Annotated in this window: 385 protein-coding genes, 9 tRNA genes, 3 rRNA genes, 1 other RNA gene, 6 pseudogenes and 1 riboswitch (2 of these 405 only partly in view); of the genes and pseudogenes, 186 read left to right on the top strand and 218 right to left on the bottom strand. The window is 69.7% G+C overall.

All coding sequences use genetic code 11. The features are described from left to right. Both BDK92_RS17530 and BDK92_RS17535 read right to left on the bottom strand, forming a co-directional pair. Positions 1–1650, bottom strand: partial view of a heterodisulfide reductase-related iron-sulfur binding cluster gene (locus BDK92_RS17530; protein ID WP_121157680.1) — the 5' portion only. It extends 543 nt beyond the left edge of the window; the window shows 1650 of its 2193 coding nt (coding positions 1–1650); the start codon lies at positions 1648–1650; its stop codon lies beyond the left edge, outside the window. A gap of 297 nt (positions 1651–1947) precedes the next feature. Continuing rightward, entirely contained in the window at positions 1948–2211 is a 264-nt protein-coding gene (locus tag BDK92_RS17535; RefSeq protein ID WP_121157681.1) for a cell division protein CrgA, read from the bottom strand. Positions 2212–2431: 220 nt separating this feature from the next. Between BDK92_RS17535 and BDK92_RS17540 the strand changes: the two genes are divergently transcribed. From BDK92_RS17540 to BDK92_RS17555, 4 genes are all read left to right on the top strand, one after another. Further along, a complete protein-coding gene (locus BDK92_RS17540; protein WP_121162329.1) occupies positions 2432–3241 on the top strand; it encodes a DUF881 domain-containing protein in 810 nt (269 codons plus the stop codon). A 71-nt stretch (positions 3242–3312) separates the two neighbouring features. Then, positions 3313–5289, top strand: coding sequence for a class E sortase (locus BDK92_RS41185; RefSeq protein ID WP_425462309.1), 1977 nt, complete (start codon positions 3313–3315; stop codon positions 5287–5289). Between the two features lie 3 nt (positions 5290–5292). Beyond that, positions 5293–5595, top strand: a complete 303-nt coding sequence (locus BDK92_RS17550) for a hypothetical protein (protein WP_121157682.1) — start codon at positions 5293–5295, stop codon at positions 5593–5595. Between the two features lie 4 nt (positions 5596–5599). Continuing rightward, positions 5600–6250: an aminodeoxychorismate/anthranilate synthase component II gene (locus tag BDK92_RS17555; RefSeq protein WP_121157683.1), complete on the top strand. Its 651-nt coding sequence runs from the start codon at positions 5600–5602 to the stop codon at positions 6248–6250. A gap of 77 nt (positions 6251–6327) precedes the next feature. On the opposite strand, the gene pknB is transcribed toward BDK92_RS17555, so the two are convergent. From pknB to BDK92_RS17590, 7 genes are all read right to left on the bottom strand, one after another. Next, positions 6328–8157, bottom strand: a complete 1830-nt coding sequence (pknB, locus tag BDK92_RS17560; RefSeq protein WP_121157684.1) for a Stk1 family PASTA domain-containing Ser/Thr kinase — start codon at positions 8155–8157, stop codon at positions 6328–6330. Then, complete coding sequence (locus BDK92_RS17565; protein WP_121157685.1) at positions 8154–9614, bottom strand: serine/threonine-protein kinase; 1461 nt, start codon at positions 9612–9614, stop codon at positions 8154–8156. Before BDK92_RS17565 ends, pknB begins: the two co-directional genes overlap by 4 nt. Before the next feature lies 1 nt (position 9615). Then, positions 9616–11118 (bottom strand): peptidoglycan D,D-transpeptidase FtsI family protein, encoded by a 1503-nt coding sequence (locus tag BDK92_RS17570; RefSeq protein WP_121157686.1) that lies wholly within the window; start codon positions 11116–11118, stop codon positions 9616–9618. After that, positions 11115–12560 carry an FtsW/RodA/SpoVE family cell cycle protein gene (locus BDK92_RS17575; protein ID WP_121157687.1) on the bottom strand — a complete coding sequence of 482 codons (1446 nt, stop codon included), beginning with the start codon at positions 12558–12560 and terminating at the stop codon, positions 11115–11117. The genes BDK92_RS17570 and BDK92_RS17575 overlap by 4 nt, the downstream gene beginning before the upstream one ends. A gap of 79 nt (positions 12561–12639) precedes the next feature. Further along, positions 12640–14118 carry a PP2C family protein-serine/threonine phosphatase gene (locus BDK92_RS17580; protein ID WP_121157688.1) on the bottom strand — a complete coding sequence of 493 codons (1479 nt, stop codon included), beginning with the start codon at positions 14116–14118 and terminating at the stop codon, positions 12640–12642. Then, entirely contained in the window at positions 14115–14597 is a 483-nt protein-coding gene (locus tag BDK92_RS17585) for an FHA domain-containing protein FhaB/FipA (protein ID WP_121157689.1), read from the bottom strand. Before BDK92_RS17585 ends, BDK92_RS17580 begins: the two co-directional genes overlap by 4 nt. Positions 14598–14601: 4 nt before the next feature. Continuing rightward, positions 14602–15399 carry an FHA domain-containing protein gene (locus BDK92_RS17590; RefSeq protein ID WP_121162331.1) on the bottom strand — a complete coding sequence of 266 codons (798 nt, stop codon included), beginning with the start codon at positions 15397–15399 and terminating at the stop codon, positions 14602–14604. A 244-nt stretch (positions 15400–15643) separates the two neighbouring features. Here BDK92_RS17590 and BDK92_RS17595 point away from each other — a divergent pair. The 6 genes from BDK92_RS17595 (at position 15644) to BDK92_RS17620 (ending at position 20884) form a co-directional block, all read left to right on the top strand. After that, positions 15644–15729 (top strand) — tRNA-Leu (locus BDK92_RS17595). 122 nt (positions 15730–15851) lie between these two features. After that, positions 15852–16925, top strand: a complete 1074-nt coding sequence (locus BDK92_RS17600) for an NAD-dependent epimerase/dehydratase family protein (RefSeq protein ID WP_121157690.1) — start codon at positions 15852–15854, stop codon at positions 16923–16925. 99 nt (positions 16926–17024) lie between these two features. Further along, positions 17025–17831, top strand: coding sequence for a WecB/TagA/CpsF family glycosyltransferase (locus BDK92_RS17605; RefSeq protein ID WP_121157691.1), 807 nt, complete (start codon positions 17025–17027; stop codon positions 17829–17831). Between the two features lie 139 nt (positions 17832–17970). Next, positions 17971–19404 (top strand): glycosyl hydrolase, encoded by a 1434-nt coding sequence (locus BDK92_RS17610; RefSeq protein WP_121157692.1) that lies wholly within the window; start codon positions 17971–17973, stop codon positions 19402–19404. Next, a complete protein-coding gene (locus tag BDK92_RS17615; RefSeq protein WP_121157693.1) occupies positions 19401–20180 on the top strand; it encodes a 3-ketoacyl-ACP reductase in 780 nt (259 codons plus the stop codon). The genes BDK92_RS17610 and BDK92_RS17615 overlap by 4 nt, the downstream gene beginning before the upstream one ends. Before the next feature lie 98 nt (positions 20181–20278). Further along, positions 20279–20884, top strand: coding sequence for a hypothetical protein (locus BDK92_RS17620; protein ID WP_121157694.1), 606 nt, complete (start codon positions 20279–20281; stop codon positions 20882–20884). On the opposite strand, the gene BDK92_RS17625 is transcribed toward BDK92_RS17620, so the two are convergent. The 3 genes from BDK92_RS17625 to BDK92_RS17635 form a co-directional block, all read right to left on the bottom strand. Further along, on the bottom strand, positions 20852–21265 hold the full coding sequence (locus tag BDK92_RS17625; RefSeq protein ID WP_121157695.1) for a hypothetical protein: 414 nt from the start codon (positions 21263–21265) through the stop codon (positions 20852–20854). The genes BDK92_RS17620 and BDK92_RS17625 overlap by 33 nt on opposite strands. A gap of 268 nt (positions 21266–21533) precedes the next feature. Next, positions 21534–21755, bottom strand: a complete 222-nt coding sequence (locus BDK92_RS17630) for a DUF397 domain-containing protein (RefSeq protein WP_121157696.1) — start codon at positions 21753–21755, stop codon at positions 21534–21536. Continuing rightward, positions 21731–22606: a helix-turn-helix domain-containing protein gene (locus tag BDK92_RS17635; protein WP_121157697.1), complete on the bottom strand. Its 876-nt coding sequence runs from the start codon at positions 22604–22606 to the stop codon at positions 21731–21733. Before BDK92_RS17635 ends, BDK92_RS17630 begins: the two co-directional genes overlap by 25 nt. A gap of 578 nt (positions 22607–23184) precedes the next feature. On the opposite strand from BDK92_RS17635, the gene BDK92_RS17640 reads away from it, so the two are divergent. Both BDK92_RS17640 and BDK92_RS17645 read left to right on the top strand, forming a co-directional pair. Beyond that, a complete protein-coding gene (locus BDK92_RS17640) occupies positions 23185–23490 on the top strand; it encodes a hypothetical protein (RefSeq protein WP_246017100.1) in 306 nt (101 codons plus the stop codon). A 325-nt stretch (positions 23491–23815) separates the two neighbouring features. Next, the gene (locus BDK92_RS17645) at positions 23816–24145 is read left to right on the top strand and encodes a hypothetical protein (protein ID WP_121157698.1); all 330 of its coding nucleotides are present in this window, start codon (positions 23816–23818) and stop codon (positions 24143–24145) included. A gap of 105 nt (positions 24146–24250) precedes the next feature. On the opposite strand, the gene BDK92_RS39055 is transcribed toward BDK92_RS17645, so the two are convergent. Continuing rightward, the gene (locus BDK92_RS39055; RefSeq protein ID WP_170208608.1) at positions 24251–25549 is read right to left on the bottom strand and encodes a PASTA domain-containing protein; all 1299 of its coding nucleotides are present in this window, start codon (positions 25547–25549) and stop codon (positions 24251–24253) included. Positions 25550–25715: 166 nt separating this feature from the next. Then, on the bottom strand, positions 25716–26414 hold the full coding sequence (locus tag BDK92_RS17660; protein WP_147457037.1) for a PASTA domain-containing protein: 699 nt from the start codon (positions 26412–26414) through the stop codon (positions 25716–25718). Positions 26415–26600: 186 nt separating this feature from the next. Between BDK92_RS17660 and BDK92_RS17665 the strand changes: the two genes are divergently transcribed. Then, positions 26601–27839 carry a hypothetical protein gene (locus tag BDK92_RS17665; protein WP_121157701.1) on the top strand — a complete coding sequence of 413 codons (1239 nt, stop codon included), beginning with the start codon at positions 26601–26603 and terminating at the stop codon, positions 27837–27839. A gap of 52 nt (positions 27840–27891) precedes the next feature. Here BDK92_RS17665 and BDK92_RS17670 read toward each other — a convergent pair whose 3' ends face one another. Both BDK92_RS17670 and BDK92_RS17675 read right to left on the bottom strand, forming a co-directional pair. Next, complete coding sequence (locus tag BDK92_RS17670) at positions 27892–29370, bottom strand: glutamate-cysteine ligase family protein (protein WP_121157702.1); 1479 nt, start codon at positions 29368–29370, stop codon at positions 27892–27894. Positions 29371–29657: 287 nt separating this feature from the next. Further along, positions 29658–30236 carry a YceI family protein gene (locus BDK92_RS17675; protein ID WP_425462241.1) on the bottom strand — a complete coding sequence of 193 codons (579 nt, stop codon included), beginning with the start codon at positions 30234–30236 and terminating at the stop codon, positions 29658–29660. A gap of 160 nt (positions 30237–30396) precedes the next feature. Here BDK92_RS17675 and BDK92_RS17680 point away from each other — a divergent pair, with 160 nt between their 5' ends. Next, positions 30397–30843: a MarR family winged helix-turn-helix transcriptional regulator gene (locus tag BDK92_RS17680; RefSeq protein ID WP_121162335.1), complete on the top strand. Its 447-nt coding sequence runs from the start codon at positions 30397–30399 to the stop codon at positions 30841–30843. A 156-nt stretch (positions 30844–30999) separates the two neighbouring features. On the opposite strand, the gene BDK92_RS17685 is transcribed toward BDK92_RS17680, so the two are convergent. The 9 genes from BDK92_RS17685 to BDK92_RS17725 form a co-directional block, all read right to left on the bottom strand. Beyond that, on the bottom strand, positions 31000–33729 hold the full coding sequence (locus tag BDK92_RS17685) for an ATP-binding protein (protein ID WP_121157703.1): 2730 nt from the start codon (positions 33727–33729) through the stop codon (positions 31000–31002). A gap of 109 nt (positions 33730–33838) precedes the next feature. After that, complete coding sequence (locus tag BDK92_RS17690) at positions 33839–36106, bottom strand: MMPL family transporter (protein ID WP_246017102.1); 2268 nt, start codon at positions 36104–36106, stop codon at positions 33839–33841. Between the two features lie 181 nt (positions 36107–36287). Further along, positions 36288–37436, bottom strand: coding sequence for an acyl-CoA dehydrogenase family protein (locus BDK92_RS17695; RefSeq protein ID WP_121157705.1), 1149 nt, complete (start codon positions 37434–37436; stop codon positions 36288–36290). Positions 37437–37565: 129 nt separating this feature from the next. Continuing rightward, on the bottom strand, positions 37566–39098 hold the full coding sequence (locus BDK92_RS17700; RefSeq protein ID WP_121157706.1) for an acyl-CoA carboxylase subunit beta: 1533 nt from the start codon (positions 39096–39098) through the stop codon (positions 37566–37568). Between the two features lie 186 nt (positions 39099–39284). Next, entirely contained in the window at positions 39285–40193 is a 909-nt protein-coding gene (locus tag BDK92_RS17705; RefSeq protein WP_121157707.1) for a hydroxymethylglutaryl-CoA lyase, read from the bottom strand. 169 nt (positions 40194–40362) lie between these two features. Continuing rightward, positions 40363–41700, bottom strand: a complete 1338-nt coding sequence (locus BDK92_RS17710) for an acetyl-CoA carboxylase biotin carboxylase subunit (RefSeq protein ID WP_121157708.1) — start codon at positions 41698–41700, stop codon at positions 40363–40365. A 152-nt stretch (positions 41701–41852) separates the two neighbouring features. Beyond that, positions 41853–42476 carry a TetR/AcrR family transcriptional regulator gene (locus BDK92_RS17715; protein WP_211349261.1) on the bottom strand — a complete coding sequence of 208 codons (624 nt, stop codon included), beginning with the start codon at positions 42474–42476 and terminating at the stop codon, positions 41853–41855. 109 nt (positions 42477–42585) lie between these two features. Next, positions 42586–45543, bottom strand: coding sequence for a hypothetical protein (locus tag BDK92_RS17720; RefSeq protein ID WP_121157709.1), 2958 nt, complete (start codon positions 45541–45543; stop codon positions 42586–42588). Between the two features lie 6 nt (positions 45544–45549). Then, positions 45550–47343 (bottom strand): HSP90 family protein, encoded by a 1794-nt coding sequence (locus BDK92_RS17725; RefSeq protein WP_121157710.1) that lies wholly within the window; start codon positions 47341–47343, stop codon positions 45550–45552. A gap of 151 nt (positions 47344–47494) precedes the next feature. Between BDK92_RS17725 and BDK92_RS17730 the strand changes: the two genes are divergently transcribed. After that, positions 47495–48862, top strand: coding sequence for an MFS transporter (locus BDK92_RS17730; RefSeq protein WP_121157711.1), 1368 nt, complete (start codon positions 47495–47497; stop codon positions 48860–48862). On the opposite strand, the gene BDK92_RS17735 is transcribed toward BDK92_RS17730, so the two are convergent. Next, on the bottom strand, positions 48752–49747 hold the full coding sequence (locus BDK92_RS17735) for a phosphotransferase family protein (RefSeq protein ID WP_121157712.1): 996 nt from the start codon (positions 49745–49747) through the stop codon (positions 48752–48754). The genes BDK92_RS17730 and BDK92_RS17735 overlap by 111 nt on opposite strands. A 129-nt stretch (positions 49748–49876) precedes the next feature. On the opposite strand from BDK92_RS17735, the gene BDK92_RS17740 reads away from it, so the two are divergent. After that, positions 49877–50383, top strand: a complete 507-nt coding sequence (locus tag BDK92_RS17740; protein WP_211349263.1) for a hypothetical protein — start codon at positions 49877–49879, stop codon at positions 50381–50383. 91 nt (positions 50384–50474) lie between these two features. Further along, the gene (locus BDK92_RS17745; RefSeq protein ID WP_147457038.1) at positions 50475–51776 is read left to right on the top strand and encodes a hypothetical protein; all 1302 of its coding nucleotides are present in this window, start codon (positions 50475–50477) and stop codon (positions 51774–51776) included. A gap of 33 nt (positions 51777–51809) precedes the next feature. Here BDK92_RS17745 and BDK92_RS17750 read toward each other — a convergent pair whose 3' ends face one another. Continuing rightward, a complete protein-coding gene (locus BDK92_RS17750) occupies positions 51810–52712 on the bottom strand; it encodes a sulfurtransferase (protein ID WP_121157715.1) in 903 nt (300 codons plus the stop codon). A gap of 336 nt (positions 52713–53048) precedes the next feature. Here BDK92_RS17750 and BDK92_RS17755 point away from each other — a divergent pair, with 336 nt between their 5' ends. Next, entirely contained in the window at positions 53049–54257 is a 1209-nt protein-coding gene (locus tag BDK92_RS17755; RefSeq protein WP_121157716.1) for an MFS transporter, read from the top strand. Between the two features lie 75 nt (positions 54258–54332). Here BDK92_RS17755 and BDK92_RS17760 read toward each other — a convergent pair whose 3' ends face one another. After that, positions 54333–56756, bottom strand: a complete 2424-nt coding sequence (locus tag BDK92_RS17760) for an RHS repeat domain-containing protein (RefSeq protein ID WP_121157717.1) — start codon at positions 56754–56756, stop codon at positions 54333–54335. 130 nt (positions 56757–56886) lie between these two features. Beyond that, positions 56887–57654, bottom strand: coding sequence for an SGNH/GDSL hydrolase family protein (locus tag BDK92_RS17765; protein WP_121157718.1), 768 nt, complete (start codon positions 57652–57654; stop codon positions 56887–56889). Positions 57655–57857: 203 nt separating this feature from the next. On the opposite strand from BDK92_RS17765, the gene BDK92_RS17770 reads away from it, so the two are divergent. Together BDK92_RS17770 and BDK92_RS17775 are read left to right on the top strand one after the other, a co-directional pair. After that, on the top strand, positions 57858–59606 hold the full coding sequence (locus BDK92_RS17770; RefSeq protein ID WP_121162339.1) for a proline--tRNA ligase: 1749 nt from the start codon (positions 57858–57860) through the stop codon (positions 59604–59606). Between the two features lie 148 nt (positions 59607–59754). Further along, positions 59755–60219 carry a hypothetical protein gene (locus BDK92_RS17775; protein WP_147457039.1) on the top strand — a complete coding sequence of 155 codons (465 nt, stop codon included), beginning with the start codon at positions 59755–59757 and terminating at the stop codon, positions 60217–60219. A gap of 40 nt (positions 60220–60259) precedes the next feature. On the opposite strand, the gene BDK92_RS17780 is transcribed toward BDK92_RS17775, so the two are convergent. Next, positions 60260–60871, bottom strand: a complete 612-nt coding sequence (locus BDK92_RS17780) for a dTDP-4-dehydrorhamnose 3,5-epimerase family protein (protein WP_121162342.1) — start codon at positions 60869–60871, stop codon at positions 60260–60262. A 146-nt stretch (positions 60872–61017) separates the two neighbouring features. On the opposite strand from BDK92_RS17780, the gene BDK92_RS17785 reads away from it, so the two are divergent. From BDK92_RS17785 to BDK92_RS17795, 3 genes are read left to right on the top strand one after another with little or no spacing between them, the layout of a single operon-like run. Continuing rightward, a complete protein-coding gene (locus BDK92_RS17785; RefSeq protein ID WP_121157720.1) occupies positions 61018–61425 on the top strand; it encodes a CBS domain-containing protein in 408 nt (135 codons plus the stop codon). A gap of 60 nt (positions 61426–61485) precedes the next feature. Continuing rightward, complete coding sequence (locus tag BDK92_RS17790; RefSeq protein ID WP_246017536.1) at positions 61486–61917, top strand: SufE family protein; 432 nt, start codon at positions 61486–61488, stop codon at positions 61915–61917. Positions 61918–61938: 21 nt separating this feature from the next. Beyond that, positions 61939–62571: a DsbA family oxidoreductase gene (locus tag BDK92_RS17795; protein ID WP_121157722.1), complete on the top strand. Its 633-nt coding sequence runs from the start codon at positions 61939–61941 to the stop codon at positions 62569–62571. A gap of 137 nt (positions 62572–62708) precedes the next feature. Here BDK92_RS17795 and BDK92_RS17800 read toward each other — a convergent pair whose 3' ends face one another. The 3 genes from BDK92_RS17800 to BDK92_RS17810 form a co-directional block, all read right to left on the bottom strand. After that, on the bottom strand, positions 62709–63260 hold the full coding sequence (locus BDK92_RS17800; RefSeq protein WP_121157723.1) for a YbaK/EbsC family protein: 552 nt from the start codon (positions 63258–63260) through the stop codon (positions 62709–62711). 80 nt (positions 63261–63340) lie between these two features. Next, entirely contained in the window at positions 63341–63550 is a 210-nt protein-coding gene (locus tag BDK92_RS17805; RefSeq protein ID WP_121157724.1) for a hypothetical protein, read from the bottom strand. A gap of 37 nt (positions 63551–63587) precedes the next feature. Further along, complete coding sequence (locus BDK92_RS17810) at positions 63588–64370, bottom strand: SDR family oxidoreductase (RefSeq protein WP_121157725.1); 783 nt, start codon at positions 64368–64370, stop codon at positions 63588–63590. 208 nt (positions 64371–64578) lie between these two features. On the opposite strand from BDK92_RS17810, the gene BDK92_RS17815 reads away from it, so the two are divergent. Both BDK92_RS17815 and BDK92_RS17820 read left to right on the top strand, forming a co-directional pair. Then, on the top strand, positions 64579–65385 hold the full coding sequence (locus BDK92_RS17815; protein WP_121157726.1) for an alpha/beta fold hydrolase: 807 nt from the start codon (positions 64579–64581) through the stop codon (positions 65383–65385). Then, positions 65378–65947 carry a TetR/AcrR family transcriptional regulator gene (locus tag BDK92_RS17820; protein ID WP_121157727.1) on the top strand — a complete coding sequence of 190 codons (570 nt, stop codon included), beginning with the start codon at positions 65378–65380 and terminating at the stop codon, positions 65945–65947. The genes BDK92_RS17815 and BDK92_RS17820 overlap by 8 nt, the downstream gene beginning before the upstream one ends. A gap of 15 nt (positions 65948–65962) precedes the next feature. On the opposite strand, the gene BDK92_RS17825 is transcribed toward BDK92_RS17820, so the two are convergent. Then, complete coding sequence (locus BDK92_RS17825) at positions 65963–67456, bottom strand: MFS transporter (RefSeq protein ID WP_121157728.1); 1494 nt, start codon at positions 67454–67456, stop codon at positions 65963–65965. A gap of 63 nt (positions 67457–67519) precedes the next feature. Next, positions 67520–67774 carry a hypothetical protein gene (locus tag BDK92_RS17830; protein ID WP_246017103.1) on the bottom strand — a complete coding sequence of 85 codons (255 nt, stop codon included), beginning with the start codon at positions 67772–67774 and terminating at the stop codon, positions 67520–67522. A 264-nt stretch (positions 67775–68038) separates the two neighbouring features. Here BDK92_RS17830 and BDK92_RS17835 point away from each other — a divergent pair, with 264 nt between their 5' ends. Continuing rightward, positions 68039–72523, top strand: coding sequence for a cation-translocating P-type ATPase (locus tag BDK92_RS17835; RefSeq protein WP_121157729.1), 4485 nt, complete (start codon positions 68039–68041; stop codon positions 72521–72523). Between the two features lie 27 nt (positions 72524–72550). On the opposite strand, the gene BDK92_RS17840 is transcribed toward BDK92_RS17835, so the two are convergent. The 6 genes from BDK92_RS17840 to BDK92_RS17865 all read right to left on the bottom strand — a co-directional run bounded on the left by BDK92_RS17840 (position 72551) and on the right by BDK92_RS17865 (position 78023). Then, positions 72551–73180, bottom strand: a complete 630-nt coding sequence (locus BDK92_RS17840; RefSeq protein ID WP_121157730.1) for an MBL fold metallo-hydrolase — start codon at positions 73178–73180, stop codon at positions 72551–72553. Beyond that, positions 73180–74268, bottom strand: a complete 1089-nt coding sequence (locus BDK92_RS17845; RefSeq protein ID WP_121157731.1) for an S-(hydroxymethyl)mycothiol dehydrogenase — start codon at positions 74266–74268, stop codon at positions 73180–73182. Before BDK92_RS17845 ends, BDK92_RS17840 begins: the two co-directional genes overlap by 1 nt. A gap of 86 nt (positions 74269–74354) precedes the next feature. Beyond that, positions 74355–74978, bottom strand: coding sequence for a response regulator transcription factor (locus tag BDK92_RS17850; protein WP_121157732.1), 624 nt, complete (start codon positions 74976–74978; stop codon positions 74355–74357). After that, the gene (locus BDK92_RS39695; RefSeq protein WP_211349265.1) at positions 74975–76171 is read right to left on the bottom strand and encodes a sensor histidine kinase; all 1197 of its coding nucleotides are present in this window, start codon (positions 76169–76171) and stop codon (positions 74975–74977) included. The genes BDK92_RS17850 and BDK92_RS39695 overlap by 4 nt, the downstream gene beginning before the upstream one ends. A gap of 77 nt (positions 76172–76248) precedes the next feature. Continuing rightward, complete coding sequence (locus tag BDK92_RS17860) at positions 76249–77040, bottom strand: ABC transporter permease (RefSeq protein ID WP_121157733.1); 792 nt, start codon at positions 77038–77040, stop codon at positions 76249–76251. Next, a complete protein-coding gene (locus BDK92_RS17865) occupies positions 77037–78023 on the bottom strand; it encodes an ABC transporter ATP-binding protein (RefSeq protein WP_121157734.1) in 987 nt (328 codons plus the stop codon). Before BDK92_RS17865 ends, BDK92_RS17860 begins: the two co-directional genes overlap by 4 nt. A gap of 231 nt (positions 78024–78254) precedes the next feature. Here BDK92_RS17865 and BDK92_RS17870 point away from each other — a divergent pair, with 231 nt between their 5' ends. Beyond that, positions 78255–79682, top strand: a complete 1428-nt coding sequence (locus BDK92_RS17870) for an MFS transporter (protein WP_121157735.1) — start codon at positions 78255–78257, stop codon at positions 79680–79682. Positions 79683–79753: 71 nt separating this feature from the next. Here the strand turns inward: BDK92_RS17870 and BDK92_RS17875 are convergent, their stop codons facing one another. The 4 genes from BDK92_RS17875 to BDK92_RS17890 form a co-directional block, all read right to left on the bottom strand. Further along, a complete protein-coding gene (locus tag BDK92_RS17875; protein ID WP_121157736.1) occupies positions 79754–81016 on the bottom strand; it encodes a DUF1501 domain-containing protein in 1263 nt (420 codons plus the stop codon). A 1-nt stretch (position 81017) separates the two neighbouring features. After that, positions 81018–82283, bottom strand: coding sequence for a DUF1800 domain-containing protein (locus tag BDK92_RS17880; protein WP_121157737.1), 1266 nt, complete (start codon positions 82281–82283; stop codon positions 81018–81020). Between the two features lie 726 nt (positions 82284–83009). Next, on the bottom strand, positions 83010–84578 hold the full coding sequence (locus tag BDK92_RS17885; protein ID WP_121157738.1) for an ISL3 family transposase: 1569 nt from the start codon (positions 84576–84578) through the stop codon (positions 83010–83012). Positions 84579–84640: 62 nt separating this feature from the next. Next, positions 84641–84988 (bottom strand): NUDIX domain-containing protein, encoded by a 348-nt coding sequence (locus BDK92_RS17890; RefSeq protein WP_211349267.1) that lies wholly within the window; start codon positions 84986–84988, stop codon positions 84641–84643. 36 nt (positions 84989–85024) lie between these two features. On the opposite strand from BDK92_RS17890, the pseudogene BDK92_RS41010 reads away from it, so the two are divergent. The 3 genes and pseudogenes from BDK92_RS41010 to BDK92_RS40370 form a co-directional block, all read left to right on the top strand. After that, positions 85025–85180 (top strand): annotated as a pseudogene (locus BDK92_RS41010) (replication initiator); the annotation flags it as partial. A gap of 11 nt (positions 85181–85191) precedes the next feature. Further along, complete coding sequence (locus tag BDK92_RS40365) at positions 85192–85440, top strand: hypothetical protein (protein ID WP_246017104.1); 249 nt, start codon at positions 85192–85194, stop codon at positions 85438–85440. Beyond that, complete coding sequence (locus BDK92_RS40370) at positions 85437–85589, top strand: hypothetical protein (protein ID WP_246017105.1); 153 nt, start codon at positions 85437–85439, stop codon at positions 85587–85589. Before BDK92_RS40365 ends, BDK92_RS40370 begins: the two co-directional genes overlap by 4 nt. A 138-nt stretch (positions 85590–85727) precedes the next feature. Here the strand turns inward: BDK92_RS40370 and BDK92_RS17905 are convergent. The 6 genes from BDK92_RS17905 to gyrB form a co-directional block, all read right to left on the bottom strand. Then, positions 85728–85803: transfer RNA gene (locus tag BDK92_RS17905), tRNA-Ala, on the bottom strand. 42 nt (positions 85804–85845) lie between these two features. Continuing rightward, positions 85846–85974, bottom strand: coding sequence for a DLW-39 family protein (locus tag BDK92_RS39700; RefSeq protein ID WP_211349269.1), 129 nt, complete (start codon positions 85972–85974; stop codon positions 85846–85848). A gap of 41 nt (positions 85975–86015) precedes the next feature. Then, positions 86016–86089 (bottom strand) — tRNA-Ile (locus tag BDK92_RS17910). Positions 86090–86264: 175 nt separating this feature from the next. Next, complete coding sequence (locus tag BDK92_RS17915) at positions 86265–87257, bottom strand: DUF3566 domain-containing protein (RefSeq protein ID WP_121157739.1); 993 nt, start codon at positions 87255–87257, stop codon at positions 86265–86267. Between the two features lie 3 nt (positions 87258–87260). Next, positions 87261–89780 carry a DNA gyrase subunit A gene (gene gyrA, locus BDK92_RS17920; protein ID WP_121157740.1) on the bottom strand — a complete coding sequence of 840 codons (2520 nt, stop codon included), beginning with the start codon at positions 89778–89780 and terminating at the stop codon, positions 87261–87263. Positions 89781–89959: 179 nt separating this feature from the next. Continuing rightward, complete coding sequence (gyrB, locus tag BDK92_RS17925; RefSeq protein ID WP_121162350.1) at positions 89960–91903, bottom strand: DNA topoisomerase (ATP-hydrolyzing) subunit B; 1944 nt, start codon at positions 91901–91903, stop codon at positions 89960–89962. A gap of 497 nt (positions 91904–92400) precedes the next feature. Here gyrB and BDK92_RS17930 point away from each other — a divergent pair, with 497 nt between their 5' ends. Then, positions 92401–92955, top strand: coding sequence for a hypothetical protein (locus BDK92_RS17930; protein WP_121157741.1), 555 nt, complete (start codon positions 92401–92403; stop codon positions 92953–92955). A gap of 193 nt (positions 92956–93148) precedes the next feature. Further along, positions 93149–94375: pseudogene (locus BDK92_RS17935) on the top strand (MFS transporter); the annotation flags it as partial. An 88-nt stretch (positions 94376–94463) separates the two neighbouring features. On the opposite strand, the gene BDK92_RS40375 reads toward BDK92_RS17935, so the two are convergent. The 5 genes from BDK92_RS40375 to dnaA all read right to left on the bottom strand — a co-directional run bounded on the left by BDK92_RS40375 (position 94464) and on the right by dnaA (position 101068). Next, positions 94464–95129: a DciA family protein gene (locus BDK92_RS40375; RefSeq protein WP_121162351.1), complete on the bottom strand. Its 666-nt coding sequence runs from the start codon at positions 95127–95129 to the stop codon at positions 94464–94466. Beyond that, a complete protein-coding gene (recF, locus tag BDK92_RS17945) occupies positions 95122–96255 on the bottom strand; it encodes a DNA replication/repair protein RecF (RefSeq protein WP_121157742.1) in 1134 nt (377 codons plus the stop codon). The genes BDK92_RS40375 and recF overlap by 8 nt, the downstream gene beginning before the upstream one ends. A 6-nt stretch (positions 96256–96261) precedes the next feature. Continuing rightward, positions 96262–97134 (bottom strand): phosphogluconate dehydrogenase (NAD(+)-dependent, decarboxylating), encoded by an 873-nt coding sequence (gene gnd / locus BDK92_RS17950; protein WP_121157743.1) that lies wholly within the window; start codon positions 97132–97134, stop codon positions 96262–96264. A 37-nt stretch (positions 97135–97171) separates the two neighbouring features. After that, positions 97172–98305: a DNA polymerase III subunit beta gene (dnaN, locus tag BDK92_RS17955; RefSeq protein ID WP_121157744.1), complete on the bottom strand. Its 1134-nt coding sequence runs from the start codon at positions 98303–98305 to the stop codon at positions 97172–97174. A gap of 852 nt (positions 98306–99157) precedes the next feature. Then, positions 99158–101068: a chromosomal replication initiator protein DnaA gene (gene dnaA, locus BDK92_RS17960; protein WP_121157745.1), complete on the bottom strand. Its 1911-nt coding sequence runs from the start codon at positions 101066–101068 to the stop codon at positions 99158–99160. A gap of 657 nt (positions 101069–101725) precedes the next feature. Between dnaA and rpmH the strand changes: the two genes are divergently transcribed. From rpmH to BDK92_RS40380, 9 genes are all read left to right on the top strand, one after another. Continuing rightward, on the top strand, positions 101726–101863 hold the full coding sequence (gene rpmH, locus BDK92_RS17965; protein WP_091249168.1) for a 50S ribosomal protein L34: 138 nt from the start codon (positions 101726–101728) through the stop codon (positions 101861–101863). Between the two features lie 33 nt (positions 101864–101896). Then, positions 101897–102304: a ribonuclease P protein component gene (rnpA, locus tag BDK92_RS17970; protein ID WP_121157746.1), complete on the top strand. Its 408-nt coding sequence runs from the start codon at positions 101897–101899 to the stop codon at positions 102302–102304. Next, complete coding sequence (gene yidD / locus BDK92_RS17975) at positions 102301–102594, top strand: membrane protein insertion efficiency factor YidD (protein WP_121157747.1); 294 nt, start codon at positions 102301–102303, stop codon at positions 102592–102594. Before rnpA ends, yidD begins: the two co-directional genes overlap by 4 nt. Then, complete coding sequence (gene yidC / locus BDK92_RS17980; RefSeq protein ID WP_121157748.1) at positions 102591–103622, top strand: membrane protein insertase YidC; 1032 nt, start codon at positions 102591–102593, stop codon at positions 103620–103622. The genes yidD and yidC overlap by 4 nt, the downstream gene beginning before the upstream one ends. A 223-nt stretch (positions 103623–103845) precedes the next feature. Next, positions 103846–104466: a Jag family protein gene (locus BDK92_RS17985; RefSeq protein WP_121157749.1), complete on the top strand. Its 621-nt coding sequence runs from the start codon at positions 103846–103848 to the stop codon at positions 104464–104466. A gap of 7 nt (positions 104467–104473) precedes the next feature. Continuing rightward, positions 104474–105346: a 16S rRNA (guanine(527)-N(7))-methyltransferase RsmG gene (gene rsmG, locus BDK92_RS17990; protein ID WP_121157750.1), complete on the top strand. Its 873-nt coding sequence runs from the start codon at positions 104474–104476 to the stop codon at positions 105344–105346. A 262-nt stretch (positions 105347–105608) separates the two neighbouring features. Further along, the gene (locus tag BDK92_RS38445; protein ID WP_121157751.1) at positions 105609–107000 is read left to right on the top strand and encodes a ParA family protein; all 1392 of its coding nucleotides are present in this window, start codon (positions 105609–105611) and stop codon (positions 106998–107000) included. A gap of 27 nt (positions 107001–107027) precedes the next feature. Beyond that, positions 107028–108071 (top strand): ParB/RepB/Spo0J family partition protein, encoded by a 1044-nt coding sequence (locus BDK92_RS18000; RefSeq protein ID WP_121157752.1) that lies wholly within the window; start codon positions 107028–107030, stop codon positions 108069–108071. A gap of 1221 nt (positions 108072–109292) precedes the next feature. Beyond that, positions 109293–110228, top strand: coding sequence for a hypothetical protein (locus tag BDK92_RS40380; protein WP_425462242.1), 936 nt, complete (start codon positions 109293–109295; stop codon positions 110226–110228). Between the two features lie 177 nt (positions 110229–110405). Here BDK92_RS40380 and BDK92_RS18010 read toward each other — a convergent pair whose 3' ends face one another. Beyond that, positions 110406–111422: a D-alanine--D-alanine ligase family protein gene (locus BDK92_RS18010; RefSeq protein ID WP_121157753.1), complete on the bottom strand. Its 1017-nt coding sequence runs from the start codon at positions 111420–111422 to the stop codon at positions 110406–110408. Positions 111423–111430: 8 nt separating this feature from the next. Continuing rightward, complete coding sequence (locus BDK92_RS18015; RefSeq protein WP_121157754.1) at positions 111431–112747, bottom strand: aminotransferase-like domain-containing protein; 1317 nt, start codon at positions 112745–112747, stop codon at positions 111431–111433. 273 nt (positions 112748–113020) lie between these two features. Here BDK92_RS18015 and BDK92_RS18020 point away from each other — a divergent pair, with 273 nt between their 5' ends. Next, the gene (locus BDK92_RS18020; RefSeq protein WP_121157755.1) at positions 113021–113680 is read left to right on the top strand and encodes a GNAT family N-acetyltransferase; all 660 of its coding nucleotides are present in this window, start codon (positions 113021–113023) and stop codon (positions 113678–113680) included. Positions 113681–113689: 9 nt separating this feature from the next. On the opposite strand, the gene BDK92_RS18025 is transcribed toward BDK92_RS18020, so the two are convergent. From BDK92_RS18025 to murJ, 7 genes are all read right to left on the bottom strand, one after another. Further along, a complete protein-coding gene (locus BDK92_RS18025) occupies positions 113690–114847 on the bottom strand; it encodes an N-acetylmuramoyl-L-alanine amidase (protein WP_121157756.1) in 1158 nt (385 codons plus the stop codon). A gap of 314 nt (positions 114848–115161) precedes the next feature. After that, on the bottom strand, positions 115162–115485 hold the full coding sequence (trxA, locus tag BDK92_RS18030) for a thioredoxin (RefSeq protein WP_121157757.1): 324 nt from the start codon (positions 115483–115485) through the stop codon (positions 115162–115164). Positions 115486–115521: 36 nt separating this feature from the next. Then, a complete protein-coding gene (trxB, locus tag BDK92_RS18035; protein WP_121157758.1) occupies positions 115522–116475 on the bottom strand; it encodes a thioredoxin-disulfide reductase in 954 nt (317 codons plus the stop codon). Positions 116476–116656: 181 nt separating this feature from the next. Then, positions 116657–117628, bottom strand: coding sequence for an anti-sigma factor (locus BDK92_RS18040; RefSeq protein ID WP_121157759.1), 972 nt, complete (start codon positions 117626–117628; stop codon positions 116657–116659). After that, complete coding sequence (sigM, locus tag BDK92_RS18045) at positions 117625–118383, bottom strand: RNA polymerase sigma factor SigM (protein WP_121157760.1); 759 nt, start codon at positions 118381–118383, stop codon at positions 117625–117627. Before sigM ends, BDK92_RS18040 begins: the two co-directional genes overlap by 4 nt. Before the next feature lie 49 nt (positions 118384–118432). Continuing rightward, positions 118433–120025: a protein kinase family protein gene (locus tag BDK92_RS18050; protein ID WP_121157761.1), complete on the bottom strand. Its 1593-nt coding sequence runs from the start codon at positions 120023–120025 to the stop codon at positions 118433–118435. A 371-nt stretch (positions 120026–120396) separates the two neighbouring features. Then, positions 120397–122142: a murein biosynthesis integral membrane protein MurJ gene (gene murJ, locus BDK92_RS18055; RefSeq protein WP_121157762.1), complete on the bottom strand. Its 1746-nt coding sequence runs from the start codon at positions 122140–122142 to the stop codon at positions 120397–120399. Positions 122143–122295: 153 nt separating this feature from the next. On the opposite strand from murJ, the gene BDK92_RS18060 reads away from it, so the two are divergent. After that, a complete protein-coding gene (locus BDK92_RS18060; RefSeq protein ID WP_121157763.1) occupies positions 122296–123798 on the top strand; it encodes a CCA tRNA nucleotidyltransferase in 1503 nt (500 codons plus the stop codon). 81 nt (positions 123799–123879) lie between these two features. Here the strand turns inward: BDK92_RS18060 and BDK92_RS18065 are convergent, their stop codons facing one another. Further along, entirely contained in the window at positions 123880–124437 is a 558-nt protein-coding gene (locus BDK92_RS18065) for an NADPH-dependent FMN reductase (protein WP_121157764.1), read from the bottom strand. A gap of 337 nt (positions 124438–124774) precedes the next feature. On the opposite strand from BDK92_RS18065, the gene BDK92_RS18070 reads away from it, so the two are divergent. Further along, positions 124775–125287 carry a methylated-DNA--[protein]-cysteine S-methyltransferase gene (locus tag BDK92_RS18070; protein WP_121157765.1) on the top strand — a complete coding sequence of 171 codons (513 nt, stop codon included), beginning with the start codon at positions 124775–124777 and terminating at the stop codon, positions 125285–125287. Between the two features lie 94 nt (positions 125288–125381). Here BDK92_RS18070 and BDK92_RS18075 read toward each other — a convergent pair whose 3' ends face one another. Together BDK92_RS18075 and BDK92_RS18080 are read right to left on the bottom strand one after the other, a co-directional pair. Further along, on the bottom strand, positions 125382–126461 hold the full coding sequence (locus BDK92_RS18075) for an inositol-3-phosphate synthase (RefSeq protein WP_121157766.1): 1080 nt from the start codon (positions 126459–126461) through the stop codon (positions 125382–125384). Positions 126462–126481: 20 nt separating this feature from the next. Continuing rightward, complete coding sequence (locus BDK92_RS18080) at positions 126482–127129, bottom strand: PadR family transcriptional regulator (RefSeq protein ID WP_121162352.1); 648 nt, start codon at positions 127127–127129, stop codon at positions 126482–126484. Between the two features lie 176 nt (positions 127130–127305). On the opposite strand from BDK92_RS18080, the gene BDK92_RS18085 reads away from it, so the two are divergent. The 3 genes from BDK92_RS18085 to BDK92_RS18095 all read left to right on the top strand — a co-directional run bounded on the left by BDK92_RS18085 (position 127306) and on the right by BDK92_RS18095 (position 132585). After that, entirely contained in the window at positions 127306–127767 is a 462-nt protein-coding gene (locus tag BDK92_RS18085) for a DUF5318 domain-containing protein (protein ID WP_121157767.1), read from the top strand. Positions 127768–127964: 197 nt separating this feature from the next. Next, positions 127965–130934, top strand: a complete 2970-nt coding sequence (locus tag BDK92_RS18090) for a transglycosylase domain-containing protein (RefSeq protein WP_121157768.1) — start codon at positions 127965–127967, stop codon at positions 130932–130934. A 112-nt stretch (positions 130935–131046) separates the two neighbouring features. Next, positions 131047–132585 carry a glycosyltransferase family 87 protein gene (locus tag BDK92_RS18095; protein WP_121157769.1) on the top strand — a complete coding sequence of 513 codons (1539 nt, stop codon included), beginning with the start codon at positions 131047–131049 and terminating at the stop codon, positions 132583–132585. A 94-nt stretch (positions 132586–132679) separates the two neighbouring features. Here the strand turns inward: BDK92_RS18095 and BDK92_RS18100 are convergent, their stop codons facing one another. Further along, positions 132680–134989 carry a hypothetical protein gene (locus BDK92_RS18100; RefSeq protein ID WP_246017107.1) on the bottom strand — a complete coding sequence of 770 codons (2310 nt, stop codon included), beginning with the start codon at positions 134987–134989 and terminating at the stop codon, positions 132680–132682. Beyond that, complete coding sequence (locus BDK92_RS18105) at positions 134989–135792, bottom strand: deoxyribonuclease IV (RefSeq protein WP_121162353.1); 804 nt, start codon at positions 135790–135792, stop codon at positions 134989–134991. The genes BDK92_RS18100 and BDK92_RS18105 overlap by 1 nt, the downstream gene beginning before the upstream one ends. A 1023-nt stretch (positions 135793–136815) precedes the next feature. Between BDK92_RS18105 and rpsF the strand changes: the two genes are divergently transcribed. The 4 genes from rpsF to rplI all read left to right on the top strand — a co-directional run bounded on the left by rpsF (position 136816) and on the right by rplI (position 138485). Next, a complete protein-coding gene (gene rpsF, locus BDK92_RS18110) occupies positions 136816–137106 on the top strand; it encodes a 30S ribosomal protein S6 (RefSeq protein WP_121157770.1) in 291 nt (96 codons plus the stop codon). An 82-nt stretch (positions 137107–137188) separates the two neighbouring features. After that, the gene (locus tag BDK92_RS18115; RefSeq protein WP_211349271.1) at positions 137189–137737 is read left to right on the top strand and encodes a single-stranded DNA-binding protein; all 549 of its coding nucleotides are present in this window, start codon (positions 137189–137191) and stop codon (positions 137735–137737) included. A 44-nt stretch (positions 137738–137781) separates the two neighbouring features. Next, positions 137782–138021 (top strand): 30S ribosomal protein S18, encoded by a 240-nt coding sequence (gene rpsR / locus BDK92_RS18120; RefSeq protein ID WP_007073789.1) that lies wholly within the window; start codon positions 137782–137784, stop codon positions 138019–138021. A gap of 14 nt (positions 138022–138035) precedes the next feature. Then, a complete protein-coding gene (rplI, locus tag BDK92_RS18125; protein WP_121157771.1) occupies positions 138036–138485 on the top strand; it encodes a 50S ribosomal protein L9 in 450 nt (149 codons plus the stop codon). A gap of 95 nt (positions 138486–138580) precedes the next feature. Here the strand turns inward: rplI and BDK92_RS18130 are convergent, their stop codons facing one another. Further along, positions 138581–140728, bottom strand: a complete 2148-nt coding sequence (locus BDK92_RS18130) for a hypothetical protein (RefSeq protein ID WP_121157772.1) — start codon at positions 140726–140728, stop codon at positions 138581–138583. 412 nt (positions 140729–141140) lie between these two features. Between BDK92_RS18130 and dnaB the strand changes: the two genes are divergently transcribed. Then, positions 141141–143573, top strand: coding sequence for a replicative DNA helicase (gene dnaB / locus BDK92_RS18135; protein ID WP_121157773.1), 2433 nt, complete (start codon positions 141141–141143; stop codon positions 143571–143573). Positions 143574–143639: 66 nt separating this feature from the next. On the opposite strand, the gene BDK92_RS18140 is transcribed toward dnaB, so the two are convergent. From BDK92_RS18140 to BDK92_RS18165, 6 genes are all read right to left on the bottom strand, one after another. Further along, positions 143640–144059: a TFIIB-type zinc ribbon-containing protein gene (locus BDK92_RS18140; RefSeq protein ID WP_121162355.1), complete on the bottom strand. Its 420-nt coding sequence runs from the start codon at positions 144057–144059 to the stop codon at positions 143640–143642. A gap of 25 nt (positions 144060–144084) precedes the next feature. After that, positions 144085–144714 (bottom strand): phosphoribosyltransferase, encoded by a 630-nt coding sequence (locus tag BDK92_RS18145; protein ID WP_121157774.1) that lies wholly within the window; start codon positions 144712–144714, stop codon positions 144085–144087. Between the two features lie 135 nt (positions 144715–144849). Further along, the gene (locus BDK92_RS18150; protein WP_121157775.1) at positions 144850–145218 is read right to left on the bottom strand and encodes a fluoride efflux transporter FluC; all 369 of its coding nucleotides are present in this window, start codon (positions 145216–145218) and stop codon (positions 144850–144852) included. After that, positions 145215–145664, bottom strand: a complete 450-nt coding sequence (gene crcB, locus BDK92_RS18155; protein ID WP_121157776.1) for a fluoride efflux transporter CrcB — start codon at positions 145662–145664, stop codon at positions 145215–145217. The genes BDK92_RS18150 and crcB overlap by 4 nt, the downstream gene beginning before the upstream one ends. Then, entirely contained in the window at positions 145661–147031 is a 1371-nt protein-coding gene (locus tag BDK92_RS18160; RefSeq protein ID WP_246017108.1) for a glycosyltransferase 87 family protein, read from the bottom strand. Before BDK92_RS18160 ends, crcB begins: the two co-directional genes overlap by 4 nt. Then, positions 147028–149553, bottom strand: a complete 2526-nt coding sequence (locus tag BDK92_RS18165) for a putative bifunctional diguanylate cyclase/phosphodiesterase (RefSeq protein ID WP_121157777.1) — start codon at positions 149551–149553, stop codon at positions 147028–147030. Before BDK92_RS18165 ends, BDK92_RS18160 begins: the two co-directional genes overlap by 4 nt. A gap of 647 nt (positions 149554–150200) precedes the next feature. Between BDK92_RS18165 and moaC the strand changes: the two genes are divergently transcribed. The 4 genes from moaC (at position 150201) to BDK92_RS18185 (ending at position 153018) form a co-directional block, all read left to right on the top strand. Beyond that, complete coding sequence (gene moaC, locus BDK92_RS18170) at positions 150201–150692, top strand: cyclic pyranopterin monophosphate synthase MoaC (protein WP_121157778.1); 492 nt, start codon at positions 150201–150203, stop codon at positions 150690–150692. After that, the gene (locus tag BDK92_RS18175; RefSeq protein ID WP_121157779.1) at positions 150689–151171 is read left to right on the top strand and encodes a MogA/MoaB family molybdenum cofactor biosynthesis protein; all 483 of its coding nucleotides are present in this window, start codon (positions 150689–150691) and stop codon (positions 151169–151171) included. Before moaC ends, BDK92_RS18175 begins: the two co-directional genes overlap by 4 nt. 115 nt (positions 151172–151286) lie before the next feature. Then, positions 151287–152543, top strand: a complete 1257-nt coding sequence (locus BDK92_RS18180) for a molybdopterin molybdotransferase MoeA (protein ID WP_121157780.1) — start codon at positions 151287–151289, stop codon at positions 152541–152543. Between the two features lie 37 nt (positions 152544–152580). Continuing rightward, a complete protein-coding gene (locus BDK92_RS18185; RefSeq protein WP_281278625.1) occupies positions 152581–153018 on the top strand; it encodes a molybdenum cofactor biosynthesis protein MoaE in 438 nt (145 codons plus the stop codon). A 16-nt stretch (positions 153019–153034) separates the two neighbouring features. Here BDK92_RS18185 and BDK92_RS18190 read toward each other — a convergent pair whose 3' ends face one another. Both BDK92_RS18190 and BDK92_RS18195 read right to left on the bottom strand, forming a co-directional pair. Continuing rightward, complete coding sequence (locus BDK92_RS18190) at positions 153035–154483, bottom strand: glycosyltransferase 87 family protein (protein WP_121157782.1); 1449 nt, start codon at positions 154481–154483, stop codon at positions 153035–153037. A 241-nt stretch (positions 154484–154724) separates the two neighbouring features. After that, positions 154725–155270, bottom strand: coding sequence for a DoxX family protein (locus BDK92_RS18195; protein ID WP_121157783.1), 546 nt, complete (start codon positions 155268–155270; stop codon positions 154725–154727). A gap of 161 nt (positions 155271–155431) precedes the next feature. Here BDK92_RS18195 and BDK92_RS18200 point away from each other — a divergent pair, with 161 nt between their 5' ends. Continuing rightward, positions 155432–155971 carry a GNAT family N-acetyltransferase gene (locus BDK92_RS18200; protein ID WP_121157784.1) on the top strand — a complete coding sequence of 180 codons (540 nt, stop codon included), beginning with the start codon at positions 155432–155434 and terminating at the stop codon, positions 155969–155971. 31 nt (positions 155972–156002) lie between these two features. Here BDK92_RS18200 and BDK92_RS18205 read toward each other — a convergent pair whose 3' ends face one another. Beyond that, positions 156003–157253 (bottom strand): ATP-binding protein, encoded by a 1251-nt coding sequence (locus BDK92_RS18205; RefSeq protein ID WP_121157785.1) that lies wholly within the window; start codon positions 157251–157253, stop codon positions 156003–156005. Positions 157254–157378: 125 nt separating this feature from the next. Beyond that, positions 157379–157852, bottom strand: coding sequence for an LppU/SCO3897 family protein (locus BDK92_RS41190; protein WP_121162357.1), 474 nt, complete (start codon positions 157850–157852; stop codon positions 157379–157381). Between the two features lie 827 nt (positions 157853–158679). Between BDK92_RS41190 and BDK92_RS18215 the strand changes: the two genes are divergently transcribed. Beyond that, a complete protein-coding gene (locus tag BDK92_RS18215) occupies positions 158680–159426 on the top strand; it encodes a prepilin peptidase (RefSeq protein ID WP_211349273.1) in 747 nt (248 codons plus the stop codon). Between the two features lie 32 nt (positions 159427–159458). On the opposite strand, the gene BDK92_RS18220 is transcribed toward BDK92_RS18215, so the two are convergent. Next, entirely contained in the window at positions 159459–162677 is a 3219-nt protein-coding gene (locus tag BDK92_RS18220; RefSeq protein ID WP_121157786.1) for a UvrD-helicase domain-containing protein, read from the bottom strand. A 96-nt stretch (positions 162678–162773) separates the two neighbouring features. On the opposite strand from BDK92_RS18220, the gene BDK92_RS18225 reads away from it, so the two are divergent. Continuing rightward, positions 162774–163046: a hypothetical protein gene (locus BDK92_RS18225; RefSeq protein ID WP_147457040.1), complete on the top strand. Its 273-nt coding sequence runs from the start codon at positions 162774–162776 to the stop codon at positions 163044–163046. Positions 163047–163145: 99 nt separating this feature from the next. Here BDK92_RS18225 and BDK92_RS18230 read toward each other — a convergent pair whose 3' ends face one another. The 5 genes from BDK92_RS18230 to BDK92_RS18245 all read right to left on the bottom strand — a co-directional run bounded on the left by BDK92_RS18230 (position 163146) and on the right by BDK92_RS18245 (position 165195). Then, positions 163146–163526 (bottom strand): hypothetical protein, encoded by a 381-nt coding sequence (locus BDK92_RS18230; protein ID WP_211349274.1) that lies wholly within the window; start codon positions 163524–163526, stop codon positions 163146–163148. Between the two features lie 58 nt (positions 163527–163584). Beyond that, positions 163585–164238, bottom strand: a complete 654-nt coding sequence (locus BDK92_RS38450; RefSeq protein WP_147457041.1) for a hypothetical protein — start codon at positions 164236–164238, stop codon at positions 163585–163587. Then, positions 164235–164495 carry a hypothetical protein gene (locus tag BDK92_RS18235; RefSeq protein WP_121157789.1) on the bottom strand — a complete coding sequence of 87 codons (261 nt, stop codon included), beginning with the start codon at positions 164493–164495 and terminating at the stop codon, positions 164235–164237. Before BDK92_RS18235 ends, BDK92_RS38450 begins: the two co-directional genes overlap by 4 nt. Positions 164496–164508: 13 nt before the next feature. Continuing rightward, positions 164509–164772, bottom strand: a complete 264-nt coding sequence (locus tag BDK92_RS18240) for a hypothetical protein (protein WP_121157790.1) — start codon at positions 164770–164772, stop codon at positions 164509–164511. Between the two features lie 195 nt (positions 164773–164967). Further along, positions 164968–165195 (bottom strand): winged helix-turn-helix domain-containing protein, encoded by a 228-nt coding sequence (locus BDK92_RS18245; RefSeq protein ID WP_211349276.1) that lies wholly within the window; start codon positions 165193–165195, stop codon positions 164968–164970. Positions 165196–165611: 416 nt separating this feature from the next. Between BDK92_RS18245 and BDK92_RS40390 the strand changes: the two genes are divergently transcribed. The 3 genes from BDK92_RS40390 to BDK92_RS18260 are packed head-to-tail and all read left to right on the top strand — an operon-like array spanning position 165612 to position 168246. Next, positions 165612–165905 (top strand): DivIVA domain-containing protein, encoded by a 294-nt coding sequence (locus BDK92_RS40390; protein WP_246017539.1) that lies wholly within the window; start codon positions 165612–165614, stop codon positions 165903–165905. Further along, positions 165902–166162: a hypothetical protein gene (locus BDK92_RS18255; protein WP_121157793.1), complete on the top strand. Its 261-nt coding sequence runs from the start codon at positions 165902–165904 to the stop codon at positions 166160–166162. Before BDK92_RS40390 ends, BDK92_RS18255 begins: the two co-directional genes overlap by 4 nt. Continuing rightward, on the top strand, positions 166159–168246 hold the full coding sequence (locus BDK92_RS18260; RefSeq protein ID WP_121157794.1) for a hypothetical protein: 2088 nt from the start codon (positions 166159–166161) through the stop codon (positions 168244–168246). The genes BDK92_RS18255 and BDK92_RS18260 overlap by 4 nt, the downstream gene beginning before the upstream one ends. Positions 168247–168272: 26 nt before the next feature. On the opposite strand, the gene BDK92_RS18265 is transcribed toward BDK92_RS18260, so the two are convergent. From BDK92_RS18265 to BDK92_RS18275, 3 genes are read right to left on the bottom strand one after another with little or no spacing between them, the layout of a single operon-like run. Then, entirely contained in the window at positions 168273–168524 is a 252-nt protein-coding gene (locus BDK92_RS18265; protein WP_121157795.1) for a MoaD/ThiS family protein, read from the bottom strand. A 2-nt stretch (positions 168525–168526) separates the two neighbouring features. Next, the gene (moaA, locus tag BDK92_RS18270; protein WP_121157796.1) at positions 168527–169654 is read right to left on the bottom strand and encodes a GTP 3',8-cyclase MoaA; all 1128 of its coding nucleotides are present in this window, start codon (positions 169652–169654) and stop codon (positions 168527–168529) included. Positions 169655–169671: 17 nt separating this feature from the next. Further along, the gene (locus BDK92_RS18275) at positions 169672–170562 is read right to left on the bottom strand and encodes a fructosamine kinase family protein (protein ID WP_121157797.1); all 891 of its coding nucleotides are present in this window, start codon (positions 170560–170562) and stop codon (positions 169672–169674) included. Between the two features lie 135 nt (positions 170563–170697). Between BDK92_RS18275 and BDK92_RS18280 the strand changes: the two genes are divergently transcribed. From BDK92_RS18280 to BDK92_RS18295, 4 genes are all read left to right on the top strand, one after another. Then, the gene (locus tag BDK92_RS18280) at positions 170698–171843 is read left to right on the top strand and encodes a DUF4192 domain-containing protein (RefSeq protein WP_121157798.1); all 1146 of its coding nucleotides are present in this window, start codon (positions 170698–170700) and stop codon (positions 171841–171843) included. 69 nt (positions 171844–171912) lie between these two features. After that, the gene (gene mobA, locus BDK92_RS18285) at positions 171913–172575 is read left to right on the top strand and encodes a molybdenum cofactor guanylyltransferase (protein ID WP_281278626.1); all 663 of its coding nucleotides are present in this window, start codon (positions 171913–171915) and stop codon (positions 172573–172575) included. Positions 172576–172624: 49 nt separating this feature from the next. After that, positions 172625–172888 carry a DUF6457 domain-containing protein gene (locus tag BDK92_RS18290; protein WP_121157799.1) on the top strand — a complete coding sequence of 88 codons (264 nt, stop codon included), beginning with the start codon at positions 172625–172627 and terminating at the stop codon, positions 172886–172888. Between the two features lie 106 nt (positions 172889–172994). Beyond that, positions 172995–174161 carry a YbjN domain-containing protein gene (locus BDK92_RS18295; RefSeq protein ID WP_246017111.1) on the top strand — a complete coding sequence of 389 codons (1167 nt, stop codon included), beginning with the start codon at positions 172995–172997 and terminating at the stop codon, positions 174159–174161. Positions 174162–174192: 31 nt separating this feature from the next. Here BDK92_RS18295 and BDK92_RS18300 read toward each other — a convergent pair whose 3' ends face one another. Further along, positions 174193–176205 carry a beta-propeller domain-containing protein gene (locus BDK92_RS18300; protein WP_121157800.1) on the bottom strand — a complete coding sequence of 671 codons (2013 nt, stop codon included), beginning with the start codon at positions 176203–176205 and terminating at the stop codon, positions 174193–174195. Between the two features lie 227 nt (positions 176206–176432). Between BDK92_RS18300 and BDK92_RS18305 the strand changes: the two genes are divergently transcribed. Then, the gene (locus BDK92_RS18305) at positions 176433–176915 is read left to right on the top strand and encodes a hypothetical protein (protein ID WP_147457042.1); all 483 of its coding nucleotides are present in this window, start codon (positions 176433–176435) and stop codon (positions 176913–176915) included. A gap of 41 nt (positions 176916–176956) precedes the next feature. Here the strand turns inward: BDK92_RS18305 and BDK92_RS18310 are convergent, their stop codons facing one another. Beyond that, positions 176957–177421, bottom strand: coding sequence for an Lrp/AsnC family transcriptional regulator (locus tag BDK92_RS18310; protein WP_121157802.1), 465 nt, complete (start codon positions 177419–177421; stop codon positions 176957–176959). A gap of 59 nt (positions 177422–177480) precedes the next feature. Here BDK92_RS18310 and ddaH point away from each other — a divergent pair, with 59 nt between their 5' ends. Then, on the top strand, positions 177481–178314 hold the full coding sequence (gene ddaH, locus BDK92_RS18315) for a dimethylargininase (RefSeq protein WP_211349278.1): 834 nt from the start codon (positions 177481–177483) through the stop codon (positions 178312–178314). Between the two features lie 54 nt (positions 178315–178368). Here the strand turns inward: ddaH and BDK92_RS18320 are convergent, their stop codons facing one another. Both BDK92_RS18320 and BDK92_RS18325 read right to left on the bottom strand, forming a co-directional pair. Then, positions 178369–179574, bottom strand: a complete 1206-nt coding sequence (locus BDK92_RS18320; RefSeq protein WP_121157804.1) for an ABC transporter substrate-binding protein — start codon at positions 179572–179574, stop codon at positions 178369–178371. Positions 179575–179683: 109 nt separating this feature from the next. Then, positions 179684–180541, bottom strand: a complete 858-nt coding sequence (locus BDK92_RS18325) for an alpha/beta hydrolase family protein (RefSeq protein WP_121157805.1) — start codon at positions 180539–180541, stop codon at positions 179684–179686. Positions 180542–180602: 61 nt separating this feature from the next. Here BDK92_RS18325 and BDK92_RS18330 point away from each other — a divergent pair, with 61 nt between their 5' ends. Continuing rightward, on the top strand, positions 180603–181199 hold the full coding sequence (locus BDK92_RS18330; RefSeq protein ID WP_121157806.1) for a bacterial proteasome activator family protein: 597 nt from the start codon (positions 180603–180605) through the stop codon (positions 181197–181199). A 155-nt stretch (positions 181200–181354) separates the two neighbouring features. On the opposite strand, the gene BDK92_RS18335 is transcribed toward BDK92_RS18330, so the two are convergent. The 4 genes from BDK92_RS18335 to BDK92_RS18350 all read right to left on the bottom strand — a co-directional run bounded on the left by BDK92_RS18335 (position 181355) and on the right by BDK92_RS18350 (position 185368). Continuing rightward, the gene (locus BDK92_RS18335; RefSeq protein ID WP_121157807.1) at positions 181355–182179 is read right to left on the bottom strand and encodes an HAD family hydrolase; all 825 of its coding nucleotides are present in this window, start codon (positions 182177–182179) and stop codon (positions 181355–181357) included. Beyond that, positions 182179–183000 (bottom strand): HAD family hydrolase, encoded by an 822-nt coding sequence (locus BDK92_RS18340; RefSeq protein ID WP_121157808.1) that lies wholly within the window; start codon positions 182998–183000, stop codon positions 182179–182181. The genes BDK92_RS18335 and BDK92_RS18340 overlap by 1 nt, the downstream gene beginning before the upstream one ends. Before the next feature lie 251 nt (positions 183001–183251). After that, the gene (serS, locus tag BDK92_RS18345) at positions 183252–184511 is read right to left on the bottom strand and encodes a serine--tRNA ligase (protein ID WP_121157809.1); all 1260 of its coding nucleotides are present in this window, start codon (positions 184509–184511) and stop codon (positions 183252–183254) included. An 80-nt stretch (positions 184512–184591) separates the two neighbouring features. Next, on the bottom strand, positions 184592–185368 hold the full coding sequence (locus tag BDK92_RS18350) for a hypothetical protein (protein ID WP_121157810.1): 777 nt from the start codon (positions 185366–185368) through the stop codon (positions 184592–184594). Between the two features lie 146 nt (positions 185369–185514). Between BDK92_RS18350 and BDK92_RS18355 the strand changes: the two genes are divergently transcribed. The 3 genes from BDK92_RS18355 to BDK92_RS18365 all read left to right on the top strand — a co-directional run bounded on the left by BDK92_RS18355 (position 185515) and on the right by BDK92_RS18365 (position 187264). Further along, positions 185515–185946 carry an OsmC family protein gene (locus BDK92_RS18355; RefSeq protein WP_121157811.1) on the top strand — a complete coding sequence of 144 codons (432 nt, stop codon included), beginning with the start codon at positions 185515–185517 and terminating at the stop codon, positions 185944–185946. Positions 185947–186071: 125 nt separating this feature from the next. Continuing rightward, positions 186072–186434, top strand: a complete 363-nt coding sequence (locus tag BDK92_RS18360; protein WP_211349279.1) for a metallopeptidase family protein — start codon at positions 186072–186074, stop codon at positions 186432–186434. A gap of 107 nt (positions 186435–186541) precedes the next feature. Then, the gene (locus BDK92_RS18365; RefSeq protein WP_121157812.1) at positions 186542–187264 is read left to right on the top strand and encodes an AIM24 family protein; all 723 of its coding nucleotides are present in this window, start codon (positions 186542–186544) and stop codon (positions 187262–187264) included. Positions 187265–187343: 79 nt separating this feature from the next. Here the strand turns inward: BDK92_RS18365 and pheA are convergent, their stop codons facing one another. The 5 genes from pheA to BDK92_RS18390 form a co-directional block, all read right to left on the bottom strand. Further along, the gene (pheA, locus tag BDK92_RS18370) at positions 187344–188300 is read right to left on the bottom strand and encodes a prephenate dehydratase (protein WP_121157813.1); all 957 of its coding nucleotides are present in this window, start codon (positions 188298–188300) and stop codon (positions 187344–187346) included. A gap of 10 nt (positions 188301–188310) precedes the next feature. Then, positions 188311–188889, bottom strand: coding sequence for a hypothetical protein (locus BDK92_RS18375; protein ID WP_246017112.1), 579 nt, complete (start codon positions 188887–188889; stop codon positions 188311–188313). Positions 188890–188973: 84 nt separating this feature from the next. Next, entirely contained in the window at positions 188974–189363 is a 390-nt protein-coding gene (locus tag BDK92_RS18380) for an ACT domain-containing protein (protein ID WP_121157815.1), read from the bottom strand. Positions 189364–189440: 77 nt separating this feature from the next. Further along, a complete protein-coding gene (locus BDK92_RS18385; protein ID WP_121157816.1) occupies positions 189441–189902 on the bottom strand; it encodes a hypothetical protein in 462 nt (153 codons plus the stop codon). Between the two features lie 186 nt (positions 189903–190088). Next, positions 190089–190829, bottom strand: coding sequence for a hypothetical protein (locus tag BDK92_RS18390; protein ID WP_121162362.1), 741 nt, complete (start codon positions 190827–190829; stop codon positions 190089–190091). 159 nt (positions 190830–190988) lie between these two features. Between BDK92_RS18390 and BDK92_RS18395 the strand changes: the two genes are divergently transcribed. Next, positions 190989–192275 (top strand): arginine deiminase, encoded by a 1287-nt coding sequence (locus BDK92_RS18395; protein ID WP_121157817.1) that lies wholly within the window; start codon positions 190989–190991, stop codon positions 192273–192275. Here BDK92_RS18395 and BDK92_RS18400 read toward each other — a convergent pair. The 29 genes from BDK92_RS18400 to BDK92_RS18535 all read right to left on the bottom strand — a co-directional run bounded on the left by BDK92_RS18400 (position 192262) and on the right by BDK92_RS18535 (position 222645). Beyond that, positions 192262–193158, bottom strand: coding sequence for a DUF5926 family protein (locus BDK92_RS18400; protein ID WP_121162363.1), 897 nt, complete (start codon positions 193156–193158; stop codon positions 192262–192264). The genes BDK92_RS18395 and BDK92_RS18400 overlap by 14 nt on opposite strands. Positions 193159–193243: 85 nt before the next feature. Beyond that, on the bottom strand, positions 193244–193720 hold the full coding sequence (locus BDK92_RS18405; RefSeq protein ID WP_121157818.1) for an ATP-binding protein: 477 nt from the start codon (positions 193718–193720) through the stop codon (positions 193244–193246). A 9-nt stretch (positions 193721–193729) separates the two neighbouring features. Beyond that, positions 193730–195190 (bottom strand): ATP-binding protein, encoded by a 1461-nt coding sequence (locus BDK92_RS18410; protein WP_121157819.1) that lies wholly within the window; start codon positions 195188–195190, stop codon positions 193730–193732. Positions 195191–195289: 99 nt separating this feature from the next. Beyond that, positions 195290–196087: a glycerophosphodiester phosphodiesterase gene (locus BDK92_RS18415; RefSeq protein ID WP_121157820.1), complete on the bottom strand. Its 798-nt coding sequence runs from the start codon at positions 196085–196087 to the stop codon at positions 195290–195292. A 2-nt stretch (positions 196088–196089) separates the two neighbouring features. Then, positions 196090–196425 carry a rhodanese-like domain-containing protein gene (locus BDK92_RS18420; RefSeq protein WP_121157821.1) on the bottom strand — a complete coding sequence of 112 codons (336 nt, stop codon included), beginning with the start codon at positions 196423–196425 and terminating at the stop codon, positions 196090–196092. Positions 196426–196479: 54 nt separating this feature from the next. Next, positions 196480–197424: an LCP family protein gene (locus BDK92_RS18425; protein ID WP_121157822.1), complete on the bottom strand. Its 945-nt coding sequence runs from the start codon at positions 197422–197424 to the stop codon at positions 196480–196482. Between the two features lie 265 nt (positions 197425–197689). Further along, the gene (locus BDK92_RS18430; protein WP_121157823.1) at positions 197690–198910 is read right to left on the bottom strand and encodes an LCP family protein; all 1221 of its coding nucleotides are present in this window, start codon (positions 198908–198910) and stop codon (positions 197690–197692) included. Between the two features lie 238 nt (positions 198911–199148). Further along, positions 199149–199526: a hypothetical protein gene (locus BDK92_RS18435; RefSeq protein WP_147457043.1), complete on the bottom strand. Its 378-nt coding sequence runs from the start codon at positions 199524–199526 to the stop codon at positions 199149–199151. 187 nt (positions 199527–199713) lie between these two features. Beyond that, positions 199714–200961 carry an LCP family protein gene (locus BDK92_RS18440; protein ID WP_121157825.1) on the bottom strand — a complete coding sequence of 416 codons (1248 nt, stop codon included), beginning with the start codon at positions 200959–200961 and terminating at the stop codon, positions 199714–199716. 80 nt (positions 200962–201041) lie between these two features. Continuing rightward, positions 201042–202019, bottom strand: a complete 978-nt coding sequence (locus BDK92_RS18445; RefSeq protein WP_121157826.1) for a UDP-glucuronic acid decarboxylase family protein — start codon at positions 202017–202019, stop codon at positions 201042–201044. A gap of 199 nt (positions 202020–202218) precedes the next feature. Then, positions 202219–203895: a solute symporter family protein gene (locus BDK92_RS18450; protein ID WP_121157827.1), complete on the bottom strand. Its 1677-nt coding sequence runs from the start codon at positions 203893–203895 to the stop codon at positions 202219–202221. Further along, positions 203895–204254: a DUF485 domain-containing protein gene (locus BDK92_RS18455; protein WP_121157828.1), complete on the bottom strand. Its 360-nt coding sequence runs from the start codon at positions 204252–204254 to the stop codon at positions 203895–203897. Before BDK92_RS18455 ends, BDK92_RS18450 begins: the two co-directional genes overlap by 1 nt. Positions 204255–204447: 193 nt before the next feature. Further along, positions 204448–205101 (bottom strand): flavin reductase family protein, encoded by a 654-nt coding sequence (locus BDK92_RS18460; RefSeq protein ID WP_425462243.1) that lies wholly within the window; start codon positions 205099–205101, stop codon positions 204448–204450. Further along, positions 205098–206777: an ABC transporter permease gene (locus BDK92_RS18465; RefSeq protein WP_121157829.1), complete on the bottom strand. Its 1680-nt coding sequence runs from the start codon at positions 206775–206777 to the stop codon at positions 205098–205100. The genes BDK92_RS18460 and BDK92_RS18465 overlap by 4 nt, the downstream gene beginning before the upstream one ends. After that, positions 206768–207526, bottom strand: coding sequence for an ABC transporter ATP-binding protein (locus BDK92_RS18470; RefSeq protein WP_121162365.1), 759 nt, complete (start codon positions 207524–207526; stop codon positions 206768–206770). The genes BDK92_RS18465 and BDK92_RS18470 overlap by 10 nt, the downstream gene beginning before the upstream one ends. Before the next feature lie 378 nt (positions 207527–207904). Further along, positions 207905–208159 carry a hypothetical protein gene (locus BDK92_RS18475; RefSeq protein WP_147457020.1) on the bottom strand — a complete coding sequence of 85 codons (255 nt, stop codon included), beginning with the start codon at positions 208157–208159 and terminating at the stop codon, positions 207905–207907. Beyond that, positions 208156–208299: a hypothetical protein gene (locus BDK92_RS39060; RefSeq protein WP_170208609.1), complete on the bottom strand. Its 144-nt coding sequence runs from the start codon at positions 208297–208299 to the stop codon at positions 208156–208158. The genes BDK92_RS18475 and BDK92_RS39060 overlap by 4 nt, the downstream gene beginning before the upstream one ends. Continuing rightward, a complete protein-coding gene (locus tag BDK92_RS18480; protein ID WP_121157830.1) occupies positions 208296–208508 on the bottom strand; it encodes a hypothetical protein in 213 nt (70 codons plus the stop codon). Before BDK92_RS18480 ends, BDK92_RS39060 begins: the two co-directional genes overlap by 4 nt. Positions 208509–208820: 312 nt before the next feature. Continuing rightward, positions 208821–210032, bottom strand: coding sequence for a helix-turn-helix transcriptional regulator (locus tag BDK92_RS18485; protein WP_121157831.1), 1212 nt, complete (start codon positions 210030–210032; stop codon positions 208821–208823). A 314-nt stretch (positions 210033–210346) separates the two neighbouring features. Then, positions 210347–211357 (bottom strand): hypothetical protein, encoded by a 1011-nt coding sequence (locus tag BDK92_RS18490; RefSeq protein WP_121157832.1) that lies wholly within the window; start codon positions 211355–211357, stop codon positions 210347–210349. Between the two features lie 120 nt (positions 211358–211477). Then, a complete protein-coding gene (locus BDK92_RS18495) occupies positions 211478–213118 on the bottom strand; it encodes a sodium/solute symporter (protein ID WP_121157833.1) in 1641 nt (546 codons plus the stop codon). 1 nt (position 213119) lies between these two features. Further along, positions 213120–213533, bottom strand: a complete 414-nt coding sequence (locus BDK92_RS18500) for a DUF485 domain-containing protein (protein ID WP_121157834.1) — start codon at positions 213531–213533, stop codon at positions 213120–213122. Between the two features lie 98 nt (positions 213534–213631). Next, positions 213632–215449, bottom strand: coding sequence for a DUF4153 domain-containing protein (locus BDK92_RS18505; RefSeq protein ID WP_121157835.1), 1818 nt, complete (start codon positions 215447–215449; stop codon positions 213632–213634). A 390-nt stretch (positions 215450–215839) separates the two neighbouring features. After that, a complete protein-coding gene (locus tag BDK92_RS18510) occupies positions 215840–216931 on the bottom strand; it encodes a HAMP domain-containing sensor histidine kinase (protein ID WP_121157836.1) in 1092 nt (363 codons plus the stop codon). Further along, positions 216928–217605 carry a response regulator transcription factor gene (locus BDK92_RS18515; RefSeq protein ID WP_121157837.1) on the bottom strand — a complete coding sequence of 226 codons (678 nt, stop codon included), beginning with the start codon at positions 217603–217605 and terminating at the stop codon, positions 216928–216930. Before BDK92_RS18515 ends, BDK92_RS18510 begins: the two co-directional genes overlap by 4 nt. A gap of 93 nt (positions 217606–217698) precedes the next feature. Further along, a complete protein-coding gene (locus BDK92_RS18520; protein WP_121162366.1) occupies positions 217699–218454 on the bottom strand; it encodes a LytR/AlgR family response regulator transcription factor in 756 nt (251 codons plus the stop codon). Between the two features lie 38 nt (positions 218455–218492). After that, a complete protein-coding gene (locus BDK92_RS18525; protein WP_121157838.1) occupies positions 218493–219710 on the bottom strand; it encodes a sensor histidine kinase in 1218 nt (405 codons plus the stop codon). A 252-nt stretch (positions 219711–219962) separates the two neighbouring features. Beyond that, positions 219963–221513, bottom strand: coding sequence for a sugar transferase (locus tag BDK92_RS18530; RefSeq protein ID WP_246017113.1), 1551 nt, complete (start codon positions 221511–221513; stop codon positions 219963–219965). A gap of 271 nt (positions 221514–221784) precedes the next feature. Beyond that, a complete protein-coding gene (locus tag BDK92_RS18535; RefSeq protein WP_121157840.1) occupies positions 221785–222645 on the bottom strand; it encodes an Fpg/Nei family DNA glycosylase in 861 nt (286 codons plus the stop codon). A gap of 25 nt (positions 222646–222670) precedes the next feature. On the opposite strand from BDK92_RS18535, the gene BDK92_RS18540 reads away from it, so the two are divergent. Next, entirely contained in the window at positions 222671–223843 is a 1173-nt protein-coding gene (locus BDK92_RS18540; protein ID WP_121157841.1) for a glycosyltransferase family 4 protein, read from the top strand. Positions 223844–223974: 131 nt separating this feature from the next. Here the strand turns inward: BDK92_RS18540 and BDK92_RS18545 are convergent, their stop codons facing one another. The 4 genes from BDK92_RS18545 to BDK92_RS18560 all read right to left on the bottom strand — a co-directional run bounded on the left by BDK92_RS18545 (position 223975) and on the right by BDK92_RS18560 (position 227100). Further along, on the bottom strand, positions 223975–224700 hold the full coding sequence (locus tag BDK92_RS18545; protein ID WP_121157842.1) for a CDP-alcohol phosphatidyltransferase family protein: 726 nt from the start codon (positions 224698–224700) through the stop codon (positions 223975–223977). After that, positions 224675–225742: an iron-containing alcohol dehydrogenase family protein gene (locus BDK92_RS18550; protein ID WP_121157843.1), complete on the bottom strand. Its 1068-nt coding sequence runs from the start codon at positions 225740–225742 to the stop codon at positions 224675–224677. Before BDK92_RS18550 ends, BDK92_RS18545 begins: the two co-directional genes overlap by 26 nt. 9 nt (positions 225743–225751) lie before the next feature. Next, on the bottom strand, positions 225752–226525 hold the full coding sequence (locus BDK92_RS18555) for a phosphocholine cytidylyltransferase family protein (RefSeq protein ID WP_121157844.1): 774 nt from the start codon (positions 226523–226525) through the stop codon (positions 225752–225754). 125 nt (positions 226526–226650) lie between these two features. Next, positions 226651–227100 (bottom strand): NUDIX hydrolase, encoded by a 450-nt coding sequence (locus BDK92_RS18560; RefSeq protein ID WP_121157845.1) that lies wholly within the window; start codon positions 227098–227100, stop codon positions 226651–226653. A gap of 151 nt (positions 227101–227251) precedes the next feature. Here BDK92_RS18560 and BDK92_RS18565 point away from each other — a divergent pair, with 151 nt between their 5' ends. Continuing rightward, positions 227252–228352: an aminotransferase-like domain-containing protein gene (locus tag BDK92_RS18565; RefSeq protein WP_121157846.1), complete on the top strand. Its 1101-nt coding sequence runs from the start codon at positions 227252–227254 to the stop codon at positions 228350–228352. Between the two features lie 374 nt (positions 228353–228726). After that, positions 228727–229884 carry a magnesium/cobalt transporter CorA gene (gene corA, locus BDK92_RS18570; protein WP_121157847.1) on the top strand — a complete coding sequence of 386 codons (1158 nt, stop codon included), beginning with the start codon at positions 228727–228729 and terminating at the stop codon, positions 229882–229884. A gap of 12 nt (positions 229885–229896) precedes the next feature. Here the strand turns inward: corA and BDK92_RS18575 are convergent, their stop codons facing one another. Then, the gene (locus tag BDK92_RS18575; protein WP_121157848.1) at positions 229897–230652 is read right to left on the bottom strand and encodes a hypothetical protein; all 756 of its coding nucleotides are present in this window, start codon (positions 230650–230652) and stop codon (positions 229897–229899) included. 159 nt (positions 230653–230811) lie between these two features. Here BDK92_RS18575 and BDK92_RS18580 point away from each other — a divergent pair, with 159 nt between their 5' ends. Together BDK92_RS18580 and BDK92_RS18585 are read left to right on the top strand one after the other, a co-directional pair. Next, on the top strand, positions 230812–231342 hold the full coding sequence (locus tag BDK92_RS18580; protein ID WP_121162367.1) for a peptidylprolyl isomerase: 531 nt from the start codon (positions 230812–230814) through the stop codon (positions 231340–231342). A 92-nt stretch (positions 231343–231434) separates the two neighbouring features. After that, positions 231435–232349 (top strand): rhomboid family intramembrane serine protease, encoded by a 915-nt coding sequence (locus tag BDK92_RS18585; protein WP_121157849.1) that lies wholly within the window; start codon positions 231435–231437, stop codon positions 232347–232349. A 10-nt stretch (positions 232350–232359) separates the two neighbouring features. Here BDK92_RS18585 and BDK92_RS18590 read toward each other — a convergent pair whose 3' ends face one another. Further along, positions 232360–232845 carry a PH domain-containing protein gene (locus BDK92_RS18590; protein WP_121157850.1) on the bottom strand — a complete coding sequence of 162 codons (486 nt, stop codon included), beginning with the start codon at positions 232843–232845 and terminating at the stop codon, positions 232360–232362. An 84-nt stretch (positions 232846–232929) separates the two neighbouring features. Here BDK92_RS18590 and BDK92_RS18595 point away from each other — a divergent pair, with 84 nt between their 5' ends. The 4 genes from BDK92_RS18595 to BDK92_RS18610 all read left to right on the top strand — a co-directional run bounded on the left by BDK92_RS18595 (position 232930) and on the right by BDK92_RS18610 (position 236952). Next, on the top strand, positions 232930–234126 hold the full coding sequence (locus BDK92_RS18595) for a thiolase family protein (protein WP_121157851.1): 1197 nt from the start codon (positions 232930–232932) through the stop codon (positions 234124–234126). Between the two features lie 119 nt (positions 234127–234245). Further along, positions 234246–234743 (top strand): hypothetical protein, encoded by a 498-nt coding sequence (locus BDK92_RS18600; RefSeq protein ID WP_121157852.1) that lies wholly within the window; start codon positions 234246–234248, stop codon positions 234741–234743. Between the two features lie 120 nt (positions 234744–234863). Beyond that, a complete protein-coding gene (locus BDK92_RS18605) occupies positions 234864–235559 on the top strand; it encodes a response regulator transcription factor (protein ID WP_121157853.1) in 696 nt (231 codons plus the stop codon). Continuing rightward, entirely contained in the window at positions 235549–236952 is a 1404-nt protein-coding gene (locus tag BDK92_RS18610; RefSeq protein WP_121157854.1) for a sensor histidine kinase, read from the top strand. The genes BDK92_RS18605 and BDK92_RS18610 overlap by 11 nt, the downstream gene beginning before the upstream one ends. Here BDK92_RS18610 and BDK92_RS18615 read toward each other — a convergent pair. Then, complete coding sequence (locus BDK92_RS18615; RefSeq protein ID WP_246017114.1) at positions 236919–239018, bottom strand: hypothetical protein; 2100 nt, start codon at positions 239016–239018, stop codon at positions 236919–236921. The genes BDK92_RS18610 and BDK92_RS18615 overlap by 34 nt on opposite strands. Positions 239019–239139: 121 nt before the next feature. Between BDK92_RS18615 and BDK92_RS18620 the strand changes: the two genes are divergently transcribed. Together BDK92_RS18620 and soxR are read left to right on the top strand one after the other, a co-directional pair. Continuing rightward, complete coding sequence (locus tag BDK92_RS18620) at positions 239140–239847, top strand: glycosyltransferase family 2 protein (RefSeq protein ID WP_121157855.1); 708 nt, start codon at positions 239140–239142, stop codon at positions 239845–239847. A 120-nt stretch (positions 239848–239967) separates the two neighbouring features. After that, positions 239968–240435 (top strand): redox-sensitive transcriptional activator SoxR, encoded by a 468-nt coding sequence (gene soxR, locus BDK92_RS18625; RefSeq protein ID WP_121157856.1) that lies wholly within the window; start codon positions 239968–239970, stop codon positions 240433–240435. Between the two features lie 6 nt (positions 240436–240441). Here soxR and BDK92_RS18630 read toward each other — a convergent pair whose 3' ends face one another. Further along, a complete protein-coding gene (locus BDK92_RS18630; RefSeq protein WP_121157857.1) occupies positions 240442–241419 on the bottom strand; it encodes an NAD(P)H-quinone oxidoreductase in 978 nt (325 codons plus the stop codon). 160 nt (positions 241420–241579) lie between these two features. On the opposite strand from BDK92_RS18630, the gene BDK92_RS18635 reads away from it, so the two are divergent. Beyond that, positions 241580–241670 (top strand) — tRNA-Ser (locus BDK92_RS18635). 100 nt (positions 241671–241770) lie between these two features. On the opposite strand, the gene BDK92_RS18640 is transcribed toward BDK92_RS18635, so the two are convergent. Beyond that, positions 241771–242514 carry a hypothetical protein gene (locus BDK92_RS18640; protein WP_121157858.1) on the bottom strand — a complete coding sequence of 248 codons (744 nt, stop codon included), beginning with the start codon at positions 242512–242514 and terminating at the stop codon, positions 241771–241773. A gap of 190 nt (positions 242515–242704) precedes the next feature. On the opposite strand from BDK92_RS18640, the gene BDK92_RS18645 reads away from it, so the two are divergent. From BDK92_RS18645 to BDK92_RS18665, 5 genes are all read left to right on the top strand, one after another. Beyond that, positions 242705–243220, top strand: a complete 516-nt coding sequence (locus BDK92_RS18645) for a WXG100 family type VII secretion target (RefSeq protein WP_170208610.1) — start codon at positions 242705–242707, stop codon at positions 243218–243220. Continuing rightward, entirely contained in the window at positions 243217–243696 is a 480-nt protein-coding gene (locus BDK92_RS18650) for a WXG100 family type VII secretion target (protein WP_121157860.1), read from the top strand. The genes BDK92_RS18645 and BDK92_RS18650 overlap by 4 nt, the downstream gene beginning before the upstream one ends. Positions 243697–243746: 50 nt before the next feature. Beyond that, on the top strand, positions 243747–247775 hold the full coding sequence (gene eccCa, locus BDK92_RS18655) for a type VII secretion protein EccCa (protein WP_121157861.1): 4029 nt from the start codon (positions 243747–243749) through the stop codon (positions 247773–247775). A 72-nt stretch (positions 247776–247847) separates the two neighbouring features. Continuing rightward, positions 247848–264545, top strand: a complete 16698-nt coding sequence (locus BDK92_RS18660) for a hypothetical protein (RefSeq protein ID WP_147457044.1) — start codon at positions 247848–247850, stop codon at positions 264543–264545. 72 nt (positions 264546–264617) lie between these two features. Beyond that, the gene (locus BDK92_RS18665; RefSeq protein WP_121157863.1) at positions 264618–264860 is read left to right on the top strand and encodes a glutaredoxin family protein; all 243 of its coding nucleotides are present in this window, start codon (positions 264618–264620) and stop codon (positions 264858–264860) included. Between the two features lie 42 nt (positions 264861–264902). Here BDK92_RS18665 and BDK92_RS18670 read toward each other — a convergent pair whose 3' ends face one another. From BDK92_RS18670 to BDK92_RS18690, 5 genes are all read right to left on the bottom strand, one after another. Next, complete coding sequence (locus BDK92_RS18670; RefSeq protein ID WP_121157864.1) at positions 264903–276737, bottom strand: hypothetical protein; 11835 nt, start codon at positions 276735–276737, stop codon at positions 264903–264905. 88 nt (positions 276738–276825) lie between these two features. Further along, complete coding sequence (locus BDK92_RS18675; RefSeq protein WP_121157865.1) at positions 276826–278196, bottom strand: EsaB/YukD family protein; 1371 nt, start codon at positions 278194–278196, stop codon at positions 276826–276828. Further along, positions 278196–278516, bottom strand: coding sequence for a WXG100 family type VII secretion target (locus tag BDK92_RS18680; RefSeq protein ID WP_121157866.1), 321 nt, complete (start codon positions 278514–278516; stop codon positions 278196–278198). Before BDK92_RS18680 ends, BDK92_RS18675 begins: the two co-directional genes overlap by 1 nt. A gap of 46 nt (positions 278517–278562) precedes the next feature. Next, positions 278563–278916, bottom strand: coding sequence for a WXG100 family type VII secretion target (locus BDK92_RS18685; protein WP_121157867.1), 354 nt, complete (start codon positions 278914–278916; stop codon positions 278563–278565). A 186-nt stretch (positions 278917–279102) separates the two neighbouring features. Then, entirely contained in the window at positions 279103–279780 is a 678-nt protein-coding gene (locus tag BDK92_RS18690) for a response regulator transcription factor (protein WP_121157868.1), read from the bottom strand. A gap of 432 nt (positions 279781–280212) precedes the next feature. Here BDK92_RS18690 and BDK92_RS18695 point away from each other — a divergent pair, with 432 nt between their 5' ends. Continuing rightward, positions 280213–280485, top strand: a complete 273-nt coding sequence (locus tag BDK92_RS18695; RefSeq protein WP_147457045.1) for a YbaB/EbfC family nucleoid-associated protein — start codon at positions 280213–280215, stop codon at positions 280483–280485. On the opposite strand, the gene BDK92_RS18700 is transcribed toward BDK92_RS18695, so the two are convergent. The 3 genes from BDK92_RS18700 to BDK92_RS39705 form a co-directional block, all read right to left on the bottom strand. Then, positions 280412–281905, bottom strand: coding sequence for a helix-turn-helix domain-containing protein (locus BDK92_RS18700; RefSeq protein WP_170208611.1), 1494 nt, complete (start codon positions 281903–281905; stop codon positions 280412–280414). The two genes, BDK92_RS18695 and BDK92_RS18700, sit on opposite strands and share 74 nt — an antisense overlap. A 145-nt stretch (positions 281906–282050) precedes the next feature. Continuing rightward, the gene (locus BDK92_RS18705) at positions 282051–284732 is read right to left on the bottom strand and encodes a right-handed parallel beta-helix repeat-containing protein (RefSeq protein ID WP_121157871.1); all 2682 of its coding nucleotides are present in this window, start codon (positions 284730–284732) and stop codon (positions 282051–282053) included. Position 284733: 1 nt separating this feature from the next. Beyond that, positions 284734–285837, bottom strand: a complete 1104-nt coding sequence (locus tag BDK92_RS39705) for a hypothetical protein (RefSeq protein WP_211349281.1) — start codon at positions 285835–285837, stop codon at positions 284734–284736. Between the two features lie 294 nt (positions 285838–286131). Between BDK92_RS39705 and BDK92_RS18715 the strand changes: the two genes are divergently transcribed. Further along, on the top strand, positions 286132–287322 hold the full coding sequence (locus BDK92_RS18715) for a serine hydrolase domain-containing protein (RefSeq protein WP_121157872.1): 1191 nt from the start codon (positions 286132–286134) through the stop codon (positions 287320–287322). 17 nt (positions 287323–287339) lie between these two features. Here the strand turns inward: BDK92_RS18715 and BDK92_RS18720 are convergent, their stop codons facing one another. Continuing rightward, complete coding sequence (locus tag BDK92_RS18720; RefSeq protein WP_121157873.1) at positions 287340–287567, bottom strand: hypothetical protein; 228 nt, start codon at positions 287565–287567, stop codon at positions 287340–287342. A gap of 274 nt (positions 287568–287841) precedes the next feature. Beyond that, positions 287842–288666 carry a C39 family peptidase gene (locus tag BDK92_RS18725; protein WP_121157874.1) on the bottom strand — a complete coding sequence of 275 codons (825 nt, stop codon included), beginning with the start codon at positions 288664–288666 and terminating at the stop codon, positions 287842–287844. Between the two features lie 412 nt (positions 288667–289078). Then, positions 289079–289222: riboswitch (cyclic di-AMP (ydaO/yuaA leader) on the bottom strand. Positions 289223–290030: 808 nt separating this feature from the next. Between BDK92_RS18725 and BDK92_RS18730 the strand changes: the two genes are divergently transcribed. After that, complete coding sequence (locus BDK92_RS18730; RefSeq protein ID WP_121157875.1) at positions 290031–290570, top strand: YbhB/YbcL family Raf kinase inhibitor-like protein; 540 nt, start codon at positions 290031–290033, stop codon at positions 290568–290570. Positions 290571–290645: 75 nt separating this feature from the next. Here BDK92_RS18730 and BDK92_RS18735 read toward each other — a convergent pair whose 3' ends face one another. Beyond that, on the bottom strand, positions 290646–291374 hold the full coding sequence (locus tag BDK92_RS18735; RefSeq protein WP_121157876.1) for a class I SAM-dependent methyltransferase: 729 nt from the start codon (positions 291372–291374) through the stop codon (positions 290646–290648). Between the two features lie 216 nt (positions 291375–291590). On the opposite strand from BDK92_RS18735, the gene BDK92_RS18740 reads away from it, so the two are divergent. Further along, positions 291591–293423 carry a DUF6311 domain-containing protein gene (locus BDK92_RS18740; protein ID WP_246017115.1) on the top strand — a complete coding sequence of 611 codons (1833 nt, stop codon included), beginning with the start codon at positions 291591–291593 and terminating at the stop codon, positions 293421–293423. A 12-nt stretch (positions 293424–293435) separates the two neighbouring features. Here the strand turns inward: BDK92_RS18740 and BDK92_RS18745 are convergent, their stop codons facing one another. Beyond that, positions 293436–294218: a hypothetical protein gene (locus BDK92_RS18745; RefSeq protein WP_121162370.1), complete on the bottom strand. Its 783-nt coding sequence runs from the start codon at positions 294216–294218 to the stop codon at positions 293436–293438. A 460-nt stretch (positions 294219–294678) separates the two neighbouring features. Here BDK92_RS18745 and BDK92_RS18750 point away from each other — a divergent pair, with 460 nt between their 5' ends. Beyond that, the gene (locus BDK92_RS18750; protein ID WP_121157877.1) at positions 294679–296196 is read left to right on the top strand and encodes a peptide deformylase; all 1518 of its coding nucleotides are present in this window, start codon (positions 294679–294681) and stop codon (positions 296194–296196) included. Positions 296197–296305: 109 nt separating this feature from the next. Here the strand turns inward: BDK92_RS18750 and BDK92_RS18755 are convergent, their stop codons facing one another. After that, the gene (locus tag BDK92_RS18755; protein ID WP_121162371.1) at positions 296306–297421 is read right to left on the bottom strand and encodes a globin domain-containing protein; all 1116 of its coding nucleotides are present in this window, start codon (positions 297419–297421) and stop codon (positions 296306–296308) included. A gap of 220 nt (positions 297422–297641) precedes the next feature. Between BDK92_RS18755 and BDK92_RS18760 the strand changes: the two genes are divergently transcribed. After that, positions 297642–298412: a CPBP family intramembrane glutamic endopeptidase gene (locus tag BDK92_RS18760; RefSeq protein WP_121157878.1), complete on the top strand. Its 771-nt coding sequence runs from the start codon at positions 297642–297644 to the stop codon at positions 298410–298412. On the opposite strand, the gene BDK92_RS18765 is transcribed toward BDK92_RS18760, so the two are convergent. After that, positions 298373–299050, bottom strand: a complete 678-nt coding sequence (locus tag BDK92_RS18765) for a hypothetical protein (protein WP_211349282.1) — start codon at positions 299048–299050, stop codon at positions 298373–298375. The genes BDK92_RS18760 and BDK92_RS18765 overlap by 40 nt on opposite strands. Here BDK92_RS18765 and BDK92_RS39710 point away from each other — a divergent pair. From BDK92_RS39710 to BDK92_RS18775, 3 genes are all read left to right on the top strand, one after another. After that, a complete protein-coding gene (locus BDK92_RS39710; protein WP_211349283.1) occupies positions 299049–299498 on the top strand; it encodes a hypothetical protein in 450 nt (149 codons plus the stop codon). The genes BDK92_RS18765 and BDK92_RS39710 overlap by 2 nt on opposite strands. Positions 299499–299834: 336 nt before the next feature. Further along, positions 299835–299925, top strand: a tRNA-Ser gene (locus tag BDK92_RS18770). 35 nt (positions 299926–299960) lie between these two features. Continuing rightward, positions 299961–300033 (top strand) — tRNA-Arg (locus tag BDK92_RS18775). A 448-nt stretch (positions 300034–300481) separates the two neighbouring features. Here the strand turns inward: BDK92_RS18775 and BDK92_RS18780 are convergent. Then, positions 300482–301729 carry an acyltransferase family protein gene (locus BDK92_RS18780; protein WP_121157879.1) on the bottom strand — a complete coding sequence of 416 codons (1248 nt, stop codon included), beginning with the start codon at positions 301727–301729 and terminating at the stop codon, positions 300482–300484. An 887-nt stretch (positions 301730–302616) separates the two neighbouring features. Next, complete coding sequence (locus BDK92_RS18785) at positions 302617–303057, bottom strand: carboxypeptidase-like regulatory domain-containing protein (protein ID WP_170208614.1); 441 nt, start codon at positions 303055–303057, stop codon at positions 302617–302619. Positions 303058–303394: 337 nt separating this feature from the next. On the opposite strand from BDK92_RS18785, the gene BDK92_RS18790 reads away from it, so the two are divergent. Both BDK92_RS18790 and BDK92_RS18795 read left to right on the top strand, forming a co-directional pair. Next, positions 303395–304657: an MFS transporter gene (locus BDK92_RS18790; RefSeq protein WP_246017116.1), complete on the top strand. Its 1263-nt coding sequence runs from the start codon at positions 303395–303397 to the stop codon at positions 304655–304657. Positions 304658–304745: 88 nt separating this feature from the next. Beyond that, entirely contained in the window at positions 304746–305693 is a 948-nt protein-coding gene (locus BDK92_RS18795) for a hypothetical protein (protein WP_121157882.1), read from the top strand. Here the strand turns inward: BDK92_RS18795 and BDK92_RS18800 are convergent. The 3 genes from BDK92_RS18800 to BDK92_RS18810 form a co-directional block, all read right to left on the bottom strand. Next, complete coding sequence (locus BDK92_RS18800) at positions 305690–306466, bottom strand: DUF4184 family protein (RefSeq protein WP_170208615.1); 777 nt, start codon at positions 306464–306466, stop codon at positions 305690–305692. The two genes, BDK92_RS18795 and BDK92_RS18800, sit on opposite strands and share 4 nt — an antisense overlap. Positions 306467–306718: 252 nt before the next feature. After that, complete coding sequence (locus tag BDK92_RS18805) at positions 306719–307714, bottom strand: glycoside hydrolase family 11 protein (RefSeq protein WP_121162372.1); 996 nt, start codon at positions 307712–307714, stop codon at positions 306719–306721. 457 nt (positions 307715–308171) lie between these two features. Then, entirely contained in the window at positions 308172–308843 is a 672-nt protein-coding gene (locus tag BDK92_RS18810) for a type 1 periplasmic-binding domain-containing protein (RefSeq protein ID WP_211349284.1), read from the bottom strand. A gap of 185 nt (positions 308844–309028) precedes the next feature. Here BDK92_RS18810 and BDK92_RS18815 point away from each other — a divergent pair, with 185 nt between their 5' ends. The 3 genes from BDK92_RS18815 (at position 309029) to BDK92_RS18825 (ending at position 313490) form a co-directional block, all read left to right on the top strand. Beyond that, positions 309029–310243 (top strand): HupE/UreJ family protein, encoded by a 1215-nt coding sequence (locus BDK92_RS18815; protein ID WP_246017118.1) that lies wholly within the window; start codon positions 309029–309031, stop codon positions 310241–310243. Between the two features lie 196 nt (positions 310244–310439). Continuing rightward, positions 310440–312317: a purple acid phosphatase family protein gene (locus BDK92_RS18820; RefSeq protein ID WP_246017119.1), complete on the top strand. Its 1878-nt coding sequence runs from the start codon at positions 310440–310442 to the stop codon at positions 312315–312317. 93 nt (positions 312318–312410) lie between these two features. After that, entirely contained in the window at positions 312411–313490 is a 1080-nt protein-coding gene (locus tag BDK92_RS18825; protein ID WP_121157886.1) for a COG1470 family protein, read from the top strand. A gap of 47 nt (positions 313491–313537) precedes the next feature. Here BDK92_RS18825 and BDK92_RS18830 read toward each other — a convergent pair whose 3' ends face one another. Further along, positions 313538–314431 (bottom strand): helix-turn-helix domain-containing protein, encoded by an 894-nt coding sequence (locus BDK92_RS18830; protein ID WP_121157887.1) that lies wholly within the window; start codon positions 314429–314431, stop codon positions 313538–313540. A 188-nt stretch (positions 314432–314619) separates the two neighbouring features. Between BDK92_RS18830 and BDK92_RS18835 the strand changes: the two genes are divergently transcribed. Beyond that, positions 314620–315321 carry an SDR family NAD(P)-dependent oxidoreductase gene (locus BDK92_RS18835; RefSeq protein ID WP_121157888.1) on the top strand — a complete coding sequence of 234 codons (702 nt, stop codon included), beginning with the start codon at positions 314620–314622 and terminating at the stop codon, positions 315319–315321. A 130-nt stretch (positions 315322–315451) separates the two neighbouring features. Then, positions 315452–316465 (top strand): pyridoxal-phosphate dependent enzyme, encoded by a 1014-nt coding sequence (locus BDK92_RS18840; RefSeq protein ID WP_121157889.1) that lies wholly within the window; start codon positions 315452–315454, stop codon positions 316463–316465. Positions 316466–316467: 2 nt separating this feature from the next. Here BDK92_RS18840 and rho read toward each other — a convergent pair whose 3' ends face one another. The 3 genes from rho to BDK92_RS18855 form a co-directional block, all read right to left on the bottom strand. Beyond that, complete coding sequence (gene rho / locus BDK92_RS18845; protein ID WP_121157890.1) at positions 316468–317841, bottom strand: transcription termination factor Rho; 1374 nt, start codon at positions 317839–317841, stop codon at positions 316468–316470. A gap of 361 nt (positions 317842–318202) precedes the next feature. After that, on the bottom strand, positions 318203–318991 hold the full coding sequence (locus tag BDK92_RS18850) for an ABC transporter permease (protein ID WP_121157891.1): 789 nt from the start codon (positions 318989–318991) through the stop codon (positions 318203–318205). 35 nt (positions 318992–319026) lie between these two features. Continuing rightward, entirely contained in the window at positions 319027–320115 is a 1089-nt protein-coding gene (locus BDK92_RS18855) for an ABC transporter substrate-binding protein (RefSeq protein ID WP_246017122.1), read from the bottom strand. A gap of 152 nt (positions 320116–320267) precedes the next feature. Between BDK92_RS18855 and BDK92_RS18860 the strand changes: the two genes are divergently transcribed. Then, complete coding sequence (locus BDK92_RS18860) at positions 320268–321191, top strand: DUF6282 family protein (RefSeq protein ID WP_121157892.1); 924 nt, start codon at positions 320268–320270, stop codon at positions 321189–321191. Here BDK92_RS18860 and BDK92_RS18865 read toward each other — a convergent pair. Beyond that, positions 321154–322119: a LysR family transcriptional regulator gene (locus BDK92_RS18865; protein ID WP_121157893.1), complete on the bottom strand. Its 966-nt coding sequence runs from the start codon at positions 322117–322119 to the stop codon at positions 321154–321156. The genes BDK92_RS18860 and BDK92_RS18865 overlap by 38 nt on opposite strands. 77 nt (positions 322120–322196) lie before the next feature. Between BDK92_RS18865 and BDK92_RS18870 the strand changes: the two genes are divergently transcribed. The 3 genes from BDK92_RS18870 to BDK92_RS18880 all read left to right on the top strand — a co-directional run bounded on the left by BDK92_RS18870 (position 322197) and on the right by BDK92_RS18880 (position 324974). Continuing rightward, the gene (locus tag BDK92_RS18870; protein ID WP_246017541.1) at positions 322197–323114 is read left to right on the top strand and encodes an EamA family transporter; all 918 of its coding nucleotides are present in this window, start codon (positions 322197–322199) and stop codon (positions 323112–323114) included. Between the two features lie 109 nt (positions 323115–323223). Then, positions 323224–324363: an LLM class flavin-dependent oxidoreductase gene (locus BDK92_RS18875; protein ID WP_121157895.1), complete on the top strand. Its 1140-nt coding sequence runs from the start codon at positions 323224–323226 to the stop codon at positions 324361–324363. Further along, entirely contained in the window at positions 324360–324974 is a 615-nt protein-coding gene (locus BDK92_RS18880) for an FMN reductase (protein ID WP_121157896.1), read from the top strand. Before BDK92_RS18875 ends, BDK92_RS18880 begins: the two co-directional genes overlap by 4 nt. Positions 324975–325040: 66 nt before the next feature. On the opposite strand, the gene BDK92_RS18885 is transcribed toward BDK92_RS18880, so the two are convergent. Then, on the bottom strand, positions 325041–326348 hold the full coding sequence (locus BDK92_RS18885) for a multidrug effflux MFS transporter (protein WP_121157897.1): 1308 nt from the start codon (positions 326346–326348) through the stop codon (positions 325041–325043). A 332-nt stretch (positions 326349–326680) separates the two neighbouring features. Between BDK92_RS18885 and BDK92_RS18890 the strand changes: the two genes are divergently transcribed. Next, positions 326681–327049, top strand: a complete 369-nt coding sequence (locus tag BDK92_RS18890; RefSeq protein WP_121157898.1) for a TcmI family type II polyketide cyclase — start codon at positions 326681–326683, stop codon at positions 327047–327049. A gap of 7 nt (positions 327050–327056) precedes the next feature. Next, positions 327057–328412, top strand: a complete 1356-nt coding sequence (locus tag BDK92_RS18895; RefSeq protein WP_121162375.1) for an FAD-dependent oxidoreductase — start codon at positions 327057–327059, stop codon at positions 328410–328412. 38 nt (positions 328413–328450) lie between these two features. On the opposite strand, the gene BDK92_RS18900 is transcribed toward BDK92_RS18895, so the two are convergent. The 4 genes from BDK92_RS18900 to rfbB all read right to left on the bottom strand — a co-directional run bounded on the left by BDK92_RS18900 (position 328451) and on the right by rfbB (position 333092). Next, entirely contained in the window at positions 328451–330715 is a 2265-nt protein-coding gene (locus tag BDK92_RS18900) for a heavy metal translocating P-type ATPase (protein WP_121157899.1), read from the bottom strand. Between the two features lie 11 nt (positions 330716–330726). Beyond that, a complete protein-coding gene (locus tag BDK92_RS18905) occupies positions 330727–331698 on the bottom strand; it encodes a hypothetical protein (RefSeq protein WP_121157900.1) in 972 nt (323 codons plus the stop codon). A 6-nt stretch (positions 331699–331704) separates the two neighbouring features. Further along, positions 331705–331908, bottom strand: coding sequence for a heavy-metal-associated domain-containing protein (locus BDK92_RS18910; RefSeq protein WP_281278627.1), 204 nt, complete (start codon positions 331906–331908; stop codon positions 331705–331707). A gap of 191 nt (positions 331909–332099) precedes the next feature. Further along, positions 332100–333092: a dTDP-glucose 4,6-dehydratase gene (gene rfbB, locus BDK92_RS18915; RefSeq protein ID WP_121157902.1), complete on the bottom strand. Its 993-nt coding sequence runs from the start codon at positions 333090–333092 to the stop codon at positions 332100–332102. A 377-nt stretch (positions 333093–333469) separates the two neighbouring features. Here rfbB and BDK92_RS38455 point away from each other — a divergent pair, with 377 nt between their 5' ends. The 6 genes from BDK92_RS38455 (at position 333470) to BDK92_RS18940 (ending at position 342275) form a co-directional block, all read left to right on the top strand. Beyond that, entirely contained in the window at positions 333470–333847 is a 378-nt protein-coding gene (locus BDK92_RS38455) for a hypothetical protein (RefSeq protein WP_147457046.1), read from the top strand. A 115-nt stretch (positions 333848–333962) separates the two neighbouring features. Then, the gene (locus tag BDK92_RS18920) at positions 333963–334220 is read left to right on the top strand and encodes an SCO4848 family membrane protein (protein ID WP_121162376.1); all 258 of its coding nucleotides are present in this window, start codon (positions 333963–333965) and stop codon (positions 334218–334220) included. 521 nt (positions 334221–334741) lie between these two features. After that, positions 334742–336257: ribosomal RNA gene (locus BDK92_RS18925) — 16S ribosomal RNA — on the top strand. 372 nt (positions 336258–336629) lie between these two features. Further along, positions 336630–339739: ribosomal RNA gene (locus BDK92_RS18930) — 23S ribosomal RNA — on the top strand. 78 nt (positions 339740–339817) lie between these two features. Beyond that, positions 339818–339934 (top strand): 5S ribosomal RNA (gene rrf / locus BDK92_RS18935). The 16S, 23S and 5S rRNA genes sit together here, the layout of an rRNA operon. 253 nt (positions 339935–340187) lie before the next feature. Next, a complete protein-coding gene (locus tag BDK92_RS18940; RefSeq protein WP_121157903.1) occupies positions 340188–342275 on the top strand; it encodes an amylo-alpha-1,6-glucosidase in 2088 nt (695 codons plus the stop codon). An 87-nt stretch (positions 342276–342362) separates the two neighbouring features. Here BDK92_RS18940 and BDK92_RS18945 read toward each other — a convergent pair whose 3' ends face one another. Then, positions 342363–343157, bottom strand: coding sequence for a S1 family peptidase (locus BDK92_RS18945; RefSeq protein WP_121157904.1), 795 nt, complete (start codon positions 343155–343157; stop codon positions 342363–342365). A 169-nt stretch (positions 343158–343326) separates the two neighbouring features. After that, a complete protein-coding gene (locus BDK92_RS18950; RefSeq protein WP_246017123.1) occupies positions 343327–345258 on the bottom strand; it encodes a VanW family protein in 1932 nt (643 codons plus the stop codon). A gap of 288 nt (positions 345259–345546) precedes the next feature. Here BDK92_RS18950 and BDK92_RS18955 point away from each other — a divergent pair, with 288 nt between their 5' ends. Beyond that, positions 345547–346440, top strand: coding sequence for a hypothetical protein (locus tag BDK92_RS18955; RefSeq protein WP_246017124.1), 894 nt, complete (start codon positions 345547–345549; stop codon positions 346438–346440). Positions 346441–346488: 48 nt separating this feature from the next. On the opposite strand, the gene murD is transcribed toward BDK92_RS18955, so the two are convergent. Both murD and BDK92_RS18965 read right to left on the bottom strand, forming a co-directional pair. Continuing rightward, on the bottom strand, positions 346489–347850 hold the full coding sequence (gene murD, locus BDK92_RS18960; protein ID WP_121157907.1) for a UDP-N-acetylmuramoyl-L-alanine--D-glutamate ligase: 1362 nt from the start codon (positions 347848–347850) through the stop codon (positions 346489–346491). A gap of 142 nt (positions 347851–347992) precedes the next feature. Continuing rightward, a complete protein-coding gene (locus BDK92_RS18965; RefSeq protein WP_121157908.1) occupies positions 347993–349663 on the bottom strand; it encodes a DUF885 domain-containing protein in 1671 nt (556 codons plus the stop codon). A gap of 163 nt (positions 349664–349826) precedes the next feature. On the opposite strand from BDK92_RS18965, the gene BDK92_RS18970 reads away from it, so the two are divergent. Then, positions 349827–350819 (top strand): DMT family transporter, encoded by a 993-nt coding sequence (locus tag BDK92_RS18970; RefSeq protein WP_121157909.1) that lies wholly within the window; start codon positions 349827–349829, stop codon positions 350817–350819. Positions 350820–350851: 32 nt separating this feature from the next. Here BDK92_RS18970 and BDK92_RS18975 read toward each other — a convergent pair whose 3' ends face one another. The 4 genes and pseudogenes from BDK92_RS18975 to BDK92_RS18985 form a co-directional block, all read right to left on the bottom strand. Next, entirely contained in the window at positions 350852–351925 is a 1074-nt protein-coding gene (locus BDK92_RS18975) for a PHP domain-containing protein (protein WP_121157910.1), read from the bottom strand. Positions 351926–351980: 55 nt separating this feature from the next. Next, the gene (locus tag BDK92_RS41195) at positions 351981–352460 is read right to left on the bottom strand and encodes a prephenate dehydrogenase dimerization domain-containing protein (protein ID WP_425462310.1); all 480 of its coding nucleotides are present in this window, start codon (positions 352458–352460) and stop codon (positions 351981–351983) included. 6 nt (positions 352461–352466) lie between these two features. Beyond that, positions 352467–352991 (bottom strand): annotated as a pseudogene (locus tag BDK92_RS41200) (prephenate dehydrogenase/arogenate dehydrogenase family protein); the annotation flags it as partial. A 106-nt stretch (positions 352992–353097) separates the two neighbouring features. Further along, positions 353098–353859: a M23 family metallopeptidase gene (locus BDK92_RS18985; RefSeq protein WP_121162377.1), complete on the bottom strand. Its 762-nt coding sequence runs from the start codon at positions 353857–353859 to the stop codon at positions 353098–353100. A 144-nt stretch (positions 353860–354003) separates the two neighbouring features. On the opposite strand from BDK92_RS18985, the gene BDK92_RS18990 reads away from it, so the two are divergent. The 4 genes from BDK92_RS18990 to BDK92_RS19000 all read left to right on the top strand — a co-directional run bounded on the left by BDK92_RS18990 (position 354004) and on the right by BDK92_RS19000 (position 355863). Then, on the top strand, positions 354004–354396 hold the full coding sequence (locus BDK92_RS18990; protein ID WP_121162378.1) for a hypothetical protein: 393 nt from the start codon (positions 354004–354006) through the stop codon (positions 354394–354396). 115 nt (positions 354397–354511) lie between these two features. Further along, a complete protein-coding gene (locus tag BDK92_RS39075) occupies positions 354512–354679 on the top strand; it encodes a hypothetical protein (protein WP_170208616.1) in 168 nt (55 codons plus the stop codon). A 141-nt stretch (positions 354680–354820) separates the two neighbouring features. After that, the gene (locus BDK92_RS18995) at positions 354821–355357 is read left to right on the top strand and encodes a tRNA adenosine deaminase-associated protein (RefSeq protein WP_121162379.1); all 537 of its coding nucleotides are present in this window, start codon (positions 354821–354823) and stop codon (positions 355355–355357) included. A gap of 47 nt (positions 355358–355404) precedes the next feature. Beyond that, entirely contained in the window at positions 355405–355863 is a 459-nt protein-coding gene (locus BDK92_RS19000; protein ID WP_211349631.1) for a nucleoside deaminase, read from the top strand. A gap of 39 nt (positions 355864–355902) precedes the next feature. Here the strand turns inward: BDK92_RS19000 and BDK92_RS19005 are convergent, their stop codons facing one another. Then, the gene (locus BDK92_RS19005; protein WP_211349286.1) at positions 355903–356802 is read right to left on the bottom strand and encodes a LysR family transcriptional regulator; all 900 of its coding nucleotides are present in this window, start codon (positions 356800–356802) and stop codon (positions 355903–355905) included. A gap of 224 nt (positions 356803–357026) precedes the next feature. On the opposite strand from BDK92_RS19005, the gene BDK92_RS19010 reads away from it, so the two are divergent. Beyond that, complete coding sequence (locus BDK92_RS19010; protein WP_170208617.1) at positions 357027–358400, top strand: amidohydrolase family protein; 1374 nt, start codon at positions 357027–357029, stop codon at positions 358398–358400. Positions 358401–358457: 57 nt separating this feature from the next. Here BDK92_RS19010 and BDK92_RS19015 read toward each other — a convergent pair whose 3' ends face one another. Genes BDK92_RS19015 through BDK92_RS19035 form a run of 5 tightly spaced genes read right to left on the bottom strand, consistent with a single transcriptional unit; the run spans position 358458 to position 362216 of the window. After that, complete coding sequence (locus BDK92_RS19015; RefSeq protein WP_121157914.1) at positions 358458–359159, bottom strand: NUDIX hydrolase; 702 nt, start codon at positions 359157–359159, stop codon at positions 358458–358460. A 54-nt stretch (positions 359160–359213) separates the two neighbouring features. Further along, a complete protein-coding gene (locus tag BDK92_RS19020) occupies positions 359214–359687 on the bottom strand; it encodes an acyl-CoA thioesterase (protein ID WP_121157915.1) in 474 nt (157 codons plus the stop codon). Between the two features lies 1 nt (position 359688). Then, positions 359689–360318 (bottom strand): TetR/AcrR family transcriptional regulator, encoded by a 630-nt coding sequence (locus BDK92_RS19025; protein ID WP_121162381.1) that lies wholly within the window; start codon positions 360316–360318, stop codon positions 359689–359691. 42 nt (positions 360319–360360) lie between these two features. Further along, positions 360361–361548: a sensor histidine kinase gene (locus BDK92_RS19030; protein WP_121157916.1), complete on the bottom strand. Its 1188-nt coding sequence runs from the start codon at positions 361546–361548 to the stop codon at positions 360361–360363. 11 nt (positions 361549–361559) lie between these two features. Continuing rightward, positions 361560–362216: a response regulator transcription factor gene (locus tag BDK92_RS19035; RefSeq protein WP_211349288.1), complete on the bottom strand. Its 657-nt coding sequence runs from the start codon at positions 362214–362216 to the stop codon at positions 361560–361562. Between the two features lie 132 nt (positions 362217–362348). Here BDK92_RS19035 and BDK92_RS19040 point away from each other — a divergent pair, with 132 nt between their 5' ends. The 4 genes from BDK92_RS19040 to BDK92_RS19055 all read left to right on the top strand — a co-directional run bounded on the left by BDK92_RS19040 (position 362349) and on the right by BDK92_RS19055 (position 365993). Further along, entirely contained in the window at positions 362349–362900 is a 552-nt protein-coding gene (locus BDK92_RS19040) for a hypothetical protein (RefSeq protein ID WP_121157917.1), read from the top strand. Beyond that, positions 362897–364051, top strand: a complete 1155-nt coding sequence (locus BDK92_RS19045; RefSeq protein ID WP_246017125.1) for a peptidoglycan-binding protein — start codon at positions 362897–362899, stop codon at positions 364049–364051. The genes BDK92_RS19040 and BDK92_RS19045 overlap by 4 nt, the downstream gene beginning before the upstream one ends. Before the next feature lie 62 nt (positions 364052–364113). Then, complete coding sequence (locus BDK92_RS19050; protein ID WP_211349632.1) at positions 364114–364791, top strand: ABC transporter ATP-binding protein; 678 nt, start codon at positions 364114–364116, stop codon at positions 364789–364791. After that, positions 364788–365993: an ABC transporter permease gene (locus tag BDK92_RS19055; RefSeq protein WP_121157920.1), complete on the top strand. Its 1206-nt coding sequence runs from the start codon at positions 364788–364790 to the stop codon at positions 365991–365993. Before BDK92_RS19050 ends, BDK92_RS19055 begins: the two co-directional genes overlap by 4 nt. Before the next feature lie 92 nt (positions 365994–366085). Here the strand turns inward: BDK92_RS19055 and BDK92_RS19060 are convergent, their stop codons facing one another. After that, positions 366086–367024: a hypothetical protein gene (locus BDK92_RS19060; protein ID WP_246017126.1), complete on the bottom strand. Its 939-nt coding sequence runs from the start codon at positions 367022–367024 to the stop codon at positions 366086–366088. A gap of 231 nt (positions 367025–367255) precedes the next feature. Beyond that, positions 367256–367963 (bottom strand): purine-nucleoside phosphorylase, encoded by a 708-nt coding sequence (deoD, locus tag BDK92_RS19065; RefSeq protein WP_121157921.1) that lies wholly within the window; start codon positions 367961–367963, stop codon positions 367256–367258. Between the two features lie 76 nt (positions 367964–368039). Between deoD and BDK92_RS19070 the strand changes: the two genes are divergently transcribed. The 6 genes from BDK92_RS19070 to BDK92_RS19095 all read left to right on the top strand — a co-directional run bounded on the left by BDK92_RS19070 (position 368040) and on the right by BDK92_RS19095 (position 375166). Beyond that, a tRNA-Ser gene (locus BDK92_RS19070) sits at positions 368040–368129 on the top strand. A 90-nt stretch (positions 368130–368219) separates the two neighbouring features. Continuing rightward, positions 368220–368723, top strand: coding sequence for a hypothetical protein (locus tag BDK92_RS19075; RefSeq protein ID WP_121157922.1), 504 nt, complete (start codon positions 368220–368222; stop codon positions 368721–368723). A gap of 67 nt (positions 368724–368790) precedes the next feature. Further along, a complete protein-coding gene (locus BDK92_RS19080) occupies positions 368791–369201 on the top strand; it encodes a VOC family protein (RefSeq protein WP_121162384.1) in 411 nt (136 codons plus the stop codon). Positions 369202–369342: 141 nt separating this feature from the next. Continuing rightward, entirely contained in the window at positions 369343–370800 is a 1458-nt protein-coding gene (locus BDK92_RS19085) for a M1 family metallopeptidase (RefSeq protein WP_121157923.1), read from the top strand. Positions 370801–370945: 145 nt separating this feature from the next. After that, positions 370946–374338, top strand: coding sequence for an NACHT domain-containing protein (locus tag BDK92_RS19090; RefSeq protein ID WP_121157924.1), 3393 nt, complete (start codon positions 370946–370948; stop codon positions 374336–374338). A gap of 66 nt (positions 374339–374404) precedes the next feature. Then, positions 374405–375166 (top strand): class I SAM-dependent methyltransferase, encoded by a 762-nt coding sequence (locus tag BDK92_RS19095; RefSeq protein WP_121157925.1) that lies wholly within the window; start codon positions 374405–374407, stop codon positions 375164–375166. Between the two features lie 3 nt (positions 375167–375169). Here the strand turns inward: BDK92_RS19095 and BDK92_RS19100 are convergent, their stop codons facing one another. Beyond that, entirely contained in the window at positions 375170–375664 is a 495-nt protein-coding gene (locus BDK92_RS19100; RefSeq protein ID WP_425462311.1) for a hypothetical protein, read from the bottom strand. A gap of 192 nt (positions 375665–375856) precedes the next feature. Between BDK92_RS19100 and BDK92_RS19105 the strand changes: the two genes are divergently transcribed. The 4 genes from BDK92_RS19105 (at position 375857) to BDK92_RS19120 (ending at position 379086) form a co-directional block, all read left to right on the top strand. Further along, a complete protein-coding gene (locus tag BDK92_RS19105; RefSeq protein WP_121157927.1) occupies positions 375857–376375 on the top strand; it encodes a type II toxin-antitoxin system HicB family antitoxin in 519 nt (172 codons plus the stop codon). Between the two features lie 92 nt (positions 376376–376467). Next, positions 376468–377316, top strand: a complete 849-nt coding sequence (locus tag BDK92_RS19110; protein WP_121157928.1) for a DUF4097 family beta strand repeat-containing protein — start codon at positions 376468–376470, stop codon at positions 377314–377316. A 25-nt stretch (positions 377317–377341) separates the two neighbouring features. Beyond that, a complete protein-coding gene (locus BDK92_RS19115) occupies positions 377342–378298 on the top strand; it encodes an ATP-binding cassette domain-containing protein (protein WP_121157929.1) in 957 nt (318 codons plus the stop codon). Further along, a complete protein-coding gene (locus BDK92_RS19120) occupies positions 378295–379086 on the top strand; it encodes an ABC transporter permease (protein ID WP_121157930.1) in 792 nt (263 codons plus the stop codon). Before BDK92_RS19115 ends, BDK92_RS19120 begins: the two co-directional genes overlap by 4 nt. Before the next feature lie 109 nt (positions 379087–379195). Here BDK92_RS19120 and BDK92_RS19125 read toward each other — a convergent pair whose 3' ends face one another. Both BDK92_RS19125 and BDK92_RS19130 read right to left on the bottom strand, forming a co-directional pair. After that, positions 379196–379615, bottom strand: a complete 420-nt coding sequence (locus BDK92_RS19125) for a hypothetical protein (RefSeq protein WP_121157931.1) — start codon at positions 379613–379615, stop codon at positions 379196–379198. Positions 379616–379621: 6 nt separating this feature from the next. Further along, the gene (locus BDK92_RS19130; RefSeq protein WP_147457047.1) at positions 379622–380395 is read right to left on the bottom strand and encodes a hypothetical protein; all 774 of its coding nucleotides are present in this window, start codon (positions 380393–380395) and stop codon (positions 379622–379624) included. Between the two features lie 318 nt (positions 380396–380713). On the opposite strand from BDK92_RS19130, the gene BDK92_RS19135 reads away from it, so the two are divergent. Together BDK92_RS19135 and BDK92_RS19140 are read left to right on the top strand one after the other, a co-directional pair. After that, positions 380714–381232, top strand: coding sequence for a SigE family RNA polymerase sigma factor (locus BDK92_RS19135; protein ID WP_121157933.1), 519 nt, complete (start codon positions 380714–380716; stop codon positions 381230–381232). Positions 381233–381234: 2 nt separating this feature from the next. Continuing rightward, positions 381235–382227, top strand: a complete 993-nt coding sequence (locus BDK92_RS19140; protein WP_121157934.1) for a hypothetical protein — start codon at positions 381235–381237, stop codon at positions 382225–382227. 280 nt (positions 382228–382507) lie between these two features. Here BDK92_RS19140 and BDK92_RS19145 read toward each other — a convergent pair. After that, positions 382508–382592 (bottom strand) — tRNA-Ser (locus BDK92_RS19145). 84 nt (positions 382593–382676) lie between these two features. Between BDK92_RS19145 and ffs the strand changes: the two genes are divergently transcribed. From ffs to BDK92_RS19200, 11 genes are all read left to right on the top strand, one after another. Continuing rightward, an RNA gene (ffs, locus tag BDK92_RS19150) (signal recognition particle sRNA small type) lies at positions 382677–382766 on the top strand. Positions 382767–383000: 234 nt separating this feature from the next. Then, positions 383001–385505 (top strand): DNA polymerase III subunit gamma and tau, encoded by a 2505-nt coding sequence (locus BDK92_RS19155; RefSeq protein ID WP_121157935.1) that lies wholly within the window; start codon positions 383001–383003, stop codon positions 385503–385505. Positions 385506–385667: 162 nt separating this feature from the next. Beyond that, the gene (locus BDK92_RS19160) at positions 385668–386051 is read left to right on the top strand and encodes a DUF2752 domain-containing protein (protein ID WP_246017127.1); all 384 of its coding nucleotides are present in this window, start codon (positions 385668–385670) and stop codon (positions 386049–386051) included. A gap of 27 nt (positions 386052–386078) precedes the next feature. Next, complete coding sequence (locus tag BDK92_RS19165; protein WP_121157937.1) at positions 386079–386498, top strand: RDD family protein; 420 nt, start codon at positions 386079–386081, stop codon at positions 386496–386498. Positions 386499–386653: 155 nt separating this feature from the next. Further along, on the top strand, positions 386654–386962 hold the full coding sequence (locus BDK92_RS19170) for a YbaB/EbfC family nucleoid-associated protein (protein ID WP_246017543.1): 309 nt from the start codon (positions 386654–386656) through the stop codon (positions 386960–386962). 10 nt (positions 386963–386972) lie between these two features. Further along, positions 386973–387566: a recombination mediator RecR gene (gene recR / locus BDK92_RS19175; RefSeq protein ID WP_121157939.1), complete on the top strand. Its 594-nt coding sequence runs from the start codon at positions 386973–386975 to the stop codon at positions 387564–387566. A 331-nt stretch (positions 387567–387897) separates the two neighbouring features. Beyond that, on the top strand, positions 387898–389577 hold the full coding sequence (locus tag BDK92_RS19180) for an ABC transporter substrate-binding protein (protein WP_121157940.1): 1680 nt from the start codon (positions 387898–387900) through the stop codon (positions 389575–389577). A gap of 96 nt (positions 389578–389673) precedes the next feature. Then, positions 389674–390681, top strand: a complete 1008-nt coding sequence (locus BDK92_RS19185; RefSeq protein ID WP_121157941.1) for an ABC transporter permease — start codon at positions 389674–389676, stop codon at positions 390679–390681. A gap of 52 nt (positions 390682–390733) precedes the next feature. Continuing rightward, positions 390734–391690 carry an ABC transporter permease gene (locus BDK92_RS19190; protein WP_211349289.1) on the top strand — a complete coding sequence of 319 codons (957 nt, stop codon included), beginning with the start codon at positions 390734–390736 and terminating at the stop codon, positions 391688–391690. 88 nt (positions 391691–391778) lie between these two features. Next, the gene (locus tag BDK92_RS19195; protein WP_121157942.1) at positions 391779–392762 is read left to right on the top strand and encodes an ABC transporter ATP-binding protein; all 984 of its coding nucleotides are present in this window, start codon (positions 391779–391781) and stop codon (positions 392760–392762) included. Positions 392763–392845: 83 nt separating this feature from the next. Continuing rightward, positions 392846–393922 (top strand): ABC transporter ATP-binding protein, encoded by a 1077-nt coding sequence (locus BDK92_RS19200; protein ID WP_121162386.1) that lies wholly within the window; start codon positions 392846–392848, stop codon positions 393920–393922. A gap of 87 nt (positions 393923–394009) precedes the next feature. Here BDK92_RS19200 and BDK92_RS19205 read toward each other — a convergent pair whose 3' ends face one another. Next, on the bottom strand, positions 394010–394663 hold the full coding sequence (locus tag BDK92_RS19205; RefSeq protein WP_246017128.1) for an HNH endonuclease family protein: 654 nt from the start codon (positions 394661–394663) through the stop codon (positions 394010–394012). Positions 394664–394751: 88 nt separating this feature from the next. Between BDK92_RS19205 and BDK92_RS19210 the strand changes: the two genes are divergently transcribed. Beyond that, positions 394752–396266 carry an MFS transporter gene (locus BDK92_RS19210; protein WP_121157944.1) on the top strand — a complete coding sequence of 505 codons (1515 nt, stop codon included), beginning with the start codon at positions 394752–394754 and terminating at the stop codon, positions 396264–396266. 93 nt (positions 396267–396359) lie between these two features. Here the strand turns inward: BDK92_RS19210 and leuA are convergent, their stop codons facing one another. The 3 genes from leuA to BDK92_RS19225 all read right to left on the bottom strand — a co-directional run bounded on the left by leuA (position 396360) and on the right by BDK92_RS19225 (position 399955). Next, positions 396360–398108 carry a 2-isopropylmalate synthase gene (gene leuA, locus BDK92_RS19215; RefSeq protein WP_121157945.1) on the bottom strand — a complete coding sequence of 583 codons (1749 nt, stop codon included), beginning with the start codon at positions 398106–398108 and terminating at the stop codon, positions 396360–396362. A gap of 313 nt (positions 398109–398421) precedes the next feature. Beyond that, on the bottom strand, positions 398422–398967 hold the full coding sequence (locus tag BDK92_RS19220; RefSeq protein WP_121162387.1) for a nitroreductase family protein: 546 nt from the start codon (positions 398965–398967) through the stop codon (positions 398422–398424). 85 nt (positions 398968–399052) lie between these two features. Further along, positions 399053–399955, bottom strand: coding sequence for a hypothetical protein (locus BDK92_RS19225; protein ID WP_121157946.1), 903 nt, complete (start codon positions 399953–399955; stop codon positions 399053–399055). Positions 399956–400269: 314 nt separating this feature from the next. Here BDK92_RS19225 and BDK92_RS19230 point away from each other — a divergent pair, with 314 nt between their 5' ends. Beyond that, complete coding sequence (locus BDK92_RS19230; RefSeq protein ID WP_121157947.1) at positions 400270–401535, top strand: aspartate kinase; 1266 nt, start codon at positions 400270–400272, stop codon at positions 401533–401535. A 6-nt stretch (positions 401536–401541) separates the two neighbouring features. Then, entirely contained in the window at positions 401542–402612 is a 1071-nt protein-coding gene (locus tag BDK92_RS19235; RefSeq protein WP_121157948.1) for an aspartate-semialdehyde dehydrogenase, read from the top strand. A 45-nt stretch (positions 402613–402657) separates the two neighbouring features. Here BDK92_RS19235 and BDK92_RS19240 read toward each other — a convergent pair whose 3' ends face one another. Beyond that, entirely contained in the window at positions 402658–404088 is a 1431-nt protein-coding gene (locus BDK92_RS19240; RefSeq protein ID WP_121157949.1) for a sensor domain-containing diguanylate cyclase, read from the bottom strand. Positions 404089–404844: 756 nt separating this feature from the next. On the opposite strand from BDK92_RS19240, the gene BDK92_RS19245 reads away from it, so the two are divergent. The 7 genes from BDK92_RS19245 (at position 404845) to BDK92_RS38475 (ending at position 413354) form a co-directional block, all read left to right on the top strand. Next, positions 404845–406257: a pentapeptide repeat-containing protein gene (locus BDK92_RS19245; RefSeq protein ID WP_170208618.1), complete on the top strand. Its 1413-nt coding sequence runs from the start codon at positions 404845–404847 to the stop codon at positions 406255–406257. Between the two features lie 1140 nt (positions 406258–407397). Beyond that, a complete protein-coding gene (locus tag BDK92_RS38460; protein WP_147457049.1) occupies positions 407398–408075 on the top strand; it encodes a hypothetical protein in 678 nt (225 codons plus the stop codon). Then, positions 408072–408623, top strand: coding sequence for a hypothetical protein (locus BDK92_RS38465; protein ID WP_147457050.1), 552 nt, complete (start codon positions 408072–408074; stop codon positions 408621–408623). The genes BDK92_RS38460 and BDK92_RS38465 overlap by 4 nt, the downstream gene beginning before the upstream one ends. A gap of 497 nt (positions 408624–409120) precedes the next feature. After that, complete coding sequence (locus tag BDK92_RS38470) at positions 409121–410701, top strand: hypothetical protein (protein ID WP_147457051.1); 1581 nt, start codon at positions 409121–409123, stop codon at positions 410699–410701. A gap of 445 nt (positions 410702–411146) precedes the next feature. Next, complete coding sequence (locus BDK92_RS19265) at positions 411147–411665, top strand: DUF6879 family protein (RefSeq protein ID WP_342775829.1); 519 nt, start codon at positions 411147–411149, stop codon at positions 411663–411665. Between the two features lie 27 nt (positions 411666–411692). Beyond that, positions 411693–412544 carry a helix-turn-helix domain-containing protein gene (locus tag BDK92_RS19270; RefSeq protein WP_121157954.1) on the top strand — a complete coding sequence of 284 codons (852 nt, stop codon included), beginning with the start codon at positions 411693–411695 and terminating at the stop codon, positions 412542–412544. Between the two features lie 579 nt (positions 412545–413123). Then, positions 413124–413354 carry a hypothetical protein gene (locus tag BDK92_RS38475; protein ID WP_147457052.1) on the top strand — a complete coding sequence of 77 codons (231 nt, stop codon included), beginning with the start codon at positions 413124–413126 and terminating at the stop codon, positions 413352–413354. Positions 413355–413382: 28 nt separating this feature from the next. On the opposite strand, the gene BDK92_RS19275 is transcribed toward BDK92_RS38475, so the two are convergent. After that, positions 413383–413979 (bottom strand): GNAT family N-acetyltransferase, encoded by a 597-nt coding sequence (locus tag BDK92_RS19275; RefSeq protein WP_121157955.1) that lies wholly within the window; start codon positions 413977–413979, stop codon positions 413383–413385. Positions 413980–413990: 11 nt separating this feature from the next. Further along, positions 413991–414779 (bottom strand): GntR family transcriptional regulator, encoded by a 789-nt coding sequence (locus BDK92_RS19280; RefSeq protein WP_121157956.1) that lies wholly within the window; start codon positions 414777–414779, stop codon positions 413991–413993. A 161-nt stretch (positions 414780–414940) separates the two neighbouring features. On the opposite strand from BDK92_RS19280, the gene BDK92_RS19285 reads away from it, so the two are divergent. From BDK92_RS19285 to BDK92_RS19320, 8 genes are all read left to right on the top strand, one after another. Then, positions 414941–415195 (top strand): DUF6284 family protein, encoded by a 255-nt coding sequence (locus BDK92_RS19285; RefSeq protein ID WP_121162389.1) that lies wholly within the window; start codon positions 414941–414943, stop codon positions 415193–415195. Then, entirely contained in the window at positions 415195–416004 is an 810-nt protein-coding gene (locus tag BDK92_RS19290) for an ABC transporter permease (protein ID WP_121157957.1), read from the top strand. The genes BDK92_RS19285 and BDK92_RS19290 overlap by 1 nt, the downstream gene beginning before the upstream one ends. 188 nt (positions 416005–416192) lie before the next feature. After that, the gene (locus BDK92_RS19295) at positions 416193–418394 is read left to right on the top strand and encodes an FtsK/SpoIIIE domain-containing protein (protein WP_121157958.1); all 2202 of its coding nucleotides are present in this window, start codon (positions 416193–416195) and stop codon (positions 418392–418394) included. A 102-nt stretch (positions 418395–418496) separates the two neighbouring features. After that, a complete protein-coding gene (locus BDK92_RS19300; RefSeq protein WP_342775830.1) occupies positions 418497–418772 on the top strand; it encodes a hypothetical protein in 276 nt (91 codons plus the stop codon). After that, a complete protein-coding gene (locus BDK92_RS19305; RefSeq protein WP_121157959.1) occupies positions 418769–419059 on the top strand; it encodes a hypothetical protein in 291 nt (96 codons plus the stop codon). The genes BDK92_RS19300 and BDK92_RS19305 overlap by 4 nt, the downstream gene beginning before the upstream one ends. Before the next feature lie 34 nt (positions 419060–419093). Beyond that, entirely contained in the window at positions 419094–421052 is a 1959-nt protein-coding gene (locus tag BDK92_RS19310) for a DUF3987 domain-containing protein (RefSeq protein WP_121157960.1), read from the top strand. 188 nt (positions 421053–421240) lie between these two features. Continuing rightward, on the top strand, positions 421241–421558 hold the full coding sequence (locus BDK92_RS19315) for a helix-turn-helix domain-containing protein (RefSeq protein ID WP_121157961.1): 318 nt from the start codon (positions 421241–421243) through the stop codon (positions 421556–421558). Positions 421559–421631: 73 nt separating this feature from the next. After that, entirely contained in the window at positions 421632–423146 is a 1515-nt protein-coding gene (locus tag BDK92_RS19320; RefSeq protein WP_121157962.1) for a LacI family DNA-binding transcriptional regulator, read from the top strand. Between the two features lie 265 nt (positions 423147–423411). On the opposite strand, the gene BDK92_RS19325 is transcribed toward BDK92_RS19320, so the two are convergent. The 3 genes from BDK92_RS19325 to BDK92_RS19340 form a co-directional block, all read right to left on the bottom strand. Continuing rightward, positions 423412–424671 carry a pentapeptide repeat-containing protein gene (locus tag BDK92_RS19325; protein ID WP_121157963.1) on the bottom strand — a complete coding sequence of 420 codons (1260 nt, stop codon included), beginning with the start codon at positions 424669–424671 and terminating at the stop codon, positions 423412–423414. 766 nt (positions 424672–425437) lie between these two features. Beyond that, positions 425438–425511: transfer RNA gene (locus BDK92_RS19335), tRNA-Pro, on the bottom strand. Positions 425512–425619: 108 nt separating this feature from the next. Beyond that, positions 425620–426513: a metallophosphoesterase gene (locus BDK92_RS19340; protein WP_121157965.1), complete on the bottom strand. Its 894-nt coding sequence runs from the start codon at positions 426511–426513 to the stop codon at positions 425620–425622. Between the two features lie 25 nt (positions 426514–426538). On the opposite strand from BDK92_RS19340, the gene BDK92_RS19345 reads away from it, so the two are divergent. Then, positions 426539–426994, top strand: a complete 456-nt coding sequence (locus BDK92_RS19345; RefSeq protein ID WP_121157966.1) for a GatB/YqeY domain-containing protein — start codon at positions 426539–426541, stop codon at positions 426992–426994. Between the two features lie 135 nt (positions 426995–427129). Here BDK92_RS19345 and BDK92_RS19350 read toward each other — a convergent pair whose 3' ends face one another. Continuing rightward, a complete protein-coding gene (locus BDK92_RS19350; RefSeq protein WP_121162391.1) occupies positions 427130–429565 on the bottom strand; it encodes a penicillin-binding protein in 2436 nt (811 codons plus the stop codon). A 409-nt stretch (positions 429566–429974) separates the two neighbouring features. On the opposite strand from BDK92_RS19350, the gene BDK92_RS19355 reads away from it, so the two are divergent. Continuing rightward, positions 429975–430271: a WhiB family transcriptional regulator gene (locus BDK92_RS19355; protein WP_121157967.1), complete on the top strand. Its 297-nt coding sequence runs from the start codon at positions 429975–429977 to the stop codon at positions 430269–430271. Here the strand turns inward: BDK92_RS19355 and bagB are convergent. Genes bagB through BDK92_RS19370 form a run of 3 tightly spaced genes read right to left on the bottom strand, consistent with a single transcriptional unit; the run spans position 430258 to position 433584 of the window. Beyond that, positions 430258–431409 (bottom strand): ArsA family ATPase, encoded by a 1152-nt coding sequence (gene bagB / locus BDK92_RS19360; protein ID WP_121157968.1) that lies wholly within the window; start codon positions 431407–431409, stop codon positions 430258–430260. The two genes, BDK92_RS19355 and bagB, sit on opposite strands and share 14 nt — an antisense overlap. A 54-nt stretch (positions 431410–431463) precedes the next feature. Beyond that, positions 431464–432441, bottom strand: a complete 978-nt coding sequence (gene bagA, locus BDK92_RS19365) for an ATPase BagA (protein ID WP_121157969.1) — start codon at positions 432439–432441, stop codon at positions 431464–431466. Between the two features lie 27 nt (positions 432442–432468). Beyond that, a complete protein-coding gene (locus BDK92_RS19370; protein ID WP_147457053.1) occupies positions 432469–433584 on the bottom strand; it encodes an Rv0361 family membrane protein in 1116 nt (371 codons plus the stop codon). Between the two features lie 326 nt (positions 433585–433910). Between BDK92_RS19370 and sp36 the strand changes: the two genes are divergently transcribed. The 6 genes and pseudogenes from sp36 (at position 433911) to BDK92_RS19405 (ending at position 441716) form a co-directional block, all read left to right on the top strand. After that, positions 433911–434066, top strand: coding sequence for a Sp36 family protein (gene sp36, locus BDK92_RS19380; protein ID WP_121157972.1), 156 nt, complete (start codon positions 433911–433913; stop codon positions 434064–434066). After that, positions 434063–434524, top strand: coding sequence for a RidA family protein (locus BDK92_RS19385; protein WP_121157973.1), 462 nt, complete (start codon positions 434063–434065; stop codon positions 434522–434524). Before sp36 ends, BDK92_RS19385 begins: the two co-directional genes overlap by 4 nt. A 176-nt stretch (positions 434525–434700) precedes the next feature. Beyond that, a complete protein-coding gene (locus BDK92_RS19390) occupies positions 434701–435627 on the top strand; it encodes an MBL fold metallo-hydrolase (protein WP_121157974.1) in 927 nt (308 codons plus the stop codon). Continuing rightward, positions 435624–439277 (top strand): annotated as a pseudogene (locus BDK92_RS19395) (adenylate/guanylate cyclase domain-containing protein); the annotation flags it as partial. The gene BDK92_RS19390 and the pseudogene BDK92_RS19395, both read left to right, overlap by 4 nt. A 215-nt stretch (positions 439278–439492) precedes the next feature. Beyond that, entirely contained in the window at positions 439493–439960 is a 468-nt protein-coding gene (locus BDK92_RS19400) for a hypothetical protein (RefSeq protein WP_121157976.1), read from the top strand. Positions 439961–439991: 31 nt separating this feature from the next. Next, positions 439992–441716, top strand: a complete 1725-nt coding sequence (locus BDK92_RS19405) for a serine/threonine-protein kinase (RefSeq protein WP_121162392.1) — start codon at positions 439992–439994, stop codon at positions 441714–441716. Between the two features lie 16 nt (positions 441717–441732). Here BDK92_RS19405 and BDK92_RS19410 read toward each other — a convergent pair whose 3' ends face one another. The 3 genes from BDK92_RS19410 to BDK92_RS19420 form a co-directional block, all read right to left on the bottom strand. After that, entirely contained in the window at positions 441733–442677 is a 945-nt protein-coding gene (locus BDK92_RS19410; RefSeq protein ID WP_246017132.1) for a LysR family transcriptional regulator, read from the bottom strand. 73 nt (positions 442678–442750) lie between these two features. Further along, positions 442751–443284, bottom strand: coding sequence for a cysteine dioxygenase family protein (locus tag BDK92_RS19415; protein WP_121157978.1), 534 nt, complete (start codon positions 443282–443284; stop codon positions 442751–442753). 112 nt (positions 443285–443396) lie between these two features. Beyond that, positions 443397–444332: a LysR substrate-binding domain-containing protein gene (locus BDK92_RS19420; RefSeq protein WP_121157979.1), complete on the bottom strand. Its 936-nt coding sequence runs from the start codon at positions 444330–444332 to the stop codon at positions 443397–443399. A gap of 76 nt (positions 444333–444408) precedes the next feature. Here BDK92_RS19420 and BDK92_RS19425 point away from each other — a divergent pair, with 76 nt between their 5' ends. From BDK92_RS19425 to BDK92_RS19435, 3 genes are all read left to right on the top strand, one after another. Continuing rightward, positions 444409–445479, top strand: a complete 1071-nt coding sequence (locus BDK92_RS19425) for a YeiH family protein (RefSeq protein ID WP_121157980.1) — start codon at positions 444409–444411, stop codon at positions 445477–445479. Positions 445480–445652: 173 nt separating this feature from the next. Continuing rightward, positions 445653–446486 (top strand): GNAT family N-acetyltransferase, encoded by an 834-nt coding sequence (locus BDK92_RS19430; RefSeq protein WP_121157981.1) that lies wholly within the window; start codon positions 445653–445655, stop codon positions 446484–446486. A 45-nt stretch (positions 446487–446531) separates the two neighbouring features. Beyond that, complete coding sequence (locus BDK92_RS19435; RefSeq protein ID WP_121157982.1) at positions 446532–447338, top strand: GNAT family N-acetyltransferase; 807 nt, start codon at positions 446532–446534, stop codon at positions 447336–447338. Between the two features lie 36 nt (positions 447339–447374). Here BDK92_RS19435 and BDK92_RS19440 read toward each other — a convergent pair whose 3' ends face one another. Next, complete coding sequence (locus BDK92_RS19440) at positions 447375–448733, bottom strand: hypothetical protein (protein ID WP_147457054.1); 1359 nt, start codon at positions 448731–448733, stop codon at positions 447375–447377. 1 nt (position 448734) lies between these two features. On the opposite strand from BDK92_RS19440, the gene BDK92_RS19445 reads away from it, so the two are divergent. Beyond that, positions 448735–449214, top strand: coding sequence for a hypothetical protein (locus BDK92_RS19445; RefSeq protein WP_147457055.1), 480 nt, complete (start codon positions 448735–448737; stop codon positions 449212–449214). 11 nt (positions 449215–449225) lie between these two features. Here BDK92_RS19445 and BDK92_RS19450 read toward each other — a convergent pair whose 3' ends face one another. Continuing rightward, the gene (locus BDK92_RS19450; RefSeq protein WP_121157985.1) at positions 449226–449489 is read right to left on the bottom strand and encodes a hypothetical protein; all 264 of its coding nucleotides are present in this window, start codon (positions 449487–449489) and stop codon (positions 449226–449228) included. Continuing rightward, a pseudogene (locus BDK92_RS19455) lies at positions 449486–449749 on the bottom strand (DivIVA domain-containing protein); the annotation flags it as partial. The pseudogene BDK92_RS19455 and the gene BDK92_RS19450, both read right to left, overlap by 4 nt. Before the next feature lie 446 nt (positions 449750–450195). Here BDK92_RS19455 and BDK92_RS19460 point away from each other — a divergent pair. Both BDK92_RS19460 and BDK92_RS19465 read left to right on the top strand, forming a co-directional pair. Beyond that, positions 450196–450441, top strand: a complete 246-nt coding sequence (locus tag BDK92_RS19460) for a winged helix-turn-helix domain-containing protein (RefSeq protein WP_121157986.1) — start codon at positions 450196–450198, stop codon at positions 450439–450441. A gap of 95 nt (positions 450442–450536) precedes the next feature. Further along, positions 450537–450755 (top strand): winged helix-turn-helix domain-containing protein, encoded by a 219-nt coding sequence (locus BDK92_RS19465; RefSeq protein WP_121157987.1) that lies wholly within the window; start codon positions 450537–450539, stop codon positions 450753–450755. 313 nt (positions 450756–451068) lie between these two features. On the opposite strand, the gene BDK92_RS40395 is transcribed toward BDK92_RS19465, so the two are convergent. From BDK92_RS40395 to BDK92_RS19490, 5 genes and pseudogenes are all read right to left on the bottom strand, one after another. Then, positions 451069–451461, bottom strand: a complete 393-nt coding sequence (locus BDK92_RS40395) for a hypothetical protein (RefSeq protein ID WP_246017133.1) — start codon at positions 451459–451461, stop codon at positions 451069–451071. A 72-nt stretch (positions 451462–451533) separates the two neighbouring features. Further along, a pseudogene (locus BDK92_RS41205) lies at positions 451534–452115 on the bottom strand (Eco29kI family restriction endonuclease); the annotation flags it as partial. A gap of 143 nt (positions 452116–452258) precedes the next feature. Next, on the bottom strand, positions 452259–452879 hold the full coding sequence (locus BDK92_RS41015) for a very short patch repair endonuclease (protein ID WP_342775831.1): 621 nt from the start codon (positions 452877–452879) through the stop codon (positions 452259–452261). A gap of 124 nt (positions 452880–453003) precedes the next feature. Next, the gene (locus BDK92_RS19485; RefSeq protein WP_121157990.1) at positions 453004–454335 is read right to left on the bottom strand and encodes a DNA cytosine methyltransferase; all 1332 of its coding nucleotides are present in this window, start codon (positions 454333–454335) and stop codon (positions 453004–453006) included. A gap of 150 nt (positions 454336–454485) precedes the next feature. Beyond that, complete coding sequence (locus BDK92_RS19490) at positions 454486–455295, bottom strand: alpha/beta hydrolase (RefSeq protein ID WP_121157991.1); 810 nt, start codon at positions 455293–455295, stop codon at positions 454486–454488. 315 nt (positions 455296–455610) lie between these two features. On the opposite strand from BDK92_RS19490, the gene BDK92_RS19495 reads away from it, so the two are divergent. Next, entirely contained in the window at positions 455611–456309 is a 699-nt protein-coding gene (locus tag BDK92_RS19495) for an Eco29kI family restriction endonuclease (RefSeq protein ID WP_170208621.1), read from the top strand. 71 nt (positions 456310–456380) lie between these two features. On the opposite strand, the gene BDK92_RS19500 is transcribed toward BDK92_RS19495, so the two are convergent. Continuing rightward, the gene (locus tag BDK92_RS19500) at positions 456381–456866 is read right to left on the bottom strand and encodes an NUDIX domain-containing protein (protein ID WP_342775832.1); all 486 of its coding nucleotides are present in this window, start codon (positions 456864–456866) and stop codon (positions 456381–456383) included. 234 nt (positions 456867–457100) lie between these two features. Between BDK92_RS19500 and BDK92_RS19505 the strand changes: the two genes are divergently transcribed. Then, positions 457101–459557 carry an alkaline phosphatase D family protein gene (locus BDK92_RS19505; protein ID WP_121157994.1) on the top strand — a complete coding sequence of 819 codons (2457 nt, stop codon included), beginning with the start codon at positions 457101–457103 and terminating at the stop codon, positions 459555–459557. Positions 459558–459624: 67 nt separating this feature from the next. Here BDK92_RS19505 and BDK92_RS19510 read toward each other — a convergent pair whose 3' ends face one another. Together BDK92_RS19510 and BDK92_RS19515 are read right to left on the bottom strand one after the other, a co-directional pair. Continuing rightward, entirely contained in the window at positions 459625–460311 is a 687-nt protein-coding gene (locus tag BDK92_RS19510) for an SDR family NAD(P)-dependent oxidoreductase (RefSeq protein ID WP_121157995.1), read from the bottom strand. Positions 460312–460462: 151 nt separating this feature from the next. After that, positions 460463–461373, bottom strand: partial view of an acyl-CoA dehydrogenase family protein gene (locus BDK92_RS19515; RefSeq protein WP_121157996.1) — the 3' portion only. 253 nt of this gene lie beyond the right edge of the window; only the last 911 of its 1164 coding nucleotides appear in the window; its start codon lies beyond the right edge, outside the window; its stop codon occupies positions 460463–460465.

Consider the following 461373-nt stretch of genomic DNA (forward strand, 5'->3'; position numbering starts at 1 on the left):
GCGTTTGGCCGGTTCGCGGTCGCCGAACGCCTCGTTCAACGTTTCGACGTTCTGCTGGGCCAGCGTCTGGAAGACGAACTCGTTGCCGATCCGTCGGGCCGGGTCGCCGGTGCAGGTCTCGCCCTCACCCAGGATGGCGAAGTTGACCCCGGCCTCGTGCAGCAGTGTGGCGACCGCGCGGGTGGTCTTCTTGGCCCGGTCCTCGAACGCCCCGGCGCAGCCGACCCAGAACAGGTACTCGAAGTCCTCGGTCTCGCCGACCCGGGGCACCTCGAAGTCGAGCCCCTTGGTCCAGTCCTCCCGGGTGTTCGGCGGGGCACCCCACGGGTTGCCCTTGTTCTCCAGGTTGCGCAGCATCACGCCCGCCTCGGACGGGAAGCTCGACTCGATCAGCACCTGGTACCGGCGCATGTCGACGATGTGGTCCACGTGCTCGATGTCGACCGGGCACTGCTCGACGCAGGCGCCGCAGGTGGTGCAGGACCAGAGCACGTCCGGGTCGATCACCCCACCCTCCTCGGCGCCGCCGATCAGCGGGCGGTTCCCCTCGGCGAGCGAGAGCACGTCCAGGTGGGCGAGCTGCGCCTGGGTCGCCTTCTCCTCACCCGTCAGGTCCTTGCCCCCGCCGGCCAGCAGGTACGGCGCCTTCGCGTACGCGTGGTCGCGCAGGCTGAGGATGAGCAGCTTCGGCGAGAGCGGCTTGCCGGTGTTCCAGGCCGGGCACTGCGACTGGCACCGTCCGCACTCGGTGCAGGTGCTGAAGTCCAGCAGTCCCTTCCAGGTGAACTGCTCGACCTGAGCGACCCCGAACTGGTCGGACTCAGGATCCGCCTCCTCGAAGTCGAGGGGCTTGCCGGCGCTCATCATGGGCCGGAGCGCACCGAGCCCGGAACCGGTCCGGCCGGGGTCACGCTTGAAGTAGATGTTGAAGAACGCCGCGAACCGGTGCCAGGCCACGCCCATGGTCACGTTCAGCGCGATGACGATCACCCAGGTCATCGAGATGGCGATCTTCACCAGGGCGGTGACGCTGGTGCCGGCGGACCAGTCCGGTAGGACCGCGCCGACGGCGTGGCTGACCGGGGTCGCCCAGGCCGGGAACTCGAAGTGGTCGGTGGCGACCTTGAAGCCGCGGATGAGGAACCCGCAGATCAGGACCGCCAGCACCACGGCCTCGACGAAGTAGCCCTGCCACATGGTGGAGCCGGTGAAGCGCGAGCGGCGGTTCGGGTTGCCGGGACGGTTCGCCAACCGGATCCCGATCAGCACCAGGATGCCGGCCGTACCGAGCACCCCGATGATCTCGGTGGCCAGGCCGTACACCAGCCAGGACCCGATCACCGGCAGGCCGCCGGTCGGGCTCACCACCTCGAAGTACGCCTCCAGCACGAGCAGCGAGAGGACGATGAAGGCGATCATCACGAACCAGTGCGCGGCGCCGACCACGCTCCAGCGCAGCATCCGGGTGTGCCCGAGGGTCTCGGTCAACATCGTCCGGGTACGCAGGGCCGGGTTACCGGTACGGGTCGGATCGGGTTGCCCCGCCCGGATCACCGACACCATCCGCAGCACCGCGCGCACCGCGAGCACCACCGCGACGGCGGTGACGGCGGCGGCGACAGCCGTGGTGACGATCTGGACGCTGCCCATGCCCTGGCCTCCCGGTCTGCGACGTGTCAGGCGACTGGTCGACCGCGGGGGTGCGATCGCGCCTGCAGCCTACGCGCTATGTTACCCACTAGTAACGTCGGAATCTCCGTCGCCGGCTGCGCCGCGTACGGACACCCTAGGCCGCGCCGCTCGACGCGCCTTCCGCCGGTCAGACCCGGATACGCCAAAGCCGGCGCCCGCAGGACGGAGCCGGCGCCGGCAGACAGCGCTGGTCGACCCGAACGGGTCGACCAGCGCTGGACGACGTACGAGATCAGTGGCGGATCAGGCGGGTGATCAACGCCAACGGGAGAGCAGGGCCAACGAACCCACCATGCCTCCGAAGCCGATCGCGAGGTTCCAGTAACCCCAGGTGGCGACCGGGTACTCGGTCTCGGAAAGGTAGTAGACCACCAGCCACGCGATACCGAAGACGATCAGGCTGACCGCGGTGATCGGCAACCAGATCGGGCTAGGCTTGCGCGTCGCCGCCGTGCCCGAGGGGCGGACGTCGGTCGGTGGGGTGTACACCTTCTTCTTACGGACCTGCGACTTCGGCACGGCGCTCCTCCTGAGGGGGTGGCGATCCTCGTCCGGCCTGACAACCGGACGCAGGGGCGACGGTCCATGGCCAATAATGTTCGACAGCTAGCGTAGTCGCGATGACCCGATCAGGCCACGAACGGGGCCAACCGGTTGCACCCGGTGAGCGGATCCGGCTACCGAGTGGGACGCGAGGCCCACAGTGCGAGAGACCGACATGATCGGGAGGGCGGACTCGGTGGAGTACACAACGGGTGGAACCTCCTGGGGCAAGGTGCTCCGCCGGGCGGTTGTGGGCCTGCTGCCCCGCCGCTCCGGCCAGCGACGGCCGGGCTGGTCAGCCGCTGTGCCGTTGATCGCACTCGCCGCCGGTCTGCTCTTCACCACCTCGGCGACCACCGCGGCGGGCACCTCGCTGCGGGAGGACCGCCGCCCCGAGCTCACCCAGCTGATGAAGGACCGCCGCGACCAGGTTGTCGCCAGCGAGAAGCAGGCCGCCACCCTCCGGGCCCAGGTGGAGAAGCAGACCGAATCACTCGCCAGCTCCGACGCGCCGGTCGCCGCCCAACGCGACCGGGCCGCCGGCAACCGTCAGGCCGCCGGATTCACCGCGCTCGGCGGGCCGGGTCTCGTGGTCGAACTCAACGACGCTCCCCGACTCGGCGACGGCGGACGACCCGCCAACGCCAGCAACGACGATCTCGTGGTCCACCAGGGCGACGTGCAGGCGGTTGTCAACGCGCTCTGGGCCGGCGGCGCCGAGGCCATGTCCATCATGAATGTCCGCGTGCTCGCCACCAGCGCGGTACGCTGCGTAGGAAACACCCTGTTACTGCACGGGCGGGTATATTCCCCGCCTTTCAAGATCACCGCAATCGGTGACCCCGCCGCCTTGCAGCGGGCCCTCGCCGCCTCCGAGGGCGTCCAGTTGTTCAGGGACGCCGTGGACCACTTCCAACTCGGATACCAGGAGACAGTGGAGTCGAGCGTGACCGTGCCGGCCTTCGAGGGGTCAACCGGGCTACGTAGCGCCCAGGTGCCGGGGTGAGTTCCGTGAGTGGCGACCGGCACGATGATCGGAACGGACGACACCGCGCCCCGGACGCCAACGACCAGACCATGGTGATTCCACGAGTCACCGGGCCTGGGGCCGTCCCGTCGGCACCGGCGGCCCCGCCGACCGCCGCCCCGCCGACCACGCCCCGGGTCACACCCACCGCCGCGGCTCCCGCACCTCTGGCACCCTCCGCGTTCCCCGCACCCGCCACTGGGCCGACGCCCGCCGCGACCGCGCGACCCAGCGTCGAGTTCCTGATCAGTCCACCCAGCAGAAGCGGTCAGGCCACTCCCGGGTCAGCGCAGGCCAGTCCACCCAGCAACGGTCAGGCCACCCCCGGGTCAGCGCAGGCCAGTCCACCGACCAACGGTCGTGCCACCGCCGGGCCGGCTCAGCCCGACGCTGGGCCGGCGGCACGCCCCGGCGGCACGCGAGCCACCACGCCCTCGGCGCCAGCCTCCCCGAGCCCGTGGGCACCGCCCCGCCCTCCGACGCCCACCGTCGACCCCACGGCAGCGGCCCGGGCACGGGGACCGTGGCCCGGCACGGTCGCGCCGACCGGTTTCCCGCTGAACGGGCCGCCCCGGTCCGCGAAACCGACGGCCGACGTACCCGGCTTTCCGACCGCTGCGTCGGCGCCCGAACAGACGCAGTCCATCCCCACCGCCGCGGCGTCGCCGGAGCGGACCCAGCCCATCCCCGGTACGCCCGCGAACACCCCGGAACGGACCCAGCCCGGAGCTGGTACGACCGCAGGGGCCTCGGAACGTACCCAGCCCATCCCGGGCAGCGCCCCGGAGCCGACCGGGCCACGTCCATCCGTTCCCGGATACACCATGCAGGCGTCGGAACGTACCCAGCTCATCCCGAAGCTGACCAGCGCGCCCCCGGTGGCGACCGGGCCGACTGCGACGGGTTCGTCACCGGCGACGCCCAGCACACCGGATGGCACGGGCACCGCCACCACCGGAACTCAGACGAACGGAGCGGTACGCCCCCCGGCGGTCACGGCCCAGCCGGGGCAGCCGACGCACGCCGAGAACTCCACCATGCTCATCCCGGCGGTGCCGGTACACGATCCGTCGTCCACCGCACTGCTCCCGACCATGACGCCGAGGAAGACCCAGCCCTTCCAGCACGCCACGGCGATGCTGCCGACCGTACCCGGCGGAAGCCGGCCCGACCAGAGCCCGGCAGCGGGCGACGATCCGGCCGGCGGCGACCAGGCCGAGCCCGACGGTGAGGCTCGGCCACGTCGGGGCGAGCGGGTCGTCAAACTCCGTCCGGAACGCACCGGAGAGGGCTACAAGAGCGTCTACTCGGAGCTGACCCGGCCCACCATCGGATCGCGCATCCGCACCGGCCTCCGGTTCAGCGGCGAATTGATGATCACGTTTGGTTTGATCATCCTGCTCTTCGCCGGGTACGAAATCTGGGGCAAGTCGGTCATCGTCAACGCCCACCAGAGCACCCTGAGTCAGGAGCTCGAACGGGCCTGGGAGGACGAACCCGGCCCCGATCCGACCGTCGCCCCGACCGGCGGACCGAGCGCGCCACCCGGAGTCGCTCCACCGAAGGCACCGGCCGGCGGCAAGCCGATGGCATCGCTCTACATCCCCAAGCTCGACAAGAGCTGGGTGGTGGTGGAGGGCGTCACCCAGAAGGACATCCGGTACGCCCCCGGGCACTACCCGAAGACCGCCCTGCCCGGCCAGGTCGGGAACTTCTCGGTCGCCGGCCACCGCAACAAGGCCACCTTCTGGAGCCTGGACGAACTGCACGACGGTGACGTGATCGTGGTCGAGTCAAAGACCGACTGGTACGTCTACAAGGTGACCGACAACCTGATCGTCAAGCCCAGCCAGGTCGAGGTCGTCGCGGCGGTACCCGGCAAGCCCAAGGCCAAGCCGACCAAGGCGATGCTCACCCTGACCACGTGCAACCCGAAGTTCGACAACTACGAGCGGCTGATCATCCACGCCGAGCTGGCCCGTAAACAACCGAAGTCGGCCGGGCAGCCGGACGAACTGAAGGGCTGAGCCGTGTACGCGTGGATCTGGCGGCGGCTACCATTTGGCCTGGTCGGCAAGCTGATCGGCTCCGTCCTGCTCGTCTCGGCATCGGTGGCCCTGCTCTGGTACCTGGTCTTCCCCTGGGCCGAGCCACTGCTGCCCTTCGATGACGTGCAGGTCACCCAGGAAGACGGCGGTGGCGACCCGAGCGGCGTCGACTCCGGCGAGTCGGGTGACGACTCCAGCGTCGGCGGCGACCCGGCGACGGACGACCACTCGGTGCCGTACGACACCGAAGAGAACAACACCCCTCCTCCTAGCCCCGACAGGTAACCCGATGCGCGTCCTCGTGATCGACAACTACGACTCCTTCGTCTTCAACCTGGTCCAGTACCTGGGCCAGCTCGGCGTCGACTGCGAGGTACGCCGGAACGACGAGATCGAGTTGGCCGAGATCGGCCGGTTGGGCGTCGCCGGGGTGCTGCTCTCCCCGGGCCCGGGCGCACCGGAGCGAGCCGGCATCTGCCTCGACGTGATCCGTGAGTACGCCGGCCAGCTACCGATCTTCGGGGTCTGCCTGGGCCACCAGGCCATCGGTGTCGCCTTCGGGGCGACCGTCACCCGGGCACCGGAACTGCTGCACGGCAAGACGTCGCAGGTGCAGCACAAGTCGGTGGGGGTGCTCGCCGGCCTGCCCGACCCGTTCACCGCGACCCGCTACCACTCGCTGGCCGTACTGGCGGAGACGCTGCCCGACGAGATCGAGGTGACCGGCTGGACCGAATCCGGCGTGGTGATGGCGATGCGCCACCGCACCCTGCCGATCGAGGGCGTCCAGTTCCACCCCGAGTCGGTGCTGACCGAGGGCGGTCACCTGATGCTCGCCAACTGGCTCGCCTCCTGCGGTCACCCGGAGGCGTTGGAGCTGGCACCGGCGCTCGCCGCCGAGGTTGACGTACGCCGCCGCTCCGCCTTCGTCACCGTCTAGGTCCCGGTCGGCGCGCGACTCCCGCCAGCTGGCACCCGGCCCGCCGAGTGTGGGCGGGGCCGGGTTGCCGGTACGTCCTAGCGGATGCCGGTTTTGGTCGGCCGGGTGCTCGGGGTGGGGTTGCCGGGAGTGATCGGTTCGCCTCCGCCGCCGCCGGCTCCCGCCCCACCACTCGGTGTGGGGGTGCCGGTCGGGTTCGTCGGGTTCGTGCTTGGTTGTTCCTGACGGGCAACGGTGACGGTGAGAACGATCTGGGTGCCGGGCTTGCGCTTCTGGCCTTCGGCGATGCTCTGCCTCTCCACCCGGCCGGCATCCTGGGGCGCCACCTTCGAACCATTCACGACCTGCACGTTGAAGCCGAGGTTGTCGAGCGTGTCCGTGGCATCCTCCACGGAGTCGCCGACAACGTCCGGCACCTCCTTCAGGTTGCCGGTGGCGACCTTCACCTCGACCTCGGAGCCCTTCGGCACCTTGGCACCGGAGTTCGGGGTGACCTCGAGCACGGTGCCGGCAGCCTTGTCGCTCTCCACGTCCTTGCGCTTGGGGACCAGACCCGCTGCCGTGAGCTGATCCTTCACGTTGTCGTACGGGCTGTTGACCAGCGCGGGCGGCACGGTCACCGACTCGCGTCCACCGCAGAGCTGGAGGGTGACCAGGGTGTTCGGCGCCACCGGGGCGTCGGCCGCCGGCTGCTGGCTGGTGACCGTGTCCTTCTCGCAGGTGTCGTTGAAGACCGGCTCAGCAGTGACGGTCCGCAGCCCTTGCTGGCGGAGCGCGGCGGAGGCCGCCGCCTCCGACTGCCCGACCACGCCCTGCACCTTGACCGTCGTCGTCCCGGGGTCGTCCTGCTGGTTCAACAGCAGGCCGGCGACGAGTGCGATCACCGCGAGGACACCGAGCCCGCTGAGGGTGGCGAGCACCCAGGCGGAGGCGCGGCGCCGGCCGGGGTCGCCGACCCGTGCCGGTGCCGGACGCGAGCCACCCGCACCCGGGCGTACGACCCCGGCCGGCGGCAGGGCGGTGGTCTCGTCGTCGCGCATCACCGGGGTGGCCATCACCGGTCGGCCCGCCGCGGCCCGAAGCAGGTCGGCCCGCATCTCACCGGCGCTCTGGTAACGGTTGAGCGGGTTCTTGGAGAGCGCCTTGAGAATGATCGCGTCGATCGGGGGCGTGACCTCCCGATTGATGTCGCTCGGGGTCGGCGGATCCTCCCGGACGTGCTGGTACGCCACACTGACCGGGCTGTCACCCACGAACGGGGGGTGTCCGCAGAGCAGTTCGAAGATCACGCAGCCAGCCGCGTAGACGTCCGAGCGGGCGTCCACCGGCTCGCCCCGGGCCTGCTCCGGGGAGAGGTACTGGGCGGTGCCGATGACCGCACTGGTCTGGGTCATCGTGGTGGCGCCGCTGGCCAGGGCCCGGGCGATACCGAAGTCCATGACCTTGACCTGACCATTCAAGGTCAACATCACGTTGCCGGGCTTGATGTCCCGGTGAATGATCCCGTGCCGGTGGCTGAATTCCAGCGCGGCGCAGATGTCGGCGGAGATCTCCAGGGCGCGGCGGGGCATCAGCCGGCCCTCGGCCGCGAGCACCTCTTTGAGGGTGCGCCCGTTGACGAACTCCATGACGATGAACGGCAGTGTCTCGCCGGTTGGCGCGATCTCCTCGCCGGTGTCGTAGACGGCGACGATGGCCGGGTGGTTCAGGGATGCGGCGTTCTGCGCCTCGCGGCGGAACCGCATCTGGAAGGTCGCATCCCGGGCCAGGTCGGTACGAAGCATCTTGATCGCGACGTCCCGGCCGAGCCGGAGGTCGCGCCCTCGGTGCACCTCGGCCATGCCGCCGTAGCCGAGCAGCTCGCCGACCTGATACCTGCCACCCAGCAGGCGGGCCTGCGCAGTCATCGCGTCTGTCGTCCTTCGCTCATCTGGGTCATCCGGGCGCCATACACGTCCCGCTCTATCCGACGGTACGGCGCGTATTGCGAATCGTCGCGTTCGTTGACTCTCTGCAAGCTAGACGTCACTGTCCGCAGGCTGTTGTTGCTGGCGGAACCGTTCTTCGTCACCCAATAGGAAATCACGCCGGAACAGATCAGCACCACGAGCCCCAACACCACCGCCAAGGCCACCATCAACGACCGGTTGGCCGGCGACTGCTGGGGTCGAGCGACCGAGGCCGGCGCCATCGGCTGACCGTAACCGGTCGTCTGCGGCGGCCGGGGAGCCGGAACGGCGGCGGCGCCCCGGTGGTAACTCCCGGTTTGCGGCGGTGTGGCCGACGCGGCGACCGGTCGTGGCGGCACCGAGGCGGCCCCAGCGGGCGGATAGGGGGCGCCCACCCGGGTGCCCCCCGGGGTCGACAGGGGCGCACCGGGTGCACCCGAAATGGGCCCGCCAGCCGGCGAGGCCGGCTGGATCGAGGGCGGCACCGAACCGGGGTGGCCCGCCGGCCGACCCGGTTGCACGGGATTGGGGGGCATGGGATGCCCAGCGGCCCGGTTCGGCTGGGCGGGTGCCGGATGAGCCGGGGGGCGCATCGGTTGCGCCGGAGTGGCCGCCTGCCGCGCCACCGCCGCCAGGGTCGCGGCCGTCGGCCACCTGGCCGCCGGGTCCTTCGCCATCGACCGTTCGACAATCGCCCGTACGGCCGGCGGAATGTCCGCGGGCAGCGGTCGGGGCGCGTCCCGCACGTGCTGCATCGCGATGTCGAGCGGGTTCTCCCCCTCGAACGGGCGCCGTCCGGAAAGGCACTGGTAGGCCACCACACCGAGGGCGTAGACGTCCGAGGCGGGTGAGGCGGTTCCCCCGGTGGCCTGCTCGGGTGAAATGTACGAGGCGGTGCCGAGCACCGAGCCCGCTGCGGTGAGCTGTCCGACCATCGCCGACCGGGCGATACCGAAATCGGTGAGTACCAACGTGCCGTTCGGTCGGACCAGCAGGTTTCCCGGCTTGACGTCGCGGTGCACGATGCCCTTCTCGTGGGCCGCGTGCAGGGCGTCGGCGGCCTGCGCCATCAGTGCCATGGTCCGAGCCGGGGTGAGCCGGCCGACCCGCCCCAGGGTGGTCGAAAGCGCGTCGCCCTCGACGTACTCCATCACCAGGAAGGCGATCTGCTGGTCGCTGCCGTAGTCGTAGACGTCCACCACGCCGGGGTGGTTGATCGTCGCCATGGTCCGGGCCTCGCCCCGGAACCGTTCGGCGAATCCCGGCTCGTCGAGGAGCGCTGGCAGCAGGATCTTCACCGCGACGGTACGTCCGAGCACCTCGTCGGTGCCACGCCAGACGTCACCCATGCCGCCGCCGGCGATCCGCTCGTCGAGGCGGTAACGGTTACCCAGCAGGACCCCGGGGCTCAGCATGTTACTTGCCACCCCCGTCCTGGATGACCGCCTGCATGATCTGACCGGCGATCCGGGTGGCCTCCGCGCTGCCGCCACTGCCGGCGGCCTCCAGGAACACCGCCACCGCCGAGATCGGCTTGCCGTCCTTCATCACGAACCCGATGAACCAGCCGTGGTCCTGGGTGTTCGAGTCGACCTGGGCGGTGCCGGTCTTGCCGCCGACCTGGTAGCCCTTGATCTTGGCCGCCGTACCGGTGCCGTTCTGGACCACGTTGATCATCATGTCGCGCAGGGTGGCGGCCACCGGCTCGCTCACCGGCTGGCGCAGCTCACGCGGGTCGGCGGTGTAGTAGTCGGTGGTCCGGTCCGGCCCCAGCAACTGCTGCACCAGGTACGGCCGCATCTGGCTGCCGTTGTTCGCCACCGCAGCGGCGATCATGGCCCCTTCCAGCGGTGTCATCCGTACGTTGTTCTGCCCGATCGCCGACTGGGCCAGCGCCGCCGGGTCGTCCCCACCGTCGGGGTTCTTGATGTCGCCGGTCTCGCTGGTCGCCGTGGCGAGGCCGTTCTCGTCGAGCCGACCGACGGTGAGGTCCGCGTCCCCGAAACCGAACGCCCGCGCCTTCGCCTTGATCGTCTCGGCGCCGAGCTTGCCCGCGAGCTGCGCGAAGCCGGTGTTGCAGGACTCGGTGAGCGCGTCCTCGAGCGTCACCTCCGCCTCCGGGCAGATGCTCGCGGCGGCGTTGCGGATCGGAGTGCCCGAGGTCGGCGCGGTGTAGCTCGCCCCGGCCGGGATCTTGGTGTCCTTGGTGTAGCCGTTCTCCAACGCGGCGGCGGCGTCGATCACCTTGAAGGTCGAGCCCGGCGGGTAGGTCTCGGTGAGCGCACGGTTCAGCAGCGGCTCGTTCGGATCCTGAACGAGCTTGTCGTACGCCGCGGTCGCCGCATCGGTGTCGTGCGTGGTCAAGGTGTTGGGGTCGAAGCTGGGCATGGAGACCAGCGCCTGCACCGCCCCGGTGGTCGGGTTCAGCGCGATGGCCGCACCCCGGACCGCGCCGACCCTGTTCTTGGTCATCTCGTCGAAGGCGGTCTGCTGGGCCCGACGGGAGAGGGTCAGCAGCACGTTTCCGCCGGCGGTCTGGTCACCGGTGAAGAGGTCCCGGACCCGGTCCCCGAAGAGCTGGTCGCTGGTGCCGGCGAGGAAGTCGTTCTCGCTCCGCTCGATACCGGTCGGCCCGATGTTGACCGGCTGGTAGCCGAGCACGTGCGCGTACATCGGCCCGTCGACGTACGAGCGCAGGAACTTCAACCGGCCCGAGGTCTCCTTGCTGCTGGCCAGGGCCGTACCGCCGGCCTCGATGTTGCCCCGCTTGCGGTCGTACTGGGCGACCTGGACCCGACCGTTGTAGTCGCTGGTGCGGTATTCGTCGGCCTTGTAGCCCTGGACCCAGTTGAGATTCACGAAGAGCAGGCCGAACAGGACCATGACGACCACGCCGACCTTGCGCAGGGGTGCGTTCACGGGCGAATCACCTCCGTCTGCGCGCCGTGCAACTGGGCCGGGGGCGTCCCGGAGCCGCCCGCAGCGCGGGCGGGTGAGGAGCCGTCCACCGGCCGTCGGGCCGCGTCGGAGATCCGTAGCAGCATCGCCACCAGCAGCCAGTTCGCCATCAGTGACGAACCACCGGCGGAGAGGAACGGCGTCGTCTGTCCGGTCAGCGGAATGAGCTTGCTGATGCCGCCGACGATCACGAAGACCTGCAGTCCGAGGGTGAACGCGAGGCCACCGGCGAGCAGCTTGCCGAACGAGTCGCGTACGGCCAGCGCGGCGCGTAGCCCCCGCTCGACGATCAGCAGGTAGATGACGAGCAGCGCGGAGAGCCCGAAGAGGCCGATCTCCTCACCCATGCCGGCGAAGATGAAGTCGTTGTGCACCTCGGGCACCAGGGTCGGCTGGCCGGCGCCCGGCCCGGCGCCGAAGAGACCTCCGGTGCCGAGTCCGAGTAGCCCCTGGACGAGTTGATAGCCGTCATTGAGCGGGTCGTCGAACGGGTGCAACCAGATCTCGGCCCGCAGGTAGAAGTTGGCGAACGGGCCGCCGACCGTGCTGCCCAGGAAGTACGCCAGGAAGGCACCGCCAAAGAAGAGCAGCAGACCGATGATCAACCAGCTGACCCGTTCGGTGGCGATATAGAGCGTCACCACGAACATGCCGAAGTAGAGCAGCGAGGTGCCGAGGTCCTTCTCGAAGACGAGGACCATGAGGCTGACCAGCCAGACCCCGATCACCGGCCCGAGGTCCCGGCCGCGTGGGAAGTCGACGCCGAGGAAGCGGCGGCTCGCCAGCGACAGCACCTCCCGCTTCCGAACCAGGTAGTAGGCGAAGAAGACCAGCAGGGCCAACTTGGCGAACTCACCCGGCTGGATCGAGAACCCGCCAATCATGATCCAGAGCTTGGCGCCGTTGATCTCCGACATGCTGCGCGGCAGGACCGCTGGAATCATCACCAGCACGATTCCGGCGAGGCCGAGCGTGTACGCGTACCGCGAGATGGCTCGGTGGTCCCGGAGCAGGACCAGCAGTCCGGCGGCGAGAATCACCGCGGCCAGGGTCCAGGCCAACTGGCGGCCACCGGTGCCCGCGAAGATCGGGAAGTCGGCCCGTTCCTCCGGTTTGGCGTCGCCGAGGTCGAGCCGGCGGAGGAAGCCCACACCCAGCCCGTTGATCAGTGCCACCGCCGGCACCAGCACCGGGTCCGCGTACGGCGCCAGGTAACGGATCACCAGGTGCAGGCCGAGGAAGACCACGGTGAGGGCCGCGGTCGGCACCCAGAAGTCCAACGTCACCGTGTCGAGCAGGTTCGCCTCGACGGTGGCCGCGTAGCCCAATACCAGTGCCATCGCCAACAGCAGCAGCGACAGTTCGGCGTTGCGCCGGGACGTGGCGTCCCGGACACGCGGCATCTCACCCGTGACTGCGGGCGCTGGTGGCGGTCCGACTGGGGCAGTCACGATGAGTCCCTCGGATCGTTGGATCTCACGGTCACTCGGGCGACCGGCATCCCGCCGGGTCGGGGGTGGCCGGCGGAAGGGTGTCGGACGGCAGCACGTCGGGGCTGCCGCTGTCGGCCGTCGCGGTCGCCGTCACCTCGGGTTGCCCCGAACTCACCGTGACCCCGGTCGCCGACGGGGTCGGCGATCCGGAGAGCTGGGGAGTCGGGGAGCCGGATGGCGACGGCGGGGTGCTCGGGCTCGGCGAGCCCTCGGTCGACGGTGTCGGGCTCGGCGGGCAGGTCGGCTTGAGGTTCGGGTTGCCCGGCTCGTCGACGGTCAACTCGGAGAGCAGACGCTCGGCGTCCGGCTCGTTCTTCGCCACTATCCCCTGCTTGACCTGCTCCTGCGCCGCGTTGGTCAGGTCGTTGAGTTCGGCCCGACTGGTCGAGTGCACGCTGGAAAGGTTGAGTCCGGCAATCTGGCCGGGCACGCCCCGGAACACGGCCAACTGGCCGGTCTCGGTGGCACCCACGTAGAACTGCCGCTGGCTGTAGGTCCAACCGCCCCAGAGGCCGGCACCGAGGATGGCGGCGAGAGCGATCAACTGCACCGCCGTACGCACCGGCCGACGGCGGGGCCGTTCCTGGTCGTCGTCGGCGTCCGCAGAGGATCCGGCCGGTTCCGGGCTGGCCGGACGCGGCGGCGTCAGCGCGGAGGCCCGCGCGGCCGGGGTGGAGTCGTCCGCCGAGGTGGCCATGCCACGGTCCCGGGCGGCGGCGCCACCGACGATCGGTGCGGCCTCGAGAATGTCCTGGTCGGTCGCGTCGGCGATGACCACCGTGATGTTGTCCGGTCCACCGCCGCGGAGCGCGAGCTGAACCAGCCGCTCGACACACTGCTGCGGGTCGGTGTACTCACGCAGGGTCTGGCCGATGGTCTCGGCACTCACCACGCCGGAGAGACCGTCACTGCAGATCAGGTAGCGGTCACCGGGGAGCACCTGCCGGACGGAGTACTCCGGATCGATGTCGCGTCCGTCGAGCGCCCGGGTGAGCAGCGACCGTTGAGGGTGGCTGCTCGCCTCCTCCAGCGTGATCCGACCCTCGTCGACGAGCATCTGGACGTACGTGTCGTCCTTGGTGATCTGGGCGAACTCCCCCTCGCGCAGCAGGTACGCGCGCGAGTCACCGATGTGCACCATGCCGATCTTGCTGCCGGAGAAAAGCGTGGCAGTCAGGGTGGTGCCCATACCCTCCAGGTGTGGGTTGGCGTCCACCGTGTCGCGCAGTTGTTGGTTGGCGGTGTCGACGGCAGAACGCAACGCGTCGACCAGGGCGTCCCCAGGGACATCCTCGTCGAGCGGCGCCATCGCACCGATGACAATGTTGCTGGCGACGTCACCGGCGGCCATGCCGCCCATGCCGTCCGCCACGGCGAGTAGCCGCGGACCGGCGTAGACGGAATCCTGGTTTCCGTCTCGGATCAGACCGCGGTCGCTGTGGGCCGCATAGCGCAGGGTCAGAGTCATGGCCGTAACTCGAGAGAAGTGCGGCCGATCCGGATCGGCACGCCGAGGGGGACGGGGGTTGGTCCGGTGACCTTAGCGCGATCGAGGTATGTGCCGTTAGTCGAGCCGAGATCCTCGACGAACCACTGACCGGAACGGGGCACCAGCCGGGCGTGTCGGGCCGAGGCATAGTCGTCGGTAATCACCAGGGTGGAGTCCTCCGCACGACCAATGGTGATCTGTCCTTCACCGAGAGTGATTCGAGTGCCGGCAAGTTGGCCGGCGGTGACCACGAGCTGATGTGCCGCCCGGCCGCGCTTCACCTTCGCCGGCTTGCCCTGGGAGGTCACCGCGCCGACCCCGCGCGGGGCGGCGACCAGACGACTGGACCGGGCGCCCGCGAAGAGATCCCGACGGATGACCCCCACCACGGTGAAGACGAAGATCCAGAGCAGGACGATGAACCCGAACCGGGCGACGGTGATGACGAAGGGCGCCAAGTTTTTAGCCGTCCACTCGGAACGTCAGGGTGGTCGTCCCGAGCTGCACCATGTCACCAGGGTTGAGTGCCACCGCCGAAACGCGCTGGCCGTTGACCATCGTCCCGTTCGTCGACCCCAGGTCGGTGAGAACAACCTGAGCGCCGTCGAAGTCGAGCCGGGCGTGTCGCCGGGAGATTCCGACATCGGGCAGCCGCAGGTTCGCCTGGTCGCCGCGACCGATCACGGTCGAACCCATCTGCAACGGGTAGCTGCGGCCATCGCCGGAGACGAGCCGCACGTTACGGCCGCCACCGCCGTGTCCGGGCGGCGGGCCGTAGCCACCGCCCTGCTGGTCGTACGGCGAGTAGCCACCAGGGGCAGGCTGGTCGTAGCCCTGCTGCTGGACCGGGGCGACGTCGCCCCCGGTGTAGACCTCGGCGGTGACCCGGAACATGCCCGTGTCCAGGCCGTCGCCGCGCTCGATCTCGACGATGACGTCGCCGTAGACCGTCCACGCCTGCTCACCGATGAACTCGGCCTGCGACTGCGCCAGCTCCTGGGCCAGGGCAGCGGCGTACGGCGCGAGCCGACTGTGGTCGTAAGGCGAGAGATCGATCACGTAGCGGTTAGGCACAAGAGTGCGCCCACCAGCCAGGATCGCCTTGTGCGCCTCTGCCTCCCGCTGCATCGCGTTGAGGATCTCCACAGGGTGGACGACCCCCTTGAACACCTTTGCGAAGGCCCCTTCTACCAGGCCTTCCAGACGCTTCTCGAAGCGTTGCAGCACGCTCACCGGCTCCTCCTCGGGTCCCGAGGACATGATGGTATCCGGCCGCCGCACGCGCAGCTCGCACGCCGCTCGGCCGTCCGCTGCCGACCCATACCTGAGGGCCGGAGTCCTCGTGCTAGTGTTCCATGCGCCGCAAGCGGTAACGCCAACGGTCGCAGTACGAACAGCGTAATATGTCCCGGCGTCGGTCGAAGACCTGGCTGGGATAACCTGAAGTTGGTAGGGCCCACGCACGACGGTGGGGGCAGTGCTAATCTGCCTCGGCGTCGCGTAAGGGGAAGTGGCGGAATGGCAGACGCGCACGGTTCAGGTCCGTGTGCCCGAAAGGGCGTGGGGGTTCAACTCCCCCCTTCCCCACCAACACGAAGGGCCCCGCGTTCACGCGGGGCCCTTCGTCCGTCTCTGGGCGCGAATGCCCGAACCTTGCGGGCACCGCGTTATGCTCCGATGGTTTCCGGCTGCCGAAGATTCTGGAGTGTCGTGTGAGTGTCGCGCTGGTGACCGGATCAGGCGGTCTGATCGGCTCCGAGGCGGTCCGGCACTTCGCCGGTCTCGGCCTCGACGTGGTGGGCATCGACAACGACATGCGTCGTCAGTTCTTCGGTGCCGAGGCCTCCACCGCATGGAATGTGCTCCGCCTCACCAGCGAGCTCGGCGGGTCGTACACGCACAAGGACGCGGACATCCGCGACCGGGACGCGCTGGCGGAGATCTTCCGGCGCTACGGCCGCGAGATCTCGGTGGTGATCCACACCGCCGCACAGCCGTCGCACGACTGGGCGGTGCGGGACCCGTTCACGGACTTCGACGTGAACGCCGGCGGCACGTTGAACGTGTTGCAGAACGTCCGCGAGCACTGCCCCGAGGCGGCCTTCATCCACTGCTCGACCAACAAGGTCTACGGCGACCGGCCGAACAGCCTGCCGTTGATCGAGCAGGAGACCCGCTGGGAGATCGACCCGGGGCATCCGTACGCGAACGGCATCAAGGAGGACATGTCGATCGACGCCACCCTGCACTCCGTCTTCGGCGCCTCCAAGGTCGCCGCAGACGTGATGGTGCAGGAGTACGGCCGCTACTTCGACATGCGTACCGCCTGCTTCCGTGGAGGCACGCTGACCGGCCCGGCCCACTCGGCGACCGAGCTGCACGGCTTCCTGGCGTACGTGATGCGCTGCAACATGGAGCGCCGGACGTACAAGATCTTCGGCTACAAGGGCAAGATGGTGCGTGACGCGATCCACAGTCACGACGTGGTCAACGCGTTCGAGGCGTTCTACCGCAACCCGCGCTCGGCCGCGGTCTACAACCTCGGTGGCGGGCGGCACTCGAACTGCTCGCACCTGGAGGCGTTCGCGGTCGCCGAGCAGATCTCCGGGCAGGAGATGATTACCGAATACCGCGAGGCGAACCGGATCGGTGACCACCAGTGGTGGATCGGTTCCAACGCGTCATTCCAGGCCGACTACCCGGACTGGAAGCAGATCTACGACGTGCCGATGATCCTGCGCGAGATCTACGAGGCCAACGTGGACAAGTGGATACCGCAGTCATGAGCGCACCGGATCAGGCCGCACCATGAAGCCGCAAACCGCGCTGACCAGTCAGTTCAATCACGGGGATCACGGCGCCGCCAGGCGCAGCGAGGAACCGCGATGATCTCCGAGGGTAAGCGCAATGTGCTGGGCGTTCTGGTGAACGTCGTCGACTACGACGCCGCCGCCGCGGAGGTGATCTCCGCCGCCCGGGAACGTCGGCCGTTCGCGCTCACCGCGCTGGCCGTACACGGTGTGATGACCGGCGTACTGGATCCGCCGCACAACGCCCGGCTCAACTCGTTCGACCTGGTCACCCCGGACGGTCAGCCGGTGCGCTGGGCGCTCAACCTGCTGCACGGGGCCAACCTGACCGACCGGGTCTACGGCCCGACGCTCACGCTGCGCGTGCTGGCCCGCGCCGCGGACGAGGGTCTGCCGGTCTACCTGTACGGCTCGACCGAGGAGACCCTGGCCCGCCTGGTGCCGGCCCTGGAGCGGCGCTTCCCAGCGCTGAAGTTCGCCGGGGTGGAGGCATCCAAGTTCCGCCCGGTGCAGCCGGGTGAGGAGAACGAGATCGCCGACCGGATCCGCAGTTCCGGGGCCCGGCTGGTGCTGGTCGGGCTCGGCTGCCCCCGGCAGGAGGTCTTCGCGTACGCGATGCGCCCGCTGCTGGACATGCCGCTGCTGGCCGTCGGCGCCGCCTTCGACTACCACGCCGGCCTGCTACGCAAACCGCCGGCGTGGATGCAGCGGGCCGGGTTGGAGTGGCTCTGGCGGCTCGGCCTGGAGCCGAGACGCCTCTGGCAGCGCTACCTGGTGCTGAACCCGGCGTACGCGACCCGGGTGGCGGCGCAGTGGACGAAGCTCTGGAAGGCGACGCCACCGCCGCCGGCGGTCGACCCGCCGTCGAGCTTCTCGGTCTGACCGCGAGCCGCTCCGATCTGAACGCCCCCGAGTTCCTGGACCGCCCCGCCCGTACCCCGGGCCGGGGCGGTCTGCCGTTGCGGGGACCCGGACCGGTCGGGGCCTATCCGATGGGCAAGCGCTTTCCTATGCTGATCTGATGATGAGGAGCGACGACGAGCTGACCCCGGCCCGGCTGATCCCGAAGATCGACCGGCTCTGGGCGCTATCCGCCGAGAAGATCGATTCGATCGAACAGACCTCTCCACCGGGCTCGCCCTCGCCGGTGTTCACCGTCGACGGCCGGTACACCGCCCGGGGATGGACCGAATGGACCCAGGGCTTCCAGTACGGCTCCGCGCTGCTCCAGTACGACGCCACCGGCGAACACCGGTTCCTCGACGTCGGCCGGGACCAGACCGTGTCCGTGATGGCCAGCCACGTCAGCCACATCGGTGTGCACGACCACGGCTTCAACAACGTCAGCACGTACGGCAACCTGTGGCGGCTGATGAACGAGGGGCGCATCCCCGAGGACCGGGGCGAGCGGCACTTCTACGAACTCGCCCTGAAGCTCACCGGCGCGGTCCAGGCGGCCCGGTGGCGGGAGACCGCCGACGGCACCGGCTACATCTACTCCTTCAACGGGCCGCAGTCGCTCTTCGTCGACACCATCCGCTCCTGCCGGGCACTCAGCCTGTCGCACCTGCTCGGACACGTGCTGATGGGCGAGCGGGACGAACGGATCTCGCTACTCGGACGGGTGGTCGAACACGCGACCAACACCGCCAGGTGGAACGTCTTCTACGGGGAAGGCCGGGACGGCTACGACATCCCCGGCCGCACCGCGCATGAGTCGATCTTCAACGTGAACGACGGCAGCTACCGGTGCCCGAGCACCCAGCAGGGCTACTCCCCCTTCAGCACCTGGACCCGGGGGCTGGCCTGGGCCATGCTCGGCTTCCCGGAGCAGTTGGAGTTCCTCGCCACCCTGCCGGACGAGGCGTTCGAACCGTACGGCGGCCGGGTCGGAGTCGAGGCGCCGCTGCTCCGCGCCGCCATCGCCACCTGCGACTTCTACCTAACCCACACACCGGTCGACGGGGTGCCGTACTGGGACACCGGCGCCCCCGGGCTGAGTCGGCTCGGCGACTACCTGGAACACCCGGCCGACCCGTACAACGCGCACGAGCCGGTGGACTCGTCGGCGGCGGCGATCGGGGCGCAGGGTCTGCTCCGACTCGGCCGCTACCTCACCTCGATCGACCGGACCGCGGAGGGACGGCGCTACTGGCAGGCCGGACTGACCGTCTGTGACACCCTCTTCGACGAGCCCTACCTGAGCACCGACAGCCGGCACCAGGGCCTGATCCTGCACTCGGTCTACCACCGGCCGAACGGCTGGGACCACGTGCCCGCCGGGCAGCGGGTGCCGAACGGCGAGTCCAGCATGTGGGGCGACTACCACGCCCGGGAACTCGCCCTCTACGTCCAGCGTGTGGCCCGCGACGAGCCCTACTACACCTTCTTCGGGCCGAACGCGGTCGCCGTACCGACGATCTCCACGCCGGCCGCCGCGATGGTGGCCCGGTGAACGGCCGGCCGGTCGCGGTCGTCACCGGCGGATCCCGGGGCATCGGGCGCGGCATCGTGCTCTCGCTCGCCGGCGCCGGGTACGACGTGGTCGTCAACTACGCCAGCAACGCGGACGCCGCCCGGGAGGTCGGCAAGGAGGTCGAGGCGCGGGGCGGACGGGCCCACCTGGTCCGGGCCGACGTCTCGCAGCGCACCGACCGGCGGGAGCTGATCGACCAGACGGTCGCGACTTTCGGCCGGCTCGACCTGCTGGTCAGCAACGCCGGGGTCGCCCCGACCGTGCGGGCCGACCTGCTGGAGGCCGAGGAGGAGTCCTTCGACCGGTTGATCGAGATCAACCTCAAGGGGCCGTACTTCCTGGTCCAGCTCGCCGCCCGGACGATGATCGAACAACAGGCGGCCGGGATCGTCAGCAACCCGAAGATCGTGATCGTGTCGTCGATCAGCGCGTACACGGCCAGCGTGAACCGGGGCGACTACTGCGTCAGCAAGGCGGGGCTGGCGATGACCGCACAGCTCTACGCGACCCGGCTGGCCGAGCACGGGATCAACGTGTACGAGATCCGGCCCGGAATCATCGAGACCGACATGACCGGCGGGGTGAAGGACCGGTACGACGACCTCATCTTCAACCAGGGGCTGACCCCGATCCGCCGCTGGGGACAGCCGGAGGACGTCGGTCGTGCGGTGGTCGCGGTCGCCACCGACCTGCTGCCGTTCAGCACCGGGCAGATCATCGACGTCGACGGAGGCTTCCACCTGCGCACGCTCTGACCGGGGCCGGCCCGGGTCACCCCTACTGGACGAACTTCGGGGGCGACCCGGGGCGCGGCCCTGATTCCCCCGGCGCCGGGTCGGGCAATGCTGGATTCATGGATATCGACCTGGCTGTCCTGGTCGCGGTGGCTGTCGTCTGGCTGGCCGCCGGACTTGTCGCGGACGGACTGCCGCAACTGGACAGTCCCCGGGCGCTGCGCAGACGTACCACCTGGTTGCTGGCCCTGACCGGAACCGGCCTCGGGACGCTGGCCGCCCTCGGCCTGACCGCGCTGGTCGCGGCGGACCCGACCGTGGCCGACCGGGCACCGCTCGCCCTGCTCCTGCCCGCGGTCCCGGCCACCGCGGTGGCGCTGCTGACCGTACGCCGGCTCCGACGCCTACGGGCCGGTGCGGGCGCGTTCGCCGCCGCGCCGGACGCCCCGCTCCCACCCGCGCTCCGAGCCGGCGCGGCGCACCCGATGATCGCGCTGCCGCTCCAGGTCGCCGGTCTGGTGACCCTGCCGGCGCTGGTCGCCGCCACCTCGCTCGTCCCGGTGGCCGCGTTGACCGGGTTCGCGCTCACCGTGGGCCTCGCCGCGGTGAGCATCATCGGCGTACGACACGCCCTGCGTCACAATCGGCTGTCCGAGAGTTCGATAACGGTACGGCCGAGCGCGCGGGGAACCTCAGCGCGGGCGGCCAGCGTCCTGCACGTATAGCAGCTCGAGAATCGCACGTGCGGCTTCGAACCACCGGTCCAGCCATTCCTGCCGAGGCATCGAACCCTTCGACGGCAATTCGAGCAGCAGCCCCCGCAACAATGGGTGATCGACCAATGACTCGGCCGGCGGTTCGGCCCAGTCGGGCGGCGGGTACACCGGCTCGCTGAGCCCGCCCAGGTCGAGCGACGGCAGTTTCGGCGGGCGCTCCGACTGACTGGCCGGACCGAGGTCGGGCACCCCGCTGTCATGGGAGCCGAGGTCCTGCCCGGGGGGCCCGTCGTCGGCCAGCACACCGTCCCTGCGGGCGCCACGGTACTTCGTGCCGAGCCGCTCCGGCTTGGCCGTGCCATTGCCCAGGTTCTCCGAACCGATCGTCATCCGTCTCGCCTGCCTCGCTCCGTCGCGAACCCGCGCGTCGGGTTGGCCCAGCCGGTGCCGTGCCGCCTGGTACAACGACGCGGGCCTGCCCTGGCGACGGCGCGCATCCGATCAGTAGTCCGGCACACCCCCGTTGACCTGCGACGGAACGCGAAACCGGCGCGACCGGGGGTCGGGCCGGCCGGTACGGACGCCATGCCCCGGACATGGTGAGCGCGGGCACCCATCGGGTGTCCGCGCTCAGAAATGGCCCGCGTCGTGCGCTCAACTAGTCCAGGTCGAACTCGCCGTCCTTGGCGCCGCCGACGAAGGCGTCCCACTCGTCCGGCGTGAAGATCAAGGCTGGCCCGGCCGTGTTCTTCGAGTCACGAACAGCGATCGCGCCACTCACGAAGGCCACCTCGACGCAGTTGTCACAGTTGGGCCCGCTGCGCGAGCTCTTGTACCAGGCTGCGTCGGTGAGGTCTACGCGAAACCCCTTTGTCTCCACTTCCACAATGGCTCCTCTGCCAATCTTGCAATCAGAGCTACCGAATCCTCCGGGCGAATCGCCGCAGCTCGAATGTGGTCGAAAATAAAGGCGTACTTCTGTAGCTCCTCGACCTTTTCCAGGAAGAGCCCACCCGTGGCGTTTTCGGCGTACACCACCGGCGGATCACCCGGTTCCGGAAAGTCGAGAATCGTGAAGGTGCCGTCCATGCCGGCATGCGCACCGACGTCGAACGGCAAGATCTGGATCGTTACATTCGGCTGATCGGCCGCTTCCACCAGCCGCTTCAGTTGGTCGCGCATGACCTCGTCGCCGCCGACCGGCCGACTTACCACCGTCTCATCGAGCACCACCCACACGTCGATCGGATCGTCTTGGCTCAGTAACGACTGACGACCCAACCGGACACGGACACGCTGCTCGACTTCGTCCGTGGTGATGTCCGGCCGCGCCGACCGGATCATCGCCTTGGCGTACTCCTCGGTCTGGAGCAGACCCGGCACGACCTGCTGCTCGTACGCCCGAATCGAACCGGCGGCCGCCTCGAAACCGACGTATGCGCTGGTCAGCACGGTGCTGTACGAGGCCCACCAGCCCTTCTGCCGCGCCTCTCGGGCGATCTGCAGCAGGTCTTCGCTCTCCGCGCCGACGATGCCGTAGATGCTGATCATGTCGCGTACGTCACGAACCGTGGCGGTGGTATGACCTGTCTCAATACGTGAGATCTTGGACTGCGAGCATTCCAGCCGCTCGGCGACCACCTCGATGGTCACCCCGGCCGCGTCCCGGAGCCGACGCAACTCGGCTCCCAGACGACGGCGACGGATGGTCGGGCTCCGGCGCTCAGACACCGGGTCACCTCCGGTCGATCGCGCAAAAATTCGGCCCACCGCGGTGCGCGACCATCGGGCGGTGGGCGATCGAGTTCGCGGCAAGATTTACCCACGTGTCAGCCGGCCGCGGCGGCGGAGACCGCCCCAGTCTGCCGCGTCCACACGCGACACTTCAAGCTTCCGCGGCACCCAACGCGCAAGAGCCATGCTGCAACTTGCATTGATCACGCTCTTCGTGCACTCTGTGCGTATGGCTCGGGTTACTCAGCGTTTCGATCTAGTAGCACTGCGGACCGCCTGTCGCTCCGCAGTGGACCGGAGCGGCCTCCTCGCCGAAACCCCGACCGGACACGACCCGGGGTAATTGCCCCGCCGCTGTACGCCGTACGGCTACGGCGGCTGGCGCGGTCCCGGAGTCGACGGGCGTTGGTCGGGGCCGGCGTGAACGCGCCGAAAGGCCCCTACCACCGGCCCCGGCCAGCGCCCCCGACCTGCCGCTACGGGCGGCCGGATCCCGCGTACGTCCACCCACGGACCACGTGGTCAAGCCCACCAGCTCAACAGTCCAACCATGGTCAGCTCGGACAGGAGTCGATGTGCTTCCTCCCCGCTCAGGTGACGTCCTCCAAGTGACCCGCGCGGCGAGCGTGCAGTTCGCCCAGCCGATCCTCTTCCGGGTGATCCGGGCGCATGACTGGCCCACCTACGACGGCTGGATCTGGCTCGACGGATACGAGCTCAACGCCGCCATGGACGCGGTCGCCCGACGATCGATCTTCGTACAACTCGACGGGCTGCGGGCGGTCCGGCTGACAGCGCCAGCGCAGCGACACCTCAACGCGGGCCCTCGGACGATGACCGGCGGACGCAACTCGTCGCCCGTCCGGGTGCGGGTCGGCTGACGACGGGACATCCCGCCGTTCCGGCGCCGGCACCAGGTCAACCACCATAAACTCGGGGCTGACGGCAGGCTCCGGGAAGCGATGGGCGTACCAGCGACCCACTCGTCACGAGCCCTGAACCGCAGGGGTGGCCATGGCCACGAGGTCCCGCGCTCGACACCACCTGACGATACGGTTCACGCGCGTCGTCACCGTCTCGGCCTTACTCGTCGGCGGGGCGGCAGGATGCGCAACCGAACCCCACCGGTCCGTTGACCCGGCCGCCGCGCTGAGCACACCGCCCGGGCACACTCCCGGTCCTGGGGACGCGTGGCCCTCGTACCCGGTGCCGGGCCAACTCCCGACGCCGTCGGCCGACGGCTGGTCCCTGCCGGCGCCGCCCACGGTCGGACCCACCACCCGATCGCACCCGTCCCAGATTGCGACAGCGCCGTGGTCGGCCCGGCCCACCGCCGAGGCGACCACGCCCTTGGGCGGTGCGGGCGGAGCTGGTGGTCTGGTCGTCGGCCCTCGACCGGACGCCACCACCACCGGTCGGGCGGAAAACCAGCTACCGGCGGGCTACCAACGATCACTGGTCTATTCAGGGCTGTTCGGACTGGTCATCGCGATGGTCGGAATCACCATGATCGGGCGGCGTCGGCGGCTCTGGTGAGCCCTGATCCGCGCCCGCCGGGCGCGTGCCCGGCGACCGGGTCGGCGACAGCGGAACGCCGAAGCGTCGGCTGGCCACCGACCGGAGGGCTCGACGGCCCGGAACTCAGCCGGTCGGTGTCGGATCAGGTGTCGCCGGTGCACCGGCGGTAGCCGTGGGCGTCGGTGGCGCACCGGGCGTCGGGGTTGGTTCGGCGACCGTCAACGTGACCTGCGATCCGACCGCGATCGGCGTACTCGGGCGCGGATCGGAAGCGATCACCGTACCGGGCACCCGGGTCGACGCACGGAACTCGACCCGGGACGTCAGCCCCGCCTGATCGAGTAGCTCCTGGGCCGCTTCCTGGCTCAGCCCGATCACCGGCGGCACCTCGACGACACTGGCGGAGGTCGCGGAAGGGGTGGGCGCGGACGTGGTCGGCGCGGCCGAGGTCGGCGCAACGGTAGCGCTCCGGCTGGGCGACGGCGATGGCGACGGCGACGGGCTGACCGGAGCGGGTCCCGTGCCACCAGGATTGGCCTGCGCGATCAGCCAGATGCCGAATGCCAACACCCCCAGCAGAACCAGCCCGATCAGTCCGATCAGGATCGGCATCCACCAGCGTCGGTTGGGCCCCCCGTCATCGCCGGCCCACTCCGTCGACGGAGGTCCCCCAGCACCGGGCCGCACCGGCGGTGGCACCCCCGCCCGCCCCGACCACGGCGCACCACCCGACGAGGGGCCGCCAGCGTCCCGAGCTGCGGGGAGTGCCGCCGTCTGATCCAACCGACCGGCCGGGGACCGGGGCAGCTTCGCGGTCGCGTCCGGCCCCTCGTGGGGCTGCGGCAACTTCGCGGTCACGTCGGGCCCGGACGGCGGCAGTGCCATGGTCTGGTCACTCGCGGAGCCGGACAGGTTGCCCGGCAGGGCCATCGTGGCATCAGGCGACGAACCAGCCGTACGATCCGGCAACGGCATCGTCTCGTCAGAAGACGAACCAGCCGCACGATCCGGCAACGCGATCGTCTCGTCAGAAGACGAACCAGCCGCACGATCCGGCAACGCGATCGTCTCGTCAGCCCCGTGACGATCCGGCAGCGCGATGGTCTCGTCGCCCGACCCGCGTCCCGGCAGCGCCACTGTGTCGTCACCGGCGGAGACCGCTGGAGTCGCGGGCGGCAGGACCATGGTCTCGTCGATTGCTTCCGGCTTCTCGGCGGCGGTATCGGCCGCGGTGCCGGGGTCGGGCGCCGCTTGCGGCTCTGCACGCGGTTCAGACTCATCGGCCTGCTCGCGCTCGGTGCCGGTCGAAGGTTGCTCGACCGGGCTGGCACCGGACGGAGCCTCTACCGGCTCCGCCGACTTCTCGTCGGGCGCCGAAGGCTCGCCCTCTGCCCCGCCCAGGTCCTCAACCGGCTCCTCCACCTGACCGTCCGGAGACGGAGACGGCTTGGCCGGGGTCGGCTCAGGAACATCCCGTGGCTGATCACGGTCGTCCGCCATGGTGAGTCCTCTCCCCGACATCTGCGCCGGTCCAATTTATCTGGCCTGTTGGTCAGGGGCGGCCACGCCACGGAAAGCGGGCGGCGGGCTACGCGGCGGGCGTGGGTTGATTGGGCACGTTGCCGCAGTAGATCACGACCTTCTCGTTCCATCGGAGCTGTGCGCCAGGTCGTGGTTCCTGCCGTACCACCAAGCCGCTCTTCCCGCTGGGGTAAACCGGCTCGAATCCCGCGTCAACCAGCCGCGCCTTCGCCTCGTTGCAGCTCAACGCGGTCACCTCGGGTACGTCGGTGAGTGGGGCGGCGCCGGCCACGAACACCTTGACCGTGGTTCCCTTGCGTACGTTCGCGCCCGCTGGCGGGTCGGTACGCAGGACTGCCGGGTTTTCACCGTCCTTACCGAAGATCAGCTGCCACCCGAGTTCCCGGTCACGCAGGTCCTGCCGCACCCGCTCGAAGCCCTGCCCGGTGAGGTCCGGCAGCTCGAACTGGCCGGCCGGTACGGACGCCGTGGTCTTGCCGGCGGACGGGGTCGACGTGCTGGGCCGGGGTTTCGACGTCTTCGATGGCGACGGCTCGGCGGTGACGGCGGTGGCGGTGGCGGAAGGGCCGCCGGCCTGGTTCAGCGGCTCGGCACTGTCGTTCTTCGCGAGCGCCCATCCGCCGATCGCGCCGATGGTGGCGAGCACGACGGTCGCCACCGCCGCACCGGCGACCACCGCACCGCGGTTGGGTCGGTCCGACTGCTCGACCGACGATGGCTGCCAGCTCGCATTCCCGTCCGACATGTCGACCACTGCCTCACCATCCGGGCACCGAACTGCCCGCCGACAATCAACACCTGACCGATCGAGTGTGCTGGCTGGTGACAACCACGGTCCAATCGGGCGTCGCAGCACACCCTCGGTAGGGGTGCCAGCACACCTGACCGCCGTGACTCGCCCTGCCGGCGGGTGAACGCTACGCTGCCCCGCATGGCCGTACGAGGCTGGGGAGGATCGGTCGCCATCGCGATCGGCGTAGCTGCCGGCGCTGGTGCCGCGCAACTTGGGCTCGGTTACGGGCTCGGCATTATCGCCTGGCTGCCGTCGGCCAGCGGGACGAGTGAGGCTTCCTGGGTCGCGAGCCTCGCGTGGGCCGCCTGGATCGCCGCCACCTCGACCGTTGCCGGTGCCATCGCCGCCCAGCGGATCGGTGCTCCCGAATCCGTGGGGCCGACCGGTCGGGGCGCGGCGACGTCGTCCAGTCAGGCGCTCACCGGTGGACTCTGGCGGGTGGCACTGGCACTGGCCAGCGCGGTCGGCGGCTTGGTGACGGTCGCGCTGGTCGCCGTACCGGCGCGGGCCGCGACCCGGGCCGACAGCGTCTCGCCGCAGAGCATTGCCGCCGGGTACGCGGTCATCGGGGTGATGCTCGGCCTGGTGGTGGCGATTTGGTCGCTCTCGTCACCGGCCGTCGCCAGCAACGTCATCACCACCTCCGGTTGGTTGTGGTTGCTCGCGATCATCGCGGTCGTCGACGGGGTCCTCTCCGGACGAGGGCTGGCCAGTGCGCAGCTCGGCGTCTGGCAGATCACCTCGGACAGCGAGCGGTTCTGGTTCCGCGACTACTTCTACTGGCCCGGGGCGGCCCTCTCGCTCGGTTCGGCCCTGGTGATCGGGGCGCTTGCCGCCCGTTCGACCGCACGGCTGCCCGAGCGCCGGGTCGGCGCGGTGGTGTCCGGCGTCGCGGGACCGTTGCTGGTCGCGGCGGCCTATTTCCTGGCCGCGCCCCGGCTGGTCGGGATCCGCGCCGAGCAGGTCTCGGCGCACCTGGCCGCGCCGTACGCGGTGATCGCCGGTCTCGCCGGTTCGGCCCTGGTCGCCGCGCTGGCGCAGCGCGGGTCGTTGCGCCGGGCGGAACGGGCGGATCCGACTGCGGCCGTCAAGGCGGAGCAGGAGGAATCTGGCCGGGTGCCGCAACAGCGGACGGCTGCTCCGGACGACCGGGCCAGCGAACCGGACGTGAGCGCGACCCGGTCGTACGACAGCGAGCCGACCTCGCCGACCGATGCCCTCGGGGCACCGGCGTGGGACAAGCCGTCGGCGCCGGCCGCGCACCAGCCGGATGGCGCAGACCAGCCGGACCCGGAGCAGCTCAGCGACCCGGACCAGTCCGACGGTCCGGCAGCACCGGCGAAGACCCGGCCGACCCGCTCACGCCGCGCCCGCTGACCGCACCAGTCACCAGTCATCAGTCACCAGCCATCAGTCACCAGTCGAACGCTTACTCGATCGGCCAGGTGTGCACGGGCTCGTTGGTCCGTTGCAGTTCCCCGTACCGCTGCAACATCCGGTGCAACGCGGCTGGCCGTGCCAGGCCGAGATTGTGCTCGGCGGCCCGTACCGTCCGCGCCTGCCAGACCGCGCCGTTGCGGCGGAGCCGACAGCGCTGCTCGATGACGCCGAGTAGCCGGTCGCGTTCCGACGGCGCGACCCCGAACCGGTCCAGTCCGACCGCCGCCTTGGGCAGCAGCACGTCCAGCACAAGGTCGGTCACCCGGACCTCGCCGAGTCGGGGCCAGTAGACGGTGGCGTCGATTCCTCGTCGGGCGGCAGAGTGGAAGTTCTCCTCCGCCGCGCTGAAGGTGAGCTGGCTCCAGATCGGCCAGTCGGCCTCGGCCAGTTCGCGGGCCAGACCGAAGTAGAAGGCGGCGTTGGCCAACATGTCGACCACGGTCGGCCCGGCCGGGAGCACCCTGTTCTCCACCCGCAGGTGCGGACGGCCGTTCATGATGTCGTACACCGGCCGGTTCCAGCGGTAGACGGTGCCGTTGTGCAACCGCAGCTCACTGAGGCGTGGCACCCCGCCCCGGTGCAGCACCTCGGCCGGGTCCTCGTCCTCGCAGATCGGGAGCAGCGGGGGAAAGTACCGGACGTTCTCCTCGAAGAGGTCGAAGATCGAGGTGATCCACCGTTCGCCGAACCAGACCCGTGGTCGTACGCCCTGGGCTTTGAGTTCGTCCGGCCGGGTGTCGGTCGCCTGCTCGAAGACGGCAACCCTGGTCTCCGCCCAGAGGTGCCGTTCGTAGAGGTACGGCGAGTTGGCGCCGATGGCGACCTGGATGCCGGCGATGGCCTGGGATGCGTTCCAGTAACTGGCGAAATTGTCCGGGGCGACCTGCAGGTGGAGCTGGATGCTGGTGCAGGCGGCTTCGGGCGCGATCGAATCGGTCTGCGTGTGCAGGCGTTCGACGCCCCGGATGTCCATCTCGATGTCCTCGCCCCGGGCGGCGACGATCTGGTCGTTCAGCACCCGGTACCGCTCGTTCAACGAGATGTTGTCCACGACCAGGTGCCGTGCGGTGAGGGTGGGCAGGATGCCGATCAGGATCACCGAGGCGTCGGCCTTGACCGCGCGGTCCTCGACCCGACCCAGGCTGGCACCGAGGTCCCGTTCGTAGTCGGCGAAACCGGTCCCCTCGATCAGGCGGGGGCGGGCGTTGAGTTCGAGGTTGAACTGTCCCAGTTCGGTCTGGAACATCGGGTCACCGAGGTTCGCCAGGATCTCCTCGTTGCGCATGGCCGGCTCGGCCTCGGCGTCGACCAGGTTCAGCTCGATCTCCAGGCCGGTCATCGGCCGTTCGGCGTCGAAGCCGAAGTCGTCCAGCATCAGCGCGAAGACGTCGAGGCAGCGACGTACCTTCTGGCGGTAGCGGATGCGGTCCGCCCTGGTGAATGCGATCTGTCCGACCTCAGTGCCCATGTGCCCTCCCCGGCGAAAAGCGCTGTCGGCGCAGCCCGGAGGAGTCGAAGCCCGGATTCTTACCGCGACCGAACTATTACCGTACGAGTAAGGACCGTATCGGGCCAGGACGGCAGCAGGGCCAGCCGGGAGTGGGCGGCCAGAGACGCTGCGTCAACCATTGCACAGAGTTCGCGTACCGCCGGCAGCCGCCGACAAAGGCTCCGCCCCGGGACCGGGGGGCGGTCGCCGGGGCGGAGGTACGGTTCGGCACGTGCGCCGCGGCGCCGTCCGTTGTGGAGCGTGGATCAGGCCTCGCGGACGGCCTCGCCCTCGATCTCGATCTTGACCTTCTTGCCGACCAGGACGCCACCGGCCTCCAGGCCCACGTTCCAGGTCAGGCCCCAGTCCTCGCGGTCGATCTCGGTGGTGGCGGTGAAACCGAAGATCTCCTGGCCGTACGGGCTGGTGCCGACACCGTGGAACTCGACGTGCAGGTCGACCGGGTTGGTGACCCCGCGGATGGTCAGGTCACCGGCGAGTACGAACTCGTCGCCGCTGTGCGACTTCACCCCGGTGCTGCGGAACTCCAGGGTCGGGTGCTTCTCCACCTCGAAGAAGTCACCGCTGTTCAGGTGGGCGTCACGGTCGGCCTGGCCGGTGGTGATGCTGGCGGCCTGGATGGTGGCGGTCACCGACGACTGCAGCGGGTCCTCCGCGACGGTGATGGTGGCGGTCGCCTCGGTGAACTCACCGCGCACCTTGCTCACCATCATGTGCCGGGCCACGAACCCGACCCGCTTGTGCGCCTGGTCGAGCTGGTAGGTGCCGGCGGCCGGGATGGTGAGGCCGCCCCACGCGCGGGTGGCCGAGTTCGTGCTGGTCATGATCGTGACCCTTTCAGCGGGGATGATTGAGTACGTCAACGACTGACTGAGCAACTATAGACTGAGCAATATTCCCGCTGTCAAGCATTGCTAGGATGTAACGGTGACAGCGACCGACGAGCTAGCCGACGACCCCAGGATCACGGCGCTGGGGCTGCTCATGGAGGTGCATGCCGGGCTCAGTGCCCGGTTCGCCGCCCAGTTCGACGAGCACGGGTTGTCGACGGTCGAGTTCGAGGTGTTGATGCGCCTGACCCGTTCTCCGGAGCAGCGGCTGCGGATGAGCGATCTCGCCGCCCAGACGTCACTTTCCACGAGCGGGGTGACCCGCGTGGTCGACCGGATGGAGCGAGGTGGGCTGCTCCGCCGTCACTCCTGTCCCTCCGACCGGCGCAGCCTGTACGCGGTGGTGACCGAGGCGGGCGTGACCCGACTCGACGAGACCCTGCCGGGGCACCTTGAGCTGATCGAGCGGTGGTTCACCTCGCGACTCGAACCGGAAGCGCTGCGGATCCTGCTCAGCTCGCTACGGATCGTCAGGGACGCGGTCAACCCGGACGCCACCGCCGGAGGCAGCGGCGTGGGTGACGCCTCCGTCAGCCCCTGATCCCGCCCCCTTGGGCGCCCTGCCCCGCACCACTGGCGATGGTCAGGTCGAGTGTCCGTTCGCCGGATCGCGCGACCGGCAGAAAAACCGGCAGAAGTCATTCGCGTACTGAGGTGTTTACCCCCTATTTCTGGACAAACACCTCAGCCAGTCGTACTAGTGTCCATCGAACGGGGGCTCCGGGGGGAGTGGCGCGAGCGGGAGTACGTGAGGGGCTGTCGGGGGGCAGTCCCGCTCGCGCCACACCGGAGCCTCCTCCACCGAGGCGAGCGTCACCCGCTCCCGGGGCAACAGCGTGACCGCCCCCTCCCGGCAGACCCGGTCCACCCGGGCCAGCGACATCTTCCGCAGGACCGGGTCGTCGGTGGTGGCGATCAACCCCACCAGCGCCTCCGCCGCACCACGCAGGTCACGGCCCCCGGCGTACGCACTCGCCGCCGCCGCGTACCACTCGACCGCCCACTCCCGGTCGGACCGCTGCACCGCCAGGATCGCCTCGATCAGCGCACAGGTCCCGTCGTCACTGCCGCCGCCACGTCCACCGGCCAGGGGCCGCCCCAGGTCCAGCAGGTCGCCATCCGGTCGGGCTTCCGGCGGAGCGGCCACCGCGACCGCCGCGACCGCGCTGGCCCGCAACTCCGCCAGCACCGCCGCCGCCTCGACCAGCCTGCCCTCCTGTGCCAGAGCCAGTCCGACCGTACCGAGCACCTGCCGGCGGTGCGCGGGATCGCCGAACTCGGTCAACGCGGCGAGCACCCGCCGTCCCTGGTTCACCGCGTCGGCGTACCGGCCGTCGAGCCGGGCCACCTCGGCGAGGTTCGCCCGCGCCAACGCCCGCAACCGATCGTCCCCACACTCCGCACCGAGCAGATCCATCGCGGCCAGCCGTCGACGGGCGGCCGGCAGGTTCGCCCCCCGGATCTCGTGCCAGGTCAGGTAGTGCTGGGCCACCGCCATGTCCCGCGCCCGTCGGTGACGACCGGCCAGGATCAGCATCATCTCGCCCAGCCGCCGCGCCTCGCCGTACCCGCCGGCCGCCGTCCACAACCCACAGAGCACTCCGAGCGCGGCTAGTTCACCACCGACGTCGCGGTTGTCCTGGAACCAGTCCAGCGCCGCCCGCGCGGCAGCGAGTTCCTGCGGGCCGGCACCGTGCGCGGCGGCGAGCTGTGCCACTCCGACCCGAGCCCAGGCCCGCACCGCCGGGTCGGCCTGCAGGGTACGAGGATCGTCCAGCAGCCGGCGCAGCCACTGCCGCCCGGCGACGTCCCGTCCGCGAAACCGCCACCAGCGGGCCAGACTCGCGGCCAGACGCAATGCGGTGTGCGGATCGTCGGTGGCCGCATGGGCCAGTGCCGCCCAGAGGTCACTGGAGATCTCGTCCAGGCGCCGTACCGCCACCGCGAGGTTCGGCCCGCTCAGCTCGGGCACGGCACGGGCGGCCAGGCCGGCGAAGACCTGGGCGTGCCGCCGCCGGATCCCCGTCTGCTCGCCCTCGGCCGCTGCCGCCTCGGCGGCGAAGTCACGCACCACGTCCACCAGGCGGAACCGGAACGGGCCGCGCCCACGGGAGCTGAGCAGGCCGAGCGCGAGCAGCCGGTCGAGCAACGGCACCGGGTCGCCGGGCAACTGCCGCCCGGACCTGTCGCACTCGCCGGTCAGCATCGCCTCGGCCAGCTCGACCGACCAACGGTTCCGAAAGGCGGAGAGCCGGCGCAGGGCGGCCCGGTCGTCCGGGTCGAGCAACCGGTACGAGGCCGCCACCGCGTCCCGCAGCGTCACCGCGACCGCCTCGTGCACCGCAGCCGGTCGGGCGAGGTCGAGCACCCGGTCCCCGTACCGCTCCAGGATCCCGTTCAGGTCCAGGATGCCGCCGCGCGCCGCCGCGAGTTCGAGCGCGAGCGGCAGGCCGCCGAGGCGGCGGACCAGGGTCAACAGCGCCCCCGTCTCCTCCGGCTGCGGCGGCTCACGGCGGACCTGGCGCAGCCGGGCCAGGAACAGCTCCACAGCCGGGTAGTGCTCGATCTCGGCCAGTTCGGCCGGAGCGTCCGGAGGTGGCACCTCCAGGGGCGCGACCGGCCAGACCCGTTCGTCGGAGAGCCCCACCGGGTGACGACCGGTGGCCAGCACCCGCAACGTCGGTGACCCGGCGGTCAGCCGGTGCAGTGCCTCAGCGACCGCGCTCGGCGCCCGCTCCACCGCGTCGACCAGTAACAGCGACGGCGCACCGGCCAGCCGGGCGGTGAGATCCTGGGCCCGTCCCACCCCGAACACGGTGGCCACCGCCGAGAGCACGTCGCCCTCGGTGGAGAGGTCGGTGACCACGATGCCGGCCACCCCGCCCGGATGTTCCTCGGTGACCCGGTCGGCGACAGCGAGAGCCAGCGCCGTCTTGCCCACCCCGGCGAGTCCCACCAGGCTCACCACCGCCGGCGCCGCCCCGGTGCCGCCGGTGAGAAGTGCGGCCAGTTCCGGCACCTCGACGTCCCGGCCGACCAGTGCCCCCGGCGCCGGCAGGCCGAGTCCGGTCGCTGCCCGGCCGTTCGAGGATCCCGGTGGCATACCGGAGACCACCGCCCGTGGCCCCGCCGCCGGTACGACAGCCGTACCCGGCCCGGACTCCGGAGCAGCCGCTCCCTGGCCCCGGGCCGAGGCGATGAACTCGGCGCGCTCGGCGCCGACCAGTCCCAGCGCGGTGGCGAGCAGCTCGACGGTCGTCCTTTGTGGACGCTGTGCGTGGCCGCGCTCCAGGTCCCGGACCGTACGCACCCCGACGCACGCGCGCACGGCAAGGTCGGCCTGGGTCAAACCGACCGCCCGGCGCCGGGCGCGCAGCAGGTCGGGGAACGGGGCCGAGCCCCGCTCAGACCCATGATCCGGAGCCATGGGCTGGAAGAGTACGCACAGCACCGGTCGGTGGGCAGCCATCCGTCAGGGTGCCGACGGGGAATGCACCGGATACCCGACAGTTACCGCCACAGATGTCGTGACACTGTCAGTTTCGAGTCAGGAACAGGTCAGCCTCGGCCGGCGCCACCTCGGCCGGCCGCACCGACCACCGCTCGTGCAGCCGGCGCAGCGGTCCCGGCGCCCACCAGTTCCACTCGCCGAGCAGGCTCATCATCGCCGGCAGCAGCAGTCCGCGTACCAGGGTCACGTCCAGGATCACCGCGACCGCGAGCCCGAACCCGATCTCCTTGACCGCCGTCAGGTCGCCGAGCAGGAACCCGAGGAAGACGATCACGATGCAGACCGCGGCGGCGGTCACCACCGGCCCGGTACGGCTGATCCCCGTCAGCACCGCGCGCCGACCGGCACTCGCCCGACCCGCCGCCGTCCGCTGTGCCGGGAACCGCCCCCACTCCTCCCGGATCCGGGCGAGCAGGAAGACCTCGTAGTCCATCGAGAGCCCGTACACGAAGACAAAGAGCAGGATCGGGGTGGTCAGGTCGATCGCACCCCACGATTCCACCCCGAGCAGGGTGGCGCCCCACCCCCACTGGAAGACCACCACCAGGACGCCGAGCGTGGCGAGCAGGGTCAACGCGTTCATCAGCAGCGCCTTGACCGGGATGACCACCGACCCGGTGAGCCCGAACAACAGCACCATCGTGACCAGCAGCAGCACCAGTACCGCCAGCGGCAACCGCCGCGCCACCGACTCCTGGTAGTCGACCAGTTCGGCGGCGGCGCCACCGACCAGCAGCGGAATCGTCGAGTCGAGATCGCGTACCGCCCGGACCAGTTCGCGTGACTCGGGCCCGCCGGTCACCCCCTCCGGCGTCACGTCGATCACCAGCGCGTTGCCCGGCACGTCCGGGCGCGGCTGCATCTGGATCACGTTCGGCAGCCGGTTCAGTTCGTTCATCAGGTCACGTACCTCGGCCGTGGCCGGGTCGGCGCTGGCCACCACAACCACCGGTTGCGCCCGCCCCGCCTCGAAATCACGCAACAGCACGTCGTGCACCTGCCGTGCCTCCATGCCGGCCGGCAACGACCGCGCGTCGGAGTTGGCCAGGTTGGCATCGAGCAGAAACGGGAGAGCGAGCAGGAGCAGCGCGGCGGAGACGGTCGCCGCCACCGGTCCGGGCCGGGACTGGGCGTACGCGGCCAGTCGGGCGAGCAGCCCACCGGCGACCGGCTCCGCAGGCGTACGGCCGGCGCTCGGCGTACCCGGATGCGACGTGGAACGACCACGGCGGACCAGACCGCCGACGGCGCCCACCACGCGGGTGATCCGGTTCCGCTCGCCGAGGGTCGGAATCCGCCGATGGGCCACCGCGATCAGCGCCGGTACGGCCGTGAGCCCGGCCAGCGTGGCGACCACCACGACCAACGCCCCGCCCAGCGCCATCGACGCGAGCAGCGGCTCCGCGAAGACATACAGTCCGGTCATCGCCGACGCCACCGCCAGCCCCGAGATCAGCACCGCGCGACCGGCGGTGGCCAGGGTACGGGCGAGCAGGTCCGCCGGCTCGGCGGACGGGTCGACGGCCCGCTCCTCCCGGAACCGGAACAGCAGCAGCAGCGCGTAGTCCACGGTCAGACCGATGCCGAGCAGGGTGACCACGTTGACGGTGAACTCGCCGACCTCGGTCACCGAGGCGAGTCCGAGCAGCCCGAGCAGGGTCACCGCCACTGCCGCGAGCGCCGCCAGCAGCGGGATCGCACCGGCCAGCACGCCACCGACGATCACCACCAGCGCGGCCAGGAGTACGACCAGCGCGATCGACTCACCCACCGCCGCGTCCCGGATCGCCTGTTCGGCGAAGGCGCGCTCGGCCAGCTGCTCGCCACCGACCAGCACCTGCGGCGCGTCGATCCGGTGCAGAAGCTCGGCCACCCGGTCCTCGACCCGCTCCCGCTCGGCGTCCGGCTGCCCGTCGACCAACTCCACCCGGACCATCGTGCTGCGGTTGTCCGCGCCGATCCGGCCCCCCGGCGTGTTGTAGAGATCTTCGACGTCGGCGACCCCGGGCAGGGCACGGAGCTCCGCGGAGATCTTCGTGACGCTCTCCACCAGCGGCGGGTCGTACGGGTCCCGGTCCCGGACCACCGCCACCACCAGCGGCCCCTCGGGCAGCAACTGGTCGATCCGGGCCTGGGCGCGCTGCGACTCGACCTCGGGTCGCAGGTTGTCGGTACTGGACAGCCGGTCGAAGACCGATCCGCCGAGGGTGGCGCCGGCGATCACGAGGATGAGCCACGCGCCCAGCACGGGCCAGCGCCCGCGCCACATCGAGCGCCCGAGTGCAGCGAGCATGACCGAGACCTCCCAGGCGGCGGCCGTACAGCCGCTTTGCGCATGTGTCCCGTCGATGCAAGCACCCGCCGGATCACCGCGCCAGCCCGCAACCGGTCAGTCCGAACGTCCGATTCGCGCATCCTGCCCGGTCACCCGGTCGGGATGCGCGAATCGGAGCGCTGTCAGCGGCAGGGCGGAATCACAGGCCGAGGTCGCGGGCAATGATCATGCGCTGCACCTCGGAGGTCCCCTCACCGATCTCCAGGATCTTCGAGTCACGCCAGAACCGGGCCACCGGGAACTCGTTCATGAAGCCGTAGCCGCCGTGGATCTGGGTCGCCTCGCGAGCGTTGTCCACCGCGCTCTCGCTGGCGTACAGCTTGGCGATCGCGGCCTGGCGCTTGAAGTCCTCGCCGGCCAGCATCCGCGCGGCGGCGTCGTAGTACGCCAGTCGGGCCATGTGCGCGCGCAGCTCCATGTCGGCGATCTTGAACTGGATCGCCTGGTTCTTCGCGATCGGCTGGCCGAACGCGTGCCGCTCCTTGGCGTACCGGATGGACTCGTCGACACAGCCCTGGGCCAGCCCCACCGCCAGCGCGGCGATCGCGATCCGACCCTCGTCGAGGATCTGGAGGAACTGGGCGAAGCCGCGACCACGCGCACCGAGCAGGTTCGCCGCCGGCACCCGGCAGTCGTCGAAGGTCAGCTCATGGGTGTCCGAGGCGCACCAGCCCACCTTGGAGTAACCGGGGGCCACCGTGAAACCGGGCGTCCCGGACGGGACGATGATGGTGGAGAGCTCCTTCGAACCGTCCTCCTTCGTCCCCGTCACCGCGGTCACCGTCACCAGCGCGGTGATGTCGGTCCCCGAGTTCGTGATGAACGCCTTCGACCCGTTGATCACCCACTCGTCGCCGTCCAGTACCGCTCGGGTCTGGGTGCCGCCAGCGTCCGATCCGGTGCCCGGCTCGGTCAGACCGAACCCGGCCAGCGCCTCACCGGTGAGCAGCTTCGGCAGCCACTCCGCCTTCTGCGCCTCGGTACCGAACCGGAAGATCGGCATCGCGCCGAGCGAGATCGCCGCCTCCAGGGTGATCGCCACACTGGAGTCGACCCGGGCCAACTCCTCCAGGGTGAGGCAGAGCGCGAAGTAGTCGCCACCCATGCCGCCCCGCTCCTCCGGGAAGGGGAGCCCGAACAGCCCCATCTTGCCCATCTCCCGGATCACCTCGTACGGGAAGGTGTGCCGTTCGTAGTGCTCGCCAATGACCGGCGCGATCACCTCCCGGGCGAACTCCCGGACGGTCTGGCGGAGCGCCTCCTGCTCCTCGGTGAGCCGGAAGTCCATCGGTTCCTCCTCGTAGGCGGTACTGCGTGGATGACGGATGCCGTCGGCTTTGCTTATGGCTGCCGACCGGCGCGACTGTGCCGTTCGACCGGGCTGAGTGGTATGGATCAGACCGGGCTGAGCGGTGGTTCAGACCGGGGTGACGCCGTGCCTGCGTCGGGAGAAGTGCCGTTCCTTGCCCTTCGCCGCCGCGTACCGACGGACCAGTTCGGTCCGTAGCTCATGCGGCTCAACGATCGCGTCGATGACCAGTTCGCTGGCGAGCCGGACAATGTCGATGTCGCGCTCGTACTCGGCCCGTTTCGCGGCGACGAAGGCGGCCCGCTCGTCGGCGTCGACGATCGCGGCGATCTTGTTCGCGTAGACCGCGTTCACCGCCGCCTCGGCGCCCATCACCGCGATCTTCGCGGTGGGCAGCGCGATCGTCGCGTCCGGCTCGAAGCCGGGGCCGGCCATCGCGTAGAGGCCGGCGCCGTACGCCTTGCGCACCACCACACAGATCTTGGGTACGGTCGCCTCGGAGATCGCCGTGATCATCTTCGCGCCGTGCCGGATGATGCCCTGCTTCTCGACCGCGGTGCCGACCATGAAACCGGGGACGTCGGACAGGAAGAGCAGCGGCACGTTGAACGCGTCGCAGAGCTGGACGAACCGGGTCGCCTTGTCCGCCGAGTCGACGAAGAGCACCCCGCCCTTGAACATCGAGTTGTTCGCGACGACGCCGACCACCTCGCCGTTCAGCCGACCGAAGCCGATGGTCAGCTCCTTGGCCCAGAGCGCCTGGATCTCCAGGAACGAGTCGGCGTCGAGCAGCCCCTTGACGTACCGCCGCATGTCGAACGCCTGCCGCTCGCTCGCCGGCACCAGCGCGGCCAGGTCCACCGTGGCCGGTGCGTCCACCGCCGCTACGGCCGGCGGCGCCTGCGTCCAGTTCGCCGGCAGGTAGGACAGGTAGTCGCGCACCACCTTGAGCGCGTCCGCCTCCGTCTTGCAGAGGAAGTGCCCCACGCCGGACTCGGCGCAGTGCACCCGGGCCCCGCCCATCTCCTCCAGTGTGGTCTTCTCGCCGGTCACCATCTCAACCATGCGGTCCGAGCCGAGGTACATGCTGGCGTTGCCCTCGACCATCGCGACCACATCACAGAAGGCCGGGATGTACGCCCCGCCGGCCGCACTCGGCCCGAAGAGCGCGCAGACCTGCGGGATCGAACCGGAGGCGCGCACCTGATTCCAGAAGATCTTGCCGGCACCGCGCCGCCCGGGGAAGAGGTCCACCTGGTCGGTGATCCTGGCCCCGGCCGAGTCGACCAGGTAGACCATCGGCATTCCGGCCGCGTACGCCCGCTCGATGATCCGAATGATCTTCTCGACCGTACGCGCACCCCAACTGCCGGCCTTGACCGTCGAGTCGTTCGCCATCAGGCAGACCGGCCGACCGTCGATGGTCGCCTGACCGGTGACCACCCCGTCGGCGGGCAACCCGTCGGCGAGCGCGTTCGCGTACGTCCCGTCCTCTACGAAGGAGCCCTCGTCGACCAGGAGCGCGACCCGTTCCCGGGCGAAGAGCTTGCCCTTGGCCGCGTTGGCGGCGTGGTACTTCTCCGCACCGCCGGCCCGGACCCGCTTGCGTAGCTGCTCCAGTGCCTCACTGTCGAGCGTCACGCCGACTCCTCACCGCGCCAACCGGCCATGCGGTCCGAGGCCCGGCCTCTCGACCGGTACCCGAATCCGCTGAACGATCGTTAGGCTAGCGCATCGAGTCGGGCCGCCGCGACCACGAACACCTGATCAACCCGCCCATCCGCCAGCGGCGTCGGGCCAGGGCACCGGCACCGGCACCGGCACCGGTCAGGCCAACCGGGTACGCGGACCCGCGCGCAACACCCCCGACGGCAACTGCCGCCCGACCAGCTTCTCGGCCAACTCCGCCACCTCGACCAACGCGTCCAGGTCGATCCCGGTGTCGATGCCCATGTCGTGCAGCATGTGCACCACCTCCTCGGTGGCCACGTTCCCGCTCGCCCCCGGCGCGTACGGGCAGCCGCCGAGACCACCGATGCTCGCGTCGAACTCGGTGATCCCCAGCTCCAACGCCGTCAACAGGTTCGCCAACGCGGTGCCGCGCGTGTTGTGGAAATGCAGTAACACCGGAATCTCCGGCTGGCGGGTCCGGACCGCTGTTACGAGCTCACGGACGCGGCGGGGCGTACCCATTCCAGTGGTGTCACCGAACGCTACTCGATCTGCACCGTCAGCGACGACCCGGTTCACGATCCCGGCCACGCGTACCGGGTCGACGTCCCCCTCGTACGGGCAACCGAAGCTGGTCGCCACGATCACCTCGGCCGTCGCACCGGCCCCGTGCAGTAGCTCGATCAGCTCCGCGATGTCGTCCAACGACTCGTCCGTGGACCGGTTCACGTTGCGCCGGTTGTGCGTGTCGCTGGCCGAGACCACCACCTCGATCTCGGTGAACCCGGCGGCGAGCGCCCGCTGCGCCCCGCGCGAGTTCGGCACCAGCGCCGAGTAACGCACCCCCGGTGCCCGGGTCGCCGCCGACCAGACCTGGTCCGCGTCGGCCATCTGCGGAATGGCCCTCGGGTGGACGAACGACACCGCCTCGATCCGCCGTACGCCGGTCGCGGAAAGCGCGTCGAGCAGCCGCACCTTCGCCTCGGTCGGGATCGGGTCCTCGTTCTGCAACCCGTCGCGCGGTCCGACCTCGCGGATCGACACGGCACCTGGCAGTTGACTCATCGGCCACCTCACTGTGACGTCACTAATCCGCCCCCATTCTCCCCCGCCCCCGCCCCGCCCCCCAGGCGCGATCTAGGGCGAATCCGCGTACATGGAGATCAACGCGTGACCATATGACCTAGATCGCGGCGGAGGGCGGGGGCGGGGAGGGCGGGCGGGGAGGGAGGGGTTAGCGCATGCGGGAGACGATTCCTGTGTCGTAGTCGCCGGAGATGAACTCGGCGTTCTCCAGCAACTCGGCGAAGAACGGCAGGTTGCACTTCGGCCCCACGATCTCGAAGCCCGCCACCGCCGAACGCGCCCGCGAGATGGCCTCGGCCCGGTCCGCGCCGTACACCACCAGCTTCGCCATCAGCGAGTCGTAGAAAGGCGTGACCGTCGTACCGGCGGCGTAACCCGAGTCGACCCGGACCCCCTCACCGCTCGGCTCCACCCAGGTCTTGACCGCACCCGGCCCCGGCAGGAACCGCTTCGGGTCCTCCGCGTTGATCCGCAGCTCGATCGCGTGCCCGCGCGGGGCGAGCGCGTCCGGGTCGAAGTTCGGCGCCAGCCCGGACGCCACCCGCAACTGCTCCTCGACCAGATCCACCCCGTAGACCAGCTCGGTCACCGGGTGCTCCACCTGGAGCCGGGTGTTCATCTCCAGGAAGAAGAACTCTCCGGTGGTCGGATCCAGCAGGCACTCGACCGTGCCCGCGTTGCGGTAACCGACCGCCTCGCCGGCCCGTACCGCCGCCGCCAGGAAGCGCTCGCGCAGCTCGGCCGAGACCGCCGGGGACGGCGACTCCTCGACCAGCTTCTGGTTGCGCCGCTGAACCGAACACTCCCGCTCACCCAGGGCCACCACCCGGCCGTCGGCCAGGCCGAGGATCTGCACCTCGACGTGGCGTACCCGGGGGAAGTAACGCTCGATCAGCACCGAGCCGTCGCCGAACATCCGCTCGGCGAACGCGCGCACCTTGTCGTACTCGGCGCGGAGCGAGTCGGTGTCGGTGGCGACCGCCATGCCCATACCGCCACCACCGGCGGCGGCCTTGACCATCACCGGGAAGCCGATCGACTCCGCCGCGGCCAGCGCCGCGTCGACGTCGGCGGCCGGGTCGGTGGTACCGGGCGCCACCGGAACCCCGGCGGCGGCCATCAGGTTCCGCGCGTTGATCTTGTCGCCCATCGCGGTGATCGCGTCCGGGCCAGGTCCGACCCAGATCAGGCCGTTGGCCTCGACCGTACGGGCGAAGTCGGCGTTCTCCGACAGGAAGCCGTACCCGGGGTGGATCGCCACCGCTCCGGTCGACTTCGCCGCGGCGAGGATCGCCTCGGCGTTGCGGTAGCTCTGCGCCGGGTTCGCCGGGCCGACGCAGACCGCCTCGTCGGCTTCCTTGACGAACGGCAGGTCGGCGTCCGCCTCGGAGTAGACCGCCACCGTCCGTACGCCGAGCCGTCGAGCGGTGCGGATGATCCGGCGGGCGATCTCACCACGGTTCGCGACCAGCAGCGACTCGATCATGTCCTTCTCCTCGGGGTCCTGACGTGCCAGGGCGCGTCTCGTGGATCGAGACACGCCTTAGGACACCACGACCACCGTCAGATCACGAATCCGGGTCGCCTCGCCAGACCCGGCGCCGCTGCCCGGCGGACCCGCCTCGACCGGCTCCGATGCTACGAAACCGGCCCGAGCAGCGCGGCGAGCGTCGCCGCCCGCAGCAGCGCGGCCCGGCGTCGCCGCTCGACCTCGCCGCCGAGGAACGGGGTGGAGTTCATCAGGCCGAAGGCGGCGTGTGCCAGCACCCGTGCCTCACCCGCGGCGAGGCGGGGGTGCAGCACGGTGAGTACGGCGACCCACTCCTCGACGTAGAGCCGCTGCAACCGGCGGATCTGCCGGCGCGGCTCGTCCGGCAACCGGTCCAACTCGTGCAGGTGGAGCGCGATCACGGCCGGATTGGCCAGGGCGAAGTCGACGTGGAAGTCGATCAGCGACTCCAGGATCGCCTGCGGTTGCCCGGTGTGCTCGGCCACCCGTTGCCGGCCCCCGTCGAGCAGACCCTGGCTGACCGGAATCAGGGCGGCGGCGAGCATCGCCTCCTTGCCCGCGAAGTGGTGGTAGAGAGCAGGCCCGGTGACGCCGGCGGCTGCCCCGATGTCATCCATGGACACGCCGTGATAGCCACGGGCCGCAAATAGCCCGACCGCGATCTCCAAGATTTCGTCACGGCGCGACCGGCGCCGCGGACTCGCCGGGGTAGCACCCGACGTCGCCCCTGTCACCTGCTGTTCCAGCGTCACCTCGCCAGCCTAGTCAGTTGTCAAACGGCCGCTCGTCGCCAGATTCGTGGGGCGGATTCCGTCCCACGTGGTGGGCAACTCGTCTCACGCTCGGTAGCGGCGTACTGGCTCACCCTTCGGTTTCCAGGTCGTGCTCGCGGCGCAACTCCTCCGCCTCCCCGGTCCGCCCCAGCCGGCCGAGCGCCTCGGCGAGCAGCCAGGCCGCCCGGCGTACGACACCGGAACCGGTGGGCAGCCCGGCGAGCGTCGTACGCAGCATCCGCTCCGCCTCGACCAGCCGGTCCAACCGCAGCAGCACCTCCCCGGCCAGGAGTTCGACCTGCAACGCCTCACCGAACGCCTCGATCGACCGCAACCGACGCGGCACGTCCTCGATCCGGCGCAGCGCCTCCTCCGGCCGCTCGCTGGCGACCAGGGCACGGGCGGCGCAGTCGGCGACCATCGACGACTCCCAGATCGTCGCCGGCTCCTCAACCGCCTCCGCCGGCAGCGTGGCCAGCGCCGCCTCGGCCCGGTCGACTGCCGCCAGTGCCGCTTCCGGCTCGCCCGCCCAGTGCCGGGCGTCCGCCTCCCGCCGACGGGCCCGCGACTCGTCGAGGGCAAGGCCGATGAGCCCGTACGCGACCGCCGCCGAACCGAACCGCTGCGCCGCCAGGCCGTCCCGGTCCTGGGCGTACAGCAGCTCTCCCGCCTCCTCCAGTACCTGCGCCCGAGAAGCGAGGTTGTCCGGTCCGTCCAGGTTCTCGGCGAGCTGGTCCAGCAGGCTCAGCGCGAGCTGCCCTTCGCCCAGTTCGCGGTAGACGTCGGCGAGCAGGTGTCGGCAGCGGTCCGCGTCGCCCTGGTGTCCGAGCCGGTCCAGTTCGAGGACCGCCTCCTCGGCGACCTCCGCCGCGTCGAGCATCCGCCCGGCCAGCCGGTACGCGTTCGCCAGCTCGAACCGGAGGAACGCGGAGCCCTCGACGACGCCCTGCTCGGCGCAGAGCGCGACCGCCTCGACGAAGTCCTCGACCGCGTCGTCCGGTCGCCGCAACGCCACCGACGCCCGGGCGCGCCCGATCCGGGCGTGCAGGGCCCCTTCTCCGGTCGCGACCGTCAACGCCTCGTCCAGCGCGTCACGTACCTCGGCCGGGTCGTCCAGGGTCTGGGCGTGGCAGATGCAGGCGGCGGCGAGTCGTTCGGCCATGCCGAGCGCCCGGTAGTCCTCCCGCGCCCGGTTCGCCGCTTCCCGCGCCTCCGGGTACCGCTCCAGCGCCTGGAGACAGATCGCCCGACGCAGGACGATCCGGGCGGAGAGGTACGGGTCGTCGGCCTCCGCCGCCGCCTCGGCGGCCCGGTCGACCGCGTCGAGCGCCTCGGCCCAGCGTTGCAGCCCGGCGAGCGCCATCGCGGACCGGTCGTGCATCGCCGCCGCCTCGGCACGGCTGCCCTGCTCGGCCAGGTACGCCACCGCCGCCTCGACCAGCGGCAGGCCCTCGGCCTCCTGGTCGGTCTGACAGAGCAGCACCCCGAGCCGTCCGGTGACCACCCACTCCCGGCCCGGATCGGGGGCGTCCCGGTAGAGCTGGACAGCGCGCCGTACGAGCGCGATCGCCGCGGTCCGGTCCTGCGCCAGCACCTGCCGCACGGCCTGGAACTCGACCCAGCGCGCCTCGTCCCGCACAGCCAGGTCGGTGGCACCGAAACGCTGTTCGAACACGGCCAGCACCACCTGCAGGTGTTCGTACCGTTCGGTGTTCCAGTGCTGGTCGGCGAGGTCGAGCAGCTCGGCTACGGTCGCCGTGGCGGGAATGTCGTCCGGGATCGGCACCGGCGGCGCGGCCGGGGCGACCACCGGCGAGGACGTACCGGATCGGGCCCCGCCCTCCGGTCCGACCGCTGCCGGTCCGACCGCTGCCGGTCCGACCGCTGCCGGGTCCGTGGTGGACCGCGCCGGCTCGCTGCGGCGGCGGGCGGTGGCCGACAACGGCAGATGCTCCCCAATCGGCTCGGCCACCAGCCGCGCCGCGATCCAGGTCGACTGGGAGGCGGTGCCGTTGCGCTCGTCGAACCGGTCCGCGATCCCGGTGGCGAGCCGCGCCAGTTCGTCGGCGAGCACACCGACCGGCAGGTCGGCCGCCTCCCGGTCGCCGTGTCCCCGCCGGTGCACGGTCAGCCGGCCGTGCCCGCCCCGGTCCAGCCGGCGCAGCACCAGCGCCGCCGCGGCGGCGAACGACATCGCGGCGGCCGGGGACGGGGCCCGGTCCAACCAGTCCAGGTGCCGCTCGACGATCTCCAGGCCCCGGGAGTCGTTCCCGGTCAACGCGCAGAACTCGACGTGCTCGCCGATGCTGCCGAGATCTGCCAGGTTGCCCCGCAGCCGCCGGTACGCCTGCCGGTGCGCGTCCCGCGCCTGCTCCCGCCGGCCGGCGCGCAGGTACGGGACGAGCAGGCTGGTCAGGATCCCCTGCGGCTGCTCGTTACAGGTCAACTGCCCGGCGAGTACGGGTTCGGCGAGCACCACCGCAGCCTCGACCTGCCCGGTCGCGACCAGGTGCCGGACCCGGCCGGACGGGTCACAACCGGCACAGTCGGAGAGTTCGTCGCGCGGGGCGGTGGTCCATTTCCGGTACCACTCCTCGCTCTCCTCCTCGATGCCCCGGTGCCGGGCGACCAGGTGCCGGTACTTGTAGACCGCCTGGAGACTGTGCCCGCCCTCGCGGTAGCGGCGCTCCATGTCGTCGAGCACCGCGTACGTCCGCTCCAACGGCACCTCGGGAAAGTCGAGCAGCGCGTTGACCATGTGCTTGAAGTGCCAGAGCAGGGTGTGGACAAACTGCTGGTGGTACGGCTGCGGGTTGCGGTCGTAGTCCGCCAGGCACCAGGAGAAGGTGACGAAGGACTTCGCCGGCTCGCCGCCGTAGGTGTAGGCGTTGGTGCCGAGCATCCGTACCGCGAACGCCAACTCCTGGTCGCCGCCGGCGTCGACCTGCCGGACGAGCTGTTCGACGGCGGCGATCTGTCCGGCGCCGAACGGCATCTGGGCCACCCGCTGGTACGCCGCCCTCAGTTCATCGTTTCCGCTGGTCATGGCGGGTCACTCCGGTCCGGGTACAGCTCGGCCGAGCAGGCCGAGGAACGAGTTGTTGAGCAGAGCGGCGTCGGCCGGGCGGATCGGGTGGTACCCGAGCAGCAACGCCTGCCCGTACAGCGCCTCGACGGCGAGCCCGACCAGCTCCGGGTCACCGAGGGTGGTGATCCGACGGACCAGTGGATTGCGGTGGTTGAGCACCAACTGCGGACGCTCGGGTGGGCCGGACGACGCGATCGCGTCCAGCACCCCCGCCCACAGGTCGTCCGCCCGCTGCCGGGTCGACTCCAGCTCGTCGTGCCACGCGGCGGTCCGGCTGACCAGATAGAGCGCGGGCAACGACACCGGGTCGTACGCGCGCAGCGCCACCTCGCAACCGAGCCGGTCCAGGGCCCGCTGGGCGGCGAGCAGGAACGGACGCAACGCCAACTCCACACCCGGGTCGAGGGTGTCGAACCGGGTGGTCAGGTCGGTCGGCTCCAGCCGTTCGATCAGCGCCGTCCGGTCCAGCCCCGGCAACCGCTCGATGATTTCGGTGTCGTACGTGTAGCCGCCGTTCACCACAGCCAGGTCCTGTGCCGCAGCCACCGCCGCGAGCTGCCGGAACTCGTCCGTGGTGGCCGCGTACCGGATGACGCCGTGCCGCTGGCGGAACTCGGCCAGCGTCATCCTGCCGGCGTTCGTCTCCATCGGCCACCACTGCTCGACCAACCGGAGCATCTCGTCGTCGTGCAGGGCGAGCGCCTTCACCCCGAGGTGGTGGATCTGGAGGAACTCCCCGAGCCGGTGCGGGTCGGCGTCGGCGAGCTGGACCAGCCAGCCGCGCAGTTGGTCGCCGAGGGCTTCCCTGGTGCTCTCCAGCAGGCTGTCCTCGTACAGCGCCTCCCGGCTCGCGGTGGGACGCAGCTCACCGGCGTCGACCACGCAGCGGGCGAAGAACGCCCACTCCGGCAGCAGCCCCTCCGCGCCCTCGGTGAGCAGCATCCGCTTCAGGTAGACCCGGTGCCCGACCCGGGCAGCCGGGTTCGCCGGGTTCGGCAACACGAAGGCGGCACCGGTCAGGCCCGCCTCCGGCACCGACAGCGGGATCACGTCGAACGGGGTGAAGCCGAGGGTCTCCCGGGCGTACCGGATCAGGCCCTCGCGGCGGGCGGCCGGTGAGGTGCCAGCGGCGGCCGACCACGGCGGCGGTCCGCCGGTGGTCTCCACCTCGCCGACCCGCACGGTGATCGGCAGCAGCGAGCCGAAGTGCCGGGCGAGCTCGGTCACCGTCGGCACGGTGAACCACTGCTCCGCGCCGGGGCGCGGGACCAGGGTGACCGTGGTGCCCGGCTCGTCCCGCCCGGCGTCCGGTCCGGCCAGTTCGACCCGGTAGCGACCGTCGGTGTGCCCGGTCCAGAGCACCGTCGGCTGGTCGGCGTGCCGGGTGACGACCCGGATCTCGTCAGCGACCAGAAAGCAGGAGAGCAGGCCGATGCCGAACTGTCCGAGGAACTCGTGCCGGGCGAAGCCCAACTCGTCCCTTTTGGAGCTGCGGCCGATGGTGGCGAGCAACTCGTGCACCTGGGCCTCGGTGAGGCCGATCCCGGTGTCATGGATCCGCAGGGTGCCGTCGCTGGTCAGTGCCGGTGGCTCGATCCAGGTCACCGCCGGGGCGGTCGGTTCCGCCACCCGGCGGGCCGTGATCGCGTCCGCCGCATTCTGCAACAGTTCCCGCAGATAGACCCGAGGGCTGGCGTACAGGTGATGGCTGAGCAGGTCGACGATGCCGCGAAGGTCTACCTGGAAGGTGCGGTCCACGCTCTGTTACTCCCCAGTCCGGTGCAGGCGACCCACCGTACCGGTGATCACCGACACTCCGCCGCCCTGATCAGGCCGGAATTGACCCTCGACCTGGTCGAGCCCACAGGGTCTCACCAGCGGTCGACACCCGGCCAGCGGAGGGAGCGCCATGACCGGACCCGAGACCATCACGACGGACGGTGTCCGCGACGATCCGGGCGTACGGCAACCGTTCGGCGCCGCGTACCGGCGGCTCTGGTCGGCGGCGGTGACCTCACGGTTCGGCGACGCCGTCCGTACCCCGGCGCTGGCGCTGCTCGCCGCGTCGCTCACCCGCGATCCGCGCCTGGTCGCGGGCGTGGTCGTCGCCGGGCAACTGCCACCGCTGCTGCTCGGGCTGCTCGCCGGGGTCTACGCCGACCGCTGGGACCGGCGCCGGACCATGGCCACGGTGGACGGGGCGCGGTGCGCGGTGGTCGCCGTGCTGGCGCTCCTGGTGCTGACCGGGCACGTCGGCATCGGCGCGCTCGCCGCCGCCGCGTTCCTGCTGGCCGCCCTCGGCGCCCTCTTCGACGCCGCCGCGTTCGCCGTCCTACCGGCGGTGGTGCCCGCCGGACTGCTACCGGCGGCGAACGGCCGACTCGCCGCCGGTACGGCGGTGGCCGGCGGGTTCGTCGGCGCCCCGGTCGCGGGCCTGCTCTTCGCGACGAGCGCCGCGTTGCCGTTCGCGGTCGACGCCGCCACGTTCGCGGTCGCCGCCCTGCTCGCCCTGACCCTGCCGTCGGCCCGCCCGGCCAGACACGTGACCCCCGTGACCGTCCACCATCGACCGTCGGTCTGGCAGGCGGCCGGCGACGGGCTGCGCTGGATCCGGCGGGACCGGGTCCTGCTCCGGATCACCCTGCTCACCGCCGCCAGCAACCTCGCGATCAGCGGGCTGATCGCGGTCCTGGTGCTCTACGCGCTGGAGGTGCTCGGGGTCACCGAGGCCGGCTACGGCGCCCTCATGGCATCGGCGATGCTCGGCGGACTGGCCGGCGGGCTCGGCGCGGGCCGGCTCGCGACCCGGCTCGGCACCCGTACCGGGTTGCGCTGGGTGCTGGTCGCACAGACCCTGGCGCTGGTGACGCTCGCGGTGTCCCGGCACCCGGTGCCGGGCGGGATCGCCCTCGCCGTCTTCTCCGCCGGTTCGACGACCTGGAACGCGCTCTGGTCCGCGTACGGGCAGCGGAACGTACCGGCCGAACTGCTCGGCCGGGTCGGCAGCGCCCAGCGGGTCGTGGGCCTGGTCGCCGCCCCCGTCGGCGCCGCACTCGCCGGCCTCACCGCGAACATGTACGGGCTGCCGCCGGTCGGGTACGCGGCCGCAGTCGTCTTCGCCGTCGTCACCAGCGCCGCCTGGCGGGTGCTCGGCGGCAACGCCCGGTCAACCCAGCAGCCTGAGGATCCTGCCGGTGTTGTGCTCCGCGATGCCCGCCATCAGTTCCCGGTCGGGAAAGTCGCCGTCGAGCAGGCGCAGCGGCCCGGCGACGAGTGAGAGGTGCATCGCCAGCCGGTAGAACCGCAACCGATCTTCGTCCAGATCGGACCCGCGCAGCCAGTGGTAGTGCTCACCGAAGCGCAGTTCGAGGAAGGCGTGCTCCCACTCCTGGTCGAAGTACATGAGCCCTTCGATGTCGATCAGCACCGGACGTCCCCGGTCGTCGAGGAGCACGTGGTCCGGGCCGAGCTCGCCGTGGATCAGCCCGTACCCGGTTCGGGGCGGCACGACGGCGGACCACCCGCGCAGCGTGTCGGCCAGCCGCTCGCGTACGTTCGCCAACCGCTGGACCCGCGTCGCGGCCGATTCGAGGTCGCGCAACGCCCGTTCCAGCACGATCTGCTCGCTCGTCGGGTCGCCCTGCCGGGCCCGGTCGACCAGCGTGAGCTTGCCGAGGCGGGCACTGTGCCGCCCACCCATCGCGGTCAGCGCGGCGGCGAGTTCGGTCAGCGCCGGTCGCGCCGCCTCCGGGTCACGCCGAAGCAGCGCCTCCAGCGTTCCGCCGTGTACCTCCTCGACCAGGGCGAGATCCGCCGGGTGGTGGCGCCTGCTCCGGTCGGTCAGATAGACCCGGGGCGTACGGACCCCGATCGCGCCGAGATGTTCGCTGGCGGCCTCGAAGAGCCCCAGGTCGGAGGCGTCGGCGAATGGATCCACCGCACCCGTGCCGAGGTCGGCTGCCACCTCTGGCCAGTAGTTCTCGGCCTCGTTCCAGACATAGAGGATCGCGGTCGAGTCGTCGTCGAACAGGAGGCGGTAAACGCCCTTCTTGGAACCGCCCCGCAGCCGTACCACCTGGTCTAGACGGCGTACGGTGCCGAACGCCTCGCGTACCAGTCCGGTCAGATCGGCTGCCTCGACGAACCTGCGTGTCACGCCCATCCGGTCATGGTCCGGGGGAAACGCGACGGAGAGGAACGAGTGACCGGATCGCGTCTCCCCGACCGGTCGGGGGAGGCGGGGTTTGTTGCTGCCCCCACAGCACGATCATTGGCATGCAGAATGCGGAGCGTGCAAACAACTTCTCGTTCCGCAGCCGCCGCGAGCAGGCCGGTCCGACGGCGGCTTCGGTCGCTCGCCACCGGCGAGTTGGCCAACATCCCACTGCACCCGCTCATCTGGATCGGCGTGATCGGTGTACCAGTCACGCTCGGCAACGTGGCGGGTTACCTACTCTTCGCGCTGCTGCTGCTCGAGGGTGCCGGCTACTGGCTGGCGAAACTCCGCCAGGTCGACACCCGGGGGCGCGAACTTCCCGGCGCCCGGATCTTCCGGCTGCTCCGGATCGTGAACCTCCCGCTGCTCGCAGTCGGTGTGGCGATCGCAGCGTACGGCGTCGTCGACGACCCGGCGCTCGCCTCCTGGCTCGGCCTGGGATACGCGCTCTTCGCGGTGCTGGAACACGTCAACTACTTCCACCTCCAACTCAGCTACGACCGCCGGGCTGACCTGCGGCGACTACGCGCCTTCGGACTCCGCCGGTCCCACCTCTCGCGCGACCTGGCGCAGCATCCCTGAGGACCCTTTGCGCGCCGCGAGGAACTGAGTCGGCCCTCAAAGACCCCCCTGCCGATGGGAACCCGACCGGGCCGTCACGCCTCTACCGGGCATGACGACAAGGCGTACGGTGCTGCGGCTGGCCGGCGGAATCGCGGCCGGTGCGGCGGGCGGTGCAATGGTCGCGACCAGCGGCGGGTGCCGGGGGAACCCGGCCCAACAGCCGGCACGGGGTGGGCCGGCTCCGGGGGAAGCCCTGGTCGTGGAGATGGCGGCGGGCGCACTGGCGGTGGTCGACGCGACCACCGGGCAGACTGTGGTCAACCCGTCGGCGGCGGTGCTCAGCGGCGACGGCACCCGACTCGTCCGCACCGAGGGCGAGGGCACCGGCACCCGGGTCACCAACCACCGGCTCGCCGACGGCACCTCCGTCAGCGGCGGTCTGCTCGCCGACCGGCTCGCCGCACGCGCCACCAGCCCGGACGGTTCGCTGGTGGCGCTCGCCACCCCCGGCGAGCCCGGGGCGAACCCGTACCGGCCGGGTGGACGGGAGCGGACCACGATCGTGGTCGCCGGAAGCTCCGGTCAGCGCAACCGGGTGGAGCTGCCCGGCAACCTGGAGCCGGAGGCGTTCGACGCCACCGGTCAGGCGCTCTTCGTCCTCGACTACCTGCCCCCGAAGGCCCCGGACCGCTACCGGGTACGGGTCGTGGACCTCGCCACCGGTGAGATGCAACCGCTGGTCACCCGACTGAAGTCGGCGCTGCCACCGGGGGCCGAGGAGGAGATGCGGGGCGAGGGCCGGCAGGCGGTGTACGACAGCCTCACCCGGCAACTGTTCACCCTCTACACCCACCAACCGGAACATGTTCACACCCGGGACCTGATCGCCGGGGCCCGGCCGGACGCCCCACACGTGCACGCGTTCGTCCACACCCTGAACCTGACCGACCGGTGGGCGTTCTGCGTCGACCTGCCGTCGCCGTTCGGTGAGGGGCCGGCCGCCGCCCACGCGATCGCGGTCGACCCCAGCGGGGCCCAGGTCTACGTGGTCGACGCGACCAGCGGCACGGTCGCGGTCATCGGCTCGAACGAGCTGACCGTGGGGCGGACCGTCCGGTTCACCCCGCCGAGCGGACCGGTCGGCTCCGCCGCCGCCAGCATCGGTACGGACGGAGGGCTGCTGATCGGCGCCGGACGCGAGCTGATCAGCGTGCCGTTGACCGGTGCCGAACCGGTACGCCGGACCATGCCGACCGCCGTACGCGGCATCGCCACCAGCGCCGACCGGAAACGTTGCTTCATCGGCCAGGAGAACGCGCTGGTCTGCCTCGACCTGAGCACCGGCACCCTGGGCTGGCGGATCGGCGTACCCGGGTTGGAGACGTTGCGGCAGGTCGCCGCGCGGGCCTGAGCGCCGCGCGACGACCTGCCGGTGGTCGATGGGTCAGCCGGCCAGGCCGCCGGGCTGGTCCCCCTGCACGACAGGAGCCCGGACCAGGTTGCCCCATTCGGTCCACGAGCCGTCATAGTTGCGCACCTGCGGGTAGCCGAGCAGGTGGTGCAGAACGAACCAGGTGTGGCTGGAGCGCTCGCCGATCCGGCAGTAGGCGATGATGTCGTCCGCGGTGGAGAGCCCCAGCCCGTCGGCGTAGATCGCCCGGAGCTCGTCGGGACGCTTGAAGGTGCCGTCCTCGTTCGCGGCCGACTTCCACGGCTTGTTCAGCGCACCGGGGATGTGCCCGCCGCGCATCGCCCCCTCCTGCGGGTAGTCGGGCATGTGCAGCAGCGCCCCGCTGTACTCGCCCGGCGAGCGGACGTCGACCAACGGCCGGCCGCTCGCGATGTGCGCCGCAACCTGGTCCCGGTATGCGCGGATCTGGCTGTCGTCGCGCTGAGGCACCGGGTACGTGGCACGGGGACGCTCGACCTTGTCCCGGGTGAGCTCCCGCCCCTCCTCGACCCACTTCTGCCGGCCACCGTTGAGCAGCCGGACGTCGTTGTGGCCGAAGAGCGAGAAGACCCAGAGGGCGTACGCCGCCCACCAGTTGAAGTTGTCGCCGTAGAAGACGATCGTGTCGTCCCGGCCGATGCCCTTGGCCGCACAGAGCTCGGCGAATGCCGTGGCGTCGAGGTAGTCCCGGGTGACCTGGTCGTTCAGCTCCAGGTGCCAGTCGACTTTGATCGCACCGGGGATGTGACCGGTCTCGTAGAGCAGCACATCCTCGTCGGATTCGATCACCACGAGGCCGTCGGTGCCCAGGTTCTCGGCCAGCCACTCGGTGGTGACCAGGCGCTGCGGGTCGGCGTACGCCTGCAGGGCAGGCGTGGGATCACTTGGTACGGACATGAGGCCCAACGTACGCCAGCGTGGCGGTGATCAGGTGAAGAACCGATGGGTGCTGGATCACTCCTCGCAGGCGATGTGACAGCCAGGAGTCATGGCGTACCAGCCGGCGACAAAAATGGCCCGGCATCCGACGACGTCCTTCGCTACCCTGCGGTCGGCATTCATCAACCGGGAGGGATAGGCATGCGCCTCGACAAGGTCACGGTCACCGCTTCGCCGCGAGAGCACACCGCGCGTTAGTCGGTCCGCCGTCGGGTTCCCGCCCACGGTGCGGTGCTCCTCGCCGCGAAGCGGTCGCTCACGCGACGACCGTCTTCCCTTCTTCGAGGAGCCATTTTGCGTGCCCTTGTCTCCGCGCGTCTCGGCGCGGACTTCACCAAACTCTGGACCGCCTCGGCGGTCTCCAACATCGGTGACGGAGTCACCATGGCGGCCGGCCCACTGCTGGTCGCCTCCATCACCGCTGACCCCGCTCTCGTTGCCGGCGCAGTCTTCGTACAGCAACTGCCCTGGCTGATCTTCGCCTTGATCAGCGGCGCGTACGTCGACCGGCTCGACCGACGTCGTCTGGTCGTTCTCGTCAACGCGCTGCGGGCGGTGGCACTCACCCCGCTTACCCTGGCCGTCGCCACCGACACGGTCACGGTGGCGTTGATCTACACCGTGTTCTTCCTGCTCGGCACCGGCGAGACGCTGGCCGACACCGCGTCGGGGGCGTTCCTGCCCGCCATCGTGGCACCGGAGCGGCTGGCCACCGCCAACGCCCGGTTGATGGCCACCTTCACCGTCGCCAACCAGTTCGTGGCCAAGCCACTGGGGGCGTGGCTGTTCGTGATCGCCGCCGCCGCGCCATTCGGTGTCAACGCGCTCACCTTCGCGGTGGCGGCGGCCCTGGTGGCAACCATCCGGCCGGTCCCGGCGCCTCCGTCGGCACCGCGTACCAGCCTGGGTGCGGAGATCGGCGAGGGTCTCCGTTGGCTCTGGCGGCACCGGCTGCTGCGTACCCTCGCGGTCAGCATGGGGCTGGGCAACGTGGCGTTCTGCGCCGCGTTCGCGGTCTTCGTCCTCTACGCCCGGCAGCGGCTGGGCCTGTCGGACATCGGCTACGGCTTCCTGCTGACCACCTTCGCCGTGGGCGGGCTGCTCGGCACGCTGCTCGCTCCCCGCCTACAGGCGACCTTCGGCGCCAGCGCCCTGCTCCGTACCGGGCTGATCGTCGAGGTCGTCACCCACGCGACCCTGGCGATCACCAGGACGCCGCTGGTCGCCGCCGGCATCCTGATCGTCTTCGGGATCCACACCATGGTCTGGGGCGTCATCGTGGTGACCCTGCGACAACGGGTCGTGCCCCGGCACCTGCTGGGCCGGGTCGGCAGCGTGTACGCGCTGCTCGACCTGGGTGGAGCCGCCCTCGGCTCGCTACTTGGCGGCGTGCTCGCCAGGACCTGGGGCCTCACCACGCCGTTCTGGCTCGCCGCCACCGCGATGGCCATGATCACCGTTGCCGCCTGGCGCCCGCTGCGGGAGTCGTCGGCGAACAACTGATCTGCCCGAAAGACAGTTGTGGCCCGCCACCGAGGAAGGTGGCGGGCCACAACCCGGAGGTCGTACATCGTGCGCTCAGTCCACGGGATCGGGATTCAGTTCGCGTACGCCGAAGGAGTAACTCCTGGTGTCGGACCTGGTCCCATCGGCGGTCACGCCGTACACCTCGAAGTAGAACCAGCCGGAGTGCGGCGGAGTCCAAACGATCGACGCGTTGCCGTCCGTCGCCGCGACGGTCTGCTCTTCGCCGAAGAAGTCATATCGGTATCGGTATTCCACCGTGCCAGGCAGTTGCCCGGTCAGGGTGAAGGTCCCAGGCACGCCCGGCAGGCCGCCGTACGCGTTCTCCGGATAATCAGCAGAGTTGACCAGCGGGGCGCTGTAGACCTGGAACGGAAAACTGACGACCGCTGACTCGACACCGCTGGTGGTGCGGCTGCCAACCTCCAGCACCTGCCTACCGCCGAAGGTCGGGGTGAAGAGGATCCGGGCGGTGCCGAACTCTGCGGGGATGGTCTGCTGTGGTCCGTCGTTGAACTGGTAGACGAACTCGGTCACATCCGCCACGGCGCTGCTCACATAGAACCAACCGGTCACACCGGGCCCACCATAAGGGTCGACGTAGGTGTCGTCGTACAGGCCGCCAACGACCTCGGGCAGGTGGTTGATGACGGTGAACAAGTAGTCGTACACCGGGGACTGGGTGCCGTCCGCGCTTACGCTCCGCACCCGCAAGTGGTGGAGGCCCGCCACGGTCGGCGTCCACGAGAGCACGGCCGTGCCGGTGGCGTCCGCTGCCACGGACTGCTCAGGGCCGCCGGGCGCGAACGAGTAGAGGTAGGACACCACGCCCGGCAGCCCGGGAGTGAAGGTGAACCGACCTGGCACCCCGGTCCCACCGCTGCTCTCGTACCGGGGGTATTCGACCGAGGTGACAGACGGCTCGGTACGAAGATAGAAAGTTCTGGTCGTGGTCGCTTCGAGTCCGGCTGCGGTGCGACTGGTCACGGTGAGCTCACGGAACCCGCCGGCCAGCAGGGTGACGCTGACCTCGGCGCTGCCGTCGGCCCTGGCGGCGATGATCTGCTCCGGCTCCCCGTTGAACTGGTAGCGGTACTGCACGACCCCCTCGAGCCGAGGCCGGAACGTCAGCGTGCCGGATACGCCGACGGCGGTTATCTCGCCCTCCACGATTGGCCCGTTGTCGCGCACCAGGTACCTGTAGGCGGTTGCGCTGGACCGGTTACCGGCTCTGTCCACACTGGTCACGTAGAGCGAGGCCCCGCCGCTCTCCTGCGGCGTGATGGTCACCGTGGCGGTGCCGCCGGGGCCAGCGGCGACCCAGTCCCCAAGCGCGCCTCCGACGGTGCTGTAGTAATAACCTTCGATGTCGGTGACGCCGTTCGGGCCGAAGCTGAACTCACCGGGGATGCCGGTGCCGCTGTGGAAGTTGCCGTCGTCGGGGTAGTCGGTCGACGACACCGTCGGCGGCTGGTCCGGTCCGGTCATGTCCATGTTGAAGTAACAGGTGGCGCTCCAGGCGCTGGCGTCCTGAGGGTCGGAGGTGCGGACCGCCCAGGCGTAGCTCCCACCGTGCTCGAGGTACTCGAGCGGAATCCCGACCCCGACCCGGCCGACGCCGGTGAGGCCGGTCGTTCTCTCGACCCGCGCCGCCGGGTTGTCGACCGGCCACACCGCGAAAAGCGCGGTCAGGTTGTCGGCGGACCCGCCGGAGACGTTGTCCGGATCGGATATCGTCGCGGCGAGACCCACGTTCCCTCGACCGAGCAGGGGGCCCGGTGCCGTGGTCGCACAGGGCTTGTCCGAGCCCGTGGTCAGGTCGGTGGGCACGGACGGCGGATGGTTGTAGCCGACCGACAGGCCGAGGCTGCTGGTGAAGCGGCGCCCCTGCGCGGGGTCGGTTTCCAGGCCGGCGGGGAGTCGGAGCGCGAGGGTCAGGGTCGAGGCGCCCTCGGCGAGCGCCTGGCGCACCCCCTCGGCCGCGTTCCATTCGACCCGTGGCCGGGGGCAGCCACCCTCGGTCTGGACACTCGTGTAGAGCTTCGCCAACTCAGCCGGGGGGCTCTTCCAGTTCGACTTGTCGGCCACCACCGGTGCCGTACGCCAGAGTTCGACCGGCGGACGCTGGGTGCAGTCGGTGACCGATGTTTCCCGCGCGGAGACGATCGCGGAGTTGATCACCGCGCCCCGGTAGCGGGTGATGTCGAAGGTGTAATAGGCCCGAGCGGTGTGCACGCGGTCCCGGTCGTCGACCCAGGATCCGACCGGCAGATCACCCTCACCATCGATGTAGATCTTCGTGGGCCGGTGCGCGTCGGTGTACGCCCACGAGGAGTTCTCCTCGAAGTGGTACCCGATCGCGTACGCCGGCTGTGCGACGACCGCCACCAAACCGGCGGCCATCGAGACGGTGACGGTGGCGGCCCGTCCTCGACCGGCCAGCCGTTTCCATCGTGGAGTGCGAATTTCGTGCAGCATCAATCAACCTCCCCGTAGTAACCCCACACCAGTCGTGGAGGGAGGGTGATCGTAATCGCTGGATGCGACAGCCTTGAATGAATTTCGGATCGCCGGGGTCTACTGTGGATGACCTTGGAGCTGCGCCGATTCAGTCGCTGAACGGGCTCAGCACGGGCCGCTTGGCGGTGACCGTGTCACCGGAGGAGCGGCCGGTGAGGCGACGCTTGATCCAGGGGGCCAGGTGCTGCCCGGCCCACCGCAGATCCGCGCCGCGCGCGGCGAGCCACGGCGTCGGCGCCGGCTCCGGCGGTACGACCAGCCACTGCTCGTCCGGGGCGAGCCCGAGCGCGGCCAGTACGTGCCCGGCCACCCGTCGGTGACCGGCGGCGGAGAGGTGCAACCGGTCCTCGCTCCAGAGCTCGGGGTGCAGGAACACGTCGTCGGCGAAGAGGTCGACCAGCTTCGCGCCGTACCGCTGCGCGGTCTCCCCGACGGCCTGGTTGAGCATCGCCACCCGGGGCGCCATCATCCGCTGACCCGGCAGCCGGGACATCACGTCGGCGAACCGGAACACCAGCACATCCGCCCCGGCCTCACGGAAGTCCCGGATCACCTGGTCGAAGCGGCGGGTCAGCCCCTGCGCGTCGAAGTTGCGGCGCAGTACGTCGTTGCCGCCGGCCGCGAAGCTGACCAGATCGGGGCGCATGGCAAGAGCGGCGGGCACCTGCTCGTCCACCACGCTGGCAAAGAGGCGGCCCCGGATCGCCAGGTTCGCGTACCCGAAGTCCGGGCCGGCCTCGACCGCCAACCGCGCCGCGACCAGGTCGGCCCACCCCCGGTACGTCCCGTCCGGATAAGCGTCGTCCATGCCCTCGGTGAAGCTGTCCCCCACCGCCACGAAGCTGCGCCAGCGCATCCGCGCCCTCCTGAATCCGTGGCCCGCCAACAGGTCCCGCCGGAGTCTTACACCTCGGCGAGCCAGGTTACCGCCGGGTACGCCGAAAGTGGCGACCCTGACATTCGCTGCCGATACCGTCACTTTTCCGCTGGCACGGGTTGTCGGTCGCGCCCCGCCCGAAATGCTTGGACGCCGGCTCGGTGGCGTGCCAGGCTGCCTGGATGCTGCTTCGGATGTCCACGCTGTTCCTTCGTACGCTGCGTGAGGACCCGGCGGACGCGGAGGTGCCGAGCCACCGGCTACTGGTCCGCGCCGGCTATATCCGCCGGGCGGCACCGGGCGGCTACACCTGGCTGCCGCTGGGCAAGCTGGTGCTCGACCGGGTGGCGCAGGTGGTCCGGGACGAAATGGCCGCGATCGGTGGCCAGGAGGTGCACTTCCCCGCCCTGCTGCCCCGGGAACCGTACGAGTCGAGCGGCCGATGGACCGAGTACGGCGACGACATCTTCACCCTCGCCGACCGGCGCGGCGCCGAACACCTGCTCGCGCCGACCCACGAGGAGATGGCCGCGCTGCTGGTGAAGGACCTGTTCAGCTCGTACCGGGACTTCCCGGTGATCCTCTACCAGGTGCAGACGAAGTTCCGCGACGAGGCACGGCCCCGGGCCGGGTTGCTTCGTGGGCGGGAGTTCCTGATGAAGGACGCCTACTCGTTCGACCTGGACCAGGCCGGACTCCAGGCGGCGTACGACCAGCACCGGATGGCGTACCAGCGGATATTCGACCGGCTCGGACTGGACTACACGATCGTCGCCGCCTCCTCGGGGGCGATGGGCGGGTCGGCGTCGGAGGAGTTCCTGGCCGCGACCCCGGTCGGTGAGGACACCTTCGTCGGCTGCACCGCCTGCCACTACGCGGCCAACACCGAGGCGGTGACCACACCGGCGCCGCCCGCCGGTGACCCGGACGCACACCCCGCCGCGGCGGCGTACGACACCCCGGACACGCCGACCATCGAGGCGCTGGTGGAGGTCGCGAACGCCCGCCGGTTGGGGGGCCGGGACGACTGGACCGCCGCCGACACGTTGAAGAACGTGGTGCTGTCAGTACGCCGGGTCGGGGTGACCGAGCCGGAGTTGCTGGTCATCGGCGTACCGGGCGACCGGGAGGTGGACCTGAAGCGGGTCGAGGTGGCGCTCTACCCGAACACCGTCGCGCTCTTCGACGGCTTCGCCGACCGGCCTGACCTGGTCCGTGGATACATCGGGCCGCAGGTGCTGGCGAAGCTCGGCATCCGATACCTGGTCGACCCCCGGGTGGTCACCGGCACCGCCTGGCTGACCGGCGCGAACGAGCCGGGCCGGCACGCGGTCAACGTGGTCAGCGGCCGGGACTTCACGCCTGACGGCACGATCGAGGCGGCGGAGGTCCGGGCCGGTGACCCCTGTCCGGCCTGCCGTTCGGGCAGGCTGACCATCCGTCGGGGCATCGAGATCGGGCACATCTTCCAACTCGGGCGGCGGTTCACCGACGCGTTCGCGGTGGACGTACTCGGCCCGGCCGGCAAGCCGGTACGGCCGATCATGGGCTGTTACGGCATCGGGGTGTCCCGCGCGGTCGCGGCGATCGCCGAGCAGCACCACGACGAACGGGGGCTAGCCTGGCCGGCGTCGATCGCACCAGCCGACGTACACCTGGTCGCGGCCGGCAAGGGCGCCCCGGTGGAGGCGGCGCTCGCCCTCGGCGAGGAGCTGGCCCGCGCGGGCCTGCGGGTGCTGGTCGACGACCGGTCGCAGGTCTCGGCCGGGGTGAAGTTCGCCGACGCGGACCTGATCGGCATCCCGCGCAGTGTGGTGCTCGGGCGCCGGCTGGTCGACGGGTACGTCGAACTGCGCGACCGGGCCAGCGACGTACGGGTCGAGCTGCCGCTGGCCGAGATCGTCGCCCGCCTGACCGGACAACCCGCCTGATCCCGGACCGTCCCGCCCCGAACCAGTCGCTTTGACCCTCGACCTGGTCGAGGGCCGATGATCCGCCCGGATGACAGCTGATCCGCCCGGATGCTCCGCACCAAAGCCGCCGGGCGGATCAGTTCGGAACGAGAGGCGGGACGCGACGATGGATCTCAGCAATCCGGTGCTCAGGTTGTGCCAGGACGGCATGCGGGCCGAGGCCGAGGGGCGCGGGGCGGACGCCCGTGCCCTGTACGAGCGGGCCTGGGAGTCCAGCGGCGACGACTATGAGGCGTGCGTCGCGGCGCACTACCTGGCCCGGCAGCAGGAGGAGGCCGATGAGGTCCTCCGGTGGAACCGGGAGGCGTTGACGCGGGCCGACCGGGTCGGGGACGAGCGGGTCGCCGCCCTCTACCCGTCGCTGCACGTGGGTGTGGGTCTGGCGTGTGAGCGGCTCGGCGACCTGCCCCGGGCCCGCCGCGCGTTCGAGCAGGCCCAAGGGCACGTCGTCGCCCTGCCGGAGGACGGGTACGGCGACCTGCTGCGGACCGCCATCGCCGACGGCCTCCGCCGGTTGACGGGGCCGCCGGACGCTGACGAGACGAATCAGGATGACGCGGATCGGGGGTGACCCGGATCCCGATGGCGGGAGCCGGGGTGGGTGAGGTCTCCTAACCCCGGTTGCCGGCGCGGAGCGACTCGTAGTGGCGCAGGCACTCGTCGTACGACGGGAGCAGGCCCTCGGCACGCAGTTCGGCCAGGGTGGGGCCGTTCGCGTCGCGCTCGGAGAGGATCGGGTCGATGTCGGCCGGGATCGGCAGCCCCAGCTCCTTGTCCCGTACGTTCGCGATCCGCTCACGGCCGGGCGCGTACCCGGCGGAGCAGACGTAACTCAGCACCGTGTTCTCCTCCAGGGCGACAAAACCGTGCCCCAGCCCCTCGGAGAGGTAGAGGGCCCGGTAGTCCACCGTGTCCAGGCGAACGACCTCGTGCTGGCCGAATGTCGGCGAACCGACCCGCAGATCGACCACAATGTCCAGCAGGGCGCCCTGTGGGCAGTAGACGTACTTGCCCTGACCGGGCGGTACGTCGGCCCAGTGGATGCCCCGGACCACACCCCGCCGGGAGACGCTGTGGTTGGTCTGGGCGACGGACAACTCGAAACCCAGCGCCTCGGTGAACGCGGCCGCGTCGTACCAGACGAGGAAGTTGCCACGGTCGTCGGGGAATTGTTGGGGGACGAACTCCCACGCGCCGGAGATCGACAACTCGGTGGCTTTCACCTGTTCACCTTTCACGCGATCAGCAACAGCACACGATACCGACCAGCCTCGGACAACCTGGTGAGGTGGGCATCTCAACCGGGTGTGACCATCCGGGTACGGGGTACCGCACCGATATAGACGAACACGATTCACGGAGGGCTCTCATGACCAACTACCGGATCGCCGACCTGATGACCCGACAGGTCGTCTACCTCTCGGCACAGACCACCCTCGACGAGGCGGCACGCGCGATGGCCGACGCCGACATCGGCGACATCGTGGTGACCGACGGGCAGAGCCTGTTCGGCATGGTGACCGACCGGGACATCGTGGTCCGGGCGGTGGCCGAGCACAAGGATCCGGCGAAGACGACGCTCGGCGAGATCGCGACCCGGGAGATCGTGATGATCGAGCAGAGTTCGACCGGTGCCGAGGCGGCCCGGCTGATGCGGGACCGGGCCGTACGCCGGATGCTGGTCTGTGACGTCGATCGCCAACTGGTCGGCATCATCTCCCTCGGCGACCTGGCCCAACAACTCCACCCCACCGAAGCCACCACCCCCACCGCGTGAAGGAAGGGCCCCCTGTTATCGCTTTCGGTAGTACAAGGGCCCCCTCCTAACGTGAGTAGCCTGGAGCGCATGCCACCGAAGAAGCTCGACGAGATCATCGAGGAGTTCGCCTCCGCGCCACGTGATCTCGTGCTGGAGATGCTGCTCGAATACTCCGACGCGGTCCCGCCGCTCCCTGCCGAGTTGGTCGGGCACGCTGGCATGGAACAGGTGCCGGAGTGCCAGACCTCGTTCTTCCTCCGGGCCGAGGTCACCCCGGAGCGCACGGTGCAGACCTGGTTCGACTGCCCACCGGAGGCGCCGACCACCCGCGCGTTCGCCGGCATCCTCGCCGAAGGGCTGGCCGGGGCGAGCCCCGAGGAAGTGCTCGACGTACCGGATGACCTCTACCAGCGGATGGGCCTGGCGCAGGCGATCAGTCCGCTGCGCGTACGCGGTGGCACCGCGATCCTGGCCCGGCTCAAGCGGCAGGTGCGGGAACAGATCGGCTGACCCCGGGCGTTGCACCGAAACGTGGAAATCGATCTCTACGCGGACGTCGTCTGCCCCTGGTGCTACATCGGTAAGCGCCGGCTCGAACAGGCGTTGCAGTCCTACGACGGCGAGGTGACGGTCCGGCTGCGGCCGTTCCAGCTCGACCCGTCACCGGTGCCCGAACCGGTGCCGATGATGGAGGCCCTGGGCGCGAAGTTCGGCGGTCCGCAGCGGGCGCGACAGATGGTCGACCATGTCACCGGGATCGTCGCCGCCACCGGTCTGGACTACCAGTACGACCGGGCGGTCGCGGCGAACACCTTCGAGGCGCACCGGCTGGTCTGGTTCGCCGAGCAGCGCGGGCTGGGGAGCCGGATGATGGACGCCCTCCAGCGGGCCCACTTCGTCAACGGCGTCGACATCGGGTCGCGGTCCGCGCTCGCCGGGCTCGCCGCCGGGGTCGGCCTGGACGAGACCGAGGTACGGGAGTGGCTCGACTCGGACGCCGGCACCTCGGAGGTCCGGGCGGAGCTGGCCGAGGCCCACGCGTTGGGTGTCACCAGCGTGCCGACCTACGTGCTCGCCGGCAAGTACGCGGTTGTCGGCGCCCAGGAGACCGAGACCCTGCTCCAGGCGCTGGCCGAGGTGACCCGCCTCGAAGCCTCGGCCTGACCTCGAAGCCCGGCCTGACCAGGGCGTTCGAATGTTTCACGTGCAACAGTATTGATCTACTTCGAATCGCTCGGCACGGCTGCCACGCCCCGCGCAGGCCGGGCGGCCAGCCGTGGCGACGGTTCACCATCGGTGACTCAGCTCGCCGCCCGGGCCAGGTCGGTGACCATCCGCGCGTTCGGCAGGCTGGCCAGGGCGCGCCCCGGCACCGCGATCTTGCTGTGTCGTACGCCGGAGCCGACGATCACGTACTTGGTGTCGACCACCCGCTCGTCCACCAGGATCGGCCACTCGGCCGGCAGGCCGATCGGGGTGATCCCGCCGTACTCCATGCCGGTCAACTCGACCGCCTCGTCCATCGGGGCAAACCTCGCCTTGCGTACGTCGAGCTGACGGCGCACCACACCGTTGACGTCCGCCCTGGTGGTGGCGAGGATGACGCAGGCCGCGTACCGGGTCACGCCCTCCCGCTTGCCGGCCACCACCACGCAGTTGGCCGAGATGTCGAGCCCGACCTCGTACGCGGCACAGAAGGCGGCGGTGTCGGCGAGTGTGGCGTCGATCGGCGCCACCAGGATGTCGTCCACCGGCACCGGGGCGTCGGCCGGCCAGTCCCGTACGGCCGCCTGCACCGGAGCCGCGAGCAGGTCAAGGCGGGTACGGGCCGGTTCCGTGCGCAAGGTCCCCATCACGGGTCGATCCTCGCACCACCGGTCGGGCGGCACCGTCCCCGCCCACCGACGCCGGTCGACCGGGCCGTGGGTGCCGATCAGCTCCCGGTGAGGAAGGCGTTCTCCCGGGCGAAGGTGCGCTCCGCCAGGCGGGCCTGTTCCAGAGCCTCTTGTCGGGCCTGCTCGGCGTTCTCCTGGCGAGCCTGGGCGACGTCCTGCAACCCGTGCCGTACGGCGAGACGCATCACGCCGTAGAGGCAGGGGAATCCACAGACGTAGAGCAGGACTGCGGCAGCGATCTGAAGCATGCCCTCACGGTAGGACGACAGGTTCTGCGAAAAGCATTCATTTCCGGGCGGATCCCCCGTACGTGTCAGCGAGGTAGTCGGCCCAGGTCCGGCTCCCCGTGGGTGTGGCCGTGGTGGTGAGCCCACCGGCACGCACCGCCCGGCCGAACCGGCCCGGAACCCGGATCGAGAGCAGTGAACGACGCCGGCCCCGGGCGACCGACCAGGCGGCGACCGCCTCGTCGTACCGGAGCACCTGCGGTCCGCCGTACTCCTCGATGGTCCGACCCGGTCCGGCGACCAGCCGGTCCGCGATCCGGCCGGCGACGTCACCGGGGTCGACCGGCTGCACCAGCATCGCCCGGTCACCGAAGACCGGCCCGAGCCGCCCGGCGACCCGCAGCATCCCGTCGAGCAGCTGGGGAAACTGGGTGGCGCGCAGTACGCTCCACGGCACCTCTCCGGTCGTCACGATCCGCTCGGCGGCGAGTTTGAGCCGGTAGTACCGCAGGGGCACCTCGTCGATGCCGACGATTGAGACGTAGAGCAGGTGACGAACGCCGGCCTCGGCGGAGTCGGTGACCAGCCGACGGGTCCCGGCCACATCCACCCGTGCGTCGAACGACCGGGTGGCGGAGGCCAGGTGGACCACCGCGTCAACGCCGGTGACCGCGAGATCCACACCGGTGCCGGCGCCGAGGTCGGCCACCACCCACTCGACCCCGTCACCGCCCGGCCGTGGCCGGCGACTCATCGCGCGCACCTCGTGCCCCGCCGCCACCAGGTGCGGCACAACCTTCCGGCCAAGCGTTCCGCTGGCACCGGTGACCAGGACTCTCATCGTGTGCTCTCTTTCGGGGTCGAAGGACGGGGACCGGGTCGGCGGACACCGCGGGCCGCGGGACAGGTCTGGTCGTGGGACAGGTCTGGTCGTGGGACAGGTCTGGTCGTGGGACAGGTCTGGTCGTGGGACGAGGGGAAGTGGGCAGACGTGATGGTGACGGAGGTCACATTTACTCATCTAGGTTAATGGGGTTAACTTACTGGCTATGAGCATTAACTACCTGGATCGGGGCGAGGCCCGTCTCGCCTACACCGTGCGGGGCGAAGGCCCTCTGGTCATCTGCCTACCCGGTATGGGTGAGCTCCGCTCGTCATACCGCTTCACCGAGCCGGCCCTGGTCGAGGCCGGCTACCGGGTCGCCGTGCTGGACCTGCGAGGGCACGGCGACAGCGACGACGGTTTCCACCGGTACGACGACGACGCCCTGGCCGGCGACGCCCTCGCCCTCGTCGACCAACTCGGCGGACCGGCCCTCCTGGTCGGCAACTCGATGGGCACCAGCGCCGCGGTCCTCGCCGCCGCCGCCGAACCGGGCAAGGTCAGCGGCATCGCGCTGATCGCCCCGTTCGTCCGCGACCCGAAGATCAACCCGCTGATGCGGCTGATCCTCCGGCTCCTGCTGGTCAAGCCCTGGGGACCGGCCGCCTGGTTGGCCTACCACCGCACGCTCTTTCCCGGACGCCCCCCAACCGACCTGGCCGAACACCGGAACCGGTTGAGGGAGAGCCTGCGCCGGGGCGACCACTGGCGCTCGTTCGTCCGGACCACCCGCACCAGTCACGAACCGGTACAGCGGCGACTGGACCAGGTACGGGCCAGCACCCTCGTGGTGATGGGCGAGAAGGACCCGGACTACCCCGACCCGGCGGCCGAGGCCCGGTACGTCGCCGAACGGCTGCGCGGCGAACTGCTCCTGGTGCCGGGCTCCGGGCACTACCCGATGGCCGAATACCCGGAACAGGTCAACCCGGCCCTGATCAGCTTCGCCAACCGGGTGACCGCTGGTGCCTAGAGCCGGACTCACTCCCGCGATCGTGGTCGCCGAGGCGGGCCGGATCGCCGACGAGGTCGGGCTGGACCGGCTCACCCTCGCCGCCGTCGCCCAACGGCTCGGTGTCACCCTGCCCAGCCTCTACAAACACGTACGCGGGCTCGACGGACTCGCACAACAACTCGCCATCCAGGCCCTGGACGAATTCACCGCACGAGGCACCGACGCCACGCTCGGGCTCGCCGGGCAGGCGGCGATGCGGGCACTGGCCGGGGCGTACCGGGACTACGCACAGAGCCACCCGGGCACCTACGCCGCCACCTTGCGCGCCCCGGACCCGACCGACCCCGCGCACGTCGCCGCCGCCGAGCGGGCGGTACGCGTGATCTACGCGGTACTCGCCGGGTACGGGCTCAGCGGCGACCGGGCGATCGACGCGGCCCGGGCACTGCGCAGCGCGCTGCACGGGTTCGTCACCCTGGAGGCAGCCCACGGCTTCGGGTTGCCCCGTGACCTCGACCGCTCGTACGAGTTGCTGGTCGACGCACTCGACCGGGCATTCCGTACCTGGCCAGAGGGGTGACACGTGCCGCCGGCTTCAGGCCCGGGCGTTCACCCGACCGGAAATCAGACCACCGGCCAACGCCAGGGCGGTGGCGACCGCGAACCCGGCCAGGTAGGTCCCCGGCCCGGGTTGCCCAGCCGCCGCGAACAGCGCACCGGTGAACGCCAGGACGGTCGCACCGGAGAGCGAATCGCTCAGTTGCAGGGCGGAACTGTTCCGTCCCTGCTCCTGCGGCGCGGAAAGCTCCAGGGTCAGCACCGAGATCGACGGATAGGCCAGCCCGATCCCCAACCCGGCCACCGCCCAGGCGACGATCCCCACCACCACCGGCACCGCCTGGGCCAGCATCAACGGCCCGGCGGCGGCAATCCCGGCGGCCATCAGCAGCAAACCCACCCGGGGGAGGGTGGCGCGCGACGCCGGTGGCCGGATCCGCCCCTGCACCCACGACCCGAACGACCACGAGATCGCCCCAGCCGCCAACGCCGCCCCGGCCAGTGCCGGTGCGAGTTGCCGCTCCCGGGCGAGCAGCAACGGGATGAACACCTCGGCGCCGACGAAGGCCGCCGCCGCCAGGCCGCGCAACGCGATCACCGTCGGCAGACCACGGGCGGCGCGGAGCACCCCGGCCGGCAACAACCGGGGTACGCAGAGAGCCAGGCCGGCGAGGGCCACCACCACCAGTCCGACCGCGAGCAGACCGGTGCGCTGCCCACCGAGATGCAGCAGTGCGGCGCTCACTGCCGCCCCGGACGCCCAGCCCACCCGGCGCAGTGAACCGGGTGCGATCCGGTTCGGGGCCGCAGCCCCCACCCCGGTCGAATCGGCCTGCTCCGGACCGGCCGCCGCCGACGCCGCCGGACGACTGATGCCGCGCAGGCCGGGGCGGATCAGCAGCGCGGCCGGCAACGCCAACAGTGGTACGGCGAGGAACACCCAACGCCAACCGACGTACTGCACGATCAGTCCGGCGATCGCCGGTCCGACGAGTGAAGGCACCACCCAGGCCCCGGCGAACGCGGCGAAGACCCTCGGGTGCAGCCGCTCCGGATACACCCGGCCGACCACCACGTAGAGCGCGACGATGAGCAGCCCGGAGCCGAGCCCCTGCACCACCCGCCCGATCACGAGCTGCATCATGCTCTGTGCGCTGCCGGCGATGACGAGGCCGACGACGAACCAGGCGACACCGTGCCGTACCGGGGCGGCGGGGCCCCGGGCGTCGCTCCACATGCCGGCGACGACCATGGTCACCACGCTGATGGCGGCCGGTCCGCCGAAGGCGAGCGCGTACAGCGACAGCCCGTCCAGCGCCTGCGCGACGGTTGGCATGGCGGTGGCGACCGCGAGCGCCTCGAACGCCAGCAGCGAGATCAGCGACACCATGCCCACGGTCAGCGCCCGGAACGGGCGGGCGAACAGCCCGCCCACGAGCGGCGGCGGGGCCAGGAGTTCGGCGGTCACCGGGAGAACCCGTTCATCTGTGTGCGCCCCCTCCGGTCCGACCGTCGCCTCGACCGGTCTCATGCCTCCAGCATCGGACATGAACCGGAGTTGAGGTCAAGGCGCGGTACGCGGAGCGCCGCTCGACTACACCTGTTGCAACGCCTCGCCTAGTCCTTTGGCCAACCCGGAGAAGTGCTGGTCGGCGATGAGGTGTCCGGCGGTGATGACCAGTGCCAGCGGCCACTCGATCACCTGTAGGACAGCGAGCAGGCCGAGACCGGCGTAGTAGGCGATCTTGTCGGTCGGCGGCACGGCGATATCACCGAGACCGGGGATCCGGACCCGACCAGCGTACGACTCGACCACCTTGCGCGGGTCGTGCAGGACACCGACGTTCATCTTCGCCTCCCGGGTCTGAGGTTCCCGCCGGCCGGCGGGAACTCCGTTGTCCGGGTGGCATTCCACCGTCGGCGAGGTCCATGCCCCGCCCCACAAACCCGGTGCCGGTTGCGCGGAACGGGAAACTTCGCCTGGTGGGTGTGCATAACGTACCGGTGGTGGGGAAGGCAGGGCCGACCGTCATCCGGGGGGCGATATGGCGTACGCAAGTAACGGGAATCGTCAGCAGGCACAGCGGCGCGCTGCCACCATCCGCACGGCTCGATGACGCCCTTCGGGCTGAATATCACTGGAGCCCTGCCGGCGCCCACCCTCTCGAACCTGCTGGGTGGCGTCTCGCGAGGTGCACAGGAGCTCGCCAACCGGGCCGGGACGCTGGCCGGGCAGGGCGCACGCGCCGCCGGGCTGACCCAGCGCGGCGTACGGTCCCGGCCGGGTCGGCACCACATCGAGGTACGAGGCGTGGCGCTGCCGGGCAGCGAGCGGCTGGCGCACCGGGTGGAGGAGGCTCTCGAACGCTTGCCGGGCGTGCTCTGGGCCCGGGTCAACGCGCCGACCAGCCGGGTGGTGGTGGCCGTCGACGACTCCGCGCCCCGGCTGCGGGACCTGATCGCGACGATCGTCGCGGTGGAGCGTACCGACGACTGTGAGCACCACCCCGACGATCCGCAACCGCACCCACCCGAGGAGGGGCCCCGGACGCGGCGGGCGGTCTCGACGCTGGCCGCGGACGCGTTCGGTCTGGGGCTCACCGTGGCCACCCGGATCCTGCCCTTCGCCCCGCTTCCGGGCGAGGTCGCCGGCCTGCTCAAGGCGATCGACATGCAGCCGAAGCTGCACGCCCTGGTCGGTCAGGGCCTGCGTGGCGACCACCGGGCCGATTCCCTGCTGCCACTGGCCGAGGCGCTGGCGCTCGGTCTGACCGGTGGTTGGGCGGGCATCCTGCTCGACGGCGCCCAACGGGTGCTCCAGTGGCAGGAGGCCCGCGCACAGTTGACCGCCTGGCAGGACGCCGAGCCACGCCTCGCCGGCACGCCCGAACTGGCCGCGGCGCAACCGCTGCTGGACGGGCGCCCACGACGGAAACCCGACGGCCCGCTGGAGCGGTACACCGCCCGTACGCTCACCGCCGGGGCCCTGGCCGGGGCGGTGGCGCTGCCGTTCGCCGGCCCGAAACGGGCCGCCGCGCTCGCCATGTCCAGCCTCTCCAAGGCACCCTTCGACGGCCGGGAGGGGTTCGCCGCGCAGTTCGGCCGGACACTCGCCGCCCGTGGCGTGATCGCCATGGACCGTTCGGTCCTGCGGGACCTGGACCGGATCGACACCCTGGTGCTGGACGAGGCCGTACTGCACTCGAACCGGGGCACGCTGACCGACCTGGTGCCGCTCTCCGGTGACGCCGAGGAGGTCGCCGGGCAGGCGTTCGCCCTGTTCCACCCGGCCACCCCGGACGAGCCGCACGAGGCGGACGGTTGGCGGCTCGCCCCGTTCCCGGCGCTGGGCGTCACGGCGCCGAGGGACCACCCGGAGGCGGGCCGGCTGTTCGGTTCCGGTGGCAGCGTGCTCGGCCTGACCCACGACGGGGAACTGGCGGCGGTGGTCAAGTACGAGCCGGAGCCGGCGCCGGGCGTCGACGCCCTGCCCTCGGCGACCAAACGGGCCGGCGTCCGCCTGGTCGTGGCGAGCGCCGACAACGACCGGTACGGCTTCGCCGACGCCCTGATGCCCGGCGCGGACGAACTCACCGCGTCGATCCGGTCGTTGCAGGCCGAGGGGGCGATGGTCATGCTCGTCTCCGGCGACCGGCGCGCGCTCGGTGCCTCCGACTGCGGACTGGGCGTCTGGTTTGCCGCCGAGGCCCCACCGTGGGGGGCACACCTGTTGATCGGCGCCGACCTGGAGGTGCCGGCGCTGATCGTCGAAGCGGTCGGCGTGGCCCGGAAGCTGACCCGGCAGAACGTCGCCCTGGCCGCCGCCGGCACCAGCATCGGCGCGCTCACCGCGTTCACCGCGCCGGTCACCCAGTTGCCACGCCGGACGATGACCGGCGTGAACGTGGCCGGTGCGATGGCGCTGGCGAACGGCGTATGGCGGGCGAAGCAGCTTCCCTCGCACGCCGAGGTCCGGCCGGCCGGTGCGGCCACGCCCTGGCACCTGATGCCGGTGGCGACCGTGCTCGACCGGTTGGGCACCCGCCCGGCGGGCCTGAGTACGACCGAGGTCCAGCGGCGTGGCAAGGACAGCGGACCGGACGACCATGCGGGTACGAACCTGGGTCGGGCCTTCGTCGACGAACTCGCCAACCCGTTGACCCCCGTCCTGGCCGCCGGGGCCAGCCTCTCCGCGGCCGTCGGTTCGGTGGTGGACGCGGCACTGGTCGGTGGGGTGGTGGGGCTCTCGGCGCTGATCGGCGCCGTCCACCAGGTCAACACCGAGCGGTCGCTGGCCGAGTTGCTCTCCCGCTCGGCGGTGACCGCCCGGGTACGCCGCGACGGCGAGGAGCGGGTGGTGGCCGCCGGCGACCTGGTTCCCGGGGACATCGTGCTGGTCGGGCCGGGCGACGCGATTCCGGCCGACTGCCGGGTGCTGGAGGCGAACGGGCTGGAGGCGGACGAGTCGTCGCTGACCGGTGAGTCGTTGCCGGTCGCGAAGGACAGCCCGTCGGTGGTGGCCGCGGCGGTCGCGGACCGCCGGTCGATGCTCTACGAGGGAACCACGGTCGCCGCCGGTCGCGGTGTCGCCGTCGTTGTCGCCACCGGTTCCGACACCGAGGTCGGTCGGGGCATGGCGCTGGCCCGTCAGGCACCTCCGAGCAGCGGTGTGGAGGCCCGGCTGACCAAGATCACAAAGGCCACCATCCCGGTCGCCACCGGCGCGGCGATGGCGGTGGCCGGGGCGGGACTCTTCCGGGGCGTACCGCTGGCCGAGACGGCCGCGACCGCCGCGAACCTGGCCGTCGCGTCGGTGCCGGAAGGGCTGCCGTTCCTGGTCAGCGCCGCCCAGCTGGCCGCCGCGCGGCGATTGGCCGAACACGGCGCGCTGGTCCGCAACCCGCGCACCATCGAGGCGCTCGGCCGGGTCGACGTGCTCTGCTTCGACAAGACCGGCACCCTGACCGAGGGACACCTGCGGCTCGCCGGGGTCGGGGACAGCGAACAGTACGCCGAGATCGACGCGCTCGACCGTACGCTGCGCCGGGTCCTCGCCGCGGCCCTGCGCGCCACACCGGAGGTCGAGCAGCCGGACCAGATCAGCGGGCAGACCGACCGGGCGGTGGTGGTCGGCGCCCGGGACGCCGAGGTCGAGCCGACCACCGGCTGTCGGAGCTGGCACTATACGAGCGCGTTGCCGTTCGAGCCGTCCCGTGGCTACCACGCCACCGTCGGCCGACGGCACGAGACGCACCTGCTCAGTGTCAAGGGTGCGCCGGAGACGATCCTGCCGCGGTGCACCCGGCGACGGACCCGGGACGGCGAGGTAACGCTCGACGACGCTGGCCGGGAGTCGTTGCAGCGGATGATGGGCGACCACGCGGGGGCCGGGCAGCGGGTGCTGGCGGTCGCCGAACGGGTGGTCGACAGGGACACGATCACCGACGCCGACGTCACCGACCTGACCTTCGTCGGCTGTCTGACCCTGGCCGACGGGGTACGGGCGAGCGCCGCCCCGGCGGTTGCCCGGATCCGCCAGGCCGGGGTACACACCATCATGATCACCGGCGACCATCCGGGCACCGCCGCCGCGATCGCCTCGATCATCAGTACCGACGACGCCGAACAGCGGGTCGCCACCGGCACCGAACTCGACCAGCTCGACGACGAGGCGCTCGCCGAGCGACTGGGCCGCACCGACGTGGTCGCCCGCTGCACCCCGGCGCACAAGGTACGGATCATCCAGGCGCTCCAGCAGGCCGGTCGGGTGGTCGCGATGACCGGTGACGGGGCCAACGACGCCCCGGCGATCCGGCTCGCCGACGTCGGCATCGCGCTCGGTCAGCGTGGTACGCCCGCCGCTCGGGCCGCCGCCGATCTGGTGGTCACCGACGACCGACTCGAAACGATCATCGCCACCCTGGTCGAGGGCCGGGCCATGTGGTCCTCGGTACGGCACGCGCTGAGCATCCTGGTCGGCGGCAACCTCGGCGAGATCGCGTTCAGCGTGCTCACCGCGGCCGCCACCGGCCGGTCCGCGCTCAACGGCCGCCAGCTGCTGCTGGTGAACCTCCTCACCGACCTGGCCCCGGCGATGGCGATCGCGGTCCGGGCACCGAAACCGGACGCCACCGACGGCCTGTTGCTGGAAGGACCGGACAACTCGCTCGGCGGCACCCTGAACCGGGAGATCGCGCTCCGGGCCGGAACCACCACGCTCGGCGCCACCGCCGGCTGGACCCTGGCCCGGCTCACCGGCCGGCAGCGCCGCGCCGGCACCATCGCGCTCGCCTCGCTGGTCGGCACCCAGCTCGGCCAGACCGTGGTCGACGGCGGCGCCACCCCGGCCGTACTCGCCTCGACCGCGGCGTCGATGGCGGTCCTGGCCAGCGTGATCCAGACCCCCGGGGTGAGCCAGTTCTTCGGTTGCACCCCGCTCGGCCCGGTCGGTTGGGGCATCGCCGCCGGCAGTGCGCTCGGCGCCACCTTCGCCAGCACCACCCTGGGACGGCTCCTCACCCACTCGGAAGAGCACGGGCCGGTGGACGCCAACCCGCCGCCGACCGGTACGGAATCAGACGACCCGTCACAGGCGTGATCTCCGGCCCGGTCGACGGCGCGTACGTCAGTGCCCCCGGGCCAGCCACTCGTCGAGGTGCGGCGCCTCGGCCCCGATGGTCGTACCGTCTCCGTGGCCGGTGTGGACGGTGGTGGCCGGGGGAAGGGTCAGCAGCCGCTCCCGGATCGAACCGACGATGGTGCCGAAGTCGCTGTACGAGCGTCCGGTCGCACCCGGCCCACCGGCAAAAAGCGTGTCACCGGTGAAGACCGCTCCGAGGCGGGGTACGTGAAAGCAGCACGCGCCCGGGCTGTGGCCCGGTGTGTGCAGGACGGTCAGCACGATCCCGCCGATCTCGATCGTCTGCCCGTCGGTCAGTTCACCGTCGGGTATCACGTCGGGATGGACCTGGTCCCAGAGCACCCGGTCGTCCGGGTGCAGCAGCACCGGCGCGCCGGTCGCCTCGCCGAGGGCCGGCGCCACCCGTACGTGGTCGTCGTGCGCGTGGCTGGCGAGGATCGCCCGCACCCGCCGGCCACCGACCGTACGCAGAATCGTCTCCACGTCGTGCGGCGCGTCGATGACCACACACTCGTCGTCGTCGCCGACGACCCAGACGTTGTTCTCCACGTCGAAGGTCTGGCCGTCGAGAGAGAAGGTCCCCTTGGTCACCGCGTGGTCGATCCGGGCGGTCATCAGAAGACCACCACCGACCGGAGTACGTCGCCCCGGTGCATCCGGGCGAACGCCTCCTCCACCTGGTCCAGGGCGATCTCCTCGGTGACGAAGCTGTCCAGGTCCAGCCGCCCCTGCAGGTAGAGCTCGGTCAGCAAAGGGAAGTCCCGGCTGGGCAGGCAGTCGCCGTACCAGCTCGACTTGAGGGCGCCGCCGCGTCCGAAGACGTCCAGCAGCGGCAGCTCGGGGACCTTCATCTCCGGGGTGGGGACCCCGACCAGGACCACCGTGCCGGCCAGGTCCCGGGCGTAGAACGCCTGCTGCCAGGTCTCCGGTCGGCCGACCGCGTCGACCACCACGTCGGCACCGAACCCGCCGGTCAGTGCCCGGATCGCCTCGACCGGGTCGGTCTCCCGGGCGTTCACGGTGTGGGTGGCGCCGAAGCCCTTCGCCCACTCCAGTTTCCGGGGGTCGGTGTCCACCGCGATGATCGTGGTCGCGCCGGCCAGGACGGCACCGGCGACCGCACCGTCACCCACCCCGCCGCAGCCGATCACCGCGACCGAGTCGCCCCGGGTCACCTGTCCGGTGTTCATCGCCGCGCCGAGCCCGGCCATCACTCCGCAGCCGAGCAGGCCGACCGCGGCCGGTCGGGCCGCCGGGTCGACCTTGGTGCACTGTCCGGCGTGAACCAGGGTCTTCTCCACGAACGCGCCGATGCCCAGGGCCGGTGCGAGTTCGGTGCCGTCGGTGAGGGTCATCTTCTGGGTGGCGTTGTGCGTGTTGAAGCAGTACCACGGCTTGCCCCGGTTGCAGGCCCGGCAGTCACCACACACGGCCCGCCAGTTCAGTACGACGAAGTCGCCCGGTGCCACGCCGGTGACGCCCTCGCCGACCTGCTCCACGATCCCGGCCGCCTCGTGTCCCAGCAGGAACGGGTAGTCGTCGTTGATACCGCCTTCGCGGTAGTGCAGATCGGTGTGGCACACCCCGCAGCTCTGCACCCGCACCACTGCCTCGCCCGGCCCGGGGTCCGGTACGACGATCGTGGCGACCTCGACCGGTGCACCCCTGGCCCTCGAGATGACACCGCGTACTTCCTGACCCACTGATCCGCCCTCGCCTTCGCCGTGATCGATTCCTCGGTCTTGATCTCGGAGGTATCACATCATGCGCATGAATCGAGGACCAGCCGTCAATCGCCGAGCAGCCAGCCATTCTGCTCGGCGATCCGGACCGCTTCCGTCCGGTTGTGTGCGCCGGTCTTGCCGATCGCGGCGGAGAGGTGGTTGCGTACGGTCCCCTCGGAGAGGTGCAGCATCCGGGCGAGCGCGGCGACCGTGCCCCCGCTCCGGGCCACCCGCAACACCTCGGTCTCCCGCGCGGTAAGCGGGCTGAATCCGCTGGCGAGGGTCTCCGCGGCGAGGGTCGGGTCGACCACCCGGAGTCCGGCGTGGACCCGGCGGACCGCGTCGGCGAGTTGCCGGGCCGGGGTGTCCTTGACGACGAAACCATCCGCGCCGGCCTCCATCGCCCGTCGCAGATAGCCGGGGCGTCCGAAGGTGGTGACCACCAGCACCCGGCATTCCGGCCGGGCCGCCCGCAGCGCGGCGGTGGCCCCGATCCCGTCCAGGCCGGGCATCTCCACGTCCAGCAGCGCGATGTCGGGCCGGGTACGGCGCGCCGCGTCCACCACCTCGTCGCCGCGCCCGACCTCGGCGACCACGGTCAGGTCCGGTTCGAGGGAGAGGAGCGCCGCCAGGGCGCCCCGGACCAGTGCCTGATCGTCGGCGAGCAGCAGCCGGATGGGTTCGGTCATCCGGCTCGCCGGTCCAGTTCGACCCGGAGCCGGAAGCCCCTGCCGCCGGGTCCGCGCCCCACGGTGACCCGCCCGCCAGCCTGTTCGGCCCGTTCCCGGAGCCCGAGCAGGCCGTGCCCGCCAACCGGCCGGTCCGATCCGTCGACCGGTACGCGGTCGGGCTGACCTTCCTCCGGCCCCCGGCCGTCGTCGAGTACCTCGACCATGTCGTGACCGACCCGGACGGTGCAGCGCCGGGCACCGCTGTGCCGTACCACGTTCGTGACCCCTTCCCGTACCGCCCAGCCGAAGAGTTCGGACCGGGCTTCCGGCAGGCCAACGGCGGCGGCGGGCAGGTCGGCCTCGATGCCCGCCGCGTCCAGCGCCGTGCGGGCGCCGGCCAACTCGGTCGCGAGGGTGACCTCACGGTACGCCCCGACGGTGCTGCGTACGTCGGCCAGCGCCTCGCGGGCCAGCCGTTCCACGTCGGCGACCTCCACCGCCGCTCGGCCCGGGTCCACCTCGAGCAACCGGCCGGCGAGTTCGGCCTTGACCGCCACCACGGTCAGCGAATGGCCGAGGATGTCGTGCAGGTCGCGGGCGGTCCGGGACCGTTCCCCGGCGACCGCCAACCGGTGGATCTCCCGCTGTGCGGCGAGCAGGTCGGCGTTCCGTTCGGCCAGCCGGGTCACGCCGAAGGTGGCAAAGGCGGCGAGCAGTACGGCGAAGACCAGGTCGGACTGGCCGCGCCAGCCGGGTACGGCGAACGGCGTGACCGCCGCGACCAGGGCCATCACGCCGACGAAGACCAGGGCGGCGCGCAGTGGCAGCAACATCACCGCGGCGGTGCTGAGGTAGACCAGGGTGACCAGCCAGTCCGCGCCCACCCCGGGGATGGCCAACAGGCTGAGCCCGAACAGCAGGCCGAGCAGTGCCCAACTGAGCCGGTCGCCGAGATGACCCCAGGTGGGTACGGCACCGAGCGCCCGACGGCGGTGTCGGGCCCGGACCATCAACGCGAAGATCAGCACGTAGCAGAGGCCGAACCCGAGCAGGGCCCCGACCGCCAGGTCCCGCGCGAAGCCGGGCGGGTGCTGCCAGGCCGTGCTGATCGGGTGGCTGAGGTAGACCAGCCAGATGCCGCCGACCGCCCAGCCGAAATCCCGCCGGCTGCGGCGTCCGGGCCACCAGGCCGAGTGGTCCGGGGAGGTCACTCGGCCACCATAACCACGCTGGTCGCCGCCGACCGCCGCGTACCGGCTGGTCGGGGCTGGCGACCCGGACGAGCGGGTCACACCCGTTGGGTGTCGCGGCGGAACAGCCGGGCGGCGCCGAAACTGAAGACGACGGTCCAGGCCAGTACGTTCGCCACCGACGCCAGGGTGAACCCCGATCCGGTCAGCGGGCTGCGGGCGATCTCGCCGAGGCCGTACACCGGGGTGAACTTGGCGATCTCCTGCATGGCGTGCGGCAGCACCTCCAGTGGCACGAAGAGACCGCCGAACATCGCCAGGATGGCGAGGATCGGGCCGAGGAACTGCATCACGTTCTCGGCCGGGGCGAGGTAGCCGACGAAGAGCCCGAAGGCGGCGAAGACGAGCGAGCCGATCCAGGCGGCCAGCCCGGCGAGCAGCCAGACGTGTGCCGGCAGGCGGACTCCGGACACCGCGCCGACCGCGAACTCCACCACCACCGCGATCAGGCCGAGAACCATCGCGGTCAGCACCTTCGTGGTCACGTACGCGGCCGGGCGCAGTGGGGTGAGGCGAAGCTGACGACTCCAGCCGAGGGCTCGTTCGACGGCGACCATTCCGCCGCCGCTGGTGGTGGCGACCATCGCGCCGTACACCGCCAGGCTGATCATGATGTAGCCGGTGACCGGGGAGCCGTTGTCGAGCGTCTGCCCGCGCTGCGGCAGGCCGAAGAGGAGGAAGAAGACCGCCGGCATCACCAGGATGAAGATCATCGTGCGCCGGTTGCGGAGCACCCGGCGGATCTCCAGCAGCAGGAAGGTCGGCGTGAACCCGCCCATGGCGGGACGCTGCCGGGGCGTCGTGGGCAGGGTCTGGGCGCTGCTGGTCATCGGGTCCTCCGGTCGGTGCCGCGGGTGGAGGCGTCGCCGCCGGCGGGCGCCCCGGTGGTGGTGAGCGCGAGGAAGGCTTCCTCTAGGTTGCGCGAGGTGATCTCCAGGTCGCGTGCGGAGGTGGCGGTGAGCAGGTGCCGGGCCACCGCGTCGGAGTCGCTGGCGTGCAGCAGTACGGTGTCGCCGCGTACCTCGACCGAGTCCACGCCGGGCAGTGCGGCCAGCCGTACCTGGTCGGCGCCGGGCAGCGTGGCCCGGACCACCCGACCCGCGGCCAGGTTCTTGATCTCGGCACTGGTGCCGTCGGCGACGATCCGTCCCTGCCGCACCAGCACGATCCGGTCGGCGTACGCGTCCGCCTCCTCCAGGTAGTGGGTGGCGAACAGGATCGTCCGCCCGGATCGGGCGTCCTCCCGGATCGCGGTCCAGAAGTCCCGGCGTCCCTCGACGTCCATCCCGGTCGTCGGTTCGTCCAGCACCATCAGGTCCGGGTCGGAGAGGAGTGCGAGGGCGAACCGCAGCCGTTGCTGCTGGCCACCCGAGCACTTGCCGACCCGACGGTCACCGATGGCGGTGATGCCGGCCCGGTCGAGCACCTCGGCCACGGGTCGGCTGTGGCTGAAAAAGGTGGCGGTCATCCGTACCGTCTCGGCCACGGTCAGGTCCTTGAGCAACCCGCCGGTCTGCATCACGGCGGCGATCCGGCCCTGCCCGATGGCTTCCTCGGGAGACTGCCCGTAGACCCGGACGCTGCCCGACGTCGGCCTGGCCAGGCCGAGCAGCATGTCGATCGTGGTCGTCTTGCCGGCGCCGTTCGGTCCGAGGAACGCCACCACCTCGCCGGGTTCGACACGCAGGCTGAGCCCGTCGACGGCGGTCACCGGGCCGTAGGTTTTGGTGAGTCCGGTCAGTTCGACGGCGGGGGTCCCGGTACCGGTGCCGGCCGTCCGGGCCACCGGCGTCGTGGTCGTCGATCTTGTCATGGTGCAAGGTTGCGCCGACCCGGGACGGGAGCGGTCTGCCGCACGTCACCACCTGGCCGTGACATTTGTCAGGGGTACGGATCGATCCCGCCGGCCGCACTGTTCGTGTCCTTGCTCATAGTCGAAGCCGCAACGTTGTGTACGCCGTAGACCGTGCATATACGTTGTATGTGTACGCCGTAGACCTGCGGCGGACGTCCGCCGGCATCGGCTTCCTCGACGGGATACGCAATGCGACGCAGCCCCTGGGCCACCCTCGCGGTACTGGCACTCGCCCAGTTCATCGTGGTACTCGACGTGACGATCGTGAACGTCGCACTACCCGACATACAGTCCGACCTGAAGTTCACCACCGACAACCTACAGTGGGTGATCAGCGCCTACACCCTTCTCTTCGGCGGCTTCCTGCTCCTCGGCGGACGCGCTGCGGACCTGCTCGGCCCCCGCCGGGTCTTCGTCGCCGGACTCGCGATCTTCGGCGCCACCTCACTACTCGCCGGACTCGCCACCTCCCCGGGCCTGCTGATCGGTGCCCGGGCCGTCCAGGGACTCGGCGGCGCCCTGCTCTCCCCGGCCGCGCTGGCGATCCTCACCGTCACCTTCGCCCACGGACGGGCCCGCAACATCGCCATGGGCGTATGGGGCGGTTTGGCCGGGCTCGGCGGCACCCTCGGCGTGGTCGCCGGTGGCCTGCTCGTCGACTCGCTGGACTGGCGCTGGGTCTTCTTCGTCAACGTACCGATCGTGATCGCGCTCATCGCACTCATCCCGACGTTCGTCCAGGACACCCGCCACCACGAACACGGCACCCGCACCTTCGACGTCGCCGGCGCTGTCCTGAGCACCGCCGGTCTGCTCGCCGTCGTCTTCGGCGTCGTACGGGCAGAGGCGAGCGGCTGGGGCTCGCTCGAAGTGGTCGGTTTCCTCGTCGGCGGACTCGTGCTGCTGACCGTGTTTGTCGCCGTCGAGGCCCGCTCGGTGGCACCGCTGGTACCGCTGCGACTGTTCCGTTCCCGCGCCCTGAGCGTCTCCAGCGCCGCCCTGGCGCTCAACGGCGCCGCGTTCCTGGCCATGTTCTTCCTGACCGCGATCTACCTCCAGCAGGTACGCGGCGACTCGCCCCTGGCCGCTGGCATGCACTTCCTACCGATGGGTGCCGCCGCGATCACCGGCGCCGTCCTCGCCACCCAACTCGTGCCCAAGATCGGCACCCGTACGCTCCAGATCGCCGGCACGGTGCTCAGCGTCGCCGGTCTCCTGCTGCTCTCCCGCGCCGGTGCGACCGGCAGTTACGCCACTGAGCTGCTGCCCGGCCTGCTCCTGTTCGGACTCGGCATCATCGGCGTCGGTGTACCGGCCCAGATCACGGCGGTGTCCGACGTCGCACACCACGAGGCAGGCGCCGCATCCGGTGTGGTGACCGCCGTCTACCAGGTCGGTGGTGCGCTGGGGTTGGCCATCGTCACGACGCTCTCCATCACCCGCACCGCGGACGCGATGGCGCACGGCCTCGGTCAGCAGCAGGCCCTGGTCGAGGGCTTCCACCGCGGGTTGATGGTCGCCACCGCGTTCGCGATCCTCAACCTCGTGGTCACGCTCGCCACCCCGCAACTGCGCCCCGACGCCGAGCAGGTCGCCGAAGCAGCCGCAGCAGCGTGACCCACCCCGCCGCTGCGGCGATCACCGCGACCGCCGCAGCGGCGCAAATCCCCTTCCGCAGGCCGTTCTGGTTACTTGGGCGCACCGAACAGCGGCAGAAGCTTGAACTGGTGGTTGCTGATGTACTGAGCCGGATCGGCATGCAGAACCGAGCCGAGAAGGGTGCCGAAGACGTCGCGGAAGTCGGTCGTCGCCTTCAGGTCGCCGTCGTCCAGATCGGTCAGGCTCGGTTGCTCACCGTAGAGTCCGCCAGCCACCCCGGAGCCCAGCACGAACACCGGCCCGGCGGTGCCATGATCCGTGCCGTCGGAAGCGTTGGCCCGGACCCGGCGACCGAACTCGCTGTAGACGACGACGGTCACGCGTCGCCCGGCCTCCGTCTTCGCCAACCGGTCCATGAATCCGGACAAGCCATCGTCGAGCTGCTTGAGTAGCCGCTCCTGTGCCGGTCGCTCATCCGCGTGCGTGTCGAATCCGCCCAGACTCACTGAGTAGACCCTGGTCGGCACGCCCGCCTCGATGCATCTGCTAACCAACGCGAGCTGGGTGGCGAGCAGGCTGTCGCCGCCGGTGCCGGTCCCCGGCACGTACGTGAGCTCGCTGGCCTCCGTGGAGGGCTCCGCCTTCTCGGCCTCACGTACGAGCTGATCGACCCAGAGGAAATCGTGGAACGCCTTCGCGGCCCGTGCCTGGAGTTCCGGCTCGTCCTGCTGTGTCTTCCCGAGGGCCGAGATCATCTCTTTCTTGATACCGGAGGGGAGCTGAAGGGCATTGATCGTGACACACGCTCCTGCTCGGGTCGAACCCGCGAGCAGTGGCGGGAGCACCGGCTCGAAACTGACGGCGGCCTCCGGCGAGGCGTTGGTCCCGTCCAGCCATCGGCCGACCCAGCCGGTCGCGACCGGCGCGGCCGGCGCCGCCGTCTGCCAGATGTCCATCGAGCGGAAATGGCTCCGGTCAGGTTTCGGGTATCCGACGCCGAGGACAACCGCCAGCCGCTCTTCGTTCCACAACCGTTTCAACCCGCTCAGACCCGGGCTGAGGCCAAGCGATTCGTTGAGGTGCAGCACATCCTCCGGCGCATACGCCAGTTCAGGCCGGGCGGCGTGGTACGCAGGATCCGCGTATGGGATGACCGTGTTGAGGCCGTCGTTGCCGCCGTACAGGGTGACGATGACTAATTTGTCTTCATCCCTTGCAACAACGTCAGGCCCCTTCTCCGCAGTCGCGAGAAGTTCGGCCAGTCCGAATCCACCGCCCGCACCCACCACGAGCGCAGCGCCCGCAGCGACGCCGGATCGGCGCAGGAACCTACGCCGGGTCAACGCATCCATGTCAGCTCACCAGGTATTCCGGGCTCACCAGACCAAGCGCCAGGAGATGTTGAGGGGCGCTCGCCTGCTTCAGGGCTGAATATGTGCGGTCGGTCCAGGTTTCGACGGCGAGCAGGTTTGCCAACTCCTCCACCGTCATCCGATGCGGCTGTGCGGCTTCGGCGATCACCTGCGCCATGGTCAGTCGAACCTGGGCGGCCGATGAGGTCAGCCACGCCACGCCACTCGGCCAGCCGCCCACGCTGGGCGGAGAGAACAGCACCTGCCCAAGGCTCTCCAACCCACCCAAGAGCCGCTGGGTGGAAGCTTCAGGAAGACGCGTGGGGCGCATCCGGAGCTGTCTCATCGCGCCGACCAGCCACTCGACCGGCTGTTTCACCAGCTGATACCGGCCCGACCGAAACTCGGCGTCCAGAAAGAGCGTCCGCAGCATGGACGTCGTCGACGGGTAGGCGGATGCCATTTTATCCAAAGTAGACCGAGGAATGGGCTCAGTAGAGGACGCGTATCGGAACCACAGTCGGCTCGCAATGAAGCGAGCACACTGGGGCCGTTTCGCGAGAAAATCGACCAGCCCCAGAGCGTCGAAATTCGCAGTGGTCCCGAGAATGGTCTTCTTCCCGGTGTCGTGGTACTGCGGCAGGAAGACGCCAGCGTCCGGGTACCGGGTCTCCAGCTTCCAGCCGGTCAGCGCCCGACCCGCCTCTTTCACGTCCTGCTCGGTATAGTGCCCGATGCCGAGCATGAAGAGTTCCATCAGCTCACGGGCAAGATTTTCGTTGGGCGCCTTTTTGGTGTTGGTCTGGCCGTCGAGCCACCAGATCAAGGCTGGATTCGTAACTAGCGACCGCGCCATCACTCGGAAATCCGGCGAGTCGCGAAACTTCATGTGCTGGGCCATCATCTGCTGCGGGCTGCTGACCTTTTCAATCGAGGTGGCCCAGTGCCCGTGCCAGAAAAAGACCAACTTCTCGGTCGCCTGATGGTCCGCGACAGTCATGCGATCGAGCCACCACCGAACGATCTGGCTGGTTTGCTGTCGCCGTTTCGCAACTGCGGCGGCCCGCTGCTGACCCATCGGGCTCCCGATGAACGGATCCGGCCCGAGGTTCGGGATCGGTGCCAGGGAGGCTGCGACGTCCGGCCCACGTGGCGAGATCAACTTCGCGACCGTCGCGGCGTAGCCAGCCTTTTTCGCAGCGTCCAGTTCGGAGGCTGTCGGGCCGAATCCCGCACGTCGCAACAGCATCGCCACGCTATCGCTCATGTTCGCCAATCTACCCGGCCGATCCACACCGCGAAACCTGAGCGCTGCCCGTCACGGCCACCGTCGCCTGGGCACCGCTGGCTACCCAGACGCTTCCCACTGATGGGTGGAGACAACCCCCCACCCCTGCTTTCACAACATCAAAATCAGGGTCGGCGAACGCCGATCACTGTCGCTGGTCCCGCTGGGCGCTCCCCTGGGCGTTCTGTGGTCGGCGATCGCCGCCACTGCCTCGACCTAGGTGTTCTGTCCGCTCCGATGCCTGCACGACCTGCGGCACACCTTCAGTTTGGAAGAGCCTGCTCAACTGGTCGTGATGCCCGAAACGCCTGCACCCAACGGCCTACCCGTTTGCCTCCCGCGCCCACGCGTGCCCAAGGGTGCCATGGCTACTGGCTCACCGATGGCCCGTGAGTCCAGGCATCACCTGGCTTGAAACCGGCCAGTCAGGCGATACCCGGCGTGCATTTCCAGGACAACTCGGGTCTGCGCTTGCAGCGGGCCGGGTGGCGTTGCGGGATCAGCGAACGCCACTTCGAGCACCTCCGTGCCCTCCGGCTCGATCACTCCTGACCATCGTCGCGCCTCGAAGCACATGGCGAAGCAGTGCATCCGGTCCCCGTTGGGATAGGTGATGACGTGCGCATCCGGCTCAGAGAGGCAGCCTGTCAACGCCGGCTGAAGTCTGGCTCTGGCACACATTCTGTGATTGATCTTGGTGGCGGCTCATGGTGTGGCGAGGACGCGTTTGCGGAGGAGGTCGAGGTTCGCGCGGCCGTACATCTGTCTCTTGATCGTTTTGATGCGGTTCACGTGGCCTTCGACGGGGCCTGAGCTCCAGCGTTGGGTGAGGCCGGCGACGACAGCGTCGCGGTCGCTGATCAAGCCAGCGGCGAAGCCGCGGACTTCGGGGTATCCAGCGTTGCGGGCACGCTCGATCCAGGCGTCGAGGTGTTGTCCGGTGCCTTGATGGCGAACCAGGGCGGCGAACCCGCGGGCGAGGTCGGCGACGGCGTCGAGGTCGAGGCAGCGGCTGCGGGCGTCGGCGAGGTTAATGCGGTCGTCGTCGGCGAGTTTGTGGCCGGGTCGCATGATCCAGGCGGTGATCCGCCGGGCCGACGGCACTCGAACGGTCACGGGGGTGGGCCGGGTGCGGTTGGTGGTGAGCCAGTCTTTCAGTACGCGCAGGCTGCCCTGGTAGCCGCGGGCCAGGATCTCGGCATGCAGGTCGGCGGTGTGGTGGACGCCGTCGGTGAGGCGTTGCCGCAGGTAGGAATGGAACGGTGCGAGGACGCTGGGTCGGCTGCTGGCGTTCGGGCCGATTAACGCCTCGGCGGTGACGGCGTGGGCGTATTTACGGGCGGTTCTGACGTTCATGTCGAGTCGGCGGGCGGTCGCGCTGATCGAGAGTCCTTCGGCTCGCAGGGCGTGCACGGCCGCGTGGCGTTGGCGGGTGTTCGCCGCCCGTCGTCCGGTGGTACCTGGCTCGGTCGTGACCGGCGCGGACAGCGCGGACATCGGGTCGGTGTGCTCGCGTAGGCATCGGCGGTGCCCACGGACGACCTTCTCGATGGTGTCGCTGAGGTTCTTCAGCAGGTGCCACCGGTCAGCGACCTGGACCGCGTCAGGTGCGCCTTTGCGGGCGCCGTCGGCGTAGCTGCCGCCGCGATCCCGGCAAATGATCTGAACGCCGGGGTGTTCGCGCAGCCAGGCGGCGAGGGTGTCGGCGGTGCGGTCGGGTAGAACGTCGATCGGCCTGCGGGTATGCATGTCGATCAGCACCGTGGCGTATCGGTGCCCACGGCGGCGGGCGAAGTCGTCCACGCCCAGCACTGTCGGCGTCACCGGCGGCGGGTCGGGCATCCGCCGGATCATCCGGATCAACGTCATCCGGGACACCGACACTGCCACCCGATGCGCCAACCGGGTGCCCGGTCGACCGCCCAACGCCACGGCGACCGCCTGCAGGTCACCCGCTGCCAGGACCGTGTGACGGGCATACCGGCGGGTCAGCCCGGGCACCTGCTCGACGAACGTCCGCCGCCGGCACCCGACGTTGACGCAGGTGAACCGGCGGACCGTCAACGCGACCAGCACCTCATGGCCGCCCAGCCTGACGTCGGCCAACCGGCGCACATAGGAACCATGCAGGGTGGTCGACCATGTGCCGCAGGCTCCGCACGCGGCCCGCACCGTCTTCGTCGCCGCGTCGATCCTGACCCCGACGCCGCGGACCACCACCGCTTCCAGCCGCAGGCCAACCAGATGCGGAAGCAACGCCAAGATGATCTCCACCCTGGCACCCAACCCGAACCCTCAGCGAGCACGACTCACAAAATGTGTGCCAGAGCCAGTTTTCACGCGGCGCCGACACAGCCGAAGGCAGCGAGATCGGAGCTGTCGATCATAAGTCCGGTCTCCTCTCGCACCTCATCGATCGCGGTGCCGACGAAGCTTCCTCCTGGCTCGGCGGCCCCTGCCGGTATCTCCCACAAACCAGAATCACGACGTCGCTGGAACAAGACGTGGTCAGCCGAGTCGAGGAGAACGACCTGTGCCCCGGGCATGAGCAGCAGTCGAGACCCGACCAACTGTCGAAGTTGCCAGGTGTAGGAACCGACATAACCCATCCGGTGATCAAACCAGAAGCGTGGCGATGCCGCGCTAACCACGGAGCGCCGGATCTCCGTCTTCCCGTGCGCCACACCGACACGGTGACCGGAGTGACCGAGGTGGTGAAGGTGCCGTGTGGGGCGACCCTCGCGGTGAAGTACAAGCCGTGCGCGGAGCGGAACCGCAGGTTGCGGATCCAGCAGATCCGGGAGGGCTGGCACCTCGCCGACGAACCCGCCATCGACCCGAACGCCCCAGCAAAGACGTCCTCGCCCTGGGTCCGGTCCGGGAGCACATGGAGTTCGAACGCGAAGCACTCCAGTACGAACCCGTGCACCCCGACCAACGAGCCACCCAACTCACCGACCTCGACGCCGGGATCGCCGAACTGGACGAAGCCCTCGGCGAGACGAACCTGCGCGGGTACCTGACCGCGCCGCCTCGGACTCTCGAAGCCGGAACGGCTCGCGGCGGCGAGGCGTGGGCGGATCTGGATCTCGTCTTCGCCAGCACCATCGGCCCGGGATGGAGCCGCGAGACGTGAACCGGCGCTTCGAGCAGTTGCGCCAGGCGGCCGGGTTGGAGTGGCTGCACCTGCACGATCTGCGGCACGCGTTCGCGACCTTCCTCCTCGACCAGGGGAGGAGCTGCGGACCGTCATGGAACTGCTGGGCCACTCCACGATCCGGATGACGGCGGACACCTACGGGCATGTCCTGCCGGCTCGGGCCCGCAACGCCGCCTCGGCGATTGACCGGGCGTTGGGCGGGGAGGAGTCGGCGTGAGAATCCCTTGGCTGTACTCGTACCCAAGGTCAACGCGTGAAAGTGCTGGTGGAGCCAAGGGGACTCGAACCCCTAACCCCTGCCTTGCAAAGGCAGTGCTCTGCCAGTTGAGCTATGGCCCCGGGCGGCGTCGGCCGCCGGGTCGGGCAATCCGGGTCGCGGGATTACCGAAGGTCGGGCGCGGTGGTGGCCTCGTGCCACAGCGCGCGCTCGTCGTTGGATTCCTTGACCTTTTTGGCGATCAGGGCCGCCACGCCGACAACGCTGGCGAGGATCAGAAGCTTCTTGAACATGACAGTCCCTCACGCTCGACTGCTGTCGGACGGTCTAAAAGTGGGGCTAGCTGGAATCGAACCAGCGACCTCAGAGTTATCAGCTCTGCGCTCTAACCGACTGAGCTATAGCCCCGTGCGACGAGCAAGGTTACCGTACCTTCGGGCGATCTCCCAACTCGGGGGCTGACCCCCGCGCCGAGCTGCGGCGATGCCTCGCGCGCGGACCGCCACGGTGGTCCTGGAAGACGCTACCGAATACAAAACGCCGGGGCCACCGCATTCGCGGGACCCCGGCGTTCCGCACGTTGTCAGTCGCGCTCGGCGAGGGTCAACTCGATCCCACCGACCAGGTCGGCACAGACGTTGTAGACAAACGCGCCGAGCGTGGCCAGCGCGGTGAAGAGCACCACGTTCACCAGCCCGATCAGTGCCGAGCTGAGGATCACGCCCTTGGCAGTGATGGTGAAGGCGTTGTCACTCTGACCGCCGCCAGCGTTGATCAGGTCGGCCAGGCTGCTGTTCACGCTCTCGAACACGCCCATGGCGTCGAGGGCGAGGTAGAGCACCGAGGTCGCCACGATCACGACGACAAAGAGCACCAGAGACACCGCGAACGAGAACTTCATGACGGACCAGGGGTCGATCCGCTTGAGGTTCAGCCGGGCCCGACGCGGCCCGCGCGAGGCCGCAGAGCCGACCGAATTGCGGGCCGACCGCACCGCCTCGCTGACCCGCGCGGCACCGACCGCGGCCGCGGCACCGAAGGTACGTCCCGCTCCGCCGCCGGGGTTCGGTCGAGCCGTTCCGGTGGCGGGCCCCTCGTCCTTGCCACCCGGCCCCGCGACGGGTGTTCCCGACGCCGCCTGACCCAGCCCGGACATGCCCGGCAGGGCCTGCCCGGGGGTGGTCTGCCCGGGGGTGGCCTGTCCCGGAGTCGGCGCACCCGGGGGCTGCGGGCGGCCGGGCGTGGTCGGCCGGTTCTGCGCACCCGGTCCCGCCGACCCGCTGGGCGACGTGGCGGCCGACGACGCGGCGGCGGCCGATGCCGTGCCGGACGACGACGCGGCGCTCCCGTCGGCTCCGGGGGCTTCCGCCGGACGGCTCGCCTCACCGCTGGGCTGGTCCGGCGGCGGCGGCATGCCGGGTGCCCGGGTGAACTTCGGCGACGGCGCGTCGGCGGGGACAACCGCCCGGCCGACGGCCGCGCGGCCGGTCGCTGGTGCGCCGCCGGCGGCGGCCTCCTCATCGACCGGGTTGGCCGAGGTCCCCGCGCTCCCCGACTTCGCCTGTGTCTCCGTCATCAACTAGTCCTGTTCGTCAGGCTCGTCGGCATTGCGAGCAATGGCCACGATCGTCACACCATCCGGGAGGTCCATCAGCTTGACCCCCATTGTGTTCCGATCGCGTGTACGGCGTACAGGCTTCACCGGAGTCCGGATCACGCCGCCGTTACTGGTGATCGCGAACAGCTCGTCGTCCGGGCTGATCACAGCTGCGCCGACCAGTCCACCACGACGTTCGGTGATCTTTGCGGTCAGCACACCCTTTCCTCCCCGGCCCTGGACCGGATATTCCTCGATCGGCGTACGTTTTGCGTACCCGCCGTTCGTCGCCACCAGGACGTCCATCCCTTCGCGGACCACCTCCATGGCCAGCAGGACGTCGTCGTCGGTGAAGCGCATCCCGATCACGCCGGTGGTGGCCCGGCCCATCGGACGGAGCGCCTCGTCGGTGGCGTTGAACCGGATCGCTTGCGCCTTTTTGGACACCAGCAGGAGATCATCCTCTGGTCCGGCAAGTGCCGCTCCGACCAACTCGTCCTCGTCCCGAAGGTTGATCGCGATGATGCCGCCGGAACGGTTGGAGTCGAACTCCTCCAGCTTGGTCTTCTTGACCAGGCCCTTCTGGGTCGCCAACACCAGATACGGCGCGACCTGGTAGTCCGGGATCTGGATGACCTGGGCGATCTGCTCGTCCGGCTGGAAGGCGAGCAGGTTCGCGACGTGCTGCCCCTTCGCCGTCCGGCTCGCCTCGGGCAGCTCGTACGCCTTCGCCCGGTACACCCGGCCCTTGTTGGTGAAGAAGAGCATCCAGTTGTGCGTGGAGCAGACGAAGAAGTGGCTGACGATGTCGTCCTGGCGCAGCGTGGCGCCGCTGACACCCTTGCCACCCCGGCGCTGCGACCGGTAGAGGTCGACCTTGGTCCGCTTGGCGTACCCGGTCCGGGTGATGGTGACGACCACGTCCTCGCGGGCGATCAGGTCCTCCATCGAGACCTCGCCGTCGAACGGCAGGACCTTGGTACGCCGCTCGTCACCCCACTTGGCCACGATCTCGCCGAGCTCCTCGGAAATGATCTTCCGCTGACGCTCCGGCTTGGCCAGGATGTCCTTCAGGTCGGCAATCTCGATCTCGATCTTCGCCAACTCGTCGATGATCTTCTGGCGCTCCAGCGCGGCGAGCCGCCGCAGCTGCATGTCGAGGATCGCGGTCGCCTGGATCTCGTCGATCTCCAACAGCTGGATCAGGCCCTGCCGTGCCTCTTCCACCGTCGGTGAGCGCCGGATCAGGGCGATCACGTCGTCGAGCGCGTCCAGCGCCCGAACCAGACCGCGCAGGATGTGCGCCCGCTCCTCGGCCTTACGCAGCCGGTACGCGGTCCGCCTGCGGATCACGTCGATCTGGTGCTCGACGTAGTAGCGGATGAACTGGGCGAGGTTGAGCGTGCGCGGCACCCCGTCGACCAGGGCCAGCATGTTGGCGCCGAAGGTCTCCTGGAGCTGGGTGTGCTTGTAGAGGTTGTTCAGCACGACCTTGGCGACCGCGTCGCGCTTGAGTACCAGCACGATCCGCATACCGGTACGCCCGGAGGACTCGTCGCGGATGTCGGCGATGCCGGCGAGCTTGCCCTCCTTGATCAGCTCAGCGATCCGCTCGGCCAGGTTGTCCGGGTTGACCTGGTACGGCAACTCGCTGACGACGAGCGAGGTACGCCCCCGCTTGTCCTCCTCCACCTCGACCACGGCCCGCATCCGGATCGAACCGCGGCCGGTCCGGTACGCGTCCTGGATCGGTTGGTGGCCGACGATCAGGCCGTAGGTCGGGAAGTCCGGCCCCTTGACGATCTCGATCAGGGCGTCGAGGGTGGTCGCCTCGTCGGCTTCCGGGTTCTCCAGGCACCACTGCACCGCCGCGCCGATCTCGCGCAGGTTGTGCGGCGGGATCTTGGTGGCCATGCCGACCGCGATGCCCTCGGAGCCGTTGAGCAGCAGGTTGGGAATCCGCGACGGCAGGATCGTCGGTTCCTTGGCCCGGCCGTCGTAGTTGTCCTGGAGGTCGACGGTGTCCTCGTCGATGTCCCGGAGCATCTCCATCGCCAGCGGGTCGAGCTTGCACTCGGTGTACCGCATGGCGGCGGCAGGGTCGTTACCCGGCGAACCGAAGTTGCCGTTGCCGTCGACCAGCGGGTAGCGCAGCGACCAGGGCTGGGCCATCCGGACGAGCGCGTCGTAGATGGAGGAGTCGCCGTGCGGGTGGAACTGACCCATCACGTCGCCGACCACCCGGGAGCACTTCACGTACCCCCGGTCGGGCCGGTATCCGGAGTCGAACATGGCGTAGAGGATCTTGCGGTGTACGGGCTTGAGGCCGTCCCGTACGTCCGGCAGGGCGCGACCGACGATCACGCTCATCGCGTAGTCGAGGTAGGACCGCTGCATCTCCACCTCGAGCCCCACCGGCTCGATGCGGTCGTGCTGGACCACCGCCCCGCCGGCGGCAGCCGCTTCCGGCTCGCTATCGAAGGACTCGGGAGTATCCGTCACTGTCAACCCTTATCAGACTAATTAGCCGCTTTCCCTGTGGATAACGGCTGTGGAAACCGTCGAAGCTGTGGATAACCATGTGGATTTCACCTGCCCGTACCCACCGGTCACCCTCATGTCCACCCTCGGTCATCCGGAAACCCGCGTCGCCGGTGAGACCTTGGTGTCCAGGATTAGCCTTAAATATCCAGGAACCGGACATCCTTCGCGTTCCGCTGGATGAACGACCGGCGCGCTTCCACGTCCTCACCCATGAGAACGCTGAAGAGCTCGTCGGCGGTTGCCGCGTCGTCGAGCGTGACCTGACGCAGCGTACGCGTTGCCGGGTTCATGGTGGTCTCCCAGAGTTCCGGGTAGTTCATCTCGCCCAGACCCTTGAACCGCTGGATGTCGTCCGGCTTGGCGTTGGCCTTCTTCTGCTGCCGCAACGCGATCAGTCCGTCCCGCTCCCGGTCGGAGTAGGCGTACTGGGCGTCGTCGCCCTTCTTGTTCCACTTGATCTTGTACAGCGGCGGGGCGGCCAGATAAACGTGACCCAGCTCGACCAGCGGCCGCATGAAGCGGAACAGCAGGGTCAGCAGCAGCGTCTGGATGTGCTGTCCGTCGACGTCGGCGTCGGCCATCAGCACCACCTTGTGGTACCGCAGCTTCTCCATGTCGAAGTCGTCGTGGATGCCGGTGCCCAGCGCCGTGATCAACGCCTGGACCTCGTTGTTCTTCAGCACCCGGTCGATCCGGGCCTTCTCCACGTTGAGGATCTTGCCGCGGATCGGCAGGATCGCCTGGGTACGCGGATCACGCCCCTGCTTGGCCGAGCCACCGGCGGAGTCACCCTCGACGATGAACACCTCGGACTCGCGCGGGTCGGTCGACTGGCAGTCGGCCAGCTTGCCCGGCATCGAGCCGGACTCAAGCAGCGACTTGCGCCGGGCCAGCTTGCGCGCCTGGGCGGCGGCGATCCGGGCCCGAGCGGCCTGCGATGCCTTGGTAATGATCATCTTGGCTTCGGCCGGATTCCGGTCGAACCAGTCCACCAGCCACTCGTTGCAGACCCGCAGCACGAAGCTCTTCACCGGGGTGTTGCCGAGCTTGGTCTTGGTCTGGCCCTCGAACTGAGGGTTGGCCAACTTGACCGAGATGATCGCGGCAAGCCCCTCCCGGATGTCCTCGCCGGAGAGCTTCTCGTCGCCCTTGAGGAGCTTCTTCTCCGCGCCGTACTTGTTGACCACACCGGTCAACGCGGCCCGGAAGCCCTCCTCGTGGGTACCACCCTCATGGGTGTTGATCGTGTTGGCGAAGGTGTAGACCGACTCACCGTAGGACTCGTTCCACTGCATGGCAATCTCGACCGACATGCCCTCCTCCTCGGCCCCGAACTCGACCACGGTCTTGTGGATCGGGCTCTTCGAGGCGTTCAGGTGGCGGACGAAGTCGGCGATACCGCCCTTGTAGCAGAAGGTCACCTCGCGCGGCTTGCCGTCCTCCTCCTGGACCCGCTCGTCGCGCAGCTGGATGGTGAGCCCCCGGTTGAGGAAGGCCATCTCCTGGAGCCGGCGGTAGATCGTCTCGAAGGTGAACTCGACCGTCTCAAAGATCGTCGGGTCCGGCCAGAACGACACCGAGGAGCCGCTCAGGTTGGTGGTCTCGCCCTTCTCCAGCGGCGTCGGCTTGGAGTTGTGGTACTGCTGCCGCCAGACGTTGCCGTCCTTGTGGATCTCCAGAGCCATCCGTACGGAGAGGGCGTTCACCACCGAGACGCCGACACCGTGCAGGCCGCCGGAGACCGCGTACGCCTTGCCGTCGAACTTGCCGCCGGCGTGCAGCACGGTCAGCGCCACCTCGACGCCGGGCTTCTTCAGCTTGGGGTGGATGTCGACCGGGAACCCACGGCCGTTGTCGACCACGCGTACGCCGCCGTCGGCGAGGATCGTCACCAGGATGGTGTCGCAGTATCCGGCGAGCGCCTCGTCGACCGCGTTGTCGACAACCTCCCAGACCAAGTGGTGCAGACCGCGCTCGCCGGTCGATCCGATGTACATACCGGGCCGCTTGCGGACCGCCTCCAGGCCCTCGAGCACCTGGATCGACTCGGCACCGTATTCCTGCTTGTCCTGCGCTGCCACCTTGGCCACTTTCTCGCACCATCCGGGCACCAGGGCGCGGCGGCGCGGGTTCGGCGGGCACAGCGACCTCGGCGCACGGACCGGCACCACGATTAAACTGCGGATACGGTCGAAAGCGCCGGTCGCCGCGGATGCCCGCGGATCGCGATCGGCTCAGACCCGGTGCGGACTGGTGGCACGGGCCGGCCGGCCCGCGTCGTCGCTCCACACCCTGTCCTCGTCTCTGCGTCAATCCTACTGTGCCGAGACGACAGAACCAGTACGCGGCACCCCAGCGGGCCGCCTCAGACCTCCGTAGCGGGCCGCACCCCGCCTCCCACGACTCCCCCCACACGCCAACAGTCGGATCATCGCCGCTCTCCGGCGCGACGCTCGATCCGAGAACGGATCTTGTCGGCTGGGGGGTCGCGCGAACCGCTCGCCGTGCCGTAACTTTGCGTCGCTGTCGCCGTGCCTCGGACGGCCGGTTCTGCTTGCGCTCAGGAAGGTGACGACCGATGGGGCTGGACAACGTCGCGGTGCATTGGCCGCGGACCGGCCGCTTCTACGACCCGGTGGCCCCGGCCGACTTCGTCGACTTCGGCGATCTCGCTGACGCTCCCGAGGTCGCCGCGCCGACCGCCGCGCTGGCCGGTCACATCGCCAAGACCGGAACGGTCCGCGCGACCGCCTACACCGAACTGGTCGACCTCCTGCTGGGCCTGGACGGTGTGCTCTACGCCACAGAGGCGGCCGCCGAAGACGAGGACCCGGTGATCGACCCCGACGGCTGCGCCTGGATCGCCGGCGGCCTGGAGCGCTTCGTCGACGGCCACCGCCAACACGGCGATCTGGTGACCTTCGACACGGTCGGCGCCGTACTCCGTTCGGCGCTCGCCGACGGCCGCCTCGCCGAGCAGCAGTTGCGCTGGCTGGAAAGCCGACTCGACGCGCTCCGGGACGAGTCGGGCGAGGCACCGCAGTGGAGCTTCGTACGCTCCGAACTGAGCGTGCTGGCCGGCTTCTACCGGCGCTGTGCCGACCGCGGGTTCGCCGTCTACGCCGACTCCTGATCCGGCCCCGCTCAGCCCGCGTCAGCGTCCGCCCAGTTCAGTGCGGGTACGCACCGGGTGAGGTCGATCACGAGAAGTAAACGTTTCACTACAACTCAGGCCAGTATTGCGGGTCGTCACCGAGGGTCGGTGACGAGTCGGGATCTGGTGGGTGCGTACCGCGGCCGCCTTCCAAGGGGGTCGGCACGCGACCATGCGCGCCACATTCGCTGCACTGCGCCATCGCAACTACCGGATCTGGGCCGGCGCCGGCTTCGTATCGATCATCGGCACGTGGATGCAGGTGCTCGGGGTCAACTGGTACGTGCTCCAGGCGACCGGCTCGGTCACCTCGATGGGCTGGACGATCCTGCTCCAGGCACTGCCCAGTCTGTTGCTGAGCACCTGGGGCGGTGCACTCGCCGACCGGTTACGGGCCCGCCCCCTGCTGATCGGCACCCAGGTGATGCACACCGCGCTCGCCCTCGGCCTGGCGGCCGTCGCCTGGTCACACACCGGGGGACTTCCGGTGATCTACGCGATCTCGCTGATCAGCGGCGCGGTCTCCGCCATCGAAGGCCCGGTGATGGGCCGCTGGGGTTCCACCCTGGTGGACCGGGCCACCCTCGGCAACGCGCTCGCGCTCGGCTCGCTCACCAACTCCGCCGGCCGGATCCTCGGCATGAGCGTCGGTGCCGTACTGGTCGCCGCCGCCGGTCCCGCCCCACTCTTCGTCATCAACGCGGTCAGTTTCGCCGCGGTGGTACTGGCCCTGTTCTCGATCCGGCAACGGGACCTGCACACCCCAGATGCTGCGGAGCCGGCCGACAGCAAGTCGACGGCGGCCGTGGAACCCTCCGCCGACTCGGGTGGCGTCCGGGCCGGGTTCGCGTACCTGAGAGGGCAGCGGCTGGTACTCACCATGCTCGCGCTCGCCTTCGTCCTGGGCAGCCTCGGCCGTAACTACCAGGTGACCATGGCAGCGATGAGCGACGGTCCGCTCGGCGCCGGAGCCTCGGGGTACGGCATGCTCTCCACCGTCTTCGCGATCGGTACGGTCGTCGGCGCGCTGGTGGCCGCCCAGCGTCGGGAACTCGGCTACGGCATCCTGGTCGGCGCCGGAATCCTCGCCAGTCTGCTCCAGGTCCTGGCCGGTCTGGCCCCTGGCACCTGGACCTTCGCCGCGTTCATCCTGCCGATCGCGGCGACCGCGGTCATCATCGACACCACCGTCGGCACCCGGGCCCAGTTGGACACCGCCGGGGCCATGCGCGGCCGGGTACTCGCCGCCGTCGGGGTGACCGGCTCGATCGCCGCGGCGGTTGGTGCGCCGTTGCTCGGCTGGCTCTCCGAGCACGTCGGTCCCCGACAGACGTTGGTGCTCGCCGGCGGGCTCGCGGCGGTCGCCTCGGTCACCGCCGGGGTGGCTCTCGCCCGGCAGAAACGGCAGGCGGTGGCGGTGGTGCCGGCAACCCTCGGAGCGGTCACCGTCGGACGGGCGGCGGCCCGGCTACGCGGCGCCGCCACGGTCAGCCGTATGTGTCCCGAGGGCCACGCCCCCGTACCCGTCGCGGCCCGCGTGACCACGACGGTGCGGTCGGCCCATGGATATTCAGCTTCCGAACCACGTTATGGCCGACCTCGCCGGCGATCCGTTGCAGGAGCGAACCGGCCAGCAGTCGGAGCTGGGTCGCCCACGCAGTCGACTCCGCCTCTACCGTGAGCTCGCCGTCCTCCAACTTGACCGGGCGGCTGTGCTTGGCGACGTCCGGACCGACCACCCGTTCCCAGGCACCGAAGACAGTCGCCTCCGCCGTCGGTTGCTGCCAGCCCCGGGCCTTGACCAGACGGGCCAGCACGGTGCCGAGCAGTTGCGGGTCGCGGGGGTCAGGTCCCGGACCGGAGTAGCCACGTAGTCGCCGCCGGGGTTGCCCGTCGGCGCCCTCGCCACCCGCTCCGTCCGCACCGGACCGGGTCCGCCGCTGCGGGCGGTTCGTCTCCCGGCGGGCCCGCGCCGCGTCGAGTACGGCCCGCGCCAGCTCCGGACCGCTCGGCTCCGCCGCTGGCGGCGATGCCGACTCAGCCGCCTTCGGCCTCGACTCCGGGGCCGGACCCGCGCTCTTCGGCTCTGGCTTCGGACCCTTCGCCGACTTCGGCTTCGGCCCGGCGGCCGACCTCGGTTTCGGCTCATCCACCACGGTGCACCGTCCCCTCGGAGACGGCGTACCGGGCGCCACGCAGCAGCCGTGGCACGTCGTCGTCGACTGCGCAGGTAACCAGCAGTTGGCTCGCCCCGCCGACCAGTTCCGCCAGGCGTTCCCGTCGGCCGGCGTCCAGCTCGGCGAAGACGTCGTCGAGCGCGAGCACCGGCTCGATGCCGTCGGCCCGCAACAGGTCGTACGCGGCCAGCCGCAGGGCGAGCGCGTACGACCAGGATTCACCGTGGCTGGCGTACCCCTTGGCGGGCATCGCACCGAGGGTGAGGCTCAACTCGTCCCGGTGCGGCCCGACCAGCGTGACGCCGCGCTCCACCTCGCTCGGCCGGGAGTCGGCCAACGCGGCGGCGAGCGCCGTTTCCAGCGCGGGCCGGTCCGGCAGCTCACCGGTGAGTTCGATCGACGGCCGGTACGTGATGCCGGCCGCCCCACGTCCCGCCGCCACCGCGTCGTACGCCTTGGTGACGTGCGGCGCCAGGGTGGCGACGAGTTCGAGGCGCCCGGCGAGCAGTTCCGCCCCGTGTCGGGCGAGCTGTGCGTCCCAGACGTCGAGGGTGGAGAGGTCCCCGCCCCGCGACCCACCGGTCTTGCGAGCCAGGTACGACGTACGCAGCAGGGCGTTGCGCTGTTTGACCACCCGCTCGTAGTCGGCCCGTACCCCGGCGAAGCGAGGCTGCCGGGTGACCATCAGGTCGTCCAGGTAGCGCCGCCGCTCCGCCGGATCACCCCGAATCAGTTCCAGGTCCTCGGGGGCGAAAAGCACCAACCGCAGCGCGCCGAGCACGTCGCGGGCCCGGCGCGCGGGAGATCGTCCGAGCCGGGCCCGGTTGGCCTTGCCCGGCACGATCTCCAGCTCGACCAGGAGCTCCCGGCCGTCGTGCACGATCGCGCAGCGAAGCACGGCCGAGCCGGCTCCGAACCGGACCAGTGGCGCGTCCGTGGCGACCCGGTGACTGCCCAGGGTCGCCACGTAGCCCAGCGCCTCGATCAGGTTGGTCTTGCCGACCCCGTTGGCGCCGACGAAGACGTTTCCGCCCGGCTCGAGATCCAGCTCGACCCGCTCGTACGAGCGGAAGTTGACCAGCTCGAGCCGGCGGACGTACACCGGTTGCTAGTTCTTGTGGATGGCGTGGCCGCCGAACTGGTTGCGCAGCGCGGCCACCGCCTTGATCGCCGGTGAGTCGTCCTGACGGGACACGAAACGGGCGAAGAGCGAGGCGGCGATGACGTTCATCGGCACCGCGAGCCGGATCCCCTCCTCGACCGTCCAGCGTCCCTCGCCGGTGTCGTCGGCGTAGCCGCGCAGGCTGGACAGCTCCGGGTCCTCGTCGAGCGCGCGGTCGAGCAGGTCGAGCAGCCACGAGCGGACCACGGTCCCCTCCCGCCACGACTTGATCACGCCGGGTACGTTCGTCACCAGCTCGGAGGCGGCCATCAGTTCGTAGCCCTCGGCGTACGCGTGCATCAGGCCGTACTCGATGCCGTTGTGGACCATCTTCGAGTAGTGACCGGCACCGACGGGGCCGGCGTGCACGAACCCGAACTCGCCGGCCGGCTTGAGCGCCTCGAAGATCGGCATGAGCCGTTCGACGTGCTCGTTCGAGCCGCCGACCATCAGGGCGTAGCCGTTCTGCCGGCCCCACACCCCGCCCGAGACGCCGACGTCGACGTAGCCGATGCCGAACCGGTCCAGCTTCTCCGCGCGCGGTGCGTCGTCGCTGAACCGCGAGTTGCCACCGTCGATCACAATGTCGCCGGCGGCGAGCACACCCGAGAGCTCGTCGATGGTGGCTTCGGTGACCGCAGCCGGCACCATCACCCAGACGACCCGAGGTGCGGCCAACTTCTCGGCCAGCTCGGTAAGGCTGGACACATCGGTGACCCCGGGGTCACGGTCGAAACCGACCACCTCGTGTCCGGCGGCGCGCAGGCGTTCGCGCATGTTGCCGCCCATCCGGCCGAGTCCAACTAGGCCGATTTGCATTTCCGTTTCCCCTTTTGTTACGGCTTGCCGGTTTGGGTCATCGTGTAACCCGGATCGGCATGATCAGATAGCGGTAGCCGGGGATGATCTCCCCGTCCTCCCCGCAAGGGGAGATCACCGCGGGCTTGAAGGCGTCGACGAAGGAGAAGAGCGCCGTCGCGGCGCCCAGATTCTGCAACCCGTCGATCAGGTATCCGGGGTTGAACCCGATGGTCAGCGCCTCCCCGGTGAAGGTCGCCTCCATCGCCTCACTCGCCCGCGCGTCCTCGGTGCCACCGGCCTCGACCACCAGGCCGTCGGAGCTGAAGCTCAACAGCACCGGAGTGGTCCGCTCGGCGACCAGCGACACCCGCTTGACGACCTCGATCAGCGTGCTGACCGCCACCCGGGCCTCGGCGTTGTGGCTGCTCGGGAAGAGCGAGCGGACCGGCGGGTAGTTGGCGCCGTCGAGCAGACGGCTGGTGGTACGCCGGGTGCCGCCGGCAAAACCGATCATGCCTTCGCCGGCAGCGCCCTGGGCCAGGGCCATGGTCACGTGGCCACCGATCGGGCCGAGCGTCTTGGCGGTGTCGTGCAGGGTCTTCGCCGGTACCAGGGCGTTCAGGCTGATCTCCGGATCGTCCGGCTGCCACTGCATCTCGCGCAGCGCCAGACGGTACCGGTCGGTCGCCAGCATCGCGAGGGTGCTGCCGTTCAGCTCGATCCGTACGCCGGTCATCATCGGCAGGGTCTCGTCCCGCCCGGCCGCGATCGCGACCTGGCCGACCGCGGCCGCGAACGCGGCAGCATCGATCGTGCCGGCGCTGGCGGGCATCTCGGGCAGGGTCGGGTAGTCCTCGACCGGCATCGTCGGCAGGGTGAACCGGGCGCTTCCGCAGACCAGCTCCAGGTGCGAGCCGACGGCCGCGATGTCCACCGGCTTGGCCGGCAGTGCCTTGGTGATCTCGGCGAGCAGACGCCCGGAGACGAGTGCCGCGCCGTCCGCGTCGGCCTGCACCTCCACGGTCACCTGGCTGGAGACCTCGTAGTCGAAGCCAGAGACGTGCAGGCTGCCCTCGGCGACCCGCAGTAGCACTCCGGCAAGAACCGGCACCGATGGCCGGCTTGGCAGACTCTTGGCCGTCCAGGCCACGGCGTCGGCGAGCGCGTCGCGCTCCACTCGGAACTTCATGCCATTGCCTCCGCGTCGACGTCAGCGACCACTGTCTCATGCCGGGTGCCGCCTGCCCGCCCGGCCAACCGTGCGGATCCCCATCGCACCTTAGGCCGCGATGCTGTCGGCTGTGCGTCCGACCCCGGTGTTCCGGTTCCCGATGCCGATCTTCGGTGAGGTCGAACAGCTGAATCCACAGAATGCCCAACGGTGATGATTGGTTTTTGTTGTCTTAGAGATAAAACTCATCGTCTTCATCGGTGTTGTGCAAACTGTGGATGAGCAGCGTTTGAGCAGGCCAGAGCATTATCCACCGGTGGGTTCGCTGTGGAAACCCTGGGGTAAAACCCGGCCCGAGATCCACAGCCGGTCGTTCGCTCACAGTTGTCCACGGTTATCCACCGGTTGTCCACCGGTTCTCCACCGGGTTTCTCCCCAGGGATGGGGACAGCCGATTCCGTATCGATCATCACCGTCCCCAGAACCTTCAACAGGCGATCCACAGCGGGACGGCACCCGTGGATAACTCGACTACGGAGCGTGTCTGTCCACAGCGGTTTCCCCAGAAGTTGTCCACAGGTTGTGGACCGTGGGGATGGTTGCCACTACGGGTTGTCCACCGACGGTGGATAACCGGGTGTGGACAACCTGTGGGGATCGGCGGCCGCCGGTCGTCCGTACCCACCCCGGACGGTGTCGAACCGCCGTCCGACGGGACGGATCAGGTCGCGGGCAGGTGGGTCGGCGGCGGGCCCGCCCCGGGGACGGCACGAAAAAACTCGGGTACGGCGCGCGTGGTCGCCGTACCCGAGTGGGGATTTCCGTACGAGTGGGTCGCCGTGAGCCGACGTTCGGCCCACCCGCGATGGATCAGGTGTTCTGCTTGATCCGGTTGGTCAGCTCGGCGATCTGGTTGTAGAGCGACCGGCGCTCGGCCATCTGCTGTCGGATCTTGCGGTCGGCGTGCATGACCGTGGTGTGGTCCCGCCCACCGAAGGCCTGCCCGATCCGGGGCAGTGACAGCTCGGTCAGCTCGCGACACAGGTACATGGCGACCTGGCGGGCGTTGACCAGCACCCGGGACCGGGACTGGCCCCGCAGGTCCTCCAGGCTGACCCCGAAGTAGTCGGCGGTGGAGACCATGATCTGGTCGGCGTTGATCTCGGGGCCGGAGCCGTCCGGAATGAAGTCCCGCAGGACCTCCTCGGCCAACGACAACTCGACCGTCGCCCGGGTGAGGCTGGCGAAGGCGGTCACCCGGATCAGGGCGCCCTCCAGTTCCCGGATCGAGTTGGAGACCCGCGACGCGATGAACTCCAGTACGTCCGGCGGGGCGTACATCCGTTCCTGAGCGGCCTTCTTCTGCAGGATCGCGATCCGCGTCTCCAGGTCCGGCGGCTGGATGTCGGCGAGCAGCCCCCACTCGAACCGGGTCCGCATCCGGTCCTCCAGCGTGGCGAGGTCCCGGGGCGAGCGGTCGGAGCTGATGACGATCTGCTTGTTCGCGTTGTGCAGCGTGTTGAAGGTGTGGAAGAACTCCTCCTGGGTCCGCTCGCGGTTCTCCAGGAACTGGATGTCGTCGATCAGCAGGATGTCGACGTCCCGGTAGCGACGCTGGAACGCGCTGGTCTTGTCGTCGCGCAGGGAGTTGATGAAGTCGTTGGTGAACTCTTCGGTGGAGACGTACCGCACCGAGCGGGCGTTGCCCAGCGTGGTCGCGTAGTGCCCGATCGCGTGCAGCAGGTGGGTCTTGCCCAGTCCCGAGCTGCCGTAGATGAAGAGCGGGTTGTACGCCTTGGCCGGTGACTCGGCGACCGCCACCGAGGCCGCGTGCGCGAACCGGTTCGACGATCCGATGACGAAGGTCTCGAACATGTACTTCGGGTTGAGCCGATTCCCGCCGCTGTTCGCGTTCTCCATCCCGCCGCCCAGCCGGCGGTCGTCCCGTACCCCGGGACGGTGGTCAATCGGTGCGCTGCCCCGGCCCGGACCGCTGTCCGTCCCGTTGTCGCGGGGCAGTCCACGCGGACCGATGTCGCCGCCCCCGACGTCGTTGCGGTAGCGCTGCTCGATCTGCCGGGGGTCCAGACCCAGCGGACTGCCGCCGAGCCGGTCGGTGCCCCGGTCGTCCAGGTTGCGCCGCTCCTGTTGCGGCGCCGGTGGCCGTCCGGGGTCGGCGTAGGCCGCGTCCGGATAGCTCTGGTCGGCGTACGACTGCTCCGGGTAACCCGCGCCGAAGAGGGTGTCCTGGCCGCCGTCACGGCTGCTCGGAATCAGGCCCATCCGGGCCGGGTCGACCGGCGCGGCGGGGAACTGGGCGGAGCCGGTCGGTACGCGTTCGCCGTGGTCCGGTGGCGGGCCGCTGTCGCGCGGCCCCTCCGACGCCGGCCCCGACGGGTAGCCGCCCGGTGTCGGGGTGGGCGGGTAGCCGCCGCCCTGCGCCGGGCCGGGTCCGTAACCACCCGGACCGGGATTGGGGGAACTGCCGTAGAGGGTGCCGGTGGGGCGCCCCTGGCTGTCCTCGGGAGGCCGGACCGTCACCGCTACCTGGATGGCCCGACCGAGATGGCGGGAGAGGGCGTCGGTGATGGCCGGCCGGAGGCGGGACTCGATCACGTCACGGGTGAAGGCGTCCGGCACCGAGAGCAGTGCGGTGTCCTCGACGATGGCGCGCAGGCGGGTCAGGCGGAGGTAGGCACGCTGCTGTGCTGAAATGATCTCGTCCGCGAGATCATCGGTCGCGGCCAGCCATACCGCGGCAAGGTCGATCGTGTCGGCCACCGTCGCGCCACCCCCATCGCCTCTGCGTTCCCGGCCGCCGCTGCTGCCTTGCCAGTCGACCGTTCCGGGCCTGCCACCGCTTCCGAACAGGCACGACCTGGCATGCCTCGGCGGCTGATAGAACCGTCGTCCACAAGTTATCCACAACCTGTGTATCGACTGATTGTGGCTCCCCGCCGGACCCCTGCCCGACCTGCCCCCGGCCGAATCAGTGCTGACGCGGGTTCACCTGTCGAACGATCGACCAGCTTGTCCAGTTTTGCCCAGCAGCGGCAACTCAGCCCCCTGACGCTGACCGGCAAACGGGCACGCTAACAGCGTTCTCCACAACGCTTCAACCGTCGAACCGGTGCGGGCCCTCCGGAGATCGGTAAAACTACCCCTTCGGGCATCGACGTCCCTTGCTGACCGATTCCTCGGGGGCCGCGCGTGATGTTTGACGGTCATTGCGGCCCTGCGTAGGCTCTAACGGCTGCTCTCTCGCCCTCTGCTAGGGTGATGGGTGCTTGCTGTCCGCGGTCGCTACCCCGCGTCACGCCGGTCCGTGCACCACCGGGCAGCATCGACCATAGGCCACCCGTCTGGCGGCCGATGGCGGTCCACCACCCGACCCCGTAGTCGACCGACCGGGGCTCGTACGAAGACGGAGAGCCTGACGTGAGCAAGCGCACCTACCAGCCGAACAACCGCCGGCGCGCGAAGACCCACGGCTTCCGGCTGCGCATGCGTACCCGCGCCGGCCGCGCCATCCTTTCGACCCGACGCGCCAAGGGCCGTGACCGTCTGTCGGCCTGAAAGCCGACGGGCCGGTCCGGGATGTAGACGTCAGTGCTGGCGGCCGCGCAGCGACTGCGGCGTAGCGGCGAGTTCGCCGTAGCGGTCCGCGCTGGACGACGTGCCGGCCGGGGTGCCGTTGTCGTGCACCTGGATCTGCCACCCGAATCAGCAACGCCAGAGCCGGCGCGTCCGGTCGGCGCGGAGCCAGTCTCCGCGCCGGCCCGCGCCGGCTTTGTCGTCTCCAAGGCGGTCGGCCCGGCTGTTGTCCGGAACAAGGTGCGGCGCCGGCTGCGGCACCTGGTCCGGGAACGATTGGCCGACCTGCCAGCCGGTGCGACCCTCGTTGTACGAGCGCTGCCCGCCGCCGCCGACCAGCCGTACGAGCGGCTCGCCGCCGACCTGGACGCGGCGATCACCGCGGCACGTCGTCCCCGTCGCCCCGCCCGGCGGTCCGGATGAGCAAGGTCACCGGCCGGTCCCGGCCCGCCACACTCGGTGCCCGCGTGCTGGCAGGAGCCATCGTCGCGTACCGTCGTTGGATAAGCCCGGCGCTGCCGGCCCGCTGTCGGTTCTACCCGTCGTGCAGCGCATACGCCCTCGAGGCGGTGACGCGGCACGGTGCCCTCCGGGGAACCGGCCTCGCGGTCTGGCGGCTGTCGCGCTGCCACCCTTTCCACCCTGGTGGATATGACCCGGTGCCGGAGCCGGGCGGCCGCCGACATGCCGATGTGACTGGAGCCCCGAATTGAGTCTCGACTGGATCTACTGGGCGATCTCGTGGATCCTGCTGATCTGGCACTCCGCGTGGGACGCGATCGGGGTGCCGGCGACAGCTGCCCTCGGTACGAACTGGGCCTGGATCCTCTCGATCATTTTCCTGGTGATCACCGTCCGGGTGATCCTCTTCCCGGTCTTCGTCAAGCAGATCAAGTCGCAGCGGGCCATGCAAGCTCTCGCGCCTCAGATCAAGGCGTTGCAGGAGAAGCACAAGGGTGACCGGGAGACGCTCCAGAAGGAAACCATGGAGCTGTACCGGAAGGAGAAGGCCAACCCGCTGATGGGTTGCCTTCCGATGTTCCTGCAGATCCCGGTCTTCCTCGGACTCTTCCACGTACTCCGCCGGCTCAGCCCGGACAACCCCCAGCCGACGATCTACGGCTGGAGCCTGGACCAGTTCACCAGCGCGTCCAACGCCAAGCTCTTCACCGCCCCGATCTCGGGCCGGTTCGGATCGACCGCGGCGCAACTGAACGAGCTTGGCGCCAACCCGACCACGGTGAAGATCATCGCGGGCGTCCTGGTCCTCATCATGATGGCGACCACCTACCTGACCAGCCGTCAGATGATCCTCAAGACCGGCTGGGCGCAGGACCCGCAGCAGCGAATGATCCAGCGGTTGATGCTCTACGGCATCCCGGCCTCGCTGCTCATCTCCGGCTCGATCTTCCCGATCGGCGTGATCATCTACTGGGTCACCAACAACCTCTTCACCCTCGGGCAGCAGCAGTGGGTGCTGCGGAAGTACCCGCCGCCGCCCACCGCCAACCTGCCCGGCCTGCCGGGCTCCGCCCGTACCGGGACCGGCGGTCGCCCGACCACCGGCGGCAAGGCAACCGCGCCGGCGGCGAAGCCGAGCGGACTGTTCGGCCGTACCAAGGCCAACGGCGCCCAGCCGGCGGCGAAGCCCGCGATCGACACCAAGGCCCTCGCGCCCAAGCCGGGCGCCAAGCCGGTGAATCCGAAGAAGGGCCGTCCGGCCAACAAGCGTCAGGGTTGAGCTACCGGGCTGCCGGCGGTTGGTGCCGCCGGCAGCCCGTAGGAATCTGGAGTCCAGGCAGCCGCCAGCGCGCCCGGCGCCGGATCCGGATTCCGCCGCGCACCGCCGCGGTTGCGGGCGAGACTGCCCGAGAAGACGTGCCCGTGGCACTCGGCGACCTCCCGCCGGGCCCGGGAACCAGCGGACCGAACAGGTCCGGCCGAGCGAGTACGGAGATGAGACCGTGACCGACACCAGCATTCCGCGCGCAGAGCAGACCCTCACTGAGGAGACCGACCCGATCGCGGTCGACACGCAACTCGATTCCGACGATGTCGACGACGACGACGACGACGCGGTCGAGGCGCAGCCGGGGAGCGCCAAGACCGCGACCGGCGCCAGTGACGCCGACCTGTTCCGGCAGAGCGAGATCGCCGCGGACTATGTCGAAGGACTGCTGGACATCCTCGACTACGACGGTGACATCGACGAGCTGGTGTCGGCCGGTCGTCCGATGGTCGAGGTGGTCGGTGGTCGGCTGCAGCCGCTGGTCGGCCAGCGGGGTGCGACGCTCGAAGCGCTCCAGGAGCTGACCCGACTCGCGGTGTTCCGTCAGACCGGTACGCCGAGCCGGTTGCTGCTCGACGTCGGCGGCTACCGGGCCAACCGGCGCAAGGAACTTGCCGCGGTCGCGAAGAACGCGGTGGAGAAGGTCAAGGAGCACGGCGAGCCGGTACGGCTCGAGCCGATGTCCGCCTTCGAGCGCAAGTGCGTGCACGACGTGGTCAACGCGCTCAGCGGTGTCGAGAGCGAATCCGAGGGCGTCGAGCCGAACCGTCGCATCATCGTCCGCCCGGTCGGCTGACCCAGCGATGACGTATGACCCTGCGGCTCACGCCGCCGCCGGCCCGGGTGGTGTCACACCGCCCGGGCCGTCCCCTTTCTCCGCGCCGTACGACTCGGACCGCCGTTCGGACCAGGTGGACCCTGTGGTGCCGCTTCCCGAGGAGCTCTCCGAGGCGGCGCACACGCTCTTCGGTGACCGGCTCGACCTGGCGACGACGTACGCCGAACTGCTTGCCACCGACGGGGTGCTCCGTGGGCTGATCGGCCCCCGTGAGGCGCCTCGGATCTGGGACCGACACCTGCTCAACTGTGCGGCTCTGGCTGAGCTGATTCCGGTCGACTGCTCGGTGGTGGACGTCGGGTCGGGCGCTGGCCTGCCCGGCATCGTGCTCGCCATCGCACGGCCGGACCTGTCGGTCGTACTCGTCGAGCCGCTGGCTCGACGGACCGCTTTCCTGACCGAGACGGTTACCGCCCTCGGCCTGGATGACTCGGTGGCGGTGGTCCGGGGTCGGGCAGAGGAGTTGGCCGCGGGTGGACCCGGCGGTGAGATGTTGCCGGCGGAGATCGTGACCGCCCGGGCGGTGGCGCCGCTCGACCGGCTTGCTGGTTGGTGCCTGCCGCTCGTGGCGGTCGGAGGACGACTGCTGGCGATGAAGGGCGCGTCCGCCGCCGACGAGGTCGCGGAGTACGGCCGGGCGGTCGCCCGACTCGGAGGTGGGTCGCCGGTGGTCAGGCAGTGCGGCGTGGGTCTGGTCGAGCCGGCAACGACGGTGGTGGAGATCGTGCGCGAGCGGGCACTCGGAGGGTCCGGCTCGCGAGCGACCCGGGCTTCGCGTCGGGCGGCTACCCGGGCCGATTCCGAACGCCGTGGTGGTGGGCGTACGCAACGCCGCTGATGTCGGCCTGGCCTGGCACGTGCGCACGCACCTCGTTCGGCAAGGTGTATTTGTCGGCCACCCCGGTTGACCTTGTCGGGAGCCATGGCCTCGTTGGCCCATCAGCCGTAGGCTGGCCGCGCGTCGATAGTGTGACCGGGTGGCGGCCGACCGGCCCTGTGGGCCACTGCCGGTTCCTGCCGGGCCGTAGGCTACAACCCGGAAGTGCGCAGGTGTGGGCGCTGGCGGTGCCGACCCGTCCGAAGCTGGCAGGGATGACACGGTGCATGACAACGGTAGGTATGACGATCAAGGGATAACCGACCCCCGGAGCTATCGCTCGGATGGCACCGATGTTTCACGTGAAACCGAATACGAGGGTTGGTCGGCGGGGAGCCGGAGTCGCTCCCCGCATTCGGCCACCCCGAGCCCGGCTCCAGGTGAGGAGTACGGCCTACCGCGACGGCAGGTCGAACCCACGAGCCGGCCGGCGGGACGCGAACCATCGGGCCAGCCGACCGCGACCCAGCGGCCGGAACAGCCGAGCGTCGAACGGCTCGACCCGCCGCGGCAGCCACCCGCCGTACCCGCACAGCCCGTTCCGGTGCCGGCCGCCCCGGTGTACCAGTCGACGAACGTGAGCGGCCCGGTCGTGCCATCGGCCACCGGGACGCCGGCCGAGCAAGCGGACCTCCTGGAGGTCGCTTCGGTAGACACGCCCTCGTCCACCGTCGGGCCCTTCCAGGAGGATCCGAGCGGGGACGCGTACGTTTCACGTGAAACCACGTCTCGGGAAGAGGATGATCCCCCGTTGGCTATGGAGGCAATGCGCGCCGTGCAAATCCTGAACCCGAGCGGCGAGGTGAACATGCCTCGCCCCACCCGGACGAGGATCATGTGTGTCGCGAACCAGAAGGGCGGCGTGGGTAAAACCACGACCACGGTCAACCTGGCGGTCGCGCTCGCGCTGCACGGCAACCGCGTCCTGGTGGTCGACCTCGACCCACAGGGAAACGCCTCGACCGGGTTGAACGTCCCACACCATGCCGGTGTCCCCGACGTCTACGACTGCCTGATCGAGAATGTTCCCCTCGCGGAGGTGGCCCAGGCGGTCGAGGGCATCCCGAACCTCTGGTGTGTCCCGGCGACCATCGACCTTGCCGGCGCCGAGATCGAACTGGTCTCGGTCGTGGCCCGAGAGTCCCGGTTGGGGCGTGCCATCGCCGCCTACCCCGGCCAGTTCGACTACGTTTTCATCGACTGCCCGCCCTCACTGGGTCTGCTGACGGTCAACGCGTTGGTGGCGGCCCAGGAGGTGCTGATCCCGATCCAGTGCGAGTACTACGCGCTGGAGGGGCTCAACCAGCTCATCAACAACATCAACCTGGTCAAGCAGCACCTGAATCCGACCCTCGATGTTTCGACCATCCTGCTCACGATGTACGACCGGCGTACCCGGCTGGCGGACGCCGTGGAGCAGGATGTCCGGAACCACTTTGGGGACAAGGTGCTCCAGGCGGTCATCCCTCGCAACGTACGGGTTTCCGAGGCTCCGAGTTACGGTCAGTCGGTGATGACTTACGATCCCGGTTCGCGGGGCGCCACGAGCTACTTCGAGGCGGCTCAGGAGATCGCGGAACGTGGGGTCAAGGACCCCGTCGCCCGGAATGCATAGGTCGGTTGATTCGGTGGGAGGCGTGGGATGAAGAACCGTCCGCGGGGCGGGCTTGGCCGAGGCCTGGGGGCGTTGATCCCCACGGCCCCCATGGCGGCGTCCGGAGTGGCGACGGCCGAGGATGTCCCGGACCGGCTCGAGGCCACCCACCCGCTCCCCGCCAATGATGAGCCGCTCCCGGTTGAGCCCGACCCGTACGTGCCAGAACCGGTGGACGGGCCGGGCCCCGAACTGGCCCCGGTGCCCGGAGCCCACTTCGCGGAGATTCCGGTCGGGTCGATCGTGCCCAACCCGAAGCAGCCGCGACAGGTCTTCGACGAGGAAGCGCTGGAGGAGCTCAAGACCTCCATCCAGGAAGTCGGCTTTCTTCAACCCATCGTGGTACGGCGGCTCGACGACGAGCAGTACGAGCTCGTCATGGGCGAGCGCCGGTGGCGTGCGGCCCAGGCGGTTGGCCGAGAGGTCATCCCGGCGATCATCCGGGACACCCGGGACGACGCCATGCTGCGGGACGCACTGTTGGAGAACATCCACCGGGCGAACCTGAACCCTCTGGAAGAGGCCGCCGCGTACCAGCAGTTGCTGGAGGAGTTCGGTGCCACCCATGAGGAGCTGGCTCGCCGGATCGGCCGAAGCCGGCCGCAGATCTCCAACACCATCCGGCTGTTGAACCTTCCGGCCCAGGTGCAGCGGCGGATCGCGGCCGGTGTGCTGTCCGCCGGCCATGCCCGAGCCCTGCTCGGCCTGGACGACCCGGACGCGCAGGCCGAACTGGCCCTCCGGGTTGTTGCCGAAGGACTATCGGTCCGGACCACCGAGGAGCTGGTCAAGCTCGCCGTCTCCGAGGGCGGAGCGACGAAGAGCACCCCGGCGGCCCGGCGGGCCAAGCCGCACGCTCCGGCCCTGACCGACCTCGCGGACCGGCTCTCCGACCGGTTCGACACCCGCGTGAAGGTCGACATCGGTCGCAGCAAGGGCAAGATCACGATTGAGTTCGCTTCGGTCGACGACCTGGAGCGGATCGTCGGCATCATCGGCATGGAGGAGCAGGAGCAGGAAGCCTCCGACTGACCCCCGGCACCGAACCGATGGCCGCGTTGTCCACTCCTGTGGGCCGCGGCCATCACTGTTCTCGGCGCATCTCGCTTCCGGAGGGCTCGGTTGTCCTTGGTGTGGCGACCCGCTGCCGCCGGCACGGAAGCAGCAACCGCCGTTCACCCGACCGTCGCGCGAGCACCCGCGTGGCCACGGCCGTCCCGTCGCGCCGAGCGGCGACTCTCGGTGTGGCCAATCCGACGGTGCGGCCGGTCCGACGGTGCGGCCGGTCTGACGGTGCGGCCGGTCTGACGGTGCGGCCGGTCTGACGGTGGGTCCGGTCTGACGGTGGGGCGTGTTCCGGAGGGCCGCGCTCACAGGGTCGTTTTACGAGCGAGCCTCGTTTCACGAGAGCCCCGTTTCACGTGAAACGAGGCCGTGGGTCGGTACTGATGACGGCGGTCCGGCCACTCGGCGGGGATGTCCAAGACGGCGGAGATCGGGGCGGGGCATGCGGGCGGTCAGACCGCGACCAATCGTCCTGCCGACTGGATCGCCGGTCACCCGGACGCCCGTCACCCGCACGCCCGGGCGACGGGCGTCCGGACGGTGGCCTTCGCCTTGCGGCGAAGTCGCTCGGGCGAGCGGGTTCGATTGCCGACTGACCACAGGTCGAGGTGTACGCCGAACGGGTCGGCCGCGTCGGTAGGTGTCCTCCCACCGTGAGGACGCCACGGGAGGTGCCCGGCGAGGGTGGTCCGGAAGGGGCCCACGGGTACCCGACTCGGCAGTCGGATGCGGGTGTCGCTGAGCCGTCGGCGCGGGGTCGTACGCGGCGCGGGACCCCTCCGGTGGACCGAGAGAAGTAATCCACAGGGTTTTTCCACAGGGCAGCCCCGTTTCACGTGAAACAGCGCGTGAAACGGGGTGTTCGCCTGTGGATGACGGGCTGAAAAGTGGCCCAATGTGGTCTGACACGAGACCGGTCACGCATGATCCGCCGCTTCGGGACGGCGTCGCCAGCGTCAGCGGTAGCCGGCCGGGGCGGTGCGCCGACGGCGACGGCGACCGGTGGCGGCGACCGGTGGAGGACCGATCGCCTGCGACAGTGCGAGTGTCCGTCAGGCGCCGCGTGAGGCTGGTCGGGAAGGTGTGGCCGAGGGGCGTCTGCGGCCCGGATACGACCTTGATCGCAGCGGTATCCGCCGCCCGAGATGGGGAGGGACAGTCGTCTGTAACTCGGTTAGGGTCAGCGTCGTGCCCCACACCCCTCTCTCTGTTCCAGACTTCGCCAAGTGGCCCTCGTTCCCCTTCGAAGGCGACCTTCGCGTGAAGCACCTCGACGATCCGGTCGACGTCGAGCCGGCACGCAAGGGCGAAGGTTCTGCTGAATGCCTCTCCTGCAACGCCCCGGATGACGCCTACATCTGGGTCAGTGAGCGTTGGCGGGTACGTGCCATGGACCGCCCCACCGGGCTGCCGATGGTGCTCATCCTGGAATCCCGGTCGCATCTCGACCTGGGTGACCTACCCAACCTGCTCGCCGCCGAGCTCGGTGTGATGACCGTGCGTCTGGAGCGGGCTATCCGATCCCTCGACGGTGTGGCCCGAGTGCACGTCAACCGTTGGGGTGACGGCTCGGCGCATCTGCACATGTGGTTCCTCGCCCGGCCGTATGGCCAACTGCAACTGCGGGGGACCTTCCTGTCGCTCTGGGATGCCATCCTGCCGGCGATCCCCGAGTCGACCTGGCGCGAGAACCTGGCCCATGTCGCCGCCTGGCTCGCGGAGTTCGGTGGCCGTCCCCTGGCGGCACCGCCACGCATCCAGTGGCAGGCACCTTCGAATCTGACTCAGCAGGCGGCGGCTGGCCAAGGTCTGGACGATCCGGCAACAGAGGCCGGAGCCGCGGACGATATTGCGGTTGCGGATGTTTCTGGGGACGAGCCGGGGCCGGATGGCGCTACCGGGGTCAACGGCACGAACGCAGGATCGGTGACGGCGCCTTCTGCCCCGGCGGCCGACGAGTCTCTGGTGGCGTACGCCGAGGCGCCGCCAGAAGAGACCGAAACCGCGCCGCAGGACACGACGATCCGGCAGGACGAAACCACGCCGCAGGACATGACCGCCCGGCAGGACGAGATTTCGCGACGGGCCGGGACTGCGCGACCGGACGATCGGACGGCAGGTTGACGGACCGCCCGGCGAACCCTGAAGGGATCGGGTCGGCAATCGGAAGGTCCGGCGCCACCCGATCCCCTGGCCGGGCCGTCCAGGGGATGTCGCATGACAGGAAGCGCCCACCTGTCGGCGCCGGGCACGATCCGCACCATGCCCCGAGCGGGGTACGAGGGCGCTAGGCCACAGGCGCTAGCTCTGCCGGCCGACGGCGCGGGCGACGAGTGAGCCGAGGAGCTTGCCGAAGTCCAGCCCTGCGGCCTGTACGGCGAGCGGCAGCAACGAGGTCTCGGTCATTCCCGGGGATACGTTCACCTCGAGCACATGCGGGCGCCCGTCCCCGTCGACGATCAGGTCCACCCGGGACAGGTCACGCAGCCCGAGCGCGTTGTGCGCGGCGAGCGCCGTGTCGGCGACCTTCGCGGCCACCGTGGCGGAGAGCCGGGCCGGTGCGTGCCAGGTGGTCAGACCCGCCGTGTAGCGGGCGGCGTAGTCGTACACGCCGTTGCGGGGCACGATCTCAACCGCGGGCAGCGCCTGAGGTCCGTTGCCGAGGTCGACAACGGAGACCGCGACGTCCATGCCCGGCACATACCGTTCGACCAAGGCCGTCGAGTCGTACGCGAAGCATCCGACCATCGCGGCCGGCAGCGAGGCCGCGTCCCGCACCACCGCGGCTCCCAGTCCGGAACCTCCCTGCGCCGGCTTGACCATCAGCGGCAGTCCCAGCCGGTCGGAGATCCGCTCCAGCACCGCGACGGCGCCGAGTTCGGAGAAGCGGTCGTGCGGCAGCGCGACCCAGTCCGGCGTGGGGATGCCCGCCTCTCGCAGCACCGTCTTGGCCGACGGCTTGTCCCAGGCGAGGCGGGACGAACGGGCATCGCAGCCGACGTACGGCACATCGCAGAGGTCGAGTACGCCGCGCAGCGAACCGTCCTCGCCGGTTGCCCCGTGCAGTGCGATGACCACCGCGTCCGGCGGGTCGACCAGCAGCGAGGGAAGTAGCGCGTTGTCGGCGTCCCGCAGCTCGACCTCCACCCCGATCGTCCGGAGTGCGTCCAGCACCCTGCGTCCGGAGCGTAGGGACACGTCACGTTCGTACGAGAGTCCGCCCGCCAGCACCACCACACGCAGCTCGCCGGTGACGTACGCGCGCGGCAGCTGTGGCTGGTCGGTAGGGAACCGGGAAGCGGCAGAGGGCGTACTCATGCCCGGAATCATGCCAAGTCAGGACCCGGGGCGTCAGCGCCGGCCTGTCCCCGACGACGGTGAGCCGGCCGGTCGACCGCTCCGAAGACCTGGCGCATCGCCATCTCCTGCTCCATCACGCTGGCAAGTCGCCGGATGCCCTCGCGAATCCGTTCCGGGGGCGGGAACGAGAAGTTGAGCCGCATGTGACCGGTGCCGGTGCCGTCGGCGTAGAAGCCGGTGCCGGGCACGTACGCGACCCGCGCGGCGATCGCCCGTGGCATCATCGCCTTCGAGTCGAGGCCGTCCGGGAGCGACGCCCAGACGAAGAGTCCTCCCCCGGGCTCGGTCCAGGTGGTGCCGGTCGGCATCAGGTCGCCCATCGCGTCCAGGATCGCGTCCCGGCGTTCCCGGTAGACCTCGCGGTAGGTCTTGAGCTGCTCGCGCCAGGGCATCGTGGTCAGGTAGCTGGTGACAGCCGACTGGGCGAACGCGCTCGGGCAGAGGATCTGCGCCTCGCTGGCGATCACGAGTTTGTCGCGGACCGCGTGCGGGGCGAGGATCCAGCCCACCCGCAGCCCGGGTGCGAAGGTCTTGGAGAAGGTGCTGAGGTAGAAGACACCGTCCCGGCGCCGCGCCCGCAGCGGTGCCGGCGCCTCACCGTCGAAGCTGAGCTGCCCGTACGGGTCGTCCTCGACGACCAGGAGACCGGCGCGTTCGCAGATGTCGAGGACCCGTTCGCGCCGCTCCTCGGTGAGGGTCACGCCGGTGGGGTTCTGGAAGGTCGGGATGGTGTAGAGGAACTTGGCCCGTCGGCCGGTGCGGGCGACCTCGGCGATGGCCAGCTCCAACGCCTCGGGAATGAGCCCGTCGGAGTCCATCGGTACGTGCACGACCTGCGCCTGGGCGGTCTGGAAGACGCCGAGCGCGCCCACGTAGGTGGGGCCCTCGGCGAGCACCACGTCGCCCGGGTCGAGGAAGAGGCGGGCGACCAGGTCAAGCGCCTGCTGCCCGCCGACGGTCACCACCACGTCTTCCGGGGAGGCGCCGCACCCGCCGTCGATGCCGGAAAGGGCCATCACCTCGCAGATCTGTTCCCGCAGGTCGAGCATGCCCTGACCGATGCCGTACTGGAGGGTCGTGGCGCCGTTTTCGGAGGCGAGCCGGCCGAGCATCTCGCCGACGGCGTCGAGTGGCAGCGCGGAGATGTACGGGGCGCCACCGGCGAGCGAGACCACCTCGGGTCGGCTGGCCACGGCGAAGAGAGCTCGGATCTCCGATGCGGTCATGCCCCGGACACGGCGGGCATAGCGGTCGGTATAGTCGTCGAGCGTCGTGCCGGTCATGGCTCTCCTCGCTGCGTCGGTCATGACGTCCCTGATCGCAGGTTGCTGGTGCCGGCCAACCCTAAGCCAGACAGCACCGGTAACTCGATCGTAATCTGCGGTCGATGTGTACGTCCGGATAGCCGAACCGGGGTCCACATCCCGGACGCTGGTCCGCCCGACCTCTCCCGTGACGCGAAGTTCCGGCGTACGATCGCTCGTTGGGGGCAAGGCGCGGCTGTGGCGATATTTCGCGGTCTTTGGACCTCCGACCGGATTTTTGGGGATACGGCGATGTCGCGACGTCTGGTCAGTCTCACCCTCGATACGCTCGAGGATCTCCCTCGCCCGTGCCGGCAGTGCGTCTACTGGGAACTCGACCCGGTTTCCGCCGAGCGGGCCTGCGCGGCCGGTGATCCAGGGCTGGAGAAGGAGGCCTGGGTCTCCCAGACTCTGCTCGAATGGGGATCCTGCGGCAAACTCGTCTACGTCGACGGGATGCCGGCCGGTTTTGCCATGTACGCCCCGCCGGCGTACGTCCCGCGCTCGATGGCCTTCCCCACCTCGCCGGTGTCGGCGGACGCCGCACTGCTGACCACCGCGCACGTCGTGACCGCCTTCGCCGGTGGCGGGCTGGGCCGGATGCTGGTCCAGGGCGTCGCCCGCGACCTGACCAAACGCGGTATCAAGGCGATCGAGGCGTTCGGCGACGCGAAGTTCGGTGAGGCCGGGGACGAGGCCGGAGGCTGTGTCGCTCCGGCCGACTACTTCCTCTCGGTGGGTTTCAAGACGGTACGCCAGCACCCGCGTTACCCGCGGCTGCGGTTGGAGTTGCGTACGGCGCTCTCGTGGAAATCCGACGTCGAGTACGCGTTGGAGAAGCTGCTCGGTTCGATGAGTCCGGAGAGCCTGCTCCGCCCCGTCCGTCCGGCCACCCGGACCACCACCGGCTGAGTTCCCGGCTCAGCGTCCGGCGGCCACCGCCGCGCGTAGTTCGCTGACGTCGATCGAACCGGTCGGCACGTCCTGCTCGACCGGGAAGTACATCCGTTGTACGGCGGCGACGATCGCCTCCACCACGTGATCGCGGATCCCGGGGTTCACCAGCCGGGCCAGATCCGTGGGCGAGGTGAGGTAGCCGACCTCGACCCGTACGGCCGGCATCCGGGTGAGCCGGAGCAGCTCCCACGTCTTCGCGTGCACCTGGCAGTTCCGCATGCCGGTCCGGGCGACGATCTCGCGCTGGACCAGGCCGGCGAGCCGCTCCCCGACAGTGGAGGTGACGCCGTTGTCGGTGCCGTAGTGGTACGTCGCCACGCCGTCCGCCTCAGGGTTCACGTGGCCGTCGACGTGCAGCGAGATGAACAGGTCACCGCCGAGTTCGTTGGCCAGCTCCGCGCGGGCCAGATCGGGCAGGGGCGCGGCCGGCATTGGTCCCCGGGTGAGGTGTACCCGCATGCCGGCGGCGACGAGGCGACCCTGGAGCCGGTTGGCGAGGTCGTAGGCGAGTTCCGCCTCGGACCAGCGCAGGCCGCCGTCGGCAACCACGACGCCGAGGTCGGCGCCGCCATGCCCGGGGTCGACGACAATGACCTTGCCCATCAGGTTCGGACCGGACTGCCGGATCGCGTCGGACTCGCGTAACCACTGCGGCCGGCCGCCGACCACCTTGCGGCCCAGGCGGCGCAGCGCGTGCATGGTGTGCGGCCCGCAGGTGCCGTCCGGGGAGAGCCCGACCTCGCGTTGGAACTGAGCCAACGCTCTGGCGGTCTGGGCCCCGTAGATGCTGTCCGCCCGGCCGACGTCGTACCCCATCTCCAGCAGCCGTTCCTGGAGTGTCCGTACGTCTTCGCCGGTCAGCGGTTCGGGGATCGCGTGGTAGAGAGTACGGGCGCCGAGTCGCCAGCGGGCGGCGTCGAGGGCCCGCCAGGTCTCCGCGCCGACCTGGCCGTCGACGCTCAGCCCACGGCTCTGCTGGAAGGCGCGGACCGCGTGTTCGATCTCCGCACCGAACTCGTCGGGTGGGGCTGACACGTCTGCGGTGAGCAGGTCGAGGCCGAGGAGGACGCCTCTGATCTCGGTGACCGCCGGACCACGGTCACCACGTCGGACCGGACGCACAAACGACCTCCCTCTGCGCGTGGTGTTCGGTCGGCCCTGCCGGTTGGCGGGTCGGCCGGATCATCCCGCGATGTCCTTTCCGCAGGCGGCCCGTCCGCAAGTTGAGACGCTTCCGGAGCCTATCGTGGCCCGGTGTTCACCGCTCTGGGTTGACGAGAAGCGGACGTCGTGCACCGGTGTACCCAGACCTACCCGCCCGTACCCCGATTTTGCCGACCGCTCGGTGGGGACGGCTGCGAGGCCCGGCCGGACAGCACCGCGCCCGCCTCCGGCGGACCGGAGACGGGCGCGGAACAGGACATCCGAAGCGAAGGCTAGAGCGCCGCCTCGATCAGCTTGACCAGGTCGCTCTTGGGGCGGGCGCCGGCCACCGACTGGACCGGCTGGCCGCCCTTGAAGATGGTGAGGGTCGGCACCGACATCACCCGGTACGCCATCGCGGTCTCGGGGTTCTCGTCGATGTTCAGCTTGACGATCTCCACCTTGTCGCCCATCTCGCGGGCGATCTCCTCCAGGAGGGGAGAGACCTTGCGGCACGGTCCGCACCACTCGGCCCAGAAGTCGACCAGTACCGGCTTCTCCGACTGGAGCACGTCACTGACGAAGTTCTTGTCCGTGACCGCCTTTGTTGTTCCCATGAAAGACCCTCCTCCGGGCGTACGTTCTCGGTTGTCTCAGACTTCCAACGTGGCGAGGAAACGCTCGGCGTCGAGCGCTGCGGCGCATCCGGTGCCGGCGGCGGTGATCGCCTGGCGGTAGGTGTGGTCGACCAGGTCTCCGGCGGCGAAGACACCGGGCACACTGGTTGTGGTTCCCGGCGCGTTGACCCGGACGTAGCCGTTCTCGTCCAGCTCCACCTGGCCCCGGAAGAGTTCGCTGCGCGGGTCGTGGCCGATCGCCACGAAGACACCGGCGACATCGAGCACCTTGGCCTCGCCGGTGTGTACGTTACGCAGCCGTACCCCGGAAACCTTGCCGTCCGCGCCGAGGACCTCCTCGACCATGGAGTTCCACTCCACCCGGATCTTCTCGTTGGCGAGGGCCCGCTCAGCCATGATCTTGCTGGCCCGGAAGCTGTCCCGGCGGTGCACGATCGTCACGCTGGACGCGAACTTGGTGAGGAAGTTCGCCTCCTCCATCGCCGAGTCGCCGCCACCGACGACCACGATCTCCTGGCCCCGGAAGAAGAAGCCGTCACAGGTGGCACAGGACGAGACACCGTGACCGAGGTACTCCTGCTCGCCGGGTACACCGAGCGGGCGCCAGGCGGAGCCGGTGCTGAGGATGACCGCCTTGGCCCGGTACGCGGTCTCGCCGACGTACACGACGCTGACCGCGTCGGAGCCAGGCTTCCCGGTGTCGGCGAGTTCGACCCGGCTGACGTCGTCGGTGATGAACTCGGCGCCGAACCGCTCGGCCTGCTTGCGCATCGAGTCCATCAGCTCCGGGCCGAGGATCCCGTCCGGGAAGCCGGGGAAGTTCTCGATCTCGGTGGTGGTCATCAGCGCGCCGCCCGACTGCACACCTTCGATGACCAGCGGGTTCAGGTTGGCACGAGCGGCGTACACGGCGGCCGTGTAGCCGGCCGGCCCTGAGCCGATGATGATGAGGTTGCGGACCTCGTCCACTGCCGTCTCCCGAGTCTGTGGTCGCCAACCGGTACACGTATCGATGCGGCTGGCATGCCGGCCGATGATTCGCGACCGGCAACTGATGAGCAGAACGCCATACTACGAAGCGGAAATTCCCCAGCCGGTCATCCGGTGGGTCACGTCACGCCGCCGGCCGAAGACCGGTGAAGGGGTGGATTCACCCTACCCGTGCGTGGTAGCGGGTGTCGGAGCCAGATCCGGGCTGTCCGCACTCGGCCCCGCTGACCCAGCCCCAGCGGGCACCGGTCTGGTCGGTGAACGCGACGACGAGGGCGGGAGTTCCGTCGAAGGCGGCAAAATCGACCAGTTTGAAGGTGACCGGTCCGAGGCCGTGAGTCAGCGCGATCGCGTCCAGACAGGCGGTGAGCGCGGTCGGGTCACCCAGCCGGGCCAGGGCGGCGGGAATCCGGTTTCGGTCTTCCTGCCTGGCCGACGGCGCCGCCAGCGTCCCCGGTGAGTCGCTCGGGGGTGGCGCGGCGGTGTCGGCGCCGCTGCGTTCCTCGCCGCTGTGCCGTCCCAGAGTGGCGAGTGTCGCCGGCAGGGTGGTCGAGGTGTAGTCCGTGCCGCTGGCGAACGCCCGCTCGGGTGCGAACTTGTCCATCGGCAGCTCGCTGATGGCCGGTGCGTCGGCGGAGTTGGGGGTGACGCCGCGGTCTTCGGCGGGCATGCCGAGCCGGCTGAGTCCGAAGCCGGCGAAGGCGACGGCCGCCGCGGCGACCGCCACCGGCCCGGCCAGCCGCGACCAGCGTCGCCGGCTCGCCCGGCTGGTGCGGTCACGGTCGCCGGCCACCCGGTCCCTGGGATCAGATACGACGCTGAGCCGGCGCCCCGCGACCTCGGTGGGCTGGGACGGGATGGTCGCCGGTCCGATCGGACCGGCGTTGGCGAGCGCGGCGGTCAACCGGTCGGTGACCTCGGCCGGCATCGGCTCGGGTGCGACGGCGAGGACGTCGAGGCTCTCCTGGACCGAGTCGAACGCCCGGCGCAGCTCCGCGTGGGCCGATGCCCACTCCGGGTCGGTGTTGATCAATCGGATGACCGCAGCCTCTTCGGGGGTGTCCGTCAGGACCCCCCCGAGGTAGTCGGCCAGCAGGTCGAGGTCGACCTGACTGGACTGGCCCGCGGTCACTGTTCCTCCTGGATGCCGTCGCGTCCGGACTGACCCGACCCTGATCGGACGTTGTCACCGGGCACGGGGTTCCCCGGGGTGACCGACGGCACGCCCCCACCCGACCTGCTCGGCGCCGGCACGACCGGACCACGCGGTCGCAGGTGGCCGAGGATCAGGGCCAGCCGAGCCCGGCCCCGGGCGCAGCGGCTCTTCACGGTGCCCTCCGCCACGCCGAGCATCACGGCGACCTCTGCGACCGGATAGCCCTGCACGTCGACCAGGATGATCGCCGCCCGCTGTTCGGCCGGGAGTCGGGCCAGTGCCTCCTGTACGACGAGCGCGGTGTCATGGTCCGGCGCCGGGGCGGCGGGTTCGGTCCCCGCCCAGCGTCCGGACTCGTCGGTCCGGGAGCCGTCGGGCAGTGGCACGGTGGGGTGCGCCTGCCGCCGTCGGATCCGGTCCAGGCAGGCGTTGACCACGATCCGGTGCAGCCAAGTGGTGACCGCCGCGTCCCCGCGGAAGCGGGCGGCCGCCCGATGGGCCGAGAGGAGTGCGTCCTGCAGAGCGTCGGCCGCGTCCTCCCGGTCGGCGAGAGTACGCAGCGCCACCGCCCAGAGCCGGTCCCGGTGCCGGTGGAAGAGCTGGGCGAAGGCGTCGCGGTCGCCGTCGACGTGGGCCCGGAGCAGGTCCGCGTCGGTGAGCCCGGCGAGCCGGTCCGGTGCGCTGTCGGCCGGCTCGCCTCTCGCCCCGTCCGACACCGGGAGGTCGGTCATGACTCGGCCCGGCCCCGTGGGCCGGTGCTGCGAGACGGCCGGCCGGTCACTATCCCTGGACCGTGATTTCCTGGATGCCGAGCCGGTACTCGCCCTTGGCGTTCTTGTCCATGTCCGTCACCCAGAAGAGCAGGTACTGGTACTTCTGGGTGACGTCGAAGGCGCTGAAGGTCATGTTCGACCCGGCCCGCTCGTACGGCTCGCCGACGATCTTGTACGTGTTCACGATCTGGTCGTCCGCGGCCTTGCTCGACGCCGGGTTGATGTCACCGCTCTTCAGTTCGGCGGTGACGCCGCCACTGGCCAGGTGGACGGTTACGGACTTGACGGTGCGGGGTTCCTTCAGGTCGATCAGGACACCCATGCCGGACTTCAGGTTGGCGAACTTCGGCCCGTTGTACGAGTCGGACTCCCAGCCCTTGTTCACGTCGCCGTCCACCACCGCGGCGGCGCCGTCGAGTTCCTCCCCCCGGTCGGTGCCGGTGCTGACGATCCGGACGCTGCTCGCGTCGATCGCGATCTTCTGCGCCTGGGCGGCCGGAGTGTCGCCGCCGCCGACAGGGGAGCTGACCCCGGGCGGAGTGGGCGGGGCGGCGGTGTCGGTGCTGCCCTTGTCGTTCAGCGCGTTGATGCCGAAGTAGAGACCGATCAGTGCGATCACCAGGAGTGCCGCGACCCCGGCGACGATCTTGCGGGTCCCGGTCGGCGGCGCAGGCGCTCCGACGCCCTCGTCATGGGTGGCGAACCGCAGTGGTCCGCTGTTGTCCAGGTACTGCTCCTCCGCGGCCGCGTTCAGCCGCCCCAACTCGGCGGCGAGTACGTCGACGGAGGGGACCGCGAGCTGCGGGTCGAGCAGGTCCATGGTCAGGTCGTCGAGGTAGGCCGGCACGCCGGCCCGGACCTGGCGGGGGGCGGCGAGGGTCCCGTTGGCGTCCCGGACCCCGTCCGGCAGGGCCGAGCGGCCCCGGCCGCCGGAGAGGTTGGCTTCGACGTGTGGCCACGCGCCGGTGAGGGCGAAGTAGAGCACGCCACCGACCGCACGGGCGTCGGTCTCGATGGTGTCGGCACCGTCGGCGCGCGCGTCGGCGAGCACCACGCGGCCGTCGTCACCGACCATCACGGTGCCCGGGTGGACGTTGCCGTGCACCATGCCGGTGGCGTGCACGGCGGCGATGGCACCGGCGACTGAGTGCGCGATGCTGGTGGCGCGGGCCGGTTCGAGCGGGCCGTCGGTGACCAGTTCCCGCAGGGAGTGCCCGTCCACCCATTCGCGGACGACGTACGCCCGGTCCTCTTCGTCGATCGCGTCGTAGACGCCGACCAGGTTGGGGTGGATCACGCGGCTCGCGGTCACCGCGGCCTGGAGCATCTCCATCGCGGAGTCGCCACCCGGATAGCGCAGCACTACCGCGACGGGTCGGCGGAGCACGACGTCGACGCCCCGCCAGACCTGGCGGCCGGCGCTGTCGTCGTTGATGTGCTCGGCCAGCTCGTACCGCTCGGCGAGGACCTCACCGACGGCGGGTGCACCGAAGGCCAACGCGGGCGGAGCGACCTCGTCCGCCTCCTGACCTTCGCCGACCTGGGTCACCCGTCCTCCCTCGATGATTGTCGCGATCGATGGACCCGTGCTGCTGGGCATTGGTTTTCCGCTCTATCGCCGGTTGACCGGACGCTGGGCGCCATCCCGTAGCGTAGGCGCTCTCCGCACCTGTCGAGAGCGACCTTACCTGGGATGGACTCATCCCCGACATGTCATCTTGCGGGCGTACCCCACCTGGTGCCGGGTGTGTGCCAAACACTCCAGGTACGACCGGTGTCATCCGCCTTGATGGCACCGGCAATTCATAATCTATCGGTTCATTTCAACTGGATCGCGGAGGGTCAGGGGTCTGTAGCGCCGGGCAGCTTCCCTCCGCTGGCAGGCCCCGCCGTTGTCCACAGCCCATCGGCAGCTCATCCACGACCACCCCACGGTTATCCACAAGTCATCCCCAGCCTGGGTACGCCCGATCAACGACCGATCTTGCGTCTCACCAACTGGACCACCTCGCTGATCTCACGAATTCGCAACAACAGGGCGAGGCCGAGATAGGTCAGCCCGATCAGACCGCCGCCGACGATCAGATGGATCAGCGCCTCCACCCGGTTCGGGGTGGAACCACCCGGCAGCAGCTGGAGGACGAGCCACCCGACCAGCGCCGCGCCGAGGGCGGCGACGATCACCTTGCCGACCGTCGCCATGATCTCGCCGAGCCCGAATCGGCCGATCCGCCGCCGCAACAGCTGAGCCGTGATCACCACAGCGGCGAGGTACGACACCGCGTTGCCGAGCATCAGTCCGGCGGCGGTGAACGAGGTGCTGAACGCGGCGAAGAGCCCGATCTGCACCACCACGCGGATCCCCACCACCGGGATGTTGATCAGTGCCGGGGTTTTGGTGTCGGGCAGCGCGTAGAAGGCGAAGGTGAAGAGCTGGCTCACCGCGAACGGGATCAGCGCCAACGCCCCGACCAGGAGCACCACCGAGGTGGCGGTCGCGCTCTCGGCGCTGAACGCGCCGTACCGGAACAGGACGACCGCGATCGGGCTGGCCAGCACGGCGTAGCAGACCGCGATCGGGGCGAGTACCGCGGTGACCACCCGGGTTCCCCGGGACAGGTCGGCCACCACGTCGGCGTACCGGCCCTCGGCGGCGGCCGCGCTCATCCTCGGCATCAGCGCGGTGAGGATCGACACCGCGACGATGCCGTGCGCCATCATCACCAGGAGGAAGACGTTGTTGTAGATCAGCGGTCCGGCGTCGTCCTCGTGCCCGGCCCGGTTCAGCAGGTTGAAGAGCACGGCCAGGCCGATCTGGCTGACCGCGACGTAGCAGAACATCCAGGCACCGAGACGGCCCAGCTCCCGCAGCCCGAGGGCGCGGAAGTCGAACCGCCAGCGCCACCGGAAGCCGACCTTGCGCAGCGCCGGCAGCAGCCCGGCGGCCTGGATGACCACGCCGAGCAGGGTGCCGCCGCCGAGCAGCGTGATCCGGCCGGGCGTCATCTCGTTCGCCGGGATCACCTTCGCGCCGAAGATCGCGATGTAGGCGCCGAAGGTGGCGATCACCACCAGGTTGTTCAGGATCGGCGTCCACATCGGGGCGGCGAAGTGGCCCCGGACGTTGAGCACCGCGCTGATCAGCGCGGAGAGGCCGGTGAAGAAGATCATCGGCAACATCAGGTACGAGAGGAGCGTGACCAGCTTCTGGAAGTCGTCGCTGGTCTCCTCGCTGCCGTACAACGCCGTCAGCACGGGGGCCGCGATCACCGCGATCACCGCCGCCACGGCCAGGCCCAGCACCGCCAGGGTGAGCAGGCGCTGCGCGTACGCCTGACCCTGGTCCGGGTCGGCCTTGCGGCGGCGCACCAGCACCGGGATCAGCACGCTGGTCAGGATGCCGCCGAGCAGGAACTCGTAGACCATTCCCGGAAAGATCTGGGCGGTGGTGTAGGCGTTGCCGACCGCGAACGTACCGAGCGCCGCCCCGAGCACCACCGTACGCAGGAAGCCGGTGCCCCGGCTGACCAGGCTGCCGATCGCCATCACCGCGCTGTTCGAGGCGGCGTTTCCCTCGCCCGGCGGCTCCGGCGCCGGCGCGGTGGTTTCGACCATTGGCTGGTCGAGTGACTCGATGGAGATCAGCGTGGCGCCATCTGGCGGTGGTGCGGACCCCTGCGGCATGGCGTTCGCGCTGCGATACAGCCCGTCGCCCATGTCAGCCTCCCCAACCGGTACGGCGGGCAGACGTGCCCACCGATACTGCTCAGACCTTAGTCAACCGGTGTAGGCCTACGCCGCGCCGAGTCCGATCCCGCTGGTCTGCCCGCTGCGGCCTGCCTTCCGGCCGACCGATAGGCTGGCGCTCCCATGTCCGAATCCTCTGCTCAGAACGCCGCCGAGCCGGCCGCGTCAGCCGCCGGCAGCGCCGCGGCCCGGTCCGCCGCGCCCGGATTGACCACCGCACAGCGCAACGCCGTCGCCGAGCTGATGCGGGTCTCCCCCGTCGCCGACGAACTGGGGCGCCGTTTCGCCCGCGCCGGGTTCGAGCTGCACCTGGTCGGCGGTTCGGTCCGGGACGCACTGCTCGGCCGACTCGGCGACGACCTCGACTTCTGCACCGACGCGCACCCGGACGACACGTTGCGCATCGTGAAGGGCTGGGCCGAGGCGACCTGGGAGACCGGGCGGGAGTTCGGGACCATCGGGGCGCAGCGCGAGGGCCTGCGACTGGAGATCACCACCTTCCGGGCGGAGTCGTACGACCAGATCACCCGTAACCCGGTGGTGGAGTACGGCACCAACCTCGTCGACGATCTTCGGCGGCGGGACTTCACCATCAACGCGATGGCGGTCAGCGTCCCCGGGCACAGCTTCACCGACCCGTACGGCGGTCTGGCCGACCTGGCCGCACGGGTGATCCGTACGCCGGGAACGCCCCGGGAGTCGTTCGGTGACGACCCGTTGCGCATGCTTCGCGCGGCCCGCTTCGCCGCCCAGTTGGGCTTCACCGTGCAGCCCGACGTGTACGCGGCCATGGTCGCGATGGCGGCTGACCTGGACCGGATCACCGCGGAGCGGATCCGGGACGAGTTCACCAAGCTGCTCTGCGGCGCGGACCCGATCACCGGGCTGCGGCTGCTGGTCGACGCCGGCCTGGCCGACCGGTTCCTGCCGGAACTCTCCGGGCTGAAACTGGAGATCGACGAGCACGCCCAGCACAAGGACGTGTACGAGCACACCCTGATCGTGGTGAGCAACGCGGTCCGGCTGGAGGGGCCGGAGTGCGACTTCATCCTGCGGATGGCCGCGCTCATGCACGACGTCGGCAAGCCGGCGACCAAGGCGGTCGGCTCCGACGGGCGGGTCAGCTTCCACCACCACGAGGTGGTCGGGGCGAAGTTGACCAAGCAGCGGATGAAGGCGATGCGCTACCCCAAGGACGTGATCTCCCAGGTGGTCGCGCTGGTCGGCCTGCACCTGCGGTTCTACGGCTACGGGCGGGGCGAGTGGACCGACTCGGCGGTACGTCGTTATGTCGCCGACGCGGGTGAGCTGCTGCCGCGACTGCACAAGTTGACCCGGTCCGACTGCACCACCCGGAACCGGCGCAAGGCGCGGCAGCTCGCGACGGACTACGACGCACTGGAGGAGCGGATCGCGCGGATCCAGGAGGAGGAGGACCTGGCCCGGGTCCGGCCCGACCTGGACGGCAACGCGATCATGGAGTTGCTCGGCGTACCGCCGGGTCCGCTGGTCGGGCAGGCGTGGCGGCACCTGAAGGAGATGCGCCTGGAGCGCGGCCCGATGGACCGGGACGAGGCCGAGGCGGAGTTGCTCCGCTGGGCGCGTACGCAGGGCATCGCGGGCTGAACCCGGCGGACGTCGGACACCAGTAGGGGCGGCGTCCGTCCGGACACCGCCCCGCCTGTCGTACTCGTGCGGGTGACGCTGTTACTTGCGCAGCGTCTTGAGCGCGCCGCCCCAGGCCACGACCTGGTCGAGCACGGTGGTCAGGGTGTCGTCGTGCATCGGGGCCGGCTTGAAGACGCTGTAGTTCTCGAAGTCGTTGTGCAGCGAGAGGGCGACCTGGGCGCGGACGGTCGCGACCTGCAGCTCGGCCATGATGAGGCGGAGGTGCTCGACCGCGCGGGTGCCACCGACGCTGCCGTAGCTGACGAAGCCGGCCGCCTTGTTGTTCCACTCGCCGTACAGGTAGTCGATCGCGTTCTTCAGGGCACCCGAGGTGGAGTGGTTGTACTCCGGGGTGACGAAGATGTAGGCGTCGAACTCGGCGATCTTGGCAGCCCACTCCTTGGTGTGCTGGTTGGCGTACTGCCCCATCGACGGCGGGATCGCCTCGTCGAGGTGCGGCAGGTTGTAGGTCGCGATATCGACCAACTCGAACTCGGCGTCGGTCCGCTTGCTCGCGATCTCGTTGACCCAGCGAGCGACGGCCTCACCGTTACGACCCGGTCGGGTGCTGCCGAGGATGATGGCTACCTTGGTCATGTTGCTTCTTCCTTTACTAGGGTGACGTGTCATCCTTAGACACCGCCGTAGCCAGGATGACACGTCACCCTTGTACGGATCACCAGACGTGACGCATGCCTCATGGCTCCCGAAACGAGGGCCGGGCAACCGCCGGGATCAGGTGCGGTCGAGTGCCAAAAAGTCCCGGTAGGCGACAGCATCGCACGTACGACCGGAGCAGGTCCGGGCTTCCGTGAAGCCGTGCCGGCGGAAGCCGGTGAGGAACGGAACGGACCGCCGCCGGTCACCTGGTCACCCGTACCGGCCGCTGATCCGGTCCCCGGTCGCTCCGCGTCCGCCAGCGGATAATGGGCCGATGCGCTGGACCTTGTTCGACTCACCGATCGGTGAACTCTCCGTCGCCGTGGACGAGGTGGGTGTCTGTGGGGTGCGCTTCGACCCCGTCGCGGGCGCGGCCCGGGCCGACGCCGAGTCGATGCCACCCGACCAGGCGGTGCCGGGAGCCGGGTGGCGGTCGGCCGTGCTCGCCCAGCTGCGTGCGTACTTCACCGGCGAGCTGACCGACTTCACCGTTCCGCTCTCCGTCACCCGTGGCTCCGACTTCGAACGGGCCGTCTGGCGCGAGATGACCACGATTCCGTACGGCGAGATGCGGACGTACGGTGAGGTTGCCACAGCCCTGGGTGATCCGGGCGCCGCTCGGGCGGTGGGGGTGGCCTGTAACCGGAACCCCATCCCGGTGATCGTGCCGTGCCACCGGATCGTCGGCGCCGGCGGCAAGTTGGTCGGTTTCGGCGGCGGCCTGCCGCGCAAGCGCCACCTGCTCGAACTAGAGGCCCGGGTGGCGTTGCAACGGGCCTGGGGCTGATCGGGCCCCGGAGAGACCAGCGAGGGCCGGGTCCATCCGGACCCGGCCCTCGACGCACTGACCGACGGTCAGCGCACGCTGTGCGGTGCGATCGTCAGCGCTCGACCTTGCCGGCGATGAAGTCCTCGACCGACTGGTGGGCGTCGTGGTCGGAGTACTGCACCGGCGGGGACTTCATGAAGTAGGACGAAGCCGAGAGGATCGGTCCGCCGATACCCCGGTCCAGGGCGATCTTCGCCGCGCGCACCGCGTCGATGATGACGCCGGCGGAGTTCGGCGAGTCCCAGACCTCGAGCTTGAGCTCGGCGTTGAGCGGAACGTCGCCGAAGGAACGACCCTCGAGGCGGATGTACGCCCACTTGCGGTCGTCCAGCCACGGCACGTGGTCCGACGGGCCGATGTGCACGTCGCCCTTGTTGATCTCGTGCGGGATCTGCGAGGTGACCGACTGGGTCTTCGAGATCTTCTTGGAGACCAGGCGGGTGCGCTCCAACATGTTCATGAAGTCCATGTTGCCGCCGAAGTTGAGCTGGTACGTCCGGAGCAGCTCGACGCCGCGGTCCTCGAAGAGCTTGGCCAGCGCGCGGTGCACGATCGTCGCACCAACCTGGCTCTTGATGTCGTCGCCGACGATCGGCAGGCCGGCGTCGGTGAACTTCTGGGCCCACGCCGGGTCGGAGGCGATGAAGACCGGGAGCGCGTTCACGAACGCGCAGCCGGCGTCGATCGCCGCCTGGGCGTAGAACTTGTCCGCCTGCTCGGAACCGACCGGCAGGTAGGAGACGACCACGTCGACCCGCGCGTCCCGCAGCACCTGCGCGACGTCGGCCGGCTCACGGTCGGATTCCTGGACGATCTCGCGGTAGTACTGGCCGAGACCGTCGAAGGTCGGGCCGCGCTGGACGACGACGCCGGTCGGCGGTACGTCAGCCAGCTTGATGGTGTTGTTCTCGCTGGCCACGATTGCCTCGGCCAGGTCCATGCCCACCTTTTTGGCGTCCACGTCGAACGCCGCGACGAATTCCACGTCGGAGACGTGGTAGTCGCCGAAGGTAACGTGCATGAGACCCGGCACGCGGTCGTTTGGGTCGGCATTGCGGTAGTACTCCACGCCCTGAACCAGGGACGAGGCGCAGTTTCCGACACCGACGATGGCGACGCGGACGGAGCCCATCGCGTTTGCCTCCTTCTTTATCACGGCCGCTCCGGCTCGATGCTGGACTGCTGCCCAGGCGGAGACGGGCTTACCTCGGTTGATGGGGTCCCGCCGACACCCGGATCGGGTGCCGAGGGGGACCGGCCGGAGCGCTCGTTGGCGATGAGCTCCTCCAGCCAGCGGACTTCGCGTTCGCAGGCGTCCAGCCCGTGGCGCTGAAGTTCGAGTGTGTACGCATCGAGGCGCTCGGCCGCTCGGCCCAGCACGTCGCGCAGGCCCTCGCGACGTTCCTCGATTTTGCGTCGGCGACCTTCCAGGATCCGCAGGCGGGTTGCCTGGTCGGTACGGGCGAAGAACGCGAAGTGCACCCCGAATCCGGTGTCCTCGTACGTCTCCGGACCGGTTTGCGCGATGAGTTCGGCGAACCGTTCCTTGCCTTCCGCGGTGATTTTGTAGACCACCCGACCCCGTCGGCTGGTCAGGGCCGGGACCAGCTCGGTGGTGACCGATGTCTCGGTCGCCTCGGCTATCCAACCGGCGGCCTGCAGCCGGCGTAGCGTCGGGTAGAGCGAGCCGTAGCTGATCGCCGCGCGGATGGCGCCGAGCTTGGCGGCGAGCTCCTTGCGCAGCTCGTAGCCGTGCATGGGGGACTCCTGTAGGAGGCCGAGGATGGCGAGTTCAAGCATTTGGTGCCAGTCCTCCATTCCCCGCTTGTCCCTCGGTAATCCACCCGATGTATCGGACCGATACATCGCACCGTAGACCCCTCGGCCCCGGCAGGGCAAACCCTGATCAGCACGCGTGTCGTTACAGAGTGTGACGGTGGTCGCCTCGTGCGCTCGAACCGCGTACCCTTCACCGCATGCGTACGCAGCGCCAGGTGGTGGACTACTCGCTCCAGAAGCGGGCGGTTCTGCGTGAGGTGTACGCCGGACGGGTCGGTACGTACGAGGTTTGTGACGCGTCTCCGTACCTGAAGAACGCCGCTCGCTTCCATGGCGAGCCGACCGAGGTGCGGTGCCCGATCTGCCGGCGCGAGAATCTCACGCACGTCCACTACATTTACGGCGATGAGCTCAAGCAGTCCGCCGGCCAGGCGCGCACGTTGGCTGAGTTGCCCGTGCTCGCCATGACTGTGCGTGAGTTCCAGGTCTACGTAGTCGAGGTGTGCCGCGCCTGCGACTGGAACCACCTTGTCGAGCAGTACCTGCTCGGACGGGATGGCGTGACCGGTGACCAGGGGGACTCGCAAATGGACGAGGCCGTCGCCGCTACCGGTTCCCGAGCCCCAGTGGCTCGACGAAGGCGTGAGGCGCGCCGGTGATCCCACCGCCCCCGGCCCTTAGCACGGTTTCCCCGGTAAATCAGGGCGAGCGGCGGATTACTAACCGGATAAGTCCGGAAATTCCCGAAGTGGCTGCAGGCAATGGGCAATACCGGCCAAGCTTGCACCGTGTTCTAGCTCACGGCAACCCGGTGGCGGCCCTCGCGCGCGCCACCGCGACCGGCAGGGTGTGACAGATGAACTCGTACGGCGACCCCAGTTCCGCGCGCGGTCAGGCCCATGGTCCAGGGCCTAACGGCGAACCCGGACCCGCGGCGGACGACCCGTACCGGCGTCCGGCGTCGGCCGCCCCGACCTACCGCGCGTCCGCACCGGAGGGTGCGGCCGGTGGCTGGTCCGCCCACAGCGGACCGAACGGCGGCGCCGGAGCCCCCGGCCCGACCGCGTCACGCGGCTCGGCCTCGGTGGGCCCGGCGTCGAGTGGACGGGCCTCGGTCGGCTCAGCCTCGGTGGGCGGTCCGCCGGCCGGCCCCGGGCCGCGTGGTGACTCCGCGGCCGGTCCCGGCGGCAGAGGCCCGACGTCGCGAGGAGCGGCCTCGGTCGGCTCGGCCTCAGTCGGTTCTGCCTCAGTCGGTTCGGCGTCACGAGGTGCAGCATCGGTCGGTTCGGCTTCGGTCGGCGCCGGGTCGGCGGGTCGGGCGCAGGTCGGCCGGGCCACCCCACCCGGAGCGGACAGCGGATTCGGCGGCGACCGACTGGCCGGTCGGGCCAGCGTCGGCTCCGCGTCGGTCGGCGGCGTCGCCGGTGGCGGGATCGCCGGCCGGGCGAGCGTGCGTCCCGGCGGTCCGGCCGGACCCACCGGGCCTGGTGGCCCGGGCGGCCCCGACGGGCCGGACGGCCCGGGTCGGCGCGGTCGGCGGGGGGACAACGGCGATCCCGAAGCCCTGCGCAAGGCCAAGATCCGTAAGCGGGTCAACTGGTTGATCGCCGGATTCGCCGTGCTCATCATGCTCGCCGGTGGCGGCGTTGTGGGCGTGACCTACTACTCGACCCAGGTGCTGCTCCCGTCGGACATGCCGCTTCCGCTCTCCAGCACCATCTACGCCAGCAACGGCACCCAGGTGATGGTGAAGCTGGGTGAGGTGAACCGGAACTTCGTCACGATCGACCAGATCCCCGACGAGGTGGAGCACGCGGTCGCCTCGGCCGAGGACCGCAACTTCTACACCCACGGCGGTGTCGACTACATCGGTATCGCCCGGGCGGCGTGGAACAACTTCACCGGTGGCACCAAGCAGGGTGCCTCGACCATCACGCAGCAGTACGCGAAGAACGCCATGACCCTGACCGGTGGCTACGGCCGGAAGGTCAAGGAAGCGGTACTCGCCTCGAAGCTGAACGAGAAGTACCCGAAGCCGAAGATCATGGAGTTCTACCTGAACACCATCTACTTCGGTCGGGGCGCGTACGGCATCGACGCGGCCGCGCAGGCGTACTTCAAGAAGCCGGTCGACAAGCTGAACGTCGGCGAGGCGGCGGTGCTGGCGGCGGTCATCAAGCAGCCGCAGCCGGACCCGGAGACCGGGCACAAGGGTTACGACCCGAAGGAAAATCCGGAAGCCGCCAAGGACCGCTGGACGTACGTGCTCGACGGGATGATCGAGAAGAAGTGGCTCACCCCGGATCAGCGGCCCACCGAATATCCGGAGGTCCAGCCGAAGCCGGCCGACACCGCCTGCAGCCTTGAGTGCGGCATCAACACCCCGTCCGGCAACGTGGTCAACTACGTCCGCGACGAGATGGTGAAGAAGAAGATCTGCAAGGACGCGGATAGCTGCATCAAGCAGATCCGCGAGGAAGGCTACAAGATCACCACCACCATCGACTGGAAGATGCAGAAGGCGCTGGAGGCGGCCGCCTGGCGTAAGGCGAAGGGCTCCGAGCTCGAGGGCCAGCCGGCCAACCTGATGGCGGCGGCGGCGGCGATCGAGCCGGGAACCGGGCGGGTGCTGGCCTACTTCGGTGGGGACAACGGCGTCGGCCACGACTACGCCGGCAAGAACATGGAAGGCGGCCTGACCGGTGGTCACCCACCAGGCTCGACCTTCAAGGTCTACACGCTGGCGGCGGCACTCGAGGCCGGCATAGCGGTCGACTCGCACTGGGACTCGACCGACTACAAGGTCCCTGGCGGTGGCCCGACGGTGAACAACGCGGGCCGGAAACCCGCCTGCGGTAAGTACTGCACGTTGGATGAATCCACCGTCCAGTCGTACAACGTGCCGTTCTACCACGTCACCGAGAAGATCGGGGTCGACAAGGTGGTCGACATGGCCAAGGCGGCCGGGATCACCACCATGTGGACCGATGACGGCAAGCCGTACGACATGGTCAAGGGTTCCGGCAAGGACTCCCCGTTCGACACCTACGTCGGCTTCGGTCAGTACGGCGTCACCGTGCTCGACCACGCCACCGGTGTGGCCACCCTGGCGGCCCGGGGCATGTACGCCGAGACGCATTTCATCGCGAAGGTCGAGAAGAAGAACAAGGAGACCGGCGCCTGGGAGCAGATCGGCGGCGAACAGATCAAGCCCGTGCGGCGGATCCGTAGCGTGGTGGCGGACGCCGTCAACGCGGTGCTCGAGAAGGTCCCCGCCGTCGGCAAGGACACGCTCTCCGGTGGCCGCCCCGCCACCGGCAAGACCGGAACCTGGGAGCTGAGCCCGACCAGCAAGGAGAACGCACACGCGTGGATGGTCGGGGCCACGCCACAGGTGGCCACGGCGGTCTGGGTCGGCAACGTCGGTGACCTGAAGGCGATCAAGGACAAGAACGGCGCATCGATCGGTGGTGCCGGTCTTCCGGGTGAGATCTGGAAGGTCTTCATGAACGCGGTCATGAAGGGCCAGAAGGTGGAGAAGTTCCCCGATCCGCCGAAGGACTTCGGTGACCCGGACGCCGGCAACGGGGTCAAGCCGGTCGCGCCGTCGATCTGCACCCTCCCGGTCCAGATGTTCTGCCCGCCGGGCAGCACCTGGCAGCCCCCGGCACAGCCGGGTCAACCGGGTGGTCCCGGTCAACCGGGTGGTCCCGGTCAACCGGGTGGTCCCAATCAACCGATTCAACCCACCGGCCTACCGGGTCTGCCCGTGCAGCCGGGCGGCAATGGTGGTGGGATAGTCCCCACCGACGGCGGGCGACGCTGATCGACTGAAGGGCCGGCGGCCGGGTGCAACCCGGTCGCCGGCCCTTTTTTGTGGTTACCGTGACCGCCCACGTACTCGTGGGGGGCCCGTTGATGCGGCATTATGTCGGGTCATGAGCGTGCAGCCAACGGCAGGCATCGACGAGCCTGAAAAGGTGGACCACCCCTCCCGCTCGGACGGGTTTGTCCGGGGGCTGGCCGAGGCGATCGGTGGACCGCTCGGCAACCATGCCGTGGAGGTCGGCCACCCCCGGAGCAGCCGCAGTGGTGTGTTCTGGAGCGCCGCACGCATCGTGCTGGCGTTGACCTGCCTCACCCTCGCCCTGCACTGGGTGCAGAAGTCGCCCTGCCAGGACGGCGCGTGGCAGAACAACATCCAGTACACCCGGCTCTGCTACACCGACGTGCTCGCGCTCTACTACGCCGAGGGCCTCAACGAGGGCAAGGTGCCCTACCAGGACCACCCGGTCGAGTACCCGGTGGTGACCGGGTACTTCATGGGGGCGCTCGGCCTTCCCGTACACGCTCTCGGCGAATCCCGGCCCGGCCTCAACCAGGGCATGTGGTTCTACAACCTGAACGCCGTCGTGCTCAGCGCGCTCGCGGTGGCCACCGTCGCCATGCTCCTGTCACTGCGCCGACGTCGACCATGGGATGCCGCGCTCTTCGCGCTCTCCCCGGCGCTGCTGGTCACCGCGACCGTCAACTGGGACCTGCTCGCCATCGGGCTCGCCGCCTTCGGCCTCTACGCCTGGGCCAGGCGTCGACCGGTGGCGGCCGGTGTCCTGCTCGGGCTCGCCGGCGCGGCGAAACTCTTCCCGTTGTTCATCCTCGGTCCGATCCTCGTGCTTGCCGTACGGGCGAACCGGCTACGCCAGGCGCTGGTCGCGACCGGTGCCGCCGTCGTCACCGTGGTGGCGGTGAACCTGCCGGTGGCGATCCCCTACCGGGAGAGCTGGATGCGGTTCTTCGACCTGAACAGCGAACGGCCGATCGACTGGGGCACGCTCTGGTACATCGGCCGCTACCTGGACGGGAAGTGGAACACCGGCAACCCCGGCGACCAGGGGCCGTTCCAGTGGCTGAGCAACAACGTACCGACGCTCAACTACCTGACGTACGCCCTTTTCATCCTGGCCTGCGTCGGCGTCGCCCTGCTCGCCGCGTTCGCGCCGCGCCGGCCCCGGCTGGCCCAGTTGGCGTTCCTCGTGGTCGCCGCGTTCCTCATCTTCAGCAAGGTCTGGTCCCAGCAGTACACGCTCTGGCTGCTGCCGCTGCTGGTGCTCGCCCGACCACGGTGGGGCGCCTTCCTCGCCTGGCAGTTCGCGGAGATCTGCTACTTCGTCGCCTTCTACGGGGAACTGCTCGGCGCCTCCGGCAAGCAGGTCTTCCCGGAGGGTGTGTTCGTGCTCGCCGCGACGCTCCGCTGGGTCACCGTGGTCATCCTGTGCGTGCTGATCGTGCGTGAGGTCCTCCGGCCCGAACTCGACCCGGTGCGCGCCACCTACGAGGACGACCCGGATGGCGGGGTGTTCAACGGTGCGCCGGACGCGCCGTGGTTCACCCGTTGGCGTACCGGTCGGAGGGCGGACCACTCCGACGCCGCCCCGCCCGAACCACCCTCGCCCGGGCAGCCGGTACCGGTCCCCTGACCGGCGCCATCCGAGGGTACGAACCGAACTGGCCCGGACCACCGCATCGCGGCGGTCCGGGCCAGTGCCGTTGGGCTGCTGGATCCGCGTCCGGTCAGCTCTGGGCGAGCTGGAAGACGATGGTGTCGCCCCGGTCCTCGCGCTGGATGCCGAACTGCTCCACCGGCAGCTCGGCGGCCTGCTCCCAGGGTGTGCCGGCGATCCGGTCCTTGAGCAGTACGACCGTCCTCACCCCGAGCCCGCGTAGGTAGTCCACGCTGCCCTGGTCGGGGAAGGTCAGGGTCCGCTCGCGTACCTCCGCCAGCGACTCCGGGGTGAACCCGCTGCCGCCGTTCACCACGTCCTGGAACCGGCTGGTCGACCAGAGCATCACGTGCTGGTCGGTGCCCTGGTCGGAGGGGAGGACCATGATCGGTCCGTCGACCGTACGGAGCGCGGCGGGTTGGGCCGGCACGATCGGGGTCGGGGTCGAGTTGAGTCCTTCGACCAGGACCAGGGCCAGTGGCAGCAGGGTCGCCAGGCGCAGCCACGGGCCGGGGCGGGGCGGGATCCGCTCCGCCGCCGAGATGTCCCGGGCCCGCTTGGCGAAAGCGCTCACCGCACCGGCGCCGAGGATGCCGAGCAGCAGCGTGGTCCAGATCATCAACCGGCCCGGTGTACGTACGCCGTCCCAGCCGGGCAGGTTCTCGAAGAGCGGCAGGTAGGTGAAGCGTCCACCGAAGAACTGGGTGCCCATCGCGAGGATGGCGGTCACCAGCGTTGCGGCGAGCAGCAGCAACCGCTGCCGTACGGTCCAGATGGAGAAGAACAGGCCGGCGAGGGCGAGCGCGTAGAGGGCGTACCCGGGCAGGAGGGTGTTCTCCGGTGCCCAGGGCAGCCCGGCCCGCGCCGCCTCGTGCAGCCGTCCCCAGATCAGTGACTCCTGCGGCGCGACCACGAATCCGCTCGGCGGCGGCGAGTAGAGCGCGAGGTCGCCGACCGTACGCTTGGCGTTCGGGTGCAGCTCGGCGACCTTGAAGTACGGGATGGCGAGCAGTGCGCCGATCCCGGCGAAGATCACCGCTCCCCAGAAGTCGGCCAGCAGCAGCCGGATTCCGAGCGGCCGCCGTTCCTTCCACACCCAGGTACGCCGCACGAACCAGGTGACCGCGGCGACGAGCATGATCAGGGCCAGGAAGTACGCGAACGGCAGACCGATCCCGAAGCCGAGGCTGAGCTGCCAGGCCGCGACGAGCCAGCCGGCGAGTGCCCAGCCGGCGTGTCGGCGTTCCGGCCGGAAGCCGTGTCGCAGCGACCAGCCGTGTCCCCGCGCCAGCATCGCCAGCGCCAGCGGGATTCCGCCGTTGGAGAGCACATGCAGGTGACCGGCTTGGGAGAGGAGCCACGGCGGGTAGGCGAAGGCGACCCCGGCCACCGCCGCGCCGATCTTGCCGGCGCCGAGTTGGCGGACCAACGCGTACGCGCCGAGTGCCGCGAGCGCGTGCGCCAGCACGAAGATGATGTTGTAGCGGAGGATCGCCGCGACCGGACCCTCTCCGATCATGCCCGCCGGCGCGTAGCCGAGCAGGGTGTCGGAGAAGGCGAAGCTCCACGACTCCGGGTAGAAGGCGTTGGACTGCCACAGCAGTGCCGGATTGGTCAGCAGGATGTGCCCGGACCAGGACATCTGCCATGCCTGGAGGGTCGGGTCCCAGATGTCCTGGGCGATGGTGTGCTGCGGGTAGCGCAGCGTCGGCCAGGTCAGTACGACTGCCAACGCCAGACTGGCCAGACTGGCCAACGTCCATTCGTGGATCAACGTCCGACCGATCGCACGGCCCACCCGGCCAACCGGTCCGGGCACCGGTTCCGGCGCCGGCCCGAAAGCAGACCACCGGTCCACCGGTTCGCCTTCCGGTGACCCGGGCGGCGAGGTCGTGGTGGCGCGCCGTCCTGGCACGATCCGCCGCCACCAGGGCCGGCGCGCGCCGGGCTGGGCGGCGACGTCGGGGCCGATGGTGCCGAGGTCGATGACGGTGTCGCCGGGCGCGGCCGGGGTGCTCTTGGCCGGGTCGCCGGCACCGGCGTCCGTGCCGTCCGCCGCCTTCTTCGCCCCGGTCTGGTCGGCCTTCTTCTCGGCGGTCTGGTCAGCCCCGCTGGTCCGACCACCGGTGGCGGACTCGCCGGGCTTGGCGGGCTTGCCAGTCTTGCCGGTCTTGCCGGTCTTCGCGGGCTCGGTGGTCTCGCCGGTCTTGGCGGGCTCGGTGGTCTTGGTGGCCCTGGCAGCCTTGGTGGGCGGGGTGGCGCTGGTCGACCCGTTGGTGGTGCCGCCCGACCCGCCGTTCGCCGCTCCGTTGGCGGTGGGAGCCGGGTGATCGCCCGCTTCCGCGGGCGCGTCGGTCATGTTCGACTGCTCGGTTGTCATCAGGCTCTTCCCTTACCGCCGACGCGCTCACCGCTCACTCGCTCGCGCAGGTAGGCGATGTCCGCGCGCTGGCCCGCCGCCCCGCCCGGCGTCTCCACCACGACGGGTGCGCCAGCGGCGCGGATCACGGCGACGACCAGGTCCGGATCGATGTTCCCCTGTCCGAGGTTGTCGTGCCGGTCGCGGCCGGAATCGAATCCGTCCTTCGAGTCGTTGGCGTGGATCAGGTCGATCCGGCCGGTGATCGCTTTGACCCGGTCCACGATGTCGAGGAGGTCCTCACCGCCCGCGTGGGCGTGGCAGGTGTCCAGGCAGAAGCCGACACCGTACTCGCCAACGGCGTCCCAGAGCCGGGCGAGCGAGTCGAACCGGCGGGCACAGGCGTTGTCGCCGCCAGCGGTGTTCTCGATCAGCACCGGAGTGGCGAAACCACCGGACTCGGCCGCGTACGCGAAGGTCTTCCGCCAGTTGTCGAACCCCTTCGCGAGGTCGTCGCCCTTGTTCACATGCCCACCGTGTACGACCAACCCGCGCGCGCCCACCGTGGCAGCTGCGTTGGCGTGCTCGATCAACAGTTTGCGGCTGGGGATGCGGATCCGGTTGTTGAGCGTCGCCACGTTGATCACGTACGGCGCGTGGATGTAGACGTCGACGTCGGCGGCGCGCAACCGGTCGGCGTCGGCGCGGGGTTCCGGTGGCTTCCAGCCCTGCGGGTCGGCGAGGAAGAACTGCACCGTGTCCGCCTGCCGGAGGGTGGCCTCGTCCAACGGGTCCGCCGAGTCGACGTGGGCTCCGATACGCATGAAGGCGAGCCTACGTCCCGGCGTCGCCCGTGACATCGCGGCCGACTGCCGGACCTCGTGGCGGAACCGCGCCGCCACCCTGCGTTACCGCCCGCAAGGCTGGTCGTTAGCACTGGTGAGACTCATGGTCCGGCAGTTCGGACCGGGCCTGGAAGCACTGCCGAACCAAGGGATGAAGAAGTGCCACCGCTGCTCCGTCACCGTCGCGCCACCGTGGCTGTCGCCGCGTTGTTCGCCGGCGCGCCGCCGTTGGCGGCAGCGGTCGCGGTCGGCGATCCGGTTGCCGGCGCTCCTGGGCGGGACAGTGCCTCCGACACCGATCCCGGGGGCAGTGACCTGCTTCGCCTCCGTTACGCACCCGTGCCGCGGGCCGACTCGACGAGGGTGCCCTCGCCGGGATCGGGCTGCCAGCCTGCCGCCGATGCGGCGGTGCGGGTCGACGTGGTGCCGGCGTTCGGACGTACCTATGGCGTTGATCAATGGGCCCCCTCCGTCGCGCGGCCCGGCGCGGCGGAGGGGAGTGCCCGCTGGTCGGCCTGGTCCCCGAGTCTGGCAGCGGGATCTCCCGGAGTTGCCGGGCCATCCCGAAAATCCGGGTCCACCGGCCTGCTCGCGCTGGTCGCCACGGTCTGCGTGGTGGGGGTCAGCGCTGGGGCAATTCGGGCTATTGTCGCTCAACGAGCAACACGGACTGTTGTGGCGTAAGATGACAACTCAGTAGGCTCCGCGGGGCGCCTCCTATCCAACCTCATCGGTGTGGTCGTTCCTCCCCAGGTCCCACCCAAAGAATGCGGATAGGGCGCCCCGCGGCTCTGCAGGAAAGGGGCCCCTTCCCGTCGATCAAGACGGGAAGGGGCCCCTGGTAACACCCGTACGCCCGGTGAACGTCTCGGTACGCCACCGGGTATCCTGGTCAGGTTGTCCATGTACCCGAGGGTTCCCCCTCTGGAGTACGCGGCAACGACGCACGACCTCCTGCCACGGAAGGACCGTGGCCGCTAGCCCATAGGAGGTGAGCACGTCTTGCGTCATTACGAGATCATGGTCATCCTCGATCCAAGCCTCGAGGAGCGCACCGTCGCCCCGTCGCTCGACACGTACCTCAACGTGATCCGCACTGCGGGTGGCTCGGTGGAGAAGCTCGACGTGTGGGGCCGCAGGCGCCTCTCGTTCGAGATCAACAAGAAGGCCGAGGGCATCTACGCCGTCATCGACCTGCAGGCCTCGCCTGCTGCGGTGGCTGAGCTGGACCGTCAGCTGCGACTCAACGAGTCCGTGCTGCGCACCAAGGTCATCCGGCCGGAAACGCGCTGACGCGCGTTCTTTCCCGGCACGCCCGGATCAGCCTCAGGGCTCTGTCGTACGGCTCTGGCAGCCTTACGACGGAGTCTGATGAGTGCGCGAGGAGTTGGTCATGGCAGGAGATACCACCATCACGGTCATCGGCAACCTGACTGATGACCCCGAGTTGCGTTTCACCCCGTCCGGCGCGGCGGTCGCCAAGTTCCGGGTCGCTTCCACGCCCCGGTTCATGGACCGGGCCACGAACGAGTGGAAGGACGGCGACCCGCTCTTCCTTGCCTGCACCGTATGGCGGCAGGCAGCGGAGCACGTCGCCGAGTCGCTGCAGCGGGGTGCCCGCGTGATCGTCTCGGGCCGGCTGCGTCAGCGGTCGTACGAGACCCGCGAGGGTGAGAAGCGCACCGTCATCGAGCTGGAGGTCGACGAGATCGGCCCGTCGCTGCGGTACGCCACGGCGAAGGTGCAGAAGATGTCGCGTTCCGGTGGCGGCGGTGGCGGCTTCGGCGCCTCCGGCGGTGGCGGTGGCGGTGGTGGCCAGCAGGGCGGCGGAGGCAACTTCGACGACCCGTGGGCCACGGCAGCCCCGTCCTCCTCGGCTTCCGGTTCGGGCGGCGGAAACTTCGACGAAGAGCCTCCGTTCTGATGGCGCCGCCGAGCGCTCGAGATCGCAAACCAGGAGCAAGAGCAATGGCAAAGGCTGCGGCACTGCGCAAGCCGAAGAAGAAGGTGAACCCGCTCGACAAGGACGGGATCACCTACATCGACTACAAGGACACCGCGCTGCTGCGGAAGTTCATCTCCGACCGCGGCAAGATCCGCGCTCGGCGGGTGACTGGGGTTACCTCCCAGCAGCAGCGCCAGATCGCCCGTGCGGTCAAGAACGCCCGTGAGATGGCGCTCCTGCCGTACACGGCCACGGCCCGCTGAGAGGAGACGCTGACATGAAGGTCATCCTGACGCAGGAAGTGTCCGGCCTCGGTTCTCCGGGCGACATCGTCGAGGTCAAGGACGGCTACGGCCGGAACTACCTGCTTCCGCAGGGCTTCGCGATCGTCTGGACCAAGGGCGCGGAGAAGCAGGTCACGGTCATCAAGCGGGCCCGTTCGGCTCGCGAGATCCGCGACCTCGGCCACGCCAACGAGGTCAAGGGCCAGCTCGAAGGGCTCAAGATCAGCCTGAAGGCGCGGGCCGGCGACGGTGGCCGCCTCTTCGGCTCGGTCACCCCGGCCGAGGTCGTCGACGCGGTCAAGGCCGCTGGCGGCCCCGTGCTCGACCGGCGCCGGCTGGAGCTGCCCGGCCACATCAAGTCGATCGGTGCGTACGCGGTGCGGGTCAAGCTGCACCCGGAGGTCACCGCCAAGTTCGACCTGAACGTGGTACAGGGACGCTAGTCCGGAACTGACGAGTGAAGGCCGTGCCCCTACGGGCGCGGCCTTCACTCGTGTCCGGCACCAATGTCGTGGTACGGGCCGGGCCCGGCATACGGTCAGCCGAGTGGTTGGCCCGTGATCACGCTGTACAGAACCGTGGAAAGACCTCCGCCGACCACAGCCGAGGCGAGCCCGAGACTGGCCGGACGCCACGCCTTGCTGACCCAGCGCAGCAGTAGCGCCACCACCAGGCTCCCCATCAGGGCGGCCCCGAAGCGGGGCGCCGCGCCGAGGATGGAGGTGAGCGCCTGGGCCCGGTCCGAATCGCACCCGCCCCCACTGGGGTCGGTGACACAACCCGGCGGCGGGCTGTTGTCCAGGGTCACCAGCCAGATGAAGAAGACCAGCACCGGTACGGCGTACCAGGCGGCGGTGTAGAGCACCGCGGCGAGATGGGTGCCGGGCTCGGCGTCGAGCAGGTCCTCCTCGATCCGGCGACTGCTCCGACCAGGTCGCGCGGCCGGGTCGGGCGTGCCATTCGGGGTGGTGCGGCCGCTCCGGGTCACCTGGCTGACGCTCGGACCGCCCCGCTTGCTCCGGCTGGTACGGGGCTCGGCGGGCACCTCGACGACCCGGCTGCCCGTTGTCGTCGGTGTCGGATCGTCCGGTGGCCTGATCCTCGGCGGACGGGGGTAGGCGACCGCCGGCGACCGGGGCGCGGAGGTGGGCGTCTCCATCCAGCGCGGGTCGTCGTCGGCGAGCCGGGCGCCGGACCAGAAGTCGCTGCCCCGCTCGCGCCACGACGGGCCGGCGCCGGCCCGTCGCTCCTGCTCGTCCAGCGCGTCCAGTTCGCTGCGGTCCCAGACGCCGGTGTCGGTGAACCGGTCCCACTGGCCGGTGTCGGTGAACGAACTCCAGACCCTCGGCTCCGCCTCCCGGTCCGGTCGGTCGGTCTCGTCGAACCGGTCCCACTGGCCGGTGTCGGTGAGCCGGTCCCACTGGCCGGTGTCCGAGGCCCGGTGCCGGTGGCCCTCGCCCACCTCGGTCACCCGGTTCCACTGCCCGGTCTCGGTGAACCTGTCCCGACTCCGGCCACCGGTCGACGGGTCGGCACCCGTCACCCGGCCACCTGTCGACGCCTCATCCGTCGTACGGCCGCGTCGGCCCCGGTCGCGGGTCGACCGGCCGCCCTCATCCGGTCCGCCGGCCGTACGTTGCTCGGACTCCGGGTCGGTTCGCTGGCCGCGCCGCCTGGTCACCGGGTCACCCGTGCCCGCCGTCGTACGCGGCCCCGACCACTCGGCTCGACCATCGCGTTCCCGCCGGTCGGCGCGCCTGCCGGGCTCGGCGCGGCGCGCGCCACCCCGACCTGGGGTCGGGTCCGGTGGCGGCTCGGGACGGTCCTCGCTGCCCCAGTGCCAGACGCCGGTGTCGGTGAACTGATCCCAGCGCCCGGTCTCCGTCGAGCGGTCGTCCCGGCGTGGCCTGCCGGTCCGGCTCCACTGCCGGCCGCCGGTGCTTTCGCTGCCGCCGCTGCTCTCGGGCCCGCTGGTGCTCTTCCAACCGGTGTCGGTCAGTTCGTCCCGACGGTCGGCCGGCCGGTCGTCGGACCGGTCACGATCGCGCCGGTCCGACCGCCGTCGACCGCCACTCGACGACCCGCTGGTACGGGTACTCCCCGAGCGGGCGTCGTCGTCGCTCCGGGCGGCCCAGGTCCGACCGGTTTCCGCCGCCGGGCGGCGCGGTTCGGCGTACCCGTCCTCCCGGCCGGTGCGGCGATCCCCGGACCGGCCGTCGATCTTGTCGGCGTGCCGGCCCGCTCCGCGCGGGCGCTCCTCCTCGGCCTCGGTTTCCGCCCGGCGTCGCCGCCCGGTGGTGGTGGGCTCGGAGTCGGACCAACCGGTCGGCGCGGTCCAGTAGTCCGTGGCCGGGCCGCCGCTGTCCCGCCCGCTCGTCCTCGGCGCCTCGGTACGGGGCAGGTCGGCGCCACGGGGAATGTCCGCCCAACGCGGAGCCCGCTCGTCATCGCCACGGTGCCGGCCGCTGTCGTCGCGATCCGTGGTGGACGACTCCCGCGCCCAGGTGGGCGTGTACCGGTCGGGATCACCACGGTGGGCGCCCCGGCCGCGACCGGGGGGCTGGTATCCCTCACCGGTGTGCGAGTGGGGGTCACCAGGGCGCGGATCACCGTCATCGACCCAGGCGTCGGCTGGGCGCCGAACGGGGCGGGTGAGCTCACCGCGCCCCCAGTCCCGATAGTCCACGGCCGGAGCGTGACCTTTCTGAGATCGAATGGCAATCGACCGTCCAGACAGACATGTCGATGCCGACAAAAATCATGCCAGCTCGGACGGATCTTCCTGGAGTTTTCTTTCTCCACACCGTGGGGACGGAGTAGGCCCAAGTCACGGCGGGTACAGGCTACCTTCCCCAGGCGTTATGCACAGCCTGTGCACAGGGCCGCGCACACCCTGGCGCCCACTGTCCACAGGTTGTCCCGAGGCTCATCCACCGCTGCGTTTGGGGTCCTGACCTCGACTTTCGTATGGTTACCTCGCGGATCCCCGCCCCTGACGCGATGGCCCCCGGTCGTATCGGAGGGCTGGCCCGAACCGAAAACTTGTCACACCTCGGCGGTTCGCTCAGAGACAGCCGATCCAGCGGAGGGGGGAGTCGGTGTCGGTCAGCGATGAAATCCGCGCGGAGGCCAGGTCGGCGGGACCGCCCGCAGGCCCACCGGCCCAGCGCGACGGCCAGTTCGACAAGACCCCGCCGCAGGACATCGCGGCCGAGCAGTGCGTGCTCGGCGGAATGCTGCTCTCCAAGGACGCCATCGCGGACGTGGTGGAGATCCTCAAGACGAACGATTTCTACCGGCCCGTGCACGGCACGATCTTCGACGTGATCCTCGACCTCTACGGTCGCGGGGAGCCCGCCGACTCGATCACCGTGGCGGCCGCCCTGGCCGACGCCGGGGACCTGGCCCGGATCGGTGGGGCTCCGTACCTGCACACGCTGATCGCCAGCGTGCCGACCGCGGCCAACGCCGGCTATTACGCCCGGATCGTCGGGGAGCGGGCGGTACTGCGCCGACTGGTCGAGGCCGGCACCCGCATCGTCCAACTCGGGTACGGTTCCGCCGCCGGCGGCGGGCGCGACGTGGACGACGTGGTCGACCTGGCCCAGCAGGCCATCTACGACGTCACCGAGAAGCGGGTGAGCGAGGACTTCGCGATCCTCGCCGACATGCTCCAGCCCACGCTCGACGAGATCGAGGCGGTCGGGGCCCAGGGCGGGGTGATGACCGGCGTACCGACCGGTTTCTCTGATTTGGACCGATTGCTGAATGGGCTCCACCCGGGCCAGCTGATCATCGTCGCCGGCCGTCCCGGCCTCGGCAAGGCGCTCGCCCTCGACACGCCGCTGCCCACCCCCACCGGTTGGACCACGATGGGCGCGGTCAGGACCGGTGACCGCTTGATCGGTGCCGACGGGCAACCGACCACCGTCACCGCCGCGTTCGAGGTCAGGTACGACCGCCCCTGTTACGAGGTGGAGTTCTCCGACGGCAGCCGGATCGTCGCCGACGCCGAGCATCTCTGGCAGACCACCACCCTCGCGGAGCGCGCGGTTGTCGCCGGGGTGACCACCACGGCGGGCAGCGCGACCGCCGGCAGCCCCACAACGCCGTCCACGGACGGCGTACGCACCACCGTGGAGATCGCCACCACGCTCTGGACGACGGACGAGCCCGCCACCGCGTACGGCGCGGAGACGACGGGGGGAGCCACCCGCGTCGCCGTACGGCGGCCGAACCACGCGGTCGAGAACACCAAGCCGCTGCGGTTGCCCGAACGCGAACTGCCGGTGCCGCCGTACGCGCTCGGTGTCTGGCTCGGGGACGGGTCGCGGCCCGGCAAGCGCCACCACGTACCCGCGATCAATGATCTGCTCGCCCCGTCCGGCGAGGCACGGGACCAGCGGATACCACCCGCCTACCTGCGTGCGGCCGAGGTGCAGCGCCGGGCTCTGCTGGCCGGACTGGTCGACCCGGCCGCGACGGTGGGCGCGCGGGGCGAGATCCGTTACGTGACCGCCTCCGCCCAGCTCGCCGAGGACGTGACCGAACTTGTCGTCAGCCTCGGCTACCACTGCTCGGTGACCCCGCCGGAACGGTCCCACCAGGCGACGAAGGCCAGGTCCGGCGGTTACACCGTGACGTTCTCGACCTCGGACGAGGTGTTCCGGGTGTCGGACCAGGGGTTGGCGCACCGGACTCGGCGGGAGGCCGTACCGGCCCGCGACGCCGACCGGCGGTTCATCGTCGCGGTGCGACCGGTGCCGAGCGTGCCGGTCCGCTGTGTGACGGTCGACAACGACGACCACCTGTACCTGGCCGGGCGATCGATGATCCCGACGCACAACAGCACCGCGTCGATGGACTTCGCCCGGAACGCGGCGATCCGGGCCAACCACGCGGCGGCGATCTTCTCGCTCGAAATGAGCAAGGTCGAGATCGTGATGCGGCTGCTCTCGGCCGAGGCCCGGGTGCCACTGCACGTGCTGCGCAGCGGGCAGCTCTCGGACGACGACTGGACCAAACTGGCCCGCTGCATGGGTGAGATCAGCGAGGCCCCGCTGTTCGTCGACGACACACCGAACATGAACCTGATGGAGATCCGGGCGAAGGCGCGGCGGCTCAAGCAGCGGCACGACCTGAAAATGATCGTGGTCGACTATCTCCAGCTGATGAGTTCGCCGAAGAAAACCGAGAGTCGTCAGCAGGAGGTCGCGGAGCTGTCCCGGGGACTGAAGCTGCTGGCCAAGGAGGTCGAGTGTCCGGTCATCGCGGTGAGTCAGCTCAACCGTGGTCCGGAGCAACGTACCGACAAGCGACCCCAATTGTCCGATTTGCGGGAATCTGGGTCGATTGAGCAGGATGCGGACGTGGTAATCCTGCTGCACCGCGACGACTACTACGACAAGGAGTCGCCGCGCGCGGGCGAGGCGGACTTCATCGTGGCCAAGCACCGTAACGGCCCCACCGACACGGTGACCGTCGCGGCGCAGCTGCACCTCTCCCGCTTCGTCGACATGGCGATCGTCTGACCGACGCCTCGACGCGGGTGCCGGCCAGGGCCCGAAAGCCCTGGCCGGACAGGTCGCTATCGAAGGTCAGTCGAAGAGCTCGTTGAGGAAGCTCTTGCGCTTCTTGTTCCGGTAGTGCCCGTGGTAACCCTGGTGCTGGTGCTGCTGCCCGTACACCGGGGCCGGCGGGTAGCCGTGGGTGACCGGCGGCGGCGGGGCGTGGCCCGGCGTGGGGTAGCCGGGCTGGTGCTGACCCGGGGCGGGCGGCGGCGGGTAGCCGGCACCCGGCGGAGGCGGCGGTGCGTAACCACCGGCCGGCGCGGCGGACGGCTGCCGGGGCGGGGTGCCGCCCTGCTGGTTCCAGTTCGCCTCAGCCTCGAAAAGCTTCTCCAGCTCGCCACGGTCGAGGAAGATCCCGCGGCATTCGCTGCACTGGTCTACGGTGACGCCGCTGCGCTCGTACTGGCGCATGTCGCCCTGGCACTTCGGACATGTCAGATGCATCACTCGAAGGTACCGGGTCGAGTCACCTTCACCCACCGAGCATGGCCGTTACTTCCCCGTCGGACACCTCGTGGAAGTCGTCGTAGAAGCGGCTCACCGCGCCGAAGTCGTCCGGCCGCTGCGGGCAGACCACCTCGTCCGCCTCCGCGACGAGGGCGTGGTACGCGGCGGGCGAACCCACCGGCACCGCCACCACCACCCGACGCGCGCCGAGTCGGCGGGCGACCGCCACGGCGGCGCGGGCGGTCGCGCCGGTGGCGAGCCCGTCGTCCACGATCACCGCGGTACGTCCGTCGAGCGACAACGGTGGCCGACCCGCCCGGTACAGCCGCTCCCGGCGTTCCAGTTCCGCGGTCTCCCGGCGTACCACCTCGGCCTGCTGCTCCGGGGAGACATGGTCCGCCAGCTCCGGATTCAGCACCTGGACCCCGCCGGGGCCGAGCGCCCCGAACGCCACCTCCGGGGCCTGTGGCAGGCCGAGCTTGCGTACGACCAGGACGTCGAGGGGTGCGCCGAGCCGTTCGGCCACCGTGGCGGCCACCGGCACGCCGCCCCGTACCAGGCCGAGCACGGTGTTGTCGGACCGGTCGGCGAGCTCGGTCAGCCGGTCCGCGAGAGCGGCACCCGCGTCGGCCCGGTCCCGGTAGGTCGTGGTCATGCCTCAAGGTGTACGCCTCGCCGGCCCGCCCCGCCTGCCAGTCGCGCCAGATTGCCCGGGTACGAATCCGCCGGTGCCCGCGCCCGGTCGGGTCCAGCCCGCCGGTGTACGCCGCCAGGTTCAGCCCGTCGGGGTTCAGCGCAGCCCGCCGAGCCACCAGCCGAGGGCCGCCGCGCCGAGTCCGGCGACCAGCGTCGCGGCGACGTTGCACAGGGCCCGCAGCCGCCCCCCGGGACCGTCGCCCGCCAGCCGTACGGTCTCGTAGCTGAAGGTGGAGTACGTCGTCAGCGCGCCACAGAAGCCCGTGCCGAGGAGTGTGCCCACCCACCCCGGCACGGTGCCGCCGAGGCCGGCGAGGAGTCCGAGCACCAGGGAGCCCAGCACGTTGACGATGAGCGTGCCCCACGGCAGGGTGACGCCGAGCAGGCGGCCGGCGAGCCGGTCCACCAGGAACCGGCAGGGCGCGCCGACCGCCCCGCCGGCCAGGACCAGGAGCAGGGTCATGGTTTCGGCCCGATCCGGGCGACCAGCCAACCGCCGAGCCAGACGGCGATCAACGCACCGGCCAGGGTGCCGAAGACGTACCCGGCCGCGAGCAGGGGCCGCCCGGTGTCCAGCAGGCCACGGGTCTCGACCGCGTAGGTGGAAAAGGTGGTGTATCCGCCGAGCACCCCGGTGCCGAGGAAGGGGCGGAGCAGCCGATGCGGGGCGATCCGGGCGGTGACGAAGGCCATCAGCATGCCGAGCAGGGCGCAACCGGTCAGGTTGATGACCAGGGTCGCCCAGGGCAGCTGGCCCGACGGGGTCGGCCAGGCCACGCTCACGCCGTACCGGGCGGCGGAGCCGAGAGCGCCTCCGAGTGCCACCGCCGCGACCACGTCCCAGGGCAGCCGGTCGGGGAGCGTGCCGGCCGTGGGTCCGCCGTGCGGCGCGATGCCCTTACGGGTCATGTGCCGGTCGCCGCCGTGGTCGGGGTGGCCGGGTCGGCGACGCCCGCCGAACGGGTCTGTCCGAGCCGTAGGGCGGGCGCCCAGGCCAGGAACGCGATCGGGTAGAGCAGGTAGCCGAACCGGGTGGAGGGCATCAGGGCGATCGCGGCGAGGAGCCCGTACCCGCAGATCCGGGCGGCCGTCGCGGCGGTGGACGGCGGCCGGCGGAGCAACCGTACGGCGATCGCGAGTCCGGCCGCGACGAGCAGCGCGGCGGCGATCACCCGCCCGGCGGGCAGCGCCGAGGCGATCAGATAGCCGGGGAAGGGCGACTGCGCGGGGCTGGTCACCACGCCGTGCCCGAGGGGGAAGCGGAACACGTTCTCCACCAGTGCCGCCGAGTCCACCAGCTGCACCGGGATCAGCGCGGCCACCGGCAGCCCGATCGCCCCGGCCGCCAGCGACGCCGCCTTCCGTCGGCCGTTGGTCGCCGCGTACGCGAGCAGCACCAGGGCGACCGGCCAGGCGAAGAGCTTCAACGCGCCGGCGAGGCCGATCACCACCCCGGCGGCACCGAACCGTCGGGTCACGCCGAGGGCCAGGGCGAGCAGGCAGAGGGCCAGGACGGGCAGGTCGTCACCGCCGGTGGCGAGGGTGAGCGCGCAGACCGGCAGGACGGTGGCGAGCTGCGCCGCGCGTACCAGGGCCGAGTCGCGCGCGGTGCCCGGCGGCGGTTGGTCGGCCGACCAGGCCGACCGGCGCGGGCCGGCGCCGCCACCTCGCACGGTGACGATCGCGAGGACCAGGGCGGCGGCGGTGGCGACGGCGAACCAGATCCGGGCATCGGTCCACCAGGCGTCGCCGGCGAGCCCTCGGGGCAGGCCGAACAGGGCCATGCCCGGCTGGTACGGGGTGTAGCCGAGCAGTTGCTCACCGGTCGGTAGTGCCCGGATCGCGTCCGGGCCGAGGTACGGGGTGCCGTGGTCGAGGAGCCGGATGCCGGCGTGCTCGATCACGACGACCTCCTCCTGTGCCCGGTCGGTACGCCCGGCGGCCCGCTCGACGCTCTGCCACACCATCGGTAACAGTGCGGTGGTCGCCCAGGTCACTGCGGTGAGCGCGGCGCGGGCGGCGGTGCTGGTCAGCCGGGTGTGGCCGCGTCGGCGAGCGATGATCTGCCCGACGACGACAAGCGTGGCGACCAGGTAACCGGCGGTGGCGACCGTGCCCCACGCGCGGTGCGGCAACAGGGTGGAGGTGGCGGCGGTGACCGCGGCGAACACGGCCGAGGCCGCGTAGAGCCCGAGGTCGGCGGCGAGCCCTCCAGCGGCGGAGTCGATTCGGAGCCAGAAGCGGCGGCCGTGGGTTCGCCAGTTCCGGGGGATCACGCGGGCAAGTGTGGCAGACGGTCCGTCTGTCGCAGGCCGGTACGTCGACCCGGGGACAGCCGGATCACCGAACCCTCGTCGTGCAGCGGCTGGGCGAGCGCTCCCGACCGGCCGTCGGCCCCCCGGCGGAGCGCGGCGAGCATCCGGGTCGCCGTCATCGGTCGGGCGAAGAGATGACCCTGCCCGGCGGTGCAGCCCAACTCCCACAGTGCCCGCCGCTGCGGTTCGCTCTCCACCCCCTCGGCGATGACCAGCAAGTCGAGACTGCGCCCGAGGTCGACGGTGGAGCGGATCACGGCGACCGCCTCGGCGGAGGTCTCCATCGCCATGACGAACGTACGGTCGATCTTCAGCTCGTGTACCGGGATCCGGGAGAGGACCGAGAGCGACGAGTAGCCGGTGCCGAAGTCGTCGAGAGCGAGCCGTACGCCCGCGTCGCGGAGCTGGCCGAGGACCCGGTCGACGACCTCGAGCTGGCTGAGTGTCAGGTTCTCGGTGAGTTCCAGGACCAGCCGTTCCGGTGGCAGGCCGTGCGATTCGAGCCGGTCGAGTACGACCTCGGGAAAGCTCGCGTCGAGCAGGCTGCGGGGGGAGACGTTCACCGCCACGGTCAGGTCGAAGCCGGCCGCCTGCCATTCGTCGGCGGCGACGATCGACTGGTCGAGGACGGCGCCGGTGAAGGCGGGCAGGAGGCCGGACCGCTCGACCGCGTCGAGGAACCGCAGCGGGTCGATGGTGCCGTGGGTCGGATGCTGCCAGCGGGCCAGTGCCTCAGCCGCGACCACGGCGCCGGTGCAGAGGTCGACGATCGGTTGGAAATCGACGGTGAACTCGCGCTCGGCCACCGCGCGGGAGAGGTCTCCGCTCAGGGTGAGGCGGCCGACGTCGGCGGTGTCCCGGTTGGCCGCGTAGCTGGTGAGCCGAAGCCCGGCGCGCTTGGCCTGGTACATCGCGACGTCGGCGCGGCGCAGCAGCTCGGGCATGCCACCGGTGCCGGGGGCGACGGCGATCCCGCCACTGGCCTCGACACTGATCCGCATGCCGTCGAGCTCGATCGGTTCGTGGAGCGCGGCGAGCAGCCGTTCGGCCCGGTGGGTGGCGACGGCCGGGGCGGGCAGGCCGCTGATGAGGATGGCGAACTCGTCACCGCCGAGCCGGGCGACCAGGTCGTCGGGGCCGGCGACCGCCCGCAGCCGGTCGGCGACCACGATCAGGACCCGGTCGCCCGAAGGGTGGCCGAGCGTGTCGTTGACCTCCTTGAAGTGGTTGAGGTCGATCAGCAGCACCGCGGCGAGACCGTCGGCGTGCCGCCGGTCCAGCTGTTCGGTGCCCCGTTCCAGCAGGTGGCGTCGGTTCGCCAGGCCGGTGAGTACGTCGTGCGACGCGGCGTGCGCGTGCTCGTCGGCGACCCGGGTCAGTTCCGCGTACGCGCTGGCGTTCCGGATCGCGGTGCAGAGCGCCGAGGCGAACGTACGCAGGGTGTACCGCTCCCGTTCGGAGAGCTGGATCGGTCCGGGGAACCAGAGGTGGAGCAGTCCGATCTCCACACCGTCGTGGCCCTGGAGCGGGGTGGTGATGGTGGTGCCGGTGCTGGGTGGCGGCTCGCCGGTGGGGCCGTCGAAGGTGATGGTGGTGCTGTCGCCCCGTATGGTCCGTCCGCCGTCGTGTCGGGTGACCTCGACCTGGTCGGCGTTGAACAGGTCGGCCGCGCTGTGTACGGCGGTGCGGAGGACCTGGTTGAGGTCGACGTCGTTGAGCGCGTCGGTTGCCCGCGCCAACTGCTGCCAGGCGTCGCGTTCGGCCCGGCTGCGCAGTCGGGACGAGTAGGCGAGGTGGAGGCTGAGCACCAGTGGTGGGATGATCAACAACAGGCTCTTGTCGGCCTGGAGGATCAGCACGATGGACCCCACCACCAGGAGGCGGGCGATGCCGCTGGCGAGCCGGAGGTCCCAGTGGCGGGAGAAGAGCTTGCTGAGGCTGACCCGGCTGGCGAGTGAGATCACGGGCAGGGTCAGTGCCTCGTCGAGCACGACCACCACCAGGTACGCGGCGATCAGCGGCACGATCCGTTCGGAAAGCGGTCGCTCGTCCGACCAGGACCAGTCCATGGCCAGGAACACCAGTCCGGCCGCGGTGGCGAGCAGCATGTCCTTTGCGACACCGAAGGCGAGTTTGAGTGGGGCGAGCCGGACGATTGCCCGGGCGATGCCCACGCCGAGTCCGGTGCAGAGGATCACCCAGGGGATGGGGGCGAACGCGAGACCGGCGAGGACGGCGACCTCGGTCCACGAGATGCCGTGCGGGGTCGAGCGGATTCGTATCCGCACGCTGACCGTGGCGCCGACGACCACCAGAAAGGTCAGTTTGGCGGCGGTGGCGAGGTCGTCGAAGGTTGGAATTCCGTGGGCCGATATATCACGGATGCTGATTACTGCGGCTATGGCAGCAGAAACGACGACGAGACCGACAAGCAGCACCAGCCGCCGATCGGTCCCAGTGTCGTCCTGTTCAGTCCGAGTCATACCAGTCCTTTGTCGCCACTCGGTATTTCTCTCGTGACGGTATGTCTCGACAGCCTACGACTCGCAGTTGTTGTCGGGTACCTCTGCTCAGAGCCAGTCGGTAGCACGCATGTCCGCGTCCTCTCTCTCGTCGTACCGATGAAGCGGGAGGGGGCCCGGCGCTTCGATCGTTGCTGTTCGACGGGAGAATCGTATGGGCGCTCGCGCGAAATATCGACCATTAAATGTCGATATGCGCAGTATCCGCTAATCCTCGCCTAGTTTGCTACGTTCCGTCCTGATATGGGAACTGAATGCTTATATGGCCGTCGGGATCGGCGCCATATTTCCTATTTGCCGATTGAGAACGTCGCAATCGAGAACGAGTGCCGGTCGGCCGGTCCGCACCGCCGCGCGACGGCTGTCGAGCCGCCCACGCACCCCCGCCCCGGCCAGGGCGATCGGTTCGGCCGGCCCGCCCCCGGGCAGGCCGTCGTACCGCCCCAGACATCCCACCCCGGGTGTCATCGGCGGATGTTCTCTCGATTCGGCGGTCCAGTCAATTTCCGTTGCGAACGCTCCGCGCCGCCTCGCGCCGGCACGGCCCCGGCCGGCCCGACCCGCCGGCACGGTCGCGACCGGACGGCGGTGGTCGATAGGCTCGCGGCGTGACGACCTCGGAGCACCTCACCCACGTCGACCGGGCCGGGGCGGCCCGGATGGTCGACGTCTCGGACAAGCCGGTGACCGGCCGCCGCGCCGTCGCCGCCGGTCGACTCCAGACCACCGCCGAGGTGGTCGAACTGCTCCGCCAGGACGGCCTGCCCAAGGGCGACGCCCTGGCCGTGGGGCGGTTGGCCGGCATCATGGGAGCCAAGCGGACGCCGGACCTGATCCCGCTCTGTCACCCGATCGCGCTGCACGGCGTCACCGTCGACCTCCAACCAGGGGACACGACGGTGGAGATAACCGCGACCGTACGGACCGCCGACCGGACCGGCGTGGAAATGGAGGCGTTGACCGCCGTGGCCACCGCCGGACTCGCCCTGATCGACATGGTCAAGGCCGTCGACCCGGCAGCCTCCCTGGAACACGTACGGGTGCTGCGCAAGGAAGGCGGCAAGACCGGGGACTGGACCCGACCGGAGGACCGCTCGTGATCCGCGCCAGAGTGGTGGTCGCCTCCAACCGGGCCGCCGCCGGGGTGTACGCCGACACCAGTGGTCCCCGACTCGTCGCCGGCCTCCGTGAACTGGGCTGCCAGGTCGACGAGCCGGTAGTGGTGCCCGACGGCGAGCCGGTCGCGAGCGCACTGCGCCAGGCCCTGGCCGACGGGGTCGACGTCGTACTGACCAGCGGAGGCACCGGCGTCACGCCGACCGACCGGACCCCGGAGATGACCCGCGCGGTGCTGGACTACGAGATCCCGGGCATCGCCGAGGCGATCCGGGCGCACAGTCGGGCGAGCGTGCCGACCGCCGCCCTCTCCCGGGGGCTGGCCGGGGTGGCCGGCCGGATGCTGGTGGTCAACCTGCCCGGATCGACCGGCGGGGCGAAGGACGGGCTTGCCGTACTCGGCCCGATCCTGGCGCACACGGTCGACCAGCTTCGCGGCGGCGACCACCCGCAGCCGGGCTGAACCGACCGGGACGGCTCGACGGGGACCAACTCGACGGCGCGCGGCGATAGGCTCGATCGGTGAGCGCGAAGACTCGATCGGTACGTGCGAAGAAGAGCCTGCCGAGGGTGGCCTGGTGAGCGTCGAACCCGCTGTCGCCACGGACCGGGGTGCCCAGCGCCCACCGGTCGACTGGGCACGGGCGCGAAACCAGGTGTACGCGGCCGGCCAGGCGGACGCGCTCGTCCCCGTGGAGCTGCCGTTGCCCGAGGCGGACGGGTTGACCCTGGCCGAGCCGCTCACCACGCTGACCGATCTACCCGCCTTTCCCACCTCCAGCGTGGACGGTTGGGCGGTCCGGGGCACCGGTCCGTGGCGGGTGGTCGGACGGGTGCTCGCCGGCGGCACCCCACCTCCGCTGCCCGAGAACGGTACGGCGGTCGAGATCGCCACCGGGGCGATGCTGCCGGACGGCGCCGACGAGGTCCTGCGGATCGAGGAGTCGACCCGTACGGACGACGGCCGGGTGGCCGGCACACCCCGCACCACGCCGGAGTGGCGTTCCCCCGGCGAGGAGGCGTACGCCGGTGAGGAACTGCTCCCGGCCGGTACTCCGGTCGGACCGGGCGTGATCGGGCTGGCCGCCTCCTGCGGCTACGACCAACTGCGGGTGCGTCCGGCACCACGGGCCGCCCTGCTGGTCTTCGGCGACGAACTGCTCACCGCCGGGCCACCGCAGGCGGGTCAGGTGCGCGACGCGCTGGGACCGGCCGTACCGGCCTGGTTGCGGCGGTACGGTGCCAGGGTCGATCCGGCCGACGTGATCGGACCGGTGGCGGACACCCTCTCCGCGCACGTGGCGGCGTTGCGTACGGCGCTGGCCGGCGCCGACCTGGTCTGCACCACCGGCGGCACCATGCACGGCCCGGTCGACCATCTGCATCCGGCGCTCGCCGAACTCGGCGCGGACTACGTGGTCAACACCGTCGCGGTCCGTCCCGGCTTTCCGATGCTGCTGGCCCGGGTGACCGGCCCGGACGGGCGCAACCGTTACGTCGCCGGGCTGCCGGGCAACCCGCAGTCCGCGATCGTCGCCCTGGTCTCGTTGGTGGCGCCGCTGCTCGCTGGGTTGCAGGGGCGGCCGATGCCGCTGCTGCCGTACGTCACCCTGGGCGAACCGGTCGCCGGGCGGGGGAACTACACGCACCTGGCCCTGGTGCGGGTCGACCCGGTACTCGGCACCGCCCGCCCGGTCCGGCACGTCGGCTCGGCGATGCTGCGCGGGCTGGCGCAGGCGGACGGGTTCGCGGTGATCGAGCCCGGTGGTACGGGTGAGACCGGAGCACGGGTGCCGCTCGTACCGTTGCCGTTGCTGCCCTCAGTGGGATCATGATCTCGGCCTGTCGGCCACGTACGGAAAGGTGGGCACCGTGAGCGCACCGACTACCACGGGTGTGACCGAGGTGGCGGTCACCCTCGAACCACTCGACCTCGCCGCGCACGAGGCGGCGGTCGCCGGCCCCCGTGCCGGCGCGGTCGTCTCATTCCAGGGTGTGGTCCGGGACCACGACCACGGCCGTGCGGTGACCAGCCTGGAGTACGAGGGTCACCCGAGCGCGCTCGACGTGCTCCGTTCGGTGGCCGCCGAGATCGCCGCCGACCCCGACGTGTACGCGGTCGCCGTCTCGCACCGGATCGGGCCGCTGGCCATCGGTGACGCGGCCCTGGTGGCGGCGGTGAGCACCGCCCACCGGGCGGCCGCCTTCGCCGCCTGCGCCCGGCTGGTCGACGAGGTCAAGGCCCGGTTGCCGATCTGGAAGCGGCAGGTCTTCGCCGACGGCACCGAGGAGTGGGTCAACTGCCCCTGAGGGCAGCCGACCCGGCTCAGTGCGGCCGGTTGTAGAGCGGAAGGCGGTCGAGCCGGCGACGTTCGGTGTAGAAGGCGGGCTCGGCGCCGGGACGCCAGGGCAGGGTCGCGACCAGCACGATCAGCGCCAGTGCCAGCGAGTTCTCCATCAGCGCGCCGAAGAAGCCGTCCTGGTAGTGCGAGACCTCGGGGAGTTTGTGCTCGTACGGCCAGATCGGCGAGATCACGAAGAGCAGGTAGAGGCTGACCGCCGCCACCGCGTGCCGGAGCCCGGTCAGGGTCGGGAACCAGATCGGTGACCGGAGACCGATGACGCCGACCGGGTTGATGCCGGCCGGGGGACCGATCCGGTCCAGCAGCCCACGGCTGGCGCGTCGACGACGTAGCGCGGTGTCGGCGAGCACGATGATTGCCGGCAGCACCCAGACGAGGTGGTGCGACCAGGAGATCGGACTGATCACATTGGTGGTCAGGCCGACCAGGGTGAACGCGGTCAGCTCGTCGCCGTCGGCGTGCGCGTTCGCCGCCCGGGAGAGCCCGATGGCGAGGATGACCAGGGCGAACGAGAGCCAGAGCAGTCCGGGTGTCTCGATCGAGTCGTAGAGACGGGCGAGTACGCCGGCCAGCGACTGGTTCGGCGTCATGTCCGCCGCGCCGACCCGCTCGGTCTGCCAGAGCACGCCGGTGAAGTAGCTCATCGATTCGCGGCCGGCGATGGCGAAGGTTCCCAGGGTGACCGCGATCGTGGTGCCGATCGCGGTCATCGCGGCCCGCCACTGCCGGGTCACCAGCAGGTAGAAGATGAACAGCGCCGGGGTGAGCTTGACCGAGGTGGCCAGCCCGATGCCGACCCCGGCCCAGGCGCCGCTGAAGAAGAACCGACGCAGTGGACGGTCCTCCCGGCCCTGCCGGGTCCCCCGGTGGGCCCGCCAGCGCAGTGCCACCAGGTCGGCGATGATGAGGCCGAAGAGGAGCAGGTTGACCTGCCCGTAGCCGAGTGTCTCGCGGATCGGTTCGGTGGCCACCGCGAGTGGAACCGCGATGCCGACGACGAACCAGAGCGATCCGCCGAGCCGTTCGGCGATCGGTCGCAACAGGGCGGTCAGTACGACCGCGAGCACGGCGATGCTGGCGAGGACGTTCAGCCAGCCGGCGACGTCCACCGGAAACCACGCCATCGGCAGCATCATCAGCGCCGCGAACGGTGGGTAGGTGAAGCCGAGCGTGGTCATTGGCGCGATGAAGGTGTAGATGTCGTTGCCGCTCGCCCACCAGACGACCGCGCCGTGGTAGATGCGCATGTCGAAGAAGTTGTACGGGCGTCCGAAGGCGTCGATGGCGAGCCATGCGGCGTACCAGACGGCGGCGATGATGCCGAAACGGGCAACGGTTCTACGATCGATGCCACGAGTGGCACGGCGGACTGGGTCGAGTCGGTCCAGCCGTCTCCCGACGGTCGCCGGCATGGTGTGGCACCCCCGTACAAGTGTCGTGCTTTCCGAAAATCCCGCCCAGGTCCTGTTGGGAGCCTAGAACGAAGGACCACTCGCGCGCCCGTTGCGTTATCCGACCGTGTCCGATCCCACACTAGTTCGCGACATTTCCACCGCGTTAACGCAGGGCGACTGTTTCACGTTATTCGCGGTTTCCGTCGTACCGGAGAGGACACGCCCCGATATCGACGCAGCTCAGCCGGGGACCGCGCGATCATCCGGGCAGCCGCCGCAAGCTCAGCGCGGACTTCGCGGCGATTCTCGTACCCCGTTGGGCCCCTCGTACGGTACGTCGTACCGACCGGCGGCCGTCGCCGAGCGCGTGTCCGGCGCGCCACCGCAACCCCGGTCGACCCTCGGTGTCCACGGCGGCGAGCAGCAGGCCGCCGAGCAGGCCCAGGTTTCGCATCAGGTCGATGCGCTGTTGCCGGCGTTGCGCCGGATCGTTCTCGGCCCAGTACGGGTGCCCGGCGAGCGTGGTCGGCACCAGTGTGCCGGCGAGCACCAGCGCGGCCGGCCGGGCGAGGACCCCGGTGGCGAGCATCAGCCCGCCGACGAGCTGGACCGCGCCGTTGATCCGGACCAGCGACGCGGGGTCGGTCGGTATTCGCGAATTGATCCGGGTCAGCGTGGGTGCCACCCGGTTCGTCACCCGCTCCGCGCGGACCGCGAACGGCTTGGGGTCCGCTGCGGCCTGGGCGCCGTTGACCACGAAGATGCCGCTCAGCAGGGTTCGCGCGACGCTACGTACGGGTCTCATGAGACCAGTCCTACCCGCTCGGCGTCCCCTTCACCCCCGCAACCGCCGAACTGACCGGCGGCCGTCACCCCCGCGCCGTACGCCTGTGACCAGCGTGGATCACGCAACTGCTCGGCCAATGTGATGCAGACCGGGTCCCGCTACCGGTAGCGTCGCCAGGCGTGACGACTGTACGGCTGCGACCCGAGGGGACGGCCGACGCCGCGGCGGTCCGCCGGGTGGTGGCCGCTGCCTTCGCGGCCCCGGACCGTCCGGTGCCGGCGGAGGTCCGGTTGGTCGAGGCGCTGCGGGACAGTGAGGCCTGGCTTCCGGAGTTGTCCATGCTGGCCGAGGTGGATGGCGAGGTGGTCGGTTACGCGCTGCTCACCCGGGTGGTGGTGCAGCCGGGAGCGGTGCCGGCGCTGGCGCTCGGTCCGGTGGCGGTGCTTCCGAAGCGGCGCGGGGTCGGCTACGGCACGGATGTGGTGCAGGCGGCGCTGGGGGCTGCGACCGAGTTGGGCGAGCGACTGGTGGTCGTGCTCGGTGACCCGGCCTACTACTCGCGGTTCGGGTTCGTGCCGGCCGCCCGGTACGGGTTGACCAGCCCCTGGTCCGGGCTCGGCGCACCATGGCAGGCCCTGGTGCTGCCGCCGTCGGTGAGTGGTGACGGCGCCGTACCGGCCGGCGAGGTGAACTATCCGATGCCCTGGTCCCGGGTCTGACCAGCGTCGGGTGCTCCGCTCGGACGGCCCTTCAGGCTGGCTGGGTGCGCAGGTAGCGTCCGAAGTGCGGCACCGTGAAGGCGACCGTGCCCCGCTCGCCGGAGTAGATCAGCCCCTTCTTGATCAGCGCGTCCCGGGCCGGGGAGAGACTCGCCGGCTTGCGGCCGAGCGCGCGGGCGATCTCGGCGGTCGGCACCGCCGCGTCCATGTCGTCGCGTTCGACCCCGGTCTCCTCCCCGGCTACCAGGGAGAGTGTGGCCATCGCCCGCATGTACTCGCGTTCGGCCGGGGTGGCCCGCTCGAACCGGGAGCCGAAGAAGCCGACGGCCAGTTCCGCTTCCGCCTCGGGGGCGGCGACCCGTACGTCGGCGGCGGTGACCGGCGAGCGCGGCGCGTGGTCCCAGGTCGCCTTCCCGTACGCCTGGACGAAGTAGGGGTATCCGCCGGACTTCTCGTAGAGCAGGTCGAGCGCCTTCTGCTCGTACTCGACGCTCTCCCGTTCGGCCGGCGCGCAGAGCGCCTGGTCGGCGGCGATCCGGTCGAGCCGGTCGATGCGTTGGTAGCGGAAGAGCCGCTCCGAGTAGGACTTGGCTGCCGAGAGCACGGCGGGAAGGTGGGGCAGGCCGGCACCGACCACGATCAGCGGTGCGCCGAGCTGCGACAACTCGTGGCAGGCGGCACAGAGTGCGGAGACGTCCTCGGGGTTGACGTCCTGCATCTCGTCGATGAAGACGGCGATTCCGGTGCCGACGTCGGTGGCGACGCTGGCCGCGTCGGTGAGGAGTTCGACCAGGTCGATCTCGATGTCGCCGGAGTCGGCCCGGCCGCTGGCGGCGGGGACGTCGATCCCGGGCTGCCAGCGGTCGCGCAGCTTGGTGGCGGCGGCCCCGCGACCGCTGCCGGCGGCGGTGCCGCCCCGCAGGGCGAAGGCTTTGAGTACGCCGAGGAAGCCGTCGATCCGGTCCGGCGCGCGGTGGTGTGGCGCGAGTTCGCGTACGGCCATGTGCAGGGCGGCGGCGACGGGTCGGCGCAGTGACTGGTCCGGCCTGGCCTCGATCTTGCCGGTGCCCCAGAGGCGTCCGATGGCCTGTGAGCGCAGGGTGTTGAGCAGGACGGTCTTGCCGACCCCGCGCAGCCCGGTGAGCATCAGGCTTCGTTCCGGTCGTCCTCTCGCGACGCGTTCGAGGACGATGTCGAACACGTCGAGCTCCCGCCCCCGGCCGGCGAGCTCTGGTGGGCGCTGGCCGGCGCCGGGGGCGTACGGGTTGCGGACCGGATCCACGCATTGCACCGTATCGGCATGTCTAGCCAGTGGGCTAGAAATAGGTAGATTCCGCTACGGCGTGTCGTCTCGTGAATAAACTAGGGCTGTCTAGCGGAATTGCTAGACAGCCCTAGTTTCCACAATCACTGTGACTTCAGGCAGAGTACGAAGTCGAGCACGTCGAGTTCGCTGTTGAAGAAGTACCACTCGGTGTAGCCCTCGACCTGCGCGCACTTGGTCTTGGCGTCATTCTCGCCGTCGGTGGCACCGTCGAAGCGCCGCAGCACCTGGTACGTCTTCGGCCCGCACTGGGTGATCGCCAGCTTCGGCTTGCCGCTCGCGTCGCCCTCGTTCTTCACACACTGGCCCTCCTTGACCAGCCGCGCGTCGGTCGACGACTCCGGTGCCGGGGTGCCCTGTTCCGGATCCGGGGTCGGCTCGCCCGGCGCACCCTCGCTCGGATCCGCACCGGGCGAGGGCGCCCCGGCGGCGGGCGTACCACCCGAGTCACCGCTGTCCCTGGTCGCCCACCAGAGTCCGGCACCGCCGACCCCGAGGACCAGCACCACCAGCGTCACCAGGACGGCCGTCAGCGCCCTGCCCTTGCGAGGTGGCACCGGCGCGGCGGTGGTCCACTCCGGATCCGGGCCCGGCGCCGGATAGCCCGGCGGGTAGCCCTGGCCCGGCCCGCCCGGGTAGCCCTGGCCCGGCCCGCCCGGGTAAGCGTCTTCGCGGTAACCCTGGTCCCGGTAATCCTGGTCGCGATAGCCCTGATAATCCTGGTGACCGCCCGGCGGGACCGAGGTCGGCCTCTCCTGCCACGGCTCCGGCTCGCCACCCCACGGGTCGGCCGGCTGGGCGTACGGATCCCGGGACTGCCGGTACGGCTCCTGCGGCCGGGACTGCGGGGCACGCGGCTGCTGGTACGGCTCCTGCTGGTACGGCTCGGCCTGCGGCTGCCGGTACGGCTCCTGCGGGTACGCCGGGGAGGTCGGCTCACCGGACGGCTGCCGGTACGGCTCCGCCTGCGGCCGGCGGTACGGGTCGTCCGGATGCTGCCCCGGCCAGGGGCCCGAGCTCTGCCCGTGATGGGGACCCTGCTGCTGGCCGGGCCATGGCTCCGGCTGCTCGCCCGGGTACGGCTGCTGGCCGGGGTACGGCCCGCCGGGCGGTCCGTGGTGAGACATGGACTGTCCTCCTGGCACGAGAGAAAGAGGCGGGCCACCCGTACGGGACGGCGATGCTCTGGTCACCGTAGCGTGACCCCCTGATCGGCTCACCTCCCGGAACCGCGCCAACGTCGACAAGTCCGCCGGCTTTGCCGGATCCGTACCGACCCGTCGGTCTCCGGCGGGGCGCGATTGTCATCCAGCCGACCCGGGACCTTCACCCGTACGCCGCATGGGGTCGACCGGTGACGATCGCGGCGATAGCATCCGGGCGCATGTTCGCCGCGCTCACCGCGACCGCCGTCGCGACGGTGCTCGGAGCGGTGCTCGCGGCGTTCACACCACGACTGGTCCACCGGCTCTCCGTCGAGCCGGGATCGCCACCCCGGTCGGCCTGCGAGCGGTGCACCCGCCCGTTCCCACACGGCCGGCCCGGCTGGGTACGCCCCGGCGCGCGCTGCCCGGGCTGCGGCGCGCGCCTGGGTCCCCGTACCGGAACGGTCGTGGCTCTCGGCGCCGCCATCTGCGGCCTGCTCACCGCCGGCCTCACCGGCACCGACGGAATCGACCCGGCGCTGCCGGCGGTGCTCGCGCTCGCCGTGGTCGGCCTACCGCTGGCCCTTATCGACCTGGCCTGCCTGCGGTTGCCGGACCCGCTGCTGGCGCTCGCGGCGGTAGCCGTACTGCTCGGGCTCGGCGGCGCGACAATCGTCCTCGGTACGTCCGAACCGCTGCTGCGGGCGCTGCTCGCCGCTCTCGCCAGCGCCGCCGGGTACGTGCTGCTCGCGCTCCTGCCCGGCTCCCGGCTCGGGTTCGGTGACGTGAAGCTGGCTGCCCTGCTCGGCCTGCCGCTGGGCTGGTTCGGCTGGCCGGTGCTGCTGCTCGGCCTCTTCCTGCCGCACCTGATCAACGGGGTGGTCGGGTTGGCTCTGCTGGCCACCGGGCGGGTCGGCCGGGGCAGCACGTGGGCCTTCGGACCGGCCCTGCTCGCCGGCGCCCTGTTCGCGCTCCTGCTCGGCTGACGGCACCGCCCTGCGGGCCGGCGCAGGCCGGGTCAGAGGAGCCGGAGTTGGCGGTCCTTGGGGCGGCGTGGCTCGGCGTCACCGAACCGTTCGAAGAGTCCGGCGTCGATCGGAGCCAGGAACGGCGTCGGGGCGCACTCGCGTTCCTGACCGTGTCGTACCCGTCGGGCGACGTGACTGAGATAGAGCCGGTCCTGTGCCCGGGTGAGTCCGACGAAGAACAGGCGCCGCTCCTCGGCCACGTCGTCTTCGGTGGGCGGTCGTCCCGGGAAGCGGAGCGGAAGCAGCCCGTCCTCGCAACCGACCAGGAACACCACCGGGAATTCCAGCCCCTTGGCGGCGTGCAGGGTGAGCAGGGTGACCGCCTCGGCGCGGGGGTCGAGCGCGTCGACCTCGGCGCCGGTGGCGAGCTGCGACAGGAACAGCGGCAGATCGTCGCCGCAGCGCTGGGCGAGCGGGGTGAGCAGCTCGACCGCGTTGCGGATCTCCTCCGGGCCGATCCCACCGGGGGCGTCCAGGGTCGGGGTGGCGAACCGTTCGGCGAGCACCTGACCGGCGAGGCGTACCCGTGCGGCCAGGGAGCCGCCGAGCCCGTCCGCGTGCCGCAGCTCGCGCGCGATCACCGCCACGCCGGGCCGGTCCCGCAGCCGGTTGTGTGAGCGCTTCTGCACCGGCACCCCGGCCCGGACCAGGGCATCCACGATCGGAGCCGCCTGGGCGTCGGTGCGGTAGAGGACGGCGATGTCGGAGAACGAGACGGTGGAGTTGCGACCGTCGATCCGGCCCGAGTCCAACGACCGGTGTGACAGCCCGCCGACCAGGTCGTCGACGGTCCGTACGACGAAGTTCGCCTCGTCCGCCACCGACGCGGCCGGATAGCGACCCACCAGCGGCGCCTCCAGGTCCAACCGGGCCGGGTCCAGCCGCCGCCCCGGGACCAGCGACGTCGGGGCGATGGCCTGCACCGAGGCGGCCAGGATCGGCGCCGAGGAGCGGTAGTTACGGGTCAGCCGGACCAGCCGGGCGTCGGCGAAGTCCTGCGAGAACCGCAGGAAGTACGCCACGTCCGCGCCCCGGAACGAGTAGATCGCCTGGTCCGGGTCGCCGATCGCGCAGAGGTTGCCGTCCGGCGGGGCGAGCAGCCGGAGCAGTTCGTACTGCACCGCGTCGACGTCCTGGTACTCGTCGACGAAGATCCACCGCCACCGGTCGCGGTACTGCCGGACCAGCTCCGGGTCGTCGCGCAGTACCCGTACCGGCAGGGTCACCAGCTCGTCGAGGTCGACCAGGTCCTGGCCGCGCAGCAACTTGACGTACGTCGCCTCGTCCTCGCCCGCCTCCGCCCGCGCAGCGGTCCGCTCGGTGTCGTCGGCGATCCGGAAGTCGGCCGGCAGGCCGGCCGCGGCCGGGTGTTCGCGCAGGATCGCCAGGCCGAGCGAGTGGAACGTGGCGACGGTGATGTCCTCCGCCACCGGGCCGAGCAGCCCGTCCAGCCGGACCTGCAACTCCTCGGCCGCTCGCCGGGTGAAGGTGATCGCCAGGCAGTGCTCCGGGAAGACGTTCAGCTCCGCGCAGAGGTACGCGATCCGGTGGGTCAACGTACGGGTCTTGCCGGTTCCTGGACCGGCGACGATGAGCAGCGGTCCGCCCGGCGCGGAGGCGGCCACCCGCTGCATCGCGTCCAACCGGTCGAGCAGGCCGGTGCCGACCTCCTCCATCCCGGCGAGCATCGGCTCGAAGGGTTCGTGTGGTGACGGCGGCGGGGCGATCGGTGGGGCCGGCGGTGGAACGGCGCGGGCCGCCCGCCGCTTCGGTTCGGCGGCCTTCGCGGTGGGCTTGGCGCGCGGCTTCGGCGCCGACTCCGCCGTCGGTCGCGCCCGGGGCGTGGGCACGGGTACGTCGAAGAGCGCCTCCGGCTGCCCACCCGTACCCGGGCCGCGCAGCTCCTCCGGGGCGAAGAGGCTGATCACGCCGTACTCGCCGTCGAAGCCGGGAACCCTACGCACCTCGCCCCGGCGGAGCCGGTCGATCGCCTCGGTGAGCCGCTCCCCGCCCGCCTGCCGCAGGTCGTCCAGGGGTACGGCGGTGAGGATGTCGAGTTCGGCGCCGAGCGCGGCGACCAGGTTGTTGAGTTGCCCCTCGACCGTCTTCGACTTCGGGCCGACGCCGTTGATCTCGCCCAGGATCTCGGCGAGCTGGACCAGGTGGGTGACCCGTGGCGCGTTCGCGGGACTGTGCCCCTCCGGCCGGTCGGCGAGGTCCTCGACCCGGCTCAGTACGCCGACGGTCAGCGGTTTGCCGCACTCCGGGCAGAGGCCGCCAGCCTGCCGGGTGCGTTCGGGCGCCCAGTTGACGCCGCAGAGCCGGTGCCCGTCCGCGTGGTACTTCCCCTCCTCGGGGAAGAACTCGATCGTGCCGGCGAGCCCGTTCCCGGTGCGCAGCGCCGACCGGATCGCGAAATAGTCCACGTCGGTGGCGAAGACGGTGGCCTCCCGGGCCAGCGCGGCGGGCGAATGGGCGTCGGAGTTCGACACCAGCCGGTACCGGTCAAGGCTGGACACCCGCCAGTTCATCGCCGGGTCGGAGGAGAGGCCGGTCTCCACCGCGAAGATGTGCTCGGCGAGGTCGGCGTAGCAGTCCGCGATCGCGTCGAAGCCGGACTTGGAGCCGAGCGCGGAGAACCACGGCGTCCAGATGTGCGCCGGCACCAGGTAGCCGTCCGGGCTCGCCTCCAGCACGATCTCCAGCAGGTCGCGTGAGTCGAGTCCGAGGATCGGCCGACCGTCCGAGCCGATGTTGCCGATCCGGCCGAGCACCGCGTTGAAGCGGGCGACCGCGTCCAGGTCCGGCAGGTAGATCAGGTGGTGCACCTTGCGGGTCCGGTCGTCCCGTTTGTAGATCGTGGAGATCTCCACGCTGAGCTGGTAACGCACCGGGTTCGCTTCGGCCACGCTGGACAACCGGGGCGGCAGTCGGCGGGCGATGTCCCGTTCGGCCTCCGGGCTGAGCCGGTAGAGCCCCGGTTCGGCCGGGCGGAGGGTTTCGCGAAGGTGGTCGTACCACGCGGGGTGGGTGAAGTCCCCGGTGCCGAGCACGCTGATGCCCTTGCGTTTGGCCCACCAACCGAGGTTGGGCAGGGTCAGGTCGCGACTGCACGCGCGGGAGTATTTCGAGTGGATGTGCAGGTCCGCGACGAACGAACCGCCGGCCAAGGCGGAGCCGCCGGAAGGTGCAGCGCTGAACGGAAGCACGCCGCATACTGTCACGAGCCGTCGCACGGGTGCGTGTCGCCACGCGCGAATGTGATTTCTAGCCGGAACCCCGGCGATGCGCGTCCGGGTATCTCGATGTTCGGGGGATGGGTGTTGTCGGCGGTCCGCGCTCCGCGTCTCGTGGACGAACTGGTGACCCTGGGCACCCGTGTGGCCCTGACCGCCGATCCGGCACTCTGGGTGGAGGCGTTGCTGGACCTGCTCACCGTGCTACGGAGGCTGGTTGAATTGGAGCCGCAGCAGGCGGACCTGCTGGACCGGATCGTCGCTGGTTCACAGATCGCCGTCGAGGACCTCACCCCGCTGGTTGTTCCCGGTGTCGGACGTAGCGCGCAGACCACATCGTGAAGCCTTCGACGTTGAGGCGCCGAGCGACTCCGACACCAGACCTGTTCTCCTCGCTTTCTTGAAGGCAAGGCAGTTCTTGATCGGGCCGGGGAGCCTCTTTCAAGCTTGCGGTTGCCATTCGTTGGCGAGGCGCTCAGCCTTCATCAGGAACTCGTTTAGCTGTTCCTGTGACATCTGTTCGTCGGCGATCAGCTTGAAGAGAAGCTGACCTTCGATCTCGGCGACGGTGCCGAGGTCAAGATTCTCGACAGTTTCCTCGACCCCGGGCACCTCGATGTCGAGAGTGGCGCAGATCAGATGTTCGGCCTCTTTGGCGGGGAGGTCTCGTCCTTCGGACAGGAACGCGCGGGCGTCCGCAACGAAGCGAATTATCTCTGAAAGGTCTCGACGGCTCCCGAAGCGTCGTTGAACCGCGAGGTTGAATGCGAACGCAATGATGGCGACCGGAGTGCCTTTTCCCTGCCGATCGAACTCCTCCATGAGTGCATCGTAAGTATCCCAATCCTGTTCGAGGATTGCTTTGAGAAATTTGGTATTGTCATCCATTGGATTCGCTTCCATCCTTTCGGTTGTTGTTCGCCTTGGTCTTTCTGCGTAGTCGGGCGGCGAGTTCGGCGCCCTTAATGCCCATGACGGCCAGGGTAAGTGCTGCCAGGAGGGCGTCTCCCGCCTGTGCTCCTTGTGACCCTTGTGATTTCACAAATGCTGGCGTCGCCTGCTTTGGTGCTGCGGTGCCAGATGGTCGGGTCGCGTCCTGAATTGCGTTGCCGAGCTTCTTTGCATGCTGGAGGCCGTCTTCCGCGTTAGGGGTGGCACCAGCCCTGCCTAACAGCCTGCTCGACATTGAGCCTTGATGAGGTGTGTCTAATACCTGCTCGCCGTCGGGCATTGCGCCTTGCGACGACATGCTCGGCGGTATTGATCCTGGAGCAATGGTATTGGCGTACTCGGTGAAGGCTTTGGTCGCCTCGGAAAGCAGCCGAGCGACCCTCCCTGCCTTCTGGCCGGCAGTCTGAGACTCGTACTTGGCATGATTGATGTCTGGGTGATCGGTTCCCTTGCCGACCTCGATGTAGCGGGCGTTTGCCGCTTCGGCGTGCTCCTGGGCAGCCTTAGCGGTGATGGCGGCTTGATCCAGTTCGTTGATCACTCGGCGGAACTGCTGCACCACCTCTGCGAGGTTTCCCGTCATCCAAGGATTCCCAGGTACCGGTTAGCCGCGTCGGTGCTGACCTCGATCCGCCGTAGTACAAGGTCAACCTCGTGCTCAGCCTCTCTGAGGCAGTCGAACCCCCGCTCGACGGCCTTGTGTCGACTGTCATGGGCGGTCGACAGAGCGAGCGTGTGGGCAAGACGCCCGTGGCTGTCCGCATCCCGGATCGTGCTCTTGGCTCGCTCGCTCGCCTCGATACCTTTACGGATCGCTGCCTTGGCGTCCTCGATGCTCACGGCGTGACCGCGATCAGCCGAGGATGACGATGTAGTCGCGAGCGGCCTGTGATCCGCCCTCAGCAAGCGTTGCGGCCTCGTCAAGGCGCTGCTTGCTTTGCTCGGCACGAGCAATGGATTCGCCGATCTTGGGATGACCGGCGCCGGCCGCGACGGCGCGGAGCCGGTTCAGCATTTGCTCGATGCTGTCCATGGCGGTTCGGATCTGGTTAGTGGCAGTGTTGCCCTGCTCGGCGGCCTGGGTGAGTGCCGCCTTCACTTCCTCGATGCTGGCCATGTCGTCCTCCCCTGAACCCTGGCGCAGATCGCAAGCGGCAACCGTTGTGGGGCCAAGCAGGCTGCCGGCTCGGGCGTCTGCGTAGTCGGAGGAACACTATCGGAAGTCGCTTGTAGATGCAGCCTTGTGAAGCCCCATTGATCCTGCTGCATCGCCGTTTGTTGTAGGTGATGCAGTCCGTCCAGGGAGCTGCCGCTAACGCCTTCCCTTTTCCGCCACGAAGACGCCGCGACCAGGGCGACCGACCAGGACCCCGAGGTTCCGTAACGTGGCTACGGCCCGGGAGACGGTCTTCATGGATACGTCGTAGTGGTCAGACAGCTCCTTGGTGGAGGGAATCTGGGTGCCGGGCGGGAAGATGCCCTGCTCAATGCGCCTGACGAGATCCTCGATCAATTCATCCATGGTTGGCGGGATAGGCACGGTTCGCCCCTTGCAGTCGGTTGGCCTACCCAGTATTGATCACCGTCCGCGACGTAGGCAACGTAGCTACCAGCGAAGACGTAGATTTCGCTGGTGTCGTACTTGACGTAGGTGACGCTGCGTCTCTAAGGTCGTCGATGGTGGTTGTCAGGGGCTTTGCGGTCGGTTGGCACCTTTCGCAGGTCAGGGCATCCGTTAGCGCACCGGGACGGGTGCTGGTGCACGCCCTCCGTTCACCAGCACCCGTCCCGGCCGATCCTCAACAACAGCGACCCCGTTGCTGTACTGCCGAACTGGGCTGCGGCGGCGGGGTGGGGTGGTCCCGCCGGACCCGAAACGGCGGGGCCACCCCCTCCATCGGAACCCGAGACACCTCGACAAAAAGGAGCCTTGGCGTGCGACGACTCCTCCGGCGCATCCTGACAAGATCGGAAAAGCCCCAGCCGCGCCACTCGACGGGAGGTGAATACCGCTCCGCGTCGTACCTGCCGATGCGGCCCTGGCAGGTGCGGGGCCGGCAGTTCACGATCAGGCGGCGTGGCCTGGATCCCGACGAGGTGGCCACCTTCCTCGACCGGGTCGCCGACGACCTCGCCAGCGTCCACGCCGAGCTTGCCCGCAGCCGGGACGAAACGGCGCGGATCAAGTCCGCGCTCCGTCACTGGCAGTCCAGCCAGGCGCCGAGCATGCGCGAGCTGGCCCGCCGGTGAGCGCCGACGACCCGACCCGGTACGTCATCCACCTGCCGATCGCCGCACCCGACCTGCCCCGGGCCCGCATCCTGGCCCGCACCGCCGCTCGGGCGCTGGCCTTCCTCTCCGTCGACGCCCGGGAAACCACCGTGTCGGAGGAGGACAACCAGGGCGTACACCATCGGGTGTTCTGTGATCGGTTGCTGGACGAGGGCCGGCGCTGTGTGCTCCGGGCCGAGCACGAAACACCCTGCGCCCCACGGGTACGGCGGTGAGCGGCGGGACGGCCGTGGTCTGCGCCGCCTGCGCGGGGCTGACCTTCACCCTCAACCCCTGCCGGTGCACCTGGGGCGGCGACCGGTTCCTCATCGATGAGCAGCGACCGGGTGGCCAGCCGTACCGGGATTGCCTGCTCTGCCGGGGCGACGGCACCGTCGCCCGCCCCTGTCACCAGTGTGGCCAGCGCGGCGAACGCCGGCCGCAACTCGTGCTCACCGTGGTCAACGCCGACACCGGCGCGGTGGCGTCGGTTAACGTCACGGCCGGCGCGGTCGAACCACGGCAGGCGGCGGACAAGCGGTGGGAGCTGTGGCTCACCCCGCTGATATCCGAACTCGCCGCCGAGGTCGGCGCCACCGCGCTCTCCGATATCTCCACCGGGTGGCGCCCGCTCGGCGACGAGTACGTCGCGCTGCCCGGCGAGTGGCGCCCCGACCTGCCCGCCGAACGGCGTGACGCCCTGGTCGCGGCAGCCCTCGCCAACTGTTCCCACAATCCGTGGCGGGTCTTCCACGGCCGCAGCGTCGCCCCACCGTCCCCTGATCTCAACGGTCGACTCGCCCAGCTCTGCCGGCTCGCGGACCAACTCTTTCTCGACCTGGTCGTCGAGGCGCGGCGTCCCGGCTACGGCGGACTCACCTGGGACATCCGCTACGAGACGCCCGGCGGCGGCGTCCCGGCCACCCCTCGGGCCCGCGCCGACGACCTGCCCGCCGCCCTGGCCAGCATGTTCGCCCCCGCCGGTATGTTCGCCACCGCCCCGGTCGCGGCCGCCTTCGACGGGTTCGAGCTGCGCGGACTCGATGCCCCCGCGCACTACCTGCGGGCCGGTGCCGCGCCACCCGACCTTCCGGAACCCGTCGACCTTGACCAGGTCGAGCGGCGGACCATCCGTGACTGCGAGGGCTGGCCCGGTGCCCAGGCGATCTGGCGAGACGGCCGGTGGTGGCACACCTCGCTGCGCCCCAGCCGCGTCGTCGAGACCCTCACCAAGGAACCGACCGGCCAGGTGTCCCGCCGGGTCATCACCGAACTCGTACGCGCCTGGGAACCGCCCGCGCCGAGTTGGCTCGGCGAGCCGATCCCGTACCACGACTGCCCCGACTGCGACCCGGACAGCCGCCTCCGCGCCTGCCACTGCACCCTTGGTGCCCGCCCGGCCGACCCGTCGTGCGATGCCTGCGGCGGAGCAGGGGTACGTGCCCAGCACCTGCCCTGCCACACCTGCGGCGACAGCCGGCGGGTCTACCACGGTGCCGTCGTCACCGTCACCGACCTCGCCGATCGGGTGATCCACGAGAACTGGTCCGGTCAGCCCGTGGACGCGCCGCTGGTCGCCACCCAGCCCGGCGGGAAACCCGTTGTCCAACTGCCCGAGCAGCACCGGCTTGCCCGGCTGACCGGCCACTTCGACCAGCGGCCGGACGTCCTGACCGAACTCGACGGCGGCCACCAGTTCGGCCAGGATCTGCGCGACGGCATTGTCACCGTGCACCGTCCCGGCGACGATCCGCTCGCCGAACAGATCGCCCGCGCCACCAGGGGGCGCCCCGGCGCACGGCTACTGCTGTCGGCCCGGCCGCCGGCCGCACCGCCGCTGGCCGAGCTGATCGGGATCGCCCTCGGCCTGCACCTGGCCATCGCGATCACCGTGCAGAACCACCGACTCGATGCCGGGGACCCGTTGCGGGTGCACGGCGAGAGCTGGGACGTGGAGATCACCGCTGCCGACCCGGCCGCCCCGTTCACCGACCTGCCGCTCCATCGGAGCCTGCCAGCGGCGGTCGCCGACTGCGTGACGTACCTCGAAGTGGCCCTCGCCGCGACGGTGCCCGCCGATCCGCGCCAGCCGATCCCGGTACCGCAGACGCCGCGACCATGCCCGGTCGACGACCCGGACCGGCTCATCGCGCGGCTCGGGCAGCACCATCCCGGCAAGCCGATCACCGTACGCTTCGATCGCACTGGCTGCACCGTCCACCTGCACGAATACGGCGTCACCCAGGTGCTGGCCAAGGCGCCAACCCTGGCCGCCGCAGCCGCCGTGCTCGGCCTGCCCACGCGGGACCAGCAGTGCTGACCCGGACCGGCGGTCCTCCGGACGCCTCAGCCGCCGGCGAACGGGGGTAGTACGTCGACCGTGGCGGCCGGCGGCAGCGGCTGCTCACGATCGTGCTGGACCACGCCATCGACCAGGAAACTCGCCACCTTCAGCACAGCGGCCAGTCGTTCGCCGTGCCGGATGCCCAGTACGTCGGCGAGTTCGTCCAGGCTGAGTCCGCCCGGAGCGGGCTCCTCGCGTACCCCGGCTGCCGCCCGCGCCGCCGCGAAGTACCGGATTGTCAGCTCGGCGCTCATCGTCAGCCTCCGATCGCCGACATCGGGCGGGCCGGCTGTAGAAAGGTCGGGTCGTCGATGTCGTGTCCGGCCCGCTTGCCCCACATCGCGGTACGCCAGCGACGTGCCAGTTCCTCGTCGTCGGCCCCGGCCCGGAGCGCTTCGCGCAGGTCGGACTCCTCGGTGGCGAAGAGGCAGGCGCGTACCTGCCCGTCCGCGGTGAGCCGGGTCCGGTCGCAGTCGCCGCAGAAGGGGCGGGTGACGCTGCCGATCACGCCGACCCGGGCCGGGCGGCCGTCGAGTGCGGTGAATCCCTCGACCAACCAGGTCTCGGCCGGTGCACCGCCCCGCTCGACCGGGTCGGGCAGCAGGGTGAACTCGGCCTGTAGCGCGGTCAGGATCTCGCTCGCGGTCACCATCGCGTCGCGATCCCAGCCGTGCTGGGCGTCGAGCGGCATCTGCTCGATGAAGCGCAGTTCGTAGCCGTGGGCGAGGGCGAACCGGAGCAGCGCCGGCGCGTCCTGGTCGTTGACTCCGCGCATCAGCACCGAGTTGATTTTCACCGGGGTCAGCCCGGCGTCGGAGGCGGCCGCCAGCCCGGCCAGTACGTCGGCGAGGCGGTCCCGTCGGGTCAGGGTGGTGAACCGGTCCGGGTCGATGGTGTCGAGCGAGACGTTGACCCGGTCCAGCCCGGCGTCGCGGAGCGGTCGGGCGAGCCGGGCCAGCCCGATGCCGTTCGTGGTCAACGACAGCGTCGGCCGTGGGGTCAGGCTGGCGGCGGCGGCGACGATGGCCGGCAGTCCGGGACGGATGAGCGGCTCACCGCCGGTGAACCGCACCTCGGTCACACCGAGCCGCAGCACCGCCACCCGGACCAGACGGTTGATCTCGTCGTCGGTGAGCAGCCGGCTCTTCGGCAGCCACGGCAGCCCTTCCTCCGGCATGCAGTAGGTGCAGCGCAGGTTGCACCGGTCGGTCAGGGAGACCCGCAGGTCGGTGGCGACCCGGTGGTACCGGTCGACGAGACCGTCCACCGCCGGTCGTACCGGCACGGCCGCCCCCGGTGGTGTCTCCCCGGGGGTGGTCGCGGTCTCCGGTCCGGCTGCTCGCGCCGTACCGGCGGCGGTCGATTGGATAACCCGGATGCCCATCGTTCGACGGTATACCGTCAACCGTCCAGCGCGGAGCCAGCCGCCGTGCTTACCGCCGACCGGTAGCCGGCGCCGAACAGGGCGGTGTGCACCAGCAGCAGGTGGAGTTGGTGCAGCGGGAGCCGTTCGCGCCAACCGTCCGCGAGCGGCCAGACTTCCTGGTAGCCGTCGAGGATGCGGGAAAGTTCGGGGGCGCCGCCGAAGAGCGCCAACTGGGCCAGGTCCGTCTCCCGGTGTCCGCCGTGGGCGGCCGGGTCGACCAGCCAGACGCGTCCGTCGGCGCCCCAGAGCAGGTTTCCCGGCCAGAGGTCACCGTGGATCCGAGCGGGCGGCTCGTCGCCGCCGTACCCGTCGATGGTGTTCATCACCCGTTCGACCAGCTCGACCTCCGCCGATCCGAGGGCGCCGTTGTCGACCGAGCGGCGCAGGTAGGGGGCCAGCCGGTGTTCGGCGAACCAGGCCGACCAGGGGCCGGGTGAAGGGGTGTTCGACTGCGGCAGCGCGCCGATGTAGCCGGGCCAGTTCGCGCCGAAGGCCGGTGCGCCGGCCCGGTGCAGGGCGGCCAGGTTCCGGCCGAAGCGGGTGGCCGCCGCCGGGGTCGGCGGACCCGGTTCGACCCATTCGAGGGCGAGCAGTTCGGGCAGTTCGGCGACGATCTCCGGCACCGGGACCGGGCCGGCCGCGCGCAACCAGCGCAGTCCGGCCGCCTCGGCCGCGAAGAACCCTTCGGGTACGGGTGTCGCCGCGCCCTCGGGCCAGCTCTTGGCGAAGACCGAGTTGCCGTCGTCGAGGGTGAGTCGACGGGCGTCGCAGATGTCGCCACCGGCGACCGGCGTCTCCCTGATCCGTTGGTGGGTGAGGAAGGTGGGCAGGTGCTGTGGGTGCGCCCGCAGGTACGCCAGGTCCATCCGGGCAACGTACCGCGCCAGCTCCGGTGCGCGTATCAGCGGCTGACCAGCGGAACTACGTTCTGTGCCTGTGGATAACCCGCGTGTCGTCCACAGGGTCTGGTGGCCGTTCCACCGCCGGGCGAGGCTCGTCACATGACCTCGACCGATCCGCCACGGCTCACCGTACGCTCGACCGCCGATCTGATCTCGGCGGTTCCCTACCTGCTCGGGTTCCATCCCGCCGACAGTCTCGTGCTGCTGGCGATGCGGGACACCCGGATCGTCTTCGTCGCCCGCGGCGACCTTCCGGAGCCGGGCGATCCGGCCGCACTGCGCCAGGCCGCCGAATACCTGACCGCCGTGATCCGCCGGCAGGGTGCGCAGGCGGTCACCATCCTCGGCTACGGCCCGGCGCACCGGGTCACCCCGGCGGTGGACCAACTGGAGGCGGTGACCCAGGCCGCCGGCCTGATGGTCTTCGACGCGCTCCGGGTGAGCGACGGCCGCTACTGGTCCTACCGGTGTCACGAGCCCGGGTGCTGCCCACCGGAGGGGACCCCGTTCGACCCGGCCACCAGCGCGGTCGCCGCCGCCGCGACCTTCGCCGGCCACGTGGCGCTGCCCGACCGGGCCGCCCTGACCGAGCGGGTCGCCCCGGTCGGCGGCACCGGGCGGGCGGCGATGGGGTCGGCCACCGTACGGGCCCGTGAGCGCCTCGCCGACCTGCTCGCCACCGCACTGCCCGGTGATCCGACCGGCATCCGTTCGATCCGTGCGGCCGGGGCGGACGCGGTGCGGCGGGCCGAGGGCCGGCACCGTGCCGGCCAGCCGTTGCGGGACGACGAGGTCGCCTGGCTCTCCGTGCTCCTCACCCACCTGGACGTACGCGACCACGCGTGGGAACGGATCGGTGCGGACGACTGGCAGGTGGCGCTCTGGACCGATGTGCTGCGCCGGGCCGAACCGGGGTTGGCCGCCGCACCGGGAGCACTGCTCGCCTTCGCGGCCTGGCGGGTCGGGAACGGCGCGTTGGCGGCGGTGGCGGTCGAGCGGGCACTCGCCGACGACCCCGGGTATTCGATGGCGCAGCTGATGGCGGACGTGCTCAACGGCGGTCTGTCGCCCTCCGCGCTGGCGGAGAGCTGGGCGAACCCGACGAGTCCGAGCCGTACGGGACGCCGGGGCGGATCGTTGCGACGCCGCCCCGACCCGGGTGGGCCGCCTGCCCGGGTGGGGCGGCAGCGTCGGTCGAGGAGGTCCCGCCGCTACTGGCGACCCGCCCGGCGCGACGTCGGTTAGCGAGGTCGGGTGGATGCGGTGCGGACCGGTCGGCCCCACGGATCCATCGAGCGCGGCTACTGTGGATCGGTGATCGAACTGGGGGCGGTGGTGCTCACCGGAGGCGCGGCCCGCCGGATGGGCGGGATCGACAAGCCCGCCGTCCCGGTGGCCGGACGGTCGATGCGGGACCGGGTCCTCGCGGCGGTCGCCTCGGCGAAGCCACGGGTCGTGGTCGGCCCGGCCGTCGACCTGCCGCCCGGGGTGTCCGCCACCCGTGAGCAACCACCCGGCGGCGGCCCGGTCGCGGCGACCGCCGCCGGCCTCGCCGCGCTCGGTGTGTCCGGCCCCGCCACGCTCGCTGTTCCCGACCCCGCTCATGGCCCGCCTGGTATCCGCCCCGAGCCGCCAGAGTTCGTCGCGTTGCTCGCCGCCGACCTGCCGCTGCTGACCGGGGAGGCGGTCGGTCTGCTGGCCGAACGGCTCGCCGGATCGCACGCGGACGGGGTGCTCTACCGGGACGACGACGGTCGACGACAACTGCTCTGCGGGGTGTGGCGGACCGCCGCCCTGGCCGCCGCCCTCGACCGGCTGCACCGGCAGCGCGGCGGAACCCTCGTCGGGGCGTCGATCCGCGCGCTGGTTGCCGAGTTGACCGTGGTCGAGGTCTCGTGGGCGGGATCCGGGCCACCACCCTGGTTCGACTGCGACACTGACGACGACGTACGCCGGGCCGAGGAGTGGACACGATGACAGTTTCCGACCGGAGCGGGTCGCCCGCTCGGATCGTGGTGAGGCACTGATGGGGACGCTCGACGACTGGGTGGCGGCGGCCTGCGCCGAACTGGGGCTCGACCCGTCGACGGCAGAGGTTCCGGTCGTACTCGACCTGGCCCGGGACGTCGCCCACCAGGTGCTGCGCCCGGGTGCGCCGGTCACGGCGTACCTGCTGGGGATCGCCGTCGGGCGCGGCGCGGACCCCGCACAGGCCGCCGGCCGACTGGCCGCGCTGGCCCGGTCCTGGCCGCCGCCGGACGGCCCGGCCGCCTCCGACGACGCCGCCTGAGCGGGGCCCGTGGCGGATCCCGTCGCTGTCTGTCCGATCCGGGTCCGCTCTCTGCCCAGCCGAGGTTGCGCTGGGTAGGGTGTGTGCCTGACGGACGGAGGCGATCATGAACGCAGAGCACCCCTCGGCGACTGGTTCCGGCGCGACCGACCCTGCGGCGGGCGAGCTTGCCGCGACCGGGCCGGCCACGGTCGGCGACGCCTGGCCCGGCCAGCACGACTCGATCCTGCTCGACGAGCCCAGCACCGCCGACCTCCAGGCGAAGGTGACCGAGGCGTGGCAGGAGTTCGCCCGAGCGTTGGCCGCCGCGCTACGTACGCTTCCGGCCGGGGCACGGCTGGAGGTGACCCTCGACCCCACCGCCTCCGGCACCGGCGACGCCATCTACTCGGTCAGCATCGAGATCCTCGCCGAGGGTCGGATCGGTGCCCGTGCGGTCGGCAACTCCGCGCTACCGGAGGGCTTCCGGCTCAACCGGAGCGCGGTGGCCGAGATGGTGGCGCTCGGCTGGTCGCCACCGGGTGTGGTCGAGGGCTCCGGTCCGCATTTCGGGCTGCGTAGCGGTACGTCGGAGGCGAGCCGACTGGCCACCACCGTCGTCCGTACGCTCCGCGACGTCTACGGTGCGCCGCATCCGGCCTTCCTGGTCTACCTGGCCCAGGGCGCCGATGACGAGTTCCTTGCGGTCGAACCGCTCGGCACGGCGCGTGCCGCGCTCACCCCCGACGCCGAATCGGACGACGGCACCGAGGTCGACCTGGACGAGGCGCTGGCCGCCGCCCGGGCCGCCCAGGGGGTCGGCGACGACGTGATCCCGCTCGAGGAGCGGGTCCGGACGGTTGTGTCGGCCATGATGAAGTCCACTCCGGAGCATCTGCAGGTTGACTCGGACGGTGACCTCAACATCCGGGCCGGCTCGGCGATGGTCTTCGTACGGGTCCGCGACAACCCGCCCCTGGTGGATGTCTTCTCGCCGGTCCTGACCGAGATCGAGCCGACCGAGCAGCTCTACGTCAAGCTCTCCGAGCTGACCAACCGGATGCCGATCGGGCGGCTCTACTGCACCAACGACACGGTCTGGGCGTCCATCCCGGTTTTCGGCCGTAACTTCCAGGCGACTCACCTGATGCTGGCGGTCCAGGTGATGACGGGGCTCGCCGACGAACTCGACGACCGGTTGCACGGCGAGTTCGGCGGCAAGCGGTTCTTCGGCGAGGGGGACAAGCCGACCAACCGGGAGACCGGCGAGCACCGTACCGGCATGTACCTGTAGGGCGTGCCCGGACGATCCTCCCGGCCGGGGGTCAGGTCAGCTCCACCCAGCCGGCGGTGTCCATGGTGGAGAGTCGGGTGGCTTTCAGTCCGGCGTCCGAGACGGTCCAGAGCACGTCGCCCACCACCAGCGACCGGCGGACCGCCCCGTTGCGCTCCGGGCCGGCCTCGTCGGTCTGCTCGACGAGCCCGAGCGGCGTGAAGCCGCGTTCGTCCACCCGCAGGGTCAGCGCGCCCTGGGTGGGCATCCGCCGCCCGCCGTCCCCTCCCCTGTCGTACGCGGTCACCGGTACCACCACCAGTCGTTCGGCCGGCCAGTAGAGAAACGCGTGCGGGTCGGCCTCGGCCTCGGAGTGGCCCTGCTGTACGTGGTGCTGGGCCAGTCGTCGGGGCGAACCGAGGTCGGACACGTCGAAGAGGGAGAGCTGCGTTCCCTGGGTCATGCCCTGGCTGTTGGCCTCCTGGCCGACGCCGAGCAGCCGGTTGCCGTCGATCGGGTGCAGGTACGCCGAGTATCCGCTGATCTTCAGCTCGCCGATCACCCGTGGCGCGGCGGGACGGCGCAGGTCCACCGTGTACAGGGGATCGGTCTGGCGGAAGGTGACCACGTATCCGGTGCCACCGACGAAACGTACGGCGTAGATCCGTTCTCCCCGGCCGAGACCGGTCACCCGCCCGACCTCGGTCAGCGTCCTGCCGTCGGCGCGCAGCACGTACACCGCAGAGCTGGACCGGGGGTCACCGCCCCGAGCCTGGCCGGTGGTGGTGGCGACGCGGAGATGACCGTCCCACTCCGACAACGCGTACTGATTGATCAGCCAGCCGGGCACGGTGGCGGAGGTGACAAAGCGCGGCGCGCCCGACCCGGCGGTGTCGAACTGGTAGATCTCGGTGACCTCGTCCCTCGCGTCCGGGGCGAAGCCACGACCGGTGGCGGTCCGCCACCGCTGGTCGTTGCTGAGGTAGAGGTGGGACCCGTTGCTGTAGACGGTGTCGCCGTCGGCCACGACGGTGAGCGGGTCGCCGTCGGTCAGGCTGGTCGCGCCGAGGTCGAAGCTGAGCACGGTGACCAGGGCGGTGCCGGAGTAGCTGGCGGGTCGCACCAGCCGGTCGCAGCCGACCTGGCCGGAGCGGGTCACGCCGCCGGTGGTGATCTCGTAGCGGGGGAGCCAGGCGTCGGCCGGCGCCTGGTCGATCAGGTCGCGGTTGCGCGCGGTCGCCTCTTCGTCGCTGCCGTCCTCCCGGTAGGGGAAGACCAGGCGTGGCGAGGAGCGAACGACGACCCGGACCGTGGCACCGACCTGGCGGGCGTCCACCAGGCTGCCGTCGGTGGCGTACTCGGCCAGGATCCGGGGCGCCCCGGTCAGGTCGACCAGGACCAACCGTGGCCCGCTGACCGCGTCCAGGGCCGGGGGCAAAACGTCGGGGCCGACCGCGACGTCGGAACGGGGTACGTCGGTCCGGGCCACGCCGCCGCCCCAGCCGTCCCGCACCAGCACCAGCGCCCGGTCGCCGTGCAGGAGCAGGCTGCTCTCGCTCCATCGGCCGGGGTCGGTGGTCGGAAAGAGCTCCAACCGTCCGGTACGTTGCCGACGGACCGGGTCGATGACGTGCAGTACGCCGCCGCCGACGGTGACGATCCGCCGGCCGTCGGTCTTGACCAGGTCCGGTTCGTCCACACCGGCCTCGTGCACGTTGGTGCCGGAGTAGCGGTCCGTCGCCTCGGCCTCGGCCGGCGGTGCTCCGGCGGGTAGTGCCCCCGCCACGGCGGCCCGCTCACCGCCGCCGGTCGCGTCTCGCAGCAGGCCGACCCCGCCGAATCCCCAGGGCCCGACGGATGACTTCGCGGCCGACCTCAGCTGGGTCAGCGCCTCCGCGCAGGAGTCGAAGGCGACGAGCCGCCAGCCACCGGCAGGTACGCCGGGATCCCGGATCGGGCGCTCGTCGGTCGGGCCCGGGGTGCTGCCGGCGACCAGTGCGAGGGTGGCGACCAGCGCACAGCCGGCGATGACGATGGTGGGGCGAGCGAGACGCCTTTGGGTCATGGCCGGTACGACGTGTCGAGCGCGCCTCGCGTTCCGTCAGTCGGCCCACCGGTTTCCCCGGTGATCGGCAAGTTTCCCCGGTGATCGGCAAGGCGGAGCGGTCTAGCCCGATTTGCGGCGTTGCATCCACGAGAAATCCCATGCATGCTCTCTGTGACTGCTTCGTCACCCTGTTTCACGAAGAATATCGACAAAGGACGCTACTGCGCGCGTACCGGGAGGTATTGGTGATCGACAACCGCTCGCCACACTGGCACAAGCCCCACTATGCCCAACCCGAGCGCGAGGCGGACCTGTTTGCCGTACTTGACGGGGCGGACGTATCCGAGCCGGTCCGGGCGGCCGTGGCACACGCGCTGAAACGCCCTCCGCAGTTCCCCCGGCAATCCGGTCCCAGTTGGCCGGAGCAGGCCACCCACACCCGCTACACGCTGCACCTCACCTTCCCCGCCGCGAACCTGGACGAGGCGCGGGCGCACGCGGTCAGCTACGCCGAAGGGCTCAGCGTGCTCCGACCCGAGGTCGGAGTGCACGCGCCCCTGCTCTCCCGGGCCGACACCTGGAACCACATCGAACCGCTCTTCTGTGGCGCGGTCGGACCGGACGACGAGGTCTGCGCGGACGTACGCGAGCACCCCGGCTTCCATCGCGCGGCCGGCCTCGGTGGCCTGAGCTGGGGTGGCAGCGACGCGGCTCCCGGTCTGCGCTGAACAGCGCCGGTCTGCGCCGAACAGCGTCGTCGGGCGCCGGGTCAGCCGGCGGTCGGGGTGGGGATCACGGTCGGTGAATCGACCAGGCGGGACAGCACGATCATGCTCCGGGTCGAGGTGACGAACGGTTCCGCCCGTAGCCGTTCGAGCGCCTGTTCCAGGTGGGTGATGTCGGCCGCGCGGAGGTGGACCAGGGCGTCCGCCTCGCCGGAGACGGTGTACGCGCCCACCACCTCCGGGTGTCGCCGGGTCGCCACGGTGAGCTGCGCGGGTGTGGTGCGGCCGGTGCAGAAGAGCTCGACGAACGCCTCGGTGGTCCAGCCGACCGCGGCCGGGTCGACGACGGTGGTGAATGCCCGGATGACGCCGCCGGCGCGCAGCCGGTCGACCCGGCGCTTGACCGCCGGCGCGGAGAGTGAGACCCGGGTGCCGATCTCGGCGTACGACTGGCGCGCGTCGGCGATGAGCGACGCAATGATTCGCTGATCTATGTCGTCCATCTGCAACGTTCCGCCTCTAGCAAGCAACAGATCCGGCTGTTTGTGCAGCTTCAGCGTACCTACCCTTGGTATTCGTGAACCAGCGGCGGATCCCGCGAAAGCGGACATATCTCTTGTGCGCACCTGAGTACTTCAGCGTGCAGTACGTGATCAACCCGTGGATGGATCCCACCGCGCCGGTCGACGTCGAGTTGGCGGTCAAGCAGTGGGACCGGCTGCGGGAGACCCTGCTCGGCCTCGGCCACACGGTGCACGTACTGCACCCGGAGCCGGGCCTGCCGGACATGGTCTTCGCGGCGAACGGGGCCTTCGTGGTCGACGGAACCGTCTACGGGGCCCGGTTCAGGTACGAGCAGCGCACCGCGGAGGCGGCCGCCCACCGGGCGTTCTACGAGGCCCAGGGCTGGCGGTACGTGGCGCCGACGGTGACCAACGAGGGTGAGGGCGACTTCGCCTACCTGCCGGACGCCCACGGCGGGACGATCCTGGCCGGGTACGGCTTCCGTACTGAGGTGTCCGCACACGCCGAGGCGCAGGAGACGCTGGGCCGCCCGGTCGTCTCCCTACGCCTGGTCGACCCGCGCTTCTACCACCTGGACACCGCGCTGGCCGCGCTCGACGACCGGAACATCGCCTACTACCCGGGGGCCTTCTCGCCCGCCTCCCAGCAGGTGCTCGCCCAACTCTTCCCGGACGCCGTGCTCGCCGACGAGGTCGACGCGCTCGCCTTCGGTCTCAACCTGGTCGGCGACGGCCGGCACGTGGTCCTCAACAGCGAGGCGAGCGGTCTGGCCAGCAGGGTGGCGGCAGCGGGCTACGTGCCGGTGCCGGTCGAGCTGGGTGAGTTGAAGAAGGGTGGCGGCAGCGTCAAGTGCTGCATCGCCGAACTGCGCCACTGAGAGTCGGATGGGCGGGGAAGCCGCTGGTGTACGGCGCCCCCGCCCGAAGTACGACTAACCGAGCGTGGCCAACTCGTTGATCAGTACGTTGGAGAGCAACTGCCCGTCCCGCTGGACCTTGCGCAGGTACCACTTCTGCTGGGGGGTGCGGGGCTGGTTGAACTGCCACGGCCCACGCGGGCTGTCGATCTGCCCCACGTTGCCGAGGGCGAGGTTGACCTGCTGCGGGGTCGGGTTCGTGCCGGCGATCCGGATCGCCTTGTTCAACACCTGCGCGGCGTCGTACGAGGCCATCGCGTACGTGGTCGGCGAGGCGCCGTGCGCCTTGCGGAACGCCGACGCGAATCGGCGATTGGCCGCGTTGTTGAGGTCGGCCGAATAGTTCAGGGCGGTGAAGATCCCCTCTGCCTCCTCCGGCTTGAGTTCGTTCAGCACCGTGCCCTCGGTCAGGAAACCCGGCGCGTAGATCGTTTTGCGGTAGCCGGAGCCGCGTAGCTGCTTGACGAACTCCACCGCCGCCGCACCGGCGTAGAAGCAGAAGATCGCATCCGGGTCCCGGTCCTGGAGCTGTTCGATCTTGGCCGAGAAGGCGCCCTTGCCGGGATTGGTGGAGAATTCGGTCCAGAGAACCGGACCGGCGATTCGCGGATCGGCCGCTCCGAACCCCCGTTGGAAGCCGGCCACCGCGTCCCGGCCGCTCTGCCCGTCCGGGGCGATAATGGCGACCTTCTGTCCGCGCGGAATCTTTCCGGCCACGTACGGCGCGATTGCCCGCCCGGGCTCGTCGTTGACGTACGACGTGCGCCAGATGTAGACGACGCTCTGCAGGGTGGACGGCGAGGCGTTCGAACCGACCAGCGGCACCTTCGCCTGTTCGACCGCGTCCCGGATGCCGAGCATCACCGACGAGTCCACCACGCCGGTCAGGGCGAGCACGTTCTGCTTGAGCAGCCCGTCCAGGGCGGCCTTGCCGGTCTGGGCGGTCTCGCCCTCGTCGGCCTGGACCAACTCCACCGGGTGCCCGCCGAGCCGCCCTTCGTTGAGGGCGAGGAAGAGCTGGAAACCCTTCACGATCTCGTCGCCGATGGGCTTGTAGCCGCCCGTCTGCGGAGCGAGGAGGCCGATCCGGACCGACCGGTCACTGACCGGTCCGCCGTCCGCCGCCACCGTCCCGGTGTCGGTACTACACGCGGCGGCGAGCCCGGTGCCGCCGAGTGCGGCAAAGAGTTTGAGCGCCTGCCTGCGGTCCATCTGCGACACAGATTGTTCCTCCCCGAACGTCAATGGGCGGCCCACAGCCCCTCCGCGTTTTACCGGGTTGGCGACGCTGCGTCAATGCCGCTCGATCATCTGTTCAAGGAATGAGATGCTAGGGATGCAGTGACGCCAGTGCCTCTGTCACGGTGGTCCACCGTGGCGATTCGGGATCGATGAGACCGAAATGCTCACAATCAGGTAACTCAATCAACTGACAATTCGCCCCGGCTGCCGCCGCGTACCGCCGGCTCATCCGCACCGGTACCTGTTGGTCGAGGGTTCCGTGCACGATTACTGTTCGTATGTAATTTGGCACTTGCGAAGGTGAATGTCCCGGTGGTGAATCCGGGTCCCCGGGCGATCCGAGCGCGGCGTACGGGTCACTGGCCGCGTACCGGTCCGGGAACTCGTCCGGACCACCGCCGAGCAGCGCCGCGACCGCCCCGTCGTCAAGATCAAGTCGGTACGCCTCGGCCAGGTCGGTCACCGGCGCGAGCGCGAGCACGCCACCCACCCGGCCCGGCAGATAGCGGGCGCAGTGCAGTGCGAGCTGCCCGCCCGCCGAGTGGCCCAGCAGGATCGGCGCGGCCGGAACCGGGTCCGGCGACGCCGCCCCGGTGTCCGGCCGGAGCAGCCCGGCGACGAGCGCCGGCAGCGCGGCAACCCCGGCGAGCGCGTCGTCCAGGGTGCCCGGCCAACCACCGCCCGCCTGCCCGGTACGCCGGTACTCCAGCTGCGCCACCGGATAACCCCGGGCGGCCAGATCGGCGGCGAGCGGCGAGGTGTGGAGGCGGTCGTACTCGGCCCGCCAGAAGCCTCCATGGATCACCACGACGAGTGGACGGGGTGGGCCGGCCACGGCGGCGGGCAGCCGTACGTCAGCGAGGTGTTCGCGGCCCGGGCCGTAGCGGACAGTGGCGTCGGGTGCGGGCGCGGCGCGGGTGAGCACGGCCCGGGGGTCGGGATACACCGCCAGACGGTATCTCGGGACCGGCCGGTGGCCGATCCGCGTGCTGCGTGAAAATGGGGGCATGACCGATGCCTCGCGCCCCGAGAACGAGAACGACGAGTCGCCCCGCCCGGAGACCGGCCGGCCCGGCACCGTGGTGGTGGTCGGACCCGACGGCCAGCCGGTCGGCACCGTGCCGATCGGTGGTGACAAGCAGGGCGAGGACCCGGGCAGCCTGATCGAGCAGCCGGCGAAGGTGATGCGGATCGGCAGCATGATCAAGCAGCTGCTGGAGGAGGTGAAGGCGGCGCCGCTGGACGAGGCGAGCCGGCACCGCCTGCGCGAGATCCACCAGCGGTCGATCGTCGAACTGGAGGATGGTCTCGCCCCCGAACTCCGGGAGGAGCTGGAGCGGCTCTCCCTGCCGTTCGAGGAAGGGGTGACTCCGAGCGAGGGCGAACTGCGCGTCGCGCAGGCCCAGCTCGTCGGCTGGCTCGAAGGGTTGTTCCACGGCATCCAGGCCGCGCTGGTGGCCCAGCAGATGGCGGCCCGGCTCCAGCTGGAGCAGATGCGCTCGGGTGGGCGTCAGGCGCTCCCGATCGGCCCCCAGGGTGCCGGCATGATGCCGGGCCTGCCCGGCCAGCCGGGGGAGAACCCGAATACGGGCCAGTACCTCTGATCCCGGCGGCAGCGTACGGTCGGAGGGTGGTGGGATCCGGTCGAGACCGAACCCCACCACCCTGCGGGTCAAGCCGGATGCGGCTCAGTACCTACCGGTGCAGGCGATGATGGTCTGCCGGCCGGCGGCGAGCGTCACGGGGCGGAGCACCACGTTCAGGCGGCCGACTCGGCCGCGCCGTACAACTCCTCCAGGTAGGCCGCCACCCCGTCCTGCTCGTTGCTGAGGGTCACCGCGTCGGCGACCTCCAGCACCGCCGGGTGCGCGTTCGCCACCGCCACCGCACGACCCGCCCAGGCGAGCATCGGCAGGTCGTTCGGCATGTCGCCGAAGGCGACCACCTGGTCTGCGCGCAACCCGTAGCGGGCGCAGAACCAGGCCAGCCCGGCCGCCTTGGTCACTCCGGCAGCGGAGATCTCCGCCAGCCCGGAGGAGGACGAGTGGGTGGCCTCGGCCAGCCCGGCCACCGCCCCGGCCACCACCTGGACAAAGACGTCCGGGTCCTGGGTGCCGGCTCGGGCGAGCAGCTTGACCGCCGGAAGCGAGAAGAGTTCCTCCGGTGACTCGATGCCCCGGACGTCGGGGTCGCCGGCTTCCCAGCGCAGTGGCCAGTCAGCCTCGTGCCGCATCTGCCGGCCGTCGGTGATCTCCACCGCGAGCCGTACGCCGGGCACCTCGGCCCGGAGCCGGCGGGCCACCTCGGCGAGCAACTCCGGGGCGAGCGGGTCGGCCCGCAGCACCACGTCGTCGACCGGGTCGTACACCACGGCTCCGTTGGCGCAGATCGCCGGAACGGTGCCGTGCAGCTGCTCGTACACCCGTTGCAGCCAACGGATCGGCCGCCCGGTGACCAGCACGACCTGGGCGCCGACCGCCGTGCAACGGGCGAGCGCGTCGGCGGTGCGGGCGCTCACCGTCCGGTCCTGTCGGACCAGGGTGCCATCGAGGTCGGTGGCGATGAGCCGGGGCAGTTGGTCCATCAACGGGACAGTAGCCGGTCCAGGTAGACGGCCACGCCGTCGTCGTCGTTGCGAAGGGTGATCTCGTCGGCGATCGACCGTACCGTCGGGTGGGCGTTGCTCACGGCCACCCGACCCCATCCCGCCCACTCGAACATCGGCAGGTCGTTCGGCATGTCGCCGAAGACCAGCACCTCCGCCGGGTCGACCCCGAGGGAGTCGGCGACCACGGCCAGCCCGGTCGCCTTGTCCACCCCCGGCGGGCAGATCTCGATGAAGCCCAGCCCGGCCTGGGTGACCGTGGCCTGCTCCGGCGGCACGATCCGGCGCGCCGCGTCCAGCAGCGCGTCCACGTCGTGATCCGGGGTACGGGCAAACGCCTTGATCACGTCGGTGGCACAGCAGTCGAGCCGGGTACGGGCCTCGAACCGCTCCGGGTACGGCCAGGTCGGGTCGAAGTCTCCCCAGAGCGGGGCGTCCTCGGCGTCCAACGCCTCGACCATGACGGTCAGCGGACCGACCCCGGCCTCCAACGCGGCCAGCAGCTTGGCCAGTTCCGTACCGGGCAGCCGCTCGTCGCGCAGCACCACCAGACCGGCCGGGTCGGTCTGGTCGACCACCCAACCACCGCCCGCCATCACCAGGAAATCCGCGGCCCGGATGTCGTTGCGGCTCAACTCCGCCAGCCGGGGGCCACGGCCGGTGGCGCCGACCACCGGGATGCCGGCGGCACGTACCCGGTCGAGCACCTCGTGGGTGAAGGCCGAGACCGTGTCGTCGCTGCGGACCAGGGTGCCGTCCAGATCGGTGGCGACCAGCTTGGGCAGACCGGGTCGGGGCATGGTTCCTCCTCCGCCCCGCCTCCTCCGTCGGCCCTTGCGAGCTGGTGGGATTCGTCCAGTCCGGGGCCGGTCCGCGAGGGCGGGGGAGCAACCGTATCTCACACCGTGCGACGTGCCCATGACTTCCCGGCGAATAGTCCGGGACCAGCGCGCGGGTACGCGACGACCGGCCCACCCTGGTGGTACGGGGTGGGCCGGTCGGCTGTCGTTCGGGTGTCGGCCTCTGCGGGCGAGAGGTCGAAGGGTTGGGCTCAGCTCGGTTCGAGCACGTCCCGGCCGCCGAGATAGGGCTGGAGCGCCTTGGGGATCCGTACCGAACCGTCCGGTTGCTGGTGGTTCTCCAGGATCGGCACCAACCACCGGGTCGTGGCGAGCGTGCCGTTGAGCGTCGCGACGAACTGTGGCTTGCCGTCTTCGTCCCGGTAGCGCACGTTCAGCCGCCGAGCCTGGAAGCTGGTGCAGTTCGACGTCGAGGTGACCTCCCGGTAACGCCCCTGCGACGGCACCCATGCCTCACAGTCGTACTTGCGGGCGGCGCTGGAGCCGAGGTCACCCGCTGCCACGTCGATCACCCGGTACGGGATCTCCACCTTGGCGAGCATCTCCTCTTCCCAGGCCAGCAGCCGCAGGTGCTCCTCGTGCGCCTGTTCCGGCCGGCAGTACGAGAACATCTCGACCTTGTCGAACTGGTGCACCCGCATGATCCCCCGGGTGTCCTTGCCGTACGACCCGGCCTCCCGGCGGAAGCAGGACGACCAGCCGGCGTAGCGCAGCGGTTCGTCCCCCAGCTTCAGGATCTCCTGCGAGTGGTACGCGGCCAGCGGCACCTCGCTGGTCCCGACCAGGAAGAGGTCGTCCGCCTCCAACCGGTACACCTCGCTGGCGTGCGCGCCGAGGAACCCGGTGCCCTCCATCGACTCCGGTTTGACCAGCGCGGGGGTGATGGCGGGGATGAAGCCGTACTCCACCGCCTGGGCGATGGCGAGCTGGAGCAGGCCGAGCTGGAGCAGGGCGCCCACCCCGGTCAGGTAGTAGAACCGGCTGCCGGAGACCTTCGCACCGCGCTCGACGTCAATCGCCCGCAGCGCCTCGCCGATCTCCAGGTGGTCCCTGGGGTTCTCGATCGTGGGGCGGGTGCCGACCTCGCGCAGCACGACGAAGTCGTCCTCGCCGCCGGGCGGCGCCCCCTCCTCGACCACGTTCGGGACCGCGAACTGCGCCCGGCGCAGCGCCGCCTCGGCGTCGCTGACGGCCGCCTCGGCCGTCTTCACCTCGACCGAGAGCTCCTTCGTACGCGCCAGCAGCGCGGTCCGCTCGTCACCGTTGGCCCGGGGCATCTGCTTGCCGAGCTGTTTCTGCTCGGCCCGCAGCGCCTCGAACCGCCCGACCGCGGCCCGTCGCTGCTCGTCGGCGCGGAGCAGGTCGTCGACGACCGAGTCGGACTCGCCACGGGCACGCTGGCTGGCACGGACGGTTTCCGGTTCGTCGCGAAGCAGACGCAGGTCAATCACGGGAAGTGAGCCTACCGGGAACGGTGCGGCGGCTTCACCGCGATATCGGCTGAGCGTGGGCGTCGGTGCGCATCGAGGGGTCAGCGGCCTTCGGGTGTTTCGGGTGTGGCGAACGGTGCGGTCGGGCCGACCGTCAGGTCCCGTGGCTGAGCTTCCAGTTCGTCGCCCGAACCACCGGCGCTCTGCTGCCGGCGCCAGGAGAAGACGCTCTCCTCGTTATCCGCCTCGGCCGGCTCCGGATCGTCGTTCGCCGAGGTGGCCGGTGTGCTCGGGGCCGGATCGGGTCGGTTCCGCCGGCCGGCCAGGATGAGCGCGAGCCCGAAGAAGCCGATGCCGACGTACGCGGCCGTCAGGCCCCGGCCGTAGCGGATGTTCAGCGCGGGGTCCGTCATGAACAGGCCGAGCCGGGCGATGTCGTCCAGCGTCAGCGTGGCGGCGACCAGTACGGCCAGCACCGCCCCGGCGAGCGCCAGTCCGAGTATCCGCACGTCGCGCCGTACGCGGGACGAGCCGAAGAGGACCAGCGCCAGGCAGCAGACGACGCCGAAGAGCCCGAACAGGTAGGCGACGCCGAAGCCGTCGAGCTGCGCCACCCCGGCTGGTGCGCGGCCGCTGGGGCCGCCGTCGGCGCCGAAGCCGGGCACCTCCACGATGGTCCACTCGCCGACCAGCGAGGCGAAGGCGGCCACTGCGCCGATTCCGCCGAGTACCGGCAGCAGCCGGGCGTCCCGGGCGAGGCGGGCGAGCAGCTCTCCCCGCCCGCGGGCGCGGGCCGGCTCGGCCTGGTCGCCCCACTCCACCACGGCGACGCCGTCCGACCGGACATCCTGCCGGGGGATCGGATGATCCTGGGACATGGCCGAGCCCTTTCCGGGTAGCGGTCCTCGCCGCATCATGACACAGCTTCCTGACCGCGCGACGATCCGTGACTCGCGGCACGCTGAACCGTCGGCCTCGGCCCTCTCCGTCGCATCGCCAGCCGCTTTGGACTAGCGTCGTGGGCATGCCTATCCGTAGTGCTTCCGCCCGCTGGCAGGGCAATCTGACCGAAGGTTCCGGCACGATCCGCACCGGCAACGGCGGACTCGAAGGGAACTACTCATTCAAGTCCCGTTTCCAGGAGGGTGAGGGGACCAACCCCGAGGAGCTGATCGGCGCGGCCCACGCCGGCTGCTTCTCGATGGCCTTCTCGAAGGGCCTCGCCGACGCCGGGTTCACCCCGACCTCTGTGGAGACCACGGCAAAGGTCCACCTGGACAAGACCGACGGTGGATTCTCCGTCACCCGGATCGACCTCGAAACCGTCGGGGACGTGCCGGGCATCGACGCCGCCGATTTCCAGAAGATCGCCGAGGGTGCGAAGGAGAACTGCCCGATCTCCCGGCTGCTCTCCCCGGGTGCCGAGATTTCCCTGGTCGCACGCCTCTCCGCCTGAGCGGAGGCGCTGACCCGCAGAACCACTGAGCGCGGTGTTCGTGGCACACCCGTGCCCGTCGACCATTGGCGGGCGCGGCTGCCGGGGCACCGCGCTCAACCGTTCCGGCGTACGGATCCGGCACAATGGTGGGCGTGCCGGTCGAGATGAACCGCGAACGTTTCGAGGAACTGGTCGGTGAGGCGCTCGACGAGGTCCCCGCCGAACTGCTCGGTCTGATGAGCAACGTGGTGATCCTGGTGGAGGACGACTCGCCCGCAGGCGAGCCGGAACTGCTCGGACTGTACGAGGGCCACGCGCTGACCAGCCGGGGCTGGGACTACTCCGGGGTTCTGCCGGACCGGATCTTCATCTACCGTCGCCCGATCCTGCGCATCTGTGACAGCGACGAGGACGTCGTCGACGAGATCGCGGTTACCGTGGTACACGAGATCGCCCACCACTTTGGCATCGACGATGAGCGGCTGCACGCGCTCGGCTGGGGCTGAGGCGCCCGTTCCACCGTCCGGTTGACGTACGCCGTCGATTCTGCCGCTGTCCGCGCTTGCGTTGGCTGCCTATCCTCGGGCCACAACCCCGACCAGGAGGAACGCCAATGCGCAGCGCGCTGTTCTCCGCGGAGAACCTGGAGAAGGAGTCCGCTCAGCCCGGCCTGCGGCTGCAGAACTCCAAGATGCTGAAGATCGAGCTGAACGGCGAGGCGATGGCCCGCGTCGGTTCGATGGTCGCCTACCAGGGCCAGGTGCAGTTCCAGGCCCTCGGCTCCGGGGGCCTCGGCAAGTTCCTCAAGCAGAAGCTCACCGGCGAGGGTGTGCCACTGATGAAGGTCGTCGGCCACGGCGACGTCTTCCTCGCCGACTACGCCAGTGACGTGCACCTGATCGACCTGGACCACGGCGACGCCTTGTCGATCAACGGTTCCAGCGTGCTGGCCTTCGACTCGACCCTGCAGTACGACATCAAGATGGTCGGCGGAGCCGGTATGGCCTCCTCCTCCGGCCTGTTCAACTGTGTGTTCACCGGTCAGGGCCGGATCGCGATCACCACCAAGGGCACCCCGGTCGTGCTCAACGTGGACCAGCCGACGTACGTCGACCCGCAGGCGGCGGTCTGCTGGTCGGCGAGCCTGCAGACCGGCTACCACCGGGCCGAACAGCTCGGCCTCGGCACGCTGCTCGGACGCCGGACCGGCGAGGCTTTCACGATGAGCTTCGCCGGGCAGGGTTTTGTGGTGGTGCAACCCTCCGAGGAGCCGCCGATTCAGGGCAGCGGCCAGCAGGAGCAGCAGGGCGGCCTGCTCGGTGGTCTGCTCAGCTGAGCGGCACCGCTTCGGCGGTCGGGGCCGGTCGGGTGACCGGTCCCGCCGCCGAGACGACGGCTCCGGCCCGACCGGGCGGTCAGCTCAGCTCGCCGGCCCGGAGCCGGGCGAGCCAGGCGGTCGCGTCGGCGTAGTCGGCGTCGGAGAGGCCGGGCGGCGCCGGCACCGGCCGCTCGTGCGGAGCCACCCCCCAACGGTGTCGGGGATAGGAGCCGAGGAACCGTACGTCGGCGCAGATCCGGCGGAGCCCGCGTAGCGCTTCCCCGACCCGGTCGTCGGCGACGTGGCCGGTGCAGTCGAGGAAGAAGACGTACCGGCCGAGCGCCTCGCCGGTCGGGCGGGACTCGATCCGGGTCAGGTTCACCCCGCGTACGGCCAGTTCCATCAGCACGGCGAGCAGCGCGCCGACCCGGTCGTGGGCGATGAAGACCGCCAGCGAGGTCACGTCGTCACCGGTCGGTGGCGGCGGTGAGCTGGGCCGGGTGACGAGCACGAACCGGGTGACCGCGTCGCCGTGGTCGGCGATCTTCTCGGCCAGTACGGCGAGTCGCTGCCGGGTCACCCCGATCGGCGCGCAGATGGCGGCATCCTGCTCCCCGGCGGCGGCTGCCGCGGCGGCCGCGCCGTTGGAGAGCACGTCGACCACGGTGGCGTTCGGCAGCTGTTCCCGTAGCCACCCTCGGCACTGGGTGGAGGCCTGCGGGTGGGCCGCGACCGTCCGGATCTCGGTCAAAGACCGACCTGGGCGGGCGGCGAGGACGAACTCGACCGGCAGCACCACTTCGCGGGCGATCATCAGGGGTGCGCCGTCGACGATCTCGTCGAAGGTGACCCCGACCGCGCCACCGATCGAGTTCTCCAGCGGCACCAGAGCCGCGTCGGCGTCGTCGTGTCGGACCGCGTCAAGCGCCTCCGGCACGCTGCGGGCCGGCGTACGGCTGCCCCGCTCGGCGGCGGGAATGGTACGCAGCGCCTGCTCGGCGAAGGTGCCTTCGGGACCGAGGTAGACGAATCGGGTCGGCGGTATGCCGGGCATGAGCTCCAGCCTACGCACCGGGTACGGGCGGCGGCGTGGTGTACCCGCCGGGCAGTGCCGGCGGAGCCTCACAGGCGGCGGTACGGATGCCGGCGGGCGCTTCCGTACGCACCGGGATGCTGCAAACGTCGGTGCCCGCGGTGACCAGCGTCAGTGACGTGGCCGACCCCTTGGAGACCACCTGGAGTGGTTCCCGGTTAGCGACCTGGACCACCGTGTACTGCCAGGTCCCGGCGCAGAGCGGGCCGGGCGCCGGTACGGTCGCCTGGATGCCGCCCGGGATCAGGCTGGATGAGCGGCGCAGCAGGGCGACCACCTGGTCGCCGCTCGGCCGGCCCTGGCAGGCGACGGCGGTCGCCTCGCCGAACCCGGGGGTGCGGGTCGGTTCGAGGGTCCGGCTCGGGACGACCGGTGTGGCCGGAACGCTCGGGGTGGGAGTTGCCGCGGACGGCGACGGGAGGCGGCTGCCGGGCGGCTGCCGCAACTCCGGCGGCGTGCCGCAGCCGGCCAGCACGAGGGAACCGAGGAGCAGGCCACCGGCGACGAGCCGGCGGGCCACTGCGGTGTGTGGGAGTGGTGCGCGAAGCACGGGCCGATTCCTTGAGCCGAGGCGGAGTGGCCGATCAGTTGACCGAGCCCATGGTAGGCCCGCCGCCCGCAGCCGGGAAGATGCTCAAGCGGAGACGCGGTGCCCGGCATGGGTGAGCGTGGCCAGCGCCTCGGCGAGGCGGACCGCCGGCACCATCAGGTAGTCGGTGTCGTAGGTGGAGAACGCGAAGATGTTCACCCTGGCGTCCGCGAGCGGTACGACCAGCGAGGCGAGGATCCCGGTCAGTGCCAGGTCGAGGGGGCCGGCGACCCGCAGACAGCGCCACGGTGTCTCGACGGTCGCCCCGTCCGGCGCCCGATCGGCCCGGCAGATGATCGACACCTCGTCCGAGGTCCAGGTCACCGACATGAGGCCGGAATCCGCCGAACCGCTCAGCAGGCCGGCGGGGATCGACGAGCCGGCTGGCAGCCGACACACCGCGTATTCCTCCGGGAGCAGAGCGATATCCAACATGAGGGCACCTTACGGTGAGCTGGGGTTTGGTCCCAACTCCTTGGTATGCGGCGAACGCCACAGCGGGTGCCGGGTGGTCACACCCTGGCGAGGAAGGTGAGGGAGCCGGCGACCGCGCCGCCGACCAGGAGCGGGGTGGCGATCGCGTCGACGGTCGTGTCGGCGGCCGGGGTGGCGCCGGTCTGCACCCGGAGCAGGCCGCGGGCGAGTCGCCCGGAGCTGAGGGCGAGCAGTGGCGGGATCTTGTCGGCTTCCTGCTCGGTCAGTTCGCCCCGCGCCGCGGTGAAGTCCAGCAGGCGCAGTTCGCCGCCGAGCAACGGTTGGCCGATCACCTCCGTCGGCGGTTTCAGGCCGAGCAGCGTGCAGCAGGAGACGGAGATCGCACCGATGGTGGCGCGCAGGTCGATGAGGAGGCACGGCTCGGCGGCCCGGGAGACGGTGGCGGACCAGTGGGCGAAGCTGTCGGACTCGTAACCCGATGAGGTGCCGTCGCCCTGGGGCACGAACGCCTCTGTGAGTGAGAGTTCGACGTGGGCCACCGCGCCTCCTATGCACTCCACCAACCGCACCCACGCTAGCCGACCGACGATTCGCCGGTGTTCACCCCCGGTGGGGACGTCGCGACGGCGAGCCACGACACCGCGCCGGTCCCGAGCAGGGCGGAGCGGTGCCGCGTCGGGGACAAAGCGGACGCCCGCCCCGATAGGTGACGCTGGCTGGTGACGTTACCGGTGGCTGGCCCGCTTGTCAGCGGCCGTTCGGCCGTCCTCGTACCAGCGGTAGTCGGCTGCGGACCGATACGGGCCGTTCAACCAGGTGGAAGGCGCCTGTGCGACCTGCGAGAGTTTTTCGGCGGTGGCGGCGCTGATGCGGGTGCCGCCGGCGACCAGAAGCCGGTCCAACTCGCGGTGGGTCGCGACCAGACACTCCTTCGGCAGCCCGTAGACGCTGATCACGCCGGACCCGACGAAGGTGAGCACCGGCGTGACCGGAATGCTCAGCCCGACCGCGGTGGAGAGCGCCTTGCTGGCTCGTTTGGCGTCCCGGCGCGCCTCGGCGACGTACGTCGGGCGCTTGCCGTTGATCTGCACCACGTCCCCGGCGATCATCACGCGGGCCCGACCGTGATCGGCGATGGTGACCGCGAAGAGTCCACTGGGTCCGATCGCGAGGAAGCTGGCCCGGTCGTCCCGGGCGGCGCGGTCCAGGTCGAGCGGGTGGGCGGACGAGAGGTCGGCACGGGGGAAGTCGATCACGTGCCAGGAGGGGCCGAGGTGGTCGAGCTGGTTGAGTGCGCGGGCACCCGCTGCCTCGACCCGGCGAGCCTCGCGTTCGGCCCGGCGGCGACGAGCCCAGTCCAATGGGGTGGGTCGGACGGTCTCGAGAGTGGCGGACGGTCCGGTCGGTGGCGGTGCGGGTAGGGCTCGGGCGGTGGGTACCGCGCGACGCGCAGGAAACACAGTCATCGTGACCTCCGGCAAAAGGTCCCTCGGGTTATGTCTTCACTACCGTACGTGGCCACACGGGTGGTTCTGCAAGACGAACCGCTGAGTGAGTATGGATGAATGCCACATTCACCCCCAGCCCGTTTTCCCGGATGGTGACAAGTCCTGCCCTACGCTTCGATGGTGACACACTTCGTCGACAGCGAGGTAGGCCAACTTCGTACCGTGCTGCTGCACCGCCCGGGCGGCGAACTCGCCCGGCTCACACCACGGAACAACGGCTCCCTGCTCTTCGACGCCATCCCGTGGGTCGGGCGGGCACAGGAGGAACACGACGCCTTCGCGGCCGCCCTCGCCGCACGCGGCGTCGAAGTTCTCTACCTGGGGAATCTGCTGGCCGAGACCCTCGCCCTGCCCGAGGCCCGAGCCGAACTGACCGAACAGGTGCTGGCCGACCCCCGGCTCGGCGAGACCCTCCGGCGACGGGTCGCGGACCACCTGACGTACCTCGACCCGGCCGCGCTCGCCGGCGTACTCATCGCCGGGCTCGCACACGAGGAACTCCGTACGAGTTGGGACCGCCCCGGCGGCTTGGTCTACACGTTGCTCGGCCGACACGAGTTCGTCATCGACCCGTTGCCGAACCTTCTCTTCACCCGGGATTCATCCACCTGGATCAAAGACCATGCCGCAGTGACGAGTCTCACCATGCCGGCCCGGCAACGGGAGACCTCGTTGACCGACGCGATCTACCGGCACCACCCCCGGTTCGGCGGCACCCCGTTTGTCTACCAACCGGGTCTGGAGCGGATCGAGGGCGGCGACGTGCTGCTGCTCGCCCCTGGCGTGATCGCCGTCGGGGTCGGCGAACGGACCACCCCGGCCGGCGCCGAACGGCTCGCCCGCCGGGTCTTCGGGGCCGGGCTGGCCCACACGATCCTGGTGGTCCCGATCGCGCAGGAACGCGCCACCATGCACCTGGACACGATCTGCACCATGGTCGACGTCGACCTGGTGCTGATGTACGCCAACGTCGCCGACACCCTCACGGCGTACACCGTGATCGCCGGCCCCGACGGCGAGCCGCAGGTCGACGGGCCGGCGCCGTTCCTGCGGGCCGCAGCCGACGCGATGGACCTGGAGACACTGCGGGTCATCGACACCGGCCTCGACCCGGTCACCGCCGAACGCGAGCAGTGGGACGACGGCAACAACACCCTGGCGCTGGCGCCCCGGCTCTGCGTCGCCTACGAGCGCAACGTCGAGACGAACGCGCAGTTGGAACGGGCCGGCATCGAGGTGATCCGGATCGCCGGCTCCGAACTCGGCTCGGGTCGCGGCGGACCGAGGTGCATGTCCTGCCCGCTGGTACGCGACCCGCTGCTGAGGGAGCCGCTGTTGAACGAGCCGCTGTTGAACGACCCGCTGGTACGCGACCCGCTGCCGGGACGGCTCAGCGCAGGGTGAGCTGCCGGCCCACGAGCCCCTGGCGGGCGCGGCGGGCGGCACCGTCCAGCGGCGTCGGGTCGGCGAGTACGGCGGCGTACCGCTTGGCGAAGTCGGCCAGCGGGGCCTCCCACTCGTCCGCCTCGGGGGCGCGGGGCAGGTCCCAGACCGGGACGAGCCGGCCGTGTGCCCGGAACATCCCGGCGAACCGGGTGCCGTCGCCGAGCGTCAGCTCACCGGCGGCGCTCAGCCGGGAGAGGGCGTCCAGGGCGGCGTCCTCGTCGTCCGGCAGGACCCAACGTACGTGGCTCTTCTCCGGCACCCGGCACCAGTACGCGGCCGGAGCCGCCGCCAGCCGTACGGTCGGGTAGATCGAGGCGTTGGCCCGTTCCAGCGACGCCTGCACGGTCGGATCGTCCGCGGCGTCGGCGTCGAGCCAGAAGTCGAAACCCTCGTGCATGCTGATGTCGAGCCGGTCGGTCGCCAGCAGGTCCTGCAGGCGGGGGCCGACGCCGGGCAGCGGCGGCACCGTGACCTGCTGACCGGGCTCGCTCTCCAGCGCCGCCAGCAGCGCGACCGCCAGGTCCCGGGAGACGTCGCCGGACTGGTCGTGGCGCTGCAGGCCGATGAAGACCCGCCCGTCCGGCTTGGTCATCGCCGGCCAGGCCATGGGGAGCACGGTGGCGAGCGTGACCGGGCGATCACCGTACTGCTCGACCAGCTCGGGGGTGAGCCGCAGCGGCGAGGAGGCGGCCGGTACGAGTTCGCGCAGCGCGATCCACTCGGCCTCGTCGGCGAGTCCCTCGAAGGGCCGGGGGACGAAGACGTCGCGGACCTTCTGCCGCTTCTCCTTCGCTGGCCGCTGGCCTTCGGCCGCGGCGTTGTTCGAACTGGCTTCGGCCACGGTCCGGGTCTGCTTTCGACGCTTGCTCACGGCGAGACAGCCTAGATGATTGCGTGCCGGTACTCGGGCCGCCCGGCGGATCACCTCAGTGCAGTGCCACCAGGCGATGGTCGGCCGGTACGGCGAGTTCGGCCCAGACGCTCTGGCCGAGTCCGTCCCGTTCGACCCCCCACTCGGTCGCGAGCGCGGTCACGATGTGCAGGCCGCGGCCGTCGACCGCCTCCAGCCCGAGCGGACGGATCCGGGGCGGGGTGGCCGCACCGCCGTCGGTGACCCGGATGCCGACCACGTCGGAACCGGGTCCGTTGCGCAGCCGCCAGGCCACCCGGATCACCCCGCCGGGCAGCGGGTCGGCGTGCCGGACCGCGTTCCCGACCAGTTCGGCGAGGACCGCCACCACGTCGGCGAGGAGCTCGGCCGGGATGACCCCGGCGAGCTCCGTGGCCAGCCGAAGGCGGGCCGTCCGTGCGCCGCTCGCCTCGTGCGGGACCACCACGCACCACGAGCGTTCAGCGATCCCCGTTGCCACGGACGTGCCTCCTCGGACACCGCCGGAATCCATCGGTGCAGCTCACCCTCGGGGCAGCCGCACCTCTGCGACCGTACCGCCCCCGGCCCGGGGGCGCAGGGAAACCCATCCATTCTGTCGTTCGACGATCCGGCGAACCAGATAGAGCCCGAGTCCAGCGCCCGGATAGCGCCGCCGGTCCCCCGACTCGCCCTGCCAGAACCGCTCGAATGCACGTTCGACGTGCTCCGGCCGGATGCCGACGCCGCGGTCACTGACCCGGAACGCCACCGTGCGCCGGTCCGCCTCCGCGCGCAGCTCCACCGGGGAGTCGGGGGGCGAGTACTTGTCGGAGTTCGTCGCCAGTTCGGTCAGCACGGTGGCGAGGCTGGCCCGGTCGCCGACCGCCTTGGGTAGGTCCGCCGGCAGGGCGAGGACCAGCCGGCGACGCAGGTGCGAGGGGAGGTCGGCCACTGCGGCGCGCAGCGCCTCGACCAGGTCGAAGGGTACGGGGGGCGCGCCGCCGACCGGTCCGGCGTCGTTGGCGGCGGAGAGCAGCCGGTCGACCAGGCGGGCGAGTTCCCCGGCCCGCTGTCCGATCACCCGGGCCGCCTGGCGCCGGTCGGGTTCGGCGAGCGAGTCCCAGTGGTCGGTGAGCGTGTCGGCGTACCCCTTGATCACAGTGACCGGGGTACGGAGTTCGTGGCTGGTGACCGCGACGAAGAGGTCGGTGTCGTGGTCGGCGCGGAACTGGTCGGTGACGTCGCGGAAGGTGACCACGCGGGAGGTGACCGCACCGGGCAGCTCACCCGACGTGATCTTGATCCAGCGACCGTCCGGGAGCCGGTGGTCGAGAACCTGTCCCGGGGGTGGCAACGGGAAGGGCAGTGGCTGGTTGAGTACCTGGTCCGCGCCGCGCCCGACGATCTGTGCGGCGGCCGGGTTCCAGAGCCGGACCAGACCGTCCCGGTCGGCGATGGCCAGGCCGTCGGCGAGCGCGGCGACCACCGGCCCGTCCCCGTGGATCGGCAGGCCGGCCTGATCGCCGTAGACGTGCGCGATGCAGGTGGCGAGGTAGGTGAGTACGGCGCGGTGCTCCGCCGAGCAGTCGTCGTCGCCGTCCGGGTAGAACGCGTGCAGGCTGCCGATCATCACGCCGCCGATTTCGGCCCGGGCGACCCCCATCCGGCGCAGGTCCGACCCGTCGGGGTGCCGGCCGAGCTCCCAGGAAAGCGCCTCGACCCGCATGTCCTGGACCCGGGCTCCGGTGCGCAGGCGTTCGGTCGCCGGGTCGTCGAGCGGCACCGGACGGCCGATCGCCCATTCGGCGCCCCCGGAGGCGGCGATGATCCGTCCCTGGGTGGGGCCGTACTCCACAAAGGCCATGCCGGCCGCACCGAGTACACGTTGGGCGACCCGGAGCAGATGGCTGAGGACCGGTAGGGCGGCGTCGCCCGAGTTGATCATCTCGATGATCACGGTCTGGCCGGTGATGAGGGCGGAGTAATCGGGGCGGTCCGGCATGCCCCGAGTCTGCCTCGTCCGGTCAGTTTTGGGCAGTACCGGGTCAGGTGGCGACCACCGGCCCAGCCGGTGACCGGCAACGGGGCCGTCAGCCCCCGCTCAGCGTCCCAGCCGGTCGAGGATCAGTGCCGGACGGTCGGTGATGATGCCGTCGACCCCGCAGTCGAGGACCAGGTCGAGGTCGGCGGGGTCGTTGACGGTCCAGACGTAGACCTGGTTCCCGGCCGCCCGCAGCGCCGGCACCAATCGGGGGCGGGCCCGGACCAGACCGATGCCGGGGCCCGCGATCCGGGTGCCGAACGGTAGCCGACCCAGCCGCAGCCGGGGCGGCAGCACCTCGAGCAGCAGCACGGTGGGCAGGCCCGGGGCCAGGTCGCGGATCCGACGTACGGCCAGCGGGGAGAAGGACATGACGGTGACCTGCACCGCCCCGTCCAGGGCACCGTCGACCAGCCCATGCTGGCGGAGCAGCTCGACCAGTCGGCGCTCCACGTCCGCCCCGTACCGGGTGGGGTGCTTGGTCTCGATCAGCAGCCGGACGGGTCGGCCGGCCGCCCGGACCGCGCGCAGCAGCCCGTCGAGGGTGAGCAACCGGGTACGGGACGGGTCGACCGGTACGTCGGTCGGCGCGTCCTCGCCGGCCAGACTGTCGTGCCAGGAGCCGAAGTCGAGTTGGTCGAGCTCGGCGAGGGTGCGGGCGCTCACCCGACCCCGGCCGTTGCTGGTCCGGTCCAGCCGTCGGTCGTGTACGCAGACCAGGTGCCCGTCGCGGGTCAGCCGGACGTCGCACTCCAGCCCGTCGGCGCCCTCGTCGAGCGCGCGCAGGTACGCGGCCAGGGTGTGTTCCGGCAGCGCGGCTGAGGAGCCACGGTGCGCGAACACCAGGGGCCCGGTCATCCTCAGATCACTCGGGCCGGCTGTCCGTTCTCGCTCTCCAACGGTCGGCCGGCCGCCGCCCACTCCTGCATGCCACCGTCGAGGTTGCGTACGTTGTCCCAGCCGTTGCCGAGCAGGTACGAGACCACCTGGCCGGAGCGACCACCGGAGCGGCAGACGACAACCACGTCCTGGTCGGTGGGGAGCTCGGCGAGGCGGGCCGGCACCTCCATCATCGGCAGGTGGTGGGCGCCGGGCGCGTGGCCGGCCGCCCACTCGTCGGGCTCGCGGACGTCGAGCAGGTACGCGTCGGCGTCGACCTCGGTCACGGAAACCACGGGAACTCCTGGTCGGTTCACGGCAACCAGCCTAGAGCCCCTCCGGTGGCGCGGCTCAGCTGGGCGTGCGCGTCTTTATAGGTGGTTCACCCATTTTGGGTTTGCTTGTGCCCACCCGTCCAGATCGGGGCCGCGCAGCGACTGGAACAGCCCGGCGGCGCCCTCGTCCAGTACGACGTACGACGTGTCGCCGATCATCTCGGAGCGGGAGGGGACCTGGATCCCCTTCATCGCCTCCGGGCGCAGTCCGCGCAGGCCGAAGACCATGTCCTGGGTCGGCGTCCCGTTGGTGTCGACGGTCAGCGAGGCGCCGACCGCGCGGATCACCTCGTCGAGCTTGCGCGGATTCGTCCGCAGGTCGCTCGCGCTGGCCTTGTCCATGATTGCCCGGAGCAGTTGCTGCTGGTGTCGTTGCCGGTCGAAATCACCGCCCGGCAGGTCGTACCGCTGCCGGGCGTAGTCCAGCGCGCGGGCCCCGTCCATCTCCTGGCAGCCGGGGTTGAACTGCGTGTTGGTGTGGATCGACCGGACCGGGGTGTCGACGCACATTCGTACCCCGCCGAGCAGGTCGATCACCTTGCGGAAACCGGAGAAGTCGATCAGCGCGGCGCCGTCGAACCGGAGCCCGGTGACCTGGGTCAGCGTGGCGGAGAGCAGGCGTGCGCCGGGTTGTCCGCCGCCGCCGAAGTGGAACGCTGAATTGATCTTGTCGGAACCGCCGCTGTACGCGTTCCCCGGTGCGGGTGGGATCTCCACCAGCAGATCCCGGGGTACGGAGATGAGGTACGCCCGGTCCCGTCCGGCGGGTATGTGTGCGATCAGGATGGTGTCGGCGCGTTGGTCCGACTGTTCGGCGGCGTTGCGGCGGTCCGAGCCGACCAGCAGGTAGTTGAGTGGACTGCTGGCTGACGAGCGGTCCCGTCGGGCGGCCGGGTCGAGCAGCAGCTCCTTGGCCAGGCTCTGGTCGTACCGCTGGGTCACGCCCTGTAGCCCGAGACCAGCGACGAGTGCGATCAGCACCAGTCCGAACCCGACCCCGAGCAGGGCCTTTGGCCAGCGGGGGATACGACGTACGGGTTTGGTGCGGCGAGGGCGCCGCTCGTCCGATGGTGACGAGTCGGCTTTCTGTACCGAGTGCCCCGGCTTACCCGGGGTAACCCGTTTCCTCTTGAACGTGGCTACCTCCCGGACCCCTGCCGCGTGAGGATGTCTCACGTGCGACCTGAGTCCGGCCTACCCGTCCAGCGGAATTTGTAGCCTCGCCGGGCCTACTTCCTGGGCATGGCTACTTCTTGTTGGAGATCACGTTCGGGTTGGCCGCGACGAACTCGGCCAGCCGGTCCTCCTTGACCGCCTTGAACATCTCCAGGCTGATCGGCTTGAGTTGCTCCCGCTCCTCTTCACCCTGGGTGGTCGAGTTGAAGGAGCCGTCGTTCGTGCGGAGCATGACCATGTCGTTGGCGGCGACGCCGCGCAACGTGAAGACGAAGTCCGGGACGTTCGCCGAACCGGTGTCCAGCACGAGCGTCTCGCCGGCGGCCTTCATCAGGCTGTTGAGCTTGAGCGGGTTGGTCGCCGCGCCGTCCTCCATCGCCTTCTTGGCCATGGCCTTGATCAGCTGTTGCTGGTGCTGCTGCCGGTCGTAGTCGCCGTTCTTCAGGCCGTAGCGCTGGCGGGAGTAGTCCAGCGCCTCCCAGCCCTCCATGTCCCGGCAGCCCACCTTGTGCACCACCGGCTTCATCGGCTTGCCGGTCTTCTTGGCGTCCGCGTTCCACATCGGCTTACCGTCGACCAGCTTCATGTGGTACGACTCGACCTCCTGGTCGACGCAGAGGTGCACCGAACCGAGCGCGTCGATGACCTTGCGGAAACCGCCGAAATCGATGATCGCGGCACCGTCGAAGCTGATGCCGGTCAGGTTCTTGATGGTGGCCGCCATCTGTTGCGCGCCGCCCGCCCAGCTTCCCCCGTTCCGGGCGCCGATCTCGAACGCGCTGTTGATCTTTGCCGCGCCGCCCGACCAGTTGGCTCGCTTCAAGGGCGGCACCTGCACCTCGGTGTCCCGGGGAATCGAGACCAGGTACGCCTGGTCGTGACTGGCCGGGATGTGCAGCACGATGATGGTGTCCGCGCGGACGTCCTCCGGGTCCCACGATCCGCGAACGTCGACGCCGAGCAGGAGCATGTCGATCGGACCCTTGAGGTCCTTGCCGCCCTCGGCCTCCGTCTTGCCGGCCCCGCCGAGCAGGTTGTCCTGTTCGATGCTGCTGGTGGCCTGATTGATCACGGCCTTGCTGCCGACGATCGCGACACCGCTGCTCACCATCAGCACGGCGCCCATGATCAGGGTGAGCCGGGCCCAGAGTGGATCCTTGCGGCGGGGAGCCCGCCTGCCGGTCTTGATGGTCCTGCCGCTGCCACCGTTGGGACCGAGAATGCTCTCGACACGGATCGGCTTCTCGGTCGGGTCCGACGACGTCGGACGTCGGCGGGTCTGAACCGGCATGCTCGCTCCAGGGCGCGGATCGAAGGGGGCGAGCCCACTGTACGGAAACAAATGAGATCTGGCGAGCTTCCTCACGTTTCCACCATGTGTCGTGTCTCCGCCGATCGTCCGGTGTGGGCGATCGGCGGAGACGGCGACAAGCGTGATCTCTCGACGTCACTCAAAGGAGTGAGAGAGAGCACCGCCATGGACGGTGACCAATCTAGTTACCGTCCGGGTTGGTCAAATCACTCTCAGATCAGCAGTTCGCGTTGCTCGAAATGCGGATGCCGTCCACGTACCGCAGTGGTTCGTCATTCTCGAACGAGCGGCTGGAGTTGTTCTCCACGCAGTAGGTCCGGCCGTCGGTCATGTGGAAGTGGGCGACGTCGTCGTTGCGGGTGTTCACCACGTAGTCCGCGCCGTACGCTCCGTCGAGCCACTGCCACCCGTCGGTGACCGACTGGAAACGCCCGATGATCGGGTTGTTCGGCGCGTTCTCTTCGGCCCGCGCGTAGAAGCACACGTACGGGTACGGGCATGTCGGGAAAGCCAGGGCCGGCTGCGCCACGGTGAGGGATCCGGCGATTCCGAAAAGAGCCGCCCCGAGTGCTGCTACAACTCTTCTGTGAGCCACGGTTCTCTCCTCTGATGTCGCGAACGAACCCCCTGGTCATGGGCGCGGCGAGGCCCGCCAGCACAATTTTGTGGGGGCGCGGAAATTCGTTCGTCCGGTAGCGTTGATCCGCGAGACATTGAGGCTAATGGATGTTGATCACGCTGTCAATATCATCGACCGGTGATCCTCGGGTGTCGGCCGTGGGTCAGTTTGCCGCCGGGCTGGCCGGCTTACCGGAGGCGGAGGCCGCCCACTCGGCCATCTTGTCGGCCGCCATCGCCTGGTACATCGCCAGCGCCTTCTCCCGGTCGGAGACCACCACCGACTCCCCGTCGATCATGTCACTGCCCAGGTTCGGACTGGTGACGAAGCGCAGGTTCTCGCCGCGCAGATTGCGGAACTCCACCGCCATGTCCACCAGGGAGAAACCCTGGTCAACGGTGACGGCGGCGGTGACCGACTTCAGGAACGAGTTCAGTTTCGCCGGGTTGCTCAAGGTGCCGGAGCTGACCGCCTTGTCCAGCAACGCCCGCAGGAACTCCTGCTGGTGACGCATCCGCGCGAAGTCCCCGTCCGGGAACTGCTTGCGCTGCCGGATCCAGTCGAGCGCCTCCGCGCCGTTCATGTGGTTGACGCCCTTGTCGAACTTTCGGTAAGGCTTGTGGATGGAGGTGATGCTGCGTTCGACGGTCAGGTCCACCCCGTCCAACGCGTCGGTGACCTCCTTGAAACCACCGAAGTCGATTGCCATCACGTGATTGATGCGTACGTCGGTGATGCACTCGACGGTCCGTACGGCCAGCGGCAGGCCGCCGAACGCGAACGCTCCGTTGATCTTCCCGCGTCCGCCGCTCCCGCACTCCGCCCCGGCCCCGTCCGGAATCGGCACGTAGAGGTCACGGGGAATCGAGACCAGGTACGCCTCCTGGTGGTTCGCCGGGATGTGCATCACGATGATCGTGTCGGCCCGCCACTGGCTCGACTGGTCGACCGGCGCGTCCGGATCGCGTGAGTCGCTCCCCACCAGCAGGATGTTGAGCGCTCCGTTGAGCGACTTCGGTCGGTCGCCGGCCAGTTCCGAGAACGGGTCGGTCCGCGCCAGATCGTTGTCCAGTCCGCGTACGTACAGCCAGGTCCCGCCAGCGGCGAGCAGGGCGAGGACGAGCACTCCGACACAGGCCACCAGTGCGATCCGTCCCCACCGGGGTTGCGGACCCCGACGGAGCGGACCGCCCGGACCCACCGGTCCGCCGGGGCCGCCGGGTCCACCCGGGCCCCTGCCGTAGGTGCGCCCCGACGGCTCGCCACCGCGTGGGCGGGGACGCGCGGTGCCGCGTACCGACCGGGAGTCGGTGGAGTCGGAGCCGGAGGCGACGGCACGTCCGGAGGTGCCGCCCGACGATCTGGGGTAGACGTTGGCGGACGAGGGACCGTTCGACGCGCTGGCTGACATGTGCCTCAGGGTACGGAGCGATGCCAAGGGACGCTCGGTAGCAACCGCCGAAACGGTGTGTTTCGTCCTGAATGGGGCAGTCAGCCCAGGCGCTGGCTGAAGTGCTCGATCGTCCGGCGGAGCCCTTCCTCCGGACCCACGCTCGGGGTGTAGCCCAGGCGCTCGCGGGCCAGGGTGAGGTCCGGCCGGCGCATCTCCGGGTCGTCGGCGGTCCGGTCGACGTAGGTGACCGACGAGCGGCTGCCGGTCAGGGCCACGATCAACTCGGCCAGTTCGCGCATGGAGACCTCGTGCTCGGTGCCGCAGTTGATCGGCCCGGTCTCGGTCGAGTCCAGCAGCAGCAGGATGCCGCGCACCAGGTCGTCGACGTAGCAGATCGAGCGGGTCTGCGACCCCGTGCCGTGCACGGTGATCGGCTCTCCGCGCAGCGCCTGGGTGATGAAGGTGGGGATGGCCCGCCCGTCGTCCGGCCGCATCCGTGGCCCGTACGTGTTGAAGATCCGGACGATGGCCGTGTCGAGCCCGTGGAACCGGTGGTACGCCATGGTCGCGGCCTCGGCGAAGCGCTTGGCCTCGTCGTAGACGCTGCGGATGCCGACCGGGTTCACGTTGCCCCAGTAGGTCTCCGTCTGCGGGTGTTCCTTCGGGTCGCCGTACGCCTCGGAGGTGGAGGCCATGAGGAACCGGGCCCCGTCCGCCACCGCCCGGTCGAGCAGGTGCAGGGTCGCGATGGAACCGACCCGGAGGATCTCGATCGGCAGCGTGGCGAAGTCGGTGGGGCTCGCCGGGGAGGCGAGGTGCATGATCGCGTCGAATCGGGCGGCGACCGCCGGCTGGTGCTCGGGCAGCCCCTCGGAGACGTCTGCCTCGACGAGGGTGAAGCGCGGGTGGTCGATCAGATGGGCGAGATTCTCCTTCGACCCGGTGACGAAGTTGTCCACCACCACCACCGTGCAGCCGCGCGCGATCAGGGCGTCGACCAGGTGGGATGGAACGAAGCCGGCGCCTCCGGTGACGAGGATGCGGTGACCTGGTCCGAATCGCTGGGCTACCACCATGTCGTCAGCCTACCCAGAACGCGTATGACCTAAGGGTGATGGGTAGGCGGCGGGGGTCGTACCGGACACCCGATCTCGCCTGGTTGTTGACTGACTGCGTACGGTGACTGATCAGGCCTTCCGTGACGATCGGGCCGGGCGACCGGTGCGGTCGCCCGGCCCGACGGTTGGGTCGTGTGCGTGTGGTGCCGGGATCAGGTCAGTGCGCGCCGTGTCCGGTCAGGGCACGTACCTCAAGCTCCGCGTACTTCTCCTCGTCGTTCTCCTTGGAGACGATCGTGCCGATCCAGCCGGCGAGGAAGCCGAGCGGGATCGAGATGATGCCCGGGTTGGAGAGCGGGAACCACTGCCAGTCCTGGCCCGGGAACATCGCGGTCGGCGCCCCGGAAACCACCGGCGAGAAGAACACCAGCAGTACGGCGCTGAGCAGACCGCCGTAGATCGCCCAGACCGCGCCCGAGGTGTTGAACCTCTTCCAGAACAGGCTGTAGAGGATCGCCGGGAGGTTGCCGGACGCGGCGACCGCGAACGCCAACGCCACCAGGAAGGCGACGTTGAGGTTCTGCGCGAAGATCGACAGGGCGATGGAGATGGCGCCGATCACGAAGGCCGAGATCCGGGCGACCCGTACCTCCTGCCGCTCCGACGCCTCGCCACGCTTGATCACGTTGGCGTAGAAGTCGTGCGCCAGGCTCGACGACGACGCCAGGGTCAGGCCGGCGACCACCGCGAGGATGGTGGCGAAGGCGACCGCGGCGATGATCGCGAGCAGGGTGGCCCCGCCGAGGTCACCGCCGAAGAAGTCGGCACCGAGCGCCTGGGCCAGTTGCGGCGCGGCGGTGTTGCCGGCCTTGTCCTGCGCGGTGATCGCCTCCCCGCCCACCAGTGCCGCCGCGCCGAAGCCGAGGGCGAGGGTGAACAGGTAGAACGTGCCGATGATGCCGATCGCCCAGAGCACGCTCTTGCGGGCCGCCTTGGCCGTCGGCACGGTGTAGAAGCGGATCAGGATGTGCGGCAGACCGGCGGTGCCGAGCACCAGGGCGATGCCGAGCGAGAGCAGGTCCACCTTGTTGTAGAAGGTCTGGGTGGCGTTGCCGGCCACCTCGACGCCGTACCGCAGTCCGGGTTCGAGGAACGCGTCGCCCTTGCCGGAGGTCGCCGCCGCGTCGCCGAGCAGTGCGGAGAGGTTGAACTTGTAGTGCGCCAGCACCAGGAGGGTCATCACCAGCGCGCCGGTCATCAGGAGGAACGCCTTGACGATCTGCACGTAGGTGGTGCCCTTCATGCCACCTACGGTCACGTAGATGATCATGAGGGCGCCGACCATGATGATGGTCGCGATCTTGGCTGCGTCGGCGTCCATGCCCAGGAAGGTCGTACCCGGGCGGATCCCGAGCAGGAGCGCCACCAACGCGCCCGCGCCGACCATCTGAGCCAGCAGATAGAAGATCGACACGGTGATGGTGGAGACCGCCGCAGCGGTCCGGACCGGCCGCTGCCGCATCCGGAACGCCAGCACGTCCGCCATCGTGTACCGGCCGGAGTTTCGCAGCAGCTCCGCCACCAGCAGCAACGCGACCAGCCAGGCCACCAGGAAGCCGATGGAGTAGAGGAAGCCGTCGTAACCGTAGAGCGCGATGATGCCGGCGATGCCGAGGAACGAGGCGGCCGACATGTAGTCGCCACCGATCGCCATGCCGTTCTGGAAACCGGAGAACGAGCGGCCACCGGCGTAGAAGTCGGTCGCGGTCTTGGTCTGCCGGCTGGCCCAGATGGTGATGCCCAGGGTGGCGGCGACAAAGACGAGGAAGAGCGTGATGGTGAGCGTACGGGCGGTGTTGTCACCGGCCGCCGCTGCGGCGAACACGGTGTCCATCAGGACTCATCCCCCTTGTCGGTCCCGTTGTCCAGCTCCGCCCGGATGCGGTCGGCGACCGGGTCGAGCTTGCGGTCGGCGTACCGGGAGTAGAGCCAGGCGATCACGAACGTGGAGACGAACTGCAGCAGCCCGAAGATCAGGGCGACGTTGATGTTGCTGCCGAACAGCTTGGTGCTCATGAAGCCGCGCGCGTACGCGGAGAGGATCACGTAGAGGGCGTACCAGAGGAAGAACGCCACCGTCATCGGGAAGACGAAGCTGCGGAGCGCCTTGCGGAGCCCGCTGAACTCGTCCGACTGTTGTACTGCGACGTACCGATCCGGCGCGCTCGCCGGTGCGGGAGCATCCGTGGACATGGGAGTCACCACCTTCGCAGGTGTGGGGGATTTCGCGCACCGTATGGACCTCGCCGACCTGCCGGGAAGCGGCCGCCGTGGCGGCGGCGGCCGGCTGCGCCGAACGGGCTACTGGCTGCGCCCAGTGACCCCGGTCACGCCGCTCAACGGCGGTCGACCCGAGCGGGTCGGCGGCCCGGTCAAGGGCGCCGGGTCAGCCGGCCAGGCCCCGGTAGCGACCCCGGTGGTACACCATCGGCACGCTCTCGCCGACCAGCTCGACCAGCTCGACCGTCGCCTCCACCAGCAGCGACCACCCGTACTCCCGTGAGGCGTCCAGCCGGCAGCCCATCCAGGCCCCGGCATCCGCCGGCACCGGACCGTACCCGGTGCTGGTCCACTCCCCGGTCGCGAAGAGACCACCGGGCGCCGGGAAGAGGCCGGCGAACCGGTCGGCGAGCTGTCGGTGCGCCGGGCCGAGGGTGGCGACGGCGAAACGGCCGGTCACCGACACCGTCTCCCAGAACTCCGACTCCTCGTCCACCAGGCCGAGCACCCGGCCCGGTTCGCCGTCGGCGACCAGCGTCGAGGAGACGGTCAGCCCGGCCGGCGCGACCCGGACGCCGGCGTTTCCGTCGCCCGCGCCCGTGTTTCCGCCGCTCAGGCCCACGTTGTCGGCGCCGCCGGCGGTCCAGAGCGTCACCGCGCTCGCCAGCCGTCCCCGCATCCGCCGGATCGGCGAGCGGTCGGAGTCCGGCGTGGCGAACGGGTCCGTGTCGTGGATCCGGGCACCCGGTTCTGGATTCACGTGAAACATCCCGTCCGTAGGGATCTCGGTTCCGCTCACCGGCTCATTCTGGCCGCTCACCGGCGCGGGGTGATCGCGACCAGTAGTTCGGGCATCCGTCGGTCGAGTTCGTCGCCGGCCAGACGGATGCCGACCGCCAGCGCGCCGAGACCGTACGCCAGCCCGACCGGAAGTGCCAACCAGAGCCAGACGTCGCCGAAGAGCGCGGTGGCGATCACCATCGGCAGCGCGAGCACCGAACCGATCACCATCGCCAGCAGCACCTGGGCGCTCTTCGCCACCCCGGCGCCGCTGTTCATCGCGAACGGGTTGGTGCTCTCGGGTAGGGCGTACGGGCTGAGGATGGAGACGTACAGGGTGACCGCGAGTCCGCTGCCGTACGCGGCGAAGAGCGATCCGGCGAGCACGCCGATCCACCCGACCTCCTGGCGGAAGAACGCCAGGATCACCGCGATCACCACCAGCAGCGGAGCCACGTAGAGCGAGAACGCGACCACCCGCGCCCGCAGTTCCAACCTCCCGGGCACGCCGGCGATCACGTTCGCCGCGTACGCGCTGCCGTCCCAGCCGAACTGGTTCGCCGGGGTGACCGCCGCGACCACCCCGACGAAGACCATCGACAGGCTCACCAGCACCGGGGACGCGCTCAAGCCGACCGAGCCGCTGGCCAGGCCCTCGCTGCCCAGGTTCACCGTGACCGGGACGAAGATGCCGACCACCGCGAAGGTGATCAGATTGGCCCGGCGCCGGGTGTCCCGCCACCAGTACCGGGCCTCGCGGGCGACCAGGGCGCCGTACCGGTCGCGGGGCAACCAACCGAGCACACGGGGAAAGAGTTGGGCAGTGGCCGACCCGCCGATGGCCGGCTGGGCCTGCGCCTCGGTGCCGACGTTGACCGTGCCGAGCATCGCCGACTCCAGCGAGGCCGACCACCAGCGCAGCAGCGCGCCGATGGCCACGGCGGTGATCAGCAGTTTGAGAGGCACGGCCCAGGCCCGGCCGTCCGCGACGTCCAGGCCGATCGTGTACGGCGCCGCGATCGGGGTCCAGCTCAGCACCCGGGCGATCACGGCAAGCTGGTCCCAGTCCGCCCGCTCGGCCGCGCTCAGTACCGCCACCTGGAGCGGGCCGAGCAGGGCGGCGCAGACCGCGAGCAGGATCGCCGCCAGGTCACGCACCTTACGGGAGCGGAGCATGTTGGCGAAGGCGCTGGTCACCGCGCGGCTGGCGGTGACGCAGAGCAGGAGGCCAGCGACGATGCCCAGCGCGGCGAACAGGCCCGCCACCCAGCCGCCCAGCGCCCAACTGCTCAGCACCAGGCCGGCGGTGGCGAGCAGGGTGGCAGCCGCGGGTACTCCGACCAGCGCCGCGGCGAGCAACCCGGTGAGCAGGGTGCGCCGGGAGAGCGGGAGCAGGGCGAAGCGCGCCGGGTCGAGCGTCTCGTCCACGCCGAAGAAGATCAGCGGAAGCAGCAGCCAGCCGATCACCAGCATCGCGCCGCCGAGGGCGCCGGCGATGCCGGCCATCTGCGGGCTGCCCAGCAGACCGGGCAGGGCGAGCAGGGTGAAGCCGGACGCGGCGAACCATCCGCCGATCACGATGCCGCTGAGGAAGATCGCGATCCGCCAGCCCTGGCCACGGAAGCTGTTGGCCATCATCCGCAGCTTGAGCCGGACGAAGTGCCGGGCCGAGACGGGGTGTACGCCGGTCACCGCGCCCTGAGGGCTCAGAGCCACGCGAGTTCCTCCCCGGTCGCCGTACGACCGCCGACCACCTCGACGAAGACCTCCTCCAGCGAGCGGTCACCACGTACCTGGTCGAGGGTGCCGACCCGCTTGATCGTGCCGTCGGCCAGGATCGCGACGTGGCTGCAGAGCCGCTCCACCACCTCCATCACGTGACTGGAGAAGACGACGGTGCCGCCACCGGCGACGTACCGCTGAAGGATGTCCCGGATCAGGGCGGCCGAGACCGGGTCGACCGCCTCGAACGGTTCGTCGAGCACCAGCAGGCGTGGCCCGTGCAGCAACGCGCAGGCCAGTCCGATCTTCTTCTTCATGCCGGCCGAGTAGTCCACCACCAGGGTCCGGCCCGCATCCGCCAGCGCGAGTACGTCCAACAGCTCGCCGGCCCGCTGGTCGACCACCGCCTGCTCCATCCCCCGGAGCAGACCGTGGTACGCCAGCAACTCGGCACCGCTGAGCCGGTCGAAGAGGCGTACCCCGTCGGGCAGCACGCCGAGCAGTTGCTTGGCCCGTACCGGATCGGCCCAGACGTCGTGGCCGAGCACCCAGGCCGCCCCCGCGTCGGGCCGGAGCAGCCCCACCGCCATGGAAAGAGTGGTGGTCTTGCCGGCGCCATTCGGGCCGAGCAGCCCGTAGAACGAGCCAGCAGGCACTTCGAGGTCGACCCTGGCCACGGCGACCTTGGCATCGAACCGCTTGCCCAGCCCGCGCAGCGCGAGAGCGGCGTGCTCAGCCCCGATCATTCCTTGACGGTAGTCGCTCTGAGCGCCGAATCGTGTCCGTGCCGTGCCGATCCGTCACACGTGCCCGCTCGCCCGGTCCCCACCGTCATGTCCGGTTCGTCGATCGGGGCCAGCAACACCTGGCGGGTTGTCCCGTCGGGTCGGGCCACCCCCAGGTGGTGACTCGGCTGGGAGCCGGTTCGGTTACGGAGGCACCCCGATCACCGATACCGGGGATCGGGGTGCCTGCCGCTCGTTCCCGTATTGCCCAGGCGAGTTGGTCGCACCCGTCGGGGCGGCACTGTGGGCAGCGGCGGCCTCCGGTGTGTCCGGTGATCGTCATGCCGGCTGACCACCAGATGCCGGCCGGGGTGAGTGGTTCGTCGTTGCGGCTCATCAGAAGACGGGGCGGTCGATCTTGTTGCGGAACCGGGTGACCAGTTCCCGGATCACGTACGGCTCGGGCAGTGGGTAGGGCTGGTAGTTGTCACCCATCGCCTCCAGCACCACACATGCCCGGACGAAAAACGTGCAGGTCCGCCCGATCACACACCGCTGGCAGCGCCCGCCGACCGGCCAGTGCCGGCGCACCATCTTCCGCGCCCGCAACTGAGTCAACCGCAGCCGCTGATGCGGCAGGAGCACGCTCACCACTCACCCGGCTTCGTCAGCCCCCGCGCCGCCGCGAGCGCCGGGCAACCGTCCTCCGTGCACTGCTCACACCGTCTGGTCTCGTGCAGCTTGACCACCCGCAGCGCGTTGCGTACCCGCTGCTCAGCGTCGCTGGTCACCCCGACCACCGCCCGGAGTTCCGCCGGACCGGCCGCGCCCCGGCGCCGTACCGGCGGAAACCCAGGGTCGTCGCCGCACCCACCGCCAGCAGCACCGACTCCCGATCGGGCCGGATGACCTCCCGGGCAGGCGCGGCAGCCGAGACCGGCTGGTCAACCGGCGCAGGGTCGTCGGGCTTCAGGAACCATTTGCGTCGCGTGCTGTTCATCGCCCACCTTCACCTCAGGCGGAGCGCGGGGACGAGGTGCGAGCAAGCCGGCCGACCACATCCCCGCGCTCCGGGCACCGGCCGTCACCGGTGCGATCGGAGGCGCGGCGAGCGGGCCCACTTGTGGGGCCACCGTCAGGCGGAGATGGGTGTGTGCCCCTCACCGCGCCAGTTCAGGTGATCGCGGCGAGGCAAATAGCTACGAGATACCGAAAGCGTCCCGGTGCGACACCTCGCCGCGAACAAGGTCACGCTAGGTGTCAGCAAGAGCACCAAGGGGTACGTGGCGTACCCGGTTACGGCGAGTACCCCCTACAGATTGATGCCGGCTCGTTCGGCCAACTCGACCGCGTCCGCGCGGATCGAAGCCGGTGCCTCGGTAGCCAGCCGGGTCAGCATGTCCCGAGCAGGCGGGCTGTACCGCACCGTTTCTGGTGAGGTCGAGTCGGCCTTCGTCAGCAGGTGCAGGGTCGCCTCCCTGGCGCCTTCGAGGTCGGCGCTGCGGGCCAGCTCGACATAGTGTCGGCCCTGGCGCTCGGTCGAGGGGATGGTGGCCGGGTCGAGAGCGTGGGCCCGCCGTTGCGCTTCGTCGGGGTCGCCTAGGTCGACAGCGCACATCACCGCGTACACCTCGACCAGCGGCCGGGACACCCGGGTCCGCAGACCCACGTAGTCCGCCGGCAGCACCTGGTGCACCACGTCCCGTGCGGACTGCCAGTCGGCCCATGCACCCTGGTCACCGGCCCGCGCCCGGGTCAACGCCGAGCACAGGTACAGGTCGGCCAACATCTCGGCGTATTCGGCCGGTCCGTCCGCCACCTGCGGCTCGATCGGGCCACGCGCTTCGCGCAGACGCTCGATCGCCTCATCGCCCCGGCCGGTGGATCGGAGCAGGTGCGCCGCATACCAGATGGCCTGCGCCAGGGCCAGCGGGTCGTCCGCGTCGAGGGCGGCGGCCATGCCCCGGTCGACGGTCAGCCAGCACAGTTCTCGGTCGCCGTGCCACGCCAGGTACGCCTGGGCGAGATGGTACGACTGTGCGAGCAAGGCCAGGGAGGCCCGCCGGTCGGGCCCCTCGTGCAGCCGCGCCGCCCGCTGGGTGGCATCGAGGAGGCCGGGCAGCAGCATCCCGACCTCGGTGCGCTGCTGCCGTGAGGTGTGCCAGGTCTGCCAGGCGAAGTCGCTCGCCCCCCGCAGGTAGTCGGTGCTGGCGGGTTCGCCGGTCATGGTGACGTGCCATGCGGTCAGCGCCCGACGAACGTCCTCCACTGCGGGGTGACTGGGGTGGCCGTCGAGGGACAGAGTGACCGTTGGTCCGAACAGGTCGCCGAGGTCACGGACGCCGAGTGGTGGCGCGAGCTGTTGAGCTGCTCTCAGCGTCAGCGACCGTTTGCCGTTCTCGATGAACTTGACGGTCGTGGGCGAGAGGCTGGCCAGTCCGGCAAGACGTTCACGGGACAGGCCGGCGGCCCGGCGTAGGCGCTCGACGCGCTGTCCTGGTGTGGGCTGTGACTGCTCGGTCATCTGGCACCTCACTGGATTGGGTACATCATGTACCCGACCGTACACCGCATCGTCGAACGTCTCTCTCCCCGCGCTTTCTTGGCAGGTGCGGGTAGGTCGCTCTCCACGAGAAGGTCTACAGACGTAGCGCCTCCGGGGCGTGCAGGCGCAGCATGGTGGCGCCGACGTCGGCCGGGGCCCGGCGCCGGGTCGCCATCGACACCGCCACCAGATGCCGAGCCCCAGCAGCGGGCAGAAACTCGACGCGGCGACCGACGGAGGCCGTGCTCGACCGGCTGCCTGCTCACACCGCGTGCCGACCGACGGCCGTCAGCTCACCGGTCCGGCCGAGACTGGCGGTCTAAGGGGCTGAGCAGGTACGCGAGACTTCGGTAGCCACGGGAGGACCACTGCCAAGGAACCAGGGCGGTGAGGTAAATCCATGGCACGCGGGTGAGGTGCGGACCGATCGTCCGGAACTGTTCGGCCGCTGCGGACCGTTCGCCGGCGAGGACCAGGGCCGTCGCGAACTCGTTGTGCACTCGCGCCCAGCCGGGACGACGCTGGTAGTCCGGGTGCCGCACACTGCGGTCGAGCGCCTCGCGCAACTCGGCCCGGACCTTTGGGGTGCGGAAGTGGCGGGTGTTGAGGCGGAAGTCGAGTCGCCCGGTGCTCCCGGAGGTGTGCAACCAGTATTCGAGGTGCGCCATGGCGACCAGGCTGCCGAGCGGGCTGCCGGCCGGTGCCCGGTTCATCGACTCGCGGGCGAACGCGTACATTGCCGCGTGCGAGCCACCCCACTTGGTGCAGAGCTGTTGGAGTAGCTGCTGGTGGGCCCGCAGGTGCCCCGGGTGGCGGGAGACGATCTCGTCGAAGCGTCGGCGGGTCTCGGCCACGCCGAACTGCAGCCCACGGCTGGTGATCATCATCCCGTACCGGGCGGTGACGTTGTCCGGATCTTTGAGGATGACCTGGTCGAGCGCCTCCTCGGCGATCCGGAGGCGCTCGAAGAACTTTCTCCAACCTTGTCGGGTGACATGTTCGCCACCCGTGTTTCCCCTGGCCTTCCAAGCGAGAACGGTCATCCGGTAGCCGTAGAGCACCAGCGCCGTGGCGTCGTACGGTTCGTCGCGTATCACGGCGGAGAGCCACTTCTCCACGCCCGGTACGACGCTCACCACTTCTGCGTAGAACGACCTGTCGTCGAGGTCGGTGACCCCGTCGAATATCTCCCGTACCGCCGGCCAGTCGCGCCGGGCGGCGGCGGCCGTCAGTCGGCGCGCGACCGGGTCGCCCTCGCAGGGATCGACGTGGACGCCGAGCGCCCGTTGTAGCAGTGCCGACACGCGGGCTCCCAGGAGTCGGTGATGGGTGAGGGGGCGGTGCGAGCCGAGGTTATTGCAGGGCGGATGATTTTGATCATGGCCCAACCCTGGTGATACATAGATCACTTCGGGCCCGCCGGGCTACAGGCGTAGCGCCTCCGGGGCGTGCAGGCGCAGCATGGTGGCGCCGACGTCGGCCGGGGCCCGGCGTCGGGTCGCCATCGACACCGCCACCATGACGGTGAACGCCAACGGCACGGTCCACGCGGCCGGCTGGGCGATCAGGGTCGCCGGCCAGCCCGAGAGCGGCGAGCCGACCACGGTGACCAGGACCGCCAGGATCGACGCCCCGCCACCGGCGAGGATGCCCGCCGCCGCGCCCAGGTCGGTCAGGCCCCGCCACCAGATGCCGAGCACCAGCAGCGGGCAGAAACTCGACGCGGCGACCGCGAACGCCAACCCGACCACCTGGGAAACGTCCAACCCGGAGACGTTGAGCGCCAGCACCAGCGGGACCACCCCGGCGACCAGCGTGGCCAGCCGGAAGTCGCGTACCGAACCGCGACCGAGCACATCGGTGGAGATCACCCCGGCGACGCTGGTGAGCAGGCCGGACGAGGTGGAGAGGAATGCCGCGAAGGCACCGGCGGCGACCAGGGCGGCGAGTAGTTGCCCGGTCAGGCCGCCGCCGAGCGCCGCACCCGGAAGCAGCACCACCACCGCGTCGGTCTGCCCGGACAGCAACAACTGCGGGGTGTAGATCCGGCCGAGTACGCCGTACAGGGTGGGCAGCAGGTAGAACATCCCGACCAGGGCCAGGACCACCAACGTGGTCCGGCGGGCGGCGGCACCGTCCGGATTGGTGTAGAAGCGGACCAGCACGTGCGGCAGCCCCATGGTGCCCAGGAACGTCGCCAGGATCAGCGAATAGGTGGCGAAGAGGTCCTGGTCCTCGCTGCCGGCGGCGCTCGGCAGCAGCCAGTCCGGCCCGTCGGTGATCGCGCCGGACACCGCCGGCACCGGGTCACCGGCGGCGAAGGTCAGCTCGTCGCCGGGGCGTACCGCCCGGATCCCGCCGTCGGGCAGGGTGAGGGTCGCCGGCTCCTCGACCACGACGGTGATCGTGGTCCGGAACGTCGGCCCGTCCGGCGGTGTCACCGCCGGACGGCCGTCCGACTGCCACTGCATCGCCAGGAAGATCACCGGTACGGCGAGCGCGGTCAGCTTCAGCCAGTACTGGAACGCCTGCACGAAGGTGACCGCCCGCATCCCGCCCAACGCCACGTTCGTCGTCACCACCGCCCCCACCAGCAGCGCACCCAGCTCGTACGGCCCGCCGGCGACCGTGGTCAGGGTCAGTCCGGCGCCCTGTAGCTGAGGCACCAGGTAGAGCCAGCCGATGAAGATGACAAAGAGCGTGGCGAGCTTGCGCAGCCAACGCGAACCGAGCCGTACCTCGCAGAAGTCCGGCAGGGTGAACGCCCCGGACCGGCGCAGCGGCGCCGCCACGAAGAGCAGCAGCGCCAGGTAGCCGGCGGCGAAACCGACCGGGTACCAGAGCACGTCGACGCCGTATTTCAGGATCAGCCCGGCGATGCCGAGGAACGACGCCGCGGACAGGTACTCCCCACCGATCGCCGCCGCGTTCCAGTTCGGGCTGACCGTACGCGAGGCGACCAGGAAGTCCGAGGTGGTCCGGGCGAGTTTGAGCCCGTAGAAACCGATCGCGACAGTGATCAGGGTGACCGCGACGATCGCCGGCACCAGGTACGGATTCGCCACCTCAGCGCTCCGGTCGCTGAACCAGGTCGGTGAAGTCCTGCTCGTTGCGTTCGGCCAACCGCACGTACGCCCAGCCGATCCCGACCAGGAACGGGAACGCGCCGACACCGAGCAGCAACCAGGGCAGGTTCACCCCGAACAGCTTCACCGCACCGGCCGCCGGGGCGATCGCGAACATCAGCGGCAGGCCACCGAGTCCGATCGCGACCACCAGTGACAGGCGCAGGGCGAGCGCCAACTGCGCGCGTACCAGCCCCCGGACCAGTGCCTCGCCGACCACGGTCTGCTGGGTCAACTCTGTCCGGGTGCGCTCCGGTCCGCGACCCTGCCGCGCCACCTCGGCCAGCACGACCCGGGACCGGGGCAGCCCGGTCGGAGCCGCCGGATCGGGGGACGGATCGATGGGAGCGGCCATTCCGGCAGTCTCGCCCCCCGGCGCCGATTGTCAAGTGCAGGGTAAGGAAGGGCCCCTTGTTAACGCTATCGGTTGTACAAGGGGCCCTTCCTAACCCGTCAGCGTGTGCCGGGACAGATTCCGTACCGCTGGCCGGAGCCGACCACCGGGTCGGCGCGGAGCAGTTCCCATGCGGCGGATCGGCCGAGGTTCGCGCCCCGCCAGTCGTCGGGATGGTCGGTCAGGTCCTGGGCGATCTCCCGCAGCGCGCAGTCGCGCCACGGTTCGGGGAGCCGGTCGAGGGCCGGCACCGCGTCGGCGGAGAGCTGGGACAGGTACCGGACGTCCAGTCGGTCGGTGGCGAAGAACCGGTCGACGTTGCGCTCGGCGATCAGCCGGTCCGGGTTCGCCACGGCCAGACCGAGCAGCGCCAGCACCGCCGCGCCCACCACCAGTCGGGGCAGCCAGGCCGCCCGCAGGCGTACGCCGGCGACCAGGATGAGCAGGAAGACCGCGCCCAGCCACAGTTCGCAGGCGGCGACCAGCAGACGTAGCCGGGTCGCGCCGTACACCTGGGCGTAGACGTTCATCCGGTAGAGCGCGGAGGCGACCACGACGAGGCTGAACAGGGTGAGAGCGCCGAGCAGGACCCGGATCAGCAGGCGCTCGGCGGCCGTCTCGCGGGGCGCCCAGCGTACGGCGCCGCCGATCACCATCAGGGTCAGTACGGTGACCGCGAGCAGCTGCCAGAAACCGCCCCGGGCGTGTTCGGCGTACGTGAGCCCCACGGTCTCCCGTACGTGTGCCGAACCACCGAACAGGTTCGTGAGCTGCACCAGCACGAACGCCGCGAAGAGCAGGTCGAGCAGGGCCACCGGCACCGCCCACTCCAACCGCCGCAGCCGGTGCCGCGCCGGCCGCTCCAACCCGCTCAGGTCCGGTGGGGCGGCCAGCACGTACGCGGCACCGAGCAGCAGACCACCACCGGCCAGCCCGACGAAGATCCAGCGGAACACCGCCCCGACCGACAGTTCGGGCAGCAGTGTGTCGAGAAGGTCGGCGAAGGCCGCGTCGGCCGAGGCGAACAGCGCACCGAAGACGACCAGCAGGCCAACGGAGACGGCCGCGGTGGCGAGGGTCCGGCCGATGCCCGCCCGTCCCGCCCGGCTGCTGCTCCGCAGACCGGCAAGCGCCCAGGACCGCGCCCGGAAGACCGACTCGGGTGTGAGCAGGACGGAGAAGAAGAGGCCGGGCAGGGTCTTGCCGTTCATTGTCGCCAGGCACGCGGTCACCGCGGCGGTGAGCAGGCAGAGGACGAAGAGCCAGCCGGCCGCCCGAAGACCGCCGACGCCCACCAGCGCCACCGTCGTCGCCGCCCAGAACAGTCGGGCGACGCCCAACCTGGCCGGACCTGTCCGTACCGGCTCGACCGTCCCGGTACGGTCCGGCTCCCCCGTGGAGCCGGACCGTACCGTGCTCGGGCCCGCCGCCGTGACGCTGCCGCCGTCCGTGACCGTGACCGGGCCGGTCGGCGGTTCAGCCGCCGGGCCAGCGGCCGGGCCAGCCGGTCTGCCCGTTGCCGGGTTGGTCGGTGGTTCAGTCGTCCGGCCGGACGTCAGGCTCGATGGTGTGCCGGCCGGCACGCTGGACGGGCGGCGGATCGCGACGCCGAGCGCCACCGTCCCGGCGACGGCGGCTACCAGCCAACCGACGCCGGGTCGGTCGAGCGGGAGGCTGGCCGCAGTGATCAGCGCCGCTCCGGCGATCGCGGCGAGGGCCGGCTGGGACGCGCCGCCGGTCGGTCCCGGCCAGCGTCGACGCCAGATCGACGGCGGTGCGGGCGGGCGGGGTGGCGGTACGGTCCCCCACCGCGCCCCCGTTGGCGGCGCTTGCGGCTGCGCCCGCTGCCCCGGCACGGGCTGCGTTGGCGGTGGCATCGCCATCGGCCGGCGAGCGACCGGCGGGCCGAGAGGTGGCGTGACCGGCGGGCCGACAGGTGGCGTGACTGGCGGGCCGACAGGTGGCGTGACTGGCGGGCCGACAGGTGGCGTGACTGGCGGGCCGACAGGTGGCGCGACCGGTGCCGGTGGTGGCGTCCTGGCCGGCGTCGACGTGACCGTCTCCGGTGGCGCCACCACCGGCGGCGCTACCCGCGGGCCCACCGGCGGCAGCGGGCCGGTGGCAGGGTTCTTCTCGGACGTCGGGTCCGATGACGGGCTGGGGGTCATGCATCCTCCGATGGACACGCGGGCTCAACGCCCGCGCCGGGCGGCCGATGTCTGTCGCCGGGCGCCGACGTGATCGGTGGCCGGTCGTACGAATCGAGATCAGGAACCGGTGGCGATCGCCGCCTGGGGCAGCCCGAGTGGCAACGTCACCCGGATCCGGCAACCGGTGTTCCGGCGGTCACCGCTGCTCGCGACGGGGTCGGCCACCGCGATGGTGCCGCCGTGCAGCTCCACCACCCAACGGGCGATCGCCAGCCCGAGTCCGGTGCCGCCGTCGACCGCGCGTGCGCCCCGGCTGAACCGTTCGAAGACCCGCGAGCGTTCCGCCACCGGTATGCCCTCGCCCTCGTCGGAGACCTCGACGCTCAGCCGATCAGCGTGCTGTTCCGCGGTGACCAGCACGTTGCCCCCGGCTGGACTGTGCCGGGCCGCGTTGTCGAGCAGGTTCGCGAAGACCTGGTGCAATCGCCACGGGTCGGCCTTGATGCTCAGCGGTGTGGCGGGTTGGCGTACCTGGAACTCGACCGTCCGACCGGCGCCACTCGCGTTCACCGCCGCCTGACGTACGGCGTCGTCGAGGAAGTCGGCGACGTCGATGTCGACCCGGCGCAACGGCACCACCCCGGCGTCGAGGCGGGACAGGTCGAGCAGGTCGGCGACCAGGTGCCCGAGTCGTTCGGTCTGCGCCAGAGCGGTCCGCAGGGTGGCCGGTTCCGGCTCCGCCACCCCGTCCACGATGTTCTCCAGCACCCCCTGGAGTGCGGTGATCGGCGTACGCAGCTCGTGCGACACGTTGGCGATCAGCTCCCGCCGCTGCCGGTCCGACTCGGCCAACTCCGCCGCCATCTGGTTGAACGCGACCGCGAGTTCGCCGACCTCGTCCCGGGAGGTGGCCCGCACCCGACGGCTGTAGTCGCCCCTGGCCATCGCCCGCGCCGCCGCCGTCATCTCGCGCAGTGGCGAGGTCATGCCGTGGGCCAGGACCTGCGAGGTGAGCAGCGCGACGAAGATGGCGGTGGCCGAGGTCCACGGTGGGATCCAGCCGATGCCGATCCAGAACAAACCCAGTCCGGCGGCGCCCGAGGCCACCAGCAGAATGCCGAGTTTGACCTTGATCGATCGGACCGGGTCGAGTGGGCGGGGCAGCAGGTCGAGCCCCCGGTTGACCCACGTCCAGACCGCCTCGGTCATGTCTGTACCTCCAGTGCGTAGCCGACACCGTGCACGGTCCGGATCAGATCGGCACCGAGTTTCCGGCGTAACGCCTTGATGTGGCTGTCCACGGTGCGGGTGCCGGAACCATCGGCCCAGCCCCAGACATCGGTGAGCAACCGCTCCCGGGGCAGTACGGTCCGGGGCCGGCCGGCGAGGTGCACCAGCAGGTCGAACTCGGTGGGGGTGAGGTGAGCCTCGACGCCGGCCCGTCGGACCCGTCGTTCGGCCTGGTTGATCTCCAGGTCGCCGAGCCGCAGAACCTGCTGCGCCGTGCTCGCCGCCCGTTCCACCCGCCGAAGCAGCGCGTGCACCCGGGCCGCCAGCTCACGCAGCGAGAAGGGCTTGGTCAGGTAGTCGTCCGCGCCGACCGCCAATCCGACCAGCAGATCGGTCTCGTCGTCGCGGGCGGTCAACATCAGCACCGGCACCGGTCGGTCGGCCTGGATCCGCCGGCACACCTCCAACCCGTCGAAACCCGGCAGCATCACGTCCAGCACCACCAGGTCCGGCGGTTTCAGGCGTACCGACTCGACCGCGGTCGGGCCGTCCCCGGCGATGTCGACGGCGAACCCCTCGGCGCGCAGCCGCGCCGCGACCGACTCCGCGATGGTCCGTTCGTCCTCGACGACAAGGACCCGACGTGCGTTCATGAACTGGACTGTAGGCATTTCGGATGGAGAGCGGTGGGGCAGGTTGTGAATAACCTGTGGAGAACCGGGTCCGCCTGTGGATAACCCGGCTGTCTACCTGTTCCAGTCCTGCTTTGCCGCGCGTACCAGCTTGTCCTTCAGCTCCCGGGTGTGCCGGCGGCTGACCGGCAACTCGGTGCCGTCGACCACCACCACGTACCCGGAGTTGGCCAGCCGGAGTTCGGCGATGAGTCGCAACTGCACCAGGTACGACCGGTGGATCCGAACGAAGCCCGCGTCCGCCCACCGCTCCGCCAACGTCGCCAACGGGACCCGGACCAGATGGGACGTGTCCGAGGTGTAGAGGCGTGCGTAGTCGCCCTGCGCCTCCACCCAGCGCACCGCCGACCGGGGCAACATCCTGGTCGTCCCGGCCAGCTCCACCGGGATCGTCGGATCCTCCTCCGCGCGGGCCAGCGCGGCGGGATGGGTGGGCACCACCCGGGAGCCGATCACCCGCCGCAACGACTCGGCCAGCCGCTCGGCGCGTACCGGTTTGCGGACGTAGTCGGTCACGCCGAGGTCGAACGCGTCGACCGCGCCGTCGTCGTACGCGGTGACGAAGACGATCGCCGGTGGCCGGGCGAACCGCCGCAGCACCCGGGCCAGCTCCATGCCGTCCAGGCCCGGCATCCGGATGTCGAGGAAGACCACGTCGACGTCGACGTCCCGCAGTACGCGCAGCGCCTCCGTGGCGTCCGAGGCGGTGTGCAACCGGGCCACCCTGGGGTCGGCCCGCAGGTGGTACGCGAGCTCGTCCAGTGCGGGCGGCTCGTCGTCCACCGCCAGCACCCGCAGGAATCCGTTCACACCCGCACCTCCTTCCACCCGGTCACCCGAGCGCACCGTCACCCATTCGCCCGGACGTGCCGGTGGAACTTCGGCACCCGCATGCTCACCTTCGTACCCGATCCCAGCCCCGTCTCGACGACCAGGCCGAACCCGTCCCCGAACGCCGACCGGAGCCGCTCATCCACATTGGAAAGACCCACGTGCTGACCCGAGTCGTCGGAACTGTCCCGGGCCGCCTCGGCGATCCCGGCCGCGAGTACCGCCGGGTCCATCCCCACCCCGTCATCCTCCACCGTGATGTGACACTCGGCCCCGGCGTCACGAGCCTCGATGCTTACCATGCCGAGTCCCGGCTTACGGGACAAGCCGTGCCGGACCGCGTTCTCGACCAGAGGCTGTAGACAGAGGAACGGCAGCGTCACCGGCAACACCTCGGGCGCGATCTGCAACCGCACCTGGAGCCGATCACCGAACCGGGCCCGCTCGATCGTCAGGTAACGGTCGATCGACCGCAACTCCTCCGCGAGCGTGGTGAACTCACCGTGCGCCCGGAACGAGTACCGGGTGAACTCGGCGAACTCCAGGATCAGCTCACGCGCCCGCTCCGGATCCGTACGTACGAACGACCCGATCGCGGTCAACGCGTTGTAGATGAAGTGCGGGCTGATCTGTGCCCGTAGCGCCCGTACCTCGGCCCGCGCCAGCCGCTCCCGCGACGAGTCGAGTTCGGCGAGCGCGAGCTGCGCACTCGCCCAGTGCGCCGTTTCCAGCGTGGCCTGCACCAGGCCCGGTGCCGGCTGGTCGTCGGCGACCGCGACCAGCACCCCGACCGCCTTCCCGTCCGAGCCGATCAACGGCGCGACCACCGCACCTCGTACCGGGCAGTCGACCCGGTCGCAGCGCAACTCCGACTCACCGAGCACCGTCGACCGGTTCACCGCGACCGCCCGCTCCGCGGCAGCCACGAACTGGGCGCCATGGTGGCTGCCCCGACCGTCGATCGCCAGCACCTCGACCTCGTCGACCAGCGCCAGGCCGGCTGCACCGACCAGGGCACGCAGGTGCCGTACCGCCTTTGCCGCACTCGCCGCCGACAGCCCGGCCCGCAACGGCTCGGCGGCGAGCCCGGCGGTGTGCAACACGTCGTACGTCGCCAACTGGCTTGCCGTGGCGATCCCCCGGCGGGCACGTAACCGCAGCACAGCGAAGAGCGCCGCGCCGAGCGCGCTCACCAACGCCACGACCGCGAGCACAGCAGACATGTTCGGTCCCACGGAAAGAGAACCTAGCCCGGCCGACGGCAAGCAGGGGAAAGCGAACGTCCCTCCGGATGGCCCGGTGGAGCCGTAAGTCCGTCCTAACCGTCACCAAAGTCGCGAGTCGACCGAGCGCCGCCGCGCCGTCTGGAGCCGAGGACGACGAGGCGAAGCCTTCGTCGCCCGCAGGCGAAGACGGCGCATGGGGCGGCGCGAAGCGGAGCGAGCCGCGTCGGCGCAGCCGACGCATCAAGCAGGAGCCGACGCCAGCTAGTAAGCACCCTTGCGGGCCAGGACCACACCGATGGTGCGCCAGAGGATGCTGAGGTCGTAGGCGAGCGACCAGTTGTCGACGTAGTAGAGGTCGAGTCGGACCGCTTCGTCCCAGGAGAGGTCGGAGCGGCCGGAGACCTGCCAGAGGCCGGTCATGCCGGGGCGGACGAGCAGTCGGCGTCGTACGTCGCCGAGGAAGTCGCCGTCGTCGGCGGGCAGCGGGCGGGGGCCGACCAGGGACATCTCGCCCTTGAGCACGTTGATCAGCTGGGGGAGTTCGTCGAGCGAACTGGCGCGGAGGAAGCGACCGACGGGGAAGACCCGGGGATCTTCCTTGATCTTGAAGAGCATGCCGTCGGTTTCGTTCTGGTCCACCAGGCCGGCGAGGCGGTCCTCGGCGTCCACGTACATGGTGCGGAACTTCCAGACCCGGAACGTGCGGCCCTCGTGGCCGACCCGGGGCTGGCGGAAGAAGACCGGTCCGGGGTCGGAGATCCGGATCGCGAGCGCGATGGCGATGAAGAGCGGGGAGAGCATCAGCAGACCAAGCCCGGCCGCGACCCGGTCGAGCAGGTTCTTCGCCAGCAGCGCCGGACCGGAGAGGGTGGGCTCCTCGACGTGCAGCAGCGGCAGACCCTCGATCGGCCGGATGTGCACCCGGGGACCGGCGATGTCGGTGAGCTGCGGGGCGACGACCAGGTCGATACCGGAACCTTCGAGTTGCCAGGCGAGCCGGCGCAGTTCGCCCGGTTCCCAGCTCGCCGAGCCACAGACCGCGATGGTGTCGCCGGCCACCTCGCGGACCAGCGACAGGACGTCCCGTCCGGCGTAGATCGGCACCGGCGTGTCGATCCCCCGGGCGGCGGCGTAACCGTCGGTGAGGTGGATGGCGACCGGAATCAGGCCGGCGGCCGGGCTGCGGGTGACCGCGGTGTAGACCTCCAACGCTTCCGGCAGGGTGCCGACCAGCACCATCCGGTGCGCGGCGTGACCGCTGCGCCGACGCATCGTGTGCAGCACGGAACGGGCCAGCAACCGGAGAATCAGAATGAATACCAGCGCAGTGATCAACGCGGTGGCGACGGAGAGACGGGACGGCTTGGTGACGGTGGCGAAGGCGATGAAGGAGACGCTCGCCGCGACCACCACGCTGGCCCGTACGACCCGTTTGAACTCCTCGGTGCCGATGCCGAGATAGCGCCGGTCGTAGGCCCGGTTGCCCCAGAGTGCCAGCAGCCAGCCGAGCGGCAGCAGCAGATAGGTCACCGTGTGGAACAACCTGGGGTCGCCGAACCCGGCGGTGGCCTTCTCGAACAGCTCGATCGAGACCCAGCTCGCCAGCGCGGCCGCGGCGAAGTCCAGTACGAGCAGGATCAGGGTGTACGGGCGGTGCCACCGGGACACCCGCCGGCTGACCTTGGCCCAGGCGGACCGGGGTACGCCATTCGGTGGCGGAGTGGTCGGCAGCTGGATTTCGAAGCTGTCGACGTGTCGTACCGGGCCATTCCGGCCAGTGCCAGTTACCGGGCGCTGGAGGCTTGTCGTCACCTCACCTACGTCCTCCCGTGTGACACGTGCCGCCCATTTGCCGAAAGGGCTCGGGTCGCCCACCGTCTCAGTCTCCCACGCAGGCCCCGGTAGGGGCGTCGACCGGAGGGACATTACGCCTCATCGGCGTGCGATGAGAGCGAGCCGGCCCGGCGCGATAAGAGCCTCGGACCGGGTCACTATACCGATGGATGGCGTCCTCACCAGATCTGTCAGATGGAGATTTCATCTCCACCTGGGCGGTTTGTACCCACAGCCAATTGTCGGTCACCTAACGCACAAGTCGGGATAGTCGGCGGTCGGCGAGGGGCTTGCCTCCGGTCTGGCAACTCGGGCAGTACTGCAGGCTCGAATCAGCGAAGGAGACCTCACGCACCGTGTCGCCGCAGACCGGGCAGGGAAGCCCGGCGCGGCCGTGCACCCGCAGCCCGGAGCGCTTCTCTCCCTTCAGTTCGGCGGCCCGTTGTCCCACCGACCGCGCCACCGCGTCCCCGAGCACCTGACGGGTCGCGGTGTGCAGGGTGGCGAACTGGCCGTCGGTGAGCCGGTCGGTGATCGCGAACGGGGAGAGCTGGGCCATGTGCAGGATCTCGTCCGAGTAGGCGTTGCCCACCCCGGAAATGATCTCCTGGTCGGTGATCACGCCCTTGACCTGCCCGCGTCGGGAACGTAACCGTTCGCTGAAGAGTGGAAGGTCGGCGGCGAGCGCGTCCGGGCCGAGTCGGGCCACCCCGGGCACCTGCACCGGGTCGGTGACCAGGTACGCGGCGAGCTTCTTCTGCGTACCGGCCTCGGTCAGGTCGAAGCCGGAGCTGTCGTCGAGTCGTACCCGTACCGCGATCGGGCCCTTGCCGGGCTTGAGGGGGGCGGTCGAGGGGAACGCCTCCCGGTAGTGCAGCCAGCCGGCCCGGGCGAGGTGGACCACCAGGTGCAGGCCGCCGTCGAAGCGGACGTCGAGAAACTTGCCGTACCGGCCGGCACCGATCACCGGGCGACCGGTCGCGGCAGTGGGCGCGGGGTCGTACGTCTTCAGGGCGCTGATGGCGGCGATCTCCAGCCGCTCCACCCGGCGTCCCACCGCACGCTCGCGCAGGTAGGCGCCGAGCGCCTCTACCTCAGGCAGTTCGGGCACGTCACTAACGGTAGCCTCTAGTCGCGTGAAGGTGGTCGTTGCGCACAACCGGTATCGCGAAGCCCAGCCGTCCGGCGAGAACACCATGGTCGATCTGGAGATCGCGCAGCTCACTGCGGCCGGGGTCGAGGTCGTCCCCTTCCTGCGAAGCTCGGACGAGATCCCGGCGATGTCGAAGGGCGCGAAGGCGCTGCTGCCGATCTCGCCGATCTACGCGCCACAGGCGCAGCGGGACCTGAGCCGGCTGATCGAGACGCACCGGCCGGACGTGTTGCATCTGCACAACCCGTACCCGTTGCTCTCGCCCTGGGTGGTGCGGACCGCGCACCAGCACGGCGTGCCGGTGGTGCAGACGGTGCACAACTACCGACAGGTCTGCTCTTCCGGGCTGTACTTCCGGGATAAGGGTATTTGTCATGATTGTCGCGGTCGGGCGCTCGGCGTGCCGGCGATCGTGCACCGCTGCTACCGGGGATCACGGGTGCAGAGCGCGCTGATGGCGACCACGCTCGCCGTACACCGGCCGACCTGGCGCTCGGTCGACCGCTTCATCGCGCTCACCTCCGCCGTCGCCGACCACCTACGCGAGTACGGCATTGCCGACGACCGGATCGTGATCAAACCCAACGCGATCCCCGACCCCGGCGAGCCGGCCCCGCTGGGCGAAGGCTTCCTCTTCTACGGCCGGCTCTCCCCCGAGAAGGGGCTCGGCCTGCTGCTCGACGCGTGGCGGCAACACCCAGAGGGCACACTCGGGCCGCTGCGGATCGCCGGCGACGGGGAACTGCGGCCACTCGCCGAGGCAGCCGCCCGGGAACGCTCCGACGTCGAGTACCTCGGGCCGTTGGACCGGCCCGGGGTCTGGGCGGCGGTCCGCTCCACCGCCGTCGTCGTAGCGGTCCCCACCTGGCACGACGTACTGCCGACGGTGGTGATCGAGGCGCTCGCCGCAGGCCGGCCGGTGCTCGGTACGGCGCTCGGCGGCGTGCCGTACCTGATCGGCATGGACCACCCGGCGGGTGCGGCGGGCTGGGTGGTGCCGCCGGACCCGGCCGCGCTCGCCGCGGCGCTCCCCACCGCGCGCGCCGGTGCGGCGGCGCTCTCCCCGCTCGCCCGCGCCCGCTACGAACACACCTTCCGCCCCGAGGTCGTCACCACCCAACTCCTCGCCACCTACGCCTCCCTAACCACCCCCTGACCCTGCCTCGCCCCTCCCCCTCCCCGCCCCTCGGCGATCTAGGGCAAATCCCTGCGCGTTGATCTCCAGGGACAACCAATTGCCCTAGATCGGCGGAGGGTGGGGGCGGGGAGGGAGGCGGGGGTGGGGGGTTAGTGGAGGGAGGCGCGGGCGGAGAAGGCGATGCTGGCGAGGAGGAAACCGCCGTTGATCAGGGTGAAGGCGGCAATGAGCCAGATGGTCGCGGCCGGGACGAGGAGCAGGACCAGGGCGGCCACGAAGATCACCGCGCCGTAGTCGCGGATCAGCTTCACCACCCGGACCGGCAGGCTGGTGGAGCTGACCATGCTGGCGTGGTTCGGGCCGGCCTGCATCACCGAGGTGACCAGGTTGACCATCCAGGTGCCGGCGAACGCCGCGATCAGCCAGACCGGGGTGCTCGGGCGTTGCGCCACCGCGGTCGCACCGAGCGCTGACACCAGCGCGATCTGCGACGCCACGTCGGCGAGGATGTCCACCCGGGCGCCGGCCGGACTGCCCCGCCCGGTCACCCGGGCGAGCTGCCCGTCGGCGCAGTCCAGGGAGTACGCCACCTGCCAGCAGACCAGCGCGATCAGCCCGACCACCCAGGCCGGTACGTCTCCGTCGGCCACCGGCCCGGCGAGTGCCACCACGGCGATCGAGGCGGACAGACCGAGGGCCAGGTTGCCCAGGGTCAACGCGGTCGGGCTTAGCCCGAACCGGTGCCCGGCCAGCGCGAAGGCGGCGCCGAGGCGCTGGCTGAGCGCCTCGCTGAACAGGCCACCGCCCCGGTTCACCCGGTAGAAGTCGGCGGCGGTCGGACGGGACAGCTCAGCTGAGGTGGTCGCGGAGTGCATCGGCGTAGTCTGCCAGCCGCTCACGGATCGCGGTCGGAGTCAGGGCGAGGTGTTCCAGGATCGTGTAGCGGTCCGGCCGGGTGCGCGGCGCGTACGTCACCGCCTCGGCGAACTGCTCGACCGTGAGCCCCAGATCCGCCGGGGTGGTGGCGAGCCCGTGCCGGTGCAGGCAGGTGGCGAGCTGGCCGAACCGTTCCGGGTCGCCGCGCAGGAAGGTGCAGAACAGGGCGCCGAGCCCGACCTGCTCGCCGTGCGACCCGGTGCCGGGGTAGAGCGTGTCGATGGCGTGCGAGATCTCGTGGCAACTGCCGCTGGCCGGCCGGCTCGAACCGCAGACCGACATCGAGATGCCACCGAGGATCAACGCCTCGGCCAGGGCGGTGAGGAAACCATCGTCGGTGATCTTGCCGGGGTGGTTGACCAGTGCCTCCGCACCGGTACGGGCCAATGTCACGGCGAGCCCGTCGATCGGCTCGGCGCGTGCGACGTGGGCCAGTTCCCAGTCGGCGACCGCGTTGATGTTGCTGACCGCGTCACCGATGCCGGCCTGGGTCTGCCGGTCCGGCCCGTTCTCGACGAAGTCGAGGTCGACCACGATCGCGATCGGGATGTGCACTCCGTACGAGCCGCGTCGCCCCTCGTGGTCGAGTGAGGCGACCGGGGAGGCGATCCCGTCGTTGGCCAGGCTGGTAGCCACGGTCACCATCGGAATGGCGTAGCGGGTGGCGGCGTACTTGGCGGTGTCGATTGTCTTGCCGCCGCCGATGCCGACCACGGCGTCGTACGACCGGGCGTGCAGTTTGTCGCCGAGTTCGAGGGCGGCGTCGAGGGTGCCACCGGCGACGGTGAAGACGTCGGCGGAGCCGAGGGTGGGGCGGATCAGCTCGACGATCCGTTCGCCCTGTCCCGGGCCGACCACGACCGCCACGTCGCCACCGGCGGAGATCCGCCGGTCGGCGAGGAGTGGGCCGAGGTCGGCGACGGCGCCACGGCGCACCTCGATGACCAGCGGTGTGTTGACCGTACGGGCGAGCAGCGGCATGTGGTCGCCCTACCTGTCCGAGGTGGGGTCCTGGGTGCCGTCCTGCGGCGCCCACTGCCAACTGGTGATCTCCCGTGCCCGGGTCAGGTCGGCGTGGTTGTCGACCTCGACCCACTCCACGTCACCGATCGGGGTGCCGCGTACCTCTCCGCCCCGGATCGCGTACTCCTGGTAGCCGTCCTCGTAGTAGAGGTTCGGGTCCCGGCGCCAGGTGGCCTCCAGCGCGTCGGCCAGCGCGGGGGCGGCCGAGGCCTCGATCAGGGTGGCGCCGATGTACTCCCCGTACGCGTCCGACGGGTCCATCAGCTTGGTGATCTTCGTGAGTTGCCCGTCCGCGTCGAAGATCGTCTTCATCTCCTCGTCGGCCAGCTTCTTGACGTCGTCGATGGCGAGCAGGATGCCCGGACCACGGTTGGCGAGCAGGGTGTGCTCCACGCTCACCGGGTGCACGGTGTCACCGTTGACCAGCAGCGCGCCCCGGGCGAAGTGGTCCCGGGCCAGCCAGAGCGAGTACGCGTTGTTCCACTCCTCGGCCTTGTCGTTGTGCACCAGGGTGAGCTTGACCCCGTGCCGCTCCTCCAGCGCCGACTGCCGCTTCTCCACCTCGGCGGCGGCGTAGCCGACCACCACGACGACCTCGGTCAGCCCGACCTCGGCGAGGTTGTGCAGCGCGATATCGAGGATGGTTGTCCCGCCGTCGACCGGGATGAGCGCCTTCGGCAGGGTGTCGGTGTACGGGCGCAACCGGCGCCCCGCCCCTGCGGCAAGCACCAAACCGATCATTGCGTGACTCTCCTTGACTGTGTTGACAATCGAACACCTGGGTTAATGACTACCGAACGGAGGATAGCGCCGGGGGACAGAACGGCGGTTTCCAGCCGGTCCGGGCGCCCCTCGGCGGGCGGGGTTCAGAGGCCGATCGCGTGTAGCGCGGCGAAGCCGTCCTCGGCGATCCGGCGGATCAGCCCGTCGTTGACGTCGCGGTGCTCGTCCAGCACACCGATCTCGTGCTCCCCCAGCCAGCGGAACTCGGTGTGTTTGCCCTCCTCCAGCCGGGGCCGGGAGAGATCACCGTCGACCCGGACCAGGAAGTCGGTCTCCACCCGGGTGAGGCCGTCGTCGGGGATGTAGGTGTACTCGCCCACCAGGCCGAGCACGATCGAGACGGTCCAGCCGGTCTCCTCGGTCACCTCCCGGTACAGCGCGTCCTCGATCCCCTCACCGGGTTCGACGTGGCCGCCGACGATGTCCCAGGTGTCGGGGAAGAGCTTGCGCTGCGGGGACCGGCGCTGGAAGAAGATCCGACCGTCGTCGTCGACGATCAGGGCTCCGGCGCACCGGAGGGGCTCGGTGGGCACGGGTCGAGACTAGTCCCGGACGGCACCACCCGGGGTGTCCGCAGGTCCGCTGCCGGACGTGGGCTGGGACGCCGGACAACCCGTTTTCCAGGATTCGGACATCGTCGTGCCGCCGCCGTAGCGGGCGGCAGCACCCGTACGCTGGGTAGTCATGACTGCCGAGCAGCTGATCTCTTTTGCCCGTGGCGCGCCGTCGCTGGACATCATCGATATCGAGGGGCTGAAGGCCGCGGCCGTACGCGCGCTGGACGCGGACCCGGCGGGCGTGACCGCCTACGGTACGTCGTTGGGCTACCCGCCCTTGCGCGAGTGGATCGCGAAGAAGCATGGCGTCGCGGTGGACCAGGTGCTGGTGACCAATGGTTCGTTGCAGGCCGACGCGTTCCTCTTCGAGCACCTGGTCCAGCCCGGCGACGCGGTGGTGGTGGAGCGGCCGACGTACGACCGGACCCTGCTGAATCTTCAGGCGCAGGGTGGCGATCTGCACTCGGTGACGATCCACCCGGACGGTCTCGACACCGACGAGCTCGGCAAGCTGCTCGAGTCGGGGGTACGCCCGAAGCTGGCGCACATCATCCCGAACTACCAGAACCCGGCCGGGGTGACCCTCTCGCTGGAGAAGCGGCGGGCGCTGCTCGCCCTGGCCGTCGAGTACGGCTTCACGATCTTCGAGGACGACCCGTACGCGGACATCCGGTTCCGGGGCGAGAAGCTGCCGTCGATGCTCTCCCTCGACGAGCACGGTGTGGTGGTGCACGCGTCCAGCTTCACCAAGACGGTCTGCCCGGGGGTCCGGGTCGGCTACCTGGTCGGGCCGGCGGCGCTGATCGCTGAGATCGCCAAGAAGGCCACCAACCTGTACATCTCGCCGGGGATGTTCGCCCAGGCGACGGTCTACCAGTTCTGTGTCTCCGGTGACATCGACCGGTCGATCGCGAAGGTCAGCTCGGCTCTGGGTGAGCGTTCCCGGCTGCTGGCGGAGGCGTTGCGCGCGCAGATCCCGGGTGTCCGGTTCTACGAGCCGGACGGGGGTTACTTCCTCTGGATCGAGTTGCCGCCGGACGTTCTGGTCGACCGGCTGGCGCCGGCTGCCGCCGAGCGGGGCGTCGCCGTGGTGAAGGGAAGCGACTTCCTGGTGGAGGGCGGGCACCACGCGCTCCGGTTGGCCTACTCGGCGGTCACGGCCGACCAGGTCGAAGAGGGTGTACGCCGGCTGGCTGCCGCCGTCGACGAGGTGCGTGGCCAGCGCTGACGGTTCGCGTGGGCGAGAACCGCGAGAACAGGGACCGTCGAGGGAAAAACTGTCGGATATCCGACAAAAGGTCGTCGTTACCGGTCCGGGGGTCCCGCCGGACCGGTAAACGGCTCACAATGCTGCGAGCGCCTGTCATGTTTCGACCCGGCCCAAACGATCACTCTGCCTGCGCGGAGCCGGCCTGGTCATCCTGACGGGACTCCAAATGCATAGCCCCCCGCCCCCAAAGGTGCCGGGTGGGCCGACCGCACTCTACCCCCCGACGCGGTCGGTCCACCCGGCGCCGACCCCTGGCCAGGTCGGCATCAGGCGGCTCGCGGCGTAACCTCCGAAGCCGCGAATCGACAACGACGGAGGGGGGCGGGCCACCCATGGCAGAGCGACTCGATCAGGACGGGGCGGGTGTCGACGGGCGGCTTCGGGTCCGCCCACGCTCCTGGATAGCGCCGGTCCGAGCGATGGGACGAAGGCTGAACGCCGACCCCGCCCACCCCGGTTCGCCGGCCCCCGGAGTGACCCGGACCGGGGTGGTGGACTGCGGGCTCTACGTCGACGGGGTGCGGCAGCCCGGCGACTGGGACTACGCCTCCGCCTTCGCCGCGGCAGAGGAACAGGCCGCCGACGGCAGGTCGTCCTTCGTCTGGCTCGGCCTGCACGAACCGGCGCAGACCGAGATGGCCGGCATCGCGGAGACGTACGGGCTGCACGAACTGGCGGTGGAGGACGCGGTCAAGGCCGAGCAGCGGCCGAAGCTGGAGCGGTTCGGCGAGGTCAGCTTCCTGGTACTCCGTACCGCCCGCTACGTCGAGCACGGTGAACTGACCGAGACCTCCGAGGTGGTCGAGACCGGCCAGGTGATGCTCTTCATCGGCCCCCGCTTCGTGATCAGCGTGCGGCACGGTGACGCCTGCCGGCTCGCTGCGGTCCGGGCCGACCTGGAGGGCAAGAAGGAGCTGCTGGCGCAGGGGCCGTGGGCGGTGGCGTACGCCGTCACCGACCGGGTGGTCGACCTCTACATGGAGGTGGCCGACCAGGTCGAGGTCGACCTGGACACCCTGGAGGCGCAGGTCTTCTCGCTCAAGGCACACGGCCGGATCCAGCGGATCTACCAGATGAAGCGCGAACTGGTCGAGTTCAAGCGGGCCGTGGTGCCACTGCAACGCCCGCTGATGATGCTGACCGGCACGGTCAACCGGGACGTACCCAAGGAGGTACGTCGCTACTTCCGGGACGTCCAGGACCATTTGACCCGCACCGTGGAACAGGTCAACTCCTACGACGACCTGCTCAACTCGATCCTGCAGGCGCGGCTCGCCCAGGTGACCGTCGACCAGAACAACGACATGCGCAAGATCGCTGCCTGGGCCGGTATCGCCGCCGTCTGGACCGCGATCGCCGGCATCTACGGCATGAACTTCACCCACATGCCGGAGACCCAGTGGAAGTACGGCTACCCGGTGGTGCTCGCCGTGATGCTCGCCATCTCGCTGGTGTTGTACCGCTGGTTCCGGCGCAACCGCTGGCTCTGACGACCTTCTCGGTCAGCTACGGCTTCCGCTCGACGAGTTGCTCGCGGTGCCGAGCAGCCCGTCGGGCTTCGCCCCGGCCTTCGCCGGCGACTTGGCGCCGTCGGTCCCCGTCCCGGCGCCGCTGGAGATCTTCTCGGCGATCGGTGTGGCCCGGTCCCGTACCTTGTCGATCGTCACCGGCTTCGGCTTCGAGACGCTCGCCGGCGGCTCGCCGGACGGCTGGGTAGCGCCGTCGCCGGACGTACCCGAACCACCGGCGACCTTGCCGTCCTCGCGGGCCATCATCGTCGAGCTCGCCGGCTCGTACGCCTCCCACGGTTCCTGACGGCGACGGCGCATCGCCACCGCGCCGACCGCTCCGGCCACCGCCCCGGCGGCGAGTACGCCGGTCAGGATCGACCAACGCCGACGGGCACGCATCGACTTACGCTTGTTCTTTGGCATCGTCTTCATCATCTTCTTCGACTCCGTGACGTTTCTGGACCCTTTGTGACCAGCGGCCGTACCCGTCTGACGGGCCCCGGCGAGTGCGGCCATGGCGAGCGGTGCGACCGCGGTCATGGTCACTCCCCAGCCGTGGCTGGCAGTCTGCGCAACCCTCGCGGCGGTCGGTGAGAGGTAGTCGCGGGCGGCCTGTACCTGTGGGCCGACCCGGCCCTCGACGCCCGCCCGGGCATGGCCCGCGGCTTGCCTGATGTGACCGAAGCCCTCACCCAGCTCCGCACGTACGAGCTGGCTGTGCGACTTACGGCGCCCGAATCCAAACACCGGTCTCCACCTCCTCGGGTTGTTCCCCCGTCATCCTGCACCTTTGGGTGCCTCCGCACGCCCGGAACGGGCACATGGGAGGATCCGCAAGGAAACTGACCCGTGCCTGCCGGCCTGCGTCCCCCGGCCGGCAAGTCCACGACGATCGAGGAGTACCCCGTGGCCGAGGCCATTTACGCCACCCTGCAGACCAACGCCGGTCCGATCCGGCTCGAACTTTTCCCGAACCACGCGCCGAAGACGGTGCGCAACTTCGTCGAGCTCGCCGAGGGCACGAAGGAGTACACCGACCCGCGCACCGGGCAGCCGGGCAGCGGGCCGTACTACGACGGCACCATCTCGCACCGGGTGATCAGCGGCTTCATGATCCAGATGGGTGACCCGACCGGCACCGGCCGTGGCGGCCCGGGCTTCAACTTCGGTGACGAGTTCCACCCGGAGCTGCGGTTCGACCGTCCGTACCTGCTGGCGATGGCGAACGCCGGGCCGGGCACCAACGGTTCGCAGTTCTTCATCACGGTCGGCCCGACCCCGCACCTGAACAACCGCCACACCATCTTCGGCCAGGTTGCCGACGAGGACTCGGCCAAGGTCGTCGACTCGATCGCGAACACCCCGACCGGCCCCGGCGACCGCCCGGTGCAGGACGTCGTGATCGAGCGGGTCCAGATCGAGCGTATCGGCGCCTGACCGACCGCCGAGGTAACCTTTGCCTGCATGAGCGGAAGCACCATGAGTGCAGCGAGGTGGCGGGCGTTGACGGAGTGCAGTGAGGTGGCCGCGTGAGCGAGTCGCCCCCGACGACCCCGGTCTGCTACCGCCATCCGGGTCGGGAGACCTGGGTCCGCTGTACCCGGTGTGACCGGCCCATCTGCCCCGACTGCATGCGCGAGGCATCGGTCGGGCACCAGTGCCCAGAGTGTGTGTCGGAGGGTCGACGCAGCGTGCGGCCGGCGCGTACCGCCTTCGGTGGCGGTGCCGCCGGCCGAGCTGGGTACGTCACCAGGACCCTGATCGGCATCAACGTACTGGTGATGCTGATCTCGGTCGCCCTGGCCGGCGGCGGCAACTCACTGGCCGGCGGTTCCGGCCTCGGCGGCCTCCTCGGCGGCGGCACCCCGCTCACCCGGTGGGGCTCGGTGCTGGGCTACGCGCCGTACGTCAACTTCGGCCCGGTGCACGGGGTGGCGGCGGGCGAGTACTACCGCCTCTTCACGGCCATGTTCCTGCACTACGGCATCATCCACCTGCTGCTGAACATGTGGGCGCTCTGGATGCTCGGCCGGACCCTGGAGGCGACCCTCGGACCACTGCGCTTCCTGGCGCTGTACCTGGTCGCGGGGCTCGGCGGAAACGTGGCCGCCTATCTCTTCTCGGCGCCGAACGCGCAGACGGTGGGGGCGTCGACCGCCATCTTCGGTCTCTTCGCGGCGCTCTTCATCATCATGCGCCGGTTGGGCCGGGACACCTCGGCGGTGGTGCCCGTCCTCGTGGTCAACCTGGTCTTCACCTTCGCGGTGCCGGGCATCTCGATCGCCGGCCACCTCGGCGGGCTGGTCCTCGGTGCCCTGATGGCACTGGTGCTCGCCTACGCCCCCCGGATACGACGCTCGGTGTTCCAGAGCGCCGGCACCGCGGTGCTGCTGGTCGCGTTGATCGGGCTGACCGTGCTCCGAACGGCACTGCTGATCGGCTGAGCCCGGCCGGTCAGTCCTGTTCCGGACGGTCGGCGGGGTGCGGGCCGGCATGGAACCGGGCCGCGCGTAGCGCCTCGGCCACCTCGCCCGGATCGGCGTCGAGGTCGTACCGGCTGAAGAAGTGCAGCGAGTCACCCGCGTCGAGTTCCAGGATCGCCGTACGCAGACCGAAGCGTGGCCGGTCGTCCACGGCGATCCGTTCGATCTCCGCCCAGTCCAGGTGCCGTCGGCCGGCGAAGCCCCGGACCACGGTCACGCCGGTCGGGTCGAGCGCGAGACGCACCGGGGCGACGAGGTCGCGTACCGCCCAGCCGAGCAGCCCTGCGGCGGCGAGCACGGCCGCCCCGATCGGGACCGGGTCGCCCGCGCCGAGCAGCAGACCCAGCCCGACCAGGACCACCGCGCCGACTACCTTGACCACCGGCAGGGCCGGCCGGACCCGCCAGCGGGGCGGGGTGACGAACGGGTCGGGCTGCGCGCTCTGCTCAGGGTGCACCGGTCCAGGATGCCAGCCCGGACCACCGGGGCGCCCGGTACGCCCGCGTACGATCGAGGCAGGCTAAGTTACCGGGGAGTTCAGATGAGAGACGCGGTCATCGTCGGAGCGGTACGCACCCCGGTCGGGCGCCGCCGGGGCGGTCTCGCCTCGGTGCACCCGGTCGACCTCTCCGCGCACGTGCTGCGCGCCCTGGCCGAACGGACCGGACTTGATCCGGCTGACGTGGACGACGTGATCTGGGGTTGCGTCTCGCAGGTCGGCGAGCAGGCGTGGAACGTCGGTCGCAACGCCGTACTCGGGGCCGGCTGGCCGGAAACGGTGCCCGGCACCACGCTCGACCGGCAGTGCGGTTCCAGCCAGCAGGCGTTGCACTTCGCCGCCGCGGCGGTCGTCTCCGGTCAGGCCGACCTCGTGGTGGCCGGTGGGGTGGAGTCGATGACCCGGGTGCCGATGGGCAGCAGCATCCAGGTGCCGGCCTCCGGCGACGGCACCGACGGGCTGCCCTACGGCGACCAGGTCCGGGCCCGCTATCGGGGGGTGGAGGGCTTCGCGGCCGACGAGCCGGTGCCGTTCAACCAGGGGGTGGGCGCGGAACTGATGGCCGAGCGCTGGGGTCTGTCCCGCGCCCAGCTCGACGAGTTCGCGCTCGCCAGCCACGGCAAGGCCGCCGCCGCGCAGGACTCCGGCCTCTTCGATCCGGAGATCGCGCCGGTGCCGGTCGCCGACGGTGTGAAGTTCGGTGCCGACGAGGGCATCCGCCGCGACACCACGCTTGCCCGGCTGGCCGAGCTGGCCACCCCGTTCCGGGCCGACGGTGTGGTCACCGCCGGTTCGGCGTCACAGATCTCCGACGGCGCCGCCGCGCTCGCGGTGACCAGTTCGGACTGGGCCCGGCGGCACGGGTTGCTCCCGCTGGCCCGGATCCACACCGCGGTGGTCGCGGCCGACGATCCGGTGATCATGCTGACCGGCCCCATCCCGGCCACCGCGAAGGCGTTGCGCCGGGCCGGTCTGGGCATCGAGGAGATCGGGGTGTACGAGGTCAACGAGGCGTTCGCCCCGGTGCCGCTGGCCTGGCTCGCCGAGACCGAGGCGGACCCGGACCGGCTCAACCCGCGCGGCGGCGCGATCGCCCTCGGGCACCCGCTGGGCGGCTCCGGTGCCCGGATCATGACCACAATGCTCCAGCACATGCGGGACAACGGCATCCGCTACGGCCTCCAGACGATGTGCGAGGGCGGTGGCATGGCCAATGCCACCATCGTCGAGCTGCTCTAGGCGGCCGGTCACCCGGCGTGTCGGTCGATCGTGGACTTGCCGCCGTGGAACTTCTGTAATTTCATATTCATCCATACGTACGCCGCGTCAGATCGCGTTGACGCTTCGTTGAGCACCGCATGGACCTCTTCTTCCGAACGTTCCTGCCAGCCGCGGCGGAGGCGGGGCTGGCCGCACCGATCATGAGCCGGCACCTGCCGATCCTGCGGCAGTGCGTAGCCGCCGACGACGCCACCGTCCTGGTCGCCCGCTGCACCCGACCGGATGCGCAGGTGCCCGGCAACTACCTGCTCCTGCTTACCAGCCGCCGGCTGGTGGTAACCCGGCAGACCCGCCTCCTGCAGCGACTCAGCCTGCACCTCAACACCGAACTCCGGCACCTCAACAACATCACGTGGGCGCCGGACCCCCGACTTCCCGCGCTGGAACTGGCCGCGACCGCGGTCGACGGCGTCCGTGAGCGCTACCTGCTCCGGGTCGGTCGCCGCCAACCGGTGGCGCAGCTCGACGCCCTGCTCAACCAGGCCTTCCACGGCGGCGGCGCCGCCGTGCCACCGGTGGCGGAAAGCACCAGGTCAGCGCGACGGACCACGTTCAGCCCCGCCGTGGCGGTCTGAACCGAACTCCGTGTCGTAACCCGGGTCAGGCGTCCGCCGTCAGCCGGCCGTACGAGATCCATACACAACTCGAACAAACCCGCCAGGTCCGGCCGGCCGCCGGTCGGCCATCATGGGCGGGTGACGGACGACGTACCCGCCCGTGGGCTCGTCCTGGTAGTCGAGGACGAGCCCGCCATCGCCGACCTGGTCCGGCTCTACCTGGCCCGAGAGGGCTTCGGCGTGCAGGTCGAACGGGACGGGTCCGCCGGGCTCGCGGCGGCCCGCCGGCTGCGCCCGATCGCCTGCGTACTCGACATCTCGCTGCCCGGACTGGCCGGCACCGAAGTCTGCCGCCGGATGCGCGAGACCGGCGACTGGACCCCGGTCATCTTCCTCACCGCCCGGGACGACGAGACGGACCGGATCGTCGGACTCGAACTCGGCGCCGACGACTACGTCACGAAGCCGTTCAGCCCCAGGGAGCTGGTGGCCCGGGTCCGGGCCGTACTCCGGCGTACGGCCGGCACGCCGGACCGCGCCGAACGCCGCCGCGAGGCCGGACCCGTCACCCTCGACCCCGCCCGGCGTACGGTCAGCGTCGCGGGCGCCCCCGTGCAGCTCACGTCGACCGAGTTCGACCTGCTCGCGTACCTGATGGCCCGCCCGGGGCGGGTCTTCACCCGGGACGAGCTGCTGGCCGCCGTCTGGGGGTACGCGGCCCACGCCGGCACCCGTACGGTCGACGTCCACGTGGCGCAGGTACGCGGCAAGCTCGGCACCGGGGCGAGCGTGATCCGCACCCACCGCGGCGTCGGGTACGCCTGTGCCGACTGACGGCAGCACACCACGCCGCTGGCTGCTCGGACGTACTCTCTCAGCCCGCGCGGTCCTCGTCAGTTGTGCGGTCGCGCTGGTGTCGGTGCTGGTCACCGCCGCCGTAGCCGGGCCGCTGGCGGCGGACGCGATCCAACGTCAGGCCCGCGAAGCACTCGCCGCACAGGCCCGGCTCGCCGCCGAAACGCTGCGCCCCCGCCTCGATCGCGGCCGTACCGCCGACGAGGAACGGATCATCCGGCAACTCCGGAACCAGGGCATCAACGCGTACCTGATCCGGGCCGGCGTCGCCGATCGGCCGGGCCTGCCGGCGCGGGTCGTCGACCAGGTCGCGGCCGGCCGGAACTTCTCCGGCCGTCGGCTGGTCGACGGAGTTCCGTCGCTGGTGGAGGCGCGCGCCCTGCCCGGCGGCAACGGTGTGGCGCTCACCCGCGAGACCACCACCGGGCTCTGGCGGATGGTGCTCGGCAGTCTCTGGCTGCCACTGCTCGCCGGGCTCGGCGCCGGTGTCGTCGCCGGCATCCTGCTCGCCCGTCGGCTGGCCCGGCCGATCCGGAACGCCGCTGTCGCCGCCACCCGCCTGCGCTCCGGCGACCGGAACGTACGCCTGCCCGTCGAGCCACCGCAGGAGGTGGCCGACCTGGCGTACGCGTTCAACCAGCTCGCCGCTGCCCTGGCCGGCAGTGAGGGTCGCCAGCGTGAGTTCCTGCTCTCGGTCTCGCACGAGCTCCGTACGCCGCTCACCGCGATCCGGGGTTACGCCGAGGCGATCGCCGACGGCGTCGTCGGCCCGGAAGGGGCGCAGCGGGCCGGGCAGACCATGCTCACCGAGGCCGAACACCTCGACCGGCTGGTCAGTGACCTGCTCGCACTCGCCCGGCTGGAGGCGGTCGACTTCCCCCTCGAACCGATCCGGATCGACCTCGCCCGGCTGGTCGAGGACGCGGCCCAGACCTGGGCCGCGCGTTGCGCCGCCGTCGGCGTGCTGTTCCGGACCGAGGTGCCCGCGCGTCCGGTGCCGGCGTACACCGACCCCGGGCGGATCCGGCAGGTCGTCGACGGGCTGTTGGAGAACGCGCTACGGGTCGTACCGCCCGGTGCACCGGTGGTGCTCGCCGTCGGCGAGGCACCGGACGGCGGGGCGCTGATCGAGGTACGCGACGGCGGTCCCGGCTTCACCGACGACGACCTCGCGGTTGCCTTCGAACGGGGGGCCCTGCACCAGCGTTACCGGGGTGTACGCAAGGTGGGCAGCGGGCTCGGCCTGGCGCTCGCCGCTGGTCTGGTCCGGCGCCTCGGCGGCCGGATCGTTGCCGCCCACGCCCCCGAAGGCGGTGCCCACTTCACCGTCCACCTTCCTCACGTCCCAGGGGGGAGGGCGACGCCGACGTAGCCGTGGAACTCGATCCGCCACCCGCGTGGAACCAGGCGGGTGCAGGTGGCCTGATCCCCGGTGCAGACGATGACGTCCACAGTGGTTGGATCGGCCGGCGGGTGTTTGGGCAGCACCGATTGCAGTGCCACGATCTCCCGGCCGCCGTCGCTGCCGGTGCGGGCACCGAACGAGCCGTCCCGCAGGAGCAGCCACCACGGGTACTCCCAGTTGTCGTTCTGCTGGACCAGGCCGATCCGTCGGGCGTCGGTGGCCCGTACCCGTTCGGCGGCCCAGCGGAATTCCGGCGCCCACTGGGGGCGGCGCAGGAAGCGGGTGTCCCAGTCCGAGGTGGTGAAGACCGAACCGGCGCCGACGAGTCGGCGGGGGAAGCCGTACGAGACGGCGAGCAGTCCGGCCAGCGCGGAGCCGGCGAGCAGGGCGACCGTCACGGTCACCGCGAGCGAGCGTCGCCCGGTTCCGGCGCCCCTGCCGGTACGTCGGCGCAACAGCGCGTCGAGCCAGATTCCGGCCAGCGGTACGGCGAGCACGAGTGCGTAGAGCAGCAGCCGGTTCCCCCAGGGCTGCCATTTGATCATGGCGGTGTGGGTCAGCAGGGTCACCGCGACCGTCACCGCGTACGCGCGCACCGGGCCCGGGCGCGCCGGTGCGAGCCGACCAGGGCGCAGCAGCGCGAAGAGTGTGCCGAGCAGCGCCAACGCCCCGGCGACAGGAAACGCGACCCGGTCCTCGTCGGGGTACCAGGACTGGACCGGGAACCGGGTCTGGCCGAACGTGGTGGCCCGATCCTGCGGGTCCACCCCGATCAGCCCGGCCGTCCCCACGACCGCCTCGGCCGGCGCGGTGCCGACCACGCCGACCGGGGTGTCGTGCAGCGCGCTGAGCGGGGTGTCGAGGGCGGTCTGCCCGATCCGGAGTGCGTTGATCAGGATCGAGCCCGGGTCGTGCCGCTGCATCGGGATCGACTCGCGCAACCGGGGTGGCCCGAGTGGGTTGCCGAACTCGGCGGTCACCCTGGCCAGGAAGGGCCCGGTGATGACCGCGGCGACCAGCAGGATGACGACCGAGGCGAGGCCGGTGCGCCCGACGACGCGGATCCGACCGCTGGTAACGCCGGCCGGGCTGGCGTGGGAGTTGGTCCAGCCGAGTCGCAGCTGGGCGAGGCCCCAGAGGAGAAGCAGTGGGCCGGCACCGAGCAGCCCGCTGGTCTTGGTGACCGCGATCAGGCCGGTGGCCGTACCGAGCGCGAGTGCCGAGCCGGCGGTCGCTCGCCGGTGCAGCCCGTCCAGGACCAGGGTCGCCAGGCAGGCCACCCAGGCCGCGGTGACCAGGTCGGTCTGGGTGCTGGTGGCCTGGAGTACGACCATCGGGGTGGTCCCGACCAGGAACGCGGTGATCAGTTGGGCCCGCCGGCCGCCGCCGAGCTGGGCGGTGATCCGGGCGGCCAGCAGCAGGCAGGCCACCCCGGCGGCCCACTGGACCAGGTTGTAGAGCCCGTCCCCGCCGGTGAAGAGGCGCAGGTGCAGCAGCAGGTATTCGGCGCCGGGCGGGATGGTGACCTGGCGGTGGATGGCGGTGGGCCAGAACTCCAGCGAGCCCTGGGCCACCCAGTGTTCGACCTTCGGCAGGTGGTACGTCTGCGAGTCGAAGTTGTTCGGCTCGGCCAGGATCGCCACCAGCAGCTCGACCAGGACCAGTCCGCTCACCGAGCCGGCCAGCAGGCGCTCCCCCCGGGTCGCCGTACGCCAGCCGGTGCGGACCCGGTCGACGGCCGCCGCCCAACCGCGCGTCGGCTGGCGGTCGCGCCGCCGGCGCCCGGCCGCCAGGCCGAGTGCCAGCAGCAGGAAGATCAGCCAGGCCAGTGCGATGGCGGGCAGCTTCAGTGCGCCGAATGCGCCGAGCAGTTCGACGCTGAGCACCGCGTACGCGCCGGTTGCCAGGGTGGCCCGGACGGCGGCCAACCGGTGTGGGTTGATGGTGCTGGCGTCGCCCGGGCGGACCGCGTAGAGCAGGAACAGGTACCCGAGGGTCGGTATCACCAGGAGCGCGGATGCGGGAGCCGGCATGGCGGGAAGTAAACACCACCATGTCCGTTGGTCCGAGCCTGCCGCACCTGCGCCGGACTCTGTCGGCAACCCAGACCAGCTAGGCTAAGGCCGATCCGTCGTCCGCACCGTGGAGATTCCCGTGAAGCTTTCGATCCTCATGCCGGTCTACAACGAGGAAGAACGCATCGCGGATGCCCTCAAACAGGCACTTGCGGTCGACTACCCGTGTGAAATCGAGCTGCTCGTAGTGGACGATGGCAGCCGTGACGGCACCGCCGAGATCCTTGGTCGGGCTGACGACAGCCGGCTCCGGGTGATCACCCATCCCCGCAACGCGGGCAAGGGCGCCGCCATCAGGACCGCCGTCGAGCATGCCGAGGGCGAGTACATGGTGATGCTCGACGCCGATCTTGAATACGATCCGCAGGACATCCCGAAGTTGCTCGATCCGGTGTTGGACGGTCGGGCCACCGTGGTGTACGGAAATCGGACATTCGGCAGCCACAGCGCCTACAGCTTCTGGTACGTGATGGGCAACAAGGCGGTTACCACCGCCGCCAATGTCCTTTTCAACTCGTACATCGGCGATCTTGAAACCTGCTTCAAGCTGCTGCCGGTCGCGCTGTACCGCTCCCTCGATGTGCGCTCGCGTGGCTTCGGTATGGAGGCCGAGGTCACCGGCAAGCTGCTCCGCCGCAAGATCCGGCCGTACGAGGTGCCGATCAGCTACCGCGCCAGGGGGCGCGAAGAGGGCAAGAAGATCACCTGGAAGGACGGCGTCGAGGCGATCTGGATCCTCGGTCGCGAGCGCGCCCGGCGGCGCGACGTCACCTCGGGCACCCGCTGACCGACGAGGGCAGGCGGGGGCGGTCGGCTCCCAGCTCGCTGCGCGATCGACGTCGTTGTCGCCTCCTTCTACTGCGGCTAGCCTCGACATGAAGTTGACTTCAAGTCCAGGAGGGGCGGCGTGCAGGAAGGGCTCACCATCGGCGAACTCGCCGCCCGCTCAGGGGTGGCGCCGTCAGCACTGCGCTACTACGAACGGCTCGGTCTGGTCCGGGCCGGTCGTACCGGCGGCAACCAGCGCCGGTACGAGCGCAGCGAACTGCGACGGGTGGCCTTCATCCGAATCTCCCAGCAGGTCGGCATCTCGCTCGACGAGATCCGGGCCGCGCTGGACTCGCTGCCCGATTCGCGTACGCCGACCACCTCGGACTGGACCCGTCTCTCCGCGAGCTGGCAGGGGCGCCTCGACGAGCGGATCCGGATGCTCACCAAGCTCCGTGACGACCTCGACGGCTGCATCGGCTGCGGCTGCCTGTCGTTGCAGCGCTGCGCCCTCTACAACCAGAACGACGAGTTGGCCGCCCAGGGCCCCGGAGCCCGGCTGATGCTCGCCGACACCAACGCGAGCGCCGACGCCACCGGGACGTAGGGCCGGTCATTCCATGGTGAGCAGCACCTTGCCGAGGTGGTTGCTCTCCTCCAGGATCCGGTGCGCCTGCGCCGCCTCGGTGACCGGCAGCCGGCGGTCCACCACCGGGCGGATCGCGCCCGACTCCACCAGTGGCCAGACCTCCTCACGGACCCCTCGTACGATGGCCGCCTTGTCCTCCTTCGAGCGGGCCCGGAGCGTGGTGCCGATGACGCTGCCCCGCTTCGCCATCAGCGAGTTCAGGTTGAGTTCGCCCTTGCGTCCGCCCTGCAACCCGATCACGACGATCCGGCCGTCGGTGGCGAGCGCCTGCACGTTACGGCCGAGGTAGGAGCCGCCCATGATGTCCAGGATCACGTCGGCCCCGTGACCGTCGGTGGCGGCCTTGACCTCCTCGACGAAGTCCTGGTCGCGGTAGTCGACCACATGTGTCGCGCCCAGTTTGCGTAGCTGCTCGTGCTTGCTGGCCCGGGCGGTGACGATCACGTTGGCGCCGAGCGCGACGCCGAGCTGGATGGCGAAGGTGCCGATGCCGCTGCCGCCGCCGTGCACCAGCAGCGTCTCGCCCATGCCCAGCCGGGCCACCCGCACCACGTTCGACCAGACCGTGCACGCGACCTCGGGCAGACAGGCCGCCTCGACCAGGTCAACGGAGGCCGGCACCGGCAGCAACTGCCCGGCCGGGACCGCGACCCGCTGCGCGTACCCGCCACCGGTGAGCAGGGCACAGACCTCCTGACCGACCTGCCACCCGGTGACGTCGGGGGCGATTGCGCTGATCACGCCGGAGCATTCCAACCCCGGGTACGGGGACGCGCCCTTCGGCGGCGCGTAGTTTCCCTGCCGCTGCAACACGTCGGCGCGGTTCACGGCGGTGGCGCGTACGTCGACCAGCACCTCACCCGGACCCAGTTCGGGATCGGGCACATCGGCCCAGACGAGTGCCTCGGGCCCACCCGGTTCCGGAACAGTGATCGCCTTCATGCTGTCCAGTCTGGCGCAACCAGGCGCCGTACGCAGTCCCGCTCCGGGATGGTGGGCAGTGGACTCCACGAGTTCCGGACCGATCTGGCAGACTGCACGCAAGCGCATGCTTCCCTCGGGTGGCTGCGTGTCGCGGAGCGCCACGGCGGTTCCGCGGCAAGGAGGGCTCGCCTAGTGGCCGATGGCGGCGGCCTTGAAAGCCGCTGAGGCGGTTCCCGTCTCCGTGGGTTCGAATCCCACGCCCTCCGCCAGTGTTCTCCCAGCGTCTGGCACCTCCGTTGGGGCCAGCGGCGCCCGGGCCGAGCAGGAACCGGGTTGCGGCGTCCGGCGTCCGGGGGTGTGCGCTGCGGGTCAGCCCTGGCCCTTGGAGACCGACGACTTGTCCGGGAAGACCGAATACTGGTCGCCCGAGGCGTACGCGTCGGCGCTGGCGTTGAGCAGCTCGATGTAGCCCCCGGAGATGGTCACGGTGTCGGCGACGTGCTGCAGGGCGGTGCGCTGGTTCATGCGCAGGGATTCCAGGAACTTCCGGGTGCTCAACGCCGAGGGCGTGTAGGTGTAGTGCGGTGAGTTGTCGATGGCGCCCGCGATGTCGGCCTGCTGCGGGTTCTGGCCGGGCACCCGGTGCTGGGTCTGGTTGACGCCTTCCTCCGTACCCCAGAAGTCGGCGCCGAGCTTCGCCTCCGAGTCCACCACCAGCGCGTTGAACGTCTGGGCCAGCACCTTCGCCGAGTCGAGCAACCGCTGTTCGTGCTCCAACAGGTCCTCCGGGCGCACCCGCACCGATTCGTAGTCGGGTCCGTGACTCTGGCGCAGTTGCTGCTTGAGCTGGGAACCGGTCGGAACGCCGGCCAGCGGGTTCACGTCGTCACCGCCGCCGCCCTTGCCGTCGCCCTTGCCGCCGCTGCCCGTGAGGTCGTCGTCAGCCGAGCCACCACCCGTACTTGGGGTCACGGTGTGTAGCGGCTGTGGTGCGGACCAGTTCACCACCAGGCTCTTGGAGAGGGCGGCCTGCGCCGGCTCGGCGGTCTCCGGGGAGCCGTTACCCGGATCGGGCAGCGGATTGGGGTCGTAAATCGACCGGTACCTGGGCATGTGCGGCGGCCCCCTCGATCATCAGCTTCGCCTTCAGTATCCGCCGGTGTACCCGACCGGTGCCGAGTCCCTCATCCGCAGCGGCCGGAGGTCCCCGGAAAGTGACTGTCCAGGTGGCGGGCGAGGTTCCTATCGTCGAATCGGGTCGCTCTGTCAACACGGCCCGTCTCCGGTGCTAGGGGGATTGCCCGTGGCGAACGAAGTGTCACTCCAGGAATTCAAGGTGATGATGGGCGTCTTCAACGACGCCATCGCGGTGGTCGACACCCAGAGCAAGCGCATCAACGGCGTGTTGAGCGACATCTCCGGCACCTTCAGCAGCGTGGCCCAGGACTGGCAGTCGCCGGCCGCGAGCACCTTCGGCGACCTGGCCCGCGAGTACGAGACCGACGCCGCCAACCTCAACGACCTGCTCGCCGACATCCTGGTCCGGATGCGCCAGACGTACAAGAACTACCACGATGTCGAGGTACGGGCGCAGCAGGCGCTGCGGGACCAGGAGCCGCCCCCGCCGCCCGGGCGCGACCGGCACACCGTCGTGGACCAGCCGGAGCAGCTCATGCGGGCACAGGTCATGCAGGCCACGCCGGGACAGGCGGCGCCAGGACAGTTCACGCCGGCGCAGGTCATGCGGGCTGAGCTGGGGCAGCTCATGCCGGCGCAGGTCATGCCGGCCGAGCCGACACCGACGACGCCGGCTCGATGACGGCGCCCAATCCGGGCCGGACCGTGCCGGTTCCCACCGGCCCCACCTACAGCTCGCCCAGTCCCGAAGCCGAACTGCACATGGACATGGTCAACCTGTGGACGATCGGCAAGACGACCATCCCAGGGCAGGTCGATGAGCTGGCCGACGCGCTGGACAAGATCTCCAACGCGCTGGAGTCGATCGAGCTGAACTGGGCCGGGGACTCCCAGAAGCAGGCGCAGGAGATCAACGAACGCTGGCAGAACTGCGCCCGGGCGCTCTTCGGCACGAAGGAGCACCCCGAGGTCGGCGTGCTCAACCGGATCGCCGGCGGTCTGCAGGGCGCGGCGCTGAACTACCACAGCGTCGAGGAGCACACGATCGAGATGTGGCAGAAGTACATCGACCTGCTCAACCAGATGCTGGCCGGCCAGAGCCCCGGTGACAGCGGCGGTGGCGGCGGCCAGCAGAGCCCGCCGATCAGCGAGGTCTGACCCGCCGACCGGCAGATCTGACCCACCATCAGCGAGAGACGACTTCCACCATGACCCGGATCCCGTTCCACCGGCCGGCGCGGCTGGCCTACCCCGAGCCTCCCCGGGACCGGATCGCGGTTCCCACTCCGCCGCCACAGACCCGTCCCCAGACCTCCAGCGTCTGGCTCACCATGATGCTCCCGCTCCTCTCCACCCTGGCGATGGCGGGCTACCTCATCTCGTACGGTCGACCGCTGCTGATCGTGCTGGGCATCGGTTTCGTGGTGCTCTCCCTGGTGGCCACCCTCGGCATGCGCTGGCAGATGCGGCACGCCGCCGAGGCCACCCAACGCCGGCAGCGCGACCGCTACCTGGAACTCCTGGACGAGGTACGGTCGTCGGCCCGTACCCTCGCCGCCGTGACCCGCCGCTCGGCGGTCATCCACCAGCCCAGCCCGCAGCGGCTCCTCGCCCTGGTCGGCGCGGGTCGACGGACCTGGGAACGGCGACCCGGCGACCCGGACTTCCTACGGATCCGGCTCGGTGCCGGCAACGGGCCACTCGGCGGGGGCGTCGAACTCAGCGGCCGGATGGACCCGATGGCCGAGTACGACCGCTCCCTGATGGGCGAGGCGGAGGCGCTGATCGCCGACCACCGTACGGTCGGAGAACAGCCGGCGTGGCTGGACCTGGCCCGCTGCGGCGTGGTCAGCCTGGTCGGCAGCGAACGGGTGACCCGGGCACTGGCCCGTTCGCTGGTCCTCCAGATCGCCGCCCTGCACGCGCCCGAGGACGTCACCATCGCCGTGCACACCGGTGGCGCCGACGGCTGGGAGTGGGCGAAGTGGCTGCCACACACCCACGAGCCCGGTGCCGCCGCCTCCGAGGCCGGTGTCACCTCGCTCGTCGCCGAGGACCTCGAACGGCTCGCCGACTACCTGGAGCGGGAACGGGACCGGGCCCGGGAGGAGACCCGCAACCGGCGCGGGTACGGCCCCGCCACCGGTGTCGCCCGACGCCTGGTCCTGGTGCTTGACGGGTACCGACCGGACGAGCCCTGGGTGCGTACCCCGATCCTCGAATCGCTCTGGGCCGACGCCGGTCCCGAACTCGGCATCACCGTGGTCTGCCTGACCGGTTCGCGGGCCGCCGAGCCCGGCCGGGTCGACGGGCGAGCCACCGTCGGCGACGACGGCGCCCTGGAACTGAGCGGCCCCACCGCCGACCGGTACGCGGTGGTCGAGGCGGCCCGGGCGGACCTGAGCCCGGAGCGACTCTGCGAGGCGATCGCCCGCCGCCTGGCGCCACTGCGGCTCACCGAGGACCGGGAACCGGTCCTGTCCCGGATCACCACGCTGCCCGAGATGCTCGGCGTCACCGACGTCGGCCAACTCGACCCGCACCGCGGCCGGGTGCTCCCGTCCGACCCGGACATGCTGCGGGTGCCGCTCGGGGTCGACGGCGACGGGCAACCCGTACTGCTCGACCTCAAGGAGTCGGCACAACGCGGTATGGGCCCGCACGGACTGGTGGTCGGCGCCACCGGCTCCGGTAAGAGCGAACTGCTGCGCACCCTGGTCACCGGTCTGGCCGCCAAACACAGCCCGGACCTGCTGAGTTTCGTCCTGGTGGACTTCAAGGGTGGGGCGACCTTCGCCGGGGTGACCCAACTGCCGCACGTCTCCGGCCTGATCACCAACCTCGCCGACGACCTGGCGATGGTCGACCGGGTCCGCGCCGCGTTGCAGGGTGAGCAGCAGCGCCGGCAACGGGTGCTGCGCGACGCGGGCAACGTCGACTCGGTCCGCGAATACCAGATGCGCCAGGCAGCCGGCGGCACCGACGTCAACGGCCAGCCGCTCGAACCGCTGCCGTACCTGGTCATCATCGTCGACGAGTTCGGGGAACTGCTCTCCGGACGACCCGACTTCATCGACCTCTTCGTGCAGATCGGACGCGTCGGCCGGTCGCTCGGCATGCACCTCCTCCTCGCCACCCAGCGACTGGAGGAGAGCCGGTTGCGTGGCCTCCAGTCGCACCTGTCGTACCGGCTCTGCCTGCGTACGTTCTCCGCCGCCGAGAGCCGCGCGGTGATCGGTACGCCGGACGCGTACCACCTGCCGCCGGTGCCCGGCTCGGCGTACCTGAAGGTCGACGAGACCATCTACACGCGGTTCCGTGTCGCACACGTCTCCGGCCCCTACCTGGGTGCGCGCGACCCCGACGACGAGCGCAACGGCCCGGTCCGGTTGGTGCCCTACACCCTGCGTCCGGCCGCTACCGCGCTGACCGAGCAGGAGGCGCACCCGCCCGTCGTCACCGACCTCAACACCCGGACCGAGTTGCAGGTGGCCGTCGACCGGCTGGCCAGCATCGACCAGCCGGTGCATCAGGTGTGGCTGCCACCGCTGCCGGCCGTGATCACCCTCGGCAGCCTGCTCGGTCCGCTCAGCGAGCACCCGGAACGCGGCCTGACCGCCGAGCTGTGGCAGTGGCCGGGGGGCCTGAAGTTCCCGATCGCGGTGGTCGACCTGCCGGCCAGCCAGCAGCAGGAACCGATGGTCGTGGACCTGTCGGGGAAGGACGGCAACGTCGCGGTGGTGGGGGCACCGCAGTCCGGCAAGACCGTACTGCTGCGCAGCCTGCTGCTGTCGGCGATGCTGACCGGTACGCCGGACGAGATCCAGGCCTCGATCATCGACTTCGGCGGCGGCGGGCTGCTGCCGCTGGCGAGCGCACCGCACGTCACCGGCGCCGCATCCCGGCTGGAGCCGGCCCGGGCCCGGCGCCTGCTCGCCGAGGCGATGCGGCTGGTGACCGAGCGGGAGGAACTCTTCCGCGCCGAGGGCATCGGATCGGTGGCCGAGTTCCGGCGCCGCCGCGACGCGCGGAACCTGCCGCCCGGTACCCGCGCCGCCGACCTCTTCGTGGTGATCGACAACTGGCCCGCGGTCCGAGCCGAACTCGACGACGCGGACGCCCTGGTGGTGGAGTTCGCGGCCCGTGGTCTCGGCGTCGGCGTGCACCTGGTGCTCTCCGCGAACCGGTGGATCGAGATCCGCGCCAACCTGCGGGACAGCATCGGCGGGCGGATCGAGCTGCGCCTCAACGACCCGTACGAGTCGGAGATCAGCCGGGCCATCTCCCGCCAGCTCACCGGCGCGGTCCCCGGACGGGGCGCCATCGCACCCGGCGTCTTCTTCCAGGCGGCGCTGCCGACCGTGGACGAGCGCGCCGGCACCGACGTCGTCGACGAGCTCTCCGAGACGCAGGCGAAACTCGTCGCCCGGATCGCGGGTGCCTGGCGGGGCGCGTCCGCACCGGCGGTGCGCATGCTGCCGGACCGGCTCACCGTCGCCGAACTCGCCCAACGGGGTGGGCGGGTGGCGGGTGCCGTCGGTCTGGACGAGGTGGACCTGGCCACCGTCGCCGTGGACCTGGGCCGAGACCAGCCGCACTTCCTGGTCTTCGGGGACAGCGGGTCGGGCAAGTCGCAGTTCCTGCGTACCTGGATGCGGGCCGTGGCCGACAGCGTCTCCGAGGATCAGGCCCGTTTCATGGTGGTCGACTACCGGCGGAGCCTGCTGGGTGCGGTGCCGGACGGCCACGTCGGCGCGTACGCGGGCGACCCGCACGCGGCCGAGGTGTACGCCCGGCAGCTCGCCGAGCGGCTCGCCGAACGTCGGCCGCCGAGCAACATCTCGGCCAGCGAACTCCGTACCCGATCCTGGTGGCAGGGGCCGGAGCTGTATCTCGTCGTCGACGACCTGGACATGCTCACCTCGGGCGCCGGTGGCCCGCTCGCACCGCTGGTTCCCTTCCTGGTCCAGTCCCGCGAGCTGGGTTTCCACGTGGTCGCCGCACACCGGTCGGCCGGGGCGTCGCGGGCACTGATGTCGGGTTCGATGCTCGGCCGGGTGGCCGAGCTCGGTGCCGACGGGTTGGTGCTCTCCGGGGAGCCCCGCGAGGGTGCGTTGCTCGGCGGCGTACGGCCCGCTCCGCAACCGCCGGGCCGGGGGATTCTGGTGCGTCGTGGTCGGCCGCCGGTGCTGATCCAGGTGGCGATCGATCCCGAGGACGAACTGGTGTCCTTCTGACCGGCTCGTACCGCCGGCTGACCGGCCCGCTACGCGGGCCACGTACCACGGAACAATCAGGAGCGCAGCGACATGCCAGATCCTCTCGGTCCCGACCCGCAGACCGGTCTGATGCCGCCGCGCTTCCCACCGAGTCCCGGCCCGGACTTCGAGGCGATCTTCGAGTACGCCGCGCAGTGGATCAAGCTGGGTGACCAGCTCTTCGAGTACTACGAACGGCTCGCCATGGGCATGGCGAACGTCACCTGGGAGGGGGACGCCGGAGCCGCGCGGGCGAAGGCGATCGAGGCGCTCCAGCCGCTCGGCAAGTTGCTGATCGACCCAGCCAACGACCCGAAGGGCTCGCAGATGCCGAGTGCCTGCCGGGTGTTGTGGAACATCGGCGAGTCGATCAACTGGTACGCCGTGAAGCTCCAGGAGCAGCGGCACAAGGAGGACGCCGACGCGGTAAAGCAGATCTTCCTCGGCGTCTTCATGATCGCCCTGATGTTCGTCATGTTCATGCCGGTACTCGGTTTCATCGCGGAGCTGATGGCGACCTTCACCCGGCTGCTCGTCGCCGTGGTCCGCATGTTCGAGGGCGCGGTGTGGATGGAGCGGCTGGCCGGCTTCGTCGGTGGCGCGATCGACGGCGCGCTCGGTGCGTACGCCGCTGACAAGATCTTCACGAAGATCGCCGGTGACATCGTCGGCGTGGACCCCGACACCAGCACCAAAAACCTGATCATCGAGGTCGCGACAGGTGCCGGCCTGGGTGGCATCTTCGGCCTCGCCGCTGCCGGCGCACGCAACGCACCCCGCAACCTGCCCGGATCCGGGGGCGGGGTGAAGGTCACCGGTGGTGGCACGGTCAAGCCGGGCACTCTGGACGACTACAAGCCGAGCGGCGTCGGCAACACCACGCCGACCAGTGGCGGGACGTACCGGCCGGGAACCGGCGGTAACGCCAGCCCGAGCGTCTACAACGGTCCGAGGATCGGCAACGGCGAGCCGATCAGCATCCGCACCGGTGGTCACACCGACGTCGCAACGCCACAGGACTTCGGCGCGGGCGGCATCCAGCGACCCAGCGTCTCCCGGCCCGATATTTCGGCCGGAGGAGGACCGAAAGGGCTCGGCGGCAGCCCCCACGAGATGGTCCCGCCGCCGACCCGGCCCGATCCCAGCACCGGTGTCAGCGCCCGGCCCCCGCAGGAGCACCTCGACACGTCGACGCCACTGAGCAGCCGGCCCAACTCCACCTCCGGTCGTACGCCCGGTGAGAACGTCGCCCTCAACAGCGGTGGACGTCCACCGGCGAACGGGACACCAACCCCCGCTCGTCCCTCCGGTCCGGAGCCGTTGCCGTCGCGGCCCAGCCACGACCTGCCGCCGGCTTCCGGTGGCCGCCCGGCTCAGGGCGGCCTGGAGACTCCACCCGCGAAGCCCGAGGTCGGTGGAGCCCGACCTGGCGGGTCCGGCGGCACCGGTGTGGGCGGTCGTCCCGGTGGTCCGGAGGGTGTGGGCGGTCGTCCGGGTGGTCCGGAGGGTGTGGGTGGTCGTCCGGGTGGTCCGGAGGGTGTGGGTGGTCGTCCGGGTGGTCCGGAGGGTGTGGGTGGTCGTCCCGGCGGTCCGGAGGGTGACCCCGGTCAGGCGTTGCAGGCGCGGCGGGACGCGGCGGCCCGGGCGGCGGAGGCTCGGGCTGGTGGGTTCCGGGTCGACGACCACGGTGTGAGCGCCGCCGGTTCCCGACCCGGCGGGCACAGTGCGGGTGGTCGTCCGGGTGAGTCGGCGGACCCCGGTCAGGCGTTGCAGGTGCGGCGGGAAGCGGCAGCCAGGGCGGCGGAGTCACGTGCCACGCTCAGCCCCGAACCTCCCCGGCCGAACGGACCATCGCCCGACCCGGTCAACGGGCGACCAGGTGCTGTCGATCGAACCGGTGTGGCTCAGCCGTCCGTGGACGGCGCCGGCCGGCCCACGGTGCGCTCGACCGCTCAACCACCGGAACCGGGTCGTCAGGTCTTCCGTACCAATCCCGTCACGGGCAACCGTGAACTGGTGACGCTCGCGAAGCCGAGGAACGACCCCTTTCCCTCCGGCGGCGACACCCTCGGCGCCAAGCCGCAGGTCAGCAACGCGCATCCGGCGCCGAACGTACGGGACACCCCGGCCGGTGGTGACCGAACCGCCGTCGAGGGGAACCAGGGTGACCTGACGTACTACGAGGTGGACCCGAGAACCGGCGTCGCCAAGCCGACCGAGATCGGGCCGGGGGAGTCCATCCTGACCGTGAAGCCGGCGAGCGGCTCCGAACACGGGAACTTCGGCTACAAGGGCGGTCAGCGCGTCCCGATCGGCGACCCGGCGGAACGCGTACCGGTCTACGACGCCCGGACGGGAAGGTGGGATGTCGAGGCGGTCCCGGCGAAGCCGTCGCCGGGCGGGGATTCGTTCCATGTCACCTCGCCGCACGGCCGGCCCCCGGGCGATCCGGTGCCGGAGCCGGAGGGGCCGTTCCAGGCGCTGCGCAGGGACAGCGACGGAAACGTCGACCTGGTGACGTACCGGCGTGAGCCTGGGGTCGGCAAGGGCGCCGACGCGGACGGCTTCACCTTCCGTCGTCTCGGCGGCGGCGACAAGGGATGGCAGGACGAAGGCTTCGTCGGCAAACCGACCCAGGTCGAGCGGATCACGACCGTCCCACAGGGTCACCGGCTGGACGGGCGTCCGGTGGAGCTGGACACCCAGGTCGACAGCGTCCTGGTACGAAACCAGAAGACCGGGCTCTGGGAAGCGGTGCCCAACGCCCCGAAGAGCGGGAACGCACCGGCGGCGCCGGTCGAGTCGGGTGGGCGGCTGTACTTCCGGGCAGGACCTGAGGGCAACGGGTTGCGGCCGGTCGAGGTGAAGGGCGACCCGATCGAGGTCGTCAAGGTGCGCAACGACGGCAACGTCGAGAACACCACCTTCTCGCCCTCCGGCGAGGGGCAACCGCAGCTCCGGGTGGGCGCGGACGGGCGGCTCGTCACCGACACCCCGGGCAACATCTCGCCCCACGAACTCACTTTCGATCCGAGGTCGGGCCACCTGACGTACCGGGGTTCCGCCGGTCCCGAGCCGCACGGGACCGCAGGTGGATCGGGCGACGGTCCGGCTGGGGGCGGCGTCGACGGTCCAACCAGTGGTCGAGCTGGTGGACCGGCCGGCGGTGGACGCTCGGGCGGTGGCACCGGGGGCCTCGGGCAGCGGCCCGAGGGCAACGGGTCGAAGACCCAGACCGAGACGCGAACCGTCACCTTCACCGAGGACAAACCACAGCAGGTCATCCGCCCGCCAAGGGAGGACGTCGACGGACCGGTGATCCGCGATCCGGAGCCCTCGCCCGCCTCCGGGGCGCGTGACACCGCCGGGCCAGTGCCGCAGGAGCGGATCGGTGGCGGATCGGGTACGACGGGCCAGCGGTTGGGCGGGGGTGGCCGGAGCGAGGTTCAGTCGAGTCGCCCGGCCGATACCCGTACCGGGGTGGGAACGCCCCGGGATGGTGGCGAGTCGGGTGGCGCGGCGACGGGTCCGAAGCATCTGACCCGGGAGGAGATGGCTGATCTGGTCCAGCGTCGGTTGGACAGCCAGCCGCGCATCGAACGTCCAAAGCCCTCGGGTACCCCGGAGACCTCGGGTACTCCGGAGACCTTGGGTACTCCGGAGCCGGCTCCCTCCTCCGGGGCGCGTGACACTGCCGGGCCGGTGCCGCAGGAGCGGACGGGTGGCGGGTCGGGTACGGCCGGCCATCGCTCGGGTGGCGGATCGGGCGGGGGTACTCGAAGCGAGGTTCAGTCGAGCCGACCCGGCGGTTCGGCGACGGGTCCGAAGCATCTGACCCGGGAGGAGATGGCTGATCTGGTCCAGCGTCGGGTGGACAGCCAGCCGCGCATCGAACGCCCGAAGCCGTCGGAGACCTCGGGTACCCCGGAGACCTCGGGTACTCCGGAGACCTTGGGTACTCCGAAGCCGGCTCCCTCTTCCGGGGCGCGTGACACCGCCGGGCCGGTGCCGCAGGAGCGGACGGGTGGCGGGTCGGGTACGACGGGCCAGCGGTCGGGAACGCCCCGGGATGGTGGCGAGTCGGGTGGCGCGGCGACGGGTCCGAAGCATCCGACCCGGGAGGAACGGGCTGATCTGGTCCAGCGCCGGGTGGACAGCCAGCCGCGCATCGAACGCCCGAAGCCTTCAGGCACCCCGGAGTCCTCGGCCGCCCCGAAGAAGTTGCCGTCGCCGACGCCTAAGGAGGTGCTTGAGGCGGCGAGGCAGCGGGGTTTGCGTTTTCAGGCGGGTGCTGACATCAAGCCGCCGGTGAAGAAGTTGCCGTCGCCGACGCCTAAGGAGGTGCTTGAGGCGGCGAGGCAGCGGGGTTTGCGTTTTCAGGCGGGTGCTGACATCAAGCCGCCGGTGAAGAAGTTGCCGTCGCCGACGCCTAAGGAGGTCCTTGAGGCGGCGAGGCAGCGGGGTTTGCGTTTTCAGGCGGGTGCTGACATCAAGCCGCCGGCGAAGAAGTTGCCGTCGCCGACGCCTAAGGAGGTCCTTGAGGCGGCGAGGCAGCGGGGTTTGCGTTTTCAGGCGGGTGCTGACATCAAGCCGCCGGCGAAGAAGTTGCCGTCGCCGACGCCTAAGGAGGTCCTTGAGGCGGCGAGGCAGCGGGGTTTGCGTTTTCAGGCGGGTGCTGACATCAAGCCGCCGGCGAAGAAGTTGCCGTCGCCGACGCCTAAGGAGGTCCTTGAGGCGGCGAGGCAGCGAGGTTTGCGTTTTCATCCGGGCGCTGACCCTCAGCCCGTCAACAATCAGCGGCCGACACCCACCCGGACCGCGAGCGGACCAACGAAACCAGCGCCGCCATCGAAGGGCACGGCGCCGTCCAAGCCGGAGACGGGAACCGCTCAACGGGCACCGGAGTCGCCAACAACGACCCGAACGGCCCCGGCCAGCGCGCCGACGTCGACCCGCGGCCCAGCGTCGACCCGTGGGCCGGTATCACGGACGGATCCGGCCCGGACAGCGGTGACAGCCTCGCGGGCACCGCACGCCGAGGGGGTTGAAGCCGCCCCCATTGCCCCGACCGACACGACCGGTAGGCCCGGCGGGGGTCAGGGGTCAACGGACGGACCGTGGACGCAGTCCGGCTGGTCGGCGTGGGACGACCCCGCGCCGGTGATCCGGCGGCCCGAACTCGGCAGCCCACCACCACCGATGTCGCGTACGCCGATACCCGGCTGGGATGACCTGCCAGAAGCAGTCCGGCCCGAGCTACCATCAGCCAATTACGAGACGCTGGACGTCAACGGGCTTCCGCTCGCCGCCATGAACCTCGGTCAGAGTGGAAAGTCGGACGCTTCTGCCGCTTCGGTTTCCTCGCTCTGGCACGGGAGTGAGCAGCCCACCATGCGCGGGCGGGACCTGGGAAGCGTCGTCGTGGTGCCGAACGGGTCCACCGCGTTGCGCGGTGCGGCGTTGCGCGGACATCTCGAGGATCTGCGTGGGGCGAAGCCGGACGCGGATCCGGCCCAGGACGACGACGCGGAGTTCACGGTCGACTTCGTGACCTGGGTCAGGGTTGCGGCCGCGTCCGCGACCTCCGACCAGGCGATGCGCGCGTTCGGGCCCCATGGCCCGGGGGCGGACCAGCGGCTGACGGTCACCGTCGAGGTGGGCCTCGTGGCCGGCGTCGCGGCGGCGACCGATCTCGGTCAGTGGTTGGCGGCCATGTTGAACCGCGAGTTCAACCTCGGGCTGACCCGGTGGGCGCAACGCCAGGGCGTGACGCCGCCCCGGGTTCAGGTCATGCACCGGGTGATGCCGGTGAGCGAACTGCCGAACTGGACGCCGGGGTCGGACTGGGTCCGACTGCGGTACGACGGATCGGAACCGTTGCCCGCCCAGCAGCCGCACGTGCGGCGCGGACAGCGAGCCGACATCCTCGACGGATGGACGATCCAGGTCGATCGGGACCCGATGACGCTGGAGTTGACCCCTCAAGGACGATCAGCGGCCGAGGTGTTGGCGGTCGAGGTCGGTGCCCGTGCCGTGGAGCGCTACCTGGCGGGCGAGGCCGGTCCCGAGGTCACCGTGATCGGGCAGTACGACGAGGCCGGCAGAGGTGACGTCGATGACGCGGAAGCCGGGGCTCAGGCGGCTTACCGCCCGCTCGTGGCGGCCCTCGACGTGGGAGTGCGCGAAGAGCTGCACCGGGTGTGGCGTCGGGAACCCACGCCGGACGAGGTCGACGACGTGGTCGGCACGGTCGTGTTCCAGCACTACTACCAGTCGGTGAAGAACGACGACCCGGCGCGCATCTTCGCCATGCCGGTCGAGATTCAGGTCTCCGCACCCGCGCTCCCGCCGCCGCTACCCGTCGACGACCGGGACCAGCCGAGCTCGGATTATTTGAGCGTCTGGCGCACCAGCCCGGAGTGGGGTTCGGGACCGGGCTGGTGGCGGGCCGAGAACCCGGTACGCGGGGTGGACTCCATCGCGTCGGAGCTGCCAGAGTCCGCTTTCACGACTGTCCGGATGCAGTTCGTGGACGTACGCGACCCGCTCGGCGAGGCCGCACAACTACTGCGGAACTTCAACCTGAACCTCAGTTACGACGTGGCCCGGGTGCAGCTCACGCGGCAATCCACAGGTGTGGATTCGACGCCCAGGTGGGTGCGGGTCTTCCGGATCCGGCTGCACCTCGATCCGGAACAGGGTGTGGCGGCTGACGTCGTCCAGCGGCTCCAGGCGCACGCGACCAACGCACTGCGTCGTCAGCTCAACGAGCGGTACAACTTCCCGAACGGAGACCAGTTCCACCTGTTGCTGGAGTTCACCGACAGCAGCATCGCGCATCAGCGGATCGCCGTACCGGGGCGGGCGTCGCAGCAGCCAGAGGTCGCGAACGCCCTGACCTGGCCGGAGAAACTGCTGGACGATTCCGAGGAGGCCGTGGAGCGGGCAGTGCTGCACGAGATGCTGCACCTGTTCGGTTTGTTCGACGAGTATCCGAACCAGCGGTCGATGACCCGCCCGAGAGTCTTCGCCGCTCCGGCACGTGGCAAGCAGGGCTGGCGGGTACCGGGCCGGACGGCCGCACCGGCACTGATGGGGTACTCCAATCTGCCGGTGCCGGAGCTTGTCGTGCCGCGTTACCTGGCGCAGCTTTCGCAGATTCAGGAGAGCCAGGTTGCCCCAGGAGTGACCACGGTGCACCTGGACGGGGACGATATCCAGGTGACTTCCGCGCCGCGAATCGATGACTGGTTGGCGCTTCAACCTGTGATGTTGCCGCAGCAGCCGCAGGATGTGGCGGACGTCAACCAACGTCTGGCAAACGACCAGCGGTACGCGTCCGAGGTGGCCGACGCGCTGGTCGACCGGGTGGAGGCCACGGTCTACGGCCGGACCTACGCGGTGCTGCACGAGGCGGAGGCGAACCGCTTCATCGCCGGCGAGCGATTCCTGGTCCGGGTACATGACACGTACCCGGAAGAGGTGGCCGCCGGCGACCAGGTGCTGATTTTTGACTCCCACAGCGTGCAGGTACGAGGCGTCCAGTTCGTACCGACCGACGTGGCTGTCGATCTGGCGCAGCGGTACGACGGCGGCGCCCGCTTCGTGTACGCCGGGTACGTGACCGACGAGGTCGACCCGGAGGCGGACACTCTCACAGCGGGCGAAGATCCCGGATTTCAGTCCGAGACCGACGACTTCGATGTGGCGCTCGGCGATGACCAGGGCTTCCTGTTCGACGGCGACGACCTCTTCGAGATGGGCCCGGATGACCTCCCGTCCGTCATGGCCCAATCCAGCGCCGGATCTGCCGGGCTGGTGGGGTCCAACGGGACCGAACCTGGCCCGACAACCACACCCGCGCCCGACGCCCTGGTCTGGGATCGGGAGCTTGCGTTCCGATTCGGCCACCTTGCCGGACCCGCCGAGGTGCAGACCGACGAGCGCGACGATGCCCAGGAGACCCGGCTCAATCCGTTCTGGTCGCCGCTGGCCGAGCTGCCGTCGGCGACGGTGACCGACAACCTCGACCACGGCTGGATATTCGTGGTCGACGCCGACGGTGGGATCCGTGTCGGCGGCGAAATGCCGGAGGAGTTTCTCACCAGCCCGGTATTCGACGATCTTCTGCTCGGGATGCGGCGCCACGATCCCGACCTGACCCGGGACGGACTGCGGGATCTGCTCGCCACCGGGCACCCCACCGTCGCCGTCGACTTCGACGAGTGGGGCCGCACCGTGGTCCGGCCCGCCCGGTTCGCCGGCGAGCTGCGGTTCGACCAGGCGAGTGGGCACTGGCAGGTGTCGGACCTCTCCGGCCGGTTCATGCAGCCGGCGGTACGGGGGGCCGCGCTACCGCGCGATGTGCGGTGGTGGCTCGACAACGTCGCCGCCGAGTTCAGCACCCACCTCGGCGTACCGGTGCGGACGGCGCCCCCGTCGGACGGGCCGCCCATCGACGAGGTCGCCGTGGAGACCCGCCGCGAGCGGGTCACCCGTCAGGTGTGGGCGATCGTCGGTCGGTATCCGACGGCGTCGGAGAGCGACCGGGACCATCTCGCGTCCGCCGCCGAAGCCGTACTGCTCGACTTCCACGCACCGGTCGACCGGGCCCTCGACGCCGCCGCGCAACAGGCACAGGCGCTCGGCCTACCCCCGGCCGTGAACGTCCAGCCACCGACATCGCCGCCGACCGCGTACGAGGAGTACGCCCGTGACCTCGACCGGCAGATCGCCCTCGCCGCGTCCTACCTCGGCGTCGAGTCGGTGCGCTACTACCACGACCAGCTCGACCAGGACGGACAGACCGAGCCGGCGTCACTGTCGCCGCAGGCGGTGGCGCACGCCTTCCTGCACCACCCGCCGCAGCAGATCCTCCGCGACGTACTCGACCGACAGTCGCCCGACCGGGAGATCGCCCTGGCCGCGAGCGACCTGGCGAGCGTCGTCACCGGGTCGTTGGCCGGCTTCGAGGGCAGCGCCTACCTTCAGGTGCACACCGAGGATCTCCAGCTACTGCCTACGGTCGAGGGCGTACTGACACTTCCGGGGGCGCTCGTCGCGACCACGGAACGGATGGACCCCGAGCCCGGCCGTACCGTCATCGAATTGCGGACCTGGACCGCGATCGACGCGGATGCGTTGGCGGAGAACAGGGTCCTGGTCCGACCGGACAGCCACTTCCAGGTGTCCTCGTCCGGTCCCGACGGCGTGACCCTGACCGAGGTGCCCGGACCGCTGTTCGCGTCGGCGGAAGGTCCGGCTGTCTACGCCACCGCGCGGCTGCTCGACCTGGGGCATCCGATTCCGGGAACGTACCTCCAACTCCCGGCGATGTCCGCCGTACGACACGAGGAGGAACTGGCACCGGAGCACGGCGCCATCACGCTGGTCGTGCGTCCGCTGGTGCCACCGACCGGACCGGGACCGCTGTGGTTGGACCCGCGTGCCGTCTACGGCGTCGGTACCGTCGACCAGGACGACGACGGCAACACCCGGGTCGAGCTGTTTGAAGCGTCCCGCTCAGCGCGGGAGGCCCGGGCCGGTATGCCGGTCGAGATGCCATGGCTGCCGATGCCGGCCGGGGGGCGGTTGTCCGAGGCCGAGGCCCGGGTGCCGCAGGATGGGCCGCTGGTCACGGAGGCGCAGACCAACCGGCTGCGCTGGCAACGGCTGCGACTGGTTCCCTCGGCGCTGCTGATCCGTGGCAGCCTCGACTCGTTGTTGGACGCGGCCGGCGCCGGCATCCTGACCGGGATCACCGATCACGACGAATACCTGCGCGAGCAGATCGACGACGACGACAGCCTGACGCCACAGGCGTTCGGCCTTCCGGAGGACACGGCCATCACGTCCGTGCCGAACGATCCGGTCGGCGTGGAACTGGTGCCCGCCCTGGTCGCCCAGTACTACGGGATCGGCGTGGTGGTGGTCCGCCCGGACGGCTCGCTGACGCGGTTCACCGGCGCGGAAGATCCCGACCAGGAGCCGATCGTGCTGGTGCAGACCCCGCAGGGGCTGCTGCCGGCGGTACGCGACACCGACGTGGTCGCGGTCGATCCGGCTACGACGGAGTCGTCCGGCGCCCGCGCCCAGATGGCCGACCCGATGCTGGTGGAAGCCGCCTTCGCGGTGCCGGCGGAACTCCTGCGTCAGGTCAACCAGCACCTGGGCGGACTGGGCCATGCCCGGGTGAGCGCCGCGCGGGTGGTGCAGGCCCGAGCGGAGCTCACCGCGGCGCCCTCCAACGAGCGTGGGCTCGCGGAGTGGATCGCTCACCAGATCAAGTTCGGTCGGCCGCCCCAGACGCATGGTGGTAGCCGTCCCCACCGGACGCCGGAAGACCGAATCCGCGAAGACTCCCCCTCCTCCATCTCGACCGGCGGATCGGCGTCGCGGCAGCCGACCGATCAGCACTCGGCACACGGCCCAGCCGATCCGTCGAGTCGAAACCGACCGGGGATGGTGCCGTCCGGGCCCGTCTCCGGGGCGGGGCGGATCTGGGTGTCGTGGGCGATGCGAGCGGCGCTCGCCAGTCTGCCCCGCTGGAATCCTGAATCCGGCGAGGCGGACCGCGCTCTACGGGTGCGGACCGTGCTGGACCGGCTGGGCGCCGGGGTCGGTGTCCGGGTTGACCGGTCCGCACAGCGTCACACCGAGACGATCGGCGGCCAGCTCGGCGGCCGTTTCCGGAATTCCGGGCTGAGCCGGTTGGCAGATCTGCGCCCGGGCGCGGTCACCGCAGTGTGGATCAATACACCGAACGATCCCGCCCACCTGGTGCTGGTGGAGCGCCGCCGGGACGGCCGGTACGTGCAGGTGGAGACCCAGCCCCGGGGTCAGGGCGTCTTCACGGAGTTCGAGCCGACCGGCTGGTCGGCGGAGGGGCCGACCCCGGTGGTGTTCACCGGGCCGGTGCGGATGGTGCTCGACGACAACGACCAACTGGGCCAGTTCGACATCCCGGACGCGCTCGTTGGCCGACCCCGGTCGGCTACCGGTCCGGCCGGGGACTGGATCGTCAAGGTCCTGGACGAACCTCAGGTCAGGGACTTCATCCAGTTCTTCGGGCTGACCGAGCCAGCCGGGCCGGTGCTTGCCGAACCGCTACCGAGTTCGGAGGAGTCGGTCGGCTGGCGCTTCTTCGAGTTCCTCCGGCACGCGCTGGCGTCGCGCCCGGACGAGCTGATCGACCCGCGTTTCATCGAACTCCTCCGGTACGCGCTGGCGGAGCGGATGGACGAGGTCGCCCGTACCCCCGAGGACCGTTTCGTCGGACTCCTCGGGCTGCTGCGCAACATCAGCGCGGAACTCGGTGACGACCAGCGGTGGTTGTCGGACGGCCTGAACGCCGTCATCGAGACCCTCGCCAACGGCAACCCGCAGCTCGCCGAGGCAGGACGAATCGACGAGTTGGTCAGCCACCCCACCGTGCACGCGCTCGGTGGGCTCCTCGGCGACGCCCTGGACAATCCCGGGCCGACGGTCCCGGTCCCGGCTCGGGCTGACCGCACCGGCGAACGGCGGGTCCCGACGCCTGACGAGATCCTGCAGGGTCTCCAGGTGGTGCAGACCAGCCTGATGCGCCTATCCGTCCCGTTCCACGCGACCCAGACCAGTCACGCCGCACGACAGCGGTTCGAACGGTCCCTCAACGAGGTCCACACCCTGATGGAGGCGGCGGGTGGCAGCTCTGCCACCGGTAGGTTCGCCGCCCTGCACGGTCCGATCCGGGAGGCGTGGACCACCCTCCAGGTGCTACGCGGGGCAGCGTACGCGCGGTCGAGGCGTGCCGGTCGGCAGAGCTCGGCACCAGCCGCTGGCGCTGCCCCTTCGGTTGACCCGCCCGCCCTGCCACGTTCGGGCCCGGCGGCGGAGGTGACCCCCTGGGAGCTGGAACAGAGGCTGGTGCACCTCGCCGACCCGGCCGAGCCGACCCCGACCGCGCCGCCGGCAGCGGGCGCGGGCGGTCGCACCGGTACGCGTTGGCTGGGTCGTTTCCGGTCTCCGGTCGCGCGACTGTTCCACCGGATGGTGCCGCGCCCGGCACCGTCTCGGCGGGCGACCGAGCCGGCGGAGGAGAGTCCGCTGTACCCGGAGCGGATCGAGGTCTCGATCGCCCAGACCGTGACGGTCCACGACGACCAGGGCGAGATCCTGACCTCCTTCGATGGCCTGGCCGGCACGGCGGCGGGATCGGCGGAAGATCCGGTTCGGCAGCCGATGTTCTCCACCAACACGATTCCGGAGACGGACACCGAGAGCCCGGCGCTCGCGTCGGCAGACGACGTCCAGGCGTACGTCCGGTCGGATTTTGCCGCCCGGATGCTGGACGCGGTACGGAACCCGGCGGTCACCGACAACTCCGTCGAACAGACGCGCCACCTGGTCCGGGTGGCGGAGGACGTGGAGTGGTGGGAGGACGCGAGCATCGGCGACGCGCTCGACGGACTCTTCGCCGGGGTACGGCGGATCGAGGCGATGCCCGACTCCGTCCCGATCCTCTCCTGGGAGGAGGCGGCAGTCGTCCTGGTCGGGGCTCGGGCGGCGGCGGACGTCGTCGCGGCCGTAGGCGAAGCGGGCCCGCACCTGTCGGGGCGTGACCGCGAGCGCGTCGACCTGGCCTTCGGGGTGCTTGCGCGGGTCCGTGGCAATCTTCGACAACCGCCCCCCGACAACCCGCGGTTGGCGGCGGCGATCCTTGAGGTACGCCGGTCAGCCGACGCACTGGAGTCCCACTTCGACGCGACCCGGTGGCGAGGGGACGGCGGCTCGACGCCCTCCGACAACTGGTCCGATGACCAGGCGCAGGCGGCCCTGGTGCTGGACCGGATGCTCCGGATGGACCAGAACCGCTTCAACGCGAGGCCGCTGGAGGAGGGCGGCCGGCGCCACGAGACGGAGTTGCACGACGCGCTGTCCGTCCTCGCCGCAGGGGAGTGGGTACGGGGGCGGACCTATGCCGTGCTGCCCCGTACGACCGCGGACAGTTTCGAGCGGGAGCGGTTCCTGCTGCGGGTCAGCGCCGTACCCGACCCCGACACGGTGCCCGAGGACCACGAGGTGCTGACTTTCGAGTCCACGTACCTGCACGTGCGGCACAACGGGTGGGAAGGTCTGTTCATCCCGCCGGATACCCCGCTGAACAGGGACGGGAACTCCTACTGGTTCCAGGGCCCGGACGGTGAGCCCGAGCCTCTGGTGCTCCCGGACCACCGGCCCGCCCCGGTTCGCACGACAGCGGAACAGCCCGCAGTCGCCCCGCCACCCACCTGGCCACTCGTGCGGGACGCGGTTCCGCGAAGCGAGGGTGCCCCCGTACCCGACAGGCAGGACCTGCCCGCGACGGACACCGGCCCGGGTTCGGGCGCCGGTGGCGGCCGTCGCCGGCCGCTGCCGTCCGTGCCACAGGCCGCTGGTTCCGCACCGACGCCGACCGGCCGGGTGATGCCGCCAGCCAACTTCGGCCCGGTCAGCTCGCCGCCGGTGCTGCCGGCGGAAGAACCGGTGCCGGCGGAAGAACCGGTGCCGGCGGAAGAACCGGTGCCGCCGAAGGAACCGGTGCTGCCGACCCAGCCGGTGCGGCCGGTGGGACGCGCGCTTCCCCGGCCGCCGGGCGCATCGCCGGACGTGGTCAGTGGTGAGGTCGACGGCCGGCGCCCGGGCCTCGACGGCACCCCGGCGAGAGACAGCGTCGCCGAGGCACGGGTCGCCGCCGCCAACCACCACCAACACCGGGTTCCGTTGCCCACCGTGATGCAGCCACGTGCCACCGGCAGGATGACCGAGGACGAGAGCCGTCGTGCCCGCGCCAGCTGGCCGGACGGATCCACCTGGGATCACCTGCTGGCCAGCGCCGCACCCCCCGGCTACCGCGTCTACTCGCCCTACCCGTCGGACGGGCGGCAGCATCGTGGCCAGATCCACGTGGAGCAGATCGGGTGGCGGGTGCCGGCGGAGGCCGCCCGTACCCAGCCGCTGCCGAACATCGCCACCGTGTTCGTGGCGGTCTCACCAGACCTCGCCCCCAACGCCGTCGCGGACCTGCTCGCCGAGGTTGTCGTCCGGGTCTACGGCACCGCGTCGGTGCCACTGTTGCGGGTCCTCGTGCCGGGTTCCGGCGGGGAGAACCCGGTGCTGGCCCGCCTCGCCGACCAACTGCCGGGCCAGGTCGAGATCGTCGGACCGCTCGGCGACTGGGCCGTTGGCCGCGACGGGCGCCTTTTCGACCCGACCGAGCCGGCACCGGGCTGGGCGCTCCACCGCACCGGGAAGGAGCCTCAGGAGGTACGCGGACTGGCCGCCGAGGTACGCGCGGCGGAGAACGTCGCGCGGCCGATGCCGTACGGCACCACCGAGGAGCGGCTCGCCGAGTGGGTGACGCGTACGGCCGGCTCCGCTGGCGACGATCCGGTCGAGCGGATCAGCCAGTTGCACCGGGCGCTCTACGGTGACGCCGTCGCGGCCGACACGAGGGAGGCGCTCGCCGAGGCGGATGGCGCCCGGTGGACGGACGCCCCGCGCGGTGCCGTCGCCTGGGACGTCGTACGACACGGACCGGGCAGCAGCGCGTTGGTGCGACTGCTCGACGACTCCGGCAACACCATCGACCTCGGTGTCATCCGCAACTCCGAGCGTGGCATCTTCTGGATCTCCCTGCCCGCCGGCACGGTCGAGCCGATGCCCACCGTCCCCTCCTTCGGCGGCTGGACGCAGGTCATCCTCCGTGACCCGTCGGGGCGGACGCAGCCCCCGTCGCACCAGGCCCAACTGCCGAGCTGGTGGCAGCAGATTGCGGTCGGCCAAGCGCTCACCCCGTACGTCAACGGGGAGCTTGTCGCGTACTGGGCTGCCTCCGGCCTGGTGATCGCGGCGGCGACCGGTACGCGTCCCGACACCGCTACCGTCGGCGTACTGCCCGACCGGTTGACGGTCAACGTGGCGGTGGGGCCTGAGATCCGGACCGGGCCGCTCGCCCGGGTGATCGCGCCGCTGCTGCGGGGGCTCTATCCCGGCGGAGCACCGCCGCTGCGGATCCTGTCCGACGGCGTCGACGGGCGCAACCGGCTCGCCGAACACCTCTCCGGCCTGCTGGCGCCGGGCACCTCCATCGAGGCGCCCGGGGGCACCGTCGTCCACGTCGCCGACGGTGGCGTCGAGGTCGACGGGGTCCGTGCCGACCTGCGCTGGGTCCGCTACGTCTCCGGTTCGTTCCCGAGCCGGGACGAGCCGATGCCGGTGACAGAACGGATCAGGTCGTACTACCCCAACCCTGACCTGGTTCCCGGCGAGGACCTCTACCGGGCGCTCGACGGTGACGAGGACGACGACGGTAACCCGGTGCTGCACCGGCATCAGCCGTCGCAGGCCGTGGTGCTCACCGACGATCAGGACCAGCGCTACGGGCTGACCCCCTTCGCCGTACGCCGCTGGGCCGCCGACAACGGCGTGGACCTGCCCGAGTCGCAGGCGTTCGAACGGCAGATCGTCGCGGTGCTCTACCCGGACCGACGTACGCCCGCGCAGGTTCACCGCGTCGACGACGCCCTGCGCTTCGTACAGCAGATCCGTGGACTGGTCCGGGACCAGTTGCCGCTGGGCCCGGCGGAGGCGATCGAGGCTGTCGAGACGGCCGGCTGGTGGGTGCTGCGGCAGTTCCCGCCGGACGAGTTCGTCCACGTCGGGTTGGGAAACCGGCCGGCCGGAATCATGGCGGCGCTTCCCCAGTTGGACAGCCGGGTACGTTCCGCGCACCTGCCACTGTCCGCGTTCACAGCCGGCCCGGCCGAGCCGGACCCCGTCCTGTCCGCCGCGCTCGACCAGCCGCCGGCCAGCCGCGAGCAGTTGGCGATGCTGCACCGGCACATCGACGAGTTCCTCGGTGACCTGCCGGCTGATCGTCCGATCGCGCTGGTCGACGTGGTCGGCACCGGTCGCGCTCTGATCTCCGTGCAGCACCACCTGCAGCGGTACCTCGACTCGATCGGGCGCCACCAGGAGGTGCACGCGCTGGGCCTGCACCACGCCGACGGGATGCCCGAGGGTGTCGCGGCGGTCGGCGCCGTGCCGGACGGGGAGCCGCCGGCGGTAGCCGAGCTGAGGCGCCGCTGGATGTCCCGGTTCCAGTCGTTGTCCCTGGGCCCGGCCGGCCCGCTCGGGCCGCGCCTGGCCGAGGCACTGGCCGACACGATCGCGCCGGAGGAGTTCGACGGGCTCGCCGAGTTCGGCTCCTATCCCCTGTTCACCCAGCCGGTACGGCACGTCGAGCCGGTGCCGGCGGCAGTGCCCGAGTCCCCGGACACCCGGATGCTGGGAAGGTTCGGCACGCGGGTCGCGGACGAGATCGCGAGCAGCGGCGGCGGTGACCTGATGGTGGACCTGTTCAACGCGCGGTTCCCCGCCGGGGCACGCCTGCCGGCCGGTGCCGGGTCCGGGGCGGAAACGATGTGGCGGGCGGATTCGGCGGCGGAGGGGCCGGGTTGGCAGCCGGTCGCCTCGTGGCACGAGGTGGCCGAGGCGGCGCGGCAGGCGGGCAGCCGCAGCTTCGCACTGGTACGCCTCGAGGACCCGACCCGGGGCGTGATCGGCGTACACGTCGGACTCGACGCTGAGACGCTCTGGATCGTCCAGGTACGCCCCGGGGTGGAGCCGACGTACCAATTGCTCGACGAGTTCCGGTCGGCCGGCCTTCCCGGTCCGGTCAGGGTCGCCGTGATCGACTACTGCGCCGACGTGCGGTTGCCGGTCTGAGCTTCCCGCGCGGGGCAGCGTCGACACGCTGCCACGGCGAGAAAGGAGAGGTCTGTGGCGAGGTTGACGCTGATGGTCCGGGCCGGTTGTCGCCTGTGCGACCTGGCCAAGGAGGCGATGGCTCGGGTCGAGCGGCGTACCGGTGAGGCGTGGACCGAGGTCGACGTGACCGGCGACGCCGAGTTGGAGGACGAGTACGGCCTGCGTGTACCGGTGGTTCTGCTCGACGGCAGAGAGCATGGCTACTGGAAGGTCGAGGAGGACCGCCTGGAACGTGACCTGGCTTCCCGCCCAGCACCGAGCGCCGGTTCGTAGCCGTAGCCGCCCTTCCTTACCCCCGTGCGCCGAGCGCGCCCGTCAGCGAGGGCCCGGCGCTCCCAGCACCGTGTTGCACTTGTTGAAGACCATGATCCGTTGAGGTGGCGGCTGGTCACTGGTCGCGATCTGCACCGGCACGGGCGTCGGTCCGTTCGGTGCGAACGCGATCTGCCAGATCTGCCCGTCGTCGCCGAACTCCAGGACGGACGCGTGGTGATTGCCGTCGGGCAGGATCAGCACCACACCGTCGGTCCCGGCCCGTTCAAGGGCGGTGGTCACACTCCGCCAGGATTCGGGCCGCTGCACCCCGGTCGTCACCTCCCGGACCGCCTCGTCGAACCAGTTGCCGACGTCCTCCCGGTAGGCGCTCTCGTCCGCCGGATCGAGGCGGATGCCCATCGGGAACCGGCGGTCGAGGAACCGCACCAGTGTCTGCGAACCCGCCGTGGCTGGCGAACCGCCGCCGCTGGTCGCGGCCCGGTGAGCCAACCCCAGCAGGGTACGGACGTTCGTCGGCACCTCGGGAGCCGCACCGGCCACGCCACCGGTCTCCGGTGCGGTGAGCGCGCTGATCCCGTCGAACGCGCGCCCCACAGCGGGGACCTCATCCGTCGTGCCCCTGCCGGCGGCATTACCGATGATCTCGTCGTTTATGACGTCCCATCCGGCGCCGCCCACGCCGTGCGGCACAAACAGCAGCCAGGGCAGACCTGTCGCCGAGACGATCTCACTGCCGAGGCCCGGGAAACCCACGGCTACCTGCTCCTGTGGCGCGGACACGTTCCGGCCGGTCGCGTCGGCCAGCTCCTGAGCGAATCCGCCCGGCAGCAGCCCGGTGTCACAGGCAACCAACGACAGATCCTGACCGGCTGAACCTCGGTCTCTCAGCACCAGGGCCAGCTGTTCGGCCGTGAACAGCACCTCGCCAGCGGAGCCGTCAGGGTGTACGACGGGCACCCGTACCAACCGGCCCCGACCCTCGGCACCCTCGGCACCCAGGACCAGCACGACGAAGCTCTCACCACCGGGGAGCAGACTCCCCATCGACAGCCTCGCCCGCACGTCATCCGACAACAACGCCACGCCGGAACGAGTGCCATCGAGGTCCCTGATCACGACCTCGGCCCCGTCTGCCAGCCACCCGCCCGTGCGAGAAGGCAGCAACTCGGCAACCCTCGGCAGGTTGGCATCGCCGATGCCGTCCATCCACTGCGGGGGGTTCTGGCCTGGTGTCAGGCGACCCTCCAGCGCGGGGATGTTCGCCAGCACGGCCGCGATGATTCGTTGTAGTTCGGAGTGGGGAGGCGCCGGCACGCGCCGAAGTTCATGCCGCAGTCGCCGCAACTCCTCGAGCGCTGAACCCATGCGATCCCGGGTCCGGCCGGTGGGGTTCTGTTCGGTGGTCGCGTGCATGCCGACGAGGACAGTTGCGGCGGCCTCCGCGGAAAGCAGCGTGCGACCGTAATAGTCCATCCCGTTGGCGGCCTCGATGTATCGGACGCCGGCGACCACCCCGCTGAAGGAATCAGCGGAGCCCGAACCGTTCCACCAGTCGATTGCCCGCTGTACTCGCTCTATGTGTCGCGCTCCTGCGCTGGAGTGTGCCGAATCTGCTGCTCGCAACTGGTTCAACAGGTCGGCCGCGAACTGTTCGCGGGTGAACCCCGGGTCTATCGAGCCGGCCGGCCCTGGCCGTAGGTCAGGGTTCCGGCCATAGGGCTCGGTCAGACTGTTGGAATCATCCTCAACATTGTCAACCGCGAAGGTCAGGTTATCCAGGTCCAGACTGGACATCCTGGCTTCCACGTCTTCGATGCTGGTGTGAGGTGACAGATATAGTTGTCCGGATGGTGCGACGAGGAAGAATCTGGGCTCGTGATCCCCTTCTCGCATTTCCAGGCCTATTGACTGTCGTCCGCCCATCGGCCCGACCACAGCCGTCCCGTTCGTCGCCCAGACCGGTCGGCCGAGGGTCCGGGCGAATTCCTGACTGTTCGGCAGAGCGACGCACGCGAACAGCACTACGCGAAGACGGTCTCCATGTTCTCGTACCGCACGCTGGTAGCGCGGGTCCGAAAGGACTTCCCGTCCAAGTCGCTCACCGTCGATGACCCGGTATGTCGGCATGATCCGCTGTAGGCCAGAACCGCCTTCGCCTCGCGTGGTGGCGGCGCCGAAGTCGAACTGGTTCGCGTGTATCTCGACAAAAAACGTGTGTTCGTCAATATTGAAGGGAAGGCGTCGTGTCTCGTGACGGGCAGCCCCGTTCTGTCTTTTGGTGCGGAGTATGTACGTGCCATCGAACACCACGTTCGGCCAAGGGGCGTCGCTCTGCTCTTCCTGCGCCTTGTAGGTGATGCCGATTTCCTGCTTGAAGTATGTCCCTTCTGTGTTTTCCAGGTAGAAGCCATCTTTGTCCTTGGCCCACCAGTCGAGGGGGCCGGCGCGCGCGATCGGCTTTTGGATCACGCTCAATATCCGGTTGCGTCGTGAGCGCCACCACTTCAGGTGCTCGTGCGGAATTCGAGGTTCTCGGGCGGGAGTCAGACCCGGATCATTGATCGGCGCCGTCCCGAGTCGGCCGGCGGCCAGCTCCGCGAAAGTCCGTCCTTGAACTTCCGGAGCGGAAATGGACGTACGACTGAAGGTGCCTCCCTGTGAGACAGCAACAACCAGGACCTCGGCAAACCGGTCTCGGCTCACGGACATGGAGCCGCTTCGTAGGTTGCTCGCGGTCAGGGCCGCACCGGGACCGACCGTCACTTCGACAAGGTGCGCACCCTGCGGGAGAATTCTCGGTGGCGATGTGCTCAGCCGGAGCGGGTTTGCGGCATCCACGCCGGCGAGGTGGCGAGCCAACTGGGACAGTGGCCCCCGCCAGGTCAGGTACCCCGCGACAGGAGCGTTGTTCCGTACGAATTCGGATCGTAGGCCCCCGGGCTCCCCGCGCGACCAACCATCCAGCAGTGCCTCGGTGGCCAGACCCGCACGACCCGTACCAGCGGCGGCTGGCGTCGTGGTGGCCGCCGGGAGTTCCGCGAGCGGGCGACCGGCGCTGTCGAAGTACATGACCCGCGTGCCCGGCGCATCGAGCGCCCGGGACCAGTTGTCCTCGCCGAGGACGAAGGGGTGGTACTGACCCGGCGTCTGTACGTCCACCACGCGTACCACGGCGCGGCCGTTCTCGTCCGGCTGCTCATCGGCCATCAGCCAGAAGACGTGCGGACGGTGGAATCGCTCGTGAACCAGCACCGAGTGACCAGGAGGCAGCGTGTCGACCAGTGCGGCCGGGTCGAACTCCGTGACGAAGGTGCCGTCCAGTGTGTGGGTGAAGTCGGTGAACCGTGGTGAGGTCAGCGAGTCCGTCGCGGCGCGATTACCCCTACGCCCGTACCGGACGACGTACGCCGCCCACGCCAGGGGTACGCAGTCGGCGACTTGGGGGTCGTCGACCGGACGCTCCACCTCGCGGATCCATTCGGCGAGGTCAGAGCCGCGACCACCGGCCCCGATCGATGTCACGTCGAGTGCCCGGTGCAGGATCGCGACCGCCGTCGCCGACATCGCCGTGGTGGGGAACGGGTTTGTTCCTTCGATCGCGCCCGTCATGGGGGCTGAGGCCGCCATGCCACCGGTCTGCGGGGCGGACGTCGAGGTCTCTGCCACCGCCGCAGGCGGCGTCGGTCGCCGGATGACGCCGAAGTTCGCTGGTGGTAGCAGCGGCTGTTCCGGTGCGGCGCGGCGTGGTGCCGGATCGGGTTCCGGCTTCCCCGGCGTTCGGAGGTCGTCCGCCGGGTCGGCAGCGGCCGACGTCGTCTCGTCCTCGGCCGCCTCGATGATGGCGGGTGCGTCCGTCCGCTCCGCCGCCTCCTCCATCGCCTCGCTCGGCGGTGCCGGAAGGGGCAGCGGAGGGCCGGACTGCTCGAGCATCAACACCCGCTGCCCGGACTGCGTCCCCTGCCCGACGTACCGCAGTGGAATCCGCGCGGGGATGAGGACGGCGTCCGCCGCCGCCGCCCTGGCGTCGAGGCCGTGGGTGAGGCCCCGGATCACCACCAGGATCTGGTCGGGCTGTACGGGTGCCGGCGCCCGTCCGGTGGCTACCAGAGCGGGGCGGTCCGCTGGCGCGCCGCTCACCGCGGCTTGGAAGGGGGCGAGTTCGCTGTCGACCAGGACCAGGAAGGCGTTCCCCTGGTAACGGGGATGCCCCTCGTCGTGCGAGAGGGTCGCCACCGCGTTGGTCAGGTCGCGGCGATACCGCTCGTCGTTAAGGGCCAGCGCGGTCCGGCGATCCACCGGGTACGACTGGTCGTGCCTCGGTTGGGTCAGCAGGTCACGGATGATCGTGCGGGCCTGCGCCGGGCGTGACCACGTGTCGACCGGAACCTGTCCGAGGAGCAGTTGACGGCCGTTCCACCGTACGTCGGTGACCGGTGCCGGTACGGCGCTCTCCTGCGCGAGCGTCACGTACAGGAGATACCGGGGGGAGAACCAGTTCGGTCGAGCCTCGGCGGTCTGTCGTTCGCTGCGGAGCGCACCCATGAGCTGAGGCAGCGCGGTCCGCCTCGGCATACGCGGCAGATTGTCCTCGGGTGTCGGGCGACGGAAGAAGGCAGACGGTCGTCCGACACCCACGCTCGGGTCGATGTACTCGTCGACCGTCCCCAGCAGGTGTGACATCTCGTGGGCCAACAGGGCTGTGCGGCGGGCCTCCGGCATGGTCAGAACCGCTACCGACCAGCCTCCGGAGTCCGCCAGGACCCGACCACCAGGCGCATGGGCGGCCACGTCGATGACGTGATGCGCGTTCTCCGGTTCGGTGAACCGCAGGTCGACGTGGAACTGATCCGAGTCGGGCCCGGGGAGCTGGAACTGGTTGTTGAAGACCATGGCGGCGGCGTTCGTCGCGGCCTGTCGTAGCGCGGTCAACTGCCGCTCGGTGACACCGGGACCGGGTTGTAGGGCGAGCCGCAGTTGGAAGACGCGCAGCGTCCGCGGCGCCTCCCCTGGCTGGGCGGACACTCGCACCCGGGCAACGTCGTACCGCACCGCGGAAGGACGGACGGTGACGGGTGGACCGGGTTCGCCGACCGGCTCGACCGCCTCCGGATTGTTGGCGCGGACCGTGCGGAACGACGAGGCCGGCAGCTCGGAGATGAGCCGTGGTACGTCCTGGATCGGGCGGGACAGCGTCCACCAGCCGTTCGTGGAGGCCCAGTCGGTGCGGTAACGCCAGGTGCTGAGGTAGTCGACCACCGGGTTGGTGTGGTCGGCGAGAGGAGCGGGTGCCGGCTCCGGCGGCAGGTGGATCTCCACCAGGTCGGCGCCGCCGCTGGTGACGACGGTGTTGTCGGCGCGGGCCGCCACATCGATCGTGAGGAAGCCCATGAGTTCGTCGCGCCGCCGGGGGGACCCGGCAGCCTGTCCAACGTTCCGTGAGACGAGCCCACGCAATCGGTCTGCGACCGCCTGTGCCCTGCCCTCGGCACCGGAGCTAGCACTGCCACCCGGCCGGTGGCGAAGCACGACGGAGATCCGTACCGGTGCCGTACCGGCCGCACCAGCCGTCTCGACCCGCCGCGCGGTCCCGACGACCAGATTATTGAGATCCTGCTCGCTGGCGGAGGCGGGAACGCCCGCCCTGAACCACGCCCGGACCGTCGTGGTGCCGTCCGGCAGCGAACGGCCACCCTCGTCCACCGATCCGTCCGACGACGCCGACGAGCCCGCTGTGCCTGCTGGCTCCGGCTGGAATCCCAGGAACCGGATCTCCAGCGAGTCCCGCTCGGCGTTGCTGAGGTACGACCATGGGTCGACGACGTAATCGACGACGAACGCCGGCGTCGGTGAATCGTCGTTGCGCTGCGACCAGCGGGCGAAGCCCTCCGCGAGCCGGTGCCGCAGCACTCCGGCGGCCCAGTTCCCCAACGCCTCGGTCTCGGCGACGGAGCCCTGCGCCCGGACCACCACCCGGATCGACAACCGCTGGGGTGCCGGCTCGTCCTCGTCGTCCGGCACAAGCCTGGCCAGCAGCGACTCCATCGCATCGTCCGCTGTCGCGGCCTGGGCGATGTTGCGGATCTGCCGTAGCACCGGCACCGTGGGTGGCCGGACGAACCCGGAGTCCCATCTGTCGATGGCCGTGATCCCCGAGGGCTCTCCGGGATCCCATTCGGCGTTCCTCGCCCGCGCCGTGTGGAGAACCTGGCGCAGGTTCGGACCGAACAGTCGCGGGACATCCCGCTGCGGGCCGGCCACGATCTGGGCCATCCCGGGAAGGTCGACGGTGACCGACCCCTGCTCCCACAGGAAAGGCTCGGACATGGCCTCGTCGATGGGCGACTGCCCACCGGAGTCCGTGGCCGGGGTGCCGCCGCCCCGCCCCGACTGCCGCTCCGGCCGGCCGGCCGGGTCGAGTACCAGGGCGTTCACCTGTCGGGTGGGGTCCTGCCCGTCGCCTATCGCCGTCACCGCGCCGTTGCGCAGCTCGATGAAGAGGATGCTTCCGGCCTCGTTGCGGACCGCCGCGACACCGTCATCGCCCAGGTCGACGAACGCCGTGCTGCCTGGCCCGAGCCGGGTGACGTCCGCCGCCACGGCACCGAGCGGAGCCGCCGTCCACCCACCACCGAGCCGGTCCGCAAACTCGGAAGGGTTGTCCGTGGTGACGGCGACGCCGTAGAACGCCCGGTGCAACCGGCCCATCCGCCGTACCGGATGGGCATCGGCGGTGGCCAGGGTGAGGAAGACCCAGTCGGCAACGCGCTGCCGGGGGGTGCCCACCGGTGTGGGCCGGGCGCCGACACCCGGCGCCGTGGGGGCCGCCTGGGATGGCGCGGCCACCGGATCCCGACCGGTACGGTAGCGACCCCAGCCAGCCGTCGGGTTGGTCGGGTCGAGCAGAGTCCCGTCGTGCCTGACGGCCCAGTCACCGCGCGGACCGATCACGTCCGCCCCGGGCAACCGACCCGCGAGGTGGCGCAGTACGAGGTTCTCGCCGTTGACGCCCGGCACCAGCACACGAAGCGGCGGTACCGGGCCGGTGCCGTACACCCGGTCGACGATCTGGGCCAGTACGTCGGCGATCGCGTACGGTGCCAGATCCGGTGAGGCGGCCACCGCGATCGTCACGGTGCCTCGTACCGGCTGGATGTGATCGGTCTCCGGCGGCAGATGCCAGCCCAGTTGTTCGACGTAGATCAGGCCGGGGTGCTGTGGCCCGTTGGACCGGTACGGCGAGTACGCGACGTATCCGAACGGCGCCGCGGTGATCAGCAGGTGGTCCCAGGCGGAACCGTCCGGCCACCCGACCTGGGCGCGACGCGCCTCGGCCGGGGTCAGGCGACCGACGACGGGCGGCGGATCCACCGTCGGTGACGGTACGCGGCTGCGGTGGTGGGTCAGCGCGACTGTGCGGGCCGCCTGCAACTCGGCACCGGCCGTGGTGCCCGGGCCGGTCGAGCTGCCGGCCCGGGCGGGTTCGGGCGCGGTGCCGGACGGGCGGGACGGAGCCCCGCCCCACATGGCGGGCCGCCGATCCTCCGTCCGGCTGCCGCCCCCGCCCTCCGGGCTGGTCAGGACCGATTCGGCGGCTGCCGGTGGCGGCGTCTGCCCGGCCGACGCGGGGTCGTCCACCGGCAGTTGCCCGCCGGCCACGACCCTCAGCCGGTCCATGACGGGGGGCAACGCCGCAGTGACGCGGGTGACGGGGTCAGCGACGCCAGGCCCTGCGGCGCCGAGCCGACCGGCGAGCCCGCGCAGCGCGGACAGGGCTTCGGCCGCAGCCGTGGCGGCCCGGTGGCCGGAGTCGGTGCGGCCGATCGCGGTCAGCACCGTGACCGCTTGCGCGGTCGTCAGCGGTTCGTGACGGGCTCCGGGGCCTGACGGCTCTCGGGCGAGATCCCGTGCCGCGCCCAGGAGTGTGAGGGTGGCCTGGCCGGCCTCGCCGAGCTCGCCGGTGTGCGCCCGCCGCGCCGCGTCCAGCACCCGTCGTTGATGTTCCCGGCCGTCGGCCGTGTGCGCCAGTTCCTCCACTGCCAGGGCGGTGGTGCTGTCCGGGCCGAACTCCGCCGCGGTGAAACCACCGTTGCCGGGATCGACCGGGGTTGTCGTTCCGTCCGGCCCGACCGTAAAGAGCTGGACCGGGATAGCGCCCCGGTCCGCCACCACCGGCCGGGTGCTTGCCGGCGGGGCGGGCAGACGCATCGCCTGGTGCAGGTCGATGTCGGGGCCGCGCCCGGTGAGCAGGAGGTCGAGCAGGTCTCCGATGGTGCCGGCCGGGTGCCCCCGCAGCGGCTCCCGTAGTGGGTCACGACCGTCGCCGCGCGTGGTGTCGGCGAGCTGGCCCGTGACCCGGTCCCGAATCTCGTCGAGGTGCGCGGCGACGAACCGGACTGCCGACTCGGGCAACGCGGCGTGTATCTGAGCAGGCGGGAGCAGTGGCAGCACCGCTACCGCGTACCCGTTTGTGAGGCCCTGCGGGGCGGCCGCGGCGGCGGTCAGCTGCGTCGTCAGCAGCAGGTAGCCGTGCAGCGCCGCGACCGCCTCGATCTCCATCAGGGCCGGCAGCGCCTCCGGCGGTACGGCCCCACCGGCGAGCTCGCTCGCGAACAGCGCGGTGACCTCGTCGGCGACCGTCCACCCGGCCCGTAGCTGATGTTGTCCAGCGGTCTCACCCCGACCGTCGTACGGCCGGTTGACGGACCGGCCCAGCACCTCGCTCAGGTGCACCAACGCGATCGGCACGCTCTCGGACGGGTTCTCCGGTCCGTGCGGCAGTACGTCGGCCGGCTGGTCGGTCAGGACCGGCCAGTCCTCCTCCGGGTTTGGCGGGACCGGCCAGGCCGCGACGGAGTCGATGGCGAGCCGGTCGAGCGCCGACCGCAGGGCGTTGTCGAGGTCGTCGACCAGTTCCGGGTACTGCGGTCCACGGGAGAGATCCAGGCCGGCGCCGCCGACCGCGAGCGCGATGTCGAACGCCCGAGGGTCGATTCGGGGCGCCGCCGGGTCCGGGTGGAGCAGTTCCGCGATGAACTGCCCGGCGGTGGTGATCGGCGTCCCGGTGTGCTCGTCGAGGATCAGCACCGACCACAGATCCACCTCGGCGTCGTCCGGCAGGCCACGCTCCGCCCGCAGGTCGGCGGCGAAGTCCGGGAAGTCCTCGGCGAAGCTGGCCGCGAAGAGGTCGCGGATGACGGTCGCGTGCTGGGCGAAGAAGTCCTGCAGGTCGTCTCCGGCGGCTTCCCACTGGGCGAGCATCGACTGCCGGGCGAGCACCGCCATGGCGGACCTCACCGCCCCGCCCGGGTTCGCCTGGGTGGCGAGTACGCCGGAGAGCTGCACGTGCAGCAGGGCCATCAGTTCGACGGTGGCGGCGACCGACCGGGACACCCCGGCGAGGGCGGCGACCGCCTCCACCGAGGGCGTCCCGCCGGTCCTCGCGGCCACCAGGTGCCCCGCCACCAGGTGACCGAACCGCAGGGCGGCGGCGACCTGGTAGCCGTTCTCCTCGTCCATGTTGTCGACGAGGTCGTTGATCACGTGCAGCACGCCACCGCCGAGCGGGGCACCGACCGACGCCGGTACGAGCGGCGCCGCTGCGGTGCCGGTGGACTCGGGGGCCGACCAGGTGGCGTCACCGGCCGGCTGTACCCGGCCGTCCGTGTCGACCACCATCGCCGTGGCTCCGACGGCGGTGCGTACCTCTTCGGGGATCTCGTTGGCCGGGTAGAGCCGGCGGTGCAGCGGATCGACCCAGCGCACACCGGCCGTGGTGGCGACCATTGCGACAACGTGGTCGTCCCGGTCGCCCGGCATCCGCAGCACGACCAGCGCGAGCCGGGGGCCGTTCCCGGTGGGGGCGCCGTTCGTGTCGACCCGGCCGGGACGGCCCACGTCACGGGCGAGCCCGGCCAGTGATTCCACCCGGGCCCAGCCGCCCATCGGGGCGGCTGCCGTCAGCGCCCGCTCGGTCAGGGGGGCGAGGTCATCGGCGGTGCCGGCGGCGATCAGACCGTCGCGGTGCAGGGTGGTGGCGAGGCCGACGACCGCGGCCAGCCGGTCCACCCTGGTCGGAGTGCCGGTCGGATCCGCGGTGCCCCCGGGCGGTAGTGCGTCGATCGTGGCCCGCAGCTCGGGTACGGAGAGGGTGTGGCCGTGCGCCTGGGAGGACGCCTCCACGGACCGCAGGGCCAGAAGTGCCGCGTTCTCGGCGGCGATGGTGCTGCCGGAGTCGCGCACGGTGTCGGCGAGCAGCAGCCTGTCCACGGGATCGAGGCGGTGGGCGCGGACCGCCTCGGCGCGGGCCCGGTCCGTCGCCCGGGGGTCCGCCCCGGACGCGGGCGGCAGCAACTCGCGGGCGGTCAGTTCGCGGCGGACGGCGGTGCGGAACAGCGCCAGTGCCACCTGCTCCGGGGCGATGTCGGCCGGCGGGTCGGCCGCCGGGGCCGAGTGGCCGAAGCCGGTCACCGGCGGTGCCGGGTCTTCCGACACGTCGACGACGGCCCGCGCGTCCCGTCCGCCGTCGGCGAGCGGGGTCGCGGTTGACCCGGTGTGCAGCGGACCGGTGAACATCCGGCCGGTCAGCCGCTCGGCCTCCCCCGGCCCGATGCCGAGCCCGTGCAGGTTCTCCGTCACCAACCCGCGTAGTGATTCCCGCGTCACCATGGCCTGACGGGCGCCCGCGCCACCGGTCCGTACGACCGGCAACCGCCGACCCTCGGCTGACCTGAACCTGTCGAAGGCCGTCTCCGCCAGCCACAACGCAGTGGCGACCAGTTCCACGGACGAGCGGGGATCCTCCTGTGCGTCGGTGAACGGCACGGTCAGCCGGGCGGGCAGGCCGATGGCGTCGTCGGAGAGGAGCGGGAGTCCCGTGCCGAAGCGCACCGGCCGGTCGCCGTCGGCGGTGTGATGGCCGGTCGCCGTGTACATCCGCCGCAGGTGCAGCGGTACCGGGGCGGCATGCCACAGTCCGGAGTCGTCGCGGGACAGGTCGACCACGTGCCGTACCTGCTCCAGCCGTGACTCGGCGCGCAGCATTCCCGCGACGGTCCGGACCACGATGTCCGGGTGCTCGTGCCGGCCCGCCGTCGTGGTCAACCCGACGAGGTCGAGTCGGGAGGGGTCATGTGCGAGCTGGTCGCGGGCGGCGGCGTACGCCTCGTCGACCAGTGCGAGCGTGCCCACCCGGTCGTTCAGCGGGATCGGCAGGCCGTCGGCGGTGATCGTCGTCTGGTAGCGCCAACCGAGGCGCTGCGCCTGCACGAGTTCCCGGGTGATGATGTCCGCCTGCGAGCGGGTCAGCTCACCGAAGACGTCGAAGTGGCCCCCGGCCTCGACGACAAAACCGCCCTGGGGGTACGTCGGGTCGGCGCCCTGTCGGACGACGCCGCTCGTCGTCGAGGACGTGTACACGGTCACGTCGAAGCCGAGGGCCCGCATCTCGGTGCCGAAGTCGGCTCCGACGCTCCCGTCGATCACCGCGATGGACCGTACGGGCAGGTCGGGGTCGGCGTACTCGCGGGCGAAGGCGCCCTCGTCGACCACCAGGCGGGCGAGGGTGATGCCGTCGACGGACGTCGGCGCCACGATCGCGAACGCGCGGGTGTCCGCCACCCAGGGCACGGTGAGGTCCCGGAAACGGGCCGCTCCGCCAGCGGATGCTGCCTCGTAGTGGCGGGCGTACGCGCGGTCGCAGGCGGCGATCCATTCCGCCACCAGATCGGCCAGGTCGGTGTCGGGGCCACCGAAGGAGAGGCCGACGGTCCGGCCCCACCGGTTCGACAACCGGCGGGGTGTGGCGGAGTTCCCGCTGCCGGCAGGGGGGCCGCCGAGGTCGGTCCCGGGCGGCAGCGTCGGCGTGCCCTCGCTCACCGGATCACCGTCGCACCGGTCTGACGGAAGGCATTCATCGGTGCCCCTTCAAGGTGTCGAGGTCGTTGCGCCCGTGCCGTGGCAGCGGTCAGAAGTTCCGGCCGAGTCCCCAGAGCAGGCCGTAGACGCCGTAGACGCCGAGCAGTAGCGGCGGCAGGGCGAGCTGGCAGACCGTCAGCAACGGTCGGAGCCGGGACGGTCGATTGTCATCCGGTTCGGCGGTCGTGCCGGCTCGCCAGAGCAGGACCGGTAGTCCGACGCCGAGTGCCGCCACGCCCACGATCAGCATCAGCGGCACGACCAGAGGGGCGGTCGCGGACCAGTGGGCGAGCGTGGCGAGCAGGCCGAAGGTGCCGGCGAGGGCGGCCAGCACGGGGCCGATCGCCTCGGTCATGAATTCGAACGTGCCGGCCCGGACGAAGAGGGCGACGGTCGCGACCGCGGTGAGCGCGATGGCGAAGGCCGATGCCTCGCGTACCAGTACGAGTTGCGCCACGGCGACGATGGCCGAGGTGACGCCCATCAGCAGCAGGAGGGTGTGCCGGGCCCGGCTCACCCGACCGGCGAGGTGGTCGGGGTCGGCCTGCGGTTCGACCGATGCGGACGACATCCGTAGCCAGGAGGCGGCGGTGAGCAGGCCGGCGACGCGCGGTGCGACGGCGAGGAACAAGGTGCCGGCGGTGACGACCGTGCCGGCCGCGGCGGCCGGGGTGGCACCGAAGGCCAGGACCACCGTGGTGATGGCGCCGGCGAGTACGACCAGCAGCGTCACGGCGGCGAGCAGCACACCGGGTACGGCGATCAGGGCGATGATCAGCCCGAGTACCGCGCCGATCTCGGCGTAGACGAGGTGGGCCGCGTCCCACGTGGGGTCGCCCAGACTCAGCACCGCGACCATGATCATGCTGGGGATGACGGCGCAGCCCAGCAGCACCCGGAGCCCGTGCGGCAGGACCCGGGGGTACGGCTGCAGCAGCCGGGCGGTGACCGCGAGCCCGATGCCGACGACCGCGGTCAGCGCCTCGACAAGAAGGGGGTGCTGACCGGTGAATCCCAGGTAGCCCAGGGCGACGACGAGCCAACCGGCGGCGAGCAGCATCGCGACCCGGCCCTTGGCGCGGACGTCCCAGCGCGGCCCCCGACCGGAGTTACCGAGGTCGTTGACGACCTCCCAGACGCTCCGTACCACCGGCTCGTCCGCCTCGCTGGCGAGCGTGTCCCGGAGGTAGAGCAGAGTGCCGTCGACGACGCCGACGCTGGCGAGTGAGGCGGTCACCGGCAGCGGTGGCGATCCGGTCGGGGCCAGGCTCCAGACCGCCGGCAGCGCTTCGTCGGACTCCTGGCCGACCAGCCGCGCCAGCAGGTCCGAGTATTCGGCGATCGGCGCGTCGGCCGGTACGGCCAGGTCGACCTGCTTACGCGTACCGACCACGGTGACGAGGCAACGTGGCTGTGACATCAGTGGTGTTGCCAGGTCTGTACGTTGGCCCACTCGCACTCGGTGTAGTTGCTCCAGGTCACGTTCATCGCCTGGGCGATCTGGCCGAGTACGCCCTCCGGACCCAACAGCCCTTCGGCGGCGATGTTCCACTCGTTCTGCAGTCCGGCGTAGTACGTCTGGGCCTCGCCGCTCCAGCTGTCCAGAACCGGTTGGAGCTGGTTGCGAAGCCGGGTCAGGTCGTCGCTGATCGTGAACGCCACACTGTTGATGTACGGCCCGGCGTGTTCCAGGTCGAGCGGTACGGCGATTTCGCGGGAGTCGATGCCGCTGCTGTCCATGTTCTCTCTCCTCGCTGCAAGGGTGGGGTCGGCCGAGGTCAGGTGGTCAGAAGCGGGCCGGCGGCAGTTCGAAGCCGGGCTGCCCGGGCATCAGTTGGCCGTCGACCGGTTGCAGGTTGCGGATGTTCTGCATCTCCGCGTCGGTGTAGTTGACCTGGTTGCCCTGAAGGCCCAGGGAGATGTCGGTCAGCGCGTCGTGCATCATCCGCGAGTAGACGTCGTAGTCGTTCATCAGCTCCTGGAAGGTGTCCTGCGCGATGCCGCGCCAGTTCCCCTCCAGGCTGACCACGTAGGTTCGCAGCGCACTGAGCTGCCGGGCGATCTCCTCGGCGGTCTGATTGCAGCTCACCGAGGCGCTGTGCACCATTTCCGGCGTGACGTTGAAGCCTGGGGTGGTCATGACTTCTCCTGAGGAAGTGCGGCCGATGTTCTCTTCGTCCGGCACCATCGGGTTGTCCCGGTGTCCCTGCCAGGTCTGACCACAAGGACAGGGCCGACGGTCCCAGCACAAGGCTCACACCGGGGTCGGACCAAGGGCGAGTACCAGATCGGATGTCCCCTTCGCCCGATCGCTACGGTGCGTGGGTCACCCCGTGACGACGTACCCCAGTTCGATCGCCCGCCGGGTGAGCTCGGCCTTGTTGCCGGCGTTGAGTTTGGTGCGGATCCGCTTGACGTAGGTGCTGACCGTCGACTCGGTGAGACCCATGCGCCGGCTGATCTGTCCATGGGTCAGACCCTTGGCGACCCACTGCAGGGTTTCGATTTCGCGGCTGGCGAGCTGGGGCTGCCGGCTGGTCGGTTCCGGCGCGGTCTGGGTGACCAGGTGTCCGAGGAGGACGGCGGAGACGTGCAGGCCGCCCTGGCGGGCCGTCTCGACCGCGAGCAGTAGCTCCTCGGTGTCGGATTCCCTGGTCAGGAAGGCGTGCGCACCGCCCTGCATGGCGGCCGGCAGGTTCGGCGGGTCCTCCGGCCGGCACAGCGCGATGGCGCGACTGCCCGGGGGCAGCAATGCCCAGAAGCTCGCGCCGAGCCGCGCGCCGCGGTGTCCGTACAGGTCGAGGACGACCAGTGCGGGCGGGTCGTCGCGGACCGGTATCGCGGTGATCGAGTCGACGTCGCAGCGCACCGTCACCCCTGGCGCGTCGGCCAGTACGTGCGCGAGGCCACTGCGGATGATGGGGTTGCCCGAGACGACGGCGAGCCCGATCGGACCAGCCTGGTCCCCGGTCGCTGCGTACGTCGATTCGTCGACGATATTCATAAGTGTGCCCCCCGGCAGACTCCTCCGGCTTGCGCCGCCCCCGTTACCACCCACCCGGCGGTCCACCGGTGGGTGGCGACGACGAGCGATCGGGACCCCGAAACGACGTCCCTGTCCATGCAACGTCGTTCGGTGGGCGTCGCCCAGGCGAGATCACCCACGGAACTGGCGAATCCGCCGAATCTGCCGCCAGATCCGCCGGGTGCCGGCGGTCATTGTGGGGCTTGCGCACAAGGGGTCACGGGTCAATCACCGGACCTGGGTCTGATTACCGACGATAGCGGCTGAGGAGCCCGCCGTGTGTCCCGTCCGACGTCCCAGAACAGGTACTGGTGAGGCCGTTGGCGTACCGGATAGACCTGAACGGTGACCAGCGGTGGACTCCCCGACTTTCGTCAGCTGACAGAGCACCTTTCGCAGCTGACTGCCGACATGCAGCGGACCCAGGAGGAGTTCGCGGCGGCCGACGTGTACGGCGGATCACCGGACGGGCTGGTACGGGCGACCATGCGCTCCGGCAAACTGGCCGCGCTGACCATCGATCCGACCGCGATGGGGCAGGACTCCACCCGCCTCGCCGCTCAGGTGCTCGCCGCGGTGCAGGACTGCGAGGTGCGCTCCGCCGAACTGCTCATGCGCCGGACTGGTCCAATGAATCAGGCGATGGAAAAAGTAATAGGTGAAATAGCGTCACCGCCGAGGTGAAGCCCGACCCGGCGAGCTGTGCGGCGAGTCTGGCGACAACGTTCACCGGCTCCTGCGCGTAGAGCATCTCCCGGGCGAGCAGTCGCAACGGCTCGTGCAGTTGATAGCGGGACGTCGACCAGGTTGACGTGATCATGCTGGCGTCGACGAGTTCCTCGAGTACGAGTTCCGCCTGGTCCTGGTCCGACTCCATCAGCATCGCCGCGACCGCCACCGACGCGATCCCGCCGGGGGCCAGGGAGAGCCGCCGGAACATCCGCTGGGCGGTGAGGCTCAGCTGCTGGTACGACATCTCCAGGATGGGGCGGACCGCGAGGTCGCCGGCGACCAGCTGGGACAGTCGACAGCGGTCGTCGCCGAGCCGTCTGGCGAGATCACCGACCGCCCACTGCGGGCGAACGGCCAACCGGTTGCCGGCGATCCGCAACGTGAGCGGCAGGTAACCGCAGAGTCGGGCCACCTCGGCCGCCTCGGTCCGCTGGGCCGCCACCCGGTTGGGGCCGGCGATCAGGCCCAGCAACGTCATAGATTCGGCCAGGTCGAGACCGCCGACCGAGATCCGGCAGCCGGCGTCCAGACCGGCCAGGGTACGTCGGCTGGTGACGATGACCATCGACCGTTGGCTGTCGGTCAGCAGGGGCCGTACCTGCGCCTCGTCCGCGGCGTTGTCGAGCACGAAGAGCATCGCCCGGTCCCGGGTCAACGCCCGCAACATCGCGCTGCGTTGCTCGACGGAGGGCGGCAACTGCGACTCCGGCAGGTCGAGGTTGCGCAGCAGCAGGCCCAACACCTCGTTGCAGTCGCGCCGCTGCGGGTCGAGGCCGTGCAGGTCCACGAAAATCTGGCCGTCCGGAAACCGCTCGGTGAGGCGGTAACCGGCGTGGACGGCGAAACAGGTCTTGCCCGCGCCGGGAGGACCGTAGACGACCACCGGCCGGCTGGCCCGGCGGGTGTCGTCGTCGGGGTCACCGAGGTAGGCGAGGAGCTGGTTCCACTCGGCCCCGCGCCCGACGAAGTCGCCGAGGTCGGGCGGCAGGCTCCAGGTGACGGCCCGGCTGGGCGGGACGGGCCGGGTCGGCGGCTGGCGGCCGGCACGGGCGGCGGCGCGGAACGCCTCACGCTCCGTGCCCTGTAGGTCCAGTGCCCCGACCAGGGCGTCAATGGTGCGGCGGTGGGGTCGGCTGATGCGGTCGCGTTCAAGGTCACCGACCGTACGCACGCCGAGACCGGAGCGGAGGCAAAGCTCCTCCTGGGTCAGGCCGGTGCGTCGCCGCGCCTCGCGGAGCCGTTCGCCGAAGCTGGCCGGGTGCCGTGGGGTTGCCGCATCCAATGTGGATGGCCATCGACCGTAAGGGTCGTCCTCGGCCCGGCGGGGCGCGGAGTCCGTCACCGTCTTGTGCTGTCTCTGTCGATGGTTCATTGAATGAACAATCCTAGTCCCGGCATTCGTCATTTGCTCACGGCGGAAAGGTGTGACCACGTCGAACCAGCGCTGTGGCGCGCAGTGCCGTGAGCAACGTCATGATCCGCCTGGGGTACGACGAACGCGACGTGTCGCCCTTCTGTTACTCGGTGTGGTCGGGTAGATCCGCCACGGTGAGTTCCATCAGATCGTCCTCGGTCGGATCGGCCACCTCCGAGACCCGCTGGGCCTGGCGTTCGGTCATGTCCTGGAACACCTGCCGGGCGGCCCGGCCGTTGCCGAAACGCGCACCCCGGGCCAGGGTCGAGAAGTAGCCCCGCAGGACGGCGCCGGTCTGCTCGGCCAGCCGGTACTGGTGTGCGAGGGCCTGCCGTTCGACGATCCGGACCAACTCGTCCGCGTCGTAGTCGGCGAAGGTCAGGGTGCGGGTGAAGCGGGAGGCCAGACCGGGGTTGGACTCGACGAAGCGGTCCATGTCGGCCGGATACCCGGCGGCGATCACCACCACCTCGTCCCGGTGGTCCTCCATCAGCTTCACCAGTGTGACGATCGCCTCCTGGCCGAAGTCGGCCCCGTGACCCGTCGGTACCAGCGAGTACGCCTCGTCGATGAAGAGCACGCCGCCGATCGCCCGACGGAACACCGCCTGCGTACGCGGTGCGGTGTGTCCGACGTACTCGCCGACCAGCATCGAACGGTCCGCCTCCACCAGGTGCCCCGACTCCAGCAGCCCGATCGCGGCGAGGATCCGGCCGTAGAGCCGGGCCACGGTCGTCTTGCCGGTGCCGGGGTTGCCCGCGAAGACCAGGTGCCGGCCGAGCGGCGGTGGCTGAAGCCCTGCCTCCTGCCGTTGCCGGACCATCCGCATGACCTGCACGAGCCGCCCCACGTCCTGCTTGACGCTCGCCAGCCCGACCAGACCCTCCAGCTCCGCCAGGAGGTCCTCCAGCGACTGCGTCGCCGGGGCGTCCCCTACGGGTGCTGAGTGACCTCCCGCGCCTGCCGCGCCCACCGCGAGCACGGCGGTACGCCGCGAGCGCCCGTTCGCGGGCAGGTCGTCAGCCTCGACCCCGCTGGAGCTGCACTCGTCCCAGCTCGGTTCCGCTCGCGGGTCGAGGCTCACACCGCGCGCGGTGTCGAGCAGGTGCAGCCGGCGGAACCTCGGGTCGGCACCGGCCCCCACGTGCAGGGCCGGGTACCCGGCCCGGGAGACCGTACAGTCGTCGAACTGACCGTGCGCGTCCGCGTGCAGGTAGATCCCGTTCTTGCCGGGGTCGGAGACGGTGCTCGACCGGATCGCCGGGCGCGCCCCGGACCCCACCACCACGCCGGTGCCACCGGTGTCGGCGATCGTGCACCCGTCGACCAGCGCCGTCGACTCCTCCGCCAGGTCCAGGCCGACGTCGCCGCTCTCCCTGATGGCGCAGCCGGAGAGGATGGCCCCGGCCCCGGCGGCGAGGTGTACGCCGATCTCGCCGCTGCGCAGCACCTTGCAGTCGCGCAGCAGTGGTCGGTGCCGTCCGGCGAGCGAGATGCCGGTGCTGCCGCCGGTGACGGTGCAGTCGGTCGCGGTCAGGCCACCCCGGTCCGCGACGCCGATTCCGGTCATCCCGGCGCCACGTACCGTGACCCGGTCCAGTTCGGCGAGGCCCAACTCCACCACCCGTACCCCGAATTCCGGGGTGTCGTGCAGATCGCCCCGGGAGAGGGTGACCTCGGCCCGGCCGCCGACGTGCAGCGCCGTGTACCGGGTGGCGCCGATCCGTACCTCGGAGAGGCGGGCGCGCGCGTCGTCGCTGACCAGGAGACCGTTGGCGCCGGCCCGGTCGACGGTCAACCGCTCCGCCACCACGTCGCTCCGGTCCCGCAGGGCGAACCCCGAACTACCGGCGTGGGTCACCGAGCAACCCTCGACGCGTACCCGGGCGTCGCCCTCGATCAGCACACCGGTGCGCGCGGGACCGGTGACCGTGCCGTCGCGTACCACCACGTTGACCGAACCGGAGAGCCAGACACCGAAGCCGCCGGCGCGGGCGACCTCGAAGCGTTCCAGCAGCGGGCCGCCGGTCGTCGCGCCGGCCGTCCCCCCGATCCGGCCCGAATCGTTCCCGGCGGTCTTCGTTCCGGTGGCCGGCGCGACCGGACCCTCGACCCGGATGCCGTCGCCGCGCGGATCCCGGATCCGGGCCGTCCGTACCGTCGGGGCCGCCTGCTCCCGCAGCACCAGGCCGGTGCCGCCGGGACGGCCGATCTCGCAGTCGTCGAGCAGGCCCCGGGCCGCGCCGGCGAAGACGATCCCGTCCCCGGCGGCGTGGGCCACGCGAATGCCGGTCAGCTCCGGTGCCGCGTCTCCCCGAGCCAGTACGCCGGTGCCCGGGGCGCTGGTGACCGTACAGTCGACCAGCCTTGCGGTGCTCGCGTCGTCAAGGACGATCCCGCCGTCTTCCACCCGGCAGTTGCGCAGCACCGGGGCGGCGGTCCCGCCGATCTGCACGGTGCCCTGGATCTCGCAGCTCTCCAGGGTGATCGCGCCCCGCTCGGCCAGTACCGCCACCGCGTCGCCGGTCGCCTCCACCCGTAGGCCGTGTACCGCGCCGGACTCGGCGAGCAACGTCAGCGCGGGGCCGCCGGCACCGATCAACCGGACGCTGCCCGCGCCTCCCTCCGCGCGGATGACCACTGGTTTGTCCAGGACCAGCCGCTCGGTGTACTCGCCGGGCTGGACTGTCACCGTGGCGCCGGGTGCGGCGGCGCGTACCGCCGCACCGATGCTGCGGTGGGTGCCCCAGCCCCGGGGCGCCACCCGCTCGAACGACGCCCGCACGTCACTCAGCGACGCACTGGGCCTTAGCGGCGCCCCCGGCGAGGTGCGGGTAGGTCATGGGGTAACCGTTGGGGTCGCCCCGGTTGGTCAACTTGATGCCGATCATTCCGTTGTGCACCGGGTAGGTCCCCAGCGAAATCCACTTGTTGTGGTTGTCCCGCTGGTTGACGGAACGGTCGCCGGACGGGTTCACGTAGGTGGTGTTGTCGATGGTGGTGCCGTGTACGACCGCGAAGTGCGCGTTGGTGGCGGCCACGTCCCGCGAGCTGGAGCTGGTCGGTACGTAGATCGACAGGGTGCAGGACTGCGCGGCACTGCCCACCTTGAAGCCCCATACGAGCGCCTGGCCGGCCGTGTCGGTGTTCGCCTGACCGGACATCGGGATGTCGTGGAACTTGCCGCTGCACCCGTTGCCGGTGTAGCTGCCACCGCCGAGGGTGAACCAGCCGGCGTCACCGTTGAGGTACCAGCCGTACTCCTGGTAGGTCGTCCCCGCGCCGGTGCAGCCGAGGCCGGCGACCCCGCTGTAGGTGACCGGCTTGGTCACCGCCCGGTTCGAGGTGTTCACGTTCTGCGTCGTGCCGCCGGTGGTGGTCCCGGTGTTGCTGCTCCCGGCGGTCGTGCCGCCACCGCCGGAGTCGCCAGCGGCGGGTGCGCCGGGTGCGCCCACCGTGGGCGCGCCGGGTGCGCCCGGGGCGCCGGGTGCTCCGGGTAGACCGGGTGCACCCGGGGCACCGGGCAGCCCGGGTGCACCGGGCGCTCCCGGGCGTTGCTGACCGGTCGAGGTCGTGCCGTTCGAATGGGTCGGGGTGGCGGAGGCGCCCGCCGTGGTCGTCTCCGCCGCCGCGTTGGCCGGCTTCGCGTTCTTGTTCAGCAGCGCGCCGCTGGCCACCACGATCGCGGCGAGGACCACGATGACCAGTGCGGAGCCCGCGATCTGGCCCACCGGCGAGCCCTGTTGGCCACGTCGGATGGTCTGCACGAAGGCCCCGACAAAGCCGGCCCGCGCACCCCGTGGCCTTGTCCCGGCCGGTGTGGCCTCCGGAGCGACCTGCGCCGGCATGAGCTCCGGTTCGGTCGTCGCCAGTCCGGTCGGCTGCGCCATCGCGTGTTCCCTTCGCGCCCTAGATCATGATCGGCTGCCGTTCCTCCGAGCCCACGGCACCGTCACCCTGTCTACGCACTGACCAGATGTCCCGGCATGTTCCTGTTCAGGGACACACCCCGACGGCTCGGGGTGGGACGCCGCGCGGCCACGGGTCCACCCGGGAACGGTCGACAGATGTGTCAGACGTGCTGACTGTCGGTGTTGGGGGCAAGAATGGGCCACAGTGCATGTAGATCTGTCGAACTACGGTTCGACCCATCGTCGGAACCGTACGTATCGGAGGTTGCGAGCATGACGCGCGAACTGACGCAGGCCGGGGTCGATCGGCTGCACGAGGCCATGGCCGCCAGGGTTGACCGGGGCGAGTTGCCCGGCCTGGTGACGCTCCTGGCCAAGGGCGACGACGTACGGGTGGACACGATCGGCTTCACCGCCTTCCACGACGGTGGGCCGATGTGCCGGGACACCATCTTCCGGATCGCGTCGCTGACCAAACCGGTCCTCGCCGCCGCGACGATGATGTTGGTCGAGGACGGCCGGCTGGATCTGGACGAGCCGGTCGACCGGCTCCTGCCTGAGCTGGCCGACCGTCGGGTGCTCAAGCGGATCGACGGCCCGCTCGACGAGACCGTGCCGGCCGAGCGTCCGATCAAGGTCGAGGAACTGCTGACCTTCCGGATGGGGTTCGGCATGATCCTCGAACCGAGCTTCGATCCGCCGTTCCCGATCAACAAGGCGGTCCACGAACTGGACCTGGTGCTGGGGCAGCCGGATCCGCGTACGCCGCATGAGCCGGATGAGTGGATCAAGCGGTTCGCCAGCCTGCCGCTGATGTACCAGCCCGGTGAGCGCTGGCAGTACAACGTTGGCACGCTGGTGCTGGGTGTCCTGGTCGCGCGTGCCGCCGGCCAGCCGCTGGGGGATTTCCTGCGGGCCCGGGTCTTCGACCCGCTCGGCATGCGCGAGACCGGGTTCTGGCTGCCCGCCGAGTACACCCGTCGGCTGCCCAGCTACTACATGACCGACTTCCAGACCGGCAAGCTGGAACTGCGTACGGTCTCCACCCCGAGTGAGTGGGCGAGCCCGCCGGCCTTCCCCTCCGGCTCCGCTGGGCTGCTGTCGACCGCCGACGACTTCCTGACCTTTGCCCGGTTGCTGCTGAACAAGGGCGTGCACCAGGGTGAGCGACTGCTGTCGGCGGAGTCGGTGGAGCTGATGACGACCAACCACCTGACCCGGGAGCAGATCGCCGGCGGCGGGGTCCTGCTCGGCGGGCGCGGCTGGGGTCTGGGCATGGCGGTCGCGGTCGAGCCCGACGATGTCTCCCCGGTGCCGGGCCGGTACGGCTGGGACGGTGGTTACGGCACGTCCTGGTTCAACGACCCCCGGCAGGGGCTGATCGCCATCGCCCTGACCCAGACCACGGATTTCCTGTTCAACGGCGCGGCGGACGAGTTCGCCCGGCTCGCGATCGAGGCGTAGTCGGTCCGGTCCCCGCCTTACCCCAGTGACTTCAGATCCGGTGGCACGGGCGCGGCGAGCGGATAGTCCGGGTCACGACCGGCCCGTACCTCGATCGCCCAGCGCAGTTGGGCGCAGCCGTCCGGGGTGCAGCAGGCGCAGGTGCCGGGGGCATAGGAGGTGCCCCGGTCCTCGTGCTGGGCGATGGTCATCGCGGCCGCCTCCCAGATCCCGGCCCGGGTCAGCGGTTCGTCGACGCGGCTCATGGAGCTGACACCTGACGTGGCATGGCCAACACCTGGACCCTCCGTTCGGCGCGCGGGCGCGCGGTGACCGACTCGTAATGGCGACTAGGGATACAACCGACCAATTGGACCTTGCGGTCATCTGTCTTCGCCTGGTCGGCGTGGGCCATGGTCACGACAGTGTCAACGCACGCATCCGTGGATGGTTGTGGCAAGGCGCTGACCGGCCCGCTGGTACGGATGGCCCCGGGCGCCGACCAGAACGGTCGGAGCCCGGGGCCGGGGGGAGGGTGGGTCAGGCTGAGTAGCCCCGGGTGGCCATCCAGTTGGCCAGGTCGATGGTGGTCATCCAGTAGGAGCTGACCCCGTTGACGAACGCCGGGTCGGCGATCTGGACGGTCCGACCGTTGTCGCGGTAGCCGACCACGGTCAGGTAGTGGCCGCCGTCGTACGCGTGCCAGCCGCCTTCGGTGTCGGTCGCCGAGCCGACGATGTTCGCCACGACCGCGTACCCGTTGCTGATCGCGTGTACGACGTCAGCCTGGAGTTGGTCCATCTGGGCCGGGGACGGCGCGCCGGGGATGAAGGTGCTCCGGTAGAAGTCGGTCTTGGCGAGCTGGTTCAGGCCACGCGTGGTGTCGTCGGCCGAGTTGGTGCCGTTGCCGGTGGTGCCCAGGGCGGCAGCCACCTCGTCCTGGCTCGGTGACCGGTCGCGTGCGGTGAGGGCGATCCGGGTGGCTGCCGGCCCGCAGTACCAACCGTTGATCTGCGCCTCGTACTCGTAGTCGAGCACCTTCGACGCGGGCGGCGCCTTCTTGGCCGGCTTGGCCGGGGCCTTGGTGGTGGCGGGTGGGGTCGACGGCGGAGCGCTGGGCGCCGCCGAGGTGACGGTCGGCGCCGGCGCCTCCGGGGCGGGGGCCATCTCGCCGGCGGCCTGGCCGCCGATCTTCTCGGCGACGGCGACGGTCGACGGGTTCTCCGCCTGGACCGGTCCGTGGCCCTGGGTGAGCAGAATTCCGGTGGTGAGGCCCACCGCGAGGACCGCGGCGGAGACGACGCTGGCCCGGTACGGGCTGGCGGTCACGATGCGACGCAGTCGCAGTTGCTGACGATGCTTCATTGAATTTCCTCCGCAGATGTGCCGATCTGCGATCGGGGGCACATGTTTCGGGATGGCGTTATGTCTCTGCCGGGGCCAATCGCGTGACGAGTGCGCGCAAAGGGTCCGGCGGCAGTAGCCGCCAGCCCGGTGGGCCGGATCGGGGTGTGCTGATCCGCCACCACAGATGCGGTGGAATGCGTTACCGGATGACCGAGCACGACAAATGAATGCCGTACGTTTCCGTATCACCTACCGGTCACGCGCGTACTCGCGTCACCGACCGCGCGCGTTGCTCGCGTCGACGGTCGTACGCCTGCGCCCTAGTGATCCAGCGTGTTGGGCCGCGCCTCGGTGCGGGCGGACCAGGGCAGGTGTCGGGGGACGTGGCCGAGGGAGGGGCCACGGCAGATACTGCGCTGCACGGAGCATGTTCTCCTTCCGAGACCGCCTACCGGGTTAGCTGACGGATTCGGGCGGGAAGCTCGCCCTACCGCGAACCAAAGGTTCGCGGATTCACCCCATGACTACTGTGGGTCCCCGGCTCGTAACAATTACGACTCAGCGGGTCTGTTCCGGTGTCACCCGCGGTGACTATTGGCCGGACCAGACGGGCTGACGTTACTGGGCCGCATCTGCTCCTGCCAACCCCGCTTGGCCTGCAAAAACCGTGACCCATGCCGCTGTTGTGGTCGATCTGTGAGCACCGTTTCATGATCACGGAAAGTATTTGTTGCCCCGCTGAGCGGTTTGACTGGGGTGGCCGTGCCCCCTTGCCTACCGGAGGCAATGGATGTCGCATTTGCGAATGGGGTGGCCACGCTCGCCCATGCTCGACCTCGGCTGAATACTTCCTGGAAGCAATTCGGCCGAATTTCCCCGTGCTCTCGACCGACCGTGCCGCCCGGTCTCGTCCGATCGGGCCGGGCCGTCGAGCCAGTCAGGCCCTGTCCCGACCCAGCGCCGATCCGTTCCTCCGTGCCACCGGATGCCCGGCTGCCGGTCGCCGGGTCCGGGGCTATCGGGCGAACGGGGCCGGGCGGAGGATTCGCGACCGGGCCCGCGCGGCGTCGCGGACCGACAGGGTCACCGTGGCGTCGTCCGGGAATGACCGGGCTACGTACGGGACGGTCGACGGGAATGACGTCGGCAATTGGGCGCTGTCGTCACGGGTTCGGCGGATCGTGAATGGCCTCCCCGATTCTTCGTCCGACCATTCCCCAGGGCCAACGGATTCCGCTTCTCCAGCGGTCGGGTTCTGCTCCTGTCGAGCTGGTCGCGCGCCCGGTACGTCCGGTCGGGGGTATTTCGGCACCGGCAGCCGTAGGTCGGCCGGGACAGGGTAGAAAGACTCCGAGTCACCCGATCTCTGGAAGGACTTCCTGATGAGCCTCGACCGACCGATTCCGCCGGATCCGTACGACCTGCTGCCGCCGGTCCCGGCGTTCACCGTGACCAGCGACGACGTACGTGACGGCGAGCCGTTGGACGTGGAGTTCGCCCACCCCAGCGTCGGCGGCAACGACCAGTCGCCCCAGCTGACCTGGTCCGGATTCCCGGCGGAGACCCGCAGTTTCGTGGTCACCTGCTACGACCCCGACGCGCCCACCACCAGCGGGTTCTGGCACTGGGTCCTGGTCAACATCCCGGCGTCGGTCACCCAGTTGCCCCGGGGCGCGGGCATGGCCGGGACCGCCGAGGGCGGGGCGTTCGCGATACGCAACGACTACGGCACCCAGGCGTACGGTGGGGCCGCGCCGCCGGCCGGCGACCGTCCGCACCGTTACCTCTTCGCGGTACACGCCCTGGATGTGGAGAAGCTCGACCTCACGCCGGACGCCAGCCCGGCCTACGTCGGCTTCAACCTCACCTTCCACACCCTGGCCCGCGCCGTGATCCGGCCGACGTTCCAGGTCAAGGGCTGAGCGCGGAACAGTGAGTGAGCGGCCGACACCGGGGACGGGTACCTGCTGGCGTCGGTGTCGGCCGCTGCGCTCCGGTCAGCCCTCCGGCGTGCCGGGCACCCGGGCGACAGCGAAGACCGACTGCCCGAACGGCGGCCGGACCAACTGCTCGGCGGCCTTGGTCACCGGCAGCACCAGGCTGTCGTAGACCTTGACCATCGGTCCTTCCTTCGGCATCAGCCGGAACACGTTGGTGGCCATGTAGTAGCCGATCAGACCGAGCGCGTTCGCGTAGTGCAACCGCTCCACGGTCAGGCCCGCCTCGGTCAGCGCGGCCCGCATCGTCTTCTTCGTGTAACGCCGGACGTGGCCGGTGGCGATGTCCGCCGGCCCGAGCGCGAACTGGAACGCCGGCACGATCAGGACGACCGCCCCGCCCGGGCGGACCAGGTCACGCATGGCGCGCAGGGCGCCGACGTGGTCCACGATGTGCTCCAGCACGTTGTACGAGACGGCCGCGCTGTAGTCACCGCGTTCCGGCTCCGGCTGGGGGAGAAGCATCTGCCGTACCTCGACGTTGGACTCGCCGGAGAGCCGGTCCTTCAGGGCCACCAGCCGGTCCGGGTCGGCCTCGGTGGCGGTGAACCGCGGCACGTGCGGCGCCCACTCGAGTACATAGTCACCGAGCCCGCTGCCGATCTCGATCGGGTTGTCACCCAGATACGGGATCGCCAGCTCAACGAACCATCGGCGGTGGTTCACGGCGGTCGCGAGACCCTCGAGTACCTCGGATTGAACCCGTTGATCCCCAGTGATTTCTGCCATGCGTCGATTCCTCACGATCTGAAACTCGACCTGCACCCTGGACCGACAGAGTGAACCATCTACGACGACCGTAGGGAAATTGAGGCATCGGCGTGGCACGAACGGATTGTTCGGTAGATCCGTCCCGTCCAGCTTCCGGACGTTCAGGCATGGAAGACACGGATGCCGGTGATCGAGCTCGGGTATCCGCTAGCCTTCGCTACCCTCCGAACAGACATGACTACCTCTCACCCGGACATCGCTGATCTACCGAAGGAGCCCGTCCCGGAAACGACGCCGGCACCCCACCTACCGCGCCGCTCTCGGCGCGGTCTCCGGCCGGATGTCGCCGCCGTGCTGAGCTACTTCGGACTGAGCGGTTGGATCACCTCGGGGCTCTGGCTCCGGCCCGGCTCAGGGGTTCGTGCCAACGAGGCCGACCAGGCGTTCTTCGAGTGGATGCTGGCGCACGGCGCAAGGGTGATCAGCGCGGGGGCGTACCCGTTCGTCTCGTACCGGATGAACGTGCCGGAGGGCCTGAACATCATGGCCAACACCTCGGTACTGGGGGTTTCGATCCCGCTGGCCCCGATCACCCTCCTGTGCGGACCTTCGGTCGCGTTCAACGTCTTCCTCACCGGGGCGTTGGTCGCGACCGGCATCACCTGGTATCTGTTCCTCTCCCGGCACCTGATCCGCCACCGAGGGGCGGCCTGGGTCGGCGCACTGTTCTGCGCGTACGCGCCGGCCATGGTGGCGCACGCGAACGGGCACCCGAACATCGTCGGGCAGTTCCTCGTACCGTTGATCATCTGGCGGGTGCTCCGGTTGGCGGAGCCCGGCCGATGGCGCCGCAACGGCTTCCTGCTGGGGCTGCTGATCGTGTGGCAGGGCTTCATCAACCTGGAGATCCTGCTGATGACCGCGGTGGGGATCGGGATCGTCCTGGCGGTCGTGGTCGCCCGGCATCCCGAAGCGCGGCGGATGGCCGGTACGTTCCTGGCCGGGCTCGGGCTCGCCGCCGGGGTGGCGCTGCTGCTGCTCGGCTACCCGCTCTACGTACAGCTCTTCGGGCCACAGGCCTACTCCGGGCTGCCCCGGTCGATCCGGGCGTACGGGGCCGACCTCGCCTCCTTCGTCACGTTTCCCGGACAGTCGCTGGCCGGCGACCGGTCCACCACCGAGCCGCTCGCCCAGAACCCCAGTGAGCAGAACGCGTTCTTCGGCTGGCCGCTGGTGGTCCTCGTAGTGGCCCTGGTCTGGTGGCTGCGCCGCCACGCGGTCGTGCTCGGGCTGGCCGCCGCCGGGCTGCTCTTCGCCGTCATGTCGCTCGGTCCCCGGATCCACTGGCGGGGCCGGGACACCGGCATCCCGTCGGTCTGGGCGGTGCTCGAGGATGTGGCGCTGCTCGACTCGGCCGTACCGACCCGGTGGGCGTTGGCGATCGGCCCGGTCATCGGACTGCTGCTCGCGCTCGGCTGTGCCCGGGCGGCCGAGTTGTCCCGTACGCACCCGGCGGCGACCGGTCCGGTCCGGTTCGTCACCGCGACCGTCCTGGTGATGGCACTGCTGCCGATCGCACCGTTGCCGATCCCGGTCGAGCGACTCCCGGCGACCCCGCCGTTCATCACCGACGGCGGCTGGCGGCCGTACGTCACCGGTGGCCGGAGCGTCGTCGCGTTGCCGTTGCCGGCGTCGACCTATCCGGACCCGTTGCGCTGGGCCGCGCAGACCCGCCTGGACCTGCCACTGGCCCGGGGTTACTTCCTCGGCCCGGACACCCGACCGGACCGGCCCGAGGGCCGGGTCGCGCTCTTCTCCGCGCCCCCGACGCCCACCAGCCGTTTCTTCGACGCGATCCACCGGACCGGCACGCTGCCCCCGGTCGACCAGCGGCGGCGTACGGACGCGCTGCGTGACCTGCGGTCGTGGCGGGCCGGCGTGGTGGTGCTCGCCCCGCAGCAGCGGGCCGACGCGCTCCGGGCCGGCATGATCGCGCTGACCGGGATCGAGCCGACGCTGACCGGTGGGGTCTGGGTCTGGGACGTCCGGCCGCTCCTTGGCGGCTGACCGCCGGCCGGGTCAGTTGGAGCGGATGCAGCAGCCCTTGCAGACGCGCGGCTGCGGCAGGGTGAAAGCCAGGCAGCAGGTCTTGCGCTGCACGGTGGGCTCACCGTTCGGGCCGGGGACCAGTTCGATCAGGTCGGCGAGGTCGAGCGCGGAGAGCAGCGTGCCGACGTTCGCGGCGGAGGTCCCGGGTAGTCCGTCGGAGGCCCGCAGGATGCCGTACGCGACGCCGGAGGCGACCGAACCGAGCAGCGTACGGGCGCCCACCCGGACCTGGGTGTGGATCGCGTCGAGCAGCGGGGTCAGGTGTTCGTCGAGCATCGATCCGCGCAGCGCGGCGAGGAGCTCGGCCTCGTCCGCGAGGACCCGTACCTCCGGGCGCCCGGCGACTGCCAGCGGGTCGTTGGGGAGCACCGCGATCGTGGTGGAGCGGCGTAGTCCCAGGGTCAGTGCGGCCCGTTCGGCGTCCACCCGGATCAGTACGTCGCCGGCCCGCACCAGGGGCACCCGGCGGGCCGAGGCCCAGCCGACCACCGTGGGCAGGGCCAACCAGTAGGTGTACGCCTTCCAGAACAGGGCGGCGGCGGCGTGCGGGGTGGCCTGCCAGGAGCGTTGCGCGGCGGCGAGGATCTCCGGCAGGCGATTTCCGTTGATCAGCTCGGTGGCGGACAGCCAGCCCTGCTCGTCCTCGACGAGCACGCCCGGTGCCAGCCCCGGCAGGTCGTCGGTGCCGAACATCTTGCGCAGAGTCGCGTTCACGGGTGCGAGCGGTGCGGCTGCCTGTGCCCGCCCGGTGATGACGGCGGTCACCAAGCGTGACCGATCTTGCGCGCCCCGATGGAACGTGGGGCTCTGTCCGTGACTGTCCGAACCGAGAGGGTGACCAGGTCAACGAGGGTGAGCGGCCTGCTCGGCCGTCGTTTCATCGCTGTCACCGCACCCGCCCTTCGTCACCGTACCGATCGCCACGTTAGCACTAAGGGAAGCCTAACCACAGCCGGCAGTGCGTGGAGCCCTTCGTCACGATTGCCGACCGAGATCACACAACGTCGTGTCCGAGCGGGTACCCGGGCGGGCGCGGCGCTAACCGTCAGTCATCGGCGGGAGGGCTCCACCGGCGGCCTGAGCAGGCATTACGGGGGCCGCAAGGATCGATGATGATGAAAGAATTGTCAAGCCAAATGTCGTCAACGCGGCACTCCTGCCCGGTTGGGTGAGTCGGCCAGCAGACTGGGATTCCCGGCCCCTTAGGAACCCGATGACCACCTCGCCCATCGAGCGGGCTGCCGACTCGTTCGCGGCCGAACTCTCCAAACGGCGGGTCGAGCGGGGCATGACCAAGAAGCAGCTCGCCGCCCGCATGGGGTTCGACCCCTCATATGTCAGCCACGTCGAAGGCCGGCGCCACCGGCCAACCGAAGACTTCGCCCGCCGCGCCGAGGCCGTCCTCAGCGCGTCCGGTGCCATCTGGCAACGGTTCCAGGAGTACGACGAACTCCGGCACGCCCGATCGAACCTGGTCGCGCACCGGGACCCACCCGTACCCGAGCAGTGGTTTCCCCCGGGAACCGGGCTCATCGTCGAGCAGGAATCCGCCACCCTCACCTACCAGGACAACACCTACCGGTGCGTGATCCGCCGTGCGCTCTACAACGCCGGCACCGAACCGGTCACCCGTTACCTGGTCCGGATCGCCGTGGACCGCTTCCCCAGCGACCCCGGGCGCTCCAACCGGCACCACCGGGACCATCCGCTCACCTTCGCCGAACTGGACCTCCAGGCGTTCTGTGGTGAACAGGAGAACCCCGAGCCGATGGACTGGCGGAAGAAGCACGACCGGGACGCGTTCAAGGAGGTCTGGCTCCTCTTCGAGAACGCCAACGGCCGCTTCCCGCTCTACCCCGGCGAGCGGGTCACCATCGAGTACGCCTACACCGTCGGCGAGGAAAAGTGGGGTCACTGGTTCCAGCGGGCGGTACGCCTACCGACCCGGCACCTCGCCGTCCGGCTCAACCTGCCGCTCGGCCTGGACCCGCAGGTGTGGGGCGTGGAAACCACCCTCTCGGCCGAAGAAGGTCCGCTGCGTACGCCGCTCGTCCGGCACGACGCCGACGGCCGGGCGATCTTCGACTGGTCCACCGAGGAACCGCCGCTCAATGCCCGGTACCGGCTCGAGTGGCGCTACCGGAGCCAGCCCGCGACAGCCGGGGCCGAGCCCGAACTCCGCGCCAGCGACCGGATGCGCGCCGCCGGCATCGTCCAGCGTGGCGCCGCCATGCTGCGCCAACCGGCACGCCTCTTCCAACTGCCGCAGGACGAGGCGACCGCCCGGGACGTGCTGTTCCAGTTGCGTGCGGCACTGCACCGGCTGGACGAACTGCACCCGTTCAGCAAGGGGGTCGGTCTGGCCGCACCGCAGCTCGGCATCCCCTGGGCGGCGGCGGTGGTCCGGCCCCCGGACCGGGACGCCGAGCCGGTCGTACTGCTGAACCCACGGGTGGTCGACGCCGCCCGCGACACCGACGAGCAGTACGAGGGGTGCCTCTCCTTCTTCGACCAGCGCGGCCTGGTGGCCCGCCCGCTCCGGATCGATGTCGAGCACGCCCGTTGGGACGGCGGTCGGGCGATCACCTCGTTCGAGTTCGCCATGGCCCGCCTGGTGGCGCACGAGATCGACCACCTGGAGGGCAGGCTCTATATCGACCGGATGGACCCGAACATCCCCCTCGTTCCCGTCGAGGAGTACCGGGAGACCGGCACCCCCTGGCGGTACTGATCCCTCGGAAGCTCGCCCCGGAAACGGGGGGCCGGGTATCGGGCCCTGCCGGCAGGGCCCGATACCCGGCTGGGGGGGAGGGGTCGGGTAGCGGGGTGGTGCGGAGGAGCTAGAGGTCGCCGAAGGTGTCGTACCGGATGTTGGCCGGTGGCACCTCGTGCTGGGCGAGGGTGCGCAGGATGGAACGGACCATGGGGGCCGACCCGGAGACGAAGCAGTCGTGCGCCGTCCAGGGGCCGTACCGGGCAAGAACCTCGGCCAGATCGCCCCGCTCACCGGTGAACTCGTCGTCGACGCTGCACGAGGGGAGGATCGAGAGCCAGGGATGCTCGGCGGCGAGCTGGTAGAGCTCGGTGAGGCCGTACAACTCGTCCTGGCTGTGCCCGCCGAAGAAGACGTGCACCCAACGGGTGCGGTTGTACAGCGTCAACTCCTCCACCAACGCCTTGATCGGGGCAAGTCCCACCCCACCGGCGACGCAGAGGATGTCCCGGTTCGACTTGCGGTCCAGCGTCATCGTGCCCATCGGTGCCGCCAACCGGAGCAGGTCGCCAGGCTTGATCTTGCGGACCAGACTGCTCGACACCCAGCCAGCACCGACCGCCCGTACGTGGAACTCGAGCACGTTCTCCTCGGTCGGCGCGTTCGCGATCGAGTAGGTACGCCACAGACGCGGCTGGTAGCGGGGCACCTCGATGCTGACGTACTGGCCCGCGCGGTAGGGCAGCGGGTACTGCAGGGCACGGCAGGTGAAAACCGCCACGTCCCGGCCCCGACGCTCATGGGTCAGCACCTCGGCGTGCCAGAACGGCGGGTTCGGATCGTCGGCCGCACCCGCGATCATCTTTTCCGAGATCGCCGCGTACGCGTCCTGCCACGCGTGGTCGTACTCGATGGTCCACTGGTCACCCCCGGCGGTACGCAGAGCCGTCAGCAGCGCCTCGCCGACCATCGCGTAGTGCTCCCGGCTGACGTGGTACTTGCGGTGGTCACGGCCGAGCCCGCGCAGGAACTCGTCGAACCGCTCCGGATCGTCAAGAGTCTGCATCGCCGAGATCACCGCCTCCAGCAGCCGGTCCCGCTGCCCGGTCATCTGCACCGGGAACAGCTGGCGCAACTGTGGGTTGGAGAGGAAGAGGCGGGCGTAGAAATGTCCAGCGATCTTGTCCCGGTCCTCCTCGACCAGGGTCCAGCTCTCCTTCAACACCTGCGCCAGGTTGTCCATTGCGCCCTTCTCGATGACGACGTGCGACCGGCGCACGTACGAGCTGATCGGATGGCGGGACGATTGGGCTGTCCGTCACGATCAGGATGGCGACTCTCCGTGGATCGTGGTCGCACAGATTGTGCGATCGGCTCCAAGGGAGTGATCAGGTACGGCGGAGGCGGGAAGATTCACCGTCCGAGAGCGGTCGAGTTGCCGCAGCGTGAGGCAGAGTGGTCGGGTGACGGTTGATCTCGCCCGGCCGGTTTCCCGCCGGACCATCGGCACCGAGGTGCTGCTGGTTCTCGGTGTCTCCCTCGGTCAGTCCGCGGTCTACTCGGCGGTGAACATCATCGGCCGGCTCACCGCCGACCGGCCGCTCTCCCAGCAGACCGCGACCCTCAACGCCTCCCAGTCGGCCCGGCCCTGGCTCGACCTCACGTACCAGTTGCTGAACATCCTCTTCGCCCTGGTGCCGGTGCTGCTCGCCGTACACCTGCTCAACCGCGACCGGGGTGACGCCCGGCTGACGCTCGGCCTGGACGCCCGGCGGCCCGGCACCGACCTCGGCCTGGGGGCGGGCCTGGCCGCGTTGATCGGCATACCGGGGTTGGGGCTGTTCGCCCTCGCGGCCTGGCTCGGGATCAACGCCAACGTCGTTCCGGCCGATCTGCCGGACATCTGGTGGGCGGTGCCGGTGCTGATCCTGGCCGCCGCGCAGAACGCGATCCTGGAGGAGATCGTGGTGGTCGGGTACCTGGTGACCCGACTGCGCGACCTCGGCTGGCGGATCGGAGCGGTGATCGCCGCGAGCGCGGTACTACGCGGGTCGTACCACCTCTACCAGGGTTTCGGCGCCTTCGTCGGCAACGCGATCATGGGGGTTGTCTTCAGCCTCGTGTTCCTGCGGACAAAACGGGTGTTGCCGCTGGTCATCGCGCACACCCTGCTCGACGTGGTCGCCTTCGTCGGCTACGCCTCGCTGCCCCGCGAATGGTTCGACTGGCTGTAGCGGGCGACTGCCCGTGCGGCCAGCCGCTGGGCCGCGGCCGAGTCGCCCACCGCGGCGGCAAGCATCGCCGCGCCGGGCAGCAGTCGTGCCGCAAGGCGCAGCGCCAGCCAGCCACCGGCCTGGGCAGCCAGCGGCGCGGCCAGCCGCCACCCCGCCTCCGCCACCCGGTGCAGGCCACTGCCGTCGCCGTCCGGGCCCGCCGCCAGCGCGGCGTCGAGGGCGCTACGCGCGGACCGGTCGTCCGGATGCACCTGGGTCAGGACCAGCAGGTCGACCGCCCGCTCCGGATCGGTGGGATCCAGTCCGTAGGCCGCGGCGAGGTGCAGCACCAGCGCGGCCTGGGTCCAGGAGACCGCGGCCAGTTCCGCGACGGGTGCGAGGAGGCCGGCGGCGGCCGAGGCGGCGCCGCTCACGCCCGCCAACCGGACGAACCGTGTGGTGATCAGCCGGGCCAGGCCATGGGCGCTGGCGGTGGGATAAGTCGTCCGGGTCTGCCGGGCCCAGGACCCGGCGGCCGGACCCAAGCTGTTCACAGCGGCGACGGCCAGCAGTTCGGGGGTGAACCCGGGATGGTCGAGCAGGCGCGCGGCGATCGGTGGTCGGCCCGGTGTGGACGTACGCGGCTGCGCCGGAACCATGGCTGCCGCGCTCGGGCGCTTCGCCGAGGTGGCCTTGCGACCGGCCCGCTTGGCCACCACAGGCGGCGCCGGTGCAGGGCCGCTGGTCTCGGGGCTGGCTGATTCAGGGCGGCTGTTTCCGGTGCTGGCCGGTTCGGTGCTGGCCGGTTCGGGGTCGGCCGGGGTGGCGGGCCCGGATGGGCTCGCTCGGCGGGTGGCCGGCTTCCGGGGCGTACTCGCCTTCCGGGGCGTGGCCGATTTCCTCGGCGTGGCCGGCTGCCGGGCCGGGGCCGTCTGCGCCGGGGCGGGGGCTTGTGTTGGAGCCGTCTGTGCCGGGGCTTGCGCCGGGGGTGCGGTGTCCGGCCCTGCGGACGGGCTGGTCGCGGGTGGCTCAGGTCCGGTGACCGGGGTCTCCTCGTCAGCCGGCCCGGGCGCTGGCGTCGACTGCCGTTCCTCGGCCGGTGGCTGAAAGAGCACGGCGGGCGCCACCCTGGCCTTACGGGACCCGCTCGGGGGAGCAGCGTCCGGCGCGGGTGACGGTGGCGTGAAGGCCGGCTTCGGAGTGCGGGAGCGTGGCGTCGACTTGGCCCCGGGACGGCGGCCAGGCGTCGGCTCGGTGGGCGGCGGCTCCTCCATGTCCAGCGAGCCTAGTCGGCTTGACCCCACTCCACCTCCCGGAAGCGGACGTGGGCACGACTCGATCAACCGCTCGGCCGCGTTCCGGGTATGGCGCGCGGGATACTCGTTTTGCCCCAGCCGGTAGGAGACCTGTATTCTCGGTCGGCGGTGGTCTGCTGGCCACCGGGGAGACTTCGCCTAGTCTGGTCTATGGCGCCGCACTGCTAATGCGGTTGGGGTCTTAAAGCCCCTCCCGGGTTCGAATCCCGGAGTCTCCGCGCGAGATTGGTGTGTGTATGCTGATCGAGCACCTGCGCCCGTAGCTCAACGGATAGAGCATCTGACTACGGATCAGAAGGTTAGGGGTTCGAGTCCCTTCGGGCGCACCGGGTCAAGGGGCCTGACTGCCGAGATGGCGGTCAGGCCCTTTGCTTTCCGTCCCTTGTGGGCGTTTGGGTGCTTCTGTGGCTTTTGCTACGAACCTGCCCTGGGTCCCACCCTGCCTGCCTGCTTTGGCTGAGTCTGTCTCCGGTTCCGATCGTGGTTGGCTCCTTTGTCTCGCTCCGCTTGGCGCTGGGGCATCGGGTGTGCCTGCCGCCCGATATGCCGACCGTCGAGATTCTGCACTGTTACCCGCATCTCGCTCTGCGTGAACTCTGACCACCGCCTCCCCGGTCACGACCGTGCCCTGTGCCTGATAGTTCAGGCACAGGGCACGGTTGGGGCAATCAGGCCTATTTGTCCGGGTGTGGTGAGCGCGGGCAGCTTGACCGGTGGTATTGCGGAGTGCGTCAGCACCCCTTCGCGGCCTGATCCCTTACGTGCCAGACGGACTTAACCGGGTAGGCCTGCTGGGTCTCGCTCGGCGGGGACCGATGCGACGACGGGCAGTGGGGGATCTTCGATGGACCGACGTGCCCCCCTCCCTCGAGGGCCGCGATAGCGTGCTCGGAACGCTTCGCCATAGGTGGAAATGCGGGATGGGTGCAGAATTTTGACGAAGGGTTTTTCTACAAATTCGTGTACGGCCATGGCGAACATCAGGCTGACCGCGAAGACCGCGAGGAACGAGGCAGCGAGTGGCAGCTTGTGGTGGCCACGAAGCAGTTCGTTCGCCGACAGGATGACCATCAGGTGCACGAGATAGAACGCAAACGACACCTCGCCGAGGTACACGATCCAGCGGGCTCGGAAGAGCGACCGAGTCCTACGGACATCCGCGACTGCTGCGGCAGCCACCAATAGGGTGTAGGCGATCACTGTGGCGGTGGTTACACGAATATTCGGCCAAGACGATGGCGCCAGGCGTACCACCACCGTAAGGCAGAAAATGGTGAAAAGGCTGCTGACAATCAGTCCGGGCCCGTGCCAGTGTCCCCGCCGGACGAGCGTCGCCAGTGCCATTCCCAGAACGAATTCGAGAATCCGGGACAGTGGTAAGATGTAGACGATGTAGGTTTCCCCGAGGCCGACCGGCTCGCCGAGGTCGCTGAGCCAAGGCATCGCCATCACGAGGGCTATGAAGGTGACCATGATGGCCCAAAGTGCACGATTACTAGCGCGTCGAATCAGCGGCGCGAGGAAGGGGAAGCACAGGTAGAAGAACATTTCGCAGCTGAGTGACCAGGATACGCCATTGAATCCCCACCAGTAGTCGGACCGCTCCGGAATCCATGTCTGGGTGAGTGTGAGGTGGGTCAGAGCGACCTTGGTGCCCAATGGATCGCCAAGCCATCTGAGCATGAACGCCGCTGCGATAAATGTTACTAGGTGGCTTGGGTAGATTCGAGCGAAGCGTCGCCACCAGAACACTCGTTTGGATTCAGTGCGTTGTGGCTGCCACGTGAGCACGAAGCCGGAAAGAATAAAGAAGAACGAGACGGCGGACGAACCGGCCAGAAACACAAAACGTAGGGCGTCGCGCTGCTCATAGAAACTGGCGTTGGCCGCGAGATGATATCCGAAGACCGCGAATGCCGCGAACCACCGCAACCCAGTGATGCTGTCCAGTCGCGACGAAGAGGAGGTCGTCACTGCGCCTTCGTTGGTGTCGCGTGTGGTGTCGCCCGTGGTCGCTCCCATAGATTACCCTTATTCCTAGCTACGTGAACGTCAGATTGAAGAAACTGTTGTCGACATTCTGTGTCGCCTAGTTTGTGATCCCACAACGCCAGGCCTTTTCCGGTGTCCTCGTGTTCGGCCGACTCGATCAAATCCAGGTATGTCTTTGTGGCCTGTGCGCCAGTGGTGGGCCCATATATGCACTGTGGCGTGCCTTGTCTCTGGGGGGTCTCGCTGGGTCTCCGGGCGCACCGATGCTCTCCGCTCCGATCGCGATGAACCGTTGCCAGTCGCCCTACAAGAAGGGCGAACCGAGAATGGACGCCCGCAAGCATCGGGACGCCGTGTCGTAAGGCATTGGACGATGGGCGGAGGTCCGCCCGCCGAACGCAGTCGGCCCCTTAGGACGATCCCCAGGACATCGTGGCCTCGGAGGGTGGCTCCGTAGGCCCAGGGTGTCGTCAAACGTGCTATTTGCGGCTTGCGTCAGCTCACCACGGGCAGAATTCTGGTTCGTCATGATTGGGGAATCCCATCGGCGGCACCCAGCGCAAGTAGGTCCGGCGGGGGTTCGTCCTGCAGGAGCGCCTTTCCCAGCGATGGCGCAATCCTCATCGAACTCCCCGTCTGACCGCTCCTGAGTGTGCACATGTTACGTGAGGTGATCTAGATAACCAACAGGCCGTCCCTTAATTGCCTGGCTTCGGCATGTTGGCGGCAAAGCTCTGGCGCGCGGGCTTCTCGCGGCCGCAGCACTTCCTCGGCGGCAGGCCAGACCGGTTCGCGGCGCGGGTGGGTGCGCGGTTCATTTGCGCGTTTGATTGGTTTTTGGGAAAAGTCTTCTCGACGGATCTCGGACCTGGTGCACTGGCTGGCCTGCGCGTGGCTCGGGTCGAGGGCCCGGGCGGTCAGGTGAGGGTGAAGTTGACCGTCGAGGTCTGTCCGGCTGTCACCGTAGCCGGCTGCGGTGCTGCCTGGCCCGTGATCGAGGTGCCCCCGGTCCGGATGTGGAACTCGTAGCGGCCCGGTTCCAGGTTCCACTGGAAGACCCCCTTGGCGTCAGTGGTGACGACCAGTTGGGGGACCGGTTTGGCCGGATTGTCCACTGACTGCACCCCGATTCCCACGCCGGGCACCGGTGAGCCGTCGGCGCGGGAGACCGTGCCGGTGACCATGCCCCGGTCGGCCGCCCGGCTGGGATCGGCCGGCGGATGGGTCGCGGAGACCGGTGCGTCGCCGCCGGGCCCGCCCGGCAGGCCGGGCGAGGTGGACGAGGGCTGGCTGCAGGCCGACAGTGCGGCGACGGCGAAGAGCGCCGAGACGAGTACGCGAGCACGGGTTGACCGCATGACTGCCTCCTTGTGGCGAGCTAGGCAAGCTGACGTACACGTGGTCGCCCTGGTTCCGTCACCAATACCGACAGTAAGGCAATGGCTACGGCCTGACGTGCGAACGGGCCTGGCCGGCAAACTCCACCCCAATCCGCAGATCGGCCAGGTCGCCCCTACCTCCTTGACCTCGTCGATCATGAAGTTGGCGCCGAATCTCGGCCCTGAAGGCGCGCCAACTTCATGATCAACGAGGAGGGGTGGGCGTGATCGGGGTGGGTGGGGGGCTCGGGGCGGTGTGATGGGGTGGGGCGATCTGGTTGGATCCGATGATCGACATGTGCGGAAGGATGCGCGGGTGACTTCGACCGGGGCAGCCTTCGCGCCGCTGCGTTACGTGCCGTTCCGCTATCTCGTCACCGGACGGTTCATCAGCGTGCTGGGCAACGCGATCGCGCCGATCGCGTTGGCTTTCGCCGTACTCGATCTGACCGGTTCGGTCCGTGACCTTGGGCTGGTGGTCGGCGCCCGGTCGGTCGCAAACGTGGTGTTCCTGCTCTTCGGTGGCGTGATCGCCGACCGGTTGCCCCGGCAGGCGGTCATGGTCGCCTCCTCCGCGCTCGCGGCGGTGACCCAGGGGGCCGTGGCGGCGCTGGTACTGACCCACAACGCGACGATCCTGCTGCTGATCGTGCTCTCCGCGATCAACGGCATGGTGAGCGCATTCGCCCACCCGGCGACCGCCGCGCTGATGCCGCAGACCGTGCCGGCCGCGCTTCTGCAACCGGCGAACGCGCTCAGCCGGCTGGGCGTCAACGCGGGCTCGATCGGTGGGGCGTCGGTCGGCGGGATCCTGGTCGCGGTCGTCGGACCGGGCTGGGGCATCGCGGTGGACGCGTTGAGTTTCGCGCTCGCCGGACTGGCCTTCGCCGGCGTACGGGTGACTGCGGTACGGGACCGGTCGGTTGCTCGTCGTAGCACCTGGATTGAGCTGCGGGAGGGCTGGACGGAGTTCTCCTCGCGTACCTGGGTGTGGGCGGTGGTGCTCGGGTTCATGGTGCTCAACGCGGCGCTGACCAGCGGTCTGAACGTGCTCGGCCCATCGGTCGCGGATGACGGTATCGGCCGGCGGGCCTGGGGGCTGGTGCTCGCCGCGGAGACCGCCGGCATGATCGTCGGGGCGTTGGTCGCGCTGCGCCTACGGGTACGCCGGCTGCTCCTGCTCGGGGTGGTCAGCATGCTCGGCGGGGCACCGTTGCTGCTGGTGCTCGGCACGGTCCCGCATTTCGTCCCACTGTTGCTCGCCGCGTTCGTCGGTGGCATCGCCCTCGAACAGTTCGGCGTCGCCTGGGAAACCTCGATGCAGCAGAACATCCCGTCCGACAAGCTCGCCCGGGTCTACTCGTACGACATGTTGGGCTCCTTTGTGGCGATTCCGATCGGCCAGATCGCGGTCGGGCCGGTGGCGCTGGCCATCGGCACCGAGTCGACGTTGCTGGTGGCGGCCGGGTTGGTGGTGCTCTCCGTACTCGGGATGCTGGCCAGCCGCGACGTACGGCGACTGGAAACCCGGACGCTGCCGGCGGACGCACCCGAGTCGCCGGTGGGCGCATCCGCCTGACCGGGGCGGCTACCTACCCTGGGTCGGTGAATGTCTCCTGACCGAACGTCCGTCGTGACAGCTCGATGTCTGCCGTAGCGTCCCACGGATGGAGCAGGAGTTGCTGGGACTCGCCTTGTTGGGCGCGGGCGCGCTGCTCGGCATGGTCGGCAACTGGATCAAACCACCGCCCAAGCTCGGCGGAGGCTGGGCCATCGCTCTCTTCGTCACGATCCTGCTCGTAGTCGGTGGGCTGACGTACTACAACGGCCGCCCTGACGTCGGCGACCGCGACGGGTCGGGATCGGACCAGCCGGGGCTGGCGATGCCGAGCCACGAGCAGAGTTCCCTCAATCCGCTCGGCCCGAACGGCGGGCCGTCGGCCACCTCGCCCCCGGCACCGACCGCCCCGGCCGGTGCCGGCGGCTCGCCACCTGCGTCCACCGCCCGTGGTGGGTCCGGAACCGTGCGCACCACGCCGTCCGCTCCGCCGCCGAACAACAAGCCCGCGACCACCTCGCCGTACGTGCCGGCCGAGCGGTTCCAACGCTTTGGCGGCAGGCACGGCTCGTTCACCATGGCGGCCAGCGGGTCGCAGTTGCGGATCGTCGCGCCGGAGAGCATCGACAACCAGTGGGGTGGTGCCATCAGGGACCATCACCGTTGCGATGTGACGATCGCGTTCGACGTACGGCTCGACGCCGGCCCGATGGACTACTACGGCTTCGCCGTGGTGCCGCGCGGCCAGATCAACGACGACGACCAGGCGCAGGGCTCGGCGATGATTTTCTACCGGGACTCGGGTGACGACTTCATCGCCAAGTACTCGTCGTTGCCGACGCCCGGGATCGGCGGGATCGGCGGTGGCGCGTACAACGTCGCCGACCTGCGAAAGACCCATCGGGTCGTGGTGAGTGCACGGGGCGCGGTGCACACGGTGACCGTCGACGGTGTTCCGAGCGGGGAGTACGCCGAGACGGAGCCCGAGTGCGGCATACCGATGATCGTGGCGTGGGGCGGGGTGACCGCGTACGTGGACCGGGTGCTGCTGAGCTAGTTGTAGTGCCGCCGGCAATGACGGGGTCGACGGACCGGGAAACGTGAACTCGCCGCTGCGGCGAACGCTCCGGTGAGCAGCGCCACCCAGATGGCGACCATGCACCGGATCGCCTGGTCGTGCGGATAGCGGACGGGTTGCAACGGCAGCAGCACCCCTCCGACGATGAGGACGGCGATCACCGCCGACCAGAACGCCGCTGGGTGACGCGGACGTACCGGCGCCGGCCCGTGCCAGGCCCTCAGCAGGCCGTCGCGCCCGAGCCGGAGGAGCAGCACGACACCGACGACCGCGCCCAGCACATTCGACACGATGGAGAGCAGTTCCCACCAGGGCAGGCCGGGTATCACCTGCTGATGCAGCGCCGGAAACAGGACCAGACCCGTGTCGACGGTCGGGTGGGTGAACGCGTCCCACCCGATGTGGCTGATCGCCCCGAGTAGCGCCGAGATCACGGTCACCCACCAGCGGTGACGTACGGCGCCCAGTACGCCGTAGTCGCGTAGGGCGAGCGGGCCGCCCGACGGCAGATGCGTCGCGACCACTGGGGCGGACCAGCGGACCAGTCGGCTGGCGACCAGCGTCAGCGGCAGCGCCCACCACAGCGGCGCGTGCCACGCATGACTGTGGATCGTCACGCCGTAGCCATCCATGGCGAACGCGACATCCGGCGAAGCGGCACCGATGACCAGGGCGACTCCGTCGAACCATCGCGGACGCCACATCTTCAGCGGCACCACGGCGACGGGATGTGTCGGCAGGGTCATCGGCATGATCATGACCCTACGGATCCGGTCGCCGCGATCGGTGCGCACAGTGTGTGGATCCGGTGCACTTCCCGGGTGGTGGCGGAGCGCTGATGGTGCCGTGACCGCAACCTGCGGCGGCAAGCGAGCCGCTGTCCCGGACAAGACGTGACCGGGGAAGACGGCCCATCGGCTGTCTTCCCCGGCCTCGTACGGGTCAGTGGTGGGTCATGGCGGTGACTCGAGCTGATGACACCGTCGGCGCTTCCGGGCGTACGGTCAGCCGGTCGCGCAGCTCGCCGTGGGTGTGGTGTTGTTGCCGTTCTTGTAGAGCGTGATACCGAAGTTGTTGCCGTTACCGTTCGGACGCGCGGTGAGGGTGCCACTGGTCCCGCTGACCGACGCGTTCCAGCTGCTCTGCAGGCTCTGACCACCATTCGTGCGAATGGTGACGACCCAGTTGCTGCTGCCGCTGACCGAGAAGTTCACGTTGAACCGGTCGCTCCACTCGTCGGCACGGCTCACTGTGACCGAGCAGCCGCCACCGGGCGGCGGGGTGGTGGGGTTCGGGCCCGGGGTGGAGCCGCCCACCGTGATGTTGGAGCTCCCACTGCTCTGGTATCCCTCGGTGGCCAGGATCTGGTAGTCGTGGTTGCCGAGGTTCATCCCGTAACGGGCCCACGCGTCGAAGTGGTTGCCGACGTTGATCGTGCCGCCCACCCTCTTCGACTGCCGGACGCTCCAGTACTGGTAGAAGGTCCTGGTGCCGTCGATGGAGGGCGCGTTGACCCGCTGCGTCTGGTAGATGTCGTACGTACCGCCGTCGGTGGTGACCGTGCCCTTGAACGTTCCCGTAGGCCGGTAGGTGCCCCAGCTGTCGACGATGTAGTACTCGATGAGCGGGTTTCTGGTCCACCCGTAGAGGGTCAGGTACGAGTTGCCGGACGGGTTGAAGGTGCCGGAGTAGCTCACCGTCCGGCGTCCGCCGGGGTTCCAGCCCTTGCCGGCGACGAAGTTGTTGACGTTGCTCCACTGGGTGCTGTACTGCCCGCCGTTACCCATGGTCATGGAGACGTTGCCACTGTCTTTCCAGAAGGAATAGAAGTAGCCGTTGTGGTTTCCGGTGGAGTTCGACGTCACGGTCTGGGCGTGGGCGGGGCTGGACACGATGACCGTAGCTCCGGCCGTGACCAGCGCGATGGCGCAGGCACCGCCGATGAGCATCCGGAGGCGTCCGCGCCTGTGGCTCATCGATTGGACGGGGGCGTCGTTCATGTACTTGCCTTCCTTCCTCGTCACGGCTGGCGGGAGGCCGGCAGCTCGGTACGACCCGGCGAGGCTGTCGGTGGCCGGGCGGCGGCTACCGGACGTCGGCGTCGTACCACGAGGTGATGGTTGGCCGGTCGTCCTGCGTGACGGCCGAAGGAGTGGGTCGTGGTGGGTGGCATCGACGCTGATCGACGTCTGTCGATGGCGAAAGTATTGGCCCCACTTCGTCGACTTGTCAACAACTTTCGGAAACCTTGTGGAAACACGCCGCGACGTCGGACCTCTGTCGGAGCGGCATCTGTCCTAGCCAAAGGCGATGTCAGTTCGATCGGAGTCCGAGGCCGACCGACTGGAACCCTCGCCGAAGGGGCGCGGGCCGAACTGAGATCACCGAAAGTTTCAGGTTGCTTCCGGATCTTCTCTGCCGTCTGCTCGCGCGCGCCCGCGTGCCGGCCGCTCCCCGCTAGAGCTGGTCGAGCCAGACCACGATCCCGGTCAGATCGTTGAGTACGGCCGCGACACCGGCTCTGATGGCAGCCGCGCAGCGCTCGGCGGTGAACGAGCCGGGGTCGTACGTCGAGGACGCGCCGAGCCCTTCGCCGCGGAACGACGCACCGTCCCAGTCGACGGACGTGACGTTGTGGGTGGGCTCCGCGAGTTCGGCGCCGACCACCAGGAACTGTTGTGACAGATGGCTCGGGGTGACCGTGGCGAGGGGGTCGATGAGGTCGTTGCCCGCGCTGACGATCAGATCCGGGCGCATTTCGAGAACCCTGGTGATGCTGGGGATGAAGTCATGGGCGTCGTCGGGGACCACCGTACGGAGGTCGACGTGCTCCTCCTCGGCCCAGTCCGTGATCGCCGTCACGAGCGCCTTGGTGGGGCCGTCGTCACCGGACGTGAGCAGCACCACGCGATAGTCCTTCGACGGGTGGACCCCGGTCCAGGAGCCCGGTCGCGGCGTGACGGTCGCCTCCGGGGCGGGCATGGCGGAGGGGTCGACGAACCCTGGGCCAAGTGTGCCGATGGGGGTCGGCGTGGCGTGCGGCCGTGACCAGTCGTCACCGGAACCGCATCCGGTGACGAGCGCGGCGGCCGCGGCCAGCATGGCGACGGCCCGAAGCAGGGGGCGCAAGTGTTCGTCCTCTTCGGTGGTGGCGGAAGTCTGCGTACTTCCTTGTATTCCTATCCCAACTCCGGTCCCACTCAATCCACCGGGCTGGCGCTCTGCGAGTTTGTTTTCCAGTGGTTCTCCGGCGGTCGGGTTGCTGTTAACCCCCGACATGCAACGTGCACTGGCCAGAGCGAGGGAGCCGTATCTTGAGACCCGTCCACCGTACCGTTATCGCCACCGTTGTCGGGATCGCTGCGGCAATAATTGTCTTCTTGAATGCCGGGCCCGCGCTCGCGCACGGATTTTCGTCGACCGTGTACGCGAATATCACAGCGGGAGACGAGGGTCACATACGGACGAAGCTGGGACTCGAATACGACCTCCTTGTCGTGTCCGCCGCCGACTACGAGGACGACGATTCTCTCTTCGAGGCGGGAACCGCCGCATTCGACGCACGGGACCCCGAGGGACAGGCCGCCGCCCTGAACGGTCACGCCGCGTCCGTCGCCAAGTACGTCACCGAACGCTTCTCGGTGACCTCGCGGGGTGAGGCCTGCAAGCCGACGCGGGTAGGCGACGTGACGATCGCCCAGCAGGAGGGTGTGCCCTACGCCGACCTGCTGCTCGACTGGACCTGCCCGGAACGGGCCGACGAGCACGAGGTACGCAGCGGTCTGTTCCCGGACGGCGAGACCTACGTCAAGGGCACCAAGACGATCGTCACCTACGAGATCGACGGCCGTTCGGGCAGCGCCGCGCTGGACGCGGGTTCGCCGTCCTTCTCGACGGCCCAGGCGTGGTACGAGCGGTTCCGGGAGTTCTTCGTCCTCGGTGCCGAGCACCTGCTGACCGGGATCGACCACATCCTGTTCCTGCTGGCGCTCATCGCCGGATCGCGGCGCCTGCGCGAGATCGTGCTCGCGGCGACGAGTTTCACCCTGGCGCACTCGGTCACGTTCATGCTCGCCGCCCTCGGCCTGGTCAACGTGCCCGCGACGGTCGTGGAGCCGGTCATCGCGCTGTCGATCGCCGTGGTCGCCGGTTGGCACCTGTGGGGGATCTGGCGGCGCGGCGACCACGCCACGGAGTTGGAGACGGGGGGCGGCGGCCATTTCAACCTGGACCGCGCGGGCTGGATCCGTCTCGGGGTCGTGTTCTGTTTCGGCCTTGTGCACGGCCTCGGCTTCGCGGGAGCGCTGGGAATCGACGAGGCTTGGTCCTGGACCCTGCTCTGGTCCCTGCTGGTGTTCAACGTAGGCATCGAAACTGTGCAGTTGACGATCATCGCCGTTGTTTTCCCGCTGTTGATCCTGTTGCGACACCGTGCGCCGAAAATCGGTCTCTGGGCGACCGGAGTCATCTCTGCCGGCGTGTCCCTTATGGGGTTGATCTGGTTCGTGCAACGCCTGTCGGGGTCCTGAAGATAGCCGGCCCAGGTCCTTCGGAAATGCAATCAATCGCAAGATCACGTTCATGGCGGGTTCACCGTACGGGGACAGCGTGAAGTTGCTTCTCTGCGATAAGGGAAAGCTTCTCTATATTTCCATCGGTAAAAAGGAACGGAAGTCGATGACATTGAGCCACTCGACACGGGCCCCCGGGCTTGTGCGGCGCCGCATGGCCGCAGGGGCCACCGCGGCATTCCTGGGCTTGGCCGTAGCCGCCGGTAGCGGTCTGGCGAGCGCCGCCAGCGCGGCCGAGTCCAACACGCTCACCGGCATCATCCTTGGTGTGGGCGCCGACGAGACCCAGCGCATCGTGACCTGGTACTCCTCGGCCGACACCGCGCAGAAGGTCCAGCTCGCCCCGACCGCCGATGTCGTCAACGGTGAGTTCCCCGCCAGCGCCGCGACCTTCGACGCCACCGGTGGGGCGAACATCGCCACCAGCGGCGGCTTCAACCGGCACGCGACGATCACCAGCCTGAAGGAGCACGTGGCGTACTCGTACCGCGTCGGCTCCGAGGGCAACTGGTCCCCGACGTACGCCTTCAAGACGCAGGACTTCGAGGGCGACTACGACTTCCTGTTCTTCGGCGACCCGCAGATCGGTTCCTCCGGCAATGTGGCGAACGACCAGGCCGGCTGGCAGGACACCCTGAACGTCGCGCTCACCGCCAACCCGAACATCGAGATGCTGGTGTCGGGCGGTGACCACGTCGAGAGCGCCAACACCGAGGCTCAGTGGAACGCCTTCCTCGCGCCCGACCAGCTGCGTCAGGTCCCCGTCGCCGCGACCATCGGTAACCACGATGTCGGCGGCAAGGCGTGGGAGCAGCACCACTTCACCCCGAACACCGACCGGTCGGCCCCGTACTACTCGAACGGGAACCCGGCTTCCAACGCGTCGGGCGGTGACTACTGGTACATCTACAAGGACGTACTGTTCATCGACCTGAACAGCAACAGCTACGCCACCTCGCAGGGCGGCGGCGGCGACGAGGCGCACACCGCGTACGTCACCGACGTGATCAACCAGCACGGTGACGAGGCCAAGTGGAAGGTGCTCGTCTACCACCACTCGATCTACTCGCCGGCCAGCCACGCCAAGGACGGCGACAACAAGCTGCGTCGGGTCGACTTCCCGACCACCTTCTCCAAGCTCGGCGTCGACATGGTCCTGCAGGGCCACGACCACAGCTACTCCCGTAGCTACCTGATCAAGAACGGCGAGAAGGCCGACCCGAACGAGCAGCCTGGTGCGGACGACGTGGTCGCCGGCCCCGGCGGTGTGCTCTACGTGACGGCGAACTCGGCCTCGGGCTCGAAGTACTACGACATCACCAAGCCGGACAGCAGCGGCACGAGCGGTGCCGGCAACGGTGCTGACCCGCTGAACCCGGCCAACTACTGGTACAACTCGGTGCAGAACCAGGAGCACGTCCGGACCTACGTCAAGGTCCAGGTGCGCAACGACCAGCTCGTGGTCGAGAACATCCGCAGCGCCGCCAACGGCGACCAGGGCGTCGGCTCCATCGTCGACAAGGTCTCCGTGCACCCGTACCACGCCTCCGGCCAGGACATCCAGGTCGACGTGCCCAACCCGGCTCCGGGCGAGTTCGGCTGGACGATCGACGGCTACAACGGCCTGGTGGACCTCGGCACCGCGCAGGAGCGCAACGGCACGTCCTTCGAGGCGACCGGCAAGATCAACCCGATCCTCGTGTCGGACAGCCGCCGTTCGCTCGCCCCGTGGTCGCTCTCGGCCAGCGTGGGTGACTTCAAGGACGGCGACAAGACGTTCTCCGGCGCCTACCTCGGTTGGACCCCGTACGTCCTCGACGCCGGTGCCGGTGCGGAGGCCGGTGCCCCGGTCCTGTCGTCCTACGACGACCAGGGCAAGGGCCTCTCGGTCTCGAGTGACCTCGCCGCCGCTGTGCAGGGTCACCCCCGGGGTGGTGCCAAGCTCGGCGCCGACCTGGACCTGAAGTTCCCGGACAGCGTCGAGAAGGGTAGCTACCGCGCCACCCTCACGATCACTGCGCTGAGCAGCTGATCGGACCCGCGTTACCCGGCGGGGTAGGCGCCTTCGGGTGCTTACCCCGCCGTTCGCTCCAGACCCGCACCAGAAACGCCTTAGGACCCCGAGATGCATGCGTTCGTAACGCGCCGAAAGACCCAGGTCGTCGTCCTTCTTCGTACCGCAGCACTGGCGCTGCTCGCCACCCTCGCGGTTTCCGGGCTGGCCGCTGGCCCTGCCCTGGCCGCCGATGGCGATGTCGCCTGGACGGTCAGGACGGCGTCCAACAGCTACGGCGCCGATCGGTCCAGCTTCAGCTACGGAGTCAATCCCGGCGGGCTGGTCGAGGACGCGATGGTCGTCGCCAACCGTGGCCCGGTCCCACTCGACCTGGCCGTCTACGCCGCCGACGGCTTCACGACCGACGCGGGACAGCTCGACCTGCTGGCCAAGGACGGGAAGTCCGTCGGAATCGGCGCCTGGGTCCACGCCGCCGGCGGCAGCGTCAAGATCCAGCCCGGGAAGTCCGCCGAGGTTCCCTTCAAGGTCACCGTTCCGGCCAACGCCACGCCCGGCGACTACGTCGGTGGCATCGTGACCTCGCTGACGCAGGCCGACACGGCGGAGGGCATCAACGTCGACCGGCGCCTCGGGATCCGGATCAAGCTTCGGGTGGGCGGCGAGCTCAAGCCGAGCCTCGTGATCGAGGATCTCCACGTGGGCTACTCCGGCTCGTCGAATCCGTTTTCCAAGGGCGACGCCACCGTCACCTACAAAATCCACAACACCGGCAACGCCACCCTGTCGGCCCAGCAGACGGTGTCGGTCTCGGGCCCGTTCGGCTGGCTGAGGGTCGACGCTGGCAAGATCGCGTCGCCGCCGGAGCTGCTTCCCGGGGAGAGTCGCAACGTGACGGTGCCCGTTCACGGTGTGTCGCCCGCGCTCAGACTGGCCGCGACCGCGACCCTGACTCCCCTGCTCACCGACCCGTCCGGCTCCACCACGTCGCTCGACCCGGTTCATGCCACGGCACACGGCTGGGCGGCTCCGTGGCCGCTGCTGCTGCTGATCGTCGTACTGATCGTTGTCGCCGCGGGGGCGGTCATCCTCGCGCGCCGGCGGCGCGTACGGAGCAAGGCACGTGAGGACGCCCGCGTACGGGAGGCCGTCGAGAAGGCGATCCGCGACAAGGGGCAGCAGGAGAGCTGACTGCCCGTCGGGGGCGGGATTGCGGGCGAGCCAGGGCGGCTCGGTGCCTACTGCTCCTCGACGGGTTGGTGATGCGGCTTCTCCTGCCTCGCGGGCTGACCGGTGGCGGTGAGGCTGCCCAGGATCCCCAGCAGTTCCGCACTCTGACTGCTCGGCTCGGCCTGGAAAACCACCAGGGCCAGACCTTCGGTGCCGGCGACGGCGAACTTGTCCGACTGGAGCGTGAGATCGCCGACCTGGGGATGGTTCAGTCGGGTGATGTGCCCGCGCTGCGGCTGCACGTCGTGGCGGGCCCATAGGCGCCGGAACCGGTCGCTCCGAACGGACAGCTCGCCGACCAGTTCCACCAGGCGCGGGTGGTTGACGTCGGGCCCGGCCTGCGAGCGGAGGCTGGCCACGCCCTCCTGGGTCATCCTGTCCCAGTCCCGGCGCAGCCGGCGTTCCGCCGGATCGAGAAAGGCCGCCTGGAGCAGGTTCACCCCGACGGCGTAGTTGGGCGAGAGCGCCGCAGCCAGAGGGTTGACCGCGAGCAGGTCGAAGAACCGGTTCTGTACGTACGCCGGATTGGTGGTCCAGCCGTCGATCAGCCGGCGGACGCTCTCCGGCACCCGCTCCGACTGCGGCGTCCGAACCCGGCTCGCCGACCCGGCCGACCGGCGGGGGCCCCGGGCGTGGGCCAGGCCGATCAGGTACGCGGTCGCGTCGGGGTCCAGGAGCAGAACCCGGGCAAGCGCCTCCAGGACCTGGACCGACGGATTACGGTCGCGGCCCTGTTCGAGCCGGAGGTAGTAGTCGGGGCTGATGCCGGCAAGCATCGCCACCTCCTCGCGGCGCAGCCCCGGCACCCGCCGCAGACCGCCGGGGCCGATGTCGACGTCCTCCGGTCGGACCAGTTCCCGCCGGGCGCGGAGGAACTCCCCGAGCGCGTTCGTGCCGTCCATGCCATCCACGGTAGTTCCGCTCCACCCCGGGTGACTGGCCCTCTCACTCCCAGGCAGATCGGTCGCGCCCAGTGGATCCGGGTGGGTGTCCCCGCGGCTCCCAGGATGAGTGGGACGTACCCATTTCGGTCGTGACCTGCGAATACTCGATTCGAGAGCAGCACCATCACTCGAAGACGGAGGATCGCATGACCATCACGCTCGTCACCGGCGGAAACAAGGGCCTCGGTCGCGCGACCGCCCACCGCCTCGTCGAACTCGGCCACACGGTGTATCTCGGCGCACGGGACATCGAACGTGGCGAGACGGCGGCCGGGGAACTGGGTGCCCGGTTCGTGCAGCTCGACGTCACCGACGACGCCTCCGTCAGCGCCGCGGTGGAGGAGCTCACCCGCCGCGAGGGCAGACTCGACGTTCTGATCAACAACGCGGGAGTGTACGAAGGGATGGTGGGCCCCGAGGACGCCTCGATGGACGTGGCGCGCCCCGTCTTCGAGGTGAACGTTCTCGGCACCCTGCGTGTGACACACGCGTTCCTGCCTTTGTTGCGGGCGTCCGAGGCGCCCGTGATCGTCAACGTCAGCACCGGGCTCGGCTCGTTCGGAGCGGTCACCGATCCCGAGCGCAACGAGTTCAGGTACGCGCTACCCGTGTACGCGTCGTCGAAGGCGGCGGTGAACATGCTTACCGTGCAGTACGCCAAGGGCCTGCCGGACGTACGCGTCAACGCCGTCGAACCCGGTTTCAGCGCGACGGATCTGCACGGTATGACCGGACACGGCATCCAGACGGTCGAGCAGGGCGCCGAAGTGATCGTACGGCTCGCGGTCATCGGCAAGGATGGTCCGACGGGAACCTTCTCCGACGGCAACGGCATCCTGCCCTGGTGACTCCCGTACGCCCGCCGCGCAGACCGGCGGTGGCGGGGTTGGCACCCGGCCTCGTACCTTGATCGGACGTTGCGAGGTCGGTCGGCCCGGCCCGCGCGCAGCGGCCACCCGTACAGCCGAAGGAGTCCTGATGGCGGAGAGCGTCGCCGTACCAGCGCCGGGTGAGCATGTCCGGCTCGGAAGCTGGCCGACGCCGGTCGAACCGGCACCGCGGCTGGCGGAGGCGATCGGCCTCGACCGCGACGCGCTCTGGATCAAGAGGGACGACCTCGGCGGGTTGGGCGGTGGTGGCAACAAGGTCCGCAAGCTGGAGTGGACGGTCGGCGCGGCGGTCGCCGCCGGCGCGGACACCCTGGTCACGACCGGTGCGCCGCAGAGTAACCACGCCCGGCTCACCGCCGCCGCCGGTGCGCGACTCGGACTGCGGGTGGTGCTCGTGCTCCGGGGACACGCCGGCGAATCCCGTTCCGGCAACATCGCCCTGGACGGCCTGTTCGGCGCCCGGGTCCACTGGGCCGGCGACGTCGACCAGCGGAGGCTCGCCGAGATCACCGACGGGGCCGTCGAGCGGTTGCGTCAGGACGGGGCCCGACCCGCGCTGATTCCGTTCGGCGGCTCCAATGCGGTCGGGGCGTACGGCTACGTCCGGGCCGGGATGGAACTGCTCGACCAGGTGCCCGAACTCGACCTGGTCGTGGTGGCGCTCGGTTCCGGCGCGACGATGGCCGGGTTGGTCGTCTCCCTGGGAGCGGAGCGGGTTCTGGGCGTGCACACCGGCGCCCTGGCCGACCCGGGACGGGTCGTCGCCGGTCTTGCCACCGAGGTTGGCCGGACCGGGATCACCACGGCGCGGCTGCGCGTCCGGGACGACCAGGTCGGGGCCGGTTACGGTCACCTCACCGAGTCGGCCGCCGAGGCGTTGGAACTGGCTGCCCGTACCGAGGGGATCGTCCTCGATCCGATCTACACCGGTCGGGCGATGGCGGGCCTGATCGCCGCCGTTCGTGGGGGTGCGATCGACCGGGGAACCAGGACGGTCTTCCTGCACACCGGAGGGCTGCCGGGCCTGTTCGGGCATCCGGCCGCCGTCGAGCGGGCCGAGTTGGGGCTCGACGCGTACCCGTCCGGCGGGTCGGAGGGCTGAGGTCAGCGACCGCGTGCCCCGCCGGGGGCGGCGGCGGCAATCCGGGTGAGGAACTCGACGTTGCTCCCGCTTCGGCGTAGCTGGTCGAGCAGGTAGTCCAGAGACTGCTGCGTACCCTGCCCGGCAAGTGCCCGGCGCAACCGGGCGACCACGGCCGCCTCGTCCGGTGCGAGCAGAACCTCGTCCATCCGGGTGCCGGAGGCGAGGACGTCCACAGCTGGGAACATCCGCCGCTCGGCGGCCTTCCGGTCCAGGCGCAGCTCCGCGTTACCGGTGCTCTTGAACTCCTCGAAGATCACCGTGTCCATCAGGGAGCCGGTGTCGACCAGCGCCGTGGCGATGATGGTGAGCGACCCGCCGTTCTCGATGTTCCGGGCCGCGCCCAGGAAGCGTTTCGGCGGGTACAACGCGGTCGAGTCGATACCGCCGGACATGCTCCGACCGTTCGACGGTGCCGCCAGGTTGTACGCGCGGGCCAGCCGGGTCAGCGAGTCCAGCACCACGACCACGTCCCGGCCCTGCTCCACCAGGCGTTTGGCCCGCTCGATCGCGAGTTCGGTGACCGCGATGTGCTCCTGCGGCGGCCGGTCGAACGTCGACGCGATCACCTCACCCCCGACCGACCGCTCCATGTCGGTCACCTCCTCGGGGCGTTCGTCCACCAGCAGCACCATCACGTGGCACTCCGGGTTGTTCCGGCCGATCGCGTCCACGATCGCCTGGGTGACCATCGTCTTGCCCGCCTTCGGCGGCGACACCACCAGCGCCCGCTGCCCCTTGCCGATCGGCATCACGAGGTCGATCACCCGGGTGGTGAGCAGGTGCGGTTCGGTCTCCAGGAACAACCGTTCCTGCGGATACAGCGGGGTCAACTGGTGGAACTCCGGACGTCGCCGGGCCTCCGGCGGCGCCAGACCGTTCACCGTGTCCAGCCGGACCAGCCGCCGGAGCGGCTCCCGTCGGTGCTCGTCGCCCCGGCCGGCGCGCGCGGTACCGGTCAGCAGGTCGCCACGGCGTAGGCCGTACTCCCGGATCTGCGCCGGGGAGACCTGCACGTCGTCCGGTCCGGGCCGGTAGCCGCTGGTACGGATGACCGCGCGGTTGTCCCGCAGGTCGAGCAGGCCGGTCACCGGTACGGCCGCCTCGTCACCACGGGCGGGTTCGTCACCGGGTCCGGCCGACCGGTCGGTGGCCGTACGGGCGGCGTGGCCGTTGTCGGTGCCGCGCGCCGTGCGGGCGCGTGTCGTCCCGGACGGGCGTCGGGTCCGGCGGTCGACCACACGAGGTCGAGGTTCGTCGAGCCCGTCGAGCCGACCGGAGTCGTTGCCGCGGGCGCTGATGTTCCGCTGGTCGACCAGCGGCTGGGTAGGAGGCATTTCTCTCCCTGAAAGGTGTGTGGGGCCGCGCCCGGCGCGCCGACCCGACGGGTCGGTGGCGGTTTGTCGGGCCGGGCGGCCCGGTGAGAGGCGGGGCGATGCTCACCGGTGGTGGTCTGGTGACGGTCACCGGAACGGGCACCGGCTCGACGGAAGTGGTTCCGTCGGCCCCGGCATGGAAATGGAACCACCGGTGCGTGGAGAGCCGGGTGCGAGAGTGAAGATCGTGCTCCCCGGGTCGGGCTGCTTCACCGACGCGTCAAGTGGGAACTGGACTCAAGGTAGCGCGGTCGACGGGCGATGGCAACCATTACCGACGGGTCGGGCCGGCCCGGTTCGCCTCCGTCCCGTTCCCGGCGGCTCAGCCGGTGACCTCCCGGGACCACGGCACGAGCAGCCGTTCGACCGCCGCCACCAGGTAGAACAGGGCGGCGCCGAGGATCGCGAGCAGGGCGAGGGCGGCGAACGCGAGCGGTGTGTCGGCGGTGCTGCCCGAGCTGACGATCACCGCGCCGAGGCCACGGTCCGGGTTGACCACCTCGCCGATCACCGCGCCGATGATCGCGAGCGAGATGGCCAGCTTCAGGCCGACGAACACCTGGGGCAGCGCCCACGGCAGCCGGAACTTGACGAACGTACGCCAGCGTGAGGCGGAGAGGGACCGGGCCAGTTCGTGCAGTTCGACCGGGGTGGAGGTGAGCCCGGCCATGGTCGACACCACGATCGGGAAGAAGCAGACCAGCACCACCATGACGATCTTCGGTTCGCTGCCGAAGCCCATCCAGACCAGCAGCAGCGGGGCGAGCGCGACCTTCGGTACGGCGTTCGTCGCCGCCAGCAGGGGCAGCGTCATCCGTTCCACCACCCGGCTGGCGGCCAGGATCAGGGCGACGGTGAGGCCGGTGAGCGCGGCGATGCCGAATCCGACGACCGCCTCCAGCATGGTCACCCAGGTCGCCCCGAGCAGGTGACCGGGGAGGCGGAGGAACGCCTCGACCACGTCCGGCGGCGCCGGCAGGAAGAAGGGGTCGATCTCGAGCGCCGCGACGATCCCCCACCAGAGTGCGATGCCGAGCGTCGCGCCGAGCAGGGGCAGACCGAGGCCCGATCCCGCCCGCCCCCACCAGCGGCCGGGCCGCGTCCTGGTCATCCCCGTTGCCCGTTCGGCGTCCGGCCGGCCGCCGGTCAGGACTGCCCGACGATGCCGAAGTCGACCACGGCCTCGGGGGTCAGCCCCGCCGGCATGATCCCGGATTCCTGTAGCACGGCGATCGTCTGCGCCACCCGCTCCCGGTCCATCGTGCCGATCGCGGCGCCGCCGGTCGGGGTGACCGACGCCGTCATCGCCTTGATCTCGCCCACCCCGGCCGCGACCGGGTACGTGGGCTTCGCCCGGCTGAGGATGGCGGCGGCCTCCTCGGGGTGCTCCACCGAATAGCGGAGCCCCTTGAGTACCGCCCCGGTGAACCGTTTGACCAGTTCGGGATCGTCGGCCAGCAGGGACGGGGTGGTGATGATCGCATTGCCGAAGAGATTGGCGAGGTAGTCGCTGTACGGAAGCACGACCACTTCCTTCTTCGCCGCGCTCTCCAGCGCGCTCCTGCTGAGCAGGAAGGTGCCGAGTGCGTCAACCTGTCGGCTGGCCATCAGGCCGTTCAGTGCGGTCGTCTGGGCGTTCTGCAGGGTGACCCGCGTCGGATCGATTCCGGCCAGCCGGGCGTACGCGGGGAAGAGTAGTTGGTTGACCGAGCCGGTGGCCGCCGCGATGGTCCGGCCCTCCAGGTCCTTGGGCGAGGTGATCCCGGTGTCCTTCGTGGTCATGATCGAGACCAGGGTCTGCTGGTGGACGGCGGCGACGGCGCGCCAGTCGGTGAACTCGCCCTTGCCCGCCTGGATCACCGCGCCGGTGAAGTCGAGGGCGGCGAACTGTGCCTGTTGTGATTTGAGAGCGGTCAGGTTGGTGACGTTTCCGGCACCCTCCTTGATTTCCACCTCCAGGCCGGCCTCGGTGAAGTAGCCCTTTTCCCGGGCCACCCAGGCGAAGGCGTCACGACCGACCGCCCCGAACGCGGTCATGTAGGTGATCTGTTCCGGCGGTTGCCCGGCGCTGTCGCCCGCCGGCTCAGCCTCCCCGCAGCCGCCGGCCCCGAGCAGGACCACCACCAGCGCGGACGTGGTCAACGTACGTGCCCAGCGGACCATCCGTACCTCCCCGTTCGCCGACCCGGAACGCGTACGGATGCCCGCGCGTACGGACGCGGACGGATGAGTCACGGGAGATAGTGTTCGGTCACCGTCGATCCGTTTCGGGTGTGTTGATCGCGATGGTAGAGGACGGATACGGGCGATGTCACGACCCGGACATTGTTGTTCATCGTCGTCCGGCGGGATGGAATAGGGGCCCGTACGGCGGCCGAAGGAGTGCCATGCCCGACCATCCCGTTCCGTCGGCCAGTGCCCGCGCGCTGGTCACCGGTGCCTACGACATCCACGTACACGTGGCTCCGGACGTGATGCCGCGCCGGATCGACGACCTCGACCTGGCCCGGCGGTTCGCCGCAGTGGGGCTCGCCGGATTCGTGCTGAAGTCCCACTACGTGACCACCGCCGAACGGGCGGCGGTGGTACGCAAGGTGGTGCCGACGGTCGACGTGTTGGGCGCGGTGACGTTGAACGGCGCGATGGGCGGCATCAATCCCACCGCCGTCGAGATCGCCGGGCGGCAGGGGGCGCGGATCGTCTGGCTGCCCACCGTCGACGCGCGCAACCAGCGGGACTCCGCCGCCCACGACCCACCCGGCGCCACGCCGCCGATGTGGCGCACGGTCCAGGACGATCTCCGCGCCCGGGGCATCGCCACCGAACCGGTCGAGGTGCTCGACGACCGGGGCCGGGTCCTGGACCGGGTACGTCAGGTGCTGCGGGTCGTCGCCGCGCACGATCTCGTGCTCGCCACCGGGCACCTCTCCGGAACGGAGATCCTGGCCGTGATCCGGGCGGCGGGTGAGGAGGGGGTACGCCGGATCGTGATCACCCACCCGGAGTTCACCAGCCAGCGGCTGCCGGTGTCACAGCAGCGGGAACTCGCCGCGTCCGGGGCCCTGCTGGAACGCTGCTTCACCACCGCGTACACCGGGAAGGTGGGCTGGCAGGAGCTGTTCGACAACATCCGGGCGGTGGGGCCGGAACACTCGGTGCTCTCCAGCGACCTGGGTCAGCCGTTCAACCCACCGGTCGAGGACGGCATCGCGCTCTTCGCCGACCGGCTGCTCGCCGCCGGCTTCGGCGCTGACGAGGTACGGACCATGGCGGTCACCAACTCCCGCTATCTCGCCGCGCCGGGTGCCTGACCGGCGGCCGGGTGGGCGCGTCGGACGGGGTGGGCAGCGGTGTGGCGGTCAACGCCCGGAGCAGGGCGTCGATCGCCGGCCGCAGGGGTGCCGTACCCCTGATCCGGGTCACCGCGAAGATCTGCCGGCCGGTGACCGGCTCGTCGAGCGGCCGTACGTCCACCCCGGCCGGCACGTTGCGCAGGGCCAACCCGGGTACGAGCGCGGCACCCAGGCCGGCGGCGACGAGGTCGAGGGTGAGGGCGAAGTCGATGGCCCGGTGGCGGATGTCCGGTTCGAACCCGGCGAGGTGACAGGCGCGCAATGTGGAACGGCCGCACGGGGTGTGTTCGGCGCTGGCCACCCAGGGCACGTCGGGCAGGTCGGCCAGTCGACGGGTGGCCCGTCCCCAGCCGCTCGGCGTGATCAGGTGCATCGGGTCGGTGGTGATCGGGTGCCGTTCGAGTCCGTTGAACCGGGCCGCCGGCACATGGTCGTACTCCTGGAGGACGGCGACGTCGATGGTGGCGGAGCGGAGGTCGAGCTGGCTCTGCTGGTCCTCCGCCTCGATCACCCGTACGTCCAGGTCGGGGTGTTCCGCCATGGCCCGCGCCGCGGCCGGGGCGACCAGGGCGCCGGCGGCCGAGGGAAACGAGGCCACCCGTACGGTCCCGTCGACCTGTTGCCGCATCGCGGCGAGCCCGGCGACCGCGTGTTCGACGGCGCCGAGGATGCGTTCGGCGTGTGCGGCGAGGAGCTGGCCGGCGGCGGTGAGTACGACACCACGTCCGGAGCGTTCGAGCAGTTCGCAGCCCGCCTCCCGGGAGAGCTGTACGAGTTGCTGGGAGACCGCCGACGGGGTGACGTGCAGGGCGGTCGCGGCGGCGGTCACCCCGCCGCGCAGGGCCACCTCGTGCAGGACCCGAAGCCGGCGGACGTCCAATTCCATGAAGGCAAGCTACAACAACACTTAAGTTCTTTGAACTAGACCTTAACGGTTCCGTCCGGGACGGTTGACCGGTGAGAATGACCCACCGCCTCCAGGCCCTGCTCGTCGCCGCCATCTGGGGCGTGAACTTCGTCGTGATCGAGATCGGCCTGCGTGACCTGCCCCCGCTGGTCCTGACCGCGCTCCGGTTCGTCGTCGCCGCGGTGCCACTCGTCCTGCTGGTACCCCGGCCCACCGCCCGGCTGCGCTACGTCGTCGGTTACGGGTTGGTGCTCGGCGTACTGAAGTTCGGGGTGCTCTTCACCGCGATGAACGCCGGCATGCCGGCCGGACTCGCCTCGCTGGTGCTGCAGGCCCAGGCCCTCGTCTCGGTGCTGCTCGCGGCGGTGCTGCTGCGGGAACGACCCGGTGGTTGGCAGCTGGGTGGCGTATTCGTCGGCTCCGCGGGGATCGCGATGCTCGCGCTCGGCGGCGGCCACGCCACCGTGGTCGGGTTCGCGCTCACCCTCGCCGCGGCGGCGAGCTGGGCGGTCGCGAACGTGGTGGTGCGCGCGAGCGGCGAGACCCGTCCGCTGTCGCTGCTGGTCTGGTCCAGCCTGGTGCCGCCGATTCCGCTGCTCGGTCTCGCCTCGGTGGTGGACGGACCCGGTGCGGTGCTCGACGCGATCACCGGGCTCTCCTGGCGCGGCATCCTCGCCGTGCTGTACGTCGCCTACGTCTCCACGCTGGTCGGGTTCGGCATCTGGAACCGGCTCATCGCCACCTACTCGGTGGCCCGGATCGCGCCGTTCAGCCTGGTCGTGCCGGTCTTCGGGCTCGCCGCGTCCTGGCTGTTCCTGGGTGAGCCGGTCGGCGTACGGGAGGCGTTGGCCGCTCTGGTCGTCCTCGCGGGCCTGGCGTTGGTGCTGCGTCCGGCCCGACCGGTTACCGCGCCGCCACCGGTCCCCGGACCGGTGGCCCGGACGGTGGGGCCCGCTCGGACCACCGGGGTGTAAGGGGTAGACGACTCGTCTCGGGGAACCGGAATAAGGGCGGGCGACACCGGGTTCTAGGGTGTAGTTCAAACTTGAAAGAGTTCTGGTCGAGACGAGGCGGGCAGCTGACATGCAGTTCGGGATCTTCACCGTTGGTGACGTGACCACCGATCCCACCACGGGACGCACACCTTCCGAGGCTGAGCGGATCAAGGCGATGGTGGCGATCGCGTTGAAGGCCGAAGAGGTGGGGCTGGACGTGGTCGCCATGGGCGAGCACCACAATCCGCCCTTTGTGCCGTCGTCACCGACCACCATGCTCGGCTACGTCGCGGCCCGGACGAACCGGATCATCCTGTCGACCGCCACGACGCTGATCACCACGAACGACCCGGTGAAGATCGCCGAGGACTACGCGATGTTGCAGCATCTCGCGGATGGCCGGGTGGACCTGATGATGGGACGCGGCAACACCGGCCCGGTCTACCCCTGGTTCGGCAAGGACATCCGGGCCGGCATCCCGCTGGCGGTCGAGAACTACGGGCTGCTGTACCGGCTGTGGCGGGAGGAGGTCGTCGACTGGAAGGGCAAGTACCGCACGCCGCTGCAGTCGTTCACCTCGACCCCGCGCCCACTGGACGGCGTACCGCCGTTCGTGTGGCACGGCTCGATCCGGAGCCCGGAGATCGCGGAGCAGGCCGCGTACTACGGCGACGGGTTCTTCCACAACAACATCTTCTGGCCGATGGAGCACACCAAGCGGATGGTCGAGCTCTACCGCAAGCGGTTCGAGTTCTACGGCCACGGCAAGGCCGACCAGGCCATCGTGGGTCTGGGCGGGCAGGTGTTCATGCGGAAGAACTCCCAGGACGCGGTCCGCGAGTTCCGCCCGTACTTCGACAACGCGCCGGTCTACGGCCACGGCCCGTCGCTGGAGGACTTCAGCACCGAGACCCCGCTCACCGTGGGCAGCCCGCAGCAGGTGATCGACCGGACCATGACCTTCCGCGATCACGTCGGTGACTACCAGCGGCAGCTCTTCCTGATGGACCACGCCGGCCTGCCGCTCAAGACCGTGCTGGAGCAGCTCGACCTGCTCGGCGAGGAGGTCGTCCCGGTACTGCGGCGGGAACTGGCCGCGCTGCGGCCGGCACACGTACCGGACGCGCCGACCCACGCCAGCCTCAGGGCCGCGCGGGACGCCGCGCTGGCCGAGGCCGGGGCCGGGGCCGGGGTCGAGGGTGACGCGGTGGCCGGAGCCGGACGATGAGGCAACGTTCACTGGTGGTGATCTCCGCCGGCCTGAGCCAGCCGTCGTCGACCCGACTGCTCGCCGACCGGCTCGCCGCCGCCACCCAGCAACAGGCGCAGGAGCGTGGCATCCAACTCGACGTGCAGGCCGTCGAGTTGCGTGACCACGCGCACGACCTGATGAACAACATGCTCGCCGGTTTCCCGCCGGCGGCGCTGAGGCAGACGCTCGACCAGGTCGCCGCCGCCGACGGCCTGGTCGCGGTCACACCGATCTTCAACGCGTCGTACAGCGGGCTCTTCAAGCTCTTCTTCGACGTGCTCGACGACGCGACTCTGGTGGACAAGCCCGTGCTGATCGGTGCGACCGGCGGAACCGCCCGGCACTCGCTGGCGCTCGAACACGCGCTCCGGCCGATGTTCGCCTACCTGCGCGCGGTCGTGGTCCCCACCGGGGTGTTCGCCGCGTCCGAGGACTGGGGTGGCGGGTCCGCCCAGGACGGCCTGGCCAAGCGGATCAACCGGGCTGCCGCCGAACTGGCGTACCAGATCGACCAGCGCCAGCCTGCCCAGGTCGCCGACCCCTACGCCAACCCCACCCCCTTCACCGAACTCCTCGCCGGCGACTGAGGTGTAAGGAAGGGCCCCTTATTAACGCATAGCGTTAATAAGGGGCCCTTCCTTACACCCGACGGGTTAGTGGGTGGGGGCGGCGGGCGCGGCGGAGTCGATGTCGGTGAGCTCCTCCGCCCGGGTGAGCAGGAGCAGCGCGACGACCGCCGCGAGCATGCCGCCGGCCATCACGACCGCCATCGCCGTACTGCCGGTGCCGACCACGCCGACCAGCGGAGCGGCGAGCGCGCCGACCCCGAACTGCACCGCGCCGAGCAGCGCCGCGGCCGTACCGGCGGCCTTCCCGTGCCGGGCCATGGCCAGGGCCGGCGCGTTCGGCATCGCCAGCCCGACGGTGGCGAGTACCGCCCAGAGCAACACCAGTACGCCGGCGAGGCCGCCGAACCCGGTCGCCGCGACCGCGAGCAGACCGAACCCGAGTACGGTGCCGCTGATCAGTGCCCCCCGGAGGATCTGGAACGGGGTGTACCGGCGCAGCAGCCGCACGTTCAACTGGGTCGCCCCGATCAGGCCGACCGCGCCCGCGCCGAAGATCACCGCGAACACCTGCTCGTCCAGGCCGTACTGGTCCTGGAAGACGAAGGAGGAGCCGGAGACGTACGCGAACAGGGCGGCCATCGCCAGCCCGGCGACCAGCGCCAGCCCGACGTACGTCCGGTCCCGCAGCAGCGATCCGTAGACCCGCAGGGTGCCGGCGACGCCGTCGCGGCGACGGTGCTCCGGCGGGAGCGATTCCTGGAGCCCGAACACGGTCACCGCGATGAGCGCCAGCCCGAAGATCATGAGTGCGACGAAGACGCCGCGCCAGTCCGTCCAGCGCAGCAGCCCGCCGCCGAGGGTCGGAGCCAGCACCGGAGCGACCCCCATCACCAGCATCAGCCGGGAGAAGAGCCGGGCCACGGCGGAGCCGTGGAACAGGTCGCGGACCACGGCCAGGGCGATCACCGAGGCCGCCGCGGCGCCCAGGCCCTGGAGTACGCGCAACGTGCCCAGCACGGCGACGTTCGGCGCGACGACGCAGAGCAGCGAGGCGAGTACGTGCAGCGCCATCCCGGCGATCAGCGGTTTCTTCCGGCCGACCGCGTCCGAGACCGGGCCGATCAGCAACTGCCCGAGGGCGAGTCCGGCGAGTGTCCCGGTGAGGGTGAGCTGGACCGCGGCGTCGGTGGTCCGCAACTCGGTCGAGATGGTCGGCAGGGCCGGCAGGTACATGTCGATGGTCAGCGGACCCAGCGCGATCAGCGATCCGAGGACCAGCACCAGCCGCCGTTGCTGACGGCGGTCCGGTTCGCCGTCCGTCGTCGGGGTCCTGGCAGCGGTTCCGACAGCGGCTTCGGCTGCGGTGTCGACCCGTGGTTCGACCGTGGTCATGTAGCCCCTTCCGGGGTGTCTAGGGCGGGGCGATGGTGCGGGATCCCGCAGCCCGGCGAGAGCAACCACAACAAGACTCGCCGATCGCGATGACATTCCCGTGTCCGCCAAGCGTGCCGAGGCTCACAACGCGGAACGGGGGTCGATCGACCCGTGGAGCCGCGCCGGTCGGCCCGAGCCCGGCCGGTCGTGATGGCGCCGTCAACGGAAGCGAGGTTCGGCCGGGCGTCGGTGACGCCGGATTGACGCGCCGACCAGCAGGGTGATCGAGGGTGAGCCGTCGGGCCGTCAGCCGGACCGGTCGGCAGGGTGTCTGTGGAGGGAGAGCTTCGATGGACCGTCTACTGATCGTCGGCCGGATGGCGCCAGGACCGGAGAACGGGGTGGGGCCGGGCGCCGAAGAGCGGATCGCGCAGATCTTCGCGGAATCGGACCAGACCGAACTACCCGCGATCACCGGCGCACGGCACCGGTCGCTCTACTGCCTCGGTGACCTGTACCTGCACCTGGTCGAGTTGGACGGCACCGGTGCGGCGGGACTGCCGGCCGCCGCCGCGCACCCGCTGTTCGTACAGCTGAACCAGCGGCTGTCGAGCTGCACCACGCCGTACCTGTCGACCTGGCGTTCACCGCGCGATGCCATGGCCCGGTGCTTCTACACCTGGGACGCGACCGTACCGGTGCAGCGGAGTGGGCAGTGAGCAGCTGATGTCCGCCAGCGCACCGGAGGTGATCATCATTGGTGCCGGCACCGGCGGAATGTGCCTGGCACACGGACTGCGACGGGCGGGTATCGCGGTCCAGGTCTACGAGCGGTACCGCACCCGTGGCGACGGTCTGCACGGTTACCGGGTGGGCATCGGCCCGACCGGAAACCGGGCTCTCCGGGAGTGCCTGTCGCCGGGCCTCTTCGCGACGTACATGGCCACCTGCGCGCGCTCGCCCCGGTACTTCAACGTACTGACCGAGAAGATGCGCGAGACCGCCTCGTTTCCCCTGCGGCCGGAGACCGAGACCGACCCGGTGGAGAGCGACCGGGCGGTCTCCCGGATGACCCTGCGCCAGGTCCTGCTCACCGGCATGGAAGACGTGGTGCATTTCGACAAGACGTTCACGCACTACGAGCAGCACCCGAACGGCCGGGTCACGGCGTACTTCGCCGACGGTACGCGGGCCACGGCCGACCTGCTGGTCGCGGCGGACGGCACCCACTCGGCCACCCGGAAGCAGTACCTTCCACACGCCCGGATCCAGGATGCCGGCAGCATCAACATCGCCACCAAGATTCCGCTGACCGATCACACCAGGGGACTCCTCACCGACCACGTACGGGACGGGATCTCACTGATCTTCGGCGCCGGTGGACTGATGGGCGTACTGCACGTGATGGAGTTCAACTGGGACAAGCACGGCGTACCGAAAGCGGGTATCGGCGGCAGTGAGGCGAGGCTGATCGAACGCTGGCCCGGACTGCTGTACGACAACACCCGTGACTACATCAACCTGATCATCTGGAGTGCGCACCACCGGTTCCCGCCGGACGTGATGCGGATGCGGGGGGAGGCACTCGTCCAGCTCGCACTGGACCTGACCCCCAACTGGCACCCGAACCTGCGCGAGCTCTTCGTCCGCAGCGACCCGAACAGCTGCATCCCGGTCAAGGTCGCCACCTCCGAGCCGATTCAGCCGTGGCAGCCGAGCAACGTCACCCTGATCGGTGACGCCATCCACACCATGACCCCCGGGCGGGGCGTCGGTGCCAACACCGCACTGCGTGACGCCGCCCTGCTCTGCCGCCAGCTCGTCGCCGTGCTCGCCGGGGAGAAGGAACTCCTCCGCGCGGTCGCCGACTACGAGGCGGAGATGCTGCCGTACGGCTTCGCCCGGGTCGCCGACTCGTTGGCGAACAACGGCACCAGCGGCGACGATCCGCTCTACCGCCCGGTGGTCGGCCGGTTCGCCCTGATGGCGGCCCGCGGCTACTTCAGCCTGACCAGTCGGGTGCCGCCGTTGCGCCGCCGGTTCGTCGACGAGATCTACGCCCGTCGGGGGGCCAACGGCTGACCGATCGCGCGGGGCGCGGTCGGTCAGCCGGCCGCAGGTCAACGCAGTGGGCGGAAGCCGCGCAGGCGCAGACTGTTGGCGACCACGAAGACCGAGGAGAACGCCATCGCGGCACCGGCGATCATCGGGTTGAGCAGGCCCGCTGCCGCCAACGGGATGGCCGCGACGTTGTAGCCGAACGCCCAGAACAGGTTGCTCTTGATGATCCGCAGGGTGCGCCGGGAGAGCCGGATCGCGTCCGCGGCGGCGATCAGGTCGTCCCGTACCAGGGTCAGGTCGGCGGCCTCGATCGCCACGTCGGTTCCGGTGCCCATGGCGATGCCGAGGTCGGCCTGGGCCAGTGCGGCGGCGTCGTTCACGCCGTCGCCGACCATCGCCACCACCCGGCCCTGGTCCTGTAGCCGCTTGACGACGTCGACCTTCTCCGCCGGCAGCACCTCCGCGATCACCTCGTCGATGCCCAGTTCGGCCCCGACCGACCGGGCGACGCCGGTGTTGTCCCCGGTGAGCAGCACCGGAGTGAGGCCGAGCCGGCGCAGTGCGGCGACCGCGTCGACGCTCGTCGGCCGGACCACGTCCGCGACCACGAAGACCGCCCGTGCCCGGCCGTCCCAACCGGCGAGGACCGCGGTACGACCAGCCTCCTCCGCCTCGGCGCGAGCCGCCGCCAGCGACTCGGGCAGTTCCAGCCCCCGGTCGCGGAGCAGCCGCTCCCGTCCGACGACGAGGTCCCGTCCGTCGACCGTGCCGGTGACGCCGAGCCCGCCGAGTCCGGCGAACCCGCCCACGGTGGGCAGCGTGCCGACCTGTTCGGCCGCGCTGGCGGCGATGGCCCGCGCGATCGGGTGTTCCGAACCGGCCTCGACCGCGCCGACCAGGCGCAGCGCCTCGTCGGGTTCCTCTCCTTCGGCGGCGACGATGTCGACCAGGGTCATCTGACCGGTGGTGACGGTGCCGGTCTTGTCCAGCACCACCGTGTCCACCGTGCGGGTCGATTCGAGCACCTGCGGCCCCTTGATCAGGATGCCGAGCTGCGCGCCCCGGCCGGTGCCGACCAGCAGGGCGGTCGGCGTCGCCAGGCCCAGCGCGCAGGGACAGGCGATGATCAGTACGGCGACGGCGGCGGTGAACGCGGCGGTGGCGCCCGCGCCGGTGCCGAGCCAGTAGCCCAGGGTCGCGACCGCCAGCGCGATGACCACCGGTACGAACACCCCGGAGATCCGGTCGGCGAGCCGTTGCACCTGCGCCTTGCCGGTCTGCGCCTGTTCCACCAGCTTCGCCATCTGCGCGAGCTGGGTGTCGGAGCCGATCCGGGTGGCGCGTACCACCAGCCGGCCGCCGGCGTTGACGGTCGCCCCGACCACCGGTTCGCCGGGCCCCACCTCGACCGGCACGGACTCGCCGGTGAGCAGGCTCGCGTCGACCGCCGAGGTACCGTCCTCGACCACGCCGTCGGTGGCGATCTTCTCGCCGGGGCGGACCACGAACCGGTCGCCGACGGCGAGCTGTTCGACCGGTATCCGTACCTCGGTGTTGCCGTGCAGCACCGCGACGTCCCGGGCGCCCAGTTCGAGCAGGGCACGGAGAGCCGCCCCGGCCCGCCGCTTGGACCTGGCCTCGAAGTAGCGGCCGGCGAGGATGAACAGGGTCACCCCGGCGGCGGCCTCCAGGTAGATGTTGCCGCTGCCGTCGGAGCGGCTGATGTCGAAACTGAACGGGTGGACCATGCCGGGGGTGCCGGCGGTGCCGAAGAAGAGCGCCCAGAGCGACCAGCCGAAGGCGGCGGTGGTGCCGAGCGAGACGAGGGTGTCCATGGTCGCCGCCCCGTGCCGCAGGTTCACCACGGCGGCCCGGTGGAAGGGCAGGCCGCCGTAGACGACGACCGGGGCGGCCAGGGTCAGCGACAGCCACTGCCAGTAGGTGAACTGGAGCGCCGGGGCCATCGCCAGTGCGATCACCGGCACGGTCAGGACCAGCGAAACCCACAATCGGGTACGGAGACCGCGTAGCTCATCGACCGGCTCCCCGCCGCTCTCGGTCTCCCCTGCGGGCCGGGGCGGTGGTGGGACCTGTGCGGTGTAGCCGGTCTTCTCCACCGTGGCGATCAGGTCGGCCACGGTGACGGTGTCGTCGGTCAGTGTGACGCTGGCCTTCTCCGTGGCGTAGTTGACGGTCGCGCTCACCCCGTCGAGCCGGTTCAGCTTCTTCTCGATGCGGGAGGCGCAGGAGGCGCAGGTCATGCCGCCGATGGTCAGTTCGATCGGTGCGGCGGCCCGGGGCAGGGATCGGCCGGCGGTGGTCATCGCTGATCTCCTTAACCGTGGCTGTCGCCGGGGGCACCGGCGAGCACGGTGAATTCGGCGGTGCGTACCGCGCCCAGGTGTTGGAACTCCAGGTAGAGCCGGTAGGCCCCGGCGCTCGGCACCTCGACCTCGAACGTGACGGCCGGTCCGGACGGGGTCCGTCCGTCGCCGGGACCGCCGTTCGGGTGTACGTGCAGGTAGGCCAGGTCGCCGTCGCGTAGGGCCACCAGGTGACCGTACGCCGCGAGGTAGGGCTCCAGGTTGGTGACGGGGGTGCCGTACCTGCTCACGGTCAGGGTGAGGGTCGACGACGTGCCGGGTTCGAGGTCGCCGTCGAGGGTGACCGTGTAGCCGTCTCCGGCCGACGCGCTCCGGCCCGTGGCGGGCAGTGGCACCGGGCGGTAGTCACCGGGGGCCGGTATGTCCACCCCGAGCGTGAGGTTGTCGGGACGCGCGGCGGGCTGGAAGTCGGCGATCAGGCGCATGGGCCCGGCCGAGGCGATGGTGAGCGGCACCGACCAGGTTCCGTCGGCGGCCATCTGCGGATGTACGTGCTGGAACCCGGCGAGGTCGCGTCGGACCACGATCAGGTGCAGGTTCTTGTCGTGAGTCGGCGTGTACGCGGTGACGGGGTTGCCGTCCGGCCCCAGCACCCGGAACGAGAACGGGTTGGTCGTGCCGGTGGCGAGGGTGGCGGTGAGCGGAACGAGCCGGTAACCGTCCTGGGCGACTGTCAGCCCGCCTGGTTGACGTGTTGGTACGGCAGCCCGGGTGGGGCCGGTCCCGGCGCCGTTCTCTCCCGACTGCGGGGTTCCCGACTCGGAGGTGTGGCCGGAGCCGGTGGTGCCGTGGCCGTGACCGGGCTGGTCGGTGCTGGTGGTGGGCGTTGCCGGGCCGCCGGCTACCTGGCCGACCCCGAGTGCTGCGGTGAAGACCACCGCCAGTCCGGCCAGGTAGCCACCGATCTTGTATCCGCTTCTCATCGGTGGTTAGCCGACCAGGTTGTAGCCGGCCTCGTCGACGGCGGCACGGACAGCCGTCTCGTCGAGGGGCTGCTCGCTGCTGACGGTCACGGCGCCGGTGGCGAGGTCGACCCTCACCTCTTGTACGCCGGGCAGGGCGCCGACCTCGTTCTGCACCGACGCGACGCAGTGGCCGCAGGTCATTCCGGTTACCTGGTAGGTCGTTTCCACGGCGGGCTCCTGGTTCCTGGGTGGGCGGTCGTGCCAGGGCGGCACGGTCACTGACCCCGTCACCATACCCCTACCCCCCAGGGGTATCAAGAGGGCGCGCTGAACCACTCGGCGATCCGAACCAGCTGAACGACGAACGCGCTGCTCACGACGGTGAGCAGCGCGTTCGGAAGAATCGTGGGCGGTCCGGGTCAGCGACCCATCTCGCGGTACTTCGCCTCGGTTGCTTCCTTCTTCGGGCGCCACCAGCTCTCGTTTTGCTGGTACCACTCGATGGTCTGGGCGAGACCGTCGCGGAAGTTCAGGTACTGCGGCTTCCAGCCCAGCTCCGCCTGGAGCTTGCTGGAGTCGATCGCGTAACGCAGATCGTGTCCGGGGCGGTCGCCCACCATGTCGAACCAGTCGTCCGGCCGGCCCATGAGGCGGAGGATCTCCTGGACCACCACGATGTTGTTGAGTTCGCACTCGGCACCGATCAGGTACGTCTGGCCGATCCGTCCGCGCTCAAGGATCGCGTTGACCGCGGTGTTGTGGTCGTGCACGTGGATCCAGTCCCGGACGTTCTGTCCGGAGCCGTAGACCTTCGGGCGCACACCGTCGATCACGTTGGTGATCTGCCGGGGGATGAACTTCTCGATGTGGTGGAACGGCCCGTAGTTGTTCGAGCAGTGCGAGATCGTCGCGCGTACGCCGAACGAACGGATCCAGCCGCGCACCATCAGGTCCGAGCCGGCCTTGGTGGAGGAGTACGGGCTCGACGGGTCGAACGCGCTCTCCTCGGTGAACCGGCGCTCCTCGTCCAGCTCCAGGTCCCCGAAGACCTCGTCGGTGGAGATGTGGTGCAGCCGCTTGTCGTGCCGCCGCACGCTCTCGAGGATGTTGAACGTCCCGATCAGATTCGTCTGCACGAATGGGCTCGGATCCACCACCGAGTTGTCGTTGTGCGACTCCGCCGCGAAATGCACCACCGTGTCGGCCTGCCGCACCAGCTCGTCGACGATGGCGGCGTCGGTGACCGAGCCGTGCACGAAGTTGATCCGGTGTTCCACCTCGGCGAGGCTGCTCCGGTCGCCCGCGTACGTGAGGGCGTCCAGGACGTCGACCTGGCAATCGAGTGCGTCTAGCGCCTGGCGGACGAAATTCGAACCGATGAAACCCGCACCGCCGGTGACCAGTAAGCGCATGGGCGCCATAGTAACAGCGCCGAGAATCACACAGAGTCGGGCGGAGTCCCCGGTCGACCGGGTCGGGATAGCGGCGGAATCCGGCGGGGCAGGCATGGACCGCCCGCCGCCGCGACGAGTCGGTGACAGAGCGCTCACTGGTGCCGGCCCTGCCCGAATGTCGTGAAGCTGGCCCTGCCCGGGCCTCGCGAAGCTGGCTCCCCCGCCGTCACCCATCGTGGGATCGGCCGGACTGTTTGCCCCGAAACAAGATAATTTCTCGCTATCGTCGCCAGGGAAGTGGGCGTACGGGGACAACTCCTCGTCACCGCAATCGTGGGCGGCGCAGGTCCGCTCTTCGGCTGTACCGGCGCTGGTCTCTCGGAGGGGGTACCACGATGGTCGTCCGTCGGAAGGGTCAGCGCGCGGAGCACCGCGCCCGGGTTCTGGCCAGCGCACTCGTCGCCGGCTCGGCATTGGCCCTGGGCCTCAGCATCGGTGGTCCTGCGGCCGCTGATCCGGGCATCCTGGTCAGAGCCGTCGCGCCAGTGCCCACCGCTGTGCCCGGGGGAGTCACCTTCGAGGTGCTCCCGGTCCCGCCCAGCGGCACTCCGACGGGGCAGCCCACCCCCAGTCCCACCGCATCGGGCGATCTGCCGGTAACCGGCGGCGACTCGACCTCTCCCAGTTGGCTGCTTGCCGCGGGCGCACTGCTATTCCTGATCGGGGCTCTGATCGTGGCAACCTCCAGGGGCGTACGCCGACGGCGGGCCTGACCCGTCGGTGCCCACCTCGCCGCTGCTCGCACTTTCCCGCTGTGGGCGCGGCGCCAGTCGGTCCTCTTCGACGTAGGTCGTGCGGGACCGAGTCGCCCTGGAAGACTCCCTGCTCGTGAAGCTTTCGCGAGGTTGGGCGTTGCTCCTGTCCGGGGTCGGGGTCTGGACCTGGGTGATCTGGCCCCGGTTCGCTCTGGCGATCTGGCAGGACCCGCGATCCTGGACCGATGGAGATGCGGCCCAGGGCTCCCCAACGGGATTCCTCTGGATTCACGCGCTGCTGATTGTCGTCTCGCTGGCACTCGGTACGGCCGTGGGTCTGCTCGGTCTCCGTGCCTGGTGGTCGGTGCGGCGGGCGGACCGCGGGCAGTGAGGGTGGCGATGTCCGGGACGCGGTTCGAAACCCAGTTGCGTTGATCGATTTGGAGTTGATCCGGTCATCCGGTAACTTTTTCGGAGTCAGCGGGGCACCGGACAAGATCCACTGGGAAACACCGGGGGATACGGACGGCCTGCGAATCCTCTTGATCGGGCATGGTGTAGGTTGCTGTGTGCGTTAGGGAGGGCCCGGTTGTGGTTTGAATCGGGTGGTGATGACAAACCGGGAAACACCGGTTTGACTCGGCGGAAACGACCGGGTAGCGTAGTAAAAGCGCCGGGCGGGAACGCCGGGTGTGAATGGAAGTGGGAATAGAAGCCCCGGGTTGTGGGCCCCTTGGTTGGGGTTTGTGGTCTGGTGTGTGGTTGTTCTTTGAGAACTCAACAGGGTGCTTGATAAGCCAGTGCCAATTATGATTTATACCCGGGCCGGCTTGCCTTTCTTTCGGGATTGGTTTGTTGGTTTGGATTCCTTTGGCAACTTTTTTGTTGCCGGGACATTTTTTCCACAGATTTTTGTTGGAGAGTTTGATCCTGGCTCAGGACGAACGCTGGCGGCGTGCTTAACACATGCAAGTCGAGCGGAAAGGCCCTTCGGGGTACTCGAGCGGCGAACGGGTGAGTAACACGTGAGTAACCTGCCCTAGGCTTTGGGATAACCCTCGGAAACGGGGGCTAATACCGAATATGACTTCTGGCCGCATGGCTGGGGGTGGAAAGTTTTTTCGGCTTGGGATGGACTCGCGGCCTATCAGCTTGTTGGTGGGGTAATGGCCTACCAAGGCGACGACGGGTAGCCGGCCTGAGAGGGCGACCGGCCACACTGGGACTGAGACACGGCCCAGACTCCTACGGGAGGCAGCAGTGGGGAATATTGCACAATGGGCGGAAGCCTGATGCAGCGACGCCGCGTGAGGGATGACGGCCTTCGGGTTGTAAACCTCTTTCAGCAGGGACGAAGCGAGAGTGACGGTACCTGCAGAAGAAGCACCGGCCAACTACGTGCCAGCAGCCGCGGTAAGACGTAGGGTGCGAGCGTTGTCCGGATTTATTGGGCGTAAAGAGCTCGTAGGCGGCTTGTCGCGTCGACTGTGAAATCCCGCGGCTCAACCGCGGGCTTGCAGCCGATACGGGCAGGCTAGAGTTCGGTAGGGGAGACTGGAATTCCTGGTGTAGCGGTGAAATGCGCAGATATCAGGAGGAACACCGGTGGCGAAGGCGGGTCTCTGGGCCGATACTGACGCTGAGGAGCGAAAGCGTGGGGAGCGAACAGGATTAGATACCCTGGTAGTCCACGCTGTAAACGTTGGGCGCTAGGTGTGGGGGACCTCTCCGGTTCTCTGTGCCGCAGCTAACGCATTAAGCGCCCCGCCTGGGGAGTACGGCCGCAAGGCTAAAACTCAAAGGAATTGACGGGGGCCCGCACAAGCGGCGGAGCATGCGGATTAATTCGATGCAACGCGAAGAACCTTACCTGGGTTTGACATGGGCGGAAATCCGGCAGAGATGTCGGGTCCTTCGGGGCCGTTCACAGGTGGTGCATGGCTGTCGTCAGCTCGTGTCGTGAGATGTTGGGTTAAGTCCCGCAACGAGCGCAACCCTCGTTCGATGTTGCCAGCGCGTTATGGCGGGGACTCATCGAAGACTGCCGGGGTCAACTCGGAGGAAGGTGGGGATGACGTCAAGTCATCATGCCCCTTATGTCCAGGGCTTCACGCATGCTACAATGGCCGGTACAATGGGCTGCGATACCGTGAGGTGGAGCGAATCCCAAAAAGCCGGTCTCAGTTCGGATCGGGGTCTGCAACTCGACCCCGTGAAGTCGGAGTCGCTAGTAATCGCAGATCAGCAACGCTGCGGTGAATACGTTCCCGGGCCTTGTACACACCGCCCGTCACGTCACGAAAGTCGGCAACACCCGAAGCCGGTGGCCCAACCCTTGTGGAGGGAGCCGTCGAAGGTGGGGCTGGCGATTGGGACGAAGTCGTAACAAGGTAGCCGTACCGGAAGGTGCGGCTGGATCACCTCCTTTCTAAGGAGCACCTGCCCGCGAAAGTGGGTTAGGAGCCCGCATCATCCGAATGTGGTGGTGGGGTGCTCGATGGCGGAGACACTGGTGAGTTTGTTGCCGGCAACGGCCATTCGACTGCTAGTACAGCTGCGATCCTTTGGGGTTGTGGTGGGAACGTGTGTTGGTGGTGCGGCTGGTGGTGGATGATGAGCACCCTGTTGGGTCCTGAAGGAACAAACACGTGTGTTTGTTGTTTCGGGTTGCCAGGCATGGCCTGTCATCGCAAACGGATCTCCGGAGCCAGGTTTTCTGGTGGTGGGGTTTGGTGTGGTGGTTGTGGGTTGTGGGTTGGTCGTTTGTTGAGAATTGCACAGTGGACGCGAGCATCTTTGTGGTCAAGTTGTCAAGGGCGAACGGTGGATGCCTTGGCACCAGGAGCCGATGAAGGACGTGGGAGGCCGCGATAGGCCTGGGGGAGCTGTCAACCAAGCTGTGATCCCAGGGTGTCCGAATGGGGGAACCCGGCAGCAGTCATGTGCTGTCACCTGCACCTGAACACATAGGGTGTATGGAGGGAACGCGGGGAAGTGAAACATCTCAGTACCCGTAGGAAGAGAAAACAAAATGTGATTCCGTGAGTAGTGGCGAGCGAAAGCGGATTGAGGCTAAACCGGCTGCGTGTGATACCTGTCAGGGGTTGCGTGGTTGGGGTTGTGGGACTCTGCTGATTCAACTGACATTGGGTCGAGAAGTTATAAAACCAGTTGCTAGCCGAATGGTGTGGGAAAGCCAACCGTAGACGGTGAGAGTCCGGTAGGTGAAAGTGGCTGGTCTTCTGTGGATGTTCCCGAGTAGCGGCGGACCCCTGTAATCTGCCGTGAATCTGCCAGGACCACCTGGTAAGCCTAAATACTTCCTGGTGACCGATAGCGGACAAGTACCGTGAGGGAATGGTGAAAAGTACCCCGGGAGGGGAGTGAAATAGTACCTGAAACCGTTCGCCTACAATCCGTCGGAGCCTTTAGGGGTGACGGCGTGCCTTTTGAAGAATGAGCCTGCGAGTTAGTGGCATGTGGCGAGGTTAACCCGTGTGGGGTAGCCGTAGCGAAAGCGAGTCTGAATAGGGCGTTCAGTCGCGTGTCCTAGACCCGAAGCGGAGTGATCTAGCCATGGGCAGGCTGAAGCGTGGGTAAGACCGCGTGGAGGGCCGAACCCACCAACGTTGAAAAGTTGGGGGATGACCTGTGGTTAGGGGTGAAAGGCCAATCAAACTCCGTGATAGCTGGTTCTCCCCGAAATGCATTTAGGTGCAGCGTCGCGTGTTTCTTGCCGGAGGTAGAGCACTGGATGGTCTAGGGGGCCCACAAGCTTACCGAAATCAGCCAAACTCCGAATGCCGGTAAGTGAGAGCGCGGCAGTGAGACTGCGGGGGATAAGCTTCGTAGTCGAGAGGGAAACAGCCCAGATCACCAGCTAAGGCCCCTAAGCGTGTGCTAAGTGGAAAAGGATGTGGGGTCGCATAGACAACCAGGAGGTTGGCTTAGAAGCAGCCACCCTTTAAAGAGTGCGTAATAGCTCACTGGTCAAGTGGTTCCGCGCCGACAATGTAGCGGGGCTCAAGTACACCGCCGAAGCTGTGGCATTCACATGTGACTTCGCATGCTCCTTTTGGGGTGTGTGCAGGTGTGTGGATGGGTAGGGGAGCGTCGTGCCGCGGGTGAAGCAGCGGAGTGATCCAGTTGTGGACGCGGCACGAGTGAGAATGCAGGCATGAGTAGCGAAAGAAGGGTGAGAAACCCTTCCGCCGGATGACCAAGGGTTCCAGGGCCAGGCTAATCCGCCCTGGGTGAGTCGGGACCTAAGGCGAGGCCGAGAGGCGTAGTCGATGGACAACGGGTTGATATTCCCGTACCCGCGAAAGAGCGTCCGTGGTGAACCTCATTGTGCTAACCATTTGATGTCGTTGATGCCTTCGGGTTGATGCGGTTGATTCTGGGAACCTGGTGGGTAGTAGTCAAGCGATGGGGTGACGCAGGAAGGTAGCTGAGCCCGGCCGGTGGTTGTGCCGGGGTAAGCGTGTAGGCCGTGTCGTAGGCAAATCCGCGACGCATGTGGCTGAGACGTGATGCCGAGCCGATTCAGGTGAAGTCAGTGATCCTATGCTGCCGAGAAAAGCCTCTAGCGAGTTCTTAGCGGCCCGTACCCCAAACCGACACAGGTGGTCAGGTAGAGAATACCGAGGCGATCGGGCGAACTGTGGTTAAGGAACTCGGCAAATTGCCCCCGTAACTTAGGGAGAAGGGGGGCCGGAGACGTGAAGCCCCTTGCGGGTGGAGCGTTGTATGGCCGCAGAGAGCAGGGGGAAGCGACTGTTTACTAAAAACACAGGTCCATGCGAAGAAGTAATTCGATGTATATGGACTGACGCCTGCCCGGTGCTGGAACGTTAAGGGGACCGGTTAGCTCTTTCGGGGGCGAAGCTGAGAACTTAAGCGCCAGTAAACGGCGGTGGTAACTATAACCATCCTAAGGTAGCGAAATTCCTTGTCGGGTAAGTTCCGACCTGCACGAATGGCGTAACGACTTCCCCACTGTCTCAACCACAGGCCCGGCGAAATTGCATTACGAGTAAAGATGCTCGTTACGCGCGGCAGGACGGAAAGACCCCGGGACCTTTACTATAGCTTGACATTGGTACTCGAATTAGCTTGTGTAGGATAGGTGGGAGCCGGTGAAGTCCATACGCCAGTATGGGTGGAGGCAATCTTGAAATACCACTCTGGTTGATTTGGGTATCTAACTTCGGACCGTGATCCGGTTCAGGGACAGTGTCTGGTGGGTAGTTTAACTGGGGCGGTTGCCTCCTAAAATGTAACGGAGGCGCCCAAAGGTTCCCTCAGCCTGGTTGGCAATCAGGTGTTGAGTGCAAGTACACAAGGGAGCTTGACTGTGAGACTGACAGGTCGAGCAGGGACGAAAGTCGGGACTAGTGATCCGGCACTTGCGAGTGGAAGCGGTGTCGCTCAACGGATAAAAGGTACCCCGGGGATAACAGGCTGATCTTCCCCAAGAGTCCATATCGACGGGATGGTTTGGCACCTCGATGTCGGCTCGTCGCATCCTGGGGCTGTAGCAGGTCCCAAGGGTTGGGCTGTTCGCCCATTAAAGCGGTACGCGAGCTGGGTTTAGAACGTCGTGAGACAGTTCGGTCCCTATCCGCCGTGCGCGTAGGATACTTGAGAAGGGCTGTCCCTAGTACGAGAGGACCGGGACGGACGAACCTCTGGTGTGCCAGTTGTCCCGCCAGGGGCACGGCTGGTTGGCTACGTTCGGAAGGGATAACCGCTGAAAGCATCTAAGCGGGAAGCTCGCTTCAAGATGAGGTATCCCACCCATGCAAATGGGGTAAGGCCCCCAGCTAGACTACTGGGTTGATAGGCCGGAGATGTAAGCTCGGTAACGGGTTGAGTTGACCGGTACTAATAGGCCGAGGACTTGATTACTAAGGTGCTACGCGTCCACTGTGTGATTCCCGACAAGCGAACAAGACCCTGTTGGGTTGTTTGTTAAGTCGATAGTGTTACGGCGGTTATAGCGGTGGGGAAACGCCCGGTTACATTCCGAACCCGGAAGCTAAGCCCTCCAGCGCCGATGGTACTGCACTCGGGAGGGTGTGGGAGAGTAGGACGCCGCCGGACAACTTTCTAGTTTGGGCCACCCCTTTACGGGGTGGCCCAAACTTGTTTTATCCCCCAAACGCGTAAGGGCGACGTGGTGGGTGGGCCTGCGCCGACCAGGTCGAGAACGTGACGGCCCCCCGGCCCCAGACACTGTTGGGTCGGCTGTAGCCCCCTGTGGCAGTAGTGACCGAACCTCACCCCGCCCGGGTGACGTGCTAGCCCTGACAGCGGGGAGCCTGGCTGCCGGAGGCGAGCACGGGAAGGGGGCGTAGTGAAGGAGTTCGTGACCATCCTGGCCGGCAACACATTTGTGGTCAGTGACGGTCGAGGCGACATCGAACCGTCGCCAGTCGTACCCACCGGCCTGTTCTCTTTCGACCTGCGATATCTCTCCGAATGGCGACTCACCGTCAACGGCGAACGCCTGCACGCTCTCTCCGTCGATGACCTGCAGTACTACGAGACACGCTTCTTCCTCGTTCCCGGAGAACCAACCCACTACGTCGACGCGAAAGTCTCGGTGATCCGGCACCGGAAGATCGGTGGCGGGCTCGAAGAGGAACTGACCGTACTGAACCATCGCGGCGAGGCAGCCGAGATCGTCGTACGGCTCGACATGGCCGCCGACTTCGTCGACGTATTCGAGCTCAAACAGGTCGCGGTGACCCAACGCGCGACGACCGTCGCTGTCGAGGAGGGCTACCTCCGGCTCCGCTACACCCGGGACGACTACGTACGCGAAGTGGTGGTGTCATCCAGCGCGCCCGCCGATATCGACGTGGGTGGGATGACCTTCCGGATCCGGGTCGAGCCGCACGGGCAGTGGACCACCCTGCTCCGCGCCTCCGTACACCTGCGGAGCAAGCAAGGCGAGGACCTCCGGGCGTTGCTGCACACGCACCGGATTGACGCCAACCGGGAAACCCAACGCGAACTCGAAGACTGGCTTGCGGCGGCACCCCAGCTGGGCTGCGACAACGCCACCCTGGCCACCGCGTACCGTCGGGGTCTGATCGACCTCGCCGCGCTCCAGTTCGGCGCCCTCGCCACCGGGGCCAACCTGATCGCCGCCGGCACCCCGTGGTTCATGACCTTCTACGGCCGGGACAGCATGCTGACCTGCCTGCAGGCGATGGCCTTCGCACCCGAACTCGCGGTCGGCACCCTCAACACGTTCGCGGCCACCCAGGCCAGCGTCTTCGACGACTTCCGGGAAAAGGAGCCGGGCAAGATCCTGCACGAGTTCCGGTACGGGGAGTCGGCCGCGTTCGAGGAACAGCCACACTCGCCGTACTTCGGGGCGGCGGACACCACACCCCTGTTCGTGATCCTGCTCGACGAGTACGAGCGCTGGACCGGGAACGTCGAACTGGTACGCCGGCTGGAGCACGAGGCGCGGGCGGCGCTGCGCTGGATCGACACGTACGGCGACCTGCTGGGGAACGGTTACGTCTGGTACGAGCGGCGCAACCTCTCCAGCGGGCTGGAGAACCAGTGCTGGAAGGACTCCCCCGACTCGATCTCGTACCGGGACGGGCGACTGCCGTCGTTTCCTCGTGCCATCTGCGAGATCCAGGGCTACGCGTACGACGCGAAGATGCGCGGCGCCCGCCTGGCCCGGCGGATCTGGCACGACCCGATCTACGCCGACCGGCTGGAGGCGGAGGCGGCCGACCTGAAGGCCCGGTTCAACCGGGACTTCTGGGTCGAGGACGGTGAGTACTACGCGCTCGCCCTCGACGCCGACGGCGGGCAGGTCGACGCGCTCTCCTCCAACATGGGGCACCTGCTCTGGAGCGGAATCGTCGACCCGTCACGGGCGGCGCGGGTGGCGGAGCACCTGCTCGGTCCCCGGCTCTTCTCCGGTTGGGGCGTGCGCACCCTGGCCGAGGGCGAGGAACGCTACAACCCGACCGGCTACCACACCGGTGCGATTTGGCCGTTCGACAACTCGTTCATCGCCCTGGGCCTGCGCCGGTACGGCTTCGACGGCGAAGCCGGCCGGATCGCCGAGGCGATCATCGAAGCCTCCAAGTACTTCGACGGCCGACTTCCTCAGCTTTTCGCGGGCTATGACCGTGGGCTGACCAAGTACCCGGTGCAGTACCCCACCACCTGGACCCCGCACGCCTGGTCCGCGGCGACGCCGATGATGCTGATCCGGGTCCTGCTCGGCCTGGAACCGCACGACGACCATCTTGTCGTCAACCCCTCCCTGCCCGAGGGGATGGGACGGATCGAACTGCTTGACGTACCCGGGCGCTGGGGTCGGCTCGACGCGTTCGGGCGGGACCGGGTGGAGAGCCAGCGGCGGCGTTCCGGGCAGGGCGGTCGACGCGGCGGAGTTGTCTCGCCCTGAGTCGTCGACACTGACCACCCGACCCGCCGCACGACGGGCGGACCGGGAGGGGGTCCCGGTCCGGCCGCCATACGGGAGATGCCCTGGTCAGCCGCCGAGGCTCGCGGCCGCGGAGGCGATCGCCGAGGCGAAGGTGCTCACCTGGGTGTAGACGCCCGGGTAGTTGGGGCGGGCACAGCCGTTGCCCCAGCTCACGATGCCGACCTGGACCCAGGCGTTGTTCGCGCCCTGACGGAACATCGGGCCGCCCGAGTCACCCTGGCAGGTGTCGGTGCCACCACTGGCGTAACCGGCGCAGATCTCCTCGTTGACGATTACGTCACCGCCGTACTGGGCGTCACAGGTGCTGTCGCTGACGAACGGGACCGTCGCCTTCAACAGGTACCGCTGCTGCGGCCCACCCTCGCGGGCCGCTCCCCAGCCCGCCACGGTGAACGTGCCGCTGTCGTACGCGGTGCTGGTCGCGATCGGCAGGGTGGCCAGGCTGGTGACCGGGCTGGCCAACCGGATCAGGGCCCAGTCCTTGCCGTTGCCGTTGTAGCCCGGCGCACGGTAGACGTAGTTCGAGCGGACCGTGATCCGGCTGGACGACTGGAGGTCGACCACGCCGAGGGTGGCGGTGATGCTGGTGTTGGTACCGGTGCTGCCGACGCAGTGGGCGGCGGTGAGCACCAGCCGGGCACTGTAGAGGGAACCGCCGCAGCCCATCGAGAGCCGGACCATGAACGGGAACTCGCCCTGGGCGGCCCGGGTGCCGCCGACGACCAGCGGCGTCACGCCGCCGTCGGAGGCGGAGACGGGTGCGGCCAGGGCGACGCTGCCGACGGTCACCGCGGACAACACGGCGGCCGCCAGGCCGGTGAGCTTGCGCCAACGAACCATGGGATCCCTTTCCGAGCAAAGGATTGGCGCGCCTCGTGGGCGCGCGCAGATCACGTTGTCGGCAGCGTATGGAAGTTGGCCGATATATCGCAATGCCCGGCTGTCATCCCGGCTGTGTCATACCTTCGGGCGTGGGTTCGTTGACGCGGCGGCCGATCACCGGCTCCGATCAGCCGGGCTTCTTGGCGCAGAGGTAGCGCGGCTCCGCCTCGTAGCGCCAGGAGAACTTCTCCCGCTTCAGCTCCTTGCCGCCCTTGGTGATCACTCGGTACGCGTCCTGGGTGAAGCCGTCGATGCCGGCGGTGGCGATGCAGGAGGGACCCGGGTCGAGGTAGACGACCTTCGGCTTGGTGATGTCGCGACGCGGGGTGTAGACCGTCTTGACGCTGTCGTACACCTTGGTGCTCCAGATCGACACGGTGACCGAGTCGTTGGTCCACGAGGTGTCGACGAGTACGCCGTACTCGGTGTTGTTGCGGAACTTGAGGTCGAGGGTCGGGTAGAAGATCGTCGACTCGATCACCGCCGGGTACCGCTCGAACCAGTACGAGTGCGGTTTGTGCTCCACGTCCTCAAGCCCGGCGTAGTACGTGGCGTTGAAGATCGTGGTGGTGAACTGCGACGCCCCGCCGCCGACTCCGGGCACCAGCTTGCCGTCGAGGATCACCGGCGCGTCCTTGTAGCCCTGGGCGTAACTGCGCTCGCCGGTGTGCTTGTTCAGGGAGAACGTCTCGCCCGGCTTGACCACCGCACCGTCGACCTCCTTGGCGATGGTCATGATGTTGTGGTTGCGCGGGAGAGAAAGTCCGCCGGTGAACTTCGTGGTGAAGGTGGAGACCTGTTCCTTGATGCCCATCTTGGACATCGCCTCGGTGTTGGTCTTCGGTTCGATCGGCTTGAGTACGCCCTTGACCTCGCGCCCGTCCCGTTTGGCCAGCACCGGCAGCAGGTCCCGGCTCAGCGCCGCGATGTCCACCCCGTGCCCGCCGGTACTCGCCACCACCTGCGGCTTGCCGCCCTGCAGGGTGACCGTCGCTTCCTTCGGCTTGAGCTCGACCTTGGCCAGTTCGCCGGTCAGTGCGGCGTGCAGCTTCTTCTCGTCCACCGCCGGGTTGATCTTGCCGGCCTTGTCCGGGTGCAGCAACAGGCTCTTCGCGATCGCGGCTGGTGGGACGGTGAACGAACCACGTTCCGTGGTCACCGTGACCGGCGCCGAGACCGCCGGTTTCGCCAGCTCCTCGACCAGCTTGTCGACTTCCTCCCTGGTGGTGGTCGGATGCGCCTCGATCACCGGCACCACCACCGGCTGGCCGCTCAGCCACCCGGTACGAACCGCCTCCGCTGACTGCTCCGGGTTCAGGTCCTGACCCGGCGCGGGATAGTTCGGCTTCGGTGTGGTGCCCTGGAAGACGATCGACGGCGGCGTCATCGGCCGGCCGCCGCGCCCGACCGTCTTGCGCAGTTCGGCGTCGAGCCGTTCGGCGTCGACGGTGATGACCGGTTCGATCGACCGGGACCTGAAGAGCAGATCGACCGGACCGGGAGCATCGTCCACGGCGGCCGTGATGGTGGCCGTGACGTCCACCGCCAACCCGACGTCGATCGGCTTCAGCTCGGCGCTCTGCTCACCGATGCGTACCTGCACCGGCGCGGCGAAGGTTTCCGCCCGCCGTTCCAACTCGGCGCGGAGCAGCGCGGCGGCTCCCTCCCGGGACTGGCCGCCCACGTTGACGCCGAGCACCTCGGTACCGCGTGGCACCTCACCGCTGTACGCGTACCCCGCCGATCCGCCGATCACGGCCAGCACGGCGGCGACCACACCAGTGGCGGCGAGGGCGCGACGCACCCCGCGACGCGGCGCCGGTTCGGTCAGGAGCGCCGGGTCGGCCGGCGCCGTCGAGTCGAGGGTCTCCGTCGGGTTGTCCTGGGCGCCCGGTGCACCGGCCAGGGGCGGGACCGGTGGGTGGCCCACCGGGCCAGCGGCGATCGGGGGTGGCGTTGCCGGCCCGGTCGGCGGGACGTTTACCTGCCGTGGCACGGCTGCGAGCTCGGTGGTCGGCGTCTCGCCGGCGGGTGGTCTCTTCGCGCCGTACAAACTCACAGGACAACCTCGATCGGGAAAAGGACTCAGGTCGGGGTCGATCGGTCGTGTGGGAGCACGACCCGGGGGCCTACGGTAGCCAAGCGCGGCGCGGGATGACAGCCCGAGGAAGGTACAGCGGGATTTGCCGAGACGAATCTCCCGCGCTCCAGGACCATCGACGCGAAACGCATGGCCGAAAGGATGAAAGTGATCCGGTACGAGCCGGTACCGCTACCGATCGGGGCGGCGGACACATCGAACACGGAGATTGCGACGAGCGTACACCGGTGGATTTCCGCGCGTCCGATGCGGGACCTGGTCGCCGCGTTCGACGGCACGCTGCCGGCACCGGACACGGCAACCGGTGTGCTCCTGAGCTGGCTCGACCGCTTCTCGGCCGAACACTGGGACTTTCGTCGGCGGTACGGACAGGTCGAGCGGGACGAGGTGCCACCGCCGAGGTGCACCGCCCCCACCACCGACCTGATCCACGCGACGGTCACCGCGTTGGGGCTGGTCCAGCCGGTGCGACCGGCGGCCCGTCGCTATCACCACCTGCTGGTTCTCGGCGGGCTCGCCCCCGCCTGCCTGCAACGGACCGGATACGCCGCGCAGCTCGTGCGTACCGGCGTGGTCGAGGTGGGCGAGGTGGCGGCGCTCGGTAGTTTCCGCCCCCTGCGCCCGACCGAGTTCGTCCGCTCCGACCTGGACGGCTGCGGATATGAGGTCGACGCGATGTCGGTCGGGATCCGGGCCGGCTTCGGATGCGACGAGCCGGTGGAGTCGCGCTCCTCCGCGGAGGTGGGCACCCCTGGGTCGTGGGCGGTACGGGGCTACCGGGCCCCGGACGGGTTGCCCCTGCGGGTTCTCGCCGCCCCGTCCGGCGAACCGGCGAGCCGGCGGGCGAACACCGCGGACACGTACCACTTCTGGGCCCGCCAGGTACGGCTGAACCCCGGCGACCGGGTGCTGGTGGTCACCTCGCCGAGTTACGTACCGTTCCAGCACTGCGACGCCGTACGGATGCTCCGGCTCGGGTACGGCTGCGCGGTCGAGACGGTGGGATTCGACACCGCCCAGCTCACCGGGGTGCCGCCGATGCCGACGCTGGCACCGGACCGGTACCTGCAGGAGGTCCGTTCGGCGATCCGCTCGATGGACAGCCTGTACCGGGCACTGACGCCGACGACCGGAGGGTGACCGCAGTCAGGCGGGCGGGTCGTACGGTGGTCACGGCCGGCGGGCGGATCAGCCGGCGGTGTCGGTGATCGCCTGCCGGAACACCCGCGACCGGTGCGCGTAGTTGTCGAACCGGCCGTAGCTCGGTGCGGCCGGGGAAAGCAGCACCACGCCACCGGCCGGGGTGTTCGCCCGACCGATTCGGACCGCCTCGACCAGGTCGTCCGCCCCGATCGTGGTGATTGTTGGCAGGTCCTTGACCATCTCCAGGATGCGCGGCCCACTGTCCGGTACGCCGATCAGTGTGGCCTCGACCCCCTGATCTGCGAGGAAGTCGCGCAGCGGCGCGTAGTCCACGCCGCGGTCCTCGCCGCCGACGATGACCGTGAGCGGGCGGTGGGCGTACGCCTCGATGGCGTGGATCGCCGACTGCGGGATGGTGGAGAGCGAGTCGTCGACGAAGGTGATGCCGGAGGGGTCCTCGATCGGCGTCAGCCGGTGTTCGAGGGCGGGGAAACTCGCGGCGGCCTCGGCGAGCCGTTCACGTTCCGCGACCAGGTCCACCCCGACCGACTTCAGTACGCCGAGGGCGACGCAGAGGTTCCACTCGTTGTGCCGCCCGAGCAGTGGCAGCGCCGAACGGGGGAAGAGCGGAGCGTCCGCCAGGTGGACCCAGCGGGTGCCGTCCGGGCCGGGTGCCACGTGAGTGGTTTCCGGTCGGCCGGCGGCGAACAGCGGCAGTCCGGGCCGAGCGGCGAGTTCGGCGCTGAGCCGCTCGTCGTGGGCGTTGAACACCACCTGACCCGGACCGTGTTCGACGATGTTCAGCTTGTGCCGGTAGTACGCGGCCTCCCCACCGGCCCAGTCCAGATGTTCCGGGACCAGCGCGGTGAGGGCCGCCACCTGCGGTGACACGGTCAGGTCCGCGCACTGGTACATGGAGAGTTCGAGCACGTACCGGTCGGCGGGGGGAAGCTCGAGCACGGCGGTGCCGATGTTGCCGCCGACCTCGTGTGGGTGGCCGAGAGCGGTCAGCAGGTGGCTGATCAGCACGGTGGTCGTGCTCTTGCCCTTGCTGCCGGTGACCCCGATGGTGTTGGGAGCGTGGTCGGCCATCCAGAGGGCGGTGCCACCGGTCACGGTGACGCCCCGTTCCCGCAACTGGATCATCCACGGGTGGGTCTCGCCGATCACCGGGGAACGGACCACGACGTCCGCGCGAAGCAGCATCTCCAGCGCGGCAGGGCCGGTGTGCAGGGGGGCGAGTTCGGCCAGCCGTCCCTCCCACGGTTTCGCCGCGAAGGTCTCCCGGTCCATGACCGCGACGAGGTCGGCCGGGCCGACGGGGGCGATCGCGTTGACCGCGGCGACACCCTCCCGGCCGGTGCCCCAGACGGCGACGCGTCGGCCACGTAGATCAGTGAGGTGCACCAGAACTCCTTCGCCCACGAACCTCGGCGGCTATGGCCCGGTTCGCGTCCATACTCTAGTCCGCCGCACCCGGTCCGCCGCCCAAGCGGTTAGGAAGGGCCCCTTGTTATACAAAAAGCGATAACAAGGGGCCCTTCCTTCGTCAGAGGCGGGCGAGGGCGGACTTGAGGGGGTCCAGGCCCAGCGAGCCGAGGTTGAGGGCGTCGAGGTGGAACTGCTTCAGGTCGAAGTCGGCCCCCTTGCGGGCCTTGGCGTCGTCGCGGGCCTGCAGCCAGATCCGTTCGCCGACCTTGTACGACGGCGCCTGTCCCGGCCAGCCCAGGTACCGGTTCAGTTCGAAGCGCAGGTTCTCGTCCGGCACCCGGCAGTGCGCGCGCATGAACTCCCAGCCCAGTTCGGGGGTCCACCGCTCGCCGGGGTGGAAGCCGAACGGGTTGTCGCGGGGGATTTCCAGTTCGAGGTGCATGCCGATGTCGACGATCACCCGGGCGGCCCGGAACGCCTGGCCGTCGAGCATGCCGAGCTTGTCGCCCGGGTCGTCCAGGTAGCCGAGTTCGTCCATCAGACGCTCGGAGTAGAGCGCCCAGCCCTCGCCGTGCCCGGAGGACCAGCTGAGCAGCCGCTGCCAGCGGTTGAGCAGTTCGGCCCGGACCTGGGTCTGCCCGACCTGGAGGTGGTGACCGGGGGCGCCCTCGTGGTAGACGGTGGTCACCTCGCGCCAGGTGGAGAACTCGTTGATGCCCTGCGGCACCGCCCACCACATCCGACCGGGGCGGGAGAAATCCTCGCTGGGGCCGGTGTAGTAGATCCCGCCGTCGCTGGTCGGGGCGAGGCGGCATTCGATTCGACGTACCTGCTCCGGGATGTCGAAGTGGGTGCCGTGCAGGTCCGCGATCGCCTTCTCGGCCAGCGCCTGCATCCAGTCGCGGAACGCCTCCTTGCCCTCGATCCGGCGGGCCGGGTCGGCGTCCAGGGCGGCGACCGCCTCGTCGACGGTGGCACCGGGCGACAGGATCCGGGCCGCCACCGCGCGCATCTCGGCTTCGAGCCGGGCCAGTTCCTCGAAGCCCCAGGCGTACGTCTCGTCGAGGTCGACCCGGGCGCCGAGGAAGTACTGCGAGGCGAGCTGGTACCGCTCCCGCCCGGCGGCCTGCTTCTCCCGCCCCCGTGGGGCGAGTTCGGTACGGAGGAACTGCCCGAACTCGGCGGTCGCCGCGGTGGCCGCCGCCGCTCCCCGGCGCAGTTCCGTGGCGAGCGCGCCGTCGGCGGTCAACCGGTCGGCCAGACCGTGGAAGAAGTTGTCACCGTTCGGGTCGGTCCAGATGTCGCACTGCTTGGCGACCTCGATCATCTGCGCGCGCGGGCTGGCGTGCCCGGCGTCGGCGGAGCTGACCAGGGTCGTCCGGTAGCCGTCGAGTGCGGCGGCGAACTGGTTGAGCCGGGCGGCGATGTTGCTGACCGCCTCGGCGCCCTCGGTCGGCATCAGGTCGAAGACCTGGCGGATCTCGTGCAGTCCGCTGGCGATCACGTTGATCTCACTGGCCGTCTCGCCCGCGTCGTACCGGGCGAGTTCGAGGCCGAGTCGTTCCTGCATCGCCTCCTTCGCGGTCCGTTCGGCGGCGGTGGCTGGTTCGAGTACGTCAAGTTCGGCAAGGGTGCGCCGGTTCAGTTCGGCCTGCGCGGCGTACCCGCTCGGCGACAGGTCGCCGAGTTGGTCGTCGTAGCCGGTGATGCCGACAAAGGTGGCGCCGGTCGGGTTGAGTGGCGCCCAGTCCGCGACGTAGCGGTTGGCGAGGTCATCGATTTGTCCCACGGCTCGACCCTACGTGACCTTCCGGCTGCCTGGTCCACCCCTTTTGGGCCGGCCACGCTGTTGCCTCCGTCCTGATCGGCGCAGGCCACTGTTGTGGGATTGGCCTGACCCGAGGTCCGGAAGTCGCGCGATTCTGTCCGACCGGTACGGCAGAGTGTCAGGGGTGACTGCCCCCACCGCTCCTGACAGCAACGTACGCGCCTGGCTGCCGGGCTTTCTCACCGTCGCCGTCATCTGGGGGGCCAGTTTCCTCTTCATCAAGATCGGTGTACGCGAACTCCACCCCCTGTACGTCACGCTTGGTCGGGTCGTCGCCGGGGCGCTGACGCTGCTGGTGGCGCTCGCCGTACTACGCGACCGGCTGCCCCGGGACCCGAAGCTCTGGCTGCACATGGTGGTGATCGCCGCGGTTGGGGTGGCCCTGCCGTTCACCTTCTTCGGCTACGGCGAGCAGCGCGTCTCCTCGATCCTCGCCGGCATCTGGAACGCCACCACGCCACTGGTCGTGCTGCCGATGGCGGTGCTGGTCTTCCGTACCGAACGGATGACCGCCCGCCGGGCGATCGGCATGACACTCGGCTTCCTCGGTGTGCTGGTGGTGCTCGGCGCGTGGCGGGGACTGGGCGGGGCCGAGTTCACCGGCCAGCTCTTCTGCTTCGCCGCGGCCGCCTGCTACGGCCTCTCCATCCCGTACCAGAAGCGGTTCGTCGCGGGCCGGCCGGAGTCGGGCGTGGCACTTTCGGCGGCGCAGCTGCTGGTCGCCGCCGGACAGCTGGCGATCGTCGCACCACTGGTGGCCGGGGCGCCACCCGCACCGACCAGCCTCTCGTTCGACGTGATCGCCAGCGTGCTCGCGCTGGGGGCGCTCGGCACCGGTCTCGCCTTCGTCATCAACCTGCGGACGATCCGGCTGGCCGGGGCGAGTACCGCCTCGACCGTGACCTACCTGATCCCGATCTTCGCGGTGCTGATCGGGGTGCTCGCCCTCGACGAGCAGCTCGCCTGGTACCAGCCGGTCGGTGCGGTGATCGTGCTGGCCGGGGTCGCGGTGTCGCAACGCCTCCTGGGCCGCCGCCGCCCCCGGCGCGGCCCCGACCCCGGCCCCGACCCGGCCGTGGCACCACAACAGAGCGTCGAGCCGGCCGTCCCCAGGTGACCGCCGGCTGAGCGGAAGTGTGTCCCGCGCGGTCAGCCGGCGTGGCCGGCGGTCCAGGTCAGCAGCTCGTCGACCGGCCAGGTGTTGACCACCTGGTCGGCCGGCACCCCGCACCGGGCCGCCCGTTCACAGCCGAAGCGTTGCCAGTCGAGCTGGCCAGGCGCGTGCGCGTCGGTGTCGATCGCGAAGCGGCAACCGGCCTCGACCGCGACCCGGATCAGCCGCTTCGGCGGATCCTGCCGCTCCGGCCGGGAATTGATCTCGACCGCCTTGTCGTACTCGGCGCAGGCGGCGAAGACCGCCTCGGCGTCGAAGTCGCTCGGCGGCCGGGTCCGGGCCCGGTGACCCCGGTCGCCCGGACCGGTCACTCCCGGCGGCCGGCCGGCGACCATCCGACCGGTGCAGTGGCCGAGGACGTCCAGATGCGGATTGGAGACCGCGGCCAGCATCCGCCGGGTCATCTTCGCCCGCTCGTCGGCCAGGCCGCTGTGCACCGAGCCGACCACCACGTCGAGCTGGGCCAGCAACTCGTCCTCCTGGTCGAGCGAGCCGTCCGCGAGGATGTCCACCTCGATCCCGGTGAGCAGCCGGAACCCCTCCGGCAGCGCCGCGTTGATCGCCGCCACCTGTTCGATCTGACGCCGCAGTCGCGCCGGGGTCAGGCCCCGGGCCACCTTCAACCGGGGCGAGTGGTCGGTCAGCACAAGATATTCGTGGCCCAGCTCGACCGCGGTCAACGCCATCTCCTCGATCGGCGAGCCACCGTCGGACCAGTCCGAGTGGGTGTGGCAGTCACCGCGCAGCGCCGACCGCAGCGCGGCCGTCGCCTCGTCCAGGTCGACTCCCTCGGTCGCGTTGAGCCGCCGCAGGTAGACCGGTTCCTCGCCGGACAGTGACTCGGTGACACAGCGGGCGGTCACGTCACCCACCCCGGTCAGCTCGGTCAGCGTGCCCGCCTTCGCCCGGGCGGCCAACTCCCGGGCCGGAAGCGCGGCCAGGGTCGTCGCGGCCGAGCGGAACGCCCGCACCCGGTAGGTGGCTTCGTTCGCGCGCTCCAACAGGAAGGCGATCCGACGCAGGTCGGCGAGCGCATCCCGAGCGGTCATCAGCTCACCGTAGCCGGCACACCCGCCGGCCGCCCGTACCGACGCCTCATCCGGGTCAGGCCGGCCCGGGGCGGACCGGTCGGACCGCCGTCACCGTACGGCGATCGGGCGCGACCGAGGTCACCCAGCCACCGGCCCGGCCGAGCGCCAGCAGCTCGTCGACCCGTACGGGCAGCTCCCGTGCGGTCCCCGGCCGGTGCGGCCAGGCGGCGCGGGCGACCGAGGCCGGGGCCAGCCAGTCCCGCAGCGCGGCGATCGGGTCGTCGGCGTCGACCGCCGCCCGGGCCCGGTGCAGCGCCTCCAGGACCGCGTCGAGTGCCGGGCCGACCGCGTCGGCGTTGCCGCCGCACATCGCCGCGACCAGTTCCGGCCGGGTGGCGGCGACCCGGGTGCCGTCCCGGAACGAGCCGGCGGCGAGGGTGCCGGCGAGCGGGTCGTCCGCCGCGCCGGCCACCAGCGCCGCCGCCAGCAGATGGGGTACGTGGCTGACCGCGGCCACCGCCCGGTCGTGCTCGGCGGCGGTGGCCGGCACCACCCGGGCGCCGAGCGGGGTGATCAGCGCGGCCAGCTCCAACCAGTCGGCGAGCGACGTGCCCCGGGGTTCGAGGCAGAGCACCCAGGCGCAGCCGGCGAAGAGCGTCGGGTCGGTGGCGCCGAAGCCGGAGGTCTCCCGCCCGGCCATCGGGTGACCGCCGACGTACCCGGCGAGCCGCTGCGGCTGCCGGTGCAGGCGTTCCTCGACGAGGGCCTGGACCGGGGACTTGACCGAGGTGACGTCGGTGACCAGGCCGGCGTAGCCGACGTCGGCGAGCTGGTCCAGTACGCCACCGACGGCCGGCAGCGGCACCGCGAGCACGACCAGTTCGGCCTGGGCCACCGTGTCCCGTACGGTCGGGGTCACCTGCCAGCGGGCGGCGGCCGGGGCCTGGGCGGCGGCGGTCCGTGCGGTGGCCCGGGTGGCCGGGTCGGCGTCGTAGCCGAGCACCCGGTGTCCGCTGGCGGCCAGTGCGCGCAGCACGGAACCGCCGATGAGACCGAGGCCGATAACCGCGACATTCACGTCAGCGACTCTCGCACACCCGGGTACGTCGGTGCCGGCAAGGCTCGCCCCGACGCAAGGGTGCGGTCGGCGTCGCTCCGGCGGGCCGGCACCCCGACCCTGAGCCGGTCGGTCAGGGCGCCGGCGGGCAGCTGTGTTGCCGGTACCAGTTGGTGACGTCGTCCACCGGTGACCGGTTCGTCTGGTGGCGCCAGGCGTCCAGGTAGCGCGCGGGCCAGACCACGCCCCTCCGGATCCACCAGTCGTCGACCCGCGCGCACGGGGGCGAGATGCCGAAGTGCAGGTGACAGACGTTGTTGGCGTTACCGGTCCGCCCCACGGCGCCGACCTGCTGACCGGCGCGGACGCGTACCCCGGCGGTCAGGCCGGCGGCCACCTCGGACAGGTGCGAGCCGTAGTAGCGGATCCCGTCGTCGCCGAGGAGCGAGACCGCCTTGCCGCCGTTGAGCGGCCCCTGTGGGCCCTGCTTGTCGTACTTGTCCACCAGGGTCACTTCGAGGATCTCCCCGTCGGTGACGGCGAGTACGGGTGTGCCGCAGGAGGCGAAGATGTCCGTGGCCGCGTACGCCGAGTGGGTCGGGTGGTAGGAGGCGTTCGCCGCCCGTACCGGGAAGACGTAGCGCGGTGCCGCCGGCCTGGTGGGCGTACCGGACGGGCTGGCTGACGCTGGCGCGGCACTCGTGCTGGCCGGGCCGCTCGGAGTGGTCGGGCCGGACGGGGCGTCGGCGGCCGGTGCGGGGGAACCAGCGGGGGACCAGACGGCGGGGCGGGACTGGGAGCAGCCCGCAACGCCCGCCGAGAGCAGCAGGAGGACCAACGGGTACGCGAGGCGGCGCCCGATCTCGTGTTTCGTACCCGATTCATCCCGTGCCATCGGGCCATCCTGGCAGAGCCGTCGTCCGCCCGGGTTGCCGGCCACGTCGCCGTCGAGGCGCCGGGCGTGGCGCCCCCGACGGGTACGCTGCGGGCACGCCCCGAGGTGGGGAACCGGTGTGAGCAGGCGCGGGGAGTGACCGTGATGGCTGAGCAGCCGACGTTCCGGACCTGGCCCGACGCGGGTCAGCCGCCCCGTGCCCCGTCGGGTCTGTTCCCGTCCGGGCCGGTGCCGGGGGGACCGACGCGGCCGACGTACCGGGAACCGCATCCGATCCACGGCGGCGCGCTTGCCGCCGGCGCGGGCCTGACGACCGCGTGGCTGCTCTTCTTCGGACTGCTCGGCGGAGATCTGCGCGGCTACGTGTGGTGGACGGTGCTGGCCGGCGCGGTGGCGTGGCTGGCGGCGCTGCTTCTGGTCCGGTTCGGCGACCGGGGTGCCGCGGTCGGTGTCGCGTTGGTCACTGCGGTCGGCTGGGCGATCGCCGCAGCGGCGGTCGCGGTGCGGTGGTCCGCAGCCGACTGGCCACTTTGGTGACGGTTGGTAAGTGATCAAGCCCTCTCAGTAGTCGATCTAGGGCGGTGGGTACGGGGTCGGTGGCACACCGCCACCGGGCTTGACGAACGCCGTGAGACTCGGCACGCTCGCCTCTATGGCCTGGACAGAGCAGCGGCTCGACCCCGAGCGCAGCCGACGGCGGTTACAGCTCCTCGCCGAGCTGGCCGGGGCGAAGTCCGTACGGGAGCGAACCCAGCCACGACGGGTCCGCGTCGACCGCCTGCGTGAACTGATCGCGAGCCGTCGCCGCCTGGCCGGCTGACCTTCCGCCGCTCCGCCCGATTCCCTCATCTCCCTTCGGGGCGTTGCGTGCTCGACCGCAGACCCGACCGGATACCGTCACGCGTGACAGGCAGTCGACAGTGGTGGGCGGCGGATGCGCCGCGAGTTATTGGGGGGACCGGTGTCGTACTTCGCGGCGGCCGTGGTGCGGGGCTCGGACGGCTGGAGCGCAGCCGAACTCGACCTCGGTGGTGTTGCGGACATAGACGAGGTTGGAGAGCTGCTCCGCGAAGTCGATCCCGACGCTGAGTTGTCGTTGCTCTTCGTCGAGTCGGACGACGCGTACCTGGCCGTACTCCGGCTGGACGAGGGCGAAGACCTGCGGATCTTCGGCTCGGACTCGGTCTTCGCCGAGGAGTCCCGACTCGGCGCGCTGCTGCTCGGCGACATCAAGGCGCCCGCCCTGGAGATCGACGACGTGGTGGAGCCGGCGACACCGGAGGTGTCCACCTCCGGGACGGAGGAGAACGAGCAGCCCGCCGCCGATCCGGACGCCGACCCGATCGGTGACGCCGACCTCATCGCCGACCTGGGTGTCTCGGCCCATCGTCTGCTCGCCCTCTGTGCCCGGGAGGGAAATCTCCCCGCCGACGTCACCGCCGAGGTCTGCCAGCTGATCGGCTGCGGGGACGTGGTCGAGGAACTGCGCGAGGCGTGAGCGAGCCGGCGGACCAACCGGGTCGTCGGCAACGGCATGAGCGGTGGATGCGCCGCGCCCTCGAGGTGGCCGCCGACAACCCGCCTGGCAACGGCGTCGAGGCGGGTGCCGCCGGCGACCTGTCCGGTGACATCCCCGTCGGTGCGGTCCTCTACGGACCGGACGGGGTCGAGCTGGCCGTCGGGCGCAACGAGCGGGAACGTACCGGCGATCCGACCGCGCACGCCGAGGTCCTGGCGCTGCGCCGCGCCGCGGCGCTCCGGGGCGAGTGGCGGTTGGACGGCTGCACCCTGGTGGTGACGCTGGAACCGTGCACCATGTGCGCGGGGGCGCTGGTGCTGGCGCGGGTCTCCACCCTCGTCTTCGGGGCCTGGGAACCGAAGACCGGCGCGGTCGGCTCGCTCTGGGACGTGGTCCGCGACCGCCGGCTCAACCACCGCCCCGAGGTGTACGGCGGCGTGCTGGCGACCGAGTCGGCCGCGCTGCTACGCGCCTTCTTCCGCTGAACCCGCGCCTGTCGGTGGCTGGCGTGGCGTCTGTGCGGTTCACCCGGTGCCCCGTTCCCCGTTGTCTGCTCGCGCGACGCGGAGAAAGTGCCGGGCGACCGGACCGAGCGGACGGTCGGCGGCGGCGGCGATCGCGATCTGGTACGTCGGCGGGGTCCGGCGCACCCGGAGGAAACGCAGGTCGGCGTTCTGGTCGCCGATGGGCCGTGGCACGAAAGCGACCCCGAGCCCGAGTCGGACCAGGTCCAGGATGGTCGAGAGGTCGTTCATCTGGACCGTGATCCGCCGCTGGACGCCGGCCGAGGCGAACGCCTGATCCACCGCGCTCCGGACGCCCCAGCCCGGCGGGAACTCGATGAAGGGCTCCCCGGCCAGTTCCGCCAGGTCGACGCTGTCCCGGCCGGCGAGGGCATGATCCGGCGTGCAGGCCAGGACGACCTCGTCCGTCGCCAGCACCTGGCGACGGATTCCGGGCACCGGACCGTGGGTGATCACGATGGCCAGGTCCAGGGAACCCTCGCGAAGGCGTTCGAGATGGTCCAGGGAGCCAGCCGCCCCCGGGGCGGTCAACCAGAGCTCCACCAGCGGAAACTCGGCCCGGAAAGCGGCGAGCGCCTCGCGGACCTGGCCGGGCGTGAGACCGTAGAGGATGCCCAGGCGCAGTCGGCCGCGCAGTCCCTGCCCAACCTGGGTGACCACCTCGCGGGCCGCCTCGACGGCGGCGAGGATCCGGGTCGCCTCGGGCAGCAGGGCGTGCCCGGCGTCGGTCAACTCGACCCGCTGCGTGGTCCGGTCGAACAGGGCCGTGCCGAGTTCCCGCTCGAGGGCGCGTACGGCGGTGGAGACACCGGACTGCGCGATGCGCAGCCGCTCGGCGGCCCTGGTGAAGCTTCGTTCCTCGGCGACGGTCACGAAGACGTCGAGTTTGCGGATGTCCACGCGACAACTATCTCAGAAACCGATAACTGCATCCGATCTTCATATTGGAGCGGGATGACTCGGCGGGTCAGACTCGGGCAGATGGTTCCCGCCACCCACCGGGTCGGATTCGTGCTGCTCGCCGCAGCCCCCACCGACCGGGTCGGACGGGCGCCCGGAGCCCGGCCTCACGGCCGAACCGCTCCGACAGCAATGCCCGCCCCCCACACAAGTGGAGTCCTGCCGTGCCCAGCATCGTCATCCGCAACGCCCATGTCGTCACCCTGGACGACCAACTCGGTGACCTGTCCCGCGCGGACGTCCGCATCGAGGACGGCGCCATCGCCGCGATCGGTCCCGATCTCGACAGCACCGGAGCGACGATCATCGACGCCGCCGGCAAGGTGGCCCTGCCCGGCATGGTCGACTCCCACCGGCACGTCTGGCAGGGAGCCATCGGCGGCGCCGGCGGCAAGGTCTCCCTCGGCGGCTACTTCGGGGTCGTGCTCGCCGGACTGCTCGACAAGTACGAGCCCGAGGACGTCTACGCGGGCGTGCTCTGGGGTGCCCTACAGGCGATCAACGCCGGTATCACCACCGTCGCCGACTGGTCCCACATCGTCACCACCCCCGCGCACGCCGACGAGAACGTCCGCGCGCTGCGGGACTCCGGAATCCGCGCGCTGTTCCTCTACGGTCCGCCCGTCGGCCAGGGCGTGATGCGCTGGTTCCACGAGAGCACCGAGCGGCACCCGGACGACGTACGCCGGATGCGGGCCGAACTCGCCGACGACAGCGCCCTTGTCACCATGGGGCTCGCCCTGCGTGGACCGGAGTTCGCCAGCCCGGAGACCACCGAGTACGACTTCCACCTCGCCCGTGAGCTGGGCGTCCCGATCAGCATCCACTCCGGGATTCCCGGTTACCTGCTCAAGTACCGCACGATCGAGACCCTGGACCGGCTCCGGCTGCTCGGCCCGGACGTGCACCACGCCCACGGGGCGCAGTTCAGTGACACGGACCTCGCCCGGATCGCCGCCACCGGCGGTGCCGTCACACCGTGCCCGACCGTCGACATGTCGATGGCGATGGGCACCTTCCCGATCACCGGTCGGGCCGTGGCCCAGGGCCTCGCTCCCGCGCTCGCCACCGACACCGTCGCCGGAGCCGGCACCGACCTGTTCAGCGAGATGCGGCTGGCCCTCGCCGCGGAGCGGGCCCGTGCCAACGCGGAGGCCCTGGCCCGGGACGAGCCGCCGGCAACGGTCGACCTGGACCACCGCGACGTCCTGCGCTTCGCGACCACCGCCGGTGCGGCGGCGTGGGGGATGGCGGAGAGGATCGGCTCGCTCCGTCCCGGCAAGCGGGCCGACCTGATCCTCGTCGACGTGGACCAGGCCCACCTCTCGCCGCTGAACGACCCGATCACCACGATCGTGCTCAACGCCGGTCCGCGCGATGTCGACACCGTCCTGGTCGACGGTGTGGTCGTGAAGCGTCATGGCCGGCTCGTCGGCCCGATCGCCGATCGGGCCCGGCAGCTCGTCATGGAGTCCCGTTCCCGGCTGTTCAGTCGTGCGAACCTGGCGGACGTACTCGGCCCGAGCTGGACGGCCTGAGCCGAGGTCTTCGTCCACAGACTCGGGGGTTGTGCACAGGAACCTTCGGTCAGGCGTTCAGCCTGTGTAAACAGCCTGTGGATAACCCGGATCGGCTGTGGATATGTCCTGTGGACAAGTGCCTGTGACTGTGGACAACGGGATCGGACGGGTGGAAAACCGGTCCGATCCCGTCCCGACCTTCGCGGTGAACCGGCCGAAGTGCGGATCAAACCGGCCCGCGTCGGTGTTCGCGATCTCGGCCGGTGACCACCACCGGGCCTCGCGGAACTCACCCGGGTCCCCGGTGAGCGGTTCCGTACGGTGCAGGGGGAGCGGAAACCAGAGGCTGACGTCGGTGTGGCCGTGGTCGATCCCGACCGTACGGGTGACGGTCAGGAAGAACGGCCGCCCAGCGAAGCCCTCCGCACCAGCCGACCCGTCCGGGGCGGCGAAGCGCTCGGTGTTGATGCCGAGTTCCTCCCGAGCCTCCCGGAGCGCGGTACGGGCCGGATGCTCGTCCGGTTCGACATGACCACCGGGCGGCAACCAGAGCCCGGCGTTGACGTGGTCGACCAGGAGGATCGCCCCGTCGGTGGGGTCGATCGGCACCACGTACGAGACGAGGTGCCGGGGCGGTAGGGCGGGCTTCACCCGTCGGAAGACGTCGTCGGTCTCCCGCAACCAGCGCAGGACCTCCGCCTGGTGGTCGGCTTCCAGTTGGTCCACCGGCCGGATACCACCGACCAGCTCGTGCACCAGCGCAACCGAGGGACGCATCCGTCGAGGATGCCACCCGGCGCCCCGGAGTGGTTCCCCATCCAGCCCGGCTGACTACAAAGAGACCGACTCCGGGCGGAGCAGTTCCTTCCCGACGGCGATGGCGTCCTCGGTCCACGGGGTCGGGCGCAGCGTCGCCGGGTCGAGCCGCACGATCGCCCGCCGTCCCTCGGCGTGCAGCGTGCCGCCGTCGGCGGAGAGGAGGCGGAAGCGGTACTCGGCGCTGGTGGTGCCGAAGCGTTCGAACCAGAAGTGGGCCAGGATCGGCCCGGTGCCGCGGATCGGGGCGCGGAAGCTGACCGAGAGTTCGACCACGGCGTGAAACATGTCGGGGATGGTGAGCTGGCCGTTCTCGTACGCGAAGCCGCGCTCGGCCCAGAACGGCGTGAGTGCCCGTTCGAGCAGCAGCGCGTACTTGGCGTTGTGCACGATGCCCATCATGTCCAGGTCGTCGAAGTGCACCCAGATCGGTTCGACGTGACCGAACGGGACCTCGGGCAGGGTGATGGTGTTACTGGTCGTTGTCATGTCAGTCCTCGGGTAGCAGTTCCGGGTCGGGGCAGAGGGCACGAAGTCGGTCGAGCACCGCCTGCCGGGCGTACCGGTGGCTCGGCTCGGTGGGTAGTAGTCGTGACTGCAGGGCGGCGGCGATGCCGAGCGCCTCGATCTCGTACGCGAGTTGTCCGACGTCGGTGTCGGGGTGGAGTTCACCGGCGGACACCGCTTCGGTGGCGAGTCGCCGGACCATGGCCAGCCACTCGTCGAGGGCCTCGGCGAGCCGGTCCCGTACCGGACCGGGGCGGGATCTGTACTCGAACTCGGCGAGGGTGAAGAAGCGGCCGTCGGGGTGCCGGCCGTCGTAGAAGGTCAGCCGAGTCTCGTGCAGGGCCCAGAGTCGCCGTACGCCCCGGGGCGCCCGCAGGGCGGGGCGGATCACCAGCTCGGTCACCTGCTCGCGGGCCCAGTCGACGGTCGCGAGCTGGAGTTCCTCTTTCGAGCGCCAGTGCGTGAACAGGCCGGACTTGCTGATGCCGAGATGGTCGGCGAGGCGACCGAGGGAGAGCCCGTCGAGGCCGGTCTCGATCGCCAGCGCCACGGCGGTGCCGAGCACCAGATTCCGGGTGCGTTCGCCCCGGAGCACCCGCCCGTCCACCATCATGATCACGAGCGTACAACTATCCGACCGATCGGTCGGATAGTTTCAGTGACGCGGCAGCGTGACGCTCACCACCAGGCCACCGCCCTCGCGGGGCCGGGCATCGACCGAACCCCCGTGCGCCCGCGCCACCGCGCGCACGATCGACAGACCCAGACCGAATCCGCGCCCGCCACCGAGCCGCTCACCGCGCAACCGGCGGAACGGCTGGAAGATCGTCTCGATCTCGTACCCCGGCACCACCGGGCCGGTGTTGCTCACCACCAGGGTCGGCCGCCCCTCCACCAACCCGGTCCGCACCGACACCCACCCACCGGTCGGCAGGTTGTGCCGCAACGCGTTCTCCACCAGGTTCGAGGTGAGCCGCTCCAGCAGCACCGGGTCGCCGACGGTCGGGGCCGGGTCGAGTTCCCGTACCGCCTCCCGCGCCAGCGCGCCGGTCGGATCCGGGCCCGACTCCCGGGCCGCGTGCTGGTTGATCACGTACGCGGCCACCTCGGCCAGGTCGATCGGCGTACGGTCGGTCAGCTCGTTCTCCGAGTCGGCAAGCGTGAGCAGCCCCTCGATCAGCCGCTCGTGCCGCTCGTTCACCGCCAGCAACGACTCACCGAGCTGCCGTACGTCAGCCGACGCCCCCGGCCGGGTCACCGCCAGCTCGACCAGCGCCCGGTTCAGCGCCAACGGCGTACGCAACTCGTGCGAGGCGTTCGCGACGAACCGGCGCTGACCGTCGAACGACCGGTCCAACCGCTCCAGCATCAGGTCGAAGGTGTCCGCGAGTTCGCGTACCTCGTCCCGGGGGCCGTGCAGCGCGATCCGCTCGTGCAGCCCCCGGCCGGCGCTGTTCGCCCCGGCGATCCGGCGCGCGGTGCCGGTGATCTGGTGCAGCGGCTGCAACGCCCGGCCGGCGACCAGCCAGCCGAAGGCGATCGCCACCGCCGAGACCACGGCCAGCGCGATACCGCCCTGGGTGAGCAGCGAGTCCAGCGCGCTCTGCTTCACGTCCTCCTGGAGCTTCTGCACGATCATCCGCAGCGTCTCGGTGTTCTGCCCACCGAGCCCGTTCTTGGGCAGCCCGGTCACCGTGTCCGCCTTGTTCAGCGCCACCCCGAGCGGCTGCGGCATCCGCTGCTCGACCAGGACGTACGTCACCGCCAGCAGGACCACGCCGGCGAGCAGGAACAACCCGCCGTAGATCAGGGTGAGCCGGGCCCGGATGGTGGTCCGCTCCATGAACCAGCGCCTCATGAGATCTGATACCCCACGCCCGGCACCGTCTCGACCACCTGCGGGTCGCCGAGCTTGCGGCGCAGCTTCATCACCGTCACCCGGACCACGTTCGTGAACGGGTCGATGTGCTCGTCCCAGGCCCGCTCCAGCAGATCCTCGGCGGAAACCACCGCACCGTCGGCCCGCAGCAGCTCGACCAGCACCGCGAACTCCTTCCGGGAGAGGGCGACATACCGGCCGTCGCGGTACACCTCGTGCCGTCCCGGGTCCAGCACGATGCCCGCCCGGGACAACCTCGGCGGTACGGCCGGACGGGCCCGCCGGGTCAGCGCATGCACCCGGGCGGAGAGCTCCACCAGGGCGAACGGCTTTGTCAGGTAGTCGTCGGCGCCGAGCGACAGCCCGGCCACCCGCTCCCGTACCGCGGCGGCGGCGGTCAGCATCAGCACCCGGCTCGCCCCTCCCCCGGCGACGATCGACCGGCAGACGTCGTCGCCGTGCACCCCCGGCAGGTCCCGGTCCAGTACGACCACGTCGTACTCGTTGACGCCGAGACGCTCCAGCGCCGCCTCCCCGTCGTACACCACGTCGACGGCGAACGCCTCCCGCCGTAACCACTCGGCGATCGCGTCCGCCATCAGGTTCTCGTCCTCGACCACCAGCACCCGCATCGGTCCATGGTGACGCGGTCCCGGATAACGCCACCGTTAACGCCGACGCTTACGCCCTGGATACCGCCGCTGGGGTCGACTTGTCGTCAATGGTCGGCGACCTGCGCCGACCCGGAGGTGAGGGGGATCACCATGCGCAGACGACCGGCCACGGGTCTGCTCGTCCTGCCCGCGTTACTCGCCCTGGCGCTGACCGCCTGCGGCAGCCCCGCCGAGGGTGACCAGGTGGCGACCGCCGGCGGCGGGACGGCCGGGGCGAGCCCGACCGTCTCGGCGAGCGCGGTCGCCCTCGACAACGCCGAGCGGCAGCTCAAGTTCGCCCAGTGCATGCGGGAGAACGGGGTCGACATGCCGGACCCGGACCCCGCCGACAAGGGTCGGGTGCGGGTCGGCGGCGGCGGCGAGCCGGGCAAGGCGCAGGCGGCGCTGGAGAAGTGCCGCGAGTTCCTGCCCAACGGCGGCGAGGGGCGCAAGCTCGACCCGGAACAGGCGGAGCGGATGCGCGAGATGGCGAAGTGCATGCGGGAGAACGGGGTGCCGAACTTCCCCGACCCCGGCCCGGACGGCACCCTCAAGCTCGACAAGGGCGTGCTCGGCGGCAAGGACCTCAACGACCCGACGTTCCGGGCGGCGCAGGAGAAGTGCGAGCAGTACCTGCCGAAGCTCGGCGGAGGCGCCAGGTGACGGCCGATCAGACGCTCGAACCGGCACCGCTTATGCCGGCACCGGCGGCCGTGCCACAGCCCCGCGAGTCAAAGCGGCAACGTCGTTCGCGTACCGGCACGGTGCTGGTCACGGCCGCCGTCGTGGTCACCGTCGGTGCCGGCGGCGCGGCCGCGGTCGGTTTCGGCGGGCGGGACCCGGGTACGGCCACCGCCGCGCCCCTGCCACCGGCGACCGCCCAGGTCACCCGGCAGACGCTCGTCGACGCCCAGACCGTCGACGGGAAACTCGGGTACGGCACCGCCCGTACCGTCACCGCCCGGCGCAACGGAACCCTCACCTGGCTCGCCCCGACCGGCGGCACGGTGAAACGGGGCGGGGCGCTCTACGCGGTGGACAATGCGAAGGTGGTGCTGCTGCACGGCGGGCTGCCCGCGTACCGAACCCTGGCCAGTGGGGTGGAGGGCGCCGACGTACGGCAGTTCGAGCAGAACCTGGCGGCGCTCGGCTACGACGGCTTCACCGTCGACGACGAGTACACCGCGAACACCGCCGAGGCGGTACGCGACTGGCAGGAGGACCTCGGCCGCGACGAGACAGGGACGGTCGAGCCCACGAGCATCGTCTACGCCGACGGGGACGTACGGGTCGAGGGACACGAGGCGGCGACGGGTGACCTGACCCAGCCGGGCAAGTCGCTGATGACGTACAGCGGGACGAACCGCCTGGTCACCGTCGAACTCGAGGTGGACGACCAGCGGTTGGCGAAGAAGGACGCCACGGTGGGGCTCACCCTGCCCGACGGGAAACAGCTCACCGGGACCATCGCCGGTACCGAGACGGTGATCGAGACATCGGGCGGCGGCGCTGGCGGGCAGACCGAAGCCGAAACGAAGATCGAGGTGACGGTGTCGGTCGCCGACCCCGCCGCGCTGGTCGGATTCGACCAGGCCACGGTCCGGGTGGCGTTCACCGCCGCGGAACGCCCCGACGTGCTGACCGTGCCGGTGGCGGCACTGCTGGCACTGGCCGAGGGCGGGTACGGGGTGCAGATCGTCGACGCCGACCGTACCCGGATCGTCGCGGTCCGGACCGGCCTGTTCGCCAGCGGACGGGTGGAGGTCTCCGGCGACGGCCTGGCCGAGGGTCTGACTGTCGGGGTGCCGGCATGAGCGCGCCCGTCGTCCTCGCGGACGGCACCCCGGCACCCGGCAGCCCCGCACCTGGCGGCCCGGTGGTCGAACTCGACCACGTCACCAAGCGCTATCCCGGCGGCGTCGAAGCCGTCGGTGGTGTCTCGCTCCGGATCGAGCGCGGCGAACTGGTGGCGATCGTCGGCCCGTCCGGCTCGGGAAAGTCCACCATGCTGCACCTGATCGGCACCCTGGACCGCCCCACCACCGGCAGCGTACGCATCGACGGGTACGACGCCGCCCGGCTCCGCGACCGGGAACTCTCCGCGCTGCGTTCCTCCCGGATCGGCTTCGTCTTCCAACAGTTCCACCTCGCACCGGGCGTGCCGGTGGTGGAGAACGTCGCCGACGGCCTGCTCTACGCGGGCGTACCCCTGGGTGAGCGGCGCCGGCGGGCCGCCGCCGCGCTGGGTCGGGTCGGCCTCGCCCACCGCCTCGACCACCGGCCGCACGAACTCTCCGGCGGTGAGCGGCAGCGGGTCGCGATCGCCCGTGCGGTGGTCGGCAACCCGCCGTTGCTGCTCGCCGACGAACCCACCGGCAACCTCGACTCGACCTCCGGAGCCGGCATCCTCGACCTGCTGCACGAACTGAACCGTTCCGGTACGACCATCGTCGTGATCACCCACGACCGGGAGATCGCCGCCAGCCTGCCCCGCCAGGTACGGATGCGCGACGGCCGGCTCGTCGCCGACTCGCGCGCAGGCGGAAACAGGTGACCGGGGCCCGGCTGGTGCCGGCCCGACTACGGCCACGGGACGTGATCCGCGTCGGTGGCGTCGGTCTGCGTACCCGCCCGCTGCGGGCCTTCCTTTCCGCGCTCGGCATCGCCATCGGCATCGCCGCGATGACCGCGGTGGTCGGCATCTCGTCGTCGTCGCGGGCGGAACTCGACCGCACCCTCGACGCGCTCGGCACCAACCTGCTCACCGTCTCACCCGGGCAGTCGATCTTCGGCGAGGCGGCCCAGCTCCCGGCGGAGTCGGTCGAGATGATCGCCCGAATCGGGCCGGTACGCGAGGTCGCCGCGACCGCGCAACTCGCCGACGCCAAGGTGTACCGCAGCGACCGGATCCCGGCCGCCGAAACCGGTGGCATCGGCGCCCGTGCGGCGAACCTGGAACTGCTCGACACGGTCGGCGCCGAACTCGCCAGCGGCGTCTGGCTCAACTCCGCCACCGCCCGGTACCCGGCGGTAGTGCTCGGCGCGACGGCCGCCCGGCGGCTCGGCGTCGGTGCCGCCGGTACCGAGACCCAGATCCACCTCGGTGGGCGCTGGTTCACCGTGATCGGTGTCCTGGCACCGGTGCCGCTGGCACCGGAACTGGACCTCTCCGCACTGGTCGGCTGGGAGGCCGCCGCCACATACCTCGGCTTCGACGGGCACCCGACCACGGTCTACAGCCGCTCCGTCGAATCCTCCGTCGAGGCGGTACGCGCCGTCCTCGGCGCCACCGCGAACCCGGCGGCGCCGAACGAGGTGGAGGTGTCCCGACCGTCCGACGCGCTCGCCGCCGCCCAGGCCACCGACCAGGCGTTCACCGGGCTGCTGCTCGGCCTCGGCGCGGTGGCGCTGCTGGTCGGCGGGGTCGGGGTGGCGAACACGATGGTGATCTCGGTACTCGAACGGCGCCCGGAGATCGGTCTGCGCCGCTCGCTCGGGGCGACCCGGGGGCAGATCCGTACCCAGTTCCTCACCGAGTCGCTGCTGCTCTCCGCACTCGGCGGGGCCGGCGGGGTGCTGCTCGGCATCGGGGTGACTTCCGGGTACGCCCTGCTCCAGTCATGGCCGACCGTCGTACCCGCCTGGGCGATGGTCGGCGGAGTCGGGGCGACCCTCCTGATCGGCGGCCTGGCCGGCCTCTACCCCGCCATCCGGGCCGCCCGCCTCTCCCCGACCGAAGCTCTCGCCACCCCCTAACCCAGATCGCCTCCCCTCCCCCTCCCCCCCCAGGGCCCTCAGGGCCCACCACCCCTTTCGTCGATCTAGGGCGTCTTGGTGCTTGTTGATCTTCATTCGCACTGATTCGCCCTAGATCGACGGGAGGCTTCTCGGGCGGCGACGATCGAGTCGATGATTCCCTGCGGGTTTTGGTAGAGGTCTGAGGAGGTGAAGTACCGGATCGACCAGCCGCGTTCGGAGAGCCAGTTGTGCCGGACCCGGTCGGCACGGAGACGCCGTGGGTCAAGATGGCTGGAGCCGTCGTACTCTGCCGCGACCAGATACTCCGGGTCGGCCAGGTCCAGTCGATGGCGTACGCGTCCCGATTCGTCGGCTACGTTCAGTTGCGGCACGAGACCACGAAGTCCCCCGTCGTACAGGACCAGGCGCAGTTGGCTCTCCTGCCGACACTCTGCGCGGTGATCCGCTAACGGGACCAGTTCGCGGGCCTGTCGTACACCTCGAAGACCACGATGGCGTACCGCCTCCCGCCACAGGCTCTCGGGGCGGCAGACGCCGGAGAAGAGCGCGGCATCCAGCAGGGGAAGGGCGTCCAGCCGTGGGATGAGGCGGGCCAGGTCGATCGCGCAGCGCTCGGGCGGTGCGCAAGGCAGGCCGAAGAGTGTCACCGGTGGACCGATCGGCAGGGTCACCTGGTGCACGGCGATCCCGGCACGTTGTGGGAACGGGGTGCCGGCCGGCACCAGCAGGTGGATGGCGTTGGTCCGTACGACGCCGAACCCGTACAGCTGTGCTGCCGTATGAAGGCCGAGTACCGCGAGTGGTGGTGCTGCGCGCAGGGCGGCTCGGGCCAGGTCGAGCAGGTCGGGTTGGGTCGGGCCACCCAGGTAGACCCCGTGATACGGGCGGAGTAGCCGTCGGCGGCTCGTCCGCCAACGGATGGCCTGGTCAGTGAGACCCTGCCGACGCAGCTCGCGGTATGTGACCGGGTGCGACCCAGGTGCTCGGAGTTGCCACGGAAAACGGAGAGCTTCCGTATAGAGATCCATGACCGGCGAGCGTGCCGCCAACCACCCTGGCTCAGTGCCCCTCGAAACCCCACCTGTGGATAACAAACCCCCCTGTGCATAACCCCGCACCCACCCAGAACCTGTGCTACGTGCGCGCCCTCACCCCACCCCTCCGCGATCTAGGGCATATCGCTGCGCGCAGAGATCAAAAAGCGCGGAGTCGCCCTAGATCGCGGAAGGGTGGGGGTGGGGAGGCGGCTGAGGAGTGGGTCAGGCGATGGCGGTGTCGAGGGCGATTTCGACCATCTGGCCGAAAGTCTGCTCGCGCTCCTGTGAGGTGGTCCTCTCGCCGGTCTTGATGTGGTCGCTGACGGTCAGCACGGTCAGCGCACGGGCCTTGAACCGAGCCGCGATCGTGTAGAGCGCCGCAGACTCCATCTCCACCGCCAGGACGCCGTACTGGGCGAGGGTGTCGTAGAGGTCCGGGCGGTCGGTGTAGAAGGCGTCCGCCGCCAGCACCGGTCCGACCCGCATGGTGATGCCGCGCCGCTCGGCCACCTCGACCGCCGTACGGAGCAGCCCGAAGTCGGCCACCGGGGCGTAGTCGATCAGCCCGTCGAAGCGCGCCCGGTTCATGTTCGAGTCGGTCGAGGACGCGTTCGCGGCGAGTACGTCACGCAGTTGCAGGTCCTCGCTGAGTGCCCCGCAGGAGCCGACCCGGATCAGCGTCCGTACGCCGTACTCGTTGATCAGTTCGTGCGCGTAGATCGAGGCCGACGGCATGCCCATGCCGGAACCCTGCACCGACACCGGCACCCCGGACCAGGTGCCGGTGAACCCGTACATGCCCCGAACCGAGGAGTAGCACTTGGCATCCTCGAGGTAGGTCTCCGCGATCCACTTGGCCCGCAGCGGGTCGCCCGGCATCAGGACCCGCTCGGCGATCTCGCCCGGCTTCGCGCCGATGTGCGTACTCATGGCTGATGATCCTGCCAGGTTCGGCTGGGCCATACCGCCGCGACGGGCACCCCGGGCATCCGGTACCCTTCTCGGCGGTGGCGTGTCCGAGTGGCCTAAGGAGCACGCCTCGAAAGCGTGTGAGGGGGTAACCCCTCCGCGGGTTCAAATCCCGCCGCCACCGCCAGCAAGCAGGCAGAACGCCCGGCAAGTCCGCGAGGACGAACCGGGCGTTCCGCCGTTTCAAGATCGTTTGGTCGGTGGGACCATTCCGGCCATGGCCAACCGCTTCACCGCGTACGCGGCGACCACCGGGCCCGGCGACCTCTACCTCTCCAACGGCGGCACGGACGTCTTCTTCGACGTGCTCACCCTGGCGGGTTGCCACATCGCCGAAACGCCCTGGCAGCAGAATCTCGTCCTGCTGTTCGCCGACGGTCACCGCTACGGCCGGGGGTTCTCCGGCTTCGACCTCAGCGAGATTCCCTGGACGGCCGACTGGCCGGCGGAGAAGTCGTTCCTCCTGCGGGTCCTCGACGTGGCATTGACGGGCCACGGTTGGCACCGGCTCCGTTACGACCCGTCCCACATCGCCGGCCAACTCGCCAGGTACCGGGAGATGGTGGCGGCGTTCCCCCCGGTGCCGGTCGAGGTTTCGCAGTGGGGCGACTGGCGGTCCGCCCCGGCGCCGGCATTGTTGACCCGTTGCCCGGAGCACGACCTGTACGAGGGTGAAGCCGGTTGTCGCCTCTGCGATCCGTCGATCCAACCGAACACCTGAGGCCAGTGCCGTCGACTCATCAGTTTTGGATAAGTTTTCGTCCGGCGCGACCAATACTGTGATGTACATGTTCAACGCCATCACGCACTCGCAGATATACGTTCTCGACCAGGACGAGGCCCTCGACTTCTACGTCGGCAAGCTTGGCCTGGAGGTCAACGCGGACGTCGACATGGGCTTCATGCGCTGGCTGACCGTCAGCATCCCCGGCCACCCCGAGCGCCAGATCCTGCTGGAGAAGCCGGGCGGTCCGATGATGTCCGAGGAGACGGCGCAGCAGGTCCGCGAGCTGGTGACCAAGGGGGCCATGGGTGGCGGGCTCTTCCTCAGCACCGACGACTGCCGCAAGACGTACGAGACGCTGCTGGGTCTGGGGGTCGAGTTCACCGACGAACCGACCGAGCGCCCGTACGGAATCGACTGCGGTCTCCGTGACCCCTTCGGCAACAGCATCCGTTTCGCCCAGTTGAAGTCGTAGGCTCCCGCGCTGTGAAACGCCCGGTAGGTCCGCCAGGATGAACCGGGCGTTTCGTCCGTTCGGCTTGCCGTTCGGATCCGGCGACGAGTCGGGAAGATAATGCTCCTCCGACCGACTTCAAGATCCGGTACGTTGCCCGTCATGCGCCGCGCCGTACTCCTCGCCGTGGCTCTGCCGGCACTGCTCGTCACGGGCTGTGCGGCAAAGCCGCCCACCACGTCCCCGTCGGCCAACGCCGACGCCCCGACTTCCCCGCCCACTCCCACGGTGCCCGCTGTCGACTACAGCCCGTGGCAGGCCGGGCGTTCGCTGCCCGTCGCGGACCCGATCTACCCCGCTCGCGGTACCGACGCGTTGGACGTGCTGCACTACGGCCTGGCGCTCGACTGGTCCCCGTCGACCAGTGTGCTGGCCGGCACCGCGACCCTGCGGATCCGGCCCACCAAGGACGCCGCCTCGTTCAGCCTCGACTTCATGCCCTACCAGGTCGACACGGTCACGGTCGACGGCGCGACCGCCACCGGAACGGTCACCAAGGAGAAGCTCACCGTCTCGACCGCGGTCACCGCGGACAAGCCGATCACCCTGGTCGTCGGCTACCACGGCAAGCCGGTGACCACGCCCATGCCGTCGAAGCGCGCCGACACCGAGCCGCTCGGGCTCACCCTCACCAAGGACGGCAGCCTCTGGACGATGCAGGAGCCGTTCGGGGCGCTCACCTGGTACCCCTCGAACGACCAGCCGTCGGACAAGGCGCTGTACGACATCGCGGTGACCGTGCCGGCGGGCTGGTCCGCGATCGCCAGCGGTACCCCGGCCGGGCAGGACGGCAACACCTTCCGTTACCAGAGCGTCGACCCGGTGGCGACGTACCTGACCACGCTCGCGATCGGGAAGTACAAGCAGGTCACCGCCACCGGCCCGCACGGCATTCCGCTCAGTTACTGGTACCGGCCGGGCACCGACGACAAGATCCTTCCCTGGCTGAAGGAGTCGCCGAAGTACCTGACCTGGTTGGAGAAGCGGTTCGGCCCGTACCCGTTCCCGACCGCCGGCGCGGTGATCGTGCCCTCCGAATCGGCGATGGAGACCCAGCAGATGGTCACCATCGGCAGCGGGATCGCCAAGATGGGCCGGGAGGCGTTCGATGCGGACCTGCTGCACGAGTACACCCACCAGTGGTTCGGCAACACGGTCACCCCGACCTCCTGGCGTGACCTGTGGCTCAACGAGGGCTGGGCCACCTACATCCAGCGCCTGTACGAGCAGGAGGTCTACAAGTTCAGCGACGCTGATCTTGAGCGGTCGCTGCGTGAGGGCGACGCCCAGTTGCGCAAGAAGCTCGGGCCGCCCGGCAGCCCCAGGGCCGCCAACTTCGCCGAGTCGAACGTCTACATCTGCCCGGCAGCCATGCTCAAGGAACTCAACGACGCCCTCGGTGACGAGAAGTTCTTCGCCCTCGCCCGCGACTGGGTCCAGGACCAGAAGAACACCCAGCAGGACCGGGCCTCGTTCATCGCGTTCGTCAACAAGCAGACCGGCAAGGACTTCACCAAGCTGATCGACACCTGGCTCGACTCGAAGTCCACCCCCAAGTAACCCGGCGGTGTGTGGGGCACGTACCCCTGGTGCGTGCCCCACGACGTCCGCTCTGGATCGGCTTCGGTCGCGTACCCGACATCGGTGGTTGCCACGGGGCGGCATGCTGGGCGCGCGTTGTCGACACCGGAGGAGAGCGGCGTACGTGCCCAAGACACTCAGTTACGCCGATGCGGTACGCCTGCTCGGTGGCGAGAAGAGCAGGGTGGTGGACCTGCTCGACACGCTCACCGGTGCCGCCATGCTCACCGCGTCGGTGCCGGTGCCCGGTGTGCTCGGTGTGCTCGGCTGGTTCGACGCCAAGGCCGAACTGGTCCGGGTCAGCCACCAGCTCGTACGCGCCACCAAGGAGCGGATCGGTGGTCTGTCCCGCTACGGCCGCACGGAACGGCTGGAGGCCGCGCACGCGGTCATCGTCGTCGTCGCGTTCTTCGAGGCCCTGGCCGATGCGAAGCCGCCCATCCCGGTCGACGAGCTGGAGCTGACCAAGGAGGAGCAGCTCACTGTCGCCGGCGTACGGCTCCGTCCCCGTCAGCTCACCCAGCTCTTCTTCGCCTCGACCGCCCCGGTGCCCGGCCCCGGGCAGCCGTACGCCCACTTCGAGCAGCAGCTGAACGACTACTACCAGCGGCTCGCGTTCGGCCTGCTCGATTTTGTCGGCGGGCTCGCCGCCTGGGAACGGCTGAGCGCGGGTGACCAGGACGCTTTCGCCAACCTCCTGCACACATTGCCGGCCGCCGCCGTCGACCGGCACCGGGAGCTCTACGGTCAACTGGCCGTCGACTTTCCCGAGGTGGCGTTCTGGGCCGCGATGCGGGAGCACGAGGGAACCCGGGCCGAGGTGGGCGAGATCGGCATCGCGCTCGCCGGTCTGGAGCGGTTGCTGCGGGACGTCTCCGTCGGCCGGCCGCCCGACGAGCGGCGCGCCGCTCTGGCCCGCGCGTACGCGGCGGCCCTGAACCGCCCGGTTGTGGAGTCCGGCGACGTACCCGAAGGGCTGCGGGTGCCGACCCTCGGCGACGCGTACGTCCCGCCGTTGTGCCGGACCGCCGAGTTGGGCGCCGGGGCGCGGCCCAGCGACGAGGCATGGTGGGACCGCCAGCCGATCCGCGACGACCTGCCGGAGTTCCTCGCCGGTTATCTCACCTCGTCCGGGGCGACCCGGGCGCCGCTGTTGGTGCTCGGCCAGCCCGGCTCGGGAAAGTCCGTGCTGACCCGGGTCCTCGCCGGCCGGCTGCCGGCCGCCGACTTCCTGCCGGTCCGGGTGATCCTGCGTGAGGTGCCCGCTGCCGCCGATCTCCAGGATCAGATCGAGCACGCGATCCGGTCCAGCACCGGGGAGCGGCTCGACTGGCCGGCGCTGGCCCGTTCGGCCGGCGATGCGCTGCCGGTGGTGCTGCTCGACGGCTTCGATGAGTTGTTGCAGGCCACCGGGGTCAGCCAGACCGATTACCTGATCAAGGTGGCGGCGTTCCAGCGTCGGGAGGCGGACCAGGGGCGACCGGTGGTGGTCGTGGTGACCAGCCGGACCAGCGTCGCCGACCGGGCCCAGCCACCGGAGGGGACCGTGGCGTTGCGGCTGGAGCCGTTCGACGCCGACCGGGTCACCTCCTGGTTGGAGGTCTGGAACGAGACCAACGCGGCCCAGTTCGCGGCGCGTGGCGTGGCGCCACTGGCGCCGGAGACCGTGCTCGCCCACCGGGAGCTGGCCGCCCAACCGTTGCTGCTGCTGATGCTGGCGCTCTACGACGCCGACGGCAACGCCTTGCAGACGGCGGGTGAGCTGCGCCGCGACGAGCTCTACGAACGGCTGCTGCGTAACTTCGCCCGACGTGAGGTGACCAAGCTCGGCGCCGGGTTGCCCACCCGGGAGCTGGAACGAGCGGTCGAGGGCGAACTGCGGCGGCTCTCCGTGGTGGCCTTCGCGATGTTCAACCGGCGGGTGCAGTGGGTCGCCGAGGCTGACCTCGAAGCTGACCTGGCCGCGTTGCCGGTGGTCGCCGGGGTACGGGGGCCGACCGTCACCGACGCGGGGCTGCGGGCACCGCTGCGCCCAGCCGAGATTGTGCTCGGTCGGTTCTTCTTCGTGCACCGCTCGCAGGCGTCGCACGGCGACGACACCCGGTTGGAGACGTACGAGTTCCTGCACGCGACCTTCGGGGAGTATCTGGTCGCCCGACTGGTCTGGTTGGTGCTGCGGGACATCGCCGCCCGGGAAGCCGCGGCCACCATGTCGTTGCATGGTGACGAGGTCGACGACGATCTGCTGCACGCGTTGCTCTCGTTCGCCGTACTGAGCAGCCGGGCACCGATCGTCGGTTTCCTGGACGCGCTCGGCCGGGAGGTGCCGGAGGGGGAGCGGGCGGCGCTCGCCGACCTGTTGATCCGACTGTTCCGGGTGGTGCACCAGGCCCTGCCGGGGCGGCGATTCGAGGCGTACCGGCCGAAACCGTTGCCGGTGCCCGCCCGGCACGCGGCCTACAGCGCCAACCTGCTCCTACTCGTCGTCTGCGTCGCCGGCACGGTCCGGGGCAGCCAGTTGTACGTCGACGAGAGCGTGGACGTGATCGACCAGTGGCACGCCCAGGCGCTGCTCTGGCGGTCGCAGTTGACCGGCGACGAGTGGACCAGCATGGTCGACCTGCTCTGGCTGGACCGACGCTGGAACGGCACGCGTCGGGATGTTGTGCTCACCCGTGACCAGGCCGGTGTTGTCGTCCCGCCGGTCGACCTCGCCTGGACGTACGGCAGCCCGCCCCAGGAGCGGCTGGCGCGCGAACTCTCCGAAGAGGCCCTGACGGCGTTCAATTTCCCTGAGCAGTATCCGGAGCGGCTGCGGCGGAAGGCGCACTTCGAATGCGGCATCAACGGTGACGTGGCGCAGCACGCGCTGGAGCCGGTGGCCAGGGAGATCGGTTCGTCGGTCAATTCCGGGCTGGGTCGCGTCGACGGCTGGCAGTCGGGCGCGAACGCGCTGATCGACGCATGGCTCCTACCCACCAGCCGGGCGACGGTGGCCGAGCGGGAGCGGGCCTACCTACGGTGCGCTGTGGTGGTGCGGCCCTGGTTCGTTGCCGACGCTTGGGAGATCCACCGGTCGTTACTGCTGGAACGGCTGGCCACCGACACGGGAATCTCCAGTAGCACGGTTGCCGAGATTTTTGACAAGTTCTTCCTCGGTCGGCGTCGGGCACCGGGCGCGAATGATCAGCTTCAGGAGCGGATGTCCCTCTCCATCCTCCGCTGTGGCCTGGCGTTCCTGGGCGGCGACTCGGCTGCCGACACCCGTATCAGCGGGTACCTGGTGGAGGTGCTGCCGTCGGTGAAGGCGTGGGGCGTGGTCCAGGCCGACGTGGTCGCCCGGCTGCACGAGCTGGACCTGCACCACTTCCCGCTCACCCACGACGAATACGACCTGCTCTGCGCGCGGCTCCGCCGTCGTCGTCCCGACCTGGTGTCCCGGCTACGGCCACTGATCCATCGGAAGGGCGGGTCGGTCGCGCAGGAGGAGGTCACCATCGAACCTGACGACGCCTGAGGCGTGCCGGCAGTGCCGGCGCGATATTGCGTTGAGGGTGGTGGCTCGCGGGCGCAGACTCGCCGGATGGGAAAGTTCGAGCGTCTGGTCGCCGAGGGTCTCTCCGTACCGGTGGCGGGTTGGGATTTTTCCTGGTTCTCGGGGCGGGCCACCGAGCAGCGGCCGTCCTGGGGGTACGCCCGGTTGATGGGTGAGCGGATGGCCGCCGCCACCCGTGCGCTCGACCTGCAGACCGGTGGCGGTGAGGTGCTGGCCAGGATGCCGAAGCCACCACCGGTGCTGGTGGCGACCGAGGGCTGGCCGCCGAACGCGGTGCTCGCCCGGCAGCGGCTCGCTCCGCTGCGCGGCACCGTGGTCGAGGTGGGGGAGGACGCCGATCTGCCGTTCGCCGACGACTCCTTCGACCTGGTGGTGAGCCGTCACCCGGTGACGACGCGGTGGGACGAGGTGGCACGGGTGTTGGCGCCCGGCGGGACCTATTTCTCGCAGCAGGTCGGCGCCGGTTCGGTGCGGGAACTCATCGATTTCATGATGGGCGCCCAGCCGGTGAGCCCGGCCCGCCATCCCGATCGTGCCGTTGCCGCCGCCACCACCGCCGGGCTGGACGTGCTGGACCTGCGGTCCGAGGCGCTGCGGATGGAGTTCTTCGACATCGCCGCGGTGATCGTGTTCCTGCGCAAGGTGCTCTGGACGGTGCCCGACTTCACCGTCGAGGCGTACGCCGACCGCCTGCGCGCGCTGCACCTGGCGATCGAGTCGGGTGGGCCGTTCGTGGCGCACTCCCGACGTTTCCTGATCGAGGCCCGTAAGCCCGCCCGGGAGGGGTAGGGCTCAGCACAGGCCGAAGCCCTCGTCGAAGAGCTTGTGCGCGTAGTCGGCGTAGCCGGCGATGGTCTTGCGGACCACTCGCCCGTCATGCAGGAACAGGAAGGCCCGGTCGCCCTCCTGGGCCATCAGCCCGTCGAACCGGTATGTCCCCTGTGGAGCGGTCAGTTCGGTCGCGGTCGGGTAGCGGGCGTGCACGGTGTTGACGGGGGTGCCGACGGTGACGCCCTCGGGGGTGTGCATCGGTGGGCTCACCCACATCAGCACGAGTCGGTCGTGATCGAAGACCGGTCCGACCGTGGCGAGCCCGTTCAGGTTGGGGCCGCACGACGCGGGTTCCGGCTCCAGCACGCCGCGTCGGGTCAGTTCGGTCTCGGTGTCGCCGAACTCGATGTTGCGTACCCCGGACAGGTGGACCACGTCGGGCCCGAAGCTCCCCGTGTTCCCGCTGGTCGGCGGGGCCGGGGTGCTTCCGCTGGCGGAGGCGACGAGCGCGACCACCAGCCATCCGATGAGTACCGTTTTGCGGGCTTTCATATCTTACCTCCGGGAGCACAACGGAGTGGGCGCCAGAAGGTTGCTGTGACCGGGTGCCGGAAGCCCAACTGAGCGGAGTGCCAGGTTGGTGCCAGGCTGAGCCAACCTGAGCCAAGTTGGGTTGTGTGTGGCACCACTGTGTGCCATAGTGGTGCCATGGACCTGAACCCGTATGTGGCCTCTCTCGGCCGTGAGCTGCTGACAGCCGCGGAGACCGGGGATGACAACGGCACCGCGTTGATCGAGCGATTGACCGTGTCGATGGAGTCGGCGATCCGGCTCGCCCTGCTCGAAGCACTGTCCGCCGCCGCCGACGAGATCACCAGGGAACTGGCTCCCGGTTCGGTGCAGGTCCGCCTGCGTGGCCGCGACCCGGAATTCGTCGTGACCGCTCAGCAGGTGGATCAGCAGCAGGAAGACACCACCGACCGGGGTGCGGTGCCGGTCGACGATGCCGCGATGGGCTTCGAGGAAGGTGCCACGGCGCGCATCAACGTGCGCCTGCCGGAACAGCTGAAGGCCGCGGTCGAGGAAGCGGCCGGCAAGGAGGGCCGGTCGGTCAACGCGTGGTTGGTGCGGGCCGCCTCGAACGCGCTGCGAGTCTCGGAGCGTGACCACGGCTCCGACCGGCGTGGCAAGCCCAGCGCGCAGCGCTACACCGGCTGGGTGCGCTAGCCGGACCCGGCGTTAGCCGGACCCGAGCCCACTTTCCTTCCACGTCCCCTACCAGCGGGGATGTTCTTCCGACTCATCTTGAGGGGACAGCCATGCCTGTTTTCGCCACCCCGGAACCGATCTCCGTCACTATCGACCTCTCCGTCGGCGACGTGCGGCTCATCGCGAGCGACCGCACCGACACCCTCGTCGAGGTACGGCCGAGCGACGAGTCCGACGAGTCCGACGTGAAGGCCGCACAGCAGACCCGCGTCGAGTACGCCAACGGCGCGTTGACCGTGCGCGGGCCGAAGGCCCGTGCGTTCGACTTCTCCAAGAAGACCCGGTCGGTCGCTGTGCTCGTCGAACTCCCCACTGGCTCGGCGGTGCACGGTGACATGTCGGTCGGGGACTTCCACAGCACCGGCGCGCTGGGGGAGTGCCGGCTCAAGACGTCCGTCGGGCACTTCCGACTCGACCGGACCGGCCAGCTTCGCCTGGACACCTCCGGTGGCCACATCACGGTCGACACGATCGCCGGCAACGCCGAAGTCGCCACCGGCAGCGGACGTGTCGACATCGGCCGGATCAGCGGAGCCGCGGTCATCAAGAACTCCAACGGCAACACCAACATCGGCACCGTCACCGGCGACCTGCGTACGCGAGCGGCCAACGGCGACATCTCCGTCGACCGGGCCGACGCCGCGGTGGATGCCAAGACCTCCAACGGAACGATTCGTATCGGCGAGGTCGCGCGGGAGTCGGTCACGCTGCACACCGCCGCCGGCGACCTGGAGATCGGTATCGCCGCGGGCACCGCCGCTTGGCTCGACCTGAAGACCGGGCACGGGCGAGTGCACAACGCGCTGGAGGACATCGGCCAAGGACCGGAGAAGTCCGAGGCGACCGTCGAAGTCCGTGCGCACACCTCTTTCGGCGACATCACCGTCCGCCGTTCCTGACCAGACCTCTCGAGAGGGGCCTTCCATGACCACGCCATCCCAGTCCGCGATCACGGCGACCGGACTACGCAGGTCGTTCGGCGACCACGTCGTGCTCGACGGAATCGACCTGGACGTCCCGCGGGGCACTGTCTTCTCGCTGCTCGGCGCGAACGGAGCGGGCAAGACCACCACGGTCAAAATTTTGTCCACGCTGATCCGCGCAGACGGGGGCAGTGCCCGGATCGCGGGTCACGACCTGGCCGCCGAGCCTGACGCGGTCCGCGCCGCGATCGGCGTCACCGGCCAGTTCTCCGCGGTCGACAACCTGCTGACCGGCCAGGAGAACCTGGCACTGATGGCCGATCTGCACCACCTGGGCCGGGTGGCGGGCCGGCGCAGGATCGCCGAGCTGCTCGACCACTTCGACCTGGTCGAAGCGGCCAAGAAACCGGCAACGACCTATTCCGGCGGCATGCGCAGGCGGCTCGACCTCGCGATGACCCTGGTCGGCACACCCCAGGTGATCTTCCTCGACGAGCCGACCACCGGGCTGGACCCGCGCAGTCGCCGTGGCATGTGGCAGATCGTGCGGGAGCTGGTCGCGGGTGGCGTGACCATCTTCCTCACCACCCAGTACCTGGAGGAGGCCGACGAGCTCGCCGACCGGATCGCGGTACTGGACCACGGCAGGATCGTCGCCGAAGGTACCGCGGACGAGCTCAAGCGCCGCATTCCCGGCGGCCACATCCTGCTGCGGTTCGCCGGCCTCGGCGACATCGAGTCCGCCGCGCGCGTCGTGCGCCAGGCGTCCCGCGACAGCGACGCGCTCGCCCTGCGGGTGCCGCACGACGGCAGCCTCCGTGCGCTGAAGGTCCTGCTCGACCGGCTCGACGAGAACGGGGTCGAGGTCGATTCGCTGAGCGTGCACACCCCCGACCTCGACGACGTCTTCCTCGCCCTCACCGGCAACCCCAAGAACGAGAAGGTGGCAACGCGATGAGCACTGTGTCGTACGCACTGACCGATTCGGCGACGATGGTGCGCCGCAACCTCAAGCGACTGGCGCGCTATCCGTCCATGACGGTGATGCTCGTCGGTATGCCGATCGTCTTCCTGCTGCTGTTCGTCTACGTCTTCGGCGGCACGCTCGGCGCCGGGATCGGCGGCCCGTCCGGTGGACGGGCGGAGTACGTCAACTACGTCACCCCCGCGATCATCCTGATGACGATCACCGCCGCGGTTCAGGGCACCAGCATCTCGGTCGCCATGGACATGACCGAGGGCATCGTCGACCGGTTCCGCACCATGGCCATCGCCCGCATATCCGTCCTCACCGGACACGTCGTCGGCAGCCTCGTCCAGACGATGCTCAGCATCGCGGCGGTCATCGGCGTCGCGCTGCTCATCGGCTTCCGGCCGTCGGCAGGTCCGGGCGACTGGCTCGCCCTCACCGGCGTTCTGGTGATGATGGCCTTCGCCTTCATCTGGCTGTCGGTCGCGCTCGGTCTGGCCAGCAAGACCGTCGAGTCGTCGAGCAACGTCGGCATGCCGCTGATCCTGCTCCCGTTCCTCGGCAGCGGGTTCGTCCCGACCGACTCGATGCCCACCGCGCTGCGCTGGTTCGCCGAGTACCAGCCGTTCACCCCGCTCATCGAAACCATCCGTGGTCTCCTGATGGGGACTCCGATCGGGAACAGCGCCGCCATCGCGGTCGGCTGGTGCGTCGTCATCACCCTCGGCGGTTACCTCTGGTCGAAGAAGCTGTTCAACCGCGAGTCGACCCGATAGATCGGTAACCGGCTCCGTACACATGTTCTATCCACAACCTGTGGATAGAACATGTGTACGACCATGTCTGGTTACGCTCAGTGAGGCCCCTGGCGGTGCGGCGGGGTGGTCAGAGGGACGGGTCCCAGCCGCGTACGTGCATGACCAACAGGTGTTCGACGTCCCGTGGCCGGTTCAGGTGGCGCTTCGTTCTCGCCACCACGTCGAGCGTGACGAATCGGATGCCGTCGATCACGTCGGCGGAGTCGATGAGCGCGTCCCGCTTCTCGCAGAACCACCCGTCCAGCACCTCGATCGATCCGTCGAAGAGGCTGATCAGTTGGACGTCGCACTGTGGGGCCGGGGCGGGTCGACCGTGTTCCGTCGCGATCTCCCAGGCGGCCCCGCGCGCGACCACGTCGATGTCGCCGGGGTCTGTGATCCAGCCGCGGGCGAAGAGCGGGCCGCTTCCGGCGACGGCGTAGTCCTCGCGGGGCAGGTCGAGGGAGAGCAGCAGTCGCATGAACGGGTGATCGAGGATGGTGGCCACTGGTCCCTACAGAGGTGACAGTCCGAGTGCCACCCGTACGGTCAGTCCGGTGGCGACGGAGACGAGCAGGCTAGTGAGTGTACCGACGGTGACGTACTGGCCGAACCCTGTGCCATCGTGGCGATGCACCTCTGGCAGGCGCGCGAGTGACTTCGCCGCGATCGCCAGAGCCGCCGCTTCGGGCTGACCCGCCGTGATGAAGATGAAGACCAGTGCCCGTTCCACCCAGCCCAGGTAGACCCCCAACGGGATGATCTTGGATACGTCCTCGCCGTGTTCGGTCAGCGCTCCGAGGTACGGCCGCAGGACGAGCACCACGAGTTCATTGCCGGTGAACACGGCGATCAGGAACCCGGAAAGGATGACTGCCCATTCGTCCCGCAGGACCAGGTCCTGGATGACGTCGGTGGCGTGACCGCCGGCGAAGGTGAGCCCGGAGATCATGAGGGAACCCGCGAGCAGCAGCGCCGTACGTCCGGACTGCGCGGCCACCCCCATCTTCCTGATCAGGGTGATCGACTCCCGCTGGTCTCCCCTGCTCCCGGGACGGCGCAGCAGTCGACGGAGGTCGCGCTGGGCGAGCAGGTTCCCGCCCTGTCCGGCGATCATCGCGACACACCAGGTGAGTACGGCGGCCCAGCCGTCGAGCACCGGGAAGATCGCGTAGGCGGCGTAGCCGGCACAGAAGATCGCCGCGACCCAGTTGCGTCGTAGGAACGGCAGGCTCATCGGCAGGCACACGGCGACGATGAGTCCGAGCCAGAGTCGGGCCAGTTCCACGACCACCCCTCTCCGGTCACCAGCTGCCCTGGCTGCCAGGATCTTCGGCGGACCGGGTCGGGTTCGTGCTTGATCAGCCCACGAACGCCGGTTCACGGCGGCCATCGATCACGGTAGGGGGCGTCGGCAACCTGAGGCCGTACGCTGGCCGGCCCGCCGGGTCCCCGATCGGATCGGCTGAGAACCGGGGAACCCCGGGCTCGCGGAGCGCCCGGCGTGGTTCGCTGAGAGCGCCAGCCGTGCCGAGCCCGAGAAAGGTCCGGATCCCTTGACAACGTCCGCGCCCGTACGGGTGTCTTCCCCCATGTGACGACCGTAATGAAGCACCGACCAGCCGGGACGGCGAGCGACGCGGAGCACGATTTTCGGATTTTCGTCCAGGGGATCGCCGCATCGTTGCACCGCACGGCGTACCTGCTGTGCGGGGACTGGTACCTAGCCGACGACCTCGTCCAAGAGGCCCTGGCGAAGGCGTACAGCCATTGGCGCAAGGTCCAGCGGGTCGACAACCCGTCCGCGTACGTGCGACGCATCCTGATCAACGAGTCGCGGAACGTCTGGCGCCGGAACCGGAACATCACCGTGCAGCCCGACGCCGACATGACCGACATCGCGGTCGCGGACATGTCCGACGAGGTGGTGAACCGCGCCGAGCTGCTTCAGGCGTTGCAGTCGCTGCCCGTGCGGCAGCGGGCGACCGTCGTCCTGCGGTTTCTCGAGGGGCTCAGCGAGCGGGAGACCGCAGCGGCCCTCGGGTGCAGCGAGGGCACCGTCAAGAGCCAGACGAGCCGGGCGTTGATCAAGCTCAAGTCCGTACTGAACCGAGGAGACATCTGACCATGTCACACGACACCGAGGCACGTCTGAGCGCGACGCTGCAGGGCATTGTCGGCGACCGGCCGTACGAGCCCGACCTCGAGCAGATCGAGAGCCGTGGACGGAAACTGCGGCACCGCCGCCTGGCGTGGCGCGCGACCGCTGGCACCAGCTTCGCCGCCGCGGTCGCGGCGATCGCCGTGGTCACCACCGGCACCCCGGCCCCGGCGCCCAACCTCGCCGCCCCGAACTCGGCGGCGACCAGTAGCGTGACCGCCGAGAAGGCCCCGCTGGTGAAGCTGGTCGGCTATCTGACCACCGCTCCGCAGCCCGCGGGTGACGCGACGCTCGTGCTGCGCAACCAGGTACTCAACGACGGCCTCACAGTCGACGCCTGGGACCTGTTCGCCGACAACGGCGACCTCTACTTCGGCAAGACCCGGGGTGACCTTTCGGCACAGGTGAAGGGGAAGCACACGACGGGCGGCGATGGCGAGGCCGGGAGGAAGAAGGCGGTCGCGGCGGCAGAGTACGCGGCCAAGGGCGACCTGAACGAGGCCCGCAAGAGGATGGCGCTCGCGTACCTCCCGGAGGGCTCGAAGCCGTTCCCGATCGACGAGCCCGGCGTCAAGCCCTCGATCGACGCCAAGATCGCCGCGAAGCTCAAGGCCACCGGCCAGGACGCGTCCACCGTAGGCAACCTGACCGACATCTCGGTCTGGAACAACTCGATCCACGCGCTGAAGGCGGGCGCCGGCAGCCCGACGGTCCGCGCCGGGGTGGTGCGGCTGCTGGGGCAGATGCCCGAGCTCACGGTCGAGCAGGGCGCCATCGACGGCCAGCCGGTGCTCACCATTGCCGCCGGCGCCCTGATCACCGGCGGCGGCAATGACAGTCTGACCATCAACGCCGACACCGGCCTGCCGATCAAGCACGCCTCGGACAGCGGGGCCTGGACCGTCAACTACACGGTGACCCGGGTGACCCTGGCGGACGTGGCCAACGGCAAGTTCTGACCCCCAGCGACTGACGCCAGGGCCCGGTCCGTCCACCGGCCCTGGCGTCCTCGTGATCAGCGGGCGACAACGGGATCGCTGCTGAGTGCGCGCGTAACCGACTCGGTCCGGTCTGACAGCGCGAAGCGCGTCGGTGGGTTCATCTGGAAGCAGCCTGCCGACCGGGACGGACCCTGACCACAGGCCGACGGGAGTCCCCGGGGCGGCCGACTGAGACCACAAAACGAACGCCCGGCGGGTTCCTTACGGACCTGCCGGGCGTTTACGCTGCTCAGAAGAGCGGAGGATACGAGATTCGAACTCGTGAGGGTGTAAACCCAACACGCTTTCCAAGCGTGCGCCCTAGGCCTCTAGGCGAATCCTCCGTCGGACAGGATACAGGTCCCGGCGGGATCTTCTAAATCCGTACCGCCGGTGAAGATCGAAGACCCAGGCGGGTACACTTGGCGCACCCCCCGTGCGGCGTCAACCTGTGAACCTCCCCAGGGCCGGAAGGCAGCAAGGATAAGCGGGCTCTGGCGGGTGCACGGGGGGCCTTTGCGTCCCGGTGTCGGTACGTCGCGAGGCACGTTCCGCCCGGCCAGCGCGCCTGTCCCGAGCCCAGGCCCCCACCCACGCTCAGCGCCGCAACCAACGCCGTCAGGTGTTAACAAGGGGCCCTTGTACTACCGGAAGCGATAACAAGGGGCCCTTCCTTCGGAGTGCGGGCGGGGCGAGGTGGCCGTCGGGGCGAGGCGGGGCGAGAATGGCTCGGTCGAGAGGAGGCGGGACGAGTGGCACTCGCGCTCTACCGCAAGTACCGGCCGCGCACCTTCGCCGAGGTGATCGGGCAGGAGCATGTCACCGAACCGCTGTCGCAGGCGCTGCGTAGCGGGCGGCTGAACCATGCGTACCTCTTCTCCGGTCCACGTGGCTGCGGCAAGACCTCCAGCGCCCGGATCCTGGCGCGCTCGCTCAACTGTGAGCAGGGACCGACGCCGGAGCCCTGTGGCGTCTGTGACTCGTGTCGCGCCCTGGCCGGGGACGGCGCCGGCTCGATCGACGTGATCGAGATCGACGCGGCCAGCCACGGTGGCGTCGACGACGCGCGGGAGCTGCGGGAGCGGGCCTTCTTCGCGCCGGCCAACAGCCGTTTCAAGATCTACGTCATCGACGAGGCGCACATGGTCTCGTCGGCCGGCTTCAACGCCCTGCTCAAGCTGGTCGAGGAGCCACCGGAGTACGTCAAGTTCATCTTCGCCACGACCGAGCCGGAGAAGGTCCTCGGCACGATCAAGTCGCGTACCCACCATTACCCGTTCCGGCTGATCCCGCCGGGGGTGCTGCGGCCGTACCTGGAGCAGCTCACCGAGGCCGAGGGGGTCAAGGTCGACCCGGCGGTCTTCCCGCTGGTGGTTCGGGCCGGTGGCGGGAGCGCCCGGGACTCGCTCTCGGTGCTGGACCAGCTCATCGCCGGTGCCGGTCCGGAGGGGGTCAGCTACGCCCGCGCGGTGGCCCTGCTCGGGGTGACCGACGGCGCGCTGATCGACGAGATGTGTGACGCGCTCGCCGCCGGGGACGGGGCTGCCGCGTACAGCACCGTCGACCGGGTGGCCGAGGCCGGTCACGATCCCCGACGGTTCGCCACCGACCTGCTGGAACGGCTCCGTGACCTGATCGTCCTGCAACAGGTGCCGGACGCGGCGGCGAAGGGCCTGATCGACGGTCCGTCGGACCAGATCGAGCGGATGACCGCGCAGGCGCAGCGGATCGGCCCGGCGACCCTCTCCCGGTGCGCCGACATCGTGCACAACGGCCTGGTCGAGATGCGTGGCACCACCGCACCCCGGCTGCTGCTGGAGCTGGTCTGTGCCCGGATGCTGCTGCCCGGCGTCGACGACTCCAGCCGTGGCCTGCTGCAACGGCTGGAGCGGATGGAGCGTCGGCTGACGCTCGGCGGGGACCCGGGGCCGTTGGCCGCCGCCGGCTCCGCGCCGGTCGCCGAAGCCGCTCCGGTACGACCGGCGCCTGCCGCCCAGGCCGCGCCGGTTGGCGGGGCCGCTCCGGTTGGCGTGACCGCCGAACCGGCTCCGGTGTCGTCCGCGCCGACGGCGGCACCGTCTCGTCCGGCGGTGTCCCCGGCGGCGGTCATGCCCGATCCGGTCACCCCGGATCCGCCCGCTCCCGGCTCGGGAACCCCGGGGGTCCTGGACGCCGTTGCCGTACGGCGGCAGTGGGGCGAGGTCGTCGGCATGATCAATCGGACCAACAAGCGCCTCGCCGCCCTGGTACGGGACGCAGTGGTACGCGACGTCGACAACGGCACCCTGGTGCTGACGGTCAAGTCGCCGGTGCTCGCCCAGATGGTCGTCAGCCACGTCGAGGTGCTGTCCGAAGCCATCTACCAGGAGTTCGGCGAGCGGTGGCAGATCCGCTGCGAGGTCGCCGGTGACCAGCGGACGGGGGCCGGCTCGGCCGGACACCGCCCGACCCCGGCCGCTCCGGCTCGGGACAACGGCGCTTCGGCCCGCGACAACGCCTCTCCGGCGCGAGAGAACGGCGCTTCGGTCCGGGAGGCCGCCGTGCCGGCTCGGGAGAACGTGGCCCGTGACGCCGGGGCCCAGGACGTACCGGCCCGGTCGGCGGCGCCGGCCGACTCGCCGCCCTGGGACACCGCGTCCGCGAACACCGGGGAGAGTCAGCCGGGTCGGGGGCAGCCAGCGGTCGAGCGTACGAACGGCGGCTCCGGACGGGGTGCCGGTTCGGCGTCGGCGGGTGACGTGGAGGAGAACGGGTGGCCGGAGGCGGCGCGCCCGGGTGGGGCGGCAGCCGCTTCCGTACCGGCCGAGGCGAGTGGCGACTGGCCTGAGCCGGCCCGCCCCGGCGGCGCCAACGCGAGCGCCCGCCCGCCCGCACCGGCTGCCCGGGTGGAGAGCGCTCCGGTCGCCCCGAACGGGACGGCGGGTGCGTCCGTACCCGGTGGTCCGGTGGCTGGTGGAAAGCCGAGCGCCGGCCTCGCGGCGGCGCGTGCGGCGGCGGCCGGCCGTGGTCCCCGTCCCCAGGCCCAGGTGCGTACGGCAGACCGGGAGTGGGCCGGTGATCCGCCGTACGACCCGGACTACGACGCACCGGCCCGGTCGGGGACCGTCGGTTACGAGGGTTTCGACCCGGGGGACGAGCCGCTCGACGAGGTGGTCGACGAGCGGACCGCTCGGCAGACCAGTGAGCAGCAGGCGTTGCAGTTGCTCCAGGAGACGCTGGGTGCGGAGCGGATCGGCGAGATCGACAATACGAAGTAAGTGTTGACAACTCGGTAATTCACGATATGTGACGACCGTGATGAATGGGTCGACTGTCCATTTGCGAGGCATGGTGAACCGGTTAGCCAACCGGTCCGTGATCTCTTATGCTCAGCCGCCCCCCTCTCAGAACGGTCAGGATCAGTGCAGCGTGAACTTTCGGTGCCAGAGCGACTCGGCCTCTTCGGTGTGGCCGTCGCTGCGGCGGCGGCGATCTGGCCGCCGCTGACCGGTGCCACCGGGCTGGCCGCGCCATGCCTACTGCGCTGGCTCACCGGTGTGCCCTGTCCGGGTTGCGGTCTCACCACGGCCTCGGTCGCCCTGGTCCACGGTGACGTGATCGGTGCACTCCGGGCCAATCCGGTGATCTTCGGTCTCGCCGCGCTGGCGGTGGCCGTGGGTCCGATGCTCGGGCTCAGGGCGGTCGGTCTGCTCCGTGCGCCGGTCGCCTGGTCGTCCCGGGCACGCCGGGCAACGGGTTGGGGGGCGGCTCTGCTCGCCCTGGCGAGCTGGGCTTTCCAGTTGATTCGGCTCGGCGTCGGCTGAGCATCCTCCTCAAGGAGTACACCCCTGATGTTTGCCAACTGGATCACGCGGGTCGGCGCGTACCTCGTCGACAGCCTGATCGCCGCACCCTTCGCCATCCTCGCTGCCGTGCTCGGCGGCCCGGGCACCGACGCCGAGACCGGACTCCCCACCGGCCCGGGCCCGCTCTACTGGGTCTTCATCGTGCTCGCCATCGCGCTGTCCGGTTACAACCGCTGGTTCCAGGCGGGCAAGACCGGCCAGAGCTGGGGCAAGAAGGCGCTCGGCATCCGCCTCGTCGACGAGGTCTCCGGTCAGCCGATCGGCGCCGGCAAGGCGTTCCTGCGCGACCTCGCGCACTTCATCGACTCCATCATCTGCTTCATCGGTTTCCTCTTCCCGCTCTGGGACAGCAAGCGGCAGACCCTCGCTGACAAGATCGTCAAGACGGTCGTGGTGAAGGGCTGATTGCCCTCGGGTGGTCATGGGTGCGGTAGATCGCCCGTGATCGCCGGTAACGGCCATGTCCCGTCGACAAGTGATCGGCGGGACATGGCCTAGGCTGGGCTGGTCCGTTTTCGTTCTTCCGAGGAGTCGCCGTGCGTCCGGGTGGACAGCCCAATATGCAGCAGATGTTGAAGCAGGCGCAGAAGATGCAGCAGCAGCTCGCGGTGGCGCAGGCGGAGCTGGCTGAGGCCGTACTGACCGGCACCGCCGGCGGTGGCCTGGTCACCGTCACGATCACCGGCGCCGGCGAGATCACCGCCGTCAAGATCGACCCCAAGGCGGTCGACCCGGAGGACGTGGAGACGCTGGAAGACCTGGTGCTGGCCGCCGTGCACAACGCCAGCGAGGCGGTTCGCAAGCTGACCGAGGAGAAGATGGGCCCGGTCACCGGCGGCATGGGCGGCCTCGGCCTGCCCGGTTTCTGAGTCCCCCGAGATGTACGAAGGTGCGATCCAGGACCTGATCGACGAGTTGGGGCGACTGCCGGGTGTGGGCCCGAAGAGCGCCCAGCGGATCGCGTTCCATGTGCTGTCGGCCGACCCGGCCGACGTCACCCGGCTGGCGACGGCGCTGCGCAAGGTCAAGGAGCTGGTGCGCTTCTGCACCAGTTGCTTCAACGTGGCCGAGTCCGAGCAGTGCCGGATCTGTCGTGACCCGCGCCGCGGCGTCGAGGTGCTCTGCGTGGTCGAGGAGCCGAAGGACGTGGTCGCGATCGAGCGGACCGGGGAGTTCCGGGGCCGCTACCACGTGCTCGGCGGCGCGATCAATCCACTCGAGGGAATCGGCCCGGACAATCTGCGCATCCGCGAGCTGATGGCCCGTCTCGCCGCCGGTGAGGTCAAGGAGCTCATCCTGGCGACCGATCCGAACACCGAGGGTGAGGCCACCGCGACCTACCTGGCCCTGTTGGTCAAGCCGATGGGGATCGCGGTCACCCGGCTCGCCAGTGGCCTGCCGGTCGGCGGCGACCTGGAGTACGCCGACGAGATCACCCTTGGCCGTGCCTTCGCCGGCCGTCGGACCGTCTGATCGCCTCTGCCGTCACTTCGGCAACACACGTCACGATCCATGTTCGTCGACTCCGGGGTGCGGCCTTCGCCGTGCCCCGGAGTGTCGAGGCGCTGACTTCCCGCTCAGTCCCCGCGCGCTACGCGGGCTGACCGTCGGCTCAGCACCAGGCCGACCGATGTGACAGCGGTCGTTGAACCGCGTCGCCAGGCGTTATAGATCCTCTTCTAGGTGTCGGCTTGGTAGAGATTCCGATCTGGCCGTTCCGTTCGAGGTCCTGAGCCCATTAGCCTCCCGCACACGGACCGTGCCAAAACCCCGGCGTTGGTCATGCGCATGACAGAGGTGAGAGATGCAGGCGAGAGGGCTCAGGTCGGCGATCGCCGTCGCGGCCGTTGCCGTGATGGCCGCCGGCGCGGCGGGATGTGCGGCGAGTGACCGGGACGAGGGTGGAGAGGGAAGCGCCGCTGGTGGCACTTTCATCTTCGCTGGTGCCGGTGACCCCAAGAACTTCGACCCGATCTTCAACGATGACGGTGAGTCGTTCCGGCCGGTCCGGCAGATGTTCGAGACGCTGGTGACCCACAAGCCGGGCACGGCGGAGGTCGTCGGTGGCCTGGCGGAGAGCTGGGAGCACGACGCGACCGGCAAGGTGTGGACGTTCAAGCTCCGCAAGAACGTCAAGTTCCACGATGGAACCGCCTTCAACGCTGCCGCGGTCTGCTACAACTTCGACCGCTGGTACAACATGAAGGGCGCCGCGGCGCAGAGCCAGATGCTCTACTACCAGGACGTCTTCGGTGGTTTCGCGACCAACGAGGCGGAGACGGCCGGTAAGTCGATCTACGACAAGTGCGAGGCCAAGGACGAGGGCACCGCCGTCGTCTCGCTGAACACGTACAAGGGTGCGTTCCCGGGTGCCTTCGCGCTCACCTCGCTCTCCATCGCCAGCCCGGACGCGCTGAAGAAGTTCGACGCCGACAAGGTGACGCAGAACGGCGACTCGTTCGAGTACAGCGCGTTCGCCAACACCAACCCGGTCGGCACCGGCCCGTTCACCTTCGGTGGCTGGGACAAGGCCAAGAACGAGATCACCCTGAACCGCTACGCGGACTACTGGGGCGACAAGGCCAAGGTCGACAAGGTGATCATCAAGATCATCAAGGACGAGAACACCCGTAAGCAGGAGCTGCGCGCGGGCACCGTCCAGGGCATCGACTTCCCGGCGCCGTCGGACCGCAAGGCGCTCGAGACCGAGGGCTTCCAGGTCCTCAACCGCCCGGCCTTCAACATCCTCTACATGGGCATCAACCAGAAGAACAACCCGAAGCTCGCGGACCTGCGGGTGCGTCAGGCGCTCGCCTACGCGCTCAACCGTGAGCAGCTGGTCCAGACCAAGGCGCCCGGTGGCTCCAGTGTGGCCAGCCAGTTCATGCCCGACACCGTGCTCGGTTACGCGCCGGACGCGCAGAAGTACGAGTACAGCCCGGACAAGGCGAAGCAGCTCCTCAAGGAGGCTGGCGCCGAGGGCATGACGCTCAACTTCTACTACCCGCCGGACGTCTCCCGGCCGTACATGCCGAGCCCGCAGGAGATTTTCACCGTTCTCGCGAACGACCTCCAGGCCGTCGGCCTCAAGGTCAACGGTGTCTCCCGGCCGTGGAACGGTGGCTTCAAGGACGACGTGCAGCAGTTCGGTAAGCACGACCTGCACATCCTCGGCTGGACCGGCGACTACAACGACCCGGGCAACTTCGTCGGCACGTTCTTCGGGCGGCCCAAGCCGGAGTTCGGCGACGAGAAGATGACCGACATGTTCGCCGCCATCACCGCGGCCGACGCGACCGTCGACGAGGCCGGCAAGAAGGCGGCCTGGGAGCAGGTCAACCGGGACATCGCCAGCAAGTGGCTGCCAGCCATCCCGGTCTGGCACGCGCCGCCGGCGATCGTCGTCACCAAGGACGTCAAGGGCCTGGTCGCCAGCCCCCTGACGGCCGAGGAGTTCAACACGGTGACTGTTTCGGCCAGCTGACCCAGCGGTCACCCCGCGTACAGCTGCGGCCCGGGCCGGGCGAACCTGTCCGGCTCGGGCCGCGCCTGCGGGTATCGAGAACATGGTGTGTGAGAGATGTTGCGAGTCATAGTCCGCCGCCTGCTACAGCTGGTGGTGACCCTGATCGCGCTGACCGCGCTGATCTTCGTCTGGCTCCGGAACCTGCCCGGTGGCCCGGTTGATGCACTGCTCGGTGATCGGGCGACCCCGGAACGACGGGAACTCCTGATCAAGGCGCTCGGTTACGACCAGCCGATCCTGGTCCAGTACGGCAAGTTCATGCAGAGAATGCTCACCGGCGACTTCGGCAACTCGATCCGTACCGGTGATCCGGTGCTCGAGGTGCTCGGCCGCGCCTTCCCGGCAACGGTCGAGCTGGCCCTCGCCGCGATGGTGATCGCGGTCGGACTGGGCATCCCCCTCGGCTACCTGGCCGCCCGGCACCGTGGCCGTACGCTGGACAACCTGACCATCGGCGGAACCCTGCTCGGCATCTCGATTCCGATCTTCTTCCTGGGTTACCTGCTCAAGGACGTCTTCACCCAGAACATCCACTGGTTCCCGCCGTCCGGCCGGGTCAGCACCGGCCTGGACAACACCAACGTGACCGGGTTCTTCGTGCTCGACGGGCTGCTCACCCGTGAGTTCGACGCCACGGCGGACGCACTCTGGCACCTGATCCTGCCAGCGGTCACCCTGGCCACCATTCCGCTGGCGGTGATCGTACGGATCACCCGGGCCAGCGTGCTGGACGTGCTCAACGAGGACTACGTACGGACCGCCGAGGCCAAGGGGTTGCGGCACAGCACGATCCGGGCCCGGCACGTGCTGCGCAACGGCCTGCTGCCGGTGGTGACCACGATCGGTCTGCAGACCGGCGCGCTGCTGGCCGGCGCGGTACTGACCGAGAAGGTCTACAACTGGGGCGGGCTCGGTACGTTGATCACCGACTCGATCACCGGCAGCCGGGACTATCCGGTGTTACAGGCGTTGATCCTGGTCGCCGCCCTGGTCTTCATCGTGGTCAACCTGCTCGTCGACCTCTCGTACGCGGTCATCGACCCCCGGGTGCGTGTGCGATGAGCGGGCAGAACAAGCGAGGCGACGGCGTGAGCGAACGCAGCGAGGCGGCGGCATGAGCGAGCGGAGTATCAACGTACTGGCCGAGCGGAAGAAGGCTCGGCTGGACGAGTTGGCGAAGTCCACCGCGTCCGGCGACGGGGTGAGCCTGTTCCGCGACACCATGCGCCGGCTCGCCCGCAATCCGGTGGCGATCACCGGTGGCGTCCTGGTCGCCCTCTTCATCCTGGTGGCACTCTTCGCGCCGCTGATCGCCCCGCACGATCCGGCGCAGCGGTTCGACGAACTGCTCGACCTGATCAGGCCGGGCACGATCCCGGGACCGCAGGACGGCTTCCCGCTGGGCTCGGACCCGCTCGGGCGTGACTTCGCCTCCCGGCTGATCTACGGCGCCCGGCAGACCCTCTTCGTCGGTGTTGTCGCCACCCTGATCGGTCTCGCCTTCGGCGTGCTGATCGGCGCGGTCGCGGGCGCCTTCGGCGGTTGGGTCGACGTCGTGCTCATGCGGGTGACCGACGTGATGCTGGCCCTGCCCGGTCTGCTGCTCGCCATCACCCTGGTCGCGGTGGCCAGCCGGTCCACCCAGTGGACGGTGATCTTCGCGGTCGCCATCGTGAACGTACCGATCTTCGCGCGGTTGCTGCGTGGCGCGATGCTCGCGCAGCGGGAGAGCGACCACGTACTCGCGGCCCGGGCGCTCGGCGTACGGGAGCGTGCCATCGTGCTGCGGCACATGCTGCCGAACTCGTTGACGGCGGTCATCGCACAGGCCACGCTCACCTTCGCCGTCTCCATTCTGGATGCTGCCGCGCTCTCCTTCCTCGGACTGGGCGACCAGGACTTCAACCGGGCCGAGTGGGGCATGATGCTCGGCGTCGACGGGCAGACGTACTTCGAGACCCGCCCGGAACTGGCCTACTACCCGGCCCTCGCGATCATCATCGTCGCGCTCGGCTTCACCCTGCTCGGTGAGTCGATCCGCGAGGCGATCGACCCGAAGAACCGGCGGTGATCGTGATGGTTCCGCGCGCACACCGGGCCGGTTCGCACGTACGCCGGGTCGATTCGCCCCGGTACCACGGGGAAGAGAGGGGGGCGGCATGAGCCTGCTCGACGTACAGGATCTGAGTGTGGTCTTCAACCGTCGAGGTGAGCGTCCGTTCACCGCGGTCGACCGGGTCAGCTTCTCGGTGGAACCTGGACAGACCGTTGGCCTGGTCGGTGAGTCCGGCTGTGGCAAGAGTGTGACCAGCCTGGCGATCATGGGGTTGCTGCCGAAGCGCGGCAACACGGTCACCGGTCAGGTGCTCTTCGAGGGCACCGACCTGCGCAAGCTCCGCCCGAACGACATGCGGGACCGGCGCGGCCGGGAGATCGGCATGATCTTCCAGGACCCGCTCTCCTCGCTCAACCCGGTCCTGCCGATCGGCCTCCAGGTCGCCGAGGTGCTGGAACGGCACCAGGGGCGGGACCGCAAGCGGGCGTTGCGTGAGGCACGTGACCTGCTCGACGCGGTCGGCATCCCGGACCCGGACCGACGGCTGAGCGAATATCCGCACCAGATCTCGGGCGGTATGCGCCAGCGGGCGCTGATCGCGATCGCGCTGGCCTGCAAGCCGCGTCTGTTGATCGCCGACGAGCCCACCACGGCGCTCGACGTGACCATCCAGGCGCAGATCCTGACCCTGCTCAAGGAGCTCGTCGACTCCTCCGGCACGGCGCTCATCATGATCACCCATGATCTCGGGGTGGTCGCCGGTCTCTGCGACACCGTCAACGTCCTGTACGGCGGCAAGGTGGTGGAGACCGCCGACCGGCACGAGCTCTTCGCCCGACCGCGTCACCCGTACACCCATGGGCTGCTGAGTTCGGTGCCCCGGCTGGACTCCCCGCGCGGAGAGCGACTGCACGCGATCCGGGGCTCGGTCTCGGACAACATCCCCTGGACGGAGGGGTGTGCCTTCGCGCCGCGTTGCGACCGGGTGGTCGACGCGTGTCTGGAGGGTGCCCCGCCGCTGGAGCCGACTGCGGCCGGTGGGCGGCTGCGTTGCAACAACCCGGTACTCGAGGAGGTGGCGGCGTGACCGAGTCCACCGCAGAGGTGTCCGAGTCGACCGCCCAGACCCCCGCGCCGAGGCCGGTGCCGGAGGCCGGGGCGAAGACGCCGCTGGTCGAGTTGCGCGACCTGAAGGTGCACTTCCCGATCAAGAGCGGCGTGCTCTTCGACCGCACCGTCGGGTACGTCTACGCGGTCGACGGGGTCTCCCTGTCGATCAGGGCGGGGGAGACGTACGGCCTGGTCGGCGAGTCCGGCTGTGGCAAGTCGACCCTCGGCCGAGGTCTGCTGCGGCTGGTCGAACCGACCGACGGAGAGATTGTCTTCGACGGCACCGACGTTCGCTCGCTCAAGGGCGAGGCGATGCGTCTGGCTCGTCGCCGGATGCAGATGATCTTCCAGGACCCGCTCTCCAGCCTCGACCCGCGCCAGTCGGTGCAGTCGCTGCTGATCGAAGGGCTCAAGGCGCACGGGCTGGCCAACGACAGGGCCGACTCGCTGCGCCGGCTCCGGGAGACCCTGGACGCCGTCGGGTTGCCCTCCTCCGCGCTGAGGAAGTACCCGCACGAGTTCTCCGGCGGTCAGCGCCAGCGCATCGGCATCGCCCGTGCGCTGGTGCTCGGACCGGACCTGATCGTCGCCGACGAGCCGGTCTCCGCGCTCGACGTGTCGATCCAGGCGCAGGTGATCAACCTGCTGGAGGATCTGCAGAGCGAGCGGGGGCTGACGTACCTGATCATCGCGCACGACCTGGCCGTGGTCCGGCACATCGCCGACACAGTGGGCGTGATGTACCTCGGTGGACTGGTGGAGGAGGCGTCCAGCGACGACCTCTACCGGGAGCCGCTGCACCCGTACACCAAGGCACTGATGTCCGCGGTGCCGGTGCCCGACCCGGTGGTGGAGGACCGGCGGGAGCGCATCCTGCTCGCCGGTGACCTGCCCTCGCCGACCAATCCGCCGTCCGGGTGCCGGTTCCACACCCGCTGTCCGTGGGCGCAGCCGACCCGCTGCCGGGACGAGCGGCCGGCGTTGCGGGAGACCGTCAGCGGGCACAAGGTGGCCTGTCACTTCGCCGAGGAGATCGCCGCCGGTCGGATCCGGGCCCACGAGGTGGAGCCGGAGCTGGTTCGTCCGACCGACCTGGCCAGCCCCGGCGAAACCGGCGAACTGATCCCCACCGTCTAGTTCGGCACCCACCGCCTGCGGCAGAGGCGTGAACAAGGGCCCCTTCCCGTCCGGAAAGAGGATGGGAAGGGGCCCTTGTTCACACTGTCAGCAGGTGGCGAGCATCTCGGTGAGGGTGGACTTCTCGGTCGGGGTGACGGTGAGCTTCCAGTGGTGCTTCACCGCGACCCAGCTCTCGGCGTACGTGCACCAGTAGTCGCGGTTCGGCGGTTTCCACTCCTCCGGCCCCTGGTCACCCTTGCTCCGGTTGCTGGCCGCCGACACGGCCAGGAGCTGCGGCCGGGTCAGGTCGTTGGCGAAGTCACCCCGTTCGGCGTCGTTCCACTCGTCCGCACCGGACCGCCACGCGTTCGCGAGCGGCACCATGTGGTCGATGTCGACGCCGGCCGGATCGGTCACCGTCCGGTTGTCGTAGACGCTGGTCCAGCGGCCACCGACCACGTTGCAGCCGGAAAGCTTGATGTCCTCGCCGTCGCGTTGCAGCACGGTGTCGCGTACGTCGCAGTTCTTTCCGGCGTCGCGCCAGTGTGGGAAGTGGTCCCGGTCGTACCCCTTCATCGAGCTGGCCTGCGCGACCGTCAGCTGCTCGAGCTGGCTGGACGCGTTGCCGGTCCCGGTCGCGCTGGGTTCCGGGGCGGCCGTGCCGGCCGGCCCACAGCCGGCGGCGCCGAGGGCGAGCGCCGCGGCGAGCGCGGCCGAGGCGAGCTGTCGGGCTCCTGGTCTGGTACGCGGGTACGACACCAGCCAAGCTTGCGGTCTGTACGGGGTATCCGCACAGTATCCGGTAGAGGTTTCGGCGTTTCGTGACATTCGCCGTATCGCGCGAGGCATGTTGAACAGCGTGCCTCAACCGTCAACTCCCGTTCGACTCGCCAGTGCGTCCGGCCGGGGTCTGCTCTTCGCGGCGGTCCTCGCCTCCGGGATGGTCTTCCTGGACACGACCGTGGTCAACGTGGCCCTGCCGCACATCGGCCGTGGCCTCGACGCGAACGTCTCGGGCCTACAGTGGACGGTCGACGGATACCTGTTGACCCTGGCCGCGTTCGTGCTGCTCGGCGGAGCGCTCGGGGACAGGTACGGCCGACGCCGGATCTTCCTGATCGGCGTGGTCTGGTTTACCTCGGCCTCGGTCCTCTGCGGCGTGGCACAGAACATCGAGTGGCTGATCGCCGCCCGTTTCCTCCAGGGCGTCGGCGGGGCGTTGCTGACTCCGGGCTCGCTCGCCCTGATCCAGGCCAGCTTCCATCCCGACGACCGGGGCCGGGCGATCGGTGCCTGGTCCGGCTTCTCCGGCGTGTCGACGGCGCTCGGCCCCCTGCTCGGCGGCTGGCTGATCGACGCCCTCTCCTGGCGCTGGATCTTTCTGATCAACGTGCCGCTCGCGGTGGTGGTGGTGTTCGCCGCGCTGCACTGGGCACCGGAGAGCCGGGCCACCGGCGCGACCGACCAGGCCGGGGCGGGAACCGGTGGGGCGGGCATCGGCGGAACGGCGGTCGCCGGGGCGGGCAACATCGGCACCCGGTTCGACATCACCGGCGCGCTGCTCGGGGCGCTCGGCCTGGCCGGGATCACCTTCGCCCTGATCGAGGCGGCGCAGCGCAGCGGCACCGCCTCGATACTGGCACCGGTCGCCGGGGCGGTCGGGGTGGTCGCGGCGATCGCGTTCGTCCTGCTGGAGCGGCGCAAGGGCAATGCGGCGATGCTGCCCCCGAAGCTCTTCCGGAGTCGGCTCTTCTCGGTGCTGAACATCTACACCGTCGTGGTCTACGCGAGCCTCGGCGGATTCAGCTTCTTCCTCTCCGTACACCTGCAGAACGTGGCCGGCTTCTCGGCGTTGAAGACCGGGCTGGCGAACCTGCCCATGACCGGGCTGCTGCTCCTCGGCTCGCCCCGGGCCGGTGCCCTGGCCGCCAGGATCGGCCCCCGCCTGCCGCTGGCCGTCGGACCGGTGATCGCCGCCGGAGGGGTGCTGCTGCTGCGTGGGATCGGACCGCACGCCTCGTTCTGGGCCGATGTGGTGCCCGGTGTCTTCCTCTTCGGGCTCGGGCTGACCCTGGTGGTCGCGCCGCTCACCACCTCGGTGCTGGCCGCCGTCGAGGACCAGTTCGCGGGTGTGGCGAGCGGTTTCAACAACGCCGCGTCCCGGGCCGGCGGGGTGCTGGCGGTGGCGGCGCTGCCGCTGCTGGTCGGCCTCTCCGGGGCCGCGTACCGGATGCCGGCCGAACTGGCCCAGGCGTTCCGGTCAGCGATGCTCTGGTGCGCCGGACTGTTGATCGTCGGTGCGCTGCTCGCCGCGTTCTTCATCCACCGACCGGAGCGGGCGCCCCAGGGGGCGCAGCGGTGACCCCGGGGTCGCAGGGAGTGCCGGGAGGGTGCGGTAGCCGGACGACCGGCCGGCCGGCGGATTCGCCGACCGGTCGGTCGCCCACTGCCGGGTTCAGCCGCGGACGCGGTTGACCGCGCTGGTCACGGCCGTGATCGAGGCGGTGACGATGTTCGCGTCGAGGCCGACACCCCAAACCGTCTGACCGTCGACCTCGGCCTCGACGTACGCCGCCGCCTGGGCGTCACCGCCGGAGGAGAGGGCGTGCTCGTGGTAGTCCAGCACCCGGACCCGTACGCCGAGGGTTTCCAGCGCGTTGACGTACGCGTCGATCGGGCCGTTGCCGACCGAGGCGAGGGTGCGGATCTCGCCACCGAACCGGACGTCGGCTTCGATCTCGACCTTGCCGTCGACGGTTCCGGTGCGGTACGCGAGCAGTGACAGCACCGGCTGCGGCTGGTGGTCGGCCAGGTAGTGGCTGGCGAAGATCTCCCACATCCGGGTCGGCTCGACCTCGCCGCCGGCACCGTCGGTGACCTGCTGCACCACGCCGGAGAACTCGATCTGGAGCCGGCGCGGCAGGTCCAGGTTGTGCTCCGCCTTCATGATGTACGCGACGCCGCCCTTACCGGACTGCGAGTTGACCCGGATGACCGCCTCGTAGGTACGACCCACGTCCTTCGGGTCGATCGGGAGGTACGGCACCCCCCAGGTGTATTCGTCGATCGGCACCCCGGCGGCGCGGGCGTCCGCGTCGAGGGCGTCGAGGCCCTTCTTGATCGCGTCCTGGTGCGACCCGGAGAAGGCGGTGTAGACCAGGTCTCCCGCGTACGGGTGCCGCTCGTGTACGGGCAGCTGGTTGCAGTACTCGACGGCACGCTTGATCTCGTCGATCGAGGAGAAGTCGATCTCCGGGTCGATCCCCTGGGAGAAGAGGTTCAGGCCCAGCGTGACCAGGTCGACGTTGCCGGTACGTTCGCCGTTGCCGAACAGGCAGCCCTCGATCCGGTCGGCGCCGGCCAGCAGGCCCAGTTCGGCCGCGGCCACGCCGGTGCCCCGGTCGTTGTGCGGGTGCAGGGAGAGGATGACGCTGTCCCGCCGGGGCAGGTGGCGGTCCATCCACTCGATCGAGTCGGCGTAGACGTTCGGGGTCGCCATCTCGACCGTGGCCGGCAGGTTGATGATCAGTGGCCGGTCCGGCGTCGGGTCGATGACCTCGATCACCGCGGCGCAGACCTCCAGGGCGTAGTCGAGTTCGGTGCCGGTGTACGACTCCGGCGAGTACTCGTAGTAGATGTCGGTGTCCGGGGTGTGGATCTCGGCGTACTTCTGGCACAGCCGGGCGCCCTGGGTGGCGATGTCGGTGATCCCGGCCCGGTCCAGCCCGAACACGACCCGCCGTTGCAGGGTCGAGGTCGAGTTGTAGAAGTGCACGATCGCCCGCTTGGCCCCGCGCAGCGACTCGAAGGTCCGCTCGATCAGGTGCTCGCGGCACTGGGTCAGCACCTGGATGGTCACGTCGTCCGGGATCAGATCCTGCTCGATCAGTTGCCGGACGAAGTCGAAGTCGGTCTGGCTGGCCGACGGGAAGCCGACCTCGATCTCCTTGTAGCCCATCTGGACGAGCAGCTGGAACATCCGCCGTTTGCGCTCGGGCGACATCGGGTCGATCAGCGCCTGGTTGCCGTCGCGCAGGTCCACCGCACACCAGCGGGGCGCGGCCGTGACCTGGCGGGTCGGCCAGCGCCGGTCCGGCAGGTCGACGGAGAACTGCTGCTGGTACGTCTGGTAGCGCTGGTACGGCATCCGGCTGGGGCGCTGCCGGGCGATCGGATCAGTATCGGTGTCGGATGGGTTGGGCATGGTCGAAGACTCCCGTGGTCATGCGGCGTCAGCGCCGGGAAGAGCAAGGTGTCGGGCGGAAACCGGCAGGTCGACGATGGTCAACCGGCGGGGTCGGACGGCGCGCATCAACTCCGCGACGAGGTGCCGGCCAGATGGGCCTCGTCGCGGCAGCGAAGGAGAAGCGCCTGCCACATGACATCGGTCACCCTACGTGAGCATTGCTGGTTCGGGAAGTTCAGTCCGCAGTCTGGGATGCGGATCGCATTCGCCCAGGTGGTGCCCTGGGGGTCGACGGAGGAGCCGGCGCTGCCGTCCGGGGAGCCGGTGTCGCTCAGTTGAGCAGGAGGTCGGCCAGTGGGCGGCGTTGACGCAGGCCGGTCTCCCAGCGGCGCAGGTCGTCCGGGAGGGAGAGCGGGTCGCCGAGCCGGCCGATCGCCACCACCGCGTGTGGCCGTACGTCGACCGGCAGGTCCAGGTCGATCCGGAGCCCGGCCAGGTCGACGCCGGCGAGCTGGTGTGCGTGCAGGTGCAGGGCGGTGGCCTGGATGGTGATGTGTGCCACCGCCTGACCGAGGTCGTACGCCGCCTGCGACGGCGGGCAGCCGGTCGGCACGGTCGTGGTGTGCGCGGCGAGCAGCAGCAGCGACGCGTTCCCCGCCCAGCGCTGGTTCGCCGGGCCGACATTGGTGAGGATTCGCTTGTACGTCTCGTCGTCGCGCTGGCCCAGGATGAAGCGCCACGGCTGGCTGTTGCCGGCCGAGGGGGCCCAGCGGGCCGCCTCCAGCAGCGAGAGCACTTCGGCATCGGTCAATGTCGCTGACGAATCGAAGGCGTGCGGGCTCCACCTGGCCGCGAGCAGCGGGGATAGCTCCACCATGTGCCCGAGTGTGCCGTATCGGGCGATCTGTCGATTCGCCGGGGTCACCAGTTGTGAACGAATGCACCCGTACCGTGAAGAGAGATCAACTCGTTGGCGTGCTGGTCGGAGTGGCCGCGACGCTCGGCGTGGGGGGCGCGGCCGTACGCAGGGCGGCACCGGCCACCACCGGACCGGGCAGGGGCACCGTCCGTGGCGCGTCGGTCGGCTGGCCGTTGAGCAGGATCGTGCCGAACGCCACCCGGGCCGCGGTGAGCGTCCCGTCCGTGTCGAAGCAGTAGATGCCGATGTCCAGCGGGGCGCTGAGCGAGGCGGCGGTGGAGTCGACCGAGAAACAGGTGCCCCGCGAGTGCGGCAGCGCCCGGGTGGTCGAGACCGCCAGCGACGCCTGACGGTCGGTGAACACCTTCCGCCAGTCGGTGAAGACGTGCTGCACCCGGGGATCGACACTCGCGGGTAGCGGCTTGTCCGGGGCGGCGACCCGGACGCAGGTGGTCGGGTCCGGGCGGGTGGTCGAGGGCAACGCGCACTGGAAGATTCCGTCCCGGGTCGACACGATCGCGACGTCGGCGGTACCGCCGAGTGCGCCGCCGGGCACGTCGACCCGCCACGTGCCGTCGGGAGCGCTGGTCAGCGTGACCGTCCGGTCCGGCTGCCCAGAGCGGGACAGCGTGTAGAAGGCGCGCAGGTGTCGGTCCTCGGCCGCCGCCGCCAGCGCCGCGAGCTGCGTACGGGCGTCGGTGTCCCCGGTCACCGCGGCGGGCGTGCCGGTCGCGGTGACCGTGACGCCGGCCGGTGACGTCGCACCCGGATCGGCCGGGGGTACGTCACCGCCGCCGCAGGCGCCGAGCAGCATCAGGCCACCGATCATCGCGATGCCGGCAACCAGCCGTCCGCCCACGCCCGAGGGCCCGGCGGTCGGCACGTACGGGCGTACGGGCGGGTCGGCGGTGGGGGCGGTGGCGGGAGGGGCGGCTGCCGGGCGCATCGTGCCATTGTCGGGCCTGCACGCTCCTACTGATCAGTCAGTCGGGCGGGCGTCCTCCGGCGTGTCGCGAGCGCCACCTAAGCGGGGGCACGTCGAGCCGCCCGGCGGGCCGGATGGTGGGATCGTGGCTGCCCCCGGTCCCTGCCGGGCCGGTACCCTGAGGGTCGTTCATACGGCGCCGCCGGTTTGTGGCCGGCGGCGTCGGCACGCTCCGGGTTCAATGGAGCAGGCTGCCTAGAGCCGGCGGAAACGGGCCGGTCGGCAGCGTGGTGGCCGGCTGGGCGGGCGCCCGCCGGTGGAAGGAGTAGACCGTCGTGGCACTGGTGGTGCAGAAGTACGGCGGATCCTCCGTCGGCGACGCCGAACGGATCAAACGGGTGGCCGAGCGGATCGTCGCCGCTCGCAAGGCCGGCGACGACGTGGTGGTGGTGGTCTCCGCGATGGGGGACACCACGGACGAACTCCTCGACCTGGCCCACCAGGTCAGCCCGCTGCCACCCGGCCGCGAGCTGGACATGCTGCTCACCGCCGGGGAGCGGATCTCGATGGCGTTGCTCGCCATGGCGATCCACAACCTGGGCTACGAGGCCCGGTCGTACACCGGCTCGCAGGCGGGCGTACTGACCACCTCGGTGCACGGCAAGGCGCGGATCATCGACGTGACCCCGGGTCGGTTGCAGGGCGCGTTGAACGAGGGCGCGGTCGCGATCGTGGCCGGCTTCCAGGGCGTGTCGCAGGACACCAAGGACATCACCACGCTCGGCCGGGGCGGTTCGGACACCACCGCGGTCGCGCTCGCCGCGGCACTGAACGCCGACGTCTGCGAGATCTACACCGACGTCGACGGGATCTTCACCGCCGACCCCCGGATCGTGCCGAACGCACGTCACATCAAGCAGATCACGTACGAAGAGATGCTGGAGTTGGCCGCCTGCGGCGCGAAGGTGCTGCACTTGCGCAGCGTCGAGTACGCCCGCCGGGCGCAGCTGCCGATTCATGTCCGCTCGTCATATTCGCTCAACACCGGCACGATGGTCACCGGATCGATGGAGGAACCCGCCGTGGAGCAAGCACTGATCACCGGGGTCGCCCACGACCGCAGCGAGGCGAAGATCACCGTGGTTGGCGTACCGGACGAGCCCGGTGCGGCGGCCCGGATCTTCGAGACCGTGGCGAGTGCCGAGATCAACCTCGACATGATCGTGCAGAACGTCTCCACCGAGGGGACCGGTCGCACCGACATCTCGTTCACCCTGCCGAAGACCGACGGTCCGACGGCGATGGCCGCGCTCAGCAAGATCCAGGAACCGGTCAAGTTCAAGGGGCTGCTCTACGACGACCACGTCGGTAAGGTGTCGCTGATCGGTGCCGGCATGCGCTCCCACCCGGGCGTCGCGGCCAACTTTTTCGCGGCGCTCGGCGAGGCTGGGGTGAACATCGAGATGATTTCCACCTCGGAGATCCGGGTCTCCGTCGTGTGCCGGGACACCGACCTGGATGCCGCGGTCCGCGCAGTGCACGACGCGTTCGACCTCGGTGGCACAGAGGAAGCCGTCGTGTACGCCGGAACCGGGAGGTAACCCCTCATGGGCCAGCTGCCCACCCTTGCGATCGTCGGGGCGACCGGTGCCGTCGGCACCGTGATGTGTGACCTGCTCTCGTCGCGGAAGAACGTCTGGGGTGAGATCCGACTGATCGCCTCCGAGCGGTCGGTCGGGCAGCAGCGGCTCTGCCGGGGCGAGCAGTTGACCGTGCGGGCGTTGACCCCGGAGGTGTTCGACGGGGTCGACGTGGCCATGTTCGACGTCCCGGACGAGGTGTCGGCCGAGTGGGCGCCGATCGCCGTCTCCCGGGGCGCGGTCACCGTCGACAACTCCGGGGCCTTCCGGATGGACCGGGACGTGCCGCTGGTCGTCCCGGAGATCAACCCGGAGCAGGTACGCAACCGGCCCAAGGGCATCATCGCCAACGCGAACTGCACCACGCTCGGCATGATCGTCGCGGTGGCCCCACTGCACCGCGAGTACGGCCTGCGCGAGCTGGTGCTCGCGTCGTACCAGGCGGTCTCCGGGGCGGGTCAGCTCGGGGTCGACACCCTGCACGACCAGTTGACCAAGATCGCCGGTGACCGGGGGCTCGGCTCCCGGTCCGGCAACGTACGGCAGGCGGTCGGCGACGACCTGGGTCCGTTCCCGGCGCCGATGGCGCTGAACGTGGTCCCGTGGGCCGGGTCGCTCGCCGACGGCGGCTGGTCGTCCGAGGAACTGAAGATGCGCAACGAGTCGCGCAAGATCCTCGGCCTGCCCGATCTCAAGGTCTCCGCGACCTGCGTACGGGTCCCGGTGGTGACCGGGCACTCGGTTGCCGTACACGCGGTCTTCGGCGCCGAGGTGGACGCCGAGGGGGCCCGGGAGGCGTTGCGTAACGCCCCCGGGGTGATCCTGGTCGACGACCCGGAGCGGGGCGAGTTCCCGATGCCGATCGACGCGGTCGGCACCGACCCGTCCTGGGTCGGGCGGATCCGGCGATCGATGGACGACCCCAGGGCCCTGGACCTCTTCATCACCGGAGACAACCTGCGCAAGGGCGCCGCCCTCAACACCGCCCAGATCGCCGAGCTGCTCGCCGCCGAGTACGTCGCCGGTGCCGCCCGCTGAACCGTTCCATTCCGGGGCGGTTGGCAGGCACGCTCAGGTGGCGGGTCAGGCGGCGGCGAGACGTACGCCGTCCCTGCCGTCGCGTTTGACGTCGTAGAGCGCGGCGTCGGCGCGTCGCAGGGTACGTTCCGGTGACTCGGCGTCGTTCTGCACCGCCACACCGACACTGATCGTCCGGCCGACCCGCCGGGCCGCCGTGACCAGCCGTTCGGCGATTCCCGCCGCCTCCTCCGGCCGGCCGACCTCGATCACCGCGATGAACTCGTCGCCGCCGACCCGGTACAGCTCGTCGCCCTGGCGCAGCGCGGTCTCCAACGCCCGGGCCAGCTCCACCAGGACCTGGTCGCCGGCCTGGTGCCCGTACGTGTCATTGATGATTTTGAAATCGTCCACGTCGATGGCGAGCAGTGCGGTGCGCCCCGGAGTGGTGTCGGTGATCCGCTCGCCGAACGACCCGTAGTGGCGCAGCCCTGTCAACGGGTCCGAACCGGCTCGTTTCCGCAGGCCGGCCAGGCTCCGGAGCCGGTCGAGACAGATCCAGGCCTGGGCGGCGAGCAGCTCCAGCAGGTTGACCGTGGTCGGATCCGGTCGCCGCACCAGCTCGTCGGCGACCAGCAGCAGGCCGCCGGTCTCAGCCGGACCCAGCGGTACGGCGATCAGTGTGCCGACCCCGTCCGGCAGCGGGAGTTCCTGCTCGCCGAGTCCGACCGTCCCGTCCTCGGCGAGGGTGTACGCCGCGCCGCGCTCGTGCACCCAGGCCGTCAGCCGTTCCAGGGTCGGGTGGGACTGGTGCCGGGTCAGGCTCCTGCGGATCCGGCACTCAAGGTCGCCCGGGGCGTCGTGGGGATGCTCCGGTTCGACCAGTCGGAGCCCGGTGGGGCGGGCGAGCAGCAGGATCGCCGAGGTGAGCCCGGACACGTCCCGGGCGGCGTCGACGGCGGCGTCGACCAGGCCCGCTTCGTCGACGGCGGCGGTCAGGTTGGCGGCATGCCGCAGCAACTTCTCGTCGCGGCTCTCCTTCGGCGGGCCGCCGAGTTGGGCGATCCGCGCACCCAGCCGCGCCCCGACCTGCTCGGCGGTGGCCTGCCAGGCCGGCAGGGCCACCGGCTCGGTCCAGTCCAGTGTCAGTACGCCTACCACCGTGCCGGTCGGGGCGAGCAGCGGTACGCAGGTCTGGGCGCAGACGTCCGGTGGGAGCGTCGGCTCGTCGGATGTCGGGCGGACTGTCTCGGCCCGGCCGGAGACGAAGACCCGCCCGGCCAGCCCGGTGTGCAGGGGAAGGGTGGCGAAGATCTGCCAGGAGCCGGTCGCCGCGACCCGCCGGAGCCGGTCGTGCAGCGGCAGGAGTACGGAGACGTGTGCCGGCGCGTACCGCCCGAGGGCGGTGACGGTGAGCTGGCAGGCCTCCGGGGCGGTCGCCGCCAGGGGGAGGCGGGCCGTCACTGCGGAGATGACTCGTTCGTGTTCCGGGGGCACCTTTTGTCGTTCCAGGAGGGGCTGAGGGGGGTGGTCGACCGGTGGCAGGCCGGGCGGCGCGACCCCAAGATTACCCACGGGTCCTGAACAGTTCCTTTGAGTGGATCACCGTGGGTGGCGGCGCCCGTCTCCGCGAGCAGGGATGATCACTCTCGGCACTCGCGTACGCCACCAAGCGTGTGGCTACTGTCACAGCGCCGACCTCTTCGTCCGGAGGGGACGATCATGAGGTGTCACCGAATTCGGAGGCACGGTGGGCTGGTCGGCACCGTACGACAGGGCACTCCCGTCGTCGCCGAGGCGCTGCTCCTCAGACAGCAGAAGGGGCCACTCCCATCGATGGGAAGTGGCCCCTCAACTCGTCGGGGTGGCCGGATTCGAACCGACGACCTCTTCGTCCCGAATTAGGTGCGGACGCGTCACTGACCACGGCCCATTGTCAATTGGGCAGGTCATGAGGTCGGTAGACGTTGGTTCGTAGAGGCGAGCCAGGGTGGTTTTTTCAAGATCGTCTCCCCGTGTTCTCCCCGATGGTTCCTTCCCGATCACCGTTGGCGCGATTCAAGGTGGCAGACCCGCTACCTCAGTGCTCGCGTACGTTCGCCGGCATCCGGGCCGATCGGGGCGCGTCTGGCGTAGACAGGATGCATCACACTGTGTGGCGTGCGCGCTACGTGGAATCGGTGGGTCATGCGTCGGCGGGCGCGTGTCGGTCAGTGGGGGGATCAGCCGTTACGGGCGATGCGCTGGTGGCCGGTGACCCTGTTGGCCGTGGTGGTGGTGCTCTGTGGCGGAGCGGCGGCAATGTGGCTGCTGGGGGTGTGGTCACCAATTCCGGCTGCCGTACCTGATCCGCAGCGGCTGCGGCTGGATCGGATCAAGACGGGGCTGACGGTGACGGCGGGCTTGGCGGCTGCGCTGACGTTGTTGATGACGCTTCGGCGGCAGGCATGGAGCGAGCACGCACAGCAGTTCACGCAGGCGGACGCGATCGAGCAGCGAATCACGGCGTTGTATGTAGCGGCGGCCGAGCAATTGGGCAGCAGTAAGGCTGCGGTACGGCTGGCGGGGTTGTACGCCCTGGAGCGGCTGGGGCAGGACAACCCAAAGCTGCGTCGAACGGTAATGGAGGTATTCTGCGCATACCTACGAATGCCGTTCGTGCCTCCGGTGGAGGTGCTACTCGAAAACACAGAGGGTTCGCCGCAGCATGTGGTGCCGGATGCGGACATGCCAGAGCCGGAGGAACAGCAGCAGCAGCGGCGCGAGGAGCTCCAGGTGCGGTTGACAGCGCAGCGGCTAATCGCCCACCACCTGCATATACCTGACAAGCCGGGCGATCCGGAGCCAGCCACATACTGGCGGGGTGCTGCGGGCGAGCAGATGAGTCTCGACCTGACAGGCGCCACTCTCGTCAGCTTCAACCTTTCGTCCTGTCACGCGGCTCAATTCCACGCAGGTAGTGCGCAGTTCCACGGAAACGCGGAACTGATCGGGGCTCATTTCCATGGAGGCGTGCGCCTGCGCAGGGCGCAGTTCCACCACAACGCGGACCTGAGCAGCGCGCAGTTCCATGGGCACACGGACCTGAGCGCAGCGCAATTCTACAGGCACGCGATCCTGCGCGAGACACAGTTTCACGGGGAAGCTAATCTGCGCGCAGCAGAGTTCCACGGGGACGCACAGCTGGGAGGGGTACAGTTCCACGGATACGCGTACCTGTTCGCGGCGCAGTTTCACAGCGCCGACCTAATCAAAGCGCAGTTCCACGGTGACGCGAACCTGGGTGGGTCGCAGTTTCATGGGCGCGCGGACCTGAGCGGGGCGCAATTCCACGGGAGTACCGAACTAAGCGTGGCGCAGTTCCACCGGCACGCGCGCCTGAGTAGCGTTCAGTTTCACGGGCACGTCAGGCTGAGTCACGCGGAATTCCACGGCGACGCGGACCTGCGCGCGAAATTTGCCGGGCGCGTCGAAATTGCGGCCCTATGGGTTACGCCTACCGCTCTTCTGCCGCCTGGGTGGGCGCTAGCCGGCGACGCCGACTACGCCAACGTGAAGGACGAGTTGCGTCGAGTGGTCCGCTCCGGCGGCGAAGCGAGTGGTGAATCCGTCGGTCGGGATGAGGCCGCCGCAGACGTCTATAGTTCCGGAGAAGACGCTACCTGACCAAGCATCGTAGGAAGCCCACGCCGAACTTATCGCGGAGCGCGGGGCTACGCCGTGCCTGGACGACGTAGCGCACCGCCGGGAGCGGCGTAGTACGGCGCCGCGTGCCTGCGCGGCGCGCAGCCGCCCGAAAAGCCGCCTTGATCGCTCGCGGCGACGCTTTCGTCAGCGCACGACCTGGCGAGCTGCCGTGCCCTGACGGCTGCAACCCATGTCGCTGCTGTGTCAACGACCTCTTCGTCCCGAATTAGTCCAGGCTGGTTGTCGACCTGGGGGCCAACTCGTGCAGGTCATAGCGTTGGGTTGGGGTCGGTCTGGTAAAGAGCGAGGCCGTGCTTTGTTCAAGATTGTCTCCCCGCTCTCTCTGAGATCAGGATCGCTGTCGTCCAGCTGGCTGCGGACTACCAGGATGCTTGCTCCAGCCTGGGCACCGTCGGGCGTAGCGCCGCGCCCACCCGGTAGCGGGGATCGGTGCACGGTCCGGCCAGTTGCGCCCCTCGCGCCTCAAACCAGAAAGGTCGGCCGCTGTACATCCTGCTGAACTGCCGTGTCGGGTATGCGCCGCCCTCACGATGCCACGTCCGTCCCTGCGGAACCCTGCCATCACCCGACCCATCCCGGCTGCTGACGGACCCTACCGGCAGTGCGAGCGGCTGCACCTCGGTTGCCAGTGAGGACCAACCGATGTAGACGTTCATGCAGTTGACGGTTGGACCGGCGGCCAGAAAAGATGGCAGGACGCCATACGCCCGACACGCAGAGTGCTGTTCAGCTTGCGGGTGCGAGCGCGTCGGGCAGAACTTAAGGACGCTTGGTGAAGGGGGCCGCGTTGGTGGATGCGACACCTCCCACGAGAAGGCCCGGACCGACGGCTGGCCATCTTCGTAGCAATCCAGGGGCTGGCATATGACATCGACGATGTCTGGCTTTGAGCACCTTAGTGGAAGCGAGTGGCAGAACCTGTGTGTGCGGGTTCTGCACGTGCATCATGGCGGAGGGCAGTTCAGTGAGGTTCCCGACCAAGAGGGAGGGGACGCTGGGTTAGAAGGTTACTCCCTCGATGGATGTGTGTATCAGTGCTACGCGCCTGAGAATGAACCACTCGATCCAGGCGTGCGGTACGAGAAGCAACGTCGGAAGATGACGACCGACGTTGGTAAGTTTATCGATAACAGGGAGAAAATCCGGAAGGTGGTACCTCCGGACTATCGCGCAAAGATGTGGATCCTGCTGGTGCCAGTCATCACGACCAAGCGCCTTCTAGAGCACGCCCATACGCAGACGCTTCGCTTGCGCGCTGAAGCGCTTCCTTATGCCGACCCGGACATTGTGGTTATGCCGCATACGCTTCGCTCGTACGAGGAGGCGAAAAATCGGGTTATTGCGCGACAGATAGACCGACTGCATCTGCCAAAAGTGGACCATGCCGATTATGGAAGTATTGAAGATCCGCTAATTCAGACAATGTACGGCAAGCTTTCGCGGACAACAGGCTTTAACAACTCCGATAAGAGGAGCCGTTTCATCGATCGACTCTTGGTTAACTCTGTCGTGGGCCGCGAGCAGCGGGACTGGATCCGTGACCACTACTCTGAGCTGGGTGTTGAGCTTGAAGACCAGCTCTCCGACCTCGAGGCGCGACTCGAGGCTCAGTATCCGCTAGACCAAGCTAATCCGGACCACCTTCTGGCGGCAATTCTAAGGGATACGGAGCAGGTGATAACCGACATTCTCAATGTCCGGAAGTCTCAGGCTCGTGTCATGGCGGAGGGTCAAGTCGCCCAATGGCTTATGCATTGCCCCTTGGACTTCCCGTGAGCGACGAACCGCGGAATGTCGACCACCAGGACGAGAACCAAGCCGTCTTGTGGGCTCTAGCGGCTGCCGCGTCGATAACCGAAGCGGATGGTTTGCAGATCCCTGCGGGCTTTCATAAACGGCCTCATGCGATGGATGCTCGAAGAAGGATCGCATACAGGACCTCATTGCTAGTCCTGATACTTTCCCGCTTCAATGGCAAGGCGGCGAAGCTTGAAAATGTGCACCTTTTCATGTGGGCAACGCGAACCAAAAGAACTCGAAGGATGCTATCGGCGTGGTGGGCTGGACGCAGGTTCGCCACTGCGCAGCTGCACAGAATCGATCCTGACTTGCTGGTCACGGTCCGTCTTGCCATCGCTGATGGCCTGGTCGGCGTGAAGGGACAAGGCCGGCAACGCGTCTACCTCAGCGAAAAAGGCGTAGATCTCGCGTCCGCGATTGATCAAGAAGAGGAGCTTCTTGCGACTGAGAAGAGCTTCCTCGCATCGTTTCCTCGACTCAGCGACGCTGCCGTCGCGCGCCTTCTTGGAGTGGGTGCCGAATGAGGCTGATAGTCCGTGCGGTGCGGTTGCGCATTAACACCGACGATGGCGCTTTGGGGCGGACTATCGAGCTCAGCTCGGGGTTGAATGTTATTCAAGCTGGAAACAATCGCGGAAAGACCCAAATCGTACAAGGCATAATTTACGCGCTTGGCATGGAGAGAATGCTTAGCGCCCGTGCTCACGCACCCCTTGGGAGCGCCTTAACGAGCGAGATCATAGCTGAGCGAGATGGTCAGGAAGTCACAATGCCTGTCGCATCAAGCTGGGTGGCAGTAGAATTAGACAATGGCATGGGTGAAATACTTACGGCGCAAAGGTATATCAAGCACCCGACTTTTCGCCCCGACCTCGTCAGGGTTTGGAGCGAGCCTGCGGTTACACGACAGACACCCGAGTCCCGCCCAACAGACTACTTCCTACATTCGGCCGGGAGTGTTCAGGGTGAACGCGGTTTTCACGCCCTCCTGATGAGATTCCTTGGGTGGGAGTTGCCGGGCGTGGTGGACTATGCGGGCAAGCCCGTACTGCTGTACCCGGATGTGATATTTCCGTTCCTTATTGTGGATCAGCAGGCATGGGTATCATCTGGTCCGCGCAAGGTTGAGCGTTATCAGATACGAGAACCCGTCAGACGCGCCGCCGAATTCTTGCTGAGACTAGAGGGTCCGTTGGCTCGACGGCGGCGCGAGGAGTTAGACCGCAGCATTAACGACCTGCAGATCGAGTGGACGTCAACGCTTTCCGCGCTTAAAGGGCAGGCAAGCGCGATTGGTGGCCGTATCGTCGGCGTGCCAGAGCGCCCAGCGGGCTCGGTCGCTCGTACAACTTTCGCCCAGCCAACCGACCTTGGCGGAGCGATGCTTCAGATCGTTCGGGAAGGGGAGTGGCTGCCGGCCGAAGACTTGCTTCGTAACCTACACGCTGAGTTGAACGCCGCAGTCGCAGCCATTGATGCAGCCTCGCAAAATGGTCCGACTGATACAGAGCTCCGACGCCAAATTGACGACGTCAGAGAGGAACTCAATGACGTCTTGGCTGCGGCGCGGTTGCTTGAGCAGGATTTGACCATGGCGGAGGCGCAGTTGGCGGCGCTGGACCGGCGCATTGACGGACTGCAGGAAGAACGAGATCGGAATAGAGATATTGCGACGCTGATACGGCTCGGTAGCGAGACTTCTGCGCAACATATTGCGGACCATAACTGCCCAACGTGCAAGCAGTCGCTTGATTCCGTCGAGTCGGCCGAACTTGGTCCGACGCTCGACGTCGGCGAGACCATCGGCCTGCTAAATGCTCAGCTTTCCACCGCTAGTGCGATGAGGGAACGTTCGCGGATTGTAGCGGAGCAGTCGGCGAATGTGTATTCTGCAATGCAGCGAGAAATTGATCACTTGCGCGTGCAACTCCGCTCCCTCGAAGGCGATGCAGTAACACCGAACCAGATCCCGAAGAGCGGGGATATCGCCAGGAGAATCTCTGCAGAGATCCGACGCGACGAGATCCAAAGAGCGATGGACTCCTTTGATATCAAACAGCGTTCGCTCATTGAAACCGCAGCGGCGATCGCTGCAGCTCGCAACGAGCTAAATGCCCTTCCGGCGGGCCTCTCTGAGTCCGACCTGGAAGTCTTGCGCTCAGTAGGTTCACTTATGAGGCAACGCCTTCAAGCATCGGGTTTCGGCAGCTATGCCCCCAGCTTGGTCCAGATTGACGTGGACTCCCTGCAACCGGTGCGACAAGGTTTCGATGTTGATACCGACGCCAGCGCAAGTGATGTCGTGCGAATCAAGCTCGCTTATCTCGACTCGATTCGTCAAATTGGACGGGAACGAGGTACTCATCCTGGGCTATTAGTGCTGGATGAGCCAAGGCAGCAGGATATGGAGCTTGACGATTACGAGGCAGTCCTGCGTTACCTGTCTGAAGGGCACGATGGGTTAAGTCAGGTTATTGTTACCAGTACAACGGCGATGACGCACCTTAGGGCGTCTCTTGAAGGAGCGGGTGTGTTGTTTGTCGAACTGGGATCGGAAAGGCTGCTCGACTGGGACGCGAGAAACGACCACCTAGATCGGTGACTTGCGGCTGGCGAACTGTCTTTAGATGTTCTGTGGAGGTGAGCCTTCGGTGGCAGTCGACGGATGGGCGTAGACTGGGGCTGGAAATCTGTATACGGCACGATCTCCAGACTGATTTCCAAAGTCAACTCCTTGGCTTCTGGTTCCGAGCAAACTCCCGCACACCTCTTGTCCTGGCTGCAACACAGGTCCACACTGAGGCATAGCGGCCAGTCGTTTGCTTACCATAACTAGGAGCCGAGAATGCTGCGATTCCTTGGCAAGGACCCACAAAGCCCTAACGGTGATTCCCCGACGCTATATTACGACGAGGAGCGGGATACGTACGTCTTCCAGGGGTGGAAGGTCACGGACCCTAAGCGGTTGGCTCAGATGAGTATCCCGGAGCACGAGACGGTGATTGAGTTCCCGCGACGGATGATGCAGTTCTTTCCGGAGGTGCAGAGTGGCGGCGGAGCGTCGGCTTGACGAGTTGATGCGTTCGTGTGAGCGGTCGGCCGTACATTTGGAGTTGCGGGATGGGTACATGCGGGATGATCCGATGTATCTGGCCTGGCGAAAGGGGTCCCAGTACGATCAGGCTGATCGTGCGTCGTGGTGGCATCCGTGGTTGGAGTTGGTGGCGGAGACTACCGGTCGGGGTGTGCTGGTACGCCGGGCGCGGGTGGTGTCGGAGCCGGTAAGCGAGTACATCCGGTTCGAGTACGACGTGACCTTCCGAAACGTGGCTGTTGGTGAGCAGGTGCGGTGGCTTTCTCGGCGGCGTACTACTGATTTGGCGCTGCCAGGCAACGATTTCTGGCTGTTCGATGACACTCTGGTCCTGGTCCACCATTTCAGTGGTGAGGGGGACAAGGTTGGCGCCGAGGTGACCCAGGAGCCGGCCGTGGTGAAGCTCTGCGCCTCGGCATTCGCCGCCGTGTGGGAGCGGGCCACCCCGCACGACGAGTACCAACCGGTCTGATCATCCTTACCGTCGCAGACTTGTCCTGTGCCGTCACCCTCGTCTAGTGCTCAGCAGGCGCTCGAAGCGCTCGGTGTGCGCCTGCGTGAGATCCGTATTGATGCCGGCCTGACCGGGCGTGACCTGGGCCGGCTGACTGGTTGGCATTCGTCCAAGGTCAGCAAGATCGAGTACGCCAAGCAGACTCCCACCCCGGACGACATCCGGGCGTGGTGCCGGCACTGCGGGATGCCGGACCAGGCTGCCGACCTCATCGCCTCGCTCAGAGCGGCTGAGGGCATGTTCGTGGAGTGGCGCCGGCTGGAGAGCACTGGACTGCGGCTTGCACAGGAAGCCGTAGTGCCGCTCTGGGAGCGAACCAAGCGCTTCCGCATCTACAACCCTCGGCTGATCCCTGGACCCGTGCAGACCCGTGAGTACATCCGGGCTCTCATGCTGGGACTGATGGACCGGCGCGGCATCCCGGACGACCTGGACGCCGCCGTGCAGGTACGGATGGACAAGCAACGAGTGGTACGCGAGGGAGACCACCGGTTCGCCATCGTCCTGGAGGAAGCCGTGCTCCGGTTCCCCATCGGAGGACAGGCAACCATGGTCGGGCAGCTCGGGCACCTGCTCGCCTGCACCGCGCTGCCCTCGGTGTCGCTCGGCATCATCCCGCTCGGCGTCGACAGGTCGACCATGTGGCCGGTAGAGGGCTTCTGGATGTTCGATGAGGAACAGGTGTCGGCCGAGCTGACTTCCGGTCACCTCACCGTGACCCAGCCATGCGAGATTGCGGTATACGGCGATGCCTTCGTAAGACTCGCCAAGCTTGCGGTCTACGGCTCGGCAGCACGGACCCTGATTACCTCAGCGGTCAACGCGCTCGATGAGTGAGCGTCGCAAACCCAAGCACACGTGTTGAAGGCCAGCCGCCGCCGAATTTAGCGTCTATGTACGGCGCGACGGTTGCCGCTCCATACCCCACTCTGAACCGTCGCCCCTTTGGCGGCTGAACGCGCATTCCGGCCGCCGACTGCCTGTCCGGTCTACGACGGCGAGGGTGTGATGGTGAACTGGGTTCTAGAGGCTGACCCCGGCCCGCTTCGAGACAAGCGAGCCCACGAGGCAATGCAGCAACACCTTCCACATGACTTTTATCCGTACCGCTGTCGATGTGGCGACCCGTACCCCTGTCTGACCCGTTTCTACGCGAAGTACCACCTAGTCCTTGGTGGCCGCCTCGTCCTGGACCGCCGGCCGCCAAGGGGTAACAGGTGAGACTGTGGAAGCGAGGCCGCGCGTGGTGGTCGCACTGGCGCGACGTGCCCTCACCTGCGCTGGACTGCACTGGTCCGGCCACCCTGTACCTGGGGCAGTCCGGCAGCTATGCCCAGGACTTCACCGCCTCTGCGACCGCGGGCTCAGGTTCTGTTCCGCCTGAGGGTGGGAGCAGGAAGCGGAAACGGCGACACCATGGCTGAACCGGAAGAGGAGGCCGCGAGCTTCCTCATACAGCTCGATGATCCGTTGATGAACCTGGTTCTGGATTATGGCGAGGCGACGGCGAGGGCTGCCACAGCTTCGGCTCGTGGCAATCGATCCGAGGCGCAGCACGCAAGCCGTGATGGCTTTCGCTTGTTGACTGAGATGTTCGATCTACGCGACGCCGAACACGCACAGACGAATCGCGCCCCTGAGGCATAGCCTCAGGGGCGCTTCCGTGTTCCTACATTCACACCATGCGTGGGCGGAGTTTCGCCTCAAGGGCGGTTCGTACCGCTGGCCACTCGTCATCGATCACGCTGTAGTAGATCGAGCTACGTCGGTAGCCGTCACGGAGGATTCGGTGGTTGCGGAACGTGCCTTCCTGCGTGGCGCCTAGACCTTCGATGGTCCGTTGCGAGCGGACATTACGTGCATCGGTCTTGAAGGCGACCCGGATGGCGCCGAGCGCTTCGAAGGCATGCCGCATGAGCAGGTACGCCGCCTCCCGCGCGATCCCCCGCTGCCAGTAGTCGGGTGAGATCCACGCCCAACCGAGTTCGATCCCCCGGTGGGCGCGTTGGATGTCGATGTAGCTCATGGTGCCGATCGCCTGGCCGTTGTCGCGATCGATGATGGCGAACGGCAGGCGTACGCCCTGGTCCTGCTCTTCGAGGGCTTCCGTGATGAGTGCGGCTACCTCGGGTTCCGTCTGTGGCGTTGCCTCGTCCAGGTAGGTCCAGATCTCATCGTGGCGAGCCATCTTGGTCAGGTCCGGCAGGTGCGCTTCGGTCAGCGGCACCAGCTCGATCTGATTGCCGATCAGGTTGACGGGCTCTGGCTGCATCGGTGCTGGTCTCACTCGCCGGACACCTCGTACACGAGCACGTGCTTGTCCCCCGCTAGGAGCTGGTCGAACGCTTCGAGCGGCTGTTGGTCGCCGTCGTACGCGACCCGTACCGCGCGGACCACGGATACGCCCGGATCGAGCTTCAGTAGCTCGGCTTCCTCCGGGGTCGGCATGCGGAAGCTCAGCTCGTCGATGTAGTACGCGATCGGCTTCCCATGAGCGCGCTCAAGCACCGACAGCACACCCTCTTCCACCGGCTCCGGAACCGCGATGGCAGTGTCTTTGACCAGGTCGGCGAGGTAGTAGCTGTCCCCGAGTTGGTACGGCTCCTCATCGATCAGCATGATCCGGCGCCGTACGAGTAGGTCCGTTCCCTCGGGCACCGCCAACCACCGGGCCGTTTCCGCCGTGGCCGGCACCTGGCCCACCTCGCGGATGTCCTGTCGGCCGACTCGCCCCTGTCGGGCCGCCTCGGAGTTGAACGTGGCCGCGTGGTGTTCCGCTCGACGTGCCGCCCGGTCCTGGTCCATCGCCAGAACCCGGATCGGCCGTGCCTTGCGTACGTAGGTGCCCTGGCCCTGGCCAGAGCCGACGAGTCCCTGTGACTTGAGCGCGGACAGCGCGAGCCGGACCGTCGTCCGGGAGGCGTTGAACCGATCGGCAAGTTCCCGTTCGGCCGGCAAACGTTCGCCTGGCGTGTAGTCGCCGCGAGCGATTGCCTCTCGAATCGTGGTTGCCAGGGTCACGTGACGGGGCTCCTCGCCGCGTCCGGCGGTACCGCCTGGGCTCTCGGACATCTGCGCTCCTGACGTGGGGGCAACGGTTCGCGCTGGTCAGCAACTCATTCTAGCGCTTGGTACGGACCAAGCCTTGACAGGCTCTCGATCATCATGGGAGGTTCTTGGTACCTACCAAGTGGGCGGCCCAAGTGGGCCACCCAAAGCTGAGGGAGTGTCGGGTGGATACGTCTGTCCATGGGCCGGAACTGGAGCCGAGCCCTGCTGACCTGGCCGCGATCGAGCACGAGTGGCCGCTGATCGAGGCCGAGTTGGCGCTACTGGATGCGGAGATCGTGGCCCTGAACTCCGAGGGCGGGCCGTCGCCGCTCGACCGGCGCAGGATCCGACGGGCCGAGCAGCGAGTCATGCGAGTGGCCGCCGTGCTCACTGACTCGCTGAGTGAGCAGCCGCGCGTCTGGAAGGCAGTGGCCTGATGACTGCGACTACGACGAGCGCGTACCCCAAGCCGGTGGAGGAACTGATTCCCGCCGCTCGTGCGCTCGCAGACAAGCTCGGCGAGGTTCCCTCCCGGAACCGGTTGATGCGGGAGCTTCGGGTGGGCTCGCCCAAGGCGACCGCGTTGCGGGAAGTGCTGACCGTCGCCGACGCCTCGCCCGTCGCGCCGACCGATCCGGTTCCGGTGGACGTGCCACCGGTGCCACCGGCAGACCCGGTGCCGGCGGACGCCACGACCGGGTCCAACTCCGAGCAGGAGATCGCCCTACCCGTGGAACGGCCGGAGCCATTGGCGCCGGTCGTGGTAGACGGACACCCGGTTTCCAAGGTCACCACGGAGGCCGTTCCAGCGGTACGGAAGCCGATGCGGTCGTGGGTGTTGCTGCTGCTGGCCGCGCCCGCGTTCGTGGCCATCTGGTCCGGGTGGGTTGGGCTCGGTGGGCTCACTGGGTTCGGTGTGGTGCATCCGCTTCCGGGGATCTGGGACAGCTTGAGCCTCAATACCGCGATCACTCTGCCGATCGGGGTGGAGGCGTACGCGGCGTACGCGTTGCGGGCGTGGCTGTCCGGCGACGGTGTACCCCGGCGGGCTCGCCGATTCGCCGCCTGGTCGGCGATCGGGTCGCTTCTGTTGGGCGCGGCCGGGCAGGTGGCCTACCACCTGATGGAGTCCGCCGGCATCACCTCGGCCCCGTGGCAGATCACCACCCTCGTGGCCTGCCTGCCCGTGGCCGTGCTCGGCATGGGCGCCGCCCTGGCGCATCTGCTGCACACCGACGAGTCCTGACTTTGCCCGGCGGCGCGGTCTCTGGCCTGGAAACCGCGCCGCGCCGCCGGCCCACCTCCGCTGTCCTAAGACCTCGGAAGGATCCCCATGTTCGCACCCCCGACCGTCCCGCCGGACCGGCCCTGGCCCGTCCCCTTTCTGTCCCTGCCCGTCCTTGTCGTCTCGCTCTGAGCAGGAGGTAACGCACCATGACAAGCAACCCTGATGAGCGGTTCGACTGGTCCGCTGCCGAGGCGGAGCTGTCCGACGGCGCGGACGTGGTCGACCTGGCCGCGCGGCGGCGCAAGACCACCGACCCCGCGAAGTCTTTTGCCGTAGACCTGGACGACGAGGCCGACCAGCAGGACTCCGACGAGCCGGTACCAGTTGACCCGCCGGACCTGGCCATGTCGTCGACGTTCGCCGCCAGCCTGGCCGGCAAAACCTCGACCCGCCGGCCGATCGTTCCCCCGTGGTTGCGGTCGCGCGCCGAGCTGGCCAGTGCTGGGCGGTGGGCGTTGTCGCACTACTCCCACGTGAGCCTGTACCACCTGACTCGCACCCCGAAGTACGCCGGCCGATTGACCTGGCGGGCGCCGTTCGGCGCGGCCCGGCTGATCGGCGCCACCACGCGTTGGGTGTGCGACGCCGAGGGCGGGCCGGTCCGGATGGCCGCAGTACGGCAGGAAAACGCCGAGCTGTATCTCAAGCTGTCCCGGCAGCGGGATGCTCGGGTGCGCTGGCGCGGCATCGTCCTGTCCATCGCGCTGCTGATCGGCGCACCCACGGCAGCAGTGCTGATGGTGCTGGCCGGTTCGTGGCAACGCTGGTTGATGCTCGCCGGTGCGGTGGCCCTGCTCGGCCTGGCCGGTACACCGAAGGACAAGCCGCTGTTGGACGTGGCCGCGGTGACCCCACGGGCGCGGAAGCTGTCGGCCGACGTGGTGACACGGGCGTTCCTGGCCGCCGGGCTGTGCAAGGCCGATGACCTGATCACGTTCCCCGCGCCGATCATGCGTGACGGTCCGGGCTGGCGAGCGATCGTTGACCTGCCGTTCTGGACCAACGCCGACAAGGCCATCAAGAAGCGCGACCAGCTCGCCGCCGGCCTGGACCTGGACGAGGTGCAGGTATGGCCGGAGCGGGTACGCGGCTCTGCCGGTTCCGCCCGCCGGCTGTCCCTGTGGGTCGCCGACGAAGACCCGTACGCCAAGGGATCCGGGTTGTGGCCGCTGATCGCCAAGGGAACCGTGGACATCTTCTCCCCGGTCCCGTTCGGCCAAGACCAGCGTGGTCGGGACATCCCGCTCCTGCTGATGTTCACGTCCCTGCTGGTCGGGGCGATCCCGCGAATGGGCAAGACGTTCGCCGCCCGTCTGCCGGTGCTGGCCGCCGCCCTGGACCCGATCGTGGAACTACACGTCTACGACGGCAAGGGTGGTCAGGACTGGCGGGCGTTCGAACGGGTCGCCCACCGCGTCGGATTCGGCGTACGGGACGAAGTTGTCTTGTCCCTGGTCGAAGACCTGCGGGCGCTAGTGGCGGACATGAACCGCCGGTACGACACGATCGCCACCCTGCCGCCGGACATCTGCCCGGAGTCGAAGGTCACCCGAGGCATCTCGGAGCGGCGTTCGCTCAAGCTCTGGCCGGTCCTCGTCGCGATTGACGAGTTTCAGCGGTACTCCGGTCACCCGGTGCACGGGGAGGAGATCGTGTCCTTGCTGACCGAGCTGTGCAAGGTCGGCCCGTCGGTCGGGATCATGATCCTTCTCGCCACTCAGAAGCCGGACGGCAAGGCGGTGCCGACCGACCTGCGCGACAACATCGGCACCCGCTTCGCGCTCAAGACGATGACCTGGCAGTCCAGCGAGGCAGTGTTGGGCGCCGGTTCCTACACCGCCGGGTACGACTCGTCCCGGTTCCAGCGCGCTCACAAGGGTGTGGGCATCCTGCTCGGCGCGGACGACTCCGGCTCGGTAGAGGAGGCGGTGACGGTGAGGACCAACCTGGCCGCCGCCAAGGATGTCGAAACCGTCGTCACGAGGGCGAGGGAGCTTCGGGAGCGGGCCGGGACCTTGACCGGTCACGCCATCGGCCAGGCGCCGGAGACGACCACCACGGCGGGGGACACCCTGCTTGACGACATCCTGACCGTCGTGCCGGCCGCCGAGGCCAAGGTGTGGTCAGAGACCGTGGTCGCCCGACTGGCCGAACTGCGCCCCGAGGTCTACGGCGCATGGGAACCGGGGCAACTGGCCGCCGCGCTCAAGCCGCACCGGATCACCGTGGGCCGGCAGGTCTGGGGGACCGATCCGACCACCGGCAAGGGCGCCAACCGCAAGGGCATCCACCGCGACGACATCGCCGCCGCTGTGACCGAACGTAATCGGCATCGGAAGGCTGGATAGCCCCGAGTGGGCCGCTAGGTCTAGCGCCGGCACCCGCTAGACCTAGCGGCACCGCTAGCCCTCCATCTCTATCCCTGCCAGGACGCTAGCGACCTAGCGGCCGTGGCTCCGTACGCCCTGAAACTGGCCCTGGAGGCATTTGTGGACCCGTCCGCGATCATCGCTAGCCTGCCCTGCCTTCTTCTTGCTCTGCTCACCCTTGGTTACCTCGTGCGCTGCGCTGCTTCGCCGTTCGGCCCGTGTCGACGCTGCTCCGGCCTCGGCCGAGGCCGGACCTACCGGCACTGCAACCGCTGCGACGGCACCGGCCTTCGCATCCGGATCGGCCGGCACCTGTGGAACGAGATCCGCCGCGAGCACCGCAACGGCATCCGATGACCCGCCACCTCGCCCATACCGACTGGTGCGCCCGTGACCACCGCTGCAACCTCAGCGAACACCGGTCGGAGTCGATCGTGGTGGACCTTCCCGGTCACGGCCGCGCCGTCCTCACCCGCGTCCAGGTCAGCAACGGACGGCAGCACGCCGAGATTCGCGTACGCGTCGCCCTGGCCGTCACCGAACCGGCTGCCCGCCGGCAACTCGCCGGCCTGCTGACGGACCTCCGCCAGGTCGTCACCCGTGCCGCCATCGCCGCCCGTCCTCGGCCACGCCGCGCCGCCTGACCACACGACCTCGTCCGGAAGGAGGAATCTCCTCGTGACCCGAGCACCCTCGTACGACCTGAACGCCGAGCAGGCGGTCATCGGCGCTGTCCTCATCGCCCCGCCCGTCATGGCCGAACTGACCGCTCTGCTCGGCCCGGCTGACTTCTACCGGCCCGCCCACGGCGTGATCTGGGAGGCGTTGTGCGTGATACACGCTGACGGTCTTCCTGCGGATCCGATTGCCCTGGCGGCGTACCTCGCCGAGACCGGCGACCTCGCCAAGATCGGTGGGGCGCCGTACCTGCACACCCTGATGCAGTCCGTACCCACAGCCGCGAACGCCGGACACTACGCCCGCATCGTCGCCGACCACGCCCGCCGCCGCCAGGTCGTCAACCTCGGCGAACACCTCACCCAGATGGCCAACGGTGGCGCGGACGTGGCCGATGTCGTTGCCGCTGGCCGAGCGATGCTCGACCAGGCCGACTCCGGAACCTGGTCACCACTCATCCAGCTCGGCGACCGGCGGCACCTGCCCGAATTCCCCGCGTACGTCCTGCCCAGCTGGGTTGCAGACATGGTCTACGGGGTGGCGGAGTTCACCCAGACTCCGGTCGACCTGGCCGGCTGTGTTGCTTTGGCCGCCCTGTCCACCGCCGCCGGAGGCCGGGCCGAGATCGAGGTACGCGGCTCATGGCGAGAACCGTCGAATCTCTTCACCGTCGTTGCCCTCCCGCCAGGATCCCGCAAGTCGGCAGTGTTCGGTGCCATGACCGGGCCGCTGCTCGTGGCTGAGAAGGCGTTGGTGGAACGCACCCGGCCAGCGATTGTGGAAGCCGAGCTGGCTGCCCGCGTGGCTGGTAAGGCTGCCGAGAAGGCTGCGATTGCCGCCGCCAACGCCGATGCCTCCGGACGGGACACGTTGTTGGCCGAGGCAACCGCTGCCGCGATGAACGCCGATGCCGTCGCCGTGCCGGTTCTCCCGCAGCTCATCGCCGACGACGTGACGAGCGAGGAGGCGGCATCCCTGCTGGCGGAGCAGGGCGGGCGCCTGGCCGTGCTGTCCCCGGAAGGCGGCATCTTCGCCACCATCGCCGGCCGCTACTCCGGCACCCCCAACCTGGAGGTCTTCCTCAAGGGCCACGCCGGAGACATGCTGCGAGTCAACCGGCGCAGCCGCGACCCCGAACACGTCGAACATCCCGCCCTCACGCTCGGCCTGGCCGTGCAACCCGACGTGCTCCGTGACATCGCCGGTATGCCCGGTTTTCGGGGCAAGGGACTCCTTGCCCGGATCCTGTTCTCCCTGCCAGAGAACACCGTCGGACGCCGAAAGATCGGTGCTGATCCCGTGCCGGAGCAAATCGCCACCGCATACGCGGCCAACCTTGGTGCTCTGGTGATGACGCTGGCCGATTGGACCGACCCGGCCGTACTCCTGCTCACGCCGGAAGCCAACGAGCGGGTGTTGGAGATCGAACGAGCCGTAGAACCCCGGCTCGGACCTGGCGGCGCGTGGGCGCACATCGTGGACTGGGGCAGCAAGTACACCGGGGCGGTAGTCCGCGTCGCCGGGCTGATCCACCTCGCCGAACACCTCCGCGACGGGTGGGGCAAACCCATCCAGGCCGAGACCATCGAACGGGCTGCCCTGCTCGGCGAGTATTTCGCCGCCCACGCCCTGGCCGCGTTCGACGACATGGGAGCCGACCAGACCACCCGACACGCCCGCCACGTCCTGGGCTGGATCGAACGCACCGTTACCAGCGCCTTCACCAAGCGCGAGCTGTTCCGGGCGGTCAAGAACGCGCAGATGTCGACCGTCGCCGACCTCGATCCCGCGCTCGCCGTGCTGGAGATGCACGGCTACATCCGCCAACTTGATGCGCCCGCCCGAACTCGTTCCGGCGGACGCCCGCCCTCGCCCTCGTACCTCGTCCACCCCGACGTTCATCGGCCCGTCGCCACCGTCCACGCCCTCGCCGACGCCGACACCCGGCGGTCCGCGTGAAGGGCCTGACAGAACTGACACAACTGACACAACCCCCTGCCATCCGAGGTTCTGTCAGTTCTGTCAGTTCTGTCACCGGTTCTGCCGGACGGAGCGGGCAGGAGGCGCCAGAGCTTCGGCACCCGGCGGCCGTACCAGATATCCGACTCAGCCCATGCCCAGGCGACTCGAAGGAGAACTCCTCAGCCATGGACGCCCCTGAACTGGTGCGTACTCCTCTCTACCGTCCGGCGGAAGTTGCGAAGGTGCTCGGCTGCTCCGAGTGGTGGATCAGGGAGCAGGCGCGTAAGCGTCGCATCCCGTTCAGCTGGATCGGTGGTAGCTACCGGTTCACCGATGGGCACCTGACCGAGATCATTCGGCTCTTCGAGGTGCGGCCGACCGAGGCCGGACCGGTGTCGTGCGAACAGGCGCAGGAGCCCAGAGCACGCGTGCCGCGCGCGGTGCAGTCGGTAACCCGTCTCCGGGCGCGAACGCCTCGCCGGGCACTCGGCGCTGACCAGTAGTCATCCACTGCCGCCTGAATCCAAGAAACCCTCGCCTGCTGACCAGCGACGACAACAACGGAGGAACCAGACCTTGGGGTACGCGGAGAAGCGCAGCGGCTACTGGCGCGGTCGGTACAAGATCGATCGTGGGAAGTACGGCACGGTGGCTGACACCACTGGTGTCACGATTCGCTTCCGGACCAAGCGTGAAGCCGAAGCGGCGGCGAACGATGCAGAAGCCAAGGTACGCGGAGGTGTGTGGCGGGACCCGGCCGTCGGGCGGATCACCTTCGGGGAGTACGCGAGCCGGTGGTATGAGGTACAGGACCTGGCCGCGTCGACCATGCAGAACTACCGCCGCCACATCGAAGAACACCTCCTGCCCGCGTTCGAGCACAAGCCCATCGCGGACATCACGGCAGCCGACATCAGCGTCTGGGAGAAACGGGAACGGGCTGTGCCCTACGCGGACTCCAGCGTCAAGACCTGGCGCGCGACGCTTCATCTCATCTTGGCCGACGCGGTTGAAGAGGGGATCCGCGAAACCAATCCGGCTGCCAAGCGTCGGGGGAGGGGCAAGCGAGCCGGGCGATCCCGGAGCCGGGGACCGGAGAAGGCGGTGACCAGCGCTCTCGGAATTCTGCTCATCGCCGAGCGGGCGGCCCTGCTGTCCGGCCGTGATGACGAATTCGTCGCCATCACGCTCATGGGCTTCACCGGGATGCGGTGGGGCGAGTTGGTCGGGCTGGAGACGGAGTTTGTCCGGCCCAACAGCGTCCGCGTGGAGTGGCAGCTCTACGAGCTGGACACGGGCGAGCTTCGCCGATGCCCGCCGAAGGATGATTCCCGACGGACGATCGACACTCCGGGCTGGCTGGCTGAGTTGGTGTCGAGTCACATTGCTCGCACCGGGCCGAAGCCGTGCCAGTGCCATGGACGGACGTACGTCTTTCAAGGTCATCGGGCGGCGAATGGTGCGGCAAGTCGACCGGGAGCGAAGCTTGTTGACGTTGCCCGCCGGGCGGGCGTTTCGACCGGCACGGTGTCGACGGCTCTGAACCGCCCTGAGGCCGTCACGGAACCGACCCGAGCCAAGGTCATGATTGCTATCGCCGATCTTGGGTACGTCCGTGGCGGTCCATCGGGGGAGCTTGCCGCCCATTGGCGTCGTACGGGCTTCGCGACGTGGCTGTTTCATCCCGCTGCCACTGGGTGGTACCCGAGGAAGGCTCCCCATTCGGCTCGGCCGGTGCCGATTCTCGGCAATCCCTGGCCAGGCGTACCGGTGCGGGGCCGGAACGCATTCGAACGCGCCGACTCATGCTGGGTGCCCATTGCCCCGAAGCTGACGCCGCATGGGCTGAGGCACACTCACAAGACCCTCATGGTCGAGTTGGGCGTACCACCAAAGCTCATGGACGAGCGAATGGGTCACGAGGACGGGTCGGTGCAGGCCCGGTACTCACACGTCACGGCGGGAATGCGCCATCGGCTTACGGAGGACCTGACGGGCCTCTGGGGGGCTGCCTTGGCCGCCCGCCGGGAGATCGCCCCCGGCTCGCCTGTGGCAATTCTCGACCAGCTGTTGCAGGCTGCCCGGCCGTGAGCATCGGTAGGTGTGCTTGAAGGCCCACTTATGCGATCGCTTAGTGGGCTCTTGCTGGCACTTCTGGCAGACTCGGGCCGATCTCCCATTAGGAGCCCGGCCCGAGTCTGTGCAAGAGGGTAGAGTGTCGGATTCGTATCGACGATTGCTCCGGATTCAAAGTTCGACTGCTTGGCGCCGTGGAGGCGAGAGCGCATCCGTGCGAATTGTCGCGGATCTTCTGTTGCTAGCATGTCCGTCAGCGAATACCCAATGTGCAGGGTTGTTAGGTTTCCAGAGCCTCACCTTTCATTGCCTGCTCTGTCGTTTGTATCACGCCGAAACCAGGTTTCTGTGTCGCCACCAGCCGATATCCTTGAGGCCATTCGTGTGGTTTTGTGGGGTTTAGGTTGGCGAGTGCCTCAGAGATTATGAGCTTATTCTCCTCGGCGCCAGCGAAGATCGCGCATCTATGAAACCTCGCGTGCATGAAAACGCCCAACTTTGAGAATGGCGTCTTCGAGAAATCTGCGTCACCATCAAAGCGGGCCAGCCTAAAGTTGGCGAGCCCGTCGACCGTGACATTTGTGAAATCGATGTTGCCCAAAAAGACAGCGCCGGTTGCCGAGACTGCACTTATGAATGACCCGGAGAAGTCGGCGTCGCCGATGAAGTGGGCACCCTCGATGTTGATTCTCCCAGCCTTACAGCTGGAGATATCCCAGTCGATCAGCGTTGCTCCTCTCAGGTTCAGGTCGATATCCCCCCAGTACTTCCCGTCATGGGCTGCTCTTCCGTCGGGCAAGAAGAAGCACCACAGGTGCTTCACGATTAGGTCTTGGGCAGCTTTCCTGACCTCTAGATCCTCTAGGATCACAGAGTCTTTGGTGTAGTCAATGAATGCAGGGTTACTGGAGATCAATGCTTGCACGCCGCTGGGTTCGCCGATTGGCATTCGGAGGTACGAACATATGAGGCTCATCACCGTTTCGCGATGGCTCGGATTATCCTGAGCAAGTCTTTCCAGTGAGTATAGGGCGGCCAAACGTACTGTCGCCTTTTCTGAGCCTAGCTGTTCTGCCGCCTTGACGTATAGGTCGGTGATCCGCCTCTCTGCGGCGTCATGCTTTGCGTCTTCTGCTGTTCGGTTTTTGTACTCTTGATCCGCGTGGTCTACGCGTTCTTTAACGTACTGTCGACGTAGTGCAAGAAAAAGAGCAACAAGCCCGCCCGTTCCGGCTCCTATGGCAAGGATATTTCGGATAACGTCTAGGCGGAGCTGTGCTTCGCGGACGGCAAGCTCTGGCGAGCTGGGCACGTTCGTTGGGACCTTCGCGGCCTCCCACATGAGCGAAGCTGCCGCGCCAGTGAGAATACAGGCGACGATTAAGAGCGAAATCAGGGTTGCAAGATGGATCGGTCGGTAAGTGCGGGGCTTAGGAGCTTTCTCGGGTTTTTTGGTTTTCTCCCTCTTGTGGTTGGACCAGCGGGCGCGTAGGGCGGTGACGGGTTTGAGTCGTTTGCGCCACCAGGGGCGTTCGGGCATCCCTAGATTGTCTTGTAGCAGCGCAACTTCTGTAATTGCCTGGTTGCGCTCGACTGCTGGGCCTGCCGGTTCGATGGCCGGCGGATGGCCTACCGCAATCACCTGCGGACGCGGCGCCTCGGTCACCTCGCCGACTTGGCCGACATCTGCCCTTCGCGTTGGTGGTTGCCCTGCAACTCCGGTGAGACGCCGGTCGACTGCCCGTCCAAATTAACCACCGATGGTTCTGGTGGGCATGCCCTGTCTCCCGCTGTCCGCGTCACCCCAGCGGCGTGGGATGCGATGGCCGGTGAGTGAGAGGGGTGTGACAGTGGCTAACAAGGGTCGCTCCTGGGTCGCTCCTGGGTCGCTCCTGGGTCGCTCCTGGGTCGCTCCTGGGTCGCTCCTGGGTCGCTCCTGGGTCGCTCCTGGGTCGCTCCTGGGTCGCTCCTGGGTCGCTCCTGGGTCGCTCCTGGGTCGCTCCTGGGTCGCTCCTGGGTCGCTCCTGGGTCGCTCCTGGGTCGCTCCTGGGTCGCTCCTGGGTCGCTCCTGGGTCGCTCCTGGGTCGCTCCTGGGTCGCTCCTGGGTCGCTCCTGGGTCGCTCCTGGGTCGCTCCTGGGTCGCGCTCCTGGGTCGCTTGTCGCGGGCTTGGCCATCGGGGAGAGGAAGAGCTACTGGACCCAGGAATTTCAAGATCGTCTCCCGGATTTCTCCCACGGCGCCCCTAGGAGACGAGTCAGGGCCGGTCTCCCGTGAAGGAGACCGGCCCTGACCTGCACCAACTCTGTCGGGGTGGCCGGATTCGAACCGACGACCTCTTCGTCCCGAACGAAGCGCGCTACCAAGCTGCGCTACACCCCGAGCTGCTGACAAATACTAGCCCACCAGCCCCGGTGGTCAAATTCGGTATCCCGGCGCGTGCTCCTCGGCAGCCCAGCGTGTTGCACGGGGGCAAACAGGCCCGAACGCTCAGCGTGGAATCAGGGTCAGCAGCGACGCCTCGGGCCGGCAGGCGAACCGGATCGGCGCCGTCGGGTGGGTGCCGACCCCGGCCGAGACGTGCAGCCAGGCGTCCGAGTTCGGCCACCGGTGCAGGCCCTTGGCCATCGAGAGCGGCAGGTCGCAGTTGGTGGTCAGCGCGCCGTAGAACGGTACGCAGACCTGGCCGCCGTGGGTGTGTCCGGCGAGCAGCAACTGGAAACCGTCGGCGGCCATCTCGTCCAGCAGCGGCGGCTCCGGCGAGTGGGTGAGCCCGATCGAGAGGTCGGCCTGCTCCGAAGTGGGGCCGGCGACCGACCCGTAGTCGTCCCGCTCCACGTGCGGGTCGTCCACCCCGACCAGCTCGACCGTACGGCCGCCGGCCTTGATCGTCGTACGGGCGTTGTTCAGGTCGGCCCAACCGGCACCGACCAGCACCTCACGCAGGTCCTCGGTCGGCAGGTCGACGCCCTGGACGTACTCCCGCTCCGGCAGCACGTAACTCAACGGGTTCTTCCAGACCGGACCCCTGTAGTCGTTCGAGCCGAAGACGAATGCCCCCGGTACGTCCAGCAGCGGCTGAAGTGCCCGCAGCACCCCCGGTACGCCCCCCGGGTGTGCGAGGTTGTCGCCGGTGACCACCACCAGGTCCGGGTCGGTGGCCGCGAGCGAGGCCACCCAGCGCTGCTTACGTCGCTGGTCCGGTGTCATGTGCAGGTCGGAGAGGTGCAGGATGCGCAGCGGTTCCGCGTCGGTGGCGAGCACCGGTACGTCGAAGCGGCGGAGGGTGAACAGGTTCCGCTCGACGAGCGAGGCGTACGCGAAAGTGGCTGCCCCGGCCGCGACGGTGCCGGCGGCCAGTCGGAATACGGTGCGCTTCTGCATGGCGCCCAGGGTAGTTTGACGAGTCATGAGCACGCTGAAGGACCTCCTGACCGCTGACATGCGCAACGCCCTCAAGGCGCGCGACGAGCTGACCACCTCGACCCTCCGGATGGCGTTGGCCGCGATCGGCAACGCCGAGGTAGCCGGCAAGGCCAAGCGGGAGCTCTCCGACGACGAGGTGCTCTCGGTCCTGACCAAGGAGGCGAAGAAGCGCCGGGAGGCGGCGACCGCCTTCGCGGACGCGGGTCGGGTCGAGCAGGCGGAGAAGGAGCGGGCCGAGGGCGAGGTGCTCGACCGCTACCTGCCGAAGCAGCTCAGCGACGAGGAGTTGGCCGAGCTGGTGCGGGGCGCGCTCGCCGGTGGCGGCTTCGAGGGCAAGGCCCAGTTGGGCCCGGCGATGAAGGCCAGCCAGGCCGCGGTGGCCGGCCGGGCCGAGGGGGGCAGGGTGGCCGCCGAGGTACGGCGCCAGCTCGGCGTCTGAACGTCGCCTCCGCCTCCGCCTCCGCCTCAGCCGGCCAGCCCGACGATCTCATCCGGCTCACCCTGCCCCTGATACGACGATGGGCGGGCACCCACTCGGGTGCCCGCCCATCGCTGTCTCGCTTACCGCCTCTGGTTACTCGCCCGGCGGGCGTCCCGGGTTGGGTCCTCGGGGACCGTCACCGGGCTGCCCCGGGGCGTTGTTGCCAGGCGAGGGGGAGTTCGACCCCTTGCCGTTGCTGATCTCGATCGTCACCGAGCCGCCCTTGATGGTGCGCCCGCTCGGGTTGGTGCCGGCGGCAGTGCCCGCCGGGCACTTCGAGTCGACCTGCTTGGTCGAGACCTCGACCTCGAAGCCGGCGCCCCTGACCCGGCTCCGGGCCGTGTCGACGGGCTGGCACTCCACGTTCGGAATCGAGCGCTGGTCGCCCTGGACGATCTTGCTGTTCGGCGGGGTGAACTGCTGGGTGGGTTTGCCCTTCATGGCATCCCGCAGCGTCTCCCAGACCGCCGGGTCGACCTTGTCGTGGCGCATCTTCTCGGTGGTCTCGGGCCAGTCCGGGTCGGCCAGGATGCCGGCGACGGCGAGCTGCTTGGTGGTGACCACCAGGGCGGCCGTCCGGTCCGAGTCGGTGGTGCCGCTCTTACCGGCGACCGGCTTGTCGACGATGCCGCGTACGGCCTGGGTGGTGCGCCCCTTGCACTGCGAGGTCGAGGAGTTGTCGCCGACCGGGCAACGGGCGGCGTCGATCGCCGCGCGGGCGACCTCCGTCTTGAACCGCTGCTCGCACCGGGGGCTCGCCACGTCGAGGGTCTTGCCGGACTGGTCGCGGATCTCCTGCACCGGGATCGGCTCGCAGTACTTGCCGTCCGCCGCGAGGGTCGCGTACGCGTTGGCCACGTCGAGCGGTGTGGTCGCCGAGACGCCGAGGGTGAATGCGCCCCACTGGTCCGCGCCGCCTTCAGCGGTGGTCATCCTCGCGTCCTCGGCCGACCGGAACTGGATGCCGAGTCGCTTGGCCACGTTGATCGAGTTGAGCGCGCCGACCCGCTCCTGCAACGGCACGAAGTAGGTGTTGACCGACGCGCCGAAGGCGCTCCACATGTTGTGCGTACCGGTCATGCTCTTGCTGGCGTTGCGCGGGCAGTAGTCGTCGGTGCCCGGGCAGGCCCCGTCCCCGTTGAACTTGACCGGGTACTTGGAGTGGTACATGTCCGGCGCGTTGATGGAGTACGCCAGCGGGTAGCCCTTCTCCAGTGCGGCCACCAGCGGGAAGATCTTGAAGGTCGAGCCGGCCTGGTAACCGGTGATGTCGCCACCGCCGGTGATCAGCGGGTTGGTGGTGTTCGGGTAGGTGCCCCGGGTGCCCTTCGGTGCCTTCTTGTTGGTGGAGAACCCGTTCAGCGGCTTGTTCGGGTCGTCGAGCTTGAAGTTCCGGTTCACCGCGAGGGCGCGTACCCGGCCGGTGCCCGGTTCGACGCCGGCCACCATCAACGCTTCCGGGTTACCGGTCTTCATGTACTTCTCGACGGCCTTCTTCGCCGCGTCCTGCGCGGTGACGTCGAGCGTGGTGACGATGCTGTAGCCACCCGACTTCAGCCGCCGCTCCCGGTCGTACGTGGTGGCGCCGAAGGTCTCCTGGTCCATCCACCAGCGGTAGAAGAAGTCGCAGAAGAAGCCCCAGTGGTTCTTGCTGGTGGCGACACAGCCGTTCGGCGCCCGGTGGCCGGTGATGACCATCTCGGCGGCCTTCGCGGCGGTCGCCTGCTCCGGCGTGATGGCGCCGATGTCGCGCATGTTGTCGATCACGTAGTCGCGCCGCTTCAGCGCCCGGTCGAAACCGTCGGTCGTGGTCGGGTCGTTTTCCGACGGAGCCTTGACCATGCCGGCGAGCATCGCCGCTTCCTCGATCTTCAGGTCCTTCGGGTGCTTGTTGAAGTAGACCTGGCTCGCCGCGAAGATCCCGTACGCGCCACGGCCGAAGGGGGCGATGTTGAGGTAGCGCTCGAGGATCTCCTCTTTGGAGAGTTCGCTGTCAATCTGGATCGCGTACCGCATTTCGCGGAGTTTCCGGGCAGTGGTGTCCTCGGTCGCCGCCACCACGTCCTGCGGGTGGGTCGCCGAGTAGGCGATCGCCTGCCGCACGTACTGCATGGTGAGGGTGGAGGCGCCCTGTTGGGTCTCCTGCGAGCTCTGGTTGGCGGCGAAGGCGCGGGCGATGCCCTTCATGTCGACGCCGTTGTGCTTGTAGAAGTCGTGGTCCTCGGCGGCGATGATCGCCTGCTGCATCACCGGGGCGATGTCGGCGATCGGGACGTCCCGCCGGTTCTCGTCGTACATCGTCGCCAGCACTGTCTTGCCGTCAGAGGCATAGAGGTAGCTGATCTGCGGCGCCATCTTGACCGTCAGTTCGGTCGGCAGCTTGTCGAAGGTCTCGGCACCGGCTTTGGCGGCCAGGCCGGACATCGCCACCGCGGGGAAGGCCGCCGCGGCGACCACCACTCCGGCCAGTAGGCCACAGATCAGCAGCGATGCGCCATTGGCAAAGACATTGTGGTCGCGTTTCCGCATCCGGGTCACCTCGTCAGGGTACGTGAGTCAGCAGCGAGGTCGCGCTCCGCGTAGTTTCCCCATTTCCTGCGGGCGCTGGTCTCGTTGTGCTAAACGCACGGACCCAGGCGTGCGGTTGCGGGCACCGTGCTGCCGAGTCTCCTACATCGGACGGATCTCCGCAGCGTTTTCGCACATCGCAACTGGGTAGACAGCGCGGACGGCCGGGCAAAGAGCCCGGAGTGTCCGGATTAATGAATTTGGCCGACAACGTTGCGTAATCAGTCGACTACAGAGCATGATGGTCCGGCGAGGGAAATCGCACGTCGTCCGTGCCGCCTGGGGGCAGGCGCGACGGATGGCCGGGGGGTTAGTGGCCGGCTGATCGGCACGAGTCGGTAGCGGGAAAAGCAAGGGGGGACGTGAACAGATGGGCATGATCACAGACTGGCCCACTTTGGCGGCATGTCAGAACGGTGACCCTGACGCGCTGTTCGTACAGGGTGCCGAACAGAACGTGGCGAAGCGGATCTGCCGAAGTTGCCCGGTGCGCTACGAGTGCCTGGCCGACGCGCTCGACAACCGAATCGAGTTCGGCGTCTGGGGTGGCATGACCGAGCGGGAACGGCGGGCGCTGCTCCGTCGGCACCCGCAGGTGGCCAGCTGGCGCAAGATGTTCGAGGCCGCCTTGAAGAACAAGGACAAGTCTCTGGTCACGGCCGGCTGATAGCGGCGCCTATCGTTCGCAGCCCGTCGACGTCATGTACGTCGGCGGGCTGCGCCGTGACCGCCACCGTCGGCACCATCGGGTACGCGTCCGTGAAGACAGCCGCCACCCGCTGCTCCCGGGCCGCCTGCTGAGCCAACGCGGCGTGCACCCGCAGCGTCTCCACCGTGCTCTCGTGACCACCCAGCTCCGCCAGCCGCTCCGCGGCGGCCAGGCTCTGCTCGGCTGAGAGATCGGCCGCGTTGGTCCGGTGCACCCGGTTGAGCACCAGCCCGGCGAGCGGCATCCGGTCCTCGCCGAGCCGTCCGGCGAAGTACGCCGCCTCCCGTACCGCGTCCGGCTCCGGTGCCGCGACCAGCAGAAACGCCGTCTCCTGCGCCTGGAGGATGCGGTACGTCTGCTCCGCCCGCTGCCGGAAACCGCCGAACATCGAGTCGAGTGCCGCGACGAATCCGGACAGGTCAGTGAGCAACTGGGCGCCGAGCACCTTCTGCACCACCCGGGAGAACATCCCGAACGACGCCGTGACCAGGCTGAACATGCTCCGTCCGCCGGACCGGGCCGGAGCCAGCAGCAGCCGCAGCATCCGCCCGTCGAGGAAACGGGAGAGCCGGGCCGGCGCGTCCAGGAAATCCAGGGCCGACCGGGACGGTGGCGTGTCGACCACGATCAGGTCCCACTCGCCCCGGGCGTGCAACTGCCCCAGCTTCTCCATCGCCATGTACTCCTGCGTACCGGCGAAGGTCGAACTCATGGCCTGGTAGAAGGGGTTGGCGAAAATCTCGGCAGCCTTCGCCGGGTCGCTGTGCGCGAGCACCACGTCGTCGAAGGTCCGCTTCATGTCCAGCATCATGGCGTGCAGCTCGCCGCCACTGGCCTCCACGTCGATCCCCTTGACCTGCCGTGGCGTGTTGTCCAGCTCGGTCAGGCCGAGTGACTGGGCGAGCCGGCGGGCCGGGTCGATGGTGAGCACGACCGTACGCCGTCCGTGTATCTCGGCCGCGCGTAGCGCGAGCGCCGCGGCGGTGGTGGTCTTTCCCACGCCACCTGAGCCACAGCAGACCACGATCCTCACACCGGAATCGGCGAGGATCTGGTCGACATCCAGCTGCGGCGCTGGTTGATCGGAAGGCACCATCCGAGCGTATCGGGATTGGGGCTCCCGCTGCCCAGGGCAGCGCTCAGGTGTGAGTCAATCGGCGCTGGCCAGCACTGCTGCCAGCCGATCCAGGCCGGACCGGTCGACCCCTTCGGGCAACAGCGGTAACACCGTTATCGGCAGCCCCAGCTCAACCAGGTCCGAGCGGAGCGACTCCTCCAGTTCACGTCGGGTGAGCTGGTCACGGGCCTCGGTGTGGAGAGCGGCGACGGTGGCCCGGTCGGCGGCCAACCCGGCGGCGGCCAGCCCGCGACGCAACTCCGCCTGGCTGACCTTCGCCGCCAGCAGCGGTGGCCGGGCGCTGTTGACGATCACCCGACCGACCGGGATGCGCAGCTTGTTCAGCTCGGCGATCGCGTCGACCGTCTCCTGGACCGGCATCTCCTCCAGCAGCGTCACCACGTGCACCGAGGTGATCGGTGAGCGCAACAGGGCCGCCACACCCTCGCTCTGGGTCTTGATCGGCCCGACCTTGGCCAGCCGGGCGGCCTCGGCGGTGACGTTGAGGAACCGGCCGATCCGGCCGGTCGGTGGGGCGTCCAGCACGACCGAGTCGTACACCCGGCGCTTCTCCGCCGTCCGGGTGGTCGCCTCCTTCACCTTGCCGGTGAGCAGCACGTCCCGCAGTCCCGGTGCGATGGTGGTGGCGAAGTCGATCGCGCCGAGCTTGCGCAGTGCCCGGCCGGCGGCGCCGAGCTTGTAGAACATGTCCAGGTACTCGAGGAGGGCCTCCTCGGGATCCACGGCGAGTGCGCGTACCTCTCCGCCACCGGGAAGCGCGACGATCCGTCGCTCCTCGTACGGCAGCGGGCCGGTGCCGAAGAGCTGGCCGATGCCCTGCCGGCCCTCGACCTCCACCAGCAGGGTGCGCCGCCCGTCGGCGGCCAGGGCGAGCGCCAGCGCGGCGGCGACGCTCGTCTTCCCGGTTCCGCCCTTGCCGGTCACCACGTGCAGACGGGCGGGCCAGCCCGTACCGGGCTGACCCTCCGACGCGTCGTCACCTGCTCGCACGTATACGAGCGTAACCAGCCGTACCGGCTAGCTGACCTCGCAGACCCGCCATCCGGTCTTCTGGATCACGGTGAACTTCAACTGCTGGTCGACGGTCTTCTCGTCACCGGTGGTCATGGTGAGCTGGACCGAGACCGTTGCCTGCGCCTCGGTCTGGTTTTCGACCTTCGGCTTCTGCCACTTGAATCGTGGGGCTTTGTAGGTGGTCGAGAGCTTTTCCACCTCTTCCACCTTGTCGGCGATGTCTGCCTTGTTGCCCGCCTGGGAGCAGACCAGGGCGGCGGCCTTCTCCGCGTCCTTGTCGACGTAGACCGCCTTCAGGAAGCTGTCGACCGCGCCCGCGGGGTTGGGCGCTCCCTGGCCGACCTCGGTGTTGCGCAGCAGCAGGAACGCCGCGGTGCCGCCGCCACCGCAGAGCACCAGCGCGGCGGCGAGCACGATCGAGGCGATGAGCAGGCCGCGCCTCTTCTTCGGCGGTGTCTGCGCCGGCGGTGGGTATCCCGGCGGCAACGGGTAACCGGGCTGCCCGAACTCCGCCGACCCCGGCACCGGCTGCCCCGGGTACGGCGCGCCGGGCACCGGCTGACCGGGTTGGGGCCCGGCGTACGGCGCGCCGGGCACCGGCTGACCGGGCTGTCCCGGGTACGGGGTGCCCGACACGGGCTGTCCCGGGTACGGCGTCCCCGACACCGGCTGACCGGGCCAGTTCTGCGGCGGAACCGGCTGGGTCGGAACCGGCTGGGTCGGAACCGGCTGTACGGGAATCGGCTGGGTCGGGATGGCCTGCGTCGGCGGGGCCTCGGCTTCCGGCGCTCCACCGGAGGGCACGACGCCCGGACCCGTCGGATCGGCGGGGGTGGTCGGCGCCGCCACGGGCGTTGTCGGGACCGCTTCGGTCGGTGCCTCGGCCGCTGGTGGCGTCGGTGTCACCGGCTCGGGTGCCCCGGTCGTCGCGGGCTCCGTCGTCGCGGGCTCCGTCGGCGTGCCCGGCGCGGCAGGCCCGGCATCCGGTGCGGAAGCTCCGGCGGCTGGCGCGGAAGCGTCGGCGTCCGGTGTGGTCGGAGTTGCCTGCGTGGGCTCCTCGTCGCGGGGCGGCTGACCACCCGGCGGTTCGGCAGGGCCGCCGTTGGGCGGTTGGGTCATGGTCTCCCCCGTAGGGCCTCGGTACGCCGGTCCTGCGGCAGCCCTTCGGTGCACCGGCGGGCCGCGCGAGCTGGCGCAGTGATCAGGCTTGGCGAGAGAGCATACGTGCCCGCTCGCGGCTGAGGGTAGCTGTCCTGCACCAACCGAGGGTTGTGGCGTACCGCCACCAGCGTGATCTCGATTCCGGCGTTGCCGTTGTCGCTGGGCGTCCGTTGGAGCATGCGGGGGTGGCCGGCACCGGGACCCGAGGGCCGATGCCCGTAGGCTGTCCGGCACGTCCGTACGCCGTCCGGCGCAGCAGTCACGAACGAGGGGACCAGCCAGCGATGCAGAAGTGGGAGTACGCCACGGTGCCGCTGCTCACGCACGCGACCAAGCAGATTCTCGACAACTGGGGCGAGGACGGTTGGGAGCTGGTGGGCGTGGTGCCGGGCCCGAATCCGGAGCAGCTCGTCGCCTACCTGAAGCGGCCCAAGGCATGAGCAACGGTCCACACGCCAAGCTCGCCGAGTTGGGGCTGAGCCTGCCCGAGGTGGTCCCGCCGCTCGCCTCGTACGTCCCGGCGGTGCAGTCCGGTCGCCAGGTGTACGTCTCCGGCCAGTTGCCCATGGTCGACGGGAAGCTGCTCGCCACCGGCAAGGTGGGCAACGGCGTCTCCGCCGAGCAGGCGAAGGACCTGGCCGAGCAGTGCGCCCTGAACGCGCTCGCGGCCATCGACTCGCTGGTCGGCCTGGAGAACGTCGTCAAGATCGTCAAGGTGACCGGCTTCGTCGCCTCGGCGGAAGGCTTCACCGGCCAGCCGGGTGTCATCAACGGCGCCTCGAACCTCTTCGGCGCGGTCTTCGGTGAGGCCGGCCGGCACGCGCGCAGCGCCGTCGGCGTGGCCGAACTGCCGTTGGACGCCCCGGTCGAGGTCGAGGTCATCGTCGAGGTCGCCTGACGGCTCACCGGCCGACCACCGACCTACCTGGTGGCGCGACCAGCGCACCTGGGCTGCCCGGACCAACCCCTCATCCGGGTACGTTCGGCACCCCAGGTGCGGGTTCGCGCCGCCAGGGCGGGGTGCACCGCCGACTCGACTCGGCGACGTCGTCTGCTGGCCGTACGATTCCAGCCATGACTGGGCACGTGAGCGCGCCGGCCGCGGCGCTGGTCGACCAGCTACCGAGCTGGGTGACCCTGCTCCGGGCACCCAATCCGGGACCGATGACCCTGGACGGCACCAACACCTGGCTGCTGCGGGCGCCCGGGCAGGATACGGGCGTCGTCATCGACCCCGGTCCGGCCGACGAGGAGCACCTCGCCCGGATCGCCTCCCACGGCCCGATCGGCTTCATCCTGATCACCCACGGGCACGCCGACCACGTCGAGGGCGCCCGTCGCCTTTCCGACCTGCTCGGCGGAGTACGCGTTTTCGCGGCTGATCCGACCCACTGCGTCGGAACCGTCCCGCTCGACCCGACCGAGAGTTTCGACGCGTACGGGCTGGGATTCGACGCGTTGGACACCCCCGGACACACCCGTGACTCGGTCTGCTTCCTGGTCGAGCCGACAACCTCGTTGGACGGGGAGGCGCAGGCCGCCGTCTTCACCGGGGACACCATCCTCGGTCGCGGCACCACCGTGGTCGCCCACCCCGACGGCGACCTGGGGCAGTACCTCGACAGCCTGGAACTGCTCACCTCGTACGACGGGTTGCCGGCGCTGCCCGGCCACGGCCCGGCACTGGCCGACTGTGCCGCCGCCGCCCGGTTCTACCTGGCCCACCGCCGGGCCCGCCTCGACCAGGTACGGCAGGCGGTCGCCGCCGGTGCGACCACCGCATCGGAGGTGGTCGCCGTGGTCTACGCCGACGTGGACCGCTCGCTCTGGTGGGCGGCCGAATGGTCGGTCCGGGCCCAGCTCGACTACCTCGACCGGCGGGAACGCGACCTTGACCGGCGGGAACGCGACGGCGACCCGGCCGGGGCGGGGCAGGAAGTCGGATTCAGCGGGCAAGAACGGGAATCGGGGCCGGGGGTCAGCGGGTTGGACCTCCCGTGACCTGCCCGGTGTGTGGAACCGTCGCCGTGCCCGGCGCGCGGTTCTGCCACAACTGTGGCGCCGCGCTGCCGGCTGCCGCGACCCTGCCGGCGGCCGAACGCCGGGTGGTTACCGTCCTCTTCGGCGATCTGTCCGATTTCACCTCCTGGTCGGAGGACCTCGACCCGGAACGGGTCGGCGCGGTCACCGACCGGGTCCTCGCCGCCCTCGCGGGCGCGGTCAAGACCTTCGGCGGACACGTCGACAAGCTCACCGGCGACGGCATCATGGCCGTGTTCGGCGCCCCCGTCGCGCACGAGGACGACGCCGAGCGGGCGGTCCGGGCCGCGCTCTCCATGCAGAAGGCGGTCCGCCGGGTCCTCGACGACGAGCGCGGCGGCGGTGCCCCGCTCGGCCTCCGGGTCGGGCTGAACACCGGCGACGTGGTCGCCGGCATCCAGGCCGCGATCGAGTACACCGTCATCGGCGACACCGTGAACACCGCCGCCCGGCTCGCCGACGCCTCCGCGATCGGCGCGGTCTACGCCGGCGCCGGCACCGCCGCGGTCACCCGGCACGTCTCCTCGTGGCGGCAGCTGCGGCCGTTGCGACTCAAGGGCAAGCGTCAGCCGGTCGAGGCGTACGAGCTGCTCGGGCTCCTGGACGCCCCCGGCACCCGCTCCGGACTCGGGGACGAGGCGCCCTTCGTCGGCCGGGAAGCCGAGATCGGGCGGATCGCCGGACGGCTCGCCGAGGTGATCGACCAGAACGATCCCCGGGTGCTGCTGATGACCGCCGAGGCCGGGGTGGGCAAGTCGCGCTTCGGCGCCGAGGTCGAACGGCTCGCCGCCGGGTACGACGTCGGCACCGGCCGGTTCGCCGCGCACACCGGGGCGCGGGTGCTCTCCGTACGCTGCGCGGCCTTCGGTGAACGGCGCCGGCTCGCGCCCCTGGCCGACCTGGTCCGGGCGGCCGTCGGTCTGCCCAGTGGGGGCAGTGCGGCGGTGACCCGACCGGTCGTCGAGGAGCGGCTGCGCCGGCTCGGCCAACGACTCGCCCGCTACCGGGTGGACCAGCCGCCGATCGCGTCCGAACTGCTGCTCGCCCTGCTCGGCTACGGCGACCTGGCACCGGCCCCCGGTGTCCCGGTCGGGGCGGAATGGGCGCCCACTGGTCCGGTACCGGACGCCAACGCGGTGCCGGCGGCCGTCGCCGACCTGCTCAGTACGTTGGCCGCGGAGACCCCGATGGTGGTCATCGTCGACGACCTGCACGACGCCACCCCGGAGACGGTGGAGGCGCTCGGCGGCATGCTGTCCCGGTTGACCGGACCGGTGCTGGTGCTGCTGCTCGGCCGCCCCGAACTGGTCCGTACGGCCGGCGCGTTGACCGGGGTGGCGGACGCCGAGGTGTTCCCGCTGCCACCGTTGCGGGGCGCCGACGCGGCCCGGCTGCTGACCGTCTATCTCGGTGGTGGTCGGTTGCCGCAGGCGGACGCGGACCGGCTGCTCGCCACCGCCCAGGGCAACCCGTTCTATCTCGCCGAACTTGTCACCCTGCTGATCGAGCGTGGCGCCCTGACCGCCGTACGGGACGGGGAGGCCGGCCCGGTCGGCGGCACCGCCGTCACCGGTGCCGGCGCCGCCTGGCAACTGGTGCCCGGATCGCTCGGCAGCCGTCTGCTCTCCCGTGACCTGGCCGCTGTCCTCGCCGCCCGGATCGACGCGCTTCCGGTCGACGCCCGTTCGGTGCTGCGTGATGCAGCGGTCGTCGGCGACACCGTGCCGGCGGGTGCGCTGGAGGCGCTGCGTGAGCGCCGGACCGGTCGGGACGGTGGAGCCGCCACAGTGGACACCGTCGAGCTGGACCGGGCGATCGAAGAGCTGTTGCAGCGACGGATGCTGCACCGCACCCGGGACGGCTACACCTTCGCCACTCCGCTGATGCGGGAGGCCGCGTACGCCGGTCTGGGCAAGGCCGACCTCGCCGAACGGCACGCGGCGCTGGCCCGGTGGGCGGCCCGCGTCGAAGCCCCGGCCGGGGCCGGTGACGGGACAACCGTCGACGACCGTACGACGACGGTCGGCGCGGACCGGTCCGGCCTGCCGGACGAGCTACGGGACGCGTTTGTCGCCGAGCACGTCGAACGGGCGAGCGCGCTCGCCGACGCGGTCGGCCTCCGGACCGACTCCGTCGCCCGTACGGTGGCGCCGCTGGGTGTGGCGGCGCTGACCCGATCCGCCCGCAAGGCGATCGCCGCCGGGGAGCCGACGCTCGCGGTCGAGTACGCCGAACGGGCCGCCGTGCTCGGCGGCGACGAGGTGCCCGGCCCGGACCAGTTGGTGCACGCCCGGGCCCTGTTGCAGATCGGCCGTCCGGCCGACGCGCTCTGTTTCGCCGAGAAGATCGGCGCCAATGCCGGGGACGACGCGGTCCGGCGGGCGGGTGCGTTGCTCGTCGCCGGGCAGGCGTACCAGGCGATCGGCGATCACCAGCGGGCGGTGGCGTCGTGGCAGGAGGCGTTGCAGGTGGCGACCGCCGCCGACCTGCCGGCACCCCGGGCCTCGGCGATGCGCCGGCTCGGCATGGCGGACTTCTTCGGTGGACGGTTGAGTCAGGCGAGCAGCCGGTTCGCCGGGGCGTACCAGGTCAACCTGGCCGCCGACGACCGGCGCGGGCAGGCGTGGTCGTTGCAGAACCTGGCCTGGGTGACCACCACCAGGGGCGACTTTGCCGGCACCGACGCGGTGCTCGGTCGGGCGGCGCGGCTCTTCGCCGAGACTCACGACCCGGTCGGTCAGGCGTGGCTGCGCGGCACGACCGCGTTCGCCCGGCTGCTCGCCGGACGGCTCGCCGAGGCCCGCCGGCTGGCCCGGGTCTTCCTGCCGTTCGGGGAGCGGGTCGGCGAGGCGTGGGCGGTGGGTACGTTGCGCGCGGTCGAGGCGTTCGCGGCGGCCGAGTTGGGTGAGTTGACCGAGTCCGACCGGGAGGCCCGCCGGGCGTACCGGGACTTCGCCGCAGTCTCGGACGACTGGGGCAGGGGATTCGCCCTGGTCGTACGTGGTGTGGTGGCGCGCGGGCTGGATGAGCCGGAGCACGCGCTCGACCTGCTCACCGATGCCCTGGCGTACGGCGAGCGGACCGCGCATCCGTTGCTGACCGGGCTGGCGGGCACGTTGCGCGGGTTCGTGGCGTTGCAGCGGGGTGACGTGGAGGCCGCCGAGCGGGACGCGCGGGCGGTGCTCGCCGCGGTCGAGCCGCACAACCCGTTGGCGCCGGTGCAGGTCGGTCCCCGGGTGCTGCTCGCCACCGCCCGGCTGACCGCCGGTGACCCGAGTACGGCGGTGGGGTTGCTGGCGCCGTTGGCGACCACCGCGAGCACCCCGTCGTTGCTCTTCTCCCGGCAGCAGACCCTGGCCCGGTACGCGTCCGCGCTGCTCGCCGAGGGGCAGCCGGTGCAGGCGCTGGACTGGGCCCGGCGGGCGTCGACCGCCCCGGCCGAGGACGTACGCAGTGCGGTGCTCGCGGCGGGGACGTTGGCCGAGACCCTGGCCGCCGTCGGCGAGTACGCCGAGGCGGGTGCGGCTGCGGCGGAGGCGGTGCGGTTGGCGTACTCGACCCAGCAGGTGAGTGAGCGGGCCGCTGCGGACGCGCTCTGCGCGAGGCTGGCGCCGTACCTGCCGGCTCCGATCGACGTGGCCGCGCTCGCGGCGGCGGCCGGTCTGGCGGAGTCTGCCGGTCTGGCCGAGTCCGGCTCATCCGCGCACCCGCTAGCGTAGATCTTCCACGGTCCACAGCGGACGCCTGCGGTTGCGGGGCGAGCCTTTCGTTGGCCGGGCAGTCGCGGTGGGTGGCCGCGACCACGGGGTGTGTCTGGAGGAGACGGATGAGGCTGCCGCGTTCCGCTGCCGGCTGGACGATTGCCGTCTTCGGCCTGCTCGCCCTGGTGCTGGGTCTGGTCGGGCTGATCCGTCCGGAGACGTTGCTGCGTCTGCTGGGTTTCGAGGTGATCGCGGCGGGGGACCGGGCGAGCGGGGACTACACCCGTACCTACATTGCCGCGTCGTCGATGGCGGCGGTGAACATGGGGGTCTACTACCTGGTCGCCGCGCACACTGAATGGCGAGCCTTCTTCCGGTTCACGGTTATTTTCCGGTTGGTCACCTTCAGCGTGTTCTCCACTCTGGTGCTGACCGGCTCCGCGCCCGGGAAATTCTTCGGCGTCGCCCTCTGGGAAGGGCTGGGTGCGGTGGCCACGGGCGTGGGGCTGTGGCTCGATGCTCGCCGGGTGAAGGTGACTCCGACCTCGCCGGCGACCGGTGCTGTCCGGTCGCCGACCGATGCGGGCCGCTGAGCCGTCCGACCTCTTCGGTATTTTCGTTGTTGTGACGGACAACCCGCCAGGCGCGCTACCGAAGCCCGTGGTGCCCGGTCTGACGGATTTGCATGTGTTTGCCCGAGGTGGCTACGCCACCGTCTACCGCGCCACCCAGGGGTCGGTCGGGCGTGAGGTCGCGGTCAAGGTCGAGAACCGTACCCTCGGCAGCGAGCGCGACCAGCGGAGATTCCTTCGCGAGGCGCGTGCCGCCGGCCGGATGTCCTCCCACCCGCACGTGGTCGACCTCTTCGACGCCGGGGTCACCGAGGACCAGCACCCCTACCTGATCATGGAGCTCTGCGACGGCTCGTACGCGGAACGCATGCGCAACTCCCCGCTCGGGCCGGTCGAGGCCCGCGACCTCGGCGTGAAGATCGCCGACGCGCTCGCCCACTCACACGCCATGGGCGTGCTGCACCGCGACGTCAAGCCGGCGAACATCCTGCACTCGCACTTCAACCCGGCCGTGCTCGCCGACTTCGGGCTCGCCGTCCTCGCCGAGGTCCGCGACACCCAGGTCACCCTGGAGGTGCTGACCCCGGCGTACGCGCCACCGGAGATGTTCCGGCACAGCCCGCCCTCACCGGCGGTCGACGTCTACGCCCTCTCGGCCACCCTCTACGCGGTGATGCACGGCCAGCCGCCACGCTGGCGCACCGACCGCAACCCGAGCCTGGTCACGCTGATGGAACTGTTCAGCGAGCCGATCCCCGAGCTGCCCGGTGTGCCACCGGAACTGGTCGAGGTGCTCCGCTACGGCATGGCCAACGACCCCGAAGCCCGGCCCACCGCGGCGCAGCTACGCGACCTGCTCGCCGCACTGCCGATCGGCCCGGTCGCGCCGATCTCCGGTGCCCCGGTCTCCGGCACCCCCTACACCGGTTCACCGATCTCCAGCCCCCCGTTCCCGGGTTCGTCGTTCCCCAACTCGCCGTACCCGGTTTCGCCCGCCACCGGCCCGACCAGTGGCATCAACGGCGCAATTCCCGGCCAGACCGGACCGGACCATCGCAACCAGTCGGACGCCACCGCCCCGGGCGGGCTGGGCGCCTCCACCACCGCCCCGAGCGGCGGCTACCCCACCCCGCCCGGACCCCGTCCGCCGGTCAGCGCGCGCTACGACGACAACCACCCGACCGTACGGACCAACCCCCGGCGACGCCGTCTGCGCTGGTTCTTCGGCGGGCTCGGCGTACTCGCCCTGATGCTCGCGACCGCCACCGGATCCTGGTACGCCGCCCGCGTCGACCGGACCGCGCTGCCCGGAGCCAGCGCCACCGTCACCGACTCCCCGGTGCCGCCGACCCTCTCCGGTGGCGCGAAGCGACCGTCCGGCGGGGCCCTGCCGGGCTGCCGGCTGGTGCCGCTGCCCAACGGTGGGCGCTGCACCGACGAGCTGGAGTGCTTCGGCCCGATGCAGATCCAGGGCACGCACGCCGGGGCGAGCCGGGTCTCCTGCGCCGGCCGGCACAGCTGGGAGGCGTACGCCGCCGGTGACCTGCCGGCCGAGGTCGACGCCGCGAACCACCAGGCGATCTGGAAGGACTCGACGGTGCAGGGCATCTGCAACGCGAACACCTTCCGGCTCACCACGCAGTTGCTCAGCGCCGGCGACTGGCAGCTTCAGGTGCTGCCGCCCAACGGCGACGAGCTGGCCCCGGGCGAGCGGGTGTTCCGGTGCCTCGCAGGCAAGGGCACCAACGCGTTGACCGGCCCCACCCTCGGCCGCTGAGCCGACCGAGGTCCCCTCAGGCGGAGGTCGTCGGGAAAGCCGTCGGACCGATCGAGTCGGCGGCGGAGCGCAGCGCCTCCAGCATCGCCGTGATGGCACTGGTCCGGGCCAGGTCCGGCCAGGTGTACGCGGACACGGTCCGGCGCAGCACCGGCTCGACCCGTACCGGGACCACGTCCGGGTGCTGGAGGAAGGCGAGCACCAGACTCGGCAGCAGGGCGACACCGAGTCCCGCCGCGACCAGGCCCTGCAACGCCAGGTTGTCGTCGGTGGCGCAGGCGATGGTGGGGTTGAAGCCGCTGCCCGTACAGGCGTCGACAAAACTGCTCCGGCACTTGGGACAGCCGGCGATCCAGGTCTCCCCGGCCAGGTCGGCGAGCTGGACCGAGCGCCGTCCGGCCAGTGGGTGACCGTTCGGCACCAGCAGCACCAGCGAGTCGACCAGCAGCGGCACCTCCAGCATGCCCGCCTCGGCTGGCCCGGTCTCCGCCGCGCGGGGCAGCTCCGACTCGTACGTGAAGGCGACCACCACGTCACACTCGGCCCGGCGGAGCACCTGGTACGACTCGGGCGGCTCGGCCTCCAGCAGCTCCAGCCGTACCTGCGGGTACCGCTCCTTGAGCGCGGCGGCGGCGTACGGCACCAGGGTCGCGTTGGCGCTGGGGAAGGCGCAGACCCGTACGGTGCCGGTTTCGAGGGTGGCGACCGCCCGTACCTGCTGTTGGGCGACGGCCATGTTGTCGAGGATGTCGGCGGCGTGCCGGGCCAGGGTGGTGCCCGCCTCGGTGAGCCGCAGGGTACGTCCGACCCGGGCGAAGAGCGGTCCGCCGACGGTCCGCTCCAGTGCCTTGATCTGTTGGCTGACCGCCGGCTGGGTGCAGTGCATCGAGCGGGCCGCCGCGGAGAACGAGCCGCTCTCCACCACCTGACGGAACATCACAAGCTGGCGCAGGTCGATCACGCGGGAAGCATAACCGCTGCTTATGGGTCTGCCCGGGGGTGTGATGAGGCTCGCCTAGCCGGCCGAGGCCCGCTCAGCCGACCAGGACGGGGAGTTGGTAGCGGCGGCGGATGCTGGTGCCGACCCGGGAGATGTCCGCGCCGTAGATGTGGATCGAGACGGCGGTGTCGGTGCCGGCGTTGCGTACCTCGTGGATGTCGCCGGGCGGGGCGATGCCGCAGACGCTGCCGGTGAGGTTCTCGGTCACCTCCGCCTGGGTGAGGAACACGTCGCCGTCGCGTTCGGTGACCTCGTACCGGACCTCGGACTCGACGCCGTCGACCACGCCGACGACGCACCAGCAGAGGTGGTCGTGGATGGGGGTGGCCTGCCCCGGCCGCCAGACCAGGGCGACGACGGAGAAGAGGCCGTCCGGTTCGACGTGCAGCACGTGCTGGACGTAGCTGTCCGGGTCGCCGGCCAACTGCTCCGGGGTGAGGATCTCCCGGGTGGGCAGGTTGGCCCGGAGGGCGGCGCTGACCAGTTGCGCGGTCTCCTCGGGCGGACAGACCTGGTTGGCCGCGATCCGGACGCTCCGGACCAGGTCGTCGAGCTGGTTCGTGGACATCTTTCCCGTACCCCCTCGGGGCCGAGGTTCGACGACTCGGGCCCTGAGGCCAGTCTGCGGATCGGGCTCTCCCAGGACCAATTGCGATTTCTTGGCCGGCTCAAAGCACGGCTTATGGTTCGTCGGGCCGGTCCGACTCGGCCCGCTCCGTCCGGCCGGACCGGGCGATCGCCTGGAGCAGTGCGGTGGCGGAGCCGGTGAGGCGCCGTCCGCGCGGCCAGACGGCGCGCAGCGTACGGCTCAGCGTCAGCCCGCGTACCGGGATCGCGACCAGCAGTTTCGCGGCGAGTTCCATCTCCACCGCGTAGCGGCTGAGTACCGCCGGGGCGGTGCCGGCCATGGCCGCGCCCTTGACTGCGGCGTTGGAGCCGAGGGCCAGCTCCGGGGGGAGCGGGTCGAGATCGGCGAGGGCCCGTTCGAGGGTTTCCCGGGTGCCGGATCCGACCTCGCGGACCACCAGCCGGGTCCCGGCCAGCTCGGTCGGCTCCAACGGCTGGCGGCGCCGCGCCCACCGGTGCCCCGGTGCCACCACCACGATCAACTGGTCGTGCCCGACGACCAGGGTGTCGAGCCCTTCCGGCACCGTCGGTCCCTCGACGAAACCGACGTCGATCCCCTCGTCGGCGAGGACCAGCCGGGCCACCTCGGTCGAGTTGATCACGGTTAGGCCGACCCGGATGTCCGGGTACGTCATCCGCAGGTGGTGCAGCCACCGGGGCAGCAGCGCCTCGGCGACGGTCATGCTCGCGGCGACCCGCAACTGGGCGGCCCGTGCCTCGCGGAGGGCGACGAGGCTGTGGCGGAACTCGTCGGCCGCCCCGAGCAGCCGGATGGCCCAACCGACCACCACCCGGCCGTCGTCGGTGAGGGGCGATCCCCGGTGGGTGCGGAGCAGCAGCGGCACCCCGGCCCAGCGTTCGAGGGCGGCCAGCCGCTTGGTCGCCGACGGCTGGGCGATGCCGGCCGCCCGTGCCGCCTGGCCGATGCTGCCCAGCTCGGCGACGTCGACCAGCAGCCGGAGGGATTCGAGATCCGGGAGGTCGCTCATAGCCACAGGCTATGGGGTCGACCGTGATCGAGGGCTACTGACTCCCTGACCAGGGGCGCAACCTGGGAGTGCAGTAGTGGAACGAGGGGGTGGCGGGGTGGCGGTAGCGGCACAGGCGCGGGTCATCGAGCGGGCACCAGTCCCGACCCGGCCCGGATCCACCGCCACCCTGCCGGGGCTCGCCGTCGCCGCAGCCGTCGCGCTGATCGGGTACGGCGTCAACCAACTCGCCAGCCCGGTCAGTCCGATGATCGTGGCGATCCTGCTCGGCGTCGGCGTACGCAGCCTCGGTGGCTACCGGGAGTGGATGCGCCCCGGACTGACCTTCGCCGCCAAGGGACTGCTCCGGGCCGGCATCGTGCTGCTCGGCCTGCAACTCGTCGCCGCCGACATCCTCGACCTCGGCATCGGTCCGATCGCGGTGGTCGTGGTCAGCGTGGCGGCGGCGTGGCTGGTCACCCGCTGGGTCGGACGGCGACTCGGCCTGCGCCCGGCGACCGCACTGCTGGTCGCGACCGGTGTCTCCATCTGTGGTGCCTCCGCCGTCATCGGCATGAACGAGGTCGCCGACGGTGAGGAGGAGGACGTGGTCACCGCGATCGGCGTGGTCACCGTCCTCGGCACCCTCTGCATGCTGCTCATTCCCGGCCTGGGCCTGCTCTTCGGCCTCGACCACACCCTGATCGGCCTCTGGGCCGGGGCGAGCATCCACGAGGTCGGTCAGGTCGTCGCGGTCGGCGGTGCGATCGGAGCGGCGGCGTTGGCCACCGCAGTCGTGGTGAAGCTCTGCCGGGTGGCCCTGCTCGCCCCGCTGGTCGCCCTCGTCGCGGCCGGCCGCCGTCGCGCCTCGGACCCGGCGGCTGACGGGCACCGCTCCCGTCCGCCGGTGCTGCCCTGGTTCGTCGTCGGATTCCTGGCCGCGATGGCGTTGCGCTCCACCGGGGTCATGCCGCACGGGCTGGTCACCACGGTCTCGACGATCGCCGGACTGCTGCTCGCCGCGGCGATGTTCGCTGTCGGCACCTCGGTCGATCTCCGTACGGTGACCCGGAGCAGTGGTCGCGCGCTCGCCACCGGCGCCGCCGGCACCCTGGTCCTGGCCACCGCGTCGCTCGGCGGACTGCTGCTGGTCGGGGCCGGTTCCTAACCGGTGGGATGCGCTCCTGACGGTGCGTAGGCGTTGTGGCTGGCCCGCCCAGTTTGTCCGGCGATTCAGCTCACACTTCCCCGCCGGGCCTACCCATAACAAGGAACAACAGGTTCTATTGCGGCGCACCAGTCTGTTCCGTGCAATTTAGCTAATATTTATAGGGATGCCCCGTGTCGCCAAGTGACCTCACCCGGCTCGCCGAACTCACCGAAGCCGAAGTCAACCGCCAGTACGCGACGATGGCTTCCGAGCGCGGCAAGGTGGCCCTCGGCATCAGCACCGCCGACATCGGCGGCGGCTTCTCGCTGGTGATGCGGAACGACCCGACCGGCGGTGGCTGGAACAAGACGCTGGGTATCGGCTTCGCCGAACCGGTGACGAAGAAGCTGATCGGCGAGGTTCTCGACTTCCACCGGGAGCACGGCAGTCCGTCGGCCCAGCTCCAGATCGCACCGGAACTCCTTCCCCCGGACTGGGACGACATCCGCGACGCGTACGGGCTCACGCCGGGCGGCCACATGATGAAATTCGCCTGCGCGGTCGAGGACTTCAAGCCGAGTACGACCGACCTACGGGTCGGCCTGGTCGAACCGCAGGACATCGACAAGTGGGCGACCCTGCTCAGCGTCATCTTCGGCATGCCTGAACACTTCGACTCGATGGTCTCGGGCTCCGCCCGCCGGTCCGACTTCCGCCCTTTCGCCGCCTGGGACGGGGACGAGATGGTCGCCGGAGGCAGCCTCTTCATCCACGGCGAGGTCGCGTCGCTCAACACCGGCGCCACGAAGGAAAGTCACCGCAACCGTGGGATCCAGTCGGCGATTCTCACGGCCCGAGCGCAGGCCGCCGCCGAAGCCGGCTGCCGCTGGCTGGTCACCGAGACCGGCAAGCCCGGGGAGGGCGAGTCGAACCCGTCGTACAACAACATGCTCCGCTCCGGATTCACCCTGCTGTACCCGCGGCAGAGCTGGATCTGGAAGCCGAAAGGCACCGTCGCCGCCTGAGTCGGCCGGCCGGTGATCGCATCAGTCGCATCTACGGGGTGTTCCATGTCAGCAGAGAAGATCACGACAGCACTCGCCGAGTTTGTCGAGCTGGAGGCGAACGCGGCGATCGTCGCGTTGCTGCCCGCGACCGACCGGGAGAGGTACGGCTTCGCCGTGCGTCGCGTCGGCGGGGGCGCGTCCCTCGCCTATCGGGACGGCAACCTGCACAAGACGCTCGGGCTCGGTCTCACCGAGCCGGTCACCGGGCAGCTGATCGGCGAGGTCATCGACTGGCACCGCGAGTACGGCAGCACCGCGCTCCGGATCCAGATCGCCCCGGAGGCCCTGCCGTCGAACTGGGACGAGATCTGCGCCGTACACGGGCTCACCGCCGGTCGCTCGACCGTGAAGCTCGCCGGTGAGGTCGACGCCATCCAGCCGGGTACGACGGATCTGCGGGTCGCGCCGATCACGCCGGCGCAGGCCGGGCAGTGGGCGTCGCTGACCAGCGACGTGTTCGGAATGCCGGAGCCCTTTGCCAAGGCGGCCACCGCCTCGGCGGGACAGCCTGACTTCCACCCGTACGCCGCCTGGGACGGCGACGAGATGGTGGCGGGCGCGAACCTCTTTGTCCACGGCGAGGCCGCCTCACTGAACTCCGACGCCACCCTGGAAAGTCACCGTGGGCGGGGCGCGCATTCGGCCCTGATCACGGTGCGGGCACAGGCCGCCGCGGCGGCCGGATGCCGCTGGCTGGTAGCCGAAACCAGTCGGCCCGCGCCGGGTGACTCGAACCCGTCCCTGAACAACATGATCCGCCTGGGGCTCACCCCGTTGTACGACCGCCAGGACTGGATCTGGCAGGCGTAGACCGTGGGGGCCGCACCCTTGCTCGGCGTCTGACTCTCAGGTGTGGACGTGGCAGCCGGTGGGGGTGAGGATCGCGGTCACCGGTTGCCCCGGGTGGCGGCGGCCGAGTTGGCGGATCATCCCTTCTGGATCGTCGGGTGCGATGCTCGTGGCGCTGGACTGTGGCACCGGGATCGGTTGGCGTGGGTCGGTGGGGACGGTCGAGGCGATAGCCAGTTCGAGGTACGCGTAACAGGCGGCGACCGCCGAGGCCAGGCTCGGGTGGTACGGGCGCTGTGGTGCGAAACGGTCGGCCTGGTCGACCCGGAGCACGTCGACCTGCCACCCTTCGCCACGAGTGCGAAGTGAGAAGCCGTCACGCCGCTGGTCGACTTCGACGGTGACCGCCAGGGCGAGACCCAACCCGTGGACCAGCCGGATCAGCTCGGCGAGCGTCGGTGCGTCGGGAAGGGGGCTGCGTACGAGCAGCCGGGCGGCGGGACGGCCGGCGCTGAGCCGGGACAGGTGCAGGGTGAGCGGGTCGTCGGTGGCGTCGGCGAGCGGGATGAGCCCGTCGCGGCTGCCCGGGTCGACGGGAGCGCTGGTGCCGAGTTCGGTCAGGTGCTCGGGGCGTACGCCGAGAATGTGCGCCCAGTGCGCGAGCCGGTAGTGACTGGGAAGGGCGACCACCGGTGTGCCGTCGGGTTGCAGGGCGACCGGCGACAGGCGCAACGGCCGGTCGGGGTCGGCGAGCCAGTTGAGGTGCATGACCTGACCGTCGAGATCGGTGATGGTGACGACGGTGCCGAGGTACGACCGTCGAGCGCCCCGGCAGGTGCGGCAGCGCGGTGGGAGCCCGTTGCTGCTGGTGGTGGCGCAGTCGGGGCAGTCGACGTACGGAATGCTCGGCCCCTGCCAGCTCGGCTCCGGCGGCTCCCGGTCCCGCACGCACCTGCCAGCGTCTGACCCCGACGGGCCGGACAGGCGCAGTTTGGTGTGCCACCAGCGACCGTCCCGCCAGATCGCCTGCGCGCCGCGGACCGCCGGCTCATCGTAGGTGCGGATGCGTTTTTCGAGCCGCTGCACGTCCAGGTCGTCGGTGGTGGGTGGGCTCGGTGGGCCGTCCGGGATGACGAGGTACGCGGGCGCGCGCAGGGCCCGCTGGTGCAGCCCGTGCAGGGCGCCGGCGACGGTCACCGCGTCGAGGGCGGTGCCGAGGCTGTCGAACCGGCCGCGTTGCTCGGCGGGTGGAGGGGCGCCGGGGGCGTCGTAGCGGATCGCCCAGGTCAACGCGGCGCCCGGCTGGCGACGGACCTCGATCACCAGGTCCAGGCAGAGCTGCCCGGCGAGGGTGACCAACGTGGCGAGCCGTTCCGGGAGGGTGGGCGGCGCGGGGGGGCGGGGTGCAACGACCAAGATGGACGAGCCACGGGTCCCAGGAGCGGCGGGCCAGGGCGGTGGCTTCGAGGGCGCGTCGTTGCGCCAGCGGCAGTTCGGGGCGCCAGTGACCGGGGAGCAGGACCGTCAGCTCCTCGAACGGCCGGTCGGGGCTGACGATGTCGTGCACGGAGGCGGCGCTGACCTCGGCGGCGAGAGCGTGGACGAGCGGGGTGAGGTCGAGGGCGGGGTGGCCGTCCGGGTCGTAGCCCGGTTCGACGCTGCCGGGGACCACACTGGCGGAGGCGACGGCCCCGGTGTCGACGTTGGCGACGGTGAGCACGAGCTGCGCGCGGCGTACCCCGAGCTGGTGGCAGTCGTGGCAGGGCTGGGCGACCGTACCGATGCCCGTGCAGAGCGGGCAGGGCGGGTCTTCGGCGGTGGCGTCGTTACCGGGTCGGGTGCAGCGGCAGGCGACCAGGAGGAACGTGGTGCCGGCGCAGTCCGGGCACTCGATTAGGTTCTGCCCGTTCATCGGGCGGTCCGGTGGTTGCACTCGCCGGTGTGTTCGGTCCGCAGCACGCAACGCCGCCCGCTGGTCAGCCTCCGACCGCAGAACACCCGGTGTACGACCTCCGGTTCGTCCTGCGCGCTGAGCGTGATGTCGCGGGTGTCGAGCGCGCGGAACGCCGCCGCGAGCGAGTGCCCGATCGTACGGGCGATCACGGCTGCCGTCTGCGGGTTCGGTGCCTGGATCGGCAGGTGGATGGTGAACCGTTGACGGTTGCTGGTCACCGCTGCCTCGCCAGGTCCCGGGGGTGCGGGGCCTGCTGCGACTGCCACTGCCGCAGGGCGTTCTTGATGCGTACGTTCTCGTCCCGGCTCGCTGCCAGCTCCGCGTAGACCCGGTGCAGGTCGTCGGCGACCCGGTCCAGGAACACCTGCACCTCGTCCGGGTCGACCCCGCGCTGCCCGAGGCGGTTGGGGTGGAAGCGCTGGTTGCGTACGTGCCACGGGCGCAGGGGAAGCTGGGCGCTGCTGCGGTAGGTGGCGGGGCGGGAGTTCCCGCTGAACGGTGCTGTGGCCGTTGCCGCTGCCGGTTGGGGGTCGCGGGCCGGGGGTGCGGTGGAGCGGGACGGGGTCGGTGGTGCGGGGAGCGGGACGCGAAGAGGCGACGGAGGAACGTACGCACGGGCAGACCTGCCTTTCGGGTACGAGGGGACCGGGGACGGCCTGCCCGCGTACTGAGCACGGACAGGCGCGTCCCCCCGCCTCTGTCGCCGTACGCCCCTCGGGCCGCCGTACGCCGACAAAGTCACTGGTAGAGGGCCGGGACGGGCAGCCAAAGCGGGCAGACCGGCCGTCCCGACCGTGCGAGGTGACCAAAGGTTGGAGACCGGGGAGACCTTGCATCAGGGAAGCTAAGCGAACTAGTTCGCTTAAGTCAAGGGAACTAGTTCGCTGTACCTGGAACTTGCTGCCTCAACTCCCTCGTGATCTCATGTTTGGTGGAGACCGAGGAGTGCCCGTGCCTGCAACGAAGTGGGAAAAGCTCGCTGATCACATCCGCGAACAGATCCGGACCGGAGTCCTGAAGCCTGGCGATCAACTGCCGTCGACCGCACAGCTCAAGGCCGAGCACAACGTCGGGGACGGCGTGGTCCGGTACGCCATGCACGCGCTGCGTACCGAGGGCCTGGTAGAGAGCACCCACGGCGTCGGAGTCTTCGTTGCCGAGAAGAAATAGCGGCTCTGCTGGCCCGTAGCAGTCGATGGTGGACTGACGTCCGGCTCTGAGACTGGGGCCGGTGGGTTCAGGTATCTCTACCCGGGGAGCGTTGTATGCCCAGGCAGCAGTACCAGGTGGTCGCCGACGAGCTGCGAGCGAAGATCGAGTCAGGTGAGTGGTCGGCCGGGACGAAGTTGCCCAGCCGGTCTCAGCTCTGCAAGCAGTACGGCGTCTCTGACACCGTCGTCGGCAAGGCGATGATGCTCCTGCGCGCCACTGGCCTCATCGAGACGCTCGAAGGCGTCGGGGTGTACGCCGCGCAGCGCAAGTAGACGCGTCCAAAGAGGCAACGAGATCGCCACCTCCGCCCCGGAGACTGTCGGAGGTTGTCCTTAAGGTGAGCCTTCCTCCTGCACAGTGTGGACGCTGTCGATCGAGGGAGCGAGGTATGCCCGCGTCCCTGTACCAACAGATCTCCAATGACATCGCCAATCAGATCAACAGCGGCGCGTTCAAGCCCGGTGACCGGATACCGAGCACGCGGCAGCTTGAGGGACACCGGGGTAAGGGTATCTGTGTCGCATGCAGCCTTTAAAATTGAGCGGGAGCCAACGCGCTGCGAAGCGATTTCGCCTCGAACTTCGACTAACGGCCCGTCCTGCGTCTGGCACTGGCAATTGGCGTGTCGTTGCGAGGTTGGTCACGGGGGGCGGGTAGAGCCATGCCGCGCGGAACTGGAATTACGCCGACTTCGTCCTTGCGCCAGCCGTCAATGGCGTAGGAATAGTCAACGTTTTCTCTGTATACGATCACGCCCTGTGGCTGGACTGTCGCTTGCCAGCCTAACGGAAGTCGATCGATGATCTGGCGTAGATGCGACATCAACGACACATCGCCAGGCTCAAGGGTTACCTCGCGGCCTTCGTAGTCCACCAGGCTTGCCTTATCTTTGAGATCCTTGCTCAGGTTCGACGCATAGCGGAACAAGTCGAACGGTACGGCTTCCTTCAGGTGATCTAATGCCTGTTTCACGGGCATAGGAGCCCCAGCTCCTGAGATCCGAAGCGGTACGGTGTGATCGACAGGACGATCGATGAGCCAACTCCCGGGCGCACCCGAACCCCGGCCGCGTCCGGGGTCGTTCGATGCAAACCCTTCAACAAAGTTCCAGGGGGCCCGCCCGGACGCTCGATACTGTGCAATTAGTACTGACTCCGGTGATGTCGCGTCCACAAACTTATCAACGTAGAGGCATCGGAAGGACATGTCTGCTACATCGATGCCAACCCGTCCGCGGCAGCGTCGCCGATGTGAATCTAGTCGGGCGGCTAGCGTCTTTTGAGATTTACCAATGTAGACCGGCTGCCCTGCGTGGAAAAGCTGGTAAACCCCATGCTCGGTTCCCAGGTCGCCGATATTCTCTTCCGTGAGAGGGACTGGGGCGAGGGAGTCCAGTGCTTGAGGGAGCTGTTCCAATAATGCCTTGTGTAGGTCGAGCGCAAAGGTGTCAGCGTAGGATGTGATACGTCCTCGCTCTTGCGCTGGGGAGCCTACGGGTTTTTGAGGCCTTGCGGCATCGAATGACGTCATCTCGGCTCCTCGCCACACATTTTCTGTCCCGGGCCGCCTGACGGCCACAGTTTTCAGCTGTAAGGGTGCGCCAGCCTGACCTGGTAGCCGCCTCAGTGACATCTAGATGGCCGTGCACATCTTGAAGGCGCGGTAGATTCTCGGAACTGTTTCTAGTTCGGGTGCGCCTATGCCCGCGACAGCATATGCCATTGAGTCAAGCGTCGTAACCCTCAAGGAGACGAGGTGATTGTCAGCCACGACGGCTATCGCTGGCGCGATCGTATGACCTCCGCAACTGCCTGAGCGGCGTCATCAGGAGCGACGTGCTCCCAGATCCTGATGACGCGCCACCCAGACTCAGCGAGGAGCCGATCTGTCTCGGCGTCACGTTGTTTGTTCCGATCGATCTTGGTGCGCCAGAAGTCGCTGTTCGTTCGGGCTGGCCTGTGGTGCTCGGGGCATCCGTGCCAATAGCAGCCATCGACGAAGACGGCAACACGGGCGGTGCTGAAGACGAGATCAGCCGTACGGCGGAGCCCCGACATAGGGCGATAATTCACCCGATACCTGAGCCCCATTGCATGGAGTCGTGACCGCAAGAGAAGCTCCGGCTTCGTGTCCCGGCTTCGGTTCGAACGCATAACTGCCCGCGTCGCCAGAGACGAGGCCCAAGACTCCCGGGTCGGGTCGGCTGTCGGCTTGTTAGCCCTCATCGGTGGACTTAGCATGCCCGTGGCGTGGGCCTTACGCCATGCTTCCTGTAGGTTCTCAGCTCTTGTGGCCTGCGTGACCTCGCCCACGTATCGTTCCTGCGTAACGCCCTGATCAGACCAGCGCAGATACGCCCGGATGCGTCGGGTGCGTCTGTAGAGTCGCAGTGACATCGAGGCGCGTGCTGTCCTGCCGTCGGCAAGCGGCAGCCTGCGCCACTCGCGCCCGCCTGCGGCCTTATCCTGCTCGGCAGTACGCGTGGCGGGTTTCGTACCGCTGCGCGGGCGCCAAGCTCCGTTAGGCGGCGTTGCCTCGTTCCAGGTGGCGGACACGTTCGTCCCTATCTGCTTGAGTGGCAGTGGTCGAGGGTGTGGCCCAGGCGAGCGCCTTCGCGACGGCTTCGGCGACGACCTTGCCTAGCGCTACTGGCACCGCGTTCCCCAACTGTCGCATTTGCTCCCCTCGTGGCCCATGGAGCCGCCACTGATCAGGGAAGGTCATCACCCGCGCGGTTTCCCGGACGGTCATGTAGCGATGGTCGCCGCTGTCCAACATGATTACGGACTCCCCGCCCGGGACACCATGGACGCCAGCCTTCACTGTTTTCGCGGGGCGGTCCAACAGGTTAGGTGTGTGTCCGGTGTAGATTCGGGCGCCAGGCCACCCGACGTGGTGGAGCCACTTGCCGCTTGGGTGCTCCTCACCGTTAAAGACGTCCTTGGGGAGCGGCCGCTCATGTGGTCGATCGGGGTTGTCGTAAAGCGCGTCTCGAAGCGTCCGCCATGGCCGGAGTCCGTCATCCAGGGGCATCGCAGTTGGCATGGACTCCATGAACGACTTCCTAGTGGAGGCCTTGACCTGGTGGCGCTCCCAGTAGGTGCCGCTCCACTGGTCGCGAATGAGGGCGACCTGGGAGTGGGACGGCCGGGGCATGAACCTCTGTCGCCAGATTTCCTCAGTTATTCCTAGGTCCGCGCGAAAGGCGACGATGATGACGCGGTTGCGGACCTGTGGGACCCCGAAGTCGGCGGCGTTGACCGGCATGGGAACAACCACATACCGCTGGTCGGAGTCGGCCGCCACCTCTCGATCGCGGACCTGTAGGCGCGCGTCGTGTTCCTCCCACGTCGTACCGTCAACCCGTTCCTCGAACGGGAGGGCGAGCTCACGCAGGATGTAGGTGAAGTACGGCATGAAGGACGGTCGCAGCAGGCCGCGAACATTCTCGCAGATGACAGCCTTTGGCCGGGTCTCCCGGACTACACGGAAGAGCTCCGGGAACATGTTCCGTGAGTCTTCGGTGCCCTTGTGTGCGCCGCCGAGGCTGAAGGGCTGGCAGGGCGGGCCGCCGGCGACGGCGTCGACATGCCCGAGATAGGTGAAGTCCACAGCCCTGACGTCCCCCTCGACGAGGGGCCAGGCGTCGCCGATCTCCTCGGGAAGGTGATCCTCACCCTTGCGTACAACCGCACGATTCCCGAGCAATGTCTCACAGGCCCGCTTGGCGAACTCGTTCACGAGTAGGTGACGAAAGCCCGCCTCGTGCATCGCTAGCGCGAGTCCACCGCCCCCCGAAAACAGCTCGACGCTCGTCCCCACCTCGACGGGAAGTTCCTCCTGGTCGACCATCGGTAAACCATACCGCGGAGTTTGCGATCATGGAAGTCCTGACTCGCGTTGACACAGTGATGCCGACATCCCTTGACCTGCGCGGTCCGAGATCCAGGCAGTCAGTGAGGCGAAAGACCCAAAGTGGGTCGGGCGGCGCGAGCGGCAGGCCTAGACCGGCGCCGAGGGGATGCCGCCTGGGGCAGAGTGAAGTGTGGTTAGCCAGCGTGCGGTAACGGTGAGTACCTCGTCCTCGTGTGGCCTCGACTCGAAACCATGGTCTGAGCCGTGGACCGAGTGGAACTCGCAGGCTGGTCGCGAAGCCGCGATGGACCTAACGGCATCGTGGGCGACCCAGGCGTCCCGCTCGCTCTGCACGACGAGGCTAGGCACGGAACTCTGCACGAACCAACGGGTTGGTTCATGCACGCTCATCTCCTCGAAGAGCGCCCGGCCAAACTCAAACTCGCCATCGACCAGTATGAAGTCATCACGCTCAAGCCGCCGCAGGGCTTCTGGGCCGAAGTTATTGAGGCCCCACGCCTGCCGGGGCTCAACGAAGGTGTGTAGCAGGTCGAGCATGGGGTTCCACAGCACTAGGCCATGTAACCGTGGGTCGAGCTGCGGTAGTAATACTCCGACGGGAGCCGCTCCAAAACCGGCTGCCACGATCGATATGGGCCCGGAGTAGTGGGCCATGGCGGCCTCGATAGCGGCCTGTAGGTCAAGGCTCGTACCCTCAAGCGTGACGTCACGCTCCGCGCCCTCACTGCCACCGTGCCCGCGGAACGAGAAGCGGACCACGTCGAACCCGACGTCCGTCAACCGTTCGGCGAGGCGCATGAACATGCCCCCCTGATCCATGTCAAGGCCGATGTCATGCGCGACAACGACCGCCCCAAGTCGGGCTGGTCCCACTGCGGGATGGACCGCCGCCTCTAGCCTGAGGCCGTCCTCGGACTCCAGGTCCAACGTGTTCACGGCCCGACCTCTCTGGAGCAACCGCCGGTGGTGAGCCGAACGACGGCCGGCCAGTACCCTAGCCGACCGGGTTACGGGGGGCCGGGATTGAGTCACCGTCATGTTGGTCAAGAGCGAGACTTCTGCCACACTGCAGCTCACGTGAGGTTGGTTGCTCGGAGGGTAGCGACAGTGGCGAACCGGTGGACGGCGGAGTTCAGGCTCAGTATCACCCGAGCGTTGGCGGATCAGTTGGCCACGACGCTGGCCCCATTGGAGGCGGCGCCACTCACTCCCGAGCACATCAGCACAGTTATGCCACGACCAGGTGTGTACGTGCTCTTCCTTGACGGGGAACGTGTGTACGTGGGTAAAGCGGCTAGGTCTCTGCAGGATCGGCTGAGTCAGCATTACCAGAAGATTTCTGGCCGTAGTGGTATCGATCTGAATGACGTACGGTTCGTGTGCGTCTATGTCGATGAGGATCTGGACGCGGCTGCACCGGAAAAGCTATTGATCAAGAAATACCGGGCGCACGACAGTATCCCATGGAACACCAACGGGTTCGGGAACAAGGACCCGGGGCGGAACCGGGACACGAGCCTGGTCAAGAAGGTGCACTTCGACGCCACCTACCCCATTGACCTTGGGTATCGGTTGTCCTTGGAGCCTGGGTCACAACCAGTGGCGGCGGCTCTGGAAGTCGCCAAGCGTGAGCTCCCCTATCTGTTGCGTTTCGACAATGGCGTAGCCGCCAAGAAAATCTACCGCGACACAACTGTTTCGATTCCTGATGAACCCATGGTCGCAACGGATCTGATAGAGCATCTAATCCGAGCCCTGCCTCATGGATGGCAGCTGACCGCCTTGCCTGGCTATTTGATCATGTACGCGGAAGATCGAGAGTATGCGAGCGCGTTAGCGTGGTGGAAGAGGAATTCGACTGGGGTGACGCGGACGGAGGGCCCAGGTCACTTCGCGGCTGGGCGGGTCGAGCCCGAGGATTCTGGCTCGGAATCGGGCGAGCCCGCCTAAATGGGGTGTGGGTGGATACGACTTCCTGAGCGGTCTACCGACCCGCAACCGCATGGCTTCAGGTGACAACCTCAGACGATGGGGTTCCCGTCTTCCAGGTACAGGGTTGTTCCCTGTGTAACGGCGAGCAGGGCGGCGGCGGCTCGGCGGGCGAGCAGGGGGGAGAGGCGGCGCTCGGCTTCGTCCGGTGTCGACCAGGCCCAACTGCGGAGTTCGTCGGCAGGCAGCGTGATCTGTGACGTACGGGCCGGGTCGAGTTGGCCGCCGTCGTAGACGAACATGACCCCGTCGGTGCGCCCTGGCTTTGGCGGGACCCAGTCGACCACCAGCAGCCGGCCGGGCGTCACCGACAGGCCCAACTCCTCGGTCAGCTCCCGGATTGCGGCCTGGTACGGCGACTCGTCAGCCTCGATCGCGCCCCCAGGCAGTTCCCAGTCGTCCTTGTACACCGGCTCCACCAGCAGAATCCGATCACCATCCGGATCACGGAACAGCACGGCTGAGCTCATCCGCTTGCGCGGCAACGAGGCAATGTAGTCGTCCGCGGGTGTCGTCACCAGTGGACGCTAACCCGACGGACGCGTCCTGCGGCGCATACGCGGTCGCTGATCTTGCCACTCGCCGTACCGCCTGACGTAACGCGGGCTTCAGGCACTGGGCAGGCGGGGTGACCAGTGTGGGTCGGCACAACCCCCGTGCCTAGCGAAGCAGGTGTGTCAGTGTCGGACGCTTTTTCGATCAGCCGTCGACATTTCCTAACCCTGGCTGGAGGGACCGCGGGCGCGGTCGCCGTGAGCCAACTGATCGCGCAACTTCCTCCGGCGTACGCGGACGAACTTGACCCGGCGCCGTTCACCCTCGGGGTGGCCTCGGGTGAGCCCGACCACCAGAGCGTGGTGATCTGGACCCGGCTGGTGGCGGACCCGCTCAACACCACCGATGGTGGCATGCCGGCGGAGCCGGTCAAGGTGAGCTACGAGATCGCCACCGACCCGGAGTTCCGGCGCATCGTGCAGGTCGGCAAGCGGACCACCGACCCGGCGTCGGCGCACTCCGTACACATCCTGGTCAACGATCTCGCGCCGGACCGCTGGTACTGGTACCGCTTCGAGGCCAACGGCGTCTACAGCCGCGTCGGGCGCACCCGGACGTTCCCGGCGCCAGGGGCGGACGTCACGCACATGCGGTTCGCCTTCGCGTCCTGCCAGTCGTGGGTCGGCGGCCCCTACCCGGCCTACCGGGACATGGCCACCCAGGAACTCGACTTTGTCGTGCACCTCGGCGACTACATCTACGAGACCACCAACGGCAGTTTGACCGAGTTCCGTCGGCTGCACGCCCTCTACAAGACCTCGCCCGACCTGCGGGCCGCGCACGCCCGGTTCCCGTTCATCATGACCTGGGACGACCACGAGGTGCAGAACAACTACGCCGGTGACGTCGCCGGGGGCGCCGGTGACGGGCGGCCGTTCCTGGAGCGTCGGGCCAACGGCTACCAGGCGTACTACGAGCACCTGCCGCTGCGCCCCATGCACCGGCCGGACGGCGCCGACATGCTGATGTACCGCCGCTTCGACTTCGGCAAGCTGGCCCAGTTCAGCGTGCTCGACACCCGGCAGTACCGCACCGACCAGGCGCTCGGTGACGGGCGCAAGGAACCGACCGGTGAGGTCTTCGACCCGGAGCGGACGATGACCGGCCCCAAGCAGGAGCAGTGGCTGCTCCGTGGGCTGCGCGAGTCCGAGGCGCAGTGGAACGTCATCGCCCAGCAGACGATCATGGCCCAGTTCGACTACGACCTCGGCCCGACGAAGATCGTCAACCTGGACCAGTGGGACGGTTACCCGCTGGCCCGCAACCGCATCCTCAACCACATCGTGAAGCACCAGATCGGCAACCCGATCGTGCTCGGTGGTGACTGGCACACCCACTGGGTCAACGACCTGAAAACCGACTTTGACGACCCGCGCGCCATGGTCGTCGCCAGCGAGTTCGTCGGCACGTCGATCTCGTCGGGTGCGAGCTGGGACCCGGACGTACGGGCCGGCCTCGCCGCGAACCCGCACGTCAAGTTCTACAACGGCAGCTACCGGGGCTACGTGATCTGCGACGTCAACGAGAAGCGTTGGCGGGCCGACCTGCGCATCGTGCTCGACGCGCGTGACGCCGCCTCACCCGCGTACACGATCGCGGCCTTCGCGGTCCGCGACGGCAAGCCCGGCGCGCATCGGATCGACGACGGCGACGGCATCGTCGGCCGGGTCACCGACGCGGTGACCGGTGTGGCCCTGCCGAACGTCGAGGTGACGGTGACCCGGGAGGACGGCAGCCGCCTGGTGTCGAGCACCACCGACCCGTCCGGCGAGGTCCTCGCGTTCGCGCCGCCCGGCAACTACACCGTCGCGGTCAACGGGGTCGGCTACGAGCCGGTGACCCGTACGGTGACGGTTGTCGACGGTACGCAGACCAAGCTTGACCTGCGGCTGGACCGCGCGGCGACCCGGGCCGGCACCGGGCGCACCGTGCCCGGTCCGCAGGCGTCTGCGGCGACCTCCGACATCGTGCTCAGCAACGAGCTGGTGGCGCTCGCCGTCTCCGCCGGTACGGACGACTCGCAACTGACCCCGGTCGCCCTCGGCAAGCCGCTCGACATGGCTGCCGTCGGCCGCCTCGACCAGCTCGACTGGATCAACCTGCCGTACGCCTCCCTGACCCAGCCGCGCGGCGCGAACGCGTGGCAGCAGCGGACCGTACGCTCCACCGCGATCGAGGTGCTCTCCGCGAGTGGCCCGGTCGCGACGGTACGGGCGACCGGCGCCAGCACCACGGTTGCCGACCTTGAGGTGATCACGACGTACATGATTAGGCCGAACGAGCCGTGGGTGATGGCCGAGAGTGCCTTCACCAACCGTGGCGCGGCGCCGTGCACCTTCTGGGCCGGTGACGCGATGGACTACGACGGTGCCGGCCAGCGCAGTGGTGTCGCGGGGCACGGGACGATCGAGGCCACCGACCCTGCTGACTATCCGCCGACCGCGCCGTGGATCGGCATGACCGGCACCGACCGGCAGACCTACGGCCTGCTCTACTCCGAGGGCGACTTCATCGCCTACGCCGCCTACAACTGGGTGATGAGCCAGCGCAAGGTGACCCTCGCCCCGGGCGAGACGTTCACCCTGCGTCGGCGGATCGCCGCCGTCGACAGCGGCACCGGCGCCGACCCGTTCGCGGTGCTCGGCACCCTCTGAGGCTTGGTGGGTCAGTCGCGCGGGCGGTCGGTTGAACCGGCCGCCCGCGCGGCCTTCGGCGTAGGGGTCAGAGGGTCAGGACGCCGCCCTCGATGAACAGTTCCTGGGCGTTGACACCGGTGTTGCGCAGCAGGAAGTCGGTCGCGTCGACGACCTCGGCCATCGTCACCAGCCGACCGATCGGGGTCCGGGCGCGGTGCGGGTGGTCGGCCAGGTCGCGCCACTTCGGGCTGTCGCCGACGATGCCCGGGTGCACGACGTTGACCCGGTACGGGGCGATCTCGACCGCCAGCGACTTCACCAGGCCGGTGAGGCCCGCGTTGTGGGTGGTGACCATCGTGGACCCCGGGTACGGGCGTTCCTTCGCCAAGCCGCCGAAGAACACCACTGACGCTCCGGGGCGGAAACGGTCACGCAGGACCCGTACCGTCTCGGCGTAGCCGACCAGCTTGATGGTCAACGACGTGACCGCCGCGTCCAGGTCGAAATTCTCGAGCGTGTTGGTGGCCTGGTTCGTCGAGGTGAGGACGAGGTGGTCGACCTCCGTGATCTCACCGAGCGCGGCGGCGATGGTGGCCGGCTCGGCCAGGTCGACGGCCAGCCCTCGGGTGTTACCGCCGATCTCGGCGGCCACAGCCTCGGCCCGCGCCTTGTCCCGGCTCGTGATGACGACCGCGTCCCCAGGGGCCGCGAAATGCTCGGCGATCGCCCGCCCCAGCCCGTTGCTTCCACCGACGACGACAGATGTCTTCATCTGACCTGCTCCCTCTGCCTGAACCTGCGAAATACCTGTGGAGTACGAACGTGGCAACCGATCCATGGTCGGTGCTAGTCCCGTTCCCCCGCCGGTACGGCATGGTCCTCGTCACGTCGGCAAGCCATCGTCGTCGCGCCGCAACCTTCTGTCAGTACGACTTCTCCTGCCCCAGCACGTGCTGCGCCACGAAGTTGAGGATCATCTCCCGGCTGACCGGGGCGATCCGGGTCGCGCGTACGGTGCCGAGCAGGGTCGCCACCCCGTACTCGGTGGTCATGCCGTTGCCGCCGTGGACCTGGATGGCGGTGTCGACGGCGAGTGCGGCGGCGTCGGCCGCTGAGTACTTCGCCATGTTCGCGGCGGTGCCGGCCTCCAGATCGCGGCCGGCGTCGTAGAGAGCCGCCGCCTTCGCGATCATCAGCCGGGCCAGTTCGACCTGTACGGCCGCATGCGCGAGCGGGTGCGAGATGCCCTGGTGGGAGCCGATGGTCCGGCCTCCCCAGACCTTCCGGGTGGCGGCGTACGACGAGGCGCGCTCGATGGCGTAGCGGCCGGAGCCGGCGGCGAGCGCGGCGACCAGGATCCGTTCCGGGTTCAGCCCGGCGAAGAGCGCCTGGAGTCCGACGTCGGCGCCACCGCCGACCAGCGCGTCGGCGGGGAGCCGCACGTCGTCGAGGTAGAGCATCCACTGGCTCTCCGGTGACAGGATCTCCATGTCGAGCTTCGACTTCGTCAGACCCGGGGCGTCGGTCGGCACCAGGAACAGCGCCGGCTTGAGCCTGCCGGTGGCGGCATCCTCGGTACGCCCGACAACCAGGACGTACGCCGAGTCGTCGACCCCGGAGATGAAGCACTTCCGCCCGGAGAGCAGCCAGTCGTCGCCGTCCCGGCGGGCGATCGTGCCGAGCTTGTGCGAGTTGGAGCCGGCCTCGGGTTCGGTGATCGCGAAGGCGATCTTCAGGGTGCCGTCGGCCATCGGTGGCAGGAAGCGTTTGCGCTGCTCTTCGGTGCCGTGCTTGCTGATGATGGTGGCGACGATCGCGGGCGACACGACGATCA

The organism is Micromonospora pisi (assembly GCF_003633685.1).
Taxonomy (GTDB): domain Bacteria; phylum Actinomycetota; class Actinomycetes; order Mycobacteriales; family Micromonosporaceae; genus Micromonospora_G; species Micromonospora_G pisi.

Excerpts from the sequence above, each read along its gene's own strand:
- BDK92_RS41185 (WP_425462309.1), top strand. The coding sequence starts at position 3,313 with ATGGTGATTCCACGAGTCACCGGGCCTGGGGCCGTCCCGTCGGCACCG.
- BDK92_RS17555 (WP_121157683.1), top strand. The coding sequence starts at position 5,600 with ATGCGCGTCCTCGTGATCGACAACTACGACTCCTTCGTCTTCAACCTG.
- pknB (WP_121157684.1), bottom strand. The coding sequence starts at position 8,157 with ATGACTGCGCAGGCCCGCCTGCTGGGTGGCAGGTATCAGGTCGGCGAG.
- BDK92_RS17565 (WP_121157685.1), bottom strand. The coding sequence starts at position 9,614 with ATGCTGAGCCCCGGGGTCCTGCTGGGTAACCGTTACCGCCTCGACGAG.
- BDK92_RS17575 (WP_121157687.1), bottom strand. The coding sequence starts at position 12,560 with ATGCCGCGTGTCCGGGACGCCACGTCCCGGCGCAACGCCGAACTGTCG.
- BDK92_RS17580 (WP_121157688.1), bottom strand. The coding sequence starts at position 14,118 with ATGACTCTGACCCTGCGCTATGCGGCCCACAGCGACCGCGGTCTGATC.
- BDK92_RS17590 (WP_121162331.1), bottom strand. The coding sequence starts at position 15,399 with ATGTCCTCGGGACCCGAGGAGGAGCCGGTGAGCGTGCTGCAACGCTTC.
- BDK92_RS17605 (WP_121157691.1), top strand. The coding sequence starts at position 17,025 with ATGATCTCCGAGGGTAAGCGCAATGTGCTGGGCGTTCTGGTGAACGTC.
- BDK92_RS17610 (WP_121157692.1), top strand. The coding sequence starts at position 17,971 with ATGATGAGGAGCGACGACGAGCTGACCCCGGCCCGGCTGATCCCGAAG.
- BDK92_RS17620 (WP_121157694.1), top strand. The coding sequence starts at position 20,279 with ATGGATATCGACCTGGCTGTCCTGGTCGCGGTGGCTGTCGTCTGGCTG.
- BDK92_RS17625 (WP_121157695.1), bottom strand. The coding sequence starts at position 21,265 with ATGACGATCGGTTCGGAGAACCTGGGCAATGGCACGGCCAAGCCGGAG.
- BDK92_RS17660 (WP_147457037.1), bottom strand. The coding sequence starts at position 26,414 with ATGTCGGACGGGAATGCGAGCTGGCAGCCATCGTCGGTCGAGCAGTCG.
- BDK92_RS17665 (WP_121157701.1), top strand. The coding sequence starts at position 26,601 with ATGGCCGTACGAGGCTGGGGAGGATCGGTCGCCATCGCGATCGGCGTA.
- BDK92_RS17670 (WP_121157702.1), bottom strand. The coding sequence starts at position 29,370 with ATGGGCACTGAGGTCGGACAGATCGCATTCACCAGGGCGGACCGCATC.
- BDK92_RS17675 (WP_425462241.1), bottom strand. The coding sequence starts at position 30,236 with ATGACCAGCACGAACTCGGCCACCCGCGCGTGGGGCGGCCTCACCATC.
- BDK92_RS17680 (WP_121162335.1), top strand. The coding sequence starts at position 30,397 with ATGGAGGTGCATGCCGGGCTCAGTGCCCGGTTCGCCGCCCAGTTCGAC.
- BDK92_RS17685 (WP_121157703.1), bottom strand. The coding sequence starts at position 33,729 with ATGGCTCCGGATCATGGGTCTGAGCGGGGCTCGGCCCCGTTCCCCGAC.
- BDK92_RS17690 (WP_246017102.1), bottom strand. The coding sequence starts at position 36,106 with ATGCTCGCTGCACTCGGGCGCTCGATGTGGCGCGGGCGCTGGCCCGTG.
- BDK92_RS17695 (WP_121157705.1), bottom strand. The coding sequence starts at position 37,436 with ATGGACTTCCGGCTCACCGAGGAGCAGGAGGCGCTCCGCCAGACCGTC.
- BDK92_RS17705 (WP_121157707.1), bottom strand. The coding sequence starts at position 40,193 with ATGAGTCAACTGCCAGGTGCCGTGTCGATCCGCGAGGTCGGACCGCGC.
- BDK92_RS17710 (WP_121157708.1), bottom strand. The coding sequence starts at position 41,700 with ATGATCGAGTCGCTGCTGGTCGCGAACCGTGGTGAGATCGCCCGCCGG.
- BDK92_RS17720 (WP_121157709.1), bottom strand. The coding sequence starts at position 45,543 with ATGACCAGCGGAAACGATGAACTGAGGGCGGCGTACCAGCGGGTGGCC.
- BDK92_RS17730 (WP_121157711.1), top strand. The coding sequence starts at position 47,495 with ATGACCGGACCCGAGACCATCACGACGGACGGTGTCCGCGACGATCCG.
- BDK92_RS17735 (WP_121157712.1), bottom strand. The coding sequence starts at position 49,747 with ATGGGCGTGACACGCAGGTTCGTCGAGGCAGCCGATCTGACCGGACTG.
- BDK92_RS17745 (WP_147457038.1), top strand. The coding sequence starts at position 50,475 with ATGACGACAAGGCGTACGGTGCTGCGGCTGGCCGGCGGAATCGCGGCC.
- BDK92_RS17750 (WP_121157715.1), bottom strand. The coding sequence starts at position 52,712 with ATGTCCGTACCAAGTGATCCCACGCCTGCCCTGCAGGCGTACGCCGAC.
- BDK92_RS17760 (WP_121157717.1), bottom strand. The coding sequence starts at position 56,756 with ATGCTGCACGAAATTCGCACTCCACGATGGAAACGGCTGGCCGGTCGA.
- BDK92_RS17765 (WP_121157718.1), bottom strand. The coding sequence starts at position 57,654 with ATGCGCTGGCGCAGCTTCGTGGCGGTGGGGGACAGCTTCACCGAGGGC.
- BDK92_RS17770 (WP_121162339.1), top strand. The coding sequence starts at position 57,858 with ATGCTGCTTCGGATGTCCACGCTGTTCCTTCGTACGCTGCGTGAGGAC.
- BDK92_RS17775 (WP_147457039.1), top strand. The coding sequence starts at position 59,755 with ATGGATCTCAGCAATCCGGTGCTCAGGTTGTGCCAGGACGGCATGCGG.
- BDK92_RS17785 (WP_121157720.1), top strand. The coding sequence starts at position 61,018 with ATGACCAACTACCGGATCGCCGACCTGATGACCCGACAGGTCGTCTAC.
- BDK92_RS17800 (WP_121157723.1), bottom strand. The coding sequence starts at position 63,260 with ATGGGGACCTTGCGCACGGAACCGGCCCGTACCCGCCTTGACCTGCTC.
- BDK92_RS17805 (WP_121157724.1), bottom strand. The coding sequence starts at position 63,550 with ATGCTTCAGATCGCTGCCGCAGTCCTGCTCTACGTCTGTGGATTCCCC.
- BDK92_RS17810 (WP_121157725.1), bottom strand. The coding sequence starts at position 64,370 with ATGAGAGTCCTGGTCACCGGTGCCAGCGGAACGCTTGGCCGGAAGGTT.
- BDK92_RS17815 (WP_121157726.1), top strand. The coding sequence starts at position 64,579 with ATGAGCATTAACTACCTGGATCGGGGCGAGGCCCGTCTCGCCTACACC.
- BDK92_RS17825 (WP_121157728.1), bottom strand. The coding sequence starts at position 67,456 with ATGAGACCGGTCGAGGCGACGGTCGGACCGGAGGGGGCGCACACAGAT.
- BDK92_RS17830 (WP_246017103.1), bottom strand. The coding sequence starts at position 67,774 with ATGAACGTCGGTGTCCTGCACGACCCGCGCAAGGTGGTCGAGTCGTAC.
- BDK92_RS17835 (WP_121157729.1), top strand. The coding sequence starts at position 68,039 with ATGACGCCCTTCGGGCTGAATATCACTGGAGCCCTGCCGGCGCCCACC.
- BDK92_RS17840 (WP_121157730.1), bottom strand. The coding sequence starts at position 73,180 with ATGACCGCCCGGATCGACCACGCGGTGACCAAGGGGACCTTCTCTCTC.
- BDK92_RS17850 (WP_121157732.1), bottom strand. The coding sequence starts at position 74,978 with ATGACCGAACCCATCCGGCTGCTGCTCGCCGACGATCAGGCACTGGTC.
- BDK92_RS17860 (WP_121157733.1), bottom strand. The coding sequence starts at position 77,040 with ATGACCAGCAGCGCCCAGACCCTGCCCACGACGCCCCGGCAGCGTCCC.
- BDK92_RS17865 (WP_121157734.1), bottom strand. The coding sequence starts at position 78,023 with ATGACAAGATCGACGACCACGACGCCGGTGGCCCGGACGGCCGGCACC.
- BDK92_RS17870 (WP_121157735.1), top strand. The coding sequence starts at position 78,255 with ATGCGACGCAGCCCCTGGGCCACCCTCGCGGTACTGGCACTCGCCCAG.
- BDK92_RS17875 (WP_121157736.1), bottom strand. The coding sequence starts at position 81,016 with ATGGATGCGTTGACCCGGCGTAGGTTCCTGCGCCGATCCGGCGTCGCT.
- BDK92_RS17880 (WP_121157737.1), bottom strand. The coding sequence starts at position 82,283 with ATGAGCGATAGCGTGGCGATGCTGTTGCGACGTGCGGGATTCGGCCCG.
- BDK92_RS40365 (WP_246017104.1), top strand. The coding sequence starts at position 85,192 with ATGGAGTTCGAACGCGAAGCACTCCAGTACGAACCCGTGCACCCCGAC.
- BDK92_RS39700 (WP_211349269.1), bottom strand. The coding sequence starts at position 85,974 with ATGTTCAAGAAGCTTCTGATCCTCGCCAGCGTTGTCGGCGTGGCGGCC.
- BDK92_RS17915 (WP_121157739.1), bottom strand. The coding sequence starts at position 87,257 with ATGACGGAGACACAGGCGAAGTCGGGGAGCGCGGGGACCTCGGCCAAC.
- BDK92_RS17930 (WP_121157741.1), top strand. The coding sequence starts at position 92,401 with ATGGGGCTGGACAACGTCGCGGTGCATTGGCCGCGGACCGGCCGCTTC.
- gnd (WP_121157743.1), bottom strand. The coding sequence starts at position 97,134 with ATGCAAATCGGCCTAGTTGGACTCGGCCGGATGGGCGGCAACATGCGC.
- dnaN (WP_121157744.1), bottom strand. The coding sequence starts at position 98,305 with ATGAAGTTCCGAGTGGAGCGCGACGCGCTCGCCGACGCCGTGGCCTGG.
- yidD (WP_121157747.1), top strand. The coding sequence starts at position 102,301 with ATGAGCAAGGTCACCGGCCGGTCCCGGCCCGCCACACTCGGTGCCCGC.
- rsmG (WP_121157750.1), top strand. The coding sequence starts at position 104,474 with ATGACGTATGACCCTGCGGCTCACGCCGCCGCCGGCCCGGGTGGTGTC.
- BDK92_RS18000 (WP_121157752.1), top strand. The coding sequence starts at position 107,028 with ATGAAGAACCGTCCGCGGGGCGGGCTTGGCCGAGGCCTGGGGGCGTTG.
- BDK92_RS18010 (WP_121157753.1), bottom strand. The coding sequence starts at position 111,422 with ATGAGTACGCCCTCTGCCGCTTCCCGGTTCCCTACCGACCAGCCACAG.
- BDK92_RS18015 (WP_121157754.1), bottom strand. The coding sequence starts at position 112,747 with ATGACCGGCACGACGCTCGACGACTATACCGACCGCTATGCCCGCCGT.
- BDK92_RS18020 (WP_121157755.1), top strand. The coding sequence starts at position 113,021 with ATGTCGCGACGTCTGGTCAGTCTCACCCTCGATACGCTCGAGGATCTC.
- trxA (WP_121157757.1), bottom strand. The coding sequence starts at position 115,485 with ATGGGAACAACAAAGGCGGTCACGGACAAGAACTTCGTCAGTGACGTG.
- sigM (WP_121157760.1), bottom strand. The coding sequence starts at position 118,383 with ATGACCGACCTCCCGGTGTCGGACGGGGCGAGAGGCGAGCCGGCCGAC.
- BDK92_RS18050 (WP_121157761.1), bottom strand. The coding sequence starts at position 120,025 with ATGCCCAGCAGCACGGGTCCATCGATCGCGACAATCATCGAGGGAGGA.
- murJ (WP_121157762.1), bottom strand. The coding sequence starts at position 122,142 with ATGGGCGACGGGCTGTATCGCAGCGCGAACGCCATGCCGCAGGGGTCC.
- BDK92_RS18060 (WP_121157763.1), top strand. The coding sequence starts at position 122,296 with ATGTCCGAATCCTCTGCTCAGAACGCCGCCGAGCCGGCCGCGTCAGCC.
- BDK92_RS18065 (WP_121157764.1), bottom strand. The coding sequence starts at position 124,437 with ATGACCAAGGTAGCCATCATCCTCGGCAGCACCCGACCGGGTCGTAAC.
- BDK92_RS18070 (WP_121157765.1), top strand. The coding sequence starts at position 124,775 with ATGCGCTGGACCTTGTTCGACTCACCGATCGGTGAACTCTCCGTCGCC.
- BDK92_RS18075 (WP_121157766.1), bottom strand. The coding sequence starts at position 126,461 with ATGGGCTCCGTCCGCGTCGCCATCGTCGGTGTCGGAAACTGCGCCTCG.
- BDK92_RS18080 (WP_121162352.1), bottom strand. The coding sequence starts at position 127,129 with ATGCTTGAACTCGCCATCCTCGGCCTCCTACAGGAGTCCCCCATGCAC.
- BDK92_RS18085 (WP_121157767.1), top strand. The coding sequence starts at position 127,306 with ATGCGTACGCAGCGCCAGGTGGTGGACTACTCGCTCCAGAAGCGGGCG.
- BDK92_RS18090 (WP_121157768.1), top strand. The coding sequence starts at position 127,965 with ATGAACTCGTACGGCGACCCCAGTTCCGCGCGCGGTCAGGCCCATGGT.
- BDK92_RS18095 (WP_121157769.1), top strand. The coding sequence starts at position 131,047 with ATGAGCGTGCAGCCAACGGCAGGCATCGACGAGCCTGAAAAGGTGGAC.
- BDK92_RS18100 (WP_246017107.1), bottom strand. The coding sequence starts at position 134,989 with ATGACAACCGAGCAGTCGAACATGACCGACGCGCCCGCGGAAGCGGGC.
- BDK92_RS18105 (WP_121162353.1), bottom strand. The coding sequence starts at position 135,792 with ATGCGTATCGGAGCCCACGTCGACTCGGCGGACCCGTTGGACGAGGCC.
- rpsR (WP_007073789.1), top strand. The coding sequence starts at position 137,782 with ATGGCAAAGGCTGCGGCACTGCGCAAGCCGAAGAAGAAGGTGAACCCG.
- rplI (WP_121157771.1), top strand. The coding sequence starts at position 138,036 with ATGAAGGTCATCCTGACGCAGGAAGTGTCCGGCCTCGGTTCTCCGGGC.
- BDK92_RS18145 (WP_121157774.1), bottom strand. The coding sequence starts at position 144,714 with ATGACCACGACCTACCGGGACCGGGCCGACGCGGGTGCCGCTCTCGCG.
- BDK92_RS18150 (WP_121157775.1), bottom strand. The coding sequence starts at position 145,218 with ATGACCCTGCTCCTGGTCCTGGCCGGCGGGGCGGTCGGCGCGCCCTGC.
- crcB (WP_121157776.1), bottom strand. The coding sequence starts at position 145,664 with ATGACCCGTAAGGGCATCGCGCCGCACGGCGGACCCACGGCCGGCACG.
- BDK92_RS18165 (WP_121157777.1), bottom strand. The coding sequence starts at position 149,553 with ATGACTCGGACTGAACAGGACGACACTGGGACCGATCGGCGGCTGGTG.
- BDK92_RS18190 (WP_121157782.1), bottom strand. The coding sequence starts at position 154,483 with ATGCCGGCGACCGTCGGGAGACGGCTGGACCGACTCGACCCAGTCCGC.
- BDK92_RS18195 (WP_121157783.1), bottom strand. The coding sequence starts at position 155,270 with ATGAGACCCGTACGTAGCGTCGCGCGAACCCTGCTGAGCGGCATCTTC.
- BDK92_RS18215 (WP_211349273.1), top strand. The coding sequence starts at position 158,680 with ATGTTCGCCGCGCTCACCGCGACCGCCGTCGCGACGGTGCTCGGAGCG.
- BDK92_RS18225 (WP_147457040.1), top strand. The coding sequence starts at position 162,774 with ATGTTCGGGGGATGGGTGTTGTCGGCGGTCCGCGCTCCGCGTCTCGTG.
- BDK92_RS18230 (WP_211349274.1), bottom strand. The coding sequence starts at position 163,526 with ATGGAGGAGTTCGATCGGCAGGGAAAAGGCACTCCGGTCGCCATCATT.
- BDK92_RS38450 (WP_147457041.1), bottom strand. The coding sequence starts at position 164,238 with ATGACGGGAAACCTCGCAGAGGTGGTGCAGCAGTTCCGCCGAGTGATC.
- BDK92_RS18240 (WP_121157790.1), bottom strand. The coding sequence starts at position 164,772 with ATGGCCAGCATCGAGGAAGTGAAGGCGGCACTCACCCAGGCCGCCGAG.
- BDK92_RS18265 (WP_121157795.1), bottom strand. The coding sequence starts at position 168,524 with ATGAGCGCCGAGCTGACAATCCGGTACTTCGCGGCGGCGCGGGCGGCA.
- moaA (WP_121157796.1), bottom strand. The coding sequence starts at position 169,654 with ATGGGCATCCGGGTTATCCAATCGACCGCCGCCGGTACGGCGCGAGCA.
- BDK92_RS18275 (WP_121157797.1), bottom strand. The coding sequence starts at position 170,562 with ATGGACCTGGCGTACCTGCGGGCGCACCCACAGCACCTGCCCACCTTC.
- BDK92_RS18280 (WP_121157798.1), top strand. The coding sequence starts at position 170,698 with ATGACCTCGACCGATCCGCCACGGCTCACCGTACGCTCGACCGCCGAT.
- BDK92_RS18290 (WP_121157799.1), top strand. The coding sequence starts at position 172,625 with ATGGGGACGCTCGACGACTGGGTGGCGGCGGCCTGCGCCGAACTGGGG.
- BDK92_RS18295 (WP_246017111.1), top strand. The coding sequence starts at position 172,995 with ATGAACGCAGAGCACCCCTCGGCGACTGGTTCCGGCGCGACCGACCCT.
- BDK92_RS18300 (WP_121157800.1), bottom strand. The coding sequence starts at position 176,205 with ATGACCCAAAGGCGTCTCGCTCGCCCCACCATCGTCATCGCCGGCTGT.
- BDK92_RS18330 (WP_121157806.1), top strand. The coding sequence starts at position 180,603 with ATGACCGATGCCTCGCGCCCCGAGAACGAGAACGACGAGTCGCCCCGC.
- BDK92_RS18335 (WP_121157807.1), bottom strand. The coding sequence starts at position 182,179 with ATGGACCAACTGCCCCGGCTCATCGCCACCGACCTCGATGGCACCCTG.
- BDK92_RS18340 (WP_121157808.1), bottom strand. The coding sequence starts at position 183,000 with ATGCCCCGACCCGGTCTGCCCAAGCTGGTCGCCACCGATCTGGACGGC.
- BDK92_RS18350 (WP_121157810.1), bottom strand. The coding sequence starts at position 185,368 with ATGTCCCAGGATCATCCGATCCCCCGGCAGGATGTCCGGTCGGACGGC.
- BDK92_RS18355 (WP_121157811.1), top strand. The coding sequence starts at position 185,515 with ATGCCTATCCGTAGTGCTTCCGCCCGCTGGCAGGGCAATCTGACCGAA.
- BDK92_RS18360 (WP_211349279.1), top strand. The coding sequence starts at position 186,072 with ATGGTGGGCGTGCCGGTCGAGATGAACCGCGAACGTTTCGAGGAACTG.
- BDK92_RS18365 (WP_121157812.1), top strand. The coding sequence starts at position 186,542 with ATGCGCAGCGCGCTGTTCTCCGCGGAGAACCTGGAGAAGGAGTCCGCT.
- pheA (WP_121157813.1), bottom strand. The coding sequence starts at position 188,300 with ATGCCCGGCATACCGCCGACCCGATTCGTCTACCTCGGTCCCGAAGGC.
- BDK92_RS18380 (WP_121157815.1), bottom strand. The coding sequence starts at position 189,363 with ATGTTGGATATCGCTCTGCTCCCGGAGGAATACGCGGTGTGTCGGCTG.
- BDK92_RS18390 (WP_121162362.1), bottom strand. The coding sequence starts at position 190,829 with ATGACTGTGTTTCCTGCGCGTCGCGCGGTACCCACCGCCCGAGCCCTA.
- BDK92_RS18395 (WP_121157817.1), top strand. The coding sequence starts at position 190,989 with ATGGTGACACACTTCGTCGACAGCGAGGTAGGCCAACTTCGTACCGTG.
- BDK92_RS18405 (WP_121157818.1), bottom strand. The coding sequence starts at position 193,720 with ATGGATTCCGGCGGTGTCCGAGGAGGCACGTCCGTGGCAACGGGGATC.
- BDK92_RS18410 (WP_121157819.1), bottom strand. The coding sequence starts at position 195,190 with ATGCCGGACCGCCCCGATTACTCCGCCCTCATCACCGGCCAGACCGTG.
- BDK92_RS18415 (WP_121157820.1), bottom strand. The coding sequence starts at position 196,087 with ATGACCGGGCCCCTGGTGTTCGCGCACCGTGGCTCCTCAGCCGCGCTG.
- BDK92_RS18430 (WP_121157823.1), bottom strand. The coding sequence starts at position 198,910 with ATGCCGGTTCAGACCCGCCGACGTCCGACGTCGTCGGACCCGACCGAG.
- BDK92_RS18440 (WP_121157825.1), bottom strand. The coding sequence starts at position 200,961 with ATGTCAGCCAGCGCGTCGAACGGTCCCTCGTCCGCCAACGTCTACCCC.
- BDK92_RS18445 (WP_121157826.1), bottom strand. The coding sequence starts at position 202,019 with ATGGTGGTAGCCCAGCGATTCGGACCAGGTCACCGCATCCTCGTCACC.
- BDK92_RS18450 (WP_121157827.1), bottom strand. The coding sequence starts at position 203,895 with ATGGACACCGTGTTCGCCGCAGCGGCGGCCGGTGACAACACCGCCCGT.
- BDK92_RS18455 (WP_121157828.1), bottom strand. The coding sequence starts at position 204,254 with ATGTCCACGGATGCTCCCGCACCGGCGAGCGCGCCGGATCGGTACGTC.
- BDK92_RS18480 (WP_121157830.1), bottom strand. The coding sequence starts at position 208,508 with ATGAACAGCACGCGACGCAAATGGTTCCTGAAGCCCGACGACCCTGCG.
- BDK92_RS18485 (WP_121157831.1), bottom strand. The coding sequence starts at position 210,032 with ATGACCGAGCAGTCACAGCCCACACCAGGACAGCGCGTCGAGCGCCTA.
- BDK92_RS18500 (WP_121157834.1), bottom strand. The coding sequence starts at position 213,533 with ATGGCCGCTCCCATCGATCCGTCCCCCGATCCGGCGGCTCCGACCGGG.
- BDK92_RS18505 (WP_121157835.1), bottom strand. The coding sequence starts at position 215,449 with ATGCCACCGCCAACGCAGCCCGTGCCGGGGCAGCGGGCGCAGCCGCAA.
- BDK92_RS18510 (WP_121157836.1), bottom strand. The coding sequence starts at position 216,931 with ATGACCGAGGCGGTCTGGACGTGGGTCAACCGGGGGCTCGACCTGCTG.
- BDK92_RS18515 (WP_121157837.1), bottom strand. The coding sequence starts at position 217,605 with ATGAACGCACGTCGGGTCCTTGTCGTCGAGGACGAACGGACCATCGCG.
- BDK92_RS18545 (WP_121157842.1), bottom strand. The coding sequence starts at position 224,700 with ATGCACTCCGCGACCACCTCAGCTGAGCTGTCCCGTCCGACCGCCGCC.
- BDK92_RS18550 (WP_121157843.1), bottom strand. The coding sequence starts at position 225,742 with ATGCCGCTGCTCGCCCGTACGGTCAACACACCGCTGGTCATCGAGGTG.
- BDK92_RS18555 (WP_121157844.1), bottom strand. The coding sequence starts at position 226,525 with ATGATCGGTTTGGTGCTTGCCGCAGGGGCGGGGCGCCGGTTGCGCCCG.
- BDK92_RS18565 (WP_121157846.1), top strand. The coding sequence starts at position 227,252 with ATGACTGCCGAGCAGCTGATCTCTTTTGCCCGTGGCGCGCCGTCGCTG.
- corA (WP_121157847.1), top strand. The coding sequence starts at position 228,727 with ATGGCAGAGCGACTCGATCAGGACGGGGCGGGTGTCGACGGGCGGCTT.
- BDK92_RS18595 (WP_121157851.1), top strand. The coding sequence starts at position 232,930 with ATGAGAGACGCGGTCATCGTCGGAGCGGTACGCACCCCGGTCGGGCGC.
- BDK92_RS18600 (WP_121157852.1), top strand. The coding sequence starts at position 234,246 with ATGGACCTCTTCTTCCGAACGTTCCTGCCAGCCGCGGCGGAGGCGGGG.
- BDK92_RS18615 (WP_246017114.1), bottom strand. The coding sequence starts at position 239,018 with ATGCCGGCTCCCGCATCCGCGCTCCTGGTGATACCGACCCTCGGGTAC.
- BDK92_RS18630 (WP_121157857.1), bottom strand. The coding sequence starts at position 241,419 with ATGAAGGCGATCACTGTTCCGGAACCGGGTGGGCCCGAGGCACTCGTC.
- BDK92_RS18640 (WP_121157858.1), bottom strand. The coding sequence starts at position 242,514 with ATGCCCAGGTACCGGTCGATTTACGACCCCAATCCGCTGCCCGATCCG.
- BDK92_RS18650 (WP_121157860.1), top strand. The coding sequence starts at position 243,217 with ATGACGGCGCCCAATCCGGGCCGGACCGTGCCGGTTCCCACCGGCCCC.
- eccCa (WP_121157861.1), top strand. The coding sequence starts at position 243,747 with ATGACCCGGATCCCGTTCCACCGGCCGGCGCGGCTGGCCTACCCCGAG.
- BDK92_RS18660 (WP_147457044.1), top strand. The coding sequence starts at position 247,848 with ATGCCAGATCCTCTCGGTCCCGACCCGCAGACCGGTCTGATGCCGCCG.
- BDK92_RS18665 (WP_121157863.1), top strand. The coding sequence starts at position 264,618 with ATGGTCCGGGCCGGTTGTCGCCTGTGCGACCTGGCCAAGGAGGCGATG.
- BDK92_RS18675 (WP_121157865.1), bottom strand. The coding sequence starts at position 278,196 with ATGTCACAGCCACGTTGCCTCGTCACCGTGGTCGGTACGCGTAAGCAG.
- BDK92_RS18680 (WP_121157866.1), bottom strand. The coding sequence starts at position 278,516 with ATGGACAGCAGCGGCATCGACTCCCGCGAAATCGCCGTACCGCTCGAC.
- BDK92_RS18685 (WP_121157867.1), bottom strand. The coding sequence starts at position 278,916 with ATGACCACCCCAGGCTTCAACGTCACGCCGGAAATGGTGCACAGCGCC.
- BDK92_RS18690 (WP_121157868.1), bottom strand. The coding sequence starts at position 279,780 with ATGAATATCGTCGACGAATCGACGTACGCAGCGACCGGGGACCAGGCT.
- BDK92_RS18695 (WP_147457045.1), top strand. The coding sequence starts at position 280,213 with ATGCAGCGGACCCAGGAGGAGTTCGCGGCGGCCGACGTGTACGGCGGA.
- BDK92_RS18700 (WP_170208611.1), bottom strand. The coding sequence starts at position 281,905 with ATGAACCATCGACAGAGACAGCACAAGACGGTGACGGACTCCGCGCCC.
- BDK92_RS39705 (WP_211349281.1), bottom strand. The coding sequence starts at position 285,837 with ATGGCGCAGCCGACCGGACTGGCGACGACCGAACCGGAGCTCATGCCG.
- BDK92_RS18715 (WP_121157872.1), top strand. The coding sequence starts at position 286,132 with ATGACGCGCGAACTGACGCAGGCCGGGGTCGATCGGCTGCACGAGGCC.
- BDK92_RS18720 (WP_121157873.1), bottom strand. The coding sequence starts at position 287,567 with ATGAGCCGCGTCGACGAACCGCTGACCCGGGCCGGGATCTGGGAGGCG.
- BDK92_RS18725 (WP_121157874.1), bottom strand. The coding sequence starts at position 288,666 with ATGAAGCATCGTCAGCAACTGCGACTGCGTCGCATCGTGACCGCCAGC.
- BDK92_RS18730 (WP_121157875.1), top strand. The coding sequence starts at position 290,031 with ATGAGCCTCGACCGACCGATTCCGCCGGATCCGTACGACCTGCTGCCG.
- BDK92_RS18735 (WP_121157876.1), bottom strand. The coding sequence starts at position 291,374 with ATGGCAGAAATCACTGGGGATCAACGGGTTCAATCCGAGGTACTCGAG.
- BDK92_RS18740 (WP_246017115.1), top strand. The coding sequence starts at position 291,591 with ATGACTACCTCTCACCCGGACATCGCTGATCTACCGAAGGAGCCCGTC.
- BDK92_RS18750 (WP_121157877.1), top strand. The coding sequence starts at position 294,679 with ATGACCACCTCGCCCATCGAGCGGGCTGCCGACTCGTTCGCGGCCGAA.
- BDK92_RS18755 (WP_121162371.1), bottom strand. The coding sequence starts at position 297,421 with ATGGACAACCTGGCGCAGGTGTTGAAGGAGAGCTGGACCCTGGTCGAG.
- BDK92_RS39710 (WP_211349283.1), top strand. The coding sequence starts at position 299,049 with ATGGCTGCCGCGCTCGGGCGCTTCGCCGAGGTGGCCTTGCGACCGGCC.
- BDK92_RS18765 (WP_211349282.1), bottom strand. The coding sequence starts at position 299,050 with ATGGTTCCGGCGCAGCCGCGTACGTCCACACCGGGCCGACCACCGATC.
- BDK92_RS18780 (WP_121157879.1), bottom strand. The coding sequence starts at position 301,729 with ATGGGAGCGACCACGGGCGACACCACACGCGACACCAACGAAGGCGCA.
- BDK92_RS18785 (WP_170208614.1), bottom strand. The coding sequence starts at position 303,057 with ATGCGGTCAACCCGTGCTCGCGTACTCGTCTCGGCGCTCTTCGCCGTC.
- BDK92_RS18795 (WP_121157882.1), top strand. The coding sequence starts at position 304,746 with ATGGAGCAGGAGTTGCTGGGACTCGCCTTGTTGGGCGCGGGCGCGCTG.
- BDK92_RS18800 (WP_170208615.1), bottom strand. The coding sequence starts at position 306,466 with ATGCCGATGACCCTGCCGACACATCCCGTCGCCGTGGTGCCGCTGAAG.
- BDK92_RS18805 (WP_121162372.1), bottom strand. The coding sequence starts at position 307,714 with ATGAACGACGCCCCCGTCCAATCGATGAGCCACAGGCGCGGACGCCTC.
- BDK92_RS18820 (WP_246017119.1), top strand. The coding sequence starts at position 310,440 with ATGGCCGCAGGGGCCACCGCGGCATTCCTGGGCTTGGCCGTAGCCGCC.
- BDK92_RS18825 (WP_121157886.1), top strand. The coding sequence starts at position 312,411 with ATGCATGCGTTCGTAACGCGCCGAAAGACCCAGGTCGTCGTCCTTCTT.
- BDK92_RS18830 (WP_121157887.1), bottom strand. The coding sequence starts at position 314,431 with ATGGACGGCACGAACGCGCTCGGGGAGTTCCTCCGCGCCCGGCGGGAA.
- BDK92_RS18835 (WP_121157888.1), top strand. The coding sequence starts at position 314,620 with ATGACCATCACGCTCGTCACCGGCGGAAACAAGGGCCTCGGTCGCGCG.
- BDK92_RS18840 (WP_121157889.1), top strand. The coding sequence starts at position 315,452 with ATGGCGGAGAGCGTCGCCGTACCAGCGCCGGGTGAGCATGTCCGGCTC.
- rho (WP_121157890.1), bottom strand. The coding sequence starts at position 317,841 with ATGCCTCCTACCCAGCCGCTGGTCGACCAGCGGAACATCAGCGCCCGC.
- BDK92_RS18850 (WP_121157891.1), bottom strand. The coding sequence starts at position 318,991 with ATGACCAGGACGCGGCCCGGCCGCTGGTGGGGGCGGGCGGGATCGGGC.
- BDK92_RS18860 (WP_121157892.1), top strand. The coding sequence starts at position 320,268 with ATGCCCGACCATCCCGTTCCGTCGGCCAGTGCCCGCGCGCTGGTCACC.
- BDK92_RS18865 (WP_121157893.1), bottom strand. The coding sequence starts at position 322,119 with ATGGAATTGGACGTCCGCCGGCTTCGGGTCCTGCACGAGGTGGCCCTG.
- BDK92_RS18870 (WP_246017541.1), top strand. The coding sequence starts at position 322,197 with ATGACCCACCGCCTCCAGGCCCTGCTCGTCGCCGCCATCTGGGGCGTG.
- BDK92_RS18875 (WP_121157895.1), top strand. The coding sequence starts at position 323,224 with ATGCAGTTCGGGATCTTCACCGTTGGTGACGTGACCACCGATCCCACC.
- BDK92_RS18880 (WP_121157896.1), top strand. The coding sequence starts at position 324,360 with ATGAGGCAACGTTCACTGGTGGTGATCTCCGCCGGCCTGAGCCAGCCG.
- BDK92_RS18885 (WP_121157897.1), bottom strand. The coding sequence starts at position 326,348 with ATGACCACGGTCGAACCACGGGTCGACACCGCAGCCGAAGCCGCTGTC.
- BDK92_RS18890 (WP_121157898.1), top strand. The coding sequence starts at position 326,681 with ATGGACCGTCTACTGATCGTCGGCCGGATGGCGCCAGGACCGGAGAAC.
- BDK92_RS18895 (WP_121162375.1), top strand. The coding sequence starts at position 327,057 with ATGTCCGCCAGCGCACCGGAGGTGATCATCATTGGTGCCGGCACCGGC.
- BDK92_RS18900 (WP_121157899.1), bottom strand. The coding sequence starts at position 330,715 with ATGACCACCGCCGGCCGATCCCTGCCCCGGGCCGCCGCACCGATCGAA.
- BDK92_RS18905 (WP_121157900.1), bottom strand. The coding sequence starts at position 331,698 with ATGAGAAGCGGATACAAGATCGGTGGCTACCTGGCCGGACTGGCGGTG.
- rfbB (WP_121157902.1), bottom strand. The coding sequence starts at position 333,092 with ATGCGCTTACTGGTCACCGGCGGTGCGGGTTTCATCGGTTCGAATTTC.
- BDK92_RS38455 (WP_147457046.1), top strand. The coding sequence starts at position 333,470 with ATGGTCGTCCGTCGGAAGGGTCAGCGCGCGGAGCACCGCGCCCGGGTT.
- BDK92_RS18945 (WP_121157904.1), bottom strand. The coding sequence starts at position 343,157 with ATGGTTCGTTGGCGCAAGCTCACCGGCCTGGCGGCCGCCGTGTTGTCC.
- BDK92_RS18955 (WP_246017124.1), top strand. The coding sequence starts at position 345,547 with ATGCGGGACCTGGTCGCCGCGTTCGACGGCACGCTGCCGGCACCGGAC.
- BDK92_RS18975 (WP_121157910.1), bottom strand. The coding sequence starts at position 351,925 with ATGACCGCTCGGGATGCGCTCGCCGACCTGCGTCGGATCGCCTTCCTG.
- BDK92_RS18985 (WP_121162377.1), bottom strand. The coding sequence starts at position 353,859 with ATGGCACGGGATGAATCGGGTACGAAACACGAGATCGGGCGCCGCCTC.
- BDK92_RS18990 (WP_121162378.1), top strand. The coding sequence starts at position 354,004 with ATGGCTGAGCAGCCGACGTTCCGGACCTGGCCCGACGCGGGTCAGCCG.
- BDK92_RS39075 (WP_170208616.1), top strand. The coding sequence starts at position 354,512 with ATGGCCTGGACAGAGCAGCGGCTCGACCCCGAGCGCAGCCGACGGCGG.
- BDK92_RS19000 (WP_211349631.1), top strand. The coding sequence starts at position 355,405 with ATGCGCCGCGCCCTCGAGGTGGCCGCCGACAACCCGCCTGGCAACGGC.
- BDK92_RS19015 (WP_121157914.1), bottom strand. The coding sequence starts at position 359,159 with ATGCGTCCCTCGGTTGCGCTGGTGCACGAGCTGGTCGGTGGTATCCGG.
- BDK92_RS19020 (WP_121157915.1), bottom strand. The coding sequence starts at position 359,687 with ATGACAACGACCAGTAACACCATCACCCTGCCCGAGGTCCCGTTCGGT.
- BDK92_RS19025 (WP_121162381.1), bottom strand. The coding sequence starts at position 360,318 with ATGATGGTGGACGGGCGGGTGCTCCGGGGCGAACGCACCCGGAATCTG.
- BDK92_RS19030 (WP_121157916.1), bottom strand. The coding sequence starts at position 361,548 with ATGGAGCGGACCACCATCCGGGCCCGGCTCACCCTGATCTACGGCGGG.
- BDK92_RS19035 (WP_211349288.1), bottom strand. The coding sequence starts at position 362,216 with ATGCGGGTGCTGGTGGTCGAGGACGAGAACCTGATGGCGGACGCGATC.
- BDK92_RS19040 (WP_121157917.1), top strand. The coding sequence starts at position 362,349 with ATGCGCAGACGACCGGCCACGGGTCTGCTCGTCCTGCCCGCGTTACTC.
- BDK92_RS19060 (WP_246017126.1), bottom strand. The coding sequence starts at position 367,024 with ATGGATCTCTATACGGAAGCTCTCCGTTTTCCGTGGCAACTCCGAGCA.
- deoD (WP_121157921.1), bottom strand. The coding sequence starts at position 367,963 with ATGAGTACGCACATCGGCGCGAAGCCGGGCGAGATCGCCGAGCGGGTC.
- BDK92_RS19075 (WP_121157922.1), top strand. The coding sequence starts at position 368,220 with ATGGCCAACCGCTTCACCGCGTACGCGGCGACCACCGGGCCCGGCGAC.
- BDK92_RS19080 (WP_121162384.1), top strand. The coding sequence starts at position 368,791 with ATGTTCAACGCCATCACGCACTCGCAGATATACGTTCTCGACCAGGAC.
- BDK92_RS19085 (WP_121157923.1), top strand. The coding sequence starts at position 369,343 with ATGCGCCGCGCCGTACTCCTCGCCGTGGCTCTGCCGGCACTGCTCGTC.
- BDK92_RS19095 (WP_121157925.1), top strand. The coding sequence starts at position 374,405 with ATGGGAAAGTTCGAGCGTCTGGTCGCCGAGGGTCTCTCCGTACCGGTG.
- BDK92_RS19105 (WP_121157927.1), top strand. The coding sequence starts at position 375,857 with ATGGACCTGAACCCGTATGTGGCCTCTCTCGGCCGTGAGCTGCTGACA.
- BDK92_RS19110 (WP_121157928.1), top strand. The coding sequence starts at position 376,468 with ATGCCTGTTTTCGCCACCCCGGAACCGATCTCCGTCACTATCGACCTC.
- BDK92_RS19115 (WP_121157929.1), top strand. The coding sequence starts at position 377,342 with ATGACCACGCCATCCCAGTCCGCGATCACGGCGACCGGACTACGCAGG.
- BDK92_RS19120 (WP_121157930.1), top strand. The coding sequence starts at position 378,295 with ATGAGCACTGTGTCGTACGCACTGACCGATTCGGCGACGATGGTGCGC.
- BDK92_RS19135 (WP_121157933.1), top strand. The coding sequence starts at position 380,714 with ATGAAGCACCGACCAGCCGGGACGGCGAGCGACGCGGAGCACGATTTT.
- BDK92_RS19140 (WP_121157934.1), top strand. The coding sequence starts at position 381,235 with ATGTCACACGACACCGAGGCACGTCTGAGCGCGACGCTGCAGGGCATT.
- BDK92_RS19165 (WP_121157937.1), top strand. The coding sequence starts at position 386,079 with ATGTTTGCCAACTGGATCACGCGGGTCGGCGCGTACCTCGTCGACAGC.
- BDK92_RS19170 (WP_246017543.1), top strand. The coding sequence starts at position 386,654 with ATGCAGCAGATGTTGAAGCAGGCGCAGAAGATGCAGCAGCAGCTCGCG.
- recR (WP_121157939.1), top strand. The coding sequence starts at position 386,973 with ATGTACGAAGGTGCGATCCAGGACCTGATCGACGAGTTGGGGCGACTG.
- BDK92_RS19180 (WP_121157940.1), top strand. The coding sequence starts at position 387,898 with ATGCAGGCGAGAGGGCTCAGGTCGGCGATCGCCGTCGCGGCCGTTGCC.
- BDK92_RS19185 (WP_121157941.1), top strand. The coding sequence starts at position 389,674 with ATGTTGCGAGTCATAGTCCGCCGCCTGCTACAGCTGGTGGTGACCCTG.
- BDK92_RS19190 (WP_211349289.1), top strand. The coding sequence starts at position 390,734 with ATGAGCGAGCGGAGTATCAACGTACTGGCCGAGCGGAAGAAGGCTCGG.
- BDK92_RS19195 (WP_121157942.1), top strand. The coding sequence starts at position 391,779 with ATGAGCCTGCTCGACGTACAGGATCTGAGTGTGGTCTTCAACCGTCGA.
- BDK92_RS19210 (WP_121157944.1), top strand. The coding sequence starts at position 394,752 with ATGTTGAACAGCGTGCCTCAACCGTCAACTCCCGTTCGACTCGCCAGT.
- leuA (WP_121157945.1), bottom strand. The coding sequence starts at position 398,108 with ATGCCCAACCCATCCGACACCGATACTGATCCGATCGCCCGGCAGCGC.
- BDK92_RS19220 (WP_121162387.1), bottom strand. The coding sequence starts at position 398,967 with ATGGTGGAGCTATCCCCGCTGCTCGCGGCCAGGTGGAGCCCGCACGCC.
- BDK92_RS19225 (WP_121157946.1), bottom strand. The coding sequence starts at position 399,955 with ATGCGCCCGGCAGCCGCCCCTCCCGCCACCGCCCCCACCGCCGACCCG.
- BDK92_RS19235 (WP_121157948.1), top strand. The coding sequence starts at position 401,542 with ATGGGCCAGCTGCCCACCCTTGCGATCGTCGGGGCGACCGGTGCCGTC.
- BDK92_RS38460 (WP_147457049.1), top strand. The coding sequence starts at position 407,398 with ATGACGACCGACGTTGGTAAGTTTATCGATAACAGGGAGAAAATCCGG.
- BDK92_RS38475 (WP_147457052.1), top strand. The coding sequence starts at position 413,124 with ATGGCTGAACCGGAAGAGGAGGCCGCGAGCTTCCTCATACAGCTCGAT.
- BDK92_RS19275 (WP_121157955.1), bottom strand. The coding sequence starts at position 413,979 with ATGCAGCCAGAGCCCGTCAACCTGATCGGCAATCAGATCGAGCTGGTG.
- BDK92_RS19280 (WP_121157956.1), bottom strand. The coding sequence starts at position 414,779 with ATGTCCGAGAGCCCAGGCGGTACCGCCGGACGCGGCGAGGAGCCCCGT.
- BDK92_RS19290 (WP_121157957.1), top strand. The coding sequence starts at position 415,195 with ATGACTGCGACTACGACGAGCGCGTACCCCAAGCCGGTGGAGGAACTG.
- BDK92_RS19295 (WP_121157958.1), top strand. The coding sequence starts at position 416,193 with ATGACAAGCAACCCTGATGAGCGGTTCGACTGGTCCGCTGCCGAGGCG.
- BDK92_RS19305 (WP_121157959.1), top strand. The coding sequence starts at position 418,769 with ATGACCCGCCACCTCGCCCATACCGACTGGTGCGCCCGTGACCACCGC.
- BDK92_RS19315 (WP_121157961.1), top strand. The coding sequence starts at position 421,241 with ATGGACGCCCCTGAACTGGTGCGTACTCCTCTCTACCGTCCGGCGGAA.
- BDK92_RS19325 (WP_121157963.1), bottom strand. The coding sequence starts at position 424,671 with ATGCCCGAACGCCCCTGGTGGCGCAAACGACTCAAACCCGTCACCGCC.
- BDK92_RS19340 (WP_121157965.1), bottom strand. The coding sequence starts at position 426,513 with ATGCAGAAGCGCACCGTATTCCGACTGGCCGCCGGCACCGTCGCGGCC.
- BDK92_RS19345 (WP_121157966.1), top strand. The coding sequence starts at position 426,539 with ATGAGCACGCTGAAGGACCTCCTGACCGCTGACATGCGCAACGCCCTC.
- BDK92_RS19350 (WP_121162391.1), bottom strand. The coding sequence starts at position 429,565 with ATGCGGAAACGCGACCACAATGTCTTTGCCAATGGCGCATCGCTGCTG.
- BDK92_RS19355 (WP_121157967.1), top strand. The coding sequence starts at position 429,975 with ATGGGCATGATCACAGACTGGCCCACTTTGGCGGCATGTCAGAACGGT.
- bagB (WP_121157968.1), bottom strand. The coding sequence starts at position 431,409 with ATGGTGCCTTCCGATCAACCAGCGCCGCAGCTGGATGTCGACCAGATC.
- BDK92_RS19370 (WP_147457053.1), bottom strand. The coding sequence starts at position 433,584 with ATGACCCAACCGCCCAACGGCGGCCCTGCCGAACCGCCGGGTGGTCAG.
- sp36 (WP_121157972.1), top strand. The coding sequence starts at position 433,911 with ATGCAGAAGTGGGAGTACGCCACGGTGCCGCTGCTCACGCACGCGACC.
- BDK92_RS19385 (WP_121157973.1), top strand. The coding sequence starts at position 434,063 with ATGAGCAACGGTCCACACGCCAAGCTCGCCGAGTTGGGGCTGAGCCTG.
- BDK92_RS19390 (WP_121157974.1), top strand. The coding sequence starts at position 434,701 with ATGACTGGGCACGTGAGCGCGCCGGCCGCGGCGCTGGTCGACCAGCTA.
- BDK92_RS19400 (WP_121157976.1), top strand. The coding sequence starts at position 439,493 with ATGAGGCTGCCGCGTTCCGCTGCCGGCTGGACGATTGCCGTCTTCGGC.
- BDK92_RS19415 (WP_121157978.1), bottom strand. The coding sequence starts at position 443,284 with ATGTCCACGAACCAGCTCGACGACCTGGTCCGGAGCGTCCGGATCGCG.
- BDK92_RS19420 (WP_121157979.1), bottom strand. The coding sequence starts at position 444,332 with ATGAGCGACCTCCCGGATCTCGAATCCCTCCGGCTGCTGGTCGACGTC.
- BDK92_RS19435 (WP_121157982.1), top strand. The coding sequence starts at position 446,532 with ATGTCAGCAGAGAAGATCACGACAGCACTCGCCGAGTTTGTCGAGCTG.
- BDK92_RS19445 (WP_147457055.1), top strand. The coding sequence starts at position 448,735 with ATGGACGAGCCACGGGTCCCAGGAGCGGCGGGCCAGGGCGGTGGCTTC.
- BDK92_RS19460 (WP_121157986.1), top strand. The coding sequence starts at position 450,196 with ATGTTTGGTGGAGACCGAGGAGTGCCCGTGCCTGCAACGAAGTGGGAA.
- BDK92_RS19465 (WP_121157987.1), top strand. The coding sequence starts at position 450,537 with ATGCCCAGGCAGCAGTACCAGGTGGTCGCCGACGAGCTGCGAGCGAAG.
- BDK92_RS40395 (WP_246017133.1), bottom strand. The coding sequence starts at position 451,461 with ATGCCCGTGAAACAGGCATTAGATCACCTGAAGGAAGCCGTACCGTTC.
- BDK92_RS41015 (WP_342775831.1), bottom strand. The coding sequence starts at position 452,879 with ATGTCACTGCGACTCTACAGACGCACCCGACGCATCCGGGCGTATCTG.
- BDK92_RS19485 (WP_121157990.1), bottom strand. The coding sequence starts at position 454,335 with ATGGTCGACCAGGAGGAACTTCCCGTCGAGGTGGGGACGAGCGTCGAG.
- BDK92_RS19510 (WP_121157995.1), bottom strand. The coding sequence starts at position 460,311 with ATGAAGACATCTGTCGTCGTCGGTGGAAGCAACGGGCTGGGGCGGGCG.